Origin of the sequence: Rufibacter sp. LB8 (genome assembly GCF_014876185.1) — a bacterium.
GTDB lineage: Bacteria > Bacteroidota > Bacteroidia > Cytophagales > Hymenobacteraceae > Nibribacter.
In genome coordinates this window covers 748,150-1,209,522 of sequence record NZ_JADALJ010000001.1, presented here as the reverse complement: position 1 = coordinate 1,209,522, position 461,373 = coordinate 748,150, and the positions used below count along the sequence as shown (strand labels likewise).

409 protein-coding genes, 4 tRNA genes and 3 pseudogenes (2 of these 416 cut by a window edge) are annotated in these 461,373 nt (G+C 49.0%); 212 read left to right on the top strand and 204 right to left on the bottom strand.

Features of this window, described 5'->3' with window-relative positions; translation table 11 throughout:
- The 3 genes from IMY23_RS05235 to IMY23_RS05230 form a co-directional block, all read right to left on the bottom strand.
- Positions 1–256: the beginning of an FKBP-type peptidyl-prolyl cis-trans isomerase gene (locus IMY23_RS05235; RefSeq protein ID WP_192821075.1), read on the bottom strand. It extends 365 nt beyond the left edge of the window; only the first 256 of its 621 coding nucleotides appear in the window; the start codon lies at positions 254–256; its stop codon lies beyond the left edge, outside the window.
- A 104-nt stretch (positions 257–360) separates the two neighbouring features.
- Entirely contained in the window at positions 361–489 is a 129-nt protein-coding gene (locus tag IMY23_RS20120; RefSeq protein WP_255430343.1) for a hypothetical protein, read from the bottom strand.
- Positions 490–775: 286 nt separating this feature from the next.
- Positions 776–4,213: a methylmalonyl-CoA mutase family protein gene (locus IMY23_RS05230; protein WP_192821074.1), complete on the bottom strand. Its 3,438-nt coding sequence runs from the start codon at positions 4,211–4,213 to the stop codon at positions 776–778.
- Between the two features lie 187 nt (positions 4,214–4,400).
- Between IMY23_RS05230 and IMY23_RS05225 the strand changes: the two genes are divergently transcribed.
- Positions 4,401–5,054 carry a trimeric intracellular cation channel family protein gene (locus tag IMY23_RS05225; protein ID WP_192821073.1) on the top strand — a complete coding sequence of 218 codons (654 nt, stop codon included), beginning with the start codon at positions 4,401–4,403 and terminating at the stop codon, positions 5,052–5,054.
- A 134-nt stretch (positions 5,055–5,188) separates the two neighbouring features.
- Here IMY23_RS05225 and IMY23_RS05220 read toward each other — a convergent pair whose 3' ends face one another.
- The gene (locus tag IMY23_RS05220; protein WP_192821072.1) at positions 5,189–6,070 is read right to left on the bottom strand and encodes a hypothetical protein; all 882 of its coding nucleotides are present in this window, start codon (positions 6,068–6,070) and stop codon (positions 5,189–5,191) included.
- 48 nt (positions 6,071–6,118) lie between these two features.
- Between IMY23_RS05220 and IMY23_RS05215 the strand changes: the two genes are divergently transcribed.
- Positions 6,119–6,559, top strand: coding sequence for a hypothetical protein (locus tag IMY23_RS05215; RefSeq protein WP_192821071.1), 441 nt, complete (start codon positions 6,119–6,121; stop codon positions 6,557–6,559).
- Between the two features lie 65 nt (positions 6,560–6,624).
- On the opposite strand, the gene IMY23_RS05210 is transcribed toward IMY23_RS05215, so the two are convergent.
- The 4 genes from IMY23_RS05210 to IMY23_RS05195 all read right to left on the bottom strand — a co-directional run bounded on the left by IMY23_RS05210 (position 6,625) and on the right by IMY23_RS05195 (position 8,804).
- Entirely contained in the window at positions 6,625–7,086 is a 462-nt protein-coding gene (locus IMY23_RS05210; protein WP_192821070.1) for an SRPBCC domain-containing protein, read from the bottom strand.
- 195 nt (positions 7,087–7,281) lie between these two features.
- Positions 7,282–7,671, bottom strand: coding sequence for a hypothetical protein (locus IMY23_RS05205; RefSeq protein ID WP_192821069.1), 390 nt, complete (start codon positions 7,669–7,671; stop codon positions 7,282–7,284).
- An 88-nt stretch (positions 7,672–7,759) separates the two neighbouring features.
- Positions 7,760–8,506: an HNH endonuclease gene (locus IMY23_RS05200; protein WP_192821068.1), complete on the bottom strand. Its 747-nt coding sequence runs from the start codon at positions 8,504–8,506 to the stop codon at positions 7,760–7,762.
- A gap of 79 nt (positions 8,507–8,585) precedes the next feature.
- Positions 8,586–8,804, bottom strand: coding sequence for a hypothetical protein (locus IMY23_RS05195; protein WP_192821067.1), 219 nt, complete (start codon positions 8,802–8,804; stop codon positions 8,586–8,588).
- Here IMY23_RS05195 and lepA point away from each other — a divergent pair.
- Together lepA and IMY23_RS05185 are read left to right on the top strand one after the other, a co-directional pair.
- Positions 8,794–10,581 (top strand): translation elongation factor 4, encoded by a 1,788-nt coding sequence (lepA, locus tag IMY23_RS05190; RefSeq protein ID WP_192821066.1) that lies wholly within the window; start codon positions 8,794–8,796, stop codon positions 10,579–10,581. The genes IMY23_RS05195 and lepA overlap by 11 nt on opposite strands.
- Positions 10,582–10,651: 70 nt before the next feature.
- Positions 10,652–11,155, top strand: a complete 504-nt coding sequence (locus IMY23_RS05185; RefSeq protein WP_192821065.1) for a cytochrome c — start codon at positions 10,652–10,654, stop codon at positions 11,153–11,155.
- 310 nt (positions 11,156–11,465) lie between these two features.
- Here the strand turns inward: IMY23_RS05185 and IMY23_RS05180 are convergent, their stop codons facing one another.
- Positions 11,466–12,104, bottom strand: coding sequence for a carbonic anhydrase (locus tag IMY23_RS05180; RefSeq protein ID WP_192821064.1), 639 nt, complete (start codon positions 12,102–12,104; stop codon positions 11,466–11,468).
- A gap of 271 nt (positions 12,105–12,375) precedes the next feature.
- Here IMY23_RS05180 and IMY23_RS05175 point away from each other — a divergent pair, with 271 nt between their 5' ends.
- Entirely contained in the window at positions 12,376–13,257 is an 882-nt protein-coding gene (locus IMY23_RS05175; RefSeq protein WP_192821063.1) for a bifunctional 5,10-methylenetetrahydrofolate dehydrogenase/5,10-methenyltetrahydrofolate cyclohydrolase, read from the top strand.
- A 243-nt stretch (positions 13,258–13,500) separates the two neighbouring features.
- Here the strand turns inward: IMY23_RS05175 and thrC are convergent, their stop codons facing one another.
- The 3 genes from thrC to IMY23_RS05160 are packed head-to-tail and all read right to left on the bottom strand — an operon-like array spanning position 13,501 to position 17,199.
- Entirely contained in the window at positions 13,501–14,823 is a 1,323-nt protein-coding gene (thrC, locus tag IMY23_RS05170; protein ID WP_192821062.1) for a threonine synthase, read from the bottom strand.
- Positions 14,810–15,781, bottom strand: coding sequence for a homoserine kinase (locus IMY23_RS05165; RefSeq protein WP_192821061.1), 972 nt, complete (start codon positions 15,779–15,781; stop codon positions 14,810–14,812). The genes thrC and IMY23_RS05165 overlap by 14 nt, the downstream gene beginning before the upstream one ends.
- Before the next feature lie 11 nt (positions 15,782–15,792).
- Positions 15,793–17,199: an aspartate kinase gene (locus IMY23_RS05160; RefSeq protein ID WP_192821060.1), complete on the bottom strand. Its 1,407-nt coding sequence runs from the start codon at positions 17,197–17,199 to the stop codon at positions 15,793–15,795.
- Between the two features lie 595 nt (positions 17,200–17,794).
- On the opposite strand from IMY23_RS05160, the gene IMY23_RS05155 reads away from it, so the two are divergent.
- On the top strand, positions 17,795–18,376 hold the full coding sequence (locus tag IMY23_RS05155) for a 7-carboxy-7-deazaguanine synthase QueE (RefSeq protein ID WP_192823694.1): 582 nt from the start codon (positions 17,795–17,797) through the stop codon (positions 18,374–18,376).
- Between the two features lie 3 nt (positions 18,377–18,379).
- Positions 18,380–20,311: an OmpA family protein gene (locus tag IMY23_RS05150; protein WP_192821059.1), complete on the top strand. Its 1,932-nt coding sequence runs from the start codon at positions 18,380–18,382 to the stop codon at positions 20,309–20,311.
- A gap of 149 nt (positions 20,312–20,460) precedes the next feature.
- Here IMY23_RS05150 and IMY23_RS05145 read toward each other — a convergent pair whose 3' ends face one another.
- From IMY23_RS05145 to IMY23_RS05135, 3 genes are all read right to left on the bottom strand, one after another.
- Positions 20,461–20,961, bottom strand: coding sequence for a DUF1579 domain-containing protein (locus IMY23_RS05145; RefSeq protein WP_192821058.1), 501 nt, complete (start codon positions 20,959–20,961; stop codon positions 20,461–20,463).
- 99 nt (positions 20,962–21,060) lie between these two features.
- Positions 21,061–21,516, bottom strand: coding sequence for a hypothetical protein (locus tag IMY23_RS05140; RefSeq protein ID WP_192821057.1), 456 nt, complete (start codon positions 21,514–21,516; stop codon positions 21,061–21,063).
- 231 nt (positions 21,517–21,747) lie between these two features.
- The gene (locus IMY23_RS05135) at positions 21,748–23,034 is read right to left on the bottom strand and encodes a citrate synthase (RefSeq protein ID WP_192821056.1); all 1,287 of its coding nucleotides are present in this window, start codon (positions 23,032–23,034) and stop codon (positions 21,748–21,750) included.
- A 499-nt stretch (positions 23,035–23,533) separates the two neighbouring features.
- Here IMY23_RS05135 and IMY23_RS05130 point away from each other — a divergent pair, with 499 nt between their 5' ends.
- The 4 genes from IMY23_RS05130 to treY all read left to right on the top strand — a co-directional run bounded on the left by IMY23_RS05130 (position 23,534) and on the right by treY (position 34,265).
- Positions 23,534–25,186: an NADP-dependent glyceraldehyde-3-phosphate dehydrogenase gene (locus IMY23_RS05130; RefSeq protein ID WP_192821055.1), complete on the top strand. Its 1,653-nt coding sequence runs from the start codon at positions 23,534–23,536 to the stop codon at positions 25,184–25,186.
- 554 nt (positions 25,187–25,740) lie between these two features.
- Positions 25,741–27,888 (top strand): glycogen debranching protein GlgX, encoded by a 2,148-nt coding sequence (gene glgX, locus IMY23_RS05125; protein WP_192821054.1) that lies wholly within the window; start codon positions 25,741–25,743, stop codon positions 27,886–27,888.
- Positions 27,881–29,734, top strand: coding sequence for a malto-oligosyltrehalose trehalohydrolase (gene treZ / locus IMY23_RS05120; protein WP_192821053.1), 1,854 nt, complete (start codon positions 27,881–27,883; stop codon positions 29,732–29,734). The genes glgX and treZ overlap by 8 nt, the downstream gene beginning before the upstream one ends.
- Before the next feature lie 298 nt (positions 29,735–30,032).
- Positions 30,033–34,265 (top strand): malto-oligosyltrehalose synthase, encoded by a 4,233-nt coding sequence (gene treY, locus IMY23_RS05115; RefSeq protein WP_192821052.1) that lies wholly within the window; start codon positions 30,033–30,035, stop codon positions 34,263–34,265.
- A 120-nt stretch (positions 34,266–34,385) separates the two neighbouring features.
- Here the strand turns inward: treY and IMY23_RS05110 are convergent, their stop codons facing one another.
- Both IMY23_RS05110 and IMY23_RS05105 read right to left on the bottom strand, forming a co-directional pair.
- The gene (locus IMY23_RS05110) at positions 34,386–34,733 is read right to left on the bottom strand and encodes a type II toxin-antitoxin system PemK/MazF family toxin (RefSeq protein WP_192821051.1); all 348 of its coding nucleotides are present in this window, start codon (positions 34,731–34,733) and stop codon (positions 34,386–34,388) included.
- The gene (locus tag IMY23_RS05105; RefSeq protein ID WP_192821050.1) at positions 34,723–34,956 is read right to left on the bottom strand and encodes a hypothetical protein; all 234 of its coding nucleotides are present in this window, start codon (positions 34,954–34,956) and stop codon (positions 34,723–34,725) included. The genes IMY23_RS05110 and IMY23_RS05105 overlap by 11 nt, the downstream gene beginning before the upstream one ends.
- 228 nt (positions 34,957–35,184) lie before the next feature.
- Between IMY23_RS05105 and IMY23_RS05100 the strand changes: the two genes are divergently transcribed.
- Positions 35,185–35,721 carry a DUF2911 domain-containing protein gene (locus IMY23_RS05100; RefSeq protein ID WP_192821049.1) on the top strand — a complete coding sequence of 179 codons (537 nt, stop codon included), beginning with the start codon at positions 35,185–35,187 and terminating at the stop codon, positions 35,719–35,721.
- A 334-nt stretch (positions 35,722–36,055) separates the two neighbouring features.
- Here the strand turns inward: IMY23_RS05100 and IMY23_RS05095 are convergent, their stop codons facing one another.
- Together IMY23_RS05095 and IMY23_RS05090 are read right to left on the bottom strand one after the other, a co-directional pair.
- Entirely contained in the window at positions 36,056–37,012 is a 957-nt protein-coding gene (locus tag IMY23_RS05095; protein ID WP_192821048.1) for a calcium/sodium antiporter, read from the bottom strand.
- Between the two features lie 142 nt (positions 37,013–37,154).
- Entirely contained in the window at positions 37,155–37,640 is a 486-nt protein-coding gene (locus tag IMY23_RS05090; protein WP_370589833.1) for a COG2426 family protein, read from the bottom strand.
- Between the two features lie 510 nt (positions 37,641–38,150).
- On the opposite strand from IMY23_RS05090, the gene thpR reads away from it, so the two are divergent.
- From thpR to IMY23_RS05075, 4 genes are all read left to right on the top strand, one after another.
- On the top strand, positions 38,151–38,513 hold the full coding sequence (thpR, locus tag IMY23_RS05085; RefSeq protein WP_192821047.1) for an RNA 2',3'-cyclic phosphodiesterase: 363 nt from the start codon (positions 38,151–38,153) through the stop codon (positions 38,511–38,513).
- Between the two features lie 63 nt (positions 38,514–38,576).
- A complete protein-coding gene (locus IMY23_RS20115; RefSeq protein WP_255430349.1) occupies positions 38,577–38,711 on the top strand; it encodes a hypothetical protein in 135 nt (44 codons plus the stop codon).
- A 68-nt stretch (positions 38,712–38,779) separates the two neighbouring features.
- A complete protein-coding gene (locus IMY23_RS05080; RefSeq protein ID WP_192821046.1) occupies positions 38,780–39,364 on the top strand; it encodes a pseudouridine synthase in 585 nt (194 codons plus the stop codon).
- A 298-nt stretch (positions 39,365–39,662) separates the two neighbouring features.
- Complete coding sequence (locus IMY23_RS05075) at positions 39,663–41,519, top strand: serine hydrolase (RefSeq protein ID WP_192821045.1); 1,857 nt, start codon at positions 39,663–39,665, stop codon at positions 41,517–41,519.
- Positions 41,520–41,618: 99 nt separating this feature from the next.
- Here IMY23_RS05075 and IMY23_RS05070 read toward each other — a convergent pair whose 3' ends face one another.
- Positions 41,619–41,975, bottom strand: a complete 357-nt coding sequence (locus IMY23_RS05070) for a hypothetical protein (RefSeq protein ID WP_192821044.1) — start codon at positions 41,973–41,975, stop codon at positions 41,619–41,621.
- A gap of 264 nt (positions 41,976–42,239) precedes the next feature.
- On the opposite strand from IMY23_RS05070, the gene msrA reads away from it, so the two are divergent.
- The 3 genes from msrA (at position 42,240) to IMY23_RS05055 (ending at position 44,797) form a co-directional block, all read left to right on the top strand.
- Positions 42,240–42,791, top strand: a complete 552-nt coding sequence (gene msrA, locus IMY23_RS05065; RefSeq protein WP_192821043.1) for a peptide-methionine (S)-S-oxide reductase MsrA — start codon at positions 42,240–42,242, stop codon at positions 42,789–42,791.
- A gap of 159 nt (positions 42,792–42,950) precedes the next feature.
- On the top strand, positions 42,951–43,637 hold the full coding sequence (locus tag IMY23_RS05060; RefSeq protein WP_192821042.1) for an outer membrane beta-barrel protein: 687 nt from the start codon (positions 42,951–42,953) through the stop codon (positions 43,635–43,637).
- A 698-nt stretch (positions 43,638–44,335) separates the two neighbouring features.
- A complete protein-coding gene (locus tag IMY23_RS05055; protein ID WP_192821041.1) occupies positions 44,336–44,797 on the top strand; it encodes a DUF4268 domain-containing protein in 462 nt (153 codons plus the stop codon).
- A gap of 21 nt (positions 44,798–44,818) precedes the next feature.
- On the opposite strand, the gene IMY23_RS05050 is transcribed toward IMY23_RS05055, so the two are convergent.
- From IMY23_RS05050 to IMY23_RS05035, 4 genes are all read right to left on the bottom strand, one after another.
- Positions 44,819–45,766 (bottom strand): gamma-glutamyl-gamma-aminobutyrate hydrolase family protein, encoded by a 948-nt coding sequence (locus IMY23_RS05050; RefSeq protein ID WP_192821040.1) that lies wholly within the window; start codon positions 45,764–45,766, stop codon positions 44,819–44,821.
- The gene (locus IMY23_RS05045; RefSeq protein WP_192821039.1) at positions 45,754–46,761 is read right to left on the bottom strand and encodes an amidoligase family protein; all 1,008 of its coding nucleotides are present in this window, start codon (positions 46,759–46,761) and stop codon (positions 45,754–45,756) included. The genes IMY23_RS05050 and IMY23_RS05045 overlap by 13 nt, the downstream gene beginning before the upstream one ends.
- Positions 46,762–47,014: 253 nt before the next feature.
- Positions 47,015–47,332: a hypothetical protein gene (locus IMY23_RS05040; protein ID WP_192821038.1), complete on the bottom strand. Its 318-nt coding sequence runs from the start codon at positions 47,330–47,332 to the stop codon at positions 47,015–47,017.
- 79 nt (positions 47,333–47,411) lie between these two features.
- Entirely contained in the window at positions 47,412–47,873 is a 462-nt protein-coding gene (locus tag IMY23_RS05035; protein WP_192821037.1) for a hypothetical protein, read from the bottom strand.
- 318 nt (positions 47,874–48,191) lie between these two features.
- On the opposite strand from IMY23_RS05035, the gene IMY23_RS05030 reads away from it, so the two are divergent.
- A complete protein-coding gene (locus tag IMY23_RS05030) occupies positions 48,192–48,803 on the top strand; it encodes a cupin domain-containing protein (protein ID WP_192821036.1) in 612 nt (203 codons plus the stop codon).
- A gap of 155 nt (positions 48,804–48,958) precedes the next feature.
- On the opposite strand, the gene IMY23_RS05025 is transcribed toward IMY23_RS05030, so the two are convergent.
- From IMY23_RS05025 to IMY23_RS04990, 8 genes and pseudogenes are all read right to left on the bottom strand, one after another.
- Entirely contained in the window at positions 48,959–49,882 is a 924-nt protein-coding gene (locus IMY23_RS05025; protein ID WP_225986588.1) for a type I restriction enzyme endonuclease domain-containing protein, read from the bottom strand.
- A gap of 378 nt (positions 49,883–50,260) precedes the next feature.
- Positions 50,261–51,775 (bottom strand): annotated as a pseudogene (locus IMY23_RS05020) (type I restriction endonuclease subunit R); the annotation flags it as partial.
- A 104-nt stretch (positions 51,776–51,879) separates the two neighbouring features.
- Positions 51,880–52,956 carry a 3'-5' exonuclease gene (locus IMY23_RS05015; protein ID WP_192821035.1) on the bottom strand — a complete coding sequence of 359 codons (1,077 nt, stop codon included), beginning with the start codon at positions 52,954–52,956 and terminating at the stop codon, positions 51,880–51,882.
- Complete coding sequence (locus tag IMY23_RS05010; protein ID WP_192821034.1) at positions 52,928–53,203, bottom strand: hypothetical protein; 276 nt, start codon at positions 53,201–53,203, stop codon at positions 52,928–52,930. The genes IMY23_RS05015 and IMY23_RS05010 overlap by 29 nt, the downstream gene beginning before the upstream one ends.
- A gap of 119 nt (positions 53,204–53,322) precedes the next feature.
- Positions 53,323–53,961 carry a hypothetical protein gene (locus IMY23_RS05005; protein ID WP_192821033.1) on the bottom strand — a complete coding sequence of 213 codons (639 nt, stop codon included), beginning with the start codon at positions 53,959–53,961 and terminating at the stop codon, positions 53,323–53,325.
- A 2-nt stretch (positions 53,962–53,963) separates the two neighbouring features.
- Positions 53,964–54,773 (bottom strand): adenylate/guanylate cyclase domain-containing protein, encoded by an 810-nt coding sequence (locus tag IMY23_RS05000; RefSeq protein WP_192821032.1) that lies wholly within the window; start codon positions 54,771–54,773, stop codon positions 53,964–53,966.
- A gap of 1 nt (position 54,774) precedes the next feature.
- On the bottom strand, positions 54,775–55,509 hold the full coding sequence (locus IMY23_RS04995; RefSeq protein WP_192821031.1) for an adenylate/guanylate cyclase domain-containing protein: 735 nt from the start codon (positions 55,507–55,509) through the stop codon (positions 54,775–54,777).
- 195 nt (positions 55,510–55,704) lie between these two features.
- Complete coding sequence (locus IMY23_RS04990; protein WP_225986414.1) at positions 55,705–57,204, bottom strand: class I SAM-dependent DNA methyltransferase; 1,500 nt, start codon at positions 57,202–57,204, stop codon at positions 55,705–55,707.
- Between the two features lie 479 nt (positions 57,205–57,683).
- On the opposite strand from IMY23_RS04990, the gene IMY23_RS04985 reads away from it, so the two are divergent.
- Positions 57,684–58,307, top strand: coding sequence for a transposase (locus IMY23_RS04985; protein WP_192821030.1), 624 nt, complete (start codon positions 57,684–57,686; stop codon positions 58,305–58,307).
- Between the two features lie 248 nt (positions 58,308–58,555).
- Here the strand turns inward: IMY23_RS04985 and IMY23_RS04980 are convergent, their stop codons facing one another.
- Both IMY23_RS04980 and IMY23_RS04975 read right to left on the bottom strand, forming a co-directional pair.
- Positions 58,556–58,747: a cold-shock protein gene (locus IMY23_RS04980; protein WP_192821029.1), complete on the bottom strand. Its 192-nt coding sequence runs from the start codon at positions 58,745–58,747 to the stop codon at positions 58,556–58,558.
- A 224-nt stretch (positions 58,748–58,971) separates the two neighbouring features.
- Positions 58,972–59,421: a hypothetical protein gene (locus IMY23_RS04975; RefSeq protein ID WP_192821028.1), complete on the bottom strand. Its 450-nt coding sequence runs from the start codon at positions 59,419–59,421 to the stop codon at positions 58,972–58,974.
- A 442-nt stretch (positions 59,422–59,863) separates the two neighbouring features.
- On the opposite strand from IMY23_RS04975, the gene IMY23_RS04970 reads away from it, so the two are divergent.
- The 4 genes from IMY23_RS04970 (at position 59,864) to IMY23_RS04955 (ending at position 62,479) form a co-directional block, all read left to right on the top strand.
- Positions 59,864–60,304, top strand: coding sequence for a hypothetical protein (locus IMY23_RS04970; RefSeq protein WP_192821027.1), 441 nt, complete (start codon positions 59,864–59,866; stop codon positions 60,302–60,304).
- A 117-nt stretch (positions 60,305–60,421) separates the two neighbouring features.
- Complete coding sequence (locus IMY23_RS04965; protein ID WP_192821026.1) at positions 60,422–61,507, top strand: toxic anion resistance protein; 1,086 nt, start codon at positions 60,422–60,424, stop codon at positions 61,505–61,507.
- On the top strand, positions 61,507–61,692 hold the full coding sequence (locus tag IMY23_RS04960; protein ID WP_192821025.1) for a hypothetical protein: 186 nt from the start codon (positions 61,507–61,509) through the stop codon (positions 61,690–61,692). Before IMY23_RS04965 ends, IMY23_RS04960 begins: the two co-directional genes overlap by 1 nt.
- Positions 61,685–62,479 (top strand): hypothetical protein, encoded by a 795-nt coding sequence (locus tag IMY23_RS04955; protein WP_192821024.1) that lies wholly within the window; start codon positions 61,685–61,687, stop codon positions 62,477–62,479. The genes IMY23_RS04960 and IMY23_RS04955 overlap by 8 nt, the downstream gene beginning before the upstream one ends.
- A gap of 239 nt (positions 62,480–62,718) precedes the next feature.
- Here the strand turns inward: IMY23_RS04955 and IMY23_RS04950 are convergent, their stop codons facing one another.
- Positions 62,719–62,910 (bottom strand): cold-shock protein, encoded by a 192-nt coding sequence (locus IMY23_RS04950; RefSeq protein WP_192821023.1) that lies wholly within the window; start codon positions 62,908–62,910, stop codon positions 62,719–62,721.
- 409 nt (positions 62,911–63,319) lie between these two features.
- Here IMY23_RS04950 and IMY23_RS04945 point away from each other — a divergent pair, with 409 nt between their 5' ends.
- Positions 63,320–63,562, top strand: a complete 243-nt coding sequence (locus tag IMY23_RS04945; protein WP_192821022.1) for a cold-shock protein — start codon at positions 63,320–63,322, stop codon at positions 63,560–63,562.
- Between the two features lie 301 nt (positions 63,563–63,863).
- Here IMY23_RS04945 and IMY23_RS04940 read toward each other — a convergent pair whose 3' ends face one another.
- Positions 63,864–65,162: a DEAD/DEAH box helicase gene (locus tag IMY23_RS04940; RefSeq protein ID WP_192821021.1), complete on the bottom strand. Its 1,299-nt coding sequence runs from the start codon at positions 65,160–65,162 to the stop codon at positions 63,864–63,866.
- Between the two features lie 163 nt (positions 65,163–65,325).
- Here IMY23_RS04940 and IMY23_RS04935 point away from each other — a divergent pair, with 163 nt between their 5' ends.
- Together IMY23_RS04935 and mnmE are read left to right on the top strand one after the other, a co-directional pair.
- Positions 65,326–65,805, top strand: a complete 480-nt coding sequence (locus IMY23_RS04935) for a DUF255 domain-containing protein (RefSeq protein ID WP_192821020.1) — start codon at positions 65,326–65,328, stop codon at positions 65,803–65,805.
- 35 nt (positions 65,806–65,840) lie between these two features.
- A complete protein-coding gene (mnmE, locus tag IMY23_RS04930) occupies positions 65,841–67,220 on the top strand; it encodes a tRNA uridine-5-carboxymethylaminomethyl(34) synthesis GTPase MnmE (RefSeq protein WP_225986413.1) in 1,380 nt (459 codons plus the stop codon).
- A 235-nt stretch (positions 67,221–67,455) separates the two neighbouring features.
- Here the strand turns inward: mnmE and IMY23_RS04925 are convergent, their stop codons facing one another.
- The 9 genes from IMY23_RS04925 to IMY23_RS04885 form a co-directional block, all read right to left on the bottom strand.
- Positions 67,456–68,010 carry a hypothetical protein gene (locus tag IMY23_RS04925; protein WP_192821019.1) on the bottom strand — a complete coding sequence of 185 codons (555 nt, stop codon included), beginning with the start codon at positions 68,008–68,010 and terminating at the stop codon, positions 67,456–67,458.
- A gap of 713 nt (positions 68,011–68,723) precedes the next feature.
- Positions 68,724–69,749 carry a zinc-binding dehydrogenase gene (locus IMY23_RS04920; RefSeq protein ID WP_192821018.1) on the bottom strand — a complete coding sequence of 342 codons (1,026 nt, stop codon included), beginning with the start codon at positions 69,747–69,749 and terminating at the stop codon, positions 68,724–68,726.
- A gap of 165 nt (positions 69,750–69,914) precedes the next feature.
- Positions 69,915–70,811 (bottom strand): metal ABC transporter permease, encoded by an 897-nt coding sequence (locus IMY23_RS04915; protein ID WP_225986412.1) that lies wholly within the window; start codon positions 70,809–70,811, stop codon positions 69,915–69,917.
- Positions 70,808–72,097: a metal ABC transporter permease gene (locus tag IMY23_RS04910; RefSeq protein ID WP_192821017.1), complete on the bottom strand. Its 1,290-nt coding sequence runs from the start codon at positions 72,095–72,097 to the stop codon at positions 70,808–70,810. Before IMY23_RS04910 ends, IMY23_RS04915 begins: the two co-directional genes overlap by 4 nt.
- Positions 72,094–72,897, bottom strand: coding sequence for a metal ABC transporter ATP-binding protein (locus tag IMY23_RS04905; protein WP_192821016.1), 804 nt, complete (start codon positions 72,895–72,897; stop codon positions 72,094–72,096). Before IMY23_RS04905 ends, IMY23_RS04910 begins: the two co-directional genes overlap by 4 nt.
- 154 nt (positions 72,898–73,051) lie before the next feature.
- On the bottom strand, positions 73,052–73,966 hold the full coding sequence (locus IMY23_RS04900) for a metal ABC transporter solute-binding protein, Zn/Mn family (protein ID WP_192821015.1): 915 nt from the start codon (positions 73,964–73,966) through the stop codon (positions 73,052–73,054).
- A gap of 64 nt (positions 73,967–74,030) precedes the next feature.
- Positions 74,031–74,690, bottom strand: a complete 660-nt coding sequence (locus IMY23_RS04895) for a metal-dependent transcriptional regulator (protein WP_192821014.1) — start codon at positions 74,688–74,690, stop codon at positions 74,031–74,033.
- Between the two features lie 4 nt (positions 74,691–74,694).
- A complete protein-coding gene (locus IMY23_RS04890; RefSeq protein WP_192821013.1) occupies positions 74,695–75,705 on the bottom strand; it encodes a 3-oxoacyl-ACP synthase III family protein in 1,011 nt (336 codons plus the stop codon).
- Between the two features lie 64 nt (positions 75,706–75,769).
- Complete coding sequence (locus tag IMY23_RS04885) at positions 75,770–76,912, bottom strand: glycosyltransferase (protein WP_192821012.1); 1,143 nt, start codon at positions 76,910–76,912, stop codon at positions 75,770–75,772.
- Between the two features lie 45 nt (positions 76,913–76,957).
- On the opposite strand from IMY23_RS04885, the gene IMY23_RS04880 reads away from it, so the two are divergent.
- The gene (locus IMY23_RS04880) at positions 76,958–77,776 is read left to right on the top strand and encodes a 2,3,4,5-tetrahydropyridine-2,6-dicarboxylate N-succinyltransferase (RefSeq protein WP_192821011.1); all 819 of its coding nucleotides are present in this window, start codon (positions 76,958–76,960) and stop codon (positions 77,774–77,776) included.
- Positions 77,777–77,896: 120 nt separating this feature from the next.
- Here the strand turns inward: IMY23_RS04880 and IMY23_RS04875 are convergent, their stop codons facing one another.
- Positions 77,897–78,784, bottom strand: a complete 888-nt coding sequence (locus tag IMY23_RS04875; protein ID WP_192821010.1) for a 3-hydroxyacyl-CoA dehydrogenase family protein — start codon at positions 78,782–78,784, stop codon at positions 77,897–77,899.
- A 235-nt stretch (positions 78,785–79,019) separates the two neighbouring features.
- On the opposite strand from IMY23_RS04875, the gene IMY23_RS04870 reads away from it, so the two are divergent.
- Positions 79,020–79,172: a lmo0937 family membrane protein gene (locus IMY23_RS04870; RefSeq protein WP_192821009.1), complete on the top strand. Its 153-nt coding sequence runs from the start codon at positions 79,020–79,022 to the stop codon at positions 79,170–79,172.
- Between the two features lie 50 nt (positions 79,173–79,222).
- Entirely contained in the window at positions 79,223–79,375 is a 153-nt protein-coding gene (locus IMY23_RS04865) for a lmo0937 family membrane protein (protein ID WP_192821008.1), read from the top strand.
- Positions 79,376–79,472: 97 nt separating this feature from the next.
- On the opposite strand, the gene IMY23_RS04860 is transcribed toward IMY23_RS04865, so the two are convergent.
- The gene (locus tag IMY23_RS04860) at positions 79,473–80,432 is read right to left on the bottom strand and encodes an alpha/beta hydrolase (RefSeq protein WP_192821007.1); all 960 of its coding nucleotides are present in this window, start codon (positions 80,430–80,432) and stop codon (positions 79,473–79,475) included.
- Between the two features lie 259 nt (positions 80,433–80,691).
- Positions 80,692–82,320 (bottom strand): ABC-F family ATP-binding cassette domain-containing protein, encoded by a 1,629-nt coding sequence (locus tag IMY23_RS04855; RefSeq protein ID WP_192821006.1) that lies wholly within the window; start codon positions 82,318–82,320, stop codon positions 80,692–80,694.
- A 305-nt stretch (positions 82,321–82,625) separates the two neighbouring features.
- Between IMY23_RS04855 and IMY23_RS04850 the strand changes: the two genes are divergently transcribed.
- Together IMY23_RS04850 and IMY23_RS04845 are read left to right on the top strand one after the other, a co-directional pair.
- Positions 82,626–83,090, top strand: a complete 465-nt coding sequence (locus IMY23_RS04850; RefSeq protein ID WP_192821005.1) for a DUF4199 domain-containing protein — start codon at positions 82,626–82,628, stop codon at positions 83,088–83,090.
- Positions 83,091–83,492: 402 nt separating this feature from the next.
- A complete protein-coding gene (locus IMY23_RS04845) occupies positions 83,493–84,203 on the top strand; it encodes a hypothetical protein (RefSeq protein WP_192821004.1) in 711 nt (236 codons plus the stop codon).
- Between the two features lie 66 nt (positions 84,204–84,269).
- Here the strand turns inward: IMY23_RS04845 and IMY23_RS04840 are convergent, their stop codons facing one another.
- Positions 84,270–84,665: a hypothetical protein gene (locus tag IMY23_RS04840; protein WP_192821003.1), complete on the bottom strand. Its 396-nt coding sequence runs from the start codon at positions 84,663–84,665 to the stop codon at positions 84,270–84,272.
- A 129-nt stretch (positions 84,666–84,794) separates the two neighbouring features.
- On the opposite strand from IMY23_RS04840, the gene IMY23_RS04835 reads away from it, so the two are divergent.
- A complete protein-coding gene (locus IMY23_RS04835) occupies positions 84,795–85,610 on the top strand; it encodes a murein L,D-transpeptidase catalytic domain family protein (protein WP_192821002.1) in 816 nt (271 codons plus the stop codon).
- An 87-nt stretch (positions 85,611–85,697) separates the two neighbouring features.
- Here the strand turns inward: IMY23_RS04835 and IMY23_RS04830 are convergent, their stop codons facing one another.
- Positions 85,698–85,904 (bottom strand): hypothetical protein, encoded by a 207-nt coding sequence (locus IMY23_RS04830; protein ID WP_192821001.1) that lies wholly within the window; start codon positions 85,902–85,904, stop codon positions 85,698–85,700.
- 512 nt (positions 85,905–86,416) lie between these two features.
- On the opposite strand from IMY23_RS04830, the gene IMY23_RS04825 reads away from it, so the two are divergent.
- A complete protein-coding gene (locus IMY23_RS04825) occupies positions 86,417–87,316 on the top strand; it encodes a diacylglycerol kinase family protein (RefSeq protein ID WP_192821000.1) in 900 nt (299 codons plus the stop codon).
- On the opposite strand, the gene IMY23_RS04820 is transcribed toward IMY23_RS04825, so the two are convergent.
- A complete protein-coding gene (locus tag IMY23_RS04820) occupies positions 87,291–88,508 on the bottom strand; it encodes a metallophosphoesterase (RefSeq protein ID WP_192820999.1) in 1,218 nt (405 codons plus the stop codon). The genes IMY23_RS04825 and IMY23_RS04820 overlap by 26 nt on opposite strands.
- A gap of 49 nt (positions 88,509–88,557) precedes the next feature.
- Positions 88,558–89,193, bottom strand: a complete 636-nt coding sequence (locus tag IMY23_RS04815) for an LON peptidase substrate-binding domain-containing protein (protein WP_192820998.1) — start codon at positions 89,191–89,193, stop codon at positions 88,558–88,560.
- Positions 89,194–89,298: 105 nt separating this feature from the next.
- Between IMY23_RS04815 and mtgA the strand changes: the two genes are divergently transcribed.
- Together mtgA and IMY23_RS04805 are read left to right on the top strand one after the other, a co-directional pair.
- Positions 89,299–90,036, top strand: coding sequence for a monofunctional biosynthetic peptidoglycan transglycosylase (gene mtgA / locus IMY23_RS04810; protein WP_192820997.1), 738 nt, complete (start codon positions 89,299–89,301; stop codon positions 90,034–90,036).
- Positions 90,037–90,046: 10 nt separating this feature from the next.
- Positions 90,047–90,478, top strand: a complete 432-nt coding sequence (locus tag IMY23_RS04805) for a DUF4440 domain-containing protein (RefSeq protein ID WP_192820996.1) — start codon at positions 90,047–90,049, stop codon at positions 90,476–90,478.
- A 21-nt stretch (positions 90,479–90,499) separates the two neighbouring features.
- On the opposite strand, the gene IMY23_RS04800 is transcribed toward IMY23_RS04805, so the two are convergent.
- From IMY23_RS04800 to IMY23_RS04785, 4 genes are all read right to left on the bottom strand, one after another.
- Positions 90,500–91,618 carry an ATP-binding protein gene (locus tag IMY23_RS04800; RefSeq protein ID WP_192820995.1) on the bottom strand — a complete coding sequence of 373 codons (1,119 nt, stop codon included), beginning with the start codon at positions 91,616–91,618 and terminating at the stop codon, positions 90,500–90,502.
- 98 nt (positions 91,619–91,716) lie between these two features.
- A complete protein-coding gene (locus IMY23_RS04795) occupies positions 91,717–91,917 on the bottom strand; it encodes a hypothetical protein (protein WP_192820994.1) in 201 nt (66 codons plus the stop codon).
- Between the two features lie 157 nt (positions 91,918–92,074).
- A complete protein-coding gene (locus IMY23_RS04790; RefSeq protein ID WP_192820993.1) occupies positions 92,075–93,271 on the bottom strand; it encodes an App1 family protein in 1,197 nt (398 codons plus the stop codon).
- 42 nt (positions 93,272–93,313) lie between these two features.
- Positions 93,314–94,156, bottom strand: a complete 843-nt coding sequence (locus tag IMY23_RS04785; RefSeq protein WP_192820992.1) for a M48 family metalloprotease — start codon at positions 94,154–94,156, stop codon at positions 93,314–93,316.
- 195 nt (positions 94,157–94,351) lie between these two features.
- Here IMY23_RS04785 and IMY23_RS04780 point away from each other — a divergent pair, with 195 nt between their 5' ends.
- Positions 94,352–95,431, top strand: a complete 1,080-nt coding sequence (locus IMY23_RS04780) for a DNA topoisomerase IB (RefSeq protein WP_192820991.1) — start codon at positions 94,352–94,354, stop codon at positions 95,429–95,431.
- Positions 95,432–95,501: 70 nt separating this feature from the next.
- Here IMY23_RS04780 and IMY23_RS04775 read toward each other — a convergent pair whose 3' ends face one another.
- Entirely contained in the window at positions 95,502–97,100 is a 1,599-nt protein-coding gene (locus tag IMY23_RS04775; protein WP_192820990.1) for a hypothetical protein, read from the bottom strand.
- Between the two features lie 98 nt (positions 97,101–97,198).
- Here IMY23_RS04775 and IMY23_RS04770 point away from each other — a divergent pair, with 98 nt between their 5' ends.
- Positions 97,199–98,788 (top strand): hypothetical protein, encoded by a 1,590-nt coding sequence (locus tag IMY23_RS04770; RefSeq protein WP_192820989.1) that lies wholly within the window; start codon positions 97,199–97,201, stop codon positions 98,786–98,788.
- Between the two features lie 51 nt (positions 98,789–98,839).
- On the opposite strand, the gene IMY23_RS20290 is transcribed toward IMY23_RS04770, so the two are convergent.
- Both IMY23_RS20290 and IMY23_RS04760 read right to left on the bottom strand, forming a co-directional pair.
- Positions 98,840–100,234 carry an exonuclease domain-containing protein gene (locus tag IMY23_RS20290; RefSeq protein ID WP_192820988.1) on the bottom strand — a complete coding sequence of 465 codons (1,395 nt, stop codon included), beginning with the start codon at positions 100,232–100,234 and terminating at the stop codon, positions 98,840–98,842.
- Between the two features lie 421 nt (positions 100,235–100,655).
- Positions 100,656–101,753, bottom strand: coding sequence for an AI-2E family transporter (locus tag IMY23_RS04760; protein WP_192820987.1), 1,098 nt, complete (start codon positions 101,751–101,753; stop codon positions 100,656–100,658).
- A 329-nt stretch (positions 101,754–102,082) separates the two neighbouring features.
- Here IMY23_RS04760 and IMY23_RS04755 point away from each other — a divergent pair, with 329 nt between their 5' ends.
- The 42 genes from IMY23_RS04755 (at position 102,083) to IMY23_RS04550 (ending at position 141,271) form a co-directional block, all read left to right on the top strand.
- A complete protein-coding gene (locus tag IMY23_RS04755) occupies positions 102,083–103,954 on the top strand; it encodes a DNA topoisomerase IV subunit B (RefSeq protein ID WP_192820986.1) in 1,872 nt (623 codons plus the stop codon).
- Positions 103,947–106,703, top strand: coding sequence for a DNA gyrase/topoisomerase IV subunit A (locus IMY23_RS04750; RefSeq protein ID WP_192820985.1), 2,757 nt, complete (start codon positions 103,947–103,949; stop codon positions 106,701–106,703). The genes IMY23_RS04755 and IMY23_RS04750 overlap by 8 nt, the downstream gene beginning before the upstream one ends.
- 65 nt (positions 106,704–106,768) lie before the next feature.
- The gene (locus tag IMY23_RS04745) at positions 106,769–107,557 is read left to right on the top strand and encodes a hypothetical protein (RefSeq protein WP_192820984.1); all 789 of its coding nucleotides are present in this window, start codon (positions 106,769–106,771) and stop codon (positions 107,555–107,557) included.
- A gap of 827 nt (positions 107,558–108,384) precedes the next feature.
- On the top strand, positions 108,385–110,862 hold the full coding sequence (locus IMY23_RS04740) for a DUF5686 family protein (protein WP_192820983.1): 2,478 nt from the start codon (positions 108,385–108,387) through the stop codon (positions 110,860–110,862).
- Between the two features lie 263 nt (positions 110,863–111,125).
- Entirely contained in the window at positions 111,126–112,196 is a 1,071-nt protein-coding gene (locus tag IMY23_RS04735; RefSeq protein WP_192820982.1) for a tetratricopeptide repeat protein, read from the top strand.
- A 46-nt stretch (positions 112,197–112,242) separates the two neighbouring features.
- The gene (gene thrS / locus IMY23_RS04730; protein ID WP_192820981.1) at positions 112,243–114,180 is read left to right on the top strand and encodes a threonine--tRNA ligase; all 1,938 of its coding nucleotides are present in this window, start codon (positions 112,243–112,245) and stop codon (positions 114,178–114,180) included.
- Positions 114,181–114,290: 110 nt separating this feature from the next.
- On the top strand, positions 114,291–114,821 hold the full coding sequence (gene infC / locus IMY23_RS04725; protein WP_370589832.1) for a translation initiation factor IF-3: 531 nt from the start codon (positions 114,291–114,293) through the stop codon (positions 114,819–114,821).
- 24 nt (positions 114,822–114,845) lie between these two features.
- On the top strand, positions 114,846–115,040 hold the full coding sequence (gene rpmI, locus IMY23_RS04720; protein ID WP_192820980.1) for a 50S ribosomal protein L35: 195 nt from the start codon (positions 114,846–114,848) through the stop codon (positions 115,038–115,040).
- 85 nt (positions 115,041–115,125) lie between these two features.
- On the top strand, positions 115,126–115,470 hold the full coding sequence (gene rplT, locus IMY23_RS04715; RefSeq protein WP_192820979.1) for a 50S ribosomal protein L20: 345 nt from the start codon (positions 115,126–115,128) through the stop codon (positions 115,468–115,470).
- Positions 115,471–116,452: 982 nt separating this feature from the next.
- Positions 116,453–117,901 carry a tyrosine-type recombinase/integrase gene (locus IMY23_RS04710; protein ID WP_192820978.1) on the top strand — a complete coding sequence of 483 codons (1,449 nt, stop codon included), beginning with the start codon at positions 116,453–116,455 and terminating at the stop codon, positions 117,899–117,901.
- A 149-nt stretch (positions 117,902–118,050) separates the two neighbouring features.
- Positions 118,051–118,509 (top strand): immunity 26/phosphotriesterase HocA family protein, encoded by a 459-nt coding sequence (locus IMY23_RS04705; RefSeq protein ID WP_192820977.1) that lies wholly within the window; start codon positions 118,051–118,053, stop codon positions 118,507–118,509.
- Between the two features lie 580 nt (positions 118,510–119,089).
- The gene (locus IMY23_RS04700) at positions 119,090–119,497 is read left to right on the top strand and encodes a hypothetical protein (protein ID WP_192820976.1); all 408 of its coding nucleotides are present in this window, start codon (positions 119,090–119,092) and stop codon (positions 119,495–119,497) included.
- Between the two features lie 634 nt (positions 119,498–120,131).
- The gene (locus IMY23_RS04695; protein WP_192820975.1) at positions 120,132–120,530 is read left to right on the top strand and encodes a hypothetical protein; all 399 of its coding nucleotides are present in this window, start codon (positions 120,132–120,134) and stop codon (positions 120,528–120,530) included.
- Positions 120,531–120,804: 274 nt separating this feature from the next.
- Positions 120,805–121,221 (top strand): hypothetical protein, encoded by a 417-nt coding sequence (locus tag IMY23_RS04690; RefSeq protein WP_192820974.1) that lies wholly within the window; start codon positions 120,805–120,807, stop codon positions 121,219–121,221.
- Positions 121,222–121,310: 89 nt separating this feature from the next.
- Positions 121,311–121,877: a hypothetical protein gene (locus tag IMY23_RS04685; protein WP_192820973.1), complete on the top strand. Its 567-nt coding sequence runs from the start codon at positions 121,311–121,313 to the stop codon at positions 121,875–121,877.
- A gap of 510 nt (positions 121,878–122,387) precedes the next feature.
- A complete protein-coding gene (locus IMY23_RS04680; RefSeq protein ID WP_192820972.1) occupies positions 122,388–122,771 on the top strand; it encodes a hypothetical protein in 384 nt (127 codons plus the stop codon).
- Positions 122,772–122,938: 167 nt separating this feature from the next.
- Positions 122,939–123,373, top strand: coding sequence for a hypothetical protein (locus IMY23_RS04675; protein WP_192820971.1), 435 nt, complete (start codon positions 122,939–122,941; stop codon positions 123,371–123,373).
- A 102-nt stretch (positions 123,374–123,475) separates the two neighbouring features.
- Complete coding sequence (locus IMY23_RS04670; protein WP_192820970.1) at positions 123,476–123,772, top strand: hypothetical protein; 297 nt, start codon at positions 123,476–123,478, stop codon at positions 123,770–123,772.
- 119 nt (positions 123,773–123,891) lie between these two features.
- A complete protein-coding gene (locus tag IMY23_RS04665; RefSeq protein ID WP_192820969.1) occupies positions 123,892–124,752 on the top strand; it encodes a DUF6602 domain-containing protein in 861 nt (286 codons plus the stop codon).
- A gap of 97 nt (positions 124,753–124,849) precedes the next feature.
- Positions 124,850–125,407 (top strand): hypothetical protein, encoded by a 558-nt coding sequence (locus IMY23_RS04660; RefSeq protein WP_192820968.1) that lies wholly within the window; start codon positions 124,850–124,852, stop codon positions 125,405–125,407.
- A gap of 91 nt (positions 125,408–125,498) precedes the next feature.
- Positions 125,499–126,203, top strand: a complete 705-nt coding sequence (locus tag IMY23_RS04655; RefSeq protein ID WP_192820967.1) for a hypothetical protein — start codon at positions 125,499–125,501, stop codon at positions 126,201–126,203.
- Positions 126,204–126,735: 532 nt separating this feature from the next.
- Positions 126,736–127,233 (top strand): hypothetical protein, encoded by a 498-nt coding sequence (locus tag IMY23_RS04650; protein WP_192820966.1) that lies wholly within the window; start codon positions 126,736–126,738, stop codon positions 127,231–127,233.
- Between the two features lie 93 nt (positions 127,234–127,326).
- A complete protein-coding gene (locus IMY23_RS04645) occupies positions 127,327–127,722 on the top strand; it encodes a hypothetical protein (RefSeq protein ID WP_192820965.1) in 396 nt (131 codons plus the stop codon).
- Positions 127,723–128,293: 571 nt separating this feature from the next.
- Positions 128,294–128,803, top strand: coding sequence for a hypothetical protein (locus IMY23_RS04640; protein WP_192820964.1), 510 nt, complete (start codon positions 128,294–128,296; stop codon positions 128,801–128,803).
- A 184-nt stretch (positions 128,804–128,987) separates the two neighbouring features.
- On the top strand, positions 128,988–129,383 hold the full coding sequence (locus tag IMY23_RS04635) for a hypothetical protein (RefSeq protein WP_192820963.1): 396 nt from the start codon (positions 128,988–128,990) through the stop codon (positions 129,381–129,383).
- A 104-nt stretch (positions 129,384–129,487) separates the two neighbouring features.
- Positions 129,488–129,964 carry a hypothetical protein gene (locus tag IMY23_RS04630; RefSeq protein WP_192820962.1) on the top strand — a complete coding sequence of 159 codons (477 nt, stop codon included), beginning with the start codon at positions 129,488–129,490 and terminating at the stop codon, positions 129,962–129,964.
- Between the two features lie 71 nt (positions 129,965–130,035).
- Positions 130,036–130,530, top strand: coding sequence for a hypothetical protein (locus IMY23_RS04625; RefSeq protein ID WP_181308331.1), 495 nt, complete (start codon positions 130,036–130,038; stop codon positions 130,528–130,530).
- Positions 130,531–130,547: 17 nt separating this feature from the next.
- Positions 130,548–131,045: a hypothetical protein gene (locus tag IMY23_RS04620; RefSeq protein ID WP_192820961.1), complete on the top strand. Its 498-nt coding sequence runs from the start codon at positions 130,548–130,550 to the stop codon at positions 131,043–131,045.
- Between the two features lie 130 nt (positions 131,046–131,175).
- The gene (locus IMY23_RS04615) at positions 131,176–131,547 is read left to right on the top strand and encodes a DUF3592 domain-containing protein (protein WP_192820960.1); all 372 of its coding nucleotides are present in this window, start codon (positions 131,176–131,178) and stop codon (positions 131,545–131,547) included.
- A 96-nt stretch (positions 131,548–131,643) separates the two neighbouring features.
- Complete coding sequence (locus IMY23_RS04610) at positions 131,644–132,207, top strand: hypothetical protein (RefSeq protein WP_192820959.1); 564 nt, start codon at positions 131,644–131,646, stop codon at positions 132,205–132,207.
- 97 nt (positions 132,208–132,304) lie between these two features.
- The gene (locus IMY23_RS04605; protein WP_192820958.1) at positions 132,305–132,868 is read left to right on the top strand and encodes a hypothetical protein; all 564 of its coding nucleotides are present in this window, start codon (positions 132,305–132,307) and stop codon (positions 132,866–132,868) included.
- A gap of 89 nt (positions 132,869–132,957) precedes the next feature.
- A complete protein-coding gene (locus IMY23_RS04600) occupies positions 132,958–133,452 on the top strand; it encodes a hypothetical protein (protein WP_192820957.1) in 495 nt (164 codons plus the stop codon).
- Positions 133,453–134,029: 577 nt separating this feature from the next.
- Complete coding sequence (locus tag IMY23_RS04595) at positions 134,030–134,482, top strand: hypothetical protein (RefSeq protein WP_192820956.1); 453 nt, start codon at positions 134,030–134,032, stop codon at positions 134,480–134,482.
- 33 nt (positions 134,483–134,515) lie between these two features.
- Positions 134,516–135,295, top strand: a complete 780-nt coding sequence (locus IMY23_RS04590) for a hypothetical protein (RefSeq protein WP_192820955.1) — start codon at positions 134,516–134,518, stop codon at positions 135,293–135,295.
- Between the two features lie 91 nt (positions 135,296–135,386).
- Positions 135,387–135,854 carry a hypothetical protein gene (locus IMY23_RS04585; RefSeq protein WP_192820954.1) on the top strand — a complete coding sequence of 156 codons (468 nt, stop codon included), beginning with the start codon at positions 135,387–135,389 and terminating at the stop codon, positions 135,852–135,854.
- A 93-nt stretch (positions 135,855–135,947) separates the two neighbouring features.
- Positions 135,948–136,445, top strand: a complete 498-nt coding sequence (locus tag IMY23_RS04580) for a hypothetical protein (RefSeq protein WP_192820953.1) — start codon at positions 135,948–135,950, stop codon at positions 136,443–136,445.
- Positions 136,446–136,543: 98 nt separating this feature from the next.
- Entirely contained in the window at positions 136,544–136,915 is a 372-nt protein-coding gene (locus tag IMY23_RS04575; RefSeq protein WP_192820952.1) for a hypothetical protein, read from the top strand.
- Between the two features lie 92 nt (positions 136,916–137,007).
- Positions 137,008–137,514, top strand: coding sequence for a hypothetical protein (locus IMY23_RS04570; RefSeq protein WP_192820951.1), 507 nt, complete (start codon positions 137,008–137,010; stop codon positions 137,512–137,514).
- 76 nt (positions 137,515–137,590) lie between these two features.
- Positions 137,591–137,998 carry a hypothetical protein gene (locus IMY23_RS04565; RefSeq protein ID WP_192820582.1) on the top strand — a complete coding sequence of 136 codons (408 nt, stop codon included), beginning with the start codon at positions 137,591–137,593 and terminating at the stop codon, positions 137,996–137,998.
- 100 nt (positions 137,999–138,098) lie between these two features.
- On the top strand, positions 138,099–139,349 hold the full coding sequence (locus IMY23_RS04560) for a hypothetical protein (protein WP_192820950.1): 1,251 nt from the start codon (positions 138,099–138,101) through the stop codon (positions 139,347–139,349).
- Positions 139,350–139,360: 11 nt separating this feature from the next.
- Positions 139,361–140,233 (top strand): hypothetical protein, encoded by an 873-nt coding sequence (locus tag IMY23_RS04555; protein WP_192820949.1) that lies wholly within the window; start codon positions 139,361–139,363, stop codon positions 140,231–140,233.
- 540 nt (positions 140,234–140,773) lie between these two features.
- Positions 140,774–141,271: a hypothetical protein gene (locus IMY23_RS04550; protein WP_192820948.1), complete on the top strand. Its 498-nt coding sequence runs from the start codon at positions 140,774–140,776 to the stop codon at positions 141,269–141,271.
- A gap of 161 nt (positions 141,272–141,432) precedes the next feature.
- Here IMY23_RS04550 and IMY23_RS04545 read toward each other — a convergent pair whose 3' ends face one another.
- Complete coding sequence (locus tag IMY23_RS04545; RefSeq protein ID WP_192820947.1) at positions 141,433–142,953, bottom strand: glycoside hydrolase family 10 protein; 1,521 nt, start codon at positions 142,951–142,953, stop codon at positions 141,433–141,435.
- A gap of 143 nt (positions 142,954–143,096) precedes the next feature.
- On the opposite strand from IMY23_RS04545, the gene IMY23_RS04540 reads away from it, so the two are divergent.
- The gene (locus IMY23_RS04540; RefSeq protein ID WP_192820946.1) at positions 143,097–143,615 is read left to right on the top strand and encodes a GreA/GreB family elongation factor; all 519 of its coding nucleotides are present in this window, start codon (positions 143,097–143,099) and stop codon (positions 143,613–143,615) included.
- 576 nt (positions 143,616–144,191) lie between these two features.
- Here the strand turns inward: IMY23_RS04540 and IMY23_RS04535 are convergent.
- A tRNA-Met gene (locus tag IMY23_RS04535) sits at positions 144,192–144,265 on the bottom strand.
- A gap of 288 nt (positions 144,266–144,553) precedes the next feature.
- Between IMY23_RS04535 and IMY23_RS04530 the strand changes: the two genes are divergently transcribed.
- The 8 genes from IMY23_RS04530 to bshB1 all read left to right on the top strand — a co-directional run bounded on the left by IMY23_RS04530 (position 144,554) and on the right by bshB1 (position 153,380).
- Positions 144,554–144,949, top strand: coding sequence for an START-like domain-containing protein (locus IMY23_RS04530; RefSeq protein ID WP_192820945.1), 396 nt, complete (start codon positions 144,554–144,556; stop codon positions 144,947–144,949).
- Between the two features lie 93 nt (positions 144,950–145,042).
- Positions 145,043–146,455 carry an LptF/LptG family permease gene (locus IMY23_RS04525; RefSeq protein ID WP_192820944.1) on the top strand — a complete coding sequence of 471 codons (1,413 nt, stop codon included), beginning with the start codon at positions 145,043–145,045 and terminating at the stop codon, positions 146,453–146,455.
- 104 nt (positions 146,456–146,559) lie between these two features.
- Complete coding sequence (rpsO, locus tag IMY23_RS04520) at positions 146,560–146,835, top strand: 30S ribosomal protein S15 (protein WP_192820943.1); 276 nt, start codon at positions 146,560–146,562, stop codon at positions 146,833–146,835.
- A gap of 149 nt (positions 146,836–146,984) precedes the next feature.
- Positions 146,985–149,135, top strand: a complete 2,151-nt coding sequence (gene pnp / locus IMY23_RS04515; RefSeq protein WP_192823688.1) for a polyribonucleotide nucleotidyltransferase — start codon at positions 146,985–146,987, stop codon at positions 149,133–149,135.
- A 202-nt stretch (positions 149,136–149,337) separates the two neighbouring features.
- Positions 149,338–150,201, top strand: a complete 864-nt coding sequence (locus IMY23_RS04510) for an RNA polymerase sigma factor RpoD/SigA (protein ID WP_048920485.1) — start codon at positions 149,338–149,340, stop codon at positions 150,199–150,201.
- A 340-nt stretch (positions 150,202–150,541) separates the two neighbouring features.
- Positions 150,542–151,486 carry a thioredoxin-disulfide reductase gene (gene trxB, locus IMY23_RS04505; RefSeq protein WP_192820942.1) on the top strand — a complete coding sequence of 315 codons (945 nt, stop codon included), beginning with the start codon at positions 150,542–150,544 and terminating at the stop codon, positions 151,484–151,486.
- 132 nt (positions 151,487–151,618) lie between these two features.
- Positions 151,619–152,644, top strand: a complete 1,026-nt coding sequence (locus IMY23_RS04500) for a peptidoglycan DD-metalloendopeptidase family protein (RefSeq protein ID WP_225986411.1) — start codon at positions 151,619–151,621, stop codon at positions 152,642–152,644.
- 7 nt (positions 152,645–152,651) lie between these two features.
- Positions 152,652–153,380 (top strand): bacillithiol biosynthesis deacetylase BshB1, encoded by a 729-nt coding sequence (gene bshB1 / locus IMY23_RS04495; protein ID WP_192820940.1) that lies wholly within the window; start codon positions 152,652–152,654, stop codon positions 153,378–153,380.
- Between the two features lie 131 nt (positions 153,381–153,511).
- On the opposite strand, the gene accC is transcribed toward bshB1, so the two are convergent.
- On the bottom strand, positions 153,512–155,020 hold the full coding sequence (gene accC / locus IMY23_RS04490; RefSeq protein ID WP_192820939.1) for an acetyl-CoA carboxylase biotin carboxylase subunit: 1,509 nt from the start codon (positions 155,018–155,020) through the stop codon (positions 153,512–153,514).
- Positions 155,021–155,230: 210 nt separating this feature from the next.
- Here accC and IMY23_RS04485 point away from each other — a divergent pair, with 210 nt between their 5' ends.
- A complete protein-coding gene (locus tag IMY23_RS04485; protein WP_192820938.1) occupies positions 155,231–156,469 on the top strand; it encodes an aminotransferase class I/II-fold pyridoxal phosphate-dependent enzyme in 1,239 nt (412 codons plus the stop codon).
- 111 nt (positions 156,470–156,580) lie between these two features.
- A complete protein-coding gene (locus IMY23_RS04480) occupies positions 156,581–156,769 on the top strand; it encodes a histone H1 (protein ID WP_192820937.1) in 189 nt (62 codons plus the stop codon).
- A 379-nt stretch (positions 156,770–157,148) separates the two neighbouring features.
- Here the strand turns inward: IMY23_RS04480 and IMY23_RS04475 are convergent, their stop codons facing one another.
- Together IMY23_RS04475 and IMY23_RS04470 are read right to left on the bottom strand one after the other, a co-directional pair.
- Entirely contained in the window at positions 157,149–157,874 is a 726-nt protein-coding gene (locus IMY23_RS04475) for a spheroidene monooxygenase (RefSeq protein ID WP_370589831.1), read from the bottom strand.
- 102 nt (positions 157,875–157,976) lie between these two features.
- On the bottom strand, positions 157,977–158,480 hold the full coding sequence (locus IMY23_RS04470) for a pyridoxamine 5'-phosphate oxidase family protein (RefSeq protein WP_192820936.1): 504 nt from the start codon (positions 158,478–158,480) through the stop codon (positions 157,977–157,979).
- Positions 158,481–158,711: 231 nt separating this feature from the next.
- Here IMY23_RS04470 and IMY23_RS04465 point away from each other — a divergent pair, with 231 nt between their 5' ends.
- Positions 158,712–159,302 (top strand): ACP phosphodiesterase, encoded by a 591-nt coding sequence (locus IMY23_RS04465; RefSeq protein ID WP_192820935.1) that lies wholly within the window; start codon positions 158,712–158,714, stop codon positions 159,300–159,302.
- Between the two features lie 367 nt (positions 159,303–159,669).
- On the opposite strand, the gene IMY23_RS04460 is transcribed toward IMY23_RS04465, so the two are convergent.
- The 5 genes from IMY23_RS04460 to IMY23_RS04440 all read right to left on the bottom strand — a co-directional run bounded on the left by IMY23_RS04460 (position 159,670) and on the right by IMY23_RS04440 (position 165,830).
- A complete protein-coding gene (locus IMY23_RS04460; protein ID WP_192820934.1) occupies positions 159,670–160,182 on the bottom strand; it encodes a peptidylprolyl isomerase in 513 nt (170 codons plus the stop codon).
- A 169-nt stretch (positions 160,183–160,351) separates the two neighbouring features.
- Positions 160,352–162,304, bottom strand: coding sequence for an AAA domain-containing protein (locus IMY23_RS04455; RefSeq protein WP_192820933.1), 1,953 nt, complete (start codon positions 162,302–162,304; stop codon positions 160,352–160,354).
- A 90-nt stretch (positions 162,305–162,394) separates the two neighbouring features.
- Positions 162,395–162,760 (bottom strand): hypothetical protein, encoded by a 366-nt coding sequence (locus tag IMY23_RS04450; RefSeq protein ID WP_192820932.1) that lies wholly within the window; start codon positions 162,758–162,760, stop codon positions 162,395–162,397.
- The gene (locus IMY23_RS04445; protein ID WP_192820931.1) at positions 162,757–163,590 is read right to left on the bottom strand and encodes a hypothetical protein; all 834 of its coding nucleotides are present in this window, start codon (positions 163,588–163,590) and stop codon (positions 162,757–162,759) included. The genes IMY23_RS04450 and IMY23_RS04445 overlap by 4 nt, the downstream gene beginning before the upstream one ends.
- Before the next feature lie 446 nt (positions 163,591–164,036).
- Positions 164,037–165,830 (bottom strand): DUF885 family protein, encoded by a 1,794-nt coding sequence (locus IMY23_RS04440; protein ID WP_192820930.1) that lies wholly within the window; start codon positions 165,828–165,830, stop codon positions 164,037–164,039.
- 637 nt (positions 165,831–166,467) lie between these two features.
- Between IMY23_RS04440 and IMY23_RS04435 the strand changes: the two genes are divergently transcribed.
- Genes IMY23_RS04435 through IMY23_RS04425 form a run of 3 tightly spaced genes read left to right on the top strand, consistent with a single transcriptional unit; the run spans position 166,468 to position 169,949 of the window.
- On the top strand, positions 166,468–167,262 hold the full coding sequence (locus tag IMY23_RS04435; RefSeq protein WP_192820929.1) for a thymidylate synthase: 795 nt from the start codon (positions 166,468–166,470) through the stop codon (positions 167,260–167,262).
- Between the two features lie 37 nt (positions 167,263–167,299).
- Positions 167,300–168,769 (top strand): SIR2 family protein, encoded by a 1,470-nt coding sequence (locus IMY23_RS04430; protein WP_192820928.1) that lies wholly within the window; start codon positions 167,300–167,302, stop codon positions 168,767–168,769.
- 16 nt (positions 168,770–168,785) lie between these two features.
- Positions 168,786–169,949, top strand: coding sequence for a nitrate/nitrite transporter (locus tag IMY23_RS04425; RefSeq protein WP_192820927.1), 1,164 nt, complete (start codon positions 168,786–168,788; stop codon positions 169,947–169,949).
- A gap of 396 nt (positions 169,950–170,345) precedes the next feature.
- On the opposite strand, the gene IMY23_RS04420 is transcribed toward IMY23_RS04425, so the two are convergent.
- The gene (locus IMY23_RS04420; RefSeq protein WP_192820926.1) at positions 170,346–172,088 is read right to left on the bottom strand and encodes an ABC transporter ATP-binding protein; all 1,743 of its coding nucleotides are present in this window, start codon (positions 172,086–172,088) and stop codon (positions 170,346–170,348) included.
- Between the two features lie 154 nt (positions 172,089–172,242).
- Between IMY23_RS04420 and IMY23_RS04415 the strand changes: the two genes are divergently transcribed.
- From IMY23_RS04415 to IMY23_RS04405, 3 genes are all read left to right on the top strand, one after another.
- Complete coding sequence (locus tag IMY23_RS04415) at positions 172,243–172,860, top strand: peptidoglycan recognition family protein (RefSeq protein ID WP_192820925.1); 618 nt, start codon at positions 172,243–172,245, stop codon at positions 172,858–172,860.
- A 25-nt stretch (positions 172,861–172,885) separates the two neighbouring features.
- A complete protein-coding gene (pncA, locus tag IMY23_RS04410) occupies positions 172,886–173,494 on the top strand; it encodes a bifunctional nicotinamidase/pyrazinamidase (protein ID WP_192820924.1) in 609 nt (202 codons plus the stop codon).
- 313 nt (positions 173,495–173,807) lie between these two features.
- Complete coding sequence (locus IMY23_RS04405; RefSeq protein ID WP_192820923.1) at positions 173,808–175,802, top strand: tetratricopeptide repeat-containing sensor histidine kinase; 1,995 nt, start codon at positions 173,808–173,810, stop codon at positions 175,800–175,802.
- A gap of 57 nt (positions 175,803–175,859) precedes the next feature.
- On the opposite strand, the gene IMY23_RS20285 is transcribed toward IMY23_RS04405, so the two are convergent.
- A complete protein-coding gene (locus IMY23_RS20285; protein ID WP_370589830.1) occupies positions 175,860–176,699 on the bottom strand; it encodes a hypothetical protein in 840 nt (279 codons plus the stop codon).
- Between the two features lie 24 nt (positions 176,700–176,723).
- Positions 176,724–177,344, bottom strand: coding sequence for a hypothetical protein (locus IMY23_RS20280; RefSeq protein ID WP_370589829.1), 621 nt, complete (start codon positions 177,342–177,344; stop codon positions 176,724–176,726).
- Positions 177,345–177,637: 293 nt separating this feature from the next.
- Here IMY23_RS20280 and IMY23_RS04395 point away from each other — a divergent pair, with 293 nt between their 5' ends.
- The 6 genes from IMY23_RS04395 to IMY23_RS04370 all read left to right on the top strand — a co-directional run bounded on the left by IMY23_RS04395 (position 177,638) and on the right by IMY23_RS04370 (position 182,973).
- A complete protein-coding gene (locus IMY23_RS04395) occupies positions 177,638–177,958 on the top strand; it encodes a hypothetical protein (protein WP_192820922.1) in 321 nt (106 codons plus the stop codon).
- Positions 177,959–178,613: 655 nt separating this feature from the next.
- Positions 178,614–178,913: a hypothetical protein gene (locus IMY23_RS04390; RefSeq protein WP_192820921.1), complete on the top strand. Its 300-nt coding sequence runs from the start codon at positions 178,614–178,616 to the stop codon at positions 178,911–178,913.
- 139 nt (positions 178,914–179,052) lie between these two features.
- The gene (locus IMY23_RS04385; RefSeq protein WP_192820920.1) at positions 179,053–179,412 is read left to right on the top strand and encodes a cupin domain-containing protein; all 360 of its coding nucleotides are present in this window, start codon (positions 179,053–179,055) and stop codon (positions 179,410–179,412) included.
- 72 nt (positions 179,413–179,484) lie between these two features.
- The gene (locus IMY23_RS04380; RefSeq protein ID WP_192820919.1) at positions 179,485–180,390 is read left to right on the top strand and encodes a LysR substrate-binding domain-containing protein; all 906 of its coding nucleotides are present in this window, start codon (positions 179,485–179,487) and stop codon (positions 180,388–180,390) included.
- Positions 180,391–180,463: 73 nt separating this feature from the next.
- The gene (locus tag IMY23_RS04375; protein WP_192820918.1) at positions 180,464–181,666 is read left to right on the top strand and encodes a threonine synthase; all 1,203 of its coding nucleotides are present in this window, start codon (positions 180,464–180,466) and stop codon (positions 181,664–181,666) included.
- Between the two features lie 107 nt (positions 181,667–181,773).
- A complete protein-coding gene (locus tag IMY23_RS04370) occupies positions 181,774–182,973 on the top strand; it encodes a dipeptidase (RefSeq protein WP_192820917.1) in 1,200 nt (399 codons plus the stop codon).
- Positions 182,974–183,024: 51 nt separating this feature from the next.
- On the opposite strand, the gene IMY23_RS04365 is transcribed toward IMY23_RS04370, so the two are convergent.
- The 3 genes from IMY23_RS04365 to IMY23_RS04355 all read right to left on the bottom strand — a co-directional run bounded on the left by IMY23_RS04365 (position 183,025) and on the right by IMY23_RS04355 (position 185,564).
- Positions 183,025–183,843 (bottom strand): aminotransferase class IV, encoded by an 819-nt coding sequence (locus IMY23_RS04365; RefSeq protein WP_192820916.1) that lies wholly within the window; start codon positions 183,841–183,843, stop codon positions 183,025–183,027.
- A gap of 17 nt (positions 183,844–183,860) precedes the next feature.
- Complete coding sequence (gene dprA, locus IMY23_RS04360; protein ID WP_192820915.1) at positions 183,861–185,012, bottom strand: DNA-processing protein DprA; 1,152 nt, start codon at positions 185,010–185,012, stop codon at positions 183,861–183,863.
- Positions 185,013–185,177: 165 nt separating this feature from the next.
- The gene (locus IMY23_RS04355) at positions 185,178–185,564 is read right to left on the bottom strand and encodes a MerR family transcriptional regulator (protein ID WP_225986409.1); all 387 of its coding nucleotides are present in this window, start codon (positions 185,562–185,564) and stop codon (positions 185,178–185,180) included.
- A 225-nt stretch (positions 185,565–185,789) separates the two neighbouring features.
- Between IMY23_RS04355 and alaS the strand changes: the two genes are divergently transcribed.
- From alaS to IMY23_RS04340, 3 genes are all read left to right on the top strand, one after another.
- Positions 185,790–188,411: an alanine--tRNA ligase gene (alaS, locus tag IMY23_RS04350; protein ID WP_192820914.1), complete on the top strand. Its 2,622-nt coding sequence runs from the start codon at positions 185,790–185,792 to the stop codon at positions 188,409–188,411.
- A gap of 163 nt (positions 188,412–188,574) precedes the next feature.
- A complete protein-coding gene (gene gatB, locus IMY23_RS04345; RefSeq protein WP_192820913.1) occupies positions 188,575–190,032 on the top strand; it encodes an Asp-tRNA(Asn)/Glu-tRNA(Gln) amidotransferase subunit GatB in 1,458 nt (485 codons plus the stop codon).
- Between the two features lie 18 nt (positions 190,033–190,050).
- On the top strand, positions 190,051–191,175 hold the full coding sequence (locus IMY23_RS04340; RefSeq protein ID WP_192820912.1) for a TlpA disulfide reductase family protein: 1,125 nt from the start codon (positions 190,051–190,053) through the stop codon (positions 191,173–191,175).
- 433 nt (positions 191,176–191,608) lie between these two features.
- Here the strand turns inward: IMY23_RS04340 and IMY23_RS04335 are convergent, their stop codons facing one another.
- From IMY23_RS04335 to IMY23_RS04325, 3 genes are all read right to left on the bottom strand, one after another.
- On the bottom strand, positions 191,609–192,211 hold the full coding sequence (locus IMY23_RS04335) for a hypothetical protein (RefSeq protein ID WP_192820911.1): 603 nt from the start codon (positions 192,209–192,211) through the stop codon (positions 191,609–191,611).
- Between the two features lie 25 nt (positions 192,212–192,236).
- Positions 192,237–192,758 (bottom strand): acyl-CoA thioesterase, encoded by a 522-nt coding sequence (locus IMY23_RS04330; RefSeq protein WP_192820910.1) that lies wholly within the window; start codon positions 192,756–192,758, stop codon positions 192,237–192,239.
- Positions 192,759–192,866: 108 nt separating this feature from the next.
- The gene (locus IMY23_RS04325; protein ID WP_255431385.1) at positions 192,867–193,487 is read right to left on the bottom strand and encodes a protein-L-isoaspartate(D-aspartate) O-methyltransferase; all 621 of its coding nucleotides are present in this window, start codon (positions 193,485–193,487) and stop codon (positions 192,867–192,869) included.
- Between the two features lie 212 nt (positions 193,488–193,699).
- Here IMY23_RS04325 and IMY23_RS04320 point away from each other — a divergent pair, with 212 nt between their 5' ends.
- Positions 193,700–195,106: a sugar transferase gene (locus IMY23_RS04320; protein WP_192820908.1), complete on the top strand. Its 1,407-nt coding sequence runs from the start codon at positions 193,700–193,702 to the stop codon at positions 195,104–195,106.
- Between the two features lie 94 nt (positions 195,107–195,200).
- Positions 195,201–195,788, top strand: a complete 588-nt coding sequence (locus IMY23_RS04315; RefSeq protein WP_192820907.1) for a riboflavin synthase — start codon at positions 195,201–195,203, stop codon at positions 195,786–195,788.
- Positions 195,789–195,841: 53 nt separating this feature from the next.
- Here IMY23_RS04315 and IMY23_RS04310 read toward each other — a convergent pair whose 3' ends face one another.
- Positions 195,842–196,411 carry a phosphatase PAP2 family protein gene (locus IMY23_RS04310; protein WP_192820906.1) on the bottom strand — a complete coding sequence of 190 codons (570 nt, stop codon included), beginning with the start codon at positions 196,409–196,411 and terminating at the stop codon, positions 195,842–195,844.
- 8 nt (positions 196,412–196,419) lie between these two features.
- Positions 196,420–197,313 (bottom strand): oxygen-dependent coproporphyrinogen oxidase, encoded by an 894-nt coding sequence (gene hemF / locus IMY23_RS04305; RefSeq protein ID WP_192820905.1) that lies wholly within the window; start codon positions 197,311–197,313, stop codon positions 196,420–196,422.
- Positions 197,314–197,445: 132 nt separating this feature from the next.
- Here hemF and IMY23_RS04300 point away from each other — a divergent pair, with 132 nt between their 5' ends.
- Positions 197,446–199,527: a thiamine pyrophosphate-dependent enzyme gene (locus IMY23_RS04300; protein WP_192820904.1), complete on the top strand. Its 2,082-nt coding sequence runs from the start codon at positions 197,446–197,448 to the stop codon at positions 199,525–199,527.
- 167 nt (positions 199,528–199,694) lie between these two features.
- Here IMY23_RS04300 and IMY23_RS04295 read toward each other — a convergent pair whose 3' ends face one another.
- A complete protein-coding gene (locus IMY23_RS04295; protein WP_192820903.1) occupies positions 199,695–202,121 on the bottom strand; it encodes a BamA/TamA family outer membrane protein in 2,427 nt (808 codons plus the stop codon).
- 52 nt (positions 202,122–202,173) lie between these two features.
- On the opposite strand from IMY23_RS04295, the gene IMY23_RS04290 reads away from it, so the two are divergent.
- A complete protein-coding gene (locus tag IMY23_RS04290) occupies positions 202,174–202,926 on the top strand; it encodes an RNA methyltransferase (protein ID WP_192820902.1) in 753 nt (250 codons plus the stop codon).
- A gap of 143 nt (positions 202,927–203,069) precedes the next feature.
- Here IMY23_RS04290 and IMY23_RS04285 read toward each other — a convergent pair whose 3' ends face one another.
- Genes IMY23_RS04285 through IMY23_RS04275 form a run of 3 tightly spaced genes read right to left on the bottom strand, consistent with a single transcriptional unit; the run spans position 203,070 to position 205,768 of the window.
- A complete protein-coding gene (locus tag IMY23_RS04285) occupies positions 203,070–204,239 on the bottom strand; it encodes an outer membrane beta-barrel protein (RefSeq protein ID WP_192820901.1) in 1,170 nt (389 codons plus the stop codon).
- A 12-nt stretch (positions 204,240–204,251) separates the two neighbouring features.
- Positions 204,252–205,217: a hypothetical protein gene (locus tag IMY23_RS04280; protein ID WP_192820900.1), complete on the bottom strand. Its 966-nt coding sequence runs from the start codon at positions 205,215–205,217 to the stop codon at positions 204,252–204,254.
- 11 nt (positions 205,218–205,228) lie between these two features.
- Positions 205,229–205,768: a sigma-70 family RNA polymerase sigma factor gene (locus IMY23_RS04275; RefSeq protein ID WP_192820899.1), complete on the bottom strand. Its 540-nt coding sequence runs from the start codon at positions 205,766–205,768 to the stop codon at positions 205,229–205,231.
- Positions 205,769–206,300: 532 nt separating this feature from the next.
- On the opposite strand from IMY23_RS04275, the gene IMY23_RS04270 reads away from it, so the two are divergent.
- Positions 206,301–206,699 (top strand): rhodanese-like domain-containing protein, encoded by a 399-nt coding sequence (locus IMY23_RS04270; protein ID WP_192820898.1) that lies wholly within the window; start codon positions 206,301–206,303, stop codon positions 206,697–206,699.
- On the opposite strand, the gene IMY23_RS04265 is transcribed toward IMY23_RS04270, so the two are convergent.
- From IMY23_RS04265 to IMY23_RS04235, 7 genes are all read right to left on the bottom strand, one after another.
- Positions 206,700–207,083 carry a DUF3037 domain-containing protein gene (locus IMY23_RS04265; protein WP_192820897.1) on the bottom strand — a complete coding sequence of 128 codons (384 nt, stop codon included), beginning with the start codon at positions 207,081–207,083 and terminating at the stop codon, positions 206,700–206,702. It abuts the gene before it with no gap.
- Positions 207,061–207,858: a HipA family kinase gene (locus tag IMY23_RS04260; RefSeq protein ID WP_192820896.1), complete on the bottom strand. Its 798-nt coding sequence runs from the start codon at positions 207,856–207,858 to the stop codon at positions 207,061–207,063. The genes IMY23_RS04265 and IMY23_RS04260 overlap by 23 nt, the downstream gene beginning before the upstream one ends.
- Positions 207,859–207,984: 126 nt before the next feature.
- A complete protein-coding gene (locus IMY23_RS04255) occupies positions 207,985–208,347 on the bottom strand; it encodes a hypothetical protein (RefSeq protein ID WP_192820895.1) in 363 nt (120 codons plus the stop codon).
- Entirely contained in the window at positions 208,328–208,726 is a 399-nt protein-coding gene (locus IMY23_RS04250) for a hypothetical protein (protein ID WP_192820894.1), read from the bottom strand. The genes IMY23_RS04255 and IMY23_RS04250 overlap by 20 nt, the downstream gene beginning before the upstream one ends.
- Before the next feature lie 252 nt (positions 208,727–208,978).
- Positions 208,979–209,338, bottom strand: coding sequence for a CoA-binding protein (locus tag IMY23_RS04245; RefSeq protein WP_192820893.1), 360 nt, complete (start codon positions 209,336–209,338; stop codon positions 208,979–208,981).
- A gap of 81 nt (positions 209,339–209,419) precedes the next feature.
- On the bottom strand, positions 209,420–211,003 hold the full coding sequence (locus IMY23_RS04240; protein WP_192820892.1) for an NAD(P)/FAD-dependent oxidoreductase: 1,584 nt from the start codon (positions 211,001–211,003) through the stop codon (positions 209,420–209,422).
- Positions 211,004–211,397: 394 nt separating this feature from the next.
- Positions 211,398–212,366 (bottom strand): tryptophan 2,3-dioxygenase family protein, encoded by a 969-nt coding sequence (locus tag IMY23_RS04235; protein WP_192820891.1) that lies wholly within the window; start codon positions 212,364–212,366, stop codon positions 211,398–211,400.
- A gap of 221 nt (positions 212,367–212,587) precedes the next feature.
- On the opposite strand from IMY23_RS04235, the gene sdaAB reads away from it, so the two are divergent.
- Genes sdaAB through IMY23_RS04215 form a run of 4 tightly spaced genes read left to right on the top strand, consistent with a single transcriptional unit; the run spans position 212,588 to position 217,134 of the window.
- Positions 212,588–213,268: an L-serine ammonia-lyase, iron-sulfur-dependent subunit beta gene (gene sdaAB, locus IMY23_RS04230; RefSeq protein ID WP_192820890.1), complete on the top strand. Its 681-nt coding sequence runs from the start codon at positions 212,588–212,590 to the stop codon at positions 213,266–213,268.
- Between the two features lies 1 nt (position 213,269).
- The gene (locus IMY23_RS04225; RefSeq protein WP_192820889.1) at positions 213,270–214,736 is read left to right on the top strand and encodes a TolC family protein; all 1,467 of its coding nucleotides are present in this window, start codon (positions 213,270–213,272) and stop codon (positions 214,734–214,736) included.
- A gap of 7 nt (positions 214,737–214,743) precedes the next feature.
- A complete protein-coding gene (locus IMY23_RS04220; protein ID WP_192820888.1) occupies positions 214,744–216,132 on the top strand; it encodes an efflux RND transporter periplasmic adaptor subunit in 1,389 nt (462 codons plus the stop codon).
- Positions 216,133–216,135: 3 nt separating this feature from the next.
- Positions 216,136–217,134 (top strand): NAD(P)H-dependent glycerol-3-phosphate dehydrogenase, encoded by a 999-nt coding sequence (locus IMY23_RS04215; RefSeq protein ID WP_192820887.1) that lies wholly within the window; start codon positions 216,136–216,138, stop codon positions 217,132–217,134.
- 554 nt (positions 217,135–217,688) lie between these two features.
- On the opposite strand, the gene IMY23_RS04210 is transcribed toward IMY23_RS04215, so the two are convergent.
- The 3 genes from IMY23_RS04210 to pdxH are packed head-to-tail and all read right to left on the bottom strand — an operon-like array spanning position 217,689 to position 220,222.
- Complete coding sequence (locus tag IMY23_RS04210; RefSeq protein ID WP_192820886.1) at positions 217,689–218,258, bottom strand: Maf family nucleotide pyrophosphatase; 570 nt, start codon at positions 218,256–218,258, stop codon at positions 217,689–217,691.
- The gene (locus IMY23_RS04205) at positions 218,248–219,522 is read right to left on the bottom strand and encodes a DUF1015 domain-containing protein (RefSeq protein ID WP_192820885.1); all 1,275 of its coding nucleotides are present in this window, start codon (positions 219,520–219,522) and stop codon (positions 218,248–218,250) included. Before IMY23_RS04205 ends, IMY23_RS04210 begins: the two co-directional genes overlap by 11 nt.
- A 43-nt stretch (positions 219,523–219,565) precedes the next feature.
- Positions 219,566–220,222 carry a pyridoxamine 5'-phosphate oxidase gene (gene pdxH, locus IMY23_RS04200; protein ID WP_192820884.1) on the bottom strand — a complete coding sequence of 219 codons (657 nt, stop codon included), beginning with the start codon at positions 220,220–220,222 and terminating at the stop codon, positions 219,566–219,568.
- Positions 220,223–220,436: 214 nt separating this feature from the next.
- Between pdxH and IMY23_RS04195 the strand changes: the two genes are divergently transcribed.
- From IMY23_RS04195 to IMY23_RS04185, 3 genes are all read left to right on the top strand, one after another.
- Complete coding sequence (locus IMY23_RS04195) at positions 220,437–220,991, top strand: YqgE/AlgH family protein (protein WP_192820883.1); 555 nt, start codon at positions 220,437–220,439, stop codon at positions 220,989–220,991.
- Between the two features lie 25 nt (positions 220,992–221,016).
- On the top strand, positions 221,017–223,272 hold the full coding sequence (locus IMY23_RS04190) for a DUF349 domain-containing protein (RefSeq protein ID WP_225986408.1): 2,256 nt from the start codon (positions 221,017–221,019) through the stop codon (positions 223,270–223,272).
- Positions 223,273–223,400: 128 nt separating this feature from the next.
- Positions 223,401–223,476 (top strand) — tRNA-Thr (locus tag IMY23_RS04185).
- Positions 223,477–223,618: 142 nt separating this feature from the next.
- Here IMY23_RS04185 and IMY23_RS04180 read toward each other — a convergent pair.
- Positions 223,619–224,716, bottom strand: coding sequence for a BamA/TamA family outer membrane protein (locus tag IMY23_RS04180; RefSeq protein WP_192820882.1), 1,098 nt, complete (start codon positions 224,714–224,716; stop codon positions 223,619–223,621).
- A gap of 175 nt (positions 224,717–224,891) precedes the next feature.
- Between IMY23_RS04180 and IMY23_RS04175 the strand changes: the two genes are divergently transcribed.
- The 4 genes from IMY23_RS04175 to IMY23_RS04160 all read left to right on the top strand — a co-directional run bounded on the left by IMY23_RS04175 (position 224,892) and on the right by IMY23_RS04160 (position 229,870).
- The gene (locus IMY23_RS04175) at positions 224,892–225,656 is read left to right on the top strand and encodes a DUF547 domain-containing protein (RefSeq protein WP_192820881.1); all 765 of its coding nucleotides are present in this window, start codon (positions 224,892–224,894) and stop codon (positions 225,654–225,656) included.
- Between the two features lie 91 nt (positions 225,657–225,747).
- Positions 225,748–226,425, top strand: a complete 678-nt coding sequence (locus IMY23_RS04170) for an HD domain-containing protein (RefSeq protein ID WP_192820880.1) — start codon at positions 225,748–225,750, stop codon at positions 226,423–226,425.
- A gap of 50 nt (positions 226,426–226,475) precedes the next feature.
- A complete protein-coding gene (locus IMY23_RS04165; protein ID WP_192820879.1) occupies positions 226,476–228,137 on the top strand; it encodes a M14 family metallopeptidase in 1,662 nt (553 codons plus the stop codon).
- 5 nt (positions 228,138–228,142) lie between these two features.
- Positions 228,143–229,870, top strand: coding sequence for a M14 family metallopeptidase (locus tag IMY23_RS04160; RefSeq protein ID WP_192820878.1), 1,728 nt, complete (start codon positions 228,143–228,145; stop codon positions 229,868–229,870).
- Positions 229,871–229,944: 74 nt separating this feature from the next.
- Here the strand turns inward: IMY23_RS04160 and IMY23_RS04155 are convergent, their stop codons facing one another.
- On the bottom strand, positions 229,945–230,709 hold the full coding sequence (locus IMY23_RS04155) for a hypothetical protein (RefSeq protein ID WP_192820877.1): 765 nt from the start codon (positions 230,707–230,709) through the stop codon (positions 229,945–229,947).
- A gap of 120 nt (positions 230,710–230,829) precedes the next feature.
- Between IMY23_RS04155 and IMY23_RS04150 the strand changes: the two genes are divergently transcribed.
- From IMY23_RS04150 to IMY23_RS04130, 5 genes are all read left to right on the top strand, one after another.
- Positions 230,830–231,078: a hypothetical protein gene (locus IMY23_RS04150; protein ID WP_192820876.1), complete on the top strand. Its 249-nt coding sequence runs from the start codon at positions 230,830–230,832 to the stop codon at positions 231,076–231,078.
- Positions 231,079–231,148: 70 nt separating this feature from the next.
- A complete protein-coding gene (gene gyrA / locus IMY23_RS04145; RefSeq protein ID WP_192820875.1) occupies positions 231,149–233,689 on the top strand; it encodes a DNA gyrase subunit A in 2,541 nt (846 codons plus the stop codon).
- A gap of 157 nt (positions 233,690–233,846) precedes the next feature.
- On the top strand, positions 233,847–234,998 hold the full coding sequence (locus tag IMY23_RS04140; protein ID WP_192820874.1) for a tetratricopeptide repeat protein: 1,152 nt from the start codon (positions 233,847–233,849) through the stop codon (positions 234,996–234,998).
- Between the two features lie 152 nt (positions 234,999–235,150).
- Positions 235,151–235,543, top strand: coding sequence for a methylglyoxal synthase (locus IMY23_RS04135; RefSeq protein WP_192820873.1), 393 nt, complete (start codon positions 235,151–235,153; stop codon positions 235,541–235,543).
- 132 nt (positions 235,544–235,675) lie between these two features.
- Positions 235,676–236,212 (top strand): DUF4136 domain-containing protein, encoded by a 537-nt coding sequence (locus IMY23_RS04130; RefSeq protein ID WP_192820872.1) that lies wholly within the window; start codon positions 235,676–235,678, stop codon positions 236,210–236,212.
- Positions 236,213–236,299: 87 nt separating this feature from the next.
- Here the strand turns inward: IMY23_RS04130 and IMY23_RS04125 are convergent, their stop codons facing one another.
- The gene (locus tag IMY23_RS04125; RefSeq protein ID WP_192820871.1) at positions 236,300–236,689 is read right to left on the bottom strand and encodes a hypothetical protein; all 390 of its coding nucleotides are present in this window, start codon (positions 236,687–236,689) and stop codon (positions 236,300–236,302) included.
- 186 nt (positions 236,690–236,875) lie between these two features.
- Positions 236,876–237,529 (bottom strand): annotated as a pseudogene (locus IMY23_RS04120) (TIGR02117 family protein).
- Between the two features lie 233 nt (positions 237,530–237,762).
- Here IMY23_RS04120 and IMY23_RS04115 point away from each other — a divergent pair.
- Complete coding sequence (locus IMY23_RS04115) at positions 237,763–238,806, top strand: nucleoid-associated protein (RefSeq protein WP_192820870.1); 1,044 nt, start codon at positions 237,763–237,765, stop codon at positions 238,804–238,806.
- Between the two features lie 121 nt (positions 238,807–238,927).
- Positions 238,928–239,860 (top strand): D-2-hydroxyacid dehydrogenase, encoded by a 933-nt coding sequence (locus IMY23_RS04110; RefSeq protein ID WP_192820869.1) that lies wholly within the window; start codon positions 238,928–238,930, stop codon positions 239,858–239,860.
- A 127-nt stretch (positions 239,861–239,987) separates the two neighbouring features.
- Here IMY23_RS04110 and IMY23_RS04105 read toward each other — a convergent pair whose 3' ends face one another.
- From IMY23_RS04105 to IMY23_RS04090, 4 genes are all read right to left on the bottom strand, one after another.
- Positions 239,988–240,374 carry a phage holin family protein gene (locus IMY23_RS04105; RefSeq protein ID WP_192820868.1) on the bottom strand — a complete coding sequence of 129 codons (387 nt, stop codon included), beginning with the start codon at positions 240,372–240,374 and terminating at the stop codon, positions 239,988–239,990.
- A gap of 105 nt (positions 240,375–240,479) precedes the next feature.
- Positions 240,480–241,721 (bottom strand): glutamate-cysteine ligase family protein, encoded by a 1,242-nt coding sequence (locus tag IMY23_RS04100; RefSeq protein ID WP_192820867.1) that lies wholly within the window; start codon positions 241,719–241,721, stop codon positions 240,480–240,482.
- Entirely contained in the window at positions 241,708–243,183 is a 1,476-nt protein-coding gene (locus tag IMY23_RS04095) for a RimK family protein (protein ID WP_192820866.1), read from the bottom strand. The genes IMY23_RS04100 and IMY23_RS04095 overlap by 14 nt, the downstream gene beginning before the upstream one ends.
- Positions 243,158–243,946: a peptidase-C39 like family protein gene (locus IMY23_RS04090; protein ID WP_370589900.1), complete on the bottom strand. Its 789-nt coding sequence runs from the start codon at positions 243,944–243,946 to the stop codon at positions 243,158–243,160. The genes IMY23_RS04095 and IMY23_RS04090 overlap by 26 nt, the downstream gene beginning before the upstream one ends.
- 257 nt (positions 243,947–244,203) lie before the next feature.
- On the opposite strand from IMY23_RS04090, the gene IMY23_RS20275 reads away from it, so the two are divergent.
- The 3 genes from IMY23_RS20275 (at position 244,204) to IMY23_RS04075 (ending at position 245,873) form a co-directional block, all read left to right on the top strand.
- Positions 244,204–244,932 (top strand): LytTR family DNA-binding domain-containing protein, encoded by a 729-nt coding sequence (locus IMY23_RS20275; RefSeq protein WP_192820865.1) that lies wholly within the window; start codon positions 244,204–244,206, stop codon positions 244,930–244,932.
- A 125-nt stretch (positions 244,933–245,057) separates the two neighbouring features.
- Complete coding sequence (locus tag IMY23_RS04080; RefSeq protein WP_192820864.1) at positions 245,058–245,627, top strand: TetR/AcrR family transcriptional regulator; 570 nt, start codon at positions 245,058–245,060, stop codon at positions 245,625–245,627.
- Between the two features lie 172 nt (positions 245,628–245,799).
- A tRNA-Asp gene (locus tag IMY23_RS04075) sits at positions 245,800–245,873 on the top strand.
- A gap of 157 nt (positions 245,874–246,030) precedes the next feature.
- On the opposite strand, the gene IMY23_RS04070 is transcribed toward IMY23_RS04075, so the two are convergent.
- The 6 genes from IMY23_RS04070 to IMY23_RS04045 form a co-directional block, all read right to left on the bottom strand.
- Positions 246,031–246,429: an NUDIX domain-containing protein gene (locus IMY23_RS04070; RefSeq protein WP_192820863.1), complete on the bottom strand. Its 399-nt coding sequence runs from the start codon at positions 246,427–246,429 to the stop codon at positions 246,031–246,033.
- 167 nt (positions 246,430–246,596) lie between these two features.
- Positions 246,597–249,548, bottom strand: coding sequence for a DNA polymerase III subunit alpha (locus IMY23_RS04065; RefSeq protein WP_192820862.1), 2,952 nt, complete (start codon positions 249,546–249,548; stop codon positions 246,597–246,599).
- A 510-nt stretch (positions 249,549–250,058) separates the two neighbouring features.
- Complete coding sequence (gene dinB, locus IMY23_RS04060) at positions 250,059–251,210, bottom strand: DNA polymerase IV (protein WP_192820861.1); 1,152 nt, start codon at positions 251,208–251,210, stop codon at positions 250,059–250,061.
- Positions 251,211–251,738: 528 nt separating this feature from the next.
- The gene (locus IMY23_RS04055) at positions 251,739–252,530 is read right to left on the bottom strand and encodes an SOS response-associated peptidase (protein ID WP_192820860.1); all 792 of its coding nucleotides are present in this window, start codon (positions 252,528–252,530) and stop codon (positions 251,739–251,741) included.
- A gap of 278 nt (positions 252,531–252,808) precedes the next feature.
- The gene (locus tag IMY23_RS04050; protein ID WP_192820859.1) at positions 252,809–253,246 is read right to left on the bottom strand and encodes a helix-turn-helix transcriptional regulator; all 438 of its coding nucleotides are present in this window, start codon (positions 253,244–253,246) and stop codon (positions 252,809–252,811) included.
- Positions 253,247–253,887: 641 nt separating this feature from the next.
- Positions 253,888–255,558: a murein L,D-transpeptidase gene (locus IMY23_RS04045; protein WP_192820858.1), complete on the bottom strand. Its 1,671-nt coding sequence runs from the start codon at positions 255,556–255,558 to the stop codon at positions 253,888–253,890.
- 273 nt (positions 255,559–255,831) lie between these two features.
- On the opposite strand from IMY23_RS04045, the gene IMY23_RS04040 reads away from it, so the two are divergent.
- Positions 255,832–257,613, top strand: coding sequence for a M1 family metallopeptidase (locus IMY23_RS04040; RefSeq protein ID WP_192820857.1), 1,782 nt, complete (start codon positions 255,832–255,834; stop codon positions 257,611–257,613).
- 129 nt (positions 257,614–257,742) lie between these two features.
- The gene (locus IMY23_RS04035; protein WP_192820856.1) at positions 257,743–258,621 is read left to right on the top strand and encodes a cyanophycinase; all 879 of its coding nucleotides are present in this window, start codon (positions 257,743–257,745) and stop codon (positions 258,619–258,621) included.
- 48 nt (positions 258,622–258,669) lie between these two features.
- Here IMY23_RS04035 and IMY23_RS04030 read toward each other — a convergent pair whose 3' ends face one another.
- On the bottom strand, positions 258,670–259,611 hold the full coding sequence (locus tag IMY23_RS04030; protein ID WP_192820855.1) for an isoaspartyl peptidase/L-asparaginase family protein: 942 nt from the start codon (positions 259,609–259,611) through the stop codon (positions 258,670–258,672).
- Between the two features lie 173 nt (positions 259,612–259,784).
- Between IMY23_RS04030 and IMY23_RS04025 the strand changes: the two genes are divergently transcribed.
- The 3 genes from IMY23_RS04025 (at position 259,785) to IMY23_RS04015 (ending at position 261,821) form a co-directional block, all read left to right on the top strand.
- Positions 259,785–260,177, top strand: coding sequence for a DUF3127 domain-containing protein (locus IMY23_RS04025; protein ID WP_192820854.1), 393 nt, complete (start codon positions 259,785–259,787; stop codon positions 260,175–260,177).
- A 143-nt stretch (positions 260,178–260,320) separates the two neighbouring features.
- On the top strand, positions 260,321–261,169 hold the full coding sequence (locus IMY23_RS04020; RefSeq protein WP_192825144.1) for an SDR family oxidoreductase: 849 nt from the start codon (positions 260,321–260,323) through the stop codon (positions 261,167–261,169).
- Positions 261,170–261,173: 4 nt separating this feature from the next.
- A complete protein-coding gene (locus IMY23_RS04015; RefSeq protein ID WP_225986406.1) occupies positions 261,174–261,821 on the top strand; it encodes a helix-turn-helix domain-containing protein in 648 nt (215 codons plus the stop codon).
- Here IMY23_RS04015 and IMY23_RS04010 read toward each other — a convergent pair.
- The gene (locus tag IMY23_RS04010) at positions 261,818–262,330 is read right to left on the bottom strand and encodes a hypothetical protein (RefSeq protein WP_192820852.1); all 513 of its coding nucleotides are present in this window, start codon (positions 262,328–262,330) and stop codon (positions 261,818–261,820) included. The two genes, IMY23_RS04015 and IMY23_RS04010, sit on opposite strands and share 4 nt — an antisense overlap.
- Before the next feature lie 258 nt (positions 262,331–262,588).
- On the opposite strand from IMY23_RS04010, the gene IMY23_RS04005 reads away from it, so the two are divergent.
- Positions 262,589–263,965 (top strand): PhoH family protein, encoded by a 1,377-nt coding sequence (locus tag IMY23_RS04005; RefSeq protein WP_370589828.1) that lies wholly within the window; start codon positions 262,589–262,591, stop codon positions 263,963–263,965.
- A gap of 146 nt (positions 263,966–264,111) precedes the next feature.
- Here IMY23_RS04005 and IMY23_RS04000 read toward each other — a convergent pair whose 3' ends face one another.
- Together IMY23_RS04000 and IMY23_RS03995 are read right to left on the bottom strand one after the other, a co-directional pair.
- Entirely contained in the window at positions 264,112–264,636 is a 525-nt protein-coding gene (locus IMY23_RS04000; protein ID WP_192820851.1) for a DinB family protein, read from the bottom strand.
- 52 nt (positions 264,637–264,688) lie between these two features.
- Complete coding sequence (locus IMY23_RS03995; protein ID WP_192820850.1) at positions 264,689–265,936, bottom strand: hypothetical protein; 1,248 nt, start codon at positions 265,934–265,936, stop codon at positions 264,689–264,691.
- A gap of 177 nt (positions 265,937–266,113) precedes the next feature.
- On the opposite strand from IMY23_RS03995, the gene IMY23_RS03990 reads away from it, so the two are divergent.
- Both IMY23_RS03990 and IMY23_RS03985 read left to right on the top strand, forming a co-directional pair.
- On the top strand, positions 266,114–266,551 hold the full coding sequence (locus tag IMY23_RS03990) for a YkvA family protein (RefSeq protein WP_192820849.1): 438 nt from the start codon (positions 266,114–266,116) through the stop codon (positions 266,549–266,551).
- Between the two features lie 192 nt (positions 266,552–266,743).
- A complete protein-coding gene (locus tag IMY23_RS03985; RefSeq protein ID WP_192820848.1) occupies positions 266,744–268,993 on the top strand; it encodes a S46 family peptidase in 2,250 nt (749 codons plus the stop codon).
- 626 nt (positions 268,994–269,619) lie between these two features.
- Here IMY23_RS03985 and IMY23_RS03980 read toward each other — a convergent pair.
- Together IMY23_RS03980 and IMY23_RS03975 are read right to left on the bottom strand one after the other, a co-directional pair.
- Positions 269,620–270,510 carry an SDR family oxidoreductase gene (locus IMY23_RS03980; protein ID WP_192820847.1) on the bottom strand — a complete coding sequence of 297 codons (891 nt, stop codon included), beginning with the start codon at positions 270,508–270,510 and terminating at the stop codon, positions 269,620–269,622.
- A gap of 104 nt (positions 270,511–270,614) precedes the next feature.
- Positions 270,615–272,105: an NAD(P)/FAD-dependent oxidoreductase gene (locus IMY23_RS03975; RefSeq protein ID WP_192820846.1), complete on the bottom strand. Its 1,491-nt coding sequence runs from the start codon at positions 272,103–272,105 to the stop codon at positions 270,615–270,617.
- 66 nt (positions 272,106–272,171) lie between these two features.
- Here IMY23_RS03975 and IMY23_RS03970 point away from each other — a divergent pair, with 66 nt between their 5' ends.
- Both IMY23_RS03970 and IMY23_RS03965 read left to right on the top strand, forming a co-directional pair.
- Positions 272,172–272,999, top strand: coding sequence for an SDR family oxidoreductase (locus IMY23_RS03970; RefSeq protein WP_192820845.1), 828 nt, complete (start codon positions 272,172–272,174; stop codon positions 272,997–272,999).
- Positions 273,000–273,046: 47 nt separating this feature from the next.
- Entirely contained in the window at positions 273,047–274,282 is a 1,236-nt protein-coding gene (locus IMY23_RS03965) for an NAD(P)/FAD-dependent oxidoreductase (RefSeq protein ID WP_192820844.1), read from the top strand.
- Between the two features lie 433 nt (positions 274,283–274,715).
- On the opposite strand, the gene IMY23_RS03960 is transcribed toward IMY23_RS03965, so the two are convergent.
- Positions 274,716–276,635, bottom strand: coding sequence for a DEAD/DEAH box helicase (locus IMY23_RS03960; protein WP_192820843.1), 1,920 nt, complete (start codon positions 276,633–276,635; stop codon positions 274,716–274,718).
- A gap of 921 nt (positions 276,636–277,556) precedes the next feature.
- Positions 277,557–280,238 carry a TonB-dependent receptor gene (locus IMY23_RS03955; protein ID WP_192820842.1) on the bottom strand — a complete coding sequence of 894 codons (2,682 nt, stop codon included), beginning with the start codon at positions 280,236–280,238 and terminating at the stop codon, positions 277,557–277,559.
- A gap of 342 nt (positions 280,239–280,580) precedes the next feature.
- Here IMY23_RS03955 and IMY23_RS20270 point away from each other — a divergent pair, with 342 nt between their 5' ends.
- Both IMY23_RS20270 and IMY23_RS03945 read left to right on the top strand, forming a co-directional pair.
- Positions 280,581–283,946 (top strand): UvrD-helicase domain-containing protein, encoded by a 3,366-nt coding sequence (locus IMY23_RS20270; protein WP_192820841.1) that lies wholly within the window; start codon positions 280,581–280,583, stop codon positions 283,944–283,946.
- A 456-nt stretch (positions 283,947–284,402) separates the two neighbouring features.
- Positions 284,403–285,713 (top strand): T9SS type A sorting domain-containing protein, encoded by a 1,311-nt coding sequence (locus IMY23_RS03945; RefSeq protein ID WP_192820840.1) that lies wholly within the window; start codon positions 284,403–284,405, stop codon positions 285,711–285,713.
- Between the two features lie 77 nt (positions 285,714–285,790).
- Here the strand turns inward: IMY23_RS03945 and hisIE are convergent, their stop codons facing one another.
- The 8 genes from hisIE to hisG all read right to left on the bottom strand — a co-directional run bounded on the left by hisIE (position 285,791) and on the right by hisG (position 293,179).
- Positions 285,791–286,441, bottom strand: a complete 651-nt coding sequence (hisIE, locus tag IMY23_RS03940) for a bifunctional phosphoribosyl-AMP cyclohydrolase/phosphoribosyl-ATP diphosphatase HisIE (RefSeq protein WP_370589827.1) — start codon at positions 286,439–286,441, stop codon at positions 285,791–285,793.
- A gap of 111 nt (positions 286,442–286,552) precedes the next feature.
- Positions 286,553–287,314, bottom strand: coding sequence for an imidazole glycerol phosphate synthase subunit HisF (gene hisF, locus IMY23_RS03935; protein ID WP_192820838.1), 762 nt, complete (start codon positions 287,312–287,314; stop codon positions 286,553–286,555).
- Between the two features lie 78 nt (positions 287,315–287,392).
- Positions 287,393–288,112 (bottom strand): 1-(5-phosphoribosyl)-5-[(5-phosphoribosylamino)methylideneamino]imidazole-4-carboxamide isomerase, encoded by a 720-nt coding sequence (gene hisA / locus IMY23_RS03930; RefSeq protein ID WP_192820837.1) that lies wholly within the window; start codon positions 288,110–288,112, stop codon positions 287,393–287,395.
- A gap of 2 nt (positions 288,113–288,114) precedes the next feature.
- Positions 288,115–288,696 carry an imidazole glycerol phosphate synthase subunit HisH gene (gene hisH / locus IMY23_RS03925; protein ID WP_192820836.1) on the bottom strand — a complete coding sequence of 194 codons (582 nt, stop codon included), beginning with the start codon at positions 288,694–288,696 and terminating at the stop codon, positions 288,115–288,117.
- A complete protein-coding gene (gene hisB, locus IMY23_RS03920; protein WP_192820835.1) occupies positions 288,696–289,790 on the bottom strand; it encodes a bifunctional histidinol-phosphatase/imidazoleglycerol-phosphate dehydratase HisB in 1,095 nt (364 codons plus the stop codon). Before hisB ends, hisH begins: the two co-directional genes overlap by 1 nt.
- A gap of 137 nt (positions 289,791–289,927) precedes the next feature.
- On the bottom strand, positions 289,928–290,995 hold the full coding sequence (hisC, locus tag IMY23_RS03915) for a histidinol-phosphate transaminase (RefSeq protein ID WP_192820834.1): 1,068 nt from the start codon (positions 290,993–290,995) through the stop codon (positions 289,928–289,930).
- Positions 290,996–291,030: 35 nt separating this feature from the next.
- Positions 291,031–292,323: a histidinol dehydrogenase gene (hisD, locus tag IMY23_RS03910; RefSeq protein WP_192820833.1), complete on the bottom strand. Its 1,293-nt coding sequence runs from the start codon at positions 292,321–292,323 to the stop codon at positions 291,031–291,033.
- Between the two features lie 4 nt (positions 292,324–292,327).
- Positions 292,328–293,179, bottom strand: a complete 852-nt coding sequence (gene hisG, locus IMY23_RS03905) for an ATP phosphoribosyltransferase (protein ID WP_192820832.1) — start codon at positions 293,177–293,179, stop codon at positions 292,328–292,330.
- Between the two features lie 443 nt (positions 293,180–293,622).
- On the opposite strand from hisG, the gene IMY23_RS03900 reads away from it, so the two are divergent.
- On the top strand, positions 293,623–294,495 hold the full coding sequence (locus tag IMY23_RS03900) for a DUF2911 domain-containing protein (RefSeq protein ID WP_192820831.1): 873 nt from the start codon (positions 293,623–293,625) through the stop codon (positions 294,493–294,495).
- Between the two features lie 126 nt (positions 294,496–294,621).
- On the opposite strand, the gene IMY23_RS03895 is transcribed toward IMY23_RS03900, so the two are convergent.
- The 4 genes from IMY23_RS03895 to mnmA all read right to left on the bottom strand — a co-directional run bounded on the left by IMY23_RS03895 (position 294,622) and on the right by mnmA (position 299,759).
- Complete coding sequence (locus IMY23_RS03895) at positions 294,622–297,075, bottom strand: TonB-dependent receptor (RefSeq protein ID WP_225986405.1); 2,454 nt, start codon at positions 297,073–297,075, stop codon at positions 294,622–294,624.
- A 2-nt stretch (positions 297,076–297,077) separates the two neighbouring features.
- On the bottom strand, positions 297,078–297,737 hold the full coding sequence (gene rpe, locus IMY23_RS03890) for a ribulose-phosphate 3-epimerase (protein ID WP_192820830.1): 660 nt from the start codon (positions 297,735–297,737) through the stop codon (positions 297,078–297,080).
- A 177-nt stretch (positions 297,738–297,914) separates the two neighbouring features.
- Positions 297,915–298,637 (bottom strand): hypothetical protein, encoded by a 723-nt coding sequence (locus IMY23_RS03885; protein WP_192820829.1) that lies wholly within the window; start codon positions 298,635–298,637, stop codon positions 297,915–297,917.
- 12 nt (positions 298,638–298,649) lie between these two features.
- Positions 298,650–299,759, bottom strand: coding sequence for a tRNA 2-thiouridine(34) synthase MnmA (gene mnmA / locus IMY23_RS03880; RefSeq protein WP_192820828.1), 1,110 nt, complete (start codon positions 299,757–299,759; stop codon positions 298,650–298,652).
- A gap of 287 nt (positions 299,760–300,046) precedes the next feature.
- Between mnmA and IMY23_RS03875 the strand changes: the two genes are divergently transcribed.
- Positions 300,047–300,667 carry a hypothetical protein gene (locus IMY23_RS03875; RefSeq protein WP_192820827.1) on the top strand — a complete coding sequence of 207 codons (621 nt, stop codon included), beginning with the start codon at positions 300,047–300,049 and terminating at the stop codon, positions 300,665–300,667.
- A gap of 141 nt (positions 300,668–300,808) precedes the next feature.
- Here the strand turns inward: IMY23_RS03875 and trmB are convergent, their stop codons facing one another.
- The 9 genes from trmB to holA form a co-directional block, all read right to left on the bottom strand.
- Entirely contained in the window at positions 300,809–301,462 is a 654-nt protein-coding gene (trmB, locus tag IMY23_RS03870; protein ID WP_192820826.1) for a tRNA (guanosine(46)-N7)-methyltransferase TrmB, read from the bottom strand.
- A 3-nt stretch (positions 301,463–301,465) separates the two neighbouring features.
- A complete protein-coding gene (locus IMY23_RS03865) occupies positions 301,466–302,761 on the bottom strand; it encodes a folylpolyglutamate synthase/dihydrofolate synthase family protein (protein WP_370589826.1) in 1,296 nt (431 codons plus the stop codon).
- A 12-nt stretch (positions 302,762–302,773) separates the two neighbouring features.
- A complete protein-coding gene (locus IMY23_RS03860) occupies positions 302,774–303,622 on the bottom strand; it encodes a hypothetical protein (protein WP_192820825.1) in 849 nt (282 codons plus the stop codon).
- A 6-nt stretch (positions 303,623–303,628) separates the two neighbouring features.
- Positions 303,629–304,030 carry a biopolymer transporter ExbD gene (locus IMY23_RS03855; RefSeq protein WP_192820824.1) on the bottom strand — a complete coding sequence of 134 codons (402 nt, stop codon included), beginning with the start codon at positions 304,028–304,030 and terminating at the stop codon, positions 303,629–303,631.
- Positions 304,030–304,737 carry a MotA/TolQ/ExbB proton channel family protein gene (locus IMY23_RS03850; protein WP_192820823.1) on the bottom strand — a complete coding sequence of 236 codons (708 nt, stop codon included), beginning with the start codon at positions 304,735–304,737 and terminating at the stop codon, positions 304,030–304,032. Before IMY23_RS03850 ends, IMY23_RS03855 begins: the two co-directional genes overlap by 1 nt.
- Position 304,738: 1 nt before the next feature.
- Positions 304,739–305,920 carry an SPOR domain-containing protein gene (locus tag IMY23_RS03845; protein ID WP_192820822.1) on the bottom strand — a complete coding sequence of 394 codons (1,182 nt, stop codon included), beginning with the start codon at positions 305,918–305,920 and terminating at the stop codon, positions 304,739–304,741.
- A 7-nt stretch (positions 305,921–305,927) separates the two neighbouring features.
- Positions 305,928–307,628, bottom strand: coding sequence for a hypothetical protein (locus tag IMY23_RS03840; RefSeq protein ID WP_192820821.1), 1,701 nt, complete (start codon positions 307,626–307,628; stop codon positions 305,928–305,930).
- Positions 307,629–307,633: 5 nt separating this feature from the next.
- Positions 307,634–310,654: a tetratricopeptide repeat protein gene (locus IMY23_RS03835; RefSeq protein WP_192820820.1), complete on the bottom strand. Its 3,021-nt coding sequence runs from the start codon at positions 310,652–310,654 to the stop codon at positions 307,634–307,636.
- 216 nt (positions 310,655–310,870) lie between these two features.
- The gene (holA, locus tag IMY23_RS03830) at positions 310,871–311,923 is read right to left on the bottom strand and encodes a DNA polymerase III subunit delta (RefSeq protein ID WP_192820819.1); all 1,053 of its coding nucleotides are present in this window, start codon (positions 311,921–311,923) and stop codon (positions 310,871–310,873) included.
- Positions 311,924–312,440: 517 nt separating this feature from the next.
- Between holA and IMY23_RS03825 the strand changes: the two genes are divergently transcribed.
- The 3 genes from IMY23_RS03825 (at position 312,441) to leuS (ending at position 318,211) form a co-directional block, all read left to right on the top strand.
- On the top strand, positions 312,441–313,439 hold the full coding sequence (locus tag IMY23_RS03825; protein ID WP_192820818.1) for a hypothetical protein: 999 nt from the start codon (positions 312,441–312,443) through the stop codon (positions 313,437–313,439).
- Between the two features lie 189 nt (positions 313,440–313,628).
- Positions 313,629–314,933 (top strand): tyrosine--tRNA ligase, encoded by a 1,305-nt coding sequence (gene tyrS, locus IMY23_RS03820; protein ID WP_192820817.1) that lies wholly within the window; start codon positions 313,629–313,631, stop codon positions 314,931–314,933.
- 506 nt (positions 314,934–315,439) lie between these two features.
- A complete protein-coding gene (gene leuS / locus IMY23_RS03815) occupies positions 315,440–318,211 on the top strand; it encodes a leucine--tRNA ligase (RefSeq protein WP_192820816.1) in 2,772 nt (923 codons plus the stop codon).
- A 100-nt stretch (positions 318,212–318,311) separates the two neighbouring features.
- Here leuS and IMY23_RS03810 read toward each other — a convergent pair whose 3' ends face one another.
- From IMY23_RS03810 to IMY23_RS03790, 5 genes are all read right to left on the bottom strand, one after another.
- On the bottom strand, positions 318,312–318,725 hold the full coding sequence (locus tag IMY23_RS03810) for an MmcQ/YjbR family DNA-binding protein (protein WP_370589825.1): 414 nt from the start codon (positions 318,723–318,725) through the stop codon (positions 318,312–318,314).
- Between the two features lie 80 nt (positions 318,726–318,805).
- Entirely contained in the window at positions 318,806–318,976 is a 171-nt protein-coding gene (locus IMY23_RS03805) for a DUF6728 family protein (protein WP_192820815.1), read from the bottom strand.
- Between the two features lie 17 nt (positions 318,977–318,993).
- Positions 318,994–320,040, bottom strand: a complete 1,047-nt coding sequence (locus IMY23_RS03800; RefSeq protein WP_192820814.1) for an acyltransferase — start codon at positions 320,038–320,040, stop codon at positions 318,994–318,996.
- 34 nt (positions 320,041–320,074) lie between these two features.
- On the bottom strand, positions 320,075–322,060 hold the full coding sequence (gene ispG / locus IMY23_RS03795) for a (E)-4-hydroxy-3-methylbut-2-enyl-diphosphate synthase (protein ID WP_192820813.1): 1,986 nt from the start codon (positions 322,058–322,060) through the stop codon (positions 320,075–320,077).
- Between the two features lie 104 nt (positions 322,061–322,164).
- The gene (locus IMY23_RS03790) at positions 322,165–322,524 is read right to left on the bottom strand and encodes a hypothetical protein (RefSeq protein WP_192820812.1); all 360 of its coding nucleotides are present in this window, start codon (positions 322,522–322,524) and stop codon (positions 322,165–322,167) included.
- Between the two features lie 114 nt (positions 322,525–322,638).
- Between IMY23_RS03790 and IMY23_RS03785 the strand changes: the two genes are divergently transcribed.
- Complete coding sequence (locus tag IMY23_RS03785; protein ID WP_192820811.1) at positions 322,639–323,121, top strand: hypothetical protein; 483 nt, start codon at positions 322,639–322,641, stop codon at positions 323,119–323,121.
- 117 nt (positions 323,122–323,238) lie between these two features.
- On the opposite strand, the gene IMY23_RS03780 is transcribed toward IMY23_RS03785, so the two are convergent.
- On the bottom strand, positions 323,239–323,622 hold the full coding sequence (locus IMY23_RS03780) for a hypothetical protein (protein WP_192820810.1): 384 nt from the start codon (positions 323,620–323,622) through the stop codon (positions 323,239–323,241).
- Positions 323,623–323,753: 131 nt separating this feature from the next.
- Here IMY23_RS03780 and IMY23_RS03775 point away from each other — a divergent pair, with 131 nt between their 5' ends.
- On the top strand, positions 323,754–324,236 hold the full coding sequence (locus IMY23_RS03775; RefSeq protein WP_192820809.1) for a hypothetical protein: 483 nt from the start codon (positions 323,754–323,756) through the stop codon (positions 324,234–324,236).
- 113 nt (positions 324,237–324,349) lie between these two features.
- Here the strand turns inward: IMY23_RS03775 and IMY23_RS03770 are convergent, their stop codons facing one another.
- Entirely contained in the window at positions 324,350–326,542 is a 2,193-nt protein-coding gene (locus tag IMY23_RS03770; RefSeq protein WP_192820808.1) for a glutamine synthetase III, read from the bottom strand.
- 245 nt (positions 326,543–326,787) lie between these two features.
- On the opposite strand from IMY23_RS03770, the gene IMY23_RS20265 reads away from it, so the two are divergent.
- The 4 genes from IMY23_RS20265 (at position 326,788) to IMY23_RS03750 (ending at position 330,895) form a co-directional block, all read left to right on the top strand.
- Positions 326,788–328,632 carry an LTA synthase family protein gene (locus IMY23_RS20265; protein ID WP_192820807.1) on the top strand — a complete coding sequence of 615 codons (1,845 nt, stop codon included), beginning with the start codon at positions 326,788–326,790 and terminating at the stop codon, positions 328,630–328,632.
- 101 nt (positions 328,633–328,733) lie between these two features.
- Positions 328,734–330,053 carry a tRNA (N(6)-L-threonylcarbamoyladenosine(37)-C(2))-methylthiotransferase MtaB gene (mtaB, locus tag IMY23_RS03760; RefSeq protein WP_192820806.1) on the top strand — a complete coding sequence of 440 codons (1,320 nt, stop codon included), beginning with the start codon at positions 328,734–328,736 and terminating at the stop codon, positions 330,051–330,053.
- Positions 330,054–330,216: 163 nt separating this feature from the next.
- On the top strand, positions 330,217–330,705 hold the full coding sequence (locus tag IMY23_RS03755) for a hypothetical protein (RefSeq protein WP_225986404.1): 489 nt from the start codon (positions 330,217–330,219) through the stop codon (positions 330,703–330,705).
- Positions 330,695–330,895: a helix-turn-helix transcriptional regulator gene (locus IMY23_RS03750; RefSeq protein ID WP_192820805.1), complete on the top strand. Its 201-nt coding sequence runs from the start codon at positions 330,695–330,697 to the stop codon at positions 330,893–330,895. Before IMY23_RS03755 ends, IMY23_RS03750 begins: the two co-directional genes overlap by 11 nt.
- Positions 330,896–330,998: 103 nt before the next feature.
- On the opposite strand, the gene IMY23_RS03745 is transcribed toward IMY23_RS03750, so the two are convergent.
- Positions 330,999–332,090, bottom strand: a complete 1,092-nt coding sequence (locus IMY23_RS03745) for a bile acid:sodium symporter family protein (RefSeq protein ID WP_370589824.1) — start codon at positions 332,088–332,090, stop codon at positions 330,999–331,001.
- Between the two features lie 354 nt (positions 332,091–332,444).
- Here IMY23_RS03745 and IMY23_RS03740 point away from each other — a divergent pair, with 354 nt between their 5' ends.
- The 3 genes from IMY23_RS03740 (at position 332,445) to IMY23_RS03730 (ending at position 335,831) form a co-directional block, all read left to right on the top strand.
- Positions 332,445–332,603: a hypothetical protein gene (locus tag IMY23_RS03740; RefSeq protein WP_192820804.1), complete on the top strand. Its 159-nt coding sequence runs from the start codon at positions 332,445–332,447 to the stop codon at positions 332,601–332,603.
- 45 nt (positions 332,604–332,648) lie between these two features.
- A complete protein-coding gene (locus tag IMY23_RS03735) occupies positions 332,649–335,054 on the top strand; it encodes an outer membrane beta-barrel family protein (protein ID WP_192820803.1) in 2,406 nt (801 codons plus the stop codon).
- Positions 335,055–335,180: 126 nt separating this feature from the next.
- Positions 335,181–335,831: an OmpH family outer membrane protein gene (locus IMY23_RS03730; protein ID WP_370589823.1), complete on the top strand. Its 651-nt coding sequence runs from the start codon at positions 335,181–335,183 to the stop codon at positions 335,829–335,831.
- Between the two features lie 230 nt (positions 335,832–336,061).
- Here the strand turns inward: IMY23_RS03730 and IMY23_RS03725 are convergent, their stop codons facing one another.
- Both IMY23_RS03725 and IMY23_RS03720 read right to left on the bottom strand, forming a co-directional pair.
- The gene (locus tag IMY23_RS03725; RefSeq protein ID WP_192820802.1) at positions 336,062–336,457 is read right to left on the bottom strand and encodes a hypothetical protein; all 396 of its coding nucleotides are present in this window, start codon (positions 336,455–336,457) and stop codon (positions 336,062–336,064) included.
- Positions 336,458–336,663: 206 nt separating this feature from the next.
- Positions 336,664–337,899: an ABC transporter permease gene (locus tag IMY23_RS03720; protein ID WP_192820801.1), complete on the bottom strand. Its 1,236-nt coding sequence runs from the start codon at positions 337,897–337,899 to the stop codon at positions 336,664–336,666.
- Positions 337,900–338,026: 127 nt separating this feature from the next.
- Here IMY23_RS03720 and IMY23_RS03715 point away from each other — a divergent pair, with 127 nt between their 5' ends.
- Entirely contained in the window at positions 338,027–339,298 is a 1,272-nt protein-coding gene (locus IMY23_RS03715) for an asparagine synthetase B (protein ID WP_192820800.1), read from the top strand.
- Positions 339,299–339,446: 148 nt separating this feature from the next.
- Here the strand turns inward: IMY23_RS03715 and IMY23_RS03710 are convergent, their stop codons facing one another.
- From IMY23_RS03710 to lpxK, 3 genes are all read right to left on the bottom strand, one after another.
- Complete coding sequence (locus IMY23_RS03710; protein ID WP_370589822.1) at positions 339,447–340,040, bottom strand: tRNA-(ms[2]io[6]A)-hydroxylase; 594 nt, start codon at positions 340,038–340,040, stop codon at positions 339,447–339,449.
- Between the two features lie 212 nt (positions 340,041–340,252).
- On the bottom strand, positions 340,253–342,184 hold the full coding sequence (locus IMY23_RS03705; RefSeq protein WP_192820799.1) for a putative porin: 1,932 nt from the start codon (positions 342,182–342,184) through the stop codon (positions 340,253–340,255).
- 32 nt (positions 342,185–342,216) lie between these two features.
- Positions 342,217–343,224, bottom strand: a complete 1,008-nt coding sequence (lpxK, locus tag IMY23_RS03700; protein WP_192820798.1) for a tetraacyldisaccharide 4'-kinase — start codon at positions 343,222–343,224, stop codon at positions 342,217–342,219.
- Positions 343,225–343,320: 96 nt separating this feature from the next.
- Here lpxK and IMY23_RS03695 point away from each other — a divergent pair, with 96 nt between their 5' ends.
- The 10 genes from IMY23_RS03695 (at position 343,321) to groL (ending at position 354,372) form a co-directional block, all read left to right on the top strand.
- Positions 343,321–344,418, top strand: coding sequence for a Nif3-like dinuclear metal center hexameric protein (locus tag IMY23_RS03695; RefSeq protein ID WP_192820797.1), 1,098 nt, complete (start codon positions 343,321–343,323; stop codon positions 344,416–344,418).
- Positions 344,419–344,425: 7 nt separating this feature from the next.
- Complete coding sequence (locus IMY23_RS03690) at positions 344,426–345,163, top strand: zinc ribbon domain-containing protein (RefSeq protein ID WP_192820796.1); 738 nt, start codon at positions 344,426–344,428, stop codon at positions 345,161–345,163.
- A gap of 272 nt (positions 345,164–345,435) precedes the next feature.
- Positions 345,436–346,725 (top strand): anthranilate synthase component I family protein, encoded by a 1,290-nt coding sequence (locus tag IMY23_RS03685; RefSeq protein WP_192820795.1) that lies wholly within the window; start codon positions 345,436–345,438, stop codon positions 346,723–346,725.
- A gap of 127 nt (positions 346,726–346,852) precedes the next feature.
- Positions 346,853–348,289: a tRNA (N6-isopentenyl adenosine(37)-C2)-methylthiotransferase MiaB gene (gene miaB, locus IMY23_RS03680; protein ID WP_192820794.1), complete on the top strand. Its 1,437-nt coding sequence runs from the start codon at positions 346,853–346,855 to the stop codon at positions 348,287–348,289.
- A gap of 96 nt (positions 348,290–348,385) precedes the next feature.
- Entirely contained in the window at positions 348,386–349,660 is a 1,275-nt protein-coding gene (locus IMY23_RS03675) for a sigma-54-dependent Fis family transcriptional regulator (protein ID WP_192820793.1), read from the top strand.
- Complete coding sequence (locus tag IMY23_RS03670; RefSeq protein WP_192820792.1) at positions 349,641–350,183, top strand: LptE family protein; 543 nt, start codon at positions 349,641–349,643, stop codon at positions 350,181–350,183. The genes IMY23_RS03675 and IMY23_RS03670 overlap by 20 nt, the downstream gene beginning before the upstream one ends.
- A 103-nt stretch (positions 350,184–350,286) precedes the next feature.
- Positions 350,287–351,693 (top strand): tetratricopeptide repeat protein, encoded by a 1,407-nt coding sequence (locus tag IMY23_RS03665; protein ID WP_192820791.1) that lies wholly within the window; start codon positions 350,287–350,289, stop codon positions 351,691–351,693.
- Position 351,694: 1 nt separating this feature from the next.
- On the top strand, positions 351,695–352,066 hold the full coding sequence (secG, locus tag IMY23_RS03660) for a preprotein translocase subunit SecG (protein ID WP_192820790.1): 372 nt from the start codon (positions 351,695–351,697) through the stop codon (positions 352,064–352,066).
- A gap of 324 nt (positions 352,067–352,390) precedes the next feature.
- On the top strand, positions 352,391–352,681 hold the full coding sequence (gene groES, locus IMY23_RS03655; protein ID WP_192820789.1) for a co-chaperone GroES: 291 nt from the start codon (positions 352,391–352,393) through the stop codon (positions 352,679–352,681).
- 47 nt (positions 352,682–352,728) lie between these two features.
- Positions 352,729–354,372: a chaperonin GroEL gene (gene groL / locus IMY23_RS03650; RefSeq protein WP_192820788.1), complete on the top strand. Its 1,644-nt coding sequence runs from the start codon at positions 352,729–352,731 to the stop codon at positions 354,370–354,372.
- Between the two features lie 122 nt (positions 354,373–354,494).
- Here groL and IMY23_RS03645 read toward each other — a convergent pair whose 3' ends face one another.
- The 3 genes from IMY23_RS03645 to IMY23_RS03635 all read right to left on the bottom strand — a co-directional run bounded on the left by IMY23_RS03645 (position 354,495) and on the right by IMY23_RS03635 (position 357,808).
- Positions 354,495–355,085: a hypothetical protein gene (locus IMY23_RS03645; protein WP_192820787.1), complete on the bottom strand. Its 591-nt coding sequence runs from the start codon at positions 355,083–355,085 to the stop codon at positions 354,495–354,497.
- A 104-nt stretch (positions 355,086–355,189) separates the two neighbouring features.
- Complete coding sequence (locus tag IMY23_RS03640; protein ID WP_192820786.1) at positions 355,190–356,026, bottom strand: glycoside hydrolase family 25 protein; 837 nt, start codon at positions 356,024–356,026, stop codon at positions 355,190–355,192.
- Positions 356,027–356,227: 201 nt separating this feature from the next.
- Positions 356,228–357,808: a peptide MFS transporter gene (locus tag IMY23_RS03635; RefSeq protein WP_192820785.1), complete on the bottom strand. Its 1,581-nt coding sequence runs from the start codon at positions 357,806–357,808 to the stop codon at positions 356,228–356,230.
- A 209-nt stretch (positions 357,809–358,017) separates the two neighbouring features.
- Here IMY23_RS03635 and pckA point away from each other — a divergent pair, with 209 nt between their 5' ends.
- The 5 genes from pckA (at position 358,018) to smc (ending at position 365,759) form a co-directional block, all read left to right on the top strand.
- A complete protein-coding gene (pckA, locus tag IMY23_RS03630; RefSeq protein ID WP_192820784.1) occupies positions 358,018–359,631 on the top strand; it encodes a phosphoenolpyruvate carboxykinase (ATP) in 1,614 nt (537 codons plus the stop codon).
- Between the two features lie 127 nt (positions 359,632–359,758).
- Positions 359,759–360,472, top strand: coding sequence for a 16S rRNA (uracil(1498)-N(3))-methyltransferase (locus tag IMY23_RS03625; RefSeq protein ID WP_192820783.1), 714 nt, complete (start codon positions 359,759–359,761; stop codon positions 360,470–360,472).
- 193 nt (positions 360,473–360,665) lie between these two features.
- Complete coding sequence (locus IMY23_RS03620; RefSeq protein WP_192820782.1) at positions 360,666–361,331, top strand: DUF4159 domain-containing protein; 666 nt, start codon at positions 360,666–360,668, stop codon at positions 361,329–361,331.
- Between the two features lie 33 nt (positions 361,332–361,364).
- The gene (locus tag IMY23_RS03615; protein ID WP_192820781.1) at positions 361,365–361,907 is read left to right on the top strand and encodes a hypothetical protein; all 543 of its coding nucleotides are present in this window, start codon (positions 361,365–361,367) and stop codon (positions 361,905–361,907) included.
- A gap of 291 nt (positions 361,908–362,198) precedes the next feature.
- Complete coding sequence (smc, locus tag IMY23_RS03610; protein WP_192820780.1) at positions 362,199–365,759, top strand: chromosome segregation protein SMC; 3,561 nt, start codon at positions 362,199–362,201, stop codon at positions 365,757–365,759.
- A 206-nt stretch (positions 365,760–365,965) separates the two neighbouring features.
- Here the strand turns inward: smc and IMY23_RS03605 are convergent, their stop codons facing one another.
- From IMY23_RS03605 to IMY23_RS03585, 5 genes are all read right to left on the bottom strand, one after another.
- A complete protein-coding gene (locus IMY23_RS03605) occupies positions 365,966–366,499 on the bottom strand; it encodes a lysophospholipid acyltransferase family protein (protein WP_370589821.1) in 534 nt (177 codons plus the stop codon).
- A 90-nt stretch (positions 366,500–366,589) separates the two neighbouring features.
- The gene (locus IMY23_RS03600; protein WP_192820778.1) at positions 366,590–367,117 is read right to left on the bottom strand and encodes a hypothetical protein; all 528 of its coding nucleotides are present in this window, start codon (positions 367,115–367,117) and stop codon (positions 366,590–366,592) included.
- 205 nt (positions 367,118–367,322) lie between these two features.
- The gene (locus IMY23_RS03595) at positions 367,323–368,084 is read right to left on the bottom strand and encodes a patatin-like phospholipase family protein (protein ID WP_192820777.1); all 762 of its coding nucleotides are present in this window, start codon (positions 368,082–368,084) and stop codon (positions 367,323–367,325) included.
- A 2-nt stretch (positions 368,085–368,086) separates the two neighbouring features.
- A complete protein-coding gene (locus IMY23_RS03590; RefSeq protein WP_192820776.1) occupies positions 368,087–368,932 on the bottom strand; it encodes an MBL fold metallo-hydrolase in 846 nt (281 codons plus the stop codon).
- A 109-nt stretch (positions 368,933–369,041) separates the two neighbouring features.
- Complete coding sequence (locus IMY23_RS03585) at positions 369,042–369,989, bottom strand: acetyl-CoA carboxylase carboxyltransferase subunit alpha (RefSeq protein WP_192820775.1); 948 nt, start codon at positions 369,987–369,989, stop codon at positions 369,042–369,044.
- A 235-nt stretch (positions 369,990–370,224) separates the two neighbouring features.
- Between IMY23_RS03585 and IMY23_RS03580 the strand changes: the two genes are divergently transcribed.
- The 8 genes and pseudogenes from IMY23_RS03580 (at position 370,225) to IMY23_RS03545 (ending at position 383,428) form a co-directional block, all read left to right on the top strand.
- A tRNA-Asp gene (locus IMY23_RS03580) sits at positions 370,225–370,298 on the top strand.
- A 691-nt stretch (positions 370,299–370,989) separates the two neighbouring features.
- Positions 370,990–373,710 carry a hypothetical protein gene (locus IMY23_RS03575; protein WP_192820774.1) on the top strand — a complete coding sequence of 907 codons (2,721 nt, stop codon included), beginning with the start codon at positions 370,990–370,992 and terminating at the stop codon, positions 373,708–373,710.
- A 202-nt stretch (positions 373,711–373,912) separates the two neighbouring features.
- Positions 373,913–375,517 carry a T9SS type A sorting domain-containing protein gene (locus tag IMY23_RS03570; RefSeq protein WP_192820773.1) on the top strand — a complete coding sequence of 535 codons (1,605 nt, stop codon included), beginning with the start codon at positions 373,913–373,915 and terminating at the stop codon, positions 375,515–375,517.
- 225 nt (positions 375,518–375,742) lie between these two features.
- Positions 375,743–377,254: a malate:quinone oxidoreductase gene (locus IMY23_RS03565; RefSeq protein WP_192820772.1), complete on the top strand. Its 1,512-nt coding sequence runs from the start codon at positions 375,743–375,745 to the stop codon at positions 377,252–377,254.
- 153 nt (positions 377,255–377,407) lie between these two features.
- A pseudogene (gene map / locus IMY23_RS03560) lies at positions 377,408–378,167 on the top strand (type I methionyl aminopeptidase).
- Positions 378,168–378,273: 106 nt separating this feature from the next.
- Positions 378,274–379,488, top strand: coding sequence for a DNA cytosine methyltransferase (locus tag IMY23_RS03555; RefSeq protein WP_192820771.1), 1,215 nt, complete (start codon positions 378,274–378,276; stop codon positions 379,486–379,488).
- A complete protein-coding gene (locus IMY23_RS03550; RefSeq protein ID WP_192820770.1) occupies positions 379,488–380,393 on the top strand; it encodes a NotI family restriction endonuclease in 906 nt (301 codons plus the stop codon). Before IMY23_RS03555 ends, IMY23_RS03550 begins: the two co-directional genes overlap by 1 nt.
- A gap of 119 nt (positions 380,394–380,512) precedes the next feature.
- Positions 380,513–383,428 carry a PD-(D/E)XK nuclease family protein gene (locus IMY23_RS03545; protein WP_192820769.1) on the top strand — a complete coding sequence of 972 codons (2,916 nt, stop codon included), beginning with the start codon at positions 380,513–380,515 and terminating at the stop codon, positions 383,426–383,428.
- A gap of 107 nt (positions 383,429–383,535) precedes the next feature.
- On the opposite strand, the gene IMY23_RS03540 is transcribed toward IMY23_RS03545, so the two are convergent.
- Positions 383,536–384,009, bottom strand: coding sequence for a DUF4920 domain-containing protein (locus tag IMY23_RS03540; RefSeq protein WP_192820768.1), 474 nt, complete (start codon positions 384,007–384,009; stop codon positions 383,536–383,538).
- A gap of 254 nt (positions 384,010–384,263) precedes the next feature.
- Positions 384,264–384,761 (bottom strand): DUF2062 domain-containing protein, encoded by a 498-nt coding sequence (locus tag IMY23_RS03535; protein WP_192820767.1) that lies wholly within the window; start codon positions 384,759–384,761, stop codon positions 384,264–384,266.
- 302 nt (positions 384,762–385,063) lie between these two features.
- Here IMY23_RS03535 and rmuC point away from each other — a divergent pair, with 302 nt between their 5' ends.
- Positions 385,064–386,422 (top strand): DNA recombination protein RmuC, encoded by a 1,359-nt coding sequence (gene rmuC, locus IMY23_RS03530; RefSeq protein WP_192820766.1) that lies wholly within the window; start codon positions 385,064–385,066, stop codon positions 386,420–386,422.
- Between the two features lie 247 nt (positions 386,423–386,669).
- Here the strand turns inward: rmuC and IMY23_RS03525 are convergent, their stop codons facing one another.
- The 3 genes from IMY23_RS03525 to IMY23_RS03515 form a co-directional block, all read right to left on the bottom strand.
- Entirely contained in the window at positions 386,670–387,932 is a 1,263-nt protein-coding gene (locus IMY23_RS03525) for a zinc dependent phospholipase C family protein (RefSeq protein WP_192820765.1), read from the bottom strand.
- Positions 387,933–388,253: 321 nt separating this feature from the next.
- Complete coding sequence (locus IMY23_RS03520) at positions 388,254–388,970, bottom strand: pirin-like bicupin family protein (RefSeq protein WP_192820764.1); 717 nt, start codon at positions 388,968–388,970, stop codon at positions 388,254–388,256.
- 164 nt (positions 388,971–389,134) lie between these two features.
- Entirely contained in the window at positions 389,135–389,896 is a 762-nt protein-coding gene (locus IMY23_RS03515; RefSeq protein ID WP_192820763.1) for a LexA family transcriptional regulator, read from the bottom strand.
- Between the two features lie 314 nt (positions 389,897–390,210).
- On the opposite strand from IMY23_RS03515, the gene IMY23_RS03510 reads away from it, so the two are divergent.
- Entirely contained in the window at positions 390,211–391,389 is a 1,179-nt protein-coding gene (locus IMY23_RS03510; RefSeq protein ID WP_192820762.1) for a S8 family serine peptidase, read from the top strand.
- 51 nt (positions 391,390–391,440) lie between these two features.
- Here the strand turns inward: IMY23_RS03510 and recQ are convergent, their stop codons facing one another.
- The 12 genes from recQ to IMY23_RS03450 form a co-directional block, all read right to left on the bottom strand.
- The gene (gene recQ, locus IMY23_RS03505; RefSeq protein ID WP_192820761.1) at positions 391,441–393,582 is read right to left on the bottom strand and encodes a DNA helicase RecQ; all 2,142 of its coding nucleotides are present in this window, start codon (positions 393,580–393,582) and stop codon (positions 391,441–391,443) included.
- 238 nt (positions 393,583–393,820) lie between these two features.
- Entirely contained in the window at positions 393,821–394,156 is a 336-nt protein-coding gene (locus IMY23_RS03500; protein ID WP_192820760.1) for a phage holin family protein, read from the bottom strand.
- Between the two features lie 14 nt (positions 394,157–394,170).
- Positions 394,171–395,262 carry an agmatinase family protein gene (locus tag IMY23_RS03495; RefSeq protein ID WP_225986402.1) on the bottom strand — a complete coding sequence of 364 codons (1,092 nt, stop codon included), beginning with the start codon at positions 395,260–395,262 and terminating at the stop codon, positions 394,171–394,173.
- 2 nt (positions 395,263–395,264) lie between these two features.
- Positions 395,265–396,548 (bottom strand): polyamine aminopropyltransferase, encoded by a 1,284-nt coding sequence (gene speE, locus IMY23_RS03490; RefSeq protein ID WP_192820759.1) that lies wholly within the window; start codon positions 396,546–396,548, stop codon positions 395,265–395,267.
- Positions 396,549–396,944: 396 nt separating this feature from the next.
- Positions 396,945–397,568: a chemotaxis protein CheC gene (locus tag IMY23_RS03485; RefSeq protein ID WP_225986401.1), complete on the bottom strand. Its 624-nt coding sequence runs from the start codon at positions 397,566–397,568 to the stop codon at positions 396,945–396,947.
- A gap of 34 nt (positions 397,569–397,602) precedes the next feature.
- Positions 397,603–399,234: a chemotaxis protein CheA gene (locus IMY23_RS03480; protein ID WP_192820758.1), complete on the bottom strand. Its 1,632-nt coding sequence runs from the start codon at positions 399,232–399,234 to the stop codon at positions 397,603–397,605.
- The gene (locus IMY23_RS03475; RefSeq protein WP_192820757.1) at positions 399,231–400,280 is read right to left on the bottom strand and encodes a CheB methylesterase domain-containing protein; all 1,050 of its coding nucleotides are present in this window, start codon (positions 400,278–400,280) and stop codon (positions 399,231–399,233) included. Before IMY23_RS03475 ends, IMY23_RS03480 begins: the two co-directional genes overlap by 4 nt.
- A gap of 108 nt (positions 400,281–400,388) precedes the next feature.
- The gene (locus IMY23_RS03470; RefSeq protein ID WP_192820756.1) at positions 400,389–400,772 is read right to left on the bottom strand and encodes a response regulator; all 384 of its coding nucleotides are present in this window, start codon (positions 400,770–400,772) and stop codon (positions 400,389–400,391) included.
- 24 nt (positions 400,773–400,796) lie between these two features.
- Complete coding sequence (locus IMY23_RS03465) at positions 400,797–401,297, bottom strand: chemotaxis protein CheW (RefSeq protein ID WP_192820755.1); 501 nt, start codon at positions 401,295–401,297, stop codon at positions 400,797–400,799.
- Entirely contained in the window at positions 401,297–406,747 is a 5,451-nt protein-coding gene (locus tag IMY23_RS03460) for a HAMP domain-containing protein (protein ID WP_225986400.1), read from the bottom strand. Before IMY23_RS03460 ends, IMY23_RS03465 begins: the two co-directional genes overlap by 1 nt.
- Before the next feature lie 138 nt (positions 406,748–406,885).
- Positions 406,886–407,635 carry a ParA family protein gene (locus tag IMY23_RS03455; RefSeq protein ID WP_192820754.1) on the bottom strand — a complete coding sequence of 250 codons (750 nt, stop codon included), beginning with the start codon at positions 407,633–407,635 and terminating at the stop codon, positions 406,886–406,888.
- 124 nt (positions 407,636–407,759) lie between these two features.
- Positions 407,760–408,248, bottom strand: coding sequence for a histidine phosphatase family protein (locus IMY23_RS03450; protein WP_192820753.1), 489 nt, complete (start codon positions 408,246–408,248; stop codon positions 407,760–407,762).
- A gap of 152 nt (positions 408,249–408,400) precedes the next feature.
- On the opposite strand from IMY23_RS03450, the gene topA reads away from it, so the two are divergent.
- Entirely contained in the window at positions 408,401–410,854 is a 2,454-nt protein-coding gene (topA, locus tag IMY23_RS03445; RefSeq protein ID WP_192820752.1) for a type I DNA topoisomerase, read from the top strand.
- A gap of 342 nt (positions 410,855–411,196) precedes the next feature.
- On the top strand, positions 411,197–411,895 hold the full coding sequence (locus IMY23_RS03440; RefSeq protein WP_192820751.1) for an NAD-dependent deacylase: 699 nt from the start codon (positions 411,197–411,199) through the stop codon (positions 411,893–411,895).
- 38 nt (positions 411,896–411,933) lie between these two features.
- Here the strand turns inward: IMY23_RS03440 and menC are convergent, their stop codons facing one another.
- Entirely contained in the window at positions 411,934–413,010 is a 1,077-nt protein-coding gene (gene menC, locus IMY23_RS03435; RefSeq protein WP_192820750.1) for an o-succinylbenzoate synthase, read from the bottom strand.
- Positions 413,011–413,090: 80 nt separating this feature from the next.
- On the opposite strand from menC, the gene egtB reads away from it, so the two are divergent.
- From egtB to IMY23_RS03410, 5 genes are all read left to right on the top strand, one after another.
- Positions 413,091–414,386: an ergothioneine biosynthesis protein EgtB gene (gene egtB, locus IMY23_RS03430; RefSeq protein WP_192820749.1), complete on the top strand. Its 1,296-nt coding sequence runs from the start codon at positions 413,091–413,093 to the stop codon at positions 414,384–414,386.
- A gap of 8 nt (positions 414,387–414,394) precedes the next feature.
- Positions 414,395–415,399, top strand: a complete 1,005-nt coding sequence (egtD, locus tag IMY23_RS03425; RefSeq protein ID WP_192820748.1) for an L-histidine N(alpha)-methyltransferase — start codon at positions 414,395–414,397, stop codon at positions 415,397–415,399.
- A 71-nt stretch (positions 415,400–415,470) separates the two neighbouring features.
- Positions 415,471–416,565 (top strand): pyridoxal phosphate-dependent aminotransferase, encoded by a 1,095-nt coding sequence (locus IMY23_RS03420; RefSeq protein ID WP_192820747.1) that lies wholly within the window; start codon positions 415,471–415,473, stop codon positions 416,563–416,565.
- 188 nt (positions 416,566–416,753) lie between these two features.
- Positions 416,754–418,088 (top strand): MATE family efflux transporter, encoded by a 1,335-nt coding sequence (locus IMY23_RS03415; RefSeq protein ID WP_370589818.1) that lies wholly within the window; start codon positions 416,754–416,756, stop codon positions 418,086–418,088.
- Positions 418,089–418,148: 60 nt separating this feature from the next.
- Entirely contained in the window at positions 418,149–418,697 is a 549-nt protein-coding gene (locus IMY23_RS03410) for a DUF922 domain-containing protein (RefSeq protein ID WP_192820746.1), read from the top strand.
- 98 nt (positions 418,698–418,795) lie between these two features.
- Here IMY23_RS03410 and IMY23_RS03405 read toward each other — a convergent pair whose 3' ends face one another.
- Positions 418,796–420,334: an FAD-dependent oxidoreductase gene (locus IMY23_RS03405; protein WP_192820745.1), complete on the bottom strand. Its 1,539-nt coding sequence runs from the start codon at positions 420,332–420,334 to the stop codon at positions 418,796–418,798.
- A gap of 139 nt (positions 420,335–420,473) precedes the next feature.
- Between IMY23_RS03405 and IMY23_RS03400 the strand changes: the two genes are divergently transcribed.
- A complete protein-coding gene (locus IMY23_RS03400) occupies positions 420,474–420,812 on the top strand; it encodes a tRNA-binding protein (protein WP_192820744.1) in 339 nt (112 codons plus the stop codon).
- 3 nt (positions 420,813–420,815) lie between these two features.
- On the opposite strand, the gene IMY23_RS03395 is transcribed toward IMY23_RS03400, so the two are convergent.
- Positions 420,816–421,160: a DUF4296 domain-containing protein gene (locus IMY23_RS03395; RefSeq protein WP_192820743.1), complete on the bottom strand. Its 345-nt coding sequence runs from the start codon at positions 421,158–421,160 to the stop codon at positions 420,816–420,818.
- Positions 421,161–421,318: 158 nt separating this feature from the next.
- Between IMY23_RS03395 and IMY23_RS03390 the strand changes: the two genes are divergently transcribed.
- The 5 genes from IMY23_RS03390 (at position 421,319) to IMY23_RS03370 (ending at position 425,363) form a co-directional block, all read left to right on the top strand.
- The gene (locus tag IMY23_RS03390) at positions 421,319–422,200 is read left to right on the top strand and encodes a DUF58 domain-containing protein (RefSeq protein ID WP_192820742.1); all 882 of its coding nucleotides are present in this window, start codon (positions 421,319–421,321) and stop codon (positions 422,198–422,200) included.
- Positions 422,201–422,268: 68 nt separating this feature from the next.
- Positions 422,269–423,216: a hypothetical protein gene (locus IMY23_RS03385; protein ID WP_192820741.1), complete on the top strand. Its 948-nt coding sequence runs from the start codon at positions 422,269–422,271 to the stop codon at positions 423,214–423,216.
- The gene (locus IMY23_RS03380; RefSeq protein WP_192820740.1) at positions 423,197–424,243 is read left to right on the top strand and encodes a VWA domain-containing protein; all 1,047 of its coding nucleotides are present in this window, start codon (positions 423,197–423,199) and stop codon (positions 424,241–424,243) included. Before IMY23_RS03385 ends, IMY23_RS03380 begins: the two co-directional genes overlap by 20 nt.
- 32 nt (positions 424,244–424,275) lie before the next feature.
- The gene (locus IMY23_RS03375; RefSeq protein WP_192820739.1) at positions 424,276–424,956 is read left to right on the top strand and encodes a YggS family pyridoxal phosphate-dependent enzyme; all 681 of its coding nucleotides are present in this window, start codon (positions 424,276–424,278) and stop codon (positions 424,954–424,956) included.
- Between the two features lie 23 nt (positions 424,957–424,979).
- The gene (locus IMY23_RS03370) at positions 424,980–425,363 is read left to right on the top strand and encodes a DUF423 domain-containing protein (RefSeq protein WP_192820738.1); all 384 of its coding nucleotides are present in this window, start codon (positions 424,980–424,982) and stop codon (positions 425,361–425,363) included.
- Between the two features lie 92 nt (positions 425,364–425,455).
- On the opposite strand, the gene IMY23_RS03365 is transcribed toward IMY23_RS03370, so the two are convergent.
- The 3 genes from IMY23_RS03365 to IMY23_RS03355 are packed head-to-tail and all read right to left on the bottom strand — an operon-like array spanning position 425,456 to position 427,834.
- Positions 425,456–425,893, bottom strand: a complete 438-nt coding sequence (locus IMY23_RS03365) for a DUF1573 domain-containing protein (RefSeq protein ID WP_192820737.1) — start codon at positions 425,891–425,893, stop codon at positions 425,456–425,458.
- A gap of 55 nt (positions 425,894–425,948) precedes the next feature.
- Positions 425,949–427,373, bottom strand: a complete 1,425-nt coding sequence (locus IMY23_RS03360) for an ATP-dependent RecD-like DNA helicase (RefSeq protein WP_192820736.1) — start codon at positions 427,371–427,373, stop codon at positions 425,949–425,951.
- Between the two features lie 8 nt (positions 427,374–427,381).
- Positions 427,382–427,834 carry a PaaI family thioesterase gene (locus tag IMY23_RS03355; protein WP_192820735.1) on the bottom strand — a complete coding sequence of 151 codons (453 nt, stop codon included), beginning with the start codon at positions 427,832–427,834 and terminating at the stop codon, positions 427,382–427,384.
- 38 nt (positions 427,835–427,872) lie between these two features.
- Between IMY23_RS03355 and IMY23_RS03350 the strand changes: the two genes are divergently transcribed.
- On the top strand, positions 427,873–428,358 hold the full coding sequence (locus IMY23_RS03350) for an NUDIX hydrolase (protein WP_192820734.1): 486 nt from the start codon (positions 427,873–427,875) through the stop codon (positions 428,356–428,358).
- A gap of 240 nt (positions 428,359–428,598) precedes the next feature.
- Positions 428,599–429,486, top strand: coding sequence for a DUF3822 family protein (locus IMY23_RS03345; protein WP_192820733.1), 888 nt, complete (start codon positions 428,599–428,601; stop codon positions 429,484–429,486).
- 102 nt (positions 429,487–429,588) lie between these two features.
- On the opposite strand, the gene IMY23_RS03340 is transcribed toward IMY23_RS03345, so the two are convergent.
- From IMY23_RS03340 to IMY23_RS03330, 3 genes are all read right to left on the bottom strand, one after another.
- Positions 429,589–430,221, bottom strand: a complete 633-nt coding sequence (locus tag IMY23_RS03340) for a cytochrome c oxidase subunit III (protein ID WP_192820732.1) — start codon at positions 430,219–430,221, stop codon at positions 429,589–429,591.
- A 165-nt stretch (positions 430,222–430,386) separates the two neighbouring features.
- Positions 430,387–430,752: a hypothetical protein gene (locus IMY23_RS03335; RefSeq protein WP_192820731.1), complete on the bottom strand. Its 366-nt coding sequence runs from the start codon at positions 430,750–430,752 to the stop codon at positions 430,387–430,389.
- On the bottom strand, positions 430,739–430,945 hold the full coding sequence (locus IMY23_RS03330) for a hypothetical protein (RefSeq protein ID WP_192820730.1): 207 nt from the start codon (positions 430,943–430,945) through the stop codon (positions 430,739–430,741). The genes IMY23_RS03335 and IMY23_RS03330 overlap by 14 nt, the downstream gene beginning before the upstream one ends.
- 146 nt (positions 430,946–431,091) lie before the next feature.
- Between IMY23_RS03330 and IMY23_RS03325 the strand changes: the two genes are divergently transcribed.
- The gene (locus IMY23_RS03325; protein WP_192820729.1) at positions 431,092–431,835 is read left to right on the top strand and encodes a hypothetical protein; all 744 of its coding nucleotides are present in this window, start codon (positions 431,092–431,094) and stop codon (positions 431,833–431,835) included.
- A 116-nt stretch (positions 431,836–431,951) separates the two neighbouring features.
- Here the strand turns inward: IMY23_RS03325 and IMY23_RS03320 are convergent, their stop codons facing one another.
- The 3 genes from IMY23_RS03320 to IMY23_RS03310 form a co-directional block, all read right to left on the bottom strand.
- Positions 431,952–432,365, bottom strand: coding sequence for a hypothetical protein (locus tag IMY23_RS03320; protein ID WP_192820728.1), 414 nt, complete (start codon positions 432,363–432,365; stop codon positions 431,952–431,954).
- 63 nt (positions 432,366–432,428) lie between these two features.
- Positions 432,429–433,217: an alpha/beta fold hydrolase gene (locus tag IMY23_RS03315; RefSeq protein WP_192820727.1), complete on the bottom strand. Its 789-nt coding sequence runs from the start codon at positions 433,215–433,217 to the stop codon at positions 432,429–432,431.
- Positions 433,218–433,600: 383 nt separating this feature from the next.
- Positions 433,601–434,746, bottom strand: coding sequence for a DEAD/DEAH box helicase (locus IMY23_RS03310; protein WP_192823671.1), 1,146 nt, complete (start codon positions 434,744–434,746; stop codon positions 433,601–433,603).
- A 271-nt stretch (positions 434,747–435,017) separates the two neighbouring features.
- Here IMY23_RS03310 and IMY23_RS03305 point away from each other — a divergent pair, with 271 nt between their 5' ends.
- The gene (locus IMY23_RS03305; RefSeq protein ID WP_192820726.1) at positions 435,018–436,268 is read left to right on the top strand and encodes a hypothetical protein; all 1,251 of its coding nucleotides are present in this window, start codon (positions 435,018–435,020) and stop codon (positions 436,266–436,268) included.
- Between the two features lie 86 nt (positions 436,269–436,354).
- Positions 436,355–438,409 (top strand): NAD-dependent DNA ligase LigA, encoded by a 2,055-nt coding sequence (ligA, locus tag IMY23_RS03300; protein WP_192820725.1) that lies wholly within the window; start codon positions 436,355–436,357, stop codon positions 438,407–438,409.
- 208 nt (positions 438,410–438,617) lie between these two features.
- Here the strand turns inward: ligA and IMY23_RS03295 are convergent, their stop codons facing one another.
- From IMY23_RS03295 to IMY23_RS03285, 3 genes are read right to left on the bottom strand one after another with little or no spacing between them, the layout of a single operon-like run.
- Complete coding sequence (locus IMY23_RS03295; protein WP_192820724.1) at positions 438,618–438,803, bottom strand: hypothetical protein; 186 nt, start codon at positions 438,801–438,803, stop codon at positions 438,618–438,620.
- A 37-nt stretch (positions 438,804–438,840) separates the two neighbouring features.
- Complete coding sequence (locus tag IMY23_RS03290) at positions 438,841–439,617, bottom strand: ABC transporter permease (protein WP_192820723.1); 777 nt, start codon at positions 439,615–439,617, stop codon at positions 438,841–438,843.
- A 2-nt stretch (positions 439,618–439,619) separates the two neighbouring features.
- Positions 439,620–440,579 (bottom strand): ABC transporter ATP-binding protein, encoded by a 960-nt coding sequence (locus IMY23_RS03285; RefSeq protein ID WP_192820722.1) that lies wholly within the window; start codon positions 440,577–440,579, stop codon positions 439,620–439,622.
- A 213-nt stretch (positions 440,580–440,792) separates the two neighbouring features.
- Between IMY23_RS03285 and IMY23_RS03280 the strand changes: the two genes are divergently transcribed.
- From IMY23_RS03280 to dapA, 3 genes are all read left to right on the top strand, one after another.
- A complete protein-coding gene (locus IMY23_RS03280) occupies positions 440,793–441,842 on the top strand; it encodes a sensor histidine kinase (RefSeq protein WP_192820721.1) in 1,050 nt (349 codons plus the stop codon).
- Between the two features lie 8 nt (positions 441,843–441,850).
- Positions 441,851–442,582, top strand: a complete 732-nt coding sequence (locus IMY23_RS03275; RefSeq protein WP_192820720.1) for a LytTR family DNA-binding domain-containing protein — start codon at positions 441,851–441,853, stop codon at positions 442,580–442,582.
- Positions 442,583–442,904: 322 nt separating this feature from the next.
- A complete protein-coding gene (gene dapA, locus IMY23_RS03270) occupies positions 442,905–443,780 on the top strand; it encodes a 4-hydroxy-tetrahydrodipicolinate synthase (RefSeq protein WP_192820719.1) in 876 nt (291 codons plus the stop codon).
- A gap of 74 nt (positions 443,781–443,854) precedes the next feature.
- On the opposite strand, the gene IMY23_RS03265 is transcribed toward dapA, so the two are convergent.
- The 3 genes from IMY23_RS03265 to IMY23_RS03255 all read right to left on the bottom strand — a co-directional run bounded on the left by IMY23_RS03265 (position 443,855) and on the right by IMY23_RS03255 (position 446,515).
- Entirely contained in the window at positions 443,855–444,823 is a 969-nt protein-coding gene (locus IMY23_RS03265; RefSeq protein WP_192820718.1) for an NAD(P)-dependent oxidoreductase, read from the bottom strand.
- A 91-nt stretch (positions 444,824–444,914) separates the two neighbouring features.
- Entirely contained in the window at positions 444,915–445,658 is a 744-nt protein-coding gene (locus tag IMY23_RS03260) for a (Fe-S)-binding protein (protein ID WP_192820717.1), read from the bottom strand.
- A gap of 8 nt (positions 445,659–445,666) precedes the next feature.
- The gene (locus IMY23_RS03255) at positions 445,667–446,515 is read right to left on the bottom strand and encodes a hydroxymethylglutaryl-CoA lyase (RefSeq protein ID WP_192820716.1); all 849 of its coding nucleotides are present in this window, start codon (positions 446,513–446,515) and stop codon (positions 445,667–445,669) included.
- Between the two features lie 108 nt (positions 446,516–446,623).
- Between IMY23_RS03255 and IMY23_RS03250 the strand changes: the two genes are divergently transcribed.
- Positions 446,624–447,232, top strand: a complete 609-nt coding sequence (locus IMY23_RS03250; RefSeq protein ID WP_192820715.1) for a DNA-3-methyladenine glycosylase — start codon at positions 446,624–446,626, stop codon at positions 447,230–447,232.
- Between the two features lie 365 nt (positions 447,233–447,597).
- Here IMY23_RS03250 and IMY23_RS03245 read toward each other — a convergent pair whose 3' ends face one another.
- Together IMY23_RS03245 and IMY23_RS03240 are read right to left on the bottom strand one after the other, a co-directional pair.
- Positions 447,598–448,515 (bottom strand): DUF58 domain-containing protein, encoded by a 918-nt coding sequence (locus IMY23_RS03245; protein ID WP_192820714.1) that lies wholly within the window; start codon positions 448,513–448,515, stop codon positions 447,598–447,600.
- Positions 448,512–448,910 (bottom strand): septal ring lytic transglycosylase RlpA family protein, encoded by a 399-nt coding sequence (locus IMY23_RS03240; protein WP_192820713.1) that lies wholly within the window; start codon positions 448,908–448,910, stop codon positions 448,512–448,514. Before IMY23_RS03240 ends, IMY23_RS03245 begins: the two co-directional genes overlap by 4 nt.
- A gap of 130 nt (positions 448,911–449,040) precedes the next feature.
- Here IMY23_RS03240 and IMY23_RS03235 point away from each other — a divergent pair, with 130 nt between their 5' ends.
- On the top strand, positions 449,041–449,385 hold the full coding sequence (locus IMY23_RS03235) for a DUF3276 family protein (RefSeq protein ID WP_192823670.1): 345 nt from the start codon (positions 449,041–449,043) through the stop codon (positions 449,383–449,385).
- A 300-nt stretch (positions 449,386–449,685) separates the two neighbouring features.
- Here IMY23_RS03235 and IMY23_RS03230 read toward each other — a convergent pair whose 3' ends face one another.
- The 8 genes from IMY23_RS03230 to IMY23_RS03195 all read right to left on the bottom strand — a co-directional run bounded on the left by IMY23_RS03230 (position 449,686) and on the right by IMY23_RS03195 (position 456,001).
- A complete protein-coding gene (locus IMY23_RS03230; protein ID WP_192820712.1) occupies positions 449,686–450,081 on the bottom strand; it encodes a hypothetical protein in 396 nt (131 codons plus the stop codon).
- A 725-nt stretch (positions 450,082–450,806) separates the two neighbouring features.
- A complete protein-coding gene (locus IMY23_RS03225; protein WP_192820711.1) occupies positions 450,807–451,478 on the bottom strand; it encodes a hypothetical protein in 672 nt (223 codons plus the stop codon).
- Positions 451,479–451,588: 110 nt separating this feature from the next.
- Positions 451,589–451,816 (bottom strand): hypothetical protein, encoded by a 228-nt coding sequence (locus IMY23_RS03220; RefSeq protein WP_192820710.1) that lies wholly within the window; start codon positions 451,814–451,816, stop codon positions 451,589–451,591.
- Between the two features lie 13 nt (positions 451,817–451,829).
- A complete protein-coding gene (locus IMY23_RS03215) occupies positions 451,830–452,339 on the bottom strand; it encodes a hypothetical protein (RefSeq protein WP_192820709.1) in 510 nt (169 codons plus the stop codon).
- Positions 452,340–452,342: 3 nt separating this feature from the next.
- Positions 452,343–452,765: a hypothetical protein gene (locus IMY23_RS03210; RefSeq protein WP_192820708.1), complete on the bottom strand. Its 423-nt coding sequence runs from the start codon at positions 452,763–452,765 to the stop codon at positions 452,343–452,345.
- A 130-nt stretch (positions 452,766–452,895) separates the two neighbouring features.
- A complete protein-coding gene (locus IMY23_RS03205; RefSeq protein ID WP_192820707.1) occupies positions 452,896–453,732 on the bottom strand; it encodes a uracil-DNA glycosylase family protein in 837 nt (278 codons plus the stop codon).
- 518 nt (positions 453,733–454,250) lie between these two features.
- Complete coding sequence (locus tag IMY23_RS03200) at positions 454,251–455,054, bottom strand: hypothetical protein (protein WP_192820706.1); 804 nt, start codon at positions 455,052–455,054, stop codon at positions 454,251–454,253.
- 308 nt (positions 455,055–455,362) lie between these two features.
- The gene (locus tag IMY23_RS03195; RefSeq protein ID WP_192820705.1) at positions 455,363–456,001 is read right to left on the bottom strand and encodes a hypothetical protein; all 639 of its coding nucleotides are present in this window, start codon (positions 455,999–456,001) and stop codon (positions 455,363–455,365) included.
- Between the two features lie 300 nt (positions 456,002–456,301).
- Between IMY23_RS03195 and ychF the strand changes: the two genes are divergently transcribed.
- The 3 genes from ychF (at position 456,302) to IMY23_RS03180 (ending at position 459,892) form a co-directional block, all read left to right on the top strand.
- Positions 456,302–457,399 carry a redox-regulated ATPase YchF gene (gene ychF, locus IMY23_RS03190; RefSeq protein ID WP_192820704.1) on the top strand — a complete coding sequence of 366 codons (1,098 nt, stop codon included), beginning with the start codon at positions 456,302–456,304 and terminating at the stop codon, positions 457,397–457,399.
- Positions 457,400–457,816: 417 nt separating this feature from the next.
- Positions 457,817–459,295 (top strand): OmpA family protein, encoded by a 1,479-nt coding sequence (locus tag IMY23_RS20200; RefSeq protein ID WP_192820703.1) that lies wholly within the window; start codon positions 457,817–457,819, stop codon positions 459,293–459,295.
- Between the two features lie 78 nt (positions 459,296–459,373).
- Complete coding sequence (locus IMY23_RS03180; protein ID WP_192820702.1) at positions 459,374–459,892, top strand: DinB family protein; 519 nt, start codon at positions 459,374–459,376, stop codon at positions 459,890–459,892.
- 389 nt (positions 459,893–460,281) lie between these two features.
- Here the strand turns inward: IMY23_RS03180 and IMY23_RS03175 are convergent, their stop codons facing one another.
- Positions 460,282–461,373, bottom strand: the 3' portion of a protein-coding gene (locus tag IMY23_RS03175; RefSeq protein WP_225986398.1) for a dipeptidyl peptidase 3. The gene runs 1,065 nt beyond the window's last position; the window shows 1,092 of its 2,157 coding nt (coding positions 1,066–2,157); its start codon lies off the right edge, out of view; its stop codon occupies positions 460,282–460,284.

Here is a 461,373-nt window from a genome sequence, read left to right as displayed (position 1 = left end):
CCTCGCCTTCTTTTTTGTTTTGCTCACCAGAAGCGCCCGCTGAGGACTGCTGTTTTTCCTGCATCTGCATCTGCAGCTGCATCATAGTGTTCTGGATTTCTTCGGGCGACAATTGCGAGGCCTGGCCCGACAATGCTTCTTTTAACCCCTGCGACAGCGCTTCCACTTCAATGGTGATGCCCTGCTTGGTGAAATTGGCGGCCATGTCGCGGCCTATGATGTAACTGATTTTCTGGTTGAGGTCTTTTAATTCCATAGTTTTTCTTTTGTACCGGTAAAGGTACGGTTTCTGGGTAAATAGGATAGGGGGAAAACAGAAAACCCCGCATACGCGGGGTTCCTGAAGCTTGAAATAATTGTCTATAAATACAGGTGGATGTCTTCATCTGAGAGATCCAGCGTGATTTTCTCAGGAGCCAGCCATGTGGTAGCCAAGGCACCTACTATACCAAGGACTAAGATGGACGAAAGGGCGGAAAATGTTTTCATGGCGTTGGTCTTTAAGGGGTTATATCTTAAACGTAAAATTCTACAATCTAGTTTACTCCAACATAAAGAGAACATCACCGTTGCGTTATGCTTCTGCTATTTGATTGAAAACACACACAATTAAACCAGAAACTTCACCGCCTATTCCGTTTTTGGGCTCATTTCTGGAAACGAAGCCAAAAACGCAAACCTTGCCTGACCTACCCAACAAAAAAAAAGGAGCCGGTTTGTACCAACTCCTTTTTACTCTAAGCCAAATGCAGAATTTTAGACTTTGAACTTTATCTTACATATTGCGTCTGTACTGACCACCCACCTCAAACAAGGCATTGGTGATCTGGCCCAGCGAGCAGTACTTAGAGGCTTCCATCAAGGCTTCAAAGATGTTGCCGTTCTTTACCGCTACTTCCTGCAATTGCTTTAACAGGGCAGGCGCTTTCTCCGCGTGACGGGCGTGTAACTCCTGTAACATGGAAATCTGGAATTGCTTCTCTTCCTCAGTGGCTCTGATTACCTCAGAAGGAATGACGGTTGGCGAACCGGTGCTACTCAAGAACGTGTTTACGCCAATGATTGGGTATTCTCCGGTATGTTTGAGCGTTTCATAGTACAAGCTTTCTTCCTGAATCTTGCCGCGCTGGTACATGGTCTCCATGGCACCCAATACGCCACCGCGCTCGGTGATGCGGTCAAACTCCAGCAATACGGCTTCCTCCACCAAGTCCGTCAGTTCTTCAATGATGAACGAGCCTTGCAATGGGTTCTCATTCTTAGCCAGACCTAACTCACGGTTGATGATGAGCTGAATGGCCATGGCTCTACGCACAGAGGCTTCTGTAGGCGTAGTTATGGCTTCATCATAAGCATTGGTGTGGAGCGAATTACAGTTGTCATAAATCGCATAGAGCGCCTGGAGCGTGGTTCTGATGTCATTGAAGTCAATCTCTTGGGCGTGTAAGGAGCGGCCCGAGGTCTGGATGTGGTACTTCAACATCTGCGAGCGGGCGTTGGCGCCGTACTTCAATTTCATGGCCTTCGCCCAGATTCTTCTGGCCACGCGCCCAATCACCGCATATTCTGGGTCAATGCCGTTGGAGAAGAAGAAGCTCAGATTAGGTGCGAAAGCATTGATGTCCATGCCGCGGCTCACGTAGTATTCTACGAACGTGAAGCCGTTGGCAAGCGTGAAGGCTAACTGCGAGATTGGGTTGGCGCCCGCCTCCGCAATGTGGTAGCCAGAGATAGACACCGAGTAGAAGTTGCGGACGTTGTGGTCAATGAAGTACTGCTGCACGTCACCCATCAAACGCAAGGCAAACTCGGTGCTGAAAATACAGGTGTTCTGCGCCTGGTCTTCTTTCAGGATATCGGCCTGCACCGTTCCGCGAACGGATGCTAATGTGCGCTCTTTAATAGAAGCATACACATCGGCGGGTAACACTTGGTCACCGGTCACACCTAGGAGCATCAAGCCTAAGCCATCGTTGCCGTCAGGAAGTGGTCCTTGATAAATAGGGCGTTTCTGGCCGGTATTCTGGAAAATGGCTTCAATCTTCTCGTTAATTTCTTGTTCCAGGCCATTCTCTTTGATGTAGCGTTCGCACTGCTGGTCAATGGCGGCGTTCATAAAGAAACCGGTTAACATAGCGGCAGGACCGTTAATGGTCATGGACACCGAGGTCATTGGGTCAGCCAGGTTAAAGCCCGAATACAGTTTCTTGGCATCATCCAGACAGGCAATGCTTACCCCCGAGTTACCAATTTTACCATAGATATCCGGACGTAAATCTGGGTCCTCGCCATATAAAGTTACAGAGTCAAACGCGGTAGATAAACGCTTGGCTGGCAGGCCTTTACTTACGTAATGGAAGCGACGGTTGGTGCGCTCAGGTCCGCCTTCACCGGCGAACATACGGGTAGGGTCTTCGCCTTCGCGCTTGAACGGGAACACGCCCGCCGTGTATGGGAATTCCCCTGGTACGTTCTCCTGCAGGTTCCATTTCAGCAAATCACCCCAGGCCTCATAACGTGGTGTGGCAATCTTAGGGATCTGCAGCTGTGAGAGGCTGGTAGTATGGGTGGCAATTTTTAAAACCTTGTCCCGCACCTTGAACTCGAAGAATTCATTTTTATAGGCCTGGCGCTTCTCTGGCCATTGCTCCAACAGCTTCTTGTTCTGGCCGTCTAGCCTTAAAGCGGTTTCTTCATAGGCATACTCTAACCCCTTAATCAAGCGGTCTTTATCTTCTACCTCAAGGACTTGGATAGCCTCAATGGACTGACGAATGCCGTACAGTTTCTGGGCGACGCTGGCTTGTTCCTGCACCCACTTATCATAGGCGCGGTTGTTCTCAGAAATCTCAGAAAGGTAGCGTGTGCGGGCAGGAGGGATGATGTAGACTTTCTCTGACATCTCGCCGGTGGCCTGCAAGTTTGAGTCAAACGCCACGCCGGTTTTCTCCGTGATCTTGGCAATAACCGCTTTGTACAGACGGTTCATCCCTGGGTCGTTGAACTGCGAGGCGATGGTTCCGAAAACCGGAATGTCATCATCATTCACATCCCATAACTGGTGGTTGCGTTTGTATTGTTTCTTCACATCCCGGATGGCGTCCAGAGCTCCGCGCTTGTCAAACTTGTTAAGGGCAATGATATCGGCAAAGTCCAGCATGTCAATTTTCTCCAACTGCGTGGCGGCCCCGTACTCAGGCGTCATCACGTACAAGCTGGCGTTGGAGTGTTCAATAATCTCGGTGTCTGACTGGCCAATGCCCGAAGTCTCCAGAATGATCAAATCAAACTGAGCGGCTTTCACCACGTCCACGGCATCCTGCACATACTTGCTTAAGGCCAGGTTACTCTGGCGCGTGGCCAGGGAACGCATGTACACCCGGCTGTTACTGATGGCGTTCATGCGTATTCTATCGCCTAGTAAAGCACCACCCGTTTTACGCTTAGATGGGTCCACGGAGATGATGGCGATGTTTTTATCTGGGAAGTCTGCCAGGAACCTACGTACCAGTTCATCTACTAGAGATGATTTACCTGCTCCACCGGTTCCGGTAATGCCTAGTACAGGCGAAACCTCACCCCCCTGCCCCCTCTCCAATTGAGAGGGGGAGTTTTTGGCTCCCTCTCCGTTGGAGAGGGCTGGGGTGAGGTCTTTTCTTATTTTATCAAATTCCTCTGGAAAGTTCTCGGCGGCTGAAATTAGCCGGGCAATGGATTTGGCGTCTTTGTCTTTGAGATGTTTGACTTCGCCGTTCAGGTTTTGACCCGTAGGGAAATCGCACTGGGAAAGCATATCATTGATCATGCCTTGCAGGCCCATGGCGCGTCCATCGTCTGGGGAGTAGATGCGGGCAATGCCGTAGCCGTGCAACTCTTCAATTTCTGTGGGCAAAATCACGCCGCCACCACCGCCGAAGATGCGCACGTGGCCACTTCCGCGCTCGTTGAGCAGGTCAAACATGTATTTGAAGTACTCCAGGTGACCGCCTTGGTAAGAGGTGATGGCAATGGCTTGGGCGTCTTCCTGAATGGCGCAGTCCACAATCTCCTGCACGGAGCGGTTATGACCCAGGTGAATCACCTCGGCGCCCGATGATTGGATGATGCGGCGCATGATGTTGATGGCGGCGTCATGGCCGTCAAAAAGTGCCGCAGCGGTGACAATTCTAATATGGTTGACCGGTTTGTACGGCTGAACAGCAGAAACTGACATTTGTTAGGTTGCTAGTGTTTGGTAGGCGAAAGTACATAATTAAAGGCAATTTGCCGAAAATGGCCTCAACTCCGGACTTCCGTTTTCGGGTCTATTTCCAGAATGGAGGGCAAAAACGGATTTCGTTGGGCGAAGGCTGTTTCCTTTTACGGTGAATTGTGTAGTTTACCGATAAATCTTTCTGCCCATGCCGCAAATTCCTATTCCAGATATTCCCATCACCGAGATTCCGGTTTCAGCACTCATTCCTGCCATTGACATTCTGGGCACGTTTGTGTTTGCCATTAGTGGTACGCTCACGGCGGCGGCCAAGAAACTGGATCCGTTTGGGGCCTCGGTGATTGCGTTTGTGACCGCGCTGGGCGGCGGTACCTTGCGCGATGTATTGCTCAATGTGCGGCCGGTGTGGGTGCAGGAGGAGAAACTGCTCATCACCGTTTTTGTTTCAGTGGTGGTGACTTTGCTGTTCCGGCGGAAGGTGGAGAAATACCGCAAAACCATGTTCCTGTTTGACTCCATGGGCATTGCCCTGTTCACTATTCTGGGCCTGGAGAAAGCGCTGAGATTTGGCGTGTCGCCGCTGATTGCATTGGTGATGGGCGTGGTGACGGCGGTGTTTGGCGGCGTAGTGCGTGACATTCTGTGCAATGACATCCCGTTGATCTTTCGGCGCGAAATCTACGCCACCGCCTGTCTGGCGGGCGGCGTGGTTTACCTGCTCATGCGCCTGGCACCTGTACCCCAGGAAGTGCCTATGGCCGCCGGGGTGCTGGTAATTATTGTCATTAGAGTATTGGCCGTGAAGCTGAACTGGGCGTTTCCTAATTTGAATGCCTCGTAAGAGAGAGTCCGTTTTGGGGCTCATTTCTGGAAATGAGCCCGAAAACGGAATTTATAAGTGTAAAAATGTACTTAGAAGTTTAATAGTAACAAGGCTTTTTTGAAGCAACATTACTAATGCCAAAAGCATTCTAATTATTTAGAAAGCCTATAGCCTAACAGTACAAAAAGTTTGGTGTTGGAATTCTGGAGATTACCAATGATGGAAATTCCGTTTCCTTTCTCAAATCTAAATTCACCGGAAAATCTTTTAAATAAATAACCTGCCCCTACGGCCAAACTTTGCTCATATTTCCTTACACCCGGAACAGCTTCAGAATCGCTTGTGGTAATTTCACCATGAAGAAACTGCTCTTTTCGGACAACATTATCAGATTTAACCGCTATACTGTTGGATACGCCTGCCTGTAAAAATATAGTTGAGGTGCCTAGTGGCAATTTGTACCTAAGGAAATTATTTAATTTTAAATATGTGAAATCTAGCGAAGTGTAATAGTTTCTATAGTAATAAGAATGCACTATATCTTCATAATGATTGTCAGTGGCGAAAGAATATATGCCGGCTTCATTGTAGATTGATAAGCGCTGGGTGCTGAAAGGAAGAATCACATTTAGAAACAAAGACCCGGTGACGTTATAGGAATCCTTAAATTTTGAGTTTGTGAGGTGCGGAAAATCTGGGCTTTCGAACTCTATTGATGTCTTAGAAACTCCTGCCACTACCCCATATTCAAACGCTATTTTCATGCTTTTCTGAATCTTTCCTTCTGTATAATTCACGCACTGGTAATACGAAGTAAACAACCGCTCAAAGCTTTTTCTGGAATAAGTCACCGTGCCCAACGATTTATGGAGATTGGGGCAATCATTCATGAGCAGGGCAAGCTGGCCTATGAATTTCTTGTTCTCGGCAATGACTTCTTTGCCTTCTTCCTTTTTGAGGTACCGCTTGTAAGCCAGAAATTCAAATTTACCGTTCTGCTGGCTATAAAACTGCTCTTTGCCAATGCTGTTCACGGAGTAGTAAATGTTCTTGGGGCCCCTAGCCAGCACCAGTAAAAAGGTGTGCACCGTGTCTATTTTGAATTCGGGAAACTTGCTCAATCTGCTGGTTTCATTGGGGCTCATTTCTGTTTCCACCACGCCAGTCACAAAATCTTTTCCGTTTACGCCCGCGGCCTTCAGGTCTGCAGGGGCGTAAACCGTCCTTTGGTCAGCCAGGTCTTTCTTAAAGAAAACCTTGGTGAAATTCTCGTCCAGGCTTCTCTCATCCACAAACCCTCTCAGGGTATCACCCGCCGGCGTGACTACATAGCCCGGCTGGAAGTTGGTCTGACCAAAGGCCAGCTGGGTCAGGAAAAGAAGAACTATAAGGAAGCTAATTTTAAGCGAAGCAGGAGCGGTAAACATGAAAGGGAACAGAATAGTAGTTTTAAAAGAGCAGAAGGAATTGACCGCTCCGTTACCAAAGGTATTTCAAAAAAACCTGAACATTTTAGGAGATAAAGAAATACGATGGGTATTGAACCCGTTTTGGGGCTCATTTCAGCAAACGAAGCCGAAAACGGAAATTAGTGCTTCTCGCAAATTTCTTTCAGCTTCTCCAGTGCTTTGGGGTAGGATTCGTTCATATAGTCTATAAAATCTTCAGTGGTGTCTAGGTTAACGGTTACTGTGGTAGTGCCGTTGTTTTCCTCAAAAGAGTAGTTTTCAAAGCCGTTGGCCCATTTTTCCACTTCCGGGCCTTCGGTAATTTCCTGGTCGGCTTTTACAAGTCCGTAATGCTGTATGGACACAAACTGGTTGGGAACGTGCTCGGCAATCTTTGACACCATGCCGCCTTTTTCTCCTTTCTCATCTACGCCCACAAACAGAATTTTACTTCCCTTGTCCCAGGTTCCTTCATAGGTAGAGGTAGGATTGAACAAGGCCGTCCATTGCTCATAGGTTGATTTGTTGCCGAGGCCCAGCATAATATCAAAAACTTTGGCCGCTGGTGCCTTGATGGTTGTTTTGTATTGCAGTTTTTCCATGGTGATGACAGGTGTTAAGGGTTTTGTTTCAATTATGACGGACTCGTGTAAGGGGACGGCGAGGCCGTCGGCCGTGGCATGATGTTTACTCAATGTTGGCAGCAGGTTTTCTTTTCTATTTTTGATCTATTTTTATAAAAACAGTTTAAAAACACCTTAAAAAAAGTAGTTTTCTTATAAACCTATAACCGATTTTCAGTCAACATAAAAGCTTCCTATTACTTCTGCAACTGTCCCATTATTTAAGTAAACTTGCCTGATTCTATAGTGAGTGTCCGATGGACTTTGACTGTATTGAAATCCTATATAATGTTCTTTCTGCTGAATACTTGTAAATCTATATGGAGTCCATCTTATTAAAGGTTCACCTAATATTTTCTTAACCTCTTTCTCTGTCATCCCTACTTTTATTTTATTGAATCCAGCATGGGAATATCCATCAGAATATTTTGTATCAGTTGAAAGGAACAATTCCCAAACTTCACCTGATATACCGTCAATTTTGATTCTATCGATTGTCACTCCCCAGAATAGGGAAGTTAAAAGCACTAATGCCGTTATTTTTATAATATATCGCTTTTCCATATTCTATAACTTACTGCTAACGGCTAGTGTAAGCGGCGGCGGAGGCCGTCGGCCGATGCTGCCGTTTACACCTTGTTAGGCGTAGATTTTATTTGAGTAATTTGCTTAACTCCTGCATTGAGAGCCACGGTCTCTTTTTATGTACCATTCTATGGCAGTTTGAGCAAAGCATTGCAATGTCATCCGGTTTGGTTTTATAATCTGATGACATTTCACTTACTGCAATCGTGTGATGTCCTTCAATAAAGTTTTCTCCAACTTCACCGTACACTTTTCCGAAATCGAATCCGCAAACTTGGCAGAATAATCTTCCGTGTTTCTTCTTGAAATTATCTTTTGCTACTTGTATTACTTTACTATTTCTTTCTCTGACTTTATGTGTTCTCTCAACTATTTTTCCTTCTGGAAATTCTCCAGTAAGTTCAGCGTTGCTTTCAAACTCTTCTGATATTTTGAGTGTCCAAAATTTTCTTTGTACACCAAACGCTCCAGTTTCATTTGGTTCAATTCCCAAGCTTCTGCAATAGGAAATGTACTTTTTATTTAAACTGTCGTTTGGGATTGGCTTAGAGCCGAGGACGTCATTAATAGCTTTATTAGTTTCACGTCCGTCTTTATAAGCGTTTAAATGCCTGTCGATTTTGTTGCTTTTGTAACCTATGAAACGGCTAGGTGCAAATCTTAGCTCCTTTTCAATTTCATAGGCTATGAAGCAAGTCCCCCGCTTTACTAAATTAATTGTTTCTTGCCTATTATATTCATCGTAGCCTGTCAAGTAAGTCTCTACAGTCTCAATATTATTTTCAATTTGGTCTAAGCTGTCGATAAGTTTCATCTATTTATAATTTACGCCTAACACCCAGATAACTGTACCGGGTGCAGTTATTTCCAATATTTCTATTCAAAAGGTGCATTTATCCCTTAAATCTATGAAATAAATGCACCAGCGCAAGACGTAGTCTGAACACCTGGATGATTGTGGAGCGCTCCTCCGTTTTAAGCCTCATTTCCCAAAACGAGCCTGAAAACGGAAACCCCGGCGCAAATTCTGGCAGCCAGCCCAAGAAACCGGTTCCGCCGCGGCGGTTTTCTTTGTATCTTTGGGTCTTGTAATCCTTTTCTATGAAGAACATCCGCAATTTTTGCATCATTGCGCACATTGACCACGGCAAAAGCACGCTCGCTGACCGTCTGTTGGAGTTCACCTCCTCGGTGACCGAGCGCGAAATGCAGCACCAACTCTTAGACAACATGGACCTGGAGCGGGAGCGGGGCATCACCATCAAAAGCCACGCCATCCAGATGAAATACCAATACAAAGGCGAACCCTATGTATTGAACCTGATTGACACGCCCGGCCACGTGGATTTTAGCTACGAGGTATCGCGGTCTATTGCCGCCTGTGAAGGTGCCTTGCTGATTGTAGATGCCAGCCAAGGCATTGAGGCCCAGACCATTTCTAACTTATATTTGGCCATTGGCAATGACCTGGAAATTATTCCGGTGCTCAACAAAATAGACTTGCCCCACGCCATGCCCGAAGAGGTAAGCGACCAGATCATTGACCTCATCGGTTGTGAGAAGGAAGACATTATACACGCCTCGGGAAAGGCCGGTATTGGCATTGAAGATATTCTGGCGGCCATCTGTGACCGAATTCCAGCGCCCAAAGGTGACCCAGACGCGCCGCTGCAGGCCTTGATCTTTGACTCGGTGTTCAACAGCTACCGCGGCATTGAGGTGTACTTCCGGATCATGAACGGCACTATCAGAAAAGGCGATAAGGTGAAATTCATTGCCACCGGCAAACAATATGAAGCCGACGAGATTGGCGTGCTCAAACTAAACCAGGAACCCCGCGATGTGCTGGGTGCCGGCAATGTGGGCTACCTCATCTCGGGCATTAAAAACGCGAAAGAGGTAAAAGTAGGCGATACCATCACGCACGCCGCCAATCCAGACACCATCCAGATTCAAGGTTTTGAGGAAGTAAAACCGATGGTATTTGCCGGTATTTACCCGGTAGAAACCACGGAGTACGAGGAACTACGTTCTTCCATGGAGAAGTTGCAGCTGAACGATGCATCATTGGTTTGGGAACCGGAAACCTCGGCGGCGTTGGGCTTTGGGTTCAGATGCGGATTCTTGGGCATGCTCCACATGGAGATTGTGCAGGAGCGTCTGGAGCGCGAGTTTGACATGACCGTGATCACTACGGTGCCCAGCGTGCAGTTCAAGGCCTTCACCACCAAAGACGGCGAAATCAAAGTGAATGCGCCGTCAGAAATGCCGGAGCCTAACTTTATTGACCGCATTGAGGAGCCGTTTATCAAAGCGCAGATCATCTCTAAGTCAGAATACATTGGGGCCATTATCTCGTTGTGCATGGACAAACGCGCCATTCTCAAGAACCAGAACTTCCTGACCTCAGACCGTGTGGAGCTGGTGTTTGAAATGCCGCTGGCCGAAATTGTATTCGATTTCTTCGATAAACTGAAAACCATCAGCCGCGGCTACGCTTCCCTGGACTATGAATTAATCGGGTTCCGGGAATCAACCATGGTCAAACTGGACATCATGCTCAACGGCGAGAAAGTAGATGCCCTAAGCGCCATTGTGCACCGCGACAAAGCCTATGACTGGGGCAAGCGCCTTTGTGAGAAACTAAGGGAGTTGCTGCCACGCCAGATGTTTGAGATTGCCATTCAAGCCGCCATCGGTCAGAAAATCATTGCCCGTGAGACGGTGAAAGCCCTTCGCAAAAACGTATTGGCCAAATGCTACGGCGGTGACATTTCCCGTAAGCGGAAGCTCCTGGAAAAGCAGAAGAAAGGAAAGAAACGCATGCGCCAGGTAGGCAACGTGGAGATTCCGCAGGAAGCATTTTTAGCAGTGTTGAAATTGGATTGATTTTTAAAACCCGGTGCGCAGGCATCGGGTTTTTTGTTTACATTTAACACATGTTCAACCTCAACTGTCCATGTTCCAGAAAAAGCTGAAAGTTGCTGCCTGGCTATTGAACACTGCTGTTCTTTCAGTTACTGCAGTTGTTGGGTTTCTGGCTTTTCAACTTGTGACAGATAAAGATTCTTTAACTGGTGAAATTGAACCGTGGTGTGCAACTGTAGAGCAACCTTTCTATGACATTGTCTACCAAGAGGAGGTAATCCATAATGTAACAGGCAGGGCTTTGTTTCAGAATAACTGCACGCAATGCCATTCTTTAAGTACCGAGGTAATTGTTGGGCCGGGGTTGGCGGGCGTGATGGAGCGGCACTCTAAAGAATGGGTGTACGCCTTCGTGCTGAGTTCCTCAGAAATGATTGAGAAGAAAGACTCCGCGGCCGTAGCTGTTTTCAATACATTTGCCCAGCAACAAATGCCGTCTTTTGCCTTGGCAAGACCAGAGTTAGATTCTTTGTTTGATTATATTAATGCCCAACCCAGGGCAATACCTGCTGTGGCTGTTGATTACCATGAATAAGACTTCCGTTTTCAGCTTCATTTTCAGAAATGAGCCCGAAAACGGAAGTATAAATCCTTAGATTTCCTTCACAACCTTTTTTCTTCTGTCATCATGAAAGGACCTCTCGCCTTTGTTGGTGTAATCACCAACAAACCTAACGGCAGGAGCTATTATGCTTGTGGCTGATAACACCAACAAGGGCGAGAGGGATCTTGGTGGCAAACTGTAGTATCTTTTAGTACATACTCTCTACTTCGCACACAAGACCTTTCCAAGATGACATTGGTGAGAAGAACAGCCTTCATCAATAAATATCATCAATCAACCATTAATTATCCGTCAGGTTGTAGATGGCTTTGATTTCCTGGAGTATGTTTTTGAAGTCTATTTCCAGGTCCACAATGTGGCCGGTGTGCAGATCGAAAACCCAACCGTGGACTTCTGGGTAGCCGTTTTGTTGGTAACTTACCTGCATGGCGGCGGTTTTGATGATGTTGGTGCATTGCTCCACCACGTTCAGTTCCACCAGGCGTTCGTAGCGCTTCTCCTCATCGGTGATTGCGTCTAGTTCGGCTTTGTGATGGCGGTACACGTCTCTGATGTTGCGCAGCCACGGGTTGAGAATGCCCAGGTCTTTGGGTTGCATGGCCGCCTTCACGCCGCCGCAGTTGTAATGGCCGCAGACAATGATGTGCTTCACCTTGAGGTGTTTAATGGCATAATTCAGCACCGACATCACGTTAAGGTCCACGTTGTTCACCAGGTTGGCCACGTTGCGGTGTACAAAGACTTCGCCGGGGCCCAGGCCCATCATTTCCTCGGCGGTCACGCGGCTGTCTGAACAGCCAATGTAGAGATAGTCGGGGTTTTGGTCTTTGGCCAGCTGCTGGAAGAAATCGGCGTTGGTAGCGGTTTTCTGGGCAATCCACTGGCGGTTGTTCTCAAAGATTTCCTGGTAGGTGGCCATAGCGGTGTGTTGAAGAAGGAAGGTTTGGCCTGTAAGGTAGCCATTTCGGATAAAAGTTGCCGCGCGCTTAGTAAATCCACAGAGGCGTTTTCGGGCTCATTTCCAGAAACGAAGCCAAAAACGGAATTTTAGTGCGAATGTCATTTCCCCGGAGCATGAATCGAAATAGAAACAAATGGTCCACTTTCTTAAATTTCTTTAAAATTACAAGGCGATTACCGTTTGGGCTTGTACTTTTGAGCCTTGTTCCATTCTTCCATTTCTCCTGATCATGACCCTTTTAGACGGAAAGAAAACCTCTGAAGACATTCAATCTGAAATTGCCGCCGAGGTGGCCCAACTCAAAGCCAACGGCCAGCGCGCCCCGCACTTAGCCGCCATTCTGGTGGGGCAAGACGGCGGTTCCATGACCTACGTGAACAACAAAGTGCTGGCCTGCGAGCGCGTGGGCTTCGGGTCTACCTTGCTGCATTATAACGAGGACATCACCGAACAGGAACTGCTGGACAAGATTGAGGAGATCAACCAAAACCCCGAGATTGACGGCCTCATTGTACAATTGCCGCTGCCCAAACACATCAACTCAGACAAGGTTTTAGAGGTGCTGGACTATAAAAAAGACGTAGACGGCTTTCACCCCGTGAACGTGGGGCGCATGGTGGCGGGCTTGCCGGCCTATTTACCGGCTACGCCGTACGGCATCATGCAGCTGTTGGAGCGCTATCACATTGACACCAAAGGCAAGCACTGCGTGGTGGTAGGCCGAAGCAATATTGTGGGCACGCCCATCAGCATTCTCATGAGCAAATGCACCCTTCCCGGTGAATGCACCGTGACCATCTGCCACCGCAACACCGTGGACCTTCCCAGCCATACCCGCCAGGCCGACATTCTGATTGTAGCCGTCGGAAGACCGGGCCTCATCACCGCCGACATGGTGAAGGAAGGCGCCGTGGTCATTGACGTGGGCACCACCCGCGTGCCAGACGCCAGCCGTGCCCGCGGCTGGAGACTGCGCGGCGATGTGGATTTTGACAGCGTGGCGCCCAAGTGCAGCTACATTACCCCGGTTCCGGGCGGCGTTGGCCCTTTGACCATTTCCATGCTTTTGAAAAATACCCTTAGAGCCGCCAAGAAAGAAGTGTATTCCTAGCGCTACACAACGTAGAAAACGGCAAGGCCTCCCTTAAATAAAGACGGGAGGCCTTGCCGTTTTTGGGCTTTAAATTAGAAATAAAGCCAAAACTGTGAAATGGAATTTCTAAAAAGCCGGAAACAGTCAGTTTACCAAAATCAAGAAATGTGTATAACCTGGAAGTGCGCGCAGCTCATCCGGGCGTCTTCCGTAAATTCTGTTTTCGGGCTCATTTCTGGAAATGAGCCCGAAAACGGAAGGTTACAAGGTGCCTTCTTTGTGCTGCTGCCGTAGCAGAAGCGCTAGTTCCTGGTAGTCGTTCGGGAGGAGGGTGACTTGTTTCTGCCTGCCCTCAAACACTTTCAATTGCTCTGGCAACTGAATCTCTTGCTCCAGAATTTCTTCCATGGTGGCCTTAAACTTGGCGGGGTGCGCTGTCTCCAGAAAAATGCCGTGGGCTGGTCCGTAATCTGCGTTTTCCACCAAGCTCAGGTAACCAATAGCACCATGCGGGTCTAAAAGGTAGCCCTGGTTTTCGTGCACGTCTTTGATGATTTTTTTGATGGTGGCATCATCGGCCCAAAACCCTTTCACTACTTTTTGCAGGGCTTCTAACTCATGCTGAAACAAATGCTGAATGCGCGGGAAATTGTTGGGCGCGCCCACATCCATGGCATTGGCAATGGTAGCCACCGACGGCGCAGGTTGATAGTGGCCGGTCTCTAAATACTGAGGAACCACGTGGTTTTGGTTGGTGGCCGCTATGAACGTGGAGATGGGCAGGCCCATTTGCCTCGCCAAAAGCCCCGCAGCCAAATTCCCGAAGTTCCCGCTGGGCACCGCCACCGTGAGTTCTGTTGCTGCCGGATATTTTAGTTTCCATTGCCCGTAGGCGTGAAAATAATAGATCATCTGCGGCAACCAGCGCGCCACGTTGATGGAGTTGGCCGAGGAAAGGTTTCTCACCTGGTTTAGTTCCTGGTCTGAGAAGGCTTGTTTCACCAGGCGCTGGCAATCGTCAAACGTGCCATCCACGGCCACGGCGCTAATGTTCTGACCCAGCGTAGTGAACTGCATTTCCTGGATGTGGCTCACGCCGCCCTGCGGATATAGGACTACCACGTCTATGTTCTCCAGACCCAGAAAGCCGTTGGCCACCGCGCTGCCCGTATCTCCTGATGTGGCCACCAGCACCGTGACCGGCTGACTGGGATCCGCGAACAGTTGCAGGCATCGTGACATGAATCGCGCGCCCACGTCTTTGAATGCGCAGGTTGGCCCATGAAACAATTCCAGCGCGTGCAGGCCCGGCTGTACTTCCACCAATGGAATGGGGAACGTGAAAACTTCTTCACAGATGCGGGTCAGTTGCTCCGCAGAAATATCTGGCTGCACAAAGGGTTTGAGCACCTGCACGGCAATCTGCGGAAGCAGTAAGTGGGGGAGGGCTTCAAAAAAAGTCTGGGGCAACACGGGAATTTCTTCCGGAAAAAACAGTCCTTGGTCCTCGGGGAGACCTTTCAAGACCGCTTCTTTAAAACTCAGGACGGCAGCGGCGGAGCCGTTGGTGCTATAAAAGTTCATGCGTGACAGGTTGTAAAGCTGGTGATTTTACCAGGCGAACTCCTTGCGGAGGCACCTTGGAGACATAGGATTTGGTTTCAATGCCGCTGCCCAGGTACACGGTTTCCATGGCCTTCCGCGCGGCTTCGGCTTGCTCCTTGGTAGCAGATAAGGCAAAAATACTGGGCCCAGACCCGGAAATGCCACAACCCAAGGCCCCGGCGGCCAAGGCGGCGGCTTTCACTTCTTTGAACAATGGTATGAGCACGCTGCGCTCCGGTTCAAAGATTTCGTCGTGCAGGCTTCTACCTATGAGGGCGTAGTCTTTCAGCAGGAGCCCGGCCATGAGCCCGGCCAGGTTGCCCCATTGCTTGATGCCTTTCTTGAGCGGAATTTCCTGGCGTAAAATACTTCGGGCCAGAGAGGTTTTAAGTTCAATCTGCGGATAGAGTACCGTGCAATACAAGTCCACTGGCACGCCCAACGGCACCACATCCAGCGGCTCATACGACCGAACCAGCACAAACCCGCCCAACAGAGACGGGGCCACGTTGTCGGCGTGCGCGGAGCCGGAGGCTTTTCGTTCGCCTTCCATGGCAAAAATTACCAGGTCCTGGGTGGAAAACGGTTTGCCCAGCACTTCATTCACTGCAAAGGCCGTTGCCGCCGAGGAGGCGGCGCTGCTGCCCAATCCGCTGCCTACGGGCATGCCCTTGTGCAGTTGCAATTCCAGGCCAATAGACAAATCAAGGGCTTCCAGCATTTTCTGGGCCACCACGCCAATCACGTTTTCCTGGGGGTTGGCGGTTAAACCCTGGGCGCCGGCCACTGCAGTAATGGTGATGCCCGGTGTTTCTGATTTTCGGGCCCAAACCTCGTCGCCGGGGGCTTCCAGGGCAAAGCCCAGCACATCAAAGCCGCAACAGACGTTGGCTACGGTGGCCGGGGCAAATACTTTTATAAATTCAGGGTGGTTCATGTATGGGTAGGTTAGGTCAGCGCAGGCTCAGGTTTTTGGGGAACGGTCAGAAAAAAGCGGTTATGTAACAGATTGACGGCTTTATGGGCATCTTCGGTGCGCAGCACCACCGATATGATGCGTTCGGTGGCGCCCTGGGCAATGGCTCTGATGTTGATTTTATGTTCGCCCAAAAGTGAAAACGCCTTGCCGGCAATGCCGGGCTGCTGAATCATGCCGTTGCCTACCAGGGCTACAATGCTCATGGGCACTTCCAGACTGATGGGGTTCACCAATTCCTGCGCAATGTCGTCTGCAAATTCTTGATTGACTGCCTGGACCGCTTTTTGGCCTTCGGCCTCTGCCAAGCCCACAGTAATGCTCTGCTCTGAAGAAGATTGCGTGATGAAATAGATGTTGATGCTTTCCAGAGCCAGGGCTTTGAACATGCGCATGGCCACGCCGGGCACGCCCACCATGCCGCTGCCGCTGAGTGTGAGCACCGCTATCTGGTCTATGCAGGAAATGCCTTTCACCACTTGGCTGGTTGGCACCGGTGCATGGGAAATCAGCGTGCCTTTGTGGCCCGGATTGAAGGTGTTTTTGAGGACCAACGGAATCTTGGCGGCCACCAAGGGCGCAATGGTGGGCGGGTATAAGACCTTAGCGCCAAAATAGGCCAGTTCCATGGCTTCTTCATAGCTCAGTTCCTCAATGGAGAAAGCAGCGGCGGCTTTGCGCGGATCTGTGGTGTACATGCCGTCTACGTCTGACCAGATCTCCAGCAAGTCGGCCTGCAGGCCGGCGGCAAACAAGGAGGCCGTGAAATCAGAGCCGCCCCGGCCCAGCACGGTGGTTTTACCTTCAGAAGATCTGGCAATGAACCCGGGCGCCACCAGCAAATCAGCCTTGGGCAAGACCTGCATGTTCTGGTATGTTTTTTTAAGGTTTACCTTGGCGTTTAGGAAAGTGGCGTCTGTGACAATGTAGTCGCGGCTGTCTACCAGCGTGTTGGGCAAGCCGTGGTGCTGAAAGGCCACCGAGACAATAGCCGAGGACAAGCGCTCGCCGTAGGCCATGACCCGCGCCTTGGTGCTGTCGCTAAGTTCGTCCAGCAGATATATTCCGCGGCAGACATCTTCCAATTCCCTGAAAATCATTTTTACGCGGCCCATGATGTCTATCTGCTGGCTCATGGGCACCAACTCTACAATGGCCTGCAGGTGTTTTTGCTCTAGTTGCAGCAGTAGTTCCAGGTAGGTAGGGTCTTGCACGGCCGCTTTCTGGTACAGGCTAATCAAGAGGTCGGTGACTTTGGACATGGCGGAGACCACCACCACTTTGGGCTTGGAGGTGCCTTTGTCCTGCAAGATGGAGATCAGTTGACGGATGGCGGCTGGGTTGGCCACAGAGGTGCCCCCAAATTTTAAAACCAACATGACAAATGGTTTTTAAGATGAACTAATAATTGAAAGAGAGTAGCACCCTTAAGACAGGCGCAGAAAGCCAAAATGGCTATAATGAATGGACGATATGTAATGCAGCACCCCCGTTGGGGTGGTAATAATGGTAGTACCCGTAAACGAAGTCACAACACAGGCAGCCCCCGGGTGAGAGCCCAGCGGAAAAGCGAAGAAAGGGATAGCTGCGTTGCTGATTTGTTTCATAGACAGGGGCAATATCTAAAAAATAGTTAAAACATTGTCATGAAATATTAAATATTTTTATAAACTAACACTTGTTCTTATGAATTCCATACTAGTGAAGGCGTAACAGTTTCAATGTTGTATCTTTGCACTTCCGTTCAAGTACAAGGCCCGCAAGCTGCTGATTTAAATCTGATTTAACTTCCAGGCACGCAACTTCTGGTTATGGGTGCTTGTTGTGGAGTGTACCATTTTCCGTTTTCGGGCTCATTTCTGAAAATGAAGGCAAAAACGGAAATCCTTAGCTTTTAAGACGTTGGAAGATATCTTACAAATAAAAACCGCTTCTATTCATACGGTTCCGGCAGACGGCACCAAGTTGCCGCTCATGGAGCATTTTTACACCATTCAGGGCGAAGGCTACCATACCGGCAAAGCGGCCTACTTCATTAGGTTGGGCGGCTGTGACATTGGTTGCCACTGGTGCGATGTGAAAGAATCTTGGGACGCCACGCTGCACCCACTCACCGACACCGATTGGATTGTGCAGCAGGCCGTGAAGTACCCCGGCAAAGCAGTAGTGGTCACCGGCGGCGAACCGTTGCTGTACAACCTGGACTACCTCACGGGGGAACTGCAGAAACGCGGAATCCAGACCTTTATTGAGACCTCGGGGGCTTATCCTTTGAGCGGACTCTGGGATTGGGTTTGCCTGTCGCCTAAGAAATTCAAAGCGCCGCACCCTAATGTGTTGCCCCACGCCGGCGAGTTGAAAGTGATTATCTTCAATAAAAGTGATTTTGCCTGGGCAGAAGAACATGCCGCCAACGTGACCGCGGGCACGCGTTTGTATCTGCAGCCAGAATGGAGCAAGGCCAGCCAGATTATGCCTTTGATTGTGGAGTATGTAAAAGAAAACCCTAAATGGAACGTTTCGTTACAAACGCATAAGTATCTGAATATTCCTTAATCCATGCACTGGTTCCGGCTCCTTCTCTTTCTTCTGGTAGTGATTGTACAAACCGGAACCGGGGAGGTTAAGGCGCAGACCATTACTACGGGGCAGACCCAGAATGCCCGGGCCAAAAAAGCCTACGACGAAGGCATTAGGTTTACCCAGGCCCGCAATTTCCAGAAAGCGCTGGAGGCATATAATGAGGCCATTGCCAAAGACCCGGCGTTTGCGCTGGCCTACGTCCGGGCCGCCGGGTTGTACAAAATTCTGCAGCAGGAAGACCAGGCCTTCCAGTATTATACCAAAGGCTTGCCGGCCCTTACCCCAGATCCTGCCCTGGCCGCCGAATACCTGACTTTTGCCGACCTTTCGTTTGAGCGCGGACAGTATGAACAGGCGGCCACGGTGTACCAGACTTTGCTGGGCCTCAGTAAAAACAAACGGCATCTGGCCCACGCGCAAAATCAACTCCAAAATATCTCCTTCGCGCAGAAAGCTATTGGCAACCCGGTGACTTTCCAGCCAAAATTGCTTTCACCTCAGGTGAATCGGTTTGGGCTGCAGTATTCGCCTGTGCTCACCGCCGACCAGAAAGCCTTGCTGTTCACGGCCCGCGCCGGGAGCGGACCTCTGGATGACGAGGATTTGTACCTGGCCGTGAAAGGCGAAAAAGGGGAGTGGCAAGCCCCAGTCTCCATTTCGGCCAACATCAACTCTGAACTGAACGAAGGCGCGGCCTCCATGTCCGGTGATGGGCGGGTGCTGGTCTTCACCTCCTGCAACCGGAAAGATTCTTACGGCAGTTGTGACTTGTACATAAGTGTGCGCCAGGGCAGCAAGTGGAGCAAGCCCAGGAACATGGGCCGCAACGTGAACAGCGCCGCCTGGGACTCACAGCCCAGCCTTTCCGCCGATGGCCGAACCTTATATTTTGCGTCTAACCGCACCGGCGGCTATGGCGAGGAAGATTTGTGGGTCACGCAGCAGAATGCTGATGGCACCTGGGAAATTCCGGTGAACCTGGGGAAAGAAGTGAACACCAGCGGCCATGAAAATTCACCTTTTCTGCACGCCAGCGGCAACACGCTTTATTTTGCCACCAACGGTTTACAGGGCATGGGCGGCCTGGATCTGTTTATGGTGAAGAAAGTTGGCAGTGCCTGGGGAACTCCGGTCAACATGGGCTATCCTTTAAACACACATCGCAACGAGAGCTCCATCTTTATTTCCGCGGATAATGAGACGGGTTATTATGCCAGCCAACCGGCAGAAAAAGGGAAAACCGAAGTGGCCCTGTACCAATTTGAGGTGCCCAACCCCTGGAAAGGCGAAACCGTGAGTTCTTTTGCCCAGGGCCGCGTGTTTGATGCCGTCTCCAAAAAACCGTTAGAAGCGTTAGTGCAAGTCTACGACCTGGATTCGCTGGATGTGCTGGCTCAACAGGTTTCTTCTGACTCTGAGGACGGAAATTACACCATTGTGGTGAACCAAAGGCAACGCTACGCTTTGTACGTGTCGGCGCCGGGGCATGTGCTGGAAAGCCGGCATTTGGCCGCGGCCGCTACTGCCAAGCCCGTGGCCCTGGATTTTTACCTGCAACCCATTGGCAAAGGCGCGAAAGCGGTGCTCAGCAACCTTTTCTTTGACACCGGCAGAGCCACGCTTCGGCCGGAGTCCTGCACTGAGTTGAATAAACTTCTGCAGTTCCTGAAAGCCAATGCCACCGCCAAAGTAGAGATAGCCGGCCACACCGACAACGTGGGCCAACCTGCCGCCAACCAAAAACTGTCGGAGGCCAGGGCCAAAGCGGTGGTGGCCTATCTTGTTTCTAAAGGCGCTCCTTCGGCTATGTTTCAGGCCAAAGGCTACGGTCAAACCCAACCCGCCGCCCCCAATTCCTCAGAAGAAAATCGCCAACTAAACCGCCGGATTGAGTTGCGGGTGCTGTAGAAATTGCAGACCGGGCTTTTAAAAAACTTCCTGTTTTCGGGCTCATTTCTGAAAATGAAGCCAAAAACGGAAATAATGGAAGGGTTGAATCAGTAAAATTTCAAAAGTTAGCAGGTAGTAGACCGAAGCTGCATTCGGTTTCTGATTATTTACAACACTTTTTTGTACACCGTTTCCGTGGCTTTCGCTTCTTCGCCGTCTGGCGAGGTGTTGTAGGCGGTGAGGACCAATTCTTGGTTGTTGTTAAATTCAATGGTGGTGCGCCAGCCCCAGTGTTGCTCGGTTTCTGGGGTCACATACGCGTAACTGCCTGTGACTGACAATTCTTTCGCGGCTTTCTGGCCTTCAGAAAACATTATGGCCGTACCCGTATGAAACGAATCTACCCAGGCGCACTGGTATTTCTGGGTGTCTAGGTTGTAGCCAATAAGGGCCATGCCCGTAATAGGCTTCCCCCCGAAGCTGCCCTGGTACTCATGCAACATGTATTTTCCGTCCATCAACGGCTTTATGGTGCCCTTCACCGGCGACTCGTCTTCCACCTTGCTGGGGTCAAACCAGACGCTGGCGGTGCCTTCCCAGGTTCCTTCTAACCGGGCTAATTGGGCATGGGCGCCTGTGGTTTTAGAGGTCTCTAGTTTTTCGGCCATAGTGAGGTAGTTGAAATGATTTAAATTTATATTTAACTGTTTCGTATAAACATCATGCAAGGCCGTCGGCCGTGGCATGATGTTTATACAAAGTTGTGCTTAGTGCTTATTTTTTATTTCCTGCATTTTATCCTGGTAATTAAAATTCTTGTTTTCGTTGTAGACCGAGTCAATTACGTTCTTAAAGTTTGATTCAAATGAAATTAGATAATAACCATTCAATCTTTGTTTATCTAGACTAGAGTCGGCGAGGAAGACAAAGGTTCTATTTGATAAAGAGTCAATGAAGATATGTTTTTCCCAGTCCATGTTTTGAAAAGTATAGCTTCCAATTTTAATGTCATTTTTTAAGAATGTGACATCATAAAATTCTCCGGCAAAGTCGCCATTGTAAATTTCTTTGTATTCAATTGCGTTCCTCTGTGAAATTAAAATTTTTCCGGAAGAGTTAATTGGACCAAATGCTAACCATAATAACAATGAAATGGAAATCAATAGCAGTACGACAATACCGAGTAAGATTGAAAAGGCCTTGATTATCGTTTTGGTTTTCATTTTACATTAAGCACAACTACAATATACCCTAATTTAAACCTACGATTTATTATATTTTACCACAAATAACCTTAACAGCCCAATCAACTTACGGCAGAGCAGAAAATAAAATCATTTCCGTTTTTGGCTCCGTTTCCAGAAATGAGCCCGAAAACGGAATTCCTACTTCACAAAAAAAAAGGGAAGCCAAGCCTGAGCTTAACTTCCCTTTTCTCTAATATTAGCAGGTCCTTACCGCTTGTTGATCTCCACGTAATCACGCTCGGTAGCACCGGTGTACACCTGGCGCGGACGACCAATTGGCTCTTTGCCTTCGCGCATTTCTTTCCACTGGGCAATCCAGCCGGGCAGGCGGCCCAAGGCGAACATTACCGTGAACATTTCGGTTGGGATGCCCATGGCGCGGTAAATGATACCGGAGTAGAAGTCCACGTTAGGGTACAGTTTGCGCTCCACAAAGTAAGAATCATTCAAAGCGGCTTGCTCCAGTTCCTTGGCAATGTTCAGGATAGGGTCGTTCACGCCCAGGGCGGTCAAGACGTCATCTGCGGTTTTCTTGATGATGGTGGCGCGTGGGTCAAAGTTCTTGTACACGCGGTGCCCGAAGCCCATCAAACGGAACGGATCGTTTTTGTCTTTGGCTTTCTCAATGAATTTCTTAGAATCGCCGCCATCGGCTTTGATTTCCTCCAGCATCTCAATCACGGCCTGGTTGGCGCCGCCGTGCAACGGTCCCCACAGCGCACTGATGCCCGCCGAAACAGAAGAATAAAGAGAAGCATTAGCTGACCCCACCAAACGAACGGTAGAGGTAGAGCAGTTCTGCTCATGGTCGGCGTGCAGGATCAGGAGTTTGTTCAGGGCGTCTACCACCACCGGGTTGATTTCGTACTCCTCAGTAGGGTACGCAAACATCATGTGCAGGAAGTTGGAGCAATAGTCCAGCTTGTTTTTAGGATAGTTTACCGGGTGACCCACCGAATTCTTGTAAGACCAGGCGGCAATGGTAGAAAGCTTCGCCATCAATCTAATGATGGAAAGGTCAATTTCCTCTTTGGTTTGGTTGGGGTTCAAGGACTCTGGGTAGAACGCAGTCAACGAACTCACCATGGCCGACAGCATGCCCATAGGGTGCGCCGTAGACGGGAAACCGTCCAGGATCTTGCGCATGTCCTCGTTCACCAGCGTATGAATCTTGATCTGGTTGCTGAAGGTGTTCAACTCCTCTTCAGTGGGCAGCGTGCCGTAAATAAGCAGGTAGGCCACTTCAATAAAGTTGGAGCGCTCGGCCAGTTGCTCAATAGGGTAGCCTCTGTATCTTAGAATTCCTTCTTCGCCGTCAAGGAAGGTAATGGCGCTTTCTGTGGCGCCGGTATTTTTATAGCCCGAGTCAAGGGTAATGTATCCGGTTTGGGCGCGTAAGGCATTGATATCAATGGCCTTCTCATTCTCAGTTCCGGTGATGATTGGAAACTGGTATGATTTACCCTCCAGAATCAGTTCAGCAAATTCAGACATAGTTAATATATATGAGTGTTTGGTTAGATGTTGGTGCCCGGCAGCGAAGTTAGCCATTGGGGTTTAAAAACAAAAATCTTATAAAAACAAACACCTGTAAGGCTTTAAATTACACCCAGTTTGTTGTACAAATCTCATGTTTTAAAACTCCTCTTCTTGCTTAAGTATTGCTGCTTTGAATAATTCAAATGCCTTCTGTAAAACCCGCTTTTGCTAGCAATGTTTGCAAAAGCGTATTTTCTGGAATTTGTCACGTGTTTTTCTACTAGAACAGTCCTCACTGCCAAGGTATTGGTGCGTACGCAAAAGTGCTGCTTAAAGTCAGTTCAAAAGTTTGAAAAAGCGAATGATAGTTAGTAGTCAAATTGTGAAAAGTTAATACCAAATAACTAATAATGATAAAAAGTGAAATGAAAGACTGGTTTTATATTAAATGGAATATTATTTTGTGTATTTCATTTTAAGTATTACAATTGCGATGTCTTTACCAGATATCCTTATGGAAATAATAGAAACCTCGCCCAAGTTCTCAGTGCAAGCGCTGCAGGCCATTTTTCAGCCAGAAGACCAGGTACCCGCTGAATTTGCCTTACCCCAGGAAATTCACCAAAAGGAGTACCTCTCTAATGGTTTCATGAAAAAATGGGACGGCGAGGTGCACCAGGTCTTCTCGCCGGTGGCCTTTCCGCAACCTGAAGGTTCTTTCCAACGCAAACTGATTGGGTCTTACCCGGTGTGTTCTGAGCAAGAAGCCCTGGAAGCGCTGGACGCAGCCGTTACCGCCTATGACAACGGGCGCGGGGCTTGGCCCACCATGGCCGTAGATGGGCGCATTGCCTGCGTGGAGAATTTCAACCAGAAAATGATTGCCCAGAAAGACCTGGTGGTAAAGCTCATCATGTGGGAGATAGGCAAGTCCTATGCAGATTCTGTGAAAGAGTTTGACCGTACGGTAGAATACATTTACGCCACCATTGACGCCCTTAAAACCATAGACCGGCAGTCTAGCAGATTTGAGATTGAGCAAGGCATAGTGGCGCAGGTGCGCCGCTCGCCGTTGGGCGTGGTATTGTGCATGGGGCCGTTCAATTACCCGCTCAATGAAACCCTCACCACGTTTATACCGGCGCTCATCATGGGCAACACCATTTTGTTCAAGCCGCCCAAGCACGGTACGCTCTTGTTTTACCCTTTGCTGCAGGCATTTTTAGATAGCTTCCCTGAAGGAGTGGTGAACACCATTTACGGTCGGGGCCACGCCATTGTGCCCGCCCTCATGCAGTCTGGCAAAGTGAACGTGCTCACGCTCATAGGCTCCAGCAAAGTGGCTGATGAGTTGAAGAAGCTCCACCCCAAAGTCAACCGTTTGCGCGCCATTTTGGGTTTAGACGCCAAAAACGCCGCCATTATCACCCAGCACGCTGACCTGGAACTGGCCGTAGCCGAAACCGTGCTGGGCGCCTTGTCTTTCAACGGACAGCGCTGCACGGCACTTAAAATCATCTTCGTGCACCGCAGCAAGGTCAATGCTTTTCTGCAGCAATTAACCGCGGCCGTGGAAAAACTGCCCTTTGGCATGCCCTGGCAGAAAGGCGTGGCCCTTACTCCGCTACCAGAACCGCACAAACCCGCCTACCTGAAAACGTGCATTGACGATGCCGTGGCCCATGGTGCACGCGTGGTGAATGAGGGCGGGGGCACCACAGTGGCGTCTTTTGTGTACCCTGCCATTGTGTACCCGGTCACCCGGGAAATGAAACTGTACCGCGAGGAACAATTTGGACCTGTGATTCCGGTAGTGGCCTTTGACGACCTGGAAGAACCTATTCAGTATTTGATTGAGTCCACGCACGGGCAGCAGGTGAGTGTTTTCAGCCAGGATGCCCATGAACTCTCCAGTCTGATAGACCCCTTGGTGAACCAGGTGAGCCGCGTGAATATAAATTGCCAGTGCCAACGCGGGCCAGACGTGTTCCCGTTCACCGGCCGCAAAGACAGCGCCGAAGGAACCTTGTCTGTGGTAGATGCCCTGCGCTCGTTCTCCATCAGGTCCTTGGTGGCTACCAAATTAAACGACAATAATAAGCAGTTGCTCAACCAGATTGTCAGTGACGGTTCCTCTAATTTCCTGAGCACTAAATTTATTTTTTAATTGATATTCTCCACCCAAGCAACTGAAAGCCACCGCAGCCCTAGCGGTGGCTTTTCTATTTTAATTCCGTTTTCGGGCTCATTTCTGAAAATGAGCCCGAAAACGGAAAGACCTGGCCATTCACTCTTTTCCTTTTGATGCGGGAATTTAACATGTAAGCGTTGGTCAACTGGTGGAAACTTTTTCTAGTCCCATCAAAATGTAATACCTGGCAGGCGAGGGCAGAAGGTTGCAAAGCGTAGAGCCAGGGCACTGCCTTGTTTCTACATTAAGACGAGAGATTCCGGTGCTCTATTTCCGTTTGATGATGAACCGGCAAGAGGACTTTCGTTTTCGGCTTCATTTCTAATTTGGAGCCCAAAAACGGCTTTTAAAAATCATTCACCTCTATTATAGATAAGGCCGAGGCTGGTCAATCATTTCAAACCTGGGGAAAAACGACTTCTCTTTCAAGATTCTCGGGTTCCTACATAGACATGATGCTATGTTTTCCGTACACGAATCCCGAGGAAAACAAATGAGTAAATTCCTCACCAGAAACTGACCCTACCTTTATGACAACCATTACCTATCCGGGCAAGCCCTTCCCGCTGGGAGCCACCTGGGATGGCCATGGCGTGAACTTCGCGCTGTACGCAGACAACGCCACCAAGGTGGAGCTCTGCCTGTTCTCCAACCTGGAGCCAGACATTGAGACCGTCCGCATTGAGATGACCGAACGCTCCTACCAGGTCTGGCATACCTACATTCCGGAGCTGGGCCCGGGGCAGCTCTACGGTTACCGCGTGCATGGCCCGTATGAACCGGAGAACGGCCACCGTTTCAACCACCACAAATTGTTGATTGACCCCTACGCCAAGGCCATTGCCGGCACCATTAACTGGCATGAGTCACTGTTTGGCTATCAGTTTGGGCATGAAGACGAAGACCTGAGCTACAGTGAACTGGACAGCGCGCCCTACATTCCCAAGGCCGTGGTGATAGACGCCAGCTTTGACTGGGAAGGCGACAAAGCGCCCAATATCCCTTATTTCCAGTCTATTATCTATGAGGCGCACGTGAAAGGCTTCACACAGTTGCATCCAGACATTCCCGAGGAAATAAAAGGCACTTACGCGGGCATTGCGCACCCGGCCACTATTAACTATTTAAAGGAGTTGGGCATCACGGCTATTGAGCTGTTGCCGGTGCACCATTTTATTACCGACTGGTACTTGCAGGAGAAAGGCCTTACCAATTATTGGGGCTACAACTCCATCGGGTTCTTTGCGCCAGATGTGCGGTATTCCAGTTCTGGCGTACTGGGCGAGCAGGTAAACGAGTTCAAGCAGATGGTGAAGGAATTGCACCGCGCCGGCATTGAGGTTATTCTGGACGTGGTCTACAACCATACCGGCGAAGGCAACGAAAAAGGCCCCACGCTCTCTTTCAAAGGGGTGGACAACGCTTCTTATTACCGCCTGGTGGAAGATGACCAGCGCTATTACATGGACTACACCGGCACAGGCAACACGCTCAACGCCAACCTGCCCAGCGTGCTCCGCCTCATCATGGACAGCCTGCGCTACTGGATTCTGGAGATGCATGTAGATGGCTTCCGGTTTGACCTGGCCTCTGCGCTGGCGCGCGAATTGCACGGCGTGGACAAGCTGAGTTCTTTCTTTGACATCATCCACCAGGACCCGGTTATCTCACAGGTGAAACTCATTGCTGAACCCTGGGACGTGGGCGAGGGTGGTTACCAGGTAGGCAATTTTCCGCCCGGCTGGACCGAGTGGAACGGCATGTACCGCGACTGCATGCGCGATTTCTGGCGCGGCGAGGAAAGCATGCTGGCCGAGTTCGCAAACCGGTTCACAGGCTCTTCTGATTTGTATTTTGATGATTACCGCCGGCCCACGGCCAGCATCAACTTCATCACGGCGCATGACGGCTTCACGCTACATGACCTGGTGTCTTACAACGAAAAACACAACGAGGCCAACGGCGAAGACAGCAAAGACGGCGATGACCATAACCGCTCCTGGAACTGCGGCGCCGAAGGCCCCACTGATGACCAATGGATCATTGACCTGCGCGACCGCCAGAAACGCAATTTCCTGACTACCTTATTTCTGTCGCAGGGCGTACCCATGTTGGTGGCCGGTGATGAGATGAGCCGCACCCAGAACGGAAACAACAACGCGTACTGTCAGGACAATGAAATCTCGTGGCTCAACTGGCCCACCGCCGATGCGCCGCTCATGGACTTTACCAAAAAGCTGATCCATTTCCGGAAAAACCACCTGGTCTTCCGCCGTAGGCGTTGGTTTCAGGGGCAGCCCATCAAAGGCCACGGCCTGGAAGACATTGGCTGGTTTCTGCCCAACGGCGAGGAGATGGAATATGAACACTGGGAACAGGACCACGCCAAATCACTGGGCGTTTTCCTGAATGGCCGGGGCGTTCATTCACGCGGCGGCAAAGGCGAAATTGTGCTGGATGATTCGTTTTACGTGATTTTCAACGCCTACCATGATTCTCTGAACTTCAAGGCCCCGGCCGCTAAATATGGCGAGCAGTGGCAGGTCTGCATTGACACGTTCCGGCAACAGGTGGAGCCAGAGGAGCCCATCGTGTACAAAGCATCAGAAGAGTTTCTGGTGGAGGGCCGCTCTATTCTGGTATTGAAGAACCCCATTTTCCATTTCGACAATGAATAACCTAGATGTGATGGCCCGTAAACTGGGCGTCCGGTTTTTGCCTAACCGCCAAGCTGAGGTTTGGTTATGGGCGCCCAAGGCGGAACTGGTGGAAATTATTCTCAACGAAGGCAACACCAGCATTCCGCTTAAAAAACAAGAGTACGGCTACTGGCACTTGCTCACAGACCAAGTTCAACCCGGTGACCTGTACAAATTCAGGCTGAACGAAGACCAGGAATTCCCAGACCCTGCCTCGCTGTCGCAGCCCCAGGGTGTTCACGGTCCGTCTGAGGCTTTAGAAGTAGACCAGTTCGCGTGGACCGATGAAAACTGGCAAAACCATGACCTGGAAACCTATGTGCTCTATGAACTGCACGTGGGCACCTTTACACCCGAAGGTACTTTTGCCGGTTTAGAGGAAAAGCTTGACTACCTCAAGGACCTGGGCGTGACGGCCATTGAACTCATGCCCGTGGCGCAGTTCCCCGGCGACCGAAACTGGGGCTATGACGGCGTATTTCCGTTTGCGGTGCAGAATTCCTACGGTGGCCCGAAAGCCCTGCAGCATTTAGTAGACACTTGCCATTCTAAAGGCTTGGCGGTGGTGTTGGATGTGGTTTACAATCACCTGGGCCCCGAAGGGAATTACCTGGGCGTTTACGGCCACTACTTCACAGATAAATACAACACGCCCTGGGGGCCGGCCCTGAACTTTGACGATGCCTGGTGCGACGGCGTACGGCACTACTTCATCGAGAATCTCTTGATGTGGTTCCGGGATTTTCACATTGACGCCGTGCGCATGGATGCCGTGCATGCCATCAAAGACTTCAGCCCGAACCACATTCTGCGTGAAATGAAGCAACAGGTGAACCAGCTCAAACAGGCAACCGGCCGTGAGCATTACATGATTGTGGAACTGGACCTCAATGATACGCGCTTCATCAGCCCCCTGGAAGAGCAAGGCTTCGGGATGGATGCCCAATGGATTGACGAGTTTCACCACGCCCTTCGCGTGACCATAACCGGCGAGCAGACGGGTTACTATTCAGATTTTTGCGGCATCAGTCACCTGGCCAAGGCTTACCAAGACGCCTATGTGTTTGACGGGCAATACTCAGAGCACCGTAAGAAAAACTTCGGGGTAAAAGCTGAGAAAAACCCAGGCAAACAGTTTGTGGTCTTCACCCAGAACCATGACCACGTGGGCAACCGCATGTTGGGCGAACGCCTGGGAAGCTTGGTGAGTTTTGAGATGCAGAAGTTGGCGGCCGGGGCTGTGCTGTTGAGTCCGTTTCTGCCCATGCTCTGGATGGGAGAGGAGTACGCAGAATCCAACCCGTTCCAGTACTTTGTGAGCCACACAGACCCAGACCTGGCCGAGGCCGTGCGCAAAGGCCGCAAAGCTGAGTTCGCCGATTTCCATGCCGAAGGCGAAGCGCCAGATCCCATGGCTCAGGAGACTTTCCAGCGCTCAAAACTGCAGTGGGAGTTGGTGCAACAAGAGCCTCATCAGACGCTATATAAATATTATCAAACCCTGCTGCGCCTGCGCCGTGAACTACCCGCCCTCCAGCACCTGGACCGCCAAAACGTGCAAGCCGAAGCCAACGAAAGTCAAAACACGTTGGTGCTCAGAAGGTCACATGCAGATCAGCAGGTTGTGGCGCTCATGAATTTCTCCAAAGAAGTGCAGCACGTTGATTTACCATTGGGCGCGCAAGACTGGCACATCATTTTAGATTCCGCTTCGCCAGACTGGCACGGTCCACAAGCCACCGCCGTTGATTTGGCCACAGATAAGACGGTCGCGCTGCCACCAGAAAGTTTATTGGTGTTGGCCACTGGTTCAGATTTCAACTAAAAGTTGTAGCCTTGATTTCCTGTTTTCGGGCTCATTCCCAGAAACGAGCCTGAAAACAGAAATTATTGAAATAGAGATGTACTCTAAATTGTAAACATCCCCCTTCGCCCCCTTCAAAGGGGGAGTATCAGCAATAGTAAAATCAGAATCACTGTAGAAAAAGCCAACCGTTTTCGGGCTCATTTCCGTAAACGAGGCCAAAAACGTACTAACAGAAAGCAAGTCACTCACTAGGCGTAGGGGTTGTCCTATTTGCATTTTCAAATCTCCCCATCTCCAAATCTTCAAATTAAAAAGAATGCATAACCCAGTTGCCACGTACCGCCTGCAGTTTCATCAAGAATTTACGTTTCAGGACTTCGAGAAAATTATTCCTTATTTACAGAAGTTGGGGGTGAGCACCATTTATGCCTCGCCTATTTTTAAGGCCACGCCGGGTAGCACACACGGCTATGATGGGGTGAATCCGCACCGCATCAACCCAGAGATTGGCACCGAGGAAGAACTGAAAAGCCTGAGCGGCAACCTGAAAGAAAACGGCATAAATTGGCTGCAGGACATTGTGCCTAACCACATGGCGTTCCATCCTGGCAACCCCTGGCTGATGGATGTGCTGGAAAAAGGACCATTAAGTCAATACCATAAGTTCTTTGACATCAACTGGACCAGCGCGCTGCACAACGGCCGCGTAATGGTGCCGTTTCTGGGCGCCAAATTGGAAACCGTCATTGAAAACGGGGAATTACAAGTGGCCTTTGACGAAGCGCAGCAGCGGCTGGTGTTGAAGTATTATGACAGCGCGTATCCGTTGAACCCGCGTGCGTATGAAACCTTGCTGAAAGGGGAAGATGGGGAAAATCAAGCCTTCACGCAACTGCTGCAGACCCTGGAAGAAACCCACCAGGAGGAAGACCCAAAAACCTTCGCGCTCAAGTGGGACGAGTTCCGGCAGCAATTGACGGCTTTGATGAAAGACGCCACCGTACGGCAAGCTATTGAAACCAAACTGCAGGCATTCAACCAGGACAAAGCTAAAATTCAGCAGTTGGCAGAAGAACAAGTGTACCAACTGTGCTACTGGCAGGAAACCGATTACCAGATTAACTTCCGGCGTTTTTTCACTGTGAACGGCTTAATTTGCCTCAACATTCAGGACCCAGACGTTTTTGAAACTTATCACCGGTACATCAAAGAACTGCAAGATGCAGGCGTTTTCCAGGGCCTCAGAATTGACCACGTAGACGGCTTGTATGACCCAACCGGGTACCTGCAGCAGCTTCGGGAATTGGCCGGTGAGGAAACCTACATTGTGGTGGAGAAAATACTGGAACCCGGCGAAGCCTTGCCGCAGGAATGGCCCATTCAAGGCAGCAGCGGCTATGATTTCCTGGCGCTGGTCAACAACCTGTTTACCTACAAACCATCAGAAGAACAGTTCACACAACTTTATTCCCAATTGGTGGGTGAGGGGGCTACCGTGCATAACCAAATCAGGGAAAAGAAAGCCCATATCTTACAGGAAAACATGGCCGGCGAATTGGAGAACCTGTACCAATATTTCCTGCAACTTAATTTAGTGAAAGAAGACGTGCTGGGAATAGTTTCGCCGGAAAACCTGAAAGCTGCCATTGGCGAATTCCTGATTCAATGCCCTGTGTACCGGTATTATGGAAACCAAATGCCGCTAGATGGAGCAGAGGCCGAAGAAGTACAGAACATCTTCAACGTCATCAGAGAACAAAAGCCAGACTTAACCGGCGCCGTGGAGATTTTAGAAAAAGTAGTGCTGGGCTCCGCACCCGAAGGGGAAGACGACACATACCAACAGCGCGCGCTCCAGTTTTACCAGCGCTGGATGCAGTTCAGCGGACCGTTAATGGCGAAGGGCGTGGAAGATACGCTCATGTACACCTACAATCGCTTTATTGGCCATAATGAAGTAGGCGATGCGCCAGAGACGTTCGGGATGACTGCGGAAGAATTCCATGCCGCCATGCAAGACCGGCAGCAGAAATGGCCGCTGGCCCTTAACGGCACCTCCACGCATGACACCAAACGCGGCGAAGACGTGCGCGCCCGCCTGAACGTGCTCACTGAACTACCCGAGGAATGGGCCGCTGCCGTGCAGGATTGGCAACAACTCAACGCCGATCTGAAAGAAAACGGCGCGCCCACCGTGAACGATGAATACTTGATTTACCAGACCTTGGCGGGCGCGTTCCCTATGCCGGGCCAGGACGAAGATGATTTTGAGAACCGCGTGCAGGAATACCTGCAAAAGGCGCTGCGCGAAGCCAAAACCCATTCCAACTGGACCACACCAAACGAGGAGTACGAGGCGGCTACCAAAGCCTTCGCGGTGAAACTGTTATACAAGAGCCGTCCGTTTTGGGCTGCGTTTGAGAAATGGAGGGCAAAAACGGTCGACTTCGGTATTGTGAATTCACTGAGCCAGTTGCTGCTAAAATTTACCGCTCCCGGCATTCCAGATGTGTACCAAGGCACCGAACTCTGGGACTTCAGCCTGGTTGACCCCGACAACCGCCGGGCCGTGGATTACCAGAAGCGTCAATCCTGGCTGGAAGAACTCAATGACTATGATTTGAACAAGCAAGAGCGGCTCTGGGAAGAACTCTGGGAAAACCGGCATGACGCCCGCATCAAACTCTGGCTCACCCGCTCGCTCTTCACAGAACGCAAAAACAATCCTGCCCTTTTCGCCAAAGGTTCTTATTTGCCTTTAGAGGTAGAAGGGGAATACAAAGAGCACGTGCTGGCCTATGTGCGAAAGCATTTGCAGACGTGGTACGTGGTGGCGGTGCCTCTGCATTTAGCGGCGCTTGCCAAAAAGCAGGGCGTAGACACTATTGAAAAGATAGACTGGAAAGACACAAAAGTCATTATACCAGAGGAAGCGCCCAAAGATTGGCAGGACCTGTTGGTACGCTCCAGCGGCAAATACGCGCATGAACTGCGGGTGTCTGATTTGTTCGGGATTTTTCCGCTGGCCTTGCTCAAGTTGCAGGCCCAGAACGAGCGCGGCGCGGGAATTTTGCTGCACATCACGTCTTTGCCTTCGCCTTTCGGGATTGGGGATTTAGGGCCCGAGGCCAGAAAGTTCGCTGATTTTCTGCAGGCCAGTAACCAAAAATACTGGCAGCTGCTCCCGCTCAATCCCATTGAGGAAGGTCAAGGCTATTCGCCATATAGTTCCATCTCCAGCCGCGCCGGAAACCCGCTTCTGATTTCTCCTGAGTTGTTGGCCAAGGATGGTTTGCTGAAGGCGGCGGAACTGCCAACGTACCACTTGCCCCAGACCGGCAGCGTGGACTATGAACAGGTTCGGCAACGCAAAGAAGAACTGCTGGAGAAAGCCTGGCAAACCTATACTGCCGGTGACTTTGCCACGCTCAAGCAGCAGTTTGTAGACTATTGCGGGTCTGAGGCGGCCTGGCTGCAGGACTTCGCGTATTACGTGTTGCTGAAGGAGCAGAACGGGAGTGCGGCCTGGTTGCAGTGGGAAGACAAGTATAAAAACCGCGAAGCTGAAGCCTTGGAACAGTTGGCGCAGGAAAACGCAGAGGCGCTGGAAAAAATCAAGTGGGTGCAGTTCATCTTCCATAAGCAATGGATGCGGCTGCGCAACTACTGCAACAACCGCGGCATCCAGATGTTCGGGGATATGCCGTTCTACATCAGCTATGACAGCGTGGATGTGTGGGGCAACCGGGCCATTTTTGCGGTGGACGAGGAAGGGAACATGACCGGCGTGGCCGGCGTGCCGCCCGATGATTTCTCGGAAGATGGCCAGCTCTGGGGCATGCCGGTGTTCAACTGGGAGGCGCTCAAAGAGCAAGACTACAGCTGGTGGATAGGCCGACTTCGCAAGAACATGGAACTCTATGACCTGGTGCGGCTAGACCATTTCAGAGCCTTCGCTGATTATTGGGAAGTGCCCGCCGGCGAAGAAACCGCCAAGAACGGGGAGTGGAGAATTGGGCCGGGGGGCGATTTCTTCACCTTCGTGGAGAAGGAACTGGGCAGCCTTCCGTTCATTGCCGAAGACTTGGGTGAAATCAATGACCTGGTGCTCAAGCTGCGCGATGATTTCAACCTACCTGGCATGAAGATTCTGCAATTCGCGTGGGGTGATGAAATGCCGCAGAACGACTACATGCCGCACAACTACGCCCGTAACTTTATTGCCTACACTGGCACCCATGACAACAACACCACGCTGGGCTGGTACCGGCAAGAAGGCAAAGAACACCACCAGCAAATTGAGCACTACGTGGGCCGTGAACTGAGTGAGGAGGATATTTATTGGGTGATGGCGCGCCTGGCCTACGCCTCGGTGGCAAAAACCGCCATTCTGCCCATCCAAGATGTGCTGGGCATTGATGAACAAGGCCGCATGAACACACCCGGCAGTTCATCCGGCAACTGGGGCTGGCGGTTACTGCCCGGGCAGATTACCAAGCAGACGGAGGAGCAGTTGAAGGAATGGACGTGGTTGTATAACAGGGATTAGTGTTTCTATTTAGAAGAGAAGGCCATTGTAGAGCAATTTCCATGGCCTTTCTCATTTATACATTTAATGGCTACTTAATTGCTCTAAGGCTTAGGTAGTTATAAATATTTGACAAGAACTTTACACATCTAAATCCAGCACAATCCGCACATTTTCCTTTATCTTCTGCCGCAGTTCCTCCTCTAACTGACCAATCTTGCGCACAAGTCTGGAGTTGTCAATGGCTCTGATTTGGTCTATCATGATGTCGCAGGCTTCTTTCACGTTGGCGGTGCCTTTGGGCAGGTGCACTCGCAGAATCTCCGCCTCGGGTTGCACGTTGATAGTAATGGGGCAGATGATGGTAGAAGGGTGAGTTTTGTTCAGGAGGTCGGTTTGGAGAATGACCACGGGGCGGACTTTGCCGGTTTCGGTGCCAATTCTGGGGTTAAGGTCCGCCACCCAGACCTCAAACTGCTTAGGCTTCATTGTCTTCCAACGCCTCAAATTCCTTCAATACTGAGAGTGACTCGTTGGCCACTAAGGTTGACTCTTTGCTCAGTTGCTTGGCCAGCAGGCGGCGCTTCTGCAATTTGTTGTAGAACTCTAGCGCTTCATTGATATAGCGGTTCCGGTTGGTCTGAAGTTGGCCCAGTAGACTTTCGGTTTCCTGGAAAATTGTGTCCTCTAGTTTTAAAGATAAATTCCTCATGGCTTGAACGTTTTTTATAAAGGTATATATCAGTGGTATATACTGCAACGTAAAACCATAAGTTTTACGTTGCAGCTCTTTAACTATTCGTTACAATTAAGTGCTTGCCTAGAAAACTAAAGGCCCTTAGCTGAGTTATACCAGACAAGGGACCATCACCGTTCTTGATGTAGCTATTTTGTATTAAGTAATTCCTTATCTTTCATCAACAATTAACTAAAGCACCACATGAACACTCCTAAGAAAAACAGCTTTTTGCTGACAATGCTTTTCCTGTTCGCAATGACCGCTCAGGTGTTTGGGCAAGACGCGCCCAAACCGAAGGCCAGCCCAGCGGCTACCGCCACCGGAAAAGTAGGGAAAGCCAACATTACCATCGCCTACAGCAGCCCAGCGGTGAAAGGCCGAAACGTGTGGGCAGACCTGGCGCCAGCCGGAAAAGCCTGGAGAGCGGGTGCCAACGAGGCCACCACCTTCACCACTGACCAAGACATCACAGTAGAAGGTAAAACTCTGAAAGCCGGCAAGTACAGCGTGTTTATGGTACCAGGTGAGAAAGAATGGCAAATCATCTTCAATTCGCAGACCGGACAGTGGGGAACCACCCGGCAAGGCGCCAACTTTGACCCAGCTAACAACGTGCTCACCGTAAACGTGAAGCCTAAGAAATCGAAGGAAATGAACGAGCGCTTGTTGTACGCCATCAACAGCAAAGGCTTCTCGCTGCTGTGGGAAAACCTGGAAGTGCCGGTTTCCATCAAGTAGAAAGAGGGAAACTATATCATTAAATTAGAAGCGGCTCTGGAGGGTATGTTCTTATTTAACATACCTTCCAGAGCCGCTTCTTTTTTCAGTCCACTGGTAACTGGTTAAACATCAGGGCTGAACGTGTTTAGGGTTTTCAATTAAATAACTTCTAGTGCTAGCAACTTTGCGTTTTTGGCTTCATTTCTGGAAATGGGGCCAAAAACAGGAAAGTAAGTTTGGTACGCTGTGGAGATAGGTTTCGGGGTTAAGAAATAAACTGAAGGCTTTTATAGTCAGAATATTTCAGGTTAGCCGGGTAGTAGCATATTATTGGAAGAAAAGCCGATCCAGGTTATTCCTGAATTATCAAAAGAGCCAGGTAACCGATGTACAAAGAAAGCAGAACCGCTCCTTCCCAGCGGGATAGGCGCCTGCCCCGGCCTGTGAAAATAAAGATAAACAACAAAAGGCTGGCGCCAATATTGACCACCACATCGGTCATGGAAGTAGGCAGCACCGGCAGGGGAGTGATTATGGTGGAAAGACCCAGTACCAGGAAGATATTGAAGATATTAGACCCCACTACATTCCCGATGGCAATGTCTACATTCCGCTTCCGGACCGCCACAATAGAGGTGGCAAGTTCTGGCAAGGAGGTGCCCACAGACACAATGGTAAGGCCAATGATACGTTCAGAAAGCCCGAAGGCCACTGCCATACTGGTGGCGCTGGTCACAATCAGTTGACCGCCTATAATCAACCCAGCCAAACCCAGGAGAATAAATAAAGTTGCTTTTAGCGGCGTGTATAAGAGGGTTTCGGTTTCTTCTTCATTGGGTGTGTTCTGGGCAATCTTGAGGTTATACACCAAAAAGATGCAGAAGAACAGCAGGAGCACCAAGCCTTCACTTCGGGTAATAAAGTTGGCGGTGGCACCATCCAGGAACACATCATTGGCAAGAATGAAGACCGTCACGGCGGCCAGCAAACTCAGCGGTATTTCTAACCAGGTGGTATTGGTCTTGACCGTTAGCGGGAAAATGAGGGCCGAAATCCCTAAAATAGCAAGCACATTAAAGATATTGCTGCCCAATACATTGCCCAGCACCATTTCTGTTTTCTGGTCAAGGGCGGCAATCACGTTCACCACCATCTCCGGGGCCGAGGTCCCGAAAGCCACAATGGTCAACCCGATCACAATGTTAGGAATACCAAAGCGCGTGGCCAGGCTAGAGGCAGCATCTACTAATTTATCGGCCCCGAAAATAAGGGCTACAAACCCCGCCAACAGCAACAGAATATCAACCATAGTTCTATGTGTTCCTTTCCAAACAAGGGAATGTGAGAGTTGGAAAGCATTCTAAAAAATATTTCCTTCTATAAAACGGCAAGGTATAAGAAAGGGATGAGAATGCAGGGATCACCACTAGTCAGGCTATCTACACCTGCCACTACAGAGAGTCAAGGCCTAAATTGCCGTAGTAAGACCCCACTGCCATGATAACGCAGGAGACAAGAACTCCCAGACTGGTGGCAAGAAAGGCTTTTCGGCGCTCAATCTTTAGAACGTAAGCAGCTATGGCGCCCATGTAGGCCCCTGTCCCGGGCAGCGGAATCATCACAAACACCATCAGGCCCCAGAAACCGTATTTCTCTACGCTGCCACCCACGCCTTTCTTAGCCCGGCGGGAAAAATGCACCACTCCCTTCCGGTAACGACGGTTGGGCCAAAGTTTTTGGCTGAACGTGTCAATGAGCCACATGATGAGCGGAAAAATAAGCAGGTTGCCCAACAGCCCCACCAGAAAGGCCCAGAAAATGGGAATATCATTCAGAACAGCATAAGGAATGCCCGCCCGCGCTTCGCCCAACGGCGAAATACTCAATAGAAACGTGTAAATCAGGACATCTAGCATGGGGAATAAAAAGAACTGCAAAGGTCGGTATTTTGGCAGTAGTTTGTACAAGGTAAGCTAACTTTTACAGAAAGAGTTCAGTAAGGTGAAGGGAGCCTTCCGGAGCAACTTTTGCCCATGCATTTACTTTTACAGACCATCTCTGATATCAACGCATAAACCATTTGTGTAAGGTTATTGAAAGCCACGCTGCTGGGTGGTTTTTGAGGTTGGGAAAGAGAATCAAGGTGGCAGTCTCCCAATTTAAAAACACACAATATTTTCTCAATTGGGACCCTAAACCCACGGCCTCACCACCACCGCCACTAGTGAAGTGGCAGCTGTGGGGTTGAATCAGCAACTGTAGAGACGCAACACCTTGCGTCTTTGCACAATGGAATAATCGTGCACGACAGAAGCAAAGTAGTACGTGTCTTCAAAAAGACTTTTCTCAGGTACTCTGCAGTGTAACTGAAGCCACATTTTATCCTAATAAAGGCAAGCACTTTCCGTATAAATATGTGTTCCAGTAGAACTTGAATACTTTAGGCTATGCAAGACACCCTCAGACTTTTTGTGGCCGCGGCACTTCCCCAGGAATTGAAGAACTACCTGATCAAGGCGCGGCATGCGTTTGACCACCCCGCTGTCCGGCCGGTGCCCGATGATAATTTGCACCTCACGCTTTTCTTCATCGGGAACGTGGCTGCGCAGCAGAAGCCAGGTATTCTGGAGAAACTGGCGGACATTGCGCAGCGGCATGTGGAGTTTACGTTAACGCTGGAGCAGGTAGAGCCGGGACCTAGCCTCCAATCTCCCAGGTTGGTTTGGGCGCGTTTTCAGCAGCGTTCGGCTTTTGCTCAGTTGAGCCGCGAGGTAACACAGGCCCTAACCGGCGCGCCGGCGCGCAAGTAGGACAATTTTCTTCCGCACGTGACTTTATGCCGTTTCAGGAAAGAAAAAAGCAAACCGCCAGAATTGCCAATTATAAAACCAACTGCGGAAATTCTATTTCCGGTGACGTCTCTGGCGCTCTGGAAATCTACCCTGGCTTCGCCGCATCCGGTCTATTCTGTGTTGCAGGAATTTCCGTTGGGGAAACGTCAATCGTAGCCATTTCTCCAAACAGATTTCCGTTTTCGGGCTCATTTCCTGAAATTGGGGCAAAAACAGGATTCCCTTTGCAAGACACAGACCCACCGAATCGCCATTTCATTCTGCACAAACCCTTTGATTTTTTGAGCCAATTCAAAGGTAATCCCAAGAACAAGAAACTGCTGGGTCATCTGTTCCCGTTCCCGGAAGGCACCATGGCGATTGGCAGGCTAGACCAAGACAGCGAAGGTTTGCTTTTGCTGACCACCAACGGAAAAATGAGCGAATACGTGCGCAGCCGGAAAGTGGAGAAGGAATACTACGCGCAGGTGGACGGACTTATCACCCCTGAGGCCTTGGAAAAACTGCGCCGCGGTGGCCTGGAGATCACCCATGAAAAACAACCTTACCTCACGCTCCCGTGCCAGGCGATTATCTTGGAACCTTCCCCAACCTTTCCAGAGCGCAGCCGCCGCGTGCGCGATGACCGGCACGGCCCCACCAGCTGGGTGTCCATTACCCTCACCGAAGGCAAAAACCGCCAGGTCCGGAAGATGACCGCCGCCGTCGGCTTTCCCACCCTACGACTCATACGGGTGCGCATTGGGCAGATTACTTTAGGCAGCCTGCCGTCCGGCCATGTCTTGGAAGTAGACCAGTTTGAATTGTAGCATTGATTTCCGTTTTCGGGCTCATTTCTGAAAATGAGCCCTAAACCGGACTTTGGGAAAATGCTTTATGATTGACTTTCGTGAATACGCTCTTTACTATTTCAGTTTAAACGAAGGAAGAAGAGGTTGATTTGTTCGTCAGCACACCTTACTTCTACTGAATTACTTTTTCTGCGCGGTAGATTTACGTAAATTGGGATTTAAGAAAAAGAGAAGATGCGTGGTTTTCTGAACTGCGGCATATCTTTTGCCTTCTGCTATTTGTATTATCATTATGCCTTTGACAACCCGCTGGTCCATGACAAAAAGAAACTCTCACCTTACGTTCTTCGGTCTTTGTGCTCTGGTGCTTTCCTGCCTGGTGGTGTTTGGCGCCTTCACCACAGAGGTGCCCGTGGCCAGGAAAAACCGGACGTATTTGCAGGAACTACAGGAAGTGCAGAAAACCGCCGTCCTGCTGCAAAACCAAACGGGTTTGGTGCCGCTCAAAAACCTGAACCAAAAGATTGCCTCCGTGAATCTGGGGACTGGGCAAGCACAAGTTTTTGACAGCCTGGCTTCGCTTTATACAAACGTAGACACGCTTCGGTTAATGGGGCAAGTCTCAGACTCATCGCTGAATGTACTGAACCAGGAACTCAAGTTTCACCAGACGGTGCTGTTGCAGGTTTCTGCTGCATGGTTAGATAACAAAGCGGTCATTTCGTTTATACAGGAACTCCAGAAAGAGAAAGACGTGGTGTTGGCGGTGTACGGCCCAAGAACTCTTTTGCCGTTGGCTAACGGTTTATCGGTGCCCATGATTTGGCAGGAGCAGGAAAATGCAGTGACGGCAGCGTTTGCGGCCCAGTTGGTCTTTGGGGGCGTGGCGTCCACCGGGCAACTGGATAAAACATATTCTGCGGCATTTAAAACGGGAACCGGTTATAAAACAGCGGTCACCAGATTGAAGTACACCGTGCCGGAGGAAGTAGGCATTGCCACCAATGATCTCAAAGTGCCCATTGATGCCATTGTACAGGAAGCCATCAGGGAGAAAGCTGCGCCTGGGGCGGTGGTCATGGTAGTGAAAGACGGGAAAGTGATTTTTCACCAGGCCTATGGGGCACATACCTATGACGGAAGCCGGCCTACCCGCACCAATGATATTTTTGATGTGGCGTCGGTGACCAAGATTTCGGCCACCACCATGGCGCTTATGGATTTGTATGACCGGCATAAACTGAAGCTGACCGAGCCTTTGGGCAGCTATGTGCCATCGGTCCGGAACTCAGACAAGAAAAATTTAACCGTGCGCGACGTTCTGCTTCACCAGTCGGGTTTACCGGCGGGGGTGGGCTTGCCCGTGCAGCCCCAGGACGTGCAGAAAGTGCCGTCAAGTGCCTACACCGTGAAAGCCTCGGACAGTCTTTTTCTCCGGAACAGCTATTTCAAAGAAGTGCTCTGGCCGCGCATGTTGTCGGCTAAGATGGGCACGCCCGGCAAATACGTGTACTCAGACCTCACCATGTATTTCATGAAGGAAGTAGTGGAACGTCAGGCCGAGGCGCCTTTGGAAGAATTGGTGCAGAGCCGTTTTTATGCGCCGCTGGGCATGCAAACCGCCGGATTTTTACCCTTGAACCGCTTTGACAGAAGTCGCATTGTACCCACCGAGGAAGACGCCCATTTCCGGAAAACGCTTTTGCAAGGCTACGTGCATGACGGTGGCGCGGCGCGGTTAGGCGGTATTGCCGGGCATGCGGGTTTGTTTTCCTCGGCCAATGATTTAGCCATTTTGTACCAGATGATGCTGAACCGCGGCACCTACGGTGGCGCGCAGTATTTCAAACCGACCACGGTAGATCTGTTCACCTCGCGCCAATCTAACGTGAGCCGCAGAGGCCTGGGCTTTGACCGCTGGGACCCAGATACCAGCCAGCAGTATCCGTCCAGGTTGGCCTCGCCGGCTACGTATGGCCACACCGGCTACACTGGTACTTGCGTTTGGGTAGACCCCACGCACAAACTGGTGTATGTGTTTCTGAGTAACCGGGTGCACCCCAAGGTGTCTAACAAATTGATTTCATTGAAGATACGCGGCCGCATACAAGACGCCATTTACCAGGCCATTGCCAAAGCTACACCAGCAGCCAGCGCAGCCGGCAAAAGTTAAGCGTATTACTTTCAGAGTATAAAAAAACTCCGTTGCCTAAGCTGTAAGATGCCGGGCAACGGAGTTTTGTTTTAGTAGCTTGGTTTAAGCTGAAGACGCTTATTTAACCGTGTTTTCAGATTTTTTGGCAGCTCGGGCAGCGGCTTTTTCTTCTTTGCGTTGGGCTTTTTCTTCGGCTTTGGCCAGCTTGCTTGCCTGCGTGGCCACTTCCAGGGCTTCCTCTTCCAGATAATGGGCTTCGCGGGCCGCTATTTTGGCGGATTTGGCGTCTTCGCGGGCTTTCTTGCGGAGCATCACTTTTCGGTGGTACTCAATTTTGGCAATTTCTTCCTGGGGTAAGTTCTGGGCAGTGGGCTGGGCGGGTTTGGCCACCGCCGCATAAGATTGCGCCTGGGCCGAGGTGGCGTTCAGGCAAAACAGCAAACCGGCTGCCGCGGCATGGGTAAACCTTTTCATAGGCATAGGGGATATGGTACTTGCATATATACGAATTCTATGAAAGACTGCCTGCACCGGTAACCTGAATTTTTAACTTTACTAAGTGATTTTCCGTTGCCGGAAAGAGGAATAATATTCTTTAACAAAATTGTATTATTTGCCCGGCAACAAATACCCATGGCCAGTGGTTTTAAGAGGAGGGAAGCCGCCTGAATTTACCATTTTGATTTCGGGCCAGGGCTTGCCAAACTTTTATAAACCAGACGTAAAACAGTAACTTACATGGAAGAGAATAAAACAACAGGACAAACCGAAGTAGCCACATTTGCAGGTGGTTGTTTCTGGTGCATGGTGAAACCGTTTCACAAATATGATGGCGTGCTGGAGGTGATTTCTGGCTACACCGGCGGCCATTTGCCCAACCCCACCTATGAACAGGTCTGCTCTGAGACCACCGGCCACTTAGAGGCGGTGCAGGTGGTTTTTGACCCGGGCATCATCAGTTACAAAGAGGTTTTGGACATCTTCTGGCAGTCCATTGACCCCACCGATGCCGGTGGCCAGTTTGGTGACCGGGGACAGTCTTACCAGACCGCTATCTTCTACCACAGCCCTGGGCAGCAAGACCAGGCCGAAGCCTCCAAAGCCGCCATCAATGAGCAGGGTCCGTTTGAGTTGCCGGTGGTCACGCCTATTCTGCCCGCCAAGCCTTTCTACCCCGCTGAGACCTACCACCAGGACTATTACCAGAAAAACCCCAGCCATTACAACCGCTACTTTGTAGGCTCCGGCCGGGCTGGTTTTCTGGAAAGACACTGGAAAAAGAATGCCTAACCTTTTCTGTTTTCGGGCTCATTTCCAGAAATGAGCCCGAAAACGGAAGGTGTTTAATAGAGGAGGTGGGAGCCGAGATAATTAGAAAACAGGCCGGCAAGGCGCATGGTGGGAACTTGAGAATATTTCCTATTTTTAGACCAACGCAGACGCCCATTCATGAAACAGATTGTCCTATTCCTTTTTGCTCTGGTTTGCTCTTTTTCCGTGCTGGCCCAGGAGACTGAAACCTACGAATACGAGCCGCATTTCAAGCAGGACGATGCCATTTACGCCCGGGTGGGGTTGAGTAGGCCGGGACTCAGAGCCAACGCCAACCACAACATTGCCCGCATCACCAGCTACAACTTCGCGTTTGGGTACAGCCGTTCCCTTACCTACAAAGGCGATGTGAGCCTAAACGGGGAACTGGGGTTTTCGCGCCAGGGCTTCGCATTTAAAGATGTAACAGACCCGGCAGATCCCAAAGAAATCAGGTTGCATTACGTGAACATTCCGGTGTACCTGAAATACTACCCACACCCAACCATCAAAAGTTTTTACGTGGGCGCCGGCCCGCAACTGGGCATCAGAACCAGCGCCGACATGAAAACCCAGGGCGGGGGCGTGTTGCAGATAAGCGATGAAGGCCTGGAAGACCTGGACCTTAGTTTAATTGGCGTGGCGGGCATGCACATTACCCGTCAGTTGAACATGGGCGTGGAAGTGCGCTACCAACACAGTTTTTCCAAAGTCATCACGTTTATGCCAGAGGCCCGGCAGTCGGTGGTGCAGGTGAGCTTCTTCTTCCCCGGCGAGGCCCTGCTGCAATTCATGCAACTTTTCGCGTACATTCCCATTTTCTAACACCTTCTGTCAGAATAGAAAATTTCTTGCTTATGGCGGCTTAGTTCAAAAGCTGTGCTATACAAGATTGGGAAGGCGCAAACGGGCGGTGCGTCTTATTAAACCTGTTTTGGACGCTGTTTTGAAAATAGAGCCCGAAAACAGAAATTCAGGACAGGTTCAATGAACTCCAGCACAAAGTAATAAAAGGGAGCAAAAGCGGAAGGAGTAAACCAAGGGGCAAGAGCGCATGGACAGGTTTGAACAATTTAGCCAAAGGCAGTTTGACGGATTGGCTTTACAAGACAGTGGAAGAGGACAAAGAGATAAAATAAAAAGGGGGCATCCCCCGAGGCCCCCTTTTTAAGACAACAAAAACAAAAAACCAAACAGAAAGCCTGCACTAGAATTCCTATTTGACACAAAGTTCCGGTATTCTGGGCACCTGTGAAATACTCAGAAGTAAGTATTTATTAAGGAATTTCTATGTTAAGAGGTGGCCTGGAACTCTAGAAGCCTTACCTGCCTATTGGTAAAATAAGGTTGTTAGGAAGGTCTGAACAGTTTTGCCTTAAGACTTGACCAACAGGTAAATACCTTTAAATAAGTGCAGCCACCTCTTTCTGCCGAAAGCTTTAAGGTCCTTGAAAAGCCGGCCCCAATGAAAAAATCGGCACGCAGGTTGTAACTTGCCGGGGAGTTTTCGGCTATACCCACTTATGTACACAAGAGAACAGGCATCACAGCTTCGGCAGGCATTCTGGACAGCTTTTGGGCAATACATGGCGCCCATTCCTTCGTCTGAGGGCATGCGCATCAATTGGTCTAATTACAAAACGGGCTTCAAGAACGTGTATTTCAGAATGCGGGCCGAAAAGAAGTCGGCGTCCATTGGCATTGAACTCACCCACCGCGATCCAGAAATACAGGAGCTTTTTTTTGAGCAGTTCCTAGCGCTAAGCATACTCCTGCATGACACCCTGCAAGAGGAATGGACCTGGGAACTGCATGCGGAAGATGAAAACGGCGAAACCGTGAGTAGAATCTATAAGGAAATTGGCCCGGTTAACGTCTTTAACAAAGAAGACTGGCCGCAATTGATCTCTTTCTTTAAGCCGCGCATTATAGCTTTAGATGCCTTCTGGGCAGATGCGCAATATAGCTTTGAGGAGTTGAAGTAACTCTAAGAACTGCTAAATAGATTAAGGCTGGGAAGTTGCCTTTTTCTCTAACAATGCTTCTTCCTGTTGCTCTATTTCCTCCAGGTTTTGGTCTCTGGGCTGTGTGAGCGCCTGCTGCATGTCCTGGGCTTCAATCTGAGTATGCACGCCGCGGGCCTGTTGTACCAGCGCTTGGAACAGACGGCGCTGTACGCTGCGCTGGGGCAAATATTCCGGGTGCCACTGCACGCCAATTAGAAAAGGCGCCAGCGTGCTTTCTATGCCTTGCACCACTCCGTTTTTTTCTTTCGCCACAATCTGAATGCCTTTGCCAGGTACGTGCACCGCCTGGTGGTGCAGCGCGTTGACCTTTAACTTAGGCACGCCCAGAATCTTAAACAGCAGGCTGTTGGGTTCTATCTGGACTTTCTTCACCGGGAAAATGCTGGACGGGTTGGGCTCCTCCAGGTAGAAGTTCTGGATTTCCTGGTGCAAGGTGCCCCGGAAGTAAACATTGAGCAATTGCGAACCCCGGCAGATACCCAGCACCGGCAACTTCTTCTTCACGGCCTGGTCAATCAATTGAAACTCCAGGTGGTCGCGGTCACGGTCAATGGACCACTGCGGTTTTTTGCTGAACAGCTTTCTAAGAAAGAACAGCGCCGGGAAATACCACCACCGCAGGAACCGGCTCAGCCGCGCCCAGAAGCTTTTCTTAGGGTTTTGGAGGGTGCGCTGTAAATATTCCTGCAGCACGTCTTCCTGCTGATAAGCCCGCGGGTCCACATCGGCGCCGCCGCCAATAATGAGGCCCTGCAGCCCGTCGGCGGTGCGGGGGAACTGCGGCGTGATGCGCACCGGCTTGCCCCCGGCCAACCGCACGCCCAGCGCTGTGAACAGCCAGGCCACCTCGCCGCCTTTGTCGGGGCCGGTGACGCCAATGGTGGGCCGGGTGCGGTTGATGGAAGTGTTCTCGTTTAATACAGCCACTGTTCGGTTTTTTTGGTCCACTTTTCCTCAAAGCCCAGCAAGGTGTTTTCTTTGATGGTGAGGTATTCCTGGCACAGCATGTCTAGCCGGGCGGGACTGTTAGCCAATTCCTCAATGGTCACCCACCTATTCCACTCCTGCGCCAGGGTCCATTTGGGGTCAGAGACACAGCTGTTGGGCAGGCGGTAGTGGAAGGTCTCTCTGGGGTTTACGGTGCCCAGGTTAGAAAAGGATTTGATTTTTTCCTCGCGCAGGCTGGCAAACAGCGGGTACAGGTCTAGCGGTCGGTTACGGTCTGGGTTAAATTGGTGGTATTCGTCTATCAATTGGTTTAGATCTGGACTATAACTGGGCTGCAGCACGCGGTCTGTGTATTCTTCTGGGAAAGGGTTGATGAAGGTGGTCATGTGCCGCCGGGCGAAATCTGTTTTGCCGGTTTTCAGGAGCAAGGGATAAAGTACCAGAAAAGCCTTGAGGTAGCGCAGAATAGTGCCGGTTTCCAGGTTGGGCAGCTCTGGGTTAATGTGCATGCCGAAGGCGTTGGTCCAGAAAGCCTCGGTGCCCTCTGCCTTGTGCTCAAAGAGCGCCTGGCGCAGGGGCTCCAGTTGGTGCAGTTCGGTGCAGGGCACGGGCGGCGCGCTGATCTCGTAGGGAATCACCTTCCGGATCATGGTCTCCAGCGCGTCTTCCACTTTTTCCTCCAGCGTGGTGTCGCCTATCTTAATGCTTTCCAGGTCAATGTTTAGGGAGTCAAAAAGGGCCTTGTATTTTTTCTCGGTGAGTAGTTTCAGGTCTAATTCCACCGTGAAATCGCCCAGGCGCGTGCCCACCACTTTCTGGGAGAACCGGTGTTTGACTTGTACCTTTCCGCCGTACAGCTGCTTGATGAGGTCCACGCACTGGGCAATGTCCACATTTGAAAACTCCAATTCTAGACCCACTTTCCGGACGTCGCCTTTGGCGTTGTGGACCAGGGGTAATCTGTTGAACCGCATAGCTGTACAAAATAATGTCAGATTAAAGCAAACGGAGAAAAGACCCCAGCGTTGCTTCTGCATTCCTGTATTTGTACTGAATTTTTATGGAAGATGGCGTTTACACTAAAATAGTGGCCAGGTTTGCCTGATAGGAATAGGAGCAAAGTCTTACGGTGGAAACCAAATCAAACTTTGACAGGCCGAAGGGAATGGTGATTTCCGTTTTCGGGCTCAATTCTGAAAATGAGCCCGAAAACAGAAATGAGTTGATTTACCAGAGCGGGTTGTTCTGGTCCAGGTCTTGGTTGGAGCGGTAAAATTTCTGGTTGAAATCTGCCGATGAGCCGTTGCCTTCCAGGTATTGCTGAAGGTCATGCTGCATGCGTTGTTGGTCCAGGGCCAGGTACTCTTCCCAGAGCGCTTGGTCCTCCGGCGAGAAACTGCCGGTGATTTCTTTGATGTCCAGATTTCGGCCGGCCTGGGTCTGCTCTTTCAGGTAAGGGTCAGTGTCTAGCTGGTGGTTAATGAGTTCCTTGAAATACAAGTTCAGTTCCTGGTGACGGTCAGAGTTGAAAGGGGTAGCATCCATAGAATTCAAGCTAAAGGTGAAAGCTGTTTTCGGGCTCATTTTACGAAACGGAGCCGAAAACAGCCAAGCTGCGGGCGGGTTATTCTTCGTGGCCAGGGCCGTTTGGCGCCACGCCCGGCGGGTTGAACAGGCCCCAGCTGTCGGTGACGTAATTCCAGGGGTCAAAGCCCTGTACCCATTCAATGAACAGCAGCCGGTACTCTTCAATGGCCTGGCGCAGCAGCAGAAAATACTGCACGTCTTTAAACCCGAACATCTCCAGGCTGGTGCAGTGGCTGAGCAGGTCGCGGGCGGCTTTTCTTATGAGGGTGGCGTTTTCCATGCGCAGGTCGTAGAGGTCCGCGGCCTCGGCGCCGGCCACTTTCACGGTGAGCAGGGCTGCATCCTGGAACATGAATTCTTTCAGAGACACATGAATTTCCTCTTCGTCTTCAATGAGCGCGGTGATTTTCATGGTGAGCTGCAGAATCTCGCGGCCTTTCTGGTACAGGGCCATGTCGTCAGGCAAATTGAAATCGTCGTCGTCTTCTGGTGGGAGCATGGCCAAATCTACACATTCTGCCCCAATTTTGTATTGATGACAAACCAGGAAGCCTGATAAATATTTCCGTTTTCGGGCTCATTTCTGAAAACGAGCCCGAAAACGGAAGAGCATGTTTTTTTGGTAGGACAGGGAAGTGGCGGGCAGAACGATTGGCAACCAATAAGCGTTGGTCTTGCTGAATTTGCATGAAAACACCGGCTTTGCTGCGGTTCATAATTACAATTACCACTATTTGCCGTACCTTTGTGCCGTTTCCCACACCATCCAAAGCAAGCACGTTGCCTTGGCCAACCATTCTGGGGAAGCCCGCTGCACATGGAGTCATTGACCACTTTTCTGGAATCTGGGTTGCTGGAACTGTACGCCATGGGCGCCACCTCTCCTGAGGAAACCCAAACTGTGGAGCAGATGGTGGCCCAACACCCAGCAGCCAAGGCTGAGTTGGAGGCCATTACCCAAAGCCTGGAGGCCTATGCAATGACCCATGCCGTGGAGCCAAACCAGACCGTGAAGCCTTTGTTTCTGGCCACCATTGATTACATGGACCGCATGCAAAAAGGGGAGGTGCCCGTGTCGCCGCCAGAACTGGGCCCGCACACCACCGTAGCCGACTTTGAACCGTGGCTCAGCCGCCCTGAACTTAACGTTCCTGACCTTTCTGAAGACATTTACGTGAAGATTATTGGCTACACGCCGGCGGCTACTACGGCAATTGTCTGGCTCAAAAGCGTAGCCCCCCAAGAGATACATCATGATGAGTTGGAGTGTTTCTTTATTCTGGAAGGTACCTGCACCATTACCGTGGAAGACCAACCGCACTACCTAAAACCCGGCGATTTCTTTGCCATTCCGCTGTACAAAACCCATTCGGTACAGGTGACTTCTGAGGTACCTTGCAAGGTAATTTTGCAGCGGTTGGCTGCGTAGCATAGAATCATTCCCCGTACGGACAGGGCTTGACCTGTCCCACCACGCATTGCCTTCGCATGCCTGATCCATTCGCATTCCCGAGAACCAAACCAATTGTTTCATGGCAAACTGAAACGCCACTTTAGATGCAAAGGACAGGTCGCGACCTGTCCCTACGCAGTGAACGCCCATACCTTGTACCGCTCTTCGGCTTGTTCCAGAATCTCATCCAGAATCTCCTGCAGGTCTGCTTGAACTTTAAACCGCAGTACCTTCTTCACGGCTAGTTGCAGTTGGGCTTTGGTGTCGTCTTTTTTGTACCAGTCTGGTTGGGAGGCGCTTTTCTTGACCTCGGCCAGGATTTTTTTCACCAGGTCTTTGATGAGGTCAAAATCCTGAATGGCGTTGGGGTGGTTGGCCAGGATCTGGTAGAAAGCTTCCTCTTCTTCGGTGAGGCCCAGTTGTTGGCGGATCTGATCTTCTTCCTGCATCTGCTTGGCCACGGCGCGCAGTTTTTCCATGGCTACAAGGCTGTCGAAGAAATGGGCGTGGTAGTCGGCAATGATCTTTTCTACTTCTTCTTTGAGTTTGCGGTACTTGATCAGGTTTTTGGTGGAGCGGATTTTGATCTCATCGTTCATGATCTGGCGCAGGAGTTCCAGCTTGAGCTCGTTGCCGGTTTTCTGTTCTTTGGCGGTGGCCAGGAACTCGTCATTGATGATGGAGATGTCAAAGCGTTCTATGCCGGCCATCTGGAACACGTCTACCACGTCCTCAGATTCAATGCTGCGGTGGATAAGGTCTTTGATTTTGTTCGCCGATTGCCGTATGTTTTGCTGCGGGTTCTTTGCCTTGCGCAAAGCGGCACCAACGTGTTGTAGGTACACAATATCAGCGCCCAGTTCATGTATGTTTTGGTGGCTTTTAACAATGGGTGCCAAACCGCTGAGTTTTTTCTCATTCAGCATAAAGGTCTTGCACAGGTCATCATCTGATACCAGATAATTGATTGCATATCCCACTAGTTTCAACCGTTCTGTTTTAGGCAAGCTGGAGAAGTATGGAATAGCGGCGTGTAGAGAGGTAAAGGTTTTCATGTCTTCTTCTTCCCGCGCATTAAGATTCCCCGTAGGGACAGGTCGCGACCTGTCCTCCACGCATTCCTGATCTTGCCCATTCCTTTGGTACGCATTCAGTCCCCCTTCGGAGGGGGTAGGGGGAGGACTACTCGTGCTGAACCCCGCGTTCCCGATTGGTTCTTCTCCTGTTGTTTGCTTTGTAGCTGATGTTCCTGCGTTTTCAGAGGCCTTTGTCATCCCCCTACCCCCTTCAAAGGGGGACGGAATGCGTGAAACGGAGACGGGGCCGCTGGGCAAGGCTTCACGTAACTGCTGAATCAATTCCCTGGTCAACTCAAACGCTTCTTCAATATCAAAGGCCACGGCACCAGAACCTCCGGCACCGGTGTATTTCTTGGTGGCGTCGCGCAGGCGGTCGCCTATGCCGATGTAGTCCACGATGAGGCCGCTGGGTTTGTCACGGAAGACGGTGGCGACGCGGTTGACGGCCTGGATAAGGTTGTGGCCGGTCATCACTTTGTCTACGTAGAGCGTGTGCATGGCGGGGTTGTCAAAGCCGGTGAGCCACATGTCGCGCACAATCACCAGTTTCAAATCATCATCCGGGTCTTTGAAGCGGGTCTTGATGCCTTCCATGGCTTCCTTGGTGCGCACGTGCGGGTTCCAGGCCAGGGGGTCTTTGGCGATGTTGGTGGTCATGATGACGGCCACCTCGGGGCAGCCTTCCAGGGCAGTGAGGGCGTCATAGAGCTTCACGCAGTTGCGGCGGCTCATGCACACAATCATGGCTTTGCCGCTCAAACTGGCATTGCGGGCGGTGTAGTGCTGCAGTATGTCTCGGGCAATGGCGGCCACGCGCTCCTGAGAACCGGCGGCATCTTCCATGGCGGCCCACAGAATCTTGTTCTTGTCGTTTTCTTCCAGCCCGCCGGTGATTTCCTCGGCTTCTTCCTCTAGTTGGGCGTTGCCCAGGTGCAGCTTGGCCAGGCGCGGCTCGTAGTAAATGGGCACCACGGCCTTGTCTTCGGTGGCCTGCTTTATGTCATAGGTGTGGATGATGTCTCCGAACACGGCCACGGTATCGGCGTCTTTGCTGTCTACAGGTGTGCCGGTGAAGCCTATGAAACTCGCCTGCGGCAGGGCGCGGCGCAGGTTGCTGGCGAAGCCCTGCACCAGGCCGTACTGGGTGCGGTGGCACTCATCGGCAATCACAATGATGTTGTCGCGGGAACTCAGGACGGGGTGCTCCAGCTCGCGGCCGTTAGCCCCTTCTTTGAGGTTGAACTTCTGCACGGTGCTGAACACCACGCCGCCGCACTCGCCGCTGAGCAGGGTACGCAGTTCGTCGGTGGTATTGGCGATGCGCACGTCACCTACCAGGTCTTTGGCGGCCACGAAATCCTCGAAGAGCTGGCGGTTCAGGTCAAAGCGGTCCACCTGCACCACAATGGTGGGGTTCTTGAGCTGGGGCAGCTGGCGCAGGATGCCTGTGTAAATAGCCATGGTAATGCTCTTGCCAGAGCGGGTGGTGTGCCAGATTACGCCAATGCGGCCGTCCCCATAGGGGCGCACGTGCTGGAGGGTTTCCTGCAGGGCGTACTGTATGCCGTAGAACTGGTGGTACTTGGCGCCTTTCTTTATAAGTTCGCCTTTGTCTAGCTCATGGAAGATGTAGTGGCGCACGTATTGCAGCAGACGCTGGGGCACCAGCAAACCTTTGATAAGGGTTTCCAGCGCGAAGCCGTTGGCTACCACCTCCCGACCGTCTATGCTTTTCCAGGCGGCGTACCACTCCAGGCCGCTGCTGAACATGCCGTGCAGGGTGGTCTGGCCGTCGGAGACCACGGTGAGGGCGTTGTACTCAAAAACCGCCGGAATGTCTAGGGTGTAGTGCTGCACCTGGTTGAAGGCGGCCTCTACGGTAGCAAGTTATTAATATTTAAGATTAAGAGATATTAGAATTTTAAATTTTTTACCCTTCATACAACCACCAATCTAGCGAACATGCGTTTTGACTATAATCCCAGTAAAGATAAAAGACCTTCTCTTTTGTAATTTTCTTTATAACATTTGGAGGTTATAAATACATCTAAGTCTGCGTTATGGAAACTGTTTAAAGATTCATTAAATAAATAGTAATACAGTTCAGAAAGCTTAGGATATTTAAAATCTGAAAATCCATTGTCAATTTGGCAAATATCTTTCCCCAATTTCATTGTGTCAAATCTAATCATATTCTCCGGAATGTTATAGTTTATGCCGTTTCTCTCGCATTCCGCTAAAAATATATTGATGTCAAAATCTATATTATGCGCTACTAAAATGTCACAATTAGCTAAGTCATTAATAAATTTTATTAGTACTTCTTTAATTGGATAACCAGCTTTTCTCCTAATATTATCTGATATTCCTGTTAATTTCTCTACTTTAGGAATGACTGATATGCTATCGTCTTTGATAATAAAAGATTCTTTTTTAAGCTCCTTAAAGTTGCCAGACATTACGATCCAAGATATTTGCAATATATTAGGCCATAAAGTGCTATTGTTTACTTGTCTTTTTTCAGGCAGGCCATTTGTTTCAACATCAAAAACAATAGAAATAGGGCCTTTACTTTCAGACTTTAAAATCTTAATGTCATGACTTTTTAGCTGTTTAGCTTTTAACTTTTGAGGACCATTTTTAAAAAAATCATCACCTGATGCACCTAAGTAATTATTATTTACATCACAGAATTTCAGAACAAAATATCGTAAACTCAAATTTTTATCCTTTCTACCATTCTCATCATACTCCAATTCTCTTGTTTTAGAATTCCATTTACCATTGCTATAGTAGTTTTTTAACTCTAAAGGAGGATGATTAGGGAGCTTACCCGACAAAAAAGTATAAGTCTGACCAGAATTATGTAATGATGGTGGTAGAACTAAATGACCAGCCCATCTTATTTCAAGGTGTTCAAAAACTTCTTTAAAATCTTCATTTGGGCCTAAAGCATACACTTGATGATTAAATATTGAATAGTTATCTTCAATTTTTGATTCGGCCTCTAAACTATCGTCATTAGAGTAAAATAAAAATGTGGAATCCATTCCCACTACCGCTTCTCATAACCCAAGGATAATCTAACGGTAACTGTAAAGTTTCAAGAACTTTATCAATAAACTCTAAGCTAACACATCCATCAATATCTAAAGCCCTTAGATTCTGGTGTCCTAAAATAACGCCCACTCCAGTAGCATCTTTCCAGTTATATTCTAATATTTCTTCTTTATTTTGTCTTTCAAATTGATACTTCGTCCATTCATGATAAGGAGATTTAAAAAGATTTTTCTCCATGAAGTTAAATTCAGTCAGATAGTTTGTTATGCAACTAATATTGAGCTTAAAAGAGTGGTAAATTTTGGCGTAAGTTTCAAGTGAATCCATTAATTCAAGATTAAAGAAAGCTAAATTTGTTAATTGATTATGTTTATTTCTTGAATAGAAGATGGGCTTTCAATTGAGTCATTATCTTTTAAATGATTAAAATCTAAATATTGCTCAGCGATTTTTTTTGCATTTTCTGACCATCTCAACGTTTGAATAATTGCAATGCTTGATATTAGGCCAAATATGGAAATATATAATGCATAATGAAATAATCTATTTTTACCAAATGCAATTTTGGAATTAACATGAATTTGACCTATTAATTTACTATCTACTTTTGAGAAGATGCTTGTTGATTGTTGTGAGTTCCCAGTATTTAAAGTTTGGTGAAGTTTAATCTTAAAAGTATTATATGAAATAGAACTTATATATCCAAAATATAACACATTCTTTGATTTTAGTCTTTTTTTCTTAAATCTACCAGAAAACCATATAGACCAACCAGTAACAGAAATCAGTGAAATAGAAAGAGAAAGTAGTAGCCATGGGACAAGCCAATAAACAATAAAGTAATTAATGATTGGGTTTTTGATAGAATCATTAACGCATTGAATTAAGCCAATCATAATTGCTCCATTCAATGCTATCAATGCAGTGTTTTTAGCTTCAATAAATTTGAGCCAGTCATTAACATTTGTGAATAGGAATTTTAATTCTTCCCGCATGTTCAATTATTATAAGTCCAAACTAGAGAAGCGCCAAAAATAGTTATTGCATTACCACCTACAGTTAATTTGTTTTGGTTCCATAGTTTGTTGACAAGACTAAAGCGATTTGGTTGAGTATTAATTAACCCCTGAAAAACATTTTCTGTTATTAGAATAGATGGGTGCGTTTTTTTTACAGTTTTAATTTTTTCCTCAACCTTATTGAATACACTATAAGTTTTTCCAGCATTATCAGTTAATTTAGATGCAACATTTGCAGGTTGCCCTAACCAAACTAAATCTTGATTATTTAATCCCTCTTTCCCTCTTTGTGTGATACCTACTAAAACTACATGCATTTCACCATAGTCTATCCCAATCCCAGCTTTAATAGTAAAATTATTTCCTAATAAGGAAATAAAACTAGATTGTAATTTTTCTAATAAACTATTACAACTAACTGCACAATCAACAGAATTTTTAAAACATCCATCTCCAACAAATATAATCATTACTCTATCACCAACTATATTCCTTACAGAACCATTATGCTCTGATGCGCACTGAAGAACCATTCTTACAAAAGCAGTATAAACTTTTGAGGTTATGTCAGGATTATAAAGTTCATTGAATTTTGTTGAATCTCTTAAATCAATATGCATCACACAAGCATTGATTCTTACGGCTCTTAAATCCGTTTTAGCATTGACGGTGAGATGCTGGTGCTCAATTGTTGGAACAGCCCTTCCGTCTTGAGGGGTAAAAGGAAGGGAAGGATTTAATAATTCTTTTACCCAATTTTCGATTTCTTCAATAACATCTTTTTTCATACTATTTGCCTAGTTCTACAATTGTATCATAATGAACACCCTTTAAAGTTACTTTTCTAACTGCTTTTTCTCGCCATAATGGAGATAAAACTGAGGTAAAATATTTTCGATGAAAATCATAATGGCTGTTTCTAAAGAAGTTTATGCAGCAATCTTTACTTTCTGATTCCAATCTAAATAATTCCGTCATGGGCTTTCCAATTGCATAAAATTCATCAACACTTGTATTTTTATTGTGATAATATATCATTTTACCAAAGTGTACAGCCACTTTAACCGGGTAAGTGGTAATTTTTCTTATATCAATAATTTCGCTAGCACATTGTTCAGCCTTGTTAAACAATTCTTTTACACTACCAGTAGTAAATGGATAGCCGAATATTGCAATTATTCCATCTCCAATTATTTTTTCAACCTCTCCATTATACTTGTAGATAATAGGAAGCACATCTTTATAATACTTATCTAAAATAGTGGCAATACTTGAAGCTGTGAGACTTGAGGTTTTTGTTGAAAAATCTGTCATATCAATAAATAATAGAGCTAGTTCAACATCAGGTTTAGCAATTAGTCTATTTACTAAGCTTACTTCTTTAAATGCCGCAAATGCTTTAGTGCTTTCTCTTCCGTTTCGGTTTAAAGACTCGAATATCGCTCTAGCTTCGTTCTTTAAGTCTTGTCTATTTTGTGGGGCATATTGCTCTCTTAATTGAGCCATTAATGTTAGATTAGGCATAATTATATATATATATATATATATATATATATATATAATTTATTTACTAGTATGCAAAGTAATTTTTAATCCAATACTGATTTGATTCTCTTGTATCTTCTTTTAAAGAACCACACCTTCCTCAAACTGCTTCATCAACTCTTCCGTCAACTTTTGCATCTTCTCCTCAAATGGTACACCATCATCTTCCTAGGCTTAGGAGCCTACATAGCGGCCCGGCGAGAGCACGTAGTTGTTGGCGGCCACTTCGTCTAGGGTAGCGGCCTTGCAGAAGCCTTCTACATCTGTGTAGCTGCCGCCCTGGTTGCGCCATTGGTGGTAGGTGTCAGAGATGCGGGCTACGTCTGCGTCTTCAAACACGCGCAGGCGGCGGCTGGCCATGGTGCCCAGCTTGCGGGCGTCTATGAACAGGATTTCTTTTTTGCGTTCACGGTGTTCGCCGTCGCGGCCGTCACGGTTCTTACTCAAAAGAAAGATACAGGCGGGTATGCCGGTGGTCAGGAACAGCTTGTCGGGCATCTGCACAATGCAGTGAACCATGCCTTGGGTAATCATGTGCTCGCGCACGTTCTTTTCGCCGGCGCTGCCGGTGGTCATGGCGCCGTTGGCCATTACTACGCCCGCCGTGCCGCGGGCAGAGAGGTGGTGCCACAGCGTCTGGAACCACATGTAATTGGCGTTGCCGGGGGTGGTAAAGGTGTCTTTGGCCCCGAAGAGGCGCGGGTCGTTGTCGGGCAGCAGCTCGGGGTGCCAGTTGGAGATGTTGAACGGCGGGTTCATGAGGGCGTAATCGGCCTTCAGGTCAGAGAAGCGGTCGTGCAGCAAGGAGTCTCCCAGCTTCACGTCGAAGGAGAGGTTGCGCAGCAGCAGGTTCATCTTGCAGAGGCGCAGCGTGCCCTCGTAGCGCTCCTGCCCGTAAATGGAGATGTCGTTTTTTTCGCCGCCGTGGGCCTGCAAGAACTTGAGGCTTTGCACAAACATGCCGCCGCTGCCGCAGGCCAAATCCATGATGCGGCCCTTGAGCGGCTCCAGCATTTCTACCAGCAGGCGCACCACGCTGCCCGGCGTGAAGAACTGCCCCGCACCGGAGCCCTCGGCCATGGCGAACTTACCGATGTAGTATTCATACACGCGGCCGTAGATGTCGCTTTCGGGGTTGTTTATCTCAGAGAAGGTCTCTTTGGAGAACAGGTTAATGAGCCCCGCTACCTGCGTAAGCGAGAGCTGGCTCTTCACGAAGATAGGCTCCAGCACGCCTTTGTAGTCGGGGTTGCGCTTGGCCAGAATTTCGTCTTTGAGCACGAAGGCCTGGTCTACCTTCACCTTGATGTCGTCCTGCTCAGCGTTCTCGCGCAGGTAGTCCCAGGTGGCGTGTAGGGGCAGGCGGTAGGCGTTCTTGACCTGGTACTCCAACTCGTCTTCCAGCACCAGATTTAGTTGCGCCTGTTGTTTTTCGGGAGACAAAGACGCAAAGTATTGCGTCTCTACAGGGTCCTGGAAAAGGGACAGTTGCAGTTCCTGCTTGCGCACCTCGTAGCGCTCGCTCAGGTGCTTCACGAACAGCAGGGAGAGCACGTAGTCTTTGTATTGGTTTTCGGCCACGGCGCCGCGCAGCTCGTTGGCTACGTCCCAGAGTTCTTTCTCAAAATCTATATCGCCTTTGGCCGCGGGGGCCGAGGTATTCTTTTTCGCCATTAGGGGAAATAAAGGGTAGTGGTGTGGGTTTGGGAATTAGTACCCAAGATATAGAAAATTATAATATTTTTACTGACAGCCGCCAGGGTTGTAATAATTTTTCGTAGGGACAGGTCGCGACCTGTCCGCTGCAGCCGAAGCTGCATCATGGTTTGCCATGAAACAATTGATTTGATTCTCGGGAATGCGTGGAATCATCCATGTTTGGTGATCAGGAATACGTAGGATCATGAATACGAATTGATCAGGAACGCGTGGTGGACAGGTCGCGACCTGTCCCTACGGTGGGAAACGCGGTTTAATTTACCATGCAACCAATGGTTTGATTTTCAGGAATGCAAATTGATTAAGAACCCGTGTTGATCTGGAATGCGTGGTGGGCAGGCCGAAACCTGTCCTTGCGGGGATGGCGGAAACGAGATAGGATAGGTGGCGTATAAAATGCGTAAGATTCATTTTTCCGTTTTTGCCCTCATTTCATGAAACGAGCCCGAAAACACAACCGTCTGCCAGGTTTTGATTACAGCCGGGAGGAAATCTATTTTGTGACGTCGTGCGTGAGAGAAAATGCCTGCGTCCTTGGCGAAGTGGTAGAAGGGGAGATGGTATTGAATGAAATTGGCCTGATTGCGCAAGCGCAGTGGCAGGCGGTGATGGAGAGGTATGCCTATGTATATTCACATGCGTTTGTGGTCATGCCGAATCATGTGCATGGGCTGGTAGAGATTAATCAGCAATGGGATTTAGGAGGAGATATTAAACGCGATGATCAGGAACGCGATGATCAGGAAGGTGTGGATCGGGCATGCGTGGATCAGGAATGCGTGCGGACAGGTCGCGACCTGTCCCTACATGATCGGCATGCCAGCCACATAAAATCCCAAGAGCCTGTGAAGGTTCAGAAGATAAAATCAATTTCAGAATTGATGGGCGCGTACAAAACCACCTCGTCTAAATTAATCCGATTGGCAGGTTTATCTGATTTTGTCTGGCAACGGTCTTTTCATGACCATATCGTTAGAAACGAGCAAAGTTTCCGCCACATTAAAGATTACATTGAAAACAACCCCACCCGCTGGCAAGAAGACAAATTCTGGAGATAATAGCAACCCAGCTACCCGTAGGGACAGGTCGCGACCTGTCCACCACACATTCCTTTCGCATTTCTGATCCACGCATTCCCGAGAGTCACATTCACTTGTTGCATAGTTAGCTGATTGCTGTTGGAGCCGTTTAGGACAGGTCGAGCCCTGTCCGTACATTTGATCAGTAGAAAACCCAAAAATCCAGGCACAAAAAAAGCCTCTCCAGAGGGAGAGGCTTTTTCTTGATGGCAAATATCTTTAAAAGACTAGGCCAATTTTACGTTCACGGCGTTTAGTCCTTTTCTTCCTTCTTGAAGATCATAAACTACCTCGTCGTTTTCTCTGATTTCGTCTACTAAACCAGATACGTGCACGAAGTACTCCTGATTTGTGTTGCTGTCTTTAATGAAGCCGAAGCCTTTATCATCATTAAAGAATTTTACTGTTCCTTGATTCATATTATTGTTCATTATACACTAAAGACACGGACTCACCGGCTTTTGTTCAATATTACTGAAAATAAATTAAAACGTTGCCTGTTTCCTAGGCTTCAGAGTGCGTTTCGCTTACTAGAATACAACTTTTTTCTTATAAGAGTGCTATGTAGTACGCTGGTTTAGAAAGTGTTACCAATATTGTGTGTGCCAAGCCATAGCTTGAAAATAGCCTAAAAATAATCTGCTCAGCTGTTCTGCCGGAGCTGTTCAGTGATGGCGTCTATCACCTCAGAAGCCAAGCGCTCGGCTACGTCATCTAGTTCCTGCGGGGTCCAGGGTTGAAAATAGCGCTTCTCCACCCAGGTGGTATTTTTGTCTGGCCCCACACTGTAGGTGGTATGTTCTAACTTTAACACTAGGTCTTTGGCAATGTCAAAGGAGGTGACGCCCGCCCGCTGAAAGCCCAGCAATTGCAGCTTGAGGCCAATCTGGGCCACGTTTCCGTTTTCAAGACTAATGGGTTTGTCTGAGGGGTTGTCCCGGTCTTTGGTCCAGGTGTCGGCTACTCGTTCCAGGCTGAAGTCATCAAACAGTGGCACCACCTCAGTGAGTTGCTGGTACAGTTTATCGGCTAGTTGCGGGAGCAGCTGGTCATACAAGGGTTTAATGCTGTCTTTGTCTTTGGTATCGGCCATATAATTGTTGTCTTGCTGAAAGGTGTACGTTTTAAGGGGCAAAGAGCGTTACTAGAAGTAGGGGAGTTTCCGTTTTCGGGCTCTAAAACCCAATTGACGCCGAAACTGAAATAACGGTTACGCAAATTCTGTTTTCTGCACAAAAGTAGGCTGTTAGTTCGCCGTCTGTGCAAAACCCATAAAACTTTGGTAGCTTAGGCGAAGAAAAGATGCAAGGTGGAAAACATAAGTTAACTGATACGAATTACGACCCGATTTTTAATGGTGAAAGAAGCAAGACCCGCTGCCTTTGCTGGTGTTTTTGTCGCCTTTGTGGGAGTTATTACTAACAATACTTTCAGCATCGGCAGTTTCACTTATTGAAGAAAACAATAAAAGGCATTTTTGGAATGGATCACGCCCAGGAATTAATTCCGGATCGTTTAAAGCAAATGAAAGAAGTATGATCATTATAGCAATTATAGTAGTAGGGGTTTTGGGTTACTTTTTAGGCAGCCGCCTGGGACCGCACCGCGAACTCAAGACCACCCTGCAGGAACTCAGAACCCAATGCGAAGCCGCCCTGAACGAAGGCCGAAGAGGCGTGTACACCACTTTGATCACCGACCAGCAGAAATCGTCTGAGTTGGTGATAGAGGTGAAAGAATTGGCCACCACCCAAGCCGGACAGGTGAAAGTGGAATACCTGAGCGCCTACTACAAGAACCCGGATTTCAGGACTAAAAAAGGCGAGGCGTTGCTGGCAGAAGTGCAGGAACTACTGGGTCTTTACCTGCCCGATGCTGATATTGAATGGTACCAGCAGCCCAGCGCCCGGCAAGAGAAAGTACAGGCCTTCGCCCAAAAACTGGAGAAACTGAGCAAAACCCAGGAACGCACTTAACCAAATCTTCGCTTAATAATAAATCTCGCTTGGCGAAGAAGGAAAAAATGAAACATAGTAGCGGTAAGCGTGTGGCAAATTTGTGGCCGCGCCTTACCTTGTTAAAAAAATAGCCCCATGGAAAACCAAGACCTCACCTTGTCTGAGAACAAAGAACTGGTGCAGAAACGCGCCCAGGAAATAGCCGGCACCATTGACCCCTACAAACCAGAAAGCCTGAGCGCCTTCGGGGTGGAGACGCAGCGCAAACTGGGCCATTACTCCAATGAACTGCTCACCAAGGTTAAAGCCAAAGATTCCGGCGATGCCGGGGCTGCCATCAATGAACTGTTGGCCCAGATCAATCAGATCAAGATTGATGAACCGGAGAGCGGCGGTTTCCTGTCCAGGATTCCGTTCATGAAGAAGTTCGCCGACAAGACCAAACGCCTGGCCAGCCAGTACAACTCTGTGTCTGAGAACGTAGATGACGTGGTGGTGAAACTGGAGAAAACCCGGCAGAGCGTGCTCAAAGATTCTACCGGTCTGGAAGTCATGTTCAAGCAGGTGGTGGAGTACATTCATGAGGTGCGGTCCCTGATTGCCGCGGGCCGGCTGAAGATTGAGGAGATTGAAACCCAGACCATTCCGGCCCTGCAGGCCCAGGTAGAAAGCAGCGGGCAAGATGAAATTGTGGTTCAGCGTTTAGCTGACATGGTGGCGTTCAAAGATCGGCTGGAGAAGAAAGTGCATGATTTTACTTTGTCGCATACCATTGCCACGCAGAGCATGCCACAGATCAGAATGATTCAGACTACCAATGAAGTGCTGGCGCAGAAGATCCAGAATTCCATTGTAACCGTTATCCCGGTGTGGCGCCAGCAGGTAGCCATTGCCTTGGGATTAGAGAAACAGCGCAAAGCCCTGGAAATCCAGAAAAAGGTCACCGACACCACCAATGAAATGTTGCTCAAGAACTCCCAAATGCTCAAGACCAACGTGGTCACGGCAGCTCAGGAAAACGAACGCGGCATTGTGGACGTGGACACGCTCAAGAAAGTAAACAAAGACATGGTGGAAACCCTTGACGCCGTGATCAAGATTTCTGAGGAGGGCAGCCGCAAGCGCGCCGAAGCCGTAAAAGAGCTGGCCCAGGTGCAGGAAGAGCTCAACAGCAAAATTCTGGGTAACCTGAACAAGTCCAACAAGATTGACCTTCAATAATGATCCAGACTTCTGGCCAACCAGTTGCCAAACCCATTCTCACGCTTACCAAAGACCAGGAAGCCCTGCTAGACCTGTACCTGCAGAACCTTGACAGTTTTCTGGAGAACCTCAAAGACGCCGAAAAAATACAGGTGGAGATTGAGACCTTACATTTAAAGAAGATACTCACGGGGCATGCTTAATTTTTTGCGATCCCTGTTCGGGATGGAAGAGCGGGAAGGCCAGCGTACGGTGGCCGGCGGGCCCACCGAGTTTGGCCTGCGCGAGGTGACCATCATCAAAGACTCAAACAAGCGCCTGAGCCAGCTGCAGCAACTGAGCCAGCGGTTCCAGGGTTCCAAGCATGAACATGGGTTGCAGGCCGTGTATGAGAAAACCCGGAACATTCATGCTTATCTGGTTTCCACCAAAAAGGTGCATGAGCTGGAGCTATTCCATGTGCGCCAAACCGATCATTTCATTTCGGCGTTCCAAGCCATCGTGCAGGTGCAGGAACAACCGGCCTCGGCGGTTAAATCCAACGCGGGCGCAGCAACCAAACCGGCCAGGCCCCGGGTGCCGTTGTTGGCGCCAACCCATGATATGGTTAAGCCTATTAGTACGCAGGGACACCAGCAGACACCTGCGGGGGTAAGAATCACCGTGCCGCGCCTGTACATCCCAGACATTGCCATTCATACGTTTGAGAGTGTGACCTATTACCCAGAAACCAAAGACGGACAACTGGTGCCGCACACCATTAGCCTTAGTTCTACCCCGCGCGAGAAGGAGACCTTTCTGAAGCACGTAATGGGCCGCCTGGGGTTAGAAAATGTCACGTACGTAGGAAACACCCATGTCACCATCCCCAACCAGAACGGCGTTATTCCCACGGGCATGGTGCCGGTCATTCACTGGGAGGGCTACTGGTACGCGCTCAATCTCAATGATTACCGCCTTTTCCCGGTCAAAATCTCCAGGAACGGGTAGTAATTTCCGGTCCTTAGAAAATTCAAAAATTGATTAGCCTTGAATGGGAGGGGGTTGACTTTTGAAAATTGGACTTCGATCTGAAAATTAATTTTTGGCTGGTGCGGCTATTTGCCTAGGCTTAAGTAGTTGGGTAGTTAGTTTCTAAATTATTCCTGTCATTTTATTTCGAATAACGCACAAAAAAAGCCACTCCCAGGGGAGTGGCTTTTTCAATACATTGTCTTTATGAGGTAAGACTAGGCGCGCTTCACGTTAGTGGCGTTCAGTCCTTTTCTTCCTTCTTGAAGATCATAGACTACTTCGTCGTTCTCTCTGATTTCATCTACCAGACCAGACACGTGTACGAAGTACTCCTGATTGTCATTGTTGTCTTTGATAAAACCGAATCCTTTAGATTCATTGAAGAATTTTACTGTTCCTTGATTCATGATATTGTTAATTATACATCTACTTTCCGTAAAGGTAACCATATCTGGCAGGTATCCTAGAAAAAGTTAAATTTCTTTTAGACTATTGTCTAACTATGACTAGTTGATTTTAGGTTCTTACGGCCCATTTTCGTACCTTTGTCCCAGAAAGCAATCATTGTCTTTTTCCCTTGCCCATTAAGGCGTGGCAAGCGGCACCAGATTTTCATTGCTGGTTCTCCATCGGGCGAAGGTTGCCCAGGCTGCACTACCTTACCTGGTTGGCTGCTCAGATTCCTACGCTCACCAAGGGTACGCCTCAAAAAGAGGCAGCCAGTTTAAAATTTCACGTATAAAGCAATTGCCTGGTTTCCCGTCTAACTGACAGGGCGACGTTTGAAAGGCCTTTTGTTCCATTTAACCCACCCATATGGCAAGATCACAGAACAGTTTCATGAAGAAACAACTAGAACAAAAAAGACTCAAGAAAAAGAAAGACAAGGAGGAGCGCAAGCAGGAACGTCAGGAAAACTCTACCGGCGGTAACCTGGAAGACATGTTGATGTATGTAGATGAGTTCGGTAATTTCTCTTCTACCCCACCAGAGAAGAAAGTAGAGAAGAAGAAAGAAGACACGCCACCTGCGCCCAGAAAACGCGACGAGCAGCGTTAATTTTTTAAGATAACCAATTGCCGGCAATTTTGCCGCGCAACTTACTCTTTGGCGCTCCACTGCGCCAGGAGTAAACAGGTTTGTGATGTCCCTTCTACAGGGACATTTTCTTTTTACAGTCTTCGGAATTTTTACAAAAGGCTGCAGGTGCCTAAAGTGCTTTCTTTGTTTTTCTGTTTTCGGGCTCATTATCAGAAATGAGCCCGAAAACGGAAATTTCGCCAACCTGAATCTTAAGTAATTTACAAAAGAAAAGCGCTCAGATAGCAGCATTCTCTAAAAGCTGCAGCGGCTTCTCTTTTTAATTTGCCCTGTCAAGTTTTACTTTCTTGCCTTTCAGTTTCTCTTGCTGTAAAAGCGCAATGGCCTTCTCAAGTTTCAGGCGGTTAACAGCCACGAAGGTGGCGGAGTCCTGCACTTCAATCTTGCCCACGTCTGCTTTCTCCAGATTCCCTTTTTGCAGGAGCCAACCCACTACATCGCCTTTGCTGATTTTGTCCTTTTTGCCAGCGCTCACATACAGGGTGTCCCAGAAAGAAGCGGGCGGCGCGGTCACCTGGGTGGGGAGCGAAACCGTGGGCGGCACGGTAGGCAGGTAGTCTGGCTTCTCGCCGGGGTGCAGCAGCAGGTACACGGTGCCTTTGGCGTTCATGCGCGCAGTGCGGCCGTTGCGGTGTACAAAGGTCGGGGCATCAGTCATTTGGAAGTGCACCACGTTTTCAATCTCGGGTATGTCCAGGCCCCGGGCGGCAAGATCAGTGCTGATCAATAAATGGTGCGTGCCGTTCCTGAATTTAAGGAGCACCCGTTCGCGATCTGGCTGTTCAAGCCCCCCGTGGAAAATGCCGTGCGCCACTTTCTTGTTTTGGAGGTAAGTGCTCACCTGTTCCACGACATCGCGTTGATTACAGAAAACCAGGGTTGGCGTGTTGCCCAGGTGGCAGATTAATTGGTAAAGCGTGCCTATTTTGTCGTTGTTTTTAACCAGGGCGGTTCTGAGGTCCACATCTGGCAAACTGGCTTCTTCCTTGAGGTAATTGAGGGTGGTGTATTGCTTGAGACCCGTGAAGGCCGGAATGGAATGCATGGCTGTGGCCGAAGTCAATAAACGGCGCTCCACCCGCGGCAACTGCCCAATGATATAGCCCATCTCTTCCTGAAACCCCATTTCCAGGGATTTATCAAATTCGTCCAGAACCAGCGTGTGTACCGTGTTGCCGGCCATATAGCCTTCTTTAATGTGCGAGGCAATGCGCCCGGGCGTACCAATGGCCACGGCGGGAGGAGAGGCCAGGCTCTTTTTCTCGTCATACACCGAGTGGCCACCGTAAAAGCAGTCAATCTTCACGCCCAAGCCCATTTGCTTGAGTACCTGTTCAATCTGCTGGGCTAATTCGCGGGTGGGGGCCAGAATCAACGCCTGTACGCCTTCTTTTTCTTTCTGCAACCGATCGGCCAAGGGCAGCAAAAAGGCCAGGGTTTTGCCGGAACCGGTGGGGGAGAGCACCACCACATCCTGCGCCTTGGCGGCCTCTACGGTGGCGGACTGCATAGGGGTCAGGGTTTCAATTTTCAGGCGTTCCAGTATTTTTTGCTGCATGGTGGGTTCTTTTTTAACGGGGCAAAGGTAGCTATATTTACCGCAGCACGCGTGTCTTTGGGCAATGCCGCCGCGTTTGCGCTTGTGGTTATACTTAGTCCCTTGTTTTTGCGTTTTAGGCTTGGTTTCTGAAAATGAGCCCGAAAACGCCTTTTTTACCTCTATGCCTGCTTTGTCTGTTTATGTGTGGCTCTCGCTTTTCCTGGCTTTTGGCAGCAGCCCAGTCAGTGCGCCCCAGCCAAAAGAAACCGTGAACTGGCTCACGCTGCCAGAGGCCATGGAGAAATCTAAAAAGCAGCCCAAGAAAATTGTGATTGACGTGTACACCACCTGGTGCGGCTGGTGCAAGAAAATGGACCGCGAAGTCTACCAGAACCCAGCCGTGGTGGCCGCCCTGAATCGTGATTTCTACGTGGTCAAACTCAACGCCGAACAAAAGCAGCCCATCACCGTCAACGGTACTACCTACCAATACAACTCGTCATACAAAGCCCATGAACTGGCGTTGGGGCTTTTGAAAGGCGAGATGAGTTACCCCAGCACCGTCTTCCTGAATGAACAACAGCAAGTCATGCAGCGCCTGCCCGGTTACTACTCCGCCCAGGATTTTCTGCGGGTTTTGGCGTATCTTGCGGAAAAATAGGCCCACTAGCCTTTTCACCACAAAGCTGTACGCGTTTGATTTCTTCGCTTTTAAATAAAGACACCATTGTGGCCTTGTCCACCGCCGCCGGGCACGGGGCCATTGCCGTTATCCGGCTTTCTGGCCCAGAGGCCATTGCCATGGTCAACGGGGTGTTCAAAGGCAAAAACCTGGAAAAGCAGGTTACCCACACCCTCCATTTCGGGACCATTAGGGACCAGGAGAAAATCTTAGACGAAGTGGTGGTGGGGTTGTTTAAAGGCCCTAATTCCTACACCAAGGAAGACGTGGTGGAAGTGTCCTGCCACGGGTCGCCGTACATCACCGAGCAATTGCTCAGGCTTTTCCTGCAGCAGGGCGCCCGACTGGCTGAACCCGGCGAATTCACCAAACGTGCCTTCTTGAACGGACAGTTTGATCTGGCCCAGGCCGAAGCCGTGGCGGACCTCATTGCCTCTGACTCGGCGCTCACGCACCAGGTGGCCATGAAACAGATGCGCGGCGGTTTTTCTCAGGAAATTAAAGTCTTGCGGGCCCAACTAATCCACTTCGCGTCTATGGTGGAGTTGGAGCTGGACTTCAGTGAGGAAGACGTGGAGTTCGCTGACAGAACCGCCCTTCGGAAATTGATTCAGACTTTGCAAAAGCTCATCCAGGATTTGCTGCAGTCTTTTGAGATGGGGAACGTGTTGAAAAACGGGGTGCCTACCGTCATCGCCGGTAAGCCCAATGCCGGCAAGTCCACCCTGCTCAATGCCCTGCTCAACGAAGAGAAAGCCATTGTCTCTGACATACCCGGTACCACCCGAGACGTGATTGAAGACGAAGTGATGATAAGTGGCATTCGGTTCCGGTTTATAGACACCGCCGGCCTGCGCGACACCCAGGACACCGTGGAGGCCATTGGCGTAGCCAGAACCAAGGAACAACTGCAGAAAGCGGCTTTGGTATTGTATCTGTTTGATGTGACCACCACCACACCATATGAGTTGCAACAGGAAGTAGAGGATTTGCAACTGCCGTCTGTTCCTTATCTGTTGTTAGGGAACAAACAAGACCTGGCTTCACCCGCCCAATTAGAGAATTTTAAAGATTTTGATTCTCTCTTGTTCCTTTCGGCTGGAAATAAGGAAGGCATGGAGGATTTGAAGCAGGCGCTTCTGCACCAGGTGCATGCCAATCAAGCCATCACCGGAGACCGCACTATTGTCACCAACCTTCGGCATTTTCAAGGGCTGGAAAAAACAAATGTGGCTTTACTGGAAGTGGTGCAAGGGTTAGACAACGGCCTCTCCAGCGACTGGCTGGCCGCTGACATTAGAAGAGCGCTCTTCTACCTTGGAGAAATTACCGGTGAAATCACGACAGATGATTTGCTGGATAACATCTTTACTAAATTCTGCATCGGAAAGTAAACTCACAAAACAAGCATAAGTAAAGAACTGCCAAAAACAACCTAAGAGCCTCCTAGTGAGGCTCTTTTTATGGCTGTGGAATAATATACATAAGTTTATTTATAATTACCAATAGGTTGCGTAGGTAGACATTGGTTTTTCATAAAGTAAAGCACTGAGTATTGCGTTACTACAGTGTTTTTTACGCTTTATCCTTTTGAAAGCCAGTTTTCTTCTTTGATTACGTAAGGTGATTTTACCCCTTGGGTCCATACCAAGGAACCTCTGAAACATTAATCAGAGGAACGTGGAATGTGCCTTTTTGCACTTCAAAGGTTTCTTGATTTGTGTTTTCCGACGGGCTGGTGATAGCCTGAAATTCAAAGGTGCCCGAAATGGTGGACAGCCCTAAATTTGTAATTTCCAGGTACCCATCAATTGCCAAGGCCTCCTTGGGCCCACCGTCCACGAGGTAATATATTGCACGGGAATAAGTTGGTCCCGGATTGCTTTGGGTATACCCTCTAAAATAAAATTTTCCTTTTTTTAATTGATTGTACACCAGCATGGATATATATGAGGTGCTGCCATCGGCCAATTCGCCAGGGCTAAGTGTCAGGACCAAAGTGTGCTGTTGTATTGAATTTTGGAAAAATAACCTGCCAGAGGCAAGCAAAGGGTTATAGCAAGACCAAGCCACATTGTTTACCATAGCGCTGGCATGGTAAGGCTCGGCGGGAACATCATGCTCATCTTTCTTGCATGAAAGCAAGAACAAGACATTCAGTACTATTACTAGAAATCGCTTCATGTAGGTTCCAGATTCTAATATTGTAGAAAAGTGTCGAAAACCACACAAGACCCCGGTTCTATCATAATTCCAGAGGTTCTGGAAACTATGCCAGGGGAATCATTTTTCTTTGCTTCTGCTCTATACCGCACAGGGTTTCCGCCTTCTTTATTTTTAATTTTAAATACAGCAGCCCTTATAGAAGCAGAATTGCAGGTAGGCTCTTGGCCTATAGGGCTACAGTTAGAAATCTTTATGATGTCATTGAAGGAAAGGCAGTTAATGTACTTAACCTCCGTTTCCTGATGCATACCACTTATTTCTATTCTGACATCTTGGTAATTGTTTGAGTCATAGAAGATCAAGGTGCTTTCCCTTTGGCTGGGATCTTCTTCATTACAGGCCATTGACAAAAAGGCGAGAAATACCAAAGGCCACCTTACCCTATGTAGTTGTTTCAGCCCCGAAAAATAAGATAAATACTTTAGTAACCTTGACATAAGCCGATGTAGTGTATTTGCTACGGGTCACAAAACCATATCTGGGTAAATGACACACGGTCCTTTTTTCCTATATACGGGTAGGATAAGAGGCGAATCCTTTCCGTAAAAAGAAATAGAAAATATTGTCATAACCTTTGATGCAGGGTAAAATGTATTTGAGCCGATGCCCCATTTTCGGGCTCATTTCCAGAAATGAGCCCGAAAACGGGAATTTCTCTTTCCTGGAAAACCTCAAGGATTAACCGTGACCACCACCTTGCCCATGGTCTTACCGCGCTGAAACAAATGGATAGCCTGGTGCAGTTGGTCAAAAGGAAACACATGGCCCACGTGCTGGGGCTCCAGTTGAAGATCCTGTAATTTCTGCAGAATGTGGAGCATCTTGTCGGTTTCCTCATACAGGTAGATGAGGTTAAAGCCCATCAGGGATTTATTGAGGGTGGGCAGGCGCAACGGGTCAATTTTAGGCCGCCGGAGAAACTTCCAGATCAGGCTGGGGTAATTAGGCGAGGGGCTGTGGCTGTAGAAGCTGGCGTTGCCGTACACCACCATGCGGCCAGTAGGAGCCATAGTGTCCCAGCCTTGCTGTAGAATCTTTCCGCCTATGCACTCCAGCACCAAAAGCAGTTTGCGGTGGCCTAACGTTTTCTGAAGGTTGGTTTTGAAATGGCGGTCCCGTACAATGACGGCGCCGTACTTTTCCTGGTTCAGGAGAAAATCTACTTTTTGAGCATTTCCTACCGTGCCAATGGTGAAAGCGCCCAATTGCCGACAGATGCGGTTGGCCAGAAGGCCCACCCCGCCAGCCGCGCTGTGAATCAGAACGGTCATGCCCGGTGCCAAACCACCCAGTTCCAGCAGCGCATAATACGCCGTAAGGCCCTGTACCAGAAAGCTCGCCCCTTGCTCAAAATTCCAGGTGGGTGGCAACGGAATCACGTAGCGGCTATCACTGTTCAGGTTAGTGGCATAACCCCCGAATTTGGTCACGCCCATCACCCGGTCCCCGGCCTTCAAATTGGTCACGGCTTCGCCAACCGCCAACACTGTACCTGCGTATTCCAGGCCTGGCACAAAAGAACCGGCGGGCGTGGCACTGTAAAGGCCCTGCATGGCAAACACATCGGCAAAATTCAACCCGATGGCCCTTACTTGCACACAAACTTCCTGCGGAAGCGGCGGCGGTAAATCTTCCGGTATCCGCTTTAGATTTGAAATAGAACCCGCCTTGGGCATTCGGTACACTTGCCTTTCCATGGTGGTATGCGTTGAGGTGAATTCTTTAACAGCAGTTTCCGTTTTCGGGCTCATTTCTGGAAATGAGCCCGAAAACGGAAATTGCATTTACTGTTTAGTGGATTGTAAATCACAACTCATCACAAGAGGCTTCAAAGATTTCATCCTTCCACGAGGTGCTATCTATCAGGGCGTGTTGAGCGTAGGGGAAAAGGTCTTGGTTCTTCGGGCCAGCACGCCGTGGGTGGGAGAGAAAATAAACGCCAGGGTGAATTCTAAACCAATAATAGCCGCAATGGCGCCCGCCACCGACCCATTCAGATACAGCGCCAGGTAATACCCCGCCACCGAGGCAATGATTCCCAAAACCGCCGACAACCCTAGCATGATTTTTAAATTGTCGGTGAGCAGATAAGCCGTGGCAGGAGGGCCTACCAGCAAAGCCACCACCAAAATTGCCCCCACAGACTCAAACGCCGCCACCGTGGTCAATGACACCGCACTCATCAAGAGGTAATACCAGAGCGTAGTAGAAACGCCAATGGCCGCAGCATAGGCCGGATCAAACGAGGTGAGATACAAAGGCCGGTAAAAAACAGTGACGAACAGTACAATGATCAAGAGCACGCCACCCATGAACCAGACGGTTCTGGGGCCCAGGCTTTGCCCGGTTTTGGTGATCCAGGTATCCAGGGGCACGTAGGCAATCTCGCCGTACAGTACACAGTCCTGGTCCAGGTCAACCTTACCGGCGTACACAGAAATCAGAATAATACCCAGCGCGAACAACCAGGTAAAGGTCACGCCAATGGAGGCATCGGCGGGCACGCGGGCTTTCTGGTGCAGGAACTCAATCAGAAAGGTACAGGCCACGCCCAGGGCGGCTGCGCCCAACAGCATGCTCCAGACTTCGCGGGTGCCGCTAAACAAAAAGGCCAGCACAATGCCGGGCAGCACGGCGTGCGAGATGGCATCGCCCACCATGGCCATGCGGCGCAAAATTAAAAAGCAGCCCAGCAGACTGCAGCAGACCGCCACCAGGGAGCCGGTGAGAATTATCCAGAAAGCGTCTAGGTGCATCATGGCTTGGGAATGGAGGTTTGGTGCGGGTCAGCGGTGGGGAAGTCCAGAAGTTCTTCCAGGCGCTGTTCCAGTTCTGGGGTGAGCACATGTTCAATGGATTCAGCGTCTTCATGCACATGGTCTGAGGCCACCTGCAGGTACTGCGTAAGGTACAGTTCCCAGAGACGGTGCAACCGGACCACGCGCTGCGCCTCGGCTTTGCCGGCAGGAGTGAGGGCCCAGCCGTTTTTGCTTTTGGTGACCAGTCCTTTGCGGGCCAACACGCGCAGGCCTTCTTTCATTCTTAAAAGGGGCAGTTCGCGGCGTTCCCGTATCTGTTGGTGGGTGTAGCTGTGCTGGTACTCTTGCCTGGCCTCGCCTAAATGAAAAAGCGTTTTAAGAATATTCTCCCTGAGCATCTGCCGTCGCACCCGCCGCTGCAACAACAGCCGGGCTAGCAGTCCGCGCTTAGGCGCCAGAATGAATGACAGAATGGCCAGCAAGGAAAGCAGCATTACAATCCAGGGGCCGGTGGGCATGGCCGGCGCGGTAAAGGACACAAACGCCCCGGCAGCCCCGCAAAAAGCGCTCATGCCGGCGGCCACCAGAATCATGACGCCAAGGCGGTCGGTCCAGAAACGGGCGGCAGCGGCCGGGGTAATAAGCATGGCCGACATCAACACCACGCCCACACTCTGAATGCCCACCACCACCGCCAGCACCGTGAGCGTGGTGAGCAACAGCTCCAATCGGCGCACAGGCAAGCCAATGGTACGGGCATAGGCCACATCAAAACTGATGAGCTTGAATTCTTTGTAAAGCAGCACCACGCTCAGCAATAACAGCACCGCCACCGCGCCAAACGTGATCAAATCCTGGCCCACCAAAGAAGCCGCGCTCCCGAACAGGAACTTGTCCAGCCCGCTCTGGTTTTCATTACCGGAATGCTGAATGGAAGTGAGCAACAAAATACCAATCCCGAAGAAAACGGACAGAATCAGGCCGATGGCAGTATCTTCCTTGATTCGGCTGTAGCGCGTAATCACGTCAATAAGCACCATGGAAAGCCAGCCCGTTAGAAAGGAGCCGAGCAGCAGCACCAAGGGGTTTTTCTCACCGGTGAGCATGAACGCCAGACACACGCCAGGCAATACCGCGTGGGCCACGGCATCGCCCACCAGGGCGCGTTTGCGCAGCACTGTAAAACAGCCCACCACCGCTGAACTAGCCGCCAGCAGCACGGCTCCCAGCGTGACAAAGCGCACGTTGGCATCCTGCATACTCAGAAACTCCCAGAGCGTGTTCATTTTTTGGCAGGCTTTTTCTCCCGTATGGGAAAGTTCTTTTTGTGCAGCAGCTCACTCACCTTGCTCAGTTCTGTGAGGCGGCCGCCGTAGGTGTTTTCCAGCAGTTGCGGGGTGAGGGTTTCTGCCGTGGGCCCCGAAGCCACCAGGCGCATGTTCAACAGCAACACCCAGTCAAAATAATCCTGGGCGCTTTGCAGGTCATGGTGCACCACCACCACCGTCTTGCCGTCTTCACGCATCTGACGCAAAAGCTGGATAATGGCAGTTTCAGTGGCGATGTCTACCCCGGCAAAGGGTTCATCCATCAAATACAGATCAGCGTTCTGGGCCAGGGCGCGGGCCAGAAACACCCTTTGCTGCTGCCCGCCCGACAGTTGGGAAATCTGCCGGTTGGCGAAATCCTGCATGCCCACTTTCTCTAGTGCTTCCATGGCCTGTTGTTTGTGCTTAGAAGATGGCCTGGCAAACAAACCCAGCTGGCTGTAAGTCCCCATCAACGCCACATCCAACGCCGAGGCCGGAAAATCCCAATCCACCGACTCGCGCTGCGGCACGTAGCTAACTTTTTTGCGCACCTCGTCCAATGTTTTCCCGAAGAGCTGCACGTAGCCGCTGTTCAAGGGCAACAAGCCCATAATGGCCTTAATCAAAGTCGATTTTCCCGCACCGTTAGGGCCGATGATGCCCACCAAGGCCTGCGCCGGTAGCGTGAGGTCAATGTCCCAGAGCACCGGTTTACGTTGGTAACTCACCGTCAAATCATGCACTTCCAGAACCGGGTCATTCACGTGTTGGATCATAGGACTTTAATGGCTTCGTTCGCTTACCTGGCTGTTTTATAAATTGTTAACTGTTTCCTTTTGAAGCATTGCTTGTTTCCGTTTTCGGGCTCGTTTTCAGAAATGAGCCCGAAAACGGAACTTGTTTTCAAGCTTGAAATTTCTCTCCAAAGCTTTATTTCAAGGCGGTCACCACGGTTTTCACGTTCGCTTTCACCATTCCCACATACGTTCCGGCCGGACCCGAAGGATCCCCCAGCGCGTCTGAGTAGAGCGTGCCGCCCAGTTTCACGTCATGACCTTTCTGCCGGCAGCCTTCCAGCACCGCTTCAATGGCTTTCTGTGACACGGAACTCTCCACAAACACCGCCTTGATTTTCTTCTGTACAATGTAATTCACCAACGAAGAAACATCCTGTAATCCAAACTCGGAGACCGTGGAAATGCCCTGCAAGCCCTTCACCTGCACCTGGTACGCATCGCCAAAATACCCGAAGGCGTCATGCGCGGTGATCAAGATGCGGTGGTGCGGCTGAATGGTGCTGATCTGCGCTTTGGTCCAGGTGTGGAGGCTGTCCAGTTGCTGCAGGTAACCGGCGGTGGTTTTCAGGTAATAGGTGGCGTTGGTGCTGTCATGCCGCTGCATTTTCTGGGCAACCTTGGCCACCACTTGCCGCCAGAGAGAGACATCAAACCATACGTGTGGGTCATGGCTATTCTTGTAACCTGGCAAAGACCGAAGCTTGTTTTCAGGCAATCCTTCGGCCGCGGCCCATACCACCTGCTGCCGGGACAGTTTTTCCAGCACTTCGCCCATCTTGCCTTCCAGGTGCAGGCCATTGTAGATGATGATGTCGGCTTCGCGCAGTTTCTGTAGGTCACCCAGGGCGGCTTTGTAGAGGTGCGGGTCCACGCCCGGTCCCATCAAGGCCTCTACCACGGCTTTCTCCCCGGCCACGTTGGCCACGGCGTCCTGCAGAATGCCGGTGGTTGTGACTATGTACAGCTTGCCCGCCTGCCTGGCTTTTTGGCCGGTGGTGGGGTCAGACGTACACGCTGACAAGGCGAGTAGCAGCGGTACCCAAACCATCCATTGGCGGTGGGCAAATTTCCGTTTTCGGCTCCGTTTCTGGAAATGAGGCCGAAAACGGAAGCTACGGGTGAATGACAAAAATCTTTTCCAGGACATCAGAAGAAAGAATAACAGATTTGGCTTTATCTATGCTGATCTCCAATGAATTATCATACGCTATCTTGTCTTTTACTTGCAGGTGCGAGCCAATGTGAATGCCCACTTTGTCCAGGTACTGCAGAAAGCTGGGCTGCGAATCACGCACGCGGCACACCACGCCTTCCTGGTGCAAATCAAGGTTGGCCAACGGCTTTTGCTCAATCTGCCGGAACTCGCCGTCCTCGGTGGGGATGGGGTCACCGTGCGGGTCTACGCGCGGGTGGCCCAGGAACTCGTCCAGGCGCTGCACCAGCAGTTCAGAATGCACATGCTCCATCTGCTCGGCCACGTCATGCACTTCGTCCCAGGTGAACTTGAGCTTCTGCACCAGAAAGACTTCCCAGAGGCGATGCTTCCGGATGATCTTGAGCGCCACGCGCTGTCCGGTGGGGGTGAGTTGCACGCCGTGGTATTTCACGTAATGCACCAGTTCCTTGGCGCTCAGCTTGCGCAGCATGTCACTCACCGAGGCAGGCTTAGTGTCCAAGACCTGGGCCAGGGCGTTGGTGCTCACGGCTTCGTCCCCGCTGGCCGACAGTTTGTAGATGGCTTTTATGTAATTCTCTTCGGCGGTGCTGTGCATGTGCTTACCACCTTATCAAGGCAGAAGCCCAGGTAAACCCACTGCCAAACGCCGCCAGGCAGATTAAATCGCCTTCTTTCACGCGGCCTTCCTCAAACGCCTCAGAGAAAGCAATGGGCACCGAAGCCGCCGTGGTGTTGCCGTATTTCTGGATGTTGCTGAAGATTTTGCCCTCCGGCAGTTTCATTTTCTGTTGGATGAACTGCGTGATGCGCAGGTTGGCCTGGTGCGGCACAATCAGGTCCAGGTCTTCTGGCGTGACGTTGTTCTGGTTAAGAGCTTCCATGATCACCTCCGGAAAGCGGGTCACAGCGTGCTTAAACACCGTACTGCCGTTCATGTACGGGTAGGTAGAACCATCATCAATCATTTCATGCGTAAGGCGCTGCTCCAGGTTACTGGATGGGTTGATGGCGGCCAATTCCTCGGCAAACTCGCCCTGCGCGTGCAAGTGCGTGGACAGGATTCCTTTTTCCAGGCTGTCAGAAGGCGTCAACACTGCGGCACCGGCTCCGTCCCCAAAAATCACCGACACAGAACGCCCGCGGTCATTGAACTCCAACCCCGAGGATTGAATCTCTGAACCCACCACCAGCACGTTGTTGCACATACCTGATTTGATGTACTGGTCCCCCAACGAAAGCGCATAGATAAAGCCCGAGCACTGGTTTCTGATGTCAAAGCATGGAATGTCTGAGATGCCCAGTTCGCGCTGCAGCAACACCCCGGAGCCCGGGAAGAAATAATCTGGGCTCAGCGTGGCGAACACAATCATGTCCAGGTCTTTGGCTTCCAGGCCAGCTCTCTCTAGGGCCACGCGCGCGGCGTTGGCGGCCATGTTGGCGGTTGTGTCTTTGCCAGGTTCAAAGTAGCGGCGTTCATGAATACCGGTCCGCTCCACAATCCAGGCGTCTGAGGTGTCCATGAGTTTCTCTAAATCAGCGTTTTTTATTACCTTCTCTGGTACGTAGTGGCCCAGGCCGGCAATGCGTGAATTTCTAAGTTGTTTTGTCATAGCTGCACAAATATACGAGCGTTAAAATAAAAGTTTAGGTAAGTCTAAAAATAATTGAGTTAGTTTAGGCATCAGCCAATTTTAGCATAAGGTCTTGCACGGCTTTTGTTTCCTCAGCCCAGAAAACATTCTGCGGAATTCCTTTCGAATAAAATATGGTATGCCTTAAGGCCTCCACAAAATCTTGCCCAATCGGTTTCTGGAAATCAAGGCTGAAACCGGCATTGGCTTGTTGCAATAAATTTGACCAGACGGGGTTTTCCTGCACCAGAGTTACCAGGCCGTTTCCTACATACTCAAACAGTTTGGTAGGTACGCAGGTTTTGGTGCTGGGATGCGGATGATACGGCAATAACCCAATGTGGTGGGAAAGCTGGGCGGCTAAAATCTGATCATGCGGTACCAGCTGAGCTCCGCCTACCAAGGTGATGAATGGGTGCGGCTGAATGATTTCCTTGATTTTCGCCAACAATGAGGCTTCAGCGCAATACCCTATAATGGTCAGTTGAGTAGCAGGCAGAAATTGGTGTAGTTGTACGCTAAATGAAATGGCTTCAAAAATTCCATACAAGTGAGAGATGGTACCAGAATACAGAAGCTTCAAAGGAACCTGTTCCTTCAAAAGCACCGGAGTGGCCCTGGCGGGAGATGGAAGGTGAGATGGCGGCAGGTATTTGTTTTGCAAGATGGTAAAGCGGTTCCCCAAGAAAGGAAGTTCCTGGGCATACGCGGCTTCGGCTAGGAAGAAATGCGCTGTCTCTGGTGCGGTAAATTTTTCTATGGCCCGGACCCCAGCCGCCAAAGCTTGCGCCAGCAGGGCAGGGTAGACTTGCTGGGTGCTCAGGTTGAGGTGGTAATTTTCCTGCACATCGTACACCAATCGGCAATCGTGGTGGCGGCAGTACCACCAGCCTGCCAGCAGCAGTTCATGCGTGGCCACCATTAGTATTTTCGGCTGGACCTTTTTCAGGAGCTTATAAAAACGGAATTGTGCGGTAAACCTTGCCAACGAAAGGCGGTTGAACTGGAAGATAGGGTGGAAGGTGACGCCCTTGGCCTGGGCGGCTGCAGGAACTTCACTGGCAAAGCCCGCTATATGTACCTCAAATTCAGGCAGCTGCCCCAGGCTCTGGCCCAGCTTTTCGTACAGCCGGGTGTCATTGACGGGTTTGAGCAGGGAAGCCAGCAGAATTCGTTTTCGAATCATGGATGTAATTTAATAATTTTGGCCTTTATCTTTTCATAAGACAGCATGAACAACCTAATAGAATCTATAGAAGCCGCCTGGACCGACAGAACCCTGTTGCAGCAAGCGCACACGCAGGAGGCCATCCGGGAAGTGGTGCGCCTGCTGGACCTGGGCCAGTTGCGCGTGGCAGAACCAACGGGCGGCGAGAAATGGCAAGTGAACGAGTGGGTAAAGAAAGCGGTGCTCATGTATTTCCCCATCCAGCAGATGGAAACCATTGAAGCCGGTCCGTTTGAGTTCCATGACAAGATTCCCTTGAAAAAGAACTTCGCTGCGCTGGGCGTGCGTGTGGTGCCCCAGGCGGTGGCGCGGTACGGTTCTTTCCTGGCCAAAGGCGTGATTTTGATGCCTTCTTACACCAACATTGGCGCATACGTAGACGAGGGCACCATGGTAGACACCTGGGCCACCGTGGGCTCTTGTGCGCAAGTGGGCAAGCACGTGCATTTAAGCGGCGGCGTGGGCTTAGGTGGAGTGTTGGAACCCGTGCAGGCCGCTCCGGTGATTGTGGAAGACGGGGCGTTCATTGGTTCACGTAGCATTTTGGTGGAAGGCTGCCATATTGGGAAAGAAGCCGTGATTGGCGCCAACGTCTGCATCACGGGTAGTACCAAAATCATTGACGTGACTGGCGCAGAACCCAAGGAATACAGAGGCTACGTGCCACCGCGTTCAGTAGTGATTCCGGGTTCATACACCAAGGAATTCCCGGCCGGTTCTTACCAGGTGCCCTGCGCCTTGATCATTGGCCAACGCAAGGAAAGCACTGACTTGAAAACGTCTTTAAACGATGCCTTGCGGGAAAACGAAGTAGCCGTTTAAGGGCTCCATTTTCCAAATGAAGCAAAAAACAGAAGCGCCGGTAATTTTTTACCGGCGCTTCTGTTTTTTTGAATTCCCGTTTTCGGGTTCATTTCTGAAATTGAGCCCGAAAACGGAAAATTATTTCTTAAATGAGTCTGCTACAACCAGGTCTTTGGTGCCGTGGGTGTAACTGTAAAAGCCCTGGCCAGATTTCACTCCTTTGTGACCGGCCTGTACCATGTTCACCAGCAACGGGCAAGGCGCGTATTTGGGGTTCCCGAAACCGTCATGCAGCACGCGCAAGATGGAAAGGCACACGTCTAAGCCAATAAAGTCGGCGAGCTGCAACGGACCCATGGGGTGGGCCATGCCCAGTTTCATGATGGTGTCAATCTCCTCCACGCCAGCCACGCCTTCAAACAGGGAATAGATAGCTTCGTTGATCATCGGCATCAAGATTCTATTAGCCACAAAACCAGGGTAATCATTCGCCTCTGCCGGTATTTTTCCTAGCTGCCTGGACAGGTCCAGAATCTGGTGCGTGACTTCATCTGAGGTAGAATAGCCCCTGATCACTTCCACCAGTTTCATCACCGGCACCGGGTTCATGAAGTGCATGCCTATCACTTTGTCGGGCCGGTTGGTCACCGAGGCAATCTTGGTGATGGAGATGGAGGAGGTGTTGCTGGACAGAATACAAGACGGCTTGGTGAATTCCTCCAGTTTCCGGAACAGGTCCAGTTTAATGTCCACGTTCTCGGTGGCGGCTTCAATCACCAGGTCTGCATCCTGTACGCCTTCTTTTAAATCTGTGAAGGTGCTGATGTTGCCCAGGGTCTGGGTTTTCTGGTCTTCGGTCACGGTGCCTTTGGAGACCATGCGGTCCAGGTTTTTGGAAATGGTGCCCAGCGCGCGGGTCAATGACTCCTGCGAAATATCTACTAAAGAAACTTTGAAATTATGCTGCGCGAACACGTGGGCAATGCCGTTGCCCATGGTGCCAGATCCTATTACAGTTATATTCATAGCGTTGAAATGTAGTGTGAAAGTACAAAGCTAAAACAAATCTCTGTGACCGCAACAAATGTCTGTTAGCCACTTTTCAGGCAAAGCAAAGGCCCTGGACATAATTGGATTCCCTATATTTTAATGGCTATATAAATCTTTTGAAATATTCTTGCGTACAAGCTAAAAATTCATAAACAGCGCCTTTTTTGGGAACTGTGATGGAATGAAACCTAAACCTAACACAACTAAAACTATGGGAAATTTATTGTATATCATCGCGGTAGTGCTGGTGATAATCTGGCTAATCGGATTCTTAGGATTCGGAGATCAAGTAGGTGGCATCATCCACGTGTTATTGGTAATTGCCGTGATTGCGGTATTGCTGAAACTGATCAGACGAGCGTAGCTCCTTACCTTTTGTTTCACCTGTTTTAAGAACAGCTAAAAAATAAGACTATGGGAAATTTATTGTATATCATCGCGGTAGTATTGGTGATCGTTTGGTTAATCGGTTTCTTAGGATTCGGTGACCAGGTAGGAGGCATCATTCACGTTTTATTGGTAATTGCCGTGATTGCGGTGTTGTTACGTTTGATAAGACGAGCCTAAGTTATATTGTTTTCAAGGGCGAAGTTTTCGCCTTTAAGTAGATAAAAAGAAAGGGCGCCATTTATTGGCGCCCTTTCTTTTTTAGGCTGGTAAAAGCTTATTTAACGGTAGCTATAAACCCAATGATTTCAGGCATTAATTTAGGAGCCAAGGCCAAGGCAGGTTGGTTATAGGTAGAGGCGTTGGCGGCTTTGTCTGCGGTGGTTTCTTTGAGCACATGGTTCATGCCTTCTATCACTGCCAATTTGCTTTTGGGCTGGGCTGCCTTGAGAAGTTGTGCTTCCTGCTCAGTAACCTGCAAATCCTGCGTTCCTTGTACCACCAACACCGGCACAGAAAGTTTCTTGATTTCAACTTGCGGGTCATACTGAAACCAGGAAATGATGTAGGGCTGAATGCTGGGTCTGAACAATGATGCCAACATGGGGTTCACCTCGGCCACCGGTTTCCCTTGCACCAGCTGGTCCAGAATAGGCAGGGCCATGTCGGTCACCATCTTGGGTTGGGCCTGCAATTGCTGCCGTATGACTTTATCAGCAGATTGGCCCGGACCGGCCACCGAGATAAAACCATCAGCCATTGCTTCACGGGCGGCCACCATGCCAATCAAAGAACCTTCGCTGTGGCCTAACACTATGACTTTGCTGAAGCGCTTATCAGTTTTCAATTTCTGGAGCCAGGCAGTGGCGTCTTTCACGTAGTGGTCAAACCTAAGGTCCTGCTCCGGAATGGCAGCCTCCTTGCTTTCAGCAATCCCACGTTTATCATAGCGCAGCGTGGCCACGCCCTGGGCATAGAGTGCTTCGGCTACCAGCTTCAAGCTGTTGTTTTTCATGATGGGATTGTTCCCGTCACGGTCGGTGGGGCCAGAGCCGGAAATCAACAGCACCACTTTTACAGGTTTGGAAGAAGCCGGAAGTAGCAAAGTGCCTTTGAGTGTGCCGTTGGCCGTGGTAAGTTCCAGCGAAGTGCCCACAGATTCTGCCACACTCTGCGCGTATATGTTGGGAAGATTCAGGAAAAATAAAGCAAGCAAAGAAAGCAGATAATTTTTCATATGGGAATGTGTTGCTTCAGTAAAGTTAGCAGGTTAGGCCAGGTGCGCAAAAGAGAATCCTGTTTTCGGGCTCATTTCTGAAAATGAAGCCAAAAACGGAAATGGTTTATTTCCTTGTGAAAGCAGTAAAAAGCAAGGGAAGATGAACCAACTCCTAAATAACTAATCAAAAAGAAAAGGCGCTACGTTGGTAGCGCCCTTTCTTTTAAATTCTGTTTTCGGGCTCATTTCTGAAAATGAGCCCGAAAACGCAAAAGCCTTAGGCCATTGATTTCTCTTTGTACATTTTGGCCCGAAGTTCTTTGATGCTCTCATCTGTGAGGTATTCATCATAGCTCATGCGCTTGTCAATGATGCCGTTGGGCGTGAGTTCAATGATGCGGTTGGCAATGGTGTCCACGAATTGCAAGTCATGGGAACTGAACAGGAGGGACCCTTGGAAATCTTTTAGCCCGTTGTTCAAGGCCGTGATGGATTCCAGGTCAAGGTGGTTGGTAGGTTCGTCCAGCACCAGCATGTTGCCGCTCTGCAGCATCATGCGAGATAGCATACAACGCACTTTCTCGCCACCAGACAACACGCTCGCTTTCTTCAAAGATTCCTCGCCGGAGAACAACATGCGCCCCAGGAAACCTCTGATAAAACTCTCGTCTTTCTCCACAGAGAACTGTCTTAGCCAATCTACCAGGTTGTCATCGGTATGGAAGAACTCAGCGTTGTCTTTGGGGAAATAGGCGGTGCTGATGGTGGTGCCCCACTTGAATTCACCTTTGTCCTGCTTCGCCTCACCCATGATGATCTTGAAGAACGTGGTGGCCGCCAGGTCATTCCGGCTGATCACCGCAATCTTGTCGCTCTTGTCCACCATGAAAGAAACGTTCTTGAACAACGTTTCGCCTTCATGGCTCATAGCCAGTTCATCCACCTGCAGCAACTGGTTTCCGGCCTCACGTTCTTGCTTGAACTGAATATAAGGGTACCGGCGGCTTGACGGTTTGATGTCTTCCAGGGTCAGTTTCTCCAGCAATTTGGCGCGGGAAGTAGCTTGCTTAGATTTAGACGCGTTGGCGCTGAAACGGGCAATAAAGGCCTGCAGTTCCTTGCGCTTGTCATCGGTTTTCTTGTTGGCGTCGGTGCGCTGCTTAGAAGCCAGTTGGCTGGACTCATACCAGAACGAGTAGTTACCGGCGTACAGTTGAATCTTGCTGTAGTCAATGTCGGCCACGTGCGTACACACGGCATCCAGAAAGTGGCGGTCGTGGGAAACCACAATCACAGTGTTCTGGAAATTATCAAGGAAGTTCTCCAGCCACATGATAGACTCGGCGTCCAGGTGGTTGGTAGGTTCATCCAGCAGCAGAATATCTGGGTTACCGAACAAGGCCTGCGCCAGCAACACACGTATTTTCTCGTTCCCGCCCAGGTCCTTCATTAAGGTGTAGTGCATGTCAGGCTGAATGCCCAGACCACTCAATAATTCTCCGGCTTCGTATTCGGCATTCCAGCCTTCCATGTCGGCAAATTCGGCTTCCAGCTCAGAGGCGCGCATGCCGTCATCCTCGCTGAAATCTTCCTTTGCGTAGATGGCGTCTTTTTCGGTCATGATCTCATACAGCCGCTTGTGGCCCATGATCACCGTCTGGAGCACCGGAAACTCATCATACTCATAATGGTTCTGCTTGAGCACCGCCATACGGGCTTTGGCCGGAATGTCTACCGTGCCGGTATTGGGGTCAATTTCCCCCGAAAGGATTTTCAGGAAAGTGGACTTGCCGGCACCGTTGGCCCCAATGAGGCCGTAACAGTTGCCCGGCGAAAACTTAATGGTGACGTCTTCAAACAAGGTGCGCTTGCCGTATCTAAGGCTTACGTTACTGGTGCTGATCATGCTCTGCTGTTGTATCTGAAATGATAGGAAAAGGCAAAGTTACCAAAAGAAAAGGAAAGGCCCCCACGCGGGCGGCAATCAATAGGCAACTAAACCTACTTACAGACAATCAAACGCTTAAATCAGTTCAGCGGCGCGGCCATACACTTGCCGGGCAGAAAATTGGCGGCTGGAATTTAAAAAATCGGGTTTGGGCACAACACCAGACCGCCTATCTAAGTATATGATAAATCATATCTAGTATATGACACAGAAAGCCAGGGCGCTTTCAACCGTACCAAACTAAAAACAAAATAAAACTAACCATGGAACAACGTAGGACAACGGTACAGAAAACTGGTACCTATTACGGAATAATGACGGGCATTGCAGCAATTGTCTATATGGTCATCATCAAGCTCCTGGGCTTGATTGAAAACGTATCGCTCCATTTTGTGACCGGTATTATTCTGGTCATAGGGGTTGTGATGGCCATTAAAAGCCATAAACAAAAAAAAGACGGCAACCTCAATTACCTGGAAGGGATAGGCGTTGGCTTTGTAGTGGGCCTGGTGGCAGCTATTTTGTTTACGATCTTCCAACTTTTGGCAGACTCAGTGTTCAATCTGGCCATGAGTTATCCTTATATGGCAGATGATGCTTACGGCGAAGGCGGTTCTATTGGCTTGATGGCTATCTTGTGGATCCTGTTCGGGTCAGTGATTGGAACCTTCGTGGGTTATTTGGCCATGCAGTTCTTTAAACGCCCAGATCATAAGATGAGTAATTAACCTCCTAAAAAACCATATTAAGGAAACCTGGCCAAGCGGCCAGGTTTTTTTATGCTATCAGAAAAAAGTTGAAAACCACAATCAATATATAAATATTGGTATATGCATAATGCTTTTAAGTGCAACTGTAATTTAAGTATAATACAATATTATCCTATTCTTAAAAAGTTGATTTAGTGTTTGAATTATATGTTAATGGTTTAATTAGGTAATTAACTTGGAAAAGTAATAAAATTGAAATTTTAATATATAGTTATTTAATATATTGTTCAATATAACAGTTAGGTGTAGTGAAATAAGAAAATATTAAAATTCCTATAACCTTGATTTTGGAGAAGCGTTAAAGGATATATAAATCGGATTTAGCATTACTTGTTAATAACCTTTAAGCGTCAAAACAACATGAAAAAGTTTTTCTTATCTGCCTTAATGCTGGGAGCTTTTTATACTGCCCAGGCACAAACCAATCTTACCGGAACCGCTGCAGCTTCTAGAACTGTACTCTCCATGAGTGCTACTGAGCTGAGCCGCCAGATGTACAATGACCTGGAGTTGAATGAAGGACAGTATGTAAAGATCAAATCCTTAAACCAGGCTCGCCTGGATAGATTCAACGAGATAGAGCGGATGAATTCCAATGACATTCAAATGCGTGACGCCAAGCTGGCCGAAGTCAATACGCAAATGGATGAGGAATTCGCCCAGATTCTAACCCCTAAGCAATTCACGGCTTATCTGGAGCTTGATGGTAGAGGAACTTCTACTGCCGCGCCGGCTTCAAACAATACTACCACTATGCCTACTTCTTCAATGGATACCACGGCCACCGCTCCTAAGAAAAGCGAGTCTGAGGTGAAAATGAAGGATGACAAAATCAAACTGGAGACTGAAACCGAGAAGGTGAAGATTGAAGAAGACAAGATGAAAATGGAGTCTTCTTACGGCGAGATGAAAATTAAAAAAGACGGTACGGAGAAATTGAAAACCGATAACGTGAAATACAAGTCAAGCCCTTCAGAAACTAAAATCAAAACCCCCAACGGGAAGACCAAAGTTGAGGCCGACAAAGTGAAGACCAAAACTGAAACGTCAAAGAAAAAGACCAAAAACTAAGACTTGACGCTTGCCCAGAAAGCCGTTCTCCTGCAAGGGAGATCGGCTTTCTACTTTTATAGCATATTAGTTGGTGGTAAGGTTGGCCTCGCGCACATTGCCCAACGCATCAAACCTAACCGCCAGGGTGGTAGCAGGTGTGTTCTTATCTGAAAGTTGGCATTTGGGCCCTGGGGTAAGATAATACACGTATATTTTTTGGCTTCTTTCCAGCAGTTCCTCCGCGTCTGGTTTACCAAATAACTTGCGTATCTTGGTTTCTTTCTGGCCCGGCAACTGTAGCCTAATGTTTTCCAGGTCTTTTTGCAATGTTGCCCGCTGCCCTTTGCAACCGCTTAAATCATTCTTCCAGGTGCCGGAGTCAAAAGTAATGTCGTCTTGGCCTGAGGAACAGGAAACCGCTGTAAATGCTGTTAGTAAAAGTGCCCAGATAGGCGTGCGCAACCTCGTATTTCGTACCATTTTGAGTTTTAAATATTGTATGACCACCAAACCAGTTAATTTTGCAAATAACTGACTTAAATTGGTCACCATGGAACAAAAGTAACACGTATAAGGGTTATTACTGCGAAGCTGGTAAAGAATTAAGATATGAATAGAATAATTTTAAGCCTATCGTTTTTAACTGTCCTTTCGGTAGCCGCACCGGCTACCAGTAACCCGGCCGCTTATTTGCCCCAAAATTCCTCCTCTATAGAACTTGCTGATTTAAACCTTGCCACTAATGGCGTTCCTGGCAAAGTAAAACCCTTTGAGGATTTCCTGGAAGATATTTATGACGAAGCAGATTTAAGACAAGCCGGTCTTGACTATGATGTGTTTCAGCGCGCCGCCACTGGGTTTTATAACCTGAAAGGGCAAGGGAAAGTAAAAAAAGATGTGCTCACCGTCATTGACTTCAGCAAATCAAGCAAGAAGAAGAGACTTTGGGTAATTGACGTAGACAAAAGAAAGGTGTTGTTCCATAGCCTGGTTGCCCACGGGCAAGGGTCTGGTGATGACAAAGCAGTGAAGTTTTCTAACATAGTGAACTCCCACATGAGCAGCGTGGGCTTTTATGTAACCCAGAACACCTACCATGGCAAGCACGGTCTTTCTTTGAAGTTGAATGGTTTAGACCCTAACTTCAACTCAAGAGCCAATGAAAGAGCAATTGTAGTACACGGCGCTGACTATGTAAGTGAGTCCTTTATCAAACAGCACGGTAGATTAGGCCGCAGCCATGGTTGCCCGGCGTTGCCTAAAGAGCTGAACGAGAAAGTGATCAGCTTGATCAAGAACGGTTCTTTGCTGTACATTGACGCTCCGGTTGCCAATTACCAATCTGCTTACCTGAATGCTGACAAGGCCATTAAGAGCTTTGAGGCCGAGATTATTGCCAAACAAGCTCAGATTTTATCTAGATAATACTACCGCTGCTAGCGGTGATCATAAAAAAGAGGCCAGCCCTAATTTGGGCTGGCCTCTTTTTTATATATAGTCTTAAAAAATGACCTACGCCTGGTCCCGCGTGGCTTTCACCAGACTTATTCCCGTAAACAGGAATATGAGACCAACTACAAACGGCACCGCTGAAGAGAATTGGTTCATGGACACATTCCCTACAGAGTCACCGCCTGCCAAGAAAGCATAAGCTCCCCAGATAATGCCTACAATCCCTAGGATTGTTAAAATCGCACCGAATGTTCTTTTCAGGTTCATAGTTTTAGGTTTTAGCTGTAAAGTAAACGGGCTTCTGCACGTTTGGGTATCTTACGTATGTACAATCAAAAAGATATAGCTGTGGTTCTATGTTTGGGGGAGAAGAATCTGAATAACCTATTGCGTAAGCGTAACTAAGCATATGCAGTAGCCGTTCTTGGTGTACCTCTTGCGTGAAATACGGTAAAAGGTAAAACTGTTTTAGGCTTGGTCAAAATTAATAAATTGCAACTATTCACTTTTGGTCAAGGCAACATTTATCAATAGGCTTCTGTTTCTTTAAGGTGTAAAGTTTACCCCTAAGGGCTGGCCAAGGGCATTCACTTTTATGACCTTAGCAGAATGAAGAATACTCACTTAATGTCGCATACGCGGTAATCAAAATACTGAGGTAGGTGGGAAGGGATTAAATAACCTGTGCCTACTTGCAACTTGTTAACAGTTTTCTGTTTTCGGGCTCATTTCTGGAAATGAGCCCGAAAACAGAAAACAGAACCAGCGTTTTTCAACTTATGACCAAAATATTATTCGTCATCAATCCCATTGCCGGAGACATAGACAAAGAGGAACTGGTAGAAGATGTGCAGGCTTTCTGTCGGCAGCATCAATTCACTGCAGAGTTTTATAAAACCTCCGGCGAGCAGGATGAGAAACACTTGAAAGAAAAAATCACAGCCTTTTCACCAGGCATAGTTGCCGCCATTGGCGGTGACGGTACGGTGAGCCTGGCAGCCAAACTTTTAATAAACTCCTCCATTGCTTTGGCCATCATCCCGCAGGGGTCTGGAAACGGGCTTTCTAAAGATTTGGGCATTCCGCAGGATTTTGATGAATCGCTTTTCTTGCTCAAACAGCATTGGGTGCAACAAATAGACACGCTGCTGGTGAACAAGCAATTGTCCATTCATCTTTGTGACATGGGGTTCAATGCTTTGGTGGTAAAGCGCTTCTGTGAAGGAGATACCCGTGGGCCCGGAGCGTACGCCTGGATTGCCATGCAGGAATACATAGCCTATGAACCTAAAAAATACACGGTTAAATCAGGCGGAAAGGTTTTGTTTGACGGCGAGGCCTTCATGATCACGGTGACCAACGCCAAGGCCTTCGGGAGCAACATGGTCATCAACCCCAATTTTGTGATTGACGATGGGCTTTTCGAAATCTGTATTCTGGAGCCTTTCCCTAAAACCTCTAGCCTGGCACTATTATACCGCATGTATACCGATAGCATTGATGAATCTGTGTACACCCACCGGTTCAGTGTGCGCGAGGCTACCATCACCAATCATGACGGGGAAATGACCCAGATAGACGGGGAGCCGCTGGAACTTCCCAAGGAATTGAAATTCAATGTTCAGCCCAAAAGCTTAAAGGTGCTGCTGCCAATTATTGAGGAAGAATCTGAGGAGTAGTTTCCATCTTGTGCAGGCATTTCCTGAAAACTAATTCACTTCCTTCACCTTGTGGGTTTGGTTCAAGCACCCGCAGCCAGATTGTGCCGTCCTGGTAATGGTCCAGTACTAAAAAGCCTTTGTTTTCATGGGAGAACGTTGCTTTGCCGCCTTTGGCCACAAAACTGGTCTTGCTCCCCGATCCGCTGACTGCATAGTGGTTTCCTTTCACCTGAAAATACTGTAGGTTGTGGTCATGCCCTGCCACGTAGAAAACAGGGGAGTGGCGGTGAAGAATCTTCAAAAGCTTCTTCCTGAACCGTTTGAACGGCGGAAAAGACATGTCTTCATGGGCGCCCACGTATTGCCTATACAAGCGGTACATGGTACCCACCAACGGCAACGGTACCAGCGCCCGCTTATGCACAAACGTTAAGGGGAAAAGGTGCTGCTTCACGGTGAACTTGCCGCCGTGCAGGGCATTGCTGTACAGGGGGTGGTGGCCTGCCAATACTATAAACCGGTGCTTATTGGCCTCCAGTAGTTTCTCAAAAGCCTCAAAAAATTCTGACGAAGACGCGTAGTCACAGCCAAATTGAGGCCCCAGCGGCTTAAAGCCCCTTTGCACCCACCATTGCGTATTAATGATCACCAACAGAACCTGTTCGTTGATTTCCCAGGTGACCGGCCCCAGACAACCGCCCTGCGGCAGATACGCCAGTGGGTCATTTAAATGCTGGGTGATGATTTCCTGCTGCCGGAGCATGTAGGTAAACCCATTGCGGCGGCCCTTGTTCCAGTCATGGTTGCCGCCTAGATAAATGACCTTGCCCTGGTAGCTTTTAAACAGTTCAAATTGGTATTGCAGGCGTTCCATGGCACGGGCATGGTGGCGGTGGCCTTCGGGCGGCACGCCCACTGGGTAAATGTTATCGCCTAAAAAAATAAGGGTGCTTTGGTCGCCGGCTTCTTGCTGCCACGCACGTATGCTTTTCAGCACAGGGTCCTTCTCCAAAGGTCCGGCATTGCCAATATCACCCACTAAAGCAATAGAATGCCTTCTTTGTGATGCTGGCGGAGGTAGTACCGTGCGCCACCCAATGTCTGACAACCCGTAGAAAGGTTTTTTCCTGAATTTGCGTTCCTGGAGATAGGCCCAAACCATCCAACTCAAAAACGCCAGGAAAAAGAAAAACACAAGTTGGTAGAGCATGGCAATGGAAAATCCCGCTGGGTTTGTACTCTCTTACCTTTGAACAACCCTAAAAGTTATGTGGCGGCAGGCTTTTAAAATGACCATTGAGCTTTACCCGTTCTTTCAGGCGTTCCGTCTCCAGCACCACCGGTAAAATCTGGGTAAGGTGGGCATGAATCTGGGCCATGCGCTCAGACTCCTTCAGGCACTGAAGCAGTTTGTATTCCTGGTCAATGGAAAAGCCCAGATGGTGCGCCACATCATACGACTTAAAATTGGGTGGCAGGTTGAGCATCAGGTTTTTGATACCGAGGGCTTTGTACAATTGCAGCAGCAGCTCTGTAACCTGGGCACGCATGGTGACATCCTCGTCCTCAAATAAGTGCAAATCTTCCACTTCGCCACCGGCGTACAAGCGGCCCGGCATCTGTTTGTGAAATTCCTTAAGTTTAAAAATGCCCAACCCTTTGGTCTTAATGTCCATTTCGCCGCCGCTATAGGTGTTTTCCACGGAAATCAGTTTTATCTCAGTGCCGTATTCACCAATCCCATGGTCCAGCACAACCGGAATGCCGAAGGTGGTGCCATTTGCTTGGCACTCCGTAATTAGTTGCTTGTAGCGGGGCTCAAAAATATGCAGGTTCAGTTTCTCACCAGGGAACACCACCAAATTGAGAGGGAAGAGCGGCAGAAATCTACTCATAGAATTAGTGAAAAGTACAAGGCGCTAATGTAAGAACGATTCCAGAAGCTGCCACTATTTCTTTAGATTTGTAGCCCAGCCCAGGTAACCCTAAATTCCGCAGCCATGGCCCTAACCCAGACAAGTTTTTCATTTACATGGCGAGACGCCAGGGTCCTGTTCGGGAAACTGTGTTTGGTCTTGTTTCTTTGTTCGCTGCTTTGGGTGGTCACGTATAGGTGGGTAGATCCGCCCGTAACCTTGCATATGCTTTCCAAGCGCTCAGAGCCGTCGCCCAATGACCAGCAAGTAAAAGAGATAGATTTCACCTTTGTGGAATTAGAAGACATGTCGGCGCAGTTGCCTTTGGCCGCCATTGCTGCCGAGGACCAGTTGTTTTTGTCGCATAGCGGGTTTGATTTCAAAGCCATGAAAATGGCCTTTGACAAGAACATGTCAGGTAAACGCAAGACCGTGGTTGGCGGCAGTACCATCAGCCAACAAGTGGCCAAAAACGTGTTTCTTTGGCACGGCCGAAGTTACCTGAGGAAGGGAGTGGAGATGTATTTCACGTTTCTGATTGAGCTGTTGTGGGGCAAAGAACGCATCATGGAAGTGTACCTCAACATAGCCGAAATGGGCGACCATGTGTTTGGTGTGCACGCGGCGAGCCAGAAATATTTCAACACTACCCCAGACAAAATTGGCAGGCAACAAGCGGCTTTGCTGGCGGCTGTGTTGCCTAACCCCATACGGTACAAAGTCTCCAAACCCACAGGCTACGTCCTGCGCCGCAGAAGAGCCATTGTCCGGAACATGGGCCGGTTAGGCGGCACCGAGTACATTAAAGGTTGGATGTTGTAATCTCTACGCTATGCGCTATCTACCAGTATTTTTTTTCATCTTGATGGTGGGCTGCAGCCCTAAAATTCCGCAGAGCGGCCCGGCCAAGAAGGAGATCCAGGCCATCATGGATTTTCAAAGCCAAGCCTGGAACCGGGGCGATTTACCGGCTTTCATGGAGCCCTATTGGCAATCTGATTCTCTGGTATTCATCGGTAAAAGCGGCCCAACTTACGGCTGGACTAAGACCTTGCAGAACTATCAGAAAAGTTACCCGTCCGCAGAAGCCATGGGAAAACTAACGTTCACCCTGCTCCAGGTAAATCCCATAGCGCCCGATATTCTGTTTGTGGTGGGCAAATGGCACCTGGCCCGCAGCATGGGCAACCTGGAAGGGCATTTCTCTTTACTGTTCAGAAAAATTGATGGTCAATGGAAAATAGTGGCTGACCATTCCAGTTAAGGGAAGAATATTTCGCTTCCCTTACTTTTGCTCCGGCACTATGGGCAGGTAGACTTTGAACACAGAGCCTTCTCCCACTTCAGAGGTTAAGGTGATTTTGCCGCCGGCGTGCTCCACAATGCGCTTGACCAAGTACAACCCAATGCCGGTGCCTTCCACGTCTGTGAACTCCCGCGCGAACTGGTGAAAAATGAGATCCTGGTTTTCTGCGTTAATGCCGCGGCCATTGTCTTTGAATGAAATGACCACGTAATCATTCACTTTGTAATTGTTGATATGTATGGTGGGCACACGGTCTGGGTGCTGGTACTTAATGGCGTTGCTTAATAGGTTATAGGCAATGCTTCGCAGGTTTTTGCGGGAGAAAATAATTTCTTGCACCTGCAGGTCATACGTGATCTCAGCGCATTTCTCATTGATTTTCTCTTTGAGGGTAAGCTCCACTTCGTTAAAAATCTCCTCAAAATTTACGGGTTTGGCATTCTTGCCCACGCTATCCTCCAGACGGGTGATTTCTGTGAGGTCCTGAATAATGCCGCGCATGGTTTGCAGGGCTATATGCAAATGGCGGCTCACTTCTTTCTGCTCCTGTACGTCAGGCAATGCCTTCTCTTGCGGGTTTTCGCCCAAGTCAATAAAATAGGTAACCAGCCCTTCCACGTTGTTGAGCGGCGCCAGCAAATCATGGGTCACGGCATAGATAAAGGTCTCATGGGAGGCATTCAGTTTCTCCAGCTCGCGCAGGTTTTTCATGCGGCCCGTGATGTCCACAAACGTGATGATCACGCCGTTGGCCCGTTTCTCTTTGGGCACCAGGTACGGAATGATGTTCATTTGAAACCAGTTGCCGTCTGTGGTCTGAATTTCCTTTTCCATCATTTCTTCTGAGTCTATCACGTCTTTGATGTTCTCAATAATGGTGGAGTACTGAATGTTGTCCACCAGATCCACCATGGGCCTGCCAATGTGGTCTGGCGTAAACCGGAACTGCTTCATGGCAGGGGGCGTGAATTTCCGGAGGATGAGGTTGGCGTCTACAAACAACTGCGGAATAAGGGTGTTCCGGAAATAGTTTTCAAGCTCATCATTCAGCTTAATAAGTTCTTTGATCTGTTCTTTTTGATTAGGTTGGTCAGGCATGGTGGGCACGGGGTACTAAAAAAGGCGAAGGGTAGGAGGTAATAAAAAAAAATTTCCGTTTTCGGGCTCATTTCCAGAAATGAGCCCGAAAACGGAAATCACTCGGTTTCAGGCAAAGGAAGTTCTAAGGTGATTTTTTCTTTTAATTTAAGGCAGAGTTCCGGGCAAAGGACATCCATGGGGTCCTGGGAATCTGAGGTGAGCGGTACCGGGTCAATACCCAGTTCCTGAAAAATAAAGGCGGGCGTGTGGCCAGACTGACAAAGGCGCATGGCCTGCAAGAATTTTTCGTTTGTCATGGGGTCATAAAAGTTGTGCTAGGTACGTTGCCTGTCTTTCGCAAAAAAGACAGGAACCCATGATAAGCAACAGTAAGACCCAGGGAATAAGAGATACCACTTACGGCATGGAAAGGCAATATATAGCTATACGCAGATTTAGTAAGTTAAGCCATGTCTACCCCACTTTCCTTGTGTCTTTGCTGATGGGCTCCGGTGCCTGGTGCGTGGCCGTGCCCACGTCATCACTGGTGTCAATGGCTTTCTGCTCTTCTACTTTCTGCACTTCTTCCTGGTAAATGAGGCCCATTTCTGCCGCGTGCCGGGCGGCCTGCTCGGTATCTTTCACCAGAATCATGTCCACGGTGCCTTTGAGTTCCTCGGTTATTTTGGTGACAATCTCGGCGCGCTCAGGCAATTCCACGTCTCTGATGTAGGTGCAGATTACCCGGCCCGGAAACTGCTTGATCACCTCGCGGTAAATGGGCGCGTCTTCCTGGCCACTGTCACCAATCAAAACAAAGTTGAGGTGCGGGTAGGTGAGAAAAATGTTCTGAATCTCCTTGAACTTGTGGCTCATGTGGTCAGAACCGAAGAATTTGTTTTGCATCAACCCAAAATCACGCAGCAAAAGCGGTCCGGCCGGAATATCATGGATGTCCAGGAAGTCATGCAGCAGGTCATAGAGGTTCCAGGGGCTGCTGCTCACGTAGAAAAAAGGGTTATTGCGCTTTCCGTTCCTACCCAATTGCAACGACCGGTAAAAAGCCGACACGCCCGCAAACGGCAGCCGCGTGCGCGCGTTGTTCATGAACGTGTTCTGTGACATCCTGATCAAATCTGTGGCCGAGGTGAGCACAATGGTGTCATCAATGTCAGAAATGATGCCGTATTCTGCGTCTGGTGGAGGAACCAGCACGTGGGCTTTGGCTTTAATACCCGGCACAAAAGAAGAAATGTCAGCTTCCAGCAGTTCAATATCAAGTTCATGCCAGATGTCTTCCAGTTCCAGAGGGGTTTTTGGGGCCAGGTTCAGCACAAAATAGCCTTCTCGGTCTGTGGTGACTACATACTGTTCATCCTGGAAATTCACCTGCAACCGGGCGTCTCGCACTTCATCGCTCTCAAACCGGCGGTACATGTTCAACAGGTTCTTGAGCAGGTTGTCATTGTCAGCGGCAGAGGTAATGCCTTTGTCTGCCAGCACGCGGCCTTTGAGGTACAGGCGATTCACGGTGCCGTAGCTGCGGTAAGGCAGAATGTGCAAGGGATGGTACAAGCCCAGCCGGTTCCTGAACCGTTGCATATACAGGTCCAGGGTGTCATCTGCTTTTTCCAGCAAATTGCCGAAGGTGGTTTTCCAGTTATTTTCCATGCCTGATGAGGTGCTTGAGTGATTCTGAGGAAACGTGCGCGCTTAAAGACCTAAGTTGCGTTTAAATTGCTGGTACCCAGTATTGGCGGCTGCCTCGCGTTGGCAGCCCTGGGTCTGGGCTTTGGCTTGAATGTCCTGCACGCGGTTGCCCGGGGAAGGGTGGGTACTGATGAATTCGGGCGGCGTGCCTTTTTGCTCCAGCGTCTGCATTTTCTGGAAGAAGCCCGCGGCGCCGTCACAGGCGTAATAGTTGGTGCCCGCCAAATACTCCACTGAAAAATTATCTGATTCCCTTTCATAGTCTCGGCTGAATTTTAGGCCCGCCATCTGGCCGGCCAATTGCGCCACAATGGTCTCCAGCTGCCCCGCATTCTCACCCAGAAACAGGTTCATGATGAAGGCCATGCCGTGCTGCTTCTGCAATTGTTTGATGGAGTGGCGCTTGTCGGCGTGGGCAATTTCATGGCCCAATACTCCGGCCAACTGGTCTTCGGTGTCAAGATAATTAATCAGGCCAGTGAACACATAAATGTGGCCGCCGGGCGTGGCGAAAGCATTTTGGGTGGCTGGGTCTTGTATGATGGTCACCTTCCAGGGGAATTCGTCTTCGTAGCTCACCGCGCCAGAATTGAGCAGCCTCTCTACTATTTTGTCAAGGTGGGCGTAGGCGTTTTTGATCTTGGGGTCAGAAGAGTTTCGGTCCAGGAGTTGGCCTTTGGCGCGGTACGTGGAGTCTACCTGGTTAGCCACCTGTTGGCCAAGTTTCAAGTCTTCTTCAATGCCAAACAAGACAAGGTCCCCGTTTTTATCGCCACCGCAGGAAGCCAGGGAAAGAAGTAGAGCCAATAGCCCAACGTAGGTAGGTTTGAAGAAGGATGCGTTCATAGGAGGCCTCAATATAGAAATAAGTTGTACTCTACTACGCAAGCGGCGCATATTTGATATGACTGGCGCTCGGCTCAGAACGTACTGCCCTGTATTTTCCGTTTTCGGGCTCCATTCCGGAAATGAGCCCGAAAATGGAAACCATAACTTTTCTGGGTTTTAAAAGTTAAATGACAAATTCCACTAATCCCAACCATGGAAGAACCCCAAAACGCCGAATCAACCGGCATTGACTATAAAGCCTTCGCCGAGCAGGCGGGCCTGCGCTATATACCAGACACCAAACCTGGTTTCACCAGAGCGCAGAATGGTAAAAAAACCGAATTCCTCACCGCCAAAGGCGAAAAAGTAACCGATGCCAAAATACTGGACCGCCTGACAAAACTGGTGATTCCGCCCGCCTGGACCAATGTCTGGATCTGTCCTTCGCCGAACGGGCACATACAGGTCACGGGCCGGGATGAGAAAGGCCGCAAGCAATACATGTACCATCCGCAATGGAATGCGGTGCGCAGTTTAAACAAGTTTGGGCGCATGCGGGCCTTCGGGAAGGTGTTGCCCACCATTAGAGAGCAGATTGAGAAAGACCTGCGGCTGAAGAAACTGGAGAAACGCAAGATTCTGGCCATTGTGGTGGAGTTGCTGGACCATTCTTTCATTAGAATCGGGAACAAAGCCTATGCCAGGGAAAACAAATCCTTCGGGCTCACCACGCTGCGCGACCGCCATGTGAAGATTGTAGGTGACCAGTTGCACCTGGAATTTGTGGGGAAGAAAGGCGTGCCGCACCAAATCAGCATCAAAGACAAACGGCTGGCCCGCCTGGTGAAACAATGCCAGGACATTCCGGGGTATGATTTGTTTCAGTACTATGATGAAAACGGCCAGCGGCAAGCTGTGGAATCTGGTGATGTGAACGAATACCTTCGGGAGTTGAGCGGGGAGGAGTTTACGGCCAAAGATTTCAGGACCTGGGGCGGCACCGTGCTCATGGTAGAATGCCTGGAGCAGATTCTAGACGAAAACCCCGAACTGGAGAAAGAGAAATCTGTGAAGGAAGCCGTGAAATTGGTGGCCAAAGAATTGGGAAACACGCCCACCGTCTGCAGCAAATATTACATTCACCCGGAAGTGACCAGCCTGTTCAAGCAAGACAAGCTCATTGATTACCTGCGCAAGCACGACGCCAAAAAGAAAAAGGAGCAGCCCCACTTATCCCGCACCGAGGAATTTGTGATAAGAATGTTGGAAACCCTGGAGAAGGACGCTGCTTAATATTGCGTTCCGAAAGAATTCCCGTTTTCGGGCTCATTTCTGTAAATGAGCCCGAAAACGGGAATTTTATTTAGATTCCTTCACGGTCAAAGGCGTGTACCACGGTATTTTTGCTTTTGTAGATTTTGGTTTCCTTGCCTTTTTCTTCGGCCACCATGCCCTGGCGGGTGTCATAGACTTTGGTTTTCTTGCCCCAGCCGCTCACGTGGGACGTGTCTTTAATTTCATCTTCACCCATGCCGCCGTAGATGTGCACGGTGATGCCGCGGTCTGCCTTACCGGTAATAATGAATTCATCTGAGGCGGCCAGCCCGTGCAGCGTAATGGTTTTGGTTTCGCCTTTCTTGAACACGCGGTCAAAGACTAACTGTGACTGCTCTTTCTTCTCTTTGTTTTCCTGCAACACCAGTACCCGCGTGTCGCCGTTGGGCAGGCGCTCCACCACAAATTTTTCTTTTTCATCGGTGCCCGGCACCACCACGTTTTTGGCGAAGCGGAGGTACATTTGCTGGGCTATTTTTGGCAGTTGGGCTCGTCTGGCTTTCAGTTTTTTCAAAAGGTCTGGGCCTACTAAAGGATATACTTCGGTCGGCATTCGGTTTATGGCATCTTGCAAAACTTGGTCAGTGAGGCCGGTCTGTAATTCCTGCGCCAGCGCCTGCCATTGTTCTAAGGTCACCTCGTTCAGGCAGCGTTCATCAATGAACTGGGCGTTTTGCAGGTAGCCTTTCACGGAAGTCACATCCTTGTGAAACGTTTTCATTTTGCTCAAAGGCGCCCACCGCCGGCTGAACAACCAAGGAACAAACCCGTCATCAAATTTAAAAAAAGCCTGGTCTCTGTCTTTGGGAACGGGGGCGTATGAAGTAACCGAGCCTGTGTCATAGACCGCCCATTGCCATTGGCCTTCGTGCCGATCCCAGTCGCCGATGAACACGTCAAACAAACGCGCCTTTGCAAAAGCCACCTGGTCTGGTAAGTGAGAGTGTTTGGCGAATCTGTTTTTCAGGAATTCCTCTGAATCCACCAAATCTTTGGCTTTGCCTAAATAGCGGGTAAGGGCTTCTTTGCCTTCGTATTTCTCTTCCAGCAGAAACACCTTGTCTTCAAAATCTGGCGAGATGTTCTCCAGTTTCTCTATGTTGGTAGGAATGTACACGTAGCGCGGATGGCTGTGCGGAATCTTGGCGCCTTCGGCTAACCCAGACACCACCACCGCCCCGTACGGCAAGCCCGCCGATGTTTGGTCTCTCAAAAGATTGGTAAGCCCAGTTTTACGGAGGCCTTTGGGAAGAATGTCTTTGGGATCTTTGTCAACGCTGCGAAGGGCATATTCGCGGCCTTTCTCGTTTTCTAAGGTAAGGCTGGTGGTCTGGAAACCTCCGCCCAGTTTCTGCGGCACTAATCCGCCGTGCATGCGTTTGAGGTCCAGCACTGGTAACCGGACCGGTTGTGCCCAGACTTTACGGTAATGCGAACCCCACCACAACCGGTGCCAGAACCCGCGGTCATAATGTTTGCCGGCCACCACCAGGGCAGAATCCCACTTGGCGCGGGTCTCAGAGGTAACCGGCCCCGCCAAGGCTGACTCCTGGAAATAGTTTTTCTTGCCGCAGCTGGTTACCAACGCCACCGAAAGGAAAAGACAGATGTATATTACTCTTTGCATGTTCTAATTTCTTTTCTGCCTTACCGCCTGCGCCCCATAAAGGTTTTCCTAATAAGGCCGCTGAACCTCTGACTTGCTTTCTAAGTATAAATACCCACATGAATTTTCTTATAAAGTTTACGGTTGCCAGCAAAACATCATGGGTTTGCCTCTGGTTTTTCCTGTTTTTCCTTTCTGTATTAAGACCAGTTGCTGCCACCGCGCAACAGAAAGACTCTACCGTAACGGTGGCCGCGGGCCCGCATTACATTAAAAACGCCTTTCACCGGTTTTGGTGGGGCCGGCATTACCGGCAGGTGTGGGCCGAGCCGGTAGCGGCGCCTTTTTTCTGGGTAGAAAAATTCAAAGGTGGCGTAACACCCATTAAACAAGGAGGAAGTTTCCAGACCAAAAACCTGCGCCTGCAAGATTCGGTGGGCCGTGAATTTGTGCTGCGTTCCATTGATAAAGATCCGTCAAAAGCGTTGCCTAAAGGCTTACAGAAAACCTTTGTAGCCAATCTCATGCGTGACCAAACCAGCGTGATTCATCCGTACGGGGCGTTTATTGTGCCGCACCTGGCCAATGCGGCCGGCGTGTACCATACTAATCCGGCGCTGGTGTTTATTCCAGATGACCCGGCGCTGGGCGAGTTCAGGGCGGAGTTCGCCAACACGCTGGCTTTGGTGGAAGAACGGCCCGACGGCAACTGGGAAAAGAAAGCGAGTTTCGGGAATCCGGCGGAAGTGGTGAGTTCCAAAAAAGCCTTCGAGAAATTGATGGAAGACCCCAACCACCAGGTGGAGGCGCGGCGTTACTTAACCAGCCGGTTGTTTGACATGTGGCTGAGTGACTGGAGCCGCCGCGAAGACCAATGGCGCTGGGGCGTGCATGAAAAAGAAGGAAAGACCACCTATGGCGCCATTCCCCGCGACCGGGACCATGCCTTCTTTAAATTCCATGACGGCGTGCTCACGGCTTTTGTGAGTTTGTTCAAGCCCAATTACCAGAGTTTCGACAAGACCATCAGCAAGGCCAACGTAAAGGGGCTGATTAACGCCTCTAAACGCATGGACGCCTACTTTCTTGCCTACCTCACCCGAGAAGACTTCCAACAGATTGCCCAAGACTTGCAGGTGAAACTGGCCGACACCGTGATTGAAAACGCGTTGCTTAATTGGCCCCCGCAGATCAGGAAATTAACCGCCAAGCAGTTCACCGCCAAACTCAAAACCCGCCGAGACCAATTAGCCAGAGCCGCCGATTTATTTTACCTGCAACTGAACAAAGAAGTATTATTGCCTGGCACCGATGAAAAAGACAAGTTCTTGGTGCAGTACCTGGAAAACGGCGATGTGACCGTGCAGCTTTGGACTTCCCCTAAAAAAGACCCGCCCACGCTGGTGCACCAGAAAACCTTTAAAGCAGGCGTGACCAAATCCATTGAGCTGTTTGGCCTGGGCAAAGCAGATGAACTGGAAATAAGCGGTACTGGACCCAATAAAATGGACATTACCTGGGTTGGCGGCGAAGGCTCAGATGTTCTGAAAATTCCGGAGAATTGGAAAGGCGGCGCTAAACTTCTGGTGTTGGATGAAAAAGACGGAAATGAATACCCGCGGCACAAAGCCGTGAAAGTGAGAGAGCATTCACCCAAAGCCAATGAATTCAACGGCGAAGGCTGGCTCCTGCGGCACCGGTTACATTAAAAGAATTCCTGTTTTCGGGCTCATTTCTGGAAATGAGCCCGAAAACAGGAATCAGTCAAAAATCAAGACTTTGTCTTTGTGCGACGTTCTGAGGTAACCGCGTATAATCTGCTGCGTGTCTTTGTTGTCATTGTAATATTTGATCACATCCTTGAAATCCTCCAGACCGGTGGCGCTGAACGTTTCGTCCATGTAGCCAAAGCCCAGGTAACGTCCGTTGTCTACCACCACCACAGATTTCTCGTCGGCGCTGCGGCCTTTGCCAATCACCACAAAGGAACCGTAGTCATATTTAAAGGCGTCCATGGCTTCGGTCACGCGCTTGTTGTATTCTTCTGGTGCCTCTTTTCCCACGCAGGCGCCGTTGCACTGGTGCACCTGGTAATCAAAACAAGCGCCGTTTGACTTATACAAATCGCAGAGTTTCTGGCAGAGGTTGTATTTCTGTACGCGGCTGTGCAGGAAATTCTTGGCCTGAAATTGGTTGGCCATGGTGAGCAGCGGCGGCACCGCATCCCTTGATTTCTGAAACGTAAGCCGCAGATAACCGTCCTGGTCTATATACGAGTAAATGCCGGAATGGAACACGCTGCGGCGCTGGGCACGGTTGTAGTACGGTTTCCGTTTCTTGATTTCATCAGACTCAAACAGCAAGGCCACCAACTCAGAACCCGTTCGCTCATAACTGATGCTGGCGATGCGGTTCTTGAACTCCACAGATTTCTTGCTCTTGTAATCAATGTTAAAGTGCTGAATGATGCGCTTTTTGATGCTTTTGCTTTTGCCCACGTAAATAATCTCGCCGGTCTCATCATGGAAATAATACACGCCGGCCTCCAGCGGCAGCGCGTCCACCATTTCTTTGCTGATGGCCGGCGGCAGGAGCGAGGTCTTGATTTCACGGGAAATGGCGGAGCCCAGCTTTTCGTCCTGATCTGCATTTACTTTATCAGCGTCAATCTTGAGCAGGCGGTCAAACAGTACGGCGGTGGCCTCGGCGTCGCCAATGGCGCGGTGGCGCATGCGCAGTGGAATGTCAATGCTCTGGCACAGTTTGCCCAAACTGTAAGAAGGCAGGCCCGGCATCAGTTTCCGGCTCAGGCGCACCGTACACAAAGTTTTCCGTTGGAAGTTGAAACCCAGATCCGCAAACTCTTTTTTCACGAAGGAATAGTCAAACCGCACGTTGTGAGCCACAAATACATTGCCCTCGGTGATCTGCACAATCTGGCGGGCCACTTCATGAAACTTTGGCGCGTCGCGCACCATGTCATCGGTAATGCCGGTGAGCTGCGAAATAAAGAAAGGAATGGAGCGGCCCGGGTTAATGAGCGAATGGAACTGGTCCACCACTTTCTCTCCGTCATGGATGAAAATGGCGATCTCGGTAATCCGGTCATCGGCGGGCTGACTGCCGGTAGTTTCAATGTCTATGATGGCGTACACGCGCGTTTCTTAAGGTTCAGGCGGCAGCAGCACTGCCTCTTTCTTAACTCAATTACGGGCAATATCGTTTCATTTCAATACTCTGGAAAGCTAGTCTTTTTAGCTTTGCTAACGCTATCCCGTTTTTGGCTCCGTTTCCAGAAATGAGCCCGAAAACGCAAACCCCAGAAACCAAAAAAGCAGCCAGAAGGCTGCTTTCTCTTGCCCCTGTACGGGGCGGCACTATATCCAAATCTATAATTCCTGTATCAGGTTTTGATGTAATTTAAGGCTGTATGTAAGTAAAGCATTAACTGAATTTCAGGAGTCTTGGTCCCAATGAGCCAGCTACTTATGCAGACAGATGTTTATATACTGGCGTTTAACAGAATTGGTTGCGGCGTTTTGGGGCTCATTTTCAGAAATGAGCCCCAAAACGGGATTATTCATTTTTCTGACGCTTGAGTTTCTTAAGGAACTTGTTTTCTTTGTTCTCCTGATGCACGTCACTTAGTAGAAACCCGAAGGGCTTGAGCGGTTCATACGCGTCAAACAGCACCTTGAGAATTGCGATGATGGGAATGGAAAGGATCATGCCGGGCGCGCCCCAGATTTCGCCGCCAATAATCAAGGCCAGAATGGCCGCAAATGGGTTGATGCTCACCCTGGAGCCTACAATGTAGGGCGTGATGAAATTGCCTTCCAGAAACTGCACAAACCCGAAGATAGCCACCACAATAAGCGCCTGCCCAATAGAACCAGTGTCTACCAGCACAAACAACGCTGGGAACAGCGCGCCAATCAGAATACCTATGTAAGGAATAATGGTCAGAATGGCCGCCAGCACGCCAAAGAAAATAGCATATTCCACGCCCATGACCAACAGCCCCACCGAGTTGAGTACCGACACAATGCAGATCACAATCAGCAAACCCGACAGATAGCCCTGCACCACGCGCTGTATATTGTCAACAGTGTCCATGAGTGAGCCGCGGCGGTTGTTGGCAATGAACTGGAACATGAACTGGCGCAGGTGGTCTCTGAAATAGAGCATACAGAACACGTAAATGGGAATAAGCGTGAACACGGTAAGTGCGCCGGTGGTCAACGAAATGGTGCTTCCCAAAAAAGCCGTCCCGCTCTGCGTAATGGTGCCCATGGCTTTCTCCAGGAATTCATTTTTGTTGGTAGGCTTAATCCCGAACTGTTCCTGCAAGAACCCCTGGAACTTGGCAATGAGCATGGAGATTTTAGAGTTGATTTCCTTTAACTCCTCTGAGAAACTAGCCAGCTGAGAAGACAGAAACCAAACCAACAGCGCCAGCACTATGATCACCAGCACCAGGCAGATGGTTATGGCCAAAGCCCTGGGCAGTTTCCGCTCCATCACGCGCGTCATGGGCAGCAGGAGCAAGGCAAACAGCGCCGAGAAACAAAGAGGAATAAGAATGGAGCTAAAGGTCTGCAGGAAAAAAAGGAGCAAATACAGCCCCAGCAGAATCAGGACGTACTTGGCGAAGGAGGGAATTTTTAGCTCCATGGGGCAAGGCAGAAGTTAGAAAGGTGTTAACGGTTATGAAAGAAACTAAAAAGCTAAAATAATTAGCAAAATGGTTGTTTGTTTTGATTTAGCAGATAAAAATAGCTAAATTTATAAGCAAATAGCAGCTCTCCATTGAACCTGAAAGTGGCACATTTGGTTACAAATAAAAGCAAAACAACGCAGGCTGAATCAAAGCCCAGGCGCTGTAAAACCGCATTTAAAGACTAAATTTGTCTTTGCGCTGCCTGGTTGCCGCCAGCTCCCTGGCAATGTACATTCAAAAATTCATTTATTTTACCCAATACTACTAAACCCAAAAGTTCCCTATGGCTGAACTGACTGATGTTACCTACAACGAGGATAGTATACGTTCCTTAGACTGGCGTGAACACATCCGGCTGCGCCCGGGTATGTACATTGGCAAGCTAGGCGATGGCTCCTCTCCCGATGATGGGATTTACATTCTGGTGAAAGAGGTGATTGACAATTCCATTGATGAGCACATGATGGGGCATGGCCGCACCATTGAAGTCAAAATCTCTGACCACAAAGTGGTGGTGCGTGACTACGGCCGCGGCATTCCGCTGGGTAAGGTTATTGACTGCGTGAGCAAGATTAACACCGGTGGTAAGTATGACAGCCGCGCCTTCCAGAAATCGGTGGGCTTGAACGGCGTGGGAACCAAGGCGGTGAACGCTTTGTCGGCCCAGTTCAAGATTCAGTCGGTGCGTGACGGCAAAACCAAAGTAGCCGAGTTTGAGCGCGGCGAATTGGTGAACGACGAACCCCTGCAGGACACCACCCAGCGCAACGGGACCACCACGGTCTTCGTGCCAGATGACACCATTTTCAAGAATTACCATTTCATTCCGGAGTTCCTGGAAAACCAGATCTGGAACTACGTGTACCTCAACGCCGGCCTCACCATCCATTTTAACGGGCAGAAGTATTTGTCTGAAAACGGCTTGAAGGATTTGCTGAGCCGCAAGATTGCCGAGGAAAGCATGCGGTACCCTATCGTCCACATTAAAGGGGAGGATATTGAGTTCGCGCTCACCCACGGCAATGATTACGGCGAGGAGTATTATTCCTTCGTGAACGGACAGTATACCACCCAGGGCGGTACGCACCTGGCGGCTTTTAGAGAAGCTGTGGTGAAAACCGTGCGCGAGTTCTACAAGAAAGATTATGACGCCACAGATATAAGAGGTTCCATTGTGGCGGCTGTGGCTATACGCGTGCAGGAACCGGTGTTTGAAAGCCAGACCAAGACCAAACTGGGCTCCATTAACATGGCGCATGAAGGGCCCACCGTGCGGAACTTTGTGAATGACTATGTCAAAGAGCATCTAGACAATTACCTGCACAAGAACCCAACCGTGGCAGATGCCCTGCGTCGCCGCATTGAGCAAAGTGAGCGCGAGCGCAAAGACATGGCGGGCATTAAAAAGCTGGCCAACCAACGCGCCAAAAAAGCCAACCTGCACAACAAGAAACTGCGTGACTGCCGCTTCCACTTCGCGGAGAGCAAAGATTTAGAGAAAGAAGCCTTGACCACCTTGTTCATTACCGAAGGGGACTCGGCCTCAGGCTCTATCACCAAATCCCGCAACGTAGAGTTAGAGGCGGTGTTCAGTTTGCGCGGGAAACCGTTGAACTGTTTCGGGCTGAAAAAGAAAGTGGTCTATGAGAACGAGGAATTCAACCTGCTGCAACATGCTTTAAACATTGAAGAAGGCCTGGAAGGCTTGCGCTACAACCGCGTGGTAGTGGCAACAGATGCTGACGTGGACGGTATGCACATTCGGTTGCTGTTGATGACCTTCTTTTTGCAGTTCTTCCCAGACCTGGTGAAAAACGGACACTTGTACATCCTGGAAACGCCTTTGTTCCGGGTGCGCAACAAGAAAGAGACCATCTACTGCTACAACGAGCAGGAGAAGCAGAACGCTATCAGAAAATTGGGCAAAAACCCAGAAATTACGCGCTTTAAAGGGCTGGGTGAGATTTCACCGGAAGAGTTTGGCAAGTTCATTGGCGACAACATACGGCTGGAGCCGGTGATCATGGGCAAAACCGGCGAGAACATCCAGAAGATGCTGTCTTACTTTATGGGCAAGAACACGCCGGAGCGCCAGCAGTTTATCATTGAGAATCTCAAAATAGAGAAAGATATAGTAGAGGAGGTTTATGCTTAACGAAGAATTGGAAAACGAGAATAACTTAGAACTGGGAACTGAACTAGCCGCTGATGAAGTCATCCATGACATCACGTCGGTTTCTGGGCTCTATGAAAACTGGTTTCTGGACTACGCCTCTTATGTAATTCTGGAACGGGCCGTGCCTGCCCTGGAAGATGGTTTCAAACCAGTGCAGCGCCGCATCATGCACGCCATGAAAGAGATGGACGATGGCCGTTTCAACAAAGTGGCCAACGTGATTGGGCAGACCATGCAGTACCACCCGCACGGTGACGCGTCTATTGGCGATGCCATTGTGAACCTGGGCCAGAAAGACTTACTGATTGAAACCCAGGGAAACTGGGGCGACGTGCGTACCGGTGACAGCGCGGCGGCCCCGCGTTACATTGAGGCGCGTTTGACTAAGTTTGCTTTGGACGTGGTGTTCAATGGCCAAACCACTGAGTGGCAATTGAGCTATGACGGCCGCAAGAACGAACCGGTGACCTTGCCAGTGAAATTCCCGTTGCTGCTCGCGCAAGGCGTGGAAGGTATTGCCGTGGGCTTGTCCACCAAGATCATGCCCCACAACTTCCGGGAATTGATCAAAGGCTCCATTGACGTGCTGAAAGGCAGACAAACCACTTTATTGCCTGACTTCCCAACGGGCGGGTTGGCGGACTTCACCAATTACAACGGTGGGGGCAGAGGCGGTAAAATCAGGCTGCGCGCCACCATTGAGAAAGTTGACAAGTCCTTGCTGGTGATCAAAGATGTGCCTTACGGTACCACCACCACCGCTTTGATGGAATCTATTGTCAAGGCCAGCGAGAACAACAAAATCAAGATCAAGAAAGTGGTGGATAATACCGCCGCTGCTGTTGAAATTCAGGTGCACATTCCGCCCGGAATTTCACCTGACTTGACCATTGACGCGCTGTATGCCTTTACAGACTGTGAGGTGTCCATTTCGCCCAACACCTGCGTGATCATTGAAGACAAACCCCGTTTCTTGAACGTGGACGAACTCCTGCGCATGTCAACGGTGAAAACCGTGCGGTTGCTGGAGCGCGAGTTGGAGATACGCATGGGCGAGCTTGAAGACAAATGGCACCAGAGCAGCTTGGAGAAGATCTTCATTGAGAACCGCATCTACCGAGACATTGAGGAGTGTGAGACCTGGGAAGCCGTGTTGCAAGCCATTGATGAAGGCTTGAACCCGTTCAAACCCTTGCTTCGCCGCGAGGTTACCCAGGAAGATATCATCCGCCTGACGGAAATCAAAATCAAGCGCATCTCTAAGTTTGACGCCTTTAAGGCAGATGAATTTATTAGAAAGCTGGAAGACGAGATGGCTGAAGTGGCCGATAATCTGGCGAACCTGACACGCTACGCCATTAGTTATTTTGAGGGCTTGTTGGCCAAATATGGCAAAGGCAAAGAGCGCAAAACCCAAATCAGAACATTTGATGTGGTGTCGGCGCAGAAGGTGGCGGTGGCCAACCAGAAGTTGTACGTGAACCGCAAAGATGGTTTTGTGGGGTATGGCCTCAAGAAAGACGACAATGTGGAAATGGTGTGTGAATGTTCAGACATGGACGACATCATTGCCATTAGGAAGGATGGCAAATTTATGGTGAGCCGCATTTCTGATAAACTTTTCATGGGGAAAGATATCATCCACCTAGGGGTCTATAACAAGAATGACGAGCACATGGTCTACAACATGATCTATGTAGATGGTAAAACCGGCATTTCCTTCGCGAAGCGCTTTGCCGTGACGTCCATCACTCGTGACAAAGAGTATGATTTGACCAAAGGCGAGAAAAACTCCAAAGTGGTGTACCTGACGGCCAACCCTAACTCTGAATCTGAACTGGTGACCATTACTTTGCAACCGGCCAGTACCGCCAGAGTGAAACAGTTCGACTTTGACTTCGCTGAATTACTGATCAAGGGCAAAGGTTCTCAGGGGAATATTGTGACCAAGCACCCAATCAAGAAAGTAACTCAGAAAGCCTTGGGTGAATCAACCCGTGGCGGACGTGAAATCTACTATGATGAAGTGATTGGCCGTTTGAACACCGAAAACAGAGGTCGTTACTTGGGTTCGTTTAATACCGACGACAACATTCTGGTGATTTACAAAGACGGGTCTTATGAACTGACTTCGTTTGAGTTGTCTAACCATTATGACGTGGCCAATATTGAGGTGATTCACAAGTTCTCCCCAGAGTTGGTAGTGTCGGCGGTGTACACAGACGGCGAAACCAAGATTACCTATGTAAAGCGTTTTGTAGTGGAGACCAGTACCATAGGCAAGCGGTTTATCTTCATCAGTGAAGCCAAAGGCTCAAAACTGCTGGCCGCCACGGTGAACCCAGAACCTAAGGCAGAGATTAAATTCCAACGGGATAAAAAATCTGAGAAGGAATCTGAGGTGTTGCTTTTGAACGAGTTCATTGACGTGAAAGGCTGGCGGGCAAATGGGAACAAACTGAATTACTACAAGATTTTCAGCATCACCATTGAACAACCAGAGACCAAGGAGCCAATTAAAAGCAAAAATGGGATTAAAGCAGTAAAGAATAGTAAAGTAGAGGCAATATTTATTCCTAAAATTGAGCCATCTTTTTCCAGTGGAGACGAAGTAATCCTTGATTTGCAGCGGGAACAACCATTAGAGGTAGCTTCCGTAGAAAGTGAACAAATTGGGGAACCTGAAAAAGCCCCTAAAAAAGAAAAAAGGCAACTCAATCTCTTTTAGGAATTTACAATGCTTTTTCGTAGCTTCCCCAATCCTGCATTTAGACAATATAAAGAATGGGAAGCATGCGAAGCATTTTTACTGTAGTTTATCTGCTGGTCTTGCTAATTAGCGTTTCTCCCCAGGCTGCCAAAGCTGGTGGCCTGGGCTCAGATAAGCTGTTGTGGGAGGCTAATCAGCTGTACCGGGAATTCAAGGACACCGAGGCGCTGGAGAAGTTTGAGCTGGTGCTGGCCCTGGACCCAGCGCAACAGGAAGCCCTGTGCAAAGCCAGCATTCTCTGCGGCCGCATTGGCAACCGGTACGGCGATGACACCTACAAAGGCATTTATTTCCAGAAATCTCTAGGGTATGCGCAACGCGCCCTGGCCGTTGACAGCACCCACGCCGAGGCTAACTTTGTCACGGCCTTGTCTTTAAGCTTGCTGAGTCAGACGTCTTCGCTCAAACAGCGCATGCAGCATTTGGTCTTGATCAAGCGTTACCTGCAGAGCGCCCTTACTTATGATGCAATGCACTCCGGTGCCTGGCATTTACTGGGCCGGTGGAACTACAAGGTGGCCAACATGTCATTTGCAGAGCGCGCGGCCAGTAAGTTGTTCACGCAGCAGGATCTCTTGACCGTGACCAACCAGGAAGCCATTACCGCCATCTACAAATCCATTGAACTGGAACCCAGCAACCTGCTCTACTACTATGACCTGGCCCGTGTCCTGCATGATGCCGACCAAACCAATGAATGCATCTCTATCTTGCAGAAGGCCCTTGACCAAAAGCTGGTCACCTCAGAAGACCTGGAACTGAGCAGAAGATGCCGCCTTCTATTGCAGGAAGTCATGAAAGTGAGGGCATAAGGTTACACCTATTATAAACAGAGAAAGGCGCCCATAAGGCGCCTTTCTCTGTTTATAAATCTACTTAAGAAGAAGCGAACTATGCTTAAGGGCAGTGCCATATTAGTTGCATTTCTTTTCAATTAAACAATGTATCTTTAGCTTAGCCTTTACCTTGGGTACTTTCCGTTTTCGGGTTCATTTCCAAAAATGAGCCCGAAGACGGAACCCATTTATGTGCCTAAGAAGCGTGGCGGCTTTCATTGCCAGGTGGCCCATTTGTCAAATAATACCGAACTTTTATAAGAAGAAATTACTTGTCCTTTTTGGATAGGATTTGCCAAGGAGGAAGGGAACGGAATTCATGTTAGAAGTAAGGTTAAAATTCATTTTGCTAGGTTAAAGAATAAAGCATAACCAATACCAAAGCAATGGTTTACCTATCGGTAGAAAAGAGGTAACTTATATTCATGTCAGTGCTAGTATCATGACATCAGAAGGATTCATTAGGTTTTGGCGCTTATTTTGAATTTAGAGCCCAAAAACGAAGACGTGCCATCTGGTGATAAATTAATAAGCGTAATGAGTGGTATTAACTGGTTAAATATTAAATAGTTATCAGTTGAAAGGTTTTGAAGCTTTTGATAAATTGAAAAAATATTATTAAGTTGATAGGGGATTTCTTCTGTTGACTGTCTATTGTAGGAGAATTCTTCTTTTCCCCCAAAAGAAGCACCCGCCAGAGACTACTCACTTCTGGGTATTTATAGGCTCTGCGGGCATAGTAATCCATTGATGCTTACCGTAACTCATTACAAATTCTATCTTTGCTTTTCAATATTAGCTTTGTGAAAAATCTCTTATTACCTGTCCTTCTGTTGTGGAGTGCTTTGTCGGCGGTGGGCCAGAATGCGCCTATCAGAGGCAAAGTGGTGGACGCTGATTCTAAGAAACCGTTGGACTACGTAACCGTCCATTTATATAAAGCCAAAGTGCCCACCTTCACAGATGAAGCGGGGGCGTATGAAATAAAATCCTACTCGCTTTCAGATTCAGTCACGTTTACCTTGTTGGGGTATTCGGCCATCACCAAATCAACCAAAGCACTGCAGAAAAACGGGAACATTCAGCTGGTGCGCCAAAGCTACGCCATCCAGGAAATTGTGGTGAGACCCCGCGAAAACCCTGCGTTCAGAATAGTGCGCGAAGCCGCCAAGAAGAAACACCTGTACCTGCCAGAGAACCAACCTTCGGCCCAGTTCAGAACCTATTCCATTATGAAGGGGAGCATTCTGGAGCGCGATGCCACAAACAAAAAGAAAGGCTTCTCCAAGCGCTACGCCCCGTACCTGGACAGCGTGGCCTTGTCTGACAATCCCAATAAGAAGGCCGCTTTGCCCATCTTCCAGACCGAGACCGTGAAAGAGACGTTTTTCACCCGTGATCCCCGGAAAAGCAAGGAAGTTCTGGTGGCCAGCAAGATGAAAAGCGTGGGCTTTGAGGGCGATGACAACCAGATTTCGCAGTTGATCAATGCGCAGGCTGAACACTTCACGCTCAACCAGAACTTCATGCGCATGTTTGACAAGGAGTTCATCAGCCCCATTGCCAATAGCTGGAACGCCTATTATGACTATGACCTGGAAGACAGCGTGGAAAGCGGAAGCGGCAAAGTCTACAAGCTCAAAATCATACCCAAGCGTCCGCAGGACCTCACCTTTGAAGGCTACATGTGGATTGCCGACAGCTCTTTTGCCTTGCGCCGCATTGAACTCAAGATGAACAAAGACGTAGGCCTCAACTTTGTGAGTGACCTCCAGATTGTGCAGGCCTGGGACGATAAATACCCCACCATGTTGCCGCTGTCCAGCAAGCGCAAATTCCAGATTTCGGGCTTGCCGGGCACAGACGTGCGCATTTACATTGAGACCATTACGCAGTACTCAGACCTTGTGCTGGGAACCGCCAAGCCAGACGGGTTCTTCAACATCACGCACCAAATAAGTGACTCGGCGCTGAAACACAAAGAATCATATTGGCAGACCATCAGGCCGCAGGCATTTTCACCGGCTGAGCTCAAGCGCATGGAAGCCATTGACCAGATCAACCAACTGCCCGAAGTGCAGAGCACCGTAAAGCTCATCAGGGTAATTGTGGAAGGCCACATGAAGGTCAATGACAAGTTTGAATGGGGACCGGTGTTTGGCGCGTACGTGTACAACAAAGTGGAGGGCAGCCGTTTTCAGTTTGGCGGCCGAACCACGTCAGACTTCCACAACAACTGGATTTTGAACGGCTACGTGGCCTATGGCACCAAAGACAAATCGTTTAAAAGTCTGGTGAACGTGCGCTATATTTTTGACCGCGAACGCTGGACGGAGTGGGGAATGAGTTACCTCAATGATGTAGGGCCGGCGGCCATGGATTTGAACAACACGCAGGTGAACAGTTTGTTTTTTTCGGCGTTCAGGTGGGGCAAGATGAATTTCCCGTACCAGCAGGAGCGTTTCCAGATTTGGGGCGAACGGGAGTGGTTTCAAACCTTTAGGCAACGGCTAACCTTGCGCCATAGCACATTCCGGCCGGTGTTTGAAATGGCCGAAGTGGTGAATGAAGGAACCGACGCCCGGTTTTCCAGTTTCCGGAGCACCGACATCACCTTAAGTTTCCGGTTTTCGCCTGACCGCAAAATGTTGATCAGGCACCATAACAAAATAGCCATCTCCAACTCCAATTCCCCGGTGATTGGGCTGGAATTGTCGGCGGGTTTAACGGGCTTATTGAAGTCAGATCTGTCTTACCAGCAAGTGACCCTCTCAGTGGACCAGCGCCTGAACACCGGCGTGTTTGGCTATGGCCGATATTACTTCAGGGCTGGAAAGACGTTCAACCGCGTACCGCTGCCGTTGCTGCAGGTGCCCACCGGCAATGAGACGCCGTTCTTCATTCTGCACGGGTATAACCTGATGCCATTCTTCGCCTTCGCTACTGATGAGTTTGTGTCTTTGCGCTATGACCACCACTTTGAGGGAGCCGTTTCCTTGACCAACAGATTGCCGCTGCTTAAAAAATCACGGGTGCGGTTGGTGGCGGGCGGCGCGGTGCTCTATGGCAGACTCACAGATAAAAACAAACCCGAAGGCGGCGTGACCCAAACCGAAACCGGAAATTTCAGAGGCCTGGGCAAAACACCGTACGCCGAAGCCAACGTAGGGTTCAAGAACATCTTCCAATTGATTCGGGTGGATTTGATCAGACGCCTTACCTACAAAGAATTGGAGTCGCCGCTGTGGGGCGTGCGCATGTCGCTGGCCATAAATCCATAAAGGCACTTTCCGTTTTTGGCCTCGTTTCCAGAAATGAGCCCGAAAACGGAAATCAACTTGGAACTCCTGGTTGAATTTTTAAGAAATCGATTCAATACTTTTCTGAAATCCGAATATTTACAAACAAAAAAGGAAAGGTATCTACTGAAAAAGTGGGAGGCGAAATTTCCGTTTTCGGGCTCATTTCCAGAAATGAGCCCGAAAACGTTTTAGATTTCCGGGTAAGCCGTATCTTCGTCTGGATTAAAAACTCATCTGCCGGAATGCGATTTTCCCTTTGGTCTTTGTATGCGTTGGTATTGCTCTCGTTTTCTTGTACTGAGAAAGTGAAAGAGGGCGAACGCATGTTTTCCATGACCAAGGTAGACAGCAGCGTGCCCACCCAGATTGCCGAACTCACCAAAGCCCTGGAACAAGGCAATGACCGGCCTGAGTGGTACTTGAAACGCGCCCGGCTGTACCTTGCCCAGAACCTACCCAAAGAAGCGCTGGTAGACATTAACCAGGCCATTGCCCAGGACAAAGACTTAGGCGAGGCTTATTTCCTGAAAGCAGGCATCTTGCTGCAACGCGGCGACTACCAGGGCACCCGGCAGATGATGGCGCAGGCACAAACCTACAACTACTATACCCCGGAGTCAGAGGCCATTCTAGCGGAAACTTACGTGGCCCTGAAGCAGTATGACCAGGCCCTGGGCCACAGCAGCAAAGCCATTGCCTTAAGTCCGGGCCAGCCCAAATACTATGTCTTGCTTGCCCGCGCCCAAGCCGGCACCGGTGATACCACCAAAGCCTTGGTAAATCTGGAAAGAGCCTTGCAACAGGATTCTACGTCTTTGCCAGCGTATAAGGAGTTAAGCGCCATTTACACCGCCCGGCAGCAGTTTGACCTAGCTATCCCGTATGTGCAGGCAGGGGTGAAGCGTCAGCCGCAGCAAGGCTTTTGGTGGCACCACCTGGGCGAGTTCTACCTGAGCCAGCGCCTCACTGACACCGCCATGGCCTGCTTCACCAAAGCCATTGACCTGGAACCCGACAGCCCCCAGCCGCATGCCGGTCTGGCCAAAGGCTGGTACAAGAAAAGACAGTACAGCGCGGCGCTCCAACATTTTCAAAAAGCGCAGGAGCTAGGCTTGGTCCTGGATGATGCCACCCGGTATTTATTGGCCACCACCCTTGAATGGACCGGCAACCGCGAGGTAGCCCGCACCCATTATGTTTTTTTATACAGAAAAAATCCGCAGAACCCGCGTTATAGCGTAGCTTTGCAGCGTACCGCCCCGCCAAGGCCGCGCGTGCAGATTGATTCCTTGCCGCAGAGAACAGTTTTTTAACTATTTTGCCACGGTCAAGCTAAAATGAAGCTTATTTGATTGCTATATGATTAACATCACTTTGCCGGACGGCTCCGTCCGTGAATACCAGGAGGGCGTCACCGGAATTGAAGTGGCCGCCTCCATTAGTGAAGGGCTTGCCCGCAACGTATTAGCCGCCAAAGTAAACGGGCAGGTGTGGGACCTTACGCGCCCTATTGAACAAGATGCCCATGTCCAACTCCTCACCTGGAATGATGACGAAGGCAAGGCTACCTACTGGCACTCCTCGGCGCACTTAATGGCGGAGGCCCTGGAGGTCTTGTACCCCGGCGTGAAACTGGGCATTGGCCCGGCCATTGAGAACGGCTTTTATTATGACATTGACCTGGGCGAAGAGAAAACCTTGTCCAGCGATGACTTCCCGGCCATTGAGCAGAAAATGCTGGACCTGGCCCGCCAGAAAAGCGAATACGTGCGCAAGGCAGTAAGCAAAGCAGATGCCATTGCGTATTTCACGGAGAAACAAGATCCTTATAAACTAGACTTACTGGAGCGCCTGGAAGACGGTTCTATTACCTTCTACACCCAAGGCAATTTTACAGACCTTTGCCGCGGGCCACATATTCCCAACACCGGGTTTATCAAGGCGGCCAAGATCATGAACGTGGCCGGTGCCTACTGGCGCGGCGACGAGAAGAGCAAACAGCTTACCCGTGTGTACGCCATCACGTTCCCCAAGCAAAAAGACTTAACCGAATACCTGGAGCGCCTGGAAGAAGCCAAACGCCGTGACCACCGCAAGCTGGGCAAGGAGATGGAGCTGTTCGCGTTCTCAGAGAAAGTGGGCATGGGCTTGCCGTTGTGGTTGCCCAAAGGCACCATGCTCCGCGAGCGTCTGGAGCAGTTCATGCGCAAAGCCCAGCAGAAAGCTGGCTACCAACCGGTGGTGACCCCGCACATTGGATCCAAAGAATTATATGTGACGTCTGGTCACTATGAGAAATACGGGGCAGACAGTTTTCAGCCTATCAAGACGCCTAATGAAAACGAGGAGTTCTTCTTGAAGCCCATGAACTGCCCGCACCACTGCGAAATCTACAAAACCCGCCCGCGTTCCTACAAAGAATTACCGGTGCGGTTAGCAGAATTCGGGACGGTGTATAGATATGAGCAAAGCGGCGAATTGCACGGCTTGACCCGCGTGCGCGGCTTTACCCAAGATGACGCCCACATTTTCTGCCGCCCAGACCAGGTGAAAGAGGAATTCACGAAAGTGATTGACCTGGTGCTGTATGTGTTCAGAGCCCTCGGGTTTGAGAACTACACCGCCCAGATTTCGTTGCGTGACCCAGAAAACAAAGCCAAATACATTGGCGCCGATGACCTTTGGGAGAAAGCCGAGCGCGCCATTATTGAAGCCGCCGAAGAAAAAGGTTTGCCAACGGTAACTGAACTTGGCGAAGCGGCATTCTACGGCCCTAAGCTGGATTTCATGGTGCGTGACGCCTTAGGGCGCAAGTGGCAGTTGGGAACAATTCAAGTAGATTACAACTTACCTGAGCGATTTGAGTTAGAGTATATTGGCTCAGACAATGAAAAGCACCGGCCGGTTATGATTCACCGGGCACCGTTCGGGTCACTGGAGCGGTTTGTGGCGGTTTTGATTGAGCATTGCGCCGGTAACTTCCCGTTGTGGTTGAGCCCAGAGCAGGTGGCCGTGTTGCCTATCTCTGAGAAATACCATGACTATGCCCAACAGGTAATGTCGCAATTAGCAGACCAGGACATACGCGGCTATTTAGACAGCCGTGATGAAAAGATTGGCCGTAAAATACGTGATGCCGAAGTGAGCAAAGTACCGTACATGATCATTGTAGGGGAGAAAGAACAGGAAAACCAGATTATCTCAGTGCGCAAACACGGGCTGGGCGACATGGGTAATATGCGGGTAGATGCCTTTGTGGAGAACTTCAGGGCGGTGCTGGCAGAGATGCTCAGTTAAAAATTTTAGAAAATTATTTTTATTGTACAGGGAAAAACGCGATCTTCGCACCCTGATTGTGAAACCTATATTGAGGAGGTACAACTATTTCTACGAATAACAAACGCTACGTGCCACGTGGCAAAGTTGAAGAAGCCCACAGAATCAACCAGCGCATCACCGGTTTACGGGAAGTGCGTGTGGTTGGCGAAAACGTGGAACCGGGTGTCTACAGTATTGACCAGGCCCGCCGTTTAGCGCAGGAGCAGAATCTTGACCTGGTGGAAATTTCCCCCAAGGCAGACCCGCCAGTTTGCCGCATTATTGACTATTCTAAGTTCAAGTACGAACAGAAGAAGAAGCAACGGGAGATGAAAGCCAAAACCACCAAGGTGGTTATGAAAGAGATTCGGTTTGGCCCTAACACAGATGAGCATGACTTTGAGTTTAAACTCAAGCACGCCCGTCAGTTCTTGAATGAAGGCGCCAAGGTGAAAGCGTACGTGCACTTTGTGGGCCGTACCATTGTCTTCAAAGAACGCGGCGAGTTGCTCTTGCTCAAGTTTGCCCAAGCCCTTGAAGAAGTGGCCAAGGTGGAGCAGTTGCCCAAGTTGGAGGGGAAACGGATGTTCTTGTTCCTGTCTCCTAAAGTGAAGAAATAACCGTTCACTATTTATATAACCCACATGCCTAAAATGAAAAGCAAATCAGGGGCTAAGAAGCGATTCACCCTGACAGGCACTGGCAAAGTAAAGCGTAAGCACGCCTACAAAAGCCACATCCTGACCAAGAAAACCACCAAGCAGAAGAGAAATCTGACTCACATTGGTTTAGTTAGCGAAGCTGACCAAGCGAACGTGAAACGCATGTTGGTGGCCTAACCCAATCAATTTTTTTCAAATTGTTTCATCGGGAACTGGTAACTAAGAATTACACCGAGATCACCAGCCCCAAAAAAAATCAGAAATGCCTAGATCGGTCAATACCGTGGCTGCGCGCCACAAGAGAAAAAGAATAATGAAATTGGCCAAAGGGTACTTTGGCCGTAGAAAAAACGTTTGGACAGTAGCCAAAAACGCGGTAGAAAAAGGTATGCTTTACGCTTACCGCGATAGAAAGGTGAAGAAAAGAGATTTCCGTGCCCTGTGGATCCAGCGTATCAACGCTGCTGCCCGCATCAACGGCCTGTCTTACTCCCAATTGATGGGCGGTCTGAAGAAAGCCAACATCAACCTGAACCGCAAGGTTTTGGCTGACCTGGCCTTAAACCACCCAGAAGCCTTTACTGGAATTGTTGCGAAAGTGAAATAAGCTTTCCTGTAAATAGATTTGAAAAGCCCGGTTTTGCCGGGCTTTTTTTGTGGGTAAAATTTTAAAGTGCTCTTTCCTGTTTTTGGGCTTGATTCTGGAAATGAGCTCTAAAACGGGAATTTATTTTAACTTATGTGAGACTATCTGTATTCAGGTGACTTACTTCTGTCTTTTAATTCCCTGAGCTTCATTTTCCAATGCGATCCGGTACCAAGAAAACTGGCTGTGGGCTTGGGTATTTGCTAAATCATTAAATTCTCTTGGAGATAAAGCTTTGGTGCCGGGTGGGCATGAAAATAAAATTCAAACCGGGTCATTAACCAAGAAACAATATGAGAGCATGTTTAAATTTGCCTTTTGCGCTGCAAAATCAAAATTTAAACAAGCTCTGAAGGTTGAATTAGAAGTGATAAGTCAAATGACCAGTTGACAAAAACTCTAGTAAATCAAGAATACGGGAGGTGAAAACTACTTGAACTCTGGAGAAGGTTCTTGCTCCACAGCCCGCATGTAATTTTGCCAATTGACGATTAGCACCTTGTTTTGAGGAAGGACTATGTACCCGTAGTCATAGCAGAAATTATATAACCGGCCGTTTTGTGCCTGGTATTGGTGGGTATGGTATCTAAAATCAAATCCGGCGCTTTGTAGCAGTGAAAGGCTTACCGTGGTCTTGCCTCTGGGCGACGCGTGTTTGAGGACGCTTCTGTTTTTGCGCAAAATAGCATTGGTTTGGTGAATGAGCCTTTCGCCAAGATCTTGTTGCTTCTTTTTATTGTTCGCCAAAGACCGACACTGTTCCCCACAGAAAACTTTATCTGATCTTCCTTGCACAGGGGTGAGACATTGAGGGCACTTTCTTGTTTCCTTTTGTTCCATATCCGTGTTATTACCCGTGTATATCCGGATATACACGGGTAATAACACGGCTGACCTTTACAAAGGTTTTATTTTTACCCCTGTAAAATTACAATGCTACTCCATGGCTACTACGTTGCCCATCCTTTATCTCAATCAGTTAGTCCACCAGGGTAGAACTTTCATTAAGTTGTGGTATGCGGCTAACCCATTGTTGACGAACCATTTGCGCCAGGCCAGCTGGATTCAATTCAGTAAAACCTATAAAGCCTTTGTGATGCATCATTCCCCGGAGTGCTTGGAACGGACCTTTGCACATTGCCATGGTGTGGCCACGGTGACTACGGTCTATTTGAAAAAGGCACCAAGATTAACGCCAGGTAAACCAACCGTTTTGCTGGCAGAAGTGACAGGTATGGACCCATTGCCAAAAGTACCTGATTTGCCCGTAGTTAAATTACAGCCCTTTTTATTGGAGGACGGGAGCACAAAGGTGGCATTAAGCTTTAAGTATTCTGAAGAGATATTTACTATTTTGAAGAAGAGCCCAGTTGTGCATTGGCACAAAGAAAAGCGGGTATTTGTGGTGGCCGCCACTGGTGAGGTGCTTAAGAAACTGCAGGCGCAACTAACTGGAAAAGCATGGCTTTGGCTCAGCCAGGAACTTGCAGTGAAAGATGTGGCCTTGTTACGGCAGCTCTGGGAGCAAACTTTCTGCAAACCAGAAGACTTCATCTCTTGCCCACTAGCCTTCCTGGAAAAATTGTTTTTATTGAATTACAGCCAAAACACTATTAGAACTTACCATAGCCTGCTTCTGCGGTTTTTGAATTGGCATAAACACGTTGGGTTACCCAAGATCCAGCAGTTCAAGGAAATGGAGATTAACGAGTACCATAGGCAAATGGTGCAGGCAGGCACGTATTCTTATTCTTTTGTCAACCAAAGCATTAATGCTATAAAATTTTATTACCAGCGGAGTTTGGGCCGCGCCGATGTGCACCTAGCCAATGTTGAGCGACCTGAAAAACCAGAAAGATTACCCACGGTGCTGAGCAAGCAGGACGTTGCCAGAATAATGGCTGCCACATATAATCAGAAACACAGATGCTTGCTGCAACTGCTGTACGCAGGTGGGCTTCGGATTGGGGAGGTGATCAATTTGAAAATCACGGATGTACAATCGGCCCGCAACTTACTCTTCATTAGGGGTGGCAAAGGCAAGAAGGACCGAACTACACTATTGTCTCAGAAATTACTGGAGAGTTTGCGGCTCTATTATAGGGAATACAAACCGAAGGAGTGGCTGTTTGAAGGTCAATTTGGTGGGCAGTATACGGTGCAGAGTGTGCGGAAGGTTTTTAACGAGGCTGTTCTGAGAGCTGGAGTTCAGACAAAAGTCACGCCTCACACCCTTAGACACTCTTTTGCGACACATTTGCTAGAACAAGGCACTGATTTAAGGTATATTCAAACACTTCTTGGCCATAAGAATAGCAAAACCACAGAAATTTACACCCACGTGACAAGTCACGCCCTAGACAAGATTGTGAGTCCGCTTGATTGTTTGTGATAATGTGTTACTTTTAATTCTAAATATACCGTGGTCTCACCGTCCCTCAAAGAATGAAGGTCATCCAAAAAACAACCTTTCTGCCTACAGGTATAGTGCTGATAAGTATACCTGGTGTGTTTATACTGTAGTTAGGCGTAATAAGAACAATGAAAAAACAAAGACGAACAATTGGAGCAGTTGTTGAAATACCATTGGACGACGGCACACATTGCTACGGCATAGTTCTCGAAGATGCTTCGGTTGGTGTTTTTAAAGTAAAGACTAATGAAAATCTTGAAATTCCTGATATTCTAAATAAAGAAGTGCTCTTTATTGTTGCTGTTTATAATGAAGCAATCACTTCTGGACGATGGAAAAAAGTAGGGAAAGTGCAGTTAGATGGAAGATTTGAAGTATTACCCTTAAAATTTATTCAAGATTCTCATGATGCTACTTCGATTGACATTTATAACCCAAATACAGGCGAAATAACACCATCGACAAAAGAGGAATGCATGGGATTGGAATGTGCCGCAGTTTGGGCAGCAGAACATGTTGAAAGTAGAATAATTGATTACTTCAACAATAAAGAGAATGTGTGGGTGAAGCAATTAGCATTAAAGTAAAATTACTAACGCCTAACAACACCTAAACGTCAGTCTTCGGCCGACGGCCTCGCCCGTCGTTTAGCTTAGTACGTTGGCAGCAATTGTAATCATGAATTTTAAGTGAAAATTAAACTATATTCATTCAAGGGCTTTCTGTTACGGCTAGGGATAATTCTCTTCGATTTGGCTGTATATATGTTCTTAGGAACCATGATGATGAGCTACGACGACAACTATGACGAGAGCAAAGGCGAGTATTGGAGTTTGGAAAGTATGACCGACTTCGACAAAGCAGTAGTGGTCGGACTTTACTTTTGGCACGCAGTAAACATCATTGGGATATGCTACCTCTTCTACAAATTTATAAAGGGAATTAGGCAGCGGACAGAAACTACTTTTACCGACAGCTAACAATATTTTTGGAAAGATGAAATTTCCGTTTTTGACCTGTTTTCTGGAAAAGAGGCTAAAAACAGAATTTAATAAGAAGAACTAACAGGAGATAGAAAAAACAACTCCTGCCAACAACGTGTAAACGCCAGCAGCGGCCGACGGCCTCGCCGTCGTTTACACAAGTACGTTCTCAGTAATTCATAGAATGAAAAATAAATTGTTAAAGCTATCCGAAGGTTGGACAATCAATAGAGATGAATTCTATGAAATAGACCCATTGGACAAATCTATTGACCCCGACTTTCTATTTTCTAATCTATACATACAAGAGGATTTGCTTTCAATTTCAAAATCAGATTACCATATGGACTTGGGTTGGTATGGAGAAGAGGAAGACGGATGCTTCTGCCTTTACCTTTATAGAGGAAACGATTGGAATAAATGTGAACTCTTGGAGAAAGTACAAACTAATCGATTTTCAGAAATTACTGAGAGAATAAACTCTATTTCAGAAAAAGTTGATAACGGAAGTTATTCAGCATTAGAAAATAAAATCGCCTCGATTGACAACTATTCTGACATAGAACAATTCTCTATTCTAAACCATCAGTAAAAAAGAAAAAGAACTACTGAGAACAACAGCTAAACGCCAGCCTCGGCCGACGGCCTCCGCCGCCGTTTAGCCTAGCCGTTACCCGCAATTGTGAATATAAAAACCTCGGCTGCCCTAGTAGGAAATGTTAATCGCAGAGCAGCAGAAGTCAAAAAAAACATCTGCAAAAGCAGCAAAAGAATTTAATTAGCTTAGCAAAAGAGAGAAATCGCCGCCCGACTTTCACCGGCAGACGGAGCAGAAGAAGGCCGATTTGAAATGTCTGCGGCTCACACCGGCCCTTGGCCACCGTTTTTTGACCGTTTTCGGGAAGGCAAGCTGCATACAGGCCATGCGTGGCTTATGTTGCAGAAGAGATACCGGTAAAAATGCGCACGGCTTCAAACGGCCCATTGGCCAGCGATTAATGGCCGGATTCGGGAAATCGAGGCAAAAAAGGGAAAGGGGCAAAAGCGGCAGAAGCGGCAGACGCAAAGAAAACAACAGCGGGTAACAATGGCTAAACGCCAGCCGGGTTTTCATCAGGCGGCGGGCGCAGTTGCTTTCTTGGGCCGATAATGGTAAGTTAAAGGATAATCAGGCAAGGCTCCCGGCCGTCGCTTAGCCGGAACCGTTAGGCGGCAACTATAGAAAAATGAATCAGCTTTTTAATAAGTTTCTAAAAAAGAAAGTTTTGAATCAAGAAGAGATTCTAAATCTATCAGTTGAATTAGCGCTTGAATGGGAACAGAATTGGAACCAACCGATTCAAGCTAGGCTAACAAAAAAGCTGCCTTCCTTGACCGCAATAGAATTAGATGAATTAAATAGAAAGAGCAAAGAAGTTCTATCGACTGGATTTGAAATAATAAGAACCACTTTAGGAAAATTGACCGACAAGGGAGAAACAATAAAAGAAAAGGATTTGAAGGCGGACTTTGAAAGGGAATTAACTGCCTTTTACCCGTGGATAAGCCATGCGAATATTAAAAGTATTTGTAACCAGGGCCTGTATTACAGTTGGAAAGATGGACTTGGTGAATGTGTAAAATAAAAAGTCGCCGCCTAACAATGTATAAACGTCACCCTTCGGCCGACGGCCTTGCGCGTCGTTTATACTAACCGTTAGTTCTAATTTACAATATTTTACCGCTGCGCTAACTCGGCAGAAGAAACAGCAGAAGCGGCGTCCAAGGGCGGGCAAAGGCTTGGAGCTGAGCGGAAACTAGAACGCGGGTAGAAAAACTAGAACTAACAACGCATAAACTTCACCTCGGCCGACGGCCATCGGCGTCGTTTATACCAGGCCGTTAGCAGTAATTAGAAATATGAAAGAAACAGTTTTAAGGGACTACTTAGAAAACAGGGTTCCAGTAGAAACCTTAGCTGAAAATGTCAAGAACACTCAAAAAAGAGCTACCTATGACACCACATCGGTGCAAGTAGAGCAAATCAAGGATGGCACGACATATCAGGTAAGAAAAGAACACCTGCTTAGATTGTGCAATGAAGTCTTGAATGGGAATCTAACACTTGAAGACATTAACTCGATTGCCCTGGCTCTGGTCTTCTCTGAATACTTTATTTGGGATACTAATACAGAGGAAGGCGAAATAATAGAAACAATAATCTACGACTGGGATAGTCCAGAGATTAACTTTCCACTAACTCCCTCAAATATGCAATTATGGAAGCATTATCTTGAGACAGGTAAGTATAAGTTGCGAATAAAAAATAAAGAATAACAACTGCTAACACTGCATAAACGCCAGCATCGGCCGACGGCCTCGCCGTCGTTTATACTAGTCCATTGGCTTTCATTAAAACTATAAAAATGAACAATAGATTATTAAGGTACTTTATATTTTTCACGACATCTTTAATGTCAAGCTGTGCTGCAAGTAATTATGTATCACAGATAAAACAAGCTGAATTACCTCGCCTGGGACTTCAGTACAATATACAGGAAGTTGAGATTATAGATAGCAGAAGTGACCAGAAGACAGAGGACATTAAATTACCTGTTTTATCAAAGCCTAATTCCTTAATAAAGCATATACCAGCTTTAACAGTTAGCCATAAAGAAGTTCTGGAAAAAGTGATTAGAGAAAACACAACCGCTTCCGGGGAATCTGTAAAAGCGATAATTGACATTAGTGAAAGTTACAAGGAGTTTTCATCTACTTGGAGTAGTGAAAAGGAAAAAAGCTTTGCACAGCTGAAAGTTAGCTTTATCAAAAAAGAGACTGGCCAGTTAATTAAAGGATGCGATACAAGTGGTGAGCTTTTTGTTCAATCAGCCGATGCTACTAACGAAAGAATGGAAGAGCTTTACAAATTGACACTTAAAAATGTCTTGTATAATTGCCTAAACTCAATGTCAATACAAGAGAAAAAATAACGTAAGCCAACATTGTGTAAAAATTATGCGTCGGCCGACGGCCTAGCACACTTTTTACACGAGTCCGTTAGGTCTAATTTTAAACATGAAGAACCGTTCTCGCTTTGCAGAAAAAAGAATCAGAAAGAGTCGCAGAAGAGGAAAAATTTGAATCAGCTAAAGTAGAAAGTTAGCTTAGCAAAAGTTGGGGAACGCCGCCCGATTTTGACCAGTGAAAGTGACAAAGAGGAATTGACGCTGCGTTTGCGCAAAAGAATTTATCTTCAATGCGCGCAGCCCGACTTTATAAATGCGTTTTAGGCCTCGTTTCCCAAAATGAGGCCAAAACCAGAAAATGCGGATCGCGCCAGGAAAGCTGATTAGCGGCTCTTTTCTGGAAATCAGGCAAAAACTAGAAAAAAGACGAGCAGTCTTTGTAGAAAAAAAACTAGACCTAACAACGTGTAAACCTCACCTCGGCCGACGGCCTTCGGCGTTGTTTACACCAGTCCGTTGGCAATCATTTAAAGAATGAAAGAACAGAACCAAAATGCTGTCTTAGAAATAGACCATATAATCCGACAGAATCTTTGGTTCGACTTCCATGTGCTGAGCTATGACGGTAATAGCTTAATAATTGGCGGAAGCACCGACCTTTCAATTTCTCATACATTAGAAATTGTATTCGACGACGTGTTTTTTGTAAAAGCCTATTTCGAAGGCTGGCATACCGACACTAAAAACACTGTAATCGAAATTCCGACAGGTAATACTCAAATAGAATTGAACAAAAAGTATGAAATTGAGCAGGGTTATCAACTGTTTATCATTCGGACGGAAGATTACAAAAATGATGTTTACATTGCCGCCAGTCGGATAACTTATAAAACCGACACAGTTAAATACGCTGAATAATCATTCTTGTTTTTGGCCTGTTTTTAGAAAATTAGGCTAAAAACACGCATTTAATAAAAAAAAAACGTTTGCCAACATTGTGTAAAAATTATGCGTCGGCCGACGGCCTAGCACACTTTTTACACGAGACCGTTATGGGCAAGGCAAAGTATTAAAAAAATAAAGAAGTGAACAAACTCGCGATTACCGATAATATATTATCCTACGAAATTGACCCAGAAAATAAATGGTCACTTGAAATTGACAAAATCAAATTCATTGGAGAATACACGACTTCCGCGGGCCCAATGGCCGATGATTGGTTCTTCGTATTTGCCGACTCTGTTGACCAATGGTGGCAAGTTCCCGCACTTGCGGTTGACCATAACAATTTTTGGACTGACATTGGAAAGAAACTCGACAGTGAAATAGCTCCAAATCTGTTTGCCTCGACAAGCTGGGCGACAAGTATAATCTATCCAAAAAGCCTAGAAAAGCAGGAATTATTCGTGGTTGTAAAAACTGAAGAAGAGAAACCTAGAACATTTTGGCAAAAGTTATTTGGAAAAGGAGGAGCTAATACCAAACTTGAATTAACAGATAAGGTGAAGCAACTCTTCTGATGTAATAAAAAGCCCAGCCCATAACATTGTGCAAACGCCAGCTTCGGCCGACGGCCTTCAGCCGCCGTTTGCACGAGTCCGTTAGGTGTAATATAAATTATAATGAATACCGAAATAGATGTAAAACTGATACTTAGCGGAGTCAGAGCATTATGGGGAAATGTACCTAATTCATTAAGGTCTGTTTCTATAGAGTTGAACAATGAAAAAATAATCTGGAAATGTGCATTCGACCAAAATGCGACACAGGAAGATTTTGAACTACTTTCTGATGCTGCTGGTGAAGTAATAGCCGATTTTCCAAATTACGGATTAGAAGAAATTTCAGAAACAATTCAACTCCCTGATAAACCTGAATTTTTATCAAACCTTATCTTCTTAAGGAATGGAAAAGGCTAAAATTGAAAAAATACTAACACCTAACACTGTATAAACGCCAGCTCCGGTCGACGGCCTCCGCCGCCGTTTATACTAGTCCGTTGGGCATAAGCAAATAATTAATATGGAGTTTTTTAGATATGAGTAATAAAATACAACAAGCTATAATTCTTGAAAAGATTAATTATTTAAAACTCGCTTTTAATGAAGTGGCAACGTCAGTATTTTGGGACGAGAAAACCAAGAGCTTGAAGCACCCTGGTGAATATGGAATGTATAGAGAAGTTATAATCAAAGAATTTCTAAAATCTGTTGTGCCTCAAAAGCTAAGCATTGGCAATGGTTTTGTAATAAACAGTAATGAGGAAGTCAGTACGCAATGTGATATTATTATTTATGATAAAGATAGCACTCCTCTGATTGAAGATTCTGAAAGGCAAAAGTTTTTTCCTGTAGAAACGATTATTGCTTTAGGCGAAGTAAAGTCTAATTTATCAAAAGTACAGTTGAAAGTAGCTTTGAATAAATTAGCTAGAACAAAAAAACTTAGAGAACACATTACAGAACCTTCAACAATTAGAAAGATTGTAGATGGAGACTTCGACCCAATAAATTGTCCGTATGATAATATATTTAGTTTTATTATTTGCAAAAAATTAGATTTTGATTTAAAAAATATAGCTAATGAGATTGATACTTTGTATGAATCAGATATAATGCCATGGCAAAAACATAATTTAATTTTAAGTCTTGATGATGGTTTAATAACCTATATTTTACAAGTTGGAGAGAAAGACAGAGTATTTTCTTACCCCTATGTAAAAGGACAATCTAATCATGCATCATTTGTTACTAATAATACAAATAATGATGCACATATTTTGCTCTTTTCCACTATGATGTTTGGTAATACATCTTCCATTAGTACTTATCTTCCAGATTTACAATGTTATTTATCTTATCAACTTGATTACAATTATGTAAAAAAGGGTAAAGAATAAAGTAAAAAAATGCCTTTGCCCAACAACAACTAAACGTCAGCCTCGGCCGATGGCCTCGCCCGTCGTTTAGCCCAATACGTTAGCACAAATTAGAAACATGAATAAAAGAGAACAGGTTTGGCTGGGGATTTTTCTAGTTATACCATTGATTACAGCAAAGGCATTCGCTGATGCTTTTGCACCTGATGAAAAAATGGGGTTTCTCTATGACATCCTTTTTGGATTTGTAGGGGTCTTATTAGGATATGCTGTCTATTACTTCACGAAAGAAGCAAAGACCAAAGTGAGAGGCGTTTTTGCTGGCTTAGTCATTATAATTTTTATACTTTCCATAGCTTTCTCGACAAATTCCAATGCTTACCCTCAAACATGCCAGGTATGTGGATATAAAGCAATTGAGAAAAATGACCCTGTTTGCGGACATTGCTTTGAAGAAATTTCAGAGGAAAGAATGAAGGAAAAAGGCTATAATAGAATTGCTGAACTGGTTTACGCAAGACAGCTTTATGTTTTCTACCAAGATTCAGTTGAGCAAGTGGACTTTTATAAACCTGAAGTTTCTGAAGATGGATATGAAAAGGACAAGCAATGGAAGCCTATTATAGATAAAGAAGACCTCCTTGATTTAAGAAATGGAATAAAAGCAGAAAAATAACTTGTGCTAACATTGTGTAAAAATTATGCGTCGGCCGACGGCCTAGCACACTTTTTACACCAGGCCGTTACCAGTAATTTAATAAAATAAAATGACACAAAAATGTATAGATAGATGGTTGCTTGCTCTTAGCTGTGTTTGCGTCTTGACAATTTTACAAATAAACTTCTTTCAATTCCCATTCAATTGGTTAAACCTGAGTGATGAAAATATTGATAAAACAAATAATATAATATTTAGCATAGCAACAAGTATAATTGCAGGCTATATCTTTTATGTTATTAACTTTCAGATTGCGAACTATATGCGTGAAAAAAAGACGCGCAAACTGATTCATAATTACCTTGTTGATATAATTACTCAAATGAAAGTTGGTCAACTATATTTACACAAGACCTATAATGCCAAAATAAGTTTTGACAATTTGTCCATTAGCGACTTTACAGGTATAACGACATTAAAAAATTCACCGATTAACTTTTCTTACCAACAAATTAATACTCAAGGGAATTTAGTTCACCATACAACTGGGGCATTATCAGAAGTTGACCTTTTTTATGAAGAAATGGAATTAGTAAAGAAGAATATACAGATGATATACTCATTCCCTTATATTTCGACTTTAGATTATAATCTGTTAAATATATTACATAGAATTCAAGCTGGATTCTTCTACTTGGGGGTTCAAAATATTAGTAATGGATTCTCATATGTAAACTTTAACATGTACGCCTTTGAACATTACCAGAATTTTAGAGAATTAAAAAAGTATGTTGAGCCAAGGCAAACTCAGTAAAAAAACTACTGGTAACATTGTGTAAACATCATGCCACGGCCGACGGCCTCGCACGTTGTTTACACGAGTCCGTTGGCGGTCATTGTAAACATAAGTTCTCGCGGCGGCCAGCAAAAAAATCAGCAAACCCGACAAAATGAATCAGCTAGAGTTGAAGAAATATACCAGCAGAAGAATTAAGTTAGCATATAAAAAGCTGGTGAACGCCGCCCGACTTTGACCGAGAAATGTTGCAGAAGAGGAATTGACGCAAAATGCTTGCAGAGAATTTATCTTCAATGCGTTCAATCCGACTTTTGGAATGCGTTTTCGTCCTCGTTTTCCGAAATGAAGCCATAAACGGACGGACAGCAAAAGATTCATTTTCGCTCGGCAAGCTGTTTTCGGGCTGTTTTCTGAAATCAGGTCAAAAGCAGAAAAAATACGCGGGGAAAACAAAAGAACAACGTCCGCCAACAAAAGCTAAACGTCATCTCGGCCGACGGCCTTCGCCGTCGTTTAGCCCAGACGTTAGGGGCAATAAGTAAATAAAATGAAGAAATATATCTCTATACTGTTCGTCTTTACATCGCTTTTTGCCTACGGACAGAAGAAAAGCGACATATACAGGGATATAGAAAAACAAAAGCTTGAAGTATTTCTCGACAGCATCAAATCAACGATTCTCAGCGATACTGTCAAGTTCTCCAGGAGCGACCTGATACACTCCGCAGGGATAACCCAAAATAAAAAGCTGAATTCCCCTTTGTTTATAGTAAATGGCAAATTCTCCTATAAAATAGACATCGTAGAGGGTAAGGAAGTGCTCAAGTTTGCCGAAGGGATACTTAATGTGAGCAAAGTAGAAAGTGTTACAGTTGTCCAGCCAAAATACTCTCAGGCGCTTTATGGAAGCTTGGGAACAGGAGGAACAATACTAATAACCTTAAAGAAAAAAGCAGACTTTGACCCAGAAGTAGCTGGACTAACTTTAACAGCCAAAAATAATTTCGACCAGAGAAAACCTGGAGAATTAACTATAAGACATTAAAAAATTACAGCCCCTAACACTGTATAAAAATCATGCTTCGGCCGACGGCCTCGCACGTTTTTTATACCAACCGTTAGCGGCAAGCAATAAAATATGAAATCTGAGTTACTCTACAAGCTAGTTTTTATTTGGTCACTCTTTACTTTAATGGTTAATGCCTATTATGCTATTTCAGCAGAAGTAGGAAGCATGCTATTATTCGGCTTAATAATATTTGAAGCAATCGTTTGTTGGATAGCCTACAAATTGATTAAAGGAAAGAAATGGGCATTAGTAACCCTAGTTATTATTTATGGACTTCAATCCGTAAATATATACACCGACAACCTGAAATTCTTTACGAAGTCTGGATACAATATCGAACTAGCAATAAGCGATTGGATTAGCTTCAATGTCTTCTCGCTACTGATTCTTATCTTACTGGCAAATGATTGGTATAAAAGAAAAAAGATAAATATTGGATTTCAAACGGAAGAGGTCAATAATTAAAAAATGCCAGCCGCTAACAACACCTAAACGCCAGCCTCGGCCGACGGCCTCGCCCGTCGTTTAGCCTAACCGTTGTGCGCAAGTGAAATAATGAATTGACAACTTGAACTGCAGAAAAAATTATCATCAAGAGTAGCAGAAGTTCAAAAATAAAATCGGTTAGCGTGGCAAAAGCCGCAAAAGAAAATCAGCAAGATTTTTTAAATTAGCTTTACAAAAGAAATTGAACGCCGCCCGACTTTGACCAACGAATGTCGCAAAAGTAGCAGAAGAGGGATTGACGTTGCGTTTGAGCAAGAACGGACGCAAAATGCTTGCAGAACCGACAGAGTGAAATGCGTTTTCGGCCTCTTTTTCGGAAATTAGGCCAAAACTGGACGGACAAATAAAAAAGTCATACGCTCCGATTTTCTGTTTTCGGGCTGTTTTTCCAAAATCAGGTCAAAAACAGAAATAATATAAAGCGCGGGGAAAAGTAAAAGAACACCTCCGCACAACAACGTGTAAACGCCAGCATCAGCCGACGGCCTTCGCCGCCGTTTACACAAGTACGTTAGCGGTAAGCATAAATATGAAATCATATATCAAAAGAACAATCATATTGTGCTTGCTTATTGCTCTTATATCTTCATGTAGGACAAGCAAAGACTTTTTAGGCTACTATTCAAGTAACTTTGGAGTAAGCGGATGGTTCATCACAGAGTTGCAGCTAAACAACGATTCTACTTTCAATTACCGATTCTCGGGCGATTTATTTATTGATGAGTCAAAAGGTGCATATGATTTCCATAACGACACTCTTTACCTAATGTTTGCCCCTAAACAAACAGATGAATTTACATCATCGCTGCCCGACTCTGTGCAGCAGAAATTTAGAGGGCTAGAAGTTCCAAATTACGCTGCATCAGAAAGGCCGGGAAGATTGCTCTATAAAAACGGAAAACTCTTTGAGTTAAACTCAAAAGGGAAAGTAGTTAAGAGAAAACAAAGCAATATAAGAAAATGGATACTTTGGGGAGACACAAATATGAAGGACAGAAAGTATTTCTTAGAAAAAAGAACCAACAAATCGTTAAAATAAAAAATGCCTACCGCTAACACTGTATAAAAAACATGCTTTGGCCGACGGCCAAGCACGTTTTTTTATACTAACCGTTGGCAGTAATGGAGATAATGATTAATTAAGAAGCCAGAACTGAAACATGCAACCTTATTGCACTTTCTGATATCATCTAATTAAACAGCTGATTTTGAAGTAAACAATTATGAGAAAAGAAATAGTAGTAATAGTTGCGTTGTTGTGTACAATAATAGCAACAAGTTGTGAGGACAACACTCCACAAGCAAATCCAATAATTGGCAAATGGAAATATGTAAAAACCAATGACCCCATGACAGGAAATCATTTGGTACCTACAAATGAGCAAAGCATGGTTGAGTACAGAAAGGATAAAACGAGCATCTCTTACGATTATTCTGGAGTAGAAACGGCAAGATGTAATTACGACATAACCGATTCAAGAATCATAATATTTGGAGAAAACCTAAATGGGGAATCATGGAGAAATGAAGCCAAATATTGGTTTAAAGACGATACTCTAGTTGTCCGTGCAGATGGGGGATTTGAATATTACGATGATTATTGGGTTCGCACCAAGTAATGTTTAGGAAAAACCACTCCTGCCAACAAGGTGCATAAGGCATGCTCCGGCCGACGGCCTTGCACGTCTCATGCACGAGGCCGTTGGCAGTAATTATAAAAGATATGGAATTAGATAATCCAATTGAACATCTTAAATATTACTTATCCGAAAACATTAATGATGATTGTGGTGCTTGGGAATATGAACATATCCCACATTTAGAATCAGTTGTTGGAAGCTTAACTGAAAAACAATCCGAAGAATTCAGTCGAGTTATTTGGGATTGGCCAAATAACTTCCTTTTTGAACTTGCTAGCCCTATTCTTTTTGGAGGAAACAAATATCTGCGGCAAGATTACCTTTTTTGTAAAATTTTTAGTGAAGTTGAGCAGTCAGACAACCTAGATTTCCTTTCACAAAATTTAGGAGCCTGTTTCTATTCACTTAGTCCAAATGAATACGATATTGAAATGTTGCAAAGAATCAAATTAAATCTCTTGTATGTTTTTGAAAATGAGACAGACAATTATTGGATAAATAATTACAAAGAATTGCTTGAGGTAATTGATAAAAAAATAACTTCTGCCAACATTGTATAAAAATCATGCTTCGGCCGACGGCCTCGCACGTTTTTTATACTAACCGTTAGCGGTAATTTAAAAAAAATAATATGGAAAATAGTGAAGTTAAAAACTCATTGGACAGGTTGAGTCAAGAAATAGAAAAAGAATTCGATACAGTAATTCTTCGTAAAATGTTTGCTAAAAAAACCAGCGGACTTTTTAGGACTATTTACCCAATCGAAAGTTCAAACCTAACTGGGAAAGAAAATAATGTTTTTGGGCCAAGTTTCCCAAAATTAAAATCTTTCAACGATAATGATGTAACATATGCTTGCTTAGTTTTAGTAGCAGTAAATGACCAAGGCTTTATTTATAATAGAAACCTTCAAACAAATAAGTCCTCATTTAATGACGTTATCAACTTTTGTTCAAAAGATTTAGGATTAAAAGTGTATGATGGAGGCCAAATAAAGATGAGTTATGCAATGTCAAGTGGAATGGACACTAACGACATCTATTCAACTAGCGACACATTAATTTCTGATGACATCTATTCCAAACTCGGAAGTGTTGCATATAGAAGAGTTTTATATTATTTATAACCTTAAAAACCAAAAAAATGGGACTATTTGATTCGTTTCTCAAAAAAAAGCAACCTTCAATAGAGGAAATATTAAACATAAATATTGCTGAAATATCAAAACTTGTAGAAAAAGAATTCAATACTAAAGTGCTAAAATATGGAGTTTGCAAAGAAGAAGACGGCAAATTTAGAGACCTTTTTATGTTTAAGCCCTATTCAGCAAAATACCTTTGTTACTTATATATTCCAATAGATGAAAACAATTTTGTAATTACAAATAATTATTACAAGAATAAAAAATCAGTAATTTCTTTTTTAAACCCAGGCTTTCATGCAGGTGACTTTAGAGAAGATATAGAGGTTTGTAGCTTCATCCAAAGAGCATTTGGGGGAGGAAATATAGATAATTTTGAAGAGGAAGTTATAAATCACCACAGTGATAAAGCTAATATTGTAGAGGATATAGACAAAATTGAAAATGTTAGATATAGAGCAATTTCATATTTTGTTAATGACAACTTTTGCACTCTTTAATATTATAACCTAATAATTTATGAAATTAAGAAAAAAAACTACCGCTAACATTGTATAAAAATCATGCTACGGCCGACGGCCTAGCACGTTTTTTATACTAGACCGTTGGGTGTAATCAATAAATTGGGAATTGAAAAAAAGATATTTATTTAAAATTGCAGGAATAGAGTTTACAACTTACCGATTGATAATGACTGTTTTCTTTTCAGCAGTTACAATATGGGGAGTAAAAAATTACCTTTATAAAGAAAAAGCTTTCGAGGATTCAGGAGAAACGACCGGAACAGTGACCTACCTTCAAAACTCAAAAGGAGTTAGGGTTTCGCTTTATCCTTATATCCGTTACGAATATCAAGTATACGGACAAAAGTTTAAAGGGAGTCAAAAGTCAGAAGAAGAATTAAACCCAAAAATTGGGGACTGCATCAAAATAACTTACAGCATAACCGACCCCAACGTGTCAAAAATCAATTTTAGTGCTGGCATAGTGAAATGTGAATAAAAATGACTACACCCAACATCGTGTAAAAGTCATCTCCAGCCGACGGCTGTCGCCGTCTTTTACACTAGACGTTGGCACAAATAGATAGAATTAATAATGAATCACATCGATAGAATAAAGGAAATCTGTGGTCAAGCCGCTGAACCTCTTATTGAAGTATCAAGAAACGGGATAAAAAGCTATCAGACGTTTGAAGTAGATTGTAAAGATTTAGAAGATTACAATCATATCGACATTAGGGATTCAGAAAAATTCAAAGAAACATTCAGCCAGCTTAAGAAAGTTACAGGCCCAGTTCTTTACTGGTTTGAAATAATTTCTGATATAGACAATCAAGCAATTATTGCTGAACTAACTAAATATATCAACTTAGGTGATTATAAGTCGGTACCTGCCCTTAAAAAGACGCTAAACTTTGATACCAGAGCTTTATACGTAGGGAAAGTAAAAACGCAGTTCTGGGGCAGACTAATCCAACATTTAGGTTACTACAAAGTTAAAGCGACTCAAGGACTTCAGCTCTACTACTGGGCAAAAAATCTACCGATTAAATTCAAAATCCATGTTTATGAATTTGAGAAGAACATGGCGGACTTGATGCCAATTGTAGAAAACGCATTAGCAAAGGAGTTAAAGCCACTAATAGGGAAGCATAAATAAAAACTACTTGTGCCAACATTGTGTAAAAGTCATGCGTCGGCCGACGGCCTTGCACGTCTTTTACACGAGACCGTTGGGTGTCATTATAAATTAAGAAATGAAAAAATATATACTCGTTGTTGCTTTAGCTACTTCATTCCTTGGCTGCAAACCTGCACAAAGAATATCACCTATTGAGGCCGTAAATAAACTTGGCCCCAATCCTCACTTCATTATAGACGGACAGGCATCTGATAAATCTGCAATGCAAACAATGGAAGCTGAAGATGTTGCCTCTTTAACAACTTATTTTGGAAAGGACGCAACAACCCGATACGGAGACAAGGCTAAAGATGGAGCCGTTGAGATTGAAACTAAAGCATTTGCTAAGGTTAAGTACCAGAAGGTGCTGAAAGAAGCAAGTAGTGATTATAATAAACGACTTGAAGTTGAAGGAAGTGATGACAGTTTCCAATATATCCTGAATGGAAAAGTCTTAACAGATAATTACGCAGGTGACTTGGCCAGCATAACACCCGACTTGTTAAAAGAAGTAAAGGTTGTTTGGGGTGACGAGCTTAATAGCAATTTCAATGCAAACGGGAAAAAAGCTGTAGTTATCATTGTCGCATCGCCGCCCAAAAATCTCTACAACGGCAAGGAAAAATTCAACCAAAAATAACGTCACCCAACATTGTGTAAAAAATATGCGTCGGCCGACGGCCTAGCACACTTTTTACACGAGACCGTTGGGTGCAAGCGAAGTTATAAATGAAGATTAAAGAAATCCAAACAGACTTATTTGCTGATTACTTCCAGTTCTACCTACTAGATGAAGAATTGGAGGGGGATTTATCTGATTCTTGGACTCAGGAAGCTTGTGACCGATTTTTAGCTTTAGCTCAAGGTACAATTGGGGTTGGAACTGTCAGAAATATGGATGTACCTGTAACGATAGAAATATTCAATACAGAACCAAAACTTCCCCTTGATTTAACTCCATACGACCAAATAAATGAATGTGATTTAGAATTACCATCAGGAAAATTAGTCATCTCAGGATGTACTGAATATTTCCCAGATGCCCAAAGGATTGAACTAGAGAAGGGATTGTATAGAACACGAATTTATTACGGTAATTTGGACAAACTCAGCGAAGATGGATTAGATGGAGAGGATTTTTACCACCTCCATTTATGGCTTTCTAATAATAAAGCAGAATTGAAAATAATAAAACAAAAAACGCCAGCACCTAACAAGGTATAAACGGCATCTCGGCCGACGGCCATCGTCGCCGCTTATACTAACTGTTATGTGCAATTGTAAACATGGCTCGTAGCTGGCCATTCAGCGATTCTCAAAAAGTGAAAAGAAAAAACTGAACGCAAATTCTGGAAGCAAAACGTAATCAAAACGAGCAAAGGAATTAGATTACCTTGGCAAAAGTTTGCAAACGCACCCCGACTTTTATCGGCAAAAGTTGCAGAAGAGGAATTGTCCAGGCGTTTGAGCAAAGACGGACGCAAAATGCGTTCAACGCGACGACTCGAAATGCGTTTTCGGCCTGATTTTCGGAAATCAGGCCGAAAACAGGACGGAAAAAGAATTCGCCTAAAGCTTCGTTTTTGCGTTTTCGGGCTCTTTTTCCAAAAACAGGCCCAAAACAGAAAAGCAAAAAGTAGCAGCTTGGCCAAAGAAAAGAAACAACTGCACATAACAACACCTAAACGCCAACTCCGGCCGACGGCCATCGCCGCCGTTTAGCCAAACCGTTAGCAGTAATTAATAAAAAAAAACGGTAAGCTGAAAACGTTAGAGTAAGCATGAAAATTAACTTAAAGATATGTTTGACACTTTCGAGCCTTTTAAAAAATTAAAAAAAAAGACATTCACCTTTAGTCCGAAAAGATACGAAATATGGTTAGAAGGCAAATTAGTTAAATCGGGAAATAGTGAACTACCTATTTATTTTACAGTCATCACCCAAGACGGGGAAGAAACTTATAGAATAACAGTTTATGACAATTTATTGTTTGACCAAATTGCTAATCAATTTATTTTAGATGAATTCATAACTTCAAATGATAGATTGCAAATTGTAACATTACCAGCAGAAACAAATACAAACTGCATGGGAATATTGGGTTTAAAAATGGCAATTGGCGCTACTAGACATAAAAAAGATTTTGCTACTAACGAGCCTTATTGCTGTAATCTATTTTTTCAAGATAGTGAACCTGTTAAGGTAACTTTTTCCTTTAGCAAGCCTGAAAAATTGATAGAATTTTACAACTAGAAACTAAATAAACTTTTTATAAAATCACAATTTATGGCGACAGCTAATGAAATCTTCGACCAGGCTAATGTTTTATTAAAGCAAACAAAATTTACTGAAGCAAGCTCCTTATATATGCTCCTTATCCAAAATGGAGTTGAGGATGAAATAATATTTGCAAACAAAGCTGTATGCGATGGACAGACAAGAAATTTTGTAGATTCTTTTATTGCTAGTCATAATGCAATAAAAATAGACCCAAATTTTGCCAGTGCAATCAATTTAAGAGGTGTAGCAAATCAAATGCTTAACAACATAACTAAGGCAGAGTTAGATTATGAAAGAGCAGCCGATTTAGGAGACTCAATGGCTAAAAATAATGCAGTTCAGATTAAATACAAAAGACTAGGAGAATTAGAAAAAAAGATGGCTGGGGCTGCATCTGGAAACTTTAAACTAGACCTATCCAATATATTCTTTGTATCAAATTCTCACCAAAGATTAGAGAATGGAAGAATTGTTAGTGATAACCCGAATAGTGGCCGTGCAATAAGAATAGAAAATAATATTAATGGTGGACAAGGACATACTGTATCAATCTACAGTTTAGATGGCATACATCCAGTTTGGAAAAATTACTTACAAATGTCCCCAAAGCAAATGAAAGTTGTAAGTGAAATAAATAATAAAGTGTTGCTTGCTGGTTATGGCTCGGATACTAATGGTGAGTCTTTTGCAAATTATGAGTTAGCGATAAAGCACGATATTGGAGACATTGAAAGTATAGAATTAAAGATAAAAGATAGAAATATTGCAATTGTGTACAAAAAATAAAAACTGCTAACACTGTATAAAAATCATGCTTCGGCCGACGGCCTCGCACGTTTTTTATACTAACCGTTGTGGTGCATTTAAAATATAAAAAATGAGCGTTTCAAGGTCAATCAAAATAAGAGTAGTTACTAACCATAAAACTCTATCAGACCTCATCCGCGATTTCACCAATGATTTCTGGACTCTCAAAGACCAAAACGGAAAATTCTCTTCTATAGCGGTTAATGACCTTGACGACTTCGACTATAAAGTATTCTATGATGTAGAAGAAGTTTACAAAATACTGGACAATAGGGAAAGGAGCAACAAACTGAACGCTATTACATTTTGTGATAGGGAATACTTTGAATGTAACATTCTCCTGATTTACCCACTAGAGAATAAAAACAGTGGGTATGCAAAGCATTACGAATTGCACATTACCCCTGGAATCGGTAAAAGAATCATCGGCTCTGACAGGTACACTGACTATGGGTATTATTTGAATAACACATTACCAAAGCTGAAGGAAATTGGCTGTTATGTTTGTGAAGTAGAATGTCAGGATTTTGATAGCTAAAGCAGAAAGAAAAACGCACCACAACAACAGCTAAACGCCAGACTCGGCCGACGGCCTTGGCCGTCGTTTAGCTAAACCGTTAGCAATAAGAGAATGAAGAAAAGTTTACTATTCATTTATTCGATTTTGGTTTTCAGTCTTAGTGGCTGTTCATGGCTATCCAGTTTCTACATAATCAATAATACTCAAGATAAAATCATAATCACTTTCTCACTAATGCCAACTCAAAGAAGTGATTATGATTTTGCAATAAAGGACACCATTGAATTCTATAAGCTTAAAAAAGACTGGAAAGCGGAGGATAGTAAACTGACAAAGGACAGTTCTGGCGGTACATATTTAAAAGAAAACCGGGACGGACTAGAATATTATAAGATGATAATCAACCCCCATTCAGCGGCTTCAAGCGGAAGCAACTTGCCTAACTTCACCTTTCAAGAAGAATCTTATCGACACGAAATATTTAGCAATATCATAGAAATGCAAATCATTCGACAGGACACGAAAGATACAGTATGGCTCAAGCCTTCTTTTTTAGCTGATTTTTCTAAGCAGCTAGGTAAGTTTGATATAGCGCTTGTACTAGAATAAAAACTCCTATTGCTAACATTGTGCATAAGCCATGCTACGGCCGACGGCCTTGCACGTCTCATGCACGAGGCCGTTGGGTGTAACCAATAAAATAAAAATTGGAAAAGAAATACTTGTTCAAAATTGCAGGAATAGAATTCACAACTTATAGACTGGTAATGACTGTTTTCTTTTCAGCAGCTTTAATTTGGGGCGTAAACAACTACTTATATAAAGAAAAAGCTTTTAAGGATTCGGCAGAAACGACAGGGAAAGTGACTTTCCTTCAAAATTCAAAAGGAGTAAGAGTTTCACTTTATCCATTAATCCATTACGACTATCAAGTTAACGGACAAAAATATGAAGCTAGTCAAAAATCACAGGATGGCTTAAATCCAAATATTGGGGAATGCATTAAAATAACATATAGCAGAATAGACCCAAGCGTGTCTAAAATAAACTTTAAAGCTGGCGTTGTAAGCTGTAAATAAAAAAATGGCTTCACCCAACATTGCATAAAAATCATGCTACGGCCGACGGCCTCGCACGTTTTTTATACTAACCGTTAGCTGTTATTCATATTATGAATATAAAAGAGCAATATGATGCTAAAAGGAAAAACTTCATTGAGAAGTCACTGAGGTTTTTTGAATGCCTTTCAACGGACTACGGCTATGATAAACCGACGCATACCGAAAGTAAGCAACCGAATGGGGTTATTATTTATGACCAAATAGAATACATCAACAAAGCGGCTGAAAGGGTTGTAAGGGTCTCGAATGCCTATCATCCTGTAGACTATGGTTTTGAGATTAGAATAGTTAACACAACTCCACCTGAAACACACCTCGGCGGACAATTGGTTTATTTTGTTCTTAAAGAAGACCAGGACGTAGAACAGGACTATTTAGAGAAAGCGGCTTCCTTGTTGCTTTCGGATTTTGAAAAATATCTTACCGGCAAGGAATGGTTCCCAGTAAATGAATCAGAAAATTCTTCAAATCAAACAGATAATCAACAGGGGCAAAAAAGTAGTTGGTTAGAGGAAATAAAATTTATCTTTAAAAGAAGAAGAAAGAACAACAGCTAACAAAGGCTAAACGTCATCTCGGCCGACGTCCTTCGCCGTCGTTTAGCCAAGTCCGTTAGCGGTAAGGCATAGAAAAATGAAGAATAGACTCTTAACAATCTTATTACCGCTTTTTCTCTTTAGTTGCAATGAATCCAAAGAATTCAAAACGACAAAAGAAGAATCGACTAAGTATATAAGCGTGGAAATTAATACGCTTCTTGAAAATCCCAGCCGATTTGACGGAAAATATATAGAAGCAACGGGAATCTTGCTCTATGAATTTGAGAATGTTGGATTATATAAAACTCGGGCGGACGCAAACAGGAAAGATTCAAAAAATGCTCTTTGGACGGACTTTGAAGAAGGATTATTGCCTGAAGAAGAGCTGGAAAAGCTGAAAAATAAAAAAGTTATTGTTCGCGGACTGGTGAATTCTGCAAGCAAAGGTCATCTAATGCAATTCGCTGGGACTTTAGAAAAAGTAGACTATCTAAAATATTAAAAAAAGCCCTACCGCTAACAAGAGCTAAACGCCAGCATCGGCCGACGGCCTCCGCCGTCGTTTAGCCAAACCGTTACCTGCAAGCATAAAAAAGACAACCATGACAGAAAAGTTTGAACTACTAATAAGAAATTATAAAGCAGACCCCGAGAGTGTTTACAATACTTGGTTCGCCAATAATGATGAAAGACTAAAAGCTTTTCGTTCAATTCGCAGAGGGGTACAGCAGGTTATAAATGACATTAAGGATAAAAATTTTCCAAACGATTTTAAAGGAAGTTCCTTAGAGTTTGTTTTATCTTGTATTTCGGAGCAAAAGCAAGTTTTTGTTGGTGTCGCTCATCCCTTTTATTGGAAACCAAAATTAAGAATTCCGGACATTTATGAAAATGAAAAAAATAAAAACGATTTCGGACAATTTTTAGAAAACTGTTTTAATTACAACACAAAAGAAGATGCGATTTTAAAAGAAATAATAAAACTGGACCAACTTAAAATTAAAGGACTTGGTCCTGCGGTCGCAAGCATTTTGTATTTTTTGCATCCTACTACTATTCCACCATTTAACACTGCAATTGTCAATGGTTACAACACACTATTCAATGACAACAAAAAATTAGGTTCTTGGAATGAATATCTCAAACTACGAGAAACATTAATTGAAACAAATGAAAAACATAAATCTTTACTTTCTAACGACCTTGGTGCGTTTTCAGGGTTACTATTTGAAATAGGTGCAAAGAAAATGATTATTGGCGAAGAAAAATTTATAACAGAAGAAGACAAAATTAAATTTGAAAAGCAAGTAGAGAAAAGAAGGAAAGAAGTAGAGAGTGAGCAATTAGAAGTTGATGTACACACCGAAATGCAGTATCATTTACTGAAAATTGGACAAGCATTAGGTTATGATGTAATTAGTGCATCGAATGACCGATCTAAATCTCACCAAGGAAATAATTTTTCATTTTTAAGTTTATCTAATTTTCCTAAAATGGAAATTAGCAAAGAAACTTATAACACCGTTGGACTTATTGATGTTGTTTGGTTTGAGAAAGGGACAAACAAGCCAATTTGTGCGTTTGAGGTTGAAAAAAGCACTTCCATTTATTCAGGAATATTAAGGTTGACAGACTTATCATATTCTTTCACAGAAAGTGAACAACACCTATATATTGTTTTACCTAACAAAAGAGAAAAGGAAGTAGTAATGCAACTTTCTAGACCATCTATAAAAAGCAGTCAAACAAAAATTCAATATATTTTGTTCTCGGAGTTAAGAGAACATTGTGATGCACTTTGCAAATTTGGAGAAAGTCATAATATACTTAAGAAAATTGCGAGGACAGTTTAATAACAACAGAAATGCCAGCAGGTAACAGCACCTACAAGAAATTGGCGGTTCAGTGGTTAAATGAAGCTTTGTGCTTCGTATCAAGTTTAGTGCTGGCAGACAGTTTTGTGCTTCGTAATCGCCAACTTCTTGTAGCTGCAAACCGTTGGCAGAAATTAAATCTCAAAATCATGAAAAACATTTTATACTTATTAATAGTCGCTTTTCTATTACAAGGTTGTTTTACTAGGGACGAATCTATGGTCAATATCCCCTGCAAGCAAAATTGCGTGACGTTCAATATAACTGTCAATACTGGGCAAGGCTCACAAACCCCAGTACCAGGTGCTTCTGTAGAATTAGGTTGGAACAGCCCTGCTACACCTATAGGCAATCCAGGTAGATTAATCTCTAAAGGGAGTACGGATGAAAAAGGACGCTATACTTTTAGCTTTTCGCCTACAGCCAGAGAATTGGAGGAAGGGCAATACTACATATCCGTAAAAAAGGATAATAGCTACCATTATCAGTTTGACAGCCACTACGGTATCAACAAAACGGACACAACTGTAACGGCAAACGTACATTTACCCAGCAAGGCAACAGTTAAAGTAGTATTTAAGAATTTCAGTCCGAATTCTTCAGATGATTTTTTCCAGGCAATACCTTTGATTAACACATATGGCTCTGGCGGCATCCCAGTTGAGCAGATAAGCAGTAACCACAATTATTGGTTCTATGGTTCAGACCCTCCTTTTGCCAAATATGAAGTATCGGGCATTACAGCAGGTAACCAGTATACTCAGTTTATGATATTAATCAAGAAAAATGGACAAAGGATATCTAGAAGGGACAGTATCTACATAAAAAAAGGCGAAGTCGGAACTTTTGAGCTAGAATATTAACTACTGCCAACAATGTGCATAAGCCATGCTACGGCCGACGGCCTTGCACGCCTCATGCACGAGGCCGTTGGCGGTCATTGAAAGAACATTTTATCAGCTGGAACGGCAGAAAAACATCAGCAAGAGTGGCAGAAGTTCTAAAAAAAATCGTCTGGACTTGCAGAAGAAAATCAGCAGAGGATTTTGATTAGTTTAGCAGAAGTTGGGAACGCCTCCGACTTTCAGCCAATGTTGCAGAAGTGGAATTGACGTTGCGTTTGAGCAAGAATTGACGCAAAATGCGTGCATCACCGACGGACAGATTTGCGTTTTCGGCCTGTTTTACGGAAATCAGTCCAAAACTGGACTTGTAATCGGAATAATTCAAACACTCCGATTTCCTGTTTTCGGGCTGTTTTTCTGAAATCAGGTCAAAAGCAGAAAAAATACGCGGGGAAAATAAAACAACAACGTCCGCCAACATTGTATAAAAATCATCTCGGCCGACGGCCTTCGCCGTTTTTTATATTAGACGTTAGCTGGTATAGAAAGAATAAAAAAATGAATTCAAAAGACTCAAGCCTATACAAGATTCTTTCATTTGGGGTCGTGACTCTCATTCTTGTCGGACTTGTTCTTCTACTAAGCAATTTTCTAAAGTCCAACTTCGACTATCAAGGAGAAGCATTTTACAAAGGGCACGGTCACATAATAAGAGAAAACCCGACTAAAGGACTTGCATTTATAATTGGCGCCAATTTCGCACCTCCGATTCTTGCCACTTATCTGTTCTTTCAGCTATTTGAAAAATATGTCAAAGAATTAGCCTATAAAATTCTACGGGTTCTTATTCTCTTGATTACTTTCATCGTCTTGATATATGGGTTCGTGAAATCGGCAGAAACAACTGACTTTCACCTTATCGACAATGCAAGAACGGTAGAAATAGTATTAACATGGACTTTAAGGACAGCAGGGTTCTTTATCGGTTACCAGTTGACAAAATGGGAATGGTGGAACATTTTAAAAAGAAAAACTACACCAGCTAACATTGCATAAACGTCAGCTTCGGCCGACGGCCTTGCCGTCGTTTATACTAACCGTTAAGGAGAAAATAATACAAGATTCCATTTTCGGCTCCGTTTTCTGGAATGAGCCCAAAAACGAAAAAAAAGGAGGAGACCCTGATAGTCTTCTCCTTTTTTTGGATAAACAAAAATCTACAATGCCACTTCCTGCCATTTGCTTTCATTGCCTACGCGGTCAATGGCGGAGACGGCCACTTTAGACAGTGGGATTTGCGTACCGTCTGGTGCTTTGAAGGACCTACGCAGCACGAGGGAAGTGTCTTTGCGTGTAAGTACCTGATAGGTCCAGCGGTTGCCGTATTGCGAGTACACTACCCACTTGAAGGCGTCGGTTGGTTCTTGGGTTGACCAGGACACCTGCACGGAGTCACCTTGTACCTGGCTGCTGATGGTAGGGGAGGCCGGCGGGGTTTTATCTAGCCACGGCGAGGCCGGAACCAGCGCATCGGTTTTATAAGGACCGGCCAGCAGGGCTTTGGCCATTGGCGGGTTCTTAGTGAGCGACGAAATGCTCCAGTGCACCACGCCCTGGCTCTGGGGCAGCATGCCGCGGGCAATCATGATCTGGCTGGTGATTTCCTGTACGTTACGCGCGGTGCTGTCGCGGCCCACGCTAATGCCGGGCCAAAGGTGGCGCTGCAAAGTGTTTTCACCTTGCCACCAGCCTAACAATACGGGGTAACTCTGTTGAATCTGGTTGATTTTCCAGTACAGCTGCGGCGAGAAATAATCTATCCAGCCTTTGTTGAGCCACAGTTTGGCATCGGCGTAGAGCTTGTCATACTGGTCCAGGCCTTGAATGCTCTCGGGGTGGCCGGGGCGCCAAATCCCGAAGGGGCTCAACCCAAACTTCACATGCTTTTTCTCTTGCTTAATGCCCGTGTACAGCCGCTCTATGAACTGGTTCACGCTCTGCCGGCGCCAGTCGTTGCGCGCCATCTTTCCGCCCGACTTCTGGTAAGCCGCCCAGGTCACATGATCCGGGAAATCCTCTTCCTTGTTATAAGAAGAGTAGGGATAGAAATAATCATCGAAATGGATACCGTCCAGGTCATAGCGTTTCACCAGGTCCATGACCACGGCGTAGGAATGGTCCTGCGTGCCCTGGTGGGCGGGGTCCAGCCACCAATAGCCTTCTTTCAGGTAAAGGGCCAGCTCCGGCTTTTTCTTCACAATAGACTGGTCAGAAACCGGGCCGCCACTCACATGGTGGGCCCGGTAGGGGTTGAGCCAGGCGTGCAGTTCCAGGCCCCGGTCATGGGCGGCCTCAATCCAGAACTGCAATGGGTCATAAAACGGGTCTGGGGCTTTGCCCTGGGTGCCGGTGAGGTAATAAGACCAGGGCTCCAAACTGCTTTGGTAAAGGGCATCGGTTTGGGGCCTCACCTGAAAGATGACCGCGTTGAAATTATGCTGCTTCAGGAAATCCAGTAATTCTATGGCTTCCCGCTGTTGTTCCTGAGTGCTGAGGCCGGGTTTGCTGGGCCAGTTAATGTTGGCCACGGTGGCCACCCAGGCAGCCCTGAACTCAGAAGGCGCTTTTATAGGCTGAACGGGGGGAGCGGTGGTGGCGACGGGTGCGGTGGATTTACAGCCGGCCATCGCCAAGAGCAGCACCAGCCAGACACCAAATTTCAGAGGATTTGAAGACATCTTAAAATTTATTTAAAACTTTGAATCGCCTAAAAGTAGAACAAAATTTTAAAAACCACTATTACTTTCCCTCCTTCCTGCGGCTCTCAGGCATCCTTTCATAGCCAGATGAACCTAAATTATAAGGCCTCGTTCTACCAATTATGAGCAGAGCATTTGTAAAAGAAGACGATGCCGGCGAGGCACCCATTATAGCGCCACGCGCCGCCTTGCCGCCCGGCGTAACCAATTACGTCACCCCCAAGGGTCTGGAACTGCTGCGCCAGGAATTGGAGGAATTGGAAGCCCAGCGTGCCAAAACGGAAGCCAGCCCAGATGAACCCGCCAACCGGACCCGCCAACTGACCATTCTTAAAGCGCAGATCAGCGCCCTGTCTGAACGGCTGAACAATGCCAAGGTAATTGACAACAGCGGCCAGGCCCCGGAAGAAGTAAGGTTTGGGGCCACGGTTACCCTGAAGACAGTGAAAGGAGGGAAGCCCGGGTTGGTGCGTACCTTCACCATTGTGGGCGTAGATGAGGCGTCTTTGCCCCAAGGGAAAATCGCGTTTGTGGCGCCAATTGCTAAGGCCGTAATTGGGGCCAAGCCAGGCCAGCAGGTAACGCTAAGGTTTGGAAAAGAAGAGGAGTTGGTGGAAGTAACGGGCTTAGTTTACCAATAGTGAAGGAACACTTCTTTCTGCGCTTTGCAAAGTAATAATAACCAGCAGCCTATGTTTTTCTGTTTTCGGGCTCATTTCCAGAAATGAGCCCGAAAACGCAGCTTCCACCTTTTTTCAACTTGAAGAATGCGTTTGGGTTGAACAGACCTTCTGCTGCCATAATTGACTTCGCCTAAAGAGGTTGTGACCAGATTCTGTCGCTCGTTTCCTATCTTATTTAAGGAGTGTACAAAGTGTGGCGTACTTCCGTTTTTGTCTTCGTTTCCAGAAATGAGCCCGAAAACGGAAAGCGCAGGAACAGTTTTTCTGTCTGTAGATAAGCGCTTAAACAAAAATATAATACAGTTTCCCTCAGTTTGTCCTTTTGTAAAATCCTTGGCGAACGATACTAAGAGAATAGAAACGCTGACTCCATTTGCAACCGAGATCTTTATAAGAAGACAAAACGGAAAGTTTAATTTATCCTCATGCCTAGGTTAGAATCCAGGTATTCAAATTGGCGGAAAATTTAAGAAGGAATAAAGAAGGAGGAAGGGTATAAAAACAAAAAAGCCCCACTGTAAAGTGGAGCTTCTGTAGCGGGGAGCAGAATCGAACTGCCGACCTCAGGGTTATGAATCCTGCGCTCTAACCATCTGAGCTACCCCGCCGAATTGTGGTGCAAATGTAGGCAGAAGAATTATAAACCCACAAACTTTTTTGTGTAAAATATTTTGCCTTATTTGAGAACTATTAGGGTTTTAGTGGCAAGTTATTCTGCTGCAGGCAGCAAGGTGGTTCTTTCTTAGACCCAGCCGCCGCCGCCCTGGAACAAACCAGCCCCAGCAAAGTTGTAGTTTCAGGCTTACCTGCCAGCTTTCCTGACGGCAACCCTTGGATTCACGCTTAGAACCGCCCTTACCAAAACTATACCCTTACCTTTTAGTTCTAGTACCAATATGAGTAAAATAAAATTTGTACGAGAATACCCGCTCAATTCCTCTGCCAAGATGTTGTACCCGTACCTGAGCACCGCCTCGGGGCTTTCCCAGTGGCTCTGTGAGTCGGCGGTGCAGCTAGGCGACCGCAAGTTCAACCTGGTCTGGGACAACACAGACCACATCGCCGAAATGACCAGTCACCGCACCAACAAGTCGGTTAGGTTCACCTTCATGAACACCAACAAGGGCATTCCGCATGACTACAGCTATATTGACTTCTCCATTGAGACCAGTGAGCTCACCCAGGAACAATATCTGCGCATCATAGACTATACAGACGTGGGCGACGTTGAACAGCTGACCGAACTGTGGGACAACCTGGTGCAGAATTTACGGGAGTTGATTGGCGGATAGGCTTCTTTCCGCCGCTTTTCGTAAATTTGGCCGTTTTCCCTCAATGCCAGCACCTTTCCAGAATGGCTGGCGGCTGACAAGCGGCGCATCTACATGAAAAAATTAGACAAGCTTATTCTCAAGTCCTTTTTGGGGCCCTTTGTGCTCACCTTTGCCGTGGTGGAGTTTATTCTGCTGCTGCAGGTGATCCTAAAATACCTGGATGACCTGATAGGCAAGGATTTGGGGGCTTCCTTAATCGCGGAGCTGCTTTTTTACTTCAGCCTAAACCTGGCGCCCATGGCGTTCCCGCTGGCTATTCTGCTGTCATCGTTGATGACCTTCGGGAATTTGGGCGAGCACCATGAACTCACGGCCATCAAGACGTCGGGCATTTCACTGGTGCGCGCCTTGCGGCCGGTGTTTGTCTTTGCGGTGCTGCTCACGGTGGCGGCTTTTTTCTTCCACAACACCATAGTACCCAAAGCCAACCTGCGCGCCTACAGCCTCATGTGGGACATACGGCAGAAAAAACCATCGCTTGATTTAAAGGAAGGCTCGTTTTACAATGGCTTGCCCAACCGCAGCATTAGGGTGGGCAAAAAGTACCCAGACGGCCAAACGCTCAAAGACGTCATGATCTATGACCACAGCAACGGGCAGGGCAACACCGTGGTCATGCTGGCCGACTCGGGCAAAATGTACACCCAGTTCAATGACCAATACCTGGTGTTGGAGATGTTCAACGGCAAAACCTTTGTGGAGGACAAGGGCAACCAAGGCAGCCCCACCCAGGGCAGCGGGTTTGTACGCCAGGGCTTCGGGTACAACAAAATGGTGGTGAACATGTCTTCGTTCCAGATGACCAGGAGCAACAGCCAATGGTTTGCTGACAATAAAATGATGAAGAACATCAATCAGCTTACCCAGGTCACTGACTCGCTGAACAAACAGAAAGGAGTGGAGACCAAATTGCTGGGGCCTAACATTAAACCGTTCCACACGCAGTTCACGGCGTTTCAAGCGCCAGACACCGTGAAAACCGGTAAAGCCAAGCCCAAGGCACTGCCGGTGGCCAGCCTCAGTGATGTGCAGACTGCCTTGAACGCTGCGCGCAACGTAAAGAGTTACACCAGTTCCTATGCCTCAAGGTTGGCCAGTATTCAGCGCGAAGCCAATAACTATGAGATAGAGATCCACAAGAAATTTGCGCAGGCACTGGCGTGTTTCATCATGTTTTTGATTGGCGCGCCGCTGGGGGCCATCATTCGAAAAGGCGGCTTGGGCATGCCCGTGATCATCTCCATTGTGTTCTTCATCATCTACTACGTGCTGAGTATTCTGGGCGAGAAGTGGGGCCGCGAGGGCGTGGCGCCGGTGGCGGTGGGCATGTGGGCGGCCAACGGCATCTTGCTGCCGGTGGGCATTTTCTTTTTGTTCCAGGCCCGCAATGACTCCAGTTTGTTGGAGATTGACTTCTGGCGGAAGATCACGGCCCGGCTACGCAAGCCCCGCAAGGCGGTGTAGTGGATTTTTGCAGTTTAATTCACATGAAATTTTGAATATTCTCCTTTGTTCCTTAACTTTGCGGCTTATAAACTGCGAAAAAATAGACCAGTACTTTACACGCAATGAAATTAACTACCGAAGCGAAAAAAGAAATCTTCCAAAACAGCGGATTTGCCAAGACAGCCACCGACACCGGTTCTGCTGAATCACAAATAGCCCTGTTCACTGCCCGGATCAATCACTTGACGGATCACCTGAAATCAAACAAGAAAGACTTTTCAACCCGTTTGGGTCTTTTGAAGTTGGTGGGTAAGAGAAGAAGATTGCTCAACTACCTCACTAAAACTGATATTGGCCGCTACCGCGCCATCATTGCTGAATTAGGCATCCGTAAATAACATCCATAAGAAAGAGTAGGGAATTCATAAACGGGATTCCCTTCTCTTTTTTATGGCCTTTGCCTTTTCGTCAATACCCCCTGACTGCGCCCCTGGCTTGCTTTGCCTGTGGGTGCCTTTTACGTTGATTGTATCTTATCAAAAGAATGATGTCATATAACGCAATAACCAAAACCATTTCAATGGCCAATGGCCGTGATATCACCATTGAGACCGGCAAGCTTGCCAAGCAGGCAGACGGTTCTGTAGTGGTGAGATGCGGCAACGCCATGCTGTTGGCCACTGTAGTTTCTAACGAAGGTGCCCGCGAAGGAGTTGATTTCCTTCCCCTGTCTGTAGACTATCAAGAGAAATTCGCCTCTAACGGTAAAATACCGGGCGGTTTCTTGAAAAGAGAGGCACGCCTTTCTGACTATGAAGTATTGATTAGCCGTCTGGTAGATCGTATTCTTCGCCCTATGTTCCCAGATGATTACCATTCTGAGACGCAGGTGATCATCAACTTGATTTCGGCTGATGCTGAGATTCTGCCAGATGCATTGGCGGCTTTGGCGGCCTCTGCTGCCTTGTCAGTATCTGATATTCCGTTCAACGGACCCATCTCTGAAGTACGGGTGGCCCGCATTGATGGCCAGTTCCAGATCAACCCCTTGCTTTCTGACTTAAAGCGCGCCGACATTGACCTGATGGTTGGCGGTACCGCTGACAGTGTAGCCATGGTGGAAGGTGAAATGAGCGAAGTGTCTGAAGAAGAGATGCTGGAAGCCATCAAAATTGCCCATGACGCTATTAAAGAGCAAGTGGCCGTTCAAGTGGAGTTAGGTTTGGCGGTTGGTAAAACTACCAAGCGTACCTACAGCCATGAGAACAATGACCCAGCCTTGAAAGACCTTATTTACCAAGCCGTTTACGAGAAAGCCTACGCAGTCGCCGCTTCTGGCAACGGTGTGAAAGCCGAGCGTAAAGCTGGTTTCAAAGGCATAAAAGAAGAATTTGTGGCATCACTTCCGGCTGACCATGGCTATGATACTACCTTAATTGGCAAGTATTTCCATGATGCTGAAAAAGAAGCCGTACGTGACGTAGTGTTGAAAGAGCGTCGCCGTTTAGATGGCCGTGCCCTGGATCAAATCAGACCTATCTGGTCAGAGATCAACTACCTGCCAAGCGCGCACGGTTCTGCGGTGTTTACCCGTGGCGAGACGCAGTCGTTGACTACCGTAACCTTGGGTACTAAGTTAGACGAGCAGATGATTGATGGCGCCATGTTCTCTGGCTACAACAAATTCATGCTGCACTACAACTTCCCGCCATTCTCCACCGGTGAGGCCAAGCCTATGCGCGGAACCGGCCGTAGAGAAGTTGGGCACGGAAACCTGGCCATGCGTTCTATCAAGAAAGTATTGCCCCCGGAAGACGAAAACCCATACACTATCAGAATTGTCTCTGATATTCTGGAATCTAACGGTTCTTCTTCCATGGCTACGGTTTGCGCCGCTACCTTGGCCTTGATGGATGCCGGTATTCAAATCAAAGCGCCGGTTTCTGGTATTGCCATGGGTCTGATCATGGATGAGACCACCGGTAACTTCGCCGTTCTTTCTGACATCTTGGGTGATGAAGACCACTTAGGTGACATGGACTTTAAAGTAACGGGTACTGCCAAAGGTATCACCGCTTGCCAGATGGACATCAAGGTGAAAGGTCTTTCCTTTGAAATTTTGAGCCAGGCCTTGGCACAAGCCAAAAACGGCCGTCTGCACATCTTGGGTGAGATGAATAAAACCATCCAACAGCCTAACGCAGATTTCAAACCGCACACGCCGCGTTCTACCAATATCATCATTGAGAAAGAATTCATTGGTGCTATCATTGGGCCTGGCGGTAAAGTGATCCAGCAGATTCAGCGTGACTCTGGTGCCGTGATTCAGATTGAAGAGAAAAACGACAAAGGTTACGTGAACGTGTTTGCCACCAACCAGGAAGCCATGCAAATGGCGGTGGGTAAGATCAAAGCCATTGTGGCCGTGCCAGAAGTGGGCGAGGTGTACACAGGCAAAGTGAAATCCATACAGCCGTACGGCGCGTTTGTGGAGTTCATGGCGGGCAAAGACGGCTTGCTGCACATCTCTGAAGTGAAGTGGGAGCGTTTGGAGAGCATGGAAGGCGTGTTGGAGTTAGGCGAAGAGATCCAGGTGAAACTGGTGGACGTAGATCCTAAGACCGGCAAGTTCAAGCTGTCACGCAAGGCCTTGTTGCCGCGCCCAGAGCGCACAGAGGCTGCCCCAAAACAAGACTAATAATTGAAGCCGTTACCCAACCGAATCCGTTCTACTTGTAGGGCCGGGCGCGGTTGGGTTTTTGGGCTCTGTTTTTGAAATAGCGCCTAAAACAGAAGGAGTTGGCCAGGGTTCTGCCTAAGATAGAACTTTTGGCGCCTGGGCTGGGTTACCAAACCAGCCCTATTAACACAGAGATACACACAGTAAGAAACACACTCCAATGAGACAGCTGAAAATAAGCAAGCAGATTACCAACCGTGAAAGCCAATCCCTTGACAAATACCTGCAGGAGATTGGTAAGGTGGACTTGCTCACTCCAGATGAGGAGGTAACGCTTGCCCAGCGAATCAGAGAAGGCGACCAGTTCGCCCTCGAGAAATTAACCAAAGCCAACCTGCGCTTCGTGGTGTCGGTGGCCAAGCAATACCAGAACCAGGGCTTGTCTCTGGGCGATTTGATCAACGAAGGGAACTTAGGTTTGATCAAGGCCGCCAAACGTTTTGACGAAACCCGGGGTTTCAAATTCATCTCCTACGCCGTTTGGTGGATTCGTCAGTCTATTCTGCAGGCCTTGGCGGAGCAGTCCAGAATTGTGCGTTTGCCCTTGAACAGAGTAGGTTCCCTGAACAAAATCTCCAAGTCTTTCTCAGAACTGGAGCAGAAATTTGAGCGTGAACCGTCACCGGAAGAAATTGCTGAAGTGCTGGAATTGACCACCGCCGAGGTAGTGGACACCTTGAAGATCTCTGGCCGTCACGTGTCTGTTGATGCACCCTTTGTGCAAGGCGAGGAAAACCGTTTATTAGATGTGCTGGAAAACGAAGACGAAGAGTCTCCGGACACCGGCCTTATGAATGATTCGCTTCGCAAAGAAGTGCAGCGCGCCTTGTCTACCTTGACCAAAAGAGAGGCCGATGTAATCACACTTTACTTCGGGCTGAACGGCGAGCATTCGTTGACCCTGGAAGAGATTGGCGAGAAATTCAACCTGACCCGTGAGCGCGTGCGCCAGATCAAAGAGAAAGCCATCCGTCGCCTTCGTCACACATCACGCAGCAAAGCGTTGAAGCCTTACTTAGGTTAATCTGATTTAAATAGTAATGAAAAGCCTTGGCTCTGGTAGCCAAGGCTTTTTTGTTTCTGAAAGGTGATCAAACATTGGTTTCTGTTTTTGCGATTGCTTCTATGGCGCGGAAGTTACTTCCGTGACTTACGGAGAAATATAGCAAGTCACGGAAATAACTTCCGCGCCATAGTTGAGTGAATTTGAGCTTTTCGTTTTCGGGCTCATTTTCAGAAATGGGCCCGAAAACGGAAACCGATTTACCCCATGGTTCCCTGGCTGCAACCCAGTTTAGGACACCTTAGCCAGAAAAGGCAAGGAAAAAATTCGTAATATTGCACTCCCTAAATCTGAACCTGATATGGAAAACCAGAAAGAGCATGTGAAGTGCTTAATCATAGGTTCCGGCCCAGCCGGTTATACAGCAGCTATTTATGCGTCGCGCGCGGGCCTGAAACCGGTCATGTACCAAGGCTTGCAACCCGGCGGACAGCTCACTATTACCAATGACGTGGAGAACTATCCGGGTTATCCGCAGGGCATCAACGGTCCGCAGATGATGGAAGATTTCAAGGCGCAGGCCGCACGGTTTGGGGCAGACATACGGTATGGCATTGCCACCGCCGTGGACTTCTCCGGCAAACCGCACCAGGTGACCATAGATGACCAGAAAGTCATGACCGCTGATACGGTGATTATCGCTACTGGGGCTTCGGCCAAATGGCTGGGACTGGAGTCAGAAGCACGTTTGAACGGGAGCGGGGTTTCTGCCTGCGCCGTGTGTGACGGGTTCTTTTACCGCGGTCAGGAAGTAGCCATTGTGGGCGCTGGGGACACTGCCTGTGAAGAGGCGCATTACCTGTCAAACCTGGCTTCTAAAGTGTACATGATTGTGCGCCGCGATGAAATGCGTGCCTCCATCATTATGCAGAACCGCGTCAAAAACACGCCTAACATAGAGATTCTCTGGAACAGCCTCACCGAGGAAATCCTGGGAGAACATGCCGTAGAAGGCGCCCGCATCAAAAACACCGTGACCGGCGAAACCCAGGACATTAAAGTTACTGGTTTCTTCGTGGCCATTGGCCATGAACCTAATTCCAAGATTTTCCAGCCTTACCTGGAGCATGACGCCAGCGGCTACCTCAAAACCATACCGGGCACGTCTAAAACCAACGTTGACGGCGTGTTCGCCTGTGGCGATGTGCAGGACAATGTGTACCGCCAGGCCGTGACGGCGGCCGGCACCGGCTGCATGGCCGCCCTGGATGCCGAACGCTATCTGGCCTCTGTGGCCGACCATTAACCCATAAGAAAAAGCTGCTCCTTTATCTGCCAAGGCAATAACAGGGCGGCTTTTTCAGTTTTAAAACCGGGCCTTTGCTTGTAAAGGCCTGGTGATGACTACTGATAAATGCATTTTCAAAAAATACCTTTCTTGCTGTTTCTTTGTCTGGGGCTCCTGTTCGGGACCACCGCCCAGGCGCAGAAAAAGGCGAGGAAAGACTTGTTTAAAGTGCGGGCCCCCAAGATTAAATACGTGAAGCCTGACACCACGGTCCTTATCAAAAACGAGGATTTTCCCACCGACGGCAAAGCCAACCGCGGCACGTTCAGCCCCATCAAAAAACTTTCTATTGTCAGTGAAGACACTAGCAACCTGGACCTGGGCGAGCAGTCTATTGTGGAGATGTCTGAGGAAGTGCAGATGGAAGACAGCGTGTGGGTGAAGATTGCCAGCTACTATGCCATCTGGGACACGCGCAACATCAACCCTTACCGCAAAGACGGCCGCCAGATCAAAGACACCATTGCTATCAAGCTGTATGACAAAGAGCACAGCTACAAAATGCCTTTGGTGAAAACGCCGGTCACCTCAGACTTCGGGTTCAGGGGCTACCGATGGCATTACGGGACAGATCTGGACTTGGACACTGGTGACTCAGTGAAAGCCGCCTTTGACGGCGTGATCCGGATTTCTAAATGGGATGGCGGTGGTTACGGCAATTATCTGGTGGTACGCCACGTGAACGGTTTGGAGACCTTGTATGGCCACCTGAGCAAGCCCGTGGCCAAAGTAGGCCAGATGGTGAAAGCCGGTGAGTTGATTGGTTGGGGCGGCAGCACTGGTCGTAGCTCGGGGCCACACTTGCATTACGAAGTTCGGTACGAGGGCAACCCTATTGACCCAGAGGAGATTTATGATTTCCCAGATTATTTGTTGAAAGGGGAGAACTTCCAGATTACCTCGGCGCTGTTCAATTATTACAACCGCACCAGCAAGAAAAAATCGTCTTACGGGGCCAAATCTGCCCGGCGCGCAGTGTACCATAAAGTTAGAAGCGGTGAAGTCTTGGGGACTATTGCCCGGAAATACGGTGTGTCTGTGGCGCAGATTGCCAAGCTCAACCGCATTTCTACTAGAACCACGTTAAAAATTGGCCGCAACCTGCGCGTTAAATAAGCAATCTATGAAACTCGACCTCCTGGCGTTTGCCTCTCATCCAGACGACGCCGAACTTGGCTGCGTGGGTACCATTTTAGCGCACAAGGCGCAAGGCAAGAAAGTGGGCATCGTGGATTTGACCAGAGGTGAATTGGGAACCCGTGGTACGCCAGAAACCCGCGCCCAGGAATCTGCCGCCGCTACTCAACTTCTAGGCCTTGACGCCCGCGAGAACCTGGGCATGGCCGATGGTTTTTTCAAGAACGACGAAGCCCACCAGCGCCTGGTCATTGCGGCCATCAGAAAATACCAGCCCGAGATTGTCTTGCTGAACGCCATCTATGACCGGCACCCAGACCACGGGCGCGGAAGCCAGTTGGTGTCAGAGGCCTGTTTCTTGTCTGGCTTACGACAAGTGAAGACGCTGGATGAAAACGGTATTGAACAAGAAGCCTGGCGCCCCAAAGCCGTCTACCACTACATTCAGGACCGCATGATTACCCCAGACCTGATTGTGGATGTCACGCCGTACTGGGAAACGAAGGTGGAAGCCATTAGAGCCTTCAAAAGCCAGTTCTTCACCCCAGCCAACGAAGACACCGGCGAACCAGCCACCTATATTTCGTCGCCGGAGTTTATGCGTTTCATAGAGGCTCGCGCTTTAGAATTCGGCCATGCCATTGGTGCCACCTACGGCGAAGGCTTTACCAAAGAGCGACACATTGGCGTGAAAAACCTGTTTGATTTAATGTAAGCAGATCCAAAGATGTTTCCGTTTTTGGCTTCAATTCCAGAAATGAGCCCGAAAACGGAAATGAATAAAAAGAGCGAGCCTCAGCATCTACAGACGCTGAGGCTCGCTCTTTTGTAGTAATCAGGGGAAATCTACTTCAATCTATTCTTCCGCCAGTCAGACATGCCAGAAGTGGCGGCTACGCTGGTAGCAGCTGCTGGCGCTGTGGTTTTCTTTTTCCCCGCGAACACGGCGGCCAACACAGCGGCTAATTCTTCCTCGTCTTTATTTGGTGCTCCTTTCAGAACGGTGGGGTCTTTGAAATAACGCTCAATGAACTTGGTGTCAAAGTCCCCGGACCGGAACGCTTCATGCTGCATCACAAATTTCCCGAAGGGCAAGGTGGTTTCAATGCCGGTGATCTGGTATTCGTCAATGGCCCTGATCATTTTGTCAATGGCTTCTGCGCGGTCTTTGCCGTAAGTCACCAGTTTGGCAATCATGGGGTCATAGTAAATGGGAATCTCCATGCCTTCCTCAAACCCGTCATCTACGCGCACGCCCAGGCCCTGCGGCCTTTTGTAGGTGGTCAATGTCCCGATGTCTGGCAGGAAGTTGTTGGTGGGGTCTTCGGCGTACACGCGCAATTCCATGGCATGGCCGGTGATGGTCAAGTCTTCCTGAGAAAAGGAGAGAGGCTCGCCCTGTGCTACCTTGATCTGTTCTTTTACCAGGTCTAAACCGGTGATTTGCTCGGTCACTGGGTGCTCCACCTGCAGACGGGTGTTCATTTCCAGGAAGTAGAAATTTTTGTTCTCGTCCAGCAGAAACTCCACGGTACCCGCGCCAATATAGTTACAGGCTTTGGCCACGTTCACGGCACACAAACCCATCTCGGCACGCAATTCAGGGGTCAAGACTGCTGATGGGGCTTCCTCAATCACTTTCTGGTGGCGGCGTTGGATGGAGCATTCGCGCTCAAACAAATGCACAATGTTGCCGTGCGTGTCACCCAAAACCTGAATCTCAATGTGGCGCGGCGAACCTATGTATTTCTCAATAAAGACAGAACCGTCTCCGAACGCCGAGGTGGCCTCGCTCACGGCCACCTGCATCTGCTCCTCAAACTCAGAGACCTGGTCTACCACGCGCATGCCTTTTCCGCCGCCGCCGGCGCTGGCCTTGATTAAAATAGGAAACCCGATGGAAGTAGCCAGTTTCTTGGCTTCTTCCACATCAGTGATGGCGTATTCAGTGCCGGGCACCATGGGGATGTTGTAGTTGGCCACGGCGGCTTTTGCGGCCAGCTTGCTGCCCATCAGTTCAATGGCTTCTGGTGAAGGCCCAATAAAGGTGATGCCGGCTTCTTCCACCTGTTTGGCGAAGGTGGCGTTCTCAGAAAGGAATCCGTAACCGGGGTGAACGGCGTCTACGCCCAGATTTTTGCAGACCTCCAGAATAACATCAGCGCGAAGATAGGACTGGTTGGAAGGGGCTGGGCCCACGCACACGGCCTCGTCGGCGTAACGCACGTGCAGGGCCTGGCGGTCGGCTTCTGAGTAGATGGCCACGGTTTTAATGCCCATTTCTTTGGCGGAACGCATGACGCGCAAGGCAATCTCGCCACGGTTGGCGACCAATATTTTTTTGAATTGTTTCATCCAATAATTCTCTCGTCAATTAGGTACCCAAAGAACGCGTATTGCGGCCAAACTTAAAAGATACAAGATATAATTCATTTGCGGGCCTGGCATACTTTGTATTTGCCACTGAACCATGTAAATTTGCCCACCATTCATATTTTATTTTCGGAAGATAATGTGGACTTTTAAGGTTTGCATCATCCATCATCGCCTAAACCTTTATTTGAAGTGGATTTATTTGAAAAGTTATTAGCTAACCGCGGTCCCCTAGGTAGCCATTCACATTACGCCCACGGGTATTTCACATTTCCAAAATTAGAAGGTGATATTGCCCCACGCATGAATTTCAGGGGAAAACCCGTGTTGAACTGGAGCCTGAACAACTACCTGGGCCTGGCCAACAACCCAGAGGTGCGCAAAGCAGATGCTGATTCGGCGGCTGAGTTTGGCATGGCACTGCCCATGGGCGCCCGCATTATGTCTGGTAACTCCAACAACCATGAGCAGCTGGAGCGCGAGCTGGCCGAGTTTGTGAAGAAGGAAGATGCCTTTTTGCTGAACTTTGGGTACCAGGGCGTGGTGTCCATCATTGACGCGCTGGTAGACCGCCATGACGTGATTGTGTATGACGCGGAGTCGCATGCCTGTATCATTGACGGTGTGCGCCTGCACCAGGGCAAGCGGTTTGTGTACCAGCACAATGACATAGAGAGCCTGGAGAAACAACTGCAGCGCGCCACCCGCCTCACCAATGAATCTGGCGGTGCCATTTTGGTGATCACTGAGGGTGTGTTTGGCATGAGCGGTAATTTGGGCAAGCTGCAGGAAGTAGTGGCCCTCAAAGAGAAATATAACTTTAGACTGTTCATAGATGATGCCCACGGCTTTGGAACCATGGGAAAAACAGGTGCCGGAACCGGGGAGCATTTAGGCGTGCAAGACGGCATTGATATCTACTTCTCCACGTTTGCCAAGTCCATGGCCAGCATTGGCGCCTTTGTGGCCAGCAATGAACAGGTGATAGAATACCTACGCTACAACATGCGCTCGCAGACCTATGCCAAGTCATTGCCCATGCCGTTGGTGGTGGGTGCGCTCAAGCGTCTGGAATTATTGCGTACCAAGCCAGAACTGAAGGATAACCTCTGGACCATTGTGAACGCCCTGCAAAAAGGCCTGCGCGAAAAAGGCTTTAATATTGGCACCACCACTTCGCCGGTGACCCCGGTGCTGTTGAACGGACAAATTTCTGACGCCACGGCGCTGACCCTTGATTTACGCGAGAATTACAGCATTTTCTGTTCTATTGTGGTGTACCCGGTGGTACCTAAAGACGTGATTATGTTGAGGTTAATACCAACCGCGGTGCATACGCTGGAAGACGTGGCCGAGACCATTGCCGCCTTTGAGGCAATTTCTGCCAAGCTAGATAAAGGACTTTATACTAAAACGGGCGTAACGGTCTAAAAACGACGTTCTTTAATAAAATAATACAAACGGTAATTTTTTTGCGCCTTATTTTATAATTCCTATATTAGAGCCATCAAACCAATTGTTAAACCTTTAAAACAAGCTCTAATGAACAATTTTTCAAAAATTAAGGACCTGGTTCTTTCTCTTGAAGGCGATTTCGAGAAGTTCTATGACAAGAAGAATTCAGCTGCTGGTACTCGCGTGAGAAAAGGCATGCAGGATCTTAAAAACATGGCCCAGGACATCCGCAAGGAAGTGCAGGACATGAAGAACAGCGAAGGAGCTGGCAAATAATTTACCTCGCTTACCAACAATACGAAAAGGTGGTCTTCCAAGGACCACCTTTTGCATTTTACAAGGTTTTCTGATTTTCGTTTTTAGCCTCATTTCCAGAAATGAGACCAAAAATAGAGGTCTCTGAAATTCCTACTTCCATTGGGAAAGGGCTTAGGTTGGGGTGATTCCTTTCAAGCATTTTCCCAAACCCTCCTGGCGCGAGTCTCCAGACTCGTGCAGATGGATGAAGTGAGTCTCAAGACTCGCTGGGAGCCAGCAGCCGTTTAAATGGAGTCTGGAGACTCGACCCATCCAATGTTACGAGTCTGGAGACACGCGGCAGAGTGAGGAGGGAAAGACGCTCAACAGCCATCTGTAAATAATCAGCAATTAACAATCAGCAATTAAGCAACGGGTCAACGCCATTCCAGGTGCCTTCACTTTTGATGGGGGTGAACCGCGCGAACATTTCCTCTGAATACCAGCCTTGGGTTCTGGTTCTTGTGATGACGTCGCGGTGCGAGGCGGTTCGGTAGGCGTAGGCTTTCATGGCGGCTTCGTTCTCCCAGAGGCTGAACGTGGCCTGCCGGATGAAAGGCGCTTCGCCTAAACCAATAGAAGCGAGTAAGCCCTGGGCTTGGTCTAAACTGGCGCTGGCCTGGGGCACGTGCTTCCAGAAGTCCAAGACTTTGGTGAGTTTGATGGAGGCGCGGGTGAGTACGGCAATGGGTTGGTCTTGGGTGCTGGCGCGCGTTTCAGTGGTGAACGGGTTTTTACCGTCCCATAGCCCGTGGGTCTGCAGCGGCAGAAGGGATAAATGGTATTGCTCAAACGTGTGTTCCTGGTACTGGCGCATAAGCGGGTGGCCATGCAGAAAATCCTCAGCGGCATTCGGAGAATCCCAGGTGCACATAAGGCCGTAGCGGTACCAGTTGGGTTTCAGGCTGAAGCCCCGGCCCTGGCCGCTGCCCAACAACTTATAAAACCGAAGGCCTTTGACTTGCTGCAAGGGTTGCCGGGAGGTGCCCATTTGTGCCAAGCCCCAGCGCCAATGCCCCGGTTTTACGCCAAACAAGGAAAGGGTAGTATGCGCAGAAGAAACAGGGGAGATTGGAGAAGGCACGTACGGACTGGTTTTGGTCTTGTTTGCGAAATGTAGCCGAAAAACGGGAATCCGGCAATTGCATTAAAAAAGGGAGCGGTCAGGCTCCCTTTTCTATTTCAACTATAAATTGACTTTTTTGTTTTCGCCGGGGTGGGCAGGCTCCCCGGTAATGGCGGCTTTGACCATGCCGTACAAATGCACCACTGCGCTGCTGGGTGAGTCCCAGTATTCGGCTTTGTCAATGGTTACTTTCAGGATTCCAATTTTGGGGTCATCTTTGCCGTCTGGGAACCAGGCTTTCATGGCGGGGTTCCACAGTTCGTCTATTTTCTGCTGGTCACGGTACACCTGCGCCTTGCCCGACACCGACACGTACATTTGGTCGCCGGGTTTGGCATAGCTCAGGTTCACGTGGCTGTCGTTCTTGATTTCGTCGGTTTTGCCCGAATTGTATTCCGTGAAAAAATAGATGGTGCCGTCTTCATTGGCCTCCAGGTGGCGCATGGGCCGTGACCGAATGGAACCGTCCTCGTCGGCGGTGCTCAGCATGGCCGTGTTGATGTCCTTGATTTTCTCCAGCAGGGTTTTCACATCGCCCTGGTTGTTAGATGGGGTATTGCTCATAGTTGGTTAGGTTTCTGGGTTTGGTGGTAAATACGGCGGCCAATGGCAGAGGGTTCCTTACTATAATTAGGAATTGGGAATTAAGAATTAGGAATGGGCTTGCAATGTTTCACCAATTTTCAATTTCAACGTTTAGCCTGGGGAAGGCATCTGGTTTGAATTTTTACGGGTACAAAGGCCTTTAAAGAATGAATTAATTTCTAACTCTTACTTTCTAATTCTCAATTACAATTGAACTACCTGGCCCATCTTTTTCTATCTGGCGCTGACCCGCTGCTTCAGTTGGGAAACTTTATTGCCGACGGGGTTCGGAAAACGCAGCTGGCGCAGTTCCCAGAACGGGTGCAACAGGGCATTTACATGCACCATTTGATTGACCGGTTCACTGACACGCACCCCGTGGTGCACCAAAGCAAAGAGCGCCTCAGGCCCACCTACCGCAAATACGCCAGCGTGATTGCTGACATCTATTATGACCATTTTTTAGCCCGAAATTTCTCACACTACAGCCACCAGCCCTTGCCCGAATTTGCCGCCAGCGCCTATGCCAACATTCAAGCCCAGCCCGCGCTGTTGCCCGCTCGCGTGCAGCGGTTTCTGCCTTACATGGTAGAGCACAACTGGTTGGTTTCTTACGCGCAGGTAGCTGGCATTTCGCAAGCCTTACGTGGCCTCTCCAGAAGGGCAAGTTTTGAGTCTGGCATGGAAACCGCCGGAGAAGAATTATGCCTGAACTATGAGGCGTACCACCAAGAATTCAACCAGTTTTTCCCAGAACTCCAGCAATACGTAGCGAAAGAAATAATTATAATTGGTAATTGAGAAGTAGGAATTGAGGCATTGTAGAGACGCAATACCTTGCGTCTTGTTTCTATGCAACGAAGGTGCCCGCCAGACGCAAAGAACTGAATCTCTACAGAAACAACAGGTGGTTTAAAAAATTGATATGCGGCAATATGAAATCCTTTGCTTCTTCGGCCGCAAGGCCCATTCAGGATGCTATTTTTTGAATTCGAAGATACACGTGCGGAAATTTATAATTCCGTTTTCGGCTTCATTTCCAGAAATGAGCCCGAAAACGGAAAAAGGCGAACCAAACCGGTTCGCCTTTTCTATGCAATTGGAAGATAAGAAAGAAACCCTACTTCAGAGCCATTCTTAATTCTTAATTCCCAATTCTTAATTAATGCTAGTGGTGGTGTCCGCCTTCGCCGTGCACGTGGCCGTGGGAGATTTCCTCTGCGGATGCTTCGCGCACGCTGATGATTTTGCCTTCAAAGTGCATGTCCATGCCCGCCAGCGGGTGGTTGAAATCCATGAGTACATGGTCTTCTTCCACGTTCACAATGCGGCCTTGCATGTGGTTGCCTTCGTTGTCTGACATGGGAATGTAGTTGCCCACTTGCACCATTTCCTCGTCAATTTTACCGTCAACCTCAAACACGTTTTTAGGAACCGGCACTACGGCAGATTCGTCCACGTCGCCATAACCGTCTGCGGAGCCAACTGTGAATTTAAAGGCTTCGCCGGCGGCTTTGCCTTCCAGTTCCTGCTCAAATTTCTCTGGCAAACCGCTCACACCAAACAAAAAGACCATGGGGTTTTCTTCATCAGCGGTCTCCACCAGGGTGTCTTCGCCTTCTTCGTCGGTTACGCGGAGCTCGTAGGTGAGCGACACCACTTTGTTTTCTTCGATTTTCATTTGGTGATGTGTTTAGGTGATACTTCCTGTAAAGGTAAAGATTCATTAGAATTTACCGGCTTTGTCTTAAAATGTTGCCTTCAAATCTGGCTAATTCTCCCAAGTATGCTTTCTGGGATTTTCCAACCAAGAGAATTTGACCGTCATTTAGCAAAGCCGACAAAGTTTATTATTCGGGCTGAATGAATTCCCAGGCGCTGCGGTAGGCGCCAATCTCTTCGGCGTACAAAAGGAATTTCTGGTAAAAGTCGTGCTGGCCCAAAGTGGCGCTGTCTCCTACAATCACCATTTTTTTCTTGGCACGGGTCATGGCCACATTCATGCGGCGCTGGTCGGCCAGGAAACCAATCTCGCCTTCTGGGTTGCTGCGCACCATGCTGATGTAAATAATATCACGCTCCTGTCCCTGGAAAGAATCTACCGTGCCCACGCTCAGCTGCCGCCGCTGGTGCAAGTCTGCCAACTTAGGTTGGTGCTCCACCTGGTCATTGAGGTAATTGATCTGGGCGCGGTATGGCGAGATGATACCAATTTTCAAAGGCTTCGGTTCCGTTTCTGGAGTACCAGGTTCATAGCCCGCCAACAGTTGCAGCAGATGTTTGATTAAAACGTCGGCTTCTTCTGGGTTGGCGGTGCTGCTTCCTTCGCCAATAGTTTGGTCATTGAAGCTGCAACCGGCTGTGTCAATGAACTCTACTACCAGTCCAGGTTCAAACGCTTGACTCACCTCTGACAAGGTAGCGGTGCGTACGCTCTCATGCGCCTGCAATTCATTGTGGTAAAACTGCCGGTTAGAAAAGCCCATGATGTGTTCATGCATGCGGTACTGGGTGGTGAGCATGATGGCGGTCTCGGGCTGGCGGGCGATGCATTTCTCAAACAGCGTTTTGGCCAGACCGCCGCGTTCTGCGGTAATGGATTTCACGGTGGGCGGCAATTGATGGTGGTCTCCGGCTAACACTACACGGTTGGCTCGGGTAATGGGAATCCAGCAGGCGGGCTCCAGCGCCTGGGCGGCTTCATCAATGAACACGGTGTCATACTGCAGGTGCCGGATGGCGCGGTTGGCCGAGCCCACCAACGTACAAGTGATCACCTGCACATGGTCCAGCAAATCCTCAGTGATGTAGTCTTCAATGTCATCGGCCTGTGCCAGAATGCGCTTGCTTTCCTCTTTCATGATCTGGCGCTGCATGCGCTCCTCATGCCCGAAGTTACGTTTGTATTGACTGGCCATGGCCTTGTATTCCTGAGCGCTTTTCCGGAGTTTCTTGAGCTGCTTGTACTCACGGTGGTGCATGATCTGGGAATCCAAGGTATGCTCCAGCAAAACCTGTGACACGCGGGACGGGTTACCAATGCGAATGACGTTCACGCCTTGTTCGGCCAGTTTCTCAGTGAGCAAATCCACGGCCGTGTTGCTGGGCGCGGTGACCAGCAGTTTGCGTTCACCGGCGGCCAGGGTTTGCAGAATGGCCTGCACCAGCGTTGTGGTTTTGCCGGTGCCCGGAGGCCCGTGAATGATGGCCACGTCTTTGGCCTGCACAATGTTGCGCACGGCCTCGTTCTGCGAATCATTGAGCGCCGGAATAGATTCAAACGGTTTTTCTCTTCTGAAGATGGCTGGCTCGGCTCCCAGAATGATGTCGCGTAACTGGGCCAATCTGGATTTTTCGGCTTCCATTACTTTCATGAGGCCGTATTCCATCTCGCGGTAGCTAACTTCATCAAAGGTGAGTTCCACGCCCAGGCGCGCGCCGCCTTCCAGCCAGTCTGGCAAGTCTTCTTTGGAAGTGGCTAAGCGAAGTTTGTTGCGCTTTACTTCCAGTACCACGCCGTTAAGCACGCCGCCTTCGCCGTTGGTGAAAAGTTGCGCCGAGGAACCCGCCTGAAACATGTGCAGTTGGTCACGGGCGGCGGTGCGCTCCAGTTCCACCACCATCTTATTCCCAAAACCCACGTCTTGCTTGATCACACTTACCGGGTACCAGCAGATGCCCAGGCGTTTGCGCTCTGTTATGCTGGTCTGCGCGTTCTTCAGTTGAAATTGTTTGCGGTCTTCTTCCTGCTCTAATTTGAGCAAGGCCCGCACGTCTAATAATTCGTTTAAGATTTTGTCCATGAAGTGGTGTGTATCAGGGAGCAAGTATCAGGTATCATGACTTTTTTTTACACTTGTCTTGCTACTTGATGCCTGCTACTTGATACAAAGTTAAATAAAGAATGAATGGCCGCAGTTGGAGCAGCCGTACACGAAGGTGCCAGCGTAGAAAACCCTTTTCACCCATGATAAATTCCGGGAAGGTTCAACGGCTGGGCTGGCGCAAGCGGGGCAGGCGAGGGGAAGCTGTCCGTTTTTGGCCTCTGTTTCTGAAATGAGGGCTAAAACGGGTTGCGCCGTGGCAAGGTTATCCTCAGGAATCAGGAGTTGAAAATACCGCCCTTCCCCGAATGGAAACGTGGGCGGCCCGCAGGATTTCACCAGCGCGTAAATGCCAATTTCCTCCAACGCCTGGTACCGTTCCACAGCCTGATGATAGGTCAGGTACGTGGCCACTGGCTGGAGGAGGGTACTCATACCTTGGCTTTCTGTTTTTGCTCCTTGAGCACCGTAAGTTTAGATTTCAGGCGCACAATGTACCAGCCCAGGCCAATGGCCAGAAACGCGAAGAAAACCGTAATGGCGTCATGCTCAAACTTGGCGGCGTTGGCGGCTTCCAGGCGTTCTTCCAGGTCTTTGAGTTGGCGGTCGCGGCGGCGGTTCAGGTTCTGGGCGTTGGCCAACGAGGCCTTCAATTCATAAATGTTGTCGGTGACTACGCGTTTGTCGCCCAGAACCTGGTTGTTGAGTTTCTTGGCTTCGGCCTCAAGTTCTGCGGCGCGCTTGGCCACATTGCGGCGGGTTTCAAGGTTGGCCTGCTCAACGGCGTGTATAATCTGCTCGTCTTTCTGCAAGACTTCTTTGAGGGCCTCAATCACGGCGCGCATGTCTTCCTTTGAGGCTTTGCCCCAGAAATTGGTTTCCTGAGTTTTGAGGTAATCATATTTCAAGACCAGCTGCTCGCGTTCCGTGATGAGTTTCTCCACCTTTGACTGCGACGCCGGCAAGGCAGGTTTTGGTTTCTCTGCGGTTTCTTCCTTAGCCGTGCTGGGTTTGGCCGGTTGGGTTGCGATTTGCGCAGGCGGGGGCGGCGGTTTTACGGCGGGCTCGGTGGCTGTTTTAGGCACTGGGGTTTTCTGACCTTTGATGATGGCATTCATTTTAGCGGCCAAGGCCGGATCTGCCTGCTTTTTGGCAGGGGCTGGGGCCGTGGTGTTCTTGGGTTCCCCACCAGACAACGTTTGCGCCACAGCGGGCAAGGTTCCCCAGAAGCTAAACGCGAGGGTGGCAGTGACGAATGCTTTCATAAGTATCAACGGCTGAAGTTCCCCAAACCTGTTCTAGGATTTGGCCCTGTAAAATTACGGCAAATTTAGGACACAGGCGGTACTCTTTTTCTGGTGGCTGGTTGGCTTAAGTGAGGTTTAATGTAAATCCCTTGAAGCAATGATTGATTTAAATGTACCTCGTTAACCGCAGGAGAAAAGGCAAGGCCTCTACAGCAATATGGGCTACCGGACTATGAAAGCTTCAGGATAGTGATTTTAATATTATTGGAATTCAAAATATAGAGACCAGGCACTGCCTTGTCTCTTGCGGTATAAGTTGGCAGGAACGGTTTTTTAGGTTTTGGGCTACCAGAATACCTTATCAACCAGTTCCCCAAAAAAAGCCCTCACCGGTTTCTGGAACCGGTGAGGGGTAATGCGTTTTCGGGCTCATTTCTGGAAATGAGCCCGAAAACGGGAATTACTTATTTTTTCTGAGCATTCGCCCAGGCGTCCATTTTCTTTTCAATTACCTGCAGGGGCATGTTGCCGTCTTTCAAGATCTCGTCGTGGAAAGCGGTGAGCGTGAATTTATTGCCTAACTGTTTCTGGTATTTGTTACGCAATTCCTGGATTTTAAGCTGTCCAATTTTATAAGACAAGGCCTGGCCAGGAATGGCCATGTAGCGCTCAATCTCGGCGGTGGCGCCTTTCTCGTCAATGGCTTCGTTGGCCATCATGTAGTCAATGGCTTGCTCGCGGGTCATATTTTTGGTGTGCATGCCTACGTCTACCACCAGCCTAATGGCGCGGTGCATTTCATCGCCCAGAGCGCCCATGTATTGGTAGGGATCAGTGTAAAGGCCTAGTTCTTTGCCCAGAGATTCGGTATAAAGCGCCCAGCCTTCGCCGTAGGCACCGTACCAGCTGAAGCGGCGGAACTTAGGCAGCTTTTCGTTTTCCTGCTGCAACGAAATCTGGTAGTGGTGGCCCGGAATGGCTTCATGCAAAAACAAAGACTCCATGCCGCTGGTGGTGTTAAACTTGGTGGCGTCTAAAATAGGCACGTAGAAAATGCCCGGGCGTGACCCGTCTGGCGAACCCTGGTTGTATTCAGCAGAAGCTGAGGCGGCCCTGAAGGCTTCGGTTTGTCTGATTTCAAACGGCGTCTTTGGCGTACGCCCGAACATCTTTGACAGGTTAGGTTCAATTTTGCTCTGGATGGCCCGGAACGCGTTCAAGACTTCCTCCGGTGTTTTGTAAGGCGTGAACTTCGGGTCATTGCGTAAGTGCGTGAAGAACTCGCTGATGGTGCCTTTAAAGCCCACCTGGTTTTTCACCTTCTCCATTTCGGCCTGAATCCGTTTTACTTCTTGCTGACCGGTGGTGTAAATCTCCTCTGGGGTTTTGTCTGTGGTGGTCCAGTAGCGCACGTAATGGTTGTAGAGGCCTTGGCCGCCGGTCACGCCGTTGATACCGGTGCTGGTGCGGGCTTTGGGCAGATATTCTTGTTCCAGAAAGGTGGCCAATTTGCGGTAGGTGGGCACCAATTGGGTCATGATGGCTTGCTCGTAAACTTTGGTGAGGCGTTCACGGTCAGCGGTAGAAATGTCAGCGGGAAAGTTTTTGATGGGGCCGTAGAAAAGACTTTTGCTGGGGTGCGTAACCACCATGCTCTGCATCTGCGGAATCATTTTCTGCACCAGCACTTTGGGCAGCACCACGCCGCTGGTCATGCCTTTCCTGAAATTTACAATAGCACTGTCGGCCCAAAGGGTGAAGCCCTGCACGCGACCCAGCCAGTTGTCATAATCTTTGGCGGTTTTAAACGGTTGGTTGCCGGTGCCCGCGCCCAACTGGCCCATGGTCAAAGGCAAACCCCAGAACTGCTGAAACGGGATCAAATGGGTATTCTGCTTGAGGCCGTCTAACCGGCTCTGCATCTCATACTCAAAGATGTCATAGCTGGTTTGGTCATTGGCTCTGAGGCTGGCGCGGTCGGTTTTCTTTAACTGGGTAAGATACTGCTGGTAGAACGTTTTCAGGCTGTCTCTAAAGGCCTGGGTGTTGTCATTGGGCAGCAGGTGGTTGTAGCGGTTGTCGCCCTGCGCGGTGGCCTCTAGCGGGAAGAAGCGCAAATGCTGTTCCCAGTACTGGTCAAATAAGGTGGCCAGTTCCGGCGCGTCTTCTGCGGTAGACGTGGTCTGCGTAGAATCTGCTTTTTCTTGGCAAGATAGAACCGTGCCCGCCAAAAGCGCCATCAGCAAAAGTTTTTTCATATAAGGTTGATTAGTTTGGGTTTGGAAGCACAATATAGCCAGTTGGCAATTAAGGATGTAAGAATATTAAAGGTTGGGAAATTATCACGTAGGGACAGGGCTTGACCTGTCGGCACGCATTCTTGATCAACGCATTCCTGATCCAGGCATTCCTGATTCATGCATTCCTGAGAATCACCACTTTTGCTCTTTCGGATTTATCAATCCGAAAGTACTCTGTCGGGGATTTACCAATCCCAGTTGTTAGTCAACGTCCAAGAGAGGGGATTTATAAATCCCTGACAGAGTGGTTCGGGATTACAAATCTCGAACAGCGATTTCTAACCTTGACGGAATTGGGTCGCGACCTGGCCTAAAGCATTTCTGATCCACGCATGCCCGAGAATCGTTCGGACTCAGCACAGGATCTACCTACTGGCGACCTCCACCGCATAGGACAGGTCAAGCCCTGTCCGTACGGGGGAATACCCTGCACCATTTCCGTTTTTGGCTTCGTTTCCGGAAATGAGCCCGAAAACGGCTTTCAGAAATTTTCCCGGGCCCAGGCAAACGGCGGTCGCGGCATTTTCCCTATCTTCAAGCCGCATTGGCTTCCGCGCCATTCTTAATTCCTAATTCCCAATTCTTAATTAATACAATGCAGGCTTACTTAGACTTGATGCGCCATATTCTGGACAACGGCGTGAAGAAAGAAGACCGTACCGGCACGGGTACGCTCAGTGTGTTTGGTTACCAGATGCGGTTTAATCTGCAGGAAGGCTTCCCGCTGGTGACCACCAAAAAAGTGCACCTCAAGTCTATCATCTATGAATTGCTGTGGTTTTTGCGCGGCGAGACCAACGTGCGCTGGCTGCAGGAGCGGGGCGTGACCATCTGGAACGAATGGGCCGATGCCAACGGGGACCTGGGCCCGGTGTACGGCTCGCAATGGCGCTCTTGGCCCACGCCCGACGGCGGCCACATTGACCAGATTACGCAGGTCATCAACCAAATCAAGAACAACCCAGACAGCAGACGCCTGATTGTGAGCGCCTGGAACGTGGCCGAAGTGAACAACATGAAGCTTCCGCCGTGCCATGCGTTCTTCCAGTTCTACGTAGCCGACGGCAAACTTTCCTGCCAGCTCTACCAACGTTCTGCCGATGTCTTTTTAGGCGTGCCCTTCAACATTGCCTCCTACGCGCTGCTCACAATGATGGTAGCCCAAGTCTGCGACCTGGAACCCGGCGAATTCATCTGGACCGGCGGCGACACGCACCTTTACACCAACCACCTGGAGCAAACCGAACTGCAATTAAGCCGTGCCCCGCGCCCGCTGCCCAAAATGAAACTGAACCCCGCCGTGAAAGACATCTTCGGGTTTGACTTTGAAGATTTTACGCTGGAGGCGTATGAACCGTGGCCGGGGATAAAGGCGCCGGTGGCGGTGTAATTTTTAGTATATAAAAATTTATATTATAATAAATTTTATGAGTATTATAAATTTTGAAGTCCTTGATCTGGAAAAAAGTAATCTTTCTAATAAGGAGATTGAAACTTTTGTTTTATCATTAGTTGAATTTAAATTAAAGAAGCAAAATAAAAAATTCCATAGATACTTTAAGCAAGAAATTTTTCTATTTGAAGGAAAAAAGTCTTTTGTAGAATTCGATGCTGTAGCTCCTGATGGTATAGATGAAATTGAAGGCCCAACGATTATAGAATTTAAAAGATACTACAGCCCCAAAGTAATAACTGATTTAATAAGAAATTTTTCTGAGGCTTTTTTTAATTTCAAATCAATTTTATTAATTTTTGGTGACGTTTTACTAAACGATGATTTAATTTATCTAAATTCTTTAAAGAAATTTTATTCTGGCGTTATACACTTTGAATTTTGGGATTATAATAATTTAAATAAATTAGCTAAAAAATATAATATTGAATCATCAAAAATAGTATCAAATATAGGCGATGAAATTCTTAATTCAACAGTTGAGATAGCGTCTAACATCCAAGATTGGAAAGAAGATAGAGATTTGCTAATTAATAAATTAAATCAATCCTTTAAGAGCGATGAAATAGTGTTTTTTATTGGAGCAGGAGCTTCTAAAGACGCTGGCTTGCCAAATTGGAATGAATTATTAAAGAGTTTAAATATATCAATTATTGAAAGTAAAGTCCCTCTTGGCTTATCTCAAGAGCAAAAAGATGAAATTGTTAATTTATTAACCGACCTTCAAGCAGGGGCTCCTTTAGTAACTGCTTCTTATATTCAAAAAGCTTTAGGTGATAAATTTAATCAAGAAATTAGAAGTTCATTATATGTTGGAATGAAGCATTTAGAGGAGCAAAGGCTTTTAAATACTATTGCTACTGCAGCTAGGCCAATTAGAAATAAAGTAGGAATCAAATCAATTATAACTTATAATTTTGATGATTTGTTAGAGCAACATTTATCTTCTAAAAGTATAGATTATAAAAGTATTTACAGAGAAGGGGATTTTGAGGAACTGACAAAATTACCTATTTATCATGTTCATGGATTTGTGCCAAGTAAAGGTGATAAATATAAAGATCTTGAAAAGGCTTTGCTCGTTTTTAGTGAAGATGGGTATCACTCTTTACAATATGATCCATATTCATGGTCAAATTTGGTTCAACTTAAAGCATTAAGAGAAAATACATGTATTCTAGTTGGGCTTTCTGGAATTGATCCAAACCTTAGAAGGTTGTTTAGTAATTTTGCTAAAAGATTCGACGGTTGTAAACATTATATTTTATTAGAAAGACAATTAAAAGAATCTAATCTAACATTAACTAAAATTCAGTTTAATTCTTTTTCTAATTTGCATCATAAAATTCAAGAAGAAGTTTTTAGAGAATTGGGTTTAAGGGTTATTTGGTATACAGATCACACTGAAATTCCTAATTTAATTCAAAAAATAACTGAGCTTTAGCATTGAAATTACTTAGTTGCACAAACAAGAATCTTTCCTCCCCACCATCGTCCTAGCCCAATTTGCCTGCACCTCGCTTTGGTTTGCGGGCAATGCGGTGCTGCCTGAGTTAATTCCGCTGTTTCACTTAGAGGCCAGTTCCTTGCCGCACCTCACGTCGGCGGTACAGTTGGGGTTTATTTTGGGTACGTTGGTGTTTGCGGTGTTTACCGTGTCAGATAGGTTCTCGCCGAGTAAAGTGTTTCTGGTGTGCGCGTTGGCGGGGGCAGTTTGTAATTTGAGTTTGTTGGGGGCCAGCGGCTTGCCAACCTTGCTGGGCAGCCGGTTTCTCACGGGGTTCTGTTTGGCGGGCATTTACCCGGTAGGCATGAAGATTGCCGCAGATTACCATCAGCGCGGGTTGGGGAAGGCGCTGGGGTTCCTGGTCGGGGCGCTGGTGTTGGGCACGGCTTTTCCGCATCTGCTCAAAAGCCTTACGCAGGGGTTGCCGTGGCGGTATGTCATTTGGGGCACCTCGGGGTTGGCGGTGCTGGGCGGCGTGAGTTTGTTTTGGCTGGTGCCAGACGGGCCGTATAGAACCAAAAGCAGCTCACCCAATTTTACCGCGTTTTTCCAGATATTTAAGCAAAAAGATTTCAGGGCGGCGGCGTTTGGGTACTTCGGGCATATGTGGGAACTGTACACGTTCTGGGCCTTTGTGCCGGTTCTGCTGGCCTTGTACCTGGAGGCAAATCCAGAAACCTCGCTTTCTATTTCCGGTTGGTCTTTTGTGATTATTGCCGTGGGCGCGTTAGCCTGCGTGGCGGGCGGCTATCTCTCTGAAAAGGTGGGAAGCGCCAAAACCGCTTTTGCCGCCCTGGCCGTTTCCATGGTCTGCTGTTTGCTTTCGCCGTGGTTGTTTGCTTTGCCGTTGGAAGTATTTTTGGGTTTGCTATTGGTCTGGGGTTTGGCCGTGGTCATGGATTCGCCGCAATTTTCTACGCTGGTGGCCCAGAACGCCCCGGCCCACGTCAAAGGAACCGCGCTTACCATTGTCAACAGTTTGGGTTTTGCCATTACCATTGTGAGCATTCAATTCTTGCGCAGTATGCAAAGCGCTGTGGAGCCCAGGTATTGGTTTCTGTTTCTGGCCCTCGGGCCGTTGTTGGGCTTGCTGGCCATGCGGCGGTTGATGAAGTAGGAGCGGGGTGGTTTCTGTTTTTGCCCTCGTTTCCAGAAATGAGCCCTAAAACGAAATGTCAGTCTAGATTTTATCTTATTTGTGAGCACGCTTTTCGTCCCCCTTTGAAGGGGGTTGGGGGATGATGGCTCGTGATGATAAAAAAAAATAACCCAATAATCTTTTAATATCCCTACCGCAAGTTTAGCGCAGCGTAACTTGTAGTATTCAATATTGTAAGTTTATCAACTCACGTAAGTTTATAAACTTACAACGTGTTCAACCACAAGTTACGCTGGCGCTAAACTTGCGATAGAAAAAATCTCTATCAAAGTTATCATCCCCCAACCCCCTTCAAAGGGGGACGAAATGCGTAAATCCAATCTTAAAACTCCATTCCTAATTCTCCATTCCTAATTAAATTCTTTCCCCAATTTGCTGGCGCCACATGGCGTAGTAGAGGCCTTTTTGCGAGACTAATTCTTCATGGTTTCCGGTTTCTACAATCTTACCTTTCTCCAGCACATAGATTGTGTTGGCGTGCAAGATGGTGGAGAGGCGGTGGGCGATGAGGAGCGTGATGCGTTCGCCGGAGAGGGAGACTTCTTTCACGGTATCGGTGATTTCGTCTTCGGTGAGAGAGTCCAGGGCGGAGGTGGCTTCGTCGAAGATCAGGAGGCGCGGGTTTCTGATGAGGGCACGGGCGATGGAGATGCGCTGGCGTTCGCCGCCGCTCAGTTTCATGCCGCTTTCGCCAATGGTAGTGTCCAGGCCTTTGTCTGAGCGGTTGACAATGCCCAGGGCGCTGGCTTTTTCCAGGGCGCTCAGCATTTCTTCCTCGGTGGCGTCTGGTTTCACAAACTGCAGGTTATCGCGGAGCGTGCCCGAGAAAAGCTGCGTTTCCTGGGTCACAAACCCGAACTGCCGCCGCACGGGGTTGAACCTGATGTCTTTGGTGGAGATGCCGTTGTAGTAAATCTGGCCTTCCACGGGTTTGTAAAGGCCCACCAGCAATTTCACCAGCGTAGATTTACCCGAGCCGCTGGGCCCCACGAACGCGATGGTATCGCCGGCCCTGGCCTCTAATGAAATATGGTCAATTGCGTTAGTGGCTGAGTCCTGGTGCCGGAAAACCACGTTCTCAAACTTCAGGCTTTCAATGGGGCCAATTTCCTGCGGGTCTTCGGGGTTGGTTTCAATGGATTTGTGCATGAGTGCATCAAAGGTCTGGATAGACGCCTCGGCCTCACGGTACAGCACCAGAATATTGCCCAAATCCTGCAGCGGCATGAAAATCTGGGCGGTGATGAACTGCATGGCAATCAGTTCGCCGGGGGCCAACACATCCCTGAAAATCAGCCAGAGCAGCATGAACAGAATAGATTGTTTGAGCAGGCTGAGCGCCGAGCCTTGCAGAAAACTGAGCGTGCGCACCTGCTTGACTTTCACCATTTCCAGCGCGAAAATCTGGGCCGTATGTTCTCGCAGGCGCCTGATTTCCGGGAAGGTGAGGCCCAGGCTTTTCACCAGTTCAATGTTGCGCAAAGACTCTGTAATCACGCCCGACATTTTGTTCGTTTCGCGGTTGATGCTGCGCTGCAGGGTTTTGATTTTGTTGCTGAGCAAGCCCGTGAGTCCGCCCAACACCAGAATGCCAATCAGGAACACCGGCACCAGCGCCCAGTGTTTGGTCACGGCGTACCACACCAGAAACCCGATGCCCACCAACGAACTGAACAGAATGTTGATGAACGAATTGATGAACCGCTCGGTGTCTGTGCGTACTTTCTGGAGAATGGAGAGGGTTTCGCCGCTGCGCTGGTTGCTGAATTCCTGATAACTGAGCCGAAGCGTCTGCCGGATGCCGTCGTTGAAAATCTGCATCCCGAATTTCTGCACCACCAGCCGCACCATGTATTCTTGCACCGCTTTGGCTAGCCTTGAAAGCAAAGTAACGCCCACCGCAATGGCCAGAAGCGTGAGCACGCCGTTCACTAGTTCTTCTTCGGTTTTGGAGTCGCGTTGCAGGGCGTAGTCGTCAATGATTTTCCCGAAGATGATGGGGTCCACCAGGTTGAGCAACTGCGCCGCGGCGGCTAATAATAAAGAGAGAAAAATGAGCCCTTGGTAGGGTTTGAGGTAGGTCCAGAGTATTTTCATGCTGCTAACTGGTGGCGCGGTGCCCGGATGGTTGGTGCCTTTTATACGCGACCGCCAGAAAGAGAACAGGCGTTTTTGCCTCCATTTCTGAAAATGAGCCCGAAAACGTCGCCCAGAATTTTTCATCTTTGGCTTGGTCGCTTACCTTCACGCTATGTCTACTCTTAGAAATTTCCTTTGCCTTTTGGTATTGACGTTGGCTGGTGTCAGTGCTTGTCGCACGGCCAAACCTGAAATCGCGGTAAAAGGTGTGCCGCTGGTTACCCGCCAGCAGTGGGGTTCGGCGCAGCCGGTATTGCCCATGAAAACACACGTGCCTAATAAAATTACGGTACACCACACGGCCGTTGCCCAGAACCCAAAGCGCAGTCTGGAGGAAAAGCTCAAATCACTGCAGAAATTCTCCATGGAGCGCAGCCCTCTGTCTGACGGACGCGTGAAAGAACCCTGGGCCGATATTCCTTATCATTTCTACATCTCCGTGGATGGCCGCATTGGCGAGGCGCGGGAACTGCAATACGTGGGCGATTCCAACACGCCGTATGACCCCAGCGGGCACGCCCTGATTGTGCTGGAAGGCAATTTCAACAAAGACAGCGTGACCGTGGCGCAATACCAAAGCTTGCTCTTGCTCACCAAGGCCATTGCCAAACGCTGGAAGATTGATGCCAGCCAGATTTCGGGGCACAAAGACAACGCCCAAACCGCCTGCCCCGGTGAGGCCTTGTACGCGCTTCTTCCGAAACTTAGGGAAGACGTAGCCGGTAAATAAATTCACACCAGATTTTTGGCAACCCATGAAAGCACTTTTAGTAATTGACATCCAGAACGATTTTATACCGGGCGGTGCCTTGGCCGTGCCGGGCGGCGATGAAATCATTTCCATTGTCAACCAATTGCAACCGAAGTTCGATTTGGTGGTGGCTACCCAAGACTGGCATCCGGCCCAGCACAAAAGCTTCGCAACCCAACACTCCGGTAAAAACGTCTTTGACATCATACAACTGCACGGACTGGAGCAATCCCTCTGGCCCGACCATTGCGTGCAAGGCACCTGGGGCGCAGAATTCTCCCAGGAACTGGACATGAACAGGGTAGAGGCCATCTTCCGGAAAGGCACCAACCCAGAGATTGATTCGTACAGTGGCTTTTATGACAACGGCCACCAAAAGTCCACCGCGCTGGCAGACTACCTTAAAGGCAAAGGCGTTCGGGAAGTGTATGTAGCTGGCCTAGCCGCCGATTTTTGTGTGTATTTCACTGCCAAAGACGCGCTAAAAGAAGGGTTTCAAACATTTGTGATAGAAGACGCCACAAGGGCTATTTCACCAGAAGGATTTGAAAAAGCGAAGGAAGATTTGTTGCAGAAAGGCGCTACTATTATTAAGAGTACTGTTGTGCATTAAGCACCTAAAGATTCCACCTCGGCCTATGTTGATGCTTTCACCAACCTGCTGAATAGCGCCTGCCCTAAGGTTTTTTGGTGACCACACTATAAAAGGTGGCTAGTTGGTTTTAATCCTTTACTGCTCCTTTAGGAAATTGACGTTAACATAATTAAAGGTGCAGATGAAATTACCACAATACTCAATAAGTAGTTGTTTCTGGTTTTCTTGGTAGGATTAACTGCTTTTGATCCAATAAAAGTTGGAGTATTCAGCGGCAGCGGCTACTTTAGAACAATTAATCCCCGCCCAAGCAGCACCACGTTTCCTTTCCATGAGGTTAGTTTCTATTTTCATATTGGCCTTGCTGTGCGCGGGGCAACTTCAGGCCCAGCAAGCCCTTGTTGACAGTTTACAGGTTCAGGCTGCAAAGGCACCCACAGATTCTGTGAAAGTAGTGTTGCTTAATCAAATCAGTGAGCAATACACCAAGTTTGACCCCGAGAAAGCCATTGTCACCGCCCAGCAGGCAGAGAAGCTAGCCACTAAAATCAATTTCAGGGCGGGCAAGGCGGCGGCGCTTAACCACCAGGGGGTGAGTTACCTGCATTTGTCTGAATACGGCAAAGCCATGCAGTTCCACACCCAGGCGCTTAAATTAAGGCAGTCCTTGAAAGATACCACCGCCCTGGTGCAGTCTTACGTGAACCTGGGGAACACCCATTACCGCAACAATGATATCGACAAAGCCCTGGCAACCTACCAGGAAGGGTTGGTGCTGGCGCAAAAGGTACAGGACAAGCTGGGCATGAGCCGCATCTACAACAACATGGGCTCCATTTATGAAAACCGGGAAGATTATTCCCAGGCGCTCAAGTATTTTAAACAAGCCTCCGTTTTAAAGAAAGAGTTAAAAGACACCAAAGGCTATTCGGTAACCTTGCACCATCTGGGAACCATCAGCGCCGCTCAAGGCAATCACGCGCAGGCCATCGCGTATCTAAACCAGGCGCTGCAACTCACCCGCCAACTGGAGAACAAACAAGGCGAAATGCCCATACTCAGATCCTTGGCCGAGGCACACCTGGAGAAAAAAGAATACACCCCAGCGTTGGCAGCGGCCCAACAGGGTTTGGCTATTGCCCGGCAAGTGAAATCTACTCTGGAGACCGCCCTTTGCGCCGATTTAGTGCATGAGATTCAAGCCAAGTTGGGCAATTACCCAGAGGCCTATGCCAGCCTGTTGACCCGAACTTACGCCACAGACACGCTGCATTCGCACACCCGCCGTGAATTAGTAGCAGAGGCCGAAGCCAGGTATGAAGCCGATAAAAAGGAACTGGAAAACCAAACGCTCAAACTACAAAGAAGACAGCAGGATTTACAGATAGAACACCAGCAACAAACCCAAATCTGGATTGCCCTGGCCTTGGGCGCTGCCCTGGGGTTTGCCTTTCTTTTGTTTCTTAGCTGGCGGCGCTCCAAAGCCCACAACTTGAAATTACAGGTTTACAATGAGCAGGTTTTGGCCAAAAACAAAGAAATACGCCGGCACCAGAACGAGATGGCCGCGCAAGCCGCGGTGGTAGCCCAGCAACGCGATGAATTGGAGAAACTAAATGCCTTTAAAAGCAAAATCTTCTCTATTATCTCGCATGATTTGCGCAGCCCCTTCGCCTCTGTGCAGGCGCTCTTTTACCTGGCCGAGAACAAAACCATGACCGACCAGGAGTTCAAGCACCTGTTCAAGTTGCTGGGCAAGGACTATGAAAACGCCACCAATTTGCTGAACAATCTTCTGGTGTGGGCCAAGTCTCAAATGGCGGGCGGTTCTGTGCAGTGGGAAAGCGTGAACCTGCAGCAATTGTCAGAAGAAACGGCTTCCTTAATGGCCAACAATGCGCAATTGAAGCAAATCAGAATTCTCAACGAAGTGCCTGCCGGTTTAACGGTGACCACTGACCGCGAGCGCCTGAATTTTGTGATCCGAAACCTGGTGATGAATGCCCTGAAATTCACCCAACCCGAAGGCACTATTCATATTTCGGGGAGTGAAACCCAGGAGTATGTGCAATTACTGGTGCGGGACACGGGCCAGGGCATTTCTATGAAAAACAAAGCGAGGCTTTTTACGGACCAGCGCTTTTCTACCAAAGGCACCTTCAATGAAAAAGGAACCGGGCTGGGTCTTCTGTTCAGTAAAGAGTTGCTGGAAGGGGTAAACGGAAAAATTACTTTGGAAAGCTATGAAGGCCAGGGTAGTGTCTTTATCGTGACGTTGCCAAAAGCGAAAGCTTCCGTCACACAGCCAACCCTGGCTTATTCTTAATTTCCGTTTTCGGGCTCATTTCCAGAAATGAGCACGAAAACGGAAAACTATTCTAGGTTAGTCTTCAGAAGTTGAGGCGCCTTTTCCCCGAAGTTTTACCACCAAAGCCATTTTCTTTTCATTCAGCTGTTTCTCTAGCCCTACTTTGTAGATATGCGGGTTTAGAAGACGGCGGTAGGTTTCATGTAATAAGGAGACTTGTTGTTTGGTGCGCGCCTGTATTTCTACCAGACTGGGGGACGTGTATACTTGTTGGCCGTCTTTGAAAACGGGTACCAGCAAATCTTCAAATTGACAATCTGAGGGAAAGGTCTTGGTTTGCGTGGGGTCGTTGGGGTGGACCATTACGGGCGGGTTTTGCACGCCCTCAGTTTCTGAGTAAATCATGTCGCCCACCAATCCATCAGAAGTGTAAAAGCGGCGGACCTGCAGCATGCCTGGCGTGGAGACTTTGATGAGTTGCTCAGACAGTTTTACTTTGAAATCCCAGGTGCCGTCTTTTGTTTTTAGGGCGGCCAGTTTGTACACGCCGCCCAGGGCTGGTTGGTCATACGCGGTGACCAGTTTGGTGCCAATGCCCCAGGTGTCAATGCGCGCGCCCTGCTGCTTCAGGCTTTGGATAAGGTATTCGTCCAGGTCATTGCTTGCCAATATGGCTACTTTGGGGAAGCCCGCGGCGTCCAGCAGTTTTCTGGCCTCAATGCTCAGGTAAGCCAAATCGCCGGAGTCCAGCCTTATTCCTTTCAATTCGCTGCCTTTGGCTCTTAAGTCCTGGGCCACAGCAATGGCTTTTTTTACGCCTTCTAAAGTATTATAGGTATCAACCAGAAACACAGAATCATCTGGGAACACATCGGCGTATGCCGCAAACGCTTCTTGTTCTTCGTCAAAAGACATGACCCAGCTGTGCGCGTGCGTGCCTTACACCGGAATATTGAACAACTGGCCCGCCAAAACATTAGAAGTGGCGCCCACGCCCCCAATAAATGCCGCCCTCGCCGCACTCAAAGCACCGTCCGGACCTTGGGCCCGCCGCATGCCAAACTCAATCACCTGATCATCTTGCGCAGCGTCTATGATGCGGGCGGCTTTGGTGGCAATCAACGTCTGGAAGTTCAGGATGGTGAGCAAAGGCGTTTCCAGGAGTTGGCATTGGAGAATTGGCCCTGTGATACGGAGCAGCGGTTCATTGGGGAACACCAGCGTTCCTTCGGGCATGGCTTCTACCTGACAGGTGAAAGTGAGGTTTGATAAATAGTTCAGAAAGCCTTCCCCAAACAAAGGTTGCCCTTTACTCCCGCGCAGGTTTCTTAAATAGGCAAGGTCCTCTGGCGTGAAAGAGAAATGGTTGATCAGGTCCATGGCTTCTTCCAGGCCCGCGGCAATAGTATAGCCCCCATTGAACGGATTTTTCCGGAAATACAGATGGAACACGGCCTCTTGTTCTGCCCGGTTGTTTTTCCAATAGCCCTGGGCCATTGTGAGCTGGTACATGTCGGTGAGAAGGGCCAGGGACGGACGATAGCGTTGCGTTAGGTTCATAGCAGGTAGAAAGTGGGAAGATAGAAACTGGTACGCAGAAATATGCGGTGCCGGCTTTTAAAAAATGAGCCTATAAAATAGTGGCGATGATCAAAGAGGGAATCCTTGGCAGCATAAAACCTTACTTAAAACAACTTCTTCCTGCCATATTTAAATAATTGAAAAAAAACTTGCAGAATACAGATATAAAATTGTAACTTTTGAAAAAATTAAGGGTATAGTTAAATAAAGGACCTTCCCCCAAATGCAGCATACCTGATACCGTTCTATCATATTTTTAAAACTAACAAATGATGAAAAAGAACCATTTAGCTACCACAGTTACCCTGGCATTTTTCGCCTGCACTTTTCTACTTGCTTTCACATCTCAAGACAGTGATGTGGCGGCCTTCAGAATTCTAAGCTGCATTGGCTTGGGTTGTGTTTTGTCAGTTCTCACTATTTATTGGGACCGTCTGCCAGGTGCCAACACCGCCAAGGCAACTTCTAAATATGACGCGGTCTTGAATGACGCTCAGAAATTCTCCCAGGAATATGGCGAAGTGTATGTACTGGCAGATAAAATGAAGCAGCAACGCAAACTCAAAAAACAATTATCCGTGAAAGCTTCTTAAGCGTTAGAACCAACCCATACAAAGAGCGCCTTTCTTCTAGTGAAGAAAGGCGCTCTTTTCTTATTAGAGATTAGTAAGTGGCATGTGGCCACCACCGAGATTATTTTAATCCAGATTACTAAATATAAATTTAGGACCTATGTTCTTAAGTTTTTTGGAGGGCCTGCTAGCTTAACCTACAGAATAACTTGGTTCCTTGTTCAACACTTTAAGGAATCCATGCCCTTGAACGTCTATACCTTTTACCAAAAGGTTCTTCTTTTGGGCACGCCTGTTCTAATTATTTAAAAGAATTTTCAATTTTTTTTCTGTGGTATAAGTGCTATCAGATATTTACTCCTGACAAGGCTATTTATCAGAAGGGACTTTAAATACTCCTATAAAACTATACTAAATATACTTAAGAAGATTGCGTTTTCGGGCTCATTTCCGGAAATGAGCCCGAAAACGGTACCTACTCCCGGCGCTTGCAACTGCAGCTACTCCTAGAAATGTTCTAGCTGCAAAAGGTTGTGGCAGATGGCAAGTTCTTTGAAAGGCTATATTTGTCAATTATGTAAGTGACTGTGTTTCAAGCAAAAGACATAAAGAGGGGAACTAAAGCAGGGACCAGAATCCTTCTAAGGGTATAGTTGTACCCCTAACTGCTAAAAATATGAAAAAGTCATTTAGATCTTCGCTTACAGCAATCGTATTTTTTGCTGCAACGTTTCTCCTGGTTTTCACCTCTTATGACAGTGATGCCGCCGCCATCCGCACGGTTATATTCATGGTAGTGGCCTGTTCTTCGGTCCTGGCTATTTACCTTCCTGAAATGAACTCCCGCAACAAAGAATCGCGCAAACTGGACACCTTGTTAAATGACGCGGAAGAATTCTCCAAAGAATACGGTGACATTTACGTATTAGCAGACAAACTCAGAACCCAACGCAAAAACAAACAGCAGACGGTTTAGCCCTACAGAAATTAAACTCCTTTCTTTTGAAACGCCTCCCCAACTTGGGAGGCGTTTTTTGTTTCTTCCTTCTTTGGGAACCCGAACGGTTTGCACCTTTAAGATTGGGCCGTATCTTAGTCTCTCCACCATACATTTTATGCAAAAAGTATCGCTCGCTGAAAAACTGAGTTTGTTCCAGGATTACTGGAGCCCTAAAATTGTGGGGGCCCTAAACGGACAACATGTGAAATTGGCCAAATTAAAAGGCGAATTTGTCTGGCACCATCACGCCGAGGAAGATGAGCTTTTCCTGGTCTTGAAAGGAACCCTAAACCTAGAGTTCAGGGACCGGACCGAAGTACTGCAGGAAGGAGAATTTATCATCGTCCCGAAGGGAGTGGAGCACCGCCCGGTGGCCCCAGAAGAAGTGAGCGTGCTCTTGTTCGAACCCGCCAGCACCTTAAATACCGGAAACACTGAGAACGATTTCACCAAAACAGACCTCGACCAGCTGTAAAAAAGTTAAGTGCTAACAGGTTTTCTTTTAGGCATCGGTACTTCAATTGTTTGCGTCCATTAACTTACCAGTATGATCTCCACCAAACATGAGGTTTTCTTTGAGGTAGCCCGCCAATTAAGTTTCACCAAGGCCAGCCATACCTTGTACATCAGCCAGTCGGCTATAAGTAAGCAGATTAAGGCGCTGGAAGAGTATTACAAGACTGGATTGTTTGAGCGCTTGGGAAATACCATATCACTGACCTTGGCGGGCAAGGCTTTGTTTGAAAAACTGGAGGCCGTAAAGCAATTGCAACATGAACTGCACCAGGAAATAGGGCAATTGGCCCGTGGGTTCACGCCCCAGTTTACCTTGGTATTAGGCGCCAGCACCACCATTTCCTTGTACATTCTGCCGCCCGTATTGTCTGGCTATTTGACCAGGAACCCAGCGGTGCAGGTAACTTTGCGCAACCGGAACAGCCAGAATATATTACAGGCGCTGCTGGCCCATGAAATAGATTTGGGCATTATTGAAAGCATTTACAAAGTCACCAACGTGACCTACACGCCTTTTCTCATTGATGAAGTCATAGCGGTCTGTTCCTCCAGAAACCCCTTGGCGGGCCAACAGATAGACGTCAACAGTTTATGCCAAATCCCAATTGCCCTTCGGGAAACCGGCTCCGGTACGTTGGCGGTGCTGGAGAAAGCCTTGGAAGAGAAGGGAGTGAAGCTGCAAAACCTGCCCATTCGGGTGCGGTTGGGCGGCACCGAAGCACTTAAGAATTTTGTGCGGGTAGATACGTGTCTGGCTTTTTTGCCCAGGCAGGCGGTGCAATCAGAACTGGCTTCGGGAGAATTGGTGGAAGTAAAAATCAAAGACCTTAAGGTGCAAAGAACGTTTAATTTTATTCAGCGCAAAGGCACCGAGAACGCCATTCCGGCCAAAGACTTTATTCAGTTTGTGCGGCGCCAGTATTCCAAAACGGAATAGCCTATCACCTTTTACTATTTGCCTCCCTACTGCCGTTTAGCCTACTTGCTTGCCTATACCAATGTGAGAAGGCATGTCACCAGCGGTTCAAACGTCCATCAGTACCTTGTCTCATCTGCAATGTTCCCAATGCGGAGCCTCGTATTCTGCGTTTGAGTTGCAGCGTCTCTCTGCGTGCTGCCACATGCCCTTGCTGGCGAAGTATGAATTCCCTAGTTCCCTAGACAAAGCCCAGCTAAGTTTACGCGAGGGCACCATGTGGCGCTACCGCGAATTGTTGCCCGTCTTAGAAGACCGGAACATTGTCTCCTTAGGCGAAGGATTTACGCCCCTGCTGCGCCTGAACAATTTGGGTGAACAGGTCGGGTTTGCGCGGCTATGGTTAAAAGACGAAGGCCAAAACCCCACCGGTTCCTTTAAAGCGCGGGGCATGAGCATGGCCGTCTCCAAAGCCAAGGAATTGGGGGTGACGGGCTGCGTGGTGCCTACCGCGGGTAATGCGGGCGTGGCCATGGCGGCCTATTGCGCCAAAGCCAACTTGAGGGCCACCGTAGTCATGCCGCGGCACACGCCCAAAGCATTTTTAGAGGAATGTTACTGGTACGGGGCCGACGTGCATCTGGTGGACGGGCTGATAAACGACTGCGCAGCCTTCGCTAAAAACCTCAACGCCAACGGCGAACTGCTGGATATTTCCACGCTCAAAGAACCCTACCGTCTGGAAGGCAAAAAAACCATGGGCTACGAGATTGCCGAGCAGATGAACTGGACCTTGCCAGATGTGATTTTATACCCAGCTGGCGGCGGCACCGGCTTAATTGGTATCTGGAAAGCTTTCCAGGAAATGAAAACTTTGGGTTGGCTTATGGCTGACGTAAAATTACCCAGAATGGTGGCCGTGCAGGCCCATAACTGCCGACCCGTGGTAGATACCTTTTTAGGCAAACAAACCAACTCGCAGCAGTATAATGGCAAACCCACCATAGCCAACGGCTTGGCCGTGCCGCGGCCCATTGGGGAACCCCAGATGCTGCAGGTTATTCAAGAGTCCAACGGTACGGCCCTCAGTATCACTGAGGACGAAATGCTGCAAGGTCTGCGTGAACTGGGGCAGAAGGAAGGATTATTTGTGGCGCCGGAAGGAGCGGCTGTCTGGATGGCTGCCCAAAAGCTTCTGCAGGCAGGCTGGTTATCTTCTGACCAAAATCTTTTACTCTTAAATACCGGCTCCGGCCAGAAATACCTGGATAATATTGCCGGACGAGCCTGGGACTAAGCTCTACTTCATGTTCTAAAAACTATAGCCGCCCGCAGAAATTTTGTTGATTGAGGCCTTTTCCTTAAACTGCCTTTTCAAATAGTGGCAAGTTGCCCATTCCCCGCATGAAATCATTTCCTACGCTTCTCCTTTTAGGCGCTTGCTCATTTCTAGGCGCTTGCTCCACCAATTACCAGGCGCTTCACCAGAAAGCCATTTTGGTAGACACCCACAACGACGTGCTCTCACAGGTAGTCATGGAAGGGCACCAAATTGAACACGACCTGACCGGGAAGGCGCATACCGATTTAACCCGCATGAAAGCCGGAGGGGTTGACGTGCAGTTGTTTGCCATTTTCTGTGACGAAACCTATGGTCAGGGTAGAGCTTTCAAGTTTGCGAATGACCAGATTGATTCCCTGGAAGCCATTGTGAAACGCAACCCAGACAAACTGCAGCTGGTGTCTTCACCCGCCCAAATGCTCGCTGCGGTGCAGCAAGGCAAAATAGCTTCACTCACCGGCGTGGAAGGCGGCCACATGATAGAAGATAAACTAGACAATTTGGACCATTTCTACCGGCGGGGCGTGCGCTACCTCACCTTAACCTGGAACAACAGCACCTCCTGGGCTTCCTCGGCGGCAGATGAAACCAAAGGATCGGGTTACAATGGCAAAAAAGGCCTTAATGACTTCGGGAAACAGGTGGTGCGGCGCATGAATAACTTGGGCATGCTGGTAGATTTATCGCATGTGGGCGAGCAGACGTTTTGGGATGCCATTCAAACTTCTACTAAACCGGTGGTGGTGTCGCATAGCTGCGCGGCCAAATTCAGCAACCATTCCCGCAATCTCTCAGATGCCCAAATAATGGCCGTGGCCAAGAACGGGGGCGTAGTGCACCTGAACTTCTTCGCTGAGTTCCTGGACGGAGATTTTACCATGCGCATGAAACAGTTTATGGCCACCCATGAGGCAGAAGCCAGGCAAATGCGGGAGAAAGGACTTTCCACCGGTGCCATTAGAGATGCCTTGTACAAAAAATACCCGCAGGAAGCCGCTACCATTAAGCCGCCTATCTCTTTGCTTATTGACCACATTGACCACATTGTGAAACTGGCAGGCATTGATCACGTGGGCCTGGGTTCTGACTATGACGGCATCACCTCAACACCTACTGGCCTGGAAGACGTGAGCACGTATCCCTTGATTACCAAAGCGTTATTGGAGCGCGGCTACAAGAAAAAAGACATTGAGAAAATTCTGGGCGGCAACTTCATCAGAATCTGGGAAGCCAACGCACCTTCCAAAGTAGCAGCAAAATAAAACTTCCGTTTTCATGCTCATTTTCAGAAATGAGCCCGAAAACGGAAGTTCTCACCACAACTCTTTCCGTAGGCGGTCTACAAAGTCTAAATTGGTAGGAAGCGGTTGGCCAGAGAGTTGATTAATTTCCCTGATGCCCAGCACATTGCCACCAAAAACCAGGTCTGCTGTGAGAAGTTCTTCCGGCAAATATTCCCCTTCCTGAAAAGCCATCTTGTTTTCTTTTGCCCACTTTTTCAACCTTCGCCTGAACACCCCGTGCACGCAGCCGGTGCTGTTGGCGGGCGTGAAAAGAGTGTTTCCTGACACCCAGAAAATGTTGGAATACGTAAGTTCAGCCATGAATCCGGTGGGGCTCAGTAGCAGCACATCGTCTAAATTCTTGTGCGCTTTCTCCCGGCTGGCCAGCACGTAAACTGGCGCGTTAATTCCCTTAAACCCCGAAAACACACTGGGAACCGTGCGCACGGTCTGGCAAATTTCAAGGCGAATGGGTTGGTTGGAAAGGGGAGGAAGTGGCTGCAAAGAAACAAACCAATCTACTTCATCTGTTTGGGGCGTGTAAAGCCCGGCGCCGGACCGCCAGACTTTCAATTTCACTCTTGCCTCTTCAGTACAGCCGTTTTTACTGGCCATAGAAGTTATCTGCTGAAGAAATACTGCTGATTTTAATTCCTCCGGAAACGTCAATTTTAAGACCTTACAGGCTTCCTGCATGCGCTCCATGTGCTCTTCCCAAAAAAGAAGCTGGCCCGTTTTGAAGTAGAGAGTTTCAAAAAAGCCATCACCGTACTGAAAAGCCCGGTTGCTGAAGAGCAGTTGAAAATCCGCTTCTGCGGTAAGCTGACCGTTCCATAAAACGTACTCCATTGGGTAAGTGTAAGGCGTTATAGCAAGCTGTATAATTTTCCTGGCAAGGCCTTTACCTGACCGCTCATTTCCAAAGTGAATAAAATAGAGGAAAGTTGCCCCATGCTGAATTGGGTGGTGCGGCCCAGCACGTCAATGTGCGTGGGGCCAGCGTGTTGCAACATCTTGAGGACTTTCTGTTCGTCTGCAGAAAAGCCGGAAAAATCTCTGGGTGGCACAACTTTGGCCAGGCTAGGTGGGGCCAGTGCTTTGTCCCAGTTCAACAATTCCTCCAGGTCTTTGAATTTTGTGTAGGGTACGGCCTTCAGGCTTTTGATCAATTGGTTGGTGCCCTGCGAGGTCTCCACGTTGATAGGCCCGGGCACCGCCATCACTTCGCGGTCATAGCCGTGGGCAATATCCGCGGAAATCAACGATCCGCCTTTTTCCGTGGATTCCACCACGATGGTGCAATCGGCCATGCCGGCGATGATGCGGTTGCGGCTGGGGAACCTGGGGGCATCTGGCTTGGTCCCGAAGGGAAATTCTGACAACAACCCGCCATTCAGCACCATTTTCTCGGCGTCCCGGGCGTGTACTTCGGGGTAAATCATTTCCAGGCTGTTGGCCATGACGCCCACGGTGGGCAAACCAACTTTTAGAGCCGCCCGGTGCGAGATGATGTCAATGCCATACGCTAAGCCACTTACCACCAACGCGTCATGTTTCACCAAGTCTTTTACCAATTGCTCTGTGACTTTCTGCCCGTACTCAGTGCTTTTGCGGGTGCCCACAATACTGATGACTTTCTGCGCATTTAAATCTGCCGTGCCTTTATAATAGAGCAGGAGAGGGCCGTCCGGAATATGCCGGAGCCGTTCAGGGAAATCTGGATTGGTGTAGTACAGCAGCTGAATGTCTTCTTTTTCAGCGCGCTGGATAATTTCTGCTGCCTGCTTGAGCGCCGCCGCTTGGTGGGCTTTGATGCTTCTGATGACAACTTGCCCCACGCCAAACACCTTCGCCAATTTCTCACTAGAGGCTTTAAAAACTTCCTCCGGCGTCTGAAACGCCTGCACCAATGCCCGGGCCGTTGCACCTCCTACGTGCGGAATCAACGGCAAGGCTACCTGGTACAGCAAATCTGTTGGATTTGAGTCCTGAGTTCTGAGTCTTGAGTCTTGAGTCATGCCATCAAGAATACGAAGCGCCGCAAGGGGAGTTAAGGAAAGTCGTTTTTGGGCTCATTTTCAGAAATGAAGCCGAAAACGGGTAAAGAGTTTGGAGTAAAAAATCTGAGTTTTGAGTCCAAGGTCAATAAATAATTTTTCGACTCAAGACTCAAAACTAGCCTTTTAGGGCAGCTGTGCTTTAATGCTGTTCAGGAAATCCTTTACTTTCTCCAGGCTCTGAATCATCTCAAATTTCTCCCGCACCTGCACGCCGCGGGTTTTGAGCATTTCGCGGGCGCCTTGAATGGTATAGCCGCGCTCCTTTACCAAATGGTACACAAAGCGCAGGTTCTCAATGTCTTTGGGCGAAAAAAGACGGTTGCCTTTCTTGTTCTTTTTGGGCTTGAGAATATCGAATTCGGTTTCCCAGAACCTGATGAGGCTGGGCGCTACGTCAAACATGGCGGCTACTTCGCCAATGCTGTAGTACTGCTTTTCTATGTCGCGTTCTTTGTAGGGCACGTGGAGATAGTTCTGAGTCATGAGTTCTGAGTTCTGAGTGTGATGCATGTCTTCGAACCGACTCAGGACTCAAGACTCAAGACTCAGAACTATTTCTTGTTTTTGGCTTCATTTCTGAAAATGAGCGCTAAAACGCTGGCACCACCGCCGCAATTTGGTAAAAAAGCTTACTTTTGCAATGGAGGCGATAGGCAGGGAAAGGGCAAAAATTCGCTTTTTCTTTCGCATTTACAAGACCTTGCGCCTCCTATTACAAAGCTATTATTTAAATACATGACCTCGGCTCAGATACGTCAGCAGTTCCTAGATTTCTTCGCCTCCAAAGGCCACCAGATTGTACCGTCAGCGCCTATTGTGGTGAAAGATGACCCCACCTTGATGTTCATCAACTCCGGCATGGCGCCGTTCAAAGATTATTTTCTGGGCAACAAACCCGCGCCAAATGCTAGAGTGGCAGATACCCAGAAATGTCTGCGCGTATCTGGCAAGCACAATGACCTGGAAGAAGTGGGCTATGACACCTACCACCACACCATGTTTGAGATGCTGGGGAACTGGTCCTTCGGTGATTACTTTAAGCAGGATGCCCTGAAATGGTCGTGGGAATTATTGACCGAGGTGTATAAACTGCCCAAAGACCGGCTCTACGTCTCGGTATTTCAGGGCGATGCTTCTGAAAACTTGCCCATGGACCAGGAGGCCTTCGACATCTGGAAAACCATGATTGCCGAAGACCGCATCTTGATGGGCAACAAAAAGGACAACTTCTGGGAAATGGGCGATACCGGTCCCTGCGGACCGTGCTCTGAGATTCATGTGGACTTGCGTTCGGACGAAGAACGGGCCCAGGTTGACGGTAAATCTTTAGTGAACAATGACCATCCGCAAGTGGTGGAAATCTGGAACAACGTGTTCATGGAATTTAACCGCCTGGCAGATAGCTCTTTGGTGAAACTCCCTGCGCAACACGTAGATACGGGCATGGGTTTCGAGCGTTTGTGCATGGCCATCCAAGGAAAACAGTCAAACTATGACACCGACGTTTTCCAGCCGATGATTCAGTTCATCGCCAAGGAAGCCGGCGTGGTGTATGGCGAGAATGAGAAGGTAGACATTGCTATTCGCGTCATCGCTGACCATATCAGAGCCATCTCGTTCACCATCGCTGATGGGCAGTTGCCGAGCAATAACAAAGCCGGTTACGTGATTCGTCGGATTCTGCGTCGCGCAGTTCGCTATTCCTTCACGTACTTGAATTTCAAGAAGCCGTTTCTGAACACCATCGTTCCGGTATTGGCCGACCAACTGGCAAACGTATTCCCAGAACTGAAAGCCCAACAGGCCTTTGTGCAGCGCGTGATTGAGGAAGAGGAAAATGCATTTTTGCGTACGCTTGAAAATGGCCTAAAGCGCTTAGATACGTTACAAGATTCCTTCAAAGCCAATGGCAATACAATAGACGGAAAGACCGCCTTTGAACTATATGACACCTTCGGGTTTCCGCTGGACTTGACGGCGCTGATTGCCAAGGAAAGTGGCTTGACCATTGACGAAGCGGGCTTTACCGCCGAAATGGAACAGCAGAAAAACCGTTCGCGCAACGCCGCGCAGACAGAGCAAAGCGACTGGGTGATGCTCCAGCCTGACACTGAAACCGAATGGGTGGCCTATGATGCTGAGTCAACGGAAGCACGCATCGTACGTTACCGCGAGGTGACGGCTAAAAACAAAAAGGAATACCACGTAGTTCTGGACCGCACGCCTTTTTACGCTGAGAGCGGCGGACAGATTGGCGACACCGGCTTCCTGGAATCTGCTTCGGGCAAAGTGAAAGTGATCAATACGGTCAAAGAAAACGACCTGATTGTGCATATCACCACGGAGCTTCCGAAGAACCTGGAAGAAACGTTGGTGGCCAAGGTAGACAATTCGCGCCGGGCGCTAATCAAGAAAAACCACTCGGCTACGCACTTGTTGCACGCCGCCCTAAAGCAGGTGCTGGGCGACCACGTGAACCAGAAAGGCTCCCTGGTAAGCGATAAACTGTTGCGTTTTGACTTCTCGCACTTCACCAAAGTAACGGAGGAGCAACTGCGCGAAGTTGAGCAGATTGTAAACCAGCGCATACGTGAATCCATTGAGAAAGACGAGCGCCGCAACGTGCCTATTGAAGAAGCCAAGCAACTGGGCGCTACCGCCTTGTTCGGGGAAAAATATGGTGACTTTGTGCGTGTCATTACCTTCAACAGAGATTTCTCTATTGAACTCTGCGGCGGTATTCACGTGCAAAACACGGGTAACATCGGGTTCTTCAAAATTATCAGCGAAAGCTCGGTAGCCGCGGGTGTACGACGTATTGAAGCCGTAACTGCTGATGTGGCCGAAGCATTTGTAGACGAGCAAATCACGCAGTTTGAGGAAGTGAAGCAGGTGCTGGGCGTGCAGAAGGAATTCGGCAAGGCCATAGAAAAACTGCAGGACGAGAACGCCGCCTTGCGCAAGCAATTAGAAGCGTTTGAATTGAAGCAGGTTACGGCCCAGAAGGAGAAACTGGCTTCTCAGGTGCGTACTGTTAACGGCATAAATTTCTTGGCTGCCAAGGTAGATGTAAGCAATGCCGACTATCTGAAGAAACTGGCCTTCGACCTGCGCAGTGTGGTGAACAACCTGGTGCTGGTGCTGGCTGCCAACATAGACGGAAAACCGCAATTGGCCGTTATGCTCTCAGATGAAGTGGTTTCGGGCAAAGGCTTGAACGCGGTGCAGATGGTGAAAGAGTTAGCCAAGGAAATCAAAGGCGGCGGCGGCGGACAACCGTTCTATGCCACAGCCGGAGGAAAAGAAGTTTCTGGTTTAGAAGCAGCTTTAGCCAAGGCGGAATCGTTGATAAAATAAGTTTTCTGTTTTCGGCTTCATTTCTGAAAATGAAGCCGAAAACAGAAACAAGGCTAAATATTAGGAGTCGTTTTCCGGCTCTAAATTCGAAATAAGACCTAAAACAGAAATTGCGTACAAAAGTCTTGCTACCTGATACGCGATACTTGATACTTTATAAAACATGAACGAAGAAACCCGTTCCCAGTACCAGGCCATCATCGGGTTGGAGGTACACGCCCAGTTATTGACCGAAAGCAAGGCGTATTCAGCTGACTCCACGGAGTACGGCATGCTGCCCAACACTAACCTGAGCGTGATTACCTTGGGGCACCCAGGCACCTTGCCGCGCGTGAACAAGAAAGTGGTGGAGATGGCCATGAAAATGGGCCTGGCTACCAACTGTGCCATTGAGCGCAACAACATTTACGCCCGCAAGAACTACTTCTACCCAGACCTCCCGAAAGGCTACCAAATCACTCAAGACAAAGGCCCCATCTGCACCAAGGGCTACATGGACATCAAAACCAAAGAAGGCGGCGACAAGCGCATCGGCATCACGCGTATTCATATGGAAGAAGATGCCGGTAAATCCATGCACTTGGCCGGAGAAACTGAGACCTTGGTGGACCTGAACCGCGCCGGAACGCCTTTAATTGAGATTGTGTCGGAGCCAGACATCAGAGATTCTGAGGAAGCCTATGCCTACCTGACCCAAATAAAGAAACTGGTGCAGTACCTGGAGATCTGTGACGGAAACATGGAAGAAGGTTCTTTGCGCTGTGATGCCAACATCTCAGTCATGAAAAAAGGCGCCAGCAAGTGGGGGACCAAGGTGGAGGTGAAAAACATGAACTCCTTCCGGAACGTGCAGCGCGCCATTGAGCACGAGATTGAGCGTCAGATTGAGATTCTGGAGAACGGTGGCACTATAGATTCGCAGACCCGGAATTTTGACGCCAACACTGGCACCACCACCGGCATGCGCTCCAAGGAAACCATGAACGATTACCGCTACTTCCCAGAGCCAGACCTTCCGCCGGTTAAAATCTCCGATGAATGGCTGAATTCGGTGAAGGAAAGCATGCCCGCGCTTCCGCAGGAATTGTATAGCCGCTTCACGCAAGAATACGGCCTGTCTGACTATGACGCCAACGTGTTGGTAGACAGCAAGGAGATTGCCTTGTATTTTGACCAGCTCTGCCAGGTAACCAAGAATTACAAAGCGGCGGCCAACTGGATGAGCGGCCCGGTGAAAAGCTACCTGAATGAGTTGACGTTGAGCATGGGCGCTTTCCCGTTAAAACCAGAGCAGATTGCCGGGTTAATTGAATTGGTTGACAGCAACAAAGTGAGCCATACGGTAGCGGCCAAGCAGATTTTCCCGTACTTACTGGAAAATCCAACCAAAACCGCCCAACAGGTAGCCACTGAGCAGAACCTGGTGCAGGAATCTGATGAAGGCGCCTTGCAAGCCATTATTGACAGCGTATTGGCGGCCAACCCGGCAAAGGTAGCTGAGTACAAAGCCGGAAAAGCCTCCTTGCTGGGCATGTTCATGGGCGATGTCATGAAACAAACCAAAGGCAAGGCAGATCCTAAACTCACCAATAAGTTACTGAAAGACAGCCTGGATAAATAATATCACTTCAAGCAAACTATGAAGAAAGAATTCATTTTTGGGGCCGCCGCCTTACTGCTGGCAGGAGCCTGCCAGAAAAAAGGGGTTAGCACCATTGACACTGACAAAAGCTACCGCATCTCGGGCAAAATCAACAACATGACCACCGGCAAGGTCTTCTTAGACGAGTTGAGCGAACAAAGCTTCACACCAAGAGACACTGCCCAAATCAACAAAGACGGCACGTTCAGCATAGAAGGCACCGTGTCTGAGCCCGCCATTTACAAACTGGGGTTTGAGAACCAGGAAGGCATTATGCTGGTGGTAGACAACCAACAGATTGAAATCACCGCAGACTCGGGCAAGGTGGCCGAAAGCTATACCGTGAAAGGCTCCAAAGACTCTCAGTTGATCAAAGAGCTGAACGGCATTATGCAGGCCACGCAGCAGCAGGCCGTAGAGTTAAACCAACGGTACCAAGCGGCGGCCACCGCGGGCAAGCAGGAAGAGATGCGCCAGTTGCAGGAGCAGTTCATGGGCATGCAGCGCCAAAGCCAGGAAACCCTCAAGAAGTTTGTCAGAGCCAACCCTTCCTCGGTGGTGTCGGCGTACGTGGCGGGCAATGTTATCAATCTGGAAGAGCAGTTTCCGTTTGTAGACAGCATGACCGCCGTGCTGAAAACCAACTTGCCGTCTTCTAAATACACCAAAGCGCTGGAGACCAAACTGACCGCCATCCGGCCCACCGCTTTAGGCAGCCTGGCCCCAGATATCAAACTTCCCGCACCCAACGGTATAGAATTGGCCTTGTCCTCATTAAGAGGCAAATATGTACTGATTGACTTTTGGGCTAGCTGGTGCGGACCTTGCCGCCAGGAAAACCCCAATGTGGTGCGCATGTATAACAAATACAAAGACCAAGGGTTCGAGATTTTTGGTGTGAGCCTGGACCAGGACCGCGGCAAGTGGTTGAAAGCCATTGAAGTAGACAAACTTACCTGGCCCCACGTGTCTGATTTGAAAGGCTGGGAAAGCAGCGCCGCCGCCTTGTATGGAGTGACCGCCATTCCGCAGACCGTTCTACTGGACAAAGAAGGAAAGATCATCGCCAAGAATTTACGTGGTGCCGCCCTGGAGGAGAAGCTGGCTTCTTTGCTGAAGTAAACATGAGCGTTAAGCTTTCGTCTATTACAGATTACCATTAAAATTCCCGTTTTCGGCTTCATTTTCAGAAATGAGCCTGAAAACGGGAATTCTTGGTTTAAGCGGTTTTCCGTTTAAAGGAAAGGTGGTGGGAGGTGCAGCGGTCGTTTTGCTTGTTGGTGATAACACCAACAAGGGCACAGTTTTCAGACTTTAGAGCAGTTTTTAGAATATGCAAAGTATTAAACTTTGCGTTTTCGGGCTCATTTCTGGAAATGAGCCCGAAAAGGAAAGGAGGTAGGAAATAAAGTAAAAACAAAACAGCTGTTGATTTACCAACGGCTATTTTGTTTTAAAATCTAAGATGGTCTGTGCTATTTTCACTCGCGAGATGCAAGCAAATGATGTCTACACTTTTGGGAAACCCTTTACAGATTCCTCTAAAACAGATGTTCTACTGAAGGAAGATTTTTTTCATCGCCTCCCACAGTTTGGTTTTGAGGGCGGTGTCTTGTTCAATGTCGGTCAGGGCATCGGCCAGTACAAACCGGGTTTCGTTGAATTTGTACATGCGGTAAAACTCCATCTTGTCTAAATTAGCCACCGGCATGTCTTGCCCAAACAAGATGATTTGTCTGGCGTTTTGAGTGGCGGCTATTTCCTTTATATCATGCACCAGGCTTTTGGAAAGATTCCCGAACCTGATTTGCCCGGTGGTCAAGCCCACGGCGGCCATTACTTTCTGCAAGAACAAGTGCTGCGGCAATTCGGCAAAGACGTCTTCCGGAACGTCAAATAACAAGTAAGTCCCTTTCACCGCTTCGCCCAGCCAGGCTATGGGAACCGTTTCTTTTTGAATGACGGCAGGTGCTGGCGCTTCTGACTCGGTTGTTACGACGCTCACAGGCATTGTTAATTCCTGCGAAGATGGGGCAACGGGCTCCGGTGCGGATGGCAAAGGAAATCCCGGCACCAATTCTGTGGGTTGTTGCTCCGGAATGACGTACAGGGTGTCTTGCGCGTACAGGGATTGCAGAAAGGCGAGGTCTTTTTCCATGGCCAAAAGGGCTTTAAAGGTGGGACTAGTCTTCTAACGCGAAAAGCGCTTTCAGTTCAATGGCGTCATTGGGTTTCATGCGGCCGCCCAGAATCAATCTGAGTTGTCTGCGACGAAGCGCGCCTTCAAACAATTTCTTCTCGTCCTCAGATTCCGGCACCGCCTCCGGTACATCAATCGGATTCCCCGACTGGTCCACGGCCACAAAGGTGAAGAATGCCTCGTTTGATTTTACTTTGGTACCGGATGGAATGTCCTCCGCCCAAACCTCAATGTGCACTTCCATGGAAGAACTGAAGGCCCGGGTCACTTGTGCTTCCAGGGTGACCACGTTGCCCAGTCTGATGCCCTCCCGAAAAGAAACATTGTCCACGGAGGCGGTCACCACTATCCGGTTAGAATGCTTCTGCGCCGAGATGGCCGAGACAATGTCCATCCAGTGCATCATCTTGCCACCCATGAGGTTGTTTAGGGTATTGGTATCGTTGGGAAGGACCAGCTCCGTCATTCTAACGTAAGAGTCTTTCACGCTTCTTTGCTTGCGCATGTGAGTTCTATCTAAGTATTGAGGTTGCAAAGATACGCGCTGCCCGTGAATGCCCCACAACTTTCTGAATTGGGGTTTGCTTTAACCTGGCATAAGAAGAGTAGGCTCTTATTTCCAGCCTTGTTTACCCAGGAGCGGTACAAACTTGAAGTTGGCAAATTCTTCTCTGGTGAATTCCTCCTGGCCTTCGCGGGTTAGGCGCAGCATCTTCTGCACGCCGGTATCGCCCACCGGAATCACCAGTTTGCCGCCAATGGTTAGTTGTGTCAGAAGGTTTTTAGGGATGATGGGCGCGCCCGCCGTCACAATGATTCTGTCATAGGGCGCGTGTTGGGGCAAACCTTCAGAGCCATCGCCTAAAAACGTGTGCGCCTGCAATCCCATAACCTGCAGTTGCCGTTGGGCTTTGTGAAACAGCACTTCGTTGTATTCTATGGTGTAAACATGGGGCGTGATCTGGAGCAGAATGCTGCATTGGTAGCCAGAGCCGGTACCAATCTCCAACACTTTGTGGTGCGGCTGCAAGTCCAGGAGCTCGGTCTGGTAGGCTACGGTGTAGGGCTGGGAAATGGTCTGGCCTTCGCCAATAGGAAACGCTTTGTCTTGGTAGGCCTGCTCCAGAAATGCTTTCTCAAAAAAGAAGTGGCGGGGAACCTGCTCCAGGGCATTGAGCACGCGCGCGTCTTGAATGCCTTTGCCGGCCACGGTGCGTACCAAACTTTTCCGCATTCCCTTGTGCTTGTAATTGTCTTCTAGCATACTTCCTTCGGCCTTGCTTTCTTTGGTGTTGCAGGTTAGGCAAATGCCATTCCTTTAATCCTGCGCTAATTTAGCAATTCTGGCTGGCATAGGCCGGAAGGCGTAAAATATCTCAGAAATTTTAATAATTGCTTAGCTTTGCACTTAGCCCCGCCCGGGCTTCTGCCACTTTTTTGTTGAGCATGCGCGTAAGAAGTAACCTACATTTATATAAGATTATATTAGCAGATTTTATAGCGGCGTTCAGCGCCTGGGTGGTCTTCTATCTGTCCAGGAACTACTTCGTGCTAGAGCCTTTAACCTCAGAGTCTTCGCTGTTTTTAGTGAGGTCTTTGATTGTGGCATCTTTCTGGGTAGTGCTCTACGCGTTGCTGGGCCGTTACCGTGATATTTTCAGGCTTTCCAGGTTCAAGGAGATTCTGAACCTGGGCAGTATTTCTATTGGCGGCGCCTTGGCCATCTTCTTCGCGTTTATGTGGGAAGACCCGCTGCTGAGCAAATATGAACTCTACTCCAAGCCCATAGGCACATATTTTCTGCTTCATTTTGTGTTTGCGGTGGTGGGCAAGATGATGGTGCTGTACCATCTCAAGAAATTGGTGATTCAGGGCAAGGTGTCTTTCAATGCCGTGGTGGTGGGCTCCAACCACAACGCCCGCGATGTCTATGATGAGCTACAGACCAACAACCGGCACCTGGGCCTGCAAATGGTGGGCTACGTGCAGAGCCAGAAAGCCAAACACAACTCTTTTCAGGAGCAGATTCCGTGCTTGGGTACCTTCCGGCAGTTGCCCAACGTTATCCGGGAAAACAACATTGAGGAAGTCATCATTGCCATTGAGCCTTCTGAGCACAAATTGATTGAACAGATTTTGAGCTCCCTGGAAGGCGAACAGGTAAGAATCAGCATTATTCCAGACGTGTACCAGATTCTACTGGGTTCTGTGAAGGTCAGCCACTTGTTCGGGACGCCTTTGATTGAGGTGAAGCGCGATTTGATGCCCATTTGGCAACAGATTTTAAAGCGTGTGATTGACTTTGTGGTGGCCTTGTCTGTGTTGGTGGTGTTCTTTCCGTTGTATGCATTTTTAGCCATCATGGTGAAATTATCCTCGGCAGGGCCCATCTTCTTCACGCAGGAGCGTGTGGGCTGGCACGGAAAGCCGTTCCAGATTGTGAAGTTCAGGAGCATGTACATTGATGCTGAGAAAATGGGACCGGCCCTGTCTTCTGACACTGACCCGCGCGTGACCAAGTTTGGCCGGTTCATGCGCAAAGTGCGGCTAGACGAAATGCCGCAGTTTTACAACGTGCTCATTGGCGAGATGAGTTTGGTAGGCCCACGCCCTGAAAGGCAATATTTCATTGACCTTATCACCCAGGAAGCACCGCATTATAAGCATCTGCACCGTGTTCGGCCCGGCATCACGTCTTTGGGCCAGGTGAAATTTGGCTACGCCCAGAACGTGGGCGAAATGGTGAGACGCCTTAAATATGACATTCTATACATTGAAAACATGTCCCTGGCCATGGATTTCAGGGTTTTGCTCTACACTATCAAAATCATTGTGCAGGGAAGAGGAAAGTAATGTGCTAATTAGTTGATGTGCTAACTGAATTGTTTTTCACTTACGCATCTAACCTTTAGCACATTAGCACATTAATATATTAGCACATTAACCTATGTTCACAGGCATTATAGAAGCGCAGGGCGAAGTAGTAGCCATTAAAGATGAACAGGCCAACCGGCATTTCACGCTGCGTTGCCCGTTTACGTCTGAGCTCAAAATTGACCAGAGCCTGGCCCACAACGGCGTCTGCCTGACAGTGGTGGAACTTGAAAACGACACCTACACCGTTACGGCCATCGCCGAGACCCTGAACCGTACCAACTTAGGTAAACTACAGGTAGGCGACCATGCGAACCTAGAACGCTGTATGCTGGCCGGGAGCCGCTATGACGGGCACATTGTGCAAGGCCACGTGGACCAGACCGGTGTCTGCCAGGAAGTAGTAGACCTGAAGGGCAGTTGGTTGTTCCGGTTCAGGTATGAGCCGCAGAGCGCGGGCAACATTACCGTGGAGAAAGGCTCCATCTGCGTGAACGGCATCAGCCTGACAGTAGTGGAGTCCGGCGAAGGCTTTTTCTCAGTGGCCATTATCCCGTACACCTATGAATTCACCAACCTGAAAGACGTGAAAGCAGGGAGTGAAGTAAACCTTGAGTTTGATATTATTGGCAAATACGTGGCGAGACTGCTCCAGAAATAGAAGCCGTTTTCGGGCTCATTTTCAGAAATGAGCCCGAAAACGGAATCATCTTTTTATCGCCAAAAGGAATACCGCTGGCAGATTTGCTTGTACAAGTAAACCCCTAAAAAAGCGGCGCCCGTGCCAATGGCCGCGCCCACGGTAATATCCCCGGGGTAGTGCACGCCTAAGTAAATTCTGCTGTAGGAAATCACCACCGCCCAAAAGACCAACAGCACTTTTAACAGCCATTGCCGCGCCGGCAGCAGAAAGCACAAAAACGCGGCAATGGCAAAGGAGTTGGCTGCGTGCGAAGAGACAAACCCAAACCTACCGCCACAGCCTTCCACCACATAAACGGTAGCACCCAATACCGCTTCATGGCAAGGCCGCAAGCGTTCAAACAAAGGCTTGAAAATTCCTGAAGACACATAATCTGCCAAGCCCACACTGGCGCCCAGGGTCATGATCATCAATGCGCCGCGCCGCTTGTAAAAATACACCAGCAGAACAATCAGGAGCAGGTAAAAAGGAATCCAGACGAATTTGTTGGAGACAAACACCATCAGGCTGTCCCAGAAAGGGGAGTGGTGGCTGTTCAACTCCAGAAATAATTCCTGGTCCAGGGCTTTCAGTTTTTCCATGGCAAAGATTATTGGTTCACCCAGTCAATTCCTTTCTGGAAACAAGCCAGCGCCGCCGCCTCAGCAGAACCTTCCGCGGGAATTAAATTGTACTCCCAACTAGCCAGCGGCGGCAAACTCATCAAGATAGACTCTGTGCGCCCATTGGTCTCCAGCCCGAATTTAGTGCCCCGGTCATTGACCAGGTTAAATTCCACGTAGCGGCCGCGCCGGGTCAGTTGCCAGGCTTTCTCTTGTTCAGTGTAAGGCAGATTCCGGTTCTGGTTGGCAATGGCGGTATAAGTGGGGGCAAAGGTGTCGGCTACGGCCTGCACAAAGGCAAAGCGCTCCTCCAGGGAAATTTCTGGCGTAGCCGTGAGCCGGTCAAAGAAAATACCACCAACGCCCCTGGTCTCGGCGCGGTGCGGGATGTAAAAATAATCATCGGCCCATTTCTTGAACTCTGGGTAATAGGTGGGTTGGAAACGGTCACAGGTGGTTTTCAAAGCCTGATGAAAAAACGTGACCTGCTCTTTGTTCACGTAGATGGGGGTGAGGTCAATGCCGCCGCCAAACCAGGCCTCGCCGTTGCCAGCCTCAAAGTAACGCACGTTCATGTGCGTGATAGGCACGTGTGGGTTTTCAGGGTGCATCACCACAGATACGCCGGTGGCAAAGAAGTGCGGGTCTGGTAGGTGCAGGGCTTTGGCCGCGGCCTCGGGTAACTCACCTTCCACGGCAGAAAAGTTAACGCCGCCTTTCTCAAAAACGGCCCCGTTCTGGATGACCCGGGCTTCGCCGCCGCCGCCGCCAGGTCGTTCCCATTGGTCAGCTTTAAAGGTGGCTTTTCCGTCACAGGTCTCCAGGTCTGCCGTAAGCCTTTCCTGGAAATTCTTGAACCACTTTTCTATTTTATCTCTCATGCATTTTAGGTCTTGGTGAAAGCATTCGCCGGTTAGGCAAAAATAGCGCATTCCTTTCAATTACCGGTGGGCCGCTTCATTTTGCATTCTGCGGAATAAGCCGTAATTTAGAAAGCAAACAAATGTTAGCTTATGACACCCCAACCAGTAGAGACTACGCCTGACGTTGATGTTGCCCTGCTCCTGAAGGCCTACCGCCTCATGCTCACGGCCAAAGCACTGGCAGACACCTATGAAGAGAACAAAGCTACCTGCAGTAAATACGTCCATAGCACATCCCGCGGCCACGAGGCCATTCAACTGGCCACCGCTTTTCACCTGACACCCAAAGATTTTCTCTCAGTTTATTACCGCGATGAATCCATTCTTTTAGGTCTGGGCCTGTCGCCGTATGAACTAATGCTGCAGCTAATGGCCAAGCGCGATGATCCGTTCAGCGGAGGTCGCACCTATTACGGGCACCCGTCCTTGCGCCGCGAGGGGTTTCCGGTGATTCCGCACCAAAGTTCGGCCACCGGCATGCAGGCCATTCCAGCTACCGGCATGGCGCATGCGCTGTCGTATTTTGAATCACAAGGATTACAGAAGTCTGAAGAAGGCCGCGTGGTGCTATGTTCCTTAGGCGATGGGTCTGTGACCGAAGGAGAAGTGGCCGAGGCATTCCAGATGGCGGTCCTCAAAAAATTGCCCATCATTTACCTGGTGCAGGACAACGACTGGGGCATTTCGGCGAAAGGGTCTGAGATGCGCGCCATGAACGCTTACGAATATGCCGCGGGCTTCAAAGGCATGGAGCGGCTGCAGGTAGACGGAGCCGATTTCCAGGCATCGTACCAAACCATGGAAGAAGCGTTCAGAATCTGCCGCGAGGAAAGAGAACCGGTGCTGGTACACGCCAAATGTCCATTGCTGGGCCATCATACGTCTGGCGTAAGACGCGAATGGTACCGGGGCGAGGATTTGTCTGCGCACAGCCTGCTGGATCCTTTGCCTAAACTTGGAACGCATCTATTGTCTGCCGGGCTCACCGCCGATGAATTGATACAAGTGGCTGAGGAAGTGAAACAGGAAGTGCAGGACCAGTATGAAAAAGCACTGGCCGCCGCAGACCCAGACCCGCAGACCTTTGACCAGCACGAATTCGCGCCTACGCCGGTTACCCAAGAGAAAGGAAACCGCGCCCCGGCCAACGCTGAGAAATCTACCATGGTAGATGCTGCGCTGCACGCCGTAGATGAAATTCTGAAACAATACCCTGAGGCGCTTTTCTACGGCCAGGATGTGGGCGGCGAATTGGGCGGCGTATTCCGGGAAGCGGCCTTACTGGCTAAAAAGTACGGTGATGCCCGCGTGTTCAACACGCCCATTCAGGAAGCATATATTGTCGGGTCCACGGCGGGCATGTCGGCGGTGGGAGCCAAGGCCATTGTGGAGATCCAGTTCGCGGATTATATCTGGCCGGGCATTAACCAGTTGGTGGAGGAATTGTCTAAAAGCTGTTACCTGAGCATGGGCAAGTTTCCGGTGCAAGCTTTGATCAGAGTGCCCATTGGCGCGTATGGCGGGGGCGGACCTTACCATTCGGGCAGTGTGGAGTCTACCTTGCTCAACATCAGAGGCATTAAAGTAGTGTACCCCAGCAATGCCGCCGACATGAAAGGCCTCATGAAAGCTGCATTCCTGGATCCCAATCCCGTGGTCATGCTGGAGCACAAAGGCCTTTACTGGTCAAAAGTACCGGGCACTGAAGACGCCAAAACACTGGAGCCAGACGCTGAGTACGTGTTGCCCCTGGGCAAAGGTCGCGTAGTGCAGCACGCCGAGGAACAGCAAATCAACCTGGGAAATTCAGCCACGGTGATTACCTACGGCATGGGTGTGTACTGGGCCAAAGCAGCCAGCAAGCACCTGCCGGGTTCCATTGAAATTGTGGATTTGCGCACCTTAAACCCCTTAGATTATGAACTGGTGGAAGAATCAGTGAAACGCCACGGCAAAGTGCTGGTCTTAACCGAAGAACCGCTGATGAATTCCTTTGCGGAGTCCTTGGCGGGCCGCATCAGCAAAACCTGCTTCACGAATCTGGATGCGCCGGTCTTCACGCTGGGCGCCAAAGATTTACCGGCCATTGCGTTGAATGTAGAACTGGAGAAAATGATGCTGCCTAACGCTGATAAAGTTCTGGCTTCGCTGCAAGAGTTGTTGGAGTACTAATAAGAAATTTCCGTTTTTAGCCTCATTTCCATAAATGAAGCCAAAAACGGGAAAATGAATATTCAGTTATGATTAGAATTCTATAAAAAAACAGGAACGCCCACCAGAGAAGGTGGGCGTTCCTGTTTTCGGGCTCATTTCCGGAAATGAGCCCGAAAACAGAAAATTTAAAACGGATAGCCTATGCCCAGGTTAAAGGTGGTTTGGGTGTTTTCGCTTAAGATGTTGCCGGGCTGAAAACGGTTCAAGACGAAGCGGCTTCCTTCTGGTTGGGCCGGGTCAAACATGCGGGTCGCAATATCTAACCTGAGAATGGCGAAGGTGAAGTCAAACCGAACGCCAAACCCGGTACCCACGGCCATCTCCTTATAGAACCGATCAAAAGCAAACGTGCCCTGTCCTTCATACCTGAAATTACCGGAAGGTGCCACGTTGCTTCGTTCATTGAACAACCAGATGTTGCCTGCGTCCAGAAAGACCGCGCCGTTCACATTGGTGGTGCCAAACCGGAACATTCTAAAGCGCATCTCAGAGTTGAATTCCAACAGAATCTCACCGGGCTGCTCAAACTTGTAAATGATTTCATATTTGCCGGTTTCTTCATTCAGCCCAATCACGCGGCTGGAGCCCGGGCCCAGGCGCCGGGGCAACCAGGCCCGCACACTGGAAGATCCGCCGGCAAAGAAATGCTTGTCATACGGCAGCACTTGCGTTCTGCCAAATGGTTTGGCCACACCGCCGTTGACTCTATACACAAACATGAAATTATTGGGCAGTGGGTGGTACCGGCGGTAGTCCACACTGGCTTTTACAAATTGGTAATTGGTAAGGTCATTAAACGGCTTGGCCAGAAACCGGCCTATAATTCCCCCGGTCTCAGCAAACAGCCGCACCAACTTGGCGTCATTAGACTGGTTGTAGTTGGCGGTGTTGTAGAGGCTGGTGAAGTTCATGGAAGACACAAACGTGTTCAGGAAACTTTGCCGCAACGGGCTGCCCTGGGCCTCAAACTCATCCAGGGTTTTCAGGAAGTCATCTGAGATTTTAGGGGTGCTGATGATGTTAATGTCAATGGGCGAGAAGCTGAACTGGTGAATGTTCTGCCGCTGCCAGATGTAGTCAAATGAGAAGTCAAGGTTGGTGCGGGTGTATTCATTGCGGTTCACGTAGGTATACCCCGTGCTGAAGCGCGTGCGCGGATTAAACCTAACCAAGAGGTCGTTGGTTCGGAACGGCACCAGAATCTGCGGGAAGGTCACCCCAAAGTCGGCGCCAATTTCTGTGCGGCGGCCGGTCACAGCTTCGTTTACCTGCAGTTGGCCCTCAATACCGGCCCGCACGCCAATGTCAAAGATTTCGGCCCCACCGAAGATGTTCCTTATGCGCAGGCGTAAGCTGGAATAAGGACCGGGCACCTGCTCTGTGAAAGTACCGCCCACTTCTGCGGTTTCCTGGTAGCGGGGCAAGGGCGCCATGTTAATATTGGCGTCCAGCAAGCCGGTTCTGCTGGTGGAACTCAGCGAATCGGCCTTTTTGGTATAGGTCACGGTGGCAAACTTGAACACATCCATGCTGCTCAAAATACGCTGGTTGGTCTGCGTTCTGGCCGCCGAAAAAGTCTGACCCGGCCGTAAAATCACCTTCCTGATCATCACTTTAGGCTTGAACCGTTGTTCGTAGGCCATAAAGTAAATATCGTTCAAGAGCAGGGTGTCGCGGTTCACGCCAAAGCGGTTATTGCCCGCGTCTGTGGTCACGTAGGTGTTTTGAATGGTGTAGACTTTATGGAACGAGGAGTCTGTGGGATTGGCAATCTGCGTCTTGAGCCTGACGGTGTAGTCCACGTAACTGGTATCGGCGTTGAAGGTGACAAACTGCTGCTTGAAATCAAAATACCCGTTGTTCTTGAAAAGCTGCTCCAGGCGCACGCGTTCCTGCGCCAGCGTGGCTTCCTCAAAATTCTGGTTCAATTTCACCAAACTGGCCGCCTGGTTCCGTTGCATCAAACCCAGCAGGGCGGTGTCGGGCACTTCGTACAAATGGTGGGTGACCACGTACGGTTTGTCTTCCGTGATATGGATGGTGGCCGTCACTTTTTTGTCCTGGGTGGCGGTGCTGGAAGAAACGGTGCTCCTGAAAAAACCTTTGGAGTTCAGGTACAGCTTGACCTGTTCCTCAGTGCTGACCAGTTTGGTGGAGTCAAAGATGGCAGGCGATTCGCCCACGGTGCGCATGAGCCAGTTGCCGTTTTCCAGTTTGTTCTGCAGCTTGCCCAGTTTTTTCTCTTTTTTCTCAATCAGTTTGTCCACCTTTATAGAGTCACTACCGGCCCTGGCTATGTCTTGGTTAAACTCCTCGGTTTTCTGGTCTTTCTGGGCCTGTATCTTCTCTGGGTTGTAGAACTGCTTGCCTAAGTAGTAGAGATTCAGGTACAAAGGCGTGCCCAGCACCCGGCGGTTAGGTTTTTGCTGGTACAGCGGCGACAAGGCAGATTTCTTGTTCTGCTGGGCGCCTTCCAGGTTTATTTTCCAGAGAAGCCGCTCATTGCCGGTAAGGTGACGGGTAGGGGAACAGCCCACAAGCAAGCCCAGCATTGTGAATACCGCGCCGAATACGTAACATCGTAGCTTCAAACGTAGGAAGGTTATGATCTCAAAAGGGCTTTTGAAGTACATTAGGTCACTGCAAATAAAGAAATATAGGTTGCAACACCAAGCTTTCCTAATAGAAGGTGAAAAGAGCGTGGCCGAACTGCTGGCTTCAGACTTTGAACTGGAGACCTTGCTGGTCACCCCCAAATTCCAAGAAAAGCATACCGCCCTGCTGCCAAAAGGTTTTCCGGTGGAAATAGTGACCGAAGACGAACTCACCAAAGCCGGTAGCCTGGAAACCAACAACGCGGCCCTGGCCATTGCCAAGATGCGGCCGCAGGAAGCCTTCAACTGGCAGGAAAACCCGTTTGTGCTGGCCCTGGACGATGTGCGCGACCCTGGCAACCTGGGCACCATTATCAGAATTGCCGACTGGTACGGGCTCACCCGCGTGGTACTTTCCCAAACCTCCGCAGATTTCTACAACCAGAAAACCATTGCCGCCACCATGGGCTCGTTCACCAGAATATCCCCGCATTACGTGGACCTGGAAGCTTTCCTTCAAGCGCGGCCTCAAAAAGTACCCGTGTACGGTGCCGCCCTAGAGGGCGAAAACGTGCATAAACTGCAACTGCAACCCAGCGGCATTTTGGTCATGGGCAATGAATCACATGGCATCAGTCCGGCAATTAGGGCGCAAGTGACCCAACCCCTGCACATACCAGGCCGCGGCGGCGCCGAATCTCTGAACGTGGGCACCGCCACCGCCATTTTGCTGGATAACTTCTTCCGGAACCAGTCTTTCTAATTTCCGTTTTCGGGCTCTAAATCTGAAATGAAGCCTAAATCAGAATCGTCAAGTTTTGGTTTTCGGGCTCTAAATTCAGAATACAGCCAAAAACAGGAAAGGAGCCCTGGAGCTCCTTTTCTGTTTCATGAAGATTGGTTTGGTTAGAATTTCAAAACCCGCACCCCAACCGCGAAGGCTTGGGCTTCTGGCCCCTGGCCTTTCTCAAACATTTTGCTCAGGTGGTACTTGGCGAACACTTCCAGGCTTCTGATGCCCACAAAACCAGACAGACCGTATTGGAAGTGGTTTTGGTTGAAGTCTTGCTCTACTTCCACTGAGCGGGTGTTGCCGCCAACGGAGTATTTAGATTCATACTCGCCGTCAAACTGGTAGCCCACAAAGCCGCCGCCGCCAATTTTGAAGGCTGTTTTATTACGGCTGGTTTTGATATGCAGAGACAACTCCAACGGCACTGTGATGGTAGTGGTAGAATAAGTGCTTTTGTCTAGAGAGATGTCACTTTCTTTCCGGAACACAGTTTGCAAAGTACCATCTGCGGCTGGGGCAATGGCCATGCCCACGTTATCTTTGAAAGCGAAGTTATGGAAGTCAAAGGTTACCCCGGTGATTAAGCGCAGCGGGCTTTCTTCGCCGCCCAAGCGGTAGTGTGACTTAAAGTTCAGGCCCCAGAAAATAGACCCCAGTGGTTTCAGGCTTACTTTGTCCACCGCACCGGCACCGGCGGCATTGTTAGACAGCATTTTCTGGTCACGCAATTGGCTCACGCCCAGGTCTAACTGAAAGTCAAACTCTCTTTTTGGGTAACGCGGCTTTTTCTTTTTATTGATCTCAAACGAGGTGGTGTCATTGTCGCCGGCGTCAATGCGCACAGTGGTTTTGTTGTTGACGGTGTCGCGGTCAATGTCTATGTCAATGTCTTTGAGCCTGACTTTCTTTTTCTCCTGGGTAATCACCTGGGTCTCGTTCTTGGAACGGTCCTGAATGGTCACGGTCACTATGTCTTTGTCAGCGGTAGATTTGTTTTCCAGGGTCACGGTCACGGGTTGGTTGCCAGAACCTTGACCGGCGCGCTCAATCTGGTCTATGTGTTTTTCCAAAATGGTCATCAAGGAATCAAGGCTCTGTGATTTTAGACTTTTTATGTCTTTGATGTCTTTCACCACCACCAGCACTTTGGCGTCGTTTTTCAGTTTGAGAATCAGCGTATCCTGCACCGCAGCGCGGAAAGGTTGATTTGATTTGGCCACAGAAGGCAAGGCGATTGCAGCAGCCATCATGATGGCCGAAAGCAGGGCGTACAAACGTTTCATTAAAATTGGATTTTAGAGTTCGATGGATTTAGAAATTTTCTTGGTCCCAATGCGGGATTCAAAAGCAAAAGTTTGTTTGGTGATACCCAGTTCAGAGAGGCTGATCTTTTCTCCGTCTTTCAGGTTTTTAACTTGTTTCAAGATTCCCTTCAGCACCCGGCCGGTGTTGGGGGCATTATCTGATTCTGCGTCAACGGCTGGGGCGGCTTGCGCGAGGGCCACGGGTTCAGCGTTTGACAGAATCACAGTCACTTCTAAAGGTTGAGCGGCAGAAAGCGTACTGGTTTCAACCGTTTCTACTTTTGTGGGGGCCACGGTGGCTACCATTTCTGGCGCTGGCGTGAACTTCACAGTAGTAGGAGTTATCTCCGTGTTTCCCTTATCTACTGTACCAGATGCACCTGCCGGTTGCGAGGTTGCCTGGGTTTGAGAATTATTTTTTCTGCCCATGGCCAGTAGTTGGTTTCCTTCTTCCGTCACCGGCGCTGGTGCTGCCATTTCTGGTTGTTCGCCTTTGGTATTTGTAGCCGGTTGGGCGGGGTAAGTAGCCGTCTGCTCTGCGTTCGCCCCGCTTAAAGTGCCTGTTTGTTTAGTAGATGGTTTTGCCGTGGCAATGGTTGTCTGGGGTTGAGAAAAATTTATTTCATCTTTCAAGGTCCAGAAACCAACTCCCAAGAGCAAGGTCACCGCGGCCGCCGCTGAGTAATACCACATTGCAACGGGCTTGCGCTCCAGTTGCGGGGCGGGCGGTTGCATGCGGGCCTGGAGGCGTTCCCAGGCCTCATTGCTGGGGGCCACGGATCTGTTCTGCAACTTATCCCTGAATAGTTTATCTACGTCTACTGCGCCGGAACCCTTTTGCGAGGCGGTGGCGGGTTGCATGCGAGCCTGCAAGCGTTCCCAAGCTTCATAGCTGGGGACCACAGGTTGGTTTTGCAGCCTATCTCTGAATAGTTTATCTAAATCTTCTGCGCTCATGTCTTTATAGATTAGATGGCGACCATTACCCCTTGCTGCGCCAGCATGCGCTGTAGCATGGCCCGGGCTTTGCTTAACTGTGATTTTGAGGTGCCTTCAGAAATATTCAGCATCTCGGCAATCTCTTTGTGGGAATACCCCTCAATGGCGTACAAGTTGAATACCGCTCTGTAGCCAGCCGGAAGGTCATGCAGCAAGGCCATCATTTCCTCGGCGGTCATCTCGCTGTCGGGCAGGGCGTCTTCAGAAGCCAGGTAGTTGTGCTCTTTCTCAATAGCCATGTGTACCGGCTCCTGCTTGCGGAGAAACTGCAGTGCCTCATTGACCATGATACGGCGTACCCAACCCTCAAAACTGCCTTTGTTCTCGAAGCGCCCTACGTTCTGGTACACTTTCATGAACCCGTTGATCAAGACTTCCTCGGCATCCATGTCATCCTTCAGGTAGCGGCTACAAACCCCCATCATGTGGCTGGCGTAACGCTCGTATAGGAATCGCTGGGCTTTGGCATCACCTTGCTGTAGTGCTTGTACCAGTTCTGTCTCGTTCACAAGTTGTAAAGTTTTAAGCGATAGCTTGGTTCTTGTTTGATGGTAAGATGCACCACCTGGAGGATGGGTTGCCCGGAGATCAAAAAATATTTGGGTAAAGATAAAAAGTTGCCGCTTTTTTCCCACAAAACAGCCCAGATATTCGTTTTCGGGCTCATTTCTGAAAATGAAGCCGAAAACGGAAATTGTTGATTGTGAATTGTTGATTGTTTTCTCTGGAATTATGCTGATCGAACACTGATTATTTCTTTGAGAATTGATTAGACTTTAGTTAGAGGCAGCGAGCAAAGCTCTGCAGAGGGTTGCTTCTATCTTTTGGATTGCGAGTTGTGGTTGTAGGGACAGGTCACGACCTGTCCGCACGCATTCCTGATTTACGCATTTCTTTTGCAAATGCTGCCTTGTTTGATTCGTGGTATATTGCTTGCTGTGGCCACCGCTTAGGACAGGTCGCGACCTGTCCCTACATTTCCTAATTTGTGGGTAGATGAAAGTTCGTAAATTTGCGTTAGACTTTTAAATCCCGAAGCACATGCGCCTACTCTATATTTTTCTTTTATCAATCCTTAGTCTTACCGCAACTGCGCAAGACATAGCCAAACCAGAACCCAAAGTGGTGAAAAAACAGGTGAAGAAGGAAAAGGCGGTGTTAGTAGATGTTCGCACACCCGAGGAATTTGCTGCGGGGCACGTGAAGAAAGCCCAGAATTCAGATTTGCGCGGCGGAGCCTTTCAGCAGGAGTTCAGCAAATGGGACAAAAATAAAACGTATTACCTGTACTGCGCCTCGGGCAACCGCAGCGGACAGGCCTTGAAATTGATGCAGGAAGCAGGCTTTACCAACGTGGTGAACCTGGGAGCATTCAAAGACCTGAAGTCAACTGGTTTTCCCGTCAAATCCAAAACAGAGGCCAAAAACGGAAAAGAATAATCACAACACCAGGGCCGTGAACAACTTGTCCAGGGTTTCTGCCGGGTTCTCACTCAAGCCTGGGTGCACCGCCGACGTCTGCACCACGGTGCTCCTGGTAGAAGTAAGCCACCGGAATCTGGAGGCCAACGGAAAAGCTCCAATAACACCACCGTTTTTTCCGCCGCAGCAGATGCGGTCAAATGCCTGCAGGCGCTGGTTAAGTTCTTCTACATCTAGCGTAGGAGAGAAAGCCTTCAATCGGGCTTCATCTATATAAAACTTGGCCTGAAGGAATTTCTGGGGTCCGCAAAACAAAATCACGCCTACATTCATGAATTCTTCGCGTTCCACCCTGGGTACCACGCGCAGCACGGCGTACTCAAACAAGTAACGTTCTGGCATGGTCGGCGGCGTTGGTGAAGATGTGGGAATGGGCCAGGCGCGTCTCTAAAAACTGTACGTAAGCTTGGCGGTGCTCCTGCACGGTGGTGAACGGCGAATCGCCCAAGAGCCAGTCATCTGGAATTAACCCTACAATGTTTTGAATCACTTCCGGCGTGAGCAAAGACTTGAACTGCTGGTCTACGGCGGCTAATTGCGTGGCTTTGGGCAATAACACGTGGTCTTTGATTTGCGGGAACGGTTTCTTGGCGGTTTCTTCCACATTGGGCCAGGAGTGGTGGAAGTAAAACGCCGCGCCGTGGTCAATAAGCCAGAGTTCCTTGTGCCACATGAGCATGTTGGTGTTACGGGCGGTGCGGTCCACGTTGGTCACCAGGCAGTCTAGCCACACAATCTGCGAGGCCAGTGTTGCGTCCACGGAATTCACCAGCGCGTCAAACGTGATGGCCCCGCTCAGGTAATGCAATCCCAGATTCAAGCCCTCACTGAACCGCAGCAAATCCTGAATCTCCTCGTCGGCCTCCGTGCGCCCGAAGGCTTCGTCCAGAGACGCGAACACCAGTTCCGGTACGCGCAAACCCAGCACCCGGGCAATTTCCCCGGCCACCAGTTCGGCAATCAAGGCCTTCACACCCTGGCCTGCGCCCCGGAACTTGAGCACGTACAGAAACTCGTCATCTGCTTCCACCAATGCAGGCAACGAACCGCCTTCTCGTAAAGGCGTGACGTAGCGCGTGACCTGGACATGGCGTAATTCTGGGGGTTGGTAGGGCATGGGGCTTGAAAAGGGGAATAGGTTTAGTAGCTGATTTTAAGTATTTTAACGGTCTCGTATAAACAACGGGCAAGGCCTTATGACGAATAAGTACTTTTATATATGGTTATAAAGTCATGTATCCAATTAAATAGCTAAAAAGTTTTTGATTACATCTACCATTTCAAATCTAAACTTTGACCCTAACCATTTATGGTAATCAGGATGATAAATCCTAATAGCTCTATTTATATATGGTATATTTTCAATAATTGAAACTTGATTTGAGGGGTAATGATCAATATTAGAAAACGTAGCCATTGGATATGTTTTCCTTATATGCTTATCATAGGTTGGCCCGGTTAAGAAAACCAAAGCATCTGGATTTAAAATTTCAATTTCTTTCCTAAGAATTCTATTGTTGTCAAAAGTAATTTTATCAATTATCTCTTTTCTTGGACTTTTGCAACAGTAGTCGTGTCTAAGTAATTCAGTTAAAAGAAAACCCACTTTGTTTTTTATAGATAATTCCTTTATTAGCAAATAAATAAATAAATAAATAAATAAATAAATAAATAGGTTTTCGATAATTTTCACCGAGATTATGCTTACAGTAAATCTTCTTCAAAGCGTCAATAAATTTCTGATGCTGACGATTAATTTGTATTAAACCCGCGTTTTCTCTTTGATTTATGTCAAACCAGCCATTAGTCTCTTTCCCAATAATAAGAACTTTATAATCAGAATTTAAAAAATTTCCTTTTGTTGCTTCAACATCTATCAGGTGTGGTGCCGATAATAAACAATCTTCAAGCATTCTTTCGAGATCACTATCTGAAAATATTATTTCTAAATAGTCTTGATATAAATTATCTAGTTGTTTTTGCATAACTTTTATATAATATAATACCGCTAACTAATGTATATAAGCAGTAACCTACAAATGTCAGCATCTTTGGTACACCTAAACATACACTTTATTGTCGCTTTTGGCAAATAATAGTTCCCGTGCTAGGTCACATATAATTTTTTTTCATTCTAAAACTTTTCGTTTTTACCCTCATTTTTAGATACGAGCCCAAAAACGGAAAGAGCCTGAGAAATTTCCCAGGCTCTTTCAATATCGTCTCAAAAAAAAATCTTAATACTGCCCCACAGAGAGCATTACCAAGGTGCAGGCGTGGAGGGTTTCAATGTTCTGTTCCTGGGCTTTCTTCTCGAACTCGTAGTTCTCAGTGCCGGGGTTGAAGATGATGCGCTTGGGTTTTAGAGACAAGATGTAGTCATACCAGCTGGGTTGGTTCTGCGGGCCCACGTATAGCGTGACGGTGTCCACGTCTTCCACCATGGCTTTGTCATATTGAATGGGCAGGCCGGCCACTTCGCCTTTCTTGATGCCTACGGGCACTACCTCATGACCCGAGCGTTTCAACTGGTGCACCGCCTTGTAACTGTAACGACCCGGGTTGTCTGAGGCGCCTACCACTACTGTCTTTTTCATCGTTTTTGGGCTCTGTTTTGGAAATGGAGGCAAAACCACCGAAGGCTGCCTGTGGTTTATACTGAATTCAGAGGCCTTAGGTTAGCGCCTGATCAAGACCGCCACCTGCTCGGCGCAGCGTTCGCCGTCCATCGCGGCTGACACAATTCCCCCGGCGTAGCCCGCACCCTCGGCACACGGGAACAGGTTCTGGATTTGCGGATGCCGTAGCGTTTCTTTGTCCCTAGGTATGCGCACCGGCGAAGAGGTTCTGCTTTCCACGCCCACAATCTGCGCTTCGTTGGTGAGGTAGCCGCGCATTTTGTAGCCAAATTCCTGAAAACCGCCGCGCAGCCGCTGGCCAATCATGGGAGGGAGCACCTCCAGCATGTCCACACTTGCCAAGCCGGGTTGGTACGAGGTCTCCAGCAATGAACCAGACACTTTTCCTTTCACGAAATCCTGCAACCGTTGGGCCGGCGCGACTTGCGTGCCACCGGCGGCGGCGCAGGCTTTCTGCTCCAGCGTTTGTTGTAACCTGAGGCCGGCCAAAGCGCCATGCTGTTTTAAATCCATGTCTTCCAGGTTCACCGCCACCACAATGCCGGAGTTGGCAAACTTAGAATCGCGGCGGCTAGGCGACATGCCGTTGACCACCACTTCGCCTGGAGCCGTGGCTGATGGCACGATAAAACCTCCCGGGCACATGCAGAACGAGAAAACGCCGCGCTCCTGGCCTTTATAAGGAACCTGGTGCACCAAGGAATACGAAGCGGCCGGTAAGAACATGCCACGGTCGCCGTCGCAGTGGTACTGAATTCCGTCTATCAGGCTTTGCTGGTGCTCCACACGCACGCCCATGGCGAAGGGTTTGGCTTCAATCAATATGTTTCTGGCGTGTAGCAGTTCATAAATGTCGCGGGCCGAGTGGCCGGTGGCCAGAATTACTGCTTCGCCTTCAATTGACTGGCCGTTGGCGGTGACCACGCCTTTCATCTCCTGCTTTTCCAAGATGAAATCGGTGACTCGGGTCTCAAAATGGATTTCGCCGCCGGCAGCCAAAATGGTTTCGCGCATCTGGGCAATCAAGACCGGGAGCTTATTGGTGCCGATGTGCGGGTGCGCATCGAAGAGAATATCTGTAGTAGCGCCGTGCTGCACCAGAATCTGAAGGATGCGTTGCACATCGCCCCGTTTCTTGGATCGTGTGTAGAGTTTTCCGTCTGAGTAAGTGCCCGCCCCGCCTTCACCAAAACAGTAGTTGGAATCTGGGTTCACCACGTGCTCTTTGTTGATGGCTGCCAAATCACGCCGGCGGGCGCGCACGTCTTTGCCGCGTTCCACCACCACTGGTTTCAGGCCCAGTTCCAGACACCTTAACGCCGCAAACAGCCCAGCCGAACCAGCGCCCACAATCACCACGCGCGGAGCGTTGGGTTTTACTTCAGGATAAAAATAGGTGGGGAGAATGCTGGAAAGGTCCGGGATTTGGGTTTGGGTATAGACATCGGCGCGTACTTTCACCTGCACCTTCCGGCCGCGGGCATCAATGGAGCGCTTGATTTTATGAATGAAGGTCGCCTCTTGTGGGTGGGAGAGACCTGCCTGCTGCAAGAGTTCGCGCTCCAGCAAGGCCTGGTCATACGCCACCTCCGGCGACAAGACCAAATCTAATTCTTTCTTCATGAAGGAGTGGTAAGGGAGTTAACCTTAAAAACTGTACTAAGTATTCTTGAGAACGCAAAGGTACGCTTCTGCCTGTTAACAGCAGCAGTGCGGCAAAAATTCGTTTTCGGGCTCAATTCTGGAAATGAACACGAAAACGGGAAATGATACCTGGAAATTGCCTGCTTTCATGAAATGCCGCAAGTTTAGCGTGAGCGTAATTTGTGGTTTTGCATCTGGTGGGTTTATCAACTCAACTAAGTTTATAAACTTACAACGTGTTCAGCCACATTTACGCTGCGCCTAAACTTGCGGCATTGATAAGGTTTCTGTTTTCGGGCTCATTTCTGGAAATGAGCCCGAAAACAGAAACCATTTTCAAATTCCCAAATTCCCAAATTTTCAAATTAAAAAGTTAATCAACTTCCCCCACAATGTCATTCACCCAGCCTTTGCCCCAGTTGTCTATTTCCTCAGCAGTCCATATTTCTGGGTAGAAGATGCGCTTCTGGAATTTGGGAGGCAGGTATTTCTGCCAGTTAGTGCCGCCGGTGGCCGCAATCACCGACGGGTCTTTGTGCAGGTACCGCACCGCCGATTTGTAATGCATGAGCGGCCAGTTCACGTTCACGTTGCTGTCCAGTTCCTTGAGGTGGTTGATGAGCTTGGGGTTCTGCTGTTCCTTCGGGCTCAATTGTTTGTATACCGCCCACAGGTTTTTGGTGGCGAACTCCTGCGCGTGCCGGATTAATTTAGCCGAATATTTCTCCTCGAATTGAAGCAAAGTGAGGGTTTTGGCACCGGTAGCGGCTTCAGTGGCGCCCTCTTTCCAGTAGATGCAGCCGTACATTTCCTCGTGGGTGCTTTGCAGGCCCAGGGCTTCGCGTTTGGCTTTGTCGGTGAGGTTGCGCAGGTCCGTGGAGCAGATTTCAATCATTCTATACTGCACTGACTGAAAACCACTTGCGGGCATAAGCGCCATCCGGAACTTTAAGAATTCCTTAGGGTCCATACCGTCTACCATCACGTCAAAAGAATCAATCAGATTCTCGAAATAGCGGTTAATGCGGCCCACGCGGGTGAGGAGCATTTGGCCAGTTGGAGCTGGGTCGGCGGCTACCTGGTTGTACTCATGCAGGCAGAGTTTGAAGTAGAGCTCGGTGATCTGGTGGTACATGATGAAGATTTCCTCATCGGGTATTTTGGTGCGCGGGTTCTGGAGGCTCAACAGGGTGTCCAGGTGAATGTAATCCCAGTAGTTGAGGAAGTCAGAATACAAAAGCCCTTCCAGGTATGATGCCAGATCCTGCCCCAGCGGCCGGTATTTCTGTTGAAGCTGGTCCAGCAAAGCCAGGACCTCCGGGGAGAAGTTCTTGTCAGACATATATTAATTTGTGAATATTTGTAATAAAGGCCTTAAAGCTTCGACAAAGAAAGTAAAACTAATTGGAAAACCCGGCCACCCCAAGCATTACCGCAGGGTTTACGGGGTGACCAGCAGGAGCAGGCGGGATTTTACCAGTTCAGGCGCAATAATTCAGGTGAGCCTCTATACAGCTCCGCAATATTTTTACCTTTGGAGCTAAACACCTCCAAAAACAGACCATGGCAGAGAAAAGCAGCATTTTTGATATGATTGGACCGGTCATGATTGGGCCTTCCAGCTCGCATACCGCCGGCGTGGTACGCATTGCCCGGGCCGCTATCAGAATTCTGGGGGCTCAACCGGTAGATGCCACGGTCACGTTTTACAACTCGTTTGCGCGCACCTATGAAGGCCACGGCAGCGACCGCGCCATTATTGCCGGCATGCTGGATTTCAAGACCGATGACACGCGCATCAAAGAGGCGTTTGACCATGCCCAGGAGTACGGGTTGAAATATCATTTTAAATCAGTGGGAAACGCATCTACCATGCACCCCAACACCATAAAGCTTAATTTGACGGCGGCAGACGGCCGAACAGCTGAGGTGGTAGGACAGAGCCGGGGCGGCGGCGTGATCAGCATTGTGGAGGTAGATGGCTTTCCGTCTAACTTTTCTGCTAACTTGCACACGCTCATCATTGACGCCGACGACGTGCAGGGCAGCATTGCCTTTATCTCCAGCGTGATTGCGCATGATGACTGCAACATTGCCACCATGAACGTGAGCCGCAAGGGCCGCCATGATATGGCCCGGCAATTTATAGAAATGGACTCAGGCCTGCGGCCTATATCGTTAGAATACCTCCGGCAATTAAGCTGGGTGAAAAATGTGATCTATATTCCTAACATTGACTTATAAAATGCCGAGATTTTCTTCTGCCTTGCTCTTAACGCTTGGCCTGGCCACAGGAGGGCACTCCCTCGCAACGGCCCAAACCGCGGCGCCCACCGGTGAAACCGTCTGGAACTTGCGGCAGGTGATTGACCATGCGGTCAAGAACAACCTGCAGGTGCGTCAGGTGGGCCTTTCTGTGGAACAAGCCGCCATCAACGCTAACCAGGCCCGCGCCAACCAATTGCCCTCCATCAACGGAAGCGGGTCGCACGGGTTCAATAATGGTTTCTTCCTGGACCCCGTTCGTAACGAAATCCAGAACACCCAAATCTGGTCTGGTAGTTTTTCGGTAAGCGGCCAGGTCAATCTGTACAGCGGCTTGCAGGTGCAGAACACCATTAAACGCAACCGTCTGGACCATGAAGCTTTCAAGCTGGATCAGCAGAAAGCCCAGAATGATATAGTCCTGAACGCGGTGACGGCCTACATGCAAATTCTGCTGAACCAGGAACTGCTCAAGACCAACCAGGAGCGCCTTACGCTAACACAAAGCCAGTTAGACCGCACCCAACGCCTGTTCAAAGCCGGCAGCGTACCTGAAAGCAATGTGTTAGATCTCAATGCCCAAATGGCTAGTGATGAATTGAATATCATTACGGCACAGAACAACATTGAATTGGCAGAACTCAGGCTGATCAACCTCCTGAATCTGGAAAACGCCATGCCGTCTAACTTCGCTATTGAGGTGCCCCAGTTGCCAGACCCAGACCAGTCAGTAGTGTCATTTAATCCGCAGGAGGTGTTTAGAACCGCGGAAGAGGTGATGCCTGAGATCAAACGGGCCATGCTCCGGATTGAGAGCGCCAAGCAGTCTGTGGCCATTGCCCGGGGTGCTTACCAACCCAGCTTGAGCTTGGTAGGAAGCATCAGTAGCCGGTATTCCAGCGGTTCAAATTTATTCGCCATTGGGCAGCCTATCCCGGTAAGACGTCAGATTGGTGTGGTAGATGGCAGTGGCCAACCGGTGTTCGCTGAGACAATGATAGTTGACAGAACTCCTTTGACTTACCCGTATTTCAACCAGTTGCAAGACAACTTAGGGCAGTTCATTGGGTTGAACCTGAACATTCCTATCTTGAACGGTTTCCGGGTGAGAAACAACGTGCAGCTTTCCAGAATTGGGTTACGCAACGCGGAACTGAACAAAGACATCGCCAGAAATGACTTGCAACAAATCATTGCCCAGTCTTACACAGATGCCATTGGCGCGCAGAAACGGTTTTCGGCTGCCAAGCGTCAACTAGAAGCGTTTGACCAGGCCTATAAAAACGCGGAGATCAGACTCAACAACGGTTTGATCAACAACGTTGATTTCAACGTGGCCCGCAACAACCTGGTCAAAGCCCAGTCAGACATCATTCAAGCCAAATACGACTACACTTTCAAATTAAAGATCCTGGAATTCTACCAGGGTAAAACCATAACCTTGTAACCTAGCCATGGCTAAACGTAAATCAAACAAACTATTATACATTTTAGGCGGATTGGTAGTATTGCTGCTGGTGTTTCTGCTGGTAGCTAAAAAGAGCGGTTGGATTGGCAAAGAAGAAGGCACCGAGGTGATGGTGGAGAAAGTGAAGCCCGCCACCATTGTGGAGAAAGTAAGCGCCTCCGGCAAGATTCAGCCTGAGATTGAAGTAAAAATCAGCCCAGACGTTTCAGGGGAAATCACTGAGCTGTTTGTGAAAGAAGGCGATTCTGTAAAGGCGGGCCAATTATTGTTGCGCATTCGCCCTGACAATTACCAGGCCATGGTGGAGATGCAATCCGCCTCGGTAAACACGCAGCGCGCCAACCTGGCGCAAGCCAAAGCCAGACTGAACCAAGCCTTGGCCAACAGCAAAAACATACAACAGAACTATGAGCGTAACCGCAAACTGTTTGAGCAGAAGGTGATTTCGCAGTCTGAGTTTGACGCTTCCCGCGCTCAGTATGAAGCCAACCGCGCCGAACTAGACGCCGCCCGCCAAAGTGTGCGCGGTGCCGAATCCACGGTACGCAGCGCCAGCGCTTCTTTGGAAGAATCCAGAAGAAACCTGGACAAGACCACCATTTTCTCCCCGGTGAACGGCACCATCTCTAAACTGAGCGTGGAAAAAGGCGAACGCGTGGTAGGAACCTCCCAAATGGCCGGAACTGAGATCATGCGCATTGCCAACCTGAGTAACATGGAAGTACGCGTGAACGTGAACGAAAACGACATTGTACGCGTGCACCTGAATGATTCTGCCATTGTGGAAGTGGATTCCTACTCCGGCGAAAACCGCAAGTTCAGAGGTCTGGTAACGTCCATCGCCAATACGGCCAAAGACGCGACTACCTTAGAAGCTGTGACCGAGTTTGAAGTGCGCATCCGGTTGTTGAATGACTCGTACCAGGACATGGTGCAGAAAAGCGGTCGTTCGCCATTCAGACCGGGCATGACTGCCTCCGTGGACATCATCACCGACCAAAAGTCAGACGTACTGTCAGTGCCGTTGGCCTCTGTGACTACCAGAAGCAAAGACAAACCCGGCGCTAAAAAAGAAACCACTGCCCCGGCAGACGCAAACACCCAAGGCCCTGAGAAACCAGTAAGAGCCGGAGAGCGCCCAGACGAAGTGGTGTTTGTGCATGAAAAAGGCAAAGTGAAGATGGTGAAAGTGACCACCGGCATTAGTGACTTTGACAACATTGAGATTCTCTCAGGCTTGAAACCAGGCCAGGAAGTGATTTCAGGACCATTCAGAGCCGTTTCTAAACAGTTGAAAGACGGTGACGTAGTGGTAGTGAAGGATGAAAAATCACTGAGTAAAAGTTTAAAAGAAGAGAAACCAGTAGAAGAATAACCCTTGCAGATACAAGAGAAAATTGCGGTAGTGGGTGGGGGTAGCTGGGCTACCGCCCTGGTGAAGATTCTGTCTGAGAACGGCGCCGAAGTCAATTGGTGGCTCCGGAGCCCTGAAGACGTAGCCCATCTGCAGCAATACGCCCACAACCCACGGTACCTCAGCGGCGTTCGGTTTGACCTGGACTATGTAAAACCGTCTACTGATCTGGCTGAAACCGTGGCCAAAGCCGATTGGGTGATTCTTGCGGTGCCGGCCGCGTTTGTGCAGCAGGCGCTTACGCCCTTGGCGCAAGACGCCTTTAAAGGCAAAACGTTGGTATCGGCGGTGAAAGGCATGATTCCGGTCCAGAACATCTTGATCACCGATTACTTGGGAGAACAGTACGGCGTTCCGGCCGAGCACCAATGCGTGATTGCCGGGCCCTGCCACGCCGAGGAAGTTGCCCTGGAAAAGCAGAGTTACCTCACCATCGGGTCGCATGACATTGTACGGGCAGAACAGTTTTGCCGCCTTCTCCGGAACCGTTACGTGAAAGCCAACCCCTTGGATGACATTGACGGCGTGGAGTATTGCGCGGTGCTCAAGAACATCATTGCCCTGGCCTGCGGCATTGCCCATGGTTTAAACTACGGCGACAATTTTCAGGCGGTGATGGTCTCCAATGCCATGACGGAGATTGAAGATTTCCTGCACGCCATCATGCCCTTGCCGCGAAATTTAACAGGCAGCGCCTATCTGGGAGATTTGCTGGTGACCGCCTATTCGCAGTTCAGCCGGAACCGCACCTTCGGGAATATGATTGGCCGGGGCTATACCGTGAAATCTGCCCAGTTTGAAATGAACATGGTGGCCGAGGGCTATTACGCCGTGCAAAGCATCTATGAACTGAACAAACGTCTGCAGGTGGACATGCCTATCACCACGGCCGTGTACCATATTTTGTATGAGCGCTTTTCGCCAGCTCTGGAGATAGACATTTTAAAGGATAAGTTTAAGTAAGCAGCTTTAGTTTGGCCCATAACAAAAAGACCACCTTGTTTTCGCAAGGTGGTCTTTTGTTATCCAACGTTTTTCATTCCTGTTTTCGGGCTCATTTCTGTAAATGAGGCCGAAAACAGAAAAGTTTGAAATCAAGAAGGACACGTACCACGCGCAGATTCTCCGATTAAGTGGATAGGCCAATTGAGAGTTTGAGAAAGGAGCGCAGCTAAGAAGAAAGGTTTTTATTTCTACTGGCCATCTTTAGACAAGTAGGGACAGGTCGTGACCTGTCCTGAACGGCGGCCCTGGCAATTAGCCCACCATACAACAAATAAGACAGCACCTCATGGGAATGCGTATTTATCAGGAATGCGTGAGGTCAGGTCGCGACCTGTCCCTACAATCATCAACAAAACTTGCTCCCCTTTGCAGACACTCCTCTACTGTGTTGCGCTCGCTGCCTCAAACTTTAGATTAGGCAAACCTTAAGCGGAAAACCTGCAATGAAGACTTTGATTTCCGTTTTCGGCCTCAATTCTGAAAATGAGCCCGAAAACGGAAAAATTCTCAAATTAAAACTTCAGTAATTCCTCGTAGAGCCGGTGCACGGGCAGGCCCATCACATTGAAGTAGGAGCCCTCCATTTTGGTGATGCCCACCATGCCCAGCCAATCCTGCGCGCCGTAACTGCCGGCTTTGTCGAAGGGTTTGCAGGTGTTGATGTAGTAATCTATTTCATCGCGGGAGAGGTCTTTGAAATGCACGGTGGTCACGTCATGGAACACCACGCTTTTCTCCTGGCTCAGCAGACACACACCCGTGTACACCTCATGGCTGCGCCCCGAAAGTTGGGTGAGCATACGGGTGGCCTCGGCGTGGTCATAGGGCTTGTTCAGAACTTTCTCTTCCAGGCAGACAATGGTGTCAGCGGTGATGAGCACGTCCTCGGGCTGCAGGTCTTGGGCGTAGGCGCTGGCTTTGTGGGCGGCCAGGTATTCGGCTACATCGGCCTTGGCCAAATCCAGGGGATAATTTTCGTCCACCTCCTTTACTTTCACCGTGAACGGAAGGCCCAGGTTGGTGAGCAGTTCGTTGCGCCGCGGCGAGTTGGAGGCCAGTATGTAGTTTCTGTTAAAATTCATGGTCTTGTATGGAGGTGAATAAAAAGCCGCAGATTACTTTGGGGTAGAAAAAGGTAGATTTCTGGGGCATGACCGCGCCCGAGTGGCAAACACGCTCCACTTCCTCCATCTTAACTTCATTGGTGATTAGGGCCAGTTGCGCCTGGCCGGCGTCAACTTTGGTCAGGCATTCGGTGAAATTACGCACGTAGGAAAGTCCCTGGTAATGGCGTTGTTCTTCCGCGGAAATGCCCAACACTTTCTCTAGTATGAAATAGTGCATCACGGTCAGGTCCAGGTCTTTTACCACCGCGGGCAAATCCCAATCCAATAAATGGTGCAGTTCTGGTTTCAGGCGGGCTTTATAGGCCTGGCCTTCCAGGTACAAACCAAACGCCCATTGCTTGCCCGTGATTACTTCATTCAACTCAAAGGCTTCTTCAATGGGCTTTAACGTGAAATAAGCTTCTAACTTAGTCAGGAATTCAGCCGCCGAAATTGGTATTTTCTCCAGCAGCCGGTGCGTGGGCAGAATGCGTAAATCATCTGAGGCTGCGTTGGTGAGATACATTAAATGGTAATTGAACGGCTCCTGACCCGTGGCGTCTGGTTGCGCGGCCAATCTTTTCTTGCGGTACGCCAGGGAGCCCTCATAGCGGTGGTGCCCGTCGGCCAAGATGATTTTCTGGTCTTTTATTTGATTTACGAAATGCTGAATCACGGCCACGTCATGAATCACCGAAAGCACATCACGCACGCCTTGGTAATCCTCAGATTCATAGAGCGGCGAGGTAATGCTCTCGTCCATGTATTGTTCCAGAGTGAACGTGGGGTCGGCATACAGGCCGTGGGTGGCGCTGGTGTTCATTTGGGTTTCTTCCAGCAGCGCAATACGGTCATTCACGGCCGCCGGAATGGTGTTTTCGTGCCGAAGAATCTGTCCTTCAGTCCAGTCATAGGCTTTTATATGGCAGAGAAATCCCTTTCGGCAGAATTCTTTGGATGAACCCGGCAACCTGAAGTACTGGTAATACACATAAATGCCCGGCAACGCGTCTTGCAACAGAATGCCAGCTTTTTTCCAGTGTTCGGCGGTGCGGCGCGCCATTTGCGCAGGTTCCGGCCCGGGCGGCACCGAAAGGTGAATGCTGTTGTAGGAGTTTCGGTAGAGCGCCTGCCGCTGCTTCACTGACACCACGTCAAACAGGGGCGAGGTGAGCGCGTCAATGGAGAAGGGCAACTTGGGGTTGTACCGGAAAGCTTTTATAGGGAGAATCTCGGCCATGTGCGTTTTTGGGCTCTATTTTGGAAATGAAGGCGAAAACAGGTTAGGGCGCCAGCCGTTTGATTTTCCAGTCTGTGCCGTTTTGGTCTTTCACGTATTCCAGCCGGTCATGCAAGCGGTTTGGCCGGCCCTGCCAGAATTCTAGGCGCTCCGGAATGACCACGTACCCGCCCCAGTGCGCCGGTCGCGGGAGCACCTCATCGGCTATGAACTTCTGTTGCATTTCCTGTTCCAAAGTTTCCAAAACCTCTCGGCCGTTGATCTCCTGGCTCTGTGGCGAGGCCCAGGCGCCAATCTGGCTTCCTTTGGGGCGGCTCTGGAAATAAGCATCAGAAATCTCACCAGAAACTTGTTTCACCACGCCTTCAATGCGCACCTGCCTTTCCAGCACCGGCCAGAAAAACGTGATAGCGGCGTACGGATTCTGGGCCAGCTGCTGGCCTTTGCGGCTTTGGTAATTGGTGTAAAAGACAAATCCTTCGGCAGACAATTCTTTCAGGAGCACCACGCGGGCGCTTGGTTTGCCCTGCAGGTCACACGTGCTCACGGTCATGGCGGTGGGCTCGTCGGCTTTGGCGGCCAGGGCCTCCTGCAGCCAGGCATCAAACTGCCGCAGCGGGTTTGCCTGCACAGATTGCCGGGTTAACTCCTTCAGGCAATAATTAATCCTGATATCGGCGAGGGACAACGGTTTTTCCATAGGTAGTGCAGTTCTGCGTTTGCAAGAGTAAAAGTAGGGGAATATCTTTAAAAGGTAAGGCAACTAATAAAATGCGGGCATCGTCTTTTACGTACATACCAGTCCGGCGCGGGCATCGTTAGAAATACGCAAATATGATGGGAAGGCAAACCAATGCCCGCCCAATTTAGTAAGTAAGCTGTGTACGCGTAGCCACCCCCTAGAACAGAACCCTATGGCCAAAGCAATTCAGAACGGAAGCATTTTGATCTCAGAGCCTTTTCTGGGCGACCCTAACTTTGAGCGCAGCGTGGTGATTATCTGCCAGCATGACAAGGAGGGCACGGTAGGGTTGGTGCTCAATCGGCTCTCAGCCATGCAACTCTCAGATGTAGTGGAGGTGAACGAGACCATGTTTGACGCCCCCTTGGCAGTGGGCGGCCCCATGCAGCCCAACACGCTCCATTACATTCACCGCCTGCCCAACCTGCCAGACTCCTTGCCTATTGCCGCTGATCTTTTTTGGGGTGGTGATTTTGAGGAACTTACCTCCTGGCTTAACCAGGGCTTGGTGAAAGACGACCAGATAAAATTTTTTGTGGGCTATTCCGGCTGGAGCCCCGGGCAGCTGGAAGAGGAGATAGAGAAAAATGTTTGGTTCGTAAATAACAATGCTGCAAATAAATTGCTTACTTTGAATACAGATACCTTGTGGCGCGACATTTTGAAAGAGATGGGCGGCAAGTACAAAATGTACGCCAACTATCCCGCAGACCCAAGTTTAAACTAACCCAACGGCGCAGAGCCCCACGTGTATGATGAACCAAGAGACGGAAAATCAGAAAAACGAGAATTCGGACAACACCAACAATGCTTCTTCACAGGACCAAGCCCAGGAACAGCGCCGTATTCTGGAAGAACGCCTAGCCGAGATCAATTCACGTAACCAGGCCGACCAAGGCCCCACTGACACCCCGCAGGAACCATCTGCCGTGGCCCAGGAAACCTCTCCAGCAGCTGCAGCGCCTGAAGAAACCACCGAAGCCCAACCCGTGGAAGCGCCCGTAGTGGAGCCCGAGAAAACGCAATCATCGGTATTGGTGTCTGAGGATGAAATAACCGCTGAAGCTTCAGCGCAGCCAGAGGCAGCAGATGCTGTAAATGCAGAAGCGCCCACAAGCGTTGAGGTAGATGATAATTTAATCACGCCAGAAGAAAACACGCCAGCCGCAGAAGCTGTGGTACAGGAAGAACCAACGCCCCCCATTGCAGAGGCCAGCCCCGTGCAGGAAACGCCCGCGGCAAACACGCAGGAATCTTTGCCAGAGGTAACAATTGGGGAAGAAGAGGAACTGCAGCCGCAGGAAGACGTGAACTCGCTCTCCACCGAAGAAATCCAGAAAAGAATCATTGCCTTAACCCAGGAAGGCCAGGCGCGCAAAGCGGGCAAGGCCGTTTCTGAGTTGTACCGCGTGTACGAGCAACGCTTCAATGAAGAGCGCCAGGAAGCTCTGAAAACCTTTGTGGCAGACGGCGGTGCCGAAGATGATTTTGAATACCACGCTCCGCAGACTCACAAAAGCGTGGAGCAGGCCATGCAGCGCTTCCGGGAAAACCGCCACCGCGAACACAAGCAGGAAGAGGAAAACAAAACCCAGAACCTGCAGAAAAAACGCGAGTTGCTGGAAAAACTCAGGTTGTTCATTGAAAATGCCGAGAGTCAAACTTCTGGCAACACCATCAAAGAACTGCAGGCCGAGTGGAAAGCCATTGGCCAGGTTCCTACCACCGATGCCCAGGAACTCTGGAATTCGTACCACGCGCTGCTGGACATGTACTATAACAACCGCAGCATTCTGTTTGAACTCAAAGAACTGGACCGCAAGCGGAATTTAGATGCCAAAGCAGTTTTATGTGACCGCGCCGAAGCCCTGGCCGAGGAGAAAAACATCAACAAAGCCTTGCAAGAACTCCGTCATCTGCATGATGAGTGGAAACATATAGGCCCCGTGCCCAACGAAGCCCGCGACCAAATCTGGAATCGCTTTTTACAGGCCTCTGAGCAGGTGCATAACCGCAAGAAAGAATTCTTTGAGGCGCGCCGCACCGAGGAAATGGCCAACCTTGACGTGAAGAAAGCCTTGCTGGCTGAGATGGAGCAATTCCAGCACATCAAAACTGACCGTATCAATGACTGGCGCGACAAAACCGACCAGATTCAGAAGCTGAAAGAGCGCTGGGACGCCGCCGGTCTGGTGCCTAAGGAACACGCCGAGGAAATCAACAAAGCCTTCTGGAGCAGTTACAAAGCTTTTTTCCATAACAAAAACACCTTCTTCAAGGCCCTGGATGAGGAGAAGATGACTAACTACCGCCAGAAAGTAGCGCTTTGCGAAGAGGCCGAGGCAGTACAGGGCAGCGATGAATGGGACACCACCAAGGAGAAACTGATTCAGCTGCAGAAGAAATGGAAAACCATTGGCCGTGTGCCAGACAAATACTCAGACAAAATCTGGAATCGCTTCAGGACGGCTTGCAACGCGTTCTTTGACCGTCTGCACCAAGAGGCTGAGCAGAAGGAAAACCAGCAGACCCAACTATTTGCGCAGAAGCAGGAGTACGTGGATCAATTGTCCACCAAAATTGCCGACCCAACGTTTGTAGGTTCGCTGCCAGAATTCAACCAGTTGCACCAAGATTGGCAAGGCCTGGGCGCCGAAGGCAAGAAGAACCCTAAACTGGAAGACCGTTTCCAGCAACTCTTGGGCAAGTACCTTGACAAAGTGCCGGAACTGAGCACTGAGCAGAAGGAGCAGACCTTGTTTAAATTGCAACTGACCCATTTAAAGTCGAGCCCAGACGGGGAGCAGAAACTCTACCAGAAAGAACAACATCTGCGCCGCGACATTACCTCTCTGGAGAATGATATTTCCACGCTTAAGACAAACATTGAGTTTTTTGCCCGTTCCAAAAACGCCGAGAAGCTCAGAGAGGAATACCAGACCAAGATTGACGAGGCGCAAAACCGCATTGCACAACTGAAAAACCAACTAAAAACCCTGCGTTCGTAAATTTTCAGGTTGATTTTCAAGCGATTGGTAAAAACCTTAAAAAAAAGAGAGTAGCCGTTTTGCAAATAAGGATCAGACTACTACTTTTGTATCGCTTTCAGCAACGGCAACAATGCTAGAAGCGGATTGCCTCCTTAGCTCAGCTGGTAGAGCAACTGACTTGTAATCAGTAGGTCGCTGGTTCGATCCCGGCAGGAGGCTCCAAAAGAAAAGGCCTCAGCGTAATGCTGAGGCCTTTTAGCTTTTCCCGTTTTCGGGCTCATTTCCAGAAATGAGCCCGAAAACGGGATTTTTTTTTAAACGTTCCCCTTTGAGATCATCTAATATTCAAGCAGTTTTCTGATCGTTAAAACGCCTCGCTAAACGCGAAGTAAATGTACACTCCTTCCTTAGAGGTGGCAATGTCGCCGCGCACCACCATGCCTTCATTGTTAAGTTTGTAGCGCAGTCCGCCGCCGCCCGTGAAGTGAAAGCGGCTGAGGGAAAAATCCTCTGAATATTTAGCCACTTGTCCGGTTCCGGCAAAGGCGGCGCCGCTAATTTTCCAGAACAACGGGAAACGGTATTCGGCCTGGTACACCATGGCGTTGTCATCTCTGAACCGGCCTTCCAGCAACCCGCGCATCACGTTCACGCCACCCAACGGCGACATGAACTGAAAGGGCACATCGCCGGTGGTGAACATGAACATACTTTGCAAGGCAATCACGCCCGGGCCCACGCCGGAGAAATACTTGCGCAGGTCAAGCCGGTAGCGCATGAAATTGGTGTCACTGCCCAGAAATTTCCCGAAGTATTGCGCGTAGGCCTGGTGGTAGGCACCTGTTTTTGGGGTGAACAGATTATCACGGGTGTCATAGATAACAGAAGGGCCCAGGCCTGATGCCACAAACCCGTTGCTGCCTATTATTTCATTTTTCGCCAAAACCCCATTTTCTTTGCGCACCGGAATGGTTTCGCGCTTGAGGTCATACCGGGCACCCAGGTAGACTTTAGACGTGATGCGCTGCTCAAACTGGCCGGTCAGGTTCACGGTGCGGCTGGTGTACGCTTCCTCATTTTCAGGCCGCGTGTCATTTCCCACTCCAAAAAAGAAGTACGGGTAGTCATTGTACTCCAGCAACCCATAGATGTGCTGCCGGTTGTTCTGGCGCCAAACGTCTGCCGTAAAAGCGGTGAGAATCTGTTTCTGGGTGGTATAAATTAAAGTGGGCGAATAGGAGATGGGCCTGTCTGACGACAAACTACCTTTGGGCCTTCGCAAATGCACCACTTTTATACCAAAACCAAAGGCCGTTTCTGGGGTGTAGTAGGCCACCGGGAAAAAATTGATTTTGCGAACGGCCGTGGTCAAAGATGAATCTGCCTGCGCCGTGGTGTCTGATTGCGCCATGGCCGCCGTGCAGAGAGAGCCACAGAAAAGAACTAGTAATTTGAATTTCATATATAGAGTTTCTATGAGCCTCATACGGCTAACCGTAATAGTCCGCCATGGTTTTCTTTAGGATGAACGCAGTTCCGGTGTATTTCCTAAACTTTTAAGCCGTCCATAAGTTAAGAAAGACAACACATATAGTTCACTATTCCTGACTGGCATGATAAATGCCTAATTTTGCCCTATGAAAGAACGTAAATTTTTAACGGTATATCTTTTTTTCCTGACCATCCTTTTATCGGCCTGCGGCACCAGCACACCCGTGAATGCACAGTCGCAGCCCGTGAGCCATGCGGCCTTTGACCAGCAGCTTAAGAAATTTGTCTCGGCCAAAGGCGACGTGAATTACAAAGGGTGGCTCCAGGAGCGAAGCGGCCTGCAACGCTACCTAAAACTGCTCAGTGATAATGCGCCTAACAAGAAATGGAGCAGAGAAGACCAGCTTGCGTACTGGATCAATGCCTACAACGCCTTCACCATTGAACGCATTTTAATGGATTACCCCGTGAAGAGCATCAAAGATTTGGGTGGCCCCATCACTTTTGTGAACACGGTCTGGGATCAGAAATTCTTTAAGATTGGCGGCAAAGATTTCTCCTTGAATAACATTGAGCACAGCGTGCTCCGGAAAGACTTCAAAGAGCCACTCATTCATTTCGCCATTGTGTGTGCCTCTGCTTCTTGCCCGCAGCTACGCAATGAAGCGTATACCGGTGCTAAAATTAACGCGCAGTTAGACGAGCAGGCGCGCCAGTTCATCAATGACCCTTCCAAGAACAGAATCTCCGGCAACAAGGCCCAGCTGTCTGAGATCTTCAACTGGTTTGCCAGCGATTTCAAGAAGAAAGGATCTGTGCTGCAATTTGTGAACACCTATGCCCGCACGCCGGCTGCCCCCAACACCAAGATTTCCTATTTACCTTATGACTGGAGCTTGAACGGGAAGTGATTTTGGCCTCATTTCCAGAAATGAGCCCGAAAACTGAAAGCAAAGCCTCCTACACCAAGGGGCTTTGCTTTTTTTTGTCTAGTTTTCCGGGATGAAGCAAGATGCTTTGGTGCAGGCCACCGCCCACCACGTTGAACAACTCTTCTCCGGCGAAGGCTCCGGCCATGACTGGTTCCATATCAAACGCGTGTGGCAAAACGCCATCACCATTGGCCAGGCTGAAAACGCAGATTTATTTATAGTGCAGCTGGGCGCCCTGCTCCATGACATTGCTGACTGGAAATTCCATAACGGCGATGAAGAAGCCGGCCCCCGGGCCGCAACTGTCTGGCTGTCTTCTCATGGAACGCCCACGCCTGTCATTAAACAAGTTTGCCAGATTATAAAGGAGGTTTCTTACAAAGGGGCCGGCGTGGCCACCAACCCCAGTTCCCTGGAGGGCCGCGTGGTCCAGGACGCTGACCGGCTGGACGCTATTGGTGCCATTGGCATAGCCCGGGCCTTCGCGTACGGTGGGTTTAAAAACCGTGAAATGTACAACCCCACGCAGCCGCCGGAGGTGCATGCCACCTTTGAAGCCTACCAGAAAAACCAAAGTGCCACGCTTAACCATTTCTATGAAAAACTGTTTCTGCTAAAAGACAGGTTCACCACCGCCACCGGCAGGCAACTTGCGGAGCAAAGACACGTTTACATGCAGGAATTTGTGAAGGAGTTCTTGCAGGAATGGCATGGTGCTGAGGATGTGCCGGTTGCCTTTGTGGTATAACCCATGGTTGTAGAGTTTCCCTTGCGTTGTTTTTCCTGTTTCCCGTTTATATGATCAGAAGTTTAAAGTCCTTGGGGCTTTTGCTTGCCTTGGTAGGGGCAAGTGTTTCCAGCGTGGGCCAAAGCAAAGATTACCCTAGTTACGCAGAACTCACCACCAGATTACAGCACCTGGCCGCTCAATACAGTAAACACGCGTCGCTTACCACCATTGGCAAAACCGCTACGGGCAAAGAAGTGTGGCTCCTGACCTTGGGCCGGGAAAATGCAACCAACAAACCCGCCTTGGTGATTGCCGCCGGGGTAGAGCCTAAAAACCTGGCAGCCATTGAAATGTCGCTCATGATGGCCGAACGCCTGCTGCAATCTGCCCAGGTGCAGGATTCGGTTTTGAAACTGCTGCAAACCAAGACCATTTACATACTGCCCAACCTGAACCCCGACGCCACCGAGCAATATCATGAAAAATTGCGCTGGGAAAGAACCGGAAACGCCCAACCCGCCGATGAAGACCGTGATGGCCGCATTTTTGAAGATCCCTTTGAAGATTTAAACAATGATGGATTGATCACCCAAATGCGGATACAGGATTCCACCGGTCTTTACATTCCTTCAGCAGTAGACCCTCGGGTTATGGTGCTGGCAGACCCTTCCAAAGGAGAGAAAGGCGTGTACCGCGTATTGTCAGAAGGGATTGACAATGACAAAGACGGCCGCTGGAATGAAGACCCGGAAGGAGGGGTGCATTTCAACAAAAACTTCTCATATGATTTCCCTAATTTCCAGGAAGGCGCCGGCGAACACCCCATGTCTGAACGTGAGACAAAAGCCTTCGCAGATTTCCTCTTTGAATCTAGAAACGTATATGCCGTTTTTGTGTTGGGAGCCGCCAATACCTTGACCATTCCCTGGGAAAGTACTGCCACAAATGCCCAAAAAGGGGTTACAACTGGGTTGTTGGAAAAAGATAAACGGGTAAATCACCTGGTTTCTGAGCTTTATAAAAAGTCAGTTTCCGCCCAAGGCGCAGCCTCTACCAAGCCTGGCCCCGGCGATGTGATCCAGTGGGCCTATTTCCATTACGGCAGATATAGTTTCGGTACGCCCGCCTGGTGGCACCCGCCAGTAGCGCTTAGTAGTGATTCTGCAACTGCCAGTGCCGCGCTTTCAGAATATGAAGATGTCAATTTTCTGCGCTGGGCCGAACATGAAGACGTGCCGGGCGTTTTTATTCCCTGGCAAAAAATCAAGCACCCAGATTTTCCCGGGCAGACAGTGGAAATAGGAGGGTTGGTCCCGTATGTAAAGTTCACCCCGCCCAAACACCTGCTTGCTCCATTTGCCCAAAAGCACCTGCAGTTTTTCACGGCGTTCGCTATGGCCATGCCTTCGCTTAAAATTACCAGCCTTACCACGCAGGTGGCGGGCAAAGGTATGACCCGGGTTATTGCGGAGGTTGAGAACACAGGCAATTTACCTACTCATTCAGAAATGGGCGAGCGCAGCAGTTGGGTGCAGAAAGTGAAAATTACGCTTCAGTTGGAGGACGACCAGAAGTTAACCGAAGGAACCAGAATTAAAGTTTACCCGGCCTTACCGGCTGGCGGAAAAGTGCAGGTGAGCTGGTTAGTGAGCGGCACTGGTTTTGTCACGGTAGAAGCCCATAGCCCCATGGCAGGCACCCAAACCAAAGAGATTCTATTAAAACGATGACCTGTATGAAAACCTTGAAACGGGCCCTCGTATTGCTTGGCTTTTTAGCTGCGGTTACCAACCAACCCGGATTTGCGCAGGAGGGAGGACCAGCGGTAGTTTTACAAGATTCCATTCTGACTCCTAAAGTAGAGGCCGTTTGGAATAAGTATTATGACTATGCCAGCGTCACCGCCCTCTGCCAGCAACTGGCCGAAGCGCACCCCAACCTGGTGAAGCTGGAATCTTTGGGCGACTCCCACCAAGGCCGCAAAATGTGGGTTCTTACCATCACAGATTTCAGCGAGGGCACGGCAGAGCAAAAACCCGCCTTGTACCTGGACGGCAACATACATTCCACCGTTTATCCAGGGGTTGAAAACGTGCTTTTCACGGCTTGGTTTCTAGCAGAAGGCCATATGTCCAATCTATTCCTGCAGAATCTTCTCAAGGAGAAAACATTCTACATCATCCCTACCATTAACCCAGATTTAAGGGAAAATGTCCTGAACCCGTTTGCCGAAGCGCCAAGGGCTGGCGTTATCCCAATAGATGATGACGGTGACGGCCTACTGGATGAAGACAAACCCGAAGATTTAAATAAGGACGGATTCATCTCCTATATGCGCCGTAAGTCAAAAGATGGGCGATTTGTGGTGGACCCGCAAAATCCTTTCAGAATGATTGCCACCCCTTCTGAAAAAACGGGCAGGTACGAAATCTTAGGCTTTGAGGGGCTTGACAATGACAATGACGGCCGCGTGAACGAAGACCCCCAGAGCAACTATGATCCCAACAGAGACTGGCCCTGGAACTGGCAGCCAGCGCACATTCAGCGCGGGGCTTTCAAATACCCGTTTTCACTCACAGAGAACCGGAATGTAAAGAACTTTGTGCTGCGCGCGTCTAACATTGCGGCTGCGCAGGTGTACAGCGGGTTTGGCGCTTTCCATCCTCATGAAGAGGATTTTTCTTTTGCTGAAAACCCAACTCAGGAAGACGAGCGGGTATATAAAATGTTGGCTTCTGAGGCGCAGAAATTTCTGGCTGGATTGCCCTACCCCTTGGTATTTAAAAACCTGCAGGGTGCATTTGGAGGACAATTGAATTGGTTCCATGGTGCACGTGGGGTATATACGTTTTCAACTGAGATTCTCCCCGGCTATTCAATGGTTCAACAGAATGCAAAGCCCGCGGTATTTGATTATGAAGCCTTGCAACTGCTCTACCCAGATGAGGCTTTCCTGGACTGGGTTCCCTTTAACCACCCTACGCTGGGCATGGTGGAGATTGGTGGCCTGAAGAAAGATTTCCTGCCTGACCCCACCACCCATTTTGACCGGACCAAGCTTTTCCAAAACACCGTCCTCACCTTGTTTCATGCCTTGCATACCCCGCAATTGGAAATCCAGGGCGTGGAAACCAAGAAATTGGCAAACGGCCACACAGAGGTTACGGCCACCGTTACCAATACCCGCGTTTTACCAACCCACTCAAGCCAGGACCTGCTTTTCAAAATTGAGCGGCCAGACTTCATCAGTTTGAAAGATAGCACGGTGGTATCTGGCATTTTGGTAAGTATTGGGCAGGAGACTTTTGAGAGAGAACAGAAAGTAAGCCCGGCCCGGCTGGAGATCCCTAATATTCCAGGGCATTCCAGCGTGACGGTGCGTTGGGTGGTGAGTGCGCCAGCCCCAACCTTACAGGTGGAAGTGGAAAGCCGGAAGGGCGGCGTGGTGCGCAAGCGTTTTTAGGCTCATTTCCAAAAATGAGCCTAAAAACAGAAAGGGCAGCCATTGGCTGCCCTTTCTGTTTTTATAAGTTAAAATTACAAAGTCTCAAAATAGGCCAAAACCCGCACTACATCACCCTCTGAGGAAATGTTGATTTTCTCCTTGTCCATAAAACTTTTCACCTGCACTTGCTTCGGTCCTAAAGCCTCTAGCACAGATTTTTTGGCCAATTTTATTTTGCGCATCTGCCCGTCTACAATGAGAAAATACTGTTGCTCGTCAACCAGTTCATCATAGGGTCTGTTCATACTATAGGCGCCTTTGTAGCTTGCCTCCACTTTTGTCTTGCCTACCTTTTTAAGGAAGGTGGACTTGCCGGAATGTAATACAGCCATAAAAGTCTCAGACAACTTGGGATCCAATGCCTGGGCTTCTTTGAATTTCCTGAATTCAATGGGGCCGGTGGCCGAAGGCAGGTCAAGGGCAAAACTTTTTACCGCATTGGTGCTGAACTGTATGGTATCAGTACTTTTGGGGAGTACGGCCACCAACAAGTTGGAAAACACGTCATACTTTATTTTAAGGTTATCATAAGCCTGTGTTTTTCCTTTGTTGTCTACGGCAATCTCCACAGAACCAGGCAGCCAGGAATCAATGAAATAGGGGTGGCCTTTCATGCCGGCATACCGGTTATCAAAACCCAGAACGCCTCCTGTAGCCCCTGACTTTCCCAGACTAGAAAGCATATTCAGGGTTTGTTGGCCCGCGGCACCATCCAAAGTGTTTTGAGCAGAAGAACCGTAGGTCATTCCAAGGCCAAGGGTCATGCTCAGGCCAACTTTTCTAATAAAAGATTTCATATAGCTTCAACGCTGTAGTTTATACTTTAAATTTACAACTTTCTGGTATTAAAAAGAAATAAGGTTTATTCCTCATTTAAAATTTTGAACATGGCTTCCTCTTTTTTCAAAGCGTCCTTCATGTCTTCTCAGTCAAAGTCATTTTTGGCAGTAGTTGGGTTGAGCCTGGTCTTGTTTTCCTGCATGCCCAAGTGCCCTATTAATGCGTGCCAAACCAGAAAGGTTCACCGGCACGGCGAACAGCAGTTCAGGGGCATGCCCTGGTACAAAAAGCAAAACCCCAGAATAGGTGAAAAGCTAAAAAAACCTTCCAAAGAAGTGCAACAGGAACTAGACGGGAAAGGTGCCGGCAAGAAGGGCAAGAATTAGCTTTTTACTATCTTTTTGCGTAAATTGCCTGCTTATAAATAGTCCAAAATTTAAGCTGTATTGAAGTAAAATGGCAGAAAACGAACGGATAATCCCCATCAACATTGAAGATGAGATGCGTGGCGCTTACATTGATTACTCAATGTCTGTGATCATCTCCCGGGCCCTCCCAGACGTGCGGGATGGATTGAAACCGGTGCATCGGCGGGTGTTGTACGGAATGTCTGAGTTAGGGGTCTCCTATAACAAAGCATATAAGAAATCGGCCAGAATTGTGGGAGAAGTGTTGGGAAAATACCACCCGCACGGTGACTCCTCTGTGTATGACACCATGGTGCGCATGGCCCAGCCCTGGTCTTTGCGGTACCCCTTGGTAGACGGCCAGGGAAACTTTGGCTCCATTGACGGCGATTCTCCCGCCGCCATGCGTTACACAGAAGCCCGCCTGAAAAGGATTGCCGATGAATTGTTGGCCGACCTGGAGAAAAACACCGTCAATTTCACCGCTAACTTTGATGACTCCTTAAAGGAGCCCAGCGTGTTGCCGGCTAAATTCCCCAACCTGTTGGTGAACGGAACCTCAGGTATTGCCGTGGGCATGGCCACTAACATGGCCCCACACAACCTCACGGAGGTGGTGAACGGCACTATAGCCTATATTGAAGACAATGAGATCACCATCGCAGATCTCATGAAATATGTGACTGCCCCAGATTTTCCTACCGGTGGTATCATTTATGGTTACGACGGTGTAAAATCTGCTTTTGAGAATGGCCGGGGCCGCGTGATTGTTCGCGCCAAAGCTAATTTTGAAACCACTAAGTCGGGCAAGGAGCAAATCATTGTCACCGAGATTCCTTACATGGTCAACAAAGCGGCCATGATTGAGAAAACCGCCGCCCTGGTCAACGAGAAGAAAATTGAAGGCATCTCTGACCTGCGCGATGAATCTGACCGCGACGGCCTGCGCATTGTCTATGACCTCAAGCGCGACGCCATCCCGAATGTAGTCCTCAACAACCTGTTCAAGTACACCGCGCTGCAGTCCTCTTTTGGGGTGAACAACGTAGCCCTGGTAGGTGGCCGCCCAATGACCTTGAACCTCAAGGAACTGATCAAGTACTTTGTGGACCATCGTCATGAGGTAGTGATCAGACGGGCAGAGTATGACCTGGAAGAGGCTCGTAAGCGTGCCCACATCTTGGAGGGCTTGCTTATTGCTTTGGACAATCTGGACGAGGTGATTACCTTGATCCGGTCTTCGCGTGACCCTGAGGTGGCCCGAAATGGTTTGATCGAGCGTTTTGGCTTGTCAGATATTCAGGCCCGCGCTATTTTGGACATGCGTCTGCATAGATTGACCGGTCTGGAGCGTGACAAAATCAACAAAGAATACCAGGAGATTAAAGCCTTGATTGACTATTTAATGGAAGTTCTGGCCAGCGAAGAGCTGCGCATGAACATCATTAAAGAAGAATTGGTTGAGATCAGGGAACGCTACGGTGATGAGCGCCGCACCAGCATTGAGATGGTGTCAAGTGACATTTCGCTGGAAGACATGATCCCAGATGAGAACATGGTGATCACCATTTCGCATGAAGGGTATGTGAAGCGTACCGCCCTCACAGAATACCGCAGCCAAAGCCGCGGTGGGGTGGGATCAAGAGGCGTAGCCGCTTCTAAAGTTGATGATTTCACAGAGCATTTATTCATTGCCAGCACCCACAATTACCTGTTGATCTTCACGGAGTCTGGGAGAGTGTTCTGGGTGAAAGTATATGAAATCCCTGAAGGAGGCAAGACCACCAAAGGCCGTGCTATTCAGAACCTTATCAATATAGAGAAAGACGACAAAGTACGCGCCGTGATAAATGTGCATGGGCTTAAAAACCCTGACTATGTGTTGAACAACTACCTGGTGTTCTGTACTGAGCAAGGCACTATCAAGAAAACGCCGCTTGAAGCGTATTCAAGACCAAGAGCCACCGGTATTCAGGCCATTACCATTAATGAAGGTGACCGCTTACTGGACGTGCAGCTGACCAATGGCGCCAATGATATTGTGATTGCTTTGCGCTCAGGTAGGGCCGTTAGATTCCCTGAAACCAAAGTACGCGTGATGGGTAGAACTGCCGCCGGAGTACGCGGGGTTTCTTTGGCAGACACCGAGGACAAAGTAGTTGGTATGGTTTGTGTACAAAACACAGAGACCAACTTGCTGGTTGTTTCTGAAAACGGTTTCGGGAAGCGATCTTCTCTGGAAGAATACCGTATCACCAACCGCGGCGGAAAGGGCGTAAAAACCCTGAACATCACGGAGAAAACCGGTAGATTGGTGGCCATAAAAGGGGTGCTGGATTCAGATGATTTAATGATCATCAACAAATCAGGCATCATCATCAGACTTCGTGTGGCTGACCTGAGAGTAATTGGCAGGGTGTCACAGGGTGTGCGTTTGTTGAGGCTGAACGAAGGTGATTCTATATCGTCGGTGGCCAAGATTGAGATTGAAGACAAAGCCGAAGTGATTTTAGATGAATCAACGTTGCCTTTGGATGAGACCTTGAACCCAACAGATTTAATAGACCCTGAAACTATTAGTGAGAACTAAAAAAGCTAGGAGAAGTGTTTGCGGCGAAAGAGAGATGTTTTAATTCTTCCTTTCGCCTTAAACCATAAATCCTTTTTCTTTTGGAAGTGATGAGTTTTAACCGGTATAATAATTTTAAGTAACACAACAAACAACCTAAACTAACCTATAAAAAGAGATGAAAAAATTTCTTTTAACGGCATCAGCTGTACTTTCAATGCAGGTTGCCTTTGCGCAGACCAGCGCCATTACCAATGCCATCATGTACAATGAGAAAGGCACCTTAGACAAAGCCAAGGCAGAAATTGACAAAGCCGTGGTTCATGAGAAAACCAAGGACAACGCCAAAGCGTGGTACTACAAAGGCGTAATTTACCAGGCCATGGCAGAGCACCCCATCTACGGTAAGTCTGTGAACCCAGCTGAGATGTCAAAGGCAGCGCATGAGGCTTTTGCCAAAGTGCCAGCCCTGGAAACCAAGAAAAAAGAATTCTCTGAAGATGCCGGCAAACGCCAGCAGTTGCTTATGAACAACATGTATGCCTATGCCTTGAACGAAGGCGTGGAGCACTATAACAACAAAAAGTTTACAGACGCCCAGAAGGCTTACATGAGAGCAGCTACCTATAAGCCGGAAGATACCACGGCTTACATCTATGCAGCCTATGCGGCCACTGGGGCAGAAGATTTTGCCTCGGCTAAGACCCTTTACTCACAGTTGGTAGACAAAAAGATGGCATCACCTACGGTGTTCTCTCAGTTGCTGTACATCTCGTCTTCCATAGACAAAAACGACAAGGAGACTTTGGCTATTTTGGAGAAAGCCCGTGCCGCCTACCCAAATGACCGTAACTTCATGCTGCAGGAATTAGATTTGTATCTGAAATCTGGCAGAGAGAAAGAATCTATGGCTAAATTGGATGCGGCTATTGCAGCGGACCCAACCAATGCAAATTTATTGACCGTGAAAGGCAACTTGTTGGACAAAGTTAACAAACCCGAAGAAGCGCTGGCTTCTTACAAAAAAGCGGTGGAGCTAGACCCCAACAACTTTGATGCGCAGTACAATATGGGCGTATATTACTTCAACAAAGGCGCGGCCCTGAACAGCAAAGCCAACAACATGAAACTGGCCGAATACCAGAAAAGCGGCAAGGCCATGTTGAACGAGGCGAAGAAATTCTTCAACCAGGCGCTGCCTTACTTTGAGGCATCGCTTAAGTTAAAACCATCTGACCGTACCACGGTACAGTCATTGCTGAAAGTGTACTCTGCCCTGGAAAGACCAGCAGATGCCAAGCGCATGGATGCCCTGTTGCAGCAGGACTAATACTTGTAGCTAGTGAACAAGAATTGAAAAGGGATCCAATGGCTCCCTTTTTTGTGCCCCAAAGCGTAGCATTTGAAAGTAACTGGTGAAATTCTTTGGCTGGGGAGAGCGCGTTGCCTATTTTCAAGAAAATTTACAACGCAACAACAAACATGGCAGTAGAAAAAGCGATTGCTATTATAGCCCACGACGGAAAAAAAGCGGAAATGGTGGCCTTTGTGAAAGACCACGCCCAACTTTTTCAGCAGACCAAATTAGTAGCCACAGGAACCACGGGCCTTTACGTGGAACAGACAGGACTAAAAGTCAAAAAACTGTTGTCAGGACCAAAAGGGGGCGACGCGCAGATTGCCAGCATGGTAGCCGAAGGAAAACTGCAGGCCGTCATCTTCTTTAGAGACCCGTTGGGCAAACACCCGCATGAACCAGATGTTCAAATGCTCATGCGCCTCTGCGACCTCCACAATGTGGCTCTGGCCACCAATCCTTCCACGGCTAAACTCATGGTGAAAGGGATAGAGGCTAGCATGAACCTTCCCAAATAACGAAGGGGTTGTACGTATTTCCGTTTTTGGCCTCTAAATCAGAAATGAGGTAAAATCCAGCTTGGTAAACTTACTTGCGTGGGCTGTTGTTATTCTGGTACAAGTCAATTGTATCAACCAAAGCATAACAACATGAAAAATATATCATTGGTAGGCTTCCTGCTGGTTTTTCTGGTGGCGGCCTGCAATTCTGTACGGGTTTTGAACTCTGAAGGAAATGACGCGTTCACCCTGAGTAACTACAAGACCTTCAACTTTTTACCAATCTCCACAGATTCTATTGGCTCACCAAAAGCGGAGGAGAATCTAGTGGTAATTCAGTCTGAAGTTAGAAGGCAGCTGGAGAGGAGAGGGCTGCGGTTTTCTGAGGCTAACCCAGATCTGCAGGTAAATATTGGCGTGGTGGTCACAGACGAAGTACAAACCCGCGACACCAATTTCAGGACAGATGCGCCGTATTACATGGGCCAGCGCCGCTATACCTGGAAATCAAAGGAAGTGGTGGTGAACCGTTTTCAGCAGGGAACAGTCTCAGTGCACTTGATTGATCCAAAAGCAGAGGCGTTGGTGTGGCAAGGAGAAGTGGCAGCAGTAGTTCCGTCTAAAAAAGAAAAAGCCAACAACAAAATCTCCGAAGGCGTGGAGAAATTATTCGCTGACCTTAGATAGGAAACCCAATTATCCTGTTTATTATGTAAACCAGAACGCCTTTGCAATGTGCAAAGGCGTTCTGGTTTTTGGGTTAAGGAGCGGTTATTATTCCGCGCCGGCTTTGCTTAAATCTTTAATGAATTCATCTAAGGTGTCTTTGCTGTAGCCAACGCGGCGGGCATAATCTAAGCAGAGGTTATATTCCTGGTCATTGATGTGGCCGTCTTGCAATACCATCATGACTAGGCTTTGCAGCTCTAAGGTTTTCTGTAGACCTTCCTCTGGAATAATAAAAGAAAGCACATTAAGGTTCTCGGCAATGGGCGTGGTGTCTTCCTGTGTTAAATTCAGACGTTCGCCAATAGAAACCAGAAAATCACTTTCGTTTTGATCCAGGTAATTATCGGCCATGGCCACTAAAAGCAAATTCTGGAAGAAGGCGAGTTTTTTCTGCTTGGTATTTAAGAGGTCATCAAAAGATGTTTGCGTAGCCATAAGCGTAGGTTCTAGAACAAAAGTGGTGTTGTCATAAATACTTACAAACCGGCGCAAAAGTTATGCAGAAACCAATTGAGAAATACAGGAGAAGACCTGCTGAGAAATATTACTTTACATAATATAAATTATAAGACAAAGAAATATATGGCAGAATAGGGGCCTTTTGCTACATTTTATGCCTGTTTAGCGGTACTGGTATAAAATGCCAGATTCCAGCGGTGTCCAGACGCAGGCTTTCTGGCCGCTGGCTTTTAAACCGTTGTTGGTCCAGGTGTTGCAGGTGTAAAACAAATGGTAACTTCCCACGGCTTCGTAAAACGCGTCATGCAGGCCGTAGTTGGCGTTGGTCTTGATGTGCATGGGTTTTCCGGTGGACGTGGTTTTGAATCGATTCTTAATAAACGCTACCAATTGCTGGTATTGCGCCTGACTAAGCCAGATTTTCTTGCAATCATCATTTTCCTCTAGATTTGTGAATAATGTGGCGTGAATCGCCGAGGAACTCAGCCCGAACATGGCTTTAAACGCGGTACTCACTTTTAAATCGGCTCAGGTGGGCGTTTCCAGGTAAAATCCTTTGTCGCCCCAGCCAAAACCCACGTACTTGGCGTCAAAGGCTGGATCTTTGGTATCTGTAACAGAAATATACGTGTTCCAGTCCATTACAGGATGCACCATGGGTACCACCAAATCTGTGTGTACGCCATTAGACAGCAGATAGATAGCCACCTCCGGTTTGGCGTTTTCTGCTCTGTGCACAGATAACCTTGACAGCACGAAGGCGGCCAAAAAGTAAAGTCCCACCAGCAACACCAGGCCTAGCACCGTAAACACCATAAATTTTATAGCCACGCGCATCATGTTTATTTAGATTTGCCTTAAGGTTACCCGGCAGGAACATTCTTTAATACAGCGGCATGGCAATAGTAACCCAAGGCAGGCGCAAATAGCAGATTTCCGTTTTTGGGCTCGTTTCTGGAAATGAGCCCGAAAATGCATTAACTAGGCAAACAAAAGTAGACGAAAACAGGTGGCTTTCTGTAGTTTTGCGGTCCTTATAGCTAAACCGTATGAAATTTGACACCGCCTCCCTCACCCGCCTTTCCATTCACCACGTGGGGAACAAAGGGCTGGAACAGAAAGTAACCTTGTCAGAAAGTGAGTTTTCGCCGGGCGATGGCCTGACCGACAAATTGGAGAAATTCTTTCTGGCCAAGTTCGCCAACGCCCATGAGCGGTTCCATTTCAGCCATGCCTCTTCGCTTAAATTCAATGAGGTGTACAGCTATTGTGAAAACATTTTCGCGGACAAAGAAGCCTTTCATGAGAATTCGCGCAGCATTGCCCGCCACTTGTTTGAGAGCACCACGCATCCTAAAATCAAGCCCGGTGAGTTGTACGTGTGTCATTTCATTAACTGTGAGATTGCCGAGCGCGTGGTGGAGGCCGTGGGCATTTTCAAGACCGAGGTAAAAAGCGGCTATTTTGACGTGCAGCGCAAAAACCGCGACTACACCATTTCTTACCTAGAGGGCATTGACAGCAACAAGTTTGACAAAGGCTGCATTATCTTCAACACGCAGCAAGACCAGGGTTTTGTGGTGGCCATTATTGACAACCAGAACCGCGGCGAGGAAGCCCAATACTGGCGGACTAATTTTCTGGGCCTCACCCAGATCAGTAATGAATTCCACCAGACTAACCATTTTTTGAACCTCACCAAAGAGTTTATCTCAGAGCGGATGACCGAGGAATTTGAAGTAGAGAAAACCGACCAGATTGCACTGCTCAACCGCTCTGTGGAATATTTTACCAAGCATGAGACCTTTGACAAAGAGGAATTTGAGACCGAGGTGTTTGGCCAGCAACCGGAGCTGATTGAATCTTTCAGAAACTATGACGGCGAGTACCGCCAGAATTATGACGTGGAACTGGAAGACAGCTTCGGGATTTCACCGCAGGCCGTCAAGAAGCAGAGCCGCGTGTTCAAGAGCGTGCTCAAGCTGGACAAAAACTTCCATGTGTACATTCACGGCAACAAAGACATGATTGAAAAAGGCGTGGACCAAGACGGCCGCAAGTTTTACAAGTTGTTCTACGAAGACGAGGAATAATTCCTGTTTTCGGGCTCATTTCTGGAAATGAGCCCGAAAACGGGCCACGGCATGACAACTTTTTCCCGAGGTTTCTGTTCCCAATAGACCACCTTCGGGTTAACTGACCGTTAAGACTTGTATGAATCTATTTGTTTCCGCAGAACTCAACCAAACCCAACAAGTCCTGCTCCTGGCCAATTTGCCCGCCGGGTTCAAAACGGTTTTCGCGGCTGAAATGCAGGAGAAAGAAGTTCTGGTGGCATTGCGCCAAGCGGAAATTATCTTTGGCAACCCTCCGGTGCAATGGCTTGCCGGTCCCCTACCCGCCCTGCAGTTCTGGCAACTGGACTCTACCGGTTTTCACCAATACAAAGACCTCGACCTTTCTTGCACGGTGGCCAACATGGGTGATTTTTACGCCCAAGCCTGCGCAGAAACCATGGTAGCCGGCCTTCTGGCTTTTTACCGGGGCATTCCTACTTTGGTGAAACTGCAGGAGCAGAAGCAATGGAAAGGAAAACTGCTTCGGCCCAATCTGGAGTTGCTTTCTGGTAAAAAAGTGCTGGTGTTAGGTGCCGGTTCCATTGCGCAGGCCATCAAAAAGATGCTGCTAGGGTTTGGGTGCCAGGTGTGGCTTTCGGGCAGGCAGAATCCGGCGGCAGATTTACTGTCTTATGAAGCTATTTTAGAACAGCTCCCAATGGTTCAGATTGTGATCAACACCTTGCCGGGGCACCTGGTCCATTTTGTATCTGCTGATTTTTTTGCCAACATGGCCGATGGAAGTTTGTATGCCAGCGTGGGCCGCGGTTCCACCACTGATGAAGCCGCGCTGATAACCGCTTTACAAAACCAGAAACTGGCCGGCGCAGTACTGGACGTAACCGAACAAGAACCCTTGCCCGCCTTCTCTCCTCTCTGGGATTTGGAAAACGTACTTCTCACCCAACACACTGGCGGCGGACAAGTGCTGGAAACCGAAGGAAAAATCAACCGCTTTTTAAGAAACCTTGACCTTTTTCTTGCCGCGAAACCAGTGCCTGACAAAGTAAATCTTACCCAGGGATATTAAGATGTTTGCCGTTTTCGGGCTCATTTCCAGAAATGAGCCCAAAAACGGCAAATCAAATTAAAGCCAAAAAAAAGCGGCGATGACTTTTAGGAAGCCATCGCCGTTTTTATGTATACAAGATATGAGGTTATGCGGTCAATTCCACTTTAGGCGTGAAACCAGAGATGTCCTCACGGTCGTTGTCTGACCCATCAATCAGATAATTGGCGGCGGCCAGCGCAATGGCAATGACTAAAGCTGGCCAGAAGCCTTTTATCTCAAAGTTGCGGACCAATTTATCGGCTAGCTTGATGACCACCGCAGAGACAATCAGCTGCACAATGCTAGTGATAAGCCCCAACGTAACCACGTTCAGAATCACAGATAGCAACCAGCCCACCAACACGTTCAAAATGGCCACGAGCAAGGCAACCCACAGGGCTGTCCAGAAACTTTTAACCGTAATCTGCGGCAACAAATAGGCTAACAACAGGATGATTCCGGCGTTAACCAAAAGCTCAATAATCCAACTCATTTTTTCATAGTTTTAGGTAGAACAATTCGCCCAGCGGCGCTAATGGATACTTATACCATTATTCTTTCGGTTTGGTTAACAATAGCCTGTAATTACTGCAAAATCTCAAGCTGTGAACAATTGGTTTTTAGCCAGGCAATGCGCCAGTTGTTGGTACACGTCTCTTATTTTTTCTGGGTTTGGGTTTTCGCCTAGTGCTGTGGTCATGCGTTGCGCCAGACAGCCTTGCTGCAGCAGAATTTCTATGGCTTCGGTTAGGTCCTGGGTGAAAACCGGGGCATTTTTGACTTCTGCCCAAAGGTGTTCCCAAACAGTTTTCATGGAAGTTTTTCCCGCCGGCAAACCGAAGTTCTGTAAGTATATTCCTGAAGCAATTTCTGTGTTTGGTCCGGTCTTGATGGCGTTCAGAAAAAGGTCGGCCAGCGCTTGGGTGGGTATTTTTTTCTGATGCTCAAAACTGCCCCACTCCTCTTTCTCCAGTTTTTTCAGGATCTCGGTGACCAGAGCCGCAATGGCAATGTCGGCTTTGGGGCATTCCTGGTTGTCAATGATCCTGATCTCAATGGCCCCGCGCGAAAACCGGGCAATGGCTCCCCTTGAATTCAGGAATTCTTCCTGCAAAATGCCCTCCGGGTCATGCTTGGCAATGGCCGCAAACATGGGTTCAAATATCTTGGCTTGATATTCCTGTTGGGTGAAAACGGCCTCCGGCACCACCTGTCCGGCAATCTCTGGAATCCGTTGCTGGTTTTTGCGGTAGACTTCCAACCGCGTGTCCAGAAGTCCGCTCAGTTCACCGTCTAACATTGGTGATGCCGCGCTTAACGCCGGAATCAATGGCAAGATTAACCGAATGGCGGCGTGCAATCTTCCAAATTCCTCATCAGTGGCAAACGGCAGATTGATGTGCGTGCTCTGCAGATTTGACCAACCATGGCCGCGGCAATCAAACACCTGGTTGTAGGCTTCATAAATTTCTGAAGAGTCATGCGGCCATAGCTTGGTTTGGGTGAATGGGTCCATGAACGGGTGCGCGCCGGTGGGCAGCAACATGGCATTGAACGGCTCAAGCAATTGGTTGATTCTGACTACTTCGCCATGGAAATACTGAGATAGGTTGTCAAGGGTTGGGGCCGGTCCGTTGGTTTTGAGCTCCAGCACATGCAACACCAGTTCATTGGACCAGGCCATGGGGCCACGCTCCACATCAGAAGTTTGCTCACCGGCCTCGGCTTTGAGCACTTCATCGGCAATGGGTTTCACTTGCAAGGTGTCGCGGTCCACAATCATGTATTCCATCTCCACCCCGAAGCCTTCAAAGAGCCCTAATTTCTTAACTTTGTCCATTGTTGCCTACGTTCTTCTGGTTGTCAATGCGCCGTTTGATAGACTTGAGAATGGTGGTGTACAGATCTTTTTTCAAGACTTTGTCTTCCACGCCGTAATCAATGTTGGGGTTGTCATTCACCTCAATAATATAGGCTTTGCCGTCTATCTCTTTCAGGTCCACGCCGTATAGACCGTCACCAATGAGGTTGGCGGCTTTGAGGGCGGTGTGCAGCACAAAAAACGGCACTTCAGCGAAAGGAACTGTCTCAAAATTGCCCGAGATGTCTTTCTTCTTGCCTTCCCAGTTGTAGATCTGCCAATGGTCTTTGGCCATATAATATTTGCAGGCGTACAGCGGCTGCTTGTCTAAGATGCCAATGCGCCAGTCAAAATCTGTGGGCCTGAATTCCTGCCCAATGATCAAATCAGACTCGGCCAGCATTTCCTTGAGTTGGTCTTGTAGTTCTTCCTCGGTTTTCACTTTCACCACGCCCTGGGAGAACGAGGAATCTGGCTTCTTGAGCACGCAAGGCAACCCTAAGTCTTCAATCACCTTGTTGCAGTTCTGGCGGTGGATGATCATGGTCTTGGGAATGGCCACTTTGGCCTTGGTCAAGAGTTCGGCCAGATATACTTTGTTGGTGCAGCGCAAAATTGAAACGGGATCATCAATGACCACCAAGCCATCTGACTGGGCCCTGCGCGCAAACCGGTACGTGTGGTGGTTCACCGACGTGGTTTCCCTGATGAACAAGGCGTCAAACTCAGACAAGCGGCGGTAATCTTCTTTGGTGATGAGTTCGGTGTAGAAACCCAGCGCGTCGCCGGCTTCCATAAACTGCTGAATGGCCTTGTCATTGGAGGGCGGGTCACTGTCGGCGGGGTTCACCAGAATGGCCAGGTCATAGATCTTCTTGTTCATTCTGAGGCTGGAGAACCGGTTGCGGGCAAAATAGGCCTTCGCGAATTTGTACAGGTCCCGCAAGTGGTGCTCGGGCACCTCGTTCACCGGAATGGGATTGATGCTCTCCAGGGACCACTCTTTATTATAAACAAACTGCGCGCGCAGCAACGGGGCCTGAAACAAGTCATGCAACTGCTTGCTCAGCTTTTCATACTGCTTGGCCACGTTCTGCCCGAAATAAATGCTGAGCGTGAAGTTCTTGGATTTGAGCTTGCTCAGGCTTTTCTGAATGGTCTCGTCCAGTTCATCAGTGATAGCCCGCACAATGGTCTGGGACTTGAGGTCCTGAATGGTGATCATGTTGGGAATAGCCCGGTGGCCCCGCGCCTCTGCCAGTAAAGACACGTAATAGCCGCTGCTCTGGTATTTGTAGGACCGGCACAGGTTAAAGATGCGCGCGCTTTTCAGTTCTGTGTAAGCGGGGTCTGTGAGGTACCGTTGCGCGTCTACTACTTCCACATCCTCTACGTCTAAATCCCAGTCCTTGGGATTATTGACTACTACTAGTTTGCGCATGAAGGTCTTCTGCTTTGTCTTTAGAGTTATTTTTATTTGGGGTTGGTTCAATCACCAACAGGTTGGCGTCATAGGTGACAATGCCCAGCATAATGGCGTTGATGAGCCGGGTCACGGGCACGTTGTAATAATTATTCCCGAACAAGGGATTTTCCTGGTACGGGTCTGCCACAATTACGTGTTGCTTGTCCTGCTCATCAGCAAAACCGGCCAGCACCACAAAATGGCCCAGTGGCTCGCCGCGCACGTCGTCATAGATGGCCTCGCCGCGTTCATTGGTTCTTTCGCGGGCGCAGTTGTAGAGATAGGTGGCACTCAGACCGGTGAGCAGCGGCACGCCCCTGGAGAAATACTTGTCTAATAAACTGACGGTGAGGTCACGGTAGCAGATTTCGCCGCCCAGTTGCAGGAACTCAATGTAGGCGCGGGTGGCTACCTGCAGTTTGGTGTCTTTCTTATAGAGCAACTGCTCCTGCAAGTTGGAAATCAGTTTGTCGCGGCCCTGTTTAAACCAGGTGGGGTCAAACACATACAAATTATAGGAGTAAATGCGCGCCTGGTAGCCGCGTTTGAGCGCATGGCAACCCAGCAGTACGGCCAGCGTGCCGCCTTCCTCCAGAAATGAAACCTCAGAGATGACCTGCTCCAGCGGAAGCTTGTCTTCAAAATACTGGTACACCGCGTGCAGGCTGGTGGGCCCGCAGGTGGAGTCGTCTGGTTGGGTGAGAATTTTAAAGGAATTCAGGAGCGTGACAGGAAGCACAACGGTCAAAAGCTGGTGGTGCCTCTTATACGTGTTTTTGCGGCAGTGTTTCTCTGTGACCCAGAATATATTCTGGTTTTGGCGCGGTTGCCCGCCCAAAGGCAGCCCATGAAAACACTTTTGTACAAACAAAATGCACCTTTCTTAGTTGTTGCATTTAGTTTTATGCTATTTTAGACGCTGAGAGGCTTTTAAAACGCGCTCAATGGCACTGTTCATCACTTTGCCGTACCGTAAACCAACTTAAACCTGGACTTGTGAAAAAGGAAACGCCCTACCGCGCCATTATCATAGATGATGATGAGCTGAGCCGAATGATCTTAGAACGCCACATAAAATCTACGCCTACTTTGGAGTTGCTGAAATCGTTTAACTCCAGCACTGAGGGCCTGGCCTGGCTTCTGAAAAACGAAGGCACCACCGACATTCTTTTCCTGGATGTGGAGATGCCCGAGATGACCGGCATTGAATTGTTGCGCACGCTGCCAACCCGGCCCCATACCATTCTCATCACGTCGCACAAAGACTTCGCGCTGCAGGCTTTTGAACTCCAGGTGGTGGATTATCTGCTCAAACCTGCCGATTTCGCGCGTTTTACCCAGGCCGTTTTGAACACCATTGCCCGCCTGGAAACCAGCCAACCCACGGCTGCGCCCCAGCAGGCCGCCGCCCAGCCAGATGAACTGTTTGTGAAAGTGGACAACAAAATTGTGAAGCTGAACCTGAACAGCATTGGGTTTATTGAGGCGCGCGGTGATTACGTGGTCATCAACACAGACCAAAAAAAGCACATTGTCTATACCACCATGAGCGCCATTGACCAGAAATTGCCGCCAGAGCAGTTTTTGCGCATTCACCGGTCGTTTATCATCAATCTCAAGAAAATTGAGCTCATTGAAGATGACTCTGTGCTGATGCAGGACAAATACATTCCTATTGGCGGGTCTTACCAGGCCAAATTCTACAGCCGCATCAACAAGCTGTAAAAGAACTCTACTCCCACTTCTAGTCGCCTGTTTTCGGGCTCATTTTCAGAAATGAGCCCGAAAACAGGCGATTTCTTTTGCCGGTATTTTTACTTTTACTAAATTGAACAAACGTTCAATCATTTATGAATTCACGCAAAACCCAGCGCGAGACCAGCGCCCAAACCATTCAGGAAGCCGCTTTAAAATTGTTTTCTGAGCAGGGCTTTGACAAGACGTCCATTCGGCAGATTGCCCAGGAGGCGAACATCTCCCTGGGCTTGCTGTACAATTACTTCAAAAGCAAAGAGGAGCTGCTGCACGCCCTGCTGGTGAACGGACGGAAAGAACTGCAAAGCCCCCAAGATACTCCTGAAGGCCTCTCCCCGTTTCAAGCCCTGGAACAGTTTGTGCGCAACACCGCCCGCCAGGTAGAAACAAACCCCGGTTTCTGGCGCTTGCAGTTTGGGCTAAAGTTGCAGGCCAGCGTGTTGCCGGGCCTTGCCCAGGAATTGAAACTGGAGCACCAGAAAACGCTGCGCCAGGTAACGCAACTGTTGGCCGCTGCCGGTTCTACTTCCCCTTCTGCTGAGGCCGCGCTCCTATTGGCTACCCTGGACGGAATTCTGCAGCATTCTCTGGTGGACGCGGGGTTTCCGTTGCAAGATGTGTTGATCAGGTATTTGCTTCAACTCAAAAATCACTTGCAGGCGTAAAGCCGTTTTGGGTCTCATTTTCAGAAATGAGCCCCAAAACGGACGTTTAGCGGAGCAAATCTATATGCAGAAAACTAAATTTATGATTTTTCACAACCGGTGCTTGCATAAGAAAATTTAACACTGCATATTTGCACCATCAAAAACGAAACAGCTGGTTTCATTTGTTTTTGGTCCGGTAGTTCAGTTGGTTAGAATGCCGCCCTGTCACGGCGGAGGTCGCGGGTTCGAGTCCCGTCCGGACCGCATAAAAAGCCTGTAAGAGAAATCTTGCAGGCTTTTTTGTTTTTAAGGCTTCCACGCCTAGCCTTCCTCCTTAAGTTGAGAATTCTCACGGATGTTCGGCTGCGTTTTCGGGTTCATTTCTGGAAATGAGCCCGAAAACGACTTTTAGCCAATCTATTTAAAGCAGCATGCCTTTCTGGTGAAGCCAGTCAAAGATAAGCTGGTCCACAAGTGACACTTTTTCGCGGTCTGCGTAGGAAAGCCACACCACCTCCTCTATCTCATGGGCGGCCGCGATGCTTCCAGAAAAGGCCGCGTTGTAGCAGGTCATTTTCACCTCCACGCCGTCTGGGTGCGCATCGGCCTGCGCCTGGAACGTGCCCACGTAACGGGCTTCCTTTTCTTTCAGGTCCACTGATAATTCCTCTTTGATTTCGCGGGCCAGCGCCATGAAATCTGTCTCCCCAGGTTCACGCTTGCCACCGGGAATGTAATATTTGTGGCGGCCTTTGCTGCGGGTGCTCAGTATTCTCCCGTGTTGCAGTTCTATCCAGGCCAGCTTGTCTATAATTGCCATGCGGTGATTGGGTCAGCAGGAAAGATAAGTGCTTTCTTGATAAGATGGGCTCCGAGGCAAGGCTGTTCTAGGGGAAAAGAACCAATTCCTGTTTTCAGGCTCATTTCCAGAAATGGAGCCGAAAACAGAAATTCGGCATCCTTAAACCGATAGTTGCGCCAAATCGCTTAATACCGGGGGTCTTTCTGAAACGGCAGCTTCGCCATTTTCTCCACTTCCATGCTGGGAAACCCGAATTCCTCCACCACTTTGCCATACAGTAAATATACGCCGTTGCCTTTAAACGGCCAGGCCTGGAGGCTAGGCGGGAAATGCACCGTGTCAAAGAAATCGCCGGCGCAGTCCAGGAACGTGCCGAACTGCATGACTTCGCCGCGCACGGTGCGCACGTATTTGGTGGCGACCAGAATGCCCATCATGCGCACCTTCTGTCCCACAAATGCCAGTAAATCTTTGGCGGGCACGTCGCCGCGTTCCTGGGTCTGGAGCATTTCAAAATACGTGCAAGACACCGGGAAGCCCAATAACTCCATTTCGTCATAGGCGTCTTCTACCAGCGTGTGACAGAGCGTGGGCAGCGTGAAGGTTTTGACCGGGGCCTGAAACAAAAGCTCACTGCCGTGCGCCGCTACTTTATGGCCCAACTGCAGATGCGCCTCCCAGAGCAATGTTTTTTTGCCCTGTCCCGTGAACCGCAGCGCCTGCACCCGCGCCAAAATCAGGAGTTGCTCCAGCGAAACCTGTGTGCGCCGAATGAACTCCTGCAGGCTCGCGTACAAACCATTTTCCTCGCGCTCAGCCACAATTCTGAACGCCAGTTTCTGCTCCAGGTTCTGCACGTGCACCAAGCCCAAATAAACATCTGTGCCCGTGATGGACGTGTAATAAGTACTCTGGTTCACGCAGGGCAAATGCAGGTTGCCGCCGGCTTTCTGGGTCTGCTGCACGTACACCCACGTCCGGTAAAACCCCCCGAAGTTGTTGATGACCGCCACCATAAATTCCAGCGGATAATACGTCTTCAGGAACAAACTCTGGTAACTCTCCACCGCAAATGAAGCCGAATGCGCCTTAGAAAACGAGTACCCCGCAAACGACTCCACCTGCCGCCAAACTTCTTTGGTGATGTGCTCTGGGTAGCCTTTGGCTCGGCAGTTGTCGAAGAATTTGTCCACCAGTTTCTGGAACTCCGCCTTGGACCGGTACTTGCCGCTCATGCCCCGGCGGAGTACATCGGCGTCCGCCAAATCCAGCCCGGCAAAATGGTGGCAGACTTTAAGCACGTCTTCCTGGTAGACCATCACGCCGTAGGTTTCGCCTAGCTGCTCGGCCATGACCGGGTGCAGGTGCTCAATCTTGCCGGGGTCATGGAATCGCTGGATGTAGGCCTTCATCATGCCGCTTTTGGCAACGCCCGGCCGAATGATGGAACTGGCGGCCACCAGACTCAGGTAATGGTCACACCGGAGTTTCTTAAGCAGTCCCCGCATGGCCGGGCTCTCAATATAGAAACAGCCAATGGTATCACCTGACCTCAGTTGTTCCTTTACTTTTTCGTCTGTCTTGAACTTGGCTACCTCATGCGCATCTACCTTTATGCCCTGGTTTTTCTGCACCAACTGCACGCACTCTTTGATATGCCCAATGCCGCGCTGGCTCAGAATGTCCAGCTTCTCAAAGCCAATTCTCTCGGCCACGTACATATCCCACTGCGCGGTAGGCAGGCCTTTGGGCGGCATGTCCAGCGCGGTGTAGTTATAGATAGACTCCTCTGAAATCAGCACGCCGCCCGCATGGATGCTGCGCACGTTGGGGAAATCTTGGAGCAGTTGGCCGTACCGAAAGATTTCTTTGGTGAGGCGGTTGGCGTTGCCGGGCGCCTTGGGTTGCTCCACCAGCGCATCCAGTTCGGTTTTGGGGAGACCGTAGACTTTGCCCAGTTCGCGCAGAATGGAGCTCTGCTGAAACGTGACCATGGCGCCCATCAAAGCGGTGTGTTCCTTGCCGTAGCGTTTGAAGATGTAGTCCAGCACCTCGTCGCGTTCGTCCCAACTAAAATCAATGTCGAAGTCAGGTGGCGAGGTTCGTTTGGGGTTCAGGAAGCGCTCAAAATACAAGTCCAGCTCAATGGGGTCCACGTCAGTGATGCCCAGGCAATACGCCACCACGCTGTTAGCCCCGCTCCCCCGTCCTATGTGGTAAAAATTGCGTTTTTTGGCGTAGCTGATAACATCTTCAGTAATCAGGAAATACGCGCCAAACTCCAGCTTTTCAATGATATCTAGTTCATGCAGCACCCGCTGATGGGCCGTCTTATTGCCTCTGCCGTATCTTCGACCGACTCCGTCTAGGGCCAGTTTTTTGAGCAGCGCAATGTCTTCGCGAGCGCAAGTGGTGAAGTAAAGTTTGTTGCGGCGTTTCTTAAAATCGAAGGAAAACGCATTTTCCTGGGCCAGTTGTTGCGCGTTTTTTAGCAGTTCCGGATACAGGTCGCACTGTCGGCGCAGTTGGTCCCAGGGCTGGAAACAGGCATCCTCGGCCAGGCCGTGGTCTGGCTGCAGTTGGCTCAGTAGAATATTATGGTCAATGGCTCTAAGGTGGCGGTGGAGCGCGAAGCCCTCAGGATTTCGGCAGGTAAAGCGCGGGTAGAGCAGCAGGCGCAGGTTTTTCTTCCGGAAATCTGAGAACAGCAGCTGGTTGAGTTCTGCCGGTTGCACGCCCAGGTACTCGTTCTCGCGGAGCGGATGTTTCTGGTCCAGTTCTTTGGCTCGATTGAACGGAAAAATAATAACGGCATGGTTAAAAGCAGGCGGCAATTCAGGCACTTGCTGGTGTTGGAGCAGATAAGTGCTCAGGAATTCGTTCAATTCCCGCAAGCCTTGCTGGTTCTGCGCGATGCCCGTGTACACCCAGCGGTTGCCGCGCCTAAACTCAATGCCCACCAAGGGTGCCAGCCCCTGCACCAGACACGCCTGTACAAACGGGAAAATACCGGAGGTGGAATTAATATCCGTCAGCGTCAGCGCCAAGTAGCCTTGTTTCTTGGCTTCGGCGGCCAACTCCTCCACGGAGAGCGTACCGTAGCGAAGACTGAAATACGAATGGACGAAGGCGATCATTTTGTGGTGGTATCAAGTAGCAGGTAGCAAGACTTCTGTTTTTGGCTTCGTTTCTGAAATTGAGCCCGAAAACGGAAATTGCTGAAATCCCCTCTCCCGCTGGGAGAGGGTTAGGGTGAGGGAGATTTTTCGGGCAGAGCGGAAGGTGGTGTAGTAATGGCTATCGGCGGAGACACTCGTAGGAGCTGCGCACACTACGAGGTCTTTTGAGCAAGCGTTTGTCGGTTCCTCAGCCTTAGAGACAAGGCAGTGCCTGGTCTCTACAAAAACCTCTGCCGCAAGTTTAGCAGCAGCGTAACTTGTGGCTGCACACGTTGTAAGTTTATAAACTTACGTGAGTTGATAAACTCACCAGGTTGGTTACCACAAGTTACGCTAACGCTAAACTTGCGGCAGGAAAGTGCAGGAAGGCCACACCTTCTGTTTTCGTCTCCATTTCCAGAAATGAGCCCGAAAACAGAAATCTCCCATCTCCAAGTTTTTACATCCCCACATTAGCACATCAGCACATTAAACGCCCACTGCCCGTAGCACTGAGGCCTCGCCGTAGCGGAATCTGATTTTGTCCATGGCCTGGTAGAGGCTGGCGAGTTGGGCGGTGTCCTCAAAGAGGTCAATCTGCTGGAAGCCTTGCACCAAGTGGCTCAGCCGAACGCCCAGGAGCCGGATGAGGAGCCGCCGGTTGTAGAGTTTCTTGAAGAGCTCTTTGGCTTTATTAATAAGAATATGGTCTGCCGCGTTGTAGGGAATGGAGATCTGCTGGGTGTGGGTGTCAAAGTTGGCGTAGCGAATCTTGACCGTGATGCAGCCGGTGAGTTTGCCCTGTTTGCGGAGCTCAAAGGCCAGGCCCTCGGTCATGGTCACCAGCAGGTTGTTCAGGAAATGGATATCGGTGGTATCGGTGGCGAAGGTTTGCTCCGTGCTGATGGATTTCTGCTCAGAATACGGCACCACGGGGGCGCGGTCAATGCCATTGGCCTTCTCCCAGATGTGCACGCCTTCTTTGCCCAGCACTTTCTGCATCATCTCCACCGGAACCATGGTGAGCACTTCAATGGTAGGAATGCCCATGTTGCGCAGCAGCTGGTAGTTCTTCTGCCCCACGCCCGGGATCTTCCTGATGGAAAGCGGCGCCAGAAACGGCTTTACCTCCGGGGCGCTCACCTGCAGCGCGCCGTTAGGCTTAGCCTGCCCGGTGGCAATTTTAGAAACCGTTTTGTTCACCGAGAGCCCGAAGGAAATAGGCAAACCCGTCTCTTTCATAATGGTCTGCCGAAGCTCGTTGGTCCATTGCCAGGTGCCGTGGAACCGGTCCATGCCGGTCACATCTAGGTAATGCTCGTCAATGGAGGCTTTCTCGTAGACCGGCGCGCGGTCGGCAATGACCTGGGTCACTTTCTGCGAATGCTCACTGTAGGCTTCCATGTCGCCGCGCAGCACCAGCGCCTCTGAGCAGAGCTGTCGGGCCATTTTCATGGGCATGCCGGCGTGCACCCCGAAGAAGCGCGTCTCATAACTGCAACTGGCCACCACGCCCCTGTCTGAGAGGCCGCCAATAATAATGGGCTTGTTCTGCAGCTGCGTATTCCGCAACCGCTCCACCGACACGAAAAACGTGTCTAGATCCAAATGGGCAATGGTTCTCTTGTCTTGTACCAACATATTTCCTCCCGTTTTAGCTAAGAATTGCTCTGGTTAAAAAGCTAATTATTTTAGCAAATACGGAGGATTAATATAGAAAAGCTAAATATATTAGATTTATTTATTCACATATTTACTAACATAGTTAGCTTTTGCTAATACTTCTAGGCTGCCTTTAAGATTGATTAACGAATCCTGTGGTGGAACTTCGGAAGAGAAATCAATCTTGGCCGAGGAGGAAATTCAAATCATACCACACACTAGCAGAAACAGTTACGCAGATAAAGCAGGCAGTGTGAAACGCCTGAAGTGTCATATTGACCGCCATCAGGAAAGAAAGGAAAAAACGTTTTCGGCTTCAATTCTGAAAACGAGCCCAAAAACGGAAGGCAGCGCAAACTACGCTTCCGTATCAAGACGCATCAACTATTCATGTTTCTCTCTTGGAAAGATCTCAGCCTAGAACTTGAAAAGCGATCATTAGGCTTTATCACCATTTGCCGCCGAGATGCTTTCAGGAGGCCAAAGTGAGGAGTTTATCTTTCTTACTTACTTAGAATTGAGGGCGGGCGCAACGTAGTTACCTAAAACACTTTCATACTCGTCAATGGCGCGCACCACCATTTGCCGATGGTCATAGGGCTGAAGCACTTCCATCCACTGTTTCTCACGGAGTTTGTCATCTAGCCAGATGTCCTCGGCGTGGGGCGTGAGAATGACGGGCATGCGGTCGTGGTACGGTTGCACAGCAGAGTTAGCGGCAGTGGTAATGATGGAAAAGTAGCGGTTCAGCTCGCCGGTGTCATGATGCACACTTTCGCGCCAAAGCCCGGCCAACCCGAAGGGCTCTTCGTCTTTGAGCGTAAACCGATATTTCTGCTTCACGGGTTTGGCTTTCTTGGCCCGCTTTTTCTCGGCCTCACTTCTGATGGGGTTCCCGAACAAGTCCAGCCCCAGCGGTGCCTCAGGCTCAAGAGCTTGTTCCGCCTCCTCTTCCTCCAGTTCCTTCCACTCAAAAAAGCCGTCAATGGGAATGATACAGCGGTGACGCGGCAGCAGGGCCCTGAACCTGGGAATGAACAGCAAGTTTTCCTGCCGGACATTAAAAGGAAGCGTAGGCTTGCCGTCTGTTTCTTTCTCCGGCGAAGCCCAGGTGGCCATCACCGCTTTCTCCTGGTGGGGCAGAATCACGGGCAACTGCTGCGAAGGCCGGGCGTCAAAATTCTTCTCAAACACCAGCCCCTCCAATTTGGCAGTGAAGCGATGTTCTTTGGGTAAATTCTTTCTGTTAACCGAGTAGCGGCCGCACATACGCGTAACGTTAAATAAAAAAGATTTCAAACGGCAGTTGTTGCTCCACCCAAGGTACAGACAACTTTTTAATAAGAGATATTATTGCCTCCAATTCATCTTCTGTTTTCGGGCTCATTTCCAGAAATGAGCCCGAAAACAGAAGCACAGATACGTAGCACAAAATCACCTATTATTTAAGAAAGAAGGTGAAAGAATTAGAATGAAATTTTCACGGTTTGCAAGAATATTCTAGTAATTCACTAGTTAAATGTAAAATACAACTCCTGCTAATTCGGTAGAAATAAAAAGCCTTTCCCTCTTTTAAATTACATTTCCTCTGGCAGGAGTTCTTTGTAGGTTCCGTCTGAATAGACCAACAGTACCTTGATAAGCTCCTTCTTCTGGTTACCTGACTTACTTACAACTGGCGAAGAAGCTTTCTTTGAGTTTTGAACTTTACCAGGAGTTACAGACTCTTGCTCTACTTCAGGCACTTCTTTCTGAGCGTCTGTAGCAGGTGAACCAGGTATAGGCTGCGCTACTATTTTCTTTAGCATTTCCCCTTGACCCAGTAAAAGCCAGGCAGGGTCCACGTCGGTAAACCTGGCCAGTATCTTCTGCACCACCTCCAGGCTCACCTTGTTTCGCTCCGATAAAATATGGCTCATGACAGGTCTGGCCACGCCTACTTCATCAGCAAACGCAGCCGGTCCCATCCCAAGCCATTCCAGCAACTCTTTTATTTTAGGCAGTAAATCACTCATGCCATTTTTGGTAACGCATTATTTAAAAATGAAGAAAGAGTTTAAACCAAATCGTCCATCCACCTTTTTCTTAGGCTTCAGCCTGCCGCCCCACAGCAAGCGTTGCTTTAAGCAATCGGTTCAACTTTCTTATTAACTGCAACTTACCACCACATCCTACCAATTCAATACCTCTTTCATTTTTACAAATTAACATATTTAAACCTTGTTTACAATTGTAAAACAAATGTAAACTCAAGCAAACCAATAGCTCCTTCTAAGAACCAAACCAGCCAGCCAGCCTATTACTACTCTTTTCCCTTCAACTTTGCTTTCACACTTTCATAATCCAGAGCATCTATCCTTACTAGGTGTGAAACTCAATTTCTGTTAACCGTCAAAACACAAAGGAGCCAGCATCATAACGGAGCAATTATGGCGTTGGCATGCCCTTTAGATTTGGGCTTCCGCTTACTGCCTGTTCCATAATGCAAAGAAGCACGTTACCATTTGCTTTATCCTATGAAAATCGAATTTGTAATTTTAACAGACAAGATTTAGTTGAAAACGAAATTCGACCAGCCATAAAAAAAGGATGCTCAAAATTTGAGCATCCTTTTGAAAAAATATTGAAGAATGGCTTTTTACAACTCTTCTGTTATTTATCCAAAATAGGCATTCGCCAAATCTTGGTCATGTTTGTAGATATCATCTCTGAAATGGACGGCTCCGTTGTCATCTACCCAAGCTGTGAAATACACTATATAGACCGGTACTTTCGCCGATAAATTTACGTATTTTTCCTGACCTCCGTGCATGGCGGCTTTGATGGTAGAAGGTGTCCATTGCTTCTGGTCTTTCAATAGATACTGGGCAAACTCAAACGGTTTCTCAATTCTAATACAACCATGGCTAAAGCCCCGGGTGGCCTGGTTAAACAGGTGGTCAGAAGGCGTGTCATGCAGGTACACATTGTGCTCATTAGGGAAAATGAATTTCACAAAACCAAGCGGGTTCTTTTTACCGGGGCGCTGGCGCACACGGTACTTGAAATCTTTGTCCACTGAGTACCAATCAACAGAGTTTGTAGGAATAATCTCCACTTTGTCATTGCCAATGTCTTTCACAAGTTCCATGTCATTGGAGGCAAGGTAATTGGGATTTTTGGCTTGGGCCGGGGCAATTTCCTCCTCTAAAATCTGCGGGGTGATGTTCCAGTACGGGTAGAACACAATGTATTCCAGTTTGTCACTGAACACGGGTGTGGCGTGCATCTCTTTCCCCACTACCACTTTCATAGACAGCACTTCTTTGCCTTTCTCCATCACGTGCATGCCGTATTCCGGAATGTTCACCAGCACGTATTTGTCTTCAAAGCGTTTAGGTACCCAGCGCCAGCGTTCCATGTTAATGATAATCTGGTCAATGCGGTCTTCCACGGATACATTCAGTTTCTTGAGGGTCTCCCCACCTACCACGCCGTCTGGCTTCAATCCGTGCCGGATCTGAAAGTTTTTCACGGCGTCGGCCAATTCAGGGTCATACTGGTTCGCACCGGCTTTCCCCACGGCTTGCTTGCCCAGCACCCGTTGCCGAAGCGCGACTACGGCTTGTGAAGAATCGCCAGGCTTCAAAGTTTTGGGAGCATCTATGCGGGGCCATCCACCCTCCTGCTTGGCCAAACGGTATTGTTTCAGGGCTTCGCGCAGCTTAATATACCCTGGGTGCAAGGCTTCAAATTCATAGTAAGGATACCGGCTTTCGCGCTCCTTTAAAATGGTTTGCAGGGCTTTGTGCAGCTTGATTTTGTTTCGCTTCACTTCCCACTCAATGTTGTCCATGCTGCGCGGATTGACCGTGCCTTTGTAGAAATCTGACGCATAATTAAAGTAAGAGGCCGTTAAGGACACATCAATCTCTTTTTGTAGTGCGTGGCGGCTGGAGTCATTGGGGGTTTGCTCTAATTTCTTGAACATGGCCGGCAAATCTTTCACCATGTAGTCACGCGGGTTAAGGCCTTCTTCATGCGCCTGGTTAATTACCTCCATGAACTTGAAGGCTTGCGGCACCAAGGCACCATCTTTAAACCAGGCAAACTTATAGCCACGCTCGCGGTAAAACAGTTTTAAAAGGGAAATGTGCTCTTTGAACTCCGGTTCGGTGCTGGCGTACTTCACTACGTACACGCTGTCGGTCTGCTGCGGGAAATTCTGCGCGGCGGCTTTGGCTTCTTTCTGCTTCTGCTTCTCACCAGACTTGGCGCAGGCAGACAGCACGAGCAAGCCCAGCATCATACATAGAAAGAAGAAGGGGTAGGTCTTGTTTGATTTCATACGGGTTGTCCCTATCATATTAATTTGGTACTTATACTAAAATTCAAGTGAAAATGTTTGAAAGCTTACCAGGTTGAGAATTGTATGCAAGCCAGAAGGCTCCGCAGAATATAGCCACAGCCCTATTTTTATTATGGACCTGGCAGGATTGCCTAAAAAATTTAAAGAATGGCCGTAAGCTGTACCAGTAAATCTTTCGGTTTGAGCTTAATCTAAGGTTTAGCCCATTTGAATTACTCCTTACAACATTCATGCTAATTGTAATTTTATAATATGAATTTTACTAAAGACCCCCATTCCCATGCGTGCCCGATAGAAGCAGTCATCACTCATGTAGATTGGCTACTGACAGTTGATTTTGAAGAGAAAAAGATTGCTGGGCGGGGCAGTTACCAGATACAGCATCAAAATGCTTCAGAAATAATTCTAGACGTGAAGGGCCTGGTCATTGAAAAAGTGGAGCTGGAACCACAGAGCTCTACCCCTGTTTTCTGGCTCTCAGAACCAGATTCCATTCTGGGCCAAGGCCTGCATATACCATTGGAAGCCCAAACAAAGCGAGTGCATATCTCTTTTTCCTCCACTCAAGACTCAGCCGCGTTGCAATGGCTGTCTCCGGAGCAGACCGCCGGCAAAACAGATCCATTTTTGTTCACGCAGTCACAGGCCATTCTGGCGCGCACCTGGTTGCCCTGCCAGGACAGCCCGGGCATTAGGTTCACTTACACAGCGAAGGTCACGGTGCCCACGCATTTACTGCCTTTGATGAGCGCCCAGAACCCGCAGGAGAAAAACAGCAGCGGCACTTACCATTTTATAATGGAACGGCCTATGCCTTCTTACCTGCTCTCTCTGGCGGTGGGCGACCTGCAGTTTAAACCATTGGGCGAGCGTTGCGGTGTGTATGCGGAGCCCAGCATTATTGAAGCCGCTGCCCAGGAGTTTCTGGACACAGAAAACATGCTTGAGGCTGCCGAAACGCTTTACGGACCTTACCTCTGGGGACGGTATGATTTGCTGGTGCTGCCGCCTAGTTTCCCGTTTGGCGGAATGGAAAACCCTATGCTCACCTTCGCCACGCCCACTATCATCACCGGTGATAAATCGTTGACGTCGCTGGTGGCGCATGAGCTGGCGCATTCGTGGTCGGGGAATTTGGTGACCAACGCCACCTGGAATGATTTCTGGCTGAACGAAGGCTTCACGGTGTATTTTGAGCGCAGAATCATGGAGGCCTTGTACGGCGAAGACTACGCGCACATGCTGCACGTGCTGGGCTACCACGACCTGTTGCAAACCCTGGAGGAATTAAAGCACACCCCTGAAGACACGCACCTCAAACTGCAACTGGAAAACCGCGACCCAGACGAAGGCCTCACCGAAATTGCCTATGAAAAAGGAAACCTGTTCCTGTGCCACCTGGAGGCGCTGTTAGGCAGAGTTCGGTTTGACGCCTTCGTGACACAGTATTTCAACACGTATCAATTCAAATGCATTGACACCGCCAGTTTTGTCTCCATTTTGGAAAATGAGCTCATAAACGGAAATTCCGCCTTGCGGGACCAGATTAACTATGAGGCGTTCATCTTCCAACCCGGTATTCCGGCCGGCGTGGCGGTGCCTTCCTCCCAACGTTTCCACCAGGTTGAAACCCAAGTGCAGTTATGGCAACAAGGCACGGCCCCCGCAGAGTTGGAAACCGAAGCATGGAGCACGCATGAAATTCTGTACTTCCTGAAAAAAATGCCCAATACGCTTTCCACCGCGCAACTGCAGGAATTGGATGCCGCCTTCGGTTTTACCGCCTCCACCAATGCTGAGATTCAGGCCGCGTGGCTCCAACTGGCCATTGCGCACCAGTATGCCCCAGCTTTTCCGGCGCTGCAGGCGTTTCTGCTGCGGGTAGGCCGCCGAAAATTTGTCTTGCCGCTTTACAAAGCCCTGCTCGCCACCGAAGCCGGTACCCAGATGGCTCGGGAGATTTACCAGCAGGCCAAACCCGGGTACCATGCCGTCACTTTTTCATCCGTAGATGCGCTGCTGGCAAAATCATGAAAACCTGAGGCCCACAATTTTACGGTGAAGTAGATTTTTTCATGCCAGGAATCTGCGTTTTGACTATGGGTTTTTAAAGCCCGCTTGCTTACTTTACGCGTATATGCCCAGACATCAAACCAAGCGTACATGATTACACCAGAGTTGCTGCCCAAAGGGGTTTTGATTGCCATAGGAGGAAACGAGGACAAAGGCACCTTCCCCAAATCCAAGAAACAATTCCAGCTGAACTTTTTTGAGCTGGGGATTCTCAAGCGGGTAATTGACACCATGGGCGGCACGCAGGCCAAGATTGAAGTTATCACCACGGCCTCCATGATTCCCGAGGAAGTGGGAAACATGTACTTGCAGGCCTTCGGGGTGCTGGGGTGCCAAAACGTGGGCATCATGCACATACGCGAGGAAGCCGAGGTCAACCAGCCCCTGTACCTGGACCGGCTGCGGGCGGCCAACGGCGTCATGTTCTCGGGCGGCGACCAGTCAAGGCTGGCGCGCATTTTTTCGGGCACCGCCTTTCACCAGATTTTGCTGGACCGTTACCAGAAAGAAGAAGGCTTTGTGATTGCCGGCACCAGCGCCGGGGCCATGGCCATGTCAGATATTATGATCAAGGGCGGCAGCAGCTCCAGATCATTGCTGAAAGGAGCCGTGAAGTTGGATAGAGGTCTGGCCTTTCAGAAGAACGTGATTTTTGATTCGCACTTTGTGAAGCGCGGGCGGTTTGGGCGCTTGATGGAAGCCGTGGCCACGCACCCTTTCAAAATTGGCATTGGGCTGGGCGAAGACACCGGCGTTTTGATCAGTCAGGGAAATTACATTGAGACCATTGGGTCTAACTTAGTTATTGTAGTGGACGGGCACCACATCAAGCACAACAATACGGACTACGTCACGCCGGGCACGCCCCTTTCCATTGAAAACATGCTGGTGCATGTGCTGGCCATTGGCAACTACTATGATATTAGGGAACGCAAGTTCTGCCATAAACAAAATCCTACGCAAGAGTAATTTCCGTTTTCGGGCTCATTTCTGAAAATGAGCCCGAAAACGGAAATTTTATTCCTGGTAAATAGCCACCACGGGTTCCAGGCCCGCCACCCAGGCGGCCCGGTACATGCCCTCTGAGTTGAACGGCATGGCCACTTCCCCGGCGCCTGAAACGGCTACCAACCCGCCTTCGCCGCCAATGGGTTTCAATTTCTGCTGCACTACCACGTCACAGGCTTGCGCCAGACTCAGGCCTTTGTATTCCATTAAACAAGAGATGTCATAGGCCACCACGTGGCGGATGAAAAACTCGCCATGACCTGTGCAGGAAATAGCGCAGGTTTTATTATTGGCGTAGGTGCCGGCCCCAATCACGGGGCTGTCGCCAATGCGGTTGAAGTTCTTGTTGGTCATGCCACCGGTTGACGTTGCCGCCGCTAAATTACCCGCCTGGTCCAGCGCCACCGCCCCAACCGTCCCAAATTTTTTCTCCTTAGTTTCGGTGTGGTCCAGCATGTACACGTCAGAATCTCGCAGGGCTTGCCACTGTTCATAGCGCTGTTGGGTGAAGAAATAGTCGTCGGGCTCAAAGGCCAGGCCTTGGTTGCGGGCAAACTCCTCGGCGCCCTGGTGGCTAAGGAACACGTGGTCAGAGAAATGGAGAATGCGGCTGGCCAGAGAAATGGGGTTGCGCACATTCTTCACGCCAGTCACCGCCCCAGCCTCCAATGTTTTCCCGCACATCATGGCGGCGTCCATCTCATGCTTGCCCACTTTGTTGAACACAGAACCTTTGCCGGCGTTGAAGAGCGGGCAGTCTTCCAGGGCCACCACGGTGGCCTCTACCGCCGCCAGCGCCGTGGCACCCTGCCTTAACAGGTCATAGCCAATGGTGAGGGCTTGTTGCAGCGCGGTCCGGTAGGCACGGTCCAGTTCTGGGGTGAGGGAGCCTTTGGTAATGGTGCCGGCCCCGCCGTGGAGCGCTATGGAAAAAGGGTTGGTTGCGGTCATACAGGTGTTGAATTTGGGTCTTGTGCGGAAGGAGAATTCTGAGCGTTTTCTGCTACCGTGCAGGGAATCAGAAACCTAAGGAATTCTTGAAATTTAAGTGACTTCCCCGGAATCTAAACGCGCTATTGTTTGTATATTTGTGTAGATACTTTACTAATTTTAAAATTACCATTATGTCTTTTGATGTACAGGGAAGATTGCACGAAATCTTTGATGAAACGCAAGTGAGCGAGAAATTCCGGAAGCGCGAGTTCGTGCTGGAAATCCCAGACGGCTCTTATACGCAATATGCCAAATTTCAGCTTACCCAGGATAAGTGCGGTATTCTTGACAACTACAAAACAGGCGATGAAGTGAAAGTGGCCTTTAACCTGAGCGGCAAACCGTTCACCAAAAACGGCACCACCATGTACTTCACCAACCTGCAGGCCTGGCGCGTGGAGCATGCCAGCAACGGCGCCCCGCAAGCACAAGGTGGCGGTAACGCCGGGTACGCCCAGGCACCGCAGCCTGCCAAGTCCAGTTCCTTCATTAGTGATGACATGGACAACGACCTTCCTTTCTAAGCACTAACTTTTTAGAATAACCATAGAATGCGGCCCGTTTCGGGTCGCATTTTTTATGTTGGCGGCCCCTAGTTTTCAGAAAAGCACCTAAGCCAGCCAAAAATCCGTAGGCGGAGAAACAGAAGCCGTTGGAATTGAATTACATGACCCACCCAGACAAAGAAAAGATCATCATAATCACCGGGGCCAGCTCTGGCCTGGGCAAAGCCGCCACTGAGGCTCTGGCCCGCCAGGGTGCCCTGGTAGCCATGGTCTGCCGCAACCGCGAGAAAGGCGAAAAAGCCATCACCGATATTAAATCAAAGGTGCCCCACGCCAATCTACAGTTACACCTGGCCGATTTGTCTTCACTGGACCAGGTGCGGGCGTTGGCCCAAGAATTACAAGCGGCTTACCCGGTCATAGATGTGCTTATCAACAACGCCGGGCTCATCCCTGGCTTGCAGCAGACCACCATTGAGGGCTACGAGGTCTCCTGGGTAACCAACCACCTGGCTCCTTTCCTGCTGACCAATCTTTTGATGGACAACCTGCTAAAAGCCCAGCAGGGCCGCGTGATCACCGTAAGTTCTGAGGCGCACCGCATTGGCAAGATTGATTTCGACAATGCCGGCAACCCCCAGCATTACAGTGCGGTCACCGCTTACGCAGACTCAAAACTGGCCAACATTCTGTTCACCTATGAACTGGCCCGCCGTTCTGAGTTCACATCTCTCACTGTGAATACCTTGCACCCCGGCGTGGTGGCCACTAATTTTGGAAGCAACAGCAGCATTTTTATCAGGCTCATTTACAAATTAGGTAAACTGTTCATGAAATCGGCGGCCAATGGAGCGCAGACCATGGTGTATTTGGCTACTTCGCCAGAGGTAGAAGCTATCACGGGCAAATACTTTAAGAATAGCCAACCCAGACCTTCTTCGGCAGATTCCTGTAATGCGCACATCGCCCGCCGTTTGTGGGAATTGAGCGCGGAGCAAACCGGTTTCTAATCAAATGAAAGCAATGGGTGGGCAAGACATGCAGGAAATCCTGCTTTTGATTCTTCAGGGCGAAAGCGACACGCTGGAATTCAAGAAAACCATCACGCACCCAGACCGCATTGCCCGCACCTTGGTTTCCTTCGCCAATACGCGGGGCGGTCAGATTTTGGTGGGCGTGCTGGACAACGGCCTTATCTGTGGCGTGGATCCCGAAGAAGAGAAATTCACCCTGGAGAAAGCAATCTCGTTTTACTGTGACCCGCCCGTGCTGGTGACCTATGACGAAATTGAAATGGAGGAAGGGACCATTCTGCGCGTGACCATTCCGGAAAGCACCCGGAAACCCCATCTGGCCAAAGTGAAAGACCAGGATTGGCGCGGCTACATTAGAGTGAAAGACGAAAGCGTGCAGACCAGCCGCCTGGTGGAGAAATCCTTACAACTGGAACCCGACCCTGAACCAGCGCAGGAGCCCGGCGATCATCACAAGAAAATGATTCTCCTGCTGCTGCAGAAACATAGAAAACTGACGGCAAAGCAACTCATGCATTACGCCAACCTATCCAGGCGGCGCACCAACCGGTTGCTGGTGGAACTGGTGCTTCAAGGCCAGGTGCGGCTCCATGACAAGGAAAAGGTGCCGTTTTTCACGCTCAGCTAAAATTTCACCGATCTAAATTTCCTGGGGCTTCCGTTTTTGGGCTCCGTTTTGGAAATGAGGCCAATTTTGGTGGTCATGGGAATGGAGTCATTGGTTCTACCCCGGTTGTAAAACTGCCACCCTTGCCACGTGCCGGTGCTGTCATAAAATTGCCAGTCGCCGTGCCAGTGGTATTTCACGAAGCCATTCTCTTCAAACAGATACGCGTTGCCGGTCCGGGCAATTTTGCCGTTGGCATGGTACAACACCGTTTTAATGCGCTTTTGCTTGGGCAGGTGTTTTTCTTCGCGGGTAAGGTTGGTTTGTAATCCGTAATGCCGCCACTTGCCCACCGGCACGCCCTTTTTGTACCTTCCCTTGTACATCAATTTGTCTGGGTGGCTGGAGTAATAATCGCGCCAGCGGCCTGTTCGGTTGTCGTTTCTGTCAAATTGATTCCATTGCCAGGGCCAGGCCAGCAGGCAAAGTGGTAAGGCAAAAAGCAAACTGAAGATAACGGCCTTTCTCATAAATGAAATTGGTGTAACCAAGACAAACGGACCTATAAGTTCCAAAGGGCCATGGTTGAAACCCGACGCAATACCTTGCAAAGAAATAAAACTCCGGGAAAATATTGGTGTGTTTATTCTTTTGCTTGCACAGAGGTTTGTCAAAATTTCGTCAAAAAATAGACATGGTGCTTTTCAAAAACTCCCATGGCATCAGCTTTCTGTCAATGGTTTTACGTAGGGTAACAAGAACTCTTTACCACCTTAACCCATCCCGCCGTGAAGAAACCTGCCACTCCCAGAAAGAAAGCCAACCCTTCTGAAAATGATCTCCAAAAAGTGAAGAAAGCCTTTGTGCTGGACACCTCGGTGATTCTGTATGACCACAGCGCGGTGGAGCATTTCGGGGAACATGATGTGGCCATTCCCATCACGGTGCTGGAGGAACTGGACAACTTCAAAAAAGGCAACGACATCAAAAACTTTGAGGCCCGCGAGTTCATCAGGTTCATTGACGATCTCTCCACGGAGCACATGCTGCAAACCTGGATTCCTCTCAAGGGCACCGGCAAAGGAAGGTTCAAGGTACTTATGAGCCATGCCACGCCGGTAGACGCCGAGCGCATTTTCAGCGACAACAAAGCCGACCACAAAATCCTGAACGCCACGCTGGCCCTGCAGCATGAGATGCCAGATTACAAAGTGATTCTGGTGACCAAAGACATTAACCTCCGGTTAAAAGCCAGGGCGCTTAACTTGTCGGCGGAGGACTATGAGACCGGCAAGATCCAGAACGTGACCAATCTTTACCGCGGCAATGATCTGGTGGAAGACATTCCGCAGGAAGTCATTTCTGCCTTGTATGACCACGGCTCATGCCCCGTGGAAGACGCCATGCCGCACCCGCCGCAAGACAACCATTACTTTATCCTGCGCAACCATAAAAGCTCTACCTTAGCCTATTACAACCCCCAAGACAAAACCTTGCAGCGCGTAGACAAGGTACAGGCCGTGGGCATAAAACCCCGCAATGCCGAGCAGACTTTCGCGCTGCACGCCATCATGCACCCAGACATTAAACTGGTTTCCATTCAAGGCGTGGCCGGAACCGGCAAAACGCTGCTGGCTTTAGCCGGGGCCCTGGAACAGCGCGAAACCTACAATCAGATTTACCTGGCGCGCCCCATTGTGCCGTTGAGTAACCGCGATTTGGGCTTCTTGCCCGGCGATGCCAATTCCAAGATTGGGCCCTACATGGAACCGCTTTGGGACAACCTCAAATTCATCCAGAACCAATACCCGGAGCACAGCCGCGAAGCCAACAAGATCAAGGAAATGGTGGAACAGGACCGGTTGGTGATTACGCCCTTGGCCTACATCAGGGGCCGAAGCCTTTCCAACATCATTTTCATTGTGGACGAAGCCCAGAACCTGACCCCGCACGAAATCAAAACCATTATCTCCCGCGCCGGCGAAAACACCAAAATCATCTTTACCGGTGACATTTACCAGATTGACACGCCCTACCTGGACAGCCAAAGCAACGGTCTCTCCTACCTTATTGACAAAGTAAAAAATCATCCGCTTTACGCGCACATTACCCTGCAGAAAGGCGAACGCTCAGAACTTGCCAACCTGGCAAATGACCTTTTGTAATTGCTGATTGCTGATTGGTCATTGTTGATTGTGGAGAAACACCAACTCCTGTTTTCGGGCTCAATTCTGGAAATGAGCCCGAAAACAGGAGTTGGTGTTTTTATTCTTGTTCGGAAAAAACAATCAACAATGACCAATCAACAATTCTAAAGCTTAGCCAGGTAGCGTTCTTTTAAGATGTTGAGGTGGTGTTGTTCATGGCCGGCAATAATGTAGACCAGCGCAGAGACAGTGATGGGGTGACCGTTGGCATTTCCCCGGCGGGCCGTGGCTTCAGGTGGTAATCCTTTTATCAAAGCCAAGGTGGCGTTTCTGATGGCTTGGTGTTCAGTTACCAGACTTTCCAGGGCGCGGTCCTCAAACCGCGCGTTGGTGACGTACAGATTCTCATCAAACCCCGGCAATGAGACCTGTTCCCCGCGGGCAATGCACAAGGCGCGGTAGGCCATAATGCGTTCAGTGTCATTCATGTGCCCAAGCAGCTGCTTGATAGACCATTTACCAGGTTCATACGCAAAATCAGCGGCAGACGCACTTACCCGGCCCAGGAGTTGCTGTAGTTTCTGAGGCTGTTCTGCCAGGTATTTGACTATGTCTTCCTGGCTGGAGACCAGGCTTATGTAGTTGTCAAAATAAGGGTTATAATCGCCGGGCGCAGGTAAAGTGTACATAAAAATCAGATTATAGAAAGTCAAAGATAGAAAATGTGAGGGAGCGGTGGTGTTAATAGTCGCGCTTGAGAAAACGCCAGAAACCACCGAAGCCCACCGTCACGTGGTGCATGTAGCCGTTCAGGCCCGAATAATGGCTGCTAAACTGGGGGCTAAGAAAAGCATACCGAAGGCGCACAAACAGGTAGCGCTCCTCTCCGCCTTCGCGCCATGTATAGGCAGACCCTTGGCCTAATTTTATATCGAGCGCGGTTCCTACAGCATACGTGGTGGTAAAACCAAATTCGGCTTTTCTATATTCTTGTTGCAGGTCATTGTCTTCTTCCTCGGGGCTAATTTTGGTGGCGGCAATTCCTATGAACGGCGTCAGTTTCAACCGTTTATTTTCAGCCACCACATAGCCCAGGTCAAACTCAGGCGTAAAAGCGGTCATTCTGGAACCAGTTGGCCAAACCCCATTTTCATACGGAAAATCTTTTCTGGTATTGCCAAAACCTATGAAGGCCCTGGTAGAAAAAGCCCACCGCCGCAAATAGGCTTCAAAGGAAATACCAATGGGCACCGTATTGCTGAAATTATGGCTTAAACCTTTCGTGAAAACGCCGAAGCCGCTGAAGATTTCATACGTGAACCCCAATTTAGCCGGCACATAGGCCTCCCTGATGTTGCTTCTGATAAACGGCTCAAACTGGCTTTGCGGATAATTGCTCAAAAACCGGTTGGCCATGGCATTCAAGGTGTCTCGTTCCGCTTCAGGATTCCGCTGCATCGTTTCAGCATTTTGCCTTTCGGCTAGAGAAAACTCCTGCCGCGCCAGCATAAACTCCAAATGCAGCAAAAGGTATTCTTTGTCAATGGTTCTGAGGTCGGCATTTTTGATATCCTGCACTATTTGCGCCTTAGAATCGCGCACGGCTGTTTCTAGTTTCTCCAGGAGCATATCTGGCATCGGGAATATTTTACCCCGGAACGAGGCCAAACCCACGCTATCTAAATGAAGCACGGCGGGCAGTACGTCAAGGTAATCTTTGGTCCAATACCCCAGGTACCAGCGCTCAATTGGGAGCAGGGCCACGTAGTTTTCATCTTCCACGTGCTCCAACAAATAGTTTTTCACCTGTCGAACCTTGGCGGCGTCGCCGGCCAGAAAACGGTCCAGAATCAACCGGCGGCCTTTGGAGATCAACTCAGCGGGTGACTCTGGGTAATTCAAGATTTCCTGCTGAATGGGGTTCACCTGCCCAACCGCAGACCCACCCACACAAAGCAGCACGCAACACAGCAGGATCTTAAGTTTCATAGTATTTTTCAATGGAAAATGGCGCTTGGTTCTGTAAAGAAATGAAAACGGCGCTGCAATAAAAATACATCCGTACCAAACCCTGGTAGAAGAGCCGGGCTAGTTGCCGAAAGCTTACATCTTGACAGGCGTTCTCCCCGTATAGAGAGCATCTTTTAGACTAACGCACACAAAACTATGAGCTCTTTAACTGAAAAAGGATTGAAAATATCAAAGAATGCCATCTTCAACGCCATGGTCTCCAAAGCCGCCGGTTTAATGGGCAAACCCGTGAAGATTGGCCTCCTGCTGACCACCGCTTATGAAAAACTCACCAGTGCCAACAGCAACGTGAGCGGCTTTGAGCAGATAAAAGAAGTTATGCTGCGGTTTATGCGCCTGGTGAAAGCCTACGTGAACGGCAATTACCGCCAAGTGGAGACCAAATCCATGCTCCTGGGCGTGGCGGTGCTACTGTATGTGGCCACCCCGCTGGACCTGATTCCAGACTTTATTCCCATCATTGGCTTCGCCGATGACTTGAGTTTGATGGCCTGGTTTATTTCTGCGTTCCAGGAGGAATTGCAGAAGTTCCAGGTGTGGGAAGAAGGCGCCGTAGCCGTTGGTCATTCCTAATACAGATTTAACTCTTTAAGGCAACGCTCCGTTTTCGGGCTCATTTCCAGAAATGAGCCCGAAAACGGAGCGTTTCATTTTTAGGCTTCCCTCCTCTTGCAGTAAAGCCTTCAGCTTTTAAGGCCATTTATCTGGCTACCTAGTATTCGTTAGGTTTTCGTAAATTTGGAATCAAACTCAACCAAACGTTCTATGTTCCATTATAAGAGATTACCCTTGGTGGCGGTGCTGATGCTCAGTTCTCTGCTGGGTTGGGCCCGCCCAGACGAAGGCATGTGGCTTCCCATGTTGCTCAAGCAGCTCAATGAAGCCGATATGCAGAAAAAAGGCATGCGCCTTTCTGCCGAGGACATTTACAGCATCAACAAATCAAGCTTGAAAGACGCCATTGTACAGTTTGGCGGCGGCTGCACCGGTGAAATTATTTCTAACCAAGGCCTGTTGCTTACCAACCACCACTGCGGCTACGGCCAGATTCAGTCACACAGCTCCGTGGAGAATGATTTGCTTACCAATGGTTTCTGGGCCATGGAGCGCTCTCAGGAAAAACCGAATCCCGGCCTCACCGCCACGTTTATTGTGCGCATGGAAGACGTGACCAAGCAAATCTTGGGCGATATTCCGGCCAATTTACCAGAGGCAGAGCGCGAACAACGCGTGCAGGCCAATATCAAGAAAGTGCAGGCGCAGACCACCGCCGGAACGCATTATGACGCCGTGATTCGTCCGTTTTTCTATGGCAACGAGTATTACATGTATGTGACGGAAACCTTCCGGGACATCAGGTTGGTGGGCGCCCCGCCCGAGAGCATCGGCAAATTTGGCGGCGACACGGATAACTGGATGTGGCCGCGCCATACCGGCGATTTCTCATTGTTCCGGATCTATGCCGGGCCAGACAACAAACCCGCCGCGTATTCGCCCAACAACAAACCGTACACGCCCAAGCACCACCTCCCAATTTCCCTGGCAGGCATCAAGGAAGGCGATTTCACCATGGTCTTCGGGTTCCCGGGCCGCACTACTGAGTATTTGCCCTCCCAGGCCGTACGCGAGATTGTGGAGATTTCTGACCCAGCCAAAGTGAAAATCAGAACCGTGAAACTGGGCATTTTAGACCAGGACATGAAAGCCGACCCTAAAGTGCGTATTCAATACGCTGCCAAATATGCCAGTGTGAGCAATTCCCATAAGAAATGGATTGGCGAGATGCGCGGCCTCAGAAAACTAGACGCCATTACCCGCAAACGCGAGCAGGAACAGAAATTCAATGCATGGGTTAACCAGGAAACCGGCCGGAAGAACACCTATGGCCAGGTGCTCCAGAAATTTGAGCAGAACTACGGCCAACTGGCCAACGGCATCACCTTGTCAAGAGATTATTTCATGGAAGCAGGCCTGGGCGTGGAGTTGGTTAATTTCGCGCAAGGCTACGTGACGCTGGCCGGCATGATTCAGCAAAAAGCAACTGACGCTGAAGTACAGGCCCAGGTTAAAAGACTGCGAGACGCCGCCCCCGGCTTTTTCAAGAACTACAACCTGCCCACCGACAAGAAAGTGTTTGCCGCATTGCTGCAACTTTACCAGCAAGATGTGCCGCCGGCCTTTCACCCAGAGGTATTCAAGGCAGTAGCCCAGAACCACAACAACAACTGGGCAGCCTACGCCGACAACGTGTATGCCACTACCAACCTTGCATCTCTGGAGAAAGTACAGCAATTGCTCAGCCAGAACCCAACCACCATGCTGGCCACCTTGGCCGCCGACCCAGCTATTCAGCTGACCAGCAGCCTGGTGAACAACTACCGCGAGAAAACGCTGCCCACCTACACCCGCCTCAATGATGAGAACACGCTCCTGAACCGCACCTATTTGCAGGGTTTGCGCGAGATGATGACCAACAAGAAATTTTACCCAGATGCCAACTCCACGCTTCGGGTTTCTTTTGGTCAGATTGACGGTTACAAACCCGCCGATGGCGCGTACTACGAACACTACACCACCCTGGAAGGAATCATGGAAAAGGAAGATCCGGCCGTGGCAGATTACAAAGTACCCGCCAAACTCAAGGAATTGTACCTGAAGAAAGACTATGGACCCTATGGGGTGAACGGCCAGATGCCGGTGGCGTTCATTGCGTCTAACCACACCACGGGCGGTAACTCGGGTTCCCCGGTCATCAACGCCGATGGGCACTTGATAGGCACCAACTTTGACCGCAACTGGGAAGGCACCATGTCTGACATAATGTATGACCCGGACCGCGTGCGCAACATCTCCATGGATGCCCGCTATTTCCTGTTCATTGTAGACAAATTCGCCGGGGCTGGGCATTTAGTGAAGGAAATGACCTTGGTAACGAAGGCACCGGTTAGAAATGCATCGCCGGCTAAAAAAACAGTTCCCGCTAAAAAAGCTCCGGCCAAAGTAAAAGTGAAATAGATTTTCTGTTTTAGCCCTCATTTGAAAAAAGCAGCCCGAAAACGCATCGGGCTGCTTTTTTGTTTAGGTTGGATAAAATTTTAAAAGTGTAACGGACTAGTATAAAAGATGGCGAGGCCATCGGTCGAGGCTGAGGTTTAAGTGTTATTGTAAAGTGCTATTCTTTTAACTTTTAATGGTTGACTTTGCAGACAGCAAAAGTTTTCCTGTCTGACAATAGATATAAGTAATAGGTTTTATCGTATTTGTTTTTAGTAATTAATGATTTAGACATATTCAAAATTTCTAGTTTATTTTGATATAAGTAGTCATTCAATTCAAGATTAAAGTAGAAGGTGCCTTCTTTAAACTTGTCACTTGTATAGATTGAATTTTCCAAGTTTTGAAAAGCCAGGGAGTCTATTGTATAAATGTTGTATTCATTACTAGGAAAAAGGAGCCCGCTTACTTTTCCTGATTGAATCGAGATCGGTTTGTAAACTCTATCCAATTCAGCCATTTCATTTACATCATCAAACAGTTCGGTTTCTGTTTGACAACTGAAAAATAGTAACGCGGCTGATAGTAAAAGAATTCGGGTCATTTTTAATGCTTTACAATTAAGCTATAAACTAATTGTCACTTCGTTACTCCTTCCCTTCCTCCTTTTTCCCACGCACCATCTTCTCCACCACATCCCACATCTCGTTTGGAATTTGGTCTAAATGGTTAAATTCGCCGCCGCCGTAAAGCCATTCGCCGCCGTCAATGGTGACTACTTCGCCGTTCACGTAGGCTGAGTAATCAGAAATAAGATAGGCCGCCAGGTTAGCAAGTTCCTGGTGCTCGCCGTAGCGTTTCAAGGGAATTCGTTTCAAGGGGTCCAACTTTTCGGCGAGGGCTTCAGGGAACAGGCGGCTCCAGGCACCCTCCGTAGGAAACGGACCTGGCGCAATAGCGTTGGACCGTATTCCGTACTTGGCCCACTCGGCGGCCAGGGAGCGGGTCATGGCAAGCACGCCGGCCTTGGCGGTGGCCGAGGGCACTACGTAACCGGAGCCGGTCCAGGCGTAGGTGGTGACAATGTTCAGGATGGTGCCGGGTTGCTTGTTCTCAATCCAATGTTTGCCCAGGGTGAGTGTGCAGTTGTAGCTGCCTTTCAAAACAATGTCCACAATCACGTCAAAGGCTTTGGGGCTCAGGCGCTCCGTGGGGCTGATGAAATTGCCGGCGGCGTTGTTTAGGAGACCGTGCACGGCACCGAATCTTTCCAGGGTGGCGGCCAGCATGGCTTCCACTTCCAGGGGCTTGCGCACATCACAGGCAAAAGGCAAAACTTGTCCGCCGGTTTCCTGCATCATTTCATGGGCAGCCTGTTCCAACACGGGCATTTTGCGGCTGGTGATGACCACATTGGCCCCCAGTTTCAAGAAATACACGCCCATGGACCTGCCCAGGCCCGTGCCGCCTCCGGTAATGATAATGGTTTTATCTTTCAAAGCGCCATCGCGCAGCATTGGTTCTGTATAGTTTGGCATAAGACGTAGGTTAACTGCTTAAATATAGGAGAACTACGCTGCATGTACTACTTGTTTTTACCAAGCTCTAGGTTTGGTGCAGTGAATGCATGGAAACCCGCTTTTTAAGGTAGCATTTTGTTCTGCGGAAAGTGGTCTCTCAATAACTTCTTGGCGGCAATGATGCCACTAAGGCAGACCCCGGGAATTCCCTGGCCGGGATACACCGTATCGCCGCAGAGGTAGGCTTTATTGTGATCCAGCCGGGCGTCTTTGAGTTGCCAGGGCTTTCGGTCTTTGAATTGCGGGTAGCCGCCCACCTGACCAAAAGCCCGGCTTGTCCAATCAATCCAGGCCCCGGGCGTGGCGGCTTGCACCCATTGAACTTGGTCAGTTGTAAAGAATCCCTGCGAGGCCAGAAATTCCACCACCCACCTCTCCAATTCCTTTTTAAGGGTAATCCAATTATTAGCTGGGTCTGGCACGTGCGTACTCACCGACGCGATGCCAAAACCCTCCGGTGCCCGAAGAAAATCCTGAGGATCTGAGAAACTAACGAAAATACTGGCGCTGCCCACATAAGGCACGCCGCCTGGCACGTGTATTTGGTGATGAAGCACCGTGGTCATGCCCGGAAGTCGTTGGAAGCAAATACCCCAGGTTAGCGCGCTATGCAGTTTTTCTGACGGCAGCAAGTGTTTTTCTAAGCGCTGTCTGGTTTTTAAGTCGTCAAAAAGTTGCGCCACATTGTTCAACGGAACGCCCAGCACTACAAATTCAGCTTCCAGGATACGTTTCTTGGTTTGTATTTCATAATGCCCATTTTGGGTGGGCCTAACATGGCAGACTTCTTCTTTGTAAAGCATTTCGCCCTGGTGATTTTCAAGGAAGGTGACCAAGGCTTCAGCGAGTTTTCTGAGGCCGCCGGGCAGGTAATAATTGCCATATTGCGTATAGCACAAGGCCGTAGCGCCAAAAAGTTGGTTTACTTGCGTGTGGTCATTTTGGGCGGTGATCAGCAACTGCTGGTCTATAAACGACACAAAGCGTTCATTTTCCAAAAGCCCGAAGTCCCGCAGCAAGTCCTGCACCGTAAAAAATGCCTTGGGCAACAAGCTTACTTGCGACAATTGAACGGACTTCGCTGCTTCCCAAAGATCAGCTAAAGAACTGAACGGGAAGGCCGTCTGCCGAAGCGAGGTTTCCCAGACTTTCTGGCTGAGATGAAAGCAGCTTTCCCAAAATCCACGCTGCCCCTTTTCCCCGAACACACGCTCCGCTTCTGAAATCCATTCTTCCAACTCCTGGTGCCGCGTGACCACTGTGCCATCTAGTAACCGGACCTGCATGGGCGTTTCCAGTTTCTTGACTGGTAGTTCAATACCCGTTTGGTCCAGCACATAGCGCAAAGGCATGTGTTCGTCTAAACCCACCAAGGTGGTCGCGCCGGTTTCAAACCAAAAGCCTTTCCGTTTGTAGGTAGAGGCACAGCCGCCCGGGTATTTGTTCTGCTCCAGCACCGTGACCTGCAAACCCGCCTTCGCCAGCAAAACGGCCGTGCTTAAAGCGCCCAGCCCCGACCCAACCAAGGCCACCTGAGTTTTCCTTCTTTCCATTGCCTACTCAAACCAAATCCTAAGGCTTTTGTTGCAGGCCAACCTTGCTGTCCCCACCTTTGCTGTATGAGAGTAAAAACAGTGAGTGTGCTGGGTTGCGGTTGGTTGGGGCTGCCATTGGCGGCGCATTTGGTGCGGCAAGGTTTTAAAGTAAAAGGCTCCACAACAACCCCCGAAAAATTGACGCTTTTGGAGGATCATGGCATTGAGCCGTTTTTGGCCTCATTTCCGGAAACGGAGCCAAAAACGCACCTGCCAGATTTCCTGACTACTGATGTCTTGGTGTTCAACATTCCGCCTAGTAAATCCAGCCGCACAGACTATCTCAACGTGTTAGAAAGCGTCTTACAAGCGCTGCCTGCCACGGTGCAGCAAGTTGTCTTTGTCTCATCCACCTCCGTTTACCCAAATTCTGATTCTGAAAAAGGATTAACCGAAGCAGATGCCGTTGCCTCCCCTGCTGCTGAGACTTTGATGCTTCAGTGCGAAGCCTTGGTTCAAACTTATTTCCCTGAGAACTATACTATTTTAAGGTTTGGCGGCTTGATGGGCGGTACCCGGCACCCGGGCAAATTTCTTGCGGGCAAAACGGGTGTGGGTCAACCCCAGGGCCCGGTGAACATGATTCATTTGGCAGACTGTGTGCAGATTTTAACGCAGGTGATTCTTCAAGGTAAAACGAGACTTACATTAAACGCCTGTGCGCCGCACCACCCCACCCGCGAAGAATTTTATATCGCCGCGGCAAAAAAACTAAATTTATCCCCGCCCAGCTTTGACCATACTTCACCAGTTCAATCAAAAGTCATCCATTCAGATTTACTGGTGAAGGAACTCGGCTACCAATTTATCTACCCAGACCCGGTGGGTTGCTTAGATGCACCCGACTTTTAGCGCACACCACCGTTTTTTGCGTATTTTTGCAGCTTAAACCAGACCAAATGCCAGAGCAGGTTGTGATTATTGGGGGCGGCGCGGCCGGATTTTTTGCCGCCATCACGTGCGCGGAAGCCAACCCTGCTGTAAAGGTGCTGCTGCTGGAGAAAACCGGAAAACTGCTTTCCAAAGTAAGGGTTTCTGGCGGCGGGCGCTGCAACGTGACGCATGCCTGTTTCCAACCTTCGGCTTTTTCCCAGAACTACCCCAGGGGCCAGAAAGTCCTTAAAAAGCTGTTGCCTCTCTTTGGCGCGCAAGACACCGTGGCCTGGTTTGAGAAGCGGGGCGTTGTCCTGAAAGCAGAGCCAGACGGCCGCATGTTCCCGCAATCCAATTCGTCTGAAACTATCATTGACTGTCTATTAGATTCTGCCAGAAAAGCGGGTGTGATCATTAGAACCAATGTGGGCGTGCAGGAAATTCAGCCAATTAACCAAGACGGTGAAGTTCATTTCCTACTAAAACTTTCCACCGGCGAAGAACTGAAGGCTTCAAAAGTATTGGTAGCCACCGGCGGGAGCCCAAAGGCAGAAAGTTACGGCTGGCTGCAAGCACTGGGCCATAGCATTGAACCGCCGTTGCCTTCGTTGTTTACGCTTAACGTGCCGGGCTCGCCGTTCAAAGACCTGCAGGGCGTGGCGGTTCCCAAGGCAAAAGTGAAACTCACCGGACAGAAATTAGAAACCGAAGGCCCGCTCCTCATCACCCATTGGGGTTTGAGCGGTCCGGCCGTACTGCGCTTCTCGGCCTGGGGCGCCAAATTAATGCACGGTCTTCATTACACGGGCACAGCCTTGGTGAATTGGGTGCCAGATTATTCTGAAGACCAGGTACGGCAACAAATCTTGCAGCATCGCCAGGCCTCGCCGCATAAGACCGTCTTAACGAATCCTTTGTTTCAGCTGCCTACGCGCCTGTGGCAACGGCTCTGTGTTTTAGCCGAAGTGGCAGACACGGCAAAATGGACCGAACTACCCGGAAAAGCCCAGAACAAACTGATAGAACTCCTGCTCAGAACACCGTTTGCCGTAAAAGGAAAGACCACCTTCAAAGAAGAATTTGTGACCTGCGGCGGTATTAAATTAGATGAGCTCCACCTGGAGCGGATGGAAAGCAAAGTGGTACCGGGCCTGTTCTTCGCCGGCGAAGTGGTGGACATTGACGGCATCACCGGTGGCTTCAACTTTCAGGCAGCCTGGACCGGCGGGTTTTTAGCTGGAAAAGCCATGGCTGGGCAATAATGTTTTTTAATCACTTCCAAGTCAGTTACCCCAACTAGCGTCTTCAGTTTAATATTTCCGTTTTCGGGCTCGTTTCCAGAATTGAGCCCGAAAACGGAAAATGCACGGTTCAAGAATATTTATAATTCAGTTAGGGAATACTGAAAGCATTACTTCTTATTTAGCACGTCATTTTATTGTAATTCAATTAGTTACCTCAAGAAAAGCATTCCTGTTTACGGGCTCAATTTTGGAAATGAAGCCGAAAACAGGAATCCTCGTTCTTCAGTCAATCAACAACTTTCAGCATTTAAAACAAGGGCAAAAAAAAATCGCGGTCTCTAATGGACCGCGATTTTTCAAAACAGATACTAAACCCTTTATTAACTTTTAAGCTCTGTCCCTCAGTTATACGGGGCACAAATCTCAAGGTTTGGCAAAGGGCGAAAATAATTTAAAAATCTCTTCTTTTTCTTTCTCTGAAGCCACCGCCGCCGCTGTTGCCGCCACGGTCACGGTCTCCCCCGCCGAAACGGCTTCCACCTCTGTCACCGCCGCCGCCGCCATAGCCGCCACGGTTTCCACCACGATCACGATCTCCACCGCCACCGCCGTAAGAACGACCGCCTCTGTCTCCGCCGCCGCCGTAGCCACCGCGGCTTCCGCCTCTGTCGCCACCACGGTCACGGTCTCCGCCGCCGCGGTTGTTGGTGAAAGGTCCGTCATAGAATTTTTTTCTAGGGCGGTCTTCCAGTTCCTGCAACTCACGACCGCCTTCTGCGGGGTCCATGGTTTTCTTCTCAGCTTTCTGGAATTTCACGGTCATGCCGTTGATCTCCGTTACACCTAATTTTTCCAGGATTTCAGCCGTGAACTCAGAAGGAACCTCTACGAAGCTAAACCGGTCATACAAATCAATATCGCCAACTTTACCCGGCTGAATGCTGGTATGGTCCGTAAGGATTTCTACCAAATCTTTGGGGTGCAGTCTGTCTTTCTTTCCAAGCGTGATGAACAAACGGTCAAACCCTTCTTTAGGTCCGCCTTTAGCTTCACCGGCTTCGGCGCTTTTCTCTTTGGCTTTGGTGTCTTTCATCACCATTTTGAGCAAAGCCGCGGCAATGTCCATGGTGGTGAGGTCTTGGTCCACCAAGCGCTCAATTTTCAAGATGTGCTTAGAAAGTCCGCCTTTGGCAATTACGTCTTTCACTTGGTCTAAGACCAAAGTGGTCCGCACTTCGGCCACGTCTTCAAACGTAGGCACGTTCTGGCGAACAATTTTTGCTTTTGTAAAACGCTCAATGTCACGCAGCTTGTACAAATCACGTCCAGCAACAAAAGAATAAGCTTTCCCTGATTTACCGGCGCGACCCGTACGCCCAATACGGTGCACGTAGTTTTCTTCGTCTTGTGGCAAGTCATAGTTGATTACGGCCTCCACGTTGTCCACGTCAATACCGCGGGCAGCAACGTCTGTGGCTACCAAGATTTCCAAGGTACCGGCTTTGAACTTGCCCATCACGTTGGAACGCTGGTTCTGGTTCAGGTCACCATGCAAGCCGTCTGCGAAATAGCCGCGGGCTTGCAGGTTGCTCACCAGTTCATCAACCATGCGCTTGGTGTTACAGAAGATAATCACCACTTTGTAGTTGTACATGTCAATCAGGCGAGTGGTCACTTCCATCTTGCCTGAGCTGCGTACTTCAAAGTAAATCTGCTCAATGTTGGTCACGGTCAGCTGCTGCTGGGTCACCTTCACAATCTCTGGGTTGGTCTGGTACTTGCGCGTGAGGTCCATGATGGGCTTGCTCATGGTCGCCGAGAAGAACACCGTCTGGCGATCTTCAGGCATCTTGGTCAAGACGTACTCAATGTCCTCTCTGAAACCCATGTCCAACATTTCGTCGGCCTCATCTAAGATGATGGTTTTGGTGGTTTCCAGCTTAAGGGTACCTCTTTCAATGTGGTCCATCACGCGGCCGGGCGTCCCGATCACGATCTGTACCCCTTGCTTGAGGGCGCGTAACTGACGGTCATAGGGCTGACCACCATAGATAGGCACTACGCTGATGCCTTTTTTGTATTTAACTAGTTTCTGAATTTCTTCTGCCACCTGTATGGCCAACTCACGGGTTGGGCACAAAATAAGGGCCTGTACCTCACGGTTGTTGGGGTCAATGCCTTCAATGGTAGGGATGGCGAAGGCGGCGGTTTTACCGGTACCGGTCTGGGCCTGGCCAATCACGTCGCGGCCTTGCAATAAGACCGGGATAGCGGCCGTCTGGATAGGAGAAGCCTCTTCGTAGCCTAAGTCCACGATAGCGCGCTGGATTTCTTCCGACAACGGAAGCTCCTGGAATTTGATTCTTTCCATCAATAATTATGTTTGATATATAAATGCAATACACCTGCCCTAGGGTATTCGTCATTTATCAAGAGTTCGTTGCGGGAACCCGCACAGGATTTGCTTGAGAAGTGCCTTATCGCCAAAAATTGAGACCAACGAAGTCTCGGCGTGTATTGTGGCACAAAGGTACGCAAAAGAATTTTGGCTTCCTAATGTAGGGGTTTCTTATGGATAGGCAATGGACCTCAAATCATTTTTTAACCTACGCGAAAGGCTGCTTTATATAAGGCTGAATTAGAAATGCTCAGTCTTTTTACTGTGAAAAATTGATTGTTGATTCTTATTTGCAAAGTGCACGCCATTTGCTTTCGTTCCAAAGTTCAGCTTGATGCTGAGTTCTACAAGACGGCCTTTTCCATAGCCGGGCTCCGAGCGCTCACGGCCGCGAGGCCCCGCCTTCCCCTCTCGCACTGCCCGTCTTGGCCATAGCTGTTCTCTTCTTTTAGCTTCTGCTATACAAGGCCAACCCGCGAGGCGCTCGATGGAAAGGCTGGAAAAGGTGCGCGCTTAGCAGGCAGTCTGCTTCTAGTGTTAGCGTTTTCGGGCTCTAGATTGGAAATGGAGGTGAAACTGAGCAATGCGTGGTAGAGACAAGGCACTGCCTTGTCTCTACGGTTGAGGACCCGACGAACGCTAGCTCAAAAGACCTCGTAGTGTGCGCAGCTCCTACGAGTATCTGCGCCAATTGCGTTTTTGGGCTCTGGACTGGAAATGGAGGCGAAATTAGAAATCGTTTGTAGATTGTAGAGACCAGGCACTGCCTTGTATCTACGGTTGAGGTTGCTACAAACACCTGCTCAAAAAACCTTTTAGTGTCTTGCTGAACTACGAGTAATTCTGTCAATTCCTGTTTTCAACCTCATTTCCAAAACAGAGCCCAGAAACGCTCTACCCCTTCTTGTCTTTGTTGTAATTCAGCAACTTCATCTGCACAGACACCATGAAATAGCGGGAAACGCGGCGCGAGCGGTTGTCTGTGATGGTGTTGCCGCTGGCCGAGCGGCTGATGCTGGTGTTCTGGTCCAGTAAATCATATCCGGAGATGGAGAACGAGGCCGACCGTTTTTTGAGGAAGCGGCCGGTGATGGAGGCATTGACCAGAAAAGGGTTGTTTCGGAAGTTTCGGGCGTAGCCCTGCTCAAAGTTTTTATTCAGGTTAGCCGACAGCGTGAGCGCGCGGTTCCAGAAAAAGGCCCGTCCGTCCAGCCCCAGCCGCCACGATGAAATCTTGGACCCAAAGCTACTGGACAGTTGGTACGAATCATTCTGGTATGCATAGTTCACGCGGGCCGACACCTCAGACCATTTGGCGGGCGTCATGCGCAAGTTCAAGCCTTGGCTCAGGCTCCAGTTGCGGCGCCAGTTTTCCTGGTTGTTGCTGTAGCTCACATTGTTGCTGTAATTGGCCCCGCCGTGCAGGTTAAGCTGGTATTTCTTGTCCTTCAAAGAGCGGCCGTAACTGTAACCCACGCCTAACTGGGTATCGCCGGACTGGTTCAGGTAATAGGTTTCCTGCCTGAGGCCCAAGCCTTCGTCTAGCAGCACGGTGTTCTGCACAATCTTGTTCTGCGTAAGACCCACTGACAGGTTGGTGGACCAAAAAGCCCCGTTCTCCTTTTGTGACTTCCGGAAAGACGCATTCAAGGTGTGTTGGATAGCGGGCCGCAAATTTGGGTTCCCGATGACAATGTACCTGGGATCAGACACGTCTGAGATAGGCTGCAACTGCTCCAGGCTGGGCTGCTGCGTGTTGGCCTGGTAGTTAAAGGTGGCCTGCGCGGTTTCTGAGACCGCATAATCTCCCCTAAAAGCCCCGCTGGCGTTGAAATTGCTTCTTCGGTTAGAGTAATCACGGGTACTTTGGGTGGCGCCTTCCAGCACCGTAGGGAACGCGTTCAACCCAATGCCGTAGCGCAACTTGCCTTTCTTGCTGTCAAAATTCAAACCCAACTGCTGCGAAATGGTGGTGGACACATAGCGGCTGCTCAACGAGTCAAGCACAAAGGCATTCTCGGTTTCTGGGATCTCCTGCGTGATTCTGTTCTGCCGCCCCCACGCGTAGCTGTACATGTAATTCAAGGACAAAGATGACTCCTCACTCAGGGGTTCCACATAAAAGATGGATGCATTAAAAGAGCGGTTAAGGGCAGTGTTGTCCAGCAGGCGGTTTTGCAAGGAATCTTTGACCTGGTCCTGGCCGAACAACTGCAATTGGGTTTTTAAGATCTGTTCATCTACGTTTTCCCCGGCAGAATACCCGGCCATGACCGTGGCGTTGCGGCCGCGCTTGGCAAACCGGTGGTTCCAGGTAAGGTTGGCGGCCAGGTTCGTGTTTTGCAGGTCACTTCGGCTTTGGGAAATGCCCTCTTCCAGTTTGCGCAGTTGCTGAAGGTCCAGTTCCTGGCCTTCGGTCAGTAAGGAATCGCGCTGCACCAGGTAATTGGTGTTGCTTTCTGAATGGCTTTTATTGAATGCGAGGTTAGAGGAAAACCGCAGGAAGTTCCGGTCATTAGGGTTGAATTCAAAGCCCACATCGGCCCCAAGCCCTTTGCTCCCGCTGCTGGACCGGGTGTTGTTGGACTGCACAATCACTTCCTGCTCATAAAAACTCTGGCGCACGCTCTCGCGGAGCAGGTTCAGGTCATTGCCGCTGTGGTTGATACCCCCTGACACTTTCAGTTTCTTGCCCCAGCGGTCATGGAAGTTGAGCCCCAGGCTGCGATTGCTGGAATTGGTGCCGCCCTCACCCCCGCTGTTCTGCAGGGAGCCCATGGCGTTCACCTGCCGGTCATTATGCATGTAGTTGGTGTTGAGCGAGCCGTTCAGCCTGCCAGTGCTGGCCATGCCCATTGACCCGTTGCTGTAAAAGAACTTGTTCCGCTCCGGGTCAACTTTCAGGTTCAGGATTTTTCTGGGGTTTCCGGTTTTTATACCGCTGAGCCGAGCCAGTTCGCCGTAATCATCCACCACCTGAATTTTCTGGATCAACTCGGCAGGTAGCATTTCAATAGCTGTCTTCAAATCAGCGCCCGAAAAGAGATTGCCATTGATGCGCAGCTCTCTGATGGGTAATCCTTCCATGGTGAGGTTGCCGTCCAGGTCCAAATCCAGGCCAGGTAGTTTCTTTATAACATCTTCTACAGTAGCGTGTTCGTCTTTCTCAAACTGCGCCACGTCATACTCCACGGTGTCTTGTTTCACCAAAACGGGCGGCGGGCTCCTGATTATTACTTCCTTCAGCACATGGCTTTTGCGTTTTAGTTTTATAGCCGGAAGTTGAAAGGGGTCAGTAGTGTCATCTACTATATAGGTGTACTTAAAAGCCTCAAACTCCAGCGTATGCACAGAAATTGTAAAGGAAACTGCCTTAACTTGCCGGAAGAAAAACTGGCCTTTGGCGTTGCTGAGGGTAGTAAGGGTGTCTTTCTCTGAGACCAGACTGACCGTGGCCGCCTCCACCGCCGCGCCAGTTGAATCTGTCAATTGCCCCTGCACCGGCCTGCCGCCTTGCGCCCAACCCTGAAGGCCAGCTAACCAAAGTAAGAAAAACAGGCAACAGGCTCTCAACATGGGGGAATTTTCAAAAAAGACAGGCGGCATGGAATGCTATTCTTCAACGCCATTAGGCTTGCTTTCTTGTAAATTTAAAAGATAATCTTCAGGAATCTAGGCCCCAGTATTTCGCTAAAATTCAAAGAAGAATAAACCCGAAAGGAAGGTTGTTATTTTCCGTTTTCGAGCTTGTTTCCAGAAATGAGCCCGAAAACGAGAGCCCGCTTCAAGTATACAAGGTTCGGTTGGGAGAATTCCGATGCTCATTCATTCCTTTTCCTTATTTTCGTAAAACTGGCCACCAACAAAAGATTTCGGGCCTCTGCGTCATTCTTAATTCCCAATTCCTAATTCAACAAAGTGCCTTCTACCTTTAAAATATATTCGTCCTCGGCGGGTTCGGGCAAAACCTACCAACTCACCAAAGAGTACCTGAAACTGGCGCTCCAGAGCGAAGACCCTTCCTATTACAAAAACATTCTGGCCATCACGTTCACCAATGACGCAGCGCAGGAAATGAAGACGCGTATCTTAGGCGCCTTGCGCGGCTTCAATGACCTGGGCTTGCCAGAGAAAGAAAAACGGAACAGCGATTTCCTTCTGCTTAACATAGTTCAGGAAATACAGACAGAGTATGAGCAGCCAACGTTAACAGAAGAAGTGTTAAGGCAACGGGCCGCCAAGGTGTTTGGCCACCTGCTGTTCCATTACTCAGAATTTGCCGTGAGTACCATTGACTCTTTTGTCAACAGGGTGGTGAGCGCCTTTACCACTGAGCTGAAACTGCCACACAACTTTGAAGTGGACATGGACGCCCGAACTTTGTTGAGCACGGCGGTGAGTTTGCTTTTCAACAAAGTGAACCTGGACGCGGAAAACAAACTCCTGGCCGAAACCCTGCAACAGTATGCCCTGGAGAAGGCCGAGGAAGGCAAAAGCTGGAACGTGCTCCCCGATGAATTAGCGGACTTCGCGCAGAACTTGCTGAACGAGCAGACCTATGAACATTTACTGGACATCGGCTTGCTTACCCTGCAAGATTTCAAGAAGATACGCGCTGAACTCTACACCCAGAAACAAGACATTGAAAAACAGCTCAAATCCCTTGGCCAACAGGGTTTTGCCCTCTTGGAGCAGCACGATATTCAGCCGGAGCTCATGGCGCAGGGCAAGGGCGGCTTGTACGCGTATTTTCTGGGCTGGAGCAAGGAAGTGGATTTCACCAAGCCTTACAAATACGCGCACAACATTATTGCCGAGGACAAATGGCACAGCAGCAAAGCCAAAGCCGCAGACCGAATTCCGTTGGAGCAGATCAAGCACCAGTTAGAAGCCCTTTATCACCAACTGGAAGAATTGAAACAGAAAGAGGCCCAAAACCACATTCTTATCACGGCCATGTTGCCTCACTTGTATAAGTTGAGCGTGTTGAGCGAGCTGGAACGCTGCATTCAGGAAATCAAGCTAGACAAAAACCTGGTGCACATCTCGGAATTCAACAAGCGCATCACCGAGATTGTCTTGCAGGAGCCCATTCCGTTCATCTATGAGCGCCTGGGCGAACGCTACCAACACATTTTGATTGACGAATTCCAGGATACCTCGGTGCTGCAATGGAACAACCTCTTGCCGTTAGTGGAGAACGCCTTGAGCGGCGGCGGTTTCAACATGGTGGTAGGCGATGCCAAGCAGGCCATTTACGGTTGGCGCGGCGGCGAGATGGAGCAGATTCTGCACCTGCACCGCAACCAAACAGAGAACCTGTACCAGAACTCGCGGTTTGAGGAAAACGTGGCCCCACGCTATGACACCTTGCGCTACACCATTTCGCCGGAGTATTTAAAAACCAACTATCGCAGCGCGCCCGAGATTATTGCGTTCAACAATGAGCTGTTCCGGTTCATTAGTGTGGCCAACCCGCAGTTCCCGCTGTTGCAGGCCATTTATGACGAGCATTTTCAACAGAAATCGCCGGAAGGCAAAGAGTCCGGTACCGCGCACCTCCAGATCATCTTCACTCATAAAGATGAAAGTCCGCGCCGGTATGATTTTGACACGTGCAGCAGAACAGAGGAAATCTACGAGGGTTACACCCAGGACGCGCTTCTCTCCTACCAGGAAAGCACGCTGCAATTGGTGTTACAAATGGTGCAGCAGGCCCAGGCCGATGGCTACGCACCCCGAGACATTGCCGTGTTGAGCCGCACCAACCGCAACAGCAAGCTGGTGGCCAACTTCCTGAAGCAGAAGAAATATGACATCATCTCGCAAGATTCCCTGTCCCTGCAATTCGCCGAGGTCATCAACCTGATTATCGCTTTTTTCCGGATCATGAACCAGCCGGCCAACAGTTTGGCGCGGTCGCAGGCCCTGTATTTGGTCTACAAAGTGGTGCACCAGCAAATCCCGGACAGTGACACCACCACCCGCATTGCCGCTTTGGCCACCGAACCCAGCGTGGAGCCGTTTTTTACCTTCCTGCAGCAACAAGGCTTTGATTTGGCGTACCGCGATGCCGGGAACCTGTCTATCTATGAACTCACCGAAAAACTGATCAGGGTGTTTAATCTGCTGGGCAAAAACAATGAATGCGAGTACCTGTTCCGGTTTCTTGATTTGGTGCTGGAATACACGCTCAAACACAGCAACAACCTCAACAACTTTCTGCAGTACTGGGATTTGCACAAAGAGAAACTCAGCATCAACACGCCCAAAGACCGCGACGCCATCACCATCACCAGCATCCATAAAAGCAAAGGGTTGGATTACCCCGTGGTGATTGTGCCTTTCTGTGACTGGACCCTGGAACCGCAGAACGCCGCCTTGCTTTGGGGCACGCTGCCCGGCACCGTGGCGCAGGACACCAAGCTCCGGACTGCCGTGGTGACCATGAGCAAGAAGCTGGAGGAAACCGGCCTGAAAGACCAATACACCCAGAAACTGGAGAAAACCTTCATTGAAAACCTGAACATGCTCTATGTGGCCCTCACCCGCCCTGTGGACCGGCTTTACCTGATTGCCAACGCGCAGGATTTCAACAACGCCCGCTACCAGAAAAATGTGAGTTACTGGCTGCACCGGTTCTTAGAAAGCAAGGAACTCTGGCAAAAAGACACCTTCTGTTACCAATTGGCCAAAGGCGCCGCGCAGGCCGTGAGCCACAAACCTCTTTCTGATGATGTGTATGTGCTGGACAAGTTCAGCTCCGCCGATTGGGCGCAGAACCTGAAGCTGAAGCAGCACGCCAACAACGTCTTTGATTTTGAGACCCAACAGGAACACCGCCGCTGGAACCGCAAGCTGCACTATGCGCTAGCCTTAATAACCTACGCCGAGGAAGCTCCTAAGGCGCTTCGGCAATTGGTGCGGCAGGGCATCATCTCCCAGCGCGAGTTGCCCGCCCTTACCCAAATGGTGAACCACGTATTAAATCACCCGCAAATGCAGCGCTACTTCAGCCGGGCCATGACCGTGGAAAACGAGCGCGAGGTCTTGGACGTACGCACCAGCCGCTATAAACCAGACCGAATTGTGTTCAGTGAAACCGGCGAAGTGACCTTGATTGACTACAAACTGCCGCCCGCCAAACCAGAATACACAGAGAACCTGAATTCCTATGCCACGCTGTTCCGCGAACTGGTTTTCAGTAAAATTACCTGCGTGGTCTATTATTTTGAAGAAGAGCGCGTGGACGAATGGGAATTTGTAGGCGAAGTGGTAGGATAGAATTTCCGTTTTTGGGCTCATTTCTGGAAACGAAGCCAAAAACGGAATTGCACACTTTCATTTAATAAAGTTCAGAAGTACCAACCTACTTCCATTCCACTTGTATTAATAATTCTATCTGCTTAAACCTGTTTTGGGGCTCATTTCCAGAAATGAGCCCCAAAACAGGTTTTTTTATTCAGATCAGGAGATTCTTCAGTCCTCAATATCACCTCCTTTAGTTTCTCTTTTAAAAGAGCCTCAGACGTTCACCGAGCGAAACGGTTCATTCACCGGGTGATACGGCCAAAATCCCGTCACTTTTTAAATTAATCGCATAAATAAGGGTCCTCGTCGAATCAGCAAGTTCTACTATATAGCCTTCCTCTATCTTTGTATCATCATAAAGAAAATAAGGAAAAGGCACTTCCGGACAAAGACATGACACTAATCTCACAAAACCGTAGCACTTCAAGAATGTCATCAGCAATTTTTACTGTAAAAAACACAATTTTTGCAGTATTCATTTCCTTGCTGACTACGCTTTCTTTTACGGCATCTGCCCAGACCACTTCTTTAGGCTGCAAACTTACCAGCGAGTGCTTTGACATCACTTACACCAGCTTCGTGAAAAACAGCAACAATACCGTGACGCTTCACTTCAGTGTGAAAACCAACTGCGGAAACGCTCTGAGCAACGTGGCGTTTCAACTTCCGGCCGGAGCCAAGGCCACTAATCCTAAAAACACCAACACCAGATTCACTTTTTCTCAGGAGAACGGCACCAACAACCCATTTTACGCATTAAAGTTTGAGGCCATCAACGCCGAGGGATTCAAAAATGGAGCAGTTGATAATTTTTCTTACACCCTTACCGCCGCCCAATTCGCGCAGCTGACCACCATTAAAGTGCAAGCCAAAGCCTCTACCACAGTGGGTGTTGTGAGCTTCAAAGCGCAAACCTGCGAACCAGCTCCTTTGGTAATTTCTGGTCCGGTGTTGGTGCAGGCCAAAAGCCAGGCCACGTACTCGGTTATTTCTGGCAAAGAATCTGCGAACTACAGATGGACAGTGCCCGCCGGTTGGGAAATTGTACGCGGCCAGGGCACTAAATCGGTGACCTTGCTGGCCAGCGAGCAACCAGGCGAAGTAAAAGTGGAAGAAAACGGCCAAACCAGAGCAGGCGCCATGATGGTAGAAAGCTATTCCTTGCCGCCCGCCACGTTGCCGGTGACCTTCACGTCTTTCACGGCTACCGCCCAAGAAAACCAGGTGAAACTAGCCTGGGCCACGGCTTCTGAAAAAGACAACAAGGAATTTGTGCTGGAGCGCAGCCAAGACGCCAAAAACTACAATGCGGTGGGCACCGTGGCCGGTAACGGAACCAAAACCACGCCTACTGCTTACGCTACCGCAGACGCAAACGCCCCCGCCGGTCTGGTGTACTACAGATTAAAGCAAGTAGATTTCAACGGAGACTATGAGTATTCAAAAGTGATTTCTGTGAAGGCCCTGGGCAAGAAAGCTTCTACCCTGGCGGTGAGTAATGTGTACCCCAACCCGTTTCAGCAAGAACTGACAATTAAAGTAGAACTTTCTGCTGACGCCCAAGTTACCGTTTCCTTCCTCAACCTAGCTGGTCAGGAAGTGTTCACCCAGAAAGTAAAAGCCACAGCTGGCACCAATACCTCCCAAATCAACGGCCTGGATACATTAACTAACGGTATTTACTTCCTGAAAATCAGTGCTGGTAACCAGACCAGCGTGCAGCGGGTAGTGAAAAACTAAGCTGACGTTCTGGACAGATTCTCTAGTACTTTATATTTCCCTTTTCAAAGCTGACACAGCAATTGAAAAGGGAAATTTTACTTTTTAGGGGTATGGCGGCTTTCCAATACCTGCACTACTTCGGCTAGAGAAAGTCCGGAAGCTTCCAGCAGCACCAGCAAATGGAACAGCAAATCTGCGGCCTCGCCTTTCATGGTGTCGGTTTGTCCGGCCACGGCGTCAATGACCACTTCTACGGCTTCCTCCCCTACTTTCTGGGCTATTTTGTTGATGCCCTGGTCAAACAGGAAATTAGTATAAGATCCTTCCTGCGGCTTAGCCCGACGACCTTTGATGGTCTGCTCCAACTGCGCAATGAACTGCAACGCTTTCTCTGTGGGAGTGAATTCCTGAAAGTTGCCCAAGTGGTACGAAGTTGGGTCGCCTTCTGTATCAAAGCAGGTCTCGGTGTTTCTATGGCATGCCGGGCCGGTTGGGTTCACAAGCAGTAGCAGCGTATCCTGGTCGCAGTCCAGTTCGGCTTTCACCAGTTGAAGCGTGTTGCCAGAGGTTTCGCCTTTGGTCCAGAGTCTATTTTTAGACCGCGAGAAAAAAGTCACCAACCCGGTTTCCATGGTTTTCTGATAGGACTCCTGGTTCATGTACCCCAGCATTAACACCTTGCCGGAAATGGCATTTTGCACAACGGCCGGTACCAAACCATCGCCTTTCTTGAAATCTATGTTCATATGCTTCTGTTCTGTCTGCTTTCTATTTCCGTTTTCGGGCTCTGTTTTGTAAACAGGAGCTAAAACGATGCTGTACATTCCTTCTACCGCCAATCGGATATTTTGAAGGATTTAGTTCTTGATAATTCTGATGTCCAGGTGGTTGCTCGCCAGAAAATGTTTCAATTCTGGGATGGGCACTTCCTGAAAATGGAAAATACTGGCGGCCAGCGCAGCATCTGCCCCGGCAGCAAACACGTCTAAAAAGTGCTGTTGGTTTCCCGCGCCTCCAGACGCAATCACCGGCACAATCACATTCCTGGAAATCTCCCCGGTAATGTCCAGCGCGAAGCCGTTTTTGGTGCCGTCATTGCTCATGGAGGTCAGCAGAATCTCCCCAGCCCCGCGCGCGACTACTTCCTTGGCCCAATCTAGCGCAAACAAACCGGTGTCTACGGTGCCCGCCTTGCTGAAGACTTTCCAACCGTCTGGGGTGTTTTTGGTGTCAATGGCCACGGTCACGCACTGGCTCCCAAACCGGTTGGCCAATTCCGTGATCAATTCTGGCCGGTGCAACGCCGATGAATTCACACTCACCTTGTCGGCACCGTTTTGCAGGAGCACTTCTACATCTTCCACGGAACTGATGCCCCCGCCCACCGTGAACGGAATGTCAATGTGCCGGGCCACTTCGCGCACCAGTTCCCGCAGGGTTTTGCGTTTTTCGTTGGTGGCGGTAATGTCCAGAAATACCAGTTCATCGGCCCCTTGCCGGGCATAAAGCGCCGCCAGTTCCACCGGGTCGCCGGCGTCTCTAATATCCTCAAACCGGACCCCTTTCACGGTGCGCCCGTTTTTAATATCCAGGCAGGGAATAATTCGTTTGGTTAACATATTTTTTTAGACTCAGGAAACTAGATGTCAGATACAAAACTCTAGCACCGCTTCCTTATTCCTCTTATTTTTAATTCTTTAGATAACCTCTTTGGCCAAATCTTCTAAGGAAATAGTGCCTTCATAAATGGCTTTGCCGATGATGGCGCCATGCAGACCGGCTGCCCTGAGTTCGCGCACCTCTTCAATAGTGGTCACGCCGCCGCTGGCAATGAACTGTAAAGCTGGAAATTTGAGGATCAATTTTCTGTAAATGTCCAGCGAGGAGCCTTGCAGTTTGCCATCTTTGCTCACATCAGTGCAGATGAACGTTTTGGCGCCCATTTCAGAAAACGAGGCCAAAAACGCCTCCAGGGTAATATCGCTCTGCTCTGCCCAGGCATTGATGGCGATGAAGTTGTCTTTGAAATCAGCGCCTACTATGATGCGGTCAGGGCCGTATTCCTTTAGCCATTTCTGCACGGTTTTGGGCTCGCGCACGGCAATACTACCGGCCGTGACTTGCTGGGCTCCGGCATCAAACGCCATCTGAATAGCGGCCGCGCTTTGCAGGCCTCCACCGTAGTCAATGACCAAATTTGTCTCGCGGGCAATGCGGGCCAAAACCGGCAGGTTCACCGGCTCCTTGGCGCGGGCGCCGTCCAGGTCAACCAGGTGCAAACGGCGCAGGCCCAAGCTTTCAAACTGCTTGGCTACCTCCGCGGGGTCTGTGTGGTAGGTGGTCTGCTGCGCGAAATCGCCTTCGGTGAGGCGCACGCATTGGCCGTCAATAAGATCTATGGCTGGTATAATTTCCATGGCTAAAGGTTTAGGAAGTTCTGGAGAATCTGGGCGCCAGGGGCACCGCTTTTCTCAGCGTGAAACTGCACGGCGTAAAAGTTTTTGTACTGCAAGGCCGCACTGAAAGGTTCTGGGTAGGCGCTCTGCGCAATGGTGAATTGGGTGACCGGCGCATAAAAGCTGTGAACGAAGTAGGCGTATTCTTCTTCCTGTATGCCAGTGAATAAATCGCTTTTCAAACTGGTGACCGTATTCCAGCCCATGTGCGGCACTTTCATGGCCACATCAAAGCGTTTCACAGGCACCGGAATAATGCCCAGCATGTCTGTGTCACCTTCTTCTGAGTGCAGGCATAGCAATTGCATGCCCAGGCAAACGCCTAAAAACGGTTGCGTCAAGGTGGGCAGCAATTGGTCCAGGTTGTGAGCTTTGAGCGCGCGCATAGCCGAGGAAGCTTCGCCCACGCCCGGGAAAATAACTTTGTCGGCGCTCTGGATTTCCTCGGCGTTGGCCGTAACAGTGGCCTGCACCCCCAAACGCTCCAGCGCGAAAAGCACGCTCTGCACGTTGCCGGCCTTATAATCAACAATAACGGTTTTCATTACAGAATGCCTTTGGTACTGGGAATTTCCATCTTGTTCACGTCACGTTCCAACGCCATTTTCATGGCTTTGGCCACGGCTTTAAAGATCGCCTCAATCTTATGGTGTTCGTTCTCGCCTTCGGCTTTGATGTTGAGGTTGGCTTTGGCCGCGTCTGAGAACGATTTAAAGAAGTGCATGAACATCTCAGTCGGCATGTCCCCTATCTTCTCCCGGCTGAATTTGGCATCCCAGACCAACCAGGGCCTTCCTGAGAAATCCAGCGCCGCGTGCACCAAGGCATCATCCATGGGCAGCAAAAACCCATACCGGCTAATGCCGCGCTTGTCCCCGATGGCTTGCGCGAAGGCTTCTCCCAGGGCAATGGCAGTGTCTTCAATGGTGTGGTGCTCGTCAATGTGCAGGTCTCCGGCTACTTTTATGCGCATGTCTACGCCGCTGTGGCGGGCCAGCTGGTCCAGCATGTGGTCAAAGAAGCCCAGGCCGGTTTCCATCTCAGATTTTCCTTCGCCGTCCAGGTTAATTTCCACCGAGATCTGGGTTTCATTGGTGTTGCGCTGAATGGTGGCTTTGCGGGCGGGCAACCGAAGGAAGTTGTAAATATCGTCCCAGTCTGTGCTGGTGAAGGTGGCGTCTGGGTGCGTTTCTGCCTGCAGCAAAATGCTTTTGGCTCCCAGGTTTTTGGCCAGTTCCACATCTGTCAGGCGATCACCAATTACGTAGGAGTTGGCCATGTCATAGTCCTCGATTAGGTATTGGCCCAGCATGCCCAGGCGCGGCTTGCGGTTGGGGCTGTTCTCGTGATCAAAGCTACCGTCAATGAAAATCTCCGAGAACTGAATGCCTTCGCCTTCCAGAATCTCCATCATTTTGTTCTGGTACGGCCAAAACGTGTTCTCGGGGTATGAGTCAGTGCCCAGGCCATCTTGGTTGGTGACCATCACAAACTCGTAGTCCATTTCCTTGTACATCTTGTACAGGTTCCGGATGACTTTGGGGTAGAACGCGAATTTCTCAAACGAATCTACCTGAAAATCTGTGGGTGGCTCCAGCAGAATGGTGCCGTCGCGGTCAATGAATAAGACTTTTTTCATCGGGTTGTTAGTATCAGGTACCGTGTAGCAAAGAACACGGTACACGTTATTATTTTAATTCAGACGCAAGCGCCTCTTAGATACATAGAAATTTTCCGTTTTCGGGCTCATTTCTGAAAACGAGCCCGAAAACGCATTTAGGCTACTTCTTCTTGAGCGGCAAATGCGCGCAGAGAGTCCAATAAATGGTCGTTCTCTGAGGGCGTGCCAATGGTAATGCGCAGGCAGTTGGCGCAGCCAGGTTGCGAGGACCGGTTCCGGACCACCACGCCTCGTTCCAGCAAATACGCATACAGAGCATTGGCATTGGGCACCTGCACCAGCACGAAGTTAGCGTCTGATGGGTATATTTTCTCTATCAGGGCCAAAGATTCAAACGCGGCCATCACCCGCTGCCGCTCACTGGTAATGACCTGCAGCATTTCCTGCAGCTGAGTGGTTTTGTCCAGCGCGGCGGTCACCAGCTCCTGCGTAACGGCGTTGATGTTGTAAGGCGGCTTGATTTTATTGAGGTACCCAATGATTTCCGGCGAGGCAAAGGCCATTCCCAAACGCAAACCGGCCATACCCCAAGCCTTAGACAAGGTCTGCAAGACAACCAAATTCGGAAACTCCGCCAGGCGGGTGCTCCAGCTAGGGGTTTGGGTGAAATCAATGTACGCCTCATCTACCACCACAATTCCTTTGAAACCTTTAATCAACCGCTCCACGGTGGCGGGCTCCAGAATATTTCCGGTAGGGTTATTGGGCGAACACAGAAACAGAATCTTGGTGCGCTCAGTCTGTTTTTGGGAAATGGCCTCAAAATGAGGCTGAAACTGGGCATCTAAGGGCACCCGCTGAATACCAATGTTGTGGATGTTGGCGCTCACCTCATACATACCGTACGTGGGCGGCAACAGCAGCACTTCATCCTGGCCGGGCTCGCAGACCAGACGTACTAATAAGTCAATGGCTTCATCTGACCCATTTCCAATGAAAATCTGATCGGGTTGCAAGCCTTTGAGCCGAGCCAGTTTTTCTTTGATGGTTTTCTGGTACGGGTCTGGGTAGCGGTTGTACACGTCGCCGCCGGCCAGGCTGCCCAGATTGTTCTCATTGGCGTCTAAATAGACGCTGGCTTCGCCCTCAAACTCATCGCGCGCCGAGGAATACGGCTTCAAAGACAACAGGTGCGGACGGAGGATGGTCTCTATTGAAAACATTTTTTAATGTGCTAATTTTTGAAGGTGCCGATGTGCTAATTTCCTTTCGTGTTTTTTTGCAATCTAATGGTCACGGCATGTTTATGGGCGTGCAAGCCTTCAGCGGCAGCCATGGTTTCCACGGCCGGGCCAATGCGATGCAAGCCTTCCTGCGTCAATTGCTGAAACGTGATTTTCTTCACAAAGCTGTCCAAAGAAACACCGCTGTAATTGCGGGCATAGCCGTTGGTGGGCAAGGTGTGATTTGTGCCTGAGGCATAATCGCCTACGCTCTCTGGGCTGAAGTGGCCCATGAACACCGAACCGGCCTGTGTCACTTTCTCAGTTAACGCTTCAGGAGCATCCACGGCTAAAATCAAGTGCTCCGGCGCGTACAAGTTTGAGAACTGAATGGCCTCTTCCAGGGAAGCTAACACCACACCCAGGCTGTTGTCCAGCGCCTGCTGGGCCACCGCCTGACGGGGCAACTCGGCTACCTGTTTTTGCACGGCGGCTTGCACGTTTATGAGCTGCGTTTCTGAAATAGCGACCAAAACAACCTGCGAATCTGGACCGTGTTCCGCCTGCGATAGCAAGTCTGCGGCTACAAAATCTGGGTCAGCCGATTCATCTGCAATCACCAACACCTCTGACGGTCCGGCGGGCATGTCAATGGCCACGCCCAGTTGGGTCACCATTTGTTTGGCGGCGGTTACGTATTGGTTGCCAGGCCCAAAAATCTTGTCCACTGCCGGTACCGTCTCCGTCCCGAAGGCCAGCGCTGCAATGGCCTGTGCCCCTCCTGACTTTAAGATGCGCGTGATGCCCAGTCGGTGTGCCGTGTACAGAATGGTTGCATTGATGGACCCGTCAGCGCTGGGCGGCGTGGCCAGAATGATCTCCTGACAACCGGCCAACTGCGCCGGAATTCCCAACATCAACAGAGTAGAAAACAAGGGCGCCGAGCCTCCGGGAATGTACAAGCCTACTTTGTTAATACCCACCGATTTCCGCCAGCAGGTCACGCCTGGCATAGTTTCAATTTGCTGAACTGGCTCGCGCTGTGCTTCATGAAACCGACTGATATTGCTGGAGGCTAACTCAATAGCGTCTTTCAATTCATCAGAAACATTTGGTAAAGCAGCTTCTATTTCAGAGGCAGTCACCCACACACTGGTCAAGGTGGCTTTGTCAAATTTGGCGGCTAGTTCCAACAAGGCGGCATCACCACGGTGGCGCACCAGGTCAAAGGTTTGTTGCACGCCTTCGCGCAGTTGGGCCAGTTGTTGCACCGGGCGTTGGGTAAGCGCCACCCATTGTGCCTTCTCTGGGTATAAAAAGGTCTTCATGGGGCTAGCCAATCATTTTTTCAATAGGAACTACCAGAATACCTTCGGCGCCGGCCTCTTTTAGTTTCTGGATGATATCCCAGAAATCGTCTTCGTTGACCACCGAGTGCAGTGAGCTCCAGCCTTCCTCGGCCAAGGGAATAATAGTAGGCGATTTAATGCCCGGCAACAAAAGTTTTATCTTTGGAATAGCCGAATTGGGCGCGTTCAAGACCACGTACTTTGACTTCTGTGCTTTCTGCACGGCTTCCATCCTGAACAGCAATTGCTGCAGCAAACGGTTTTTCTCGGGGCTCAGGTTTTGGTTGGCAATTAAGACCGCCTCAGATTTGAACACCGTCTCCACTTCGCGCAGGCCGTTGCTAATCAACGTAGAGCCCGATGAAACAATGTCACACACGGCATCAGCCAGGCCAATGCTGGGCGCAATTTCCACCGAACCGCTGATGGTATGAATGTCGGCTTGTACGCCTTTGGAGGTCAGATATTCCCGCAATAAATTGGGGTAAGACGTGGCAATGCTTTTGCCCTGCAACGTGGTCACGTCCTGGTAGGCATCGCCTTTGGAAACGGCCAGAGAAAGACGGCATTTGCTGAAGCCCAGGTTTTTCACGGTGAGGTGCTGCAAACCTTCCTCCACCAATACATTCTGGCCCACAATGCCAATGTCGGCCACGCCATCGGCTACGTAGCCGGGTATGTCGTCATCGCGCAGAAAAAGTATCTCCAGCGGGAAATTGGTGGCCTCGGTTTTAAGTTTGGAAGAAGCGCTCAGGAACGAGATGCCGCATTCCCGAATCAATTTGAGGGAGTCATCTGACAAACGTCCAGATTTTTGAATGGCTAACCTAATCATGAAATAGTAAATTGAATACTGAAAAGTATGACAAGAAAATCCACCAGAAGGTTACCTGTTGGTAAACACGGGTGTAAAGATTGGAGCCCAGCCCCAGAAAGGACGATATGATTGTATTATTCCCCCTGAGAGGAATGATGGAAATGATGGCAATGCACCCCGTTCACCACGGCTGTGGCGTTAGAAAGGAGGCTATAGGTGCTTGCGTTGGTCATAATCTTGCGCCAAAGGTAATGTGCTACGCTGAAGAAACAAGGGGTTTGGTAAAATGTTTTTGCCATCGGTGATTTTAAAAAGCCAAGCTCCGGCTGTTTTCGGGCTCATTTCTGAAAATAAGCCCCAAAACGCAAAATTGGCATCATTTTTCCGGTAGCGTGTAAACCAAAAATACGGGAACACGTGTTACAGCAACACGCTCGGCCTTCTTCAAAACCACTTGACCTATGCATAAGTTTTCGCTTTTAGTTGTAGTAGCCTTTCTCAGCAGCACCTTTACGTTTGCCCAAACCACCCTTACCTTGCCTCAGGCGAGCCCCAGGGCCACCGTGACCCAGACCATTGGCGTGACCGAGGTAACCGTAAACTACGGCGCGCCGGGCGTTAAAAACAGGAAAGTCTGGGGAAACCTGGTGCCCTACAACCAGGTGTGGCGCGCCGGGGCCAATGAAGCCACCACCATTTCGTTTTCCAGGGATGTGCGCATTTCACAGGAGAACATACCGGCGGGCACTTATACCTTGTATGTGTTGCCCCAGGACTCCGTGAACTGGCAATTGATTTTGAGCAAGCAGAAAGGCCTCTGGGGAACCGAAGGCTATGATTCCAAGCAAGATCAAGTCCGGATTCCCATGGCGGCGCAGACCAATGATTTCCATGAAACACTACAGTATTCCTTCAATGACGTGCAACTGACCAGCGGGCGCCTCTACCTGCGCTGGGCCGACAAGCAACTGCCAATTACCATTAGAATGGACACGCACGCCCAGGCGCTGGAATTGATCAAAGAAACCATGGCCACCGCCAAACCTTTTGACTGGGCGGTGTACGCCCAGGCCACCAATTACCTCATCAGCCAAAACCAGGATCATGAACTGGCTCTGGAATGGATTAACAAATCCTTGAGCATTGAGGAGAATTTCTATAACACCTGGCTCAAGGCCAAACTGCTGGCCCAGAAAAACGAATACCAACAAGCCCTGGAACTGAACAAAAAAGCCCAGAAACTAGGCAAGAAAGACCAGCAAACTTACCAGGCCTACGCCAAAGAAATTGAGAACGCCGCCATCCTCTGGAAAGAACAGCGGTATTTGAATTAATTTGGATTGAGAAAACAAGAAAGCCCGGCTCGTTCTACTATTGAACGTGCCGGGCTTTTTTTATGGAGTTATCTTTCCGTTTTCGCCCTCATTTCTGGAAATGAGGCCGAAAACGGAAAGCTTTTTCTAGAACTTAGCGATAAACCTTAAGTTGACCATGCGGCCGGTGAGGTAATTGGGTACGCCGTACGTTATGCCCGAGTAGTCTTTGATGTAGTTGTAGGAAATCACGTTTTGGGCGGCAATCAAATTCAGAATCTCCAAACTCAGCCACAAACTCTCCAGCCCGAAGGCAGAGGAACCGGCCCCTTTCATAGTGATCAGTTTAGAGAAACCCAGGTCAATGCGCTTGTAAGACGGGCCCGGGAACACGTTCCGGAAATTCAACTCACCCGGCGGGCCAAAAGGCAACCCCGTGCTGAACACCAAATTCAGGTACATGCGCATGGAAGGGTTGTTGGGCAGGTGGTCCTGAAAAAAGATGCCCGCGTTCAGGAACTGGTCGGTGGGCCGGGGAATATAGCCTTTGGGTGCCTGCCCTTCCACTTTGCCGGTGGCGGGGTTGAGTGCCACGGTAGAATCGCCTTGCAGGTTTTCATGGGTGCGCATAATGCCCAAACTAAACCAAGACTCCTCCCCTTTGATGAACTCGCCGTTCACGCGCACATCCACGCCCACCGCATAGGCCGTGGCGCCAATTTGCGGCAAATAGCGCAGGCGCATGTTGTCCTGCTCGTAGGGAATCACTGAAGGAAGATATTTGTAATACGCCTCGGCGGTGAGTTTAAACGGACGGTCCCATTTCTTAAAACGGTACTCGGTGCCGGCAATAAAATGGTAAGACTGCTGGTTTTTCACTTCGGGATACAGCTTGCCTTCGGGGCCACGCAGCTCACGGTACAAAGGCGGCTGCACGTACAGCCCGGTAGCCATTTTAAACGACCATTGCGGCAAGGAAGCCAACTGAAACGCATACTGCACCCGCGGGCTAATAGAAAGCTGCTTGTTCACTGACCAATAATGCACCCGCACGCCATACGTGAGCGTTTTGAGGCTGTCCAGCTCAAAACGATGCTGCACAAATCCCTGCATTCTGGTGGAGGTCAGGTCCTGGTTGCTGTTCAAGGTCTGCAGGTTGAATACATAATCTGCGGAATCCTGGAAAGAATATTCCTGAATCACGTCCTGAATGCTTTCCTGGCCCATTTTCAAGCCAGCGCTGATTTCGCTTCTTCCGGAAACTTGCCAGTTGGTCTTGAACTCCAGCGCTTGCAAAGCAGCCCTGAGGCGGTTACGGGAATATTCAAATTTGGTGCCTACGCCCCGCTCCCCGGCGCAACGGTTAAACGGCGACACGCCCGGCGTGGGCAAGATGTCACAGAAACGGTAGCCTGCTTCCAGATCACGGTATTCGCGCTCCTGGCTGTAAAGGCTGGAATAGATAATTTCTGAGGTGAGGTTGGGTTTGAATTCATGCTGCAGCCTTAGCCCGCCCTGGTAGGTGGTATAACGCATCTGCTCTTGCCCGTCATAGCCTACAATCAGGCGCAAGGCCTGAAACTGGGTCCCGAAGGTGGTTTCCCGGGTCTCGGGCCGCACCTGGTAATCATTCTGCGCGATGTTCCCCAGAAAACTCAGCTGCGTTTTAGCGGGCAACCCGGTGGCGCGGTGTTCTTTGGAAGACAGATCATACGTAAGATACGTCTGCACATCAGTGAACTTAGGCCGATAATCGCCTTCCACTTCCAGGCTGCTCAGAATATAAGCGGCGTTCTTGTGCCGGGCACCCAGCAGAAACCCGAAGCGGCCTTGGGCGGCGGTGCCTTCGGCGTGTACAGAGCCACCCGTTAAACCACCAGACACGGTGCCTGCAAATTTGGTGGGCGTGCGGTACTGAATGTCTAGGACCGATGATAGTTTGTCGCCGTATTTGGGTTGCCAGCCGCCGGAGGAAAAGGTCACGTCTTCTACCAAGTCTGGGTTGACAAAGCTCAGGCCCTCCTGCTGGCCCGAGATGTTTAAGAAAGGCCGGTAGACCTCAATGCCGTTTACATACACCAGGTTTTCGTCATAACTTCCCCCGCGCACCGAGTAGCTGGAGCTGAGTTCATTGTTATTGGAAACGCCCGGCAACGTCAACAGAATTTTATTGAATTCCTGGAAAGGCGCGGGCAAGGTTTGCGTGAGGCGAGGATCCAGGCGGGTGATGCTGACTTCCTGGCGGGTGTCATTGGGGTTTTTCCCGCGTACCGTAATTTCCTGGATCTTCCCTTCGTTCTGGGTTAGTTCCACCCGCACAAAACGGGTCTCCCCGGCCACCAGAGAAAGTTGTTGTAAGTAAGGTTGGTAGCCTATATATCTGACAGATAACGTGTAAGTGCCTGCCTTTTCCAGTCTTACTTGAAACCTGCCACGGGCATCTGAGGCCGTGGAAGTCTGGGTTTCCTGCACCAGCACGGTGGCGCCTACCAAAGGATTTTGTTGCTGATCAGAGACAATGCCCTGCACGTACACCGCCTGTGCCCAGGCACCGGTGTTCATGAAAAGCAAAAGCACCCACCACCAGCCCTTTTTGTGCATGTTTAGGAAACGGTAATATCTTTTAACGCTTGAATGGTCTGCACCGGGTCTGCCGCTGAGAAAACAAAGGAACCGGCTACCAGCACATCGGCGCCGGCTTGCAGCAGCAAGGGCGCATTTTGTTGGTTCACGCCACCGTCAATCTCAATTAAGCAGGAAGAACCCACGGCCGTGATCATCTCCTTTAACGCACGTGTTTTCTGATACGTATGTTCAATGAATTTTTGTCCGCCAAAACCTGGGTTAACCGACATCAGGCACACCATGTCCAAGTCCGCCAAGATATCCTGGAGCAGCACCACTGGCGTATGCGGGTTCAAGGCCACGCCCGCCTTGGCTCCGGTGGCTTTGATCTGTTGTATGGTGCGGTGCAGGTGCGGACAGGCCTCATAGTGTACCGTGATGGTATCGGCGCCCACGGCCCTGAACTGCTCAATGTATTTCTCCGGCTCCTCTATCATCAAATGCACATCTAAAGGCAAACTGGCGTGCTTCTGAATGGCCTGAATCACCGAAAACCCGAAGGAGATGTTAGGCACAAACCGGCCGTCCATCACATCCACGTGAATCCAGTCGGCGGCGCTGCGGTTGAGGAGTTGAACATCTTGGGCCAGTTGCCCGAAATCGGCGGCCAGAATGGAAGGAGAAATAAGATGCGGCATTGCTTGGGTTTTACTTCTACAAAGCAACACTTTCTAGGCAGAAAAACCAATGCAGGCGTATTTTAAAACGAAGGATTCTTCCAAAGCAAAAATCCGTTTTCGGGCTCATTTCTGAAAATGAGCCCGAAAACGGAATTTCTAACCGAAGCATATGCGCTTTTGGATTTCGCTAGGCACTTAATTAATCATGCCAGACTCCACCAAGGTTTCTACGCGGTCAGAGCCATCTACAATGTAATTAGTGCCCACCTCACAGTTGCTGCCCGCGCCGCCTTGGCAATATTGGTAGTATCTGTTGAAACGGTAAACCGGGCCTTTGCCTGGGGCTAATACTTCATAGTGTCTTATAACCAAGATCAACTCGTCTTCAAAATCCTGGTCTTGCCTAACGGTTAAGGTATTTTCATACGTGGCGCCGCCGTCTACCACAAAAGGCTTGCCCAGGTCTTCATAGGTATAATAGGCTTTTTCCTCTTGGCTGGTGAGCCCGTTGTACACCCAGGAATATCCTTGCTTTACCGGGAACACCATGTGCACCGTAGTTTTGTTGTTCTCCTGAATTCGTAAGTCCGTTTTGCTGGGGGAAACCAACCGTATGCCGGTTGTCATCCAGGTGGTGCCGCCAACCGGTCTTCTGGCTAATTCCACCTGGTACCAAAGGCGGCCGGTTTGGTCAGTGGTGGTGCCTTTTACATATTCCCTGGTTTGAAACGTCTCTTCCCTTCTGACCAAATTGTTGGTAAAGACTTTCTCACTCACATTGAAAATCTTGAACTCCCCCACAGTCATGGGGTAATAGTCGTACCCCACGGTGGCGGGGTCCAGCACAGATTCTTCGTCTGAACAGGCCTGGAGCCCAACCGTGGCCAATAGAAAGGCAAAAAGGAGAAGTTTTTTCATAAAGCTATAGAACTAGTCTTCCAGGTTAAAGCTGGCCTCAATCCAACCGCCGCCAATCACGTCGTCGCCTTCATAGAAAACGGCGGCCTGTCCGGGGGCAATGGCGTTGACACCCGCATGGAACTTCACCAGCATTTTGTCACCTATCTGTTCAATGGTGGCGGCGGTGCCGGGGTCATTGTAGCGCACTTTGGTAATGGTTTCGGTGGGGCGGCCGTGCAGGTTCTCGTATTTGCCCATGCTCAGTTTGCCCACGTTCATGCCGTTGCGCGCCAGCTGCTCGTAATTGCCCAGTATAACCCTATTCGTATCTTTCTCTATTCTGGTTACAAACGCCGGATAGCCTAAGGCCACGCCCAGACCTTTGCGTTGCCCGATGGTGTAGAACGGATAGCCTTCATGTTTGCCTACCACGGTGCCGTCTTCCAGCACAAACTCGCCCCCGGCTACCTCGGCCTGCAGGGTGGGCACTCTCCTTTTCAGGAAACCGCGGTAGTCATTGTCTGGGATAAAACAGATCTCGTAGCTTTCGGCTTTCTTCACCAAAGCATCAAACCCGCGGTCCATGGCCATCTGCCTGATTTCAGTCTTATGCAATTGGCCTAGCGGGAAAATAGTGCGGCTCAAACTTTCCTGGCTAATTCCCCAGAGGGCGTAAGATTGGTCTTTGTGGTGGTCTTTGCCTTTGGAAATCACATAACGGCCGTTTTCCTGCCGTATGTTGGCGTAATGCCCGGTGGCAATCAGGTCACAGCCCAATTTATCGGCGCGTCTTAAAAGGGCATCCCACTTAATATGGGTGTTACATAAAACGCAGGGATTTGGGGTGCGGCCGGCAATGTACTCATCGGTAAAATGGTTGATGACGTAATCGCCGAACTCTTCTCTGATGTCAATGATGTAATGCGGAAACCCCAGCTGCACGGCAATGTCGCGGGCGTCATTGATGGAATCCAGGCTGCAGCAGCCGGTTTCCTTCTTACTTCCCCCGGCACTGGCGTAGTCCCACGTTTTCATGGTCATACCCACTACTTCATATCCCTGCTCGTGGAGCAAAACCGCTGCCACAGAGGAATCAATGCCGCCACTCATGGCGACCAATACTCTTCCTTTTGAATTCATTTTTTCTGGATTAAACGGGATTCACAGTCCCGCCGAAAAACAATGCTGCAAAGATAGTGAATTTCTGGCCTACTTCGCTTTTGCCTGACTTTTAACCAGTTGGCGTATTTCTTTCCAAACCTTGCCGCGCCAATAATAGTTTAAAAGAGTCGTTAGAGGTGTGGGCTAATAAACGGAGACAAATAATTCTCTGCGGTTGCGTCCAAAACCCGATTTCCATTTATACATTTGATGCAGAATTGGCCCCTTGATTAGGGCATTTCTGCTAATCAACCCAAATTTTTACCATGGCTTTAAGTACCATTGTCCTTGTCAATCAAATTAATAACTTAAGCGACGCCCGTTACTGCGCCGGCATGGGCGTGGAAATGCTGGGGTTTTCCCTGCAGCACGGCCAACCAGACTACGTAACGCCCGAAGCCTTCAAGGAAATATCGGGCTGGGTGTCTGGCGTGAAACTGGTGGGCCAGGCCGATGACCTTTCGGTGGCCGAATTGGAGGAACTGCTGCTTTCCTACAAAGTGGACATGCTGCAACTCAACGGCCTTTATTTGATTGAAGACCTGGACGATCTGCCCCTGCCCATCATTCTGCGGGTGATGATTGACAAAGACACCGTGGAAGAGAACCTCATCAGCATGTTGGAACTCTACCACCAGCACGTGGAGTATTTCCTGATTGACTCAGACGATTTCCAATCCATTGACCAAACCAACCACCGCTTCCTGCGCGACATCTCCGGCAAATATCCCATCCTGCTGGGCTTCGGGCTGAACAAGGAAAATACCAAAGAAGCGCTGGACAAGATTCACCCGGCGGGCATTGCCCTTAAAGGCGGCCAGGAACTGAGACCCGGCTTCAAAAACTTTGACGAACTAGAGGAGATTTTTGAGCAGCTGGAAGATTAATTAAATGTACTGATTTTATAAGGTGCTGATATGCTACTTAAATGTCAGCGATTGATAAAAAACGGAAAAGGCCGCTCTTACTTAGAGCGGCCTTTTCCGTTTTCGGGCTCATTTCTGGAAACGGAGCCAAAAACGGATATTTTACACAGTGAACTGCAGATACTTGATAGGCACGCCTTGCTCCAGATACACTTTCTCAAATGTGGTGTAAATGCCCATGGTGTGCTCCTGCAAATCTGATTGGTAGAGGTCTTTGGTAAACAACACTGATTTGACATTACGCTCCTCCAACGTTTCCAGCGTGAAATCAAACAAAAGGTCGCTATCGGTTTTGAGGTGAATTTTACCGCCGGGCTTCACAATCTGCTGGTACATGTTGAGAAAGCGCGGCGAGGTGAGCCGTCGTTTGATGTCGCGTTTGCGGGGCTGCGGGTCTGGGAAAGTGATCCAGATTTCGTCTACCTCCTTTTCCCCGAAATGATGGTCCAGGTTTTCAATGAAAGTGCGCAGGAAGCCCACATTGGCCAGACCTTCTTCCAGCGCCAGGGAACTCCCCTTCCAGATGCGGTTGCCTTTGATGTCAACGCCCAGAAAGTTTTTCTCTGGGTACTGGGCGGCCATGCCCACGGTGTATTCGCCTTTGCCGCAGCCTACCTCCAGCACTAGAGGCCGTTCCCGCAGGAAGAATTCACGGTTCCATTTGCCTTTCAGTTGTTCGTACTTCTCTTTGCCCGGCTCCACCACGTTGTCACGCGTGGCGTTGGCCGCAAACTTCACTAATTTACCTCTGCCCATGAATTATAAATCGGGGATTTCCGCTACCACAAAGGTACTACCGCCAATGAATATTACCTCATCTTCCTGCGCGAAGGCTTGGGCCGCCAGATACGCGTCTTCAACGGTGGGGTACGGTTTGCCTTTCAGCCCGGCGAACTGCGCCTCATCATACAAGGTCTGCAAAGGCAAGGCTCTGGGAATCTGCGCCTCGCAGAAATAATACCTGAAATTCACCACGGGCAATAGCCGCAGCACACTCTTGATGTCTTTGTCATTGACCGCCCCAAACACAAAATGCACCTGTTTGGGCTGCAGTGCCAGCAATTGTTTGACTACCTGCGTGAGGCCGTCTAGATTATGGCCGGTGTCACAGATGGTCAAGGGTTTCTGCGACAGAATCTGCCAACGGCCATTTAGACCCGTGAATTGCTGAATGTTTTTAAGCCCTTCGCGCAGTTGCGAATCTGAAATCTGGAAGCCTTTGGTTTTGAGTACTTCTAACGTGGACAGCACGCCCGGCAGATTGTTTTTCTGGTAAGAACCTAAGAGAGATAATTTTACATCACTCAACCAAAGATTTTCCTTCAGGTGCACCTCGTAGGTCGCGTGAATTCCGTCCGCAGTTTTTGGTTCCAGCTTATAGACTTGATCCGCCAATATTAACGGGCTTCCCGTTTTCCGGCTCATTTCCTCAAACACAGGCAAAACTGGGGCTTGGGTCTGGCTAATGATAGTGGGCACGCCGGGTTTCATAATGCCGGCTTTCTCAGTAGCAATCTCCGGGAGCGTATCGCCCAGCAGGGCCTGGTGGTCCAAGCCAATGTTGGTGATCAGGGATACCAGGGGGGTGATGATGTTGGTGGAATCCAGTCTTCCGCCCAACCCTACTTCAATAATGGCGATGTCAACCTCCTGCTCCGCGAAATAATCAAAGGCCAGGGCCACCGTCATCTCAAAGAAACTCGGTTTTACTTCTTCAAACAACGACTGGTGCTGGGTAGTGAATTCGGCTACTTTCTCTTTGGAGATCATCTCGCCGTTGATTTTGATGCGCTCCGTAAACTCTTTGAGGTGCGGCGACGTGTAGAGGCCGGTTTTATAGCCGGCGGCCTGCAGCACGGCGGCCAACATGCTGGACGAACTGCCTTTGCCGTTGGTACCCGCCACGTGTACCGATTTAAATTTGCGCTGGGGGTTGTCCAGGGCCTGTGTTAGCGCGATGATGTTGTCAAGGCTCTTCTTAAAAGCAGCGTTGCCGATGCGGTGAAACATCGGCAACTGCTGGTAGAGGTAGTCTAACGCTTGATCGTACGTCACAAAATTTCTTTTTTAATTGGATCTGATGATAAACGTAATGGTACCCGTGGCCCCTGCGCTGGAGTTTCCACCGGCAATTCTACTGAAGGTGGTGCGCTGTACCTGGTCTTTGTACCATTGCTGAACGCGCGGGCTCACGTTGCTTTCCACCACACGTAAACTCACAATAGAACCTTCGGCGTCAATTTTAATCTCAATCTTCACAATCCCGCTCTCGTTGTCATACGGGTCTGCCTTTGGAGCAATGTCATAACGCCAGCCGGGCATGTTCAGGTTACCACCACCGCTGCCCCCGTTTCCGGTTTTCTTGCCGGGGTATTTGCCTTCTGGACGACCTTTATCGCCGGTCACGCCTTCATCTCCGTTGTTATTGCCCGTAGGGTTGTTGCTGGAGCCCGAAGTTCCGTTTCCGGAGCCGGTTTTAGCCTTACCGGGGAAAATGGCGCGGTTGTCAACTTTTTTGGGCTCCTCCTTTACGGGTTCAGGCTTAGGTTCTGCCTTGGTTTCTTTTATACTTACTGGCGCATCTGCGGTAGTGGTGACTACACGGTCATTTTGCGGTTCAGCAGTTGGGGTGGGTTGATTAGGTTGGGGCGTAGGCACTGCCTTTGGCGCTTCGGCGGCAGGTTGGCTGTCTTCAGTGTTGGTAGATTCATTTGGAGCGGCTTTGCTATTAACATCACCACTGCCTACATCAGTAGTCCCAAAAGATAATTCTATACCTCCTATATTGTCAGGTTTAATATCTTCCTTATCCCAAGCCATTACAAAGAACAGCAAGAGCAACAACAGCACGTGCATGGCCACGCTGATGGCCATGGCAATGCGTTTGTTTTTTTCTTCCTGTTGGGTAAGTACCATAGTTATCTATTCTGATGGAAGCGTGGCGATAGAAACCCTTGCTTTCAAGTTATTCGCAATACCGGCTACTTTCACAAAATGCTCCACCGGCACGGCCTTATCTACATGCAAGACAACAACCCCTTCCCCGGGTTCGGTTCCCGCCAATGCTTGCTCCAACAAAGCCGGCAATGCCTCAACAGTAGTAGGCTGGTCATTCATGAGGTACTGCAAATCCTTGGAAATGGTGACACTGATTTTCTGCATCACAATTTCAGAGGCTTTACTGGTGGGCAACGTCACGGGTAAGCCAGAGGGCGTCACGAAATTGGAGGTAAGCATGAAGAAAATCAACAACAGAAAGATAATGTCTGTCATAGACGACATGCTGAACTCGGCGCTGATTCTATTTTTAGAGCGTAAATTCATTAGGCTTGTGGCTCCTGTAACAGATCTATAAACTCAATGGAGCTGTACTCCATGTCATGCACAATGCTGTCAATTTTAGAAACTAGGAAGTTGTACCCAACATAGGCAGGCAACCCGATGATCAAACCAGCCGCCGTAGTCACCATGGCTTCATAGATACCACCAGACAATAATTTTGGGCTGATGGAACCTTCTGCCTGGGCAATGGCAATAAATGCGCCAATCATACCGGTTACCGTTCCTAAGAAACCCAGCATTGGAGCGGCACCCGCCACCGTAGCCAAGCCTGATAAACCTTTTTCAAGCCGGGCAATTTCAATCTTCCCAACATTTTCAATAGAGGCTTCAATGCTGTTTAAGGGCTGGCCAATCTTAGAAATGCCTTTCTCTAACATTCTGGAAATAGGCGAATTGGTTTGTGCGCACAGCATACGGGCACCCTGAATGTCTCCGGCCACTACTAGATTCTTTAATCTTCCTAAAAACCCAGCCGGATTCTGTGAGGCTTTTTTGAGGGTAAGGTATCGTTCCACAAAAATGTAAATACCCGCCAAAGAGAGCAGTGCCAAAGGAATCATGGCCCAACCACCCGCTAAGGTTAAGTCAAGCAAGGAAACTGATTCTTGCGTGGCTTCAGCGGCAGACGTAGCGGCGGCGGCGGTATCAACAGGAATAGAATTGGTGATCTGGAGCAAAAGAGCGTTCATGTTAATAGTTTAGTACCCAAAGTTCTTGGCTAATCTTTCCGCGGAGGCTTGGCAACGCGGCCTGTGCCTCTGCCGCAGAGCTGAATTCAGCTACTGACACGCGGTGACGTTTGTTGTTGTAGGTAGGAATGATTTTAGACGTATATCCTTTCTTGGCCAGCCGTTTCTGGTTCATGGTGGCGTAGTCTTCCTGTGAGAACACCCCCATGATAACGTAGAACTTACCGGTTTTCTTATGCACCTCCACGGTTGGCTTACTCTCTTTGGCCGCTGGAACGGCAGGCGCCACTTTTACCGGCGCAGGCGCAACCTCGGCCGCAGGTTTAGCCACCTCAACTTTTGCTTTCACTGGTACCGGAGTTTCTGCAGGAGCAACTTCGGTTTCCGTTTTTGGGCTCTGTTTTGGAAATGAAGCCAAAAGGGAGTCCTCGCGGGCCAGCTCCTGCTCCACTGACCAGTCTTCTTGCAGTTGGGTGCTGTATTGTTCAGTTAACTGGGCTTGCTCAAATGCATCTGCCTCAACTGGTTGTGGTGCTTTTGGCTGCTCTACTGTTTGGTTCTGCAGCAAGGTGAACGGGTTGAGGGAACTCAAATTAACATCGGCTTGCAGAGACCACAGGTACACCGCGGAGATAGAAAGGCCACCAATGACCAGACTTGCGCCTACGCGGTACATTTTCTGCAACCGCAGCTTCACTTTGCTCGCGCCCGTGACAGGCTGGGCCAACTGGTCCTGGTAATTGCCGCGCAGCACTAGGGTCTCCTTGCCCAGGATAGGCTTGGCCACCAGTTCCGGCAACCCGAAGCTGTTCTCCAGGAAGTTCTCGCCTTCAATGCTCTCAAACACCAGTTTGCGCTCAGTGTTGTACCGGAACACGCCCACGTCACTTAACTGAAAACGGTGCTGGGTTTGCAGCTGTTCTTTTAATTCCTGCACAAAACCGGCCACCTCCCGCTGCGCCTGCGGCATGGACCACTGCTGGCTCTGGGCCAAGGTGGAAATCAGCAGACCATCGTTCACCTTCAACTGCTCATTGAATGCAATACGTTTGGATGGCGGAGTGAACGTGTGCTTGATGGGATGGATTTTGGCGGGCGCGTAATGGGTGATCAAGCCCCCAAAGTCTGGGATGATCACGCAGTCATACGCGTACAGCAAAGATTTAATATGCCCTTGAACCATAGTTTACTTAAAACGAATAGGTAACGCCCCCTATTACAGACAATCCTTGGGTTGGGTAATTCACCAAACGCTGGTATTTGTTGTTCAGCAGGTTGTTACCCATAATAAACGCCGACAGCCTTTGAGAGAAACGGTAATCAGCCTTCAGGTTTAAATCCACCACCGTGTCTGTTTCTTTCAGTTCAGACCCAGCGCCAACTAAGGCAGGAGGTGAATCGGCTCCCCTGGTGATTCTACCATAGGAACTGCTAATATAGTAAAGTTCGGCGTTGAAGAGAATCTTGTCATAAAGATTATATGTCCCGAAAGTAGTCAAAATCAGTTCTGGCCGGTGATAAGCTTTTTCTAGTGAGGCAGTTGAATAGCTGTTGTTCTCGGCTTTGATTCCTATGCGTAAATCTTCAGATTGGTTGTAGGTCAGCTGCCCAAATACCTGTAGCACCTTGGTCACGCCGTCATCGTATACCAGGTCAAACTGGGAACTGTCACGCAGGGCGTTGTTGTAGAAATATAGGTTGCGGTACTGCTGGTGCGCCACGCGGGCAGTGAATTGCACATACTTGCCCAGGCTTCCGTTCAGGCCGCCAAAGAACTCCAGCCCTTTGTTTACATCAGCAATATATTGGTCATGGTTCAGGAACGGATTTTCCTTGCTCAGGCTATACAATGTGGTTCTTTGCAAATCTCCTGTGGCGCCGGCAAACAAAGTCAGCTTGTTCTCAATGGCCTGGTAACTGGCCTCCAAGGCTGGGTACAAATTGAGCTTGCGGGAATCATTGATGGTATCACTGGTGTAAGCCAGGGTTCCGCCCAACACCAAACTCAATTTATCTACCTGGCGCGTATAGGCTGGCCTTATTTTAAAGAAACTACGCCCAAAGGTTTTCTCTGAGCCTTTCAAGTTGGCATAAGCCGCATCTACATCCACCAACACCCCAGACTCTTTGCTCAAAGCATAGGTGGTTTTAAAGCTGGCGTACACATTAGTTTCCTTGGCCGTGAAATTATCACCGGTATACGTCACCCCTGCTAGGCCTGAGTATTTAAGCGGACTCTTGATGTCAATCAGGTTATTGAAGTGTCCCTCAGCCAGAAAGCGATTATAGACTTGCTTTAAAGTATCTGTGTTGACTTCGCGGCTTTGGTCATAGCCATAGAAATAATTCTGGTCGCGCTCATACCGCGCCTTGCCTCCAAAGGTGAGGTTGCCTTGGTAGAGTTCGCCGTGGGCCTGCACAAAGCTGTTGGCCGCACCGGAGTTTTTCACCGGGCCGTTGGCCGAAGACAGATGCCCTACCTCAGCGCCGTAAGACGCTTTGTCATCACGCTTGTTGTGGAAATACCCTCTGCCGTATATGGTGCCGTAATTGCCAATGCCGCCTTTCACGTAATTGCCATACAATTTAGTCAGGTCTTCCTGCCGAATGGTGAGCACGCGCATGGGCAGGTTGATGTAATGTTCCGGCAAGCGGTATTCAGTGAACCGGTAGGTTACATTTCTATCCTGCAATTTGGGAGGCTCAATCCTGAATTTCTCAAAGTTGCGGTTGGCCTCTGGCAGTTCCAGCACACGGTTTTTCTCCACCACAATCTCAGTGCTTTCCAGTTTGGTGCCTTCGCCCCAGCCGGTTTGCTGGGCGGTTGCCCCTTGCCATAAGCCTAGAAAGAAGAATGCCGAAATGCCGGCTATTTTAGCTGTATTTCTCATGTCTCTTAGTTTTTAGGCGCGCCGGTTACATTTCTCTCCAACTCCGCCAATTTGGCTTTGGCCTGCTCCACAATTTCTTTGTCTGTGGCGCCTTCAATAATGGACTGCAAGGTGGACTTGGCCTGGAAAGATTCATTCTGGGCCACATACACATCGGCAATCAGCAAAAAGGTTTTACCCAACCAGTAATCATAGTCTCCAAACGTATTGATGAACGCGAAGCCCTGGTCCAGCGCCTCTTTGTATTTCTTCTGTTTGAAGTAGATTTCAGCCACCAGGTAATGTGCTTCGGCCCCATTGATGTCAGTGGCAGATTTGGACGCGGTAGTGAATTCCTTTAAGGCCTGGTCCAGTCTGTCTTGCGCATAATTGGCTTTCCCGCGGTACAGCAGGGCCGAATTGTAGGCGTTGAGCGTGGCGTTGCCTCGGGCAATCAGGTCATCAGCAATTAAAATGGTGTTGTTGAAGTCATTGGTGTAGTAGAAGCTTTTCATCAAACCCATGAGGGCTGTGGCCTGCTCCCGCTTGTTCACCGCCACATCACGCAGTCTGGAATAGAAAGCAGCGGCCTCGCCGAAATTCCCGTTCTCAAACTCCATGTCGGCTACGCGCTGCAGGGCTTTGCTCAGGTATTCAGATCTACCTTCAATGGCCACTTCTTTCAAACTGCGCAGGGCGTTAGCTTTGTCATCGGCGCGCCAGTAAGAATCTCCCAGGAAATACCGGGCATTGGGCACCGAGGAACTGGCCGGATACGTCTTCAGGAAAGCCTCAAACTTAGGAATAGCCAACTTGTATTTCTCATTGAAGTACAAAGACTTAGCCGCTTCAAATTCAACGCTTTCTAAAGCATCAGATTCAGGGTTAGCCGCCTTAAACTTGGTCAGATATGTATCCAGTTGCTCCGTTTGATTGCTGGCTCCTAGGGCCTCCTGCAAGCTGTAAATGGCGTTATTGGCGATGGGGTGCGTAGGGTACTGGTCAATCACGCGCTTGAAATCTGCAATGGCTTCTGGCGTGCGGCGCAGGTTCTGGTAAGCCACCCCGCGTTTCTGAATGGCCATGGGCACCAGGGTGCTGCCGCTGTGGTTGTCTATTAAATCACTGAAGCTGGCGATGGCCGGGGCGTAATTGGAGCCCTCAAAGTCAATAATGCCTTTCTGGTACACGGCGTCATCGGCGTACCTTGATTTAGGATACGTGCGCAGCAAGGTCTGCAAGCTGGCAATGGCCTGGTCACGGCGGTTGGTCAGGCTGAACACCACCCCTTTCTGGAAGTGCACATAGTCAGCGTCCACGGTTTTGTTGGTCAGCGCCTGGTCATACCAATTCAAGGCTTGGCTGTAATCCTTAGACACATAATAGGTATCTGCCAAACGCACCATGGCATCTGCGTAGTTGGGGTTCCCGAACTTAATGGTGTTATCGTTCAGATAGGCCTTGAAATGCACCAGCGCTTTGTCATACTGCTTGTCACTGTAATACGCGTAGCCAATGCCGTAGCGCGACTTCACGTAATACTCCGTTCGGCCTGAGTTAGGCGTCTGAAAAACGGCGCCGTAACTGGTGATGGCCTGCGGCCAGCGCTGCCCAATGGAATAGGCCTCACCTTTCAGGAAATTACTGCCCGCCTGAATCTCTTTGTCATACGGGAAGCCCAGGGACTTGTCCAGCATGGCCACTGCCTGCTGGAACAGTTGGTCATTGTACAGTTTCACGGCCTGGTAATAGGTCACGCGCTGATACGTTTCATTTATTTTATGGCTGCGGCGCGGCAGTTTCTCAATGTGCGCAATGGCCTCCAGGTAATTATTGGAATTCAGGTAGGCTTCGCTCAGAATGTCATCGGCTTCATCAGCGTAGCGCGAATTGGGGTAATCTTTGGTGAACGACGACAAGGAACTGATGACCTCAGAGAAATTACCCAGTTCATAGTTCAGTTGCGCGTATTTCACCACGGCCCCTTCCTTTACGCCCTTGTCAATGTTAAGCTTGCGGGCCTGGTCAAACGCGCCCAAGGCAAACTGCTTGTTATTGTCTTTGAGGTAACTCAGACCTAAATGGTAAGACGCGTTCTGGCCCAATGAATCTGAATGGAACGCCACCGCTTTCAGGTTCTGGATGGCGCTCTTGAAATCATTGTTCTTGTAATCAGTGAAACCGATTTTGTACTGCACTGTCTTGTCCAGGGTTTTCTTGCCCTCCGCATAGCTCTTGAAATACTTGGCCGCCGACTTGAAATCGTTTTTCTGGAAATAGGCATCGCCTACAAACAATTCAATCTCCTCTGGATTCTGCACTTTGGGCGTAAGGCCCAAAGATTTTTCGCCGTAGCTGATTACTTCGGTGAAATTGCCTTCCTTGTACAAAACCTGCGTGAGCATGTAGGGCACAATGGTGCGGTAATTCTCGTCCTGCTCAGCTACTTTCAGGTCCAGCTTGGCGCCAATGTAATCGCCCTGGTTAAAGGCCAGATAACCGGCGTAATAACTGCTGGCGAAGGAATATTGGTGGTTGCCTTTCTTGTTTCTATCAAAGAGCAGCTTGGCCTTGGTGAAGTTCTTTTTAGAGAAGTACGAGTAGCCCAGCTTGAACTCAGACTCTTTCAGCTGGGCTTCGTCCAGGCGGTCAGCGGGGGCTTGTTCCAGGTACTGAATGGCTTTGTCATAATTCTTCTTGTCGAAAAATGACGTTCCCAGTTCAAAGAAAGCCACGGGTGCTTTGGGGTGCGCCGGGTACCGCGCCGCGAACTGCAAGACCAACTGCTCAGCGTCTGGGTGAAACAGGTGCAAACCGCTCACCGCGTAATAGTACTGGGCATCGGCGGTTTTGGTGGGGTCATTGATTAACCTGATGTACTGCGCGAAGGCCTGTTGCGCCGCGCCAAATTTCTCGCGGTCATACAATTCAAGGCCTTCCTGGAAAAAGCGCTCTTCTGACCGGAACGTCTGCGGGTGCTGCGCCTGCGCGGCGGAAGCGCTCCCGAGCAGGGCCGTGGCCAAGGCTAATTTGTGCGGTAGTTTCATAGTGTCATGGTAAAGGAAGCAAGGCCCCACAGAAAGACATCGATTTTTCTGGGGGGTTGCCCGTCCTTCAAAATTAGAAAAAATGCGGGTACCCCGAACAATTCATTTGAAAGTACCCGCTGGGAAAGGAACGAACCAAAGGCCCGTTTCGCATTTGGGTGGCGGTTAATTTTCCGTTTTCGGGCTCATTTCCGGAAACGGAGCCAAAAACGGAAATCACCTCAGCGCCGGCACGTGGTGCATGATCTTGAACACCAGTTCTTTCAGAATGGCCGCGTCTGCCATGCTCCCGCCCTCAATGCCTTTGCTCTGTAAATCAGCTAGATGCAAAAATCCAATAATCTGCAGCACGCGCCCGTACGGGTACACCCGCAGGGCCTGCAAATACTCCTTGGCTAGAAACGCCCGGTTCCCCAACGTCTTGGAAACCGTTTGTTCATTTACCATAGGCAACATATGCAGCGTCATCAGTTTGGAGAAGTAAGAAAACAGCAGCACCAGATTGGGAATCAGCGGATTGTCTTTGGGGTTTGACTCGAAATAGTTGAGGATGCGGTTGGCCTTAAGCACGTCTTGCCGCGTGATGGCGTTCTGCAGCTCAAAAATGTTATATTCCTTGCTGATGCCTATGTTCTCATGCACCAGATTTTCGTCAATGGTCTGCCCGGGTTTGAGGTTGATGGCCAGCTTCTCTATTTCATTCGCCAACCTGGACAAATCTGACCCAATATACTCACCCAGCATCATGACCGCCTTGGGCGTGGCCGACAGGTTTTTGCCTTTGATGAACTGGTTGATCCAGCCGCCTACCTGGTTTTCATAGAGTTTTTTGGTGGTCAGGAATACCGCGTTTTTGCTCAACAGTTTGCCCAAGCGTTTGCGGCCGTCCAAGACTTTGTGTTTGTGGCAGAACACCAGAATGGTGGAGGGCAGCGGGTTGTTTAAGTACGCATCCAGCTGTTTGGCGGCGTTGTCTTTCTCGGGGTCGGCTTCCAGGTTGGCCAGGTTCTGGGCTTCCTTCACAATCACCACCTGGCGGTCAGACATCATGGGGAAGCGCTTGGCCTGCAGCAGCACGGTAGATATGTCTACGTCTTTGCCATACATGACCACCTGGTTGAAGCCTTTCTCCATGTCGTTGAGCGCGTGCTGCTCTATGTAATCTGAGATGAGGTCAATATAATACGGTTCCTCGCCCTGCAGAAAATACACCGGAGCAAACTCCCGGTTCTTGAGTTGCTTGAGAATGTCTTCAGCGGTTAGGGCCATGGCAGAATGAGAAGAATGATTGGTGCCGCAAATTTAGCGGTTAGTTGACAGTTATCTGTGGTAAGTTTTTTTGTTTTTTTAAAAGCCCTATCCTTGGCTACCGATTTCCGTTTTTGGCTTCATTTCCAGAAATGAGCCCGAAAACGCCTGGCCTGCATACTAATTGCTTGAACTGGCGGTTATATCTAGCAAACTGAATATTTAACCCCACCGCTTTCTGCTATGCACCACGTCCAAGATTTACAAGTGCAGGAAAGCCTGCTGCCGTTTTTTGATTTTGTGAATTCAGAACACAGCAAGGCGGTACTAAACAAACTCTTTTCAGAGGCTCCTACTTCTCAAGAAGAGGCCTACACGCGGCAGGCAATTATTAAAGGGTTTCTGGCCCAGTGGCACATTTTAAGATTTCTCTTATCAGGTCATTGATTTAAGAGGCGCGTATCATTTTAGCCAGACGTTCAGGAAAGGTCATCAGGGGGAAAAGCAAGGATTTATAAAAGAGCAAATCAAGCTGGTCTTGCAGAAAAAAGAACTTGAGCGCCAACGGGCTGGCCAAGTGCAGTTGATTCTGTTATTGGAACGTTTGTACGTGCGTTTTTTCAGCAGATTGCAGCTAAGTCTTTTCCCGGAATCCTTCACCCGGAAGCTCAAGTTGGTATTGGCGTTGGTGGAACAGACTCAAATCATCCATCGCACGCAACTGATCAAGCAAGACAAATTCAGCCACCGGCAAAGCATCAATTTCACGCAAGTGCTCCAGCAGTTACCGGAGGGCTCCCTGGCGCAAACCTGGCAAAGTATTTTTGAATTTGAGGCGTATTTCTCCATCGCCAAAGGCACCCTAAAACACGGGTTTAATTTCCCTGAATTCACGACGGCCCGGTTTGAGATTGCGGATTTCTACCACCCGCAGGTAACCGAGCCCGTTAAAAATTCGGTCTCTTTGACCGCTGAAACCACCGTGTTTCTGTTGACGGGCCCCAACATGGCCGGGAAGTCTACCCTGCTCAAGGCGCTGGGCCTTTGCGTGCACGCGGCGCGGCTGGGCTTGCCCGTACCGGCCCAGCGCTGCCAGATTCCGTTTTTTGCCGCCACCTCGGTGTCCATCAATTCTAAAGACGACCTGGCCCACGGCTACAGCCATTTCATGCAGGAACTGATGACCCTGAAAGGAATTCTGGAACAGGCCCGGCAGGGAAAACCTTGTTTCGCGGTGTTTGACGAGATTTTCAAAGGCACCAACTCAGAAGACGCCCAGGAAATCATTCTGCACACTTTGCAAGGCTTGCCGCAGTTCAGGAACAGTTTTTTTTTCCTGTCCACGCATTTCCTGAACCTGCAGCATTTCGCGCAGGCCTCGCTCCCGGCCGTTCAAAAATTCCACATCGCCTGTGAATTAGCTGAAGGAAACCCCATTTTCACTTACCAACTCCGCGAAGGCTGGTCAGACCTTAAAATTGGCAAACTCCTCTTTGACCAACTCGGCCTGCCCCAACTTCTGCAAACTCATGCCTGAGGTAAATTCATTTCGACCTACTGAAATAAAGTAAGAAGCCTTTATGATTTTCCGTTTTCGGGCTCATTTCTGGAATTGAGCCCGAAAACGGAAACTGGTTTTGCGGCAATCAAATTCCTTCTAAACAACTAACAACGGCCAACTAAAAACTAAAATCCCTACCTTTGGCGCTTTAAACCTTGCTACAAGATGAATTTGATTGAAGAACTTCGCTGGCGCGGCATGCTCCAGGATTTCATGCCGGGCACCGAGGAACTGTTGGCGTCTGGCATGACTACGGGCTACATTGGGTTTGACCCCACGGCCTCTTCCCTGCACATAGGCAACCTGGCCACCATTATGCTGTTGGTGCATTTGCAGCGCGCGGGCCACAAACCAGTGGCTTTGGTGGGCGGTGCCACGGGCATGATCGGCGATCCTTCTGGAAAATCAGCGGAGCGGAATCTCCTCTCAGAAGATGTGCTGCGCGATAACCAAAACGGCATTAAAAAACAGCTGGAGAAATTCCTGCACTTTGACGGTGCGGCCAATTCGGCGGAGATTGTAAACAATTATGACTGGTTCAAGGAATTCAGCTTCCTGGGATTCCTGCGCGATGTAGGCAAGCACCTCACCGTGAACTACATGATGAAAAAGGAATCTGTGCAGAAGCGCATCACGGCGCAGGAAGGCGAAAACGGCGCCGAAGGTCTTTCCTTCACCGAATTCTCGTACCAACTGTTGCAGGGCTACGACTTCTACCATTTATACAAGCACAAAAATGTGCGCCTGCAGATGGGCGGTTCTGACCAGTGGGGCAATATCACCACCGGCACAGAGTTTATCCGGCGCATTGAAGGCGGAAAAGCCTACGCGCTCACCACGCCCTTAGTGACCAAAGCCGACGGCAGCAAGTTCGGGAAGTCAGAAAGCGGCAACGTGTGGCTGGACCCTGGCATGACTTCGCCGTACAAATTCTACCAATTCTGGCTCAACGTAGCCGACGAAGAAGCTGAGAAATTGTTAAAACGCTTCACACTATTGACCCAGGAAGAAATAACGGCTTTGGTTGAGGAACATGCCCAAGCGCCGCATTTACGCGTCTTGCAAAAAGCGTTGGCCAAAGAAGTGACTACCACGGTGCACTCCGCCGCCGACTATGAAAGTGCATTAGAGGCTTCGCAGATTCTGTTTGGCAAAGGCGATTTAGAGACCCTCCGTAATTTACCAGAGGCTACGTTATTAGCTGTGTTTGAAGGCGTACCCCAGATTCAGGTGGGCAAAGACGCCCTGGCTTCCTGCAGCAACGCCGTTGATTTCCTGTCAGAACTTACCCAGTCTCAAATCTTTGAATCGAAAGGCGAAGCCAAGAAAATGATTCAGAACGGCGGCGTGAGCATTAACCGCGAGAAAGTAGTAAAGCCAGACGAGACCATTACCTCAGATTTGCTACAAGGCAAGTATTTAGTAATTCAGAAAGGCAAGAAGAACTACTATCTGGTAGAAGCTGTTTAACTCCTTCTACAACACATATAAATGAAAAAGCGGGCCCCACGGTCCGCTTTTTCTGTTTTTGCCTCCATTTTCAAACTAGAGTCTAAAAACGCAAAAACACAGGCCCTACTCTGGCTGGGTGAAGGTTAGGATGAGGGAAATCTCTAAAAAAGATGATTACCTGTTCCCTGGCGTGCGTCTCCAGATTCGTTACTATTGATAACGGGTAATCTCCAGACTACCTTCTCGATAGTTCCAGATAGTGGCCCCCGGCGAGTCTGGATACTCGCTCCAGCGGGTTTTGGGAAATTACTTGAAAACAAATAACCTACCCCAAGCCCTTTCTCAGTGGAAGAAGGAATTTCAGCGATTCCGTTTTCGGCTTCATTTTCAGAATAGAGCCTGAAAACGAAAATCCCAGCATCTCCCTATCTCCAAGTTTCTATTCAAGCTTTTTGCCGAAATTCTCTTACTTTTGCTTTAGGCCTTTTTGGGCTGTTGAACCTGTACATTACAACCAGCTATACATGTCTGAGTACGATTACCGAAGCATTGAGCAGAAGTGGCAGCGCTTCTGGAGCGAAAACAAAACCTTCAAAACCGAGATTGACCCCAGCAAACCGAAGTTCTACTCCCTGGACATGTTCCCGTACCCCAGCGGCGCGGGTCTGCACGTGGGGCACCCGCTGGGGTACATCGCCTCAGACATTGTAAGCCGGTACAAGCGCCTGAAAGGGTTCAACGTGCTGCACCCCATGGGTTTTGATTCCTTCGGATTGCCCGCCGAGCAGTACGCTATTCAGACCGGGCAGCACCCGGCCGTGACCACCAAAGAGAACATTGCCCGCTACATTGAGCAACTGAACAACCTGGGCTTTTCCTTTGACTGGGACCGCGAAGTGCGCACGTCAGACCCCAGCTACTACAAATGGACCCAGTGGATTTTCATGCAGTTGTTCAACAGCTGGTACAATTATGCCACTTCTAAAGCGGAGCCCATTGACACGTTGGTAACTGAACTGGCGCAACGCGGCAACGCCCACGTAAACGCCGCCTGCGACGAAGACACCCCGCACGTGACCGCTGATGCCTGGGCCCGTTTATCTGAGAAAGAGCAACAAGATTTCCTGCTGAAATACAGACTGACCTTTTTGTCAGAAGCGGTGGTGAACTGGTGCCCTCAGTTGGGAACCGTGTTGGCCAATGACGAAGTGAAAGACGGCGTCTCTGAGCGCGGCGGTTATCCTGTGGAGCGCAAATTGATGAAGCAATGGATGATGCGCATCACGGCCTACGCTGAGCGTCTGTTGCAGGGCCTGGACACCATAGATTGGCCTGAGCCGGTGAAAGAGATGCAACGCAACTGGATCGGGAAATCTGTGGGCGCGGAATTACGGTTCCAGCTGGAAGGCCATGACCACAAGCACATTACGGTCTTCACCACCCGCATTGACACTATTTTTGGGGTGAGTTTTGTGGTGCTGGCGCCGGAGCATGAATTCGTAGCTGAAATTACCTCGCCGGAACAACGCGCTGAGGTGGAAGAATACGTCACCTGGGCCAAGAACCGCTCAGAGCGCGACCGCATGTCTGATGTAAAATCAGTGACGGGCACGTTCACGGGCGCGTATGCCATCAATCCTATCTCCGGAGAAAAAGTACCGGTTTGGATAGCAGATTACGTGCTGGCCGGCTACGGCACCGGCGCCGTAATGGCCGTACCGGGGCATGATACCCGTGACTACGCCTTCGCGAAGAAATTCAACCTACCAATCCCGGAAGTTGTGGCTGGAGGAGATTTATCTAAAGAAGCACACATCGCCAAAGAAGGGAAAATCATCAATTCCGGTTTTCTGAACGGGCTGGATGTGAAAGACGCCATTACCGCCGGCATTCAGCGTGCCGAAGAATTGGGCGTAGGAAAAGCCCGCATCAACTTCAGGATGCGTGACGCCGTGTTTGGCCGGCAGCGCTATTGGGGCGAGCCGGTGCCGGTATATTACAAAGGCGGCATCCCACAACTTTTGGATGAAAGCGAGTTACCGCTGGTATTGCCGGAGGTAGATGCTTATTTGCCCACTGAAACCGGAGAGCCACCATTGGGCCGCGCGCAGGACTGGAAATACCGCGGCGAATTTGAGTACGAGTTGAGCACCATGCCCGGCTGGGCCGGCTCCAGCTGGTACTGGTACCGCTACATGGACGCCCAGAATGACAGTGAATTCGCGAGCAAAGAAGCCATTGATTATTGGCAAAACGTGGACTTATATATTGGTGGTTCAGAGCACGCTACGGGCCATCTCCTCTACTCCCGCTTCTGGAACAAATTCCTCTTTGACCTTGGGTTAGTAAACCAGGATGAGCCCTTCAAAAAGTTGATCAACCAGGGGATGATTCAGGGTAGGTCTAACTTTGTGTACCGCATCAAAGACACCAACACCTTTGTATCTGCCGGCCTTAAAGCTGAACACGAGGTAACCGCCTTGCATGTGGACGTGAACATAGTGGAGAACGATGTGCTGGATTTGGAGCGCTTCAAAGCCTGGCGCCCAGATTACGCCAACGCGGAGTTTATCTTGGAAGACGGCAAATACCTCGTGGGCGTTGAAATTGAGAAAATGTCGAAGTCCAAGCACAATGTGGTCAGCCCTGACAAACTGGTGGAAGAATACGGCGCTGACACGCTGCGCATGTACGAAATGTTCCTGGGACCGCTGGAGCAATTCAAGCCCTGGAACACCAATGGCATGGACGGCGTGTATAAATTCCTGCGCCGCTTCTGGAAACTGTTCTATGACGAGCAAGGCCACTGGGCCGTGACCGAGGAAGCACCTACTCCCGCCGAGCTGAAGGCGCTGCACAAGACCATCAAGAAAGTGGAGGAAGACATTGAGCGCTTCTCCTTCGGGACTAGCGTGAGCCAGTTCATGATTTGCGTAAACGAACTCTCAGCCTTGAAAACTAAGAAACGTGCCATTCTGGAACCGTTGACCGTTACGTTATCCTCCTTCGCGCCTCACATCACCGAGGAACTTTGGAACCGTCTGGGCCACACTGAAAGCATCACCTATGCTGCTTTCCCAGCTTGGAAGGAAGAATACCTCACCGAGAGCACGTTTGACTATCCAATTTCGGTGAACGGCAAGGTGAAAAGCAAAATGACCTTTGACTTGAAAGCCAGCAAAGAGGAAGTGGAACAGGCCGTTTTGGCATCAGATCAAGTGCAGAAACTGCTGGAAGGCAAACCAGTCAAGAAAGTGATTGTGGTGCCCGGCAAGATTGTGAACGTAGTGATTTAGCGTTTTCGGGCTCATTTCCAGAAATGAGCCCGAAAACGGAAAAACAAGAGCGCCTGATTTGTGGAAATCAGGCGCTCTTGTTTTGTATTAAGTTTCTATGTTAGCCGTTGAGCTGTTCCAATTCTTGCCGCACTTTCCTGGGCAAGCCTTGCACCACCAGATCATAGGAATGGTCTATCAATTCAGGCAGCAGGCCCATGGGCAAGAAGGCCTCGGGCAAGACCGTGTTCCAGTGCTTTTTATTCATGTGGAAACCGGGCTTTATGGCGGGGTACTGTTCCCGGAGTTCGGCTGCCCGTTCCGGGTCACATTTCAGGTTCACGCCCTCGGCATACGAGTTAAGCGTACACATGGCGAACATCTTGCCGGCCACTTTGTACACCAGATTGTCTTCCCCAAAGGGCGTGGTCTCCTCCGCGTGGGGTTTGCTTAGGCAATACTCTCTGAATTCCTCTATGTTCATGCCCGCCAAAATACAGGAAATGCAGAAACCGCCAAAAGCCTGAGTCCACAAAGTTTATAAACAACTGGTCAAATTCCGTTTTGGGGCTCATTTCTGAAAACGAAGCCAAAAACGGAAAATCACAGTTGTGATTAGCGCGTCATTAATTTAATCACCAAATACACCAGACCACACAGGAACATGATCATGGAAATTTTATTAATCAGGTGCATGGTCCGCAGGTTGAAATTTGTCTTGCGGTTGGGATCCTTTTTCCGGAAGAAATAAGTAGCCACTTCAGTAAAATCAAATAAGCCTTTCATAAGCGTACAATCAGTTATTAATATAAATACTTTCCGCTAGGTATTTTACTAAACATAAACACTATCAGTAGGGAAAGTAAAAAACAGATAATTGAATTCAGTGCCACCAGAAAAAAATGGTCACTAAAATGATATTCAGACCCAAACTTGTAAAGGAACGAATAGTTAAAAACCAAAGGATGTATTAAATAAACGCCAAAACAATAATTGCCAAGCCTATCAAAAATTCTGTTCAAATTTAAAGGAAGTAGCTTTGTTATGTTCTTTATAAGAATAAATGCTCCTATAGCTTTTAAGAATATATGTAAATTAAAGCTATTATGCAATAATCTATGCATGGCATGTTGTTCATCCAGAACCAAATACGAACCAATTAAGCTTAACAGGAATCCCCCAAAAAAAAGAGAAAGGCCTAGAACAATACTTTTGTTATATGCCCATTTTAGAAGTTTAAAACCTATTAAGATGTAATATCCATATACAAATGCATGGATTCCATAATATAAACCCGTATAGCTTTTAAAAATAGGTCTATAATAGACATACACCACCAACAATATTAAATAAAATAGTGTATAGATTACAACCCATTTTGTATAGGAACTCTGTGCCAGCATAAATAAAAAAGGCATGAATAGATACACCAGCAGCATCACGTATACAAACCATAGATGGTAAGAATTATTAGAAAATAGCACAGAAAAGTCATTGACCCTTCCTGATATTTCTGGGTCTTTACTTAAAAACGCGTAAACCAAGTTCCAAATCAAGGCTGGTATTAAAATTCTTTTAAATCTTTTAAGAACAAATGTTAAATCGTTGGCTTTTGGCAACAATAGAGCACCTGTTAGAAAAAGGAACAATGGCAGACCTGACCTGAAAAACGAAACATATAAATTCCCTATCCACCACTCACCTTTATTAAAGGTCGTAAATGAGCTTAACAATGGACCTGCTGCGTGCCCAAGTAAAACAGAAAAAGCAGCGAATACCCTCACATTGCTGTAGATATATCTTTCTTCTTCGAACGAATGACTGGCAGGTTGAGGAAGGTTATTAACCATCTGGGCTTGGTGGGACAATATCATATTCTTATGATTATGCCCGAAGCGGTTCAATCCAATTCCCGTCTTCCCTAATCAACTCTATCAACTCATCCACAGCTCGCTCCTCTGGCACAGATTTCTTGATCACAGTCTGGCCACGGTACAGGGCGATTTTGCCTTTGCCAACCCCAACGTATCCATAATCTGCATCTGCCATTTCACCAGGACCGTTCACAATGCAGCCCATAATGCCAATCTTCACGCCCTTTAAATGATCTGTACGTTTTCTGATCATGGCGGTGGTTTCCTGCAGGTCAAACAAGGTACGGCCGCAGCTGGGGCAACTGATGTACTCGGTTTTGCTCATGCGCGTGCGGGCTGCCTGCAAAATCCCGAAGGCCAGTTTGTTCAGTCCATCTAGGGTAAAGCCCCATTCCTCTTTGCTCCGGTGGCTTAAGTCCTGAGTGCTGAGCATGATTCCGTCGCCCAGGCCATCAATCAGGAGACCGCCCACGTCGGTGGCGGCGTAGAGTTGCACCTGCTCGTCGGTGAGGTCTTCGTAGGAACGTTTTATGATGACCGGAACAGGTTGTGCTTGGTTTAGTAGACGCATGAAGGCTCGGCGCTGCTCCGGCATGGCGTGTGTGTTTTCGGTTTCCAGCAGCAGGACCACGTCTGGGCGGTTGTGCAGCGTTTCAATGAAATCATGCGTTAGTTGCCCGAAGGATACTTGCACGAAGTTCAGCTGCGCGTGCCAGGTGTCTGCCGTCTCAAACTGCATGGCGGTGTAGAGCGGGTAGCGGTCGTCGCGTTTCTCGGCTTCTAGCCAGGCGGTATAGTCCAGAATTTCCTTCAGGCCGTTGGGCAGCATGAACAAAATGGGCGCGCTTCCGGAATAGACAAAATCGGCCCCTTGGTCACTCATGTGGAATTTATCCAGGGCCGGAGAATAGATATGACCAATAGGCCGAAGATCCTCAAAGGTAATCTCAGGCAGTCGGCTCAAGTCTGCCACTACGCGCGGCACATTGTGGCCGCCCAGGTTCAGGACTTCACGGGTTTCGCGCCGGTGGTATTGGAACGGGTTATAGGGCAGTTTTTCAACGGGCATGATAGGCGTGTGCCCGGCGCGGGAAGTATAGCGGTCAATGAGCATTTTGGCTACGGGTGCTTCCAATTCTGGCGCCTCCGTCAACGAAACGCGTACCGTGTCGCCCAAACCGTCTTCCAGCAACGTGCCGATGCCTACGGCAGATTTTATACGGCCGTCCTCGCCTTCCCCGGCTTCGGTTACGCCTAAATGCAAGGGGTACGGTTGCAAGCCTTCGGTTTCCAGTTTCTGCACCAAGAGCCGGTAGGCCTGGACCATGACCTGGGTATTGCTGGCTTTCATGGAAAGGACCACATCATAATAGTTCAGGTCCTCGCAGATGCGCAAGAACTCCAGGGCGCTTTCCACCATGCCCAGCGGCGTATCTCCGTAGCGGCTCAGGATCCGGTCAGAGAGCGAACCGTGGTTGGTGCCAATGCGCATAGCCGTGCCGTATTCTTTGCAGATGTTCACCAGCGGCGTGAAGCGTTCCCTAATGCGGTCCAGCTCGGCTTGGTAGGTAACATCTGTGTAGTCAATAACTTGGAATTTCTTTTTATCAGCGTAGTTGCCGGGGTTCACGCGTACTTTCTCTACCAGGCGCGCGGCCAGTTCGGCGGCGTTGGGCGTGAAATGGATGTCGGCGATCAACGGAACCGAGTAACCTCGGGCCCGAAGTTCATTTTTAATCACTCCCAGGTTTTCAGCCTCTTTCACGCTGGGCGCGGTAATGCGCACGTATTCACAACCGGCCTCCACCATTTTAATGACCTGTTCCACAGAACCCAGGGTGTCCATGGTGTCAACCGTGGTCATGGATTGCACGCGTATAGGGTTATTTCCGCCCATGGCGAGGTCCCCAATACGGACTTCTCGGGAAAGGCGACGGGTGTAATCAGTTAGACTGGGGCAGTAAAGGCCGCCAAGGGTACCAGAGGAAGTGTTCATGTAAAAAGCTGCGTTCTTATTACCTAAACCACGGGCCAAAGCAGAATGTTCAGCGGGTTTTACTGTAAAAGTAGCATCTTTTTTTGAGTAACGGTTTTTCCTGCTCAGGACAGGTCCAGGGGCGATATTCGGTCTTCGGCGGTGTTGTCTGTTTCTTCTTCCAGTTTCTGCACCTGCTTTTTTATTTCGGTTTGTATGGCGTCATCTTTTAAGGCGGTGCGCTGGTCCAGGTCAAAATCAGAAAGCGGATAAGCTTTGGCCAGTTCATGCAGGTGCAAGACATAGGTGTCAATCTTGTTGCTAGCCTCGGTGACAAAATCTGCCGCATGGTCCATCTCCTCCGTCAGGCCTACCTTCAGGTTTTCGGCCTTGTGTACTTCCTCGCCGATGTACTGGGCACCCGAACGGCCATTGGCTACTTGCTTCTGCAGGCGTTCTTTGAAATTGTCAATGTCTAATTCCATGGTGGTAAGGTCTTGTGAGTAAGGCTCTACGGAAGTTACCGGCCCTAGTTCTTCGTTTTCATAAACTCTGAACCGGTGCTTAGCGTAGTAGAAAGGACCTAAACCTGAGATCCTATGTCTATCTTGTTTATTTCCCAAAGCCAAAGGCAAGCCGCCACGCTGCTGAAAAAAGCAGGAATGGAGCCCCGGCACATTGCCCAAACCATACAGATTACCCGTGAGACCGCCGAAAACTGGCTGCACCAGGAGATGGAGCAGGGCAACCTGCCCTTGGTGTTCCAGATGGTGAAAAGTGATGCCCTGGAGAAAGACTGCCATTTGCTTTTTGACGAACTGAAGGACGTGTTGGTGGCCAAGCTGATTGTGCGCCAGCAACTCCCCTATCCAGAAGCCTCGGCCACAGCGGGCATCATTTTGCCTTTCATTTTAAAGCGAATGGTAGAACTCATGCAGAAAAACCCCAAGTTCAAGATGTGGTGGGACAACGTAGACATCAGAAAACACCTGCCTTCCAAAGAAGACATCAGATCCAAGATCAGGACGGTGGGCCAGACGTTTTCCGGGTCCAATGCTTCTGACAACGGCGCGTATGCCTAAGAACACTCTCTGTTTTTGGGCTCATTTCTGAAAATGAGCCCGAAAACGGAAATTTTAATAACAGAAAAGGCCGCTAAGAAATTGGCGGCCTTTTCTGTTATTAAAATTTCCAGTTTGTCAGGTGGTGCTTTCCGCTGGCGGCGATTCTTTCCGAAGCAAGGGATCATCTGGGGTGGCGTGCAGTTTAGAGCTTTCCTCAAACTTGTCCAGTTGTTCGGTCACGGTTTGGGGCAGCTGCTCAGATTCATACATTTTTTGGTGGCCTATTTCCAGCTGCTCCATCTCATGCAACCTGATTAATTCCTGCAGCTGAAAAATGTAGGTGTCAATGTCATGGATGGCCTCTGACACAAACGCATCAGCCTGACCGGTTTTTGGCGAAACACCCGTGATGGTGTTTTCGGCCCTCTTTATTTCCTCCCGAATGAAGGCGATGGGGTTTCCGCCGGACGTCCATTCCTGGGTTAATCTTTCCTTGAATTCTGAAATGCTGAACTGCATAATAAGTGCCTCTTTTTTAAAGGCCTGTGATAGTACGCGCCATTATTTTCTTTGTTATGGCTAGTGAGGCGCAACTCACTTATCAGATTTTCGTAGCCAAAAAGATTAAGGAGCTTTTCAACCACACCCCTATGATTCCTTTCCTGCAAAAAAGCCATGCCTACGCCGCCCGGGTGCTGCACGCCGCCGGACTCACCGTCGCCCAGATTCCAGTGGCGGTCAACGTGACCCGCGAAACGGTGGAAACCTGGCTGGACCGCGAAGTGCGCAACGGCAACCTGGCCCACGCTGCGCAGGTTCTAAAAGGGCAGGTACAGGAAAAAGCGCCCAAGATATTGTTCCATGAACTCAAGGAATTGGTGTTGGTGCGGTTGATGATTCATCTGGGCATCAGGAGCAACCTGGCGGCCAGCGTGGCGGCCTTGATTCTGCCCTTCGTGCTGAAGCGGGTGAGTGAGATGGCCCGGCAAAACCCCGCGCTGCAGACCTGGTGGCAGGAACAAACCTGGCGCCAGCATTTGCCCACGGCAGCCGGTGTCAAAAACAAACTGCGCCAGGTAAGCCAGAACTTCACTTCCAAACCGCCCACAGATTCCAATACTCTTACTTTATAATTCCGTTTTCGGGCTCATTTCCAGAAATGAGCCCGAAAACGGAAATCTTTTAACAGCAAATGGCCCCTGCTTGCGCGGGGGCCTTTCTGTTTGTTAGCGTGGTAAAGGGGTGCTTAGTGGCTGAACAGCATTTCTCTGTATTTCACCAGCGGCCACTGCTCATCATCCACAATCAGTTCCAGTTTGTCAACGCTGTACCTGATGGTGTCAAAGTAGCTTTTCACCTGGGCGTCATACATGATGGCGCGCTCGCGGGTGTCTTCTACCTTGTTGGCAATTTTGCGTTGCTCAATCATGGCTTCCACGTTGGTCTTGATCACGGTGAGGTGCCTGGATATATTCTTGATGGTCTCCAGCGTAGTTTTGGTGTATTCATCGTCTTCCAGGCCAATGTCACGCAGGCCTTTGATGTTCTGCACCAGTTTGGTTTGGTAGGCTACTGCCGTCGGGATAACGTGGTTGTTGGCCAGGTCGCCAATTACGCGGGCCTCAATCTGCACGCGCTTGATGTAGTCTTCCAGTAAAATTTCATGGCGGGCATGCAACTCACGGGTGTTGAAGATGTTATGCTTCGTGAAAAGTTTTTCAGCCTGCTCATCTATTAGTTTGTCCAAGGCTACCGGCGTGGTTCTGATGTTGCTCAAACCGCGGCGCTCGGCCTCTTCTTCCCACTCCTTGCTGTAACCGTTGCCTTCAAACCTGATGTCTTTGGACGTGATCACATAGTCGCGTAGCACATCAATAATAGCCACTTCTTTCTTCTTGCCTTTTGCGATGGCAGCTTCCACCGAATCACGGAACTCCAGCAGCTGGTCGGCTACAATGGCGTTGAGGATGGTCATAGCGTTGGAACAGTTGGCCGAAGAACCTACTGCTCTGAATTCAAACTTGTTGCCCGTGAACGCGAAAGGCGAGGTACGGTTACGGTCTGTGTTGTCCAACAAAATTTCCGGGATTTTGTCGATGCCCAATTTCAGGTACATGTTATCGCCTTTGTCCAGGGGAACCTTGGCGGTACGCTCCAGCTCGTCCAGAACTTCGCTCAGTTTCTTGCCCACAAACACAGACATGATGGCAGGTGGCGCCTCATTGGCACCCAGGCGGTGGTCATTGCTGGCAGAGGCAATGCTGGCGCGCAGCAAATCTGCGTAGCGGTGCACGGCTTTAATGGTGGTGATGAAGAAGGTGAGGAACTGAAGATTTTCCTTCGGTTTGCGGCCAGGGGCCAACAGGTTCACGCCCGTGTCAGTGCTCAGGGCCCAGTTGTTGTGCTTTCCGCTGCCATTTACGCCCGCGAATGGTTTTTCATGCAACAGAACTTTGAGATTGTGTTTTTCGGCTACGCGGTCCATCACATCCATCAAAATCTGGTTATGGTCCACTGCCAGGTTGGCTTCCTCAAAGGTTGGCGCGCACTCAAACTGGTTAGGGGCTACTTCATTGTGACGGGTTCTCAACGGAATTCCCAACTTGTGCGACTCGGCCTCAAATTCCACCATAAAGGCATGCACCCTGGAGGGAATTGCCCCGAAATAATGGTCTTCTAACTGCTGTCCTTTGGCGGGCGCATGGCCGAATACGGTTCTGCCGGCCATCACCAAGTCTGGTCTGGCGTCAAACAGCGCGCGGTCAACCATAAAGTATTCCTGCTCAATGCCCAACGTGGTGGTCACTTTGGCCACGTCTTTGTCAAACAGTTGGCAAACATCCAGGGCGGCTCTCTCCACCAGGTCCAGGCTTTTCAGCAAAGGCGCTTTGTAGTCAAGGGCTTCACCGGTGTACGATACAAAAATGGTAGGAATACACAACGTTTTGGCCCCGGCATTCTCAATAATAAAGGCGGGCGAAGTTGGATCCCAGGCGGTATAGCCGCGGGCTTCAAAGGTATTTCTGATACCGCCGTTGGGGAAAGAAGAAGCGTCTGGCTCCTGCTGCACCAGGGCGCTGCCTTTAAAGGCTTCAATGGCGCGTCCGTCTGAGGTCAGGTCAAAAAAGGAATCGTGTTTTTCGGCGGTTTCTCCGGTAAGGGGCTGAAACCAGTGGGTGTAGTGCGTGGCGCCTTTGTTCAAAGCCCAGGTTTTCATGGCGGCGGCCACGGCATCGGCCAGGTGGCGGTCTACTTTGGTGCCAGTTTTAATGGCGAACTGCAAACGCTTGAAGTAATCTCCGGACAAGGTGGACCGCATGGCCTCCTGGCCAAACACATTGATTCCGAAATAATCAGAGATTTTGCCTGAAGGAAGATTGACTTCCACGGGCGGACGTTGGTTCACCAACTCCAATGCTTTAAAACGAAGAATGGCCATGGGCTTTGTTTAATTATCTGATACGATGGTCAAATATATTAACTCAATTCTGAAATTCAACACACCCCCTTTAAATTTTAACCCCATTTTTTATTTTTTACATCGTTTTTAAGTCAACACCCCTTTCAATTTACAGGGGTTTTTATATTTTTTGATTGAGTTTAGCCAAAACGAGGTTAAATTTCACACCCCTGCTTATTTTTAGATAAAGGTTCTTGCTAGGCCTAAATTTTTACCTTTGCACCGTGAAACAGATACTAAGCAGGTCTTTGGGGTACTTCCTTTTCTGGACCGTCCTTTTCCTTTTGTGCCGGGCGCTCTTTTTAGGGTACCAACATGATAGAACCGCGGAGTTGACCGCCTTGGAGGTAGCCAACACCTTTTTGTATGGCTTGCGCATGGATCTTTCCTTTGCCGCCTACCTGAGTGCTATTCCGTTCCTATTGTTTTTGCTGGAATCTATTTTAAGGAGGAAAGCCTTCTTGAAAGTGGTGAATGGGTACACGTATGTTTTGATTATATTGGTGGCGTTGCTGGTGACCGTTGACCTGGAACTGTACACGGCTTGGGGTTTCCGGTTAGACACCACGCCTATGCAATACCTGAACACACCCAAAGAAATGCTGGCCTCCACTGGGTCGGCGCCGGTGTTTTTGCTGGTTTTTCTGTTTCTGTTGCTAGCCGCGGCGGCTTGGTTTGGCTTTAGCTGGGTGAAAAGAATCTGGACGCCAGGCGATTTTAAAAGGAGAAATTATTTACCGGAGATTTCCCTCAGCCTTTTTTTGCTGGCCTTGTTGGTGTTGCCCATCAGGGGCGGCTGGCAGCAGATTCCCCTGAACCAAAGCGATGTGTATTTCTCCCAGAAGATTTTCGCCAACCATGCCGGCGTGAACGTGCTCTGGAACGTGATGCACTCGGTGGTCAAGAAAAACCATGACACCAAAAACCCATATATATACTTAGAAGAGAAAGAAGCCCAGGCCCTGGTGCAGGAACTGTATCAGCCTAAAAGCGACTCGGTGGCCTCTCTGCTGCGCGTGAAAAAACCCAACGTCATTTTCCTGATTCTGGAAAGCTACACGGCAAAATTCATCGGTCCTTTAGGAGGCCCGGCCGACGTCACGCCGAACCTGAACGCCCTGGCCAAAGAAGGTATTCTTTTCAATAACATATACGCCTCCGGTGACCGAAGCCAGAAAGGCATGGTGGCTTTGTTGAGCGGTTACCCGGTGCAGCCGGTGGCTTCCATTGTGAAAACACCCCGTAAAACAGAACGGCTGCCGCAGTTGGCCTCTGACCTGAGAAAGGCCGGGTATTATACCAGTTATTATTATGGCGGCGAACTGGCCTTTGCCAACCTGCGTTCCTATCTGGTGAACGGGCAATATGACCGCCTGCTGGAGAAAGCCGATTTCCCGAGTGAGTTCTACAATTCAAAGTGGGGCGTGCACGATCATTTGGTGCTGGAGAAAGTGCTGCAAGACCATCAGAAACCACAGGAGCCGTTCCTGACCACCATTTTCACGCTCAGCAGCCATGAACCGTATGATGTGCCCATGCCTACTAAATTCATGGGTGCCGACGAACCAACACAGTTCAAGAACTCGGTGTACTACACAGACAAAGCCGTGGGAGATTTTATAAATCAAGCCAAGAAAATGCCCTGGTGGCAGAACACGGTGGTGGTGTTGGTGGCAGACCATGGCCATCAATTCCCCGGTCCAGACCAAAACCACGCGCCTGGCAAATTCAAGATTCCGCTGATAATGGTGGGGGGCGCGCTGGCTGTAAAAGATACCGTCATTTCCACCATTGGTACCCAGACTGATGTGGTGCCCACGCTTCTGCAGCAGATGGGCTTGCCCTGGCAGCATTACAGCTGGAGCAAAAACCTGATAGATGCCAAAGCCAACAGCTTCGCGTTTTACGTGTTTAATGACGGCTTTGGGATGGTGACGCCCCAGGGAACGGTCACGTTTGACAACACCGCCAAAAAGGTCATTGAGAAAGACGACGCCGTTACAGACCACCAACTCAACCAAGGCAAGGCCTACATGCAGACCAGCTATGCAGATTATTTGAAACGATGAAAGACTCTTTCCGTTTTCGGGCTCATTTCTGGAAATGAGCCCGAAAACGGAAGCCAAACCAAGCAATTCATTTCAATTCTCCGTACCTTTGCCCCCTGATTATGAAAAAGGTAGCTTTCTATACCCTGGGCTGCAAGCTCAATTTCTCTGAGACCTCCACCCTCTCGCGCATCTTCCAGGAGCGTGGTTTTGAGAAGGTGGACTTCACAGACACGCCAGATATTTACGTCATCAATACCTGCTCTGTCACTGACAACGCAGACAAAAAATGCCGCAAGGTGGTAAAAGAGGCGCTCAAGCATTCGCCCAACGCCTTTATCACCATTGTGGGCTGCTACGCGCAATTGAAACCGAAGGAAATCTCTGAAATTCCGGGTGTAGATGCCGTGTTGGGCGCCGCCGAGAAATTCCAGTTGGTGGATATTTTGGCTACGTTTGAGAAAAAAGACGCCCCGCAGGTGCACGCCAGCCCCGTGTCAGAGGCCAACACTTTTGTGAACGCCTACTCCTTCGGGGACCGCACGCGCACGTTTCTGAAAGTTCAGGACGGCTGCGATTATTCCTGCACCTTCTGCACCATTCCGCAGGCTCGTGGCAAGTCAAGAAGCAACACCATTGAAAAAGTGGTGGACGAGGCTACCGAGATTGGCCTGTCTGGCGTGAAGGAGATTGTGCTGACGGGCGTGAACACCGGCGACTTCGGGTTGCAGGACGGCGAACGGAAGGAGAATTTCTTTCAATTGATTCAGGAACTGGACCGCGTGGAAACCGTTTCCCGGTTCCGGATTTCTTCTATTGAACCTAATTTGTTGAGTGAGGAGATTATCACGTTTGTGGCCAATTCTCAGCGGTTCATGCCGCATTTCCATGTGCCTTTGCAGTCGGGGAGCAACAAGATTCTGAAACTGATGCGGCGCCGCTATCTGCGGGAACTGTACGCCCAGCGCGTGGCCTGGATCAAAGCGGCCATGCCCCATGCCTGTATTGGAGTGGATGTGATTGTGGGTTTCCCCGGCGAGACCGAAGAAGATTTCCTGGAGACTTACAACTTCCTGAATGACCTGGACATCAGCTACCTGCACGTGTTCCCATATTCTGAGCGCGCCAACACGTCAGCTATTAATTTACCAGGCGTAGTGCCCCAGAAAGACCGAAACCGCCGCGCCGACATGCTCCGGATTCTGTCTGAGAAGAAAAAACGCGCGTTTTATGAAAGCCAGATAGGCTATGAAGGCCAGGTCTTGTTTGAAGCTGATATCACGGACGGCTACATGGAAGGCTTCACCGAAAACTACGTGCGCGTGGTGGCCAAGTATGACCCGGTGCTGGTGAACGAGCAGAAACACGTACGCCTTACCAACCTCACTCCCGCCGGATTAATGGAAGCCGAAGACACCTTCGCTGAAATGCTGGCCCACTAAACCAATACTTTTCTTTTTACATAAAAGCCCATTCTGCACCTCAGGATGGGCTTTTTTTGTCCTCCCTCTAATTATCGAAATAAGAAATGAAAAAATAAATTGTAAAGAATACTTGACATTTGTAAAACATACTTTACATTTGTCAAACAAACTTTACATCCTTATGAAAACACGGTACCTTTTCCCGCATCGGTTTAAGAAACTGGGGTGGGCGCTCTTTCTACCAGCGTTGGTGTTGGGCTTGCTATTAATCAATGAACTAGTGAGTTTTCCTTGGCTGGAACTGCCCATGTTTGCCCTGTATGAACCAGCTATGTTAGGCGAACCTTCAGGCGTGAAAGAAACTTTTGAAATAGTTGAGAACAACCTAGCCGATGAAATCATAGCCACGCTGCTTTTAGTGGGCACGCTGTTGGTGACCTGCTCAGAAGTAAAGCAGGAAGACGAGTACAGCGGCAAACTCAGGTTAGAAAGCTTGCTCTGGGCCACGTACGTAAACGCCGGGCTCCTGATTTTCTGCTTCTTCTTTGTCTATGGCCTGGGCTTTTACCAGATCATGGTGTTCAATTTGTTCACCTTGATGATTCTCTTTTTAATCAGGTTTCATGTAGTCTATTACAGGGCCACCAATTTAGCCGTGCATGAAGAATAACGTTAGAAATGAGCGCGTGGCGGTCAAGCTCACCCAGGAAGATCTGGCCAAGAAAATTGGCGTGAGCCGGCAGACCATCAACGCCATGGAAAGCAATAAATACATTCCCTCCACGGTGCTGGCCCTCAAAGTGGCTCTGGTGCTGCAGAAAAAAGTAGAGGACCTGTTCTTTTTAGAGGACGATGATTAACCTACCGCAAAAAGCCTGACGTATCTGTATGTCAGGCTTTTGTAGTAGTTGTCGGTTCGTTTCCGTTTTGGGGCTCATTTCTGGAAATGAGCCTCAAAACGGCTTAGGCCATTTCAGTTTCTGAAGGAGGATTTTCCCGAGCCATCTTCTGGGCCATCATGCTGGCGGCCATGAGTTGCAAGGCGTGGTACAGCATGAGCGGCAACAGAATGATGCCCACCGTGGCCGCCCCCGGGAACAACACTTTAGACATGACCGTGCCGTGCACCAAAGATTTCTTGGAGCCGCAGAAAATGGCCACAATCCGGTTCTCCCGGGTAAAACCTAACCGTCGGCAAAAAAAGGAAATCAGCCAGGTCACCAGCAGAAACAGGCCCAGCATGCTTAGGCCCAAAAGGAAAAGAGTGGTTGCGCTGTAGTCGGTGAACAGGTTCTGCGAGAAAGATTCGCAGAAAGACGAAAACACAATGAGCAGAATGATGGCCTGGTCAAAAATACGCAGCTTGGCTTTGTGCGCCTCGGCCAACCGCCCCAACCGGGAATGCAGCAAGACGCCTAAGGTCACGGGCGCCACCACCTGCAGCAGTAATTTTAAAATCACGCTGTTGAGGTCAATTCCGGCTCCGGACGTGGAGGAAGCGCTGGAAAAAATTCCCAGTAAAACCGGCGTGAGGAAAACCCCCAGCAAACTGGAGATGCTGGCGTTGAAGATGGCTCCCGGCAAATTTCCGCCCGCTATGGACACCATCACCACCGAGGAAGAAACCGTGGAAGGCAGCGTGGCCACGTAAAAAATTCCCAGCCACAGCAAAGGCTCCAGCCCCAGTCCGCCCGTCATAAAAAATACCGCCCACACCAGCGCCGGGAACAGTAAAAACGTGCTGAACTGCACCACCAGATGCAAGCGCCAGTCACTAAGGCCTTCTTTCATTTTGGTCGGGCTCAGCCGGAGGCCATAAAAGAAAAAGATGCAGGCCACACCGTACGTGGAAATTTCCTCCAAGGGCAAGGGACTGTTGCGGTCGCCGGCCTCTGGCCACACGTAGGCCAAGCCCAGGCTTGCCAGCAGAAGCAGCAGAAAATTGTCCAGCCCAATCCGTTTCCTAAATGAGACCGAAGGTTGTTTGGCGGGCACCAGCCCGATGGGGGTTTGTTCCTGTGGCAAGCGGCTCAATTGGTTAAGTAATGAATGCAACTCCCGTTTTTGGGCTCATTTCCAGAAATGAGCCCAAAAACGGAAAACAAAAGTAAAGGTAGTACGCGCAAGCTATTTAGAGAGATGGAATTTTTACGCGCATCGGTCATTCTATTTCCTTGAAAGCTAAATAGGCAGTTTGGTCTTCCTCAGCCTGCTTTCTTCCCATGCCTGGCTCCTCTTATAGTAAACAAGACAAGCTTCTTTTATTTTTTTCTGAAGCGCAAGGCAACCAGACAACGTGAATTTGCATCTTCTTAAAAAAAGCCGAAAATATTTTTAACAGTACCTTGCTTTACATAGTACCTTATGCTAGTTTTGCCTCAACCTTCAGCAACACCTAAACCTTTGACTATGAAAACGCACCGTCACACCGTCCTTACCAAACGAATCAAAATCTCAGGAAATGATTTTTTGTTGATCACGTTGCTCCCGGCATTCACGGCGGTGTGCATGAGCTTGTTGTTCTCAGAAAAAGCCAGTGCCCTTTTTTTTGGCCCCTGTACCTTGTAATGCCCAGTACTTTCAGTAATTAAGAAATCTTTATAACCCACACTTATGAAAAAACTCTCCTACCTCCTCTTCACGCTTCTCCTCACCTTTTCCCTCACCGGCGCCCACGCGCAAAACACCGGCCAACTGACTGGTCTGGTGGTAGATGGCAAAGGCGAAGTGCTCTCCTATGGCACCGCCGCCCTCCTAAACGCCCGTGACAAAGCCTTCTTAAGCGGCACCGCCATTGACCTGGAAGGTACTTTCAAACTGAAAACCCCTGCGGCCGGAAAATACTTTTTCAGAATCAGCGCCATCGGGTTTGCCAGCCAGGATCTGCCGGTGTTTGAGGTGACCAGTGCTGACTTCTCCAAAAACTTCGGGAAAATAACCTTGCAGCAAGATGCCAAGGTGCTGAAAGAAGTGACCGTGGAGAACCTTCGGCCCACGGTAGATGTGCAACCCGATAAAATGGTGGTCAGCGTGGAAGGCACCGCCATGGCCGCCGGTAGCACCGCCTATGAAGTGTTGGCCAAATCGCCGGGCGTATGGGTGGACCAGGACGGAAATATTCAGCTCAATGGCAAGGCCGGTGTGAAAGTAATGATTGACGGCAAACTGACCTACCTGGACGGAAAGCAGCTCCAGACCATGCTGCAGGTCATGCCCGCTGAAAACCTCAAGAACCTGGAAATAATCACCAACCCCTCGGCCAAATTTGACGCTGAAGGCACCACTGGCATCTTGAACATCAACCTGAAAAAGAACACCTTGGCTGGCCTAAACGGAAGCGTGTACGGCGGCTACCTTTTCAACAAAGAACACGGTGGCAACGCCGGCGGAAACGTGAACCTGAAACAAGGCAAATGGAGCACCTCGGCCACGGCAGATGTAGCCAGCCGCCCGCGCTTGCGCTCTTTTAAGATGGACCGCACATTTATTACCAAGGAAGGCGAACTCAACCGGCAGTCTATGGCCGGTGGCGAAGATGGCCGGGTGTTTTCGCCCTCTGTGCGGTTGACCTCTGACTATGACCTGAACAAAAACCACAGCGTGGGTGCCACCGTTGGATTCGCCCAGTCAACAGCCGATATGTTGCTGACCACCAGAACCCAGACTACCAACGGCTTCACCAACACCCTCAACAAGGATGAAAACAAGTTCTCCAATGCTACCTTCAACGTTCACTACGCCGGCAAACTAGACACTTTGGGCACTACTCTTTCAGCAGATGTGGATGTGGTGAGCATCAAAGACAACGGTATAGGCACCTTTGAAGTAAAGGACGGCACCACCGCCACTTTGCTGGAAAACGTGAACCCCACCCAATATCAGATCTATTCGGCCAAAGTGGACTTTGCCCGGCCCTTGCCCGGCATTAAAGGCAAACTGGAAGTTGGTTCCAAAGCCAGCCTGGTGCTGTCTGACAACAAGATTGATTTCTTTACCTTGGGCAACGGCACCCGCCAACCCAGCGCTTTGCGCACCGGGGACCATTTCCTTTTTGACGAGAACATTTATGCGGCGTACGTCAACTTCAACATGAAACTGAGCGCCAACTGGAGCCTGCAATCTGGCTTACGGGCAGAATACACGGTGTCTGAAGGAAATTCAAAATCCCTCAACAAAACCAACAGCAGAGATTATGTAGACCTCTTCCCCAGTGTGTTCCTGCAGCAGAAAATATCAGAGAACTACCAGTTGAGTTATTCCTACAGCCGCAGAATCAATCGGCCGCGGTATGAAAACCTGAACCCCGCCGTGTTCCTGATTGACAATGACACAGAGGCCCAGGGAAATCCTTTTCTCAAGCCAGCTTACACCAATTCGTTTCAGGTGACGCAGACCATCAAGAAAACCTACAACCTGGTACTGGGCTATTCGCACACCAAAGACGCCATTTCAGAAGTGCCCGTGCCCGACGCTGTCAACAGAAAGACCGTGTTCCAGCAGCGCAACGTAGAAAACAAAGCCCTGAACGCCACGTTGGTAGCCCCCTTAACTGTTTCTACTAAATGGAACATCAGCAACAACGTGACACTGGCTTACCAGAACTGGCGCACGCCCGTGAACAACCTGGTAGTGACCAACGAACGCGTCATGTTTATGGCCCAAACCAACCACAACGTGCTGCTGCCCGGCAAATTTAAATTGGAGTTGAGCGGCGGTTACCAAGGACCGGGCAGTTTTAACGTGTACAGAACCTACGCCAGTTATTGGGTAGACCTGGCCGTGAAGAAATCCTTCCTGAAAGACCAGTTTGACGTAACCCTGGCCGCCACTGATATTTTTAGAAGCAGAAAAATGCAGGGCATGTCTAACGTAGACGGCAACACCAACGAGATTGACATGTACCAGTACGCCCAGGGCGTGCGCCTGAACCTGCGGTACCGCTTCAACAAAGGTGAAAAGTTTGAGATGAAACGTCGCAACACCAATTTAGACGAGGTAAACCGGGCCGGTGGCAACTAACCCACGGGCGGTATAAACCGCTGATCCAATTTATTTTCTTAAATTGATGCCCGAATGCAAACAGGGCGGCTGTGCCCCGCACAACCGCCCTGTTATTTTTTTACTAACCCACTACAAACCAAACCCGTGAAAGTAACCCGCTCGTTTTTGGCATTGGCCCTGGCTACTGCCTCCTTTTCAGCTTGCAAAACAGATACCAAAGACGCTGCCACCACAGCCGGCACCACTACCACCACAGACAGTACCACCACCGTCACTACTGCCCCAGAGCCAGCGGTCACCGACACCGTGGCCATGCCCGCCGCCCGGCCAGAGATAGTGTACATCAACTCAGACTCCCTGCTCACCAAATACCAGTTGTTCAAAGACGTGAAAGCGCGCCTAGAAGGCAAAGGAAAACGCCTGGAAACCGATTTGCGCACCAAGGCAGACGCCTTCAGAAAAGAAGTGGCCCAGTACCAGCAGACCGGTGCCAACATGACCCAGGAGCAGCGCGCCACCACTGAAAGGGCCCTCGCGCAGAAAGAGCAGCAGATTGCCGCCCAGCAACAAAACGCCGGTAACCAATTGGCCCAGGACGAGAACACCGAGATGAAGAAAATCTACGAAAAAGTAGAGGCTTACCTCAAGCGCGAAAGCAAAAATAAAGGCTACAAAATGGTCTTGACCTACAGCCGCGGCAACAGCGCCATCCTCTACAGTGACCCGTCTCTGGACATTACCGCTGAAGTCTTGAAAGGCTTGAACGAAGAATACCGCAGCACCAAGAAAAAATAAGCACCTGCGTTTTTGATATAAGAGAAAGCCCGGCAATTGCCGGGCTTTCTCTTTTTCATGGGCTTTGTAGTTTCCGTTTTTGGGCTCATTTCTGGAAATGAGGAATAAAACGGAAACTGAAAGTTAGTGTTGATAGGTTGAATAAATTGAATTTAACGGTTAGGCTAAACGGCGGCAGAAGGCCGTCGGCCGATGCTGGTGTTTAGCTGTTGTTGCCAGAAGGAGTTCTTTTATTTTATCACAAGACTGTACGGAGTCTTTAAATCTCCGTCGGGTTCTTTCTCAAACAAGCTAATCACCTTTTCTGGATTTTCAGCCAATATTGTTTTGTTCAAGGTCTGAATTTTAAGATTTGTGAAAGGTAAATCATTATCTAATCCAGCTATTGCCATCCCACACTCTAAGTATTCTCCCGATGGTATTTCAAATCGAACTTTGTTGCCTTCGAGTTCTATAATTTCATGTCCGTATGCCTGAAACTTGTTAGTCGTAGTTGCATTGACAGTTATCTTACTACCAGACTTATTTTCAATCCTTATCGAATATGTTGGGTCGCAAGACTGTACCAATAGCAGGACTAGAATTGCACTTAAAGAAAGGAAAGTGTTTAAGGGGCTTCTTTTCATTTTTTCTCTTACTGGCAACTATAGTATAAACAAACCACACCTGCACTAATCAGCAATATGTATTTCCCTATACCTGCACTTTATTGTCGTTGTTGACAAAAAAGCGCAGCTGCAAAACCGATATCTACTAGTTATCTAACAAGTTAAGTGTGAACTCTTTCCGTTTTGGGGCTCATTTCCAAAAATGAGACCCAAAACGGAAATTTCTACTCGTACCGAAGGGATTCAATAGGGTCTAACTTAGAGGCCTTGTAGGCAGGGTAATAGCCCGAGATGAGGCCTACCGTGATACAGATGAGCATGCCCACGGTCATCCAGAGCCAGGGCACGAAGAACTCGCCTGCCCCAATAACCGCCGAGATCACGTTGCCCATGAGCACGCCCAGGAAAATACCGGCCACACCGCCCAGCACGCAAATCACAATGGCTTCAATCAAGAACTGCAGCCTGATTTGTTTGATAGTCGCGCCCAAGGCTTTACGCACGCCAATTTCGCGGGTGCGCTCGGTCACAGACACCATCATGATGTTCATAAGCCCGATGGATGCGCCCAGCAACGTGATGAAGCCCACCAAAAAGCCGCCGGTTTTCAGGTAACCTGTAATGTCATTCAGGGTTTGCTCCACAGAGTCACTACGGGTAATTTCAAAGGAATCTTCCTGGCCCAGACGGTCTTGCCGCAGCTTGCGCATAATGCCGGCCGCCTCTTCCATGGCGAACGGCAGGCTGTTGTCATTGAGTATAGCCGATTTGATCTGGTAGGTTGGTTTGGAAGGCGTGGGAATCTGGGTGGCCGTCTCCAGCGGAATAATAATCTGTTGGTTGTTTCCTCCGCCGCCCATGCCGCCGCCGGTGCTCTTGATCTTGCCAATCACTTTAAACTTGCGGCCCAGCATCTGAATATTCTTGCCCTCGGGGCTTCCTTTGGGGAACAGTTTCTTGGCCACATCTTCGCCTATGATAGCCACCGGCGCGCCGTTCTCGTGTTCTGTGTTGGAAAACGGACGGCCCAGCTCCAGGTCTATGTTCTCATTCACCAGAAAATTCTCGTCGCCGCCCAATACAGAGATGTTGGGGTTGGTTTTAATGTTTCCGGCTTTCACAGTGGTGCCGCCGGCCAGAAAGGTGGAAAGGCTCACGCGCGCTTTGCCCTCCATCAGGTTCTTGTATTGCCGGGCCTGGAACTCGGTGATGTTGGGGTACACTTTGCGCTGGCGGCCGTCGCGTTGTCCGCCGCCGTCCCATTTTTTCTCTATGTCAAAGGAATTGGCGCCCAGCGTGGAAAACGTGCTGGACACAGAATACTTGATTCCCTCAATAGCCGTTAGAATACCTACCAATGACATAATGCCAATGGAAATGATAAGGGCCGTTAAAACAGTTCTGAGTAAATTGCTTTTGATGGACCTAAATCCTTCTTTGGTGTTTTCCAGTAAATTCATTTTCTCGTTGAAATGGGTAGGCTGCTGGCAATTAGTCGTAGGAACCGGTGATTTCTTACCGTTATAAAAGTAGAGGTTTTCCTGAATACTGCCGTATTTTCTTAAATTTGATTAAAACTTACTATAAATGAAGCGCTTACACCGGTTGATTTGCATTGCCCTGCTGTGGGGAGCCGTGGCTTTTTCTGCGCAGGCCTCTTACCTGCTGCTGCCCATGGACCAGAGCCAGAAAAATCACTTAAAGGCCTACGGCGTGGCCTTTTGGGCGCTCCAACGGCAAGTGGAAGTAGATTGGCTCCTCAATTACAAGGGCGGGTCCTTCGCGTTTAAACATGGCACCGAGCTGGAGAACGAACTGGTGGTGCGCGGCATTGGCTACCAGACTATCTCAGACGCGCAGTACAGCCAGATTCTCACCCAGATTTCGGCGCCCGAGTCAAATATGGACGTGATGAAACTGGAGAAAGCGCCCAAAATTGCCGTGTACTCGCCCAAATCCAAGCAACCCTGGGATGATGCCGTGACCCTGGTGTTGACCTATGCCGAGATTCCCTATGATTTAGTTTATGACCCCGATATTCTGGAAGATAAACTGGCCAAGTATGACTGGCTGCACCTGCACCATGAGGATTTCACCGGCCAGCAGGGAAAATTCTACGCCGCCTTCCGGAACGCCCCCTGGTATATAGAGCAGAAGCGCGAGTCTGAGGCCATTGCCAAGCGCTTCGGTTATGCCAAGGTGCCCGAGCTCAAAAGCGCCGTGGCCCAGCGCATAAGAGATTTCTGCGCCGGCGGGGGTTTCATGTTCGCCATGTGCTCCGCCACTGACACCTATGACATTGCCCTGGCCGCCGCCGGGCTGGACATCACCGAGGTCATGTTTGACGGTGACCCCGCAGACCCGCAGGCCAACCAGAAACTAAACTTTGACAACACCTTCGCTTTCAAAGATTTCACGTTGGTGCGGGACCCTTTCCACCCCGAGTTCTCCAACATAGACAACCAGCAAATTGAGCGCGGGCTACGCGAGAACAATGATTTCTTCCAGCTTTTCACGTATTCGGCTAAGTGGGACCCCATTCCTACCATGCTCACCCAGAACCATGAAAAAACCATCAAAGGTTTCATGGGCCTCACCACCGGTTTCAAGAAAAAACTGATCAAGTCAGAAGTGGTGGTCATGGGCGAAAACAAAGCCATAGACGAAGCGCGTTACATTCACGGCACCTTCGGGAAAGGCACCTGGACGTTTTATGGCGGCCATGACCCTGAAGACTACCAGCACTTTGTGGAGGAAGAGCCCACAGACCTTTCGCTACATCCCAACTCGCCGGGCTACCGCCTGATTTTGAATAATATTTTGTTTCCAGCAGCCAAGAAGAAAAAGCAGAAAACGTGATAAATTGTTAATTGTTGATGGCTAATTGCTTTATTAAGAAGGCTTCCGTTTTGGGGCTCATTTCCATAAATGAGCCCCAAAACGTAAGCCTTCTTAATTATGATTTGTATGCTGAATAACAATTAGCAAAAACCAATCAACAATTTACTTAGTGCATTCTGTCTGGTCTGGGCTCCAGGTTGGCGATAATGTTGGCCTCAATTTCCAGCAGTTCCTGCAGACGGGCATCCACAACTTCTTTGGGCATGTATTCTTTGGCCAGCTTCACAAAACCCACATAATGCGCCGCCTCGGAAACCATCAATTCATAGTAGAATTTTTGCAGGCCTTCGTCCTGAATGTTTTTCCAGAGGAGTTTGAAGCGTTCGCAGCTGCGGGCTTCCACCAAAGCGTTCACCAGCAAGTGGTCCATGAGCTGGCGCTCACGGAGACCGCCTTTTCTGATGTGTTGGCTTAATTGCACCACGTAGTCATCGGCGCGGTTGCGGCCCAGGGCATAACCACGCTTCTTCAGTTCCTCCAACACGCGTTCAAAATGGCTCCATTCCTCAGCCACCAGGGTGGTCATCTCCTCCACCAGTTTGGTTTTGTCGGGGTACTTCACAATCAAGGAGATAGCCGAGGTAGCCGCTTTCTGCTCACAGTAGGCATGGTCCACCAAGATTTCCTCAATGTTCATCTCGGCAATGTTCACCCAGCGCGGGTCTGTGGGCAACTGCAGTTTCAAGATAGATTTCGCCACTGGTTTTAAATTTGAAGATGTGGAAATTGGAAGATGTGGAAATTTGAAGATTTGAAAATGTGGAGATGTGGGAATTAGGAGATTTGAAGATCAATAACAATTTCCGTTTTGGGGCTCATTTCCAGAAATGAGCCCCAAAACGGAAATTGTATCATTAATTCCTTACGTCATTTTCAAATCTCTTCATCTTCAAATTTCCAAATTCCAAAACCTTAATCGTAGAAATTCCATTTCAGGCCGAAGAGGAAGCTGAACGGGTTGGCGATGTAATTAGGTGTGGTGTAGTAACCGGGTTCCCAGCTGTTCACCACGTTGTTGACATGGCTGAGCTTCAGGAAGATGTTGAGGTTCTTGATGTCGGTGTTCAGGAAGAGGTCCAGGGTTGGGTAGCGGGTGACGTTAAAGCTGTTCTGCAGGTGGAACTGCTGCGTGACGGGCATGTACCCATCGGCAAAATAGCTGGAATGCCAGTTCATCTCCACCCCTGCCTGCACAAATATAGCCGACTTGAACATGGGTGTCTGCACATAGGCTTTGGAGAGCACGTACCATTCCGGCATTCTGATCACTTCGTTCCCGCCCACGGCGTTGTAGAAAACGGTGTTGTCCAACACAAAGAATTTCAACTGCATGCGGTGCCTAAAACTGACTTGCAGTAAATCTGTGTTGCCGCTTACCTGGGCCGGTTGGGCCCAATCGCCGTTTAGGGAGTCTTGGTAATAGACGTAATTGCGAAGGTTGGTGAACTGGACCTGGCCCGAAAGAAAATGGTTTCTAATCTGTGATTCCAGTACCGCGGCCGTTTGGTTGGAGGTGATGTTCTCAAAGTCATTGTTCCAGGCGAAATGGTTGCTCTGCACCAGTTGCTGGGTTAAGGTGGGCGAGTAAGAAGCCCTGGTTTGGCGTACCGTCAGGAATTTATAACGGGCCTGGGCATTGATCAGGTAATCGCCTTCTCCCAGCATGAACTCTGCGTTGGTGGTGACATAAATATCATTCCGGAGCCGGAACTGGGCCTCGCCGCCAATAAAATTGTCTTTGATGGTGCGGTTGGTACCGCCTATGTAAACGCCTGTGAGGCTATCATTTATTCCGCGGGTGGGAACATAGTTGGCTCCCCGCGCACGTAACCGGTATTCGCCGTCACGGCGTTTGGCGTAGGCCCGGTACACAAAATACTTGGTGCTGCCCATTAAACCAAAGGTGTTCTCTACTTGCCAGTATAGGGCATTGTCCTGCGTAAGGGCTGTGTCTAACAAGGCTCTAGGGTAGAAAACGATGGAATCTTTCTTTCCCTTCAGGTCAACGTCTGTGAATTTATTAGCCTGGTCAAATGCGTCAACGGTATGGTACAGCTGCAGCCCCGGACCTATCAATTTATACCATTGTGTGGCCCTGATAGAGGTTCGTTTCTCATCTGTAACAGCGGTGCTCAGCCACACGGGTTGGCCGGTGAGCGAAAGCAATTCTTTGGGAGATTGGCCAGGTTTGGGTTGCACACCTCCAGACTCTATATGGTCATGGCTGGTGTGGGCATAAATGGCCATGATCCGGTACCTGTCGTTCTTGCTGAAATAATGCGTGAAGGCCTGCAAGCCGTAATGACTGACCAGGGCATTGTCTGAAGGATCTACCTGCCCAAACTGCCGCTCAGACCCTAGACGTTCATAGCCAATGCCCACGTTCCAGTTTGGCCCAATGTTGCGGGTGTGCTTGGTTCTGAAAATTGACTCACCCAAACCGCCCTGCACATAATTCAGGAACGTGTGCGGCGATTTGGTGTCATAGAACTCCACGGTGGCGGTGTTGACGGCATAGCGGTCAAAGGCGTTCCTCCCCAGGCGGGCTCCTAAAACGGTGGGCATGCGCCAGAAAAGCGGCTGTGAAGCGGTGCCAATATTGCCCAAATCCTGGTACAAGCTGGAATCATAATACCAGTGCCTGATGCTTTGCAGGTTGGTCAGGGCGGTGTCAATGCGCACCGGCGTAAGGTTTCCCTTAAAGATGTCGGCTTCCCTAATAATTAAAGTGGTGGCCGACCCATAGATTGCCTTGGTAGAGTCATCTATGATCTGCGCCTGGGCCAGATTGGCGGTGGCCGCCCATATGATTATTGCCGCGGCAATACGCTTAATACAATTCACAGTCAAAAGTAAGAATTAATTGCCGAAGCATGTTAACCGAGCCAACTGGTAGCCACTTCTTCAAACGTTGGGTCATGCGGCGCAAATTGATTGGTGATAGGTATATAAAAAATCGGCACCGCCTGCCAGATGCCCTGTAACTCCCTGGTTTGCCATTTCACCGCGTCTTTCTGGGTCATGACCACACTTACCTGGCCCGGTTGCTTCAGGCAGAAGTCTACAATCTCCTGTACCGGTTGCACCGTGTACGCGGCATGGTCCGGGAAATTGAAATGGTGGACCACCGTGCCACCAAGCGTTGACAGATGGTTTAGAAACGGTTTTGGGTTGACAATGCCGGTCACAGCTATCACCTGGGTGCTTAACGTACGGCCGGGCAAGAATGGTACAGGGCGCGCGTAAACTATCTGCGAGAAGAAAACAGGCGTGCCCGGCTGGAGGTAAGGCGCCAAGTTTAGAGTCAGTTGCGCACGGTCTTCAAAATTCAAACCTTCAGGGCATTTGGTGACCACTACGGCATCAGCGCGCTTAGCCCCTTTCCGGTGTTCGCGCAGACGGCCCGCTGGTAAAAGATAATCTTGGTTGAAAGGCTTATTATAATCAGTGAGCAGAAGATAGCGGGAAGCTGTGACGGCGCGGTGCTGAAAAGCATCGTCCAACAAAATTAGGTCCAGGTCTGGAAATAATCTAAGCAGCTCCTGGATTCCGTGCGCCCGCTTTTCGCAGACCGCTACTTTGGCCCAGGGCAGATTGTGGACATACTGGAAGGGTTCATCGCCCAACGTATCCGGTGAAGCAGTTTCATCAGCTAAGACAAAGCCTGTGGTTTTTCGTTTGTAGCCTCGGCTCAGGATGGCTATTTTTTTGTGCTGGTAAAGCCTGGCCAGGAATTCTACCTGCGGAGTTTTGCCGGTGCCGCCCACGCTCAGGTTGCCCACACAGACCACCGGAATGGGTGCGCGGTAACTTTTGAACACGCCATGGTCGTAAAGTAAATTGCGCACGGCCACCACGCCGCCGTAGAGCCACGCAAAAGGCATCAATCCCAACTTTACAAGAGGCAACAGCAACTTCATGACGCACAAAAGTAGGGGAAAATTAGCTTTCTTTGCGCAGGTAGATTTGAAACAACGCCCATGACCAAAATCAAAGAAGTGGTGCAGGCCCTGGAGCGCTACGCCCCCCCTGCCTACCAGGAATCATATGACAACGCCACCTTGCAAGTGGGTGACCAGGAGATGACCGTCACGCGCGTGCTGGTGACCCTGGACTGTACCTTAGAAGTGGTGCAGGAAGCCATAGACCGCGGCTGTAATCTGATTGTGGCGCACCACCCCGTTATCTTTAAGCCGCTCAAAAGCCTGACGGGCAAGACGCCGGTGGAGCGCATTCTTTTAAAAGCCATCACCCACCAGATTGCCATCTTTGCGTGCCACACCAATTTAGACCATGTGCATAACGGCGTGAACGCGAAGCTCTGCGAGAAACTGGGCTTAACCAAGCTTCGGATTTTGGCCCCCAAATCCCAAACGTTGACCAAACTGGAAACCTACGTACCGCTGGAGGACACCGAGAAAGTGTTGGCTGCGCTGCACCAGGCCGGGGCCGGACAGATTGGCGATTACTCAGACTGCAGTTTCCGGATCACGGGCACGGGCAGGTTCACGCCTTCGGCGAAAGCCAACCCCCACATTGGCGAGCCCTGCAAAACCGAAGAAACCGTGGAGAATAAAATAGAGGTGATCTTCCCGGCGTTCAAGGAGGCGCAGATTATGAAAGCCTTGCTACAGGCGCACCCGTATGAAGAAGTGGCGCATTACCTGGTCTCGCTGGAAAACCAAAACCAGGAAGTGGGCGCCGGCATGGTGGGTGAACTGCCAGAGGCCCTGTCAGGCGAGGAATTCACGAGATATATTAAGGAGAAACTGCAGCTAACTACTTTTAAACATACGGACTGGCCAGACCAGCCTATTCAAAAAGTGGCAGTATGCGGTGGGGCCGGCAGCTTTCTTACCCGGCAGGCCAAGGCCAGTGGCGCGCAGGTTTTCCTGACCGCCGATTTGAAATACCACGAGTTCTTTGAGGCCAACCGCCAAATGGCGCTGGTAGACGTTGGCCACTATGAGAGCGAAGTTTACACCAAGGAGCTTTTTTATGATATACTTACAAAAAGTTTTCCTAATTTTGCAGTCGATTTGTCAGGCATTGACACCAATCCCGTAAGACACAGCTAAATAATTCATGGAAAGTACTGTAGCAAGTAAGTTAGACGCACTTCTAAGACTTCAGAGCTTAGATTCTCAATTAGACCAAATTCTACAAGTTAGAGGTGACCTGCCGGAAGAGGTGCGGGACCTGGAAGATGAGATTGCCGGCTACCAAGTACGCGTAAGCAAGTTTGACGAAGAGATTGCCGAGCTGCAGCAGAGCATCGCCAACCGCAAACAGGGCATCAAAGACGCCGAGAAGCTCATCAAGAAGTACGAGGAGCAGCAGGAAAACGTCCGCAACAACCGTGAGTTTGACGCCATCACCAAAGAGGTGGAGTTGCAGAAGCTGGAGATCCAGATCAACGAAAAGAAAATCAGGGAGGCCAACTTCCAGATTGAGCAGAAAATAGCCGATATCCAGGACACCAAGAACCGTCTGGAAGAGCGTCAGAAAGACCTGAACACCAAAAACAGCGAATTGCAGGTGATGGTGCAGGAAAGCGAAGACGACGAGAAAAAACTGAACGACCAGAAAGAAGAGGCCATCAAGCAGATTGAAGACCGTCTTTTGTTCGCTTACAACAGAATCAGAAAGAACGTGCGCAACGGCCTGGCCGTGGTAGCGGTGAAGCGTGACGCCTGCGGCGGATGTTTCAACACCGTTCCCCCGCAACGTCAGTCAGAGATTGCCTCCAAGAAAAAAATCACGGTGTGCGAGCACTGTGGTAGAATCTTGGCCGACGTGGAGATCAAAGCTATAGCCCAATAAGTATTTCTACTTTCATTGCACAAAAGAAAAGGATGGCCCACGCCATCCTTTTCTGCTTAACTGGTTTTCCGTTTTCGGGCTCATTTCCAGAAATGAGCCCGAAAACAGAAAATCTTTGAAGTCCCCACTCCCTCTGGGAGAGGGTTAGGGTGAGGGTCATTACTTTTTATGAATGCAGTTGGCGCAGACGCTCGCAGGTCTTCCAGACGCTACGAGGTCTTTTGAGTCACAACCTTTTCAAACTTCCTATCTTTGCTTTTCTACTTCTAAGAATGCTTCAACTCGCCATTCCTTTTGATGCTTTGCCCCTGCCTGTGGAAGGCTGGAAACAGAAAGCGTTGGCCTGGGCGGCGGCAAACCATGAGGTAGTAGCCTTTTATGAACCGAATGCCGTGGCGTACCGCCATGGTGCTTTTGAGAATATGTTGGGCGTGCAGCTGAAAGCTTTCAGCAAGAACACTTTTACCACTTGGGAAGAATTATCCCGCGCCCAACTTACTCAACAGCACAAACCGGTATTCGGGTACTTCACCTTTGATCTCAAAAACAGCTTAGAAAAACTCTCCAGCCAGAACCCTGACCACATAGGTTTTCCGGAGTTGTATTTTTTTCACCCAGACGTTTGGCTGCAGTGGAAAGGCCAGGAAGTCACCCTTCATTCTGACTTAGTTGATCCAAAAGAAATCCTTGAGCAAATAAATAATTTTCCGTTTTCGGCCTCATTTTCAGAAACGAGCCCGAAAACGCAGGCGCGTGTGCCAAAAGAAAAATACCTGGAAACCGTTGAAAAGCTTAGGCAGCACATTCTGGAAGGTGATGTGTACGAAGTCAATTACTGCCAGGAATTTTACGCCGAGAACGCAGCCGTTGAACCGGTGGCCCTTTTCCAGAAACTGAACGCCGCCTCCCCTACGCCCTTCGCCGGTTTTCTGAAGCTTCAGGAGAAATATCTTTTGTGCGCCAGCCCAGAACGGTTTCTCAAGAAAGAAGGTGATTTGTTGATTTCGCAGCCCATCAAAGGCACCATTGCGCGCGGGAAAACGCCTAAGGAAGATGAAAGTCAGAAACAAGCCTTGGCCAATAGTGAGAAAGAGCGCGCCGAGAACATGATGATTGTGGACCTGGTCCGGAACGACCTGAACCGCGTGGCCGCCACGGGCACCGTGCAGGTAGTGGAATTGTTCGGGCTGTACGGGTTCCAATATGTCTGGCAGATGATTTCCACGGTCACAGCGCGCCTTCCAGCAGAGGTAAACGCAATTGACGCCATCAAAGCCGCCTTTCCCATGGGCAGCATGACGGGCGCACCCAAAATAAAAGCCCTGGAACTGATTGAGCTGTATGAAAACACCAAACGCGGACTTTACTCCGGCAGCCTGGGCTATTTTTTGCCCATCGGAGATTTTGACTTCAATGTGGTTATCAGGAGTTTGCAGTACAATGCCAGCAACGGTTACCTTTCGTTTGAGGTGGGCAGCGCCATTACCTATGACTCAGACCCGGTGCAGGAGTATGAAGAATGCCTCTTGAAAGCCGCCGCTATTTTAAAAGTATTGGCCTAGTAAAGACCTAAGTAGAAATTCAGAGAAAGATTTCCAAAGCAACCTCAGCAGGATTTGTGTAAAATTCTGCCTGCCATTCTGTCAGAAACGCGCAGATATGCCTATCTTTGTGTTTTAAGAACACCCTATGCACGCACCCATTCTGGACTTAGATTTCATAGATAGCCGTTCCCCGGAGCAAGCCGCCGCGTCTTGTGACACCAAAGTGAGTCTTGACTCCAACACCGGCCTTCAGCGCAAACTCTACATAGAAAGCTACGGCTGCCAGATGAATTTCTCTGACAGTGAAATTGTCACGTCCATCTTGCACGAAGCCGGCTTTGACACCACCTCAGAAGTAACTGAGGCCGATTTGGTCTTGCTCAACACCTGCTCCATCAGAGAGAAAGCCGAACAGACCGTAAGGCACCGCTTGACCCAGCTCCAGCATCTCAAGAAAAAACGACCGGGTATGGTAGTGGGTGTGTTGGGCTGCATGGCCGAGCGCCTGAAGAAAAACCTGCTGGAAGAAGAGAAAATGGTGGACCTGGTGGTGGGCCCAGATGCGTACCGCGACCTTCCTGGCTTGATCAATGAAGTAGACGGTGGCCACAAGGCCGTGAACGTGCTTTTATCGCGCGAAGAGACCTACGCCGACATCAACCCAGTGCGGTTGAACAGCAACGGTGTGAGCGCCTTTGTCTCCATCATGCGAGGCTGCGACAACATGTGCTCTTTCTGCGTGGTGCCCTTCACCCGCGGCCGTGAGCGTAGCCGTGATGCTCATTCTGTCGTGCGCGAAGCCCAGGAACTGGTGAACCAAGGCTACAAAGAAGTGACCTTGCTGGGCCAGAATGTGGACTCTTACAAATGGGCGTCAGAAGATGGCACTGAAAATGTGAACTTCGCACAGCTGTTGGAACGCGTGGCCTTGATTAGCCCAGACCTTCGCGTACGGTTTTCCACCTCCCACCCCAAAGACATTACAGATGAAGTGTTGTACACCATGAAAAAGTACGACAACATCTGCAAATACATTCACCTGCCGGCCCAAAGCGGAAACTCCCGCGTGCTGGAACTCATGAACCGCACCTATGACCGTGCCTGGTACATGAACCGCGTAGACGCCATCCGGCAGATTCTGGGCGAGGAATGCGCCATTTCCACCGACATGATTTCCGGTTTCTGCTCTGAGACCGAGGAAGAACATAAAGACACGCTTTCTTTGATTGATTACGTGCAGTATGACTACGCTTACATGTTCTTCTACTCTGAGCGCCCCGGCACCCTGGCCGCCCGTAAACTGGAAGATGATATTCCGTTGGAAGTTAAGAAACGTAGACTGCAGGAAGTTATAGACTTACAGCGCCATTACTCGCTTATCAGGAATGAGAAAACGGTTGGCACTGTGCAGAAAGTCTTACTGGAAGGTTTCTCCAAGCGTTCCAAAGAAATGCTGAGCGGCCGCGATGACAAAAACAGAATGGTCATTATCCCCAAAATGGATTACCAGAAAGGCGACTACGTGCACGTACTCATCACCGGCTGCTCCGTAGGCACCTTGTTCGGGGAACCCATTATTTAATTTGAAAATTTGGAGATGTGGAAATGGAGAAATGAATTCCATTGATTGAAGCATCATTTCCAAATCTTCACATTTTCAAATCTTCACATTTAACCCATGCGTGAATTTGATATACAGTCGGTAAAGCAGCGGTTTGGCATCATTGGCAACTCGCCTTTACTGAATTACGCCATACAGGTGGCGGTGCAGGTGGCCCCTACTGACATGACCGTGCTCATCAATGGCGAAAGCGGCAGTGGCAAGGAGTCGTTCTCCAAAATCATCCATCACCTGAGCCCCAGAAAACACGGCCAGTTCATTGCCATTAACTGCGGCGCCATACCAGAAGGAACAATTGACTCAGAGCTGTTTGGGCACGAGAAAGGTTCTTTCACGGGCGCGCAGGAAGCCCGCAAAGGCTATTTTGAGGTAACCAACGGTGGTACCATTTTCCTGGATGAAATTGGCGAGATGCCTTTGGGTACCCAGGCCCGCTTGCTCCGTGTGCTGGAAAACGGCGAATTCATCAAAGTGGGTTCTTCTAAAGTCCAGAAAACAGACGTGCGGGTGGTGGCCGCCACCAACGTTAATTTATTGCAGGCTGTGGAGCGTGGGCAGTTCAGGGAAGATTTGTATTACCGCTTGAACACCGTTCCCATTAGTGTGCCCCCCTTGCGGGAACGCGGCGAAGACACGCACCTGTTGTTCCGGAAGTTCGCCAGTGATTTTGCGGAGCGGTACCATGTAAAATCTGTGGTGCTGCAGCCTGACGCCGTGAAAGAATTGCTGCGGTACAGGTTTCCGGGCAACATCAGGCAACTCAAGAACATTGTGGAGCAGATCTCGGTGCTGGAATATGAGCGCGAAGTCACCGCCGACACCTTGCGCAAGTACTTGCCCCAGGAACAGGCCAGCCAGCTTCCGGCCCTATTCCACCAACAGCAGAACGCAGATGGCAATACCAATTTCTCGGAGCGCGATCTGTTGTATAAGGTACTGTTTGACATGCGCAAAGACATGAACGACCTCAAGCAGGTGGTTTTTGATCTTTTGTCGCACCAGCAGGAAGACGCTGAATTGCTCAAGAACAACAGCCATTTGTTTGATGAGGTACGATCTTTTGAACCGCCGCTTTACCGCAACCAGGAACGCCGCGAGGGGTATGTGCTCACGGTCAATGACTCTGAGGAAGATGAATACGAGGAAAAAGTAGAGGACATTGCCCATGAAACCGAAGAAGAAAGCCTTTCTTTGGAGCACAAGGAAAAGGAAATGATCTTGAAAGCGTTAAAGAAGCACGGCAACAAACGAAAGTACGCGGCCAGAGATTTAGGCATTTCAGAAAGAACCCTTTACCGGAAATTAAAACAGTATGACCTTGAAGACTTATAGACTTCCTTTTCTTTTATTGCAGGTTTGCCTGTTGCTTGTTTTGAGCGGCTGCTATTCTTTTACGGGCACCAACATTTCACCAGAAGTCAAGAGCATTTCCATCAGTAATTTCAACAACGCTTCTGGCCAGGGGCCTGCTAACTTACAGCAGATTGTCACCGAAGACTTCAAGGATTACTTTCAACGAAACACCAGCTTGCGCGTATTGCCCCAGGCTGGAGATTTGCAGATTCAGGGCCAGATCATGAGCTACACGTTTAGCCCGGCGGCCATCCAGCGCCCCGACGCCCCCGCCGGCGGAACCGTGGGACTGGACCAGGCCGGCGCCAACCGCTTGACCATTGTGGTGCAGATCAGTTACACAGACACCAAGGTGCCCACCAACAATTTTGACCAAAGCTTTTCTAGTTTCTATGACTTCCCGCCCAGCAAAGACATTAACCAGATTAGCCGGGCAGATTTGAACATTATTTTAGACCGCCTTATTTACAACGTGTTCACCAAAACGGTGGCCAACTGGTAATCCAAGGTCTGGGTTTGTTTCAGAATTCCGGGTTGATTGCCTACCTTAACAGCACCTTCTGGCACCATCTCTTCTTTGGGTGGTCCGCCAACATTATACTTACATGAACAAAGCGGCATTTTTAAACATTGTACGGCAGGTTGCCCCCATCCAGGACCAGGAAGTGCAGGACTTGGAGAAACTGGTGGTGTCTTTTCCGTACTGCCAGACCGCCCATGTACTGTTGGCCAAAGCCGCCTATGACCGGGGCAGCATGCTTTCCACGCAGAAATTACGCAGCGCCGCCGCCCACGTGTCTAACCGCCAACTCCTCAAGCGCCTGGTCTACGCGCAACCTGTTCTCGCAGATGTAGAGGACACTGAACTCAACAGTCAGGAACTAGCTGTAGAAGAAGTAGAAATAAGCCATGCCATCATAGAGCCGCTAACTTCTGCTGAACCTGAAGCAATAGTAAGGGACATTACCTTTGAAGAGGAAGCTACTGCACCTGAAGAAAAAGAATACCCAGTAATAGCCGCATCGCAACCGGACGAACCAGAAAGCCAGGTGGAAGAAGTGGCCGAAAGCGAGCCGAAAGAAGAAATTCTACTTGAAGATGCGCTCTCACCAGAAGCCCTTGTTATTGAAGAAGAAGTGCCAGGGGCAGCCACCTTTGACGTTAACCAAGAACTGGAAAAAGTTGAACCTGATGAAGCCTTAGATACCTCAGTAGATGAATTGCTGGATTTGATTCAAATCAGCGGTCTGTCCACTATTTCGGTGCCTTACCCAAGTGTTTCGTTGTCGCATGACGAGATTGTCTCTGAGATTCTAGCCACCACCGAAAGCAAAACCGGGGACCAAAACCAGGAGGACTTAGGTACCGCCCAGGACATCGCTTCCAAAGAATGCCCAATGGAGGAGGAACCCAGCGCCACCCCTGACCCAATTGCAGCGCTGCTGGAAGAATCCTTCTATGACACGTCTGGGTATGAATTCCCGACGCTGCCATTGGTTACTGCTCCATCTGTTTCAGCCCAGGAGCAGCCCAGCCATGACCCGTATGTCACGCTTTTTGAACAGCACCAATTGGGCTACTGGATGGGCTCCAGCAGATTGGGCGAGAGCCTGCAGCTAAAAGACGAATTCACTACGGCCTTGCCCTTTCATTTTCAGCCGGAACTCATTCTGGAACACGTGAAGGGTGGCGGTAAAAAGGCAGTGGAAAAAGAGGCAACGCCGGTGGCGAAGTTGGATATTCAGTTAAACATCATTGACCAGTTCCTCAAGACTACCCCGCGCCGCAAGACCCTGGCCAATGTACAGCAAAGCCATGAGCCCATTGAAGACTTATCGGCGAAGAGCACCAAGATCAAAAAGACGCTTGTCTCAGAAAACCTGGCGTTCATCTTTTTAAAACAGGGAAAACACAAAAAGGCCATCAAAATTTATGAACAGCTAATAGTGAAGTTTCCCGAAAAAAAGAGTTACTTTGCCCAACAGATAGAAAAAATCAGAAACGAACAATAACATGTACATTGCTATCATAAGCGTTATCATTTTCCTGAGTGTCCTATTGGTTTTAGTGGTACTGTCGCAGAATTCTAAAGGCGGCGGCCTGTCCAGCCAGTTTGGCGGAGGCGGCACCAGCCAGCTAATGGGCGTGAAACGCACCGGCGACCTTCTGGAGAAATTGACCTGGGGTTTCGCCATTGGCATCATGGCCTTGAGCCTGGCTACGCACACCATCACCTCTAACGGTGACGGCGATAACCGTTCTGTCAATGAGCAACGGGCAGGCCAATCAGCAGCGCCTGCTGCCGCTCCGGCCGCTATTCCACAGCAGGAAGGTGCCGCCCCGGCAGGCACTACTCCAATTCCAGTAGCAGATTCAGCTAACTAGCATTATAATACATACTATCCCTTTATTGGAATCCGAGCCCTCACCGGCTCGGATTCTTTTTTTTATTGCGATTCCCGTTTTCGGGCTCATTTCTTAAAATGAAGCCAAAAACGGGAACGGCAGGTGAAAGGACTGACAAAAGTTACCGGCTACCCTTCCCTGCTTTGTCAGTACCCTTGAAATCTTGGCAGAAGTTACGGCCTTAAATGCGGCAGATTGGCAGAGTACGCTGTTTGGCACAGAACTGGCAATACGGCAGTACGTCTGTGGCGGGTAGCTGCCATGGCATCATCGTAAACTAAAAAATAATCTTATAACAAACCTATGGCCTTAGATCTAAAACCATTGGCAGACAGAGTAATTGTATTACCTGCTGCGGCTGAAGAAAAAACCAAATCTGGTATCATCATCCCAGACACTGCCAAAGAAAAACCACAGCGCGGCGAAGTAGTAGCCGTAGGAGAAGGTAAAATCTCCGACCAAGGTGTTTTAGTAAAGTCCCAGTTATCTGTTGGCGACCAAGTGTTGTACGGCAAATATGCCGGTACTGAGATCACACTGGATGGTGCTGACTACCTGATCATGCGGGAGTCTGACATTCTTGCCATTCTTTAATTTCTCTTGTTAAACACATCATCAACCATAATTTAGTTTTAAAAACTATGGCATCTAAGAACATTACCTTCGACATAGAAGCTCGTAACAAAATCAAAAAAGGCGTTGACACCTTAGCCAACGCCGTGAAAGTAACCTTAGGCCCTAAAGGCCGCAACGTGATCATCGACAAAAAATTTGGTGCACCAAGCATCACCAAAGACGGTGTAACGGTTGCCAAAGAAATTGAATTGAAAGACGCCGTGGAAAACATGGGCGCACAACTGGTGAAAGAAGTTGCCTCTAAAACCGCTGACATGGCCGGTGATGGTACTACTACCGCTACTGTTTTGGCCCAGGCAATTTACACCGCCGGTTCTAAGAACGTGGCCGCAGGTGCCAACCCAATGGACCTGAAGCGTGGTATTGACAAAGCCGTTGCCAAAGTGGTGGCTAACCTGAAGGAGCAATCTAAGAAGATTGAGAACTCCTCAGAAATTGCCCAGGTAGGTACCATTTCTGCCAACAATGACTCTGAAATCGGGCAAATGATTGCTGATGCCATGGACAAAGTGGGTAAAGACGGTGTGATCACTGTTGAGGAAGCTAAAGGTACTGAGACCGAAGTGAAGACTGTAGAAGGTATGCAGTTTGACCGCGGGTACCTGTCTCCTTACTTCGTGACCAATCCAGAGAAGATGGAAGCTGAGTTTGAGAACGCCTACATCTTGATCTATGACAAAAAGGTTTCTACTATGAAAGAATTGCTGCCCGTGTTGGAGCAAGTGGTTCAGACGGGTAAAGCTCTTGTGATCATCTCTGAAGATGTGGATGGCGAAGCCCTTGCTACCTTAGTAGTAAACAAATTGCGTGGTTCCTTGAAAATTGCCGCTGTAAAGGCGCCAGGATTCGGTGACCGCAGAAAAGCCATGTTGGAAGATATTGCTGTTTTAACTGGTGGAACTGTTATCTCTGAGGAGCGCGGTTACAAACTTGACAATGCTACACTTGACTATTTAGGTCAGGCTGAGCGCATTATCATTGACAAAGACAACACTACTATTGTAAACGGTAGAGGCGAGAAAGATGGTATCACAGCCCGCGTGAACGAAATCAAAGCGCAGATTGAGAAAACCACTTCTGACTATGACCGCGAGAAGTTACAAGAGCGTCTGGCCAAATTATCTGGCGGTGTAGCTATCCTTTACATTGGCGCTTCTACTGAAGTTGAGATGAAAGAGAAAAAAGACCGTGTTGATGATGCCTTGCACGCAACCAGAGCGGCCGTGGAAGAAGGTATTGTAGCTGGTGGTGGTGTTGCCTTGATCAGAGCTATTGATGCTTTGAACGATGTGGATACCCGCAACGAAGACGAAAAAACTGGTGTTCAAATCATCCGCACCGCGCTTGAGTCTCCGTTGAGAACCATTGTGGCTAACGCCGGTGGTGAAGGCTCAGTAATTGTAAACGAAGTTCGTGCTGGTAAAGCAGATTACGGTTACAACGCCCGCGATGACAAGTTCGAGAACATGTTTGCCGCTGGTATCATTGACCCAACCAAAGTAACTCGTTTAGCGCTTGAAAACGCTGCATCTGTGGCTGCCTTGTTGCTGACCACGGAGTGTGTGATCGCTGACGAGCCAGAAGCTGACAACGGCGGTGCTGGTGGCGGAATGCCAGGCGGTATGGGCGGAATGGGTGGCATGATGTAATTATCACCCATCAGCGCACGCTGAAGTATAAAAAAAGCCCCGGCAGATTTGCCGGGGCTTTTTCTTTTATAAAGATTTCCGTTTTTGGCTTCGTTTTCAGAAATGAGCCCCAAAACAGGTTATTATTTTTCCTTTATTCTGATTTTAATTTTATGCGGAGCGGTTTCATCACCGCCAAAGTAGGGGTATAATTGGTAACCCACGCCTTCACCGGAGCAGTTGCGGGGCTGTTCTATGGTTTTGTTATTCACTTTGAAGACATATTTCCCATCGGCTAAGGTCAACTCACAGGTGTACCATTTCTTGAGGTCAATGACTGAAATCAAGGTGGACGTGATTTTTCCTGCTTTATAGGAATATGCATGTAGCTCCAGTTTTTTCTGGTACCAGCGCCAGCCAAAGCGCGCGCTGTTCAAGTGGTGGAAAGAACTGCAATCGGCCATGCCGAAGAGTTTATTGACATCGCTCTGGTTGTTGGGGTCTTTGGTGGTGTAAATGGCCGTGGAGTCAAAACGCACCTCAAACACCATTTTGATTTTCTTGAGCGTCTTCAAAGGATTTACCGTTTCATGCTGTCCGGTCTCTATCACAAATTCCTGACCTTCCTCCACGGGCGCAGGATCTTGCTTGTCTACCAAATCTTCAACAGAGCAGGAGGCAAAAAACAACGAAATCAATAAGAAAGAAGCGCCAGCCCAGGAAAGGTATTTCATATATTTTGAAAAGATACTATTAAAGTATCTGACGAACTACGCTTCCCTCCCATTAGTTCCTGAGAAACAAGGCACTATCGTTTCAAATAAATTTCAGCAGAAAATTACCGGGCCTCAGGTTCATAGCACATGTTGTAAAGGTCTTCCAGGGTGCCGTTGAACACATTCAGATCCAAATTACCTTTCACGCCTTTCAGCTTGCCGGTTTCTGTGTGTTGCCAGAACACCCATTTGCGGTTGCCAAGTTGGTGGCTTTTCTCGGGGCTGTAATGGGCCACCCAGAGCGGGTAATCGTCAAAATGGCCGGCCAGGTGCTTCTCGTAGAAGGCGTAGTTGGTGTAGATGATGGGTTTTATGTCATATTCCGCTTCCACGGCATCAAGCCACAGCTGCACGCCGGCCACAATTTCTTCGTCTGACTGGTGATTGGTCACTTCCACATCCAATACGGGCGGCAAATCGCCGGGCTCCAATTTTACTTTCTTCAGGAAGTTCCTAGCCTGTTCTTCGGCGTCTCTGGAGGGCAAAAAGAAATGGTAGGCGCCGCGGAGCACATCATGCTGCTTGGCCTGTTTCCAATGTTTGCTGAAAAAGCGGTCCTCGTGCGTGATGCCTTCGGTGGCTTTAATGAACGCGAAGGAAATCTTTTGCTTCTTCACCAGTTTCCAATCAATGGACCGCTGGTGGTGAGACACGTCTACCCCTGTCACTTCATAGCCTTCGGGTTTAAACGCCTTGATGGAATTGCTGTTGGTGGCCTGCTCCACTTTATGCCTCAGAAAGGCCAGCCTTCCGCCTTCCTTGTAATACTCAATGGCCAGGCACAGCAACACAAACCCGACAATGCCCGCCAGAATTGGCCGGAAGGCAATCTGGTCACCGGCTGTTTTTTTTCTGACGGCGGGTTTTCTGGGTCTAGGGGAAGGATTTCTGGCGGCCACGGTTCTTCAAGGGTTAAGCAGAGGGCCATGCTGGGGGCGCCCTCTCCTTTCAAAATTAAGAATTTTTCACGCTATTCCCTTTTCCTGTTTTCGGGCTCATTTCCGGAAATGAAGCCAAAAACGGAATTGGGGAGATAACACCAAATAAAAAAAGCCCCGGCTCTGTCTAGAACCGGGGCTTTTGCACTTTTAAATAATGGCCTACTCTATGCCGTGCATTTTCTTCTTGAGGGTACCGTTCAAGGCCAGCATGATCAAGCCTGCCAAGATTGGAACGAAGGTGAAAATCAGGAAGAAGCCAGAGATGGAGTATTCCGCGGAAATTCTGTCAATGAAAGAACCAGTCAGACCACCCAGATAGTTGGCGAAGAAGTTGGCCACAAACCAGATACCAAACATCAAGCCCACCAATCTGGCCGGCGACAACTTACTTACATAAGAAAGACCTACCGGCGACACGCACAGTTCACCTAAGGTATGGAACAGGTAGGCCAAGATTAGCCACACCATTCCCACAGAGGCCGTCTGGGCACCTTTCTCAATAGACATACCGCCGTAGGCCAAAATACCAAAGCCAATGCCCAGCAAGAATAAGCCCAAGGCAAATTTCACCGGTGCAGATGGGTTGTATTTGGTTTCCCAGAGTTTGGAGAAAACCGGGGCCAGGGAAATAATGAAGAAGGAGTTCAAAATCTGGAACCACGAAGCCGGCACCTCAGTGGCATCTGCGGCAAACTCACGCTGCAACATCCAGATTATAATTCCCCAGATAATCAAGAAACTGATGCCCAGGAAAAAGTTGGAGAACGGAATGGTTTTAAAGGTTTTGGTAAACAGATTCCAGAGAACGCCTGTCAAGATAAGCATGGGCACCACCACCAAAATAGAATTCACCCATTTAAAGATATTGGCGCTGTTGCCTTCCAGCAAACGGTTGGTGTAGTCATTCGCAAAGATGGTCATGGAACCACCGGCCTGCTCAAACGCCATCCAGAAGAAGATGGTAAAGAAGGCTAGCACTGAAATCACAATGATTCTGTCACGCACCACGTTTGCGGGCGCTTCCTCTGAACGGGCTTTGGCCGTCTCGGCCTCCGTGGCTTTCTTCGGCTTAAGACCATTGTCCCCAAACAGATTTTTGGAGAACAGGAACTGCATCATACCAAAGAACATGAAAATACCGGCTAACCCGAAGCCGTAGCTCCAGCCCACTTTTTCGCCAATGTACCCACACAACAGAATTCCCAGGAACGCGCCGGAGTTGATACCCATGTAGAAAATGGTGTACGCAGCGTCTTTCTTCTCTGGGTTCTTGGTATAGAGCTGGCCCACCATGGAAGAGATATTCGGTTTGAACAAACCGTTCCCTATTATAAGGAGTCCAAGACCGGCGTAAAAGAGAATCTCGGTTTCAAAGGCCATACTGGCGTGGCCCAGGGTCATCAACAAAGCGCCTAAAATGATGGCGTTGCGGTAGCCTAAAAATTTATCTGCAATTAAACCCCCGATAATGGGCGTTAAATAGACCAACGCGGTATAAATACCGTATAAGTGCAGTGCTTCATCACGTTCCCAGCCCCAGCCGCCTTTGGCCAGCGAGGAAGTCAGGAATAACACGAAAAGCGCACGCATACCGTAATAACTGAACCGCTCCCACATCTCCGTGAAGAAAAGAACGAATAACCCCGGCGGATGACCTTTCTCTACCGTAAGCGTATTTTCCCCGTACGGGATATTGTGCTTGCTCACGTGGTCAGAAAGCGGATGATCTTTTTCAGACATAAAAGTTGTTGTTTGTGAGGTTAGTGATGTAACAAAGATGGTAAATATACTATTCAGGGTTCATACAGCCAAAATTTAAGCCGCTTCCCGCATTTTTAGCAGATTCCTTTTAACGTTATGAAAAACAACCGTTAGTTTTTTATAAATTTGTCAACCATTTTTCATGCTTGGCAAAGCACTTTGATATTTTAAAAAATAAACCGTCCTTTATGAAAGAATTTGGCAATAATCAAACCCCAATGGACTTAAAAAGCTTAGGAATCAATCAGGCGAAGGAGATAGCATGGAACCTTACTCCGGCTCAGCTAGTGGAGGAAGCCCTTAAAAACAACGAAGGATACCTCACTGACACCGGCGCCCTGATGTGTGACACCGGCAAGTTCACCGGACGTTCGCCAAAAGACCGCTTTGTTGTGAAGGACGAAAACACCGAGAACTCGGTTTGGTGGGGAGATGTGAACATTGCCTTTGCGCCAGAGAAATTTGACGCCCTTTACCAAAAGATGGTGGCCTTTTTGGCTGACCGCAAACTGTACGTGCGTGATGCTTTTGCCGGCGCTCACCCAGAATACCGTTTAAACCTGCGCATTGTAAATACCCAGGCCTGGCAGAACCTCTTCTGTTACAACATGTTCCTGCGCCCTACCGCAGAAGAACTTCAAACCATTTCCCCGGACTTTACCATTGTATGCGCCCCTGAATTTCAGGCTGACCCAGCGGTTGACGGTACGCGCCAGCCAAACTTCGCCATCATCAACTTCACCAAGAAAATGATTTTGATTGGTGGCACTGGTTACGCGGGTGAAATGAAGAAAGGTATTTTCTCTGTCTTGAATTATCTGTTGCCACACGAAAGAAATACGCTTTCCATGCACTGCTCGGCCAACGTGGGCAAAAACGGCGACACGGCTATCTTCTTCGGATTGTCTGGGACGGGTAAAACCACCTTGTCAGCCGACCCTAACCGCGGTCTGATTGGCGACGACGAGCACGGCTGGACCGAAGACAGCGTTTTCAACTTTGAAGGCGGCTGCTACGCCAAAGTAATTGACCTGAGCCGCGAGAAAGAACCGCAGATCTGGGATGCCATTAAGTTCGGGGCCATTGTAGAGAATACCCGTTTTGTGGAAGGCACCCGCACGGTAGATTACGCCAACAATTCGGTGACCGAAAATACGCGTACGGCCTACCCTATCCATCACATTGACAACGCCATTGAGCCGTCACGGGCTGATATTCCGAAGAACATTTTCTTCCTGACCGCTGATGCCTTTGGCGTGTTGCCTCCCATCTCTCGGTTAAATAAATCACAGGCCATGTACCACTTCATTTCGGGTTATACTGCCAAGGTAGCGGGCACTGAAGTAGGTGTAACTGAGCCCCAGACCACGTTTTCCGCTTGCTTCGGCGCGGCGTTCCTGCCGTTGCACCCTACCAAGTACGCCGAGATGCTGGGGAATAAAATGACTGAGAACAACGTGAACGTCTGGTTGGTGAACACCGGCTGGACCGGCGGTGCCTACGGAACTGGTTCGCGTATGAAATTGAGTTACACTCGTGCCATGATTACCGCAGCGTTAAACGGTGAACTGGAAAACGTGACGTTCAAAAAGCACCCCATCTTTGGCGTGGAAATGCCTACCGAGTGCCCTAATGTGCCCGCTGAAATTCTGGACCCGCGCAACACCTGGCAAGACAAAGAGACCTATGACCAGAAAGCCAACGAACTGGCCAAATCTTTTGTGAAAAACTTCGGGAAATACGCTGACTATGCCAACGAAGAAATTTTAGCGGGTGCCCCAGCGGTGGCTGTTGAAGCATAATTTTTAATTACATCCTTCCATCTTATTAAAGCCTTCTGCTAAGCAGAGGGCTTTTTTTATAGCTGTTGTAGAAGCTGTCCGTTTTTGGCTTAGATTTGAGAAACGAGCCCGAAAACGCTATTAAGATATGCACCTGTTCTACACGCCTGACCTTTCCCCTGACGCTGCTGATTACACTCTCTCTGAGGAAGAATCCAAGCATTGCTCGCGCGTGCTGCGTTTGGGCGTGGGCGATAAAGTGACGCTGATTGATGGTTGGGGCGGTTTGTTCAGTTCAGAAATCACAGAGGCCACCGGCAAGAAAACGAAGCTCCGGATTTTAGAAAAGCAGATTGAATTTGGCAAGCGCTCCTATAGAATCCATATAGCCGTGGCCCCTACCAAAAATATGGACCGCATAGAATGGTTGGTGGAGAAGGCCGTAGAAATGGGCATTGACGAAATCACCTTCCTGCAATGCGCCCGCTCAGAACGCAAGGCTCTGAACTTGGACCGGATTGAGAAAATAGCCGTCAGCGCCATGAAGCAAAGCTTGAAAGCCTACATGCCAAAGCTAAATGAATTAACGCGTTATACAGATTTCTTAAAGTCCACTAAGGCCGAAAACAAATTCATTGCGCATTTGGTTGAAGGCCAGGAAAGACATTCACTTGCCAAAAGCATTTCCGGCGAAGCGGAGTATTTAATCTTGATTGGCCCCGAAGGCGATTTTTCCCCGGAGGAAGTGGATCAAGCCTTAAAAGCAGGCTTTAAAGCGGTGACATTGGGAAGCAGTAGACTTCGTACAGAGACGGCAGCCTTGGCTGCCTGTCATACCATTCATGTGCTTCTGGACGTTTAAAAATGGTGGTGAAAAAATTATGCTACTGAAAATTTAGGGACGCAATACCTAGCGTCTTGGCTCTATGAAATGGTAACTTGGCAATGCGTGAAAGACGCAAGGTATTGCGTCTCTACATCAACTGGGTTCCACCAATCATAATATGTTTTATTCCATCGCCAATTAAGGTTTTAGTGCTCCAAATCAGAAACGCATGCAAAAACGCATTTATATATTCTCACTCCTTTTGCTTCTCAGTGTAACTGCCGCTTGGGCGCAACGGCCCAGCTTTGCTATTGCGCGGCTCAAATACGGCGGCGGCGGTGATTGGTACGCCAACAAAACCTCGTTGCCCAACCTTATTACCTTCTGCAACCGCGAGCTCAAAGCCAACATCAAATCCCAGGAAGAACCCGTGGAACCCGGCAGCCCTGAGATTTTTGACTACCCCTTCGTGCACATGACCGGCCACGGCAACGTTATTTTCACTGAGGCAGAAGCCCAGAACCTGCGCAAATACCTGAGCAGCGGCGGCTTCCTGCACATAGATGACAACTACGGTCTGGATAAATTCGCGCGGCGCGAAATGAAAAAGGTGTTCCCAGAGCTGGATTTTATTGAACTGCCCTTCAACCACCCGGTCTATCACCAGAAATATGATTTCCCCAAAGGCCTTCCCAAAATCCACGAACACGACAACAAGCCCGCCCAAGGCTTCGGGATTATCTACAAAGGCCGGTTGGTGTGTTTTTATTCGTATGAAAGTGACTTGGGTAATGGCTGGGAAGATGTCAACGTGCACAACACTCCCGCTGAGAAGCACCAAGCTGCCCTTCGCATGGGCGCGAATTTAATCTCTTATGCGTTGACGAGTTTTTAGCTTACAACTTAAGAAGTTGGGGCCTTTTGAAAGATGAAAACAATAGAGAAGTATTTGTCTCACCCAGAATTGGAGTTAATTCCACAATTATTGGGAGAACACGTTTATATGATTTACTGCAAAGGATTGAGCGTTAATATCAATCTTAATTTATTTGAGTCTACTGCATTCTCACTGTCTACAAAAAAAGGCTTTTTTAATTTTGAAACTCACTGGAGAGACTTTGATGATTTTGAATATTACCAAATAGAGCTTAGCCAATCAGACACTCCAAAAGAAATTAAAAGAAGTGTGGAAGCACACTTACTAGACCCTTCATCCATTAATATTACTCCATCAAGTGCTATAATTAAAATCGAACTCTTTGAAGACAAAGATGAAGAAGAGTGGAATAGCGAAGGGAGGGAATTGATAACTGTAAAATACGATTCTTCATTTTTGTTCACTCAACAGGATGAAAGACAATTCTTAGTTGGAATTTCTGAGACTATAGCAGATTTGACGCTTTTCATCAGAGATAAACAAGCTATAATAGACCATCTTTCTCCAATGAACAAAAGACTGGAGTGGAAGTAAGTTGTCAAATTCTAAAAACCTTTGCTCTTGTTGGTGTTCTCACCAACAAGCAGAATAGCGCTGGCTGATGGGTTTGTTGGTGAGAACACCAACAAAGGTTTCTTCTACTTCTTTTCTAAAAAAGATTGTGATTAAAACCTCAAAAGTTTAAAATTTCACAGGCTTTCCTGTTTTCGGGCTCAATTCTGAAAACGAGCCCAAAAACAGAAAATTCTAGCAGCTACCTATCAAGAACTACCCACAGTTTTTTCGTAAATTTGGAGTTGGAGCCAAGGATTTTGGCGGAGAAGCATGGAATTAGCAAGATTAGAGATTAAAGGCTTTAAAAGCTTCGGCGATAAGGTCACCATCAATTTTGACAGCGGCATTACAGGCATTGTGGGCCCCAACGGCTGCGGCAAGTCTAACATTGTAGACGCCATCAGGTGGGTGTTGGGAGAGCAGAAAACCAGAAATTTGCGCTCAGACAAGATGGAGAGCGTGATTTTCAATGGTACCAAAAATCGGAAGCCACAACAGTTAGCCGAAGTCAGCCTCACGTTCAATAACAACAAAGGCATTCTGCCCACGGAGTACTCGCAGGTGACCATCACACGCCGCTATTACCGTTCTGGTGAAAGTGAATACCTGCTTAACAACGTCACCTGCCGCCTTAAAGACATCAATGACCTTTTTCTAGATACAGGTATCGGGTCAGATTCTTACGCCATCATTGAGCTCAAGATGGTGGATGATATTTTGACAGATAAGGACAATTCGCGCCGGAACCTGTTTGAGGAAGCCGCCGGTATCTCCAAGTTCAAGGTGCGTAAGAAGCAGACCCTGCGCAAGCTGGAGGAAACTGATGCAGACTTGGAGCGCGTGGAAGACGTGTTGTTTGAAATCAGCAAGAACCTCAAAAGTCTGGAGCGCCAGGCCAAAACCGCCGAACGCTACATCGGGCTGAAAGACGAATACAAGAAACTGAGCCTGGAATATGCCCGCCGCAACATTGGTCATCACCAGGAAGCGCTGGAACGGCTGGAGAACGAGCTTCAGAAAGAAACCAACCGCAAAGGCGAATATTCTGAGGAACTGGCCGCGCTGGAAGATGCCGTGCAGGAGCAGAAAACTTTGGTAGACCGCACCCAACTGCAACTCCAGAACACCCAAAAAGAAGTCCACGAACATACCAGCCAGTTACGCCAACTGGAGAACGAGATAAAACTTAAAAGCGAACGCAATCTGTATCTGAAAGAGCGCGCCCGCACCTTGCACCAGCAGATAAACCAAGATACTACCAACATCGGTCAGACCGAGGCCAGCTTAGGGCAATTGCAGAATGATCTGGAGCACGTGCAGGAAGAATTGCTGGTGTCTGAGGAGCAGCTGAACATGACCAAAAAGGAAATGGCCCATGTGAACCAGCAGAAACAAGACCTCCAGCGTGAAATGCAGGAGAAAACCATGGCCCAGCGCCAGCTGCAGAACGAGGTTTTCTCCCTGAACAAGAACATTGAGATAACACAGGTCCAAATCCAGACGCACCGCGCCGAACTGGAGCGCATGCAGCAGATGGAAGGCTCTGAAAACCAATTGGCCGAGCAATACCAAGCTTCGTTGGCCGAAACCCAGGAACAATTGGAAGAAGCGCAAAGCCAATTGGTGGCCTTGCAGGAAGCTGAGCAGCGGCTGCAGGAGGAAATGACCCAAACCGAGACCACCCTGCAAGAATACCGCCAGCAATTAATTGACATCAACCGCCAGCTGGACTCTAAGAAAAACCAATACACGCTCACCAAATCATTGGTTGACAACCTGGAAGGCTTTCCCGATGCCATCAAATTTCTGTACAAGTCCAAGACCTGGCAGAAGCCGGCCCCGCTCCTCTCAGACATCATTTCCTGCGACCAGGAATATAAAGCGGTGATTGAAACCTACCTGGAGCCATACATGAACTTCTTCGTGGTAGACACGCCTTCAGACGCCGTGGAAGCCATTCACCTGCTCAACAACCAGAACAAGGGCCGCGCCAGCTTCATCATTCTCTCTGAGGTGGAAGACCTGGAGATGCCCGCCACCTTGAGCACGCCCAAGTACAAAGCCGCGCTGGAAGTGGTGCAGGCCGAGGAAAAATACCACTCGCTGCTGCGGTACATGCTCAACGAGGTCTACATCAGCAGCACTTCTGACACCGAACTTTACCTGAGCGACGGTCGCACGTACATTTTGAAAGACGGCTCGGTGATTAAGAAGCCCTTGAGTTTGTCGGGTGGCTCGGTGGGATTGTTTGACGGGAATCGGCTGGGCCGGAAGCAGAATCTGGAGAAACTGGCCGAGGAACTGGAGGCGCTCAAGGAAGAGCAGGAACTGATGAAAAGCAAAATCAGCACCCTGCAGCACGTCCTGCAAAACCAGAAGGAATCTACCCAGTCAGAGGCCATCAGAGTGCAGGAACGCACCATCAATGCGCTGCAGCAGGAACTGGTGAGCCATAAAGTGCGCTACGAACAGTTCACGCTCAACCTGCAGAACCAAGCCAGTAAGAAAGACGAGCTGTTCGAGAAACTTCAGGAACTAGGCGAAAGCCTGGCCGACCTTCTCCCCGATTCTGAGAGCAAGAACATCAGCCTGAAAAGCTTTGAGAACGATATTCAGGGCTTATCACAACTGCTTGAGAAACAAAACGAAATCATCTCTGAGGTCAGCGGAATCTTTAACCAGGAGAACATCAAGTTCCACCAGCTAAAGAACCGCCTGCAGAGCATTCAGCAGGAACTTGCCTACAAACAAAAAACCGTTTTGAACCACCAGGAACGACTGGTGCAACTGCAAGATGAACTAGCTCGCGCCGAGGACGAAACCGTGGCCCTGGAGCAGTTTGTGGAAGACCAAACCGAATTGCTGGAAGAAGGCATGGTCGCCCGCAAAGACATGTCTAAGGAGTTGGACGAGATTGAGAAAGCCTATTTCCAGCTGCGCGGTGAGGTGGACGAGAAAGAGAAAACAATCCGGGAACTGCAACGCAAGAAACAGAATACAGACGAGGTGTTCCAGAGCATGAACCAGGCCATCACCGACACCCGCATCAAACTGGTGGCCGTTATTGAGCGCCTTTCCGCGGAATTCAACATGAACCCTGAAGACCTAGCAGAAGCCCCTACCGAAAAATTGGACATCCCCAACGAGGAACTAAGCCACCAAGTTAGCGCCATCAAGCAGAAGTTGGAGAACGTTGGTCCCGTGAATCCCATGGCCGCTGAGGCATACCAGGAAATTGAGACCCGTCACCAGTTCATCCTGACTCAGAAGAATGATCTGGTTGACGCCAAAATGCAGCTGCTAGACACCATTGCAGAGATTGACACGGTGGCCAAGGAGAAGTATCTGATTGCTTTTGACCAAATCAAGGAGAACTTCATACGCGTGTTCCGGTCTCTGTTCACTGAGGAAGACACCTGTGATTTATATATCGCAGACCCCAGCAACCCATTGGAGTCTAAGATTGAAATCATGGCCCGCCCCAAAGGCAAGCGCCCATTGACCATTAACCAGCTGTCAGGCGGCGAGAAAACTTTGACGGCCATCTCGCTTCTGTTTGCCATCTATCTCTTGAAACCGGCCCCGTTCTGTATTTTTGACGAGGTAGACGCACCTTTGGACGATGCCAACATAGACAAGTTCAACAACATTGTGAAGGAGTTCTCTGGTGAATCCCAGTTTATTGTGGTGACGCACAACAAGCGCACCATGGTCTCTACCGATGTGATTTACGGCATCACCATGCTGGAAGCCGGAGTGTCAAGAGTGATTCCAGTAGATTTGCGGGAATTGGCGCCGGAACCGGAATCTCAATCAGCCATTTCGGCGTAGCCAGAATATTACATAAATTAATATTCCCGTTTTTGGGCTCATTTGCAGAAATGAGCCCAAAAACGGGAATATTCGCTACTGAACATATTGGAGGGGTTTTGCTGCGAAGAACCACGTCGTGTCGGTGCCACGACGCAAAAGTTTCGTTTTTGCCTTCGTTTTCAAAAATGAGCCCAAAAACGAGAGTTCACAAATCTTATTAGTTGCTATCGCACTCCCTGGCTTGGGAATCTTGGGGTGACGGTGCGGTAGAAGTCCAGGATTTTTTTCATGTCCGCGTCAAAATCTCCGGTAGGTTGAATTAAGGGCCCGACGCCGGCTTCTTTTTTGGCATAGTCCAGGTAGCCTAACAGAATAGGAACATTGGCGCCTACGGCCGTATAGTAAAACCCTTTTTTCCAGCGGGGTTGGTATTTGCGCGTTCCCTCGGGCGTTACCAGCATCACCATTTCGTCATGGGTCTTGAAAATGTCTACCATGGCGGCAACTAAGTTATTGTTCTTTTTGCGGTCCACGGGCACGGCGCCCATGGCTTTGAGCAAATACCCCATCGGGAAAAAGAAAGCTTCTTTTTTAATGGTCAGTTTCACGGGCACATCCATGAGGTAGAACGCCGCGCGGGCGTATACAAAATCCCAGTTGCTGGTGTGCGGGGCGGCAATCATGATGGCCTGCTTCACATTGGGGGGCATGCCGCCGTTGAGTTTCCAGCCGCTAACCTTAAAAATCAATGATGCCAAAGCCTTCCCAAACATAGATAGAACCGTTAGTTGAACTACAATATTACAAAAAAAACCAGCCACTGGGCTGGTTTCTTCATTTGATACGACTTACCGGTTCATGGCCAGTTTTCTCTCCCGAAAGAGATACACCTGCAAACCAAGGTTCAACGAAGGGCCAAACTCGGTATGCGACCGTTCGCCTTCAGCGGGGAATTTCTGCTTGAACCTGGAGAACATGACGGCGGGCTCAATGGCCACTTTGGGATTAATAAACAAAGCGTATCCCACGCCTCCCCTGAATTCATTGATGTCAGATTTCTTTCCGCCGTAAACATTGTTAACACCCATGGCAAAGCTCGCTTCAGCAAATACGCCGCTGTTTAGGTAATAACGGGCGAAGGGCCCTAACAAAACATAGGTGGTACGGGTTATGGCTGTTTCCCGTATGTGCACTCGTTCATGGCGTACATTACCGCGCACACCCAAGGCAAAATCATGCATGAAAAAATAGCCCACCTTGGCATCTAAATCATATTGCTGGGCATTGCCCTTGCGCTCTGTGGCTCCGTTAATTTCTTTGATTGACCGATAAGAACCAGACAAGCTACCGCCCACCATCACAGACCGTTCTATCACTTTAGCGGGAATCAGGGTTCCTCTGTTTTCCTGAGCCAGGGACGCGTGAGAAAAACCGATAAATATAGAGAGAGAGTAAAATAGCTTTTTCATAGAAACCAGGTAAGTATGACACTTCAATTTACTGGCTTATACGGCACTTTATTTCAGGAATTCTATATTATAAAAACATTATAATAGGATTTTTCTGATACTTTTGAATTTTCTAGCGTTGGCTGATATTTAAAATCTCCTCTGACAGCGACAGGGTGTGCTCATAGCCTATCTCAAATATTTCTTTGGCCTTGGGCAGAGCGTAAATATGGTAATGTTTGAGCAACGGGGGTTCCAAATACAGATGGCAAAGCGCCATTCGTTCCCGCACGTTGGCGTTGAGGGCTAAATGGAAGACCCGTTCCGTGACATTTCTGATGCTCCCAATTTCTGCCTGGTGATGTATGGGGTTCACATGCACGCCTATGATCTGGTCACATTCGCCCTGCAGGCACTCTACCGGCAAGTTGTTGATGAGGCCGCCGTCCACCAGCATTCTGCTGCCCTGGGCCACCGGTTTAAACAAGACCGGCACCGCCGAGGAAGCCATCAAAGCATCTGCCAACAACCCTTCAGTGAAATAAACGGTGGACGCCTCCACCAAATCCAGGGCCGAGATAATCAGTTTGCCAGATACATCAGCAAAAGTTTTTTCTTGCAGGTATTCAGTGAAAATGCTTCTGAGGGCTTGGTTCTGCAGCACGCCCCGGTTAAAGGCAGGTTTAAGAAAACGCGTGACCGATACGTCTGTGGCAATTTCCAGCACCTGGTCTGGGGTGTACCCCGCCGCTACAAAGGCTCCCGCAATAGCCCCGGAACTCACGCCCGAGATGACATCTACCTTAACGCCCAATTCTTGCAGCGCCTTCATCACGCCCAGGTGGGCAATGCCGCGCGCTGCGCCACCAGAAAGGCAAAGGCCAATGCGTGCCATGGCTACAGTTCTGAGAAAGGAAAGATCTGGTCCACCCGCACGCCTTTGTCTGTGTGCTTCACGGTGCAGCACTCATTAGTGGCGTCATGCTCAAAAAAGAGAACCCACTTGTCATCGGCGGCCTGTTTTAAAAAGGCTTCTTTCTCCTGGAGCGTGAGCAAAGGCCGGGTGTCATAACCCATCACATACGGCAAGGGCAAATGCCCTACGGAAGGCAGCAAATCGGCTACAAAACAAACGGTGTGCCCTTTGTACTTCAGCCGGGGAATCATCATCTTGTCTGTGTGCCCGTCAACAAAAGTGAGGTCAAACCCAGGAAGGAACTGGCTGGCCCCAGAATCTACAAAATTAAGTTGGCTACTTTCCTGGATGGGCAGAATGTTTTCTTTGATAAAGCTGGCTTTTTCCCGCGGGTTGGGTTGGGTGGCCCATTGCCAGTGGTCTTGGTTACTCCAGTACCGGGCATTGCCGAACACGGTTTCCAAAGAGCCGTCTTTGCCGTATTTTACAGAGCCGCCGCAATGGTCAAAATGCAGGTGCGTGAGAAAAACATCAGTGATGTCAGAGTACCCGAAGCCCGCTTTGTGCAAAGATTTCTCCAGCGAATCTTCGCCGTGCAGGTAATAGTGGCTGAAAAACTTAGCGTCCTGTTTGTCGCCTATGCCGTTGTCAATTAAAATTAGTCTATCACCGGTTTGCACCAGCAGGCACCGCATGGACCAGGTGCAGAGGTTGTTCTCATCTGCGGGGTTGGTGCGCTGCCAGATGGACTTTGGCACCACTCCAAACATGGCGCCGCCGTCTAGCTTAAAATTACCGGTAGGAATGGGAATCAGCGAAAGCGACATAAAGCAGGAGCGGTTTTAAGCATGAGAAAGAAAGACCTTGTGTTACGGGAAATGGTTCAGGAATTCTGTTTTCGGGCTCATTTCCAGAAATGAGCCCGAAAACAGAAATTTATTCTGTCACCACGCCCATTTCACCAAACTTCTCAATGCGCTGCATGATTCTGTCTTCGGGGCGCACAGCCTGCAGTTCTTCCAGCGTTTCCATGATTTTCTTTTTCATGGTCTTGAGCATTTTGGTGGGGTTCACGTGCGCGCCGCCCAGCGGTTCTTTGATAATCCCGTCCACCAATTTATTGCCCAACATGTCTTTGGCGGTGAGTTTAAGCGCTTCGGCGGCCTGTTCTTTAAAATTCCAGCTTCGCCATAAAATAGAAGAACAAGATTCCGGCGAAATCACCGAGTACCACGTGTTCTCCAGCATATACACTCTATCTCCGATGCCAATGCCCAAGGCACCACCGGAGGCACCTTCGCCAATGATAATGCAGATCACAGGCACTTTGAGCATGAACATCTCTTTCAAGTTTCGGGCGATGGCCTCGCCTTGTCCCCGTTCTTCGGCCTCCAGGCCTGGGAAAGCGCCGGGCGTGTCTATGAACGTGACAATGGGTTTGTTGAATTTCTCAGCGAGCTTCATCAGGCGCAAGGCCTTGCGGTAACCTTCTGGGTTGGCCATCCCGAAGTTACGGTGCTGGCGCTCCTTGGTGTTCCGGCCTTTCTGCTGGCCTATGAACATGATGGTTTGCCCGTCAATTTCGCCAAAACCGCCCACCATGGCTTTGTCGTCGCGTACGTTCCGGTCGCCGTGCAGTTCCACAAACGAGGAGGTGAGGCCCTTTATATAGTCTAAGGTGTAGGGTCTCTCTATGTGACGCGACAGCTGTACGCGTTGCCATCTGGTCAAGTTGGAATAGGTCTCTTTCTTTAGTGATTTTATTTTTTCTTCCAGTGCCTGCACCGCCTCAGACACGTCTACCTGGCTTTCTTCGGCCAGTTTTTTCATCTCGGCTAATTTTCCCTCTAAAGATGCGATGGGTTGTTCAAAGTCTAACAGCATATGGCGCCTTTACGTGTTGCGTTTGTGTGACTACAAAGGTAAACGAAACTTGCATAGTTTAGTAACACCTGTTTATAGCGGTTTCTGTAAAATTTTTCAGTTTGAGAATGAGCCGTTTAGTGAATTATTGGTCTGGCCGCGCCTTCTTTTACACAGTAGCGCTTGTATTCTACTCTTTAGCCCCCCATATTTGCAGCATCAAAGGCAGACAACGGGTTTGTTTCTGGTACAAATTGGTCCGGTAGTTCAGTTGGTTAGAATGCCGCCCTGTCACGGCGGAGGTCGCGGGTTCGAGTCCCGTCCGGACCGCATAAAAAGCCTGTAAGAGAAATCTTGCAGGCTTTTTGCGTTACTGCCTCCTTCCTTCTCCTGTTTTCGGGCTCATTTCTGAAAATGAAGCCTAAAACAGAAAAACGCCTTTAGCCAAAACAAATTCTCTTGGGTCTGGTTTACCGTTTATAAACCCAAGCTCTCATTCAAATTCCGGTAGGCCTACGCTGTAAAAGCTGGTTCAGGGTAATTGACATAGCGATTCTAAGCTTCTACTTTTTTCGAAAATTAGTGTTGAATTGTAGATAGAATAAATGATGCTTTTCTGAGTCTATCAATTCTGAATTATGGCCCTAAACTTATCATTTAATGATTTAACACCAATTTTTCTTGGAAACAATCCATTGAAAATGTACTTTTACCCATGAAATTTTGAATCTGTAGAAGATTGAAAACTCATTAAAAATTGACTTTTTAAATTTTTTATAAAAAGTTCATTTATTCGGCGGCGAAACAGGCACATTCAACCCCCAGAATCAGCCTTTCATCGAATACAAACGCCTCACGACCAAATCCCCCTTGGTATAGGCATAAACTAAATTTACCTTTGAATCATTCATTTTCACCTTCACCAATGGAACGATTTTCGTACATGGTTCACTCAAAGGCAACAACAGTTAAAACAATTCTTGGGCAGATACTATTTTGCTCTTCCCGTCCCCTATTCTTGTTGTTACTTCTTTTAGCCTTGCTGGCAGGCCATAAATCCCAGGCCCAGACCACTATCACAACTATTAAAGCAGGCAATTTCTCTGACCCAAGCACCTGGAATTTAGGCCGGCAGCCCAACAATTCTGATTTCGTGGAAATTAAGCACGCGGTAGCCTTTAATGTAGGAGAATATTGGGTGGGTCAAAATGCCAAAGGTCAACTAACCATCACCGCTACTGGTTCTCTCATTGGTAATGGCAAATTAGTGGTAACTGCCAAAAACTCCCTCTTGTCTAACCAAGGCACCTTAGAGATTGGTCGCTTACAGTTTGGGATCAACGGAACAGATTCTGCTTTCTTTGTCAATTCTGGCGTAGCCTTAATTAAGGAAAACGATCAATGGCAAAGAGGTGCGGTGACCAACAACGGCACCCTCACGGTCAACAGTGACGTGATTATGCATAACATCACGTTTAAAAACAACACTGGCAAAACGGCTACCTTCCAGAGCAACGTGCAGGTAAACGTTAGCGCCCAGATACTCAACAACGGGTCCATCGCCATTAACGGCACCTCAGATTATGCCTTGAACTTAAACCAGGGCACCTTTAAAAATCACGGGGATGTTGTAGTGAAAGGCCGTTTGAATTTCGCCAGCGGTTCATCCACCACAACTCCTAACTACCTGCACAACTATAAAACCTTTAAAGCAGACCGCGTTTATTTTAACTACGCAAGCTCCCTTAACAACTGGGGAACCATGGTTTGTACCAATGACTGGGTAAACAACCAAGGTTTGGTATTGAACTACCCTTGCGCCACCATTGAGCAATCTACTACCGGTAAAACGTTTGAAAACCGCAATGCTGGTGCTGTTTTGACGAACAATGGGTATGTTAAGGTGGTAGGAAATTTCACCAACACGGCGCAAGCTGTGGTGAAAGGAAATGGCACCATTCACGTGTCGGGTTACTCTCTGAACACGGACCAGGCGAAAATGGAAGGCACGCTGTGTTTTTATGACGCCACTGCCAAAACTGCAGGCAAGATTTTAGATGAAGCTACCCGCAACAATGCCACTATAGCCGCCACGGTACAAGCCTGCGCCACCGCTGTGGTTCCTGCCTGCGCACCGGCAGCCGCTGAATCGCAGGTTTGTAAAGCCTCTAGCGCTTGTTTTGAATTTATGTATAAGGGGTACGTGGTCAATACCAACGGCACCGTAACGCTTACCTTCACGGTGAAAACTAATTGCGGTGCCGCGTTAAGCAATGTGGCGTTTGCCCTGCCTGCTGGAGCCAAAGCACTTAACCCTAACAACAGCAATCCTAATTTTGACTATGATATAGAGAACACCACTAATGCTCCTTTCTATTCTGTCAAGTTTGAGGCCACCAGCGCCGAGGGCTTTAAGAATGGTGCTGAAGATACCTTTACCTATTCCTTAAACCAAGCCCAGTTTAACAGCCTTACCTCCATTAAAGTACAGGCCAAGGCTTCTACCACCGAAGGCTCCGTTACATTTGATGTGGCTGGTTGCTGCGCGAATACTGTTACCATTACTGGCCCTGCGTCCACTTGTGTAGGCTCTACGCAGGCTTACTCTGTGCCTGCTGCCAATGGCGTTCCTTTAAAATGGACGGTGCCAACTGGTTGGACTATCTTATCTGGCCAGGGAACGAACAGCATATCTGTGAAAATTGGCCCTGCCGCAGGATCAGTTTCCATAAAGCAAGGGTTAAGCACCTGCGGAACAAAAGAAGTAACCGTAAAAGCGCCAGCCTTAGTTACACAACAACCGGTATCAGTGATTACCAATACCATGAATGGCATTGCAGTGTTCACCGTGGCCGCTACTGGTGACGCCCTTACGTACCAATGGCAGGTTTCAAAAGATAACGCCACTTGGGTGAATGTGACCAACGGTAGCCTTTACACTGGAGCCACCACGGCCACCCTACGGGTAAACAAAGTCATGTCTTCAGAAAATAACCTGAATTACAGATGTGTCATTACGGGTTGCGGAGAACCTGCCGTCTCAAACCCTGCCAACCTGAAAGTAGGACCCAACCTGGCCGTCAACATCAAAGTGTTTTTAGAAGGCCCCTATAACCCCACCACGGGATTGATGAAGACAACCATGAATGCGGCTGGCCAACTTTCTAACCTCCAGCCTTTCAATTTTGGGTTGTATACCTACACCGGAACTGAAACGGTAAACCCTGGATTCTTCGCCTCTAAGCCCAACATTGTAGATTGGGTACTGGTGGAAATCAGAACTGAGCTTGACCCAAGACAAGTGGTGAGCAGAAAAGCCTGTCTACTGGGCAAAGATGGATTTATAGTAGACATGGATGGCGTGAGCCTCCCAGACTTCCTGAATGTGGTGGAGGGGAATTATTATGTGGTGGTAATTCATAGAAACCACGTGCCCATTATCTCTAAAAAACCGGTGAGTCTTACCGCTAACACCCCGCTTTATGATTTCAGCACAGACTTGGAAAAAGCTTCTGGCATCTTCCCACAGAAATTAATGCCCGATGGCAAATACGTGATGTATGCCGGTGACGCCAACGGAAGCACCAGCGTCTCTACTGCTGACTGGAACGAGTGCTGGATCAGAGACCACTTAAAAACGGGTTACCAGCTTTCAGATTTCAACATGGACGGTGTGGTAAATGGTGCTGACTATAACTTGTGGTTGAAGAACAACGGCAAAGTGACCCAAGTACCTCGTTAATTTCAATATGTCACTTATAATGAAAAATATATCTTTCTCCATTTTCATCAAAGTCCTGGTTTTCTTCGGCATTTATATGTCAGTGCAAACTAGCTATGGACAGGTAATCAATAACGGGACTGGCAATCTGATAGGCAGAATTAAGAAGGTTAGCAGTGAAAACAACACTTTAATTGTTTCCTTTAATCTTCAGTCTACTGGCATGCGGTTAGCCAATGCAACCCTAAAATTCACGTATGATGAAAAAGTCTTAGAACTAGCCGAGACCCCTATTCCTGAGTATCCGCGTGATTCTGACAACATGCTTAGTTCAGATGATTATTTCTTCCATAACAACTTAACGGGGCCTAAGGACGGAAGTGTCAATAATGGGTACAGCACCCTGTCTGTGGAAAAAGGAATTATGCCAACTGGTACTAACACAGACAACAAAACCTACCAAATTACCATTAATAATCAATTGATGGGCTCGCAATTAGAAGTGAATCCCTCTTCTAACATTCAAAAATTCCTGTCAATAAATGACTCCACTACTATTGTCACGTTAAAATTCAAAGTCATAGGTTCAGGTTATGCCAATATAAATTGGTTAAACCACACAGATGACTATGAAGTCATTCTTTTGAATGATAACAATGTAGATACTGAACCTAAAATAAAGCTGACCACTGAAAACATTTATGTGCAGCGGGATGAAGACAAATACAAAGTTCAACTTACCACCACTGGTACCGGCACTAAAAGCAATCCTATTGTAGTAACGGCTAAATCTCTGGAGGCTTTTGACCTTCAAGCCGGATCGGTTGGGTTTTATGTGTACTTCTATACAGCCAATACCAGTTATGTACCTGAAGAAACCAAAGACTTACTAGTATTGGCAAACAGTTTTGGCTGGAATCCCGCCACCATACAATTAGAAGAACTTCCTTTGGAGACCTTTAGAAAATACACCGTAGGTGGGTCAACTCAAGAGCACGAATCTTATTACAATTATAGAATCAAGTATATCAGCAATGCTGGCACGCAAAAAGATGACACCTGGAAACCAACTGCCACGCAAAACCTTTTGTCTTTGGTATTCAATGAAGTTCCAAGCCCTACTAAAGAATTGAAGCCTATAGATATTTATATAGAAGCAATTAGAGGAGACCAAGCCACTTCCACTACTTTTAAAGACTACAGTAACCTGGACCATAACGTTATTGAAGTACAGAGAGAATTTACGGTTAGGGAAACCACGCTACCTGTAACCTTAACAAGCTTTACCGCTACCGCTGCCAACGGCAGAGTCAACTTGAAATGGGCTACCGCTTCTGAAAAAGACAACAAAGAGTTTATTGTAGAAAGAAGCAGAACCACCAGCCAGTTTGAGCCTATCGCCACTGTAGCAGGCGGAGGCACCAGTACCACGGCCCTTACTTACGCTGCTGTAGATAGCAAACCTTTGGCAGGAACGTCTTACTACCGCTTAAAGCAAATAGATTTTGACGGAAAGTTTGAGTACTCTAAAATCATAACGGTCACCCAGAACTCCAGTGCCGCTGAGTCCATCACCATTACTTCGGTGCACCCTAATCCTTTCCAGAACAGAGTGGCTTTGCAGTTTAGTTTACAAGCCGAGGCGAATGTAGAGGTTAGCTTACTGGATTTAAACGGAAAGACTTTTTACTCCAAAACCATCAAAGCAAAAACAGGCGACCAGGAACATATTCTGGAAAACATGGGCAACCTTGCCAATGGCATCTATTTTATTAAAGTAGTGTCTAATGGCCAGGTGGCCGTCCAGAAACTGGTCAAGAGCAATTAAGGAGCAAGCGTCAAGTTTAAAAAAAGGGAGCCGGTTATTAAAAACTGGCTCCCCTTTTTTTGTGACTTCGGCAAAGTTCAACTTTCACAAGTAAGCCCTCTGTGAAATTCCGTTTTCGGGCTCATTTCTGAAAATGAGCCCGAAAACGGCATCTGTGCTAGATTCCTTTTCAAGGTCAACACTTTTGAGCTGTTTCCTCGTACTCCTAGGAACAACAAATTTGCTATGACCAAAAACGAGAACTCCATAGTCACGCACCCAGACGTGGTTTTGATAGGGGCCGGCATCATGAGTGCCACTTTGGGCCTAATGCTCAAACAACTGCAGCCGGACATCACCATAGAAATATATGAACGCCTGGACGAGGTAGCCTCTGAAAGCTCAGACGCCTGGAACAACGCCGGCACGGGCCATTCTGCCTTCTGCGAACTGAACTACACCCCAGAGAAACCAGACGGTTCCATTGACACGTCCAAAGCCAACCTCATAGCCGAATGGTTTGAGCAGTCGCGGCAGTTCTGGGCCTTTCTGGTGGAACGCGGCATTGTGCCAGACCCCAAGACCTTCATTAGCCCTGTGCCGCACATGAGCTTTGTGTGGGGCGAAAACAATGTGAATTTTCTCCGGAAAAGGTACCAGGCCATGGTGGCCTCTCCCCTGTTCCAGGACATGCAGTTCACCCAAAACCCAGACCAGATTAAGGACTGGATGCCGCTGGTGATGGAGGGGCGCAATGAGACCCAGCAAGTAGCTGCCACCCGCATGGACCTGGGCACCGATGTCAACTTCGGCTGCCTCACGAGAAATCTGTTCAAACACCTGAAATCCTTGGGTGGCGTGGAATTACACCTGAACCATGAAGTCACCAAACTAAAGCAAAAAGAAGACGGCCTGTGGCGCGTGCGGGTCAAAAACTTAGCCACTGACGTAAAACGCCGCGCCCGCGCCAAATTTGTATTTATTGGGGCCGGCGGTGGTTCCTTGCCGCTGTTGCTGGCCTCGGGCATTCCGGAAGGCGAAGGCTTTGGCGGATTTCCGGTGAGCGGGCAGTGGCTTAAATGCGTGAATCCAGACATCATTGCCCAGCACCAGGCCAAGGTGTACGGCAAGGCCGCCGTGGGGTCGCCGCCCATGTCGGTGCCGCACCTGGACACGCGCATGATCAATGGGCAGCGGGCGCTGTTGTTCGGGCCATATGCCGGGTTTACTACCAAGTTTTTGAAGAAGGGCTCCTTCTTTGACCTTCCGCTTTCCATTAAAGTCAACAATCTGCGGCCTATGCTGGCGGCGGGCTACACCAACATTCCCCTGACCAAATACCTCATAGGCCAGGTGCTGCAGTCAGATGAAGACCGCGTAGAAGCGCTACGTGAATACGTGCCTACCGCGCGCGCGCAGGACTGGGAACTGGAAGTAGCCGGACAGCGCGTGCAGGTGATCAAGAAAGACGAAGAGAAAGGCGGTATCCTGGAATTTGGCACCGAGGTGGTGACCTCCAAAGACGGGTCCATTGCCGCCTTGCTGGGCGCCTCGCCGGGTGCTTCCACGGCCGTGTCTATTATGGTGAGCCTGATTCAGACCTGTTTCCCGGAGAAATCAAAAACCCCTGAATGGCAGGCGAAGCTCAAGGAAATGATTCCAACGTTGGGCGTCTCGCTCCAGGAAAATCCTGAGCTGTGCGCCCAGGTAAGGGCCAGAACCAGCCAAATCTTGCAATTGACTTATATTCCAAAGTAACTTATCTATTTACAAGGCATTTGCGTTTTGGGGCTCATTTTCAGAAATGAGCCCCAAAACGCATTTTATTTTTAGGCCTTTGCCAATAGTATCAAAAGCAAAGATTCCCGAACTTGCTTTACGCTTTTGTCTTTCCATTTAGAATCAGAATCTATGTCTATCGAAAATTCCGCTGACCTGGCGGGCATAACCAGAATAAGTGAAGTGGTGGCACGGACGCTCAGAATCATGCGCGAGGCGGCCCAACCCGGCGTCTCTACCCTGGAACTGGACGAACTGGGCTACGCGTACCTGCAGCAGCAAGGCGCACGTTCGGCCCCCAAACTCATGTACAATTTCCCGGGCCATACGTGCATCAGTGTGAACCAGGAAGTGGCGCACGGCATTCCGGCTGGGCACAAGGTTCTGCAGGAAGGCGATTTGGTGAACATTGACGTATCAGCGGAGCTGGACGGGTTCTTCGCTGACAATGGTGGTTCTTTTGTGGTGGGGCAAGATGTGCAGCAGTTGTCGGGGTTGGTGCAGGCCTCGCAGCAGATCTTGCACAAGGCCATTTCCCAGATCAAAGGCGGCGTGCGCATTGCAGACGTAGGCCGCACCATAGAAAATGAGGCGAAGAAGGCCGGGTTCAAGGTCATCAAAAACCTGGCGGGCCACGGGGTTGGCCGGGCCTTGCATGAAGCTCCCGAAGGCATACTCAATTACTATGACCCCTACAACCGCGAGCGCTTCAAGAAAAACTCCGTGGTGGCCATTGAAACGTTCATCTCCACCTAAAAGCACCATTGCCGCCGAGAACGGCGACGGCTGGACCCTGGTAGGCAACAAAGGCGGCCACGTAGCCCAACATGAACACACCATTCTGATTACCAATGGCACGCCTATTATTCTTACCAAGTCGAATTTGATTTAGGAATTGTTTGGGTCTGGCGTTTTTGTCTTATTTCAATATTTGATTGCCACTTTTTTAATAGTGAGTATCATATCTAAAAAATAATATTTTTAATATCTTTGACCTGATGGAAAAATATAAATTCATTGACTTGTTTGCCGGAGCAGGAGGGCTATCAGAGGGTTTGGAAAGTGTTGGGTTTCAAGGCTTATATGCAAATGAAATTAAAAAAACATATGCTCAAACTTATGCTCTCAATCACCCAGAAACAAAAGTAGATTCGCGAGACATACGCTTAGTAGATGCAGCAAAAGTCAGAAATGAGCTCGGTTTAAAAAAAGGAGAGTTAGATTTACTTGCAGGAGGCCCTCCTTGCCAAGGTTTCTCTATTAACGCACCAAAGCGTGAATCAACGGATGAACGAAATCACCTTTTCCGTGAATTTATCCGTTTTGTTGATGAATTTGATCCAAAAGCTGTTCTCATTGAAAATGTACCTGGATTGGTATCCTACGAAGGAGGATCAACACTTCATGCAATCTTGATGGAACTTGAGACCCACGGTTATAATGCTGAAGTTAGAATTCTTTATGCCCCTCATTTTGGGGTGCCTCAAATGCGGTGGCGTACAATAATAATTGGAATGCAGAACTATAAGGATGTTTCCTCCGCATTTCCCGCTCCTTTCCATTCTGCGCCAGTACGGGTAAATTTCACTTCAAAATTCAAAGGACGAAAGATTGTAGCACTTCCTACTGAAGTTGAGTTAGCAAAATTTGTAAGTGTTAAAGATGCCTTAGATGATTTACCTGTTCTTAAAAACGGTGAAGAAGGAAGTTGGTTAAAACCTTATAAAAGCGAAGCACAAAACGATTTCCAAAGGCTCATGCGTATGGGTTCTTCAGGTGTAACCAACCACGAAGCCGCAAAATTGACAAGTGTAAATTTGGAGAGATTAGCATATATACCTGTTGGTGGCAACTGGACTAACATACCTGAATATTTACTTCCCAAAGGTATGCAAAAGGCAAGGCGCTCAGACCATACCAAGCGATATGGCCGGGTTGACCCTAATGGTTTATCATCTACAATTTTAACCAAATGCGACCCTCATTGGGGGGCTTATTTTCATTACGAAGATGATCGCACATTTACAGTTAGGGAAGCAGCCAGATTACAGACATTTCCCGATATCTTTAAATTCGTTGGGTCAAGAATTGAGCAGTACGAACAGGTAGGAAATGCCGTGCCACCTTTATTGGCGGCTGCTATTGGGCGTTCAATTGCCTCAGCATTAGAGTTCACTAAAAGCGAAAATTTAAGACTTGACATAGCGATTTAATGGCCTCAACTATATATGAATTTTTCGGCTACAGACCAGAAGACGAATCTTTACAAGCACTTGAGGCAGCAAGTAATTGCCGCTGTCCTATTTTAAAAGATACTTGTGAAAAGACGTTAAATGACGGCAAAATATCTGGCGTATGTTCGTTAAAGCCAATTACTAGCGATCCAGTAATTTGCTGTCCCATACGACTATATGCAGAAGATTATAAAATGCTTTCTGATATAGTAAAGATTGCATTTGGCAAAGATTACCCACTTGTTCTAGGTAAGGAAGCACTTAATAAGGTAAAATCCTCTAAGGCAGAATGCATTGCCGTATTCGGCAAGCGATGGGGTGGTGAATTACGTTTGCCTCAAAGGTCTGGTTCTGGGAGTTATTTTGTCGATTGGGTTCTTGCTAAACTTTCAAATGATGGTCAATTGGAAGAATTTGTAGCAGTTGAAGTTCAAACCATTGATAGCACAGGCAATTATAGAAACGGGGTTTTTGAATTGGAAGAAAGTAGAACTCAAGTAAAAACTACAGCAGGACTTAACTGGGAAAACGTTTCAAAACGAATTTTACCTCAGCTAATTTATAAGGGGCAAGTGCTTCAACGTGAGGAACTTTGTAAAAAGGGCTTATTCTTTGTTTGTCCTGAGCCTGTATACACTAAAATTACAAATAGATTAGGTGGACAAAAAGGTTTATTAAAATATTCACTACAACCCGCTTCAATAAGTTTTATCCCTTATAATTATGATTTTACGAAAAGCACAAATTTTGGGGAATTAATACCTTTAATGTCAATAGGAGCTCATTCAACTACGGTATACAAAGTGCAAGAAGCATTCAATAATGTGGCACTTCCTGAAGAAAATGTTTACAGAGATGGCATTCTTAAAGCTCTAGGCAATTAATTATTCTATAGTTTTATAAAATTAATTCTTAATAATACTTCCCTCACCCATTTCCAAAATCAAGCCCAAAAACGTAGTATCTTTACTTTCCGCGCAAGACCAAAAGATACGCCACCCACATGCAATCATTCCTTCGGCAAACCGCCGAGCATATTTACCAGACCTACACAGACCAGCTCAGTGAGTTGTGCATTGTGCTGCCTACGCGCCGCGCCACGCTTTATTTCAAGAATGCATTGGCACAGGCTGCACCCACCGGCATCTGGTCGCCGCAGATTTTCTCCATGGAAGATTTTGTCTGCAGCATGGCGCAGGTAGACGTGCTGGAACCTCTGCACCTGCAACTGGACCTCTATGATCTCATGTTGCAACAAGACCCGCACCTGGACTTCGACCAGTTTGTGGGCTGGAGTGCCACGCTGCTGGAGGACTTCTCGCGCATGGACATGGAATTGGTGAACCCCGGCGCCGTGTTTGAGTACGTGAGCGAAGCCAAAGCCCTGGAGCGTTGGGACCCGTCAAACCCCGGCAGCAGCGCCCCCACCCCCAACGTAAAGCAGTATTTCCAACTCTGGGCCAACCTGGAGAAAACCTATTTCGCGCTGCAGGACAAGCTCAAGAAAGACAAGCAGGCCTACACTGGCATGGCGTTTAGATTGGTGGCCGAACGCATCAAGGAAATCGCCCAGAGCGAAAAAGCGTTTTTCCGGTACATCTTCATCGGGTTGAATGCCTTGTCCAAAGCCGAGCAGAAAATCATCAACACCCTGCTGGAGGCCGGCAAAGCCGATGTCTTCTTTGATTCTGACGCGTATTACATGGCCCCAGAATCTGATAAGCGCGCCGGGCATTTCTTAAAGCGCTACAAAGCCAAGTGGCCCCTGCCCGAATGGAACTGGGAACAAAATCTGCTGCTCACAGATACCAAGGAAATCAACGCCATTGGCGTGGCCAACGCCAGCATGCAAGGCAAAATTGCCGGCCAGCTGCTGCGCGAAATAAGAGAGAAAGACCCTTCCGCCGAAATTGCCATCATTCTGCCAGATGAAACGTTGCTGCTGCCGGTGCTCCATTCCATCTCAGACGAAGTCACCGACTACAACGTGACCATGGGGCTTTCTTTTAAAGGCACGCCTTTGTTCAATCTTGTAGATCTGTTGTTTGAGGTCCACCTCACGGGCGTGGTGCAACCCGCAGACACGGGCTATAAAGTAAACCGCTACCACCACGTGGCTGTGACCAAGTTGCTGCAGCATCCGTTTTTGCGGCGCTATGAACAATACCTCAACAGCGTGGCCGAGCGCGAAACCGATCTGGATTTGTTCCAACACGTACTGGACGAGATGGTACAGCGCAACAGCGTGCTGCTCACCGCCGAAGAAATCATCAAGCTGGGCCGAGAGCACCCAATGTTCATCACGCTCTTCAGCACATGGCGAGATTGCACCGATCTTATTGAAACGCTCTACAACCTGGTAGATGCGCTGGGCAGAATTTACCGCGTAGAAACCGAAAACCCCATTGAAACCGAATACCTTTACCTGCTCTTCACCATTGTCAAGCGCCTGGACACGCTTTTTGACTGCCGCGAGCACAAGATTTCGGTGCGCAGTTTCAAGAAGTTTCTGTACGAGCAGATAGGCAATACCAAGCTTCCGTTCAGCGGCGAACCCATCTCGCCTACCCAAGTTATGGGTATGCTGGAGACGCGCGCCCTGGATTTTGAAAACCTCATCATCCTGAGCGTAAACGAGAACATCTTGCCCCAGCCCAAAAAGCAGAACTCGCTGTTCCCTTATGATGTGTTACGCATGTTCGGCTTGCCCACGTACGCTGAGCAGGAAAGCATTACGTCTTACTATTTCTACCGCTTGCTGCAACGTGCCAAACGCGTGAATTTGCTGTACGTGCTGCCCTCAGACACCTACGGCTCCGGCGAGAAAAGCAGGTTCATTTTACAGCTGCAGCATGATTTGGCGCCGCGCAACCCCAACCTTACCTTCAGGGAACTGACCGCCGTGGTGGAGCAGCTGGACACCAAGGAATACGAGCCCGACATTATCATCCAGAAAGACGAGGCCTTGTTAGCGAAGCTCAAGCAACAACTGCAGTATGGGCTCTACCCCTCGCACCTGAACCAGTTTGTGAACTGCTCGCTGCAATATTATTTCAGCCGAATTGCCAAGCTGGAGGAAGTGGACGAAATTGACGAAAAAGTGGGCGCCGACACCTTCGGGACGATTGTGCACCAGGTGCTGGAAGATTATTTCAGGCCCTTTGCCGACAGCGGCGCACCCATTGAGAAACCTGATGTGGAGCTGATGTTGGCCAACCTGCCAGAGAAAGTAAAGCAGGAGTTCAAGCGCGGCACCTTGGGCAATCTTCCGGAGCAAGGCATGAATCTTATTCTCTACCAGGTGGCGGTGCAACTGCTCACGCGTTATCTGGAAGGCCTGCTCTCTTCTGATGAATTGCCCCTGTACATTCTGCAGCTGGAAGAAAAACTGTTCACTGATCTGGAAGTAACCTTGCCGCACGGCGAAAAAATAACGGCCCGCATAGCCGGCAAAGCCGACCGCATTGACCTGAGCGGCCAAACCCTGCGCGTGATTGACTACAAAACTGGCAAGGTGGAGGCCAAGAACCTGAAGGTAAAACCCGAGGAACTGGAAGAAGCCCTGCTCCATGACCGAAAGCTTGACAAAGTACGGCAGTTGTGGCTCTACCGCTACATTTTGGCCAAAGAAATGCAGAAAGGAAGCCTGTTGGAGAGCAAAATCCTGAACCTGCCAAAAGCCCAATATGGCTACGAAGCAGGCATCATCTCTTTCCGGAACCTTGAAGCGGGCGTCTTGACTTCCCATTTGCCTTTTCAGGATGAAGCTGGCGCGCCGGTAGATTTCACGCTCATGTCTGAGACGCTCTTACGAAAGCTGGTGAACAACATGCTGGACCCGCAGGAGCCCATCAGAAAAACCAACGACCTGGAAACCTGCCAGTACTGCGCCTATAAAACCATCTGCGCCAGAGGATAAAAAAACCTTCCCGTTTTCGGGCTCATTTCTGAAAATGAGCACGAAAACGGAAAAGCGCCAGCCCCTTTGCAGGAACTGGCGCTTTTCACAAAACTTAATGCGAATATCTATTTTACCACCAACACACCGTCGGCTACAATTTCAATGTCGGTTTTAGGTTTAGTGATGGCGGCAATCTCTTCCTGGGTTTTACCGGCATCTTTGGCGAAATGCTGCAAACGCTCCACAGAAGTTTCGGTTACTTTGGCGGTGCCCTGCATTACCACGGTTTTGCCTACAATGTCCTGGGGCATGAAGAAGGCGTAGTCTGTGAATTTCACCATCACGGCCTCACCGTTGGGGCGGGCCACTTTCATGAAACAGCCTTTCTTCTTGCATACTTCTACCACGGTGCCTTCAATCTTGCCGGTGAACACAGAATCAGAGGCAAACTTGGCAGGCAGTTCGGCCATGGTCACGGCTTGTTTGGCGTTCACTTTCTTGCCGTAGGTAACTCCGGCTTTGGCCGGCATAATGTCTTTCTGGGCAAAAGCGGCCGTCACAGTGAACAAAGCCAGCAATAAGAAGGTCAGTTTTTTCATGGTAAGAGGTATAGTTAAGTTAATGCTTAAAGTGAATTCTACTTCTTAAAATCTGCCAGCTTAGCCGTTGTAAATGAAGAAGTTCAGGGCAAAGATAGAGTTTCTTTTTAATTCAAACCTTATTTCGTTTGCAAGGCTAGGCAACAGAAGTTCACTGTATGGAAAGTGGTTTGCATTGAAATCTCTTCTTGTTTCCGCTAAATGTATCTTGCGTTTTTGGCTCCGTTTCCAGAAATGAGCCCCAAAACGTAAATTTACGGTGCAGCCGGTAATACTTTGTGCAGGACTTTTCGGCTAGAGAAATACACGGCCAACCCAAACGGAATAAAGCAGAAGAGCCAGGCCACAATGCCCAGCAAGTTAGCGAACCAAAGTTGCTGCAGCGCCAGCCACCAATCGGTTTGGAACATGGTGGTCAGTTTTTCAATAGAAAACGGAATAGGCGTCACCGGGAACATATGCTGGCCCAAATCTACAAACGGTACATAGAGCGCCAATTGGAATGGCTGCATCAGGTACCCCACCAAAATAGTGAACGCCACGTTCAGCCGCAGCCGCAACGCCCAAAACGTACACAACAAGGTGGTGCCGCCAAAAAAAGGAATCATTCCAAAACCCGACCCCAGGGCGATGGTCAAGGCCAGCTGGTGCGGGGTGAACCCTTGCTTGGCCAAAGCCAACAGCGGGTTCCACAGCTTTCGCCGCAAAAATCTGCCAATTCCCAGATGGGCGGTCCGTACGCTCACTGCCATGCTACGCTTTGTGTTTAAATCTCTACGCTGCTAACGAAAATTTGAGGCTTTCGCTTGCCAGCTTTCTGTTAAATATTTGTTAAACCCGGGTGAGGTAATGTCTGCCTGAGCCGCTCCTTATTTAATACCCGAAACCCTGTTTAGTAACCGACCAAAACCAGAATTCATTCAATTTTAAAGACTTCTCTTATAGAAGACAATTAACCTGATTGCTAACCCTATTGCCAATGCAAATATTTTTAGCGTGCGGCACTTTGTTTGTATCTTTAGGTGTTGTCTCAGCTATAGAAAACTCGCCTTATATGGAATTCACCTTGCCCCTGCTTACATTTCTCTCTGGTGCCATTCTGGTCTATTTCCTGCTGCAGGCCCGGCTGGCGGCGCTCCGCAAAATGGGGCAAGAGTTGGAGGTGCAGCACTCCTTCGCTCAGAAACAAAAAGAAGCATCTGAGGCCGAGGCCCATAAATTGCAGGAAGCCTTTAGAAAGGAACAGGCCAAAGTGATGGAGCTCCACGCCGAAGTCACCCGCGCCGAAAACGATATCTACCATCTCAAGCAGAAACTAACCGATGAGCGCGCCGAGCTGTCGCATTTGCGCGAAACCTTCATGCAACAGTTCACCCAGGTGTCTAACCAGGTGCTTGTAACCAACGCCGAGCATTTCAGAAAGGCTTCCGCCGAAAACCTGGAGCAGGTGCTGTCGCCGTTGAAAGAGCGCATCAAAGAATTTGAGAGTAAGGTGGAGCAGACCTACGAGAAAACGCTCAAAGACACCACGTCTCTCAAAGAGCAAATCACGTTCATGGCTGGCTTGAACCAACAGATGAGCCAGGACGCCCTAAACCTTACCAAAGCCCTGCGCGGCGAGAAAAAAGCCCAGGGAAACTGGGGCGAATACCTGCTGGAAAGTTTATTGGAGAAATCTGGCCTTGAACGCGACGTGCATTACCGCCGCGAACAGGTTCTGCAACACGACGAAGCCAAAATTTATCGGCCGGACGTGATCATTGACTTACCCGAGCAGAAGCATTTGATTATTGACTCCAAAGTCAGTTTGGTGGCCTATGAAGCGTACTGTAATTGTGAAGATGAAGCACAGCAACAGATTCACCTTAAAAGCCACATCCAGTCCATTCGGCAGCACTTTGCAGACTTGGGCCGGAAGAACTACCAGCACCTGCACGGCATTCAGAGCCCCGATTTTGTGTTGATGTACATTCCCATTGAGCCGGCGTTTAACCTGGCGGTGCAGCATGACCGCGATATCTTTCTGGAGGCGCTGGACCGCAATATTGTTTTTGTGACCACCTCTACCCTACTGGCAACCTTAAGAACCGTGGCCAGCGTCTGGAAACAGGAAAGCCAGAAAAAAAACGTACTCAAGATTGCCGAAGAAAGCGGTAAGCTCTATGACAAATTCGCTAATTTTCTGGAGGACCTCAAAGACATTGGCGTGAACCTTGACCGCAGCCAGCAGAAATACAACGCCGCCATGAACAAGCTCTCTGAAGGCAATGGCAACCTGCTCAAGAAAGTGGAGATGCTCAAAAAACTAGGAGCCCGCACCAGCAAAACCATGGAAACCCAATGGCTGCACCAAACCCTGCCCGCCAGCGGCGCTTTACCAGCTTCTATTGATTTGCCAGAGGAACAGGTTTAGAATTTACAGTAATGGATATCGCTTGATTTGGTGAAAATGTAGAGACGCAATACCTTGCGTCTAACACGCTTGAAAATGTAGAGACGCAATACTTTGCGTCTAACACGCATTGCAGTTTTTTAGGCCTTCAGGTGGAGCAACGCTTTTGTTTCTTGGACACAAGACGCAAGGTATTGCGTCTCTACAATTTTGACTTAATAAGGATGCAAAGTGTATTCAGATGGAATGCGTGTTGACGAGCATATCTCTATTTACCGGCTTTAAACTTCTCCAGGTTCTCCAGGGTTTTCTCCCAGTCTTTGGCGTCTTCTTTGTCCTCCATTTTGGGGGCTTTCGCGCCGTTATAAAAAGACAGAATATTGCGTCTAAGTTGGGCGGGCACTTCACTTGGCTGTTCTTTTACAAGGCGCTTCAGGAGCTCGGCGTAGGTTTCATCGGCTTTTTTGTAGGTGCCGTTTTTGGTGGCGTCGCCGGTGTCCAGGGCGGTATTTTTGAGGGTGATGGAGTCTTTGGATAAGGTGGTGAGGCCCAGCGCGTATTTCTCAATGGTCACGTTGAAACTTTCCATGAAGACCTTTTCGGCCTGCGGCGAAGGTGGCTTGAAGGCCAATGCTTTGTTCGGGCCAAATTTTGGTAAGATGCCTAGAATCCAACTCAGCACCCGCTGGAAGAAATTAGGCTTCTGGTATTCGCGGCCAAACTGTTTGTGGTATTCAGTTTTCTTGATGCGGTAAATGAATTTCTGCTTGGTGGCGCTGGGAATGGCTTTTCTTATGTCATCAGACTTCAGGTTCCAGGCGGCCTTGGTGAGGTTAGGAAAAAGCGTGCTTACCGAGTACCGGAACGACCCCACCGTAAGACCCAAGTTCACAAAAAGACTTTTCAATTCAAGCCCGTACGTTTTCTTAAAAGCCCGCTCCAATGATTCAGTACTCACCTCAAACCCAATGAAATCACGGTACTGTTGGGAGGCATAATTTCCGCGGGCCACCTGCAGCACGTCAAAGCCAAATTCCATTTTGATGTGCGCTACGGGGTCTTCCTCGTAACTTACTGAATTGCCGTGCTGGGCTTTGGTTTCGGGGTACATCATGGGCACGGCGCGGTTAGTGCCAATAGGATGCCCGTAGTTGTCGGCGTAGTAATGGGCCAGCGCGCCCAGGCCAAAGGCGTATTCGTTCAGGTTCTGCGCCTCAGAAAGCAGGGCATTTATGAAATCGCCGCTGCGCACGTAATGGGTGAGGTCTGTGAAAAACACATTCCCGAAGGGATAATACCCCATGTCCTGTATGATGGCCCCGCCGTATGCGTGCGCGTGCGCCTCCCTAAGTTCCTCTTCTGTAGCCTTGGGGAATTTCCGCTTTAGCACAGGTACCAATGATTTTTCCCAGGAGACATCTATAATGGCCTGGTGAGTGAGCACGCCGTAGGCCTCCGCTTTGCCTGGCACAAACCAAACCAGTGAAACCACCAGCATTACCTTTGAAAGCACCCTGGGATTGAACACCATACAGACCTTTAACACCTAGTAGATTGGTAGTGGCAATTACGGCAAATACGGATGAATAGATTTACATAATATTGCAAACAAAATATTCTATTTCCGTTTTTGGCATCATTTCTGAAATTGAGCCCGAAAACGGAAATAGAGTTGATTTCTAATGTAGGGTTTATCTAAAAGCTGAAAACCGTAAATTTCTGGTAAATAAAGATTGATTGACTTAAGCCTTAGCTCGGTTCAAAAGCATTTAGAAACCTTAACTCTACCAGGCAGACCAAAAAGAAAGGCGAGCTTTTGGCCCGCCTTTCTTGTCTCTACAAAGTGTATATGTTAGTAATTGGCTTCTGAACCAGGTAAGTCTATTAAAATAAAGGAGCTGTCTCCGGCGGCTTTAATTCTGATGGCGTCTACATCCGCAGACCGAACCTGATCGTTTTTCTGGACTTGCATGCCGTTTACAAACAACTCACCGGACGTAACGTATAGCAACCCTTTTCTGATGGGGAAGGTTTTGAAGTCAATCTCTTTGCCGTCTTCCAGATTGGCATAGTAAATGGTGGAGTTGGAATTGATGAACACCACGTCTTCCAGCACTTTCTGCCCAGACACCAACGGAATCAACTCGTTTTTCTCTTTCAGGAAATCAATGGTTTTCTGCTCATAGCTGGGCGTTAAACCTTTTTTATTCGGCAAAAACCAAAGCTGGTACAGGTGGAGTTCCTCGTCAGATTCATTGGTTTCTGAGTGTTTCACGCCGGTTCCGGTGGTCATGCGCTGCACCTCCCCTGCCTTTACCAAGGCTTTGTTGCCCATGCTGTCTTGGTGCGCCACGGCGCCTTCCAACACAATGGTCACAATCTCCATCTCAGAATGCGGGTGCTCCGGAAAGCCACTCTTGCCCGAAATGTAGTCATCATTGAACACACGCAAAGGTCCCCATTGCAGGTTGTCATGCGCGTAATAATCTGCGAACGAGAAAAGGAAGTATGAATTAAGCCACCCGTGTGAAGCATGGTGCCGCTCAGCGGCTGGGATTATTTTAATCATGGGTACAGCGGTTTGGGGTTTATTAGTTTAGGTACTTGGTCATACGCAACCAGAATATTCAGGTTGGGATATGCTTTACACAAACCAAGAGGTTCCGTTTTCGGGCTCATTTCTGAAAATGAGCCCGAAAACGGAACCTCTCCCATTCCTTTATGAAACCAATGTTATTTCACGGTCTTCAACTTCTGTACTTCCTGCTGCAGGTCCAAAACCAGTGACGTCAACTTATCCAATGAAATCTCTGCCAGGGGGAACGTGGTACTGATGTAAGCCTTCGCCTCCCAAAGTTCTACCACGTCTTCCAGTTTCACTACATAGGGTTCATAGCTGGGGTTGTCTGAGTGCAAACGTAAAGCCGATGAGCGCTGCTGCTGGTAAATCCGCTTGAACACAATGCCTTCCTGCAGACTCACCACAATGCAGGGCGTACCGTCTTTGATTTCCTGCCAGTCCTCTACATAACGCCCCACAATCACCGTTCCTGAAGGAATTGGCAACATGGAATCTCCCTTTATCTCAAACGCGCGGTACGTACCGGGGCTCTGGATCATAGGCAACCTGAACTTGGGCAATTCCTCCATGAATTCAGGGTCAGCGTACCCGTTCAGGTAACCGGCGCTGGCTTTGTACGGCACCAGTTCAATATTTTCGCGGTCCTGGCTGTCTACGGTAATAGAGAGCACCTTCACATTTGACCTGTTATTGGCACTGCCGCTTTTAAAGGCATTGGGCAAGTCTGGGCTTATCAATTGATCCACCGAGACCTGGAAAACCTGCGCCATTCGCTGCAGCGTGGCCAACTTGGGCTCAGCCCGGCCTTCTTCATAGGCGCCAATAAGTGATCTCTTTATCTCCAATTTCTCAGCCAACTGCACCTGGGTGAGGTTCTGCTGCTTTCTAAGATATTTTAAGTTAGTACTTAGCATGGTTTGTCTTTTTGAAGAATTGACTTAGTAAAAGTACTAATTCATTAGCAATAAACTAAATTCTTTGGCATTAAATTCCACACTCCATTCTTAATTCTATGAGATTTCTTTAGCGGGAAAGAATCTTTAATTAGTCAAAGAGAATTAATTGGCATTCAAAAAACTGTGCTGGTTTCATCCTATTTAAATATTGAAAAAATATCAGAACCTAAAATGAACCATTATAAAAACCGGCTGGTTACGAAGACATGAACGCAGGGTTTCAGACCCTAATTTTATTCATGCTTTTTCTTTATCTATTAAAATAGTAGCTTATGAAATCACGAACGTTTAAGAAAGCAGTGTCATTTTTTGCCTTGGCTTCCGTGTTTACTTTGGCCGGTTGCCAGAAAGACGAAATTTTAGAAGAGACGGCAGTTGCCCCTATTGAACCTACCCCCACGGCCTCTACCGTAGACGGCAAGTACCTGGTAGTCTTTAAAGATGGCGGTCAATCTGTGAGAGACCGCGTAATGGGCAAGCATGGCATTACTACTGAACGTGTAAAAGATTTCATCAGCGGCACTTCCGGCGGCTTCTCCGGTTCTTTAACTATAGACCAGTTAAACGCCCTTAAAGCTGACGAGAATGTGGCCTTTATTGAGCCAGAGCAAGCTGTAATGCTTGGCAAATCAAAAACTAACTCTACTCCTTCTTCCACCACCACAACTACTACCACAACCACCACTACTTCTACCCAAACCATTCCTTGGGGCGTGGCCCGCGTGGGTTACGGTGACGGAACCGGCAAAACTGTTTGGGTGATTGACTCAGGTGTTGACACCAAACACCCAGACTTGAACGTAGATGTAACACGCAGCAAATCCTTTATTTCCGGTGATGCCTCTGTAGAGGACGGTTACGGACACGGAACTGGGGTAGCCGGTATCATTGGCGCGAAGAACAACAACATTGGCGTGGTAGGTGTTGCCGCTAACGCAACCATAGTGGCCTTAAGAGTATTTGACAACACCGGTTACGGTACCTTGACCAGAATTTACTCTGCCTTGAATTACGCTTACCAAAACGGCAAAGCCGGTGATGTGGTGAACATGAGCCTTAGAGTAAATGCTTCTTCTCTGTTAGATGACCTGGTGAAGAAAGTAGCCGCCAAAGGAATGTACGTAGTAGTTGCTTCCGGTAACAGCTACATTGACTGCAAAAATGATTCTCCGGCCCGCGTGGTTGCTTCAAATGTGTTTGTGGTATCTAACATGGATGTGAACGGTATCTTCAGCAAAAGCTCTAACTACGGTCAGTCTGTGAACTTCGCTGCCCCGGGAACCAACATAAAAACCACCTGGAAAGCGGGAGGTTACACTACCGGAAACGGAACATCATATGCCGCGCCGCACGTTGCCGGTATCTTAGCCCTGAACGGTGGCCGCGTAAACAACCAAGGTTTAGTTGCTGGTGACCCAGATGGCAAAGCAGATCCAATCGCGTTGAGATAATCAATCAGAATTTATAAAAAAAGGAGGCCAGTTTCTACTGGCCTCCTTTTTTTATGCTTGCTGGGTTTCACGGTGGTAGCGGCCAATGGCCAACCTGATTTTAAGGTAGTCAATCTCCCCTTCCAGTAAATCAAAGATAGGTTTCATGGTGATGGTTTGTCCTATCTGTTGAATGGCCTGGTGTATTTTGTCATATTCCCAATCAGAAAGATAGGGCTTCAGGTCCAACTCGTAGCCTTGCTGGTACAACGTAGCCAGATGCGAATACACTGTGGCCACCTGAATCTGACGCTGCGCGGATATTTCTTCAGGGGTTAGCCCTTGGCGGAGCATTTCATAGGTGACCAAATGCGTGGTTCCTTTCATACGGGCCTGCTGCTGTTCGCTTTGTTTACCCAGGAAACCTAAGATGGCATTGATGAACAGTTCGCCGTATTGTTCATACTTGGCTTGCGCCACCCCGGAAATGGAAAGAAAAGCGGGCCGGTTGGTTGGGCGCATCTCCGCAATTTCCTGCAGCGTGTTGTCATTGAACACCAGGTACGGCGGAATGCCGCGCTCCTGGGCCAAATCTTTCCTTAGCTGGCGAAGATGGTCAAACAGGGCCACTTCCATCTGGTTTCTAGATTTGCCTTTGCTGCGTTTTTCTTTCTCTTCTTTGGGGTCAATGGGTTGGAATTTCACCAACTCCACCGGTTTGCCGTTGAACAGCACCTCCTGGCTGGCTTTGTTCAGTTTAAGTGCCGCGTGTTCATCATAGGCTACTTCTAGCAAGCCTTGGTTTATGAGTTGGTGGATATAGCGTTGCCAGTCGGTGGCGGGTACGTCTCTGCCAGCGCCAAACGTTTTGAGTTGGTCATAGCCTCTGGCCAAACTTTGCTGGTTTCTGGAACCGCGTAAAATGTCCACCACCTGCGCGGCCGGAATGGTTTCTTTGGTTCTGGCTACCGCCGATAGTATTTTCTGGGCCAGCTCAGTGCCGTTGAAAGAGGTAGGGGGATTTTCGCAGATGTCGCAGTTGCCGCAGTTCTGGTCAAATGGCTCACCAAAATAGTGCATCAAGGTCTTGCGTCGGCAGCTGGTGCTCTCAGCGTATTGCAGCATGCGGTCCAGTTTGGCCAAAGACAAGGTCTGCTCCTTGCTATTATCGCCTTGGGAGATAATATCCCGCAGGGTCATCACATCGGCCAGACTGTGGAAAAGCAAGGCCTCAGCAGAAGCACCGTCACGGCCGGCCCGGCCAATTTCCTGGTAATAGCTTTCCAGGTTTTTGGGCAAGTTGTAATGGATCACCCAGCGCACGTTAGACTTATCAATGCCCATACCGAAGGCGATGGTAGCGCACATGATCATGATGTTGTCTTGCAGGAACTTCTCCTGCACCCTGTCCCGCTCCTTAGAAGAAAGGCCCGCATGGTAGTAATCGGCGTTATAGCTTTTTTCCTTCAGTTTTGCCGCCAATGATTCCGTCGCTTTCCTGCTGAGGCAATAGATAATGCCGGGCTGAAAAGGGCGCTCTTCCAGAAAGTCTAAAATGGCTTCCATGCGCTTCTGGCCCGGCTGCACCTGCAGGTAGATATTGGGCCGGTCAAAAGACGAAACGAAGACTTTGGGGTCTTGTAAATACAGCTGCGTATGAATGTCTTTCTGAGTCAGGCGATCAGCGGTGGCTGTCAAGGCAATGACAGGTATCTCTGGGAATTGCAGCTTAAGGTTTTTCAATTGCAGGTATTCTGGCCTGAAATCATGGCCCCAGGCCGAAATACAGTGCGCCTCATCAATGGCGAATAAATTAATCTGCAGTTGTTTCAGAAAGGAGAAAAAGCCCGGGGAAAGCAGTTTTTCAGGGGACACGTAGAGCATTTTCAAACGCCCGTCATAGCACTGCTGCTCAATCAACTGCTGCTCTTTGGAGGTTTGGGAACTGTTCAGGAAAGCCGCGTTCACGCCGTTTCCTTGCAGGGCTTCCACCTGGTCTTTCATGAGGGCAATCAACGGCGACACCACCACGCTGATGCCGGGCATGACCAAACCGGGCACCTGGTAGCACACAGATTTCCCGCCGCCCGTGGGCATGAGCACCACCGTGTCTTTCTTGGCCAGCACATTGGAAATGATTTCCTCCTGCCCCGGCCTGAACTGGTCATACCCAAAATACAGCTTCAACACCTCCCTGGCTTCCCTAACTCCCATGCTTGTTTCTATTTTTACAAAAATAGCCAAAATCGACTTTCTTTCTGCTATTCTGATTGGCATAAAACAATAATAGCCCGGCAAGGCCAGGCTATTGTTGAGAAAGAATTCAAATCAATTGCAGGATTCTGATTACTGCCAGATCTGCACCAAAACAAATGTAAAGGCTTGCAGACTTTCCGTTTTCGAGCTCATTTTCAGAAATGAGCCCGAAAACGGAAAACCAAACCAACTGTAGTTACCCTCTCACCATGTCAATGATGGAGGTGACAATTGATAACACCAAGCTGAAGAGAATGGCAGTGATGATGCCATCCACGGAGAACCCATCTAAAAGGAAATCTGCCAGGTACAGAATGATGGCGTTGATCACCAGCAGGAATAAGCCCAAGGTCAGAAAGGTCACCGGAATGGTTAAGAACACCAAAACAGGCCGCACAAAGGCGTTCAGCAGGGCCAGCACCAAAGCCAGCAAAATGCCGCTGCTTATGCCATCCAGGTGCACTCCCGGGAAGAACTGTGCCAGCACCAGCGCGACAATGCCGGTGATAATGATTTTAATGATGAAGCCCATAGGTCTAGGTTACGTTAGTGAGTTGTCTCTAATCTTTTCTGAGATACGGCCATCCAGTAGCAGAGTTTGTACAGCAGCCGGGCGCCCACGTTGCCGTTCCACTCGCTTTCGCCGGGGGCCACTTCGCACAGGTCAAACCCAATGATCTCGCGGCCCGATTTTACCAGCGCCTTGATCAGGTACACTGCCTCTTCAAACTCAAAACCGCCCGGTACCGGCGTTCCAGTGCCGGGGCAAAGCTTGGGGTCAAGGCCGTCAATGTCAAAACTGATGTACACCTTCTGCGGCAGCTGGGCGATGATTTTTTTGCATTGCTTCCGCCAGGAGCCGCCTTCATACTGCTTGGCCTTAATAGAGCTGTCATAAAACGTGGTGATGCGCCCATTTGACTGGTTCACCAGTTCTGCTTCGGCGTTACACAAATCACGTATGCCCACCTGCACCAATTTCTTGACCTGCGGCAACTTCAAGGCATTGAACATGATGGAAGCGTGCGAATAGGTGAAGCCTTCATAGGCGTTTCGCAAATCTGCGTGGGCATCTACCTGCAGAATCCCGTATTCTTCATGCTTTTCAGCCAGGGCGTGCATAAACCCGAGGGGCGTGCTGTGGTCGCCGCCCAAAACACCTACCAGTTTACCTTGCTCCAGGTACTTAAGCGTTTCTTGCTTAGACCATTGCAGCAGTTCCTCGCCTTTCTGGTTGATTTCGGCTACAATGGCTTCATGGTTTTCGCCTTCTGGTTGCCCATTTTCCAGCCAGTTGATATAGGCTTCAGACTTTTCACGTAGGCGCGTGCTTTCCTGCTCCCACTGTTCCGGAATCTGCGGCATGTGAATTCCCAGGTGCCAGGCGTTGGGTAGTTCAGGGTCAAAGAGATCAAGTTGCGGTGAGGCGTCGCGCACGGCGGCCGGACCGTCGGCGGTGCCGGCGTTGTATGAAACGGTCACCTCCCACGGAATGGGGAACACCACCACTTCAGATTCCTCCTCGGTGAAAGGCAACCCAAACAGGCCGCTGCCAATCTCGCCTACCCCGTTTTGGTCAAAAGAGTCAATTTTGGTGCGCTTGGAGTCGCACATAGATTTCATAGGATGCTGGCTCATAACTAGGCGTTGGTGGAAAGCAGGTCTTTTACGAAGTTGGGCAAAGCAAACGCGGCCGTGTGGATGTCCTCATTGTAATACCGCAGTTTTTGCTCTTTTGAGAAAGTTGCCGCGGCTTCTCTGTTGAATTGAGACGGCACCGCATTTCCTTTGGCACTGAAAGAGAAGCTCCAGGTTCCGGTAGGATACGTGGGAATGGCCGCCAGATAACAGAAAACCTTGTCTTGCCCGAAGATGCCTTTGTACGTATCATAAATCTCCACAAACACCGACGTGTTGAACCTCGGCGATTCGCTTTGGGTCACCATGATGCCGTTGGCCGTGAGGCAACGGTGTACCTGGCCGTAAAATTCAGCAGTGAACAAGCCTTCGCCGGGGCCAACCGGGTCAGCGGAATCCACAATGATCAAATCAAACGCACTATCTGCGCAATCTTGAATGTATTTGATGCCGTCTTCCACCAACAGCTTGAGTTTTGGGTGGTCAAAGGCGCTGGCGGTCTCTGGCAAATGGGCTTTGCAGGCTTCAATCACCAGTTCATCAATCTCCACCAGAACCACTTCTTCTATGCTTTCATGACGAAGGAGCTCTCTTACCGTTCCGCCATCGCCGCCGCCAATGACCAGAGCGCGTTTCACGTTGCCGTGGCTGAACATGGGCACGTGCGTGATCATCTCATGGTACACATACTCGTCTTTCTGGGTACACATCACCATACCGTCCAGGGTGAGCATGTTGCCGTAGGCCAGGGTCTCAAACACCTCCACTTTCTGGAACGGCGACTGCTTTTTGTAGAGTTGGTTGCCGGTGTGCTTCAAAGAAAGCGCGATGTTCTCGTCCCGCTCCGTGAACCAGACATCACGGGTGAAGGTTGGCACTTGCTCCACGGCCTGGCCGGTATCTCTGGTTTCTACAGTGAAATCCGTGCGCTTTAAGAGGCTTTGTTGGCCCCGGCGGCACTCCATGGAAGAACCGTGGCTGGCTTTGAAGGCTTCTTTTAAGTAATTGTAAGAAACCCAGGGATCTACCGAATCACCGCAGGTAAACAAATCCACGGCGGCGTACCCGTATTCTGGCCAGGTATGAATGGCCAAATGGCTTTCCTGGATTACCACCACGCCAGACACCCCGTACGGCGAGAAATGATGGAAGGTGCTGTTAATGACTGTGGCCCCGGCCGTTTCGGCGGCAGCCACCATGCTGTTCTCAATGTGCACCACATCATTCATCAATTCTGGCTGGCAGTTGTAAAACTCCACCAGAATGTGTCTTCCTAAAGCATCCATAAGGCTGTTGTTGATTCTAATTATTGTTTCAGACGCACAAAGCAACAAAAAAGATACTGCAATGAAAAGAAAGGCCGTCTTTCCGTTTTCGGGCTCATTTCCAGAAATGAGCCCGAAAACGGAAATTTGAACTAAGCCTTCAGCGCATTAGAGCTTGTAACCCCAGGACTATTTTCCAATTGAAATTTGTCACATGGCAATTTCTAATGTGCAAGCCGGCTCTTAACAAGGAGTGTTTACTTTTAATGTTTTTGCGTTAAACCGAAATGTTTATTAAACGAAGGCTTTCAGTTTTCGGGCTCATTTCTGAAAATGAGCCCGAAAACAGAAATTCAAAGGTGTGCCGAAAACTAAAAAAGCCGCTATGAGCGGCTTTTTGGAAGGTTTCTTTCCTATCTATTTCGTGAGGAAATTATAAGACCTGATGATCTCCAGAATTTTAATGAAGGTGTTGGTGTCAAAGAACAGCAACAAAGGCAATTCCACTTTCTTGTAGTTATTGGTGAATTGCGTGATCACGGTGAACACCAAAGGCTGGAACAAGGGGTGGTCTGTGAAAATATCTTTCAGAGATTCTGCTATGTCATGCTTGGGCGCCACGGGCGGAGACCCGTAAATGTTAGCTTTCAGAATATTCGCCAACTGCGTGACCAGGGCCCCGGTAATAATGTTGCTTATCTCCAGCAGCAGCGATTCCTGCATCTCACTGAGCGGGTCTTTGCCATCTACCTGCAAGCCAAGGCAGACATTAGACAGCTGCTGCACGTGCATGTCTGAGAAGAGCATGAGGGTGGAGCCGTTCAACTCCCCTTTTATGTCTGACTGTATGATGATATGCGAACTTTCATACGCGCGCACAATTTTGAGCAGGTCCTCGGGTTCCATCAGCTGCAAGTCCGGTACTTTTAAAAGTACCCGGTCTTTGGCAATTGCTGCAAACGAGTCTGCTGCCCGCGCTAAGCCTATATTAAGAATTTCCTTAATAATATCCCGCTCTAGTTCATTTACTTGAAGCTCCATGATCAGGCATTTAATGTTATGTTTCCCACCCCTCTTACCGTCTGGCAATAAAGTAACGGGTAATGGCCGCCACATCCAGCACCAGGCAGACTTTGCCTGATCCTAAAAGCGTCACCCCCGCGTAAATTTCAATGGTATTCACCGGCTTGCTCAGAGCCTTAATCACAATATCCTGCTGCCGAAGCAACTTGTCTACAATGAGCCCCAGTTTCCGGTTGTTGTACGTGACAATGATGACATTCTGCACATCGCCTTCCAGCTTTGATTTTTTGCCGTTGTAATCTTGCAGATCCACTGAGAACAATTCTCGCAGGTACACAATGGTGATGGTTTCGCCGTTGATGTCAGCTACCAACAGATCCCCAACCTCATGCAGCTCACTGGAGGGCAAGGCCACCACAGAGTCTGTGTGCATCAACGGTATGGCGTAGTAGTTTTCCTCCACCTGGCACAACAGCGCGCCTTTTACGGCAATGGAAGTTGGCAAGTACAGGGTAAAGGTGGTGCCTTCGCCTTTTTTGGAGTCAACCCGAATACGACCGCCAATGGAATCAATAGCATTCTTCACCACATCCAATCCCACGCCCCTACCAGACACCTCGGTGATTTCTTTGGCCATGGAAAAACCGGGCTCAAACAGATAAGACAACACCTCGGTGTCTCTGAGGTCTTCCACGGCATCTTGTGACAGAAATCCTTTCTGAACAATGGCCCTTCTCACTTCCTGTTGGTCTATTCCCTTTCCGTCATCAGATAGTTTCAGGATAACGGTATCGCGGTCATTCTGCGCCGAAAGGATGATATTCCCCTGCGCCGGTTTTTTCATTTTTTTACGGACATCGGCTTTCTCAATGCCATGCGAGATGGCATTTCGCATTAAGTGCAGCAGCGAGTCTGTGATAATCTGGAGGATGTTCCGGTCAATCTGAATGTCCTGCCCTGAGATTTCAAGGTTAATTTCCTTTTTCTCAGCCAGGGCAATGTCCCGCACAATTCTGGGGAATTTGTTGAACAAGGACCCCACATTTACCAGACGGGCGTCCATCACGCTGTACTGCAATTCCTCTGTGATGCGGTACAAGTGCGCACTTACGCTCTTGAGATCATCATGGTCCAGTTCCTTGCTAATAGAGAAGATGCGGTCGCGGTCAATGATCAACTCCCCCACCAAATTAAGCAGATGGTCCAGTTTTTTAATCTGGATGTAGATGAGGTCAGAGAGCGAGAGGTTTTTGGTGTTGTAGTATTTCTGAACCTTGGCCAGTTCAGAGCCACCGTCGCCGGTGCTGTTAACAATGATGTCCAAATTCCGCAACAGCGCAGGGCTGGGTTCAATTTCATCGGTGCCGTCTACATTGGTGATCAACTCACCCAGCATGTCTACGCCATCAAACAGAACGGTCACCACCTCATCACTGAAGGTTAGTTCCTTGTTCCGGATTAGCCCGAAGGCCGTTTCCAGCTTATGCGAAACGTCGGCAATAGTTAAATACCCAATAGCCTTGGCGTTGGCTTTGAGGTTATGGAGCAACCGGAAAATCTCGGCCAACAGCTGCTCATCCTGCGGACTTTTTTCCAAGTCGCTGATGTGGCGGCTGAGCGCGTCATAGTACTCGAGAGCCTCGGCTATGAATATCTCCTTATATTCCTGGTCTCTCGACTTCATCCAATCAAATTGCTTTGGAGTATATGCCTCCTGTTACGGTCTGTGACAAACCGACCAATTATAGAATTTATCTGGCCCAAGGCGAACACGCCATTGACCGCACCACTCTCTATAGCCGATTTCGCCATTCCAAAAATAGAGGAGGTGGCCTTGTTCTGGGCAATGACTACGCCGCCTTGTTGCCTGATGGCTTTGGCGCCTTCGGTGCCGTCTTGGCCCATGCCCGTCATGATCACGCCCATGACCTGGCTTTGCGCACAAACCGCCGCGGATTTCATTAATACATCCACTGACGGCGAATCCAAAGCCGTGGCCGGTGACAAGTGCAAGGTTAACGCTTCTGGCCTCAACGCATTACGCCGAACCTGCATGTTCATGCCACCCGGAGCAATAATAACGGTTTGGGGCGTAAGCACCATTCCTTGATAGCCTTCCTCCACCCGCCATTGGGTTATCTTTTGTAATCTTTTGGCCAGGCGCTTGGTAAACTTTTCAGGCATGTGCACCGCCACTAAAACCACCGTAGGTTGCGGAACCTCCAAATCCTTGATTAAATGCTCCACCGCGGCCGAACCGCCAGTAGAGGCTCCCACCACCACCACACATAGCGGTGGAACCGCAAAACCCGGAAGGCTGAACGAAGGCCCTGTTTCAAAAGACGCCACCTTTAAAGGAAGTGCTTTCACAACGGAATTGGCTCTGCTTTTAATGAAAGAAAAAGCAAGGCTGCGCAGTTGTGCTAGTAAACCTGCCTTTTGCCCTTCAGGGCCTGCTTCTCCCCTGGTCAACTGGTAACCTTGCGTGCCAATCACCTGCATCTGATTTTCCTGCCAGAGCGGATTTCCCTGAGCAAGTTTCTGCGAAACCAAAAGCAGGTTAGACGTTCCTTTGCCAAAAACTGCGTGAAAGGACGGCAAGTTTCCGCTTAGCGTAAGATCTGGGTGCGACAAGATCACATCTGGCTGGTAGGTAATCGCTTTGAATAGCAGCTCTTCACGTGTTTGGGCAGTATCCACTACCTCCAGGTACGGCTCCGCCTCTAGCATGCCGGAGAGGGATAACCTGGAACGAGCGGACGAATCCGCGATTAAAATTTTAATAGTGGTGGGTTGCGCGTGCAGCACGTGAATTCAGATACAACGGTAAACGTTAGACTATTCCTCGTCTTTGAATGCCTGGTTCAAGGCCTCCAACACTTTGTCTTCAGAGAAAGGTTTGATGATGTAGTTCAAAGCACCATATTCAGAGGCCTCGTTCATGATCACTTCCTGCCCTACGGCGCTGACTATCACCACTTTGATCTCTGGGTTGTCTTGCTTGATGCCTTTTAGCACGTCAAGGCCGGTATTGTCTGGTAAGATCACGTCTAAGGTCACCAGATCCGGAATTTTTTCCTTGGCCATTTGCAGAGCGGTTTTGCCATCTGGCGCTTCGCCTACCACGTCATAACCTGCATCTAGCAACATGTTTTTCAACATAGTGCGCATGTAGAATGAATCATCTACAATCAGTATTCTTTTTTTACCGGTAATTTCCATAGCAATTCTTATAAGAAATGGGCACTAAGCTTTTAATTCCATGATTTCATCTGAGGTCAGGATTTTATAGATATCCAGCACAATGATGAGCCTGTTATCTATCTTACCTATACCCTCAATGAAATTCTCGTTTATGTTGATGTCCTGAATAAAAGAGGGCGCTTTGTCTATGCTGGAAACGGGCAAGGTCAGGGATTGTGGCACTTCGCGCACAATGAATCCCATGGTATAGTCCTTTGCCTCCATCACCAGCGTGTACGTATGCCGGTCTGGTTGCCCAGAGAGGCGCTCTATGCCAAAGCGCTCTTCCAGGTCCATAATGGCTATAATATCACCTCTAATATTGGATACTCCCTTAATAAAGGAAGGTGTTTTGGGCATTCGGGTAATCTCTGGGGTAATGGTTACTTCCTTTACCTGGTCAATCCGGACGCCGTATTCTTCTGTGCCTAGTTTAAAGACAATCAGATGCACCTTCACCTCTACGGAGGCATCTTTTTTATCACGAATATTCTGTGACTCCATTACTCCTGACCTCTGTTTTTACTTACCTTTTTGGCAGCAGTCTTTTTAGAAAAATCTTCCTCGTTTATCTCCTGATTGGCCATAGGACGGTTGCGGGAACCAGGCACGGCTGTTAGTTTCCGGTTGTTCCGGTTAGGAAACACAATGTTACCGTTAATCAACTTGAAGGCCGAAATACCTACCTGCAAGTCATCTGCAATGTCATTCAGGCGTTGTGAAGAAGACGTCAGTTCCTGCATGGAAGCCGAAAGCTGCTTGGCGGTACTGGCCACTTGCTGCGTACCCGAGGCCGTTTGCTCGGCAATGGCTACCACTTCTTCCACGTATTTCACTACGTCGCCAATAGAGGTCTTTTGAACTTCAGTAGATTCCAAAATGTCCTGGGCACTGCGAAGCGTTTCACCGCTGGAAGTAGCAATGTTCTTAAAGGCGCCGGATGCTTCAAACGTAGCATTCTTTCCTTTCAACACACGTCCTTCCATGGTCGCAATCGCCGCGGCGGCTGATGATGTATCTTTCTTCACATCATCTACCAGTGTGGCAATCTCACTCGCTGACTTTCTGGAGCCCTCTGCTAGTTTTCTAATCTCTTCCGCTACTACCGCAAAACCACGTCCTGCTTCACCGGCTCTGGCTGCCTCAATGGCCGCGTTTAAGGCCAGCAAGTTGGTTTGGGCGGCAATGTCAGTTATTACTCCAAGCGACTTAGAGATTTCCTGGCTACGGGTACTCAGTACTTCAATGGTTTTGGCAGTTAACGCCGCTGAAGAAGAAATCTCCTCCATGTTCCGCACCACCTCAGCCACTGTTTTCAGACCTAATTGAGAAGTTTCCTCTCCCATTACCGCTGAACGGTTCACCACATCTGCCTTGTTGGCGGTTTCTTTAGTGGCCTTCATGATTTCTTCAATCAGTTTGAAGGCCTGGTCTGTTTTCAATGCTTGGTTTTGCGCACCCTCTGCCATTTGTTGCATGGCCAAGGCTACATCAACCGTTACCCTGTTCATCTCTAATCCTTTGGCTGCCATCTCTTCAGAAGAGCTTCCCACAATCAGAGAAGAATCGTTGATTTCACCTAATAGTGCATTCAGGTTGTCAACTGCCAGGTTCAAGGCGTTAGACATGGCCAGAATATCACCAGCGGTATGGATTTCTACTTTCTGGGTCAAATCACCCTCAGAGATAGAACGCACCACTCTGGACACTTCCAGCACCGGCGTTACAATAGACTCTAACAAGTCATTTAATGTATCCACTAGTTCTTTCCAGCTACCAGATACACCATGCACCGTGGCACGCTCCGTCAGTTTTCCTTCTACACCAGCTACTCTGGCCACCCGGCTAACTTCACCCGCTAAACGGTTCAAGTCTTCCACCATGCTGTTGATAGTGTCTGCCAGGTCTGCCAATTCACCTTTGGCTTGCAGGGTCAGTTTCTGGGTTAAGTCACCTTTAGATACCGCCGTTACTACTTTCACGATTCCTCTTACCTGTGTGGTAAGGTTAGAAGCCATGATGTTCACATTGTCTGTCAGGTCTTTCCAAACACCGGCCACATTTGGCACTGATGCCTGGCCACCCAATCTACCTTCCGTTCCCACTTCAAGGGCCACTCTGGTTACCTCACCCGCGAAGATATTCAGGGAATCCACCATCTGGTTCAGGTTATCCTTCAGCTCAGCCAATTCACCGCGTACATTCACCGTGATTTTCTGAGTCAAGTCACCTTTCGCCACTGCAGTCGCCACATTGGCAATGTCACGTACCTGAAGCGTTAAGTTGGAAGCCATGGTGTTCACATTGTCTGTCAATGCTTTCCAAACCCCACCTACGTTCGGCACGCTGGCCTGACCGCCTAGTTTTCCTTCGGTACCTACCTCCAACGCCACCCGGGTTACCTCACCCGCGAAGATGTTGAGGGAGTCCACCATCTGGTTCAATATATCTTTCAGCTGAAGGATTTCACCCTTCACATTCACTGTCATTTTCTGGCTCAAATCCCCTTTCGCCACGGCGGTTGCCACGTTGGCAATATCACGCACCTGGCTGGTAAGGTTAGAGGCCATGGAGTTCACATTGTCGGTGAGCATTTTCCAAGTACCGGCTACGTTTGGCACAGCCGCTTGTCCGCCTAGTTTACCTTCAGTACCCACTTCCAAAGCTACCCTGGTTACCTCACCGGCGAAGATGTTCAGAGAATCCACCATCTGGTTTAAGATGTTCTTCAACTCAAGGAGCTCTCCTTTAACATCTACCGTGATTTTCTGGGTCAAGTCACCTTTCGCTACTGCAGTCGCCACGTTAGCGATGTCACGTACTTGGAGCGTCAGGTTGGAGGCCATGGAGTTCACATTGTCGGTCAGCTCCTTCCAGGTGCCGCGAACTTTTGGTACTGATGCTTGTCCACCCAATTTACCTTCGGTTCCTACCTCTCTTGCCACGCGAGTTACCTCGTCTGCAAAGATGTTGAGGGAGTCCACCATTTGGTTCAGGTTGTTTTTCAGCTCAGCTAATTCGCCTTTTACATCAACAGTAATTTTCTGGCTTAGGTCACCGCGTGCTACAGCAGTCGCCACATTCGCGATGTCACGTACCTGAGAAGTCAAGTTGCTGGCCATGTAGTTCACATTGTCAGTGAGGTCTTTCCAAACACCACCCACATTAGGAACATTCGCCTGACCACCTAAGATACCTTCAGTACCCACTTCTCTTGCCACCCTGGTTACCTCACCAGCGAAGATGTTAAGGCTATCCACCATCTGGTTCAGGTTGTCCTTCAATTGAAGGAGCTCGCCTTTTACATCAACGGTGATTTTCTGGCTCAAATCTCCTCTCGCTACTGCGGTCGCTACATTGGCGATGTCACGCACCTGAGAAGTCAGGTTAGAGGCCATGGAGTTTACGTTGTCCGTAAGCGCTTTCCAGGTTCCGGCTACGTTCGGCACTGATGCCTGACCGCCCAGTTTACCTTCAGTTCCCACTTCTTTCGCAACCCTGGTTACCTCACCCGCAAAAATGTTAAGGGAATCCACCATTTGGTTCAGGTTGTCCTTCAGCTGAAGGAGCTCGCCTTTCACGTTCACGGTGATTTTCTGGCTCAAGTCGCCACGAGCAACCGCAGTTGCCACGTTGGCTATATCTCTTACTTGCAGCGTCAAATTAGACGCCATGTAGTTTACATTATCAGTTAAGGCTTTCCAGGTACCGGCTACGTTTGGCACTGATGCCTGACCGCCCAGTTTACCTTCGGTACCAACCTCAAGAGCCACACGGGTTACCTCACCGGCGAAGATGTTCAGAGAATCCACCATCTGGTTCAGGTTGTCCTTCAACTCAGCTAGTTCACCTTTCACACCAACAGTAATCTTCTGGCTCAAGTCACCTCTCGCTACCGCCGTCGCAACATTGGCAATGTCACGCACCTGTGAAGTCAGATTAGACGCCATGTAGTTCACGTTGTCGGTGAGGTCTTTCCAAACACCACCAACATTAGGCACTGATGCTTGGCCACCCAACTTACCTTCGGTTCCTACCTCTCTTGCCACACGGGTTACCTCACCGGCGAAGATGTTCAGACTGTCCACCATCTGGTTTAGGTTGTCCTTCAGTTCGGCTAATTCGCCTTTCACGTTTACCGTGATCTTCTGGCTTAGATCACCACGTGCCACCGCAGTTGCTACGTTGGCAATGTCACGTACTTGCAGCGTCAGGTTAGACGCCATAGAATTTACATTATCTGTAAGGTCTTTCCAAACACCGCCTACATTCGGCACACTTGCTTGGCCACCCAATTTCCCTTCAGTACCTACCTCCAACGCCACACGGGTTACCTCACCCGCGAAGATGTTCAAGGAGTCCACCATCTGGTTGAGGTTGTCCTTCAGTTGAAGGAGCTCACCGTTAACATTAACTGTGATTTTCTGGCTTAGGTCACCACGGGCAACAGCCGTTGCTACGTTGGCAATGTCACGCACCTGAAGCGTCAGGTTAGAAGCCATGGAGTTTACATTGTCGGTCAGCTCTTTCCAGATACCGGCTACTTTTGGCACGTTGGCTTGGCCGCCCAAGATACCTTCGGTACCTACTTCTCTACCAACCCGGGTTACCTCATCTGCGAAGATGTTAAGGCTATCCACCATCTGGTTCAAGTTGTCTTTCAACTCGGCCAACTCACCACGCACGTTTACCGTGATTTTCTGGGTCAAGTCACCTTTCGCCACCGCGGTTGCCACGTTGGCAATGTCACGGAGCTGAGAGGTTAAGTTAGACGCCATGGTGTTCACGTTGTCGGTGAGGTCTTTCCACACACCGCCTACGTTTGGCACTTTCGCCTGACCACCTAATTTTCCTTCAGTACCCACTTCACGGGCCACTCTGGTTACCTCGTCACCGAAGATGTTCAGAGAGTCCACCATCTGGTTGATGTTCTCCTTCAGTTGGAGCATCTCCCCTTTCAGGTCTGCGGTTACTTTCTGGTCCAGGTTACCCTGGGCAACCGCCGTGGTTACTTTCGCGATGTCCCGTACCTGAGAGGTAAGGTTTGACGCCATCGCGTTTACGTTATCCGTTAATTCTTTCCAGATACCGGCTACGTTTGGCACGGAAGCCTGACCACCTAGTTTTCCTTCAGTACCTACTTCAAGGGCCACACGGGTTACCTCACCGGCAAAAAGGTTCAGGTTGTCAATGGTACGGTTAATGGTTTCTGCCATGACCTTAAAGTCACCGGACACGGGAATTTGGAACGTCTCGTCCAGGTTACCCCGGGAAATGTTCTTCAGTACCTTACCAACCTCCAATACCGGCACGGCGATGGAGTCCACCAGGCCGTTGATATTGTTGATCATGTCTTTCCAGAAACCAGAGGCGTTCTCAGCAGAGGCACGGGCTTTCAGGTTACCCTCAACTCCGGCTACTTTGGAGATACGCGACACCTCGCCCCCTACTCCCCCAATCATCTCCACCATGGAGTTGTAGGCTTCAGCTATTTCTGAGAAGATGTCATTGTTCTGTTTGGTCAGACGAACCGAAACGTCGCCTTTCTTAAACGCGTCAAGTGCGTAGAGTACGCGGTTGAGTTGTTCATTAATATAGTCTGAATCCTGCACCTGCCCGGCCTGACGTGGTTCGTCGCGCTTTCTGGCTTGGTCACTGGACCCAATAATCAGCGTCTTCTCAGATTTAGATGATTCTTTCTCAGTCTTTCCGGCAGCACGTGTTTTTGGCCCAGACACACTGGCGGCTGGTAACGCAGCCCCAGAGGTTTGGGAGTTGTCTGCGTTTGGCTCAGTTTCTTGCATGGGGGGAAGAGGATCTACATCTGGCAACGCATCTGAGGAAGCCACCGGTGTTTTGGGCGTTGTCTCAGAATTGTTTTCTGCAGGCGTTCCTGCCTCAGCCTTCCCAATCAATTTGTCTTTGTTAAGTTTTAAGTTTTTACCTAAAGCCATCTTATCTATGATTGAAGAGCGTTTTTTAGTCTTGGTTAGGGGCAAACAAGTTTGCCAATATAATTAGTTCTATCTGTTTACTGCGTGCAAACGAAGGAGCAATTTACTAAATTTAAAGGCAAAAAGCCAGTGCTTTGGCTATTTAATGGCCACAAATTCACTTGCCAGCCCAATATAATCTTTTGCGCCGTAAGATGACGCATCATAATCCAACACACTTTGCCCAAAAGAAGGCGCCTCGGCCAGTTTCACGTTGAGCCTGATGCGTTGTTTGAAGATGTATTCATCCACATTCTCTTTCAGGTACTCCTCTATCTCGGTGCTGAGTTTGCGGCGTTTGTCATACATCACCACCACAATGCCCTTCACCCTGAGCTTGGGGTTGAGGGTTGTTTTGATCTGGTTCACCGTATTCAAAATCTGCCCCAGCCCTTGCAGGGTAAGCACTTCCATCTGCAAAGGAATGAGCACTTCCCCAGAGGCGGCCAGGGCGTTCACAGTTAAAAGAGAAAGCGATGGCGGGCAGTCTATGAGAATGTAGTCAAACGCGGGCACCTCTTCCAGCATCTGCTGCAGAAATCGCTCACGGTCTTTTTGGGTCACCAGGGAAATCTCAATGTCCACCAAGTCATTGGAGCCGGGAGCCACCATGAGGCCATGCCGTTCCACCAGACAGTCAGCTAGTTTTTGCTGCCCGGTAAAGACATCGGCCAGCGTGCAGGTTGGCTCCGTGATTCCCAGTGAATAAGAGAGGTTGGCTTGAGGGTCCAGATCGATCAATAAAACGCGCTTTCCTTGCTTTTGAAGGGCACTTCCCAGATTGATGGTAGTGGTGGTTTTACCAGTACCTCCTTTTTGGTTGATGACCGATACGATTGTTGCTGCCATAGGTTGCAAAGATTCTGAAATATTTTTCTGGGGCTAGATAGTGCGCTAAACTACACATTATTTACCGCATTTATTTCCCGTTTTCGGGCTCATTTCCAGAAATGAGCCCGAAAACGGAAAATCCTCACTGCCCAACGTACTTGGCCATTAATTTACAGGACTTGGCCCGCAGATCCCGCCAGTGGGACCCGCTGTACTGCAGCCAAACCAAGGTGGCCGGCCTGAAGGCCAACTCCTCATCTTGTACCTGCAGAAGCATGGCCGCCAAAAACGCAATGGTAGGGTTATGGCCCACCACCAACAACGTATCCACATCTTCATGCACGCCCTGCACTATGGACTGAATATCATGCTCTGTACCCAGGTAAAGGTCATTTTCAAATTCTATCGGTACTTTTTTAGGCAGGGCATCCTCTGCTTGCTCCCAGGTGTGGCGGGTGCGCACGGCGGGGCTGCACAACACCAATTGCGGAACCAGCTGTTGCTCCACCAACCAAAGGCCTGCCTGGCCCGCCTGTCGTTCCCCAAAGAGCGTGAGCACCCGGTCACTGTCTGTTTGCCCGGCCTCTTTTTCAGCGGCGGTGGCGTGGCGCATCAATAGCAGATTTTTCATAGCATAGGGTCATTAAAAAACCTTTTCAGGCCCCAAAGGTATATTCTATTTACAGTATCTGAGCAAGCCACTTCACTACCTCGGTTTGCATTGTCTCAGAAAATTACGTCATCTTTGAAAAAATTTCGGGCAGTGCCCACCTCATTTCCTCTATGATAAAAAACTTAGTGATTGTGGAGTCGCCGGCCAAGGCCAAGACCATTGAAGGATACCTGGGCAAGGATTTTATTGTAAAATCCAGCTTCGGGCACGTGCGCGACCTCCCCAAAGATAACAATGCCATTGATATACAGAACGGATTCAAACCCACCTACGTCATCAATTCTGACAAACGCGACGTCATTGCCCAGCTGAAGAAACTGGCCAAAGAAGCCGAAGTGGTGTGGTTGGCGTCTGATGAGGACCGCGAGGGAGAGGCCATCAGCTGGCATTTGTCTGAGGCCCTTAACCTCACCGAGGCCAAGACGCGCCGCATTGTGTTTCGGGAAATCACCAAAAACGCCATCTTAAACGCCATAGATAATCCTCGCACCATAGATGTGAACTTGGTGAACGCCCAGCAGGCCCGCCGCGTGCTGGACCGTCTGGTAGGGTTTGAGCTGAGCCCCGTGCTCTGGAAAAAAATTAAAACTGGCCTTTCTGCCGGCCGTGTGCAGTCTGTGGCCGTGCGGTTGGTGGTGGAGCGCGAGCGCGAAGTGGAACGCCATAAATCTGAATCTGCCTATAAAGTGACCGCGCATTTTGACGCCGGCGGCAAGAAACTGGAAGCCGAACTCAACACGCGGTTCAAAACCCATAACCAGGCCGAGGATTTCCTGAAGCGTTGCCTTGGGTCTTCGTTCACCATTGACAGCCTGGAGAAAAAACCCACCAAGCGCACACCAGCCGCCCCTTTCACCACCTCTACCCTGCAGCAGGAAGCCAGCCGCAAACTTTCATTCTCTGTGGCCCAGACTATGCAAGTGGCGCAACGCTTGTATGAAGCCGGTAAAATCTCCTACATGCGTACTGACTCTGTGAATTTGTCGCAGGAAGCCATGACCGCGGCCGCCGCTGAGATTGCCCGCACCTTTGGTGACAATTACGTGAAGACGCGCCAGTATAAAACCAAATCTAAGCAAGCCCAGGAAGCCCACGAATCCATCAGGCCCACAGATTTTGCCGCCGTGCAGGCCAGTGATGACCGCAACGAGCAGCGGCTGTATGATTTGATCCGAAAACGCGCCATCGCGTCGCAAATGGCCGATGCGGAGATTGAGAAAACCACCGCCACCATCACCATCAGCGGCCAACCCGAGAAACTGATCGCCACCGGCGAAGTAATTCGGTTTGAGGGTTTCCTGAAAGTGTACACGGAGTCAACGGATGATGAAGAAATAGCCGATGATGACGTGAAAGGCATGTTGCCGCCGCTTTCTGAAGGCCAGGATTTAAAGCTGCAGCGCCTGCAGGCCACCGAGCGGTTCAGCCGCCCGGCCCCGCGCTACACTGAAGCCAGTTTGGTGAAGAAACTAGAGGAAATGGGAATCGGTCGTCCTTCTACCTATGCGCCTACAATTTCAACTATTCAGAAACGCGGTTACGTAGAAAAAGACAATAGAGAAGGCAAAGAACGACCTTACAACGTGCTCACGCTGGAGAACGACAAAATAGCTACCCAGAAGAAAACCGAGATGGCCGGTGCTGAAAAAGCCAAACTCTTCCCCACTGACATTGCGATGGTGGTGACCGACTTTCTGGTGGCCCATTTTGAGAGCGTGATTGACTATTCTTTCACTGCCAAAGTAGAGGAAGAATTTGACGAGATTGCCGCTGGTAAAAAGCAATGGGACAAGATGTTAGACACATTCTACTCAAGTTTCCATAAAACCATTGAAGCCAGCGCAGATGTGGAACGCTCCACCGTAAGCGGTGCCCGCGAATTAGGTCTTGACCCAGTGTCAGGCTTGAAGCTTGTTGCCAAGTTGGGCCGCTTCGGGCCGTACGTGCAGTTGGGCGAGGAAGTGGAAGGCACGGAGTTAAAACCAGTCTATGCCAGCCTTCGCAAAGGCATGTTTTTGGAGTCTATCACTTTGGAGCAAGCCTTGGAATTGTTCAAGTTACCCCGCGTGGTAGGTGAGTTTGAAGGCAAGGAAATGAAAGCGGCCATCGGTCGGTTTGGTCCATATATTCAGCACAACAGCAAGTACTTTTCCTTGACCAAGGAAATGGATCCCTTGCTGGTGACTGAGGCCGAAGCTATTGCTTTGATTGAAGCCAAACGCAAGGCAGATGCGGAGAAGCACATCAAATCGTTCCCCGAGAATGAAGACGTGACCGTGCTGAACGGACGCTTTGGCCCTTACATTGTGGTGGGCAAGAAGAACGTAAAAATCCCGAAGGGCCAGGAACCGTCTGAGTTGACTTTGGAGCAATGCCTGGAATTGGCGGCCAACACCCCAGACAAACCGGCACGCGGCGGGTTCAAGAAAAAAACCGCCGCCGCAGACACGCCAGCCGCTAAAAAACCGGCAGCCAAGAAAGCAACCGGTACCACCAAAGCTGCAGCCGCCAAAAAAACCACCACAACAAAGAAGACCACCACAACTAAGAAGAAAGCCAGTTAATCTGCTCCTTCGCAATTCTTCAAAATTTCCGTTTTCGGGCTCGTTTTAAGAAATGAGCCCGAAAACGGAAATTCTTTTTTTATAGGTGATAGGTTGATGGTTGGTGTAAACTGACCACTTTTTTTTGTCATCCTGAAAAGATCTATTGGGCCTTGCTAGAAAAACACTTGGTATTCAGTCCTTTTAAAGGATATGTCTAAAATCTTTCCAGGAAATAAAAACAGGATTTTAAATTCCGTTTTTGGCTTCGTTTCTGGAAATGAGCGCCAAAACAGGTAAATTCATTTCTTCGTAATCTGAACCATCAGGTTTAAAATTATCTGGTTCTTCATTCTCATTTCTATGTCTTTAAACAAACAGAAAATTGTGGTTTTAACGGGCGCGGGCATCAGCGCCGAAAGTGGTTTGGCCACGTTTAGAGACGCCAACGGGCTTTGGGAAGGACATGACGTGATGGACGTGGCTTCGCCGGAAGGCTGGCAGAAAAATCCTGAACTGGTGCTGGACTTCTATAACCAACGCCGGAAAAGCGCCCTTGGCGTGGAGCCCAACGCGGCCCACAAAGCCTTGGTAAACCTGGAGCAGAAATTTGACGTGCACATCATCACCCAGAACGTGGACAACCTGCATGAACGCGCGGGCTCCACTAATATCCTGCATTTACACGGCAAGCTGTTTGAAAGCCGTAGCACTAAAGATGAAAACTTGATTTACCCTATGCAAGGCTGGGAATTGAACCTGGGCGATGTCTGTGAGAAAGGCTCCCAACTTCGGCCCAACATTGTCTGGTTTGGCGAAGCCGTGCCTTTGATTGAGCAGGCCGCCCAGGAAACCATGACCGCCGATTACATCATGATTGTGGGCACCTCCATGCAGGTTTACCCCGCGGCGGGTTTGCTGTCTTACGCGCCGCATGACGCACCCGTCTATTTCATTGACCCCAACCCCAATGTAACCTCGCGCCGAAACTTGACCATCATCAAAGAAAAAGCCACCGTGGGCGTGCCGGAATTAGTGAAGAAGCTGCTGGCAGAGGCGTAGCGTTTTGGGGCTCATTTCTGAAAATGAGCCCCAAAACGCTACGCCGGTAATTCCCAGGAACCGTTGGGGTCAAACCAAAGATCTTCTCCCCTTACCTCCAGCGGCGCTTCTAAATTATTCACGTACAATTGCCCGGTGCCCAGGCCCTGCGGCAAAGGGTTGTCAAAATCCCCGGCAAACTGCGCGACGGCGTTCAAGCCAATGTTAGACTCCAGCGCCGAGGTCACCCACCAATCAATCCCCAGCGACTGCGCCACCTGAATCCATTCTCGGGCGTTGAACAGACCGCCCACCAGCGTGGGTTTCAAGATGATGTACGGCGGCCGAATGGTGTTCAGCATATTCCATTTTTCTTCCTTGTTCATCACGCCAATCATTTCCTCATCCAGGGCAATGGGAATGGGGGAAACTTCGCACAGTTCACACATTTCATTCCACTGCCCCGGTTGAATGGGCTGCTCCAGCGAATGAATGTCAAAGGCGGCCAGCTGTCTGATTTTCTCTTCGGCGTTAGCCGCCGCAAAGGCACCGTTGGCGTCTAGCCGAATCTCCAGGTCCTGGGCGGGGGCAAAGCTCCTTATTTCGCGGAGCAACTTAATTTCCTGCGCAAAGTCAAGGGCACCAATCTTCAATTTAAGGCAAGTGAAGCCCTGTTCCATTTTTTTGGTGATCTGCTCGCGCATGAAGTTGGGCTCCCCCATCCAGATAAGGCCGTTGATTTTAATGCTTTTCTGGCCTTTGGCGAAGGCGTTGTCATACAGGTGGCGTTGGCCGCCGCGCAGCAAATCTACCCAGGCAGTTTCCCAGGCAAAACATACTGAGGGCCAATGCTTCAGTTTCTGCCAAAATTCCTCGCCGTCTTCCTGGTCTATAGATTCCACCTGCAAGTCATTGTATTGCTGGCAAAGGTTCTGCAGCACGGCAAAGAAATCTGGGGAATAATCAAGGCTGAGGCCGGGCAGCGGGGAACCTTCGCCCCAGCCTACTTTTTCTGGTTGCCGGGTGTGGTGCAGCCGCAGGTAGCAGGCCTGGTGGACGTGCATGGCGCCGCGCGAGGTGCGGGCCTGGAACTTGAACTGCAAGTCTCTTTTGAACGGGGTTAAGACAAACGGCATCTGGCGCAGGTAATTGGAGGATGAAGGTACAACCTTTACGGCAAAATTTAGTTTAGAAAGTACCTACATCAATTTTTACCATGCCGGCAGACCTAAAAAGCGCCTTACCCGACTACCTAGCCAGATTTAAAGCGGTTAGAGCCCAAACCGAGGCACTTTGCGCCCCCCTCACCCCTGAAGACACGGTCATGCAGCCCATGGTAGACGTGAGCCCGCCCAAATGGCACCTGGGCCACACCACCTGGTTTTTTGAGACGTTCGTGCTGGTGCCGTATCTAAAGGAGTACACTTTGTTCCACCCGCAGTTTCCGTTTCTGTTCAACTCGTATTACAACAGCATGGGCAGCCGCGTGGCCCGATCAGACCGGGGCACCTTGTCAAGGCCCGCTATCTCAGAAATTTACGCCTATCGGGCGCATGTGGACCACCACGTGGCCCGCCTGCTGGAAGAGGAAATTGCAGCCTTGCCTTCTAACGCCTGGCCCCTTCTGGAATTAGGCTTGCACCATGAACAACAGCACCAGGAACTCCTGGTTACTGACATAAAGTATATTCTCAGCTGCAACCCGCTCCTGCCCGCCTACCAAAACGCCAGAGAACTTCCCGTTTTTGGGCTCGTTTCTGAAAATGAAGCCAAAAATGAATGGGTCACGGTCAAGGAAGGTCTTTATACCATTGGCTACGACGGCCCAGAATTCCATTTCGACAATGAAGAGCAGGTGCACCAGGTATTTCTGGCGGAGTTCACCGTCAGGAAACATTTGGTGACCAATGGTGAATACCTGGCATTTATAGAAGCCGGCGGCTACGCCGATTTCAGGCATTGGCTGGATGAGGGCTGGCAATTGCTGCAACAAGAAAACTGGCAGGCCCCGCTGTATTGGCTGGAACAGGACGGCCAGTGGTTTCATTTCACCTTGCAGGGTTTGCAGCCGCTGGAGTTAAATGCGCCCGTGACCCACGTAAGTTTCTATGAAGCCCTGGCCTTTGCGCAATGGTCGGGTCACCGCCTGCTCACGGAGTTTGAATGGGAGGCGCTGGCCCAAACATTTGCCAACCCACCCGCCTCTGGTAATTTTCTGGAGGACAATATTTTACAACCGGCCACTGAAACTACATCTGCAGAAGATTCTCACTTACCACAATTGCTGGGCAATGCCTGGGAATGGACGTACAGTGGCTATTTTCCGTACCCAGGATTTAAGACTGCGCCCGGCGCCATTGGCGAATACAACGGCAAATTCATGATCAACCAAATGGTGCTGCGCGGCGGCTCCTGCGCCACGCCAAGGTCCCACATCAGGGCCACTTACCGCAACTTCTTCCACCCAGACAAGCGCTGGCAGTTCACCGGCATCAGGCTGGCTAAAAAATAACGACTTCTATGGCACAAACCGCTACCTCCCATCAGCTGATTAACTTGCTTTCTACCCGCGCCAACAAAGAAAATGGCTTGGCGCAGGATGTTATGCAAGGCCTGCATAAAACCCCCAAACAGCTTTCTTCCCGGTTTTTCTATGATGCCCGCGGCAGCCAGTTGTTTCAGCAGATCATGGATTTGCCCGAGTATTACCTCACCCAGCTGGAATATGAGATTCTGGACCGCCAACGTAAGGAAATCCTGTTTGCGTTTAAGACAGATTCACCGTTTCAGTTGATTGACCTGGGAGCGGGTGATGGGTATAAAACCAAATTATTGCTCCAGGAACTGCAGGCGCAACAGGTGGACTTTTCCTTTGTGCCTCTTGACATTTCGCCCAAACAGGTGGAGGCATTGCTGGCCGAACTCCCAAATGAATTCCCCGGAATAAAGGTGACAAGCTTAGTGGCCGAGTATTTCCAGGGGCTGGCCTGGCTTAACCAGAACAGCCAGACCCGCAAGCTCATATTGTTTCTGGGCTCCAACATCGGCAACTTTGCCCCGGAGGAAGCGCAGCGGTTTTTATGCGAATTGCGGTCGGCGCTGGGGCCTGAGGACCGCGTGCTCATGGGTGTGGACTTGCGCAAGGAACCCGAGAAAATACGGTTGGCCTATGACGATGCCGCCGGGGTGACCGCCGCCTTTAACCTGAATCTGCTGCACCGCATCAACCATGAACTGCAAGCAGATTTCAACCTGGCACAATTCAGCCACTTCGCGGAATATGACCCCATTGAGGGCACCATGAAAAGCTATTTAATCTCCACCCAGGAACAGGAAGTACAGGTGAAGTTAATTGGCCAAACGTTCCATTTTGACGCCTGGGAAGCCATACACACCGAGAATTCTTACAAGTACTCCATCAAGCAGTTAAAAACCATGGCCCAGGCCTGTGATCTGGAAGTGGCAGAAGTTTTCACAGACAGTACCCATGGCTTCGCCGATGTTTTGCTCATGCCCCGTTCCTAAGACAAAATCCGCGTCCAATTTGTAAATGCCTCTGCAATGCGGCAAATTGCTGACTTACAACTATTTGTGCCATGGAATTGATTCCGCTTCATTTGGGGTTTTCCCATTTCAAAACGCCAGCGGTGGCCACGCAGGCCATGCAGGCCGCTTTAGACGAAGGCGTGGCGTATTATGGGCCACATGAAGGAACGCCCACGTTGAGAAACGCCATTGCCCGGCGGTATTTTGAGGACGAAGGAATTCCGCTCCCCGCCGAGCAAGTTTTGGTCACGCACGGCACTAAGCACGCGTTGTATCTGTATTTCAGAAGTTTGCTGAAGCCCAATGACGAGGTGATAGCCTTGGCGCCTTACTGGTTTGCGTTCCCTGAATTAGTGCAGGAAGTAGGTGTCACCCTCATCGCGGTGCCGGCAAACCCCGAGAAAAACTACCAATTGCCCTTGGAGAATCTAAAAAAGGCCATCACCCCCAATACCCGGCTTCTGATTCTCACCAACCCCGGCAACCCCACGGGCAAAGTTTACTCCTTACCCGAACTGGAAGCCGTGGCGCAGTTGCTGGAGACCCACCCAAACCTACACGTGTTGTCAGATGAAATTTATGACGGCTTGGTGTATGACAAACCCATGCACAGCTTTCTTCGGTTTGAGCACCTACGAGAAAGAATTGCGGTGGTGAACGGTTTCTCCAAATCCTTTGCCATGGCCGGCTGGCGGGTGGGGTATTTAATTGCGCCTATGCCTATTATTACCAAAGCCACGGCCTTGCAGCAGAAACTCATTAGCGGCGTGTCGCCGCTTAACCAGGCCGGGGCCACGGCGGTTCTGCAGCAGCGGCACCAAATTTGGGAAGGTTTCCGGGATGAACTTTTAGCCAAAAGAATTAAAACCGCCAACGTGTTAAGACAACTGCCTAATATGCAATTCTATCTACCGGACGCGGGCTATTATTTTACCTTAGATGTCTCTGGCTATCTGAAACCAAAACAGGAAAACTCACCTTATATCCTAGTTGAAGAATGGGCGGCGGCTTTAAAAGAACAGGTCGGCCTTGAGGTTCTACCCGGCACCGACATGGGCATGCCCACCGCCGTCAGGATGTCTTTTGGGTTACCAGATGATCTTTTAGATAGTGCCCTGCAACATTTGAAAGCCTTTCTTTCCTGATGGAGTTAATTCCCGTTTTCGGGCTCATTTCTGGAAATGAGCCCGAAAACGGGAATTGAAACCTACCGATATTCTAAAGTTTCGGGTTCAGAATAAATAAACCACCACAGCTTTTCAAACAGGAAATGAATCTGCCCAACTGGGAAATTACCCGTACTTTTGCGGTTCATTTTAAGTAGGTCAATCCTGTGATTTTTTCCGCTAAGTACCGTCAGCATTACAAGAGCACTTTTTGGTTGGCTTATCCGGTGGTCTTGAGCCAGATGGGGCATATTCTGGTAAGTGTGGCCGACAGTGTGATGGCGGGCAGGATTGGCACTACCCAGTTGGCAGCGGCTTCTTTGGGCAACAGCATCTTCACGATAACCTTGGTGTTTGGGCTTGGCATTTCCTTTTCCATCACGCCGCTGGTGGCCCGCGCCGATGGCCGCAAAAACCACACGCGTATTGCCCTGGTCTTGCTCAACGGCCTTATTCTGAACACCTTGATTGGCGTGTTGCTCTTTGGTTTGTTTTACGGCCTCTCCCCGCTCATCCATCTCCTGAAACAGCCCGAGGAAGTCGCGGCCCTGGCCATTCCGTACGTGAACATCTTATTTCTGTCCATGGTGCCGCTCATGGTGTTTCAGGCGTTCAAGCAGTTTGCTGAAGGTTTGTCCATCACCAAGCAGTCTATGTACATCTCCATTTTCGCGAACGTGGTAAACGTGGGCCTGAACTATGTCTTGATTTACGGTAAACTGGGGTTTCCTGCCTTAGGCTTGAATGGCGCGGCCTGGGCCACGCTCATTTCCAGAATATTAATGGCGATCATGTTGGCGGCCTATGTGCTGCTGGCTCCAAGGTTTAATCGGTACACCTATTACCTCAAGAAATCCAGCGTGTCTTGGGCGCACATGTACAGTATGTTCAAACTGGGCTTGCCCATTTCAATGCAGATGATTTTTGAGATGGGTGCGTTCAGCTTTTCGGCGGTGATGATTGGCTGGTTGGGCGCCCGTGAATTGGCCGCGCACCAGATTGCGCTCAACGTGGCCTCTGTAACTTATATGATGGCCAGCGGCATTTCGGCGGCCGCCACCATTAGGGTGGGCAAGCTGCGCGGCGCCGGTGACCGGCACGGCATGCATGAAGCGGGCTACAGCAGCATGATTCTGGGCATTTTGTTCATGGCGGTGGCGGCCAGCCTGATCATTCTTAGCAAAGATTTGATCCCGGCGTTTTATGTAAAAGATGTGTCGGTACATGCCCTGGCTTCGCAGCTGTTGATTATTGCGGCCATTTTTCAGCTGTCAGACGGCCTGCAGGTGGTGGGACTGGGTGCTTTGCGAGGCCTGGAAGACGTGAAGGTGCCCAGCATGATCTCGCTCCTCTCCTATTGGCTGATTGCCTTGCCCGTGGGGTATGCGTTAGGGTTTTGGGCGGGATTTGGAGCCATCGGCGTCTGGATGGGGCTGTTCACGGGCTTGACCATTGCCGCTTTGCTGCTGTTTTTGCGTTTTAAAAAGTTAAGCCCTAAATAATTCTGAAATACTGGCTGGGCAGGAAACTCGTTTCAAAAACAGGTGGTTACCCAAACAGCTATGATGATCACTATTTTAACCATCTGGTACAGCAGTCTGTTTTTGGCCTCTGTTCCGGAAACAGCGCCTAAACCAGCTTCTCCTTCCGCAGACATTCCCTGGGCTCCGCAGAAGCGCCTCACCTGGAACGACTTCGCCGGGGAACCTGCCCCTGAGAATAGTCACCACGCGCTCACCTCCACCAACATGGAGATGAAAGTGAAGTGCGAAGACAACCAGCTCAAGTTTAAGGTGGAGGCCGTTTTCAACCCCAGGGAATCCTGGACCCGGAACAAGAATTCGGCTGAATTATTAGCGCATGAACAACTGCATTTTGATTTAACCGAACTGCACGCCCGCCAACTCAGAAAGCGCCTCTCCACCCTCACCAATGCCTGCCAAAAAGGAGCCGCAGACTTAAACCGCTATGCCACTCAGGCGTTTGACAACTGGCACAAAGAGCAGGACCAATACGATAAAGAAAGCCGCCATGGCCTTGACCAGGAAGTGCAGGAACGCTGGATGGCTTCAGTAGAGGAACGGTTTCTCCAACTGGAAGCCTTTAAATAGTTGGTTGAATTATATAACAAGAAAGCCCAAAACAGGAAATGCGCCCTTGAATAGGCGCATTTCCTGTTTTGGGCTTTCACTTTAATTCTAATTAAGCGTTATAATTTCTCCAAATCTTTAGTAGCTGGCCCGGCCACCACTTTCCCGAAGGGATCAAACCGAGATCCATGGCAAGGACAATCCCAAGAATTCTCTGAGGCGTTCCAGTCAACCATACAGCCCAGGTGAGTGCAGACCGCGGAGCATTCGTGCTTGTTCCCTTGCGGGTCACAATAGACCGCCACTTTAGACATACCTTTCTGCACCACCGCACCAGTTCCGGGGGCAATCTCTTCTTTGGCAGAAGTGCCGGGCTTGAGCCAGTCAAAGTACTGGCCGGCCACGTTCAGGTTTTCTTTCAGGAATTCTTTGGCCGTGTCTAGTGACAACGTAACCCTGCCCGGGTCATACAGGTTTTCCCAGGGGTTGGCTTTCTTCAAAATCAAGTCTGTGATTAGTATACCGGCTATAGTGCCGTGGGTCATGCCGTGACCGGAGTCACCGGTGGCAATGTAGACGGTCTTGATGTCTCCGGGATTCCGGCCGATGTAGCCTAAATAATCAATGGGTTCCATTACTTGTCCAGACCATTGAAAGAGGCGCTCCTGCACCATCGGGAATTTCTGGCGGGTCCAATCTTCCAGGCAGGTGCAGCGTTCGTTTTCATCAGTGGAACTTTGGCCGGTTTTATGGTCTTCGCCGCCTACAATCAAAACTTCTGAATCTTGGTTTCCATCTCCCGCTATTTTAGCCAGGCGCACATAGTGGTAAGGGTCAGAATCGTCCCAATACAAAGCGGTGGGCACGCTGCCTTTGGGTACTTTGAGGCCCACCACGTAGGTGCGGTACGGTGATTGTTTGGTGTGCATGGTCACGAAATCATTCACCGGGGTATTGGTGCAGACCACCAGGTGATTGGCTGTTACGGCAAAACCCGCATCGGTGACGGCTCTGTGCACCACCCCGGTATCAAATTCCTTTACGTGGCTGTGGGTATAGATTTCGCCGCCATGTTCCAGAATATAACGGGCTATTACTTCTAAATACTTGGTGGGGTGAAACTGCGCCTGGTTGGGGAATTCAAGGCAAGGGCCGCTGCTCACCGAATGCAAAGGACACTGTTTCAATTTGACCACGTCTGTGATGCCCAAAGACCGGCAGGCTTCCAGTTCTTCGTCCAGCTGGTTTTCCGTGTCAGTGGCTCCTAAGAAAAGGTAGCCGGGCAGCCATTCAAATTCGCAGTCTATCTTTTCATCTTTAATGATTTGCTCAATCTGCTTGATGGCATCACTGTGGCTTTGGTAGGCCAATAAGGCGTTGGCTTTGCCATGCACCTGAATCAATTTGGAATACCGGTCGTCTAAGGCCCAGGAAAGGTGCGCGGTGGTGCGGCTGGTTTCGCCGCCGCAGATATCTTTGGCTTCCAGCACGGTTACTTTGCAGCCGGCTTTAGTAAGTAAATAAGCGGTGGTGAGCCCAGAGATGCCCGCCCCTACCACACAGACATCGGTGGTGACGTGGGCAGCCAAAGGTTGCGTTGTGGGCATGGTCACGCCCGGTTGCCAGACAGAAAGAGAAGTTCCAGTGTTGTTTTTCATAGTAGCGCAGTTTGAATCAGGCTCAAGGGAATGGCCTTGTGTCTAGAAGCGTACGCATACTGCAAGGGGCTGGTTTTGCCGCGGAGGTTTTCAGGTTTGTGAGGACTCTGCCAAGTTTTTACCTTCGCACAAAAACGACATGGAAAATCTGATTACCTGGGAGCAGTTTGAAGCGGTGGACCTGCGCGTGGGTACCATTGTGAAAGCTGAGGATTTTCCAGAAGCGCGCAAGCCGGCCTATAAACTCTGGATAGATTTAGGAGCCTTGGGCATAAAAAAATCAAGCGCGCAAATCACCCATCATTATACCACAGAGGCATTGCCAGGCAGGCAGGTAATTTGCGTGACCAACTTCCCTAAAAAACAAATTGGCCCCTGGCTGTCTGAAGTGCTGGTAACCGGCTTTTCTGATGAAAACGGACACATTGTGCTGGCTCAACCCGCGGCCGGGGTGCCCAATGGCCAGAAATTGATTTAACAATTAAGGCAGCAGAGCTGGCCTGGATAAAGTGGGTGTGGGCGGAGCTGGCGTAACGGACCCATCCTTGGGCATCAGTTTTGACTCTTGCAGGCTGAGGCTGTCAATGATGCGCTCGTAGAGTTTGTCCATTTCAGCGGGGTGTTTCAGGTAAAAATCATACGAGTGCCTGAAGGCGCTGTCAGAGACGCCGTGCTTTTTCAGAATGTCTTTGCTGGCAAATCTGAACGTGGCCTTGGCGGTGTCCTGGTGCAGGATGGTGCGGCCAATGCGGGCCTCGGTGAGGTGAATGTCCAGGAGAATATTCGTCATGGTATCTTCGGGCAACATATCCTGGGGTTTTTCCAAAGTTTCTCCGCACGAAAGCATCACCAAAGAAAGCAACAGAGAGCACAGTCGTTTTTTCACGCGGTTGTCAGTAAGATTAGGTAATTTTAAACGTTGTTTGGTTTAAGCTACGCCCAACGGCAAACAAGCTCTAAACGCTGCACAAACCTTTTTGGTACATGAAAGACCTGGTCAGGAAGCTGCGAAAGTACGAGATACAGATAAGAAAGGCAATTGACGCCCAAATGCAGGGCGACTTCAAGTCTGTGTTCAAGAGTTCCGGCCTGGAGTTTGATGACGTGCGCGCTTACCAATACGGCGATGACGTGCGCTCCATTGACTGGAACGTAACGGCCAAAGGGCACGGAACCTTCGTGAAAACCTACCGCGAAGAGAAAGAGCAGAACGTGTTCATACTGTTAGACGTGAGCGGTTCCCAGGCCTTGGGCACTCCCGGTAGCCAGAAAATGGACATTGGCAAGGAAATTAGCGGCATTCTGGCGTTGGCCTCCATTAAGCAAGGCAGTCAGCTGGGCATGATCTGTTTTTCAGATGGCAAAGAGCGATACCTTCGGCCTGGCAAAGGCAATGACCATGCCTATGCGTTGATCAAAGCCCTGGCCGAACTCCAACCTGTCTCCAACAAAACGCATATTGGCGCGGGCATCAAGCTGGCGCTCAACGTGGTCAAGCGCAAAAGCATCATCATCCTGATTTCAGATTTTATTGACCTGGACTATGAACGTGAATTGATCATGCTGGCCAAAAAGCATGACCTCATTGTGTTGCAGCTCATGGACCGGCGGGAGACTACTTTCCCCAGCCTGGGCATTGTGCCGTTGCTGGATAAGGAAACCGGCAAGACCATCTGGATCAACACTTCCTCTTCGGCTTTCAAGGAAAAATATTTATTGCCCTACGCGCAGAACCAGGAAAAACTGGCCAAGCTCTGTCGCCAATACCAGGCAGATTTCCTGCCTATTTATGTGGAACAAGATTACGTGCCGCAGTTGGTGAACCTGTTCAGGGCCAGAAACAAAATCATGAAACGAAGTGCCTAACCCTCATTTCCGTTTTCGGGCTCATTTCTGGAAATGAGCCCGAAAACGGAAAAAATCATGAAGATACTTTGCTGAACAACTATAAAATAGACGGCACTTTAAGGAAGACCCTAAGTTTTCTGGCTTTGCTGTGGCTTCCTTTTTTTGCTGCAGGGCAAGTTCCCAAGGTACAGGTAGACGGGTACTTTCTGCGTGATTCTGTGGAGCTGGGCCAAACGGTAAGGTATGTGCTGTTAAGCCGGCACGCCCCTCAGGCCGAGGTAGTGTTTCCAGACTCTTCTTTCAAATTCGCGCCGTTTGAGTTGGTGAACAAAGAGTACTTCACCACCCGCACCCAGAACGGCCTGAGCACCGACAGCACTGTCTACACCTTGCGCACTTTTCAGTTGCAGCCAGTGCAGCGCCTGCAACTGCAAGTGCTGCTTTTCCTAAACGGAGACTCGTTGCAACTTGCTACCAAACCAGACTCAGTGGTATTGGTGCAGCACGTGACCGCCGTGGCAGATGCTTTGCCTTTGAAAGCGAATACACCGTTGCAATACGTGCCTGAAAAATTCAACTATTTGTATTGGAGCTTAGGTTTGGTGGCGGCGGCGGTTTTTTTCACGGCTATCTGGGCCTTGTTCGGGAAAAGTTTGAACACCCGGTATAAGTTGTATGTCTTGCGAAAAGACCAGGCCCAGTTCCAGTCAAGGTTTAACAACGCGAAGGAACGGTTCAGGCGCCTGAAAACCATGGAACCGCTGGAGCGCGCCATCACGCTTTGGAAAAATTACCTCACCAAGTTGGAGGAAGAGGAAATCAGTTCGTTCACCACCAAAGAAATCACCACGTTTTATGAAGAAGACGAGCGCGTGAGCAACACCCTCAAAGTCTGCGACCGCGCCATTTACGGCAATATTATCTCAGATGATGAAAATGAAGTGGCCCAAGCTCTATCACAACTAGCTGAATTCGCGGCCACCCGTTATACCTTAATAAGAGACTCCCTGCGCCATGTGGCAAACATCCGCTGATATTTCCTGGCTGAGCCTCAAATGGTTTTCGTGGCAAACCTGGCAAAACTTTGACTGGGAAAACCCCGGCTATCTGTATGCCTTGCTGGGTGTGCCCGTGTTGTTTCTGCTGCGTTGGCTTCTTCACCTGAAGTTCCGGAAAAAGCTGGACGTGGCCCTGTTTGAAGGCAAGGCCACCTGGCACTGGACCAGCGTGCTCCGTTACGTGCCAGATGTGGTGTTTGGGTTGTTCCTGATGCTGGTGCTGGTGGCGCTGGCCCGTCCGCAGAAAACAGATGAAACCATTGAACTTGCCGCCGAAGGCATTGACATTGTGCTGGTGCTGGACGTGTCAGGCTCCATGGAACTCACAGATTTCTCGCCCAACCGCCTGGAAGCCGCCAAAAAAGTGGCCCTGGAATTTATTGAGGGCCGCGTGCAGGACCGTATTGGTTTGGTGGTGTTTGCCGGAAGGGCGTATTCGTTGGCCCCGCTCACCACAGATTATGCACTGCTGAAGGAAAGCATCAGAAACATAAAATTGAACATGATTTCGGAAGACGGTACCGCCATTGGCAGCGCGCTGGCCGTGGCCATTAACCGGTTGCGGGAATCCACCTCCAAATCAAAGGTCTGTATTTTGATCAGTGATGGCGAAAATACTGCCGGCAGCCTGGACCCTGAGTTGGCCGCGCAACTGGCCCATGCTTTTCAATTGAAGTTGTACACGGTGGGCATTGGCAAGGAAGGCACGGTGCAACTGGCAGATTCAGCCGGGCAGGCAATGACCATTCAGACAGGCCTGGAGGAAAAAACACTGAGGCAACTGGCTGAATTGTCTGAGGGCCAGTTCTTCCGGGCGCAGGATGCCGGGGCGCTGGCCCAGATTTTTCAGCGCATCAATACCCTGGAGAAAACCGTTGTGAAAGAAACCCGCTTCAGAGACACTAAAGACTATTACCAGATTTACCTCCGGTGGGCCATTCTCTTGCTGTTGCTTTGGCTATTACTCAAGAACACGTTCTTCACCAACGCACTGGAAGATTGATTGCCAGGCGTTGATTCTTACTACTTTACTTTATGTCTATTACAGAAAACATAATTGAATTTCAGGACAAACTGAAAGACACTGACTGCCAGCTGATTGCCGTGTCCAAAACCCACCCGGTAGAGGCCATTCAGGAAGCCTATGCCGCTGGGCAGCGCGCCTTCGGGGAAAACAAGGTGCAGGAAATGGCCGCCAAATACCCAGAGTTGCCGCAGGACATTGAATGGCACTTGATTGGGCATTTGCAGACGAACAAAGTAAAATACATCGCGCCCTTTGTGCACCTGATTCAGTCCGTTGACAGCTTGAAATTGCTGCAGGAAATAGACAAGCAAGGGCAGAAAAACAACCGGGTCATCAATTGTTTGCTACAGTTTTATATTGCCGAAGAAGATTCCAAAACCGGTCTCTCGCTGGCTGAAGCACATGAACTTTTGCGGTCTGAAGCCTTCCAAAATATGCAACATGTTCGCATTAGCGGCGTGATGGGTATTGCTACCTACACCTCAGACACGGCACACTTGCAACGTGAATTCAAGCAGCTTCGCTCCTACTTTGAGGACTTGCGGAACGAGTTTTTTTCCATCGCTCCTTTCTTTAAGGAAATCTCCATGGGCATGAGCTCAGACTACCAATTGGCCGTGCAGGAAGGTAGCACTATGGTACGAGTGGGCAGCGCCATTTTCGGAAACCGGAATTACCCAACAACTTAACTTCAACTAAATCATTCTAACCAATGAGCATTAAAACCATATTGATTCTGGGCGCTTTGATAAGCGCCGTGGGCGTGATGATTGGAGCCTTCGGGGCACACGGTCTGGCTAAACTCCTCACCGAAACCAACCGCACCGCCACTTTTGAGACCGCCGTGAAATACCAGATGTACCACGCGCTGGGCTTGCTACTGGTGGGTATTCTCATGGCGCAGTTCCCCGCCGCCACCGGCTTGTCCATCTCAGGCATTTGCTTTATGATTGGCATCCTGATTTTCTCGGGTTCCTTGTATGTGCTGTGCCTCACGGGCGTCACATGGCTGGGGGCCATCACCCCCATTGGCGGGCTTTTCCTGATTGGCGGCTGGCTCAACATGGTTTGGGTATTGGCTAAAAACCTGCCGTAAGGTCATAATTTCCTGTAAAAATACGAGGGCTCTTCTACCGTGTAGAAGAGCCCTCGTATTTGGCCTCATTTCCAGAAATGAGCCCGAAAACGCTAATTCACGGTGGTCAGAATATTGGTTTTGATGAAAACCTGGGCCGAGCCCTGCACGGCGTTGGAGTCAATGGTGATTACTTTGTTCTGAGGTCCTTTCTTGCCGGCGCTGTTGAATCTGGCAGTGAGGCTGGCCGTTTGGCCGGGTTGTATGGCTGTCTTTGGATAATCAGTGGCCGTGCAGCCGCAGGTAGTGCGCACGTTTTTAATGACCAAAGGCTGCGATCCGTTGTTGGTGAACGTAAAGGTATGTTCCACCACGTCGCCTTGCTTGATGTTCCCGAAATCAAACTTTTCTTCCTCCAACTGAATGGACGGGCCTTCCACCACTTTTGGCGCTACAACCGCTGGGGTTGCCAGAGAATCTGGGGCGGTTTGGGCAAAGGCGGCCGCGGTACCAAAGACCAGAAAAGCCGCGCAAAGAGAAAGTGTTTTCATATTCATAGCACTCAAAGTAAGTGGTGTAAGAACGTTAATTTCCTAAAGATACAGATTACTCCTCAACCACCGGTTGGTCTTCCAGCAGTTGTTTGTTGAAGTTGACCAGAAACAACTGCTCAGACGCCCTGGTAGTGGCCGTATACAGCCAACGTGCGAATTCAGTGTTCACCATGTCTTCTTTCAGAAAACCGTGGTCCACAAAAACGGCCTGCCATTGCCCCCCCTGGGCCTTGTGGCACGTTAAGGCGTAAGCAAATTTAACTTGCAGCGCGTTGAGATATTTGTCCTGACGCATTTCCTGGGAGCGCACGCGTTTGTTGGCAATGTGCATGTAATCTTGCAAGACCAAATTATACAGCTCCTTGTTCTTGTCGGCGGGCAACGCCGGCGACTCAGAATACAGCGTGTCCATCATAATTTTGGTGTCCAGTTCCTCCTCCTGCGGGTAATCTACAAAGCGTATGCGCACATCGGCGAAGCGCATGTTGTACATCTCCTCAAACCGAATGATCTTGGTGATTTCCACGAAGTCGCCGTTGGCCATGAAGCCGATGTTGGAGTCTTTGGGCAGCCAGGAATAGTTGTTGCGCACAATCATGAGATAATCGCCCACACCAATCTCGTCCTCGGCAAAGAAAATCTGCCGCCTGATGTGCTGATTGTAGAGGTTTGCGTTCTTATTGGATCGGCAGATGACCGTGGTGTTGTCAATCCCAAATTTGTCATAGGCGTAGCGCAAGCCGTCTTCCAGCTTGTCGCCGCGCATAGAGAAAATGTCTTTGTAGCCTTTGGTGGAGAACGTAAGCGCCGGGGTTTCATTCAAGAGCTCGTTGCGCAGGCGAGTGGCGTTCATCAAAATACCGGAAGCCTCGGCCTGCCGCATTACCTGGCGCATCTCCATCTCATGCACGGTGCATTTGAAATTATTTCGCATGTAACCGGCATCCAGTGACGGGCTCAAAGCCTGGTTTACGGGCGGCAACTGGGCGGTATCCCCAATGAGCAAGAGTTTGTTGCTTGGTTTCTCAAACACGTAGCCCATTAAATCCTGCAGCAGCCCGTTATCACCAAACGCTTTTTCATCAGAGATCATGGAGGCTTCATCTACAATGTAGACCACATTCTCGCTCTTGTTGGGCATGCGCGCAAAGGCCAGGCCATCTGAATACGGGTTGGCGGTCTGCTTGTAGATTTTCTTGTGGATGGTGGAAGCCGGCTTGCCCGAGTAGGTGGCCATCACCTTCGCGGCCCGGCCGGTGGGCGCCAATAGCACGTATTTGTAGCCGAATTTGTTTAGAATCTTCACCAGAGAACTCACCACGGTGGTCTTACCGGTACCCGCAAAGCCTTTCAGCAGAAAAACTTCCGGCAGGCCGGTTTTGCGCAGAATGAACTGATCCAGCTTCTGGAAAAGCGTGTCCTGATCCTGCGTGGGAGTAAACGGAAAATTCTGACGAAGCGCGTCGGCTGGGCTCATAGCGGTAGTTAGGCGGGTTTCTGGTCATGGGGCTGAATGGTGGCCATGGTGGAGGAGGCCTTGGCGATGAGGGTCTGCTGGCCCTGCCCGTCTATACTAAAGATCTCAGCTTCGCAAAAGTTCAACTTACGGCCCTGTTTCAAGACCCAGCCTTTGGCAAAGAGCGCCTCGCCCACCCCAGGGTTCAGATACGATACGCGCAAATCTGCCGTGACCACATGGTGTTCTTTGGGCACCAGGCTCACGGCGGCAAAACCCATCACAATGTCGGCAATGGTGGCAATGACGCCGCCGTGCGCAAAGCCTTTGTGCTGTTTGTGCTTCTCCTCCAGTTGCAATCTACCCTCAATCAGGCCTATTTCTATGGTTTCTATGGTAAAACCCAGCAAATGCATGTAAAATTGTCGCTGAAGTTTCTCTTTGACCGTATTCTTAAAGTCTGGATTAAACGTTTGCATCATCTGGCAAAAGTACGGCCTTGGCGCCTGCCTCACAACCTATGGAGAATTTACATCCGTTCGCGGAGAATTATAGCTATAAAACCAGAACACGCGTGTGCGGCCTGCTGGTACAAGACAACAAACTGCTGCTGGCCCGCCACAAGGCCGCCTTTGGCGAAGGCGTTTTCTGGATGCCCCCCGGCGGCGGCCTGGAATACGGCGAAAAAGTGAAAGACTGCCTCCGGCGCGAATTTTTGGAGGAAACCGGCCTGCACGTGGAGCCCGTGAGGTTCCTGTACCTGAATGAATTCCTGAAACCGCCCCTGCACGCCCTGGAATTGTTTTTTGAAGTCAGACTTATCTCCGGTCAACTAGCCCTGGGCACTGACCCAGAACATAATGCTGAATCACAATTACTGGAGGAAGTTAAATTCCTGACCACCAAAGAGCTCTATCAAATAAAGCCCCAAGAAACGCACCCCATTCTGCATAACCTGGTGAACCTAGACGATTTGTTTATTCCCAAGCATTCCTTCCTGGATTAATTCGTCTTACTATTTTTCCGTTTTCGGGCTCATTTCCAGAAATGAGCCCGAAAACGGATTTTCCCTTGCGAGGCAAAAAAATTTTAAAGATTTCCAGACCCGTTCTAAATCAGCGCACTACCTGCGGCTTTTGCTTGGTAGCCAAAAGACCAATCTAGGCACAATAGGTAAAAATCTGTATTATTGTGGTGCGGTCCTGAAATCACTGGGGCCGGTCGTCACCCTTTTAGCTTTTGCCTTTTGAACAATCCGGTTTCGGCCTTTAAACAAACCCAGCGTGTTTCTGATGATGCCTTTGACGCATCGGCGCCGGAAAACGCGTGCCTGTACCTCACCTTTGGGGCGCACCGCATTCGGTTGGGCGTGCTGGACCAGGCCAGAAATAAATTCATTGCGCTGGAAGATTATGAGGCGGCGGGCGTGACCACCGTGGCCGGCGCCATTGCCGCCCTTGAAAATCTGGCGCAAACCAACCCCATTCTGCAAAAACGGAACTGGAGCCTGGTGCGCATTGGCATCAAAAACCAGCAGTTCACGCTTATTCCGGAGACGCTCTTTGACGTCAACGCCCGCGAGGAATACCTAAAACTGAACGCTGTGGTGGAACCCGGCCAGGAACAAGTGCACCATTACGCGCACCCCCGGCTGGAACTCATGAACGTGTTCACGGCTCCCGTTGCGCTGGAGGCCTGGGCAGCCTCGCATTTCCAGAACACCAGGGTGGAGTTTGTGCACCAGACCTCGGCGCTCATGGAAGGTTTTCTGCACATGGCCGAACGCAGCGGCAAGCCCAAGCTGTACATTTACGTAGATAAAAATTACCTCACGCTGGTGGTGTTGCAAGGGTTGCGCCTGGAGTTTTGCAATTCGTTTTACTTCACGTCTTATGAAGATTTCATCTATTTTGTCTTGTTTGTGCTGCAGGAAAAAAAGATGAACCCAGAGCAGGACCAAGTGTTTGTGTGGGGCGAACTCATGCACAACTCAGAACTGCATGATGTGCTCCGGAAATACATCAAGCACGTGCACTTCGGGAAAAGACCACAGGCTGTGGGCTACAGCTACCGCCTGGATGCCCTTTTTGAACATAGAAACTTTGACCTCTACAGCCTGCACCTCTGCGGCTAGCTTCTAGATTTTCTTTAATCTATAAAACAAGGATTCCCGTTTTCGGGCTCATTTTCAGAAATGAGCCCAAAACGGGAATTCTTGTTTATATAATATTGCCTGCTAGAGCGCGAAGAGGAAAACGAAATACAAACCTATCCAAACCGCGTCCAGAAAATGCCAGTAGCTGCGTAGCATCTCTAGTTGCATTTTCCGGAAGGGGTCTCTGATGAATACCAGCGTTCTGATGGGGTCTTTTGAGGCCCGGTTATTCTTCAGGAACAGGAAAGCCAAAAACGCCAGGCCACCCGCCACGTGCAGCAGGTGCAGTGCCGAGAGCAGATACAGGAAGGTGCCGATGGTCTGTCCTTTAAAAAAAACCTGTTGGGTGGTCAGTTCATACCAGGCCACCACCTGCGCCACCGTAAACAGAACGCCCAGGCTAAGGGCGCCCAGCAACCGGCGGTTCATGCGTACTAAATCATCTTGTTTATAGAAATCAGGTACCTGGTGCATAAAAAAACCGCTGACCAGCAACAGCACCGTACTCACCGAAAACAGTTTGGGCAGCGCAATGGATTTGCCCGGCGGCAACTGACCAAGGTCTGACAAGAAAATGAAGATAAGAATGAAGAACAGCACCCCCATGCCGGCCATGCTGAGGTACAGCAGCATCTTTAAAAGCGGTACTTTCTCAATGCGCTCAAACCGGGACAGCTTTCCGGCGCCTATCTTGTTTTGATTTTCAGAATTCATGTGCTACCTACTTCCTCTCAAAGCCTGCCAGACCAAAGTCTGTTTACCCTATAATACCCTGTGACACAGGAGAATGTTTTGCCCAATTTTCTAAAAAGATGCAGAATTTCTCCTTTTGGTTGCATGTTTATTCCTCGCCGAAAACGATGGGCAGACGTGTGTGGCTTACTTTCGTTTAAACCACGAACCAACTTTGCCAAACACCGCCTGCGCCGTAATTCTGGGAGTGGTGCCGCTGCCCAGTTCCACGTAAGTTTTGCTGTTGACCCGCACATCTAGCACTATGCCAGCATCAAACAATTGCCGACAAAGTTTGTTGGCTTTCTCCAATTTAGCCACCAACCCTCCAGAAGATTTATCAACGGAAGGTGGCAGCACGTTTTCCAGCACGCGCTCCAAGGCCTGGTGGTCCTGGAAATTAACCAGCACATAGTTCTCGTCTGCCACCACCTGCACCTGGTCTTCCAGCACCGTAACCAACAACCTGGCTGATATAGTAAACGGAAAAGCGCCCATCTTATTTCTGATCAAGGCCGGTGGAGGTGGCTTTTAAGTTCAACTGACCGTTGAGGCGCCATTCACCGGGTTGGCCTTGCGGGCCCGGGCCCTGCAGGGAGACGTTGTTGAATTCCAGGCTCAGGTCGGTTTGCTGCGCCTTGAGTTTCTCCAGTAACAGGCTGGCCAGTTGTGACAGTTTCTCAATGGGTTCAGAAGTATTTTCCATGGGTTTGTTTCTCTTTTAAGGATAATACGCCAGCAGATGCGCTCAGTTTCTGATTCCTGCCTTAGTACAAAAACCCGGGTATATCTTTGCCCTAGCCTTTCACGTATAAATGCCAACTTATGGCCGGGCTGTTCCTGGTGCTTTCTATGAAAACTAACTTCTACTTCTTTATCGCGAGTTTTTTGTGCCTGTTTTTGGGTATGGCGGGGAACCCCGCCGAGGCGCAGAATTGTGCCAACCCGCTGGGCTTGACCAAAAACACGGAGTTTGTGTACCAGGTCACTGACAAAGGCAAGAACAGAGGAACCCTCAACAACAAAGTACTGCAGCAGGCATCAGACGCCAAGGGCCACTTTATCACCACCTTTAAGTCCACCCGCATGGGCAATAACAAACGCACCGAAAACGCCGAGGAATTTACCATCAGGTGCGTGGGCGACACCCTGTATTTAGACGCCATGATGCTGATGCGGGAACAAGCCCTGAAAGCTTTTGAAGGAAAGGACTTTGATTACATACGCAAAGACGTGGCCTACCCCCAGAACCTGCAGGTAGGCATGACCCTGCCAAATGGAAAATTAGGAGTTCGGGTACGGTCAGCCTCTGCCACCATCACCCAGGTTTCCATGACCGCCACTGACCGCAAAGTGATTGCCCAGGAAAAAATCACCACGCCTGCCGGTACCTTTGACACCTACAAAATCAGTTACCAGTATGTGGTGCATTTAGATGCGCTGGGCATGCCCCTGCGCGATGTGTACCAGGTGGAGGAGCATTTTTCTCTAGAGCACGGCATAGTTAAAGTACAGTTCTTCACCAAGAGAGGCAAAAAAGCAAAGGGAATGGAATTGATTTCTAAACGAAGCCCGGTGCAGGCGCTGCAAAACTAGCGATCCTCCTTTTCAAGAATTGACTCACCAGATAGGACTTATTCCGAAAAAATATTCAAGCTAATTAAAAAGCAATCGCCCGGTCTTTACAGGAGGCCGGGCGATTGCTTTTAGGTTTACACCATGTGCAGGGAAAGCCACTCAGAGGCAGTTTCCTTCGTTTCAAAAGACCGGACGTGCAATAGTTCCTGCACCTGTTTTTTGAAAAGCTCAAAAGACCGTTTCCCGAATATTCCCGGCGACAGCACGTGCGCAAAATACACCACACCTAAGTCGCGGGCCGCGGGCGCCCACTTATAGGCCAGATAAGGCACTCCTTCTTCCCAGGGACCAATCAGTTCATGGTTACTGTTCAGAATGGCGACGCATGGCTTTTCTTTCAGCATCGCCAAAAGCAATCCACCGCCCAGCACAATGGTTTCCAACGACTGAATCCCAATCCAGTTAACGTAGATAAACGAATTATCCGGGGACCGTTCGGCTTCAAAATAAACATCACCGTTTGCCTTCTTTAATTCCTTTCTCTTCATTCAACCGCGTGTGTCACTTCTAATGTCAACAATTCACTAATCTGTACTAATACAAAAGGCACGTTACAGAAAGGCCTTGATGGCCGCAATGGTTTCCTCTGGCGCGCTAAGATTGGGGCAATGGCCGGTGGCTTTTAAAACAACCAAGGTACTTTGGGGCACTTGCTGGTGCATGTATTCGCCTACCTCAACAGGGGCAATCACATCTTCTGAACACTGCAGAATGAGAGATGGGACTTTAAGGTTCTGTAAATCTGCCCGGTTGTCTGAGAGAAAGGTGATGCGGGCAAACTCTTTGGCGATGGTTTCATTGCTTTGGCAAAAGCTTTGGGCCAGTTCCCGGCCTAATTCGGGTTTGTCTGGGTTGCCCATAATCACGGGCGCAATGGAATTGGACCAGGCCAGATAATCGCTGTCCAGGGAATTCAACAGACCGTCAATGCCTTCCTGGGTGAAACCGCCCACGTAGTTGTCATCATTGATATACCTGGGCGAAGGCCCAATCAAGACCAGTTTAGAGAACCTATCTGGCTCCAGCACCGAGGCCAGCACGCCTATCATGGCACTCACCGAATGCCCCACAAAAATGACGTTTTCCAGCTCCAGCTCTTCGCAAATCTCCAGAATGTCTACCGCGTATGACTGCAGCGACGAATATCTTTCCAGCACATAAGCCGACGTGTCTGCCTTGCCAAACCCAACGTGGTCAAACAAGATGATTTTGTAGTCTTCTTCAAAGGCCGGGGTGATATAGCGCCACATGCTCTGGTCACAGCCATAGCCGTGGGCAAACAGCATGGGCTTCTGGCCTTTGCCAATAATCTTTACATTGTTCCTTTTAAGTGCATTCATATTGTGGGGGCAATATTTAATAGTTTTTCGCCTAATTGGCGCGTTGCCCAATATAGAATTTTGATTCCTAAATCCATCTGTTTTCAGGCTTGTTTCTGGAAATACAGGCAAAAACATGGGCTTTGTTTAACCAATTTTATAGAAGAATAAACAAGGCGCGGCATTTGGGTTTGTCCCACGCAGACAAAGTTATTCCTTTCATTTCAGCGGAAAATCCAAAATAAGAACCGGTTAAATTGTGTATCAAGAAAAAATATTCAGGCCTTTTCTCTTTTATTAAACATAGTATTTCTTGTGGACTTATACAGAAATGCAAAAGCCGTTTTTGTGCTCATTTCTGAAAATGAGCACAAAAACGGCTTGCTATAAAAGCTAATTATTTACTAATATCCCTTTAAATCAATTTCCTCCATTTCCTTTATGGGAATGGTGCGTTTTGTCTGTTTCTGGATGATTTTGAAATGGTGCGCATCTTCTGGGGTGACCAGAGTGAGCGCTTCACCGGTGGCCCCTGCCCTACCCGTGCGGCCTATGCGGTGAATGTAGTCTTTGGAAGACCGTGGCAAATCATAGTTGATCACAAAGGGCAATTGCTCAATGTCAATGCCCCTGGCGGCTAGGTCGGTGGCAACCAACGCGGTCACCTTGCCTCTTTTGAACAAGGCCAGGGCCTCAGTTCTGGCGCCCTGGCTTTTGCCGCTGTGCAAAGCCACTGCTTTTATGCCGTTGTTGCCTAGCTTGGTCACCAAATGGTCTGCCCGTTGGGTAGCCGACACAAAAATTAACACCTGTGGCATTTTCTGTTCTTTGATGAGCCAGCGCAAGAAGGGGCCTTTCTTTTCAGAGGGCACGGCATAGGCTTGCTCCGTTATTTGAGCAGCTTCTAAAGGGTCCTCGGGTTGAATTTCTACCAATACGGGTTGGTCCAGCAAGGTTTCCTGAATGGCGTTGACTTTGGCGTCTAGGGTAGCCGAAAACAAGAGGTTCTGCCGTTTCTTGGGAAGCAGCGCCAGAATCTGCCGAAGTTCCTGCTCAAAGCCCAGGTTCAGCATTTTGTCGGCCTCGTCCAGCACCAGGGTTTCCACGTCTGACAGTTGCACGGCCTTATTGTCTACTAAATCCAGCAGGCGGCCGGGCGTGGCCACCAGAATGTCGGTGCCCTGCAGTTTCATCATCTGGGGGTTGATGGACACGCCGCCAAACACCGCCAGGGTTTTTATTTGGATGGGCATGTGCGCGTTCACGGCCAGGAATACCTCGCCCACCTGCAAAGCCAGTTCACGGGTGGGTACCAGCACCAGTACTTTCACATGTCTGTTTTTAAAGGCGCGGTTGGTTTGGGTCTTTTCCAGCAAAGGCAAGGCATAAGCCGCTGTTTTGCCCGAGCCTGTTTGCGCAATCCCCAGCAAATCTTTCCCTTTTAAGACATACGGAATGGCTTCTTTTTGCACGGGCGTAGGCACCGTATACCCTTGCTTGGTTGCGCCTTTGACCACCGCCCCAGACAACCCTAATTCTTTGAACGACATAGTGACTCCACTGTTAAACGAATGGTAAAGGTACAGGTATTGCCGCAGGAAAGCAGCAGCCAGCCAGATTTCCTGGCTTAGCAACAGTTTTCCTGCTACCATTTTCCGTTTTCGGGCTCATTTCCAGAAATGAGCCCGAAAACGGAAATCTTTAGGATTAGGTCATATTCATAAAGCATTTCATGCACTTTAGCAGCATATTTTTCTTCAGGTTAAATACAGAAACTACTATATTGAATCCCCAAACCTTCTGCCCTTTTTTAAGTTCTGTATGTTACAAGAAGTACCCGCGCTGGCGTTCTGGAGACCCTGGAAGAAATTGCTGTTCCGTTTTTTTGCCACCTATTTCACCCTTTACATTGCCACGCAGTCGTTCTTCTTTTTGTGGGACCCCATCATTGATTTTCTAGCCGAAAGCGTGCTCCATTTGCCCGGTCCCATCACCGTGAAACCCAACGGCAGCGGTGACACCACTTACAATTATGTGCAGGTGCTGGGCATCTTCTTAGTAGCTATTTTAGGCACAGTCCTTTGGTCAATACTAGATAGAAAACGCCACAATTATGACAAGCTGCTGTACTGGAGCATGGTGTTGGTGCGGTATTCTCTGGCCATGGCCATGGTGAGTTACGGTTTCTCTAAAATTATCAAAACCCAGTTTCCGTTTCCGGTGCCGTATTCCTTGTTTCAGCCGCTGGGCTGGAGTTCGCCCATGGGCCTGGTCTGGAAGTTCATGGGGTTCTCCACGGGCTACAACTATTTCACGGGCCTGGCTGAGGCGTTGGGCGGTGTGTTACTTTTCTTTCGGCGCACGGCCACATTTGGGGCGCTGCTTTCTGCGGCGGTGTTGGCCAACATTGTGGCCCTCAATTTCTTCTTTGATGTCCCTGTGAAACTGTATTCTTCGCATTTGTTGGCCATGGCCCTCTTTGTGGCGGCACCTGATTTAAAACGATTGGTTTCCTTCTTTTTCCTGAACAAATCGGTGCCTGCCACTACCCTTCCGGCCGCCTTCAAAAAGCCCTGGATGCAGAAAACCCGGCTCATTTTGAAAGTGTCTTTACTGGTGTTCTTCTTCTACAAAAGCGTAGTCGACCGACTTTTCACCCAGAAAACTTACGGCGATGCCGCGCCTAAAATTGCCCTGCACGGCGCTTATACAGTGGAAACCTTCACATTCAACGGTGATACCTTGCCGCCCCTTACAACAGATTCTGTGCGCTGGAAAAACCTGTTTGTGAACCACCACCAGTTCCTTTCTACCCAAGCCATGAATGACTCTGTGCGCCATTTGAGGGTGCAGCTGGATTCAACGCAAAAAATAATCTCCTGGACCTCGGCCTCAGATTCCACCAAAAAAAGCCGGTTGCGGTACCAGTTGGTGCATAAAAATCAGCTGAAACTAACTGGGCATGTAGGCAAAGATTCCGTGACTATGCAGCTGCGCAGAATTGATCTGCAGAAACTACCCTTGGTAAGCCGTGACTTTCATTGGGTGAATGAATACCCGTATAACAGGTAGAAACTCCCCTCCTGTTTTAGGAGGGGTTGGGGGTGGTACATGAAGCTTTTCCTTATCTTTACCTTCCGTTAAAACCACCACCCGCCATGCCTGAGCAGAACCCTGAAGCCCGCATTTTAGAGCTGACCAACCGCCTGAATTACCTCAATTACCAATATTATCAGAACAGCGTCTCAGAAGTGTCTGATTATGAGTTTGACCAGATGCTGGTGGAACTTCAGAAACTGGAGGAAGCGCATCCTGAATTCAGGTCAGAGAACTCGCCCACGCAGCGGGTGGGCGGCACCATCACCAAGAACTTCCCGACGGTGAAGCACAAGTACCCCATGCTCTCATTGGGCAACACGTACTCAGAAGACGAGGTGCGGGAATTTGACAACCGCGTGCAGAAAGCCATTGGCGGGGCCGTGGAGTATGTCTGTGAATTGAAGTTCGATGGCGTGGCCCTGAGTCTTACGTATACCAACGGAGCCTTGACCGCCGGTGTCACCCGCGGCGACGGAACCCGCGGCGATGACATCACGCCCAATGTGCGCACCATCAAAACCATACCGTTGCACCTGCACGGCCAAGACATTCCGGCTGAAGTGGAAATTCGCGGTGAGGTGTTTATGCCATTCAACGTGTTTGAGGAACTGAACAAAGAGCGCGAGGAAATAGGTGAAGCCTTGATGGCCAACCCCAGAAACGCCACTTCGGGCACGCTCAAACTCCAGGATTCCAAAGAAGTAGCCCGCCGAAGACTCAGCATGTTCGCATACAGCTTGTTGAGCACGCCGCCGCTGTTTGAGAGCCATTCACAGGGCTTGGAGGCCTTGCAGCGCTGGGGGTTGAACGTGTCGCCTACGTGGCGGGTGTGCGGATCTATAGAGGAGGTGATGGCGTTTATTCAGGAATGGGAAACCAAACGCTTTGAACTGCCCATTGCTACTGACGGGATTGTGGTGAAGGTGAATTCCTTCGCGCAGCAGGAAGAACTGGGCTTTACGGCCAAAAGTCCGCGCTGGGCCATGGCCTACAAATACAAGGCAGCTGAGGCCATGACCGAACTGCTGGAGATTGAGTACAACGTAGGCAGAACCGGGGCCGTGACGCCGGTGGCCATTATGAAACCAGTGCTGCTGGCCGGTACCACGGTTAAGCGCGCCTCATTGCATAACGCCAATGAAATAGAACGGCTGGGCCTGATGCTTCATGACCGCGTGGTGGTGGAGAAAGGCGGCGAAATCATCCCTAAAGTCACGGCGGTGAAAACCGAACTCCGGCCCGAGAACGCGCAAGCAATAGTCTACCCCACCACCTGCCCCGCCTGCCAAACGCCCTTGGTGCGCACCGAAGGGGAAGCCAACCATTACTGTCCCAATGAAAAAGGCTGTCCGCCGCAGGTCAAAGGCAAACTGGAGCATTTTATCAGCCGCAAAGCCATGAACATTATGAGTCTGGGCGAAGGCAAAATTGAGTTGCTGGTGGAACGCGGCATGGTTACCAGCCCAGACCATTTGTATGACCTCACCTATGACACGCTGTTTGGGCTTAAGAAAACGTTTTTGAACGAGGAAACCGGTAAAAGCCGCGTGGTCACGTTCCAGAAAACCACGGTAGACAATATCTTGGCAGCGCTGGAGAAATCAAAGGAGGCTCCGTTTGACCGCGTTTTGTTTGCGCTGGGTATAAGATTTGTGGGCAATACGGTGGCCCAGAAGCTGGCGCAGCATTTCCGGAACGTTGACGCCTTGATGGCCGCCTCTGAGGAAGAGTTGATTGCCGTGCCGGAGATTGGGGCCAGAATTGCGGCTTCGGTGCGGGAGTATTTCCAGGATGTGGCCAACCTGCATCTGGTGGAGCGCCTTAAAACCCACGGCCTGCAAATGGACCTGGGCGAATTGGTGGTGGCAGAACCGCTCTCTGATAAATTGGCGGGGCACACGTTTCTGGTGTCGGGAGTGTTCAGTGGTTATTCCCGGGAGGAACTGCAGGACACCATCATCGCGAACGGCGGCAAACTGGTGAGCTCCATCTCCAAGAAACTTTCTTACCTGGTGGCCGGCGAAAAAATGGGACCAAGCAAACTGGAGAAAGCCACAGCATTGGGCGTGAACATCATCTCTGAAGAAGAATTCAACCAACTGATTCAGGCGTAAAAATCCTGTAGCTTTAACCTGAATTTTCTGTTTTCGGGCTCATTTCTGGAAATGAGCCCGAAAACAGAAAACCGGACGTCCGCACACCCGGTTTTCAGCAATCCACTTTAACATTAAACAAAACAAAGTAGTAACCTGCAGCGGGTTGTATTGTTTTTAATAACCAGATTAAATCTGAAAAATTATCTGGAAAAAATTCTTCAGCCTGCTAAAAGCCGAACAAGCGGAATTTAAAAGAAGGAACCTCCAACGTTTCTGAGGTGGCCGCTTTAAACGTGCCTGCGTGGTTGAGTTCCATCTGGTGCTGCACCAGGGCTAGTTGGCCGCGCACGTCCCACTGGCTGTTCACATACCCAATCAGGGCTCCTAAAAGTATGGTTAATAAAATCTTCATGGTTTTCTGTTTTTGCCTTCGTTTCTGGAAATGAGCCTTAAAACACCTGCCGCTTGATAGACTCCCACACGCCTATCAGCAACAAGAACAAACTACTGCCCAGACTGTACCACATCTGCGGAATGAACACTGCCTTTTCCTGCGCATAAAAAGCCATGGCGGCAAAAGAAGGCCAGCTGTAGGGGTAATACCCAATGTGCTCCCACCTGGAGGCCACCAGAAACGCCAAGGTGAACAAAATGCCCAACCCAATGCCCATGGCTATGCTTTTAAACCGAAAGCTGATGTAAAACTGCAGCGTGAAGATGAACAGGGAGGCCACCAGAATCCGGAAGGCGGCCAGGCTAATAGTGGCTACGTGGTGGTAGTCCTGAAACTTTAAGTGCGGCCGCGTGTAGCCCAAGGCGTAGCCTCCCAGCAAAACCCCCACCAAAAAAGTGGCATAGGTAAGCACCACCAGCCCCAAGAGCAGCAGAAATTTGTTCAGGAAAACGCTCCACCGGGGCACGGGCGCGGCATACAACTGCTTCCACCCTAACGAGTTATGTTCCATGCCGTTGACCAAGGCCGTGATCAGTGCCAGAAACAAGGGCACCAATAACTGCGCCGTTATGCTAAAATTATTGCCGGCCCAAAGGCCCCAGGGGTCCTGCCCCGGTTTTACTATTCTATCGCCTTTGAAATAGAAGACCAGAAAATTCATGCCCACAATGGAGAGCGGCGCCAGCACTGACAGCCAGAAAGCCCAGGTGCGCTTGATTTTGAGGGCTTCCGAAGAAATGCCTCGTTGCAGGGTTACCAATGCAGTTGACATGATCAGGCGAAGGTTAAGGGTTGAACTTCTTTAGGTGCTGGGGCCGCACTGGCCGGTTCTGTGATGGATAGGAAGACTTCTTCCAGACTTTGTTGCGTGAACACCAGACCGGTCACCCCCACGCCGTTTTCTACCAGGAGTTGGTTGAGGGCAGCGGCTTCGGGTTTGTCTTGCACGGTTACACGCACTTTATCATCGGCTACCATTTCCACCGCGTGCCCATACCGGAGCAGCACTTCTTTGGCCAGCAGCATGTTCTCCACTTCCACCTCCATGGATTTGGTCTGGAGGTGCGCTTGCCTGAGTTCGTCTACCGTGCCTTCAAACCGAAGGTGGCCCTGATGCAGAATGGACAAATGAGAGACGGTTTTCTCAATCTCAGACAGCAGGTGGCTGGACAGGAAAATGGTCTTGCCGTGGTCCTGGTTGAGATCTTTGAGCAATTCCCGCATCTCACGTATACCGCTGGGGTCCAGGCCGTTGGTGGGTTCATCTAACACCAGCAATTCTGGGTCTGAGAGCAAGGCCAGCCCAATGCCCAGGCGTTGGCACATGCCCAAAGAATACTGCTTGACGGGCCGGTGGGCATCGGGGGTGAGTTTCACAATCTCCAGCACCTGTGCAATGCGTTTCTTCTCCAAACCCAGGAGTCGGCGCATGACTTCCAGATTCTCAGTACCGGTGAGGTGTTTGTACAGGCTGGGGGTTTCAATGAGCGCGCCTATTTTCTGCAGCACCTCTACCCTGTTGTGTCTCAATGGCTTGCCAAACAGCTCAATCTCGCCGGCTTTGGGTTGCAAGAGGCCTAACAATAACCGGATGGTAGTGGTTTTTCCGGCGCCGTTCGGGCCCAGGAACCCGTAAATGCTTCCTTTGGGAATCTGCAGGTCCAGCCCTTTCAGGATTTCCTGCTTCCCGAAGTGGTAGCGCAGTTGCTGGGTTTGGATGAGAAGTTCTGGCATAAGCTCTGGTCTAGGAGTTGATGGCTCAAATGAAGGCGGTTAAAACCGGTGCCGCAACTAAATTCTACCAACCCAGCGCAGGCCTAGACCAATCCGGTTTTCATGCCTTTCAACCCGTTCATCTACTCAAACTGGCCGTTGGTCTAAAACCTGCCGCCTCATGCTGTAGAGCTTGCGGGTTTGTGTAGTTTTAACCCGATTTGTAAGTGCCCCATGAAAAAACGACTTCCTGTTCTCTTGCATGTACTGCTGTGGTTGGCTTTGCTGGCTTTCTCATTGTTCACCCATTTCAATTTGGGTCCGCTGAAAGCAATACCGGTGCATTGGCTGGTCTTGGACGTTGTGCAGACATTTACCTTCCACCTGGCGCTATTTTACTTCAACTGGTTTGTACTGGTACCCAAAGTGTTGGCGAAAGGAAATGTGCTTTTTTACGCTCTGGCCGTTATTGCCACGCTGACCTTGTATTCTGCCGTTAGAGCACCAATTGATATCTATGAGAAGAAGAAACTAGCCGAAGTAGACAAAAGCATGGCCGAGCAACTCAGAAAATACCCCCAATCTGGGGAGTTTGCCTATGTTATGTTTCAACTAGCCATTACAGGGGTGATGAACATCTTCTTGAGTTCGTCTTTGAGAGTAACCGGCGATTACCTGCGGAATGAACGCCGCCGGAAAGAACTGGAGCACCAGCACACCACCACTGAACTGGAACTGCTGAAATCACAGGTAAACCCGCATTTTCTGTTCAACACGCTCAACAACATTTATTCCCTGGCTTACCAGAATGCGCCCAGCACGCCAGATGCCATCATGAAACTTTCTTTGCTGCTGCGCTACCAACTCTATGAAACCAACTCGCCGCTGGTGCCTTTGGAAAAGGAAGTGGAGCACTTGCAGCATCTGCTGGATCTGCACAAACTGCGGTTGCCCAGCCCAGAACTGCTTTCCATAGAGGTAGAAGGCGACGTTTCCAGAATGCAGGTGCCGCCCATGTTGTTGATGCCGCTGGTGGAAAACATGTTCAAGCATGGGCTTACCACGGCGCCCATGCACGTTTTGGTAGCCGTGCAGCAAAGCCAACTGGTATTTTCCACCAGCAATACGCTCAAACCAAATGCCACCCCTGCTGCGTATGGGGGCATTGGCTTGCAGAACCTCCAACGCCGGCTGGAACTTCTCTACCCCGGTGCTTTCACTCTGGAAACCTCCTCAGTAAATTCCCTGTTCAAGGCCCGTTTGGTTTTAACCCACCTTTCATAAAATACCCTATGCAACTGACTTGCCTGGCCGTTGATGATGAACCCCTTGCCCTGGACCTCATGCGTTCATACATCAGCAAGATTCCTTTCCTCCATTTGGTGCAGACCTGCGCCAGCGCCTTAGAAGCCATGGCCGTTATGCAGCGCCAGCCGGTTGACTTGCTTTTTCTGGACATTGAGATGCCTGAACTCACAGGTGTACAGTTTGTGCAGTCCTTGTCCCATAGACCGGCCGTCATTTTCACCACCGCCTATCCGCAGTATGCCCTGGACGGCTTTACCTTAGATGCGGTGGATTATCTGCTCAAGCCCATTCCTTTTGACCGCTTCCTGAAAGCCGTGAACAAAGTCTATGAACGCGCCCAACTGCAGCAACCCCGTGTACCGGCAGCCCCAACTCCCCCGGTTACTTCCTCAGACGCCGAAGATTTTATTTTTGTAAAAGCCGATTACAAAACGCTGCGCGTGAACCTGAAGGATATTTTGTTTATTGAAGGGCTCAAAGATTATGTGATCCTGCACACGCCCGCCAAGAAAATCATCACGCTGCTCTCCATGGGCAAAATCATGGAAAAACTGCCCGAGCAGGATTTCGCGCGGGTACACCGGTCTTACATTGTCTCCTTGCACCACATTGAGGCCATTGAGAAAAGCCGAATCAAAATCAAAGAGCAGGAAATTCCCATTGGCGACAGCTACCGCGAAGACTTCATGCGGTGGGTGGACAGCAAGAACCTCTAGCGCTCGCCTATTCCTGGCCAACATTTTTACATTTCTAATCCGAAGGCAAAATTTCACTTTCACGTTTTCAAGTAAAACTCAAAAGGAACACTTCCGTTTTCGGGCTCATTTTCAGAAATGAGCCCGAAAACGGGATTCTTGAACGCTACAGTTTTGTTCGATTTCTGCCTCTCCATTTTAAAATCCTCCTTCCTAAAATTGCCTTCATTCCGTTTAAACCAGCTTTTTAAATAAATTTAGTTTACCCAACCTCTGGCTTTGGCTAACGGACATTAGGCTCTTCTGCGTACCTTTGAGCCACATAGCAAATTACCTACAAACCATGCAATCATTAAAAGGGACGGGAGTCGCGTTGGTGACGCCTTTTGGGGCAGATTTACAGGTTGACTTTGAAAGCTTTGGAAGGCTGATTGATTTTGTGCTGGAAAATGGCGTGGACTACGTGGTGGTGAACGGCACTACCGGCGAATCTGTGACCACCGCCGCCGCCGAAAAGCAAGAGTTACTGGCCTATGCCAAACAGCGCGTGGCCGGCCGCAAACCCTTGGTGTACGGCTTGGGCTCCAACAACACGCAGCAGGTGCTGGACCAGATTAAAACGCTTGATTTCACGGGCATTACGGCCTTGCTTTCGGTGTGCCCTTATTACAACAAACCCTCGCAGGAAGGCATTTACCTCCATTACAAAGCTATTGCAGACGCGTCGCCGGTACCGGTGATTATGTACAATGTGCCGGGTAGAACGGGTATTAATATTTCGGTGGCCACCACCTTGCGGTTAGCGCAGCACCCTAACATTATAGGCACCAAAGACGCCTGCAGCAACATGGAGCAGTACATGGCCCTTATTGACGAAAAACCAGAAGGTTTTTTGGTGATCAGCGGCGATGACATGCATACCGTGCCGGTAATTTCTGTGGGCGGCGATGGCATTATCTCAGTGCTGGGCAATGCGTTCCCGGAGCGGTTCAGCCGCATGACCAGGCTGGCCCTGGAAGGAAACTTCACCCAAGCCGGTCCTTTGCAGCGGTCCTTCAACAAGATAAACCCTCTTATGTACGAAGAAGCCAATCCGGTGGGCGTGAAAGAAGTGTTGCGCACCCTGGGCATCTGCGACCCCTACGTGCGTCTCCCCTTGGCCCCGGCGTCTGACAGTTTAAAGGAACGCATTGCCGCGGCGGCCGCACCTTTGTTGTAGTAAGATTTTAGGATTGAATGACAGTCTTCCTGTTTTCGGGCTCATTTTCAGAAATGAGCCCGAAAACAGGATTTTTATATAAAATCCTCTGGGGCTACGGCTTGCCAATGCTTGATAGAACTCCCGAAATCATACTTAAACTCAAAGCCCAACTCCAGTAATTTGGAAGGTAGAATGTAGGTTGGGGTCCCGGCCTTTTTCACACGCACCGGATGAATGGGATTCTTACTCCCCGCCACCAACTGCAGAAAAGAAGAAATAGGCACCAACACCGACGAAGGCAAGGACAAAATAGGCGCCTTGCTGTTGAAATGGCGTTTGACCTGCCTGGTAATTTGGTCTATGGTTTCGGTGGGGGTTTCTACGTAATTGTACACCAGCAAAGGCTCCGGCCGGTCCATGCAGAAAGCAATGCTGTCCAGGAAACCATAAATGTAAGCATAAGATTTATGGATGTCTTTGGAGCCCGGGAACGCAAAATATCCGCGCCTGATGGCCTTGATCATGCGCATGATGTTGCCGGGGTCGCCGGGGCCGTAGATCACGCCGGGCCGGGATATGACCAGTTTACGGTTGGGCGCTGCTGTCTGCCAAAGTTGGTGCAAGCGCTCTGCCTCTAACTTGGAAATGCCGTAAGCGCTGGTGGGGTTGGGCGTTTTTTCTTCGCCGGTAGGCACCAGGGCTGGCCCATAGACGGCAATGCTGCTGGTGAAATAGAGGTGCTGGCAGCCCACAGCCTCTGTGTACGCCAACACATTTTTTGCACCCGCAATGTTGGTTTCGTAGTATTCCGCGTCTTTATGGCCCGGTTCCCGGTGAATAGCCGCCAGGTTGAAAACCCAGACCGGTTTTTCTGAGGTAAGGTCCAGTGGAATGGGATTTCGCACATCAGTTATGGAAGTGCTGATCTGAGGTTTCCCGGCTAACGGTGAAGGAAGAATGTCTGCAATGTGCACATGGTCAAACCGTTTGGTGGCCAACAGAAACGTAGCCAGGTGCGTCCCTACAAATCCAGCTCCACCAAAAAGAATGCAAACAGACATTAAAAAGAGTAATGGTAAAACAACCTTACGCGCCAGGTTTTGGGCCGGCACCAGGATTCAAAGAGTGCGAAGGTAAAGACTCTGCGGCAGTTTAGCTAGACCAACCGCTGGTCAATAGGTCTGCCATGTGCAGTACTTTTATGGGTTTGTTGTTTTTTTGGCAGTACGCCTCCAAATGCATCAGGCAGCTGGTGTCCGTGGAGACAATGTATTCGGCGCCGGTGCTGAGGGCGTTTTCCACTTTCTGCTCGGCCATGGCCACTGAGATGGCGTCAAACTTGGCCGCAAACGTACCGCCAAACCCGCAACAGGTCTCTGTATCGCGCATTTCCACCAGTTGCAGGCCTTTGACCATGCCCAACAATTTGCGCGGACCTTCCTTGATGCCGCATTCGCGCAGGGCGCTGCAGGAATCATGGTAGGTGACTTTGGCATTTAAAGCCGCGCCCGGAATTTCCTGTACCTGCAACACTTCGGTCAGAAACTCAGTGAGTTCCAGGGTTTTCTTCTCAATGGTTCGGTATTTCACCAGCTGCGACGAGGCCACATACATCTCTGGATACGCATTGCGCACCATGCCCACGCAAGACGCCGACGGCGCCACAATGTAATCACTGCCTTCGCGGCTGAAATCTTCCAGGAACTTATCTGCCACCTGGCGGCACTCCTTCTGGAAACCGGCGTTGAACGCAGGCTGGCCGCAGCAGGTCTGGTTGGCGTTGTAGCGCACGGTGCAGCCCAGAGCCTCCAGCAACTTGACCATGTTCCAGGCGGTGGCCGGAAACAACTGGTCTACAAAACAAGGAATAAATATATCTACAACCGGCTGTGGCATGTATTTTTTTACGAATGGAACACCTCAGAAGCTATCTGCAAAGACGTTTGCAAGGCGCTAAAATCAAGCCCCAAAGGTAGGTTTTTCTCCTGAAAGTAAGACAGCATTTTCTCAGTGGGCATGTTCCCGACCAGGTCGTCTTTAGCCATGGGGCAGCCGCCGTAGCCCAGCAAAGCCCCGTCCATGCGCCGGCAGCCGCTTTGATACGCCGCCTCCACTTTCTCCTGCCAGGTAGTTGGGTGCGTATGTAAATGCGCCCCGAACTCAATGTGCGGAAAGGCCGGGATCAAGGTGGAGAAAAGCTGCGTGATAGTAGTAGGCGAAGAAACTCCGATGGTATCTGACAGCGAAATGATGGTAACGCCTAGCTCGTCCAGTTTCTGCGTCATCTCGGCGGCCAGTTCTGGGCCCCAATGCTCGCCGTACGGATTCCCGAAGCCCATGGACAAATACAAAACTAACTCCTTACCGGCTCTGGTAGTTAATTCCTGCATCTGGGCAACCTCTGTGAGCGCTTCTGCTATGGATTTGTTGGTGTTGCGCTGCTGAAATTCCTCTGACAAAGACAAGGGAAAGCCCAGGTACTGAATGGGGGCATGCGCCAGGGCCTGCTCCGCGCCGCGCACGTTGGCCACAATAGCCAGCAGTTTGGTTTGGGTTTGGCTTAAATCCAGCTGGCCCAATACTTCGGCGGTGTCCCGCATCTGTGGAATAGCCTTGGGCGACACAAAACTGCCGAAGTCCAGGGAGTCAAACCCCACCGCCAGCAAAGACTGCAAATACCTGACCTTTAGTTCTGTGGGCACAAATTCAGCAATGCCTTGCATGGCATCACGGGGACATTCAATTATTTTCATTTACTTGCTTCTAGTGACCCAAGGTACAGAATTCTAATGAATCGGTGTTTGTGTTGACCGGTCAATCAAGCCTGGGTTGGTTGTTATCTGCTATCTTACTTTTCAGACATGAATCCACATTCGGCGCTATTCCAGAAAGATCCCGTGTTGGCCAAGCTGGTGAACCAGCTAGAACCTTTGCCGGAAACCTTGTCCGCCAGGCCTCTGTACGACGCCCTGCTGAGTTCTGTTATTTCGCAGCAGCTGTCTGTGAAGGCGGCGGCCACCATCAAATCCCGTTTTCTGGCTCTGTTTCCCAAACAAGACCCAAACCCGGAACTGTTGCTGGCCACCGAACCCGAAGTGCTCAGAAGCGTGGGCCTTTCTGGCCAGAAAGCGGGCTACCTCAAAAGCATCGCCGAACACAAAGCCCAAGGTTTGCTGGAAGATGAACTACTGGCCCATTTGCCCGACGAGGAATTGCTGCAGCGCCTGATTCACATCAAAGGTGTAGGCCGCTGGACCGCCGAAATGGTCTTGATGTTCACCTTGAACCGGCCAGACGTGATGCCGCTGGATGACCTGGGCATTTACAACGCCATGAAAAAACTGTACGGTTTCTCAGAACCCATGAAACAGGCCAAACCCCTCATGCTGGAAATTTCAGAGAACTGGCGCCCGCACCGCACCCTCGCCTGCCGGTACCTCTGGAAGTCACTGGACAACGCCCCGGCTTAATTTTATTTCGGCTGACAATTAAAATTCCCGTTTTCGGGCTCATTTCTGTAAATGAGCCCGAAAACGGGAATTGGTTTTTTAACAAAGTGCTTTGGCAATTAAAGCAACGTAAAGGTTTACTTTTGGTAATCCCTTCACGCATTCCTGATCTGTAGGGACAGGTCGCGACCTGTCCTTTGCAGTTGCCTACGCTTCGCAGGTACATCTAAAGTAATAACAGTTAAAGAACAGCAGTTTTTGCGTTTAGCAGACCTATTACTTCAGCCAGCGTTCAGGACAGGTCGCGACCTGTCCCTACAGTTCAGAAACGTATTTTGGTTCGCGGTAATCAGAAAAAGGCGCTGATAACAAGGTTCTGTTTGAAACTACCGCACCTTTTGCCGTTTCACCAGATAGGCCTGCAGCACTTTCTCAATGGGATCCTTCAAATCCACCGACACCAAATCAATTTTGTACTGGCCGCAGCGGAGCTTCAATTCGGTTTTGAAATTCTTCATGGCGGCAATGTAAGATGCTCGAAGCTCGGCGGGCTGCACTTTCAGTTTTTCGCCGGTTTCCAGGCCTATGAAGGTGAAAGGGCGGTCTGGGAAATGGAAATCTTCTTCGGTTTCAGCATGGGTGAAATGGAACAAGAGCACTTCATGGCGTTGGTGCCGGAGGTGCTGCAGGGCCAGAAAAATCTCGTCCAGTTGCTCGTATTGGCTCAGTAAATCAGAGAATAGAATCACCAGGGAGCGTTTGGGCAGTTGCTGAGCCACGTGGTGCAGCATGTCAGCGACCTTGGTTTCTTTCTGGGGCGGGGCCGGTTTCTGAAGTTGCTGCTGCAGGGCCAGCAAAATGGTGTGCAGGTGCGCGCCCGTGGACTTGATGGGTGTCTGCAGTTCAATGGTGTCAGAGAAAGTGATGAGCCCCACGGCATCGCGCTGTTTCTGCAATAAAGATGCCATGGCGGCGGCGCTCAGCACGGCGTACGACAGTTTCCCGTAATTGTGCGTGGGGTAATACATGGAGCCCGACACGTCCAGGAGCAGTTGGCAGCGCAGGTTAGTTTCCTCTTCGTAGCGCTTCACGAAGAGTTTCTCGGTGCGCGCAAAGACTTTCCAGTCCAGGTGGCGGGTGCTTTCGCCGGAATTGTAGAGACGGTGTTCTGAGAACTCCACTGAGAACCCGTGGTACGGCGATTTATGGAGGCCCGTGATAAAACCTTCCACCAGCCGCTTGGCCAACAACTCCAGGTTGGTGACGGATCTAATGGAGTCCAGGTCCACGTCTATTCTGCTCATGTGGTTTGGTTTTCTTTCTGCAGGAAGGCCATGGCGGCTTTCTTGCTGATTTTGGTGAGGCGTACCTGACCTTGTCCGGCCCGCACTATGTCTAGTTTTTGGGCCGCAGTTTTAGACACATCTATGATAAACGGGGAACGTTTGCTCATGCGGTCATTGATTTTGACAACCACTTCCTTGCCGTTTTTCAGGTTTTTCACCAGCACATAGGTGTTTAAAGGCAAATAGGCGTGGGCGGCGGTCAGCTCATTGGGGTCATATTTTTCGCCGGAGGTGGTTTTGCGGCCCTCATACTTACTGGCGTAAAAAGTGGCTTTTCCGCGTTGTGGGGCACTTTTGGCAGGACTTACGAAAGGCAAAAGGCCAAGCAAAAGAAACAAGATCGCTTTTTTCACAGAGGTTTGTTCTGGCAGAACATTAGTACATTCGAATTTAACTATTAAAATTAATCTTAAAAATTTTTAGATTAGAAACAGTTCTTTTAAATTGGCTACCTCAAATACATAAGGAAACCTTCAAGTTATGGTGGAAGAGAACAACGACAAAGCAGAAATCTACTCGCAGAGAGTAAGAGCCGGGAAACGCACCTATTTCTTTGATGTAAAGTCAACCCGCTCCAATGATTACTATCTCACCATCACGGAGAGCAAGCGTAAGTTCAAGGATGACAATTACTCTTATGAGAAACACAAGATTTTCTTATACAAAGAAGATTTCGCCAAGTTCCTGGAAGCGCTGCAAGACACCGTGAACCACGTGAAAGGTGAGTTGTTGTCTGAGGAAGCCCTGGCCGAGTTGGAACGCCTGGAGCAAGAACAGGAGCACCTGGAAACAGAACCTGCTGTTGAAGGTGAATTGAAGTGGGAATAGTTCTCTTCTATTGATTCTACCTAAGCTCATGCCCCGCGTGAGCTTTTTTTATGCCCGGTGGTTTCCGTTTTCGGGCTCATTTTGGGAAATGAGGGCAAAAACGGATACCTGTAGTTGACCTGTACGCAATGGCGATATATTCTTTTTGCGCAAACACTACGTCAACTTCTCTTTTGCTGCTCATGTCAGTTAAAGTCGGGCTGCGATCTTTAATTTTTGCTGAGGAAACCTTATCTTTAGCTGATTCCCTTTCTGCTCCATTTTCAGAATAGAGCCCGAAAACGCTATTCTATTTAACGTCTACAGCCTGGTATAATACGTGTCCATTACGCGGGCATACTCAGATGACCTGAGTTGGAGGGTAGTTTGTGTAAGGCTCTCAATCTTGTAATCGCCACCACCACTGTTCATTACCTGAATGGAAATGCTATCCCCTTTAATATGATAAAAGGCGGTGGAATGGACTACCCCGTACCTAGACGTTAGAATCTTCTTGTCCTTGGTAAACTCAACAACATCATCTGGGTAGGCAATGCTTTTCTCATACGTCTGACCTCCAATGGAATGGGCTATACGGGTAGTCTTCCATTTCCCTAAAATAGGATGGCTTGCGCTAAGTTCATCATCTTTTCCGGTGCAACCGGCCCCTGCCAATAATAGGAAAGTTATTGCAATAAGGATGAAGTTGTTTTTCATATAAGATGGTTTAGTGGTCATTTCCAGAATAGAGCCCGAAAAAGCCTGCCTACAAAGCTAAGATTTGTAAATAGTTACCCTGTTTTTTGAATTTGGACAAACACTGGGCCGTCTGCCCTTGCCAGAAAAGGAGGTTCTTATGCTGAGTATTACTTTACAAATGACACCTAATGGCTTGGCTAAACGACGGCGAAGGCCGTCGGCCGAGATGCCGTTTAGCTCTTGTTGGCGGACGTTGTTTCTTTAAGCTTGCTGAATTGTTTTTTTCTGTTTTTGGCCTGATTTCAGAAAAACAGCCCGAAAACAGCTTGCCGAGCGCAATTTTATAATTATTCTTTCCGTGCGTTTTTGGCTCCGTTTCCGAAAAAGAGGCCGAAAACGCATTGCTGAAGTCGGCCTGCACGCATTGCCGATAAATTCTGCTCAAACGGAACGTCAATTTCTCTTTTGCTTGTTCTGCTACTTTCCCGCTTCAGCCACTTTTGCTGATTAAAGTCGGGCGGCGTTATCTGGCTTTAGTTAAGGTAATCTAAATCTATTGCTGATTCTATTTTGCAAAGCTTGCCGATAATTTTTAAGGCTTTGCTGATAATTTTTCTGCGTTGCCAGCTGGTAAAAAGTTTCTGCAATGACCGCCAACGTACTGGTGTAAACGGCGGCGAGGCTGTCGGCCGAAGCTGACGTTTACACGTTGTTACATGAAGCTTTTTTTTTAGATATTTCTCTCAAAGTAACTTCTCTGTTACTTTTGATTTATGAATTTCCAGTTTGTGTTCTGTTTTAAACGACCATTTAGCTAAATCTAGCTCTGTTTCGTAAAAATTGTAGTTGTGGTAATCGCAGCACGGCCCAAGAGCATTTCTGAATTTTAACTTTCCATTATTGCTTTGGGAAAAGTCCGCGCTGTACAAGTATCCTTTTAGGCTGTACTCCTTAAAGTTGTTCCCATTGTTTCTGAATATTAGGAGAGAGTTCGTGTCGGTGTTTATATTCTGGTCGATAACAGAGGAGTATATTATGTCCAAGTCCCCGTCCTTGTCCAAGTCAATAAGGTGGAAATCCGAGAGCCTGCATTCTAAGCCTCTACCAATTTTAGCTGGCCTTTGGCTTAAGGAATCAATTTTAAAGCAAGGTCTCTCTAGAAACACCTCAGCATTTTCTCCTATCGCACTTTTTATAGCCTTTTCAACTATGACCTTCTTTTCTGTTACCGAGGTTTTGGCCGAGAAAGGTTTCAGATTGAACGGTGCTAGTTGAATAGTTGTGTCAATGTCTTTGTATTCTGAAGAGAGAATATCTATTGAAGGTACTTTTTTCTGAACATCAGGCGCTTCCTTTTTCTCTACACAAGATATTAGAAAGAAGCACATGATTATTAAAGTCGCTAATACCTTCATTCAATAAATATTTTATATTTAAAGTGACATGTAACGGTTAGTATAAAAAACGTGCTAGGCCGTCGGCCGTAGCATGATTTTTATACAGTGTTAGCGGTAGGCTTTTTTTTCTACTTATATTTAAATATCCAATCACACATCTCTCTTGTGTTTAAATCTGATTCCCGTCCTGGAATACGTTCAGGTGCACCAAGGTATCTTGCTGATTCTTTACCTTGTACTAATTGGTAAACTTGGTATTCATAATTATTATTTGCGTCGTCTTTATATCTGTAAATTAAATAAGTGTTATTTGAATCAGAAACAAATTGTCGGACTTCCATTTTAGGTGCTGGCATAGAATATTTACTTTTAGTAAGCTCTTATCTTATCTAAAATTTCTTGTTTTATTTTAGTAAGTTCATTTTCATCTTGAGAAGCAAAAACATAAGCCTTATTCTTGCTGCCGTCATCATAAACTAATTTTAATGCTTTAGCTTTAGATAGAGCTTTTTTTGAATAGAAATAGCCCGCTGTTAATAGCATTAATCCAATTGCAATGCCTCCCATTTTATCATCAAAGTTGGCTGCTTCTTTGTAAGCATATACATGAAGCCCAGATTGATATGTTCTTTCTTGTTCCATAAACCCTGAAATGAGAACTATTATACCAAAGGCGTAAAGAAACCAATGGTACATAAATTTCTTTGTTATTGATACTGTTTTGATGTCTCTGTAAGGAACTTCAATGGTATCTGTTCCTAAAGTAAATCCCCCTTTTCTGGTAAATTTATTTCCAATTTTGAGTATCCTTGACTTAGGGTTGTACATAAGTAGATTCTCTTTTAATTCTAATTCTCCAAATTGGTTTTCGTGGTTCATTTTTTAATTATTAATAGTCCAACATTTATTGCAAAATTTTGAGTCATTCATGAGCTCTTCCATACAGTCGGGTAGATTATCCCTTAGAATTTTACACTCTTGTTTTAATACAGCTTGTTCATCATAAGATAGCGTTTCAAGTTCCTCTGTCCAGTAGCCGAAATAAAATAAAGACATATCTCCGCTTAAAATTAGGCCTTTATCTTTTTTTGAGTCATTGTTTTTTAATAGACAAATCCGTTCAAACTCCTTTCTTAGTACTTTATCTGTATTCTGGATATATGACTTTCCGTCGTTTATTGTGCGAATGTTCTCAACAGTAAATGCAGAATTTTCTTTAATAGAACAACTAATTGGAATTAGAAAGTAGCAAAGCATAAATATTTTACAATATATGTGGCTTTTAATATATTTATGCGCTTTCATTTTTATTTTTTCTGGGATTTTTATTTTTAAGCTTACCGCTAACGGCCTCGTGTAAACAGCGTACGAGGCCGTCGGCCGAAGTATGGTGTTTACACAATGTTAGGGGCAGTTGTTCTTTTAAAGTTTCCAGTTAATTAAAGTTGTATTTTACTATATTCTTAGCGCTTTCAAACCTTTCCTTATCTGCGCATTTCCAGAGTTTGTTCCTTACTTGCCCCTTTAGATGAGGAATTGATAAAATGGGAATACCCTTCCACTCTGCCTTACTAATTGAATACTTGGTGTTTTTTATTTTCCCAATAGATTCAAACTTTATCTTGAGAAGAGTTTTAAAGAAGTCCCTTGAGACATTGCCGTGCAAAACAAGAAGCTTTGGTTTTACTAATTCAATTTCTTCCAACAAGAATTTTTTAGCCAATGATGTTCTGAACGTTTCCCATTCTTTAGCTGTGATATTAAGTTTTTTGCAGATTGATTCAACAGTTCCGCAACCTTGTGGCACAATGTGACATAAATCTGTGATATAGCATTTCTCCAAAAAGTCTCTTATGCTTTCATTTTCTTTTATGAGCAATCTGGTGAAGTAACTCCAAATGTCATCTTCCTTTTCATAATGGTAAGATGCGGTTTGGTCAATGTTTAAATTGTACTTATTGCCAAAGCCATATACAAGTTGATAATTTCTGCTAATACTTGGTTCAGCCCCAATAATCATATATTCCTTACCGACTTCGCTGTCATAGCTTCCAATCCAGCCTGAGAAGTCCATTCCCCAGGTCACATCTTGGTCGATAAGCTTAGGAGAAATGTCTAAATCCACCGTGATGTCTATAAGATGCTTTTTGATTAAATGGTGTTTTGTAATGTCGGAGTTTTTTGATTCTACTATAACTTCATTAGAAGCTGTCATTATGGAATCAGTAACTTCTGTTCCATATTTTTTGTAGAAAAATTCTTTTATCATCATTTTATTTTTTCAATTGCCCCTAACGGCCTGGTATAAACGACGCCGAAGGCCGTCGGCCAAGGTGACGTTTATGCGTTGTTAGGTCTAGTTTTTTCTCTGCGAAGACTGCTTTTCTTCTTTCTGCTTTTTGCCTGGATTGCGGAAAATAGCCGCTAATCAGCTTTCCAGTTGTAATTTCTACTTTTGCCCTTATTTCCGAAAAACAGGCCGGAAACGCATTTTCGAAGTCGGTCTGCGCGCATTGAGGATAAATTCTTTTTGCTCAAACGCGGCGTCAATTCCTCTTTTTCATTTTCGCTGGTCAAAGTCGAGGTACGCTCCGCAACTTTTGCTAAGGTAACTTTCTGCTTTAGCTGATTCCGTTTTTCCCTCTTCTACTACTTTTGCCGATTCTTTTTTCTGCAAAGCGAGAACGTTTCTTCATGTTTAAAATTAGACCTAACGGTCTCGTGCAAACAACGTGCGAGGCCGTCGGCCGAAGCATGGTGTTTGCACAATGTTAGGTGCTGTTTTTTTTATCAAGTTTGCTTTAGCTTTTTAATAACATCTGCAAATAGTAATATATATTGACTTTCATCTATGTCTTTATAATTATGCTTTATATTACTTAGCATATGATTAAAAGAATCAGTATAAATTTCTATAAACTGACTCTTAACAACTGCATAATCATCAACATTAACTTTAAGTAAATTATTAAACTTAGTTTCTAAAGCTAAAAAATCTATGTTCCAATCTTTGCGAAGTACTTTTGTTTGAGGAGAACTCACTAACTCTTCTAAATAATATTGTGTATATAGGCTAGAAAGTAAATGATATAACGAAATAAAAACCCTAGGTTTATCTATGCTATCATCTTTTATTCCATAATTTTTACCAGAAGAGACTAGATTGTCATAAATAAACCTGTAATTATTCTCCACCTTATCTTTATTGATTACATAAGCTGGCAATTTTTCATTTAATAATTTATTATATCTCCTTTGTAAATCTTGGAACTTTGGTTTCCATTCAGTCTCTGATGCTTTTTTAATTTTTTTAAAGGTATAATTTTTGTATTCTATTTCTCCATCGCTAAAACTTTCTGAATAGTATTCAGAACCATAATATATTTCTAATTTTCTAGAAGACAAAATGTCTGCACAAATGAAAGTGTCGACATAATCCTGAAAGTTAAAATGGATTGCAGGCGCTTCAATATGAATTTCGTAGAAATAGTTTTCATCAAATTCATATGGTGGATATCCTTCTAATATATAATATTGGTCATTAACCTCTATAACAGATTCTAAATAAAAAGGCTTGTATTCTGCTTCTGTCATAAATTTTATTATTTAAATTGCGGGTAACTAGAGTATAAAAGCAATCACCTGCATAATGTGCTTAGCTAAACTTACGGTTTATTGTCGTTTTTGACAAATTAGCGTAACTGCCCTGCCGAAAATATTCAAAACCAATCGTTCACCAAATACATGCTTCCGTTTTAAGGCCCATTTTCAGGAATGAGCCCTAAAACGGAAAATCCCCATTTCTGCTGATTCCCAAAGCCTTGATTGCAAACACAGTAAAAAAGGGGTGAAGTACTTAGGCAAATTCAAGTACAGAAAGAAACTGATGAATCTGCTTCTCTTTAAATAAACAAGAACTGGTGGACCAAATGCAGCATGAGTTCCTCCTCATTTTTATGCCTGCGCTTGAGCATCTCCCAGGTTTTGGGGCTGAACTCCAATGTATTGCCTTGGCTGTCGGTGTACACCCATCTTTGGTGGAGATCCTTTTTGAGGTAGGCGCGGGCGTTTCCGACTGAGTATTCCAGATCTCCATGGATGTTTCTCTCCAAAGAGAAATTCCCCTCCCGGCCTTTGCCGGAGTACTGCAGATGGCCAGAAATATCTTTCTCTATTTTCAGTCCTCGTTTCAAATTGTCGGTGATGGAGGTAGCGCCAAAGATGTCAATTTCATAAGTGGCTTGGTAGCCTGCCCTGGGCCGGTTCACGTAAAGCAAATCCCTGAAGAAATCCATCCGCACTTTTTCATTAGAGAAAATACCGGTGTAGTTAGAAACCAGGTATTGGTGGTTGTAGTGTACCTGGTTATTGTTGCTGTCTGTAAAGGTCAGGTTGTTGAAAATGTCTCTTTTGAGAAAAGCCTTGTATACCTGGTCTTTGGAGGCGTATACTAAATCGCCGAAAATATCTTTTTCAACGTGTTGGGCGTGTAGGCCATAACTAACCATCAAAAGAAGGAAGAGAGAGAAAAACTTTTTCATAGGCGTTTAAATAGAGAATTGGCTGCAGGGCCTTTACCCTACCATTGGTTATGATGAAAATGGAACAGTTTGAAAGAGCAGGTTTCCAGGTGCAGGTGCAAAACCCAGAGCCCGGCCATTTCCGTTTTAGGGCTCATTTCCGGAAATGAGCCCTAAAACGGAAGGTTGCTGGTTAACATCAAAAATGCCGCCAGAATTTGTATCTTTGCGGCCGTTTAGCGGGCCAGTCAAACCTTTTTTTAGTAGAAGGTTAGCCAGCCCTGTAAATTTTTACTTAGACTTTAGACCAACCTTTATTATATGGGACTTCGTTGCGGAATAGTGGGTTTACCAAACGTGGGGAAATCTACGCTGTTCAATGCCTTGTCAAATGCCAAAGCAGAATCGGCTAACTACCCTTTCTGCACCATTGAACCCAACGTGGGCGTGATCACCGTGCCTGATGAGCGCCTGCACATTCTGGAGGAACTGGTGCACCCAGAGCGCGTGCTGCCCACCGTCATGGAGTTTGTAGACATTGCCGGCCTGGTGAAAGGCGCCAGCAAAGGCGAAGGCTTGGGCAACAAGTTTTTGGCCAACATACGGGAAGTAGATGCCATCATTCACGTGGTACGCTGTTTTGATGACCCCAACATTGTGCACGTGGCCGGCGGCGTGGACCCCGTGTTTGACAAAGACGTGATTGACACTGAGCTGCAGCTGAAAGACCTGGAATCCATTGATAAGAAAATTTCTAAGGTGGAACGTACCGCCAAGTCAGGTGATGCCAACGCCAAGAAAGAGTTCGCGTCTTTGCAGCGGTTCAAGCAGCATTTGGAGAGCGGCAAGAACGCCCGTTCCTTAGATGTCTCTGAGGAAGACCTGGCCTCTGTAGAAGACTTGCAACTCCTCACCATCAAGCCCGTGATTTACGTGGCCAACGTAGATGAGGAATCTATCTTAAAAGGCAATAAATTCCTGGACGCCCTCAAAGAGCACGTGAAAGATGAGAACGCCCAGGTGGTGGTCATTTCCGCGGCTATTGAAGAGCAGATCGCAGATTTCACAGAACCCGAAGAAAAGGAAATGTTCCTGGGCGAATACGGCTTGAAGGAATCTGGCCTGAACCAATTGATCAGAGCTTCCTATGCCCTGCTTGATCTGGTGACATACTTTACCGCCGGTGTGAAAGAAGTGCGCGCCTGGACCATCAGAAAAGGTTGGAAGGCGCCACAGGCTGCCGGCGTGATCCATACAGACTTTGAGAAAGGCTTTATACGCGCAGAGGTCATCAAACTAAAAGACTACCAGGAATATAAAACCGAAGCCAAAATCAAGGAAGCCGGTAAGATGTCTTTGGAGGGCAAAGACTACGTGGTGCAAGACGGTGACATCATGCACTTTAGATTTAACGTATAGAGATAGTTATATTCTACTGCAGAGGGAGGGCCGAAACGCCCTCCCTTCTTTTTTTCTAATTTCTGGTAATCCCACCACTACTTAAATGGTCTTACCTTTCTTCGCTTATTTTCTAAGACACGCCCATTAAAACCCTATCCTTAGCTGCAAAGCTACATTTATGAATTTTTCCAGGTTTCCTTTCTATACCTGACCCTATAAGCTTTTAAATGACAGGGTGCAAAAACGGTATTTCACGCAATTCCATTGATAGCCTAAACCTCAACAGTAGAAATATAGCACTTTTAAATACATTGTTATTCCTGATTTACAGACACTTACCTATGTTACCCATATTTTTTTTCAAAGAAAAGGAAACATTTTAAGCTAAAAGCGGTAAATATGGGCATTACACTATATTCCAATTTTTTTACAACTATGAAAAAAACCTTACTTAAAGCTTCTGTAGCCGGCGCATTGCTGCTGTCTATTGTAGCTGCCCCTGATTCTAGAGCGCAGTCAGCTGACAGACCTTGGGGTTTATCTATTTACGGAAGCAACTTCCAGCTTCGCTCTAACCTCCGCAATGATTTCTGGGATGTTAGCAACTCAACCTGGGGAGGCGGCATTGGCATAAACAAGTACCTGTCTCCTTCCTTTGATCTGGGTTTAGACCTTACATATGGTCAACTAAAGCAAGAAGGCCCTGTTAATTACAATGGCAACAACGGCCTTGGTACTTTTGACAACGAGATTGGCTTAGCCAGCTTAGGGTTGAAACTGAAGCTCAACAACGGCAAGATCCTTAAAGAAGATTCTTTCGTGAAGCCTTACCTTATTGCCGGTCTTGGCGGAATGTACAACAACTTAGAAGGTACGCTTCCTGCCGCCAACGGTACAACCACCGTAGTGGACAACGGTAACCTGACCATGAACTTCTTCGGGGGTGCGGGTCTTAACTTCAGAATTACCGAGAGCATTGGCCTTATGGTGCAATCTACTCTTAACTACCCCAACACTGACCAGATTGACGGGTTGGCTTACCCAGACAGAAGCGAAAAAAATGACCGTTTCTTACAGCACAACGTGGGCCTTACCTTTGGCTTAGGAAAAGCAAAAGACACTGACGGTGACGGCGTTTCTGATAGAAGAGACAAATGCCCAGACACCCCAGCCGGTGTGCAGGTTGACAAAAACGGTTGCCCATTAGACGGTGACGGTGACGGTGTTCCGGATTACCAAGACAAATGCCCTACTGAAGCTGGAACTGCCGCCCTTGAGGGTTGCCCAGACCGCGACGGTGACGGCATCAGAGATTCTGAAGACGAATGCCCAGACCAAGCTGGTCCTAGAGCCACAAGAGGTTGCCCAGATGCAGACAGTGATGGCGTAGCTGACAAAAATGACAAATGCCCAGATACCCCAGCCGGTACAAGAGTTGACGCTTCTGGTTGCCCAGTAGTATTAGACCGTGACGGAGACGGTGTGAACGATGATGTTGACAGATGTCCAGATGTTGCTGGTTCTGCCGCTAACATGGGTTGCCCTAGCTTAGACGCTGAAGACAGCACGTACATGGCCCGTGTTCCTAAGATTGAGTTTGAGTTTAACAGAGCGGTTCTGAAGCCAACTTCTTACCCAACCTTAGACAGAATCTCTACCATGTTAGGCAAATACCCGCACTACAACCTGCGTATCTCTGGCCACGCTGACCACATTGGTTCAAACGAGTATAACCAGGAGCTTTCTGTAAGAAGAGCCGAGGCTGCCAAGTCTTACTTCATCAACCAGAAAGGTGTTGCCTCTGACCGTGTGATCACTGAAGGATTTGGTGAGGAGCGCCCAGCAGCGCCTAACACTACCAACGCCGGACGTGCTCGCAACCGTAGAGCTGAATTCCGTCTCTTCATCCAGTAAGGATCTAGCAGACCTAGTGAGATAAAAAATGCCCGGCCCTGTGCCGGGCATTTTTGTTTTATACCTAATTTGCCAGCCATGGAAAAACAACCCTTACCAGAAGTGTGGCTCAGAGGGCCTGTGCCCCAGGTGCCCGCACTCCTTCAACCAGTAGCCCATGCCCTGCTGCAAGCCCAAGAAGAAGTAGCTGCCCTGCTGCAAGAATTCCCAGACCACCAACTCTGGACCAAACCTGCAGGCGCAGCCTCCGTAGCGTTCCACCTCCAACATTTGACCGGCGTGTTGCATCGCTTAGCCATTTATGCCCGCGGCGAATCCTTAACGCCACAAGATTTGGAGAACTTCAAAACCGAAGGTCTTTCCGCTGAAAAAGGAGAAACAGCACAAGCGTTGCAGCAAGCATTCTTCCGGCAAATAGAAGTCTTTATCCAGCAATTAAAAGAGACCAAGGAAGCCACATTAACGGAACCCAGAGAGGTTGGGCGGGCCAAACTTCCTTCCACCGTTATGGGACTGCTCTTTCATGCCGCCGAACACACCATGCGCCATACGGGTCAATTATTGGTGACGGTGAAGGTGTTGCGGGAAGAATTGTAAAACCTGGGAATTATTCTCAAAAATAACAAAGCTATCATAGCCATTTTAGGGAGAAGATGACGTAGTCTACCGCAAGTTTAGCGATAGCGTAACTTGTGGTACTCAATATGGTGAGTTTAAAAACTCACGTCAGTTGATAAACTGACCAAGTGAAAAACCACAAGTTACGCTGCCACTAAACTTGCGGCAGTGGTCATTTTTACTTCTGCTGTCGGAATCATCCCCCGACCCCAATATAAGGGAGACGGAATGCGCGACAGGAAATCACAACAAGGTTAGTCAGTATTCTATTTAGTCATTAGCACTTCTTTTAAAACAAGAAAGCCAGACCCTCTAGGTTTGGCTTTCCTGTTTTTGGCTTCGTTTTCAGAAATGAGCCCGAAAACGGCTTAGTTGTAGTGCGGCAGTAGGTTATACGTTTTGCCATACTCCAGCATTTGTTCCGTAAAGCTGCCCGGGTAGGTTAACAACACATCTACTATTCTTCCGTCTTTCACCACTGGTGACAAAATAGGCTGAATGAAACCGGAATACGGCGCAATATTCAGTTTCTTGTACCGCTCCAACACTTCAGTATGCAGGGCTTTGTCAACTTTCACGCCGTAGGTTTCCACCAGGTTACGGGCCGCGCTGTAATCCCCTTCTGAGGTTATGCGCTGAGTCTCCCGCAATAACTGCCCGAACAAGGCGCGCAGCTTCTGGTAATCGTTCACTTTGAAGTAGGTCTTGCCGTCTTTGGTCACGCGTTCTACCACATTGTCTTTCTTGCCTTTCTCAAAAACCCAGGCGGCCACCATCTGCCGGTTGCGCATGTGGGCTTCCTCTACCTGCTCGCCGGGCGCCAGGCGCGACAGCTGCGTCATCAAACCATTTCTTATGTACCCGTCGTACTCGGCTTTGCCAACTTCCAGGCTGGGCATCACGCCAATTTCCACCAGTTTAGGGTCCATTACGTAATACAGGGCTACCAAATCGGCGCGGCCTTCTTCAATGGTGCTGGCGTAGTTTTTCAGGGTTTCCTTGGGCGTGCCTACGCCGGGGTTTATCTGACCCGAAGCATGACCGATTACTTCGTGCATGTCGGTGTGCAGGTCGCTGGCCAGGGAGCTGTATTTCTTGGCGCGGTCAATCTCTTCCTGGGTATAGGCGAACTCGGCCAGGGCGCTTCCGCCGGTGTTGGCAGATTCATTGTACGCATTCACAATGTTGCCCAGGTTCACCGATTTGGAGCCGTGTTCTTTCCGGATCCAGTTGGCGTTGGGCAGGTTAATGCCAATGGGCGTGGCTGGCGCTGCGTCACCGGCTTCCACCACGGTAGTAATCACTTTGGCCGTGATGCCCACCACGTTTTTCTTCTTGTGCTGCGGCAACAGCGGCGAATTATCCTCGAACCACTGCGCCTGGTCGCCTATGGCTTTTATGCGCTTGGAGGCTTCTTCGTCCTTAAAAGACACCACCGATTCATAGGCCGCTTTGATCCC

Coding starts and splice junctions, on each gene's coding strand:
- IMY23_RS20120 (WP_255430343.1), bottom strand. CDS start 489: ATGAAAACATTTTCCGCCCTTTCGTCCATCTTAGTCCTTGGTATAGTA.
- IMY23_RS05230 (WP_192821074.1), bottom strand. CDS start 4,213: ATGTCAGTTTCTGCTGTTCAGCCGTACAAACCGGTCAACCATATTAGA.
- IMY23_RS05225 (WP_192821073.1), top strand. CDS start 4,401: ATGCCGCAAATTCCTATTCCAGATATTCCCATCACCGAGATTCCGGTT.
- IMY23_RS05210 (WP_192821070.1), bottom strand. CDS start 7,086: ATGGAAAAACTGCAATACAAAACAACCATCAAGGCACCAGCGGCCAAA.
- IMY23_RS05205 (WP_192821069.1), bottom strand. CDS start 7,671: ATGGAAAAGCGATATATTATAAAAATAACGGCATTAGTGCTTTTAACT.
- IMY23_RS05200 (WP_192821068.1), bottom strand. CDS start 8,506: ATGAAACTTATCGACAGCTTAGACCAAATTGAAAATAATATTGAGACT.
- lepA (WP_192821066.1), top strand. CDS start 8,794: ATGAAGAACATCCGCAATTTTTGCATCATTGCGCACATTGACCACGGC.
- IMY23_RS05195 (WP_192821067.1), bottom strand. CDS start 8,804: ATGTTCTTCATAGAAAAGGATTACAAGACCCAAAGATACAAAGAAAAC.
- IMY23_RS05185 (WP_192821065.1), top strand. CDS start 10,652: ATGTTCCAGAAAAAGCTGAAAGTTGCTGCCTGGCTATTGAACACTGCT.
- IMY23_RS05180 (WP_192821064.1), bottom strand. CDS start 12,104: ATGGCCACCTACCAGGAAATCTTTGAGAACAACCGCCAGTGGATTGCC.
- IMY23_RS05175 (WP_192821063.1), top strand. CDS start 12,376: ATGACCCTTTTAGACGGAAAGAAAACCTCTGAAGACATTCAATCTGAA.
- thrC (WP_192821062.1), bottom strand. CDS start 14,823: ATGAACTTTTATAGCACCAACGGCTCCGCCGCTGCCGTCCTGAGTTTT.
- IMY23_RS05165 (WP_192821061.1), bottom strand. CDS start 15,781: ATGAACCACCCTGAATTTATAAAAGTATTTGCCCCGGCCACCGTAGCC.
- IMY23_RS05160 (WP_192821060.1), bottom strand. CDS start 17,199: ATGTTGGTTTTAAAATTTGGGGGCACCTCTGTGGCCAACCCAGCCGCC.
- IMY23_RS05155 (WP_192823694.1), top strand. CDS start 17,795: ATGGAGCATTTTTACACCATTCAGGGCGAAGGCTACCATACCGGCAAA.
- IMY23_RS05150 (WP_192821059.1), top strand. CDS start 18,380: ATGCACTGGTTCCGGCTCCTTCTCTTTCTTCTGGTAGTGATTGTACAA.
- IMY23_RS05145 (WP_192821058.1), bottom strand. CDS start 20,961: ATGGCCGAAAAACTAGAGACCTCTAAAACCACAGGCGCCCATGCCCAA.
- IMY23_RS05140 (WP_192821057.1), bottom strand. CDS start 21,516: ATGAAAACCAAAACGATAATCAAGGCCTTTTCAATCTTACTCGGTATT.
- IMY23_RS05135 (WP_192821056.1), bottom strand. CDS start 23,034: ATGTCTGAATTTGCTGAACTGATTCTGGAGGGTAAATCATACCAGTTT.
- IMY23_RS05130 (WP_192821055.1), top strand. CDS start 23,534: ATGGAAATAATAGAAACCTCGCCCAAGTTCTCAGTGCAAGCGCTGCAG.
- glgX (WP_192821054.1), top strand. CDS start 25,741: ATGACAACCATTACCTATCCGGGCAAGCCCTTCCCGCTGGGAGCCACC.
- treZ (WP_192821053.1), top strand. CDS start 27,881: ATGAATAACCTAGATGTGATGGCCCGTAAACTGGGCGTCCGGTTTTTG.
- treY (WP_192821052.1), top strand. CDS start 30,033: ATGCATAACCCAGTTGCCACGTACCGCCTGCAGTTTCATCAAGAATTT.
- IMY23_RS05110 (WP_192821051.1), bottom strand. CDS start 34,733: ATGAAGCCTAAGCAGTTTGAGGTCTGGGTGGCGGACCTTAACCCCAGA.
- IMY23_RS05105 (WP_192821050.1), bottom strand. CDS start 34,956: ATGAGGAATTTATCTTTAAAACTAGAGGACACAATTTTCCAGGAAACC.
- IMY23_RS05100 (WP_192821049.1), top strand. CDS start 35,185: ATGAACACTCCTAAGAAAAACAGCTTTTTGCTGACAATGCTTTTCCTG.
- IMY23_RS05095 (WP_192821048.1), bottom strand. CDS start 37,012: ATGGTTGATATTCTGTTGCTGTTGGCGGGGTTTGTAGCCCTTATTTTC.
- thpR (WP_192821047.1), top strand. CDS start 38,151: ATGCAAGACACCCTCAGACTTTTTGTGGCCGCGGCACTTCCCCAGGAA.
- IMY23_RS05075 (WP_192821045.1), top strand. CDS start 39,663: ATGACAAAAAGAAACTCTCACCTTACGTTCTTCGGTCTTTGTGCTCTG.
- IMY23_RS05070 (WP_192821044.1), bottom strand. CDS start 41,975: ATGAAAAGGTTTACCCATGCCGCGGCAGCCGGTTTGCTGTTTTGCCTG.
- msrA (WP_192821043.1), top strand. CDS start 42,240: ATGGAAGAGAATAAAACAACAGGACAAACCGAAGTAGCCACATTTGCA.
- IMY23_RS05060 (WP_192821042.1), top strand. CDS start 42,951: ATGAAACAGATTGTCCTATTCCTTTTTGCTCTGGTTTGCTCTTTTTCC.
- IMY23_RS05055 (WP_192821041.1), top strand. CDS start 44,336: ATGTACACAAGAGAACAGGCATCACAGCTTCGGCAGGCATTCTGGACA.
- IMY23_RS05045 (WP_192821039.1), bottom strand. CDS start 46,761: ATGCGGTTCAACAGATTACCCCTGGTCCACAACGCCAAAGGCGACGTC.
- IMY23_RS05040 (WP_192821038.1), bottom strand. CDS start 47,332: ATGGATGCTACCCCTTTCAACTCTGACCGTCACCAGGAACTGAACTTG.
- IMY23_RS05035 (WP_192821037.1), bottom strand. CDS start 47,873: ATGCTCCCACCAGAAGACGACGACGATTTCAATTTGCCTGACGACATG.
- IMY23_RS05030 (WP_192821036.1), top strand. CDS start 48,192: ATGGAGTCATTGACCACTTTTCTGGAATCTGGGTTGCTGGAACTGTAC.
- IMY23_RS05025 (WP_225986588.1), bottom strand. CDS start 49,882: ATGAAAACCTTTACCTCTCTACACGCCGCTATTCCATACTTCTCCAGC.
- IMY23_RS05015 (WP_192821035.1), bottom strand. CDS start 52,956: ATGGATTCCACATTTTTATTTTACTCTAATGACGATAGTTTAGAGGCC.
- IMY23_RS05010 (WP_192821034.1), bottom strand. CDS start 53,203: ATGGAGAAAAATCTTTTTAAATCTCCTTATCATGAATGGACGAAGTAT.
- IMY23_RS05005 (WP_192821033.1), bottom strand. CDS start 53,961: ATGCGGGAAGAATTAAAATTCCTATTCACAAATGTTAATGACTGGCTC.
- IMY23_RS05000 (WP_192821032.1), bottom strand. CDS start 54,773: ATGAAAAAAGATGTTATTGAAGAAATCGAAAATTGGGTAAAAGAATTA.
- IMY23_RS04995 (WP_192821031.1), bottom strand. CDS start 55,509: ATGCCTAATCTAACATTAATGGCTCAATTAAGAGAGCAATATGCCCCA.
- IMY23_RS04990 (WP_225986414.1), bottom strand. CDS start 57,204: ATGGCGAAAAAGAATACCTCGGCCCCCGCGGCCAAAGGCGATATAGAT.
- IMY23_RS04985 (WP_192821030.1), top strand. CDS start 57,684: ATGAAACGAGCCCGAAAACACAACCGTCTGCCAGGTTTTGATTACAGC.
- IMY23_RS04980 (WP_192821029.1), bottom strand. CDS start 58,747: ATGAATCAAGGAACAGTAAAATTCTTTAATGATGATAAAGGCTTCGGC.
- IMY23_RS04975 (WP_192821028.1), bottom strand. CDS start 59,421: ATGGCCGATACCAAAGACAAAGACAGCATTAAACCCTTGTATGACCAG.
- IMY23_RS04970 (WP_192821027.1), top strand. CDS start 59,864: ATGATCATTATAGCAATTATAGTAGTAGGGGTTTTGGGTTACTTTTTA.
- IMY23_RS04965 (WP_192821026.1), top strand. CDS start 60,422: ATGGAAAACCAAGACCTCACCTTGTCTGAGAACAAAGAACTGGTGCAG.
- IMY23_RS04960 (WP_192821025.1), top strand. CDS start 61,507: ATGATCCAGACTTCTGGCCAACCAGTTGCCAAACCCATTCTCACGCTT.
- IMY23_RS04955 (WP_192821024.1), top strand. CDS start 61,685: ATGCTTAATTTTTTGCGATCCCTGTTCGGGATGGAAGAGCGGGAAGGC.
- IMY23_RS04950 (WP_192821023.1), bottom strand. CDS start 62,910: ATGAATCAAGGAACAGTAAAATTCTTCAATGAATCTAAAGGATTCGGT.
- IMY23_RS04945 (WP_192821022.1), top strand. CDS start 63,320: ATGGCAAGATCACAGAACAGTTTCATGAAGAAACAACTAGAACAAAAA.
- IMY23_RS04940 (WP_192821021.1), bottom strand. CDS start 65,162: ATGCAGCAAAAAATACTGGAACGCCTGAAAATTGAAACCCTGACCCCT.
- IMY23_RS04935 (WP_192821020.1), top strand. CDS start 65,326: ATGCCTGCTTTGTCTGTTTATGTGTGGCTCTCGCTTTTCCTGGCTTTT.
- IMY23_RS04925 (WP_192821019.1), bottom strand. CDS start 68,010: ATGAAGCGATTTCTAGTAATAGTACTGAATGTCTTGTTCTTGCTTTCA.
- IMY23_RS04920 (WP_192821018.1), bottom strand. CDS start 69,749: ATGGAAAGGCAAGTGTACCGAATGCCCAAGGCGGGTTCTATTTCAAAT.
- IMY23_RS04915 (WP_225986412.1), bottom strand. CDS start 70,811: ATGATGCACCTAGACGCTTTCTGGATAATTCTCACCGGCTCCCTGGTG.
- IMY23_RS04910 (WP_192821017.1), bottom strand. CDS start 72,097: ATGAACACGCTCTGGGAGTTTCTGAGTATGCAGGATGCCAACGTGCGC.
- IMY23_RS04905 (WP_192821016.1), bottom strand. CDS start 72,897: ATGATCCAACACGTGAATGACCCGGTTCTGGAAGTGCATGATTTGACG.
- IMY23_RS04900 (WP_192821015.1), bottom strand. CDS start 73,966: ATGGTTTGGGTACCGCTGCTACTCGCCTTGTCAGCGTGTACGTCTGAC.
- IMY23_RS04895 (WP_192821014.1), bottom strand. CDS start 74,690: ATGCACAGCACCGCCGAAGAGAATTACATAAAAGCCATCTACAAACTG.
- IMY23_RS04890 (WP_192821013.1), bottom strand. CDS start 75,705: ATGACAAAACAACTTAGAAATTCACGCATTGCCGGCCTGGGCCACTAC.
- IMY23_RS04885 (WP_192821012.1), bottom strand. CDS start 76,912: ATGATTCGAAAACGAATTCTGCTGGCTTCCCTGCTCAAACCCGTCAAT.
- IMY23_RS04880 (WP_192821011.1), top strand. CDS start 76,958: ATGAACAACCTAATAGAATCTATAGAAGCCGCCTGGACCGACAGAACC.
- IMY23_RS04875 (WP_192821010.1), bottom strand. CDS start 78,784: ATGAATATAACTGTAATAGGATCTGGCACCATGGGCAACGGCATTGCC.
- IMY23_RS04870 (WP_192821009.1), top strand. CDS start 79,020: ATGGGAAATTTATTGTATATCATCGCGGTAGTGCTGGTGATAATCTGG.
- IMY23_RS04865 (WP_192821008.1), top strand. CDS start 79,223: ATGGGAAATTTATTGTATATCATCGCGGTAGTATTGGTGATCGTTTGG.
- IMY23_RS04860 (WP_192821007.1), bottom strand. CDS start 80,432: ATGAAAAATTATCTGCTTTCTTTGCTTGCTTTATTTTTCCTGAATCTT.
- IMY23_RS04855 (WP_192821006.1), bottom strand. CDS start 82,320: ATGATCAGCACCAGTAACGTAAGCCTTAGATACGGCAAGCGCACCTTG.
- IMY23_RS04850 (WP_192821005.1), top strand. CDS start 82,626: ATGGAACAACGTAGGACAACGGTACAGAAAACTGGTACCTATTACGGA.
- IMY23_RS04845 (WP_192821004.1), top strand. CDS start 83,493: ATGAAAAAGTTTTTCTTATCTGCCTTAATGCTGGGAGCTTTTTATACT.
- IMY23_RS04840 (WP_192821003.1), bottom strand. CDS start 84,665: ATGGTACGAAATACGAGGTTGCGCACGCCTATCTGGGCACTTTTACTA.
- IMY23_RS04835 (WP_192821002.1), top strand. CDS start 84,795: ATGAATAGAATAATTTTAAGCCTATCGTTTTTAACTGTCCTTTCGGTA.
- IMY23_RS04830 (WP_192821001.1), bottom strand. CDS start 85,904: ATGAACCTGAAAAGAACATTCGGTGCGATTTTAACAATCCTAGGGATT.
- IMY23_RS04825 (WP_192821000.1), top strand. CDS start 86,417: ATGACCAAAATATTATTCGTCATCAATCCCATTGCCGGAGACATAGAC.
- IMY23_RS04820 (WP_192820999.1), bottom strand. CDS start 88,508: ATGCTCTACCAACTTGTGTTTTTCTTTTTCCTGGCGTTTTTGAGTTGG.
- IMY23_RS04815 (WP_192820998.1), bottom strand. CDS start 89,193: ATGAGTAGATTTCTGCCGCTCTTCCCTCTCAATTTGGTGGTGTTCCCT.
- mtgA (WP_192820997.1), top strand. CDS start 89,299: ATGGCCCTAACCCAGACAAGTTTTTCATTTACATGGCGAGACGCCAGG.
- IMY23_RS04805 (WP_192820996.1), top strand. CDS start 90,047: ATGCGCTATCTACCAGTATTTTTTTTCATCTTGATGGTGGGCTGCAGC.
- IMY23_RS04800 (WP_192820995.1), bottom strand. CDS start 91,618: ATGCCTGACCAACCTAATCAAAAAGAACAGATCAAAGAACTTATTAAG.
- IMY23_RS04795 (WP_192820994.1), bottom strand. CDS start 91,917: ATGACAAACGAAAAATTCTTGCAGGCCATGCGCCTTTGTCAGTCTGGC.
- IMY23_RS04790 (WP_192820993.1), bottom strand. CDS start 93,271: ATGGAAAATAACTGGAAAACCACCTTCGGCAATTTGCTGGAAAAAGCA.
- IMY23_RS04785 (WP_192820992.1), bottom strand. CDS start 94,156: ATGAACGCATCCTTCTTCAAACCTACCTACGTTGGGCTATTGGCTCTA.
- IMY23_RS04780 (WP_192820991.1), top strand. CDS start 94,352: ATGGAAGAACCCCAAAACGCCGAATCAACCGGCATTGACTATAAAGCC.
- IMY23_RS04775 (WP_192820990.1), bottom strand. CDS start 97,100: ATGCAAAGAGTAATATACATCTGTCTTTTCCTTTCGGTGGCGTTGGTA.
- IMY23_RS04770 (WP_192820989.1), top strand. CDS start 97,199: ATGAATTTTCTTATAAAGTTTACGGTTGCCAGCAAAACATCATGGGTT.
- IMY23_RS04760 (WP_192820987.1), bottom strand. CDS start 101,753: ATGGAGCTAAAAATTCCCTCCTTCGCCAAGTACGTCCTGATTCTGCTG.
- IMY23_RS04755 (WP_192820986.1), top strand. CDS start 102,083: ATGGCTGAACTGACTGATGTTACCTACAACGAGGATAGTATACGTTCC.
- IMY23_RS04750 (WP_192820985.1), top strand. CDS start 103,947: ATGCTTAACGAAGAATTGGAAAACGAGAATAACTTAGAACTGGGAACT.
- IMY23_RS04745 (WP_192820984.1), top strand. CDS start 106,769: ATGCGAAGCATTTTTACTGTAGTTTATCTGCTGGTCTTGCTAATTAGC.
- IMY23_RS04735 (WP_192820982.1), top strand. CDS start 111,126: ATGCGATTTTCCCTTTGGTCTTTGTATGCGTTGGTATTGCTCTCGTTT.
- thrS (WP_192820981.1), top strand. CDS start 112,243: ATGATTAACATCACTTTGCCGGACGGCTCCGTCCGTGAATACCAGGAG.
- rpmI (WP_192820980.1), top strand. CDS start 114,846: ATGCCTAAAATGAAAAGCAAATCAGGGGCTAAGAAGCGATTCACCCTG.
- rplT (WP_192820979.1), top strand. CDS start 115,126: ATGCCTAGATCGGTCAATACCGTGGCTGCGCGCCACAAGAGAAAAAGA.
- IMY23_RS04710 (WP_192820978.1), top strand. CDS start 116,453: ATGGCTACTACGTTGCCCATCCTTTATCTCAATCAGTTAGTCCACCAG.
- IMY23_RS04705 (WP_192820977.1), top strand. CDS start 118,051: ATGAAAAAACAAAGACGAACAATTGGAGCAGTTGTTGAAATACCATTG.
- IMY23_RS04700 (WP_192820976.1), top strand. CDS start 119,090: ATGAAAAATAAATTGTTAAAGCTATCCGAAGGTTGGACAATCAATAGA.
- IMY23_RS04695 (WP_192820975.1), top strand. CDS start 120,132: ATGAATCAGCTTTTTAATAAGTTTCTAAAAAAGAAAGTTTTGAATCAA.
- IMY23_RS04690 (WP_192820974.1), top strand. CDS start 120,805: ATGAAAGAAACAGTTTTAAGGGACTACTTAGAAAACAGGGTTCCAGTA.
- IMY23_RS04685 (WP_192820973.1), top strand. CDS start 121,311: ATGAACAATAGATTATTAAGGTACTTTATATTTTTCACGACATCTTTA.
- IMY23_RS04680 (WP_192820972.1), top strand. CDS start 122,388: ATGAAAGAACAGAACCAAAATGCTGTCTTAGAAATAGACCATATAATC.
- IMY23_RS04670 (WP_192820970.1), top strand. CDS start 123,476: ATGAATACCGAAATAGATGTAAAACTGATACTTAGCGGAGTCAGAGCA.
- IMY23_RS04665 (WP_192820969.1), top strand. CDS start 123,892: ATGAGTAATAAAATACAACAAGCTATAATTCTTGAAAAGATTAATTAT.
- IMY23_RS04660 (WP_192820968.1), top strand. CDS start 124,850: ATGAATAAAAGAGAACAGGTTTGGCTGGGGATTTTTCTAGTTATACCA.
- IMY23_RS04655 (WP_192820967.1), top strand. CDS start 125,499: ATGACACAAAAATGTATAGATAGATGGTTGCTTGCTCTTAGCTGTGTT.
- IMY23_RS04650 (WP_192820966.1), top strand. CDS start 126,736: ATGAAGAAATATATCTCTATACTGTTCGTCTTTACATCGCTTTTTGCC.
- IMY23_RS04645 (WP_192820965.1), top strand. CDS start 127,327: ATGAAATCTGAGTTACTCTACAAGCTAGTTTTTATTTGGTCACTCTTT.
- IMY23_RS04640 (WP_192820964.1), top strand. CDS start 128,294: ATGAAATCATATATCAAAAGAACAATCATATTGTGCTTGCTTATTGCT.
- IMY23_RS04635 (WP_192820963.1), top strand. CDS start 128,988: ATGAGAAAAGAAATAGTAGTAATAGTTGCGTTGTTGTGTACAATAATA.
- IMY23_RS04630 (WP_192820962.1), top strand. CDS start 129,488: ATGGAATTAGATAATCCAATTGAACATCTTAAATATTACTTATCCGAA.
- IMY23_RS04625 (WP_181308331.1), top strand. CDS start 130,036: ATGGAAAATAGTGAAGTTAAAAACTCATTGGACAGGTTGAGTCAAGAA.
- IMY23_RS04620 (WP_192820961.1), top strand. CDS start 130,548: ATGGGACTATTTGATTCGTTTCTCAAAAAAAAGCAACCTTCAATAGAG.
- IMY23_RS04610 (WP_192820959.1), top strand. CDS start 131,644: ATGAATCACATCGATAGAATAAAGGAAATCTGTGGTCAAGCCGCTGAA.
- IMY23_RS04605 (WP_192820958.1), top strand. CDS start 132,305: ATGAAAAAATATATACTCGTTGTTGCTTTAGCTACTTCATTCCTTGGC.
- IMY23_RS04600 (WP_192820957.1), top strand. CDS start 132,958: ATGAAGATTAAAGAAATCCAAACAGACTTATTTGCTGATTACTTCCAG.
- IMY23_RS04595 (WP_192820956.1), top strand. CDS start 134,030: ATGTTTGACACTTTCGAGCCTTTTAAAAAATTAAAAAAAAAGACATTC.
- IMY23_RS04590 (WP_192820955.1), top strand. CDS start 134,516: ATGGCGACAGCTAATGAAATCTTCGACCAGGCTAATGTTTTATTAAAG.
- IMY23_RS04585 (WP_192820954.1), top strand. CDS start 135,387: ATGAGCGTTTCAAGGTCAATCAAAATAAGAGTAGTTACTAACCATAAA.
- IMY23_RS04580 (WP_192820953.1), top strand. CDS start 135,948: ATGAAGAAAAGTTTACTATTCATTTATTCGATTTTGGTTTTCAGTCTT.
- IMY23_RS04570 (WP_192820951.1), top strand. CDS start 137,008: ATGAATATAAAAGAGCAATATGATGCTAAAAGGAAAAACTTCATTGAG.
- IMY23_RS04565 (WP_192820582.1), top strand. CDS start 137,591: ATGAAGAATAGACTCTTAACAATCTTATTACCGCTTTTTCTCTTTAGT.
- IMY23_RS04560 (WP_192820950.1), top strand. CDS start 138,099: ATGACAGAAAAGTTTGAACTACTAATAAGAAATTATAAAGCAGACCCC.
- IMY23_RS04555 (WP_192820949.1), top strand. CDS start 139,361: ATGCCAGCAGGTAACAGCACCTACAAGAAATTGGCGGTTCAGTGGTTA.
- IMY23_RS04550 (WP_192820948.1), top strand. CDS start 140,774: ATGAATTCAAAAGACTCAAGCCTATACAAGATTCTTTCATTTGGGGTC.
- IMY23_RS04545 (WP_192820947.1), bottom strand. CDS start 142,953: ATGTCTTCAAATCCTCTGAAATTTGGTGTCTGGCTGGTGCTGCTCTTG.
- IMY23_RS04540 (WP_192820946.1), top strand. CDS start 143,097: ATGAGCAGAGCATTTGTAAAAGAAGACGATGCCGGCGAGGCACCCATT.
- IMY23_RS04530 (WP_192820945.1), top strand. CDS start 144,554: ATGAGTAAAATAAAATTTGTACGAGAATACCCGCTCAATTCCTCTGCC.
- IMY23_RS04525 (WP_192820944.1), top strand. CDS start 145,043: ATGAAAAAATTAGACAAGCTTATTCTCAAGTCCTTTTTGGGGCCCTTT.
- rpsO (WP_192820943.1), top strand. CDS start 146,560: ATGAAATTAACTACCGAAGCGAAAAAAGAAATCTTCCAAAACAGCGGA.
- pnp (WP_192823688.1), top strand. CDS start 146,985: ATGTCATATAACGCAATAACCAAAACCATTTCAATGGCCAATGGCCGT.
- IMY23_RS04510 (WP_048920485.1), top strand. CDS start 149,338: ATGAGACAGCTGAAAATAAGCAAGCAGATTACCAACCGTGAAAGCCAA.
- trxB (WP_192820942.1), top strand. CDS start 150,542: ATGGAAAACCAGAAAGAGCATGTGAAGTGCTTAATCATAGGTTCCGGC.
- bshB1 (WP_192820940.1), top strand. CDS start 152,652: ATGAAACTCGACCTCCTGGCGTTTGCCTCTCATCCAGACGACGCCGAA.
- accC (WP_192820939.1), bottom strand. CDS start 155,020: ATGAAACAATTCAAAAAAATATTGGTCGCCAACCGTGGCGAGATTGCC.
- IMY23_RS04480 (WP_192820937.1), top strand. CDS start 156,581: ATGAACAATTTTTCAAAAATTAAGGACCTGGTTCTTTCTCTTGAAGGC.
- IMY23_RS04470 (WP_192820936.1), bottom strand. CDS start 158,480: ATGAGCAATACCCCATCTAACAACCAGGGCGATGTGAAAACCCTGCTG.
- IMY23_RS04460 (WP_192820934.1), bottom strand. CDS start 160,182: ATGAAAATCGAAGAAAACAAAGTGGTGTCGCTCACCTACGAGCTCCGC.
- IMY23_RS04455 (WP_192820933.1), bottom strand. CDS start 162,304: ATGGACAAAATCTTAAACGAATTATTAGACGTGCGGGCCTTGCTCAAA.
- IMY23_RS04450 (WP_192820932.1), bottom strand. CDS start 162,760: ATGAGTACCCTCCTCCAGCCAGTGGCCACGTACCTGACCTATCATCAG.
- IMY23_RS04445 (WP_192820931.1), bottom strand. CDS start 163,590: ATGAAAGCATTCGTCACTGCCACCCTCGCGTTTAGCTTCTGGGGAACC.
- IMY23_RS04440 (WP_192820930.1), bottom strand. CDS start 165,830: ATGAAAAAACTTTTGCTGATGGCGCTTTTGGCGGGCACGGTTCTATCT.
- IMY23_RS04435 (WP_192820929.1), top strand. CDS start 166,468: ATGCAGGCTTACTTAGACTTGATGCGCCATATTCTGGACAACGGCGTG.
- IMY23_RS04430 (WP_192820928.1), top strand. CDS start 167,300: ATGAGTATTATAAATTTTGAAGTCCTTGATCTGGAAAAAAGTAATCTT.
- IMY23_RS04420 (WP_192820926.1), bottom strand. CDS start 172,088: ATGAAAATACTCTGGACCTACCTCAAACCCTACCAAGGGCTCATTTTT.
- IMY23_RS04415 (WP_192820925.1), top strand. CDS start 172,243: ATGTCTACTCTTAGAAATTTCCTTTGCCTTTTGGTATTGACGTTGGCT.
- pncA (WP_192820924.1), top strand. CDS start 172,886: ATGAAAGCACTTTTAGTAATTGACATCCAGAACGATTTTATACCGGGC.
- IMY23_RS04405 (WP_192820923.1), top strand. CDS start 173,808: ATGAGGTTAGTTTCTATTTTCATATTGGCCTTGCTGTGCGCGGGGCAA.
- IMY23_RS20285 (WP_370589830.1), bottom strand. CDS start 176,699: ATGTCTTTTGACGAAGAACAAGAAGCGTTTGCGGCATACGCCGATGTG.
- IMY23_RS20280 (WP_370589829.1), bottom strand. CDS start 177,344: ATGAACCTAACGCAACGCTATCGTCCGTCCCTGGCCCTTCTCACCGAC.
- IMY23_RS04395 (WP_192820922.1), top strand. CDS start 177,638: ATGAAAAAGAACCATTTAGCTACCACAGTTACCCTGGCATTTTTCGCC.
- IMY23_RS04390 (WP_192820921.1), top strand. CDS start 178,614: ATGAAAAAGTCATTTAGATCTTCGCTTACAGCAATCGTATTTTTTGCT.
- IMY23_RS04385 (WP_192820920.1), top strand. CDS start 179,053: ATGCAAAAAGTATCGCTCGCTGAAAAACTGAGTTTGTTCCAGGATTAC.
- IMY23_RS04380 (WP_192820919.1), top strand. CDS start 179,485: ATGATCTCCACCAAACATGAGGTTTTCTTTGAGGTAGCCCGCCAATTA.
- IMY23_RS04375 (WP_192820918.1), top strand. CDS start 180,464: ATGTCACCAGCGGTTCAAACGTCCATCAGTACCTTGTCTCATCTGCAA.
- IMY23_RS04370 (WP_192820917.1), top strand. CDS start 181,774: ATGAAATCATTTCCTACGCTTCTCCTTTTAGGCGCTTGCTCATTTCTA.
- IMY23_RS04365 (WP_192820916.1), bottom strand. CDS start 183,843: ATGGAGTACGTTTTATGGAACGGTCAGCTTACCGCAGAAGCGGATTTT.
- dprA (WP_192820915.1), bottom strand. CDS start 185,012: ATGACTCAAGACTCAAGACTCAGAACTCAGGACTCAAATCCAACAGAT.
- IMY23_RS04355 (WP_225986409.1), bottom strand. CDS start 185,564: ATGCATCACACTCAGAACTCAGAACTCATGACTCAGAACTATCTCCAC.
- alaS (WP_192820914.1), top strand. CDS start 185,790: ATGACCTCGGCTCAGATACGTCAGCAGTTCCTAGATTTCTTCGCCTCC.
- gatB (WP_192820913.1), top strand. CDS start 188,575: ATGAACGAAGAAACCCGTTCCCAGTACCAGGCCATCATCGGGTTGGAG.
- IMY23_RS04340 (WP_192820912.1), top strand. CDS start 190,051: ATGAAGAAAGAATTCATTTTTGGGGCCGCCGCCTTACTGCTGGCAGGA.
- IMY23_RS04335 (WP_192820911.1), bottom strand. CDS start 192,211: ATGGAAAAAGACCTCGCCTTTCTGCAATCCCTGTACGCGCAAGACACC.
- IMY23_RS04330 (WP_192820910.1), bottom strand. CDS start 192,758: ATGCGCAAGCAAAGAAGCGTGAAAGACTCTTACGTTAGAATGACGGAG.
- IMY23_RS04325 (WP_255431385.1), bottom strand. CDS start 193,487: ATGCGGAAAAGTTTGGTACGCACCGTGGCCGGCAAAGGCATTCAAGAC.
- IMY23_RS04320 (WP_192820908.1), top strand. CDS start 193,700: ATGCGCGTAAGAAGTAACCTACATTTATATAAGATTATATTAGCAGAT.
- IMY23_RS04315 (WP_192820907.1), top strand. CDS start 195,201: ATGTTCACAGGCATTATAGAAGCGCAGGGCGAAGTAGTAGCCATTAAA.
- IMY23_RS04310 (WP_192820906.1), bottom strand. CDS start 196,411: ATGGAAAAACTGAAAGCCCTGGACCAGGAATTATTTCTGGAGTTGAAC.
- hemF (WP_192820905.1), bottom strand. CDS start 197,313: ATGAGAGATAAAATAGAAAAGTGGTTCAAGAATTTCCAGGAAAGGCTT.
- IMY23_RS04300 (WP_192820904.1), top strand. CDS start 197,446: ATGACACCCCAACCAGTAGAGACTACGCCTGACGTTGATGTTGCCCTG.
- IMY23_RS04295 (WP_192820903.1), bottom strand. CDS start 202,121: ATGCTGGGCTTGCTTGTGGGCTGTTCCCCTACCCGTCACCTTACCGGC.
- IMY23_RS04290 (WP_192820902.1), top strand. CDS start 202,174: ATGATCTCAAAAGGGCTTTTGAAGTACATTAGGTCACTGCAAATAAAG.
- IMY23_RS04285 (WP_192820901.1), bottom strand. CDS start 204,239: ATGAAACGTTTGTACGCCCTGCTTTCGGCCATCATGATGGCTGCTGCA.
- IMY23_RS04280 (WP_192820900.1), bottom strand. CDS start 205,217: ATGAGCGCAGAAGATTTAGATAAACTATTCAGAGATAGGCTGCAAAAC.
- IMY23_RS04270 (WP_192820898.1), top strand. CDS start 206,301: ATGCGCCTACTCTATATTTTTCTTTTATCAATCCTTAGTCTTACCGCA.
- IMY23_RS04265 (WP_192820897.1), bottom strand. CDS start 207,083: ATGCCAGAACGTTACTTGTTTGAGTACGCCGTGCTGCGCGTGGTACCC.
- IMY23_RS04260 (WP_192820896.1), bottom strand. CDS start 207,858: ATGCCCTACCAACCCCCAGAATTACGCCATGTCCAGGTCACGCGCTAC.
- IMY23_RS04250 (WP_192820894.1), bottom strand. CDS start 208,726: ATGCAAAAACAACTAGATAATTTATATCAAGACTATTTAGAAATAATA.
- IMY23_RS04245 (WP_192820893.1), bottom strand. CDS start 209,338: ATGAAAAAGACAGTAGTGGTAGGCGCCTCAGACAACCCGGGTCGTTAC.
- IMY23_RS04240 (WP_192820892.1), bottom strand. CDS start 211,003: ATGAAGAAAGAATTAGATTTGGTCTTGTCGCCGGAGGTGGCGTATGAC.
- IMY23_RS04235 (WP_192820891.1), bottom strand. CDS start 212,366: ATGTCTGACAAGAACTTCTCCCCGGAGGTCCTGGCTTTGCTGGACCAG.
- sdaAB (WP_192820890.1), top strand. CDS start 212,588: ATGGCAGAGAAAAGCAGCATTTTTGATATGATTGGACCGGTCATGATT.
- IMY23_RS04225 (WP_192820889.1), top strand. CDS start 213,270: ATGCCGAGATTTTCTTCTGCCTTGCTCTTAACGCTTGGCCTGGCCACA.
- IMY23_RS04220 (WP_192820888.1), top strand. CDS start 214,744: ATGGCTAAACGTAAATCAAACAAACTATTATACATTTTAGGCGGATTG.
- IMY23_RS04210 (WP_192820886.1), bottom strand. CDS start 218,258: ATGAATTTTAACAGAAACTACATACTGGCCTCCAACTCGCCGCGGCGC.
- IMY23_RS04205 (WP_192820885.1), bottom strand. CDS start 219,522: ATGGCCGAGATTCTCCCTATAAAAGCTTTCCGGTACAACCCCAAGTTG.
- pdxH (WP_192820884.1), bottom strand. CDS start 220,222: ATGGAAAAACCGTTGTCCCTCGCCGATATCAGGATTAATTATTGCCTG.
- IMY23_RS04195 (WP_192820883.1), top strand. CDS start 220,437: ATGGCCAAAGCAATTCAGAACGGAAGCATTTTGATCTCAGAGCCTTTT.
- IMY23_RS04190 (WP_225986408.1), top strand. CDS start 221,017: ATGATGAACCAAGAGACGGAAAATCAGAAAAACGAGAATTCGGACAAC.
- IMY23_RS04180 (WP_192820882.1), bottom strand. CDS start 224,716: ATGAAATTCAAATTACTAGTTCTTTTCTGTGGCTCTCTCTGCACGGCG.
- IMY23_RS04175 (WP_192820881.1), top strand. CDS start 224,892: ATGAAAGAACGTAAATTTTTAACGGTATATCTTTTTTTCCTGACCATC.
- IMY23_RS04170 (WP_192820880.1), top strand. CDS start 225,748: ATGAAGCAAGATGCTTTGGTGCAGGCCACCGCCCACCACGTTGAACAA.
- IMY23_RS04165 (WP_192820879.1), top strand. CDS start 226,476: ATGATCAGAAGTTTAAAGTCCTTGGGGCTTTTGCTTGCCTTGGTAGGG.
- IMY23_RS04160 (WP_192820878.1), top strand. CDS start 228,143: ATGAAAACCTTGAAACGGGCCCTCGTATTGCTTGGCTTTTTAGCTGCG.
- IMY23_RS04155 (WP_192820877.1), bottom strand. CDS start 230,709: ATGAAATCTTTTATTAGAAAAGTTGGCCTGAGCATGACCCTTGGCCTT.
- IMY23_RS04150 (WP_192820876.1), top strand. CDS start 230,830: ATGTCTTCTCAGTCAAAGTCATTTTTGGCAGTAGTTGGGTTGAGCCTG.
- gyrA (WP_192820875.1), top strand. CDS start 231,149: ATGGCAGAAAACGAACGGATAATCCCCATCAACATTGAAGATGAGATG.
- IMY23_RS04140 (WP_192820874.1), top strand. CDS start 233,847: ATGAAAAAATTTCTTTTAACGGCATCAGCTGTACTTTCAATGCAGGTT.
- IMY23_RS04135 (WP_192820873.1), top strand. CDS start 235,151: ATGGCAGTAGAAAAAGCGATTGCTATTATAGCCCACGACGGAAAAAAA.
- IMY23_RS04130 (WP_192820872.1), top strand. CDS start 235,676: ATGAAAAATATATCATTGGTAGGCTTCCTGCTGGTTTTTCTGGTGGCG.
- IMY23_RS04125 (WP_192820871.1), bottom strand. CDS start 236,689: ATGGCTACGCAAACATCTTTTGATGACCTCTTAAATACCAAGCAGAAA.
- IMY23_RS04115 (WP_192820870.1), top strand. CDS start 237,763: ATGAAATTTGACACCGCCTCCCTCACCCGCCTTTCCATTCACCACGTG.
- IMY23_RS04110 (WP_192820869.1), top strand. CDS start 238,928: ATGAATCTATTTGTTTCCGCAGAACTCAACCAAACCCAACAAGTCCTG.
- IMY23_RS04105 (WP_192820868.1), bottom strand. CDS start 240,374: ATGAGTTGGATTATTGAGCTTTTGGTTAACGCCGGAATCATCCTGTTG.
- IMY23_RS04100 (WP_192820867.1), bottom strand. CDS start 241,721: ATGGACAAAGTTAAGAAATTAGGGCTCTTTGAAGGCTTCGGGGTGGAG.
- IMY23_RS04095 (WP_192820866.1), bottom strand. CDS start 243,183: ATGCGCAAACTAGTAGTAGTCAATAATCCCAAGGACTGGGATTTAGAC.
- IMY23_RS04080 (WP_192820864.1), top strand. CDS start 245,058: ATGAATTCACGCAAAACCCAGCGCGAGACCAGCGCCCAAACCATTCAG.
- IMY23_RS04070 (WP_192820863.1), bottom strand. CDS start 246,429: ATGGCAATTATAGACAAGCTGGCCTGGATAGAACTGCAACACGGGAGA.
- IMY23_RS04065 (WP_192820862.1), bottom strand. CDS start 249,548: ATGATCGCCTTCGTCCATTCGTATTTCAGTCTTCGCTACGGTACGCTC.
- dinB (WP_192820861.1), bottom strand. CDS start 251,210: ATGTTGGTACAAGACAAGAGAACCATTGCCCATTTGGATCTAGACACG.
- IMY23_RS04050 (WP_192820859.1), bottom strand. CDS start 253,246: ATGAGTGATTTACTGCCTAAAATAAAAGAGTTGCTGGAATGGCTTGGG.
- IMY23_RS04045 (WP_192820858.1), bottom strand. CDS start 255,558: ATGAAATCAAACAAGACCTACCCCTTCTTCTTTCTATGTATGATGCTG.
- IMY23_RS04040 (WP_192820857.1), top strand. CDS start 255,832: ATGAATTTTACTAAAGACCCCCATTCCCATGCGTGCCCGATAGAAGCA.
- IMY23_RS04035 (WP_192820856.1), top strand. CDS start 257,743: ATGATTACACCAGAGTTGCTGCCCAAAGGGGTTTTGATTGCCATAGGA.
- IMY23_RS04030 (WP_192820855.1), bottom strand. CDS start 259,611: ATGACCGCAACCAACCCTTTTTCCATAGCGCTCCACGGCGGGGCCGGC.
- IMY23_RS04025 (WP_192820854.1), top strand. CDS start 259,785: ATGTCTTTTGATGTACAGGGAAGATTGCACGAAATCTTTGATGAAACG.
- IMY23_RS04020 (WP_192825144.1), top strand. CDS start 260,321: ATGACCCACCCAGACAAAGAAAAGATCATCATAATCACCGGGGCCAGC.
- IMY23_RS04015 (WP_225986406.1), top strand. CDS start 261,174: ATGAAAGCAATGGGTGGGCAAGACATGCAGGAAATCCTGCTTTTGATT.
- IMY23_RS04010 (WP_192820852.1), bottom strand. CDS start 262,330: ATGAGAAAGGCCGTTATCTTCAGTTTGCTTTTTGCCTTACCACTTTGC.
- IMY23_RS04000 (WP_192820851.1), bottom strand. CDS start 264,636: ATGTACACTTTACCTGCGCCCGGCGATTATAACCCTTATTTTGACAAC.
- IMY23_RS03995 (WP_192820850.1), bottom strand. CDS start 265,936: ATGAAACTTAAGATCCTGCTGTGTTGCGTGCTGCTTTGTGTGGGTGGG.
- IMY23_RS03990 (WP_192820849.1), top strand. CDS start 266,114: ATGAGCTCTTTAACTGAAAAAGGATTGAAAATATCAAAGAATGCCATC.
- IMY23_RS03985 (WP_192820848.1), top strand. CDS start 266,744: ATGTTCCATTATAAGAGATTACCCTTGGTGGCGGTGCTGATGCTCAGT.
- IMY23_RS03980 (WP_192820847.1), bottom strand. CDS start 270,510: ATGCCAAACTATACAGAACCAATGCTGCGCGATGGCGCTTTGAAAGAT.
- IMY23_RS03975 (WP_192820846.1), bottom strand. CDS start 272,105: ATGGAAAGAAGGAAAACTCAGGTGGCCTTGGTTGGGTCGGGGCTGGGC.
- IMY23_RS03970 (WP_192820845.1), top strand. CDS start 272,172: ATGAGAGTAAAAACAGTGAGTGTGCTGGGTTGCGGTTGGTTGGGGCTG.
- IMY23_RS03965 (WP_192820844.1), top strand. CDS start 273,047: ATGCCAGAGCAGGTTGTGATTATTGGGGGCGGCGCGGCCGGATTTTTT.
- IMY23_RS03960 (WP_192820843.1), bottom strand. CDS start 276,635: ATGGAAAGAATCAAATTCCAGGAGCTTCCGTTGTCGGAAGAAATCCAG.
- IMY23_RS03955 (WP_192820842.1), bottom strand. CDS start 280,238: ATGTTGAGAGCCTGTTGCCTGTTTTTCTTACTTTGGTTAGCTGGCCTT.
- IMY23_RS03945 (WP_192820840.1), top strand. CDS start 284,403: ATGTCATCAGCAATTTTTACTGTAAAAAACACAATTTTTGCAGTATTC.
- hisIE (WP_370589827.1), bottom strand. CDS start 286,441: ATGAACATAGATTTCAAGAAAGGCGATGGTTTGGTACCGGCCGTTGTG.
- hisF (WP_192820838.1), bottom strand. CDS start 287,314: ATGTTAACCAAACGAATTATTCCCTGCCTGGATATTAAAAACGGGCGC.
- hisA (WP_192820837.1), bottom strand. CDS start 288,112: ATGGAAATTATACCAGCCATAGATCTTATTGACGGCCAATGCGTGCGC.
- hisH (WP_192820836.1), bottom strand. CDS start 288,696: ATGAAAACCGTTATTGTTGATTATAAGGCCGGCAACGTGCAGAGCGTG.
- hisB (WP_192820835.1), bottom strand. CDS start 289,790: ATGAAAAAAGTCTTATTCATTGACCGCGACGGCACCATTCTGCTGGAG.
- hisC (WP_192820834.1), bottom strand. CDS start 290,995: ATGTTTTCAATAGAGACCATCCTCCGTCCGCACCTGTTGTCTTTGAAG.
- hisD (WP_192820833.1), bottom strand. CDS start 292,323: ATGAAGACCTTTTTATACCCAGAGAAGGCACAATGGGTGGCGCTTACC.
- hisG (WP_192820832.1), bottom strand. CDS start 293,179: ATGATTAGGTTAGCCATTCAAAAATCTGGACGTTTGTCAGATGACTCC.
- IMY23_RS03900 (WP_192820831.1), top strand. CDS start 293,623: ATGCATAAGTTTTCGCTTTTAGTTGTAGTAGCCTTTCTCAGCAGCACC.
- IMY23_RS03895 (WP_225986405.1), bottom strand. CDS start 297,075: ATGCACAAAAAGGGCTGGTGGTGGGTGCTTTTGCTTTTCATGAACACC.
- rpe (WP_192820830.1), bottom strand. CDS start 297,737: ATGCCGCATCTTATTTCTCCTTCCATTCTGGCCGCCGATTTCGGGCAA.
- IMY23_RS03885 (WP_192820829.1), bottom strand. CDS start 298,637: ATGAAAAAACTTCTCCTTTTTGCCTTTCTATTGGCCACGGTTGGGCTC.
- mnmA (WP_192820828.1), bottom strand. CDS start 299,759: ATGAATTCAAAAGGAAGAGTATTGGTCGCCATGAGTGGCGGCATTGAT.
- IMY23_RS03875 (WP_192820827.1), top strand. CDS start 300,047: ATGGCTTTAAGTACCATTGTCCTTGTCAATCAAATTAATAACTTAAGC.
- trmB (WP_192820826.1), bottom strand. CDS start 301,462: ATGGGCAGAGGTAAATTAGTGAAGTTTGCGGCCAACGCCACGCGTGAC.
- IMY23_RS03860 (WP_192820825.1), bottom strand. CDS start 303,622: ATGGTACTTACCCAACAGGAAGAAAAAAACAAACGCATTGCCATGGCC.
- IMY23_RS03855 (WP_192820824.1), bottom strand. CDS start 304,030: ATGAATTTACGCTCTAAAAATAGAATCAGCGCCGAGTTCAGCATGTCG.
- IMY23_RS03850 (WP_192820823.1), bottom strand. CDS start 304,737: ATGAACGCTCTTTTGCTCCAGATCACCAATTCTATTCCTGTTGATACC.
- IMY23_RS03845 (WP_192820822.1), bottom strand. CDS start 305,920: ATGGTTCAAGGGCATATTAAATCTTTGCTGTACGCGTATGACTGCGTG.
- IMY23_RS03840 (WP_192820821.1), bottom strand. CDS start 307,628: ATGAGAAATACAGCTAAAATAGCCGGCATTTCGGCATTCTTCTTTCTA.
- IMY23_RS03835 (WP_192820820.1), bottom strand. CDS start 310,654: ATGAAACTACCGCACAAATTAGCCTTGGCCACGGCCCTGCTCGGGAGC.
- holA (WP_192820819.1), bottom strand. CDS start 311,923: ATGGCCCTAACCGCTGAAGACATTCTCAAGCAACTCAAGAACCGGGAG.
- tyrS (WP_192820817.1), top strand. CDS start 313,629: ATGAATTTGATTGAAGAACTTCGCTGGCGCGGCATGCTCCAGGATTTC.
- leuS (WP_192820816.1), top strand. CDS start 315,440: ATGTCTGAGTACGATTACCGAAGCATTGAGCAGAAGTGGCAGCGCTTC.
- IMY23_RS03805 (WP_192820815.1), bottom strand. CDS start 318,976: ATGAAAGGCTTATTTGATTTTACTGAAGTGGCTACTTATTTCTTCCGG.
- IMY23_RS03800 (WP_192820814.1), bottom strand. CDS start 320,040: ATGGTTAATAACCTTCCTCAACCTGCCAGTCATTCGTTCGAAGAAGAA.
- ispG (WP_192820813.1), bottom strand. CDS start 322,060: ATGAACACTTCCTCTGGTACCCTTGGCGGCCTTTACTGCCCCAGTCTA.
- IMY23_RS03790 (WP_192820812.1), bottom strand. CDS start 322,524: ATGGAATTAGACATTGACAATTTCAAAGAACGCCTGCAGAAGCAAGTA.
- IMY23_RS03785 (WP_192820811.1), top strand. CDS start 322,639: ATGTCTATCTTGTTTATTTCCCAAAGCCAAAGGCAAGCCGCCACGCTG.
- IMY23_RS03780 (WP_192820810.1), bottom strand. CDS start 323,622: ATGCAGTTCAGCATTTCAGAATTCAAGGAAAGATTAACCCAGGAATGG.
- IMY23_RS03775 (WP_192820809.1), top strand. CDS start 323,754: ATGATTCCTTTCCTGCAAAAAAGCCATGCCTACGCCGCCCGGGTGCTG.
- IMY23_RS03770 (WP_192820808.1), bottom strand. CDS start 326,542: ATGGCCATTCTTCGTTTTAAAGCATTGGAGTTGGTGAACCAACGTCCG.
- mtaB (WP_192820806.1), top strand. CDS start 328,734: ATGAAAAAGGTAGCTTTCTATACCCTGGGCTGCAAGCTCAATTTCTCT.
- IMY23_RS03755 (WP_225986404.1), top strand. CDS start 330,217: ATGAAAACACGGTACCTTTTCCCGCATCGGTTTAAGAAACTGGGGTGG.
- IMY23_RS03750 (WP_192820805.1), top strand. CDS start 330,695: ATGAAGAATAACGTTAGAAATGAGCGCGTGGCGGTCAAGCTCACCCAG.
- IMY23_RS03740 (WP_192820804.1), top strand. CDS start 332,445: ATGAAAACGCACCGTCACACCGTCCTTACCAAACGAATCAAAATCTCA.
- IMY23_RS03735 (WP_192820803.1), top strand. CDS start 332,649: ATGAAAAAACTCTCCTACCTCCTCTTCACGCTTCTCCTCACCTTTTCC.
- IMY23_RS03725 (WP_192820802.1), bottom strand. CDS start 336,457: ATGAAAAGAAGCCCCTTAAACACTTTCCTTTCTTTAAGTGCAATTCTA.
- IMY23_RS03720 (WP_192820801.1), bottom strand. CDS start 337,899: ATGAATTTACTGGAAAACACCAAAGAAGGATTTAGGTCCATCAAAAGC.
- IMY23_RS03715 (WP_192820800.1), top strand. CDS start 338,027: ATGAAGCGCTTACACCGGTTGATTTGCATTGCCCTGCTGTGGGGAGCC.
- lpxK (WP_192820798.1), bottom strand. CDS start 343,224: ATGCCTTTTGCGTGGCTCTACGGCGGCGTGGTGGCCGTGCGCAATTTA.
- IMY23_RS03695 (WP_192820797.1), top strand. CDS start 343,321: ATGACCAAAATCAAAGAAGTGGTGCAGGCCCTGGAGCGCTACGCCCCC.
- IMY23_RS03690 (WP_192820796.1), top strand. CDS start 344,426: ATGGAAAGTACTGTAGCAAGTAAGTTAGACGCACTTCTAAGACTTCAG.
- IMY23_RS03685 (WP_192820795.1), top strand. CDS start 345,436: ATGCTTCAACTCGCCATTCCTTTTGATGCTTTGCCCCTGCCTGTGGAA.
- miaB (WP_192820794.1), top strand. CDS start 346,853: ATGCACGCACCCATTCTGGACTTAGATTTCATAGATAGCCGTTCCCCG.
- IMY23_RS03675 (WP_192820793.1), top strand. CDS start 348,386: ATGCGTGAATTTGATATACAGTCGGTAAAGCAGCGGTTTGGCATCATT.
- IMY23_RS03670 (WP_192820792.1), top strand. CDS start 349,641: ATGACCTTGAAGACTTATAGACTTCCTTTTCTTTTATTGCAGGTTTGC.
- IMY23_RS03665 (WP_192820791.1), top strand. CDS start 350,287: ATGAACAAAGCGGCATTTTTAAACATTGTACGGCAGGTTGCCCCCATC.
- secG (WP_192820790.1), top strand. CDS start 351,695: ATGTACATTGCTATCATAAGCGTTATCATTTTCCTGAGTGTCCTATTG.
- groES (WP_192820789.1), top strand. CDS start 352,391: ATGGCCTTAGATCTAAAACCATTGGCAGACAGAGTAATTGTATTACCT.
- groL (WP_192820788.1), top strand. CDS start 352,729: ATGGCATCTAAGAACATTACCTTCGACATAGAAGCTCGTAACAAAATC.
- IMY23_RS03645 (WP_192820787.1), bottom strand. CDS start 355,085: ATGAAATACCTTTCCTGGGCTGGCGCTTCTTTCTTATTGATTTCGTTG.
- IMY23_RS03635 (WP_192820785.1), bottom strand. CDS start 357,808: ATGTCTGAAAAAGATCATCCGCTTTCTGACCACGTGAGCAAGCACAAT.
- pckA (WP_192820784.1), top strand. CDS start 358,018: ATGAAAGAATTTGGCAATAATCAAACCCCAATGGACTTAAAAAGCTTA.
- IMY23_RS03625 (WP_192820783.1), top strand. CDS start 359,759: ATGCACCTGTTCTACACGCCTGACCTTTCCCCTGACGCTGCTGATTAC.
- IMY23_RS03620 (WP_192820782.1), top strand. CDS start 360,666: ATGCAAAAACGCATTTATATATTCTCACTCCTTTTGCTTCTCAGTGTA.
- IMY23_RS03615 (WP_192820781.1), top strand. CDS start 361,365: ATGAAAACAATAGAGAAGTATTTGTCTCACCCAGAATTGGAGTTAATT.
- smc (WP_192820780.1), top strand. CDS start 362,199: ATGGAATTAGCAAGATTAGAGATTAAAGGCTTTAAAAGCTTCGGCGAT.
- IMY23_RS03595 (WP_192820777.1), bottom strand. CDS start 368,084: ATGGCACGCATTGGCCTTTGCCTTTCTGGTGGCGCAGCGCGCGGCATT.
- IMY23_RS03590 (WP_192820776.1), bottom strand. CDS start 368,932: ATGTCGCTTTCGCTGATTCCCATTCCTACCGGTAATTTTAAGCTAGAC.
- IMY23_RS03585 (WP_192820775.1), bottom strand. CDS start 369,989: ATGCTGTTAGACTTTGAACAACCCATCGCATCTTTAGAGGGAAAATTA.
- IMY23_RS03570 (WP_192820773.1), top strand. CDS start 373,913: ATGCGGTTAGCCAATGCAACCCTAAAATTCACGTATGATGAAAAAGTC.
- IMY23_RS03565 (WP_192820772.1), top strand. CDS start 375,743: ATGACCAAAAACGAGAACTCCATAGTCACGCACCCAGACGTGGTTTTG.
- IMY23_RS03555 (WP_192820771.1), top strand. CDS start 378,274: ATGGAAAAATATAAATTCATTGACTTGTTTGCCGGAGCAGGAGGGCTA.
- IMY23_RS03550 (WP_192820770.1), top strand. CDS start 379,488: ATGGCCTCAACTATATATGAATTTTTCGGCTACAGACCAGAAGACGAA.
- IMY23_RS03545 (WP_192820769.1), top strand. CDS start 380,513: ATGCAATCATTCCTTCGGCAAACCGCCGAGCATATTTACCAGACCTAC.
- IMY23_RS03540 (WP_192820768.1), bottom strand. CDS start 384,009: ATGAAAAAACTGACCTTCTTATTGCTGGCTTTGTTCACTGTGACGGCC.
- IMY23_RS03535 (WP_192820767.1), bottom strand. CDS start 384,761: ATGGCAGTGAGCGTACGGACCGCCCATCTGGGAATTGGCAGATTTTTG.
- rmuC (WP_192820766.1), top strand. CDS start 385,064: ATGGAATTCACCTTGCCCCTGCTTACATTTCTCTCTGGTGCCATTCTG.
- IMY23_RS03525 (WP_192820765.1), bottom strand. CDS start 387,932: ATGGTGTTCAATCCCAGGGTGCTTTCAAAGGTAATGCTGGTGGTTTCA.
- IMY23_RS03520 (WP_192820764.1), bottom strand. CDS start 388,970: ATGATTAAAATAATCCCAGCCGCTGAGCGGCACCATGCTTCACACGGG.
- IMY23_RS03515 (WP_192820763.1), bottom strand. CDS start 389,896: ATGCTAAGTACTAACTTAAAATATCTTAGAAAGCAGCAGAACCTCACC.
- IMY23_RS03510 (WP_192820762.1), top strand. CDS start 390,211: ATGAAATCACGAACGTTTAAGAAAGCAGTGTCATTTTTTGCCTTGGCT.
- recQ (WP_192820761.1), bottom strand. CDS start 393,582: ATGGGAGTTAGGGAAGCCAGGGAGGTGTTGAAGCTGTATTTTGGGTAT.
- IMY23_RS03500 (WP_192820760.1), bottom strand. CDS start 394,156: ATGGGCTTCATCATTAAAATCATTATCACCGGCATTGTCGCGCTGGTG.
- IMY23_RS03495 (WP_225986402.1), bottom strand. CDS start 395,262: ATGAGCCAGCATCCTATGAAATCTATGTGCGACTCCAAGCGCACCAAA.
- speE (WP_192820759.1), bottom strand. CDS start 396,548: ATGGATGCTTTAGGAAGACACATTCTGGTGGAGTTTTACAACTGCCAG.
- IMY23_RS03485 (WP_225986401.1), bottom strand. CDS start 397,568: ATGGAGCTTCAAGTAAATGAACTAGAGCGGGATATTATTAAGGAAATT.
- IMY23_RS03480 (WP_192820758.1), bottom strand. CDS start 399,234: ATGAAGTCGAGAGACCAGGAATATAAGGAGATATTCATAGCCGAGGCT.
- IMY23_RS03475 (WP_192820757.1), bottom strand. CDS start 400,280: ATGCTAGAGGCGGAGCCGTACCTGGAGGTAGTGGATACTGCCCAAACA.
- IMY23_RS03470 (WP_192820756.1), bottom strand. CDS start 400,772: ATGGAAATTACCGGTAAAAAAAGAATACTGATTGTAGATGATTCATTC.
- IMY23_RS03465 (WP_192820755.1), bottom strand. CDS start 401,297: ATGGAGTCACAGAATATTCGTGATAAAAAAGATGCCTCCGTAGAGGTG.
- IMY23_RS03460 (WP_225986400.1), bottom strand. CDS start 406,747: ATGGCTTTAGGTAAAAACTTAAAACTTAACAAAGACAAATTGATTGGG.
- IMY23_RS03455 (WP_192820754.1), bottom strand. CDS start 407,635: ATGGCAGCAACAATCGTATCGGTCATCAACCAAAAAGGAGGTACTGGT.
- IMY23_RS03450 (WP_192820753.1), bottom strand. CDS start 408,248: ATGAAAAATCTGCTATTGATGCGCCACGCCACCGCCGCTGAAAAAGAG.
- topA (WP_192820752.1), top strand. CDS start 408,401: ATGATAAAAAACTTAGTGATTGTGGAGTCGCCGGCCAAGGCCAAGACC.
- IMY23_RS03440 (WP_192820751.1), top strand. CDS start 411,197: ATGTCTTTAAACAAACAGAAAATTGTGGTTTTAACGGGCGCGGGCATC.
- menC (WP_192820750.1), bottom strand. CDS start 413,010: ATGCCGTTTGTCTTAACCCCGTTCAAAAGAGACTTGCAGTTCAAGTTC.
- egtB (WP_192820749.1), top strand. CDS start 413,091: ATGCCGGCAGACCTAAAAAGCGCCTTACCCGACTACCTAGCCAGATTT.
- egtD (WP_192820748.1), top strand. CDS start 414,395: ATGGCACAAACCGCTACCTCCCATCAGCTGATTAACTTGCTTTCTACC.
- IMY23_RS03420 (WP_192820747.1), top strand. CDS start 415,471: ATGGAATTGATTCCGCTTCATTTGGGGTTTTCCCATTTCAAAACGCCA.
- IMY23_RS03410 (WP_192820746.1), top strand. CDS start 418,149: ATGATGATCACTATTTTAACCATCTGGTACAGCAGTCTGTTTTTGGCC.
- IMY23_RS03405 (WP_192820745.1), bottom strand. CDS start 420,334: ATGAAAAACAACACTGGAACTTCTCTTTCTGTCTGGCAACCGGGCGTG.
- IMY23_RS03400 (WP_192820744.1), top strand. CDS start 420,474: ATGGAAAATCTGATTACCTGGGAGCAGTTTGAAGCGGTGGACCTGCGC.
- IMY23_RS03390 (WP_192820742.1), top strand. CDS start 421,319: ATGAAAGACCTGGTCAGGAAGCTGCGAAAGTACGAGATACAGATAAGA.
- IMY23_RS03380 (WP_192820740.1), top strand. CDS start 423,197: ATGTGGCAAACATCCGCTGATATTTCCTGGCTGAGCCTCAAATGGTTT.
- IMY23_RS03375 (WP_192820739.1), top strand. CDS start 424,276: ATGTCTATTACAGAAAACATAATTGAATTTCAGGACAAACTGAAAGAC.
- IMY23_RS03370 (WP_192820738.1), top strand. CDS start 424,980: ATGAGCATTAAAACCATATTGATTCTGGGCGCTTTGATAAGCGCCGTG.
- IMY23_RS03365 (WP_192820737.1), bottom strand. CDS start 425,893: ATGAAAACACTTTCTCTTTGCGCGGCTTTTCTGGTCTTTGGTACCGCG.
- IMY23_RS03360 (WP_192820736.1), bottom strand. CDS start 427,373: ATGAGCCCAGCCGACGCGCTTCGTCAGAATTTTCCGTTTACTCCCACG.
- IMY23_RS03355 (WP_192820735.1), bottom strand. CDS start 427,834: ATGATGCAAACGTTTAATCCAGACTTTAAGAATACGGTCAAAGAGAAA.
- IMY23_RS03350 (WP_192820734.1), top strand. CDS start 427,873: ATGGAGAATTTACATCCGTTCGCGGAGAATTATAGCTATAAAACCAGA.
- IMY23_RS03340 (WP_192820732.1), bottom strand. CDS start 430,221: ATGAATTCTGAAAATCAAAACAAGATAGGCGCCGGAAAGCTGTCCCGG.
- IMY23_RS03330 (WP_192820730.1), bottom strand. CDS start 430,945: ATGGAAAATACTTCTGAACCCATTGAGAAACTGTCACAACTGGCCAGC.
- IMY23_RS03325 (WP_192820729.1), top strand. CDS start 431,092: ATGAAAACTAACTTCTACTTCTTTATCGCGAGTTTTTTGTGCCTGTTT.
- IMY23_RS03320 (WP_192820728.1), bottom strand. CDS start 432,365: ATGAAGAGAAAGGAATTAAAGAAGGCAAACGGTGATGTTTATTTTGAA.
- IMY23_RS03315 (WP_192820727.1), bottom strand. CDS start 433,217: ATGAATGCACTTAAAAGGAACAATGTAAAGATTATTGGCAAAGGCCAG.
- IMY23_RS03310 (WP_192823671.1), bottom strand. CDS start 434,746: ATGTCGTTCAAAGAATTAGGGTTGTCTGGGGCGGTGGTCAAAGGCGCA.
- IMY23_RS03305 (WP_192820726.1), top strand. CDS start 435,018: ATGTTACAAGAAGTACCCGCGCTGGCGTTCTGGAGACCCTGGAAGAAA.
- ligA (WP_192820725.1), top strand. CDS start 436,355: ATGCCTGAGCAGAACCCTGAAGCCCGCATTTTAGAGCTGACCAACCGC.
- IMY23_RS03295 (WP_192820724.1), bottom strand. CDS start 438,803: ATGAAGATTTTATTAACCATACTTTTAGGAGCCCTGATTGGGTATGTG.
- IMY23_RS03290 (WP_192820723.1), bottom strand. CDS start 439,617: ATGTCAACTGCATTGGTAACCCTGCAACGAGGCATTTCTTCGGAAGCC.
- IMY23_RS03285 (WP_192820722.1), bottom strand. CDS start 440,579: ATGCCAGAACTTCTCATCCAAACCCAGCAACTGCGCTACCACTTCGGG.
- IMY23_RS03280 (WP_192820721.1), top strand. CDS start 440,793: ATGAAAAAACGACTTCCTGTTCTCTTGCATGTACTGCTGTGGTTGGCT.
- IMY23_RS03275 (WP_192820720.1), top strand. CDS start 441,851: ATGCAACTGACTTGCCTGGCCGTTGATGATGAACCCCTTGCCCTGGAC.
- dapA (WP_192820719.1), top strand. CDS start 442,905: ATGCAATCATTAAAAGGGACGGGAGTCGCGTTGGTGACGCCTTTTGGG.
- IMY23_RS03265 (WP_192820718.1), bottom strand. CDS start 444,823: ATGTCTGTTTGCATTCTTTTTGGTGGAGCTGGATTTGTAGGGACGCAC.
- IMY23_RS03260 (WP_192820717.1), bottom strand. CDS start 445,658: ATGCCACAGCCGGTTGTAGATATATTTATTCCTTGTTTTGTAGACCAG.
- IMY23_RS03255 (WP_192820716.1), bottom strand. CDS start 446,515: ATGAAAATAATTGAATGTCCCCGTGATGCCATGCAAGGCATTGCTGAA.
- IMY23_RS03250 (WP_192820715.1), top strand. CDS start 446,624: ATGAATCCACATTCGGCGCTATTCCAGAAAGATCCCGTGTTGGCCAAG.
- IMY23_RS03245 (WP_192820714.1), bottom strand. CDS start 448,515: ATGAGCAGAATAGACGTGGACCTGGACTCCATTAGATCCGTCACCAAC.
- IMY23_RS03230 (WP_192820712.1), bottom strand. CDS start 450,081: ATGAAAAACAACTTCATCCTTATTGCAATAACTTTCCTATTATTGGCA.
- IMY23_RS03225 (WP_192820711.1), bottom strand. CDS start 451,478: ATGAAGGTATTAGCGACTTTAATAATCATGTGCTTCTTTCTAATATCT.
- IMY23_RS03220 (WP_192820710.1), bottom strand. CDS start 451,816: ATGCCAGCACCTAAAATGGAAGTCCGACAATTTGTTTCTGATTCAAAT.
- IMY23_RS03215 (WP_192820709.1), bottom strand. CDS start 452,339: ATGAACCACGAAAACCAATTTGGAGAATTAGAATTAAAAGAGAATCTA.
- IMY23_RS03210 (WP_192820708.1), bottom strand. CDS start 452,765: ATGAAAGCGCATAAATATATTAAAAGCCACATATATTGTAAAATATTT.
- IMY23_RS03205 (WP_192820707.1), bottom strand. CDS start 453,732: ATGATGATAAAAGAATTTTTCTACAAAAAATATGGAACAGAAGTTACT.
- IMY23_RS03200 (WP_192820706.1), bottom strand. CDS start 455,054: ATGACAGAAGCAGAATACAAGCCTTTTTATTTAGAATCTGTTATAGAG.
- IMY23_RS03195 (WP_192820705.1), bottom strand. CDS start 456,001: ATGAAAAAGTTTTTCTCTCTCTTCCTTCTTTTGATGGTTAGTTATGGC.
- ychF (WP_192820704.1), top strand. CDS start 456,302: ATGGGACTTCGTTGCGGAATAGTGGGTTTACCAAACGTGGGGAAATCT.
- IMY23_RS20200 (WP_192820703.1), top strand. CDS start 457,817: ATGAAAAAAACCTTACTTAAAGCTTCTGTAGCCGGCGCATTGCTGCTG.
- IMY23_RS03180 (WP_192820702.1), top strand. CDS start 459,374: ATGGAAAAACAACCCTTACCAGAAGTGTGGCTCAGAGGGCCTGTGCCC.